Source organism: Saccharophagus degradans 2-40 (assembly GCF_000013665.1).
Classification (GTDB): domain Bacteria; phylum Pseudomonadota; class Gammaproteobacteria; order Pseudomonadales; family Cellvibrionaceae; genus Saccharophagus; species Saccharophagus degradans.
Genome location: NC_007912.1, coordinates 1,470,172 through 1,931,544 on the forward strand (window position 1 = coordinate 1,470,172; position 461,373 = coordinate 1,931,544).

Below are 461,373 nucleotides of genomic sequence, written 5' to 3' on the forward strand. Positions count from 1 at the left end.
GAGCGGTTTGATATTTCTGTTAATCAAGTGCCTGCACGCGACTTCTTTATTGGCTTAGTGGCCGACTCTGGGGTGAATGTTGTCACCCACCCAGAAGTTAACGGCGTGATATCGCTCGATTTAAAAAACGTAACGCTGCGCAATGTGCTCGATGTTACTCGCGATGTGTACGGTTATGAATACAAATACAACGGCGGCATTTATAGCATTTACCCTAGTAAAATGCGCACAGAATTATTTGAAATAAATTATATAGATGTACAAAGAGAAGGCTCGACAGATACTAGTGTGCTAATTGGTGAAATAACGTCTAGCGGTGGCAATGGGAGCAATCAGGGCGGTAACAGTAGCAATCAATCACAGGGTAAGCAGAGTAATCAAGATAGCAGCTCAGGTTCTCGTGTATCGACAAAAAACAAAACAGATTTTTGGCAAGACTTGAAATTAACCTTATCGGCAATTGTGGGTGGCGAAGCCAATGGCCGCAATGTGGTGGTTAATCCGCAAGCCGGTTTGGTGGTGGTGCGAGCTTTGCCTAGCGAAATAAGTGCAGTACGAGAATTTCTAGATCGATCTGAGCTTAGTGTTAGGCGCCAGGTTATTCTCGAAACAAAAATAGTGGAAGTAAAGCTAAACGATGGCTTTCAGGCTGGTGTGAATTGGAATGAAATTCGCGGCCAAATGCTGCTTACTAAAAATGTAGAAACCTTTGATGTACCTGTAGATATTGTTAGCGCCAGCGAAAACGTAGGGGAAATATTCTCATCTATATTTCGCATTGGCGATATCTCACAGTTGCTATCTTTATTAGAAACACAGGGCAACGTGCAGGTGTTATCTAGCCCGCGCGTGTCGACTGTAAACAATCAAAAGGCGGTAATTCGTGTAGGCTCTGACGAGTTCTTTGTTACTGGTATATCTAGCCAAACTACTTCTACTGCGGCCTCAACGACCAGCGCCCCCAATATTGAACTTACATCCTTTTTTAGCGGTATTTCCCTCGATGTTACTCCACAAATTGCAGATAACGGCGATGTGATTTTACATGTGCACCCAATCGTGAGTGAGGTAACAGACCAAAACAAAGATATAACGCTTGGTAACGAGAAGTTCTCTTTACCGTTGGCGCTGCGCGAAGTGCGTGAGTCCGACAGTATTGTTCGCGCTCAAAGCGGTCAAATTATTGTGCTTGGCGGGTTGATGAAAGAGAAACTTAACGATGTATACAGCAAGCGCCCCGGCCTTGGGGATGTACCTGTACTAAACACTCTGTTTAGAAAGCGCAGCAAGGTTTCAGAAAAAACCGAACTGGTTATTTTGCTGCGCCCAATTGTAGTAGAAGACAACACTTTCGCAGATGACATTAATCAAAGTCGTCAGCGTGTTAATTCCATGTCAGATGAATACAGAGGCCGCTAGCGGTCAAGGAGCACCTAGGCATGTACCAGGCGTTCTATCAGCTGGACGAGTTACCTTTTTCGTTAACTCCCGATACGCAGTTTTTCTTAAACCAACACAGCCATCGCGCAGCGTTAAATACGTTGTTGGTTTCGCTTAAGCATAGCGAAGGGTTTATAAAAATAGTGGGCGAAGTGGGTACGGGCAAAACGATGCTTAGCCGCATCTTGTTGGCCAAGTTGGGCCCGTCTTTTGTAACGGCTTATATTCCCAACCCCTATTTAACCCCAGAAGAATTAAAAGGCTTTGTTGCCAGAGAAATTGGCTTAGAAAAAATGGGTCACTTACCCGCACACGAATTAATGTCGGCTATTTATAGGCGTTTACAGCATATTGTGCGCTCGGGTAAACAGGTTGTGTTAGTGGTAGACGAAGCGCAAACAATGCCCAAAGAAACCCTCGAGTGCCTACGCTTGCTTACTAACTTAGAAACCGAAAAAAGAAAATTGCTACAAGTAGTTATTATTGGCCAACCTGAGTTAGATGTATTGCTTGCGAGAAAAGATTTGCGGCAACTTAAACAGCGCATTGTGTTTTCTGAGTATTTAAGACCGTTAAATGCAGCTAGTTGTATTGCATATATACAGCACCGTTTGCAGCAAGCTGGCGGGTGTAACGATAAACTGTTCTCGCCAAGTGCCATGCGTTTAATTGCAAAGGCTGCCGGGGGAATACCCCGTTTGGTAAATATTCTCGCCCATAAAGCGTTAATTTGCGCCTATGGTAAGGGCCATAGAAATATAACGGGTTGGCATGTGGCACAAGCCATTGCCGATACGCCAGAGAGTACACGTATAGGCCATTTGGCTAGCTGGCCTTGGCGCTGCTTAGGTGCCATGCACTTGGTGCCAAATATGGGAGTAGGACGATGAGTTTACTCAATAATATGCTCTCCGATTTAGATGCCCGTACCAATACCTCTGCCGCCCCAAATACTTCTCGCGAGCATGTTGCAGAGGGTGGCAACAAAATAAAATCAATAGTGTTGGTTGCAATTATATTTGCGGCGGTAGTGGCTTCGCAGGTGTTTATACGCTCTAATTCGCAACCCGTTGTAGGGAATACTAATACATTAAAAACAGAGAGCGAAAAAAAAGTGGCAGCTGTTGCTGAAAAGCCAAAGCAGGAGGTACAGCCGAGCGATGAAGTAGTTGTACAAGCAAGCCTAACGGCGGCAGAACCAATATTAAAATCGTCGCAAGCAGGTGATGTAACTAATGCTGAGGAATATTCTAAGGCATCAGCAACAAGTAGCGAACCAGCACGGTATACGAAATTACTAGCGCAGGCTGAGCTTGCCCTACAGAAAAATCAGTTAACACTGCCAGCAGAAGCTAACGCTAGGTTTTATTTTTTACAGGTGTTGGCGAAAGCTAACCCAGATTCTGCTCACTATGCCAAGGCGCAACAAGGGCTGCAGCGCGTAGAAAATGCGTATGTTGAGCTGGTGCAAAACGCAATTGTAGCAGATGATCTCGCGCGAGCTAAGCGCTTTGTATCGCGCCTAACAGAATTACAATTAGCTGTGGATGAACTTGCGCGCTTACAGAATTCAATTTCGCTGCGAGAGCAGCAACTGCAGTTAGTTGAACACCCTATTCCCGTTGAACAACTGGGCCCGCAGCCTGCTTCAACTAAAGCCGTAGCCGTTCCTGTTAATAATATTACTCCAGCAGTACCTGCCGAAAATAGGGCTGCACAATTGAGTGTGAGCCAGAGCCTAATTTCGCAAGATAAAACACTAGCTGCAAAAGCAAAGCAGCTTGGCCGCGAGGGCAGCATGAATGCAGAGCGGGAAATGCTTAAGTTTTTAGATGCTTACCCAAATGCTCTGTACACCCGTTTAGCGCTGTTTGAATATTACCTCGATGCTGGGTTAACCGAAGATGCGCAGTGGCTAGTGGATAAAACCTCGCCGGCAGATGTGAATACCTTGGCTTTTCTAAGAGCTAAATTATTGGTGGCGCAAGGGGTATATGCCGAAGCCTTGTCCGAGCTTTCAATTGCGGTTGGCCGCAATGATTTAGCTCCAGTGCTGAATATTAAAATGCAATCCCTTGCGGCGGCGCTCAGCCAGCAAACGGGCGATCACTTAAGCGCGTTTCAGTTGTACCGCAACCTGTTAACCACAGATAAATCCAACTCTACCTACTGGTTGGGTTTAGCTGTTTCGGCACAGCAATTGAACGATTCGGCTACTGCAAAGCAGGGGTATACAAGCGTATTGGCGCTTAACGATCAGCCGGAAGCGATTTTGGCTTACGCAAAAAGCCAGCTGGCGCAACTGCGCAAAGAAGAACATGTGGAGATATCTCAGTGGTAGAACGCAAGCGCATTCGGTTAGGGGATTTACTCGTCGCCCAACAGCTTATTACCCAAGAGCAACTCGAGTCGGCCCTTGGTGCACAAAAAAATACCGGCCGTAAGCTGGGGCGCCAGCTTATAGAAATGGGGTTTGTAGAGGAAAATACTTTACTTACCTTGCTCTCTAAACAGCTGGAAATTCCCTTTGTTGATTTAAAACATTTTCGCTTCGAGCGCGAAGTAGTGCAAATTTTGCCAGAAGTGCATGCTCGCCGGTACCGCGTTGTTGTATTACAAGATGACCCCGATGGTATTTTACTGGGTATGTCTGACCCTACCGATATATTTGGTTTAGATGAGCTGCAAAAAATTATTACTAAGCCAATTAAGCCCGCGGTGGTACGCGAGTCTGAATTACTGGATGTGCTAGATAGCACCTACAGCCGCGCCAGTGAAATTGCATCGCTTGCCGAACAGTTAGATGACGAGCTTGAAGAAGAGTCCGTCGACCTTTCCGATATTATTACCGATGCCACAGACAGTGATGCACCCATAGTAAAGCTTCTGCAAAAAATATTTGAAGAAGCCATTAATACCCGCGCATCCGATGTGCATATCGAACCAGACGAGCATGTGCTGCGAATTAGGCAGCGAATAGATGGCGTGCTGGTCGAGCAGGTTATGAATGAAAAGCGTATTGCCGGTGCGCTAGTAGTGCGTTTGAAATTGATGTCTAACTTAGATATTTCTGAAAAACGTTTGCCGCAAGATGGCCGTTTTAATTTAAAAGTTAAAAATCACAATATCGACGTGCGATTGTCTACCATGCCGGTGCAGTTTGGTGAATCGGTTGTAATGCGTATTTTAGATCACACCGAAGGCGTGCGTCCGCTAAACAAAGTGGGTATGCCAGAGCATTACGTCAATCAGTTTCGTCACGTCATTACCCGCCCGCACGGGCTGGTATTAGTTACCGGGCCGACGGGTAGCGGTAAAACCACCACGCTTTACGGCGCACTTTCCGAGCTTAATACCTCTGAGAAAAAAATTATTACGGTGGAAGACCCCGTCGAGTACCGTTTGCCACGTATTAGCCAGGTGCAAGTACACGAAAAAATTGGTTTGGATTTTGGTTTAGTGTTGCGAGCCACCTTGCGGCAAGATCCAGACATTCTACTTATTGGTGAGATTCGCGATGCCGAATCTGCCGAGATAGCACTGCGTGCCGCAATGACAGGTCACATGGTGCTTTCTACACTGCACACCAACGATGCGGTAACGTCTGCGTTGCGATTGGTAGATATGGGGGTAGACCCGTTTCTTGTGGCGTCTAGCTTAAAAGCAATCGTTGCGCAGCGCTTGGTAAGAAAGGTGTGTGAAAGCTGTGCAGAGCCTCACGAATTGGATGCGCAGGAACAAAGTTTATTGCGCAGGTTACAAAAAGGGCATTCGCTAGAGAATAAAAACTTTAAAAAAGGGCGGGGGTGTATTCACTGTTTTAACAGCGGTTATCGCGGCCGAATAGGTGTATTTGAGCTGCTAGAAATTAATACCGAAATGGCAAATGCTTTGCGAGATAACAGCGTGCGTAAATTTAACGATGCTGCCCATGCTCATCCACAGTATCGCCCGCTAGGGGCAAGTGCGCTCGACTTAGCCATTGAAGGTGTAACCACATTAGAAGAAGTATTGCGGGTAACGGCTGAAGTAGAAGATGAAAGCATAGCCGATATTGCCGACGCGACAGGAGCGGCGGAGTAATGTCTAAGTTTAAATATTCCGGCCGCTCGAAGCAGGGGCAGGTATTAACCGGCGAAATGGAAGCTGCAACGGTTGATGCGGTGGCGTCGGCACTTATTGGGCGCGGCATTACACCAGTAAAAATCGAACCCTTTTCTGCTGCCTCATCGTATATGCGGCAGCTAAATAGCGCGCTGGGTGGCGATAAGGTGGGCACTAACGACCTGATTATGTTTTGTCGCCAAATGTACACCATTACCAAATCGGGTATTCCACTAACCCGAGGTATTCGCGGCTTGGGCGCAAGTATTCGCCACGAGCACTTTAGAGATGTACTCGGCGATGTAGCTGAACGTTTAGAGGCTGGTGTAGGCTTGTCGCAAGCAATGCGTCATCATCCTAAAGTGTTTAATAGTTTATTTGTAAGCATGGTTGCTGTGGGCGAAACCAGCGGCAACCTCGACGAAATATTTCGCCAAATAGGTTTTTACTTAGAGCGCGACGAAGAAACACGTAAACGTATTAAGCAAGCAACGCGTTACCCAACGTTTGTAAGCATCGCTATTGTGCTGGCAATGGCTGCGGTAAATATTTGGGTTGTGCCAGCATTTGCGGATATGTTTGCCAAATTTGATGCAGACCTGCCAATTGTGACCCGTATTTTAATTTTTACCTCTAATGCATTTGTAAATTATTGGTTACTTATGTTGGTTGTTGTAGGTGGTATGGTAGGTGGTGCTTACTATTATTTGAATACGCCAGAGGGAGCGTTGCAGTGGGGTAAAAAGCGGTTAAAAATGCCGTTGGTTGGCGAGCTAATCGAGCGCGCTACCATGGCCCGTTATGCGCGTAGTTTTGGTTTGATGTTGCGCGCAGGTGTTCCGGTGAACCAGGCCTTGGCTCTGTGCGCAGCAGCAATCGACAACCCCTATATCGCCGCAAAAATACAGCAAATTAGACAAAGCATTGAGCGCGGTGAAAGCTTATTGCGTACTCATCTTCAAGCGGAAATGTTTACACCACTGGTTTTGCAAATGATAGCCGTAGGCGAAGAGAGCGGCCAAGTAGAGGCGCTGCTCACCGAAGTAGCGGAATTCTACGAGCGTGAAGTGGACTACGACTTAAAAACGCTTACCGATCGTATTGAACCTATATTAATTATTGTTATGGCGGCGTTTGTGGCTCTGTTAGCTGTAGGCATTTTTCTCCCAATGTGGAGCATGTACGAAGTACAGGCGTAACAATGAAACATGCTAAGTTTACTGTCGAAGGTACTTGTAAGCAGCGAGGGTTTAGTTTATTTGAACTTTTACTTGTTATTATAATTATTTCACTTCTTATATATTTGGGTTATGACAAATATTCTCCGCAAATGGCTAACGCCGCTGAAAAAATGATTGAATATCAGGCGTCCACTTTTTCCCGGGCCGTTTCAACTATTAACGCGCAAAGTAAAATAGATAACAAAGGATACGTTGAGTACGGTGGCGATAAAAATAGTCGTATCTATGTTAATGAATTCGGTTGGCCAGCCAATACAAACAGAACAATGTCACCAAAGTACTACAACCAAACCCCGGAAGAGTGCAAACAACTATGGGATATGATTTTTAAAAATGCGCCTTCAAGTGCTATTGGTTATATCGATCAAAAAAATAAGCCAGATTTTAAAATTTCTTCAATAAATGCACGTATTTGCCGATATGAATTAGTAAGAAAACAGGAAGGAACCTATTTCTTTGACTATGATTTAAGTACAGGAAATATTGTTGTTTCGCACCCTTAAAGAGGTGTTCTTGCCAATAAAATGGCGGTTTTTTAAGGTCGAAACAAGTAAGCGTTGGGATGACAATTTTACGGCGGTGATAAGGCAGGTTTACCCGATATCACACAGAAACTTTTTGGAGAAACCTAAATGGTTAAGAAACAATCAGGCTTTACACTAATTGAGTTAATTGCAGTTATTGTAATATTAGGGATTTTGGCTGCCACAGCAGTACCAAAATTTGTGGACTTATCAGACGCAGCGGAAACCGCTACGGCTAGGAATATTGCTGGCAGTATCGAAAGCTCCAGCGCGTTAAACCACGCAGTGGATATTGCTGTAGAGGCAAGTCTCACCAGTGAAACGTTTGAAGTGATTGATGACTGCGAAGATGGCGCATTACTACTAACAGGTGGGTTACCTACTGGTTACACCATTACAGCAGCCGCAGTTGCCGATAAGGCGACAGTGAGTTGTAACCTTGTTTATAACTCAACAAGCTACCCATTTAATGTTATTGGAACGCGATAGTCGCATATGAAAGAGGCGCGCTTAGTAAGAGAATGAGGTGTAAGCCAAATAATACCGGCTTTACATTGGTCGAACTTATTGCGGTAATCGTCGTGATTGCCGCACTTTCTGTTACCGTCGTTCAACGGTTAATTCCCGCTAGTTCCTATCAGTTACAAGGTGCCCGTGATCAATTGGTTACGGCTTTTCAATCTGCCCAGCAACTTGCAATGGTACGAACGGCTGCGGTTAGGCTAACTACGTCAGGGTCTCAAATAGATATATTACAAGATACTGATAACGATGGCGTGCCCGACACTAGTGTGACCATTGCAGGGCAAAATTACCCCCTTACGCTTGCTGCGGCGGCAACCCTTTCATCCGCAAGTTTCGATTTTGATCGATTAGGTCACACATCGTCGGCCGTAGTCGTAGTTACGGCTGGTTCTAGCAATGTTAATGTGAATGTAACCGCCACAGGCTATATCTATTAACTATACTGTTAGGCATCTATTCCATTAATAACAATGGCTAGCCATGTTTATTTTTAAGCGATTCCAGTCTGGCGTTACTCTTATCGAAACCGTTGTTTTTTTGGTGGTGGTAAGTATTGCCCTCGTGGCGCTTATTCGTGTGTACACCCAAGCCGTAGTTTCCAGTGTCGACCCCGTTGTGCAAATTCGTGCGCTAGAAAAAGCACAGGCACAAATGGATGAAATACTCGCACGTAAATTTGATGAAAATACGCCCACAGGTGGCGTGCCTGCTTGCGACTCGTCTACCGGCGTTGCGTGCGCAGGGATTAGCCCCGATGCCGATTACGATGACGTGGGCGATTACAACGGCTTTGTAGATGCCAGCGAAACAAACTACACCGTGAGTGTAAGTGTGGTGAATGCCGGTAGTGAGCTAGGCTTGGTAAATACGCGCGCACGGCGTATTACCGTTACCGCGCTTATGCCCGGCGGCAATAGCGTTGTACTGAGTGCCTATAAGGTGAATTTTTAATGCTGGGCTATTTGGGCCATACAAGCCGCCATAGCGGAGGGGGGCGTTCGCGTAGCCTGCGGGGTAAAGCCATGGGCTTTACTTTGGTTGAGTTAATTGCAGTAATCGTTATTTTAGGTATAGTTTCCGCTTTGGGCTCGGGCTTTTTAATTAGTATTTCAGATAGTTACCACAAGGCGCAAATGCGCGCTAAATTAATTGCCAAAGGGCGTGTAGTTACCGAACAAATTTCAAGGCAGTTGCGCATAGCTGTACCCAATAGCCTAAGAGTAAGTGCAAGCGGTAACTGTGTGGAGTTTTTTCCTTCTGTGGCGGGGGCGAATTATATTGGCGAACTGCCCGACAGTGAAAATAATGCTCCTTTGGTATCGAGTATTACTACAGCGCCATTTCTAGTGGAAATGGGAACGGGTATTCATGCATTTGTTGGGGCGTTAACTAACGCAGAAATTTATACTACAGCGGTGCCCGCAGGCAGAGTGAGTATAGCGTCGGTAACCGGTGGGCCGCATACCAGTATTTCGTTATCCGCTAGCCACAGGTTTAATCGCAACTCAATTAATAAGCGCGTGTATATTGCCGATAACCCCGTTCGTTTTTGTTTTAGTGCCAATAGTATTGTGCGCTACAGTGGCTACGGCTTAGATACAAGTGCAATGTCTGATTCCGCCCCCGCGGGTGCCAGCACCGACATCATGGCGTTAAACGTTAATTCACCGGGCACGGTTTTTAGTTTGTCGCCCGGAAGTGAAGATAGAAATACTGCTGTATTGTTCTCGTTAGTGTTTGTGCAAAACGACGAGCAAGTAACGTTGAATCATCAAGTCGTGGTGAGGAACGTACCGTGATGCACATTAACTTGCGCGAAAGAAGCAAAGGCTTTTTGATGCCTCTTGCTGCGGTGTTAGTTGTAGGGGTTGCCATGATGGCACTTGCCATAAGCCATATGGCGTCGAATTCTGGCAATAGCAGCGTGCAAGAGGGGTTAAGCTTGCAGGCTTTTTACGCGGCGGAATCTGGGGCCCAATATGCAATGAATCAGCTAATGTTTGATGTTACCAGCCGCACCAGTGCTGATGCTAACTGCGCAGCTTTATCGGGTACGAGCTTAAATTTTAGTGCGGTTGGTTTGGCTGTGTGCTCGGCATCGCTTACTTGCTCGGTATCTAACGACGCCGCTAATACCACCAGCTTTTATTCTGTTACAAGTAGTGCTAATTGTGGCGCGGGGGATTTATTTGCGCAGCGCACCATATCTGTTTCGGCATTTTTCCAATGAGCGTTCAACGCCTAGCTATTAAATACTGTTTGTTCTTTTCGTGTTGGTTTGCAATACATGTTGCTGCACAGCCCGCTTGCGATGATGTATTTCCAGATGGAGCCTCGTCCATCCAAAATGGAAACACGATTACGTTTCAGTGGAATTCTAAAATATTTTCTAGCCCAGATAATATATTACAAACGAATGGCCTTGTGGATAATGGCAACCCAGGTACAAGTTGTGATTCTAGTGCTTGTAGTGCCTCCGGAAATTATGCGGAGGAGATAGATTACAATAGTTTTGTCAGTGGGCGGCCAGATGTTACTTTGGGGTATCAGCAGGTTGGCACTATATCTGCGGGCGATTACAATAATTTAACTTTAGCCAGTGAATCCTCCCTCTCTATGAACCCTGGCGTTTACACATTCCGCGGTTCTGTCGATCTCCAGTACCTAAGCGAAATAGTGGTTAATTCTGCGGGAACAGTGGTTATTTATGTAAGAGGCACTGTAACGCTAAGTTCTGAAGCGAAAATAAATAACGCTAACGGTGACCGCTATGTGTTTCTTTTTACGCGCAACACGGTAACCATGCAGTCAAACTCCGTTTTAAAAGGGGTAGTGTATTCTCGCGGCAATGTTACATTGCAAAATGGTGCTCACCTAACAGGAGCCTTAACCGCACGTGCAAATATCACCTTAAACAGCGCAAGTTTTATTACTTACAACTCTTCTGCGGTCGCCAATACCAATTTCGATTCTTTATGTACCTCAACACCAAGCTCCACGGCAACGTTAGTATCTTACTGGCAGTTTGATGAATACGCTTGGTTTGGCACGGCTAGTGAAATAATTGATGCCTCTGGCAATGGTAATCACGGTACTGCGCAAAATTCGCTCTCTACAAGTACGGTTACGCCTGCCATAAATGCCGACCCCGGCACGTGTTATTATGGTGAGTTTGATGGCGCTTCTCACTATGCAAACATGCCTAATTTATCTGCTACGTTAAACGGTACAGCGAGCCTTGCGTTTTGGGTAAAAACAACCGAAGTGGGTACCACAAATGCGTGGAGTTCGCCTGCAATAACCGGCGTAGAGGAAAACGGCGGAGTCGATGATATTTTTTGGGGCTGGATTGATAACAATGGCCTTATAGGGTTGGCTGTGGGTAATGCTAATACTGCTAAATCTACTAGTGCTATAAATGATGGGGTTTGGCACCACATTGTACTCGTGCGAGATACATCCGCAGGCCAGTTTAAAATTTATGTGGATGGTGTATTGGAAAATAGTGGTGTAATCGCCACACAAATAATTAGTAATAGTTATTCTAGTATTGGGCGTGTTGAGGTGGTTGGTACGAATACAACCCCAATATATTTTGCAGGCTCAGTTGATGAAGTACAGGTATATTCCGGCGTATTAAGCGATACAGAAGTAACAACCATTATGGCGCAAACCCACGTGTGCCCAACGGTAATGTGCGCAAGTGATGCTCCTGCATCTGGTTTGTATGGCGAGTATTACAACTCGACTAATTTAACCGGCATTCCCAGCACGCGCACCGACACAACCATCGACTTTAACTGGGGGAGTGGATCTCCTGGTGTAACCGGCATAGGCAGCGATAATTTTTCTATCGATTGGAACGGGTATGTACGAGCCGAAGAAACAGGTACATATTTTTTTCAAACAGAGTCGGACGACGGTGTGCGTTTGTGGGTGGATGGCAATTTAGTAATAGATAACTGGACGAATCATTCGCCTACCGTAAATATATCCACAGGGGTTACGTTAACGGCGGGGCAAGCGTATCCAGTTACGCTGCAATATTATGAGAACGGTGGCGGCGCCGTAATAAGGCTGCGTTGGCAAACGCCCTCTAGCGGGGGGTATAGCGCTATTACTGGCGGCAATACGCCAATTTTAAGTAGTGGAATATACAGTTGCCCAACACCTGTGCCGCCAGAAGCAATGTGTACAGCAGGTGGAATACCTACACCAGGTTTAGAAGGCGAGTATTACAATACAGTAGATTTTACTGGCGGAGTGATTGGCACCAGAGTGGATGCCACGGTGGATTACGATTGGGGCACAGGCCCCCCAGGTGTGACGGGTGTGAATGCCAATCAATTTTCGGTAGATTGGAACGGTTATATTCGCGTAGAAGAAACAGGTTACTATTCTTTTCAAACAGATTCTGATGACGGCGTGCGCTTGTGGGTGGGCGGCCAATTATTAATTAATAATTGGAGCGACCATGCAGTGGTTACCGATACCAGTTCTGGCATTTCTCTCGAAGCTGGTGAGACCTATCCTATTCAAATGCAGTTTTACGAAAATGGAGGTTACGCAACAGCGCGGTTACGCTGGCAAACACCATCTGGTGGCAGCTTCGTAATATTACCGGCTGGTACCAGCCCTACGCTTGGCGAGGGTAGTTATTATTGTGCCCCCGATATGCCAGATCACTACGGTATAAGCCACGCTGGCACAGGCATCACCTGCGAAGCCGAAGCGGTAACTATTACTGCGTACGATGCTGCAAATAATCCGTTTATACCTGTTTCGGGTACCAGCGTAACGCTTTCCGATAGCATTGGCGATGGCACTTGGTCGCCAAGCAATACGTATACTTTCACTGGTACAGAAAGTAATTTTACCGCCTACCTTCGCCAAATAACGCCAGCTACCATTAGCGTAAATGTAACAGACGGTACGAGTACTGAATCTGCAAGCCTCGACCCCGATATAACGTTTGTTGAATCTCTATTGCGGTTTTACGGCGATACTTCGAACAGTGTTGTACCCAACCAAATTGCAGGTGTTACCGATAATAACGTGGTTGTGCGAGCGGTAGAGACGGACGATACCGGCGCGTGTGTCGCGCGTATTGCGAATAGCAGTTTTACCGGGCGCCTAGCGTTTGAATGTTTAAACCCAAGCAATTGTGTTGCTGGGCAAACACTAAGTTTAGATGGCGATAATGCACAGGCTAACAATAGTGGTGCTGCGATAGCTTATACAACGGTAACAATGGATTTTAACGGGCAAGGCTATAGCAGCTTGCCACTGCAATACTCCGATGTTGGGCAAGTGCGTTTGCATGGCCAGGTGGATATTCCCGCGCAGGGCAACGAACCTGCAATCACGCTTGAAGGCACAGGTAATAATTTTATTGTTAAGCCCTACACCATGGCATTCCAAACTATAGAAAGCAGCGGGGGTACTACTAACCCGCAAGCTGCAAATGGTGGCACAGGTTTTGTTGCCGCGGGCGAAGCCTTTACTGTGCTTGTCGAGTCGCGCAATGCGCTAAACAATATAACGCCCAATTTTGGCCAAGAGTCGACAGCCGAATCAGTGCGCGTAGAATTTAATAGCTTGGTTTACCCCAGCACGGGTAACGTTGGCAGCTTAACAAGCCCTAATAACTTCTCTCCAGTGGGCGGGGTAAATGGCAGGTTTCAAAATGCGAGCTTAGCTTGGAATGAAGTAGGCGGTATCACTTTAGATGCACGCTTAGCCGACGACGATTATTTAGGTGCTGGCGATCTCGCCGCTATTTCTACAAGCAATACAATTGGTCGCTTTTATCCCGATAGTTTTTCTTTAAATAGCAGTAATGTCACCGAAGCTTGTGGAGCGTTCAGCTATATGAGCCAGCCAGCTATAGGTGTGCAATATCAAGTACAAGCAAATGCTGTTGGTGGTGCTGCAGTTACAAATTACGATTCAGCTCTCGGTTATGAGCCCTTAGCAAGTTTTACGCATTCAGCGGAAAATGCCGATAGCGGCACCAACCTCGCCTCACGTTTAGCAATTAGCAGTTCCAGTTGGGCGAGTGGCGTTTACAATTTAAATACAACCACTGCTGCGTTTAACCGCACAATCGTGTTAGAAGCGCCGCTCACTCTATTACAGCTTGGTGTAGCCATAAACGATACTGATGGCCGGTCTTTTACTGCCTACGACACCCATGCGGGCGCAAGTGGCGATTGTACGGTTGCGGGCAACTGCAGTGCCGTTGCTCTTGGCAGCGAAATGGAAGTGCGTTTTGGCAGGCTGATATTGGCCGATGCGTTTGGGCCAGAAACCGCGCCCTTGGCAATGGATATGCGCACAGAATATTGGAACGGAACAAACTGGGTAAACAATATTGCAGATAGCTGTACGCAAATATCTAATGCCGATATCGCGTTCCCCAACGGCACAATAGATTCAGTGGCTAATAAAACCGTTACGGTTGGCGGGGGCACAAGCTCGGCAAGTTTCCCTTATTCTGGTTTAACCTATGTTGGCTTTACCAACGGCGATGCTGGGGCGTCGTTGTCGGCCCCAGGTGCAGGAAACACCGGTAATTTTAAAGTAGATATAGATTTAACAAACTACCCGTGGCTGTTGTTCGATTGGAATCAAGATGGCGATTACAGTAATGACACCGCATTGCCTGCGGCGCAATTTAGCTTTGGCAGTTATCGCGGTCACGATAGAATTATTTATTGGCGAGAGGTGCTAGGGCAATAGCTAGTAACAACTGTTGTGTAAAGCCTGAAAGCCCCGTAGGGCGTGGCCAAAAGCAATGGGGGTTAATCAGAGTTTCCTATAAATTTACCCAGCTATTTAGAGCAAATATTTTAAACCTATAGCCTTTGTAAACCAGAATGGCTCCGTCCTCTACAATGCGCTCCACTCTTACACCCTCGGGTGAGATGTCGTTATTTCTCAACGGCATTCTATTTAGCATAATAATATCTAATGCGGATTCTGCGTAAATATGATCGGTGTACATAAGTGTAGGTATGCTTAGTTGAATATTCGCAGGTAAGTCGCGAATATTTTTAACACCTGGGTAGTCTGCAAGTGTTAAATATTCCTGTGCGGTTTTTGGGGCCTGAGTGGTTTGTGCAACCGGCTCTTGCGACTCTTTGGCTATTTCTGCCTTGGGTTTAGTTGTTACCTGCTCGGGTTGCGCTTTGGTGGCAACAGTTTTGGTTTCAGTTTTTACTTCATTTTCTGCTTGGCCGTACAGCGAGTCTATTTCAGATTTTTTGAGAGAAGCGGGCTTTTCTTCATAAAGCGCATCTATTGCTGTTGGGTCTACCGCGATTACAGGCTCGGGTTTGGTTGCCTGTTGAATGGGGTTCGCTGGTTCAATAACGGAGGTTGCAGGTTCTGTAATTGTATTTGACGGTTGCTGGTAATTGGTGGTTGGCGTTTGTTTATCGCCACCCATTATTAAAAATAAAATTATTGCCAGCACAAAGCAGCCAGCAACAGCACCAACCCATATATACGGTGGTGTATTTTTTTCTGGTGGAGGAAAGCTAACCGGTAGCTCTGGCTGCACCATTACCGTGTTGGCAGTTTCGGGGCGGTCTTCGTCCGCTTTTTTTAGTGCATCTAAAATTAACGACATAGGGTTTTACAATACTTAATTAGCGTAAACGGGTTGTAACGGGGTATCTATGCCCAGTTTTTCGTTTAATTTTAAAAGGGTTTGTTCGCCTACTATCCCGTCGGGGGTTAGGCCATTGTTGCGCTGAAATATTTTAACTCGCTTTGCCAGCGCCGCACTAAAGTGATCGTTCGTTAGCGGTTTCTCTCTGCCATCCAGCTCGGCAAACTTTTGCGCTAACCATGTAATGGCAGGGCTGCGCTGCCCTTGAATTAAAGCTTCTGTAAACCCTTTGGGGGGGTGCCAAAGGTAAAAGATTTCTCCGCTCCAAGCCGGGCCCAGTTCACTAAGGGCAACAACTTTGGTTGTTTGTTGGTCGTTTTCCCCGCTAAGTACTCGCGCATCGGTGGCGTTAATCCCAATAAGTACGGTATAGGCGCGAAATTTATCCGGCGTGGTGAGGGTAAGTACGGCAGGGCGATTTATTTCTCGCAACTCGTCCCAGCTATCAATTTTTACTTTATTGCATTGTATTTGGCTGTCTTCTTGCCAGCAGGGGTGATTATCGCTACTTATTTCTATATTTAAATATTCAAGCAAGCGTGTTTGAGCGCTTAACGCGTTAGCAATTAAATGGTCTGTTTGTGCTGCGGGCGAAGTAATAACAATATTGTTTGCTTCAGCAATAGTCGGCGTTGATGTTTGTGATTCTGGCTGCGGCACCGATGTGGTTATAGGTGCAATAGTAGGCGCAGTGGCAGTGGCTGGTGCGGCTTGCACTACTTGTGCAACAGGGGCAGGATTGCCAGTGCTTGCGTACAGCCACATAAAAAATGCAGTTAGGGTTACACTCACCGCGCCTACGCCAGCCGCTATAATCCACGTGGTGGGTGGCGTGCTTGGTTTGGGTTCGCCCAGGTTATCGATAACTTCGCTTTCGGCAAGTTTTAAAATTTGGTTATCTATTTTGGGCTTGTTGTGGCCATAGGCACCTATCAATAGCCTTTCACACAACACATTTATTCTGCGCGGGATACCGCCGGTAAAGTGATGAATGCGTTTTATTGCTCGCGGGGTAAAGGGGTTGCGATCACTGGGCATGCCTGCCACATCTAAGCGGTGATGAATATAGGCGTGGGTTTCTTCCAGCGATAGGGGCTTTAGGTGAAAGCGCGCAGTAATTCGCTGGGAAAGCTGCCTTAATCGCGGTTGCGAGAGCAGGGTGTTTAATTCTGGTTGGCCCACCAATACTATTTGTAGCAGTTTTTTGGCATTGGTTTCTAGGTTAGTTAGCAGGCGCAATTGTTCGAGCACTTCTGGGGCTAGAAGTTGTGCTTCATCCACCAGCAAAACAGTATTGCGACCTTGGCTGTGGTTTGTAAGTAAAAAGTGGTGCAAGGTGTCGGTTAGCGTTTTAACACCTTGTTCGTCGCCTATGTAAGAAAGCTGAAACTCCTCACAAATAGTTGTTAATAGCTCAACCACGTTAGACATAGGGTTAAGAATAATGGCTATGTCTGTGTTTTCGGGTAGCTGCTCTAGTAGGCGCTTAATGATTGTGGTTTTACCTGTACCCACCTCGCCAGAAAGTAAAACAAACCCACCGCCCTGAACGCCGTACAACAAGTGTGCAAGCGCCTCCTGATGCTGGCGGCTCATGTAGAGGTAGCGAGGATCGACGGCAATGGTAAAGGCGTGTTCTTTTAGCCCAAAGTAGGTTTGGTACATAGTCTGCTCTAAAACAATCGTGCGTTGGGTTTATTATTCTGCATGTGTCGCGCCTAGGGCGGCGAGCGGCTATAGTTTGTATCCTATGCTTGCGCCTATTTTCAGCGCCGAGGCAGAATCATACTCTGAATTCGGCCAAGTGTAACATTTTCGCGTGGAGACCCGTTAAATTGGATATGTCGATTGCTACACCCAGTTTGTTATTCCCTGCCATTTCGCTGCTAATGTTGGCATATACCAACCGGTTTGTGACACTAACCAATGTTATTCGACAATTTAGTCGGTCTGGCGATGTATCTAAAGACCTTATTCGGCGGCAGGTGAACAACTTTAGAATACGCTTGCAGGTAATTCGTTCCATGCAGGTGTTTGGCGTGTTGTCGTTTGTGATGTGTACCCTGTCGATGTTTGCCCTGTATTTAGATTGGGTGGTGGGGGGAAAACTTTTGTTTGGCTGCAGCTTATTATTTTTACTGGTTTCACTTCTGTGCTCGCTGTACGAAGTTCATATTTCTACTCAAGCTATTAATATGGAAATAGAAAATATGCTTGCGGTAGTGGCTAGTGAAGAGGTTGCAGCACAAGTTGGTGCGGGGCAGCGGCCAAGCGGCGGCACAGAAAACCGCGAGAGAGATGATGAATCTCCCCCGGTGGTTTAGACTATTGCATCTGTTTCTAGGCTAATATCAATACCTAGCTGGTCGGCAATGCGGGCGAGCTTTTCGTGAAGCACATTTAAATCTACACCGGTAGGTACGGTAATTTCACCCTCTGCTTCAAAAATTGGCTCACCACTGTAGGGCATAGACGAAAGTTGGGTGCTTATCTCTTCAATATTGATATTGTATTCCACAAAGGCCTGCGATATTTCGCGTACAATGCCTTGTCTGTCTGGGCCTACAGCGTGAAAGCTGGCGCTTTGTGTTGGGGCTTTTTCTGTTTTAACAGTATCTACAAGCGTTTCAGTCTCAACGCGAATACCTTTGGTGGCTAGCGCATTAAGGGCTGCGGTGAGGTCGGCTTGTTTATCGTCGGCGATTTGCACTTTTACTACACCGGCAAATTTGCCCGCTAAGTGTGCAAAGCGGCTTTCTAGCCAGTTGCCGTCTTTTTCCGATACGCATTTAGCTATCGCTTCAACGACGCCGGGTTTATCTGGGCTAATCACGGTCAGTATTAGGTTGGTTAACATAGCGTCCCTCGAAACTTATTGGTTATTCTGTGCGCATTTGGTGGCGCGATTTGGTTTTATCTTAATACTAAGTCGCTAAACTCTGCTAGCACTGTGTTTACCTATTTAGAGGGCCAGAGATTGTCGCCTTTGCTTGAGGCGGGCGGTGCGACAACGTATATTGCAATCCTTCATTCGCAATTTGGGTCTCCTTTATGATAATTCCTCCTGAACGCTTAACTCAGGAAGTGCTGCGCTCGGTAATAGAGTCGTTTATTAATCGCGAAGGCACAGATTACGGAGAACATGAATACAGTTTAGAAGAGAAAGTGGAGCAGCTGTGGCCAAAAGTGATTGCAGGCTCTATTTTGATCGTTTTTGATACAGAAACGGAATCGGTAAGCTTAATGAGTAAGGAAGATTACTTAAAAATGGAAAAGCCCCGCCAAGTCGATGATTATTAACCCCCTGCCTGAACGTTTTTTGGTGAATGCCGCACAGCCACAGGCGCCAGTATTGCTATTGGCACATGGGGCTGGTGCGCCAATGGATTCACCGTTTATGGAAGTGTTAGCGCGCGAGCTAGTGCAACAGGGTGTTAGCGTTGTGCGGTTTGAGTTTCCCTACATGGCACAGCGCCGCATCGGGGGCAGTAAACGGCCGGCACCGAAAGCCGATACGCTTATCGACTTTTTCCGCGAACAAATACAGCTAGTTACTCGCCATTTAGATTGTCCTCTTTTTATAGGTGGTAAATCTATGGGAGGACGTATTGGCACTATGACCGCAGCGCAGCAGCCTGTGCTTGGCGCATTAGGGTTTGGTTACCCATTTCACGCCCCAGGTAAACCCGCAGGTAACCGAGTGGATCACTTGGCCGATTTAAATGTGCCAGTCCAAATAATACAAGGCACGCGCGACCCGTTTGGCAAACCTGAAGATGTTCAAACCTACGCACTTGCTGCTTCCGTGAATGTGCATTGGCTGCAAACCGCCGATCATGACTTTAAGCCCCTCAAAGCCTCTGGTTTAACGCAGGCGCAGTGTATTACCGACGCCGCCGAGCAAGCCGCACAATTTATAAAGAACGTAAACGAGAATTTATCATGATACTAATCTGCCTTTGCCGCCAAGGTTTCGAAAAAGAAGTGGCCGCAGAAATAACTGATTGTGCAGCTTACGCAGGTATTGCCGGTTATGTAAAAACCAACGCAGATACAGGTTATGTAGAATTTGTATTGCCAGATCTAGATAGTGCAACCGCACTGTTTGAAGCCATTCGTTTCGACGATTTAGTGTTTGTGCGGCACTGGTTTGTAACCCCGGCTATTGCCAGCGATTTGCCGAAAGAAGACAGAGCCTCACCATTAATGGCATCTGCACAGGCGCTGCCTCCGCTCGCTAAGCTCGAACCCATTACGCTGGATACCAACGATGGCAAGGCCCTAGTGGCGCTTACACGCGGAGTGACTAATCATATGCGCACCGTGTTTAAAAAAGCGGGTGCGTTTAATGCTAAAAGCGATTGGGTTGGGCAGGTATTATTTTTCTCGGGCGAGCAGGCCTGTATTGGGTATTTTCCACAAAGCAACGGTTCTTTGTGGGTAGGGGGGATTCCTCGGTTGCGCGCCCCCAAAGACGCGCCTAGCCGTGCAACACTCAAACTAGAAGAGGCGTGGCATCAATTTATACCCCGCGAACAATGGGACCAACGCATAGCGCCATCTATGCGCGCAGTCGATCTCGGCGCAGCCCCTGGCGGGTGGACATGGCAGCTAGTAAACAAAAGTATGTTTGTGGAAGCGGTAGATAACGGCCCCATGGCAGAAAATATTATGGCTAGCGGGCAAGTAACTCATCGAATGGAAGATGCTTTTCGCTTTGCCCCAGAGCGAGCTGTACATTGGTTGGTAAGCGATATTGCCGATAAACCCGCGCGCGTGGCTGAGCTAATAACACGCTGGGCTGAGAACAAGTGGTTTAAAGAGGCTGTGTTTAATTTAAAATTACCGATGAAAAAGCGTTATATAGAACTGCAACTGTGCAGCGAAATTATTACTCTAGCATTGGATAACGCAGGTATAGAATATACCTTGAAGTTCAAGCAGCTCTACCACGATAGAGAAGAGGTAACTGGGCATTTGGTGCTGTTTTAGCAGCGCCAATTATTTAGGGCGCTGCATTAGTTACTTTGTTTTTAACGCGCCTAGTTTTCTATTAACGTTACTTTTTCTGGCTGAGTTAAAACAGGGGAAATAAGGTTAATTAACTCCAGACGCTCTTCGCTTTGTGCCCAGCGGTGCCAGTCTTGCGCCGTGCGCCATTTACTTAAAACAAACTTGTGGTTTGGATCGTGCACATCGGTAAAGGCTTCTGCAGAAATAAAGCCTGGCACCGCGTAGGTTTTTTGCAGTGCGTGACGCGAACTATCTTCGTAAGTAGATAGCATTCCATCGGCTATATGGCGTTCAATTAATACCTGAATCATGATTGTGTCTTTTGATGTGTTGAGTGAAAATATAAACCACAGGCCTGTGTGAATTTACTTTTACGTGGCGTGTGGCATAGCATAGAGTGTAATTCAAAACATACAGCTTAGCCACCGCGTACTAGCCAAGCGGATTATTTAAACGAGAGGTATCTAAAAAGTGCGATGTATGTGCCTTTACGGTGTTTGGCTTTTGTTTGATACGCAAAAAATTATTGCAGCGAGTAGTATTAACGCATGACAGCTAATATAGATATCAACGATGTTAAGCATCATTTGGATACCAAAGGTTTAACTTGCCCAGAGCCTGTTATGCTGCTGCACACCGCAGTGCGCGATGCAGATGTTGGCGATGTGATACGCGTTGAAGCAACAGACCCATCAACCCAGAGAGATATCCCTAAGTTCTGTCAGTTTCTAGGTCACCCTTTGTTGGCTAGCGCCCACGAAGACGAATTATATATTTATTACATTCGCAAAGGGTAAGCCAGTATTGCCGGCAGCAAAACGTTTTGCTTCGTTGAGAAAGGTTGATTTTTTAAGAGGGAACGAAGCCTTATTTTGTAGCCATTAGCGCAACAAAAGGCGAAAAGAGTATGCTGCTACAAGTGGGATGCAGCATTTGAAAAGCAGGTTTATGCTTGTGCCTGCTATATGTTGCTAAACGTAACTATACGTTAGCAGGTGCAACGGGTAGCGTTTGCCGATGCTCTAGGAGCATCGGGTGAAACAGTTGCTAGGTATAAATTAAGATTCCTCTACAAGCATCGATATTGCTGCCAATGCTTCTGGGTCTCTCGATTTAATTTTGTTGGCAATATGATGTTGGAAAAAATACCTAAAATTAGTTTCGATTTGGGCAGGGTATAAACATTCATCGCCAGGCAAAATAGGTGTGCTTTCAATTTTTTTATCATCGACAAGCATGCCTAAAATAGTACCGTCGGCATGTAGCCGCCAGCTCACTACTTCCTGCAAAGACAACGATTTAAAGCCTTTATCGGACAACACAGCATGAGTCCCTATTAAATCGGGTATTTCTTGCACTATGTCTTTTTCGCTTTCGCATTGGTATTCGTAATATTCCGCCGCGGTTTCTACTTCTACTATTTTATGAATGGGTGGCTCGAAAAATAATTCATCAATACCCGGGTCGTAATAACCTTCCCAAGTGCCGTTTAGTGGGTCTGCGATATCTGTGCAAGCGATAATATCGTCAAGCCAAGGTACCAAGCCTACTACTTCCCCGTTTGCTCGCAGTGCCCAGCATAAAACTTTTAGGCTAAATAATTTATCTCCACTGGATTCATTGGAGTAAAGCATTTCTAAGCCGTCTAGTTCAGGGGCAAGGCGAATAAAGCGTGAATCTTTAAGAGAAGAGTACGGACGTCTAGAGAAAAGATCGATCACGTTATCCGTGTTTTGACCTTTGTTCGAGGTTTTCATAGTTCCACCTCCAATTGAAATCCCGAAAGTCGAGAAAATCGTTTAGGACAGAGCGGTGTTTTTAATACCGTCACTACATACAGTATAGATAGTTATTTCATAACACAATAGCTGGTATTAAAAAAACATTTGATCGAATATTAACCCTTTTTAGGGGAGCTAAGAGTGTGTTAAAATTTGCCCCCACAAATATTTAGAGCACCTATGCACGCAATTGTTCCCCCGGCATCTAGCCCTTGCAGTCAATCCTCTGCGGCCAGTGCAAGCTCTGTGTGTGCGTCTATGGCTTTGCCGATAGAATTAGAGCAACTTATTTCTGTTTTTCACGCTGTATTCTTCGAGCCGTTTAATACCCAACTTATTGCCCACGGCCAAGAGCCTTTGTACTCTCCGGCAACGCCATCTCAACCCGCAAAGATTATTTTTAGCCACGACTACTTCGCCAGTGCATTACACGAAGTGGCCCATTGGTGTGTGGCTGGGGCAGAGCGTAGAAAGTTAGAAGATTATGGCTACTGGTATGCGCCAGACGGCCGCAGCGAAGACCAGCAAAAAGAATTTGAACGGGTAGAAGTGCGACCGCAAGCCTTGGAGTGGATTTTCTCCGTGGCAGCAGGGCAGCCGTTTCGAGTGAGCGCAGATAACTTAGCCCAGGGCCTTGGGCCGAGTGGGGCTTTTAAACAAGCCATTTGTGATCAAGCCCAAGTGTTTTGTCGCGAAGGTTTACCGTCGAGGCCCGCTATGTTCGTCGAAGCGCTAGAGCAGGCTTTCGGCCAGTCGCACACACTCAACCCCGCGCATTACGTTATTGACGCGCTCTAGCAAGCGTTTGCGCAGCATTCCCTAGGCCACAACCATGTCTCAGCGCGTTTACCTAATTGATGTCTCTATCTACTTCTTTAAATACTATTTTGCCCTGCCAGATAATTGGTGGTCGGAAGAGGGCAACCCTACCGCAGGGGTGTACGGCTATGCCAACTGGTTAAAGCGCATGCTAGCCGATTTGAACCCCAGTTATATTGCCGCTTGCTTTGACGAGAGCCTAACCACGTGTTTTCGCAACGATATTTACCCCGATTATAAATGTAGTCGTGTGCTACCCGACGACTTGCTAGCGTTTCAACTGGCGGCTAGCAGGCAGGTTACCGAGGCGCTTGGCATTCCTTGCTATGCCTCAGCCACCCATGAGGCCGATGATCTGCTGGGCACGCTTGCGGTGCGAGCGGCCAGCAAGGGGTTAGAAGTATGTGTGTTGAGCCGAGATAAGGATTTGAGTCAGCTAATTGGCTGCGAAACGGCTCAATTATGGGATTACCCCGACGGAATACCCATGAAAAGGGCACAAATACACGAGAAACTCGGGGTTTGGCCTGAACAAGTGGTAGACTTGCTCGCCCTTGTGGGGGATGTAGGAGACGACATTCCCGGGGTGCCCGGTGTGGGGGTGAAAACGGCGGCGCAGCTGCTTACCCATATGCCTAGTTGGGCAGAGGTGCGCAGCAATATTCCCGCCGTGGCAAATTTGCCTATACGGGGGGCAAAGTCCCTCGCGGCAAAGCTTGAGGCTTACCAAGATCAAGTAGATATGGCTTATCAGCTTGCCCGCATCGATTGCAAGGCTCCGCTTGGTCGCAGGTTTAGCCTCGCTCGCGCACAGGTTAAACGCGCGCAATTAAGGCAATTGGCCGCCTCACTGGGTTTTCCACCCAGTTTTGCGGAAGTATAAAACCGGTTTTTGAATATATAGATAGAGCTAGAAGACAGTATAAACATGAAAATAGTGGCCGATGAGAATATCCCCTTCGTCAATGAGCTGTTTGAGCCTATTGGTGAAATTCTATTGCGACCCGGGCGCGAAATAACCCCCGCAGATGTGAAAAATGCCGATATTCTATTGGTGCGCTCAGTCACGCCTGTAAATGCCGCGCTATTAGAGGGCTCGAAGGTGCAGTTCGTTGGTACCTGTACCATCGGCACCGATCATCTCGACAAGGCTTACCTCGACGAGCGCGACATCGCCTACTCCAGTGCGCCAGGCTGCAATGCTGGCGGGGTGGTGCAATACGCACTAAGTGCCATGGCAGTACTGGGGTTACTGCAAGATTCGCCATCGAAAGATTTTAAAGTGGCGGTTGTGGGCTGCGGTAATGTGGGCAGCCGCGTGTATCGCACGCTTAGCGCCTTGGGGTACGACTGTATTGGCGTAGACCCTTTTCTAGATACATCAACAATTCCGCATTTGCAGCCGTTTGAAGCCATATACGACTGCGACTTAATTTGCTGCCACACCCCGCTCACTCGCTCAGGCCCAGCGCCTACAGAGCACATGTTTAACACCGATGTGTTTAATCACCTCAAAAGCGGTGCCACGCTGCTCAACGCGGGGCGCGGTGGGGTAATAGACAACCGCGCTTTGCTGCAGTACTTAAACACCCATAACGACCTAACCGTGGTGCTGGATGTATGGGAAAGTGAGCCAGATATATTGGTAGAGTTGCTCGATGCTGTCGCGTTAGGAAGTACTCACATAGCAGGTTACTCTTACGAGGGGCGAATTAATGGCTCGCTGATGATTCATCGCGCGCTTATCGATTACCTGCTTGCCCACGGCGAACACCCAGAAGATACACGCCGAGCGATTGAGGCGTATGTTGCCAAAGATAAAGAAACCATTAATGTAACGAGCTTTGCCGATGCGGTACTCGCCACCTACGACGTAAGGGACGACGATGCCCTATTGCGTCAGGCGGTACAGGGCCTACCGGCAAGCTTTGATATGTTGCGTAAGCAATACCGCAAACGCCGAGAATTTTCCCATTACCAAATTGAAGCCGCGCCTCCCAAATTAATGCCTTTGCTGCAATCGCTCGGTTACGGTGTGGTGGCAAAGTAGTTATGTCTTCGCTTCCAACGTTTACATTGGGTTTTGTTATTAATCCGCTAGCAGGTGTTGGCGGTGAGGCAGGCTTTAAAGGTAGCGACGCCCCAGAAATACAAGCTTCTGCCGCAAGTGGGCACTTACCTCTACGCGCTTTTGAGCGCGCTCATCAGTTCTTGCAAGGCTTGCAGCCCATTGCCAATAAACTGCGTATTGTTACTGTCCCCGCCAGTATGGGGGCCGATGCCGTCGCGCGTGCAGGCTTACAGGCAGAGGTAATCGACTTTCCCGTGCCCAGCGTGACAAGCGCAAAGGATACTCAAGCGGGAGTGTTGGCCCTGTGCGCGGCAAAGTTGGATCTGCTTGTGTTTGTAGGGGGCGACGGCACCGCGCGCGATGTGTGCAGTGTTGTGGGGTGCGAGAGTCCGCAACCTCAGTTGGCGATAGGCGTTCCCTCTGGTGTAAAAATGCACTCCGGTGTGTACGGTATTCACCCTACCGCTACTGCTCAAGTGGTGTGCGGTATGGTTGCTGGCGAGTTAACAGCAGTGCACGAGCAGGAAGTAAGAGATATAGACGAAGCCGCGTTTAGGCAGGGCATTGTGCGCAGCCGCTATTACGGTAGTATGCGCGTACCCAGCGCCGCTGAGTTTGTGCAGCATGTAAAACAAGGCGGTGTAGAAGTAGAAGAGCTGGTGCTATTAGATATAGCAAACGAAATAAAAGAGCGCTTAGAGGCGCAGTTCGACGACCTAGGTGAAGAGCAGGTGCTAACCATTTTTGCACCTGGCTCCACAACGCAGTTTGTGCAACAGGAACTAGGTTTGCCCTCAACCCTGTTGGGGGTGGATGTAACCTTAGGGCTTGAGCCATTAGCGCAAGATGTAAACGCCAACCAATTGGCACAGCTTATAGATGAGCATCGTCAGCGATGTGGCGCCAGCGCACAGGTTAATTTGGTATTAACCGCCATTGGTGGGCAGGGCCATTTGTTGGGCCGAGGCAACCAACAATTACGGGCGGATATATTGCAAAAAATTGGGCGCGAGCACCTTTGGCCAATAGCCACCAAAGCCAAGCTTAAAGCGTTAGAAGGGCGCCCGTTAATTTTAGATACGGGAAACAGCGCACTTAATCGCCAATGGAGCGGTTTGTTTTCTGTGGTGACCGGCTACCAAGATAATATTCTCTATCGCGCTGAAGGCGCATAGATAGCAATACTAATAAGACTAATTATGAATTTTCCCATCGATTTTACACCCGTACACGTAGCGCTACACCATGCGGCAAACCGCTATGCGAGTGGTGATAGCTTTCGGATTTTTCACGGACGAGGCGGTTGCTATGAGGATTTACACTGGTGCGCAATAGATTACTTCGACGGCTTGTGGGTAGCGACACTGTACGCCCCAACCAACGAAGAAACCGAGCAAGGGCTTTTTGATTTGTTGGTGGCCCATATGTTTGCCACCGGCGCCCACGACTCGACTCTGCTAGTACAGCGCCGCTATCTAGATGGAGCACCGTGGCAGGTAATTATTGGTGCTATGCCCGAAGAGGGCACCGCGAAGCGAGGCAATTTACAGTTTGCTCTTAATTTTAATCAGCAAAACTTAGGTTTCTTTTTAGATATCGAGCCTGCGCGAAAGTGGCTAGAGAAAACTGCCAGCAATAAGCGTGTATTAAATATGTTTAGCTACACCTGCGCATTTTCGGTAGTGGCCATGGCTGCAGGGGCAGATTCGGTGGTGAATATTGATATGAGTCGCCGCTCGCTAGACGTGGGTAGAAAAAACCATCACATCAATAAACTCGATACCCAAGCAGTAAAATTTTTGCCGCACAATATATTTAAGTCCTGGGGCAAACTGCGTAAGTTAGGGCCATACGATGTGGTTATTGTCGACCCGCCCAGTTTTCAAAAGGGCAGTTTTATTGCCACAAAAGATTACGCCAAAGTGGTGCGCAAGCTTACCGATTTAGTTGAGGTGGGCGGCCATGCATTGCTGTGTTTGAACTCGCCAGAAATAAGCTTTACTGCGTTCCATAAAGAAATTGAAACGGTACTAAGCGAAGATGTTTGTGCGCAGGAAGGGAAGTTTGAACTGGAGCAAAAAATGGCAGCCTGTGAAGATTTTGCCGAATCTAGCCCAGATCACGGTGCGCTTAAAATACTTGCATATAGGCGCGTAGCTTAAGCGCGCCTAGCGCAGAGAGTGGCATTGTTTATTTGTTGTAATAGGCTACGGCATCGTTTAACGGCATGGGTTTGGCAAAACCAAAACCTTGACCGTAATCTACTGCCATTTGCGACAGTGTTGATTTAATTTCTTCGTTCTCTACAAATTCAGCGATGGTGGCAATATTCATTTCTTTGCCAATGCTGGCGACAGCCGTCACCATAGCGTGATCTATCTTGTCGTGCACAATATTACGTATAAATGCACCGTCTATCTTTAAATAGTCTACATTCAAACTTTTTAAATAGCCTAGGGATGAAAAGCCCGTACCAAAATCGTCTAGAGCAAACCGGCAGCCAATTAGCTTCATTTCTTCAATAAACGCCGTTGCTTCATCTAAGTTTTTAATTGCGCTGGTTTCTGTAATTTCGAAGCAGACTTTTTCAGGCGGAAAGCCACAGCCAATAATTAGTTGAGCAATAGCGCTGCGCGTTTGGTGGCTAGAAAGAGAGTGAGCAGATAAATTAATAGAGCAGCATTGTAATTTATAGGTGTGCTCAGGGTTCGACGCCAGAAAGTCGAGCGCGGTGGTGAGCACCCATAAATCAATTTGCGTGGATAAACCGTACTTTTCTGCCGCGGGTAAAAAAGCGTTGGGCGATACAAACCGGTTGTTCTCATCGCGATAGCGGATAAGTAGTTCGTAGTGTACGTATTGATCGCTGTGGTGTAAGGCAACAATTGGTTGAAAAAATAACTCGAAGCGATCTTCAATAAAAGCTTGTTGAATGCGACTAACCCAACGCATTTGATGGCGGCTATCTTCTGAAGCCGCGCGTGTATCTTTATGGACATGCACCCGGTTTTTACCGGCTACTTTTGCTTGTTCGCACGCTGCATCGGCAGCGCCAATAATTTCGGTAATAGTACATAAACGTGGGGAGGATAACGCAACGCCAATACTTAAGCTTTGGCGAAAGTTTTTATCATCCCAGCTAAAGCTTATGTCTTCTACTGTGCTGCGAATTATTTCGGCAACTTCTTCAGCTTGCTCGATGGTGGCGTCTTCTTTAATTAATGCGAACTCGTCGCCGCCAACACGGGCTAAATAATCGTAGGTTACATCTGTGTTTTTAAGAATGTGTACAAGTTGTTTTAACAGCTCGTCACCTGCAATATGGCCACAGGTATCGTTTACAACTTTAAGTTGATCCACATTAATGTAGATCATAGCAATGGGCTTAGAAAAAAGAGATTGGCTTTCGAAGGTTTTGTTTAGGTAGGCCTCTAATGCTTTGCGGTTGTTAAGGCCTGTGAGTTCGTCGTGCGTTTTTCTGTATTCTATTTCGGTTGCGTATTGCAATAATTGGTGTTGATTCTCGAACGTAACCAATAGTTCTTGATTGGCGGGTATGGCTTGTAGGCTTAGTTTGCCTTGAATTTGTTTGTTGTTTGCTGTCAGCAGCGCAATTTGAGCTGTGCTACCCGAAGCATCCGAATGGGCCGTAAGCTCCTGCCATATGGCTTGATCGGCGCTGGCAATATGTTTGCTAAACAGTGTGCCTATTACTGCTGCTGGGGTGAGCCCCAAATACTCGCAAAGCACGGTGTTTATTTGAGCTATTTTAAGCGAGGCATCTAGCACTACCGCGCCACACACCGCGTTGCCTAGGTACAGCGCAAAAGGGTCGGTTGTATCTGTAATGGGCTGGTTGTCTTCCGGTGCTTTTTTAGTGAAAAGCATATACGCCATTAAGCTAGCAAATGCTGCAAGTAGGGCAATGACAATGTATAGCGCTTCGTTGCTCAATGTTTAATCCAGTTATAGTCAAAGAGTTAAGTAGTACCTATTATGATGCTTTTGGTGTGCTTAGCAACCTCAGCACACATCGGCCGCTTACTGGTAGTCTCGCGACTGTTGCATATAGCCTAAAACCAATAGTTTAAGCTGAGTGGATGTAGCGTTTAAAAGGGTTTTGCGCAGGTGTTCTACACGCGTTAAGGGTAATACAGGGGAGCCACTGGGTAGCTCTAGCGCAGTGCCGCTAGCAATAGGCGCTGCTTCTTGCCAGCTAGATAAAAAGGTAAAAGCTCGATGGCTTAGCACAACGCTTTCAAGCGCCTCCTGCTTTATGGTTTGGCTGTAGCTAAGGTAGTCATTTTCTGCCAGCCACAGCATGGTGTTAAAGCAGGCGTTAAAGCGCGGGCTGTGCAGGCCGAACTCGTCTGGTGAGTCTGGCCCGCTTATGTCTTCCACATAGAGGGTAGTTTTTTGTGGAAACCGCTTGTAAAGCGCCAAAAGTATTTTGGCGGTATCTTTACAAAAGTCTTCTACGTGTAGGTCGTCAATATCAGTCATCGATTAGCTTCAATTGGGTATTGGCAGGGGTTAAATGCGGTATTGCTGCAAAAACTCGCCAAACTTAATAATCGCCTGACGCAATTGGTCTGCTTGCGGTAGAAACACAATTCTAAAGTGGTCCGGTTGCTTCCAGTTGAAGGCAGTACCTTGCACCAACAGAATTTTCTCTTGAATTAGAAAATCTAATATTAACTGTTGGTCGTCATCAAAGTCGTACATGGTGCGATCAATTTTAGGGAACAGGTATATTGCCCCTTTGGGCACCACACAGCTTACTCCTGGTATTTTTGCTAGCTCTTCAATGGCCGCGTCGCGCTGCTCAAGCAAACGTCCGCCCGGCAGGATTAGCTCATTAATACTTTGGTAGCCGCCAAGCGCTGTTTGCACTGCCAGCATAGCGGGAACGTTGGCACACAGGCGCATAGAGGCCAGCATATCTATGCCGCGAATATAGTCTTTTGCCAAGTGCTTGGCACCACTTAGAATTATCCAACCCGAGCGGAAACCCGCCAGTCGGTAAGATTTAGACAAGCCGTTAAAGGTTACGCACAGCACATCTTTTGCGATGCGCCCCATGGGCACAAATTCGGCGTCATCGTACAGAATCTTGCTGTAAATTTCGTCGGCGAAAATCACCAGTTGATGCTCGCGTGCAAGCGCTACAATTTGCTCTAACAGCTCTTGGCTGTATACCGCGCCGGTAGGGTTGTTTGGGTTTATAACCACTATTGCACGTGTGCGGCTGGTTATTTTACTGCGCATATCATCTATATCGGGGAACCAGTCCGACTGCTCGTCGCACATGTAGTGCACTGCTTTGCCCCCAGCGAGGTTCACAGCGGCGGTCCACAGAGGGTAGTCTGGTGAGGGAACAAGTACTTCATCACCATTGTTAAGCAGGGCCTGGTTGGCCATAACAATAAGTTCTGATACGCCGTTGCCCAAGAAGATATCTTCTATTTCTACGTTGGGTATTTCCTGGCGTTGGCACTCGTGCATGATGGCTTTGCGTGCGGGGAACAAGCCGCGCGATGCGGTATAGCCCTGCGCCTCGCGAATGTTATAAACCACATCGGTGATAATTTCATCTGGCGCTTCAAAACCAAAAGGTGCTGGGTTGCCAATGTTTAACTTCAATATGCGGTGGCCTTCTTCTTCAAGGCGGTTGGCGTGCTCAAGCACTGGGCCGCGAATGTCGTAGCATACGCCTAGTAGCTTTTCAGATTTAATGATGTTTTTGCGCTTGTCCTTTTTCACCGGTTTAACCGTGGACGACTCGGGGTCTTTCGGCAGTGTCATTTTCTCGCCTAACGTTATTTACGTAAAAATTGGTTTGCTTTGTTTACAGCACGGAGTAACACGTGAACGCTCAAAATACTTTAACGCGATCTGCACTTACGTTTTGTTCGTATAACAGGTTAGCATGGGCATTGAGGTAACAGAGCTGTTTAACCCAGAGTTATAACTAAGCCGCTTTCAAATTGCTATAAGATTTTGTTTAAAAGGATAAATTATGTCGGATCTCACAAAAAAAGACGATGAATACTGGCGTGATAAGCTCGATGCAGAGCAATTTCGTATATGCCGTGAAAAAGGTACAGAGCGACCCTTTACCGGTGAGTACTGTGATAGCAAAGAGCCGGGCACATATCTGTGCCGCTGTTGTGCCGAGCCACTGTTTGAATCTGCAACCAAATACGACTCGGGGTCGGGTTGGCCGAGCTTCTTTCAGCCTATAAAAGGCGATGCGGTAGGTGAGATTAAAGACACTAGCCACGGCATGGTTCGCGTCGAAGTGGTTTGCCACAATTGCGGCTGCCATTTGGGGCACGTGTTTCCAGATGGCCCTAAGCCCACAGGGTTAAGGTATTGCATCAACTCTGCCTCTATCCAACTGCAAAAAGAGGGCGCGGAGTGATTGCGTTTGCCGATATTTATAAGTCTGCTGTTATTCACAAGGGCGGTGAAAATGCTGTGGAGGCTATGCTGCCGCCCGTGAGTTCGGCGAGCGAATTACGCGCAATGAGTGATGCCGATTACCTTTCTGCTATTTCTAGACGGGTATTTCGAGCAGGTTTGAAGCATTCGTTAGTGGATGCAAAGTGGCCAGCGTTTGAACAGGCCTTCAACGGCTTTGACCCCTATTATTGCGCAATGCTAAGCGATGACGACCTCGATGTGCTTATGGCCAACAAAGCCATTATTCGTCATCTGGGTAAAATAAAATCCGTGCGCGAGAACGCGCAATTTGTGGTGCGCGAAAGTAAAGAGCACGGCGGCTTTGGCGCTTTTTTGGCCGCTTGGCCCATAGAGCACACAATCCAGTTGTGGCTGTATTTAAAAAAGCACGGCAAACAGCTAGGGGGCAACTCCGCAGCATCGTTTTTACGTATGGTGGGGCGAGATACGTTTATGCTCACCAACGATGTGCTAGCTGTGTTGCGCGCCCACGGCGTGTTAGTGCAGGCTGTACCCAAACCGCCGGCTTCGCAGCGCGATTTATTCGCTATACAAGAAGCGTTTCTTGTTTGGCACAAAGAAAGTGGTCGTCCGCTTAGTCATATCAGCAGAATTATGTCGTTTACGGCATTTTAATTGAGGCAAAGCCTCATCATGGAGAAATAATGCCTAATTTACCGTTATCCCTAACTATCCAAGCTTGGTTGCTCGTGTTTATGTGCTTAGCTGTTGCCGGCCATAAATTCGAAATATTGGGGTTTAAGATCGCATTCCTTGGGTTCGCCATACTTGTGCTGTCGTCGTTGATTGTGGGTCTTGTCGCCTTAGTGTTAGCGTTAATTGGCAAGCACAGTTTGGCGACAGGTTTTGGGTCGCTATGTATAGGTTTGTTGCCTGTTGGTGTGGTGCTTATGTTGGTTGGGGCGGGCTTAAAAGTGCCGGCAATTCACGATATTAGTACCGACTTAGCTGCCCCCCCTGAATTTACCGCAGCCCAGGCGTTGCGTAAGGACGGAGAAAACAGCTTAGATATGCCCTCCGAGGCTGTGAGAAAGCAGCAAGCCGACTTTTATACCTCTCTGGCGCCTATTACCGTGCAGGCCGCCCCTAACATAGCGTTTAAGAAGGCGTTGCGTGTGGCGGAGCAGCTTGGTTGGCAGGTGCATTTTACCGATAGTGCAAAGTTGCGCTTTGAAGCCGTGGACGAGACAGCATTGTTTGGCTTTAAGGATGACATTGTTGTGCGGGTGCGTGCCACCGGGCAGGGCAGTGTGATGGATGTGCGTTCGGTATCGCGGGTAGGCGAGAGTGATTTAGGGGCAAACGCTAAGCGAATTCAAGCGTTTGTGGATGCGTTCAAGCAATAACTGCTTTATCTGAGGTGTTCTAAGGTGTTCAGTACGCTTGCGGGGTTAGTCGTAAGCGTGCTTCTTCTTCCAGAAGTCTTCTTTTTCGCCAAATTTATCCCACTCGCTGTCCATCTCGGTTTGTTCTGCCATCTCTTGTTCAGATAGGTTCGTGGTTCCTTCTTCTTCAGCCATCTTAACCGCAAGAGGGGGGAGAAGGGCTTTAAGCTCGGCGATACGCTCGTCGTGGGCACCCGCCTTACCCTCTCGTACCAACAGCTTTATAGCTAGGTCGTAGTAGTGGTAAGCCAGTTTGTACTTCTCACTTTGTTGTGAAGCGACACCTCTCAAAACATAAGAGTCCACGGTAATTTGCAATACCAGTTGTTTGATTTGGGCACTAAAGGCATCGGCTTGGTTTTTAGGAAGCAGATTCTTTTGCTGCTGGTTGTGTATAAACCTATACAGCTCTTCTAGGCACATTTTTACTTCTTTTACTTGCTGCTGGTTATCCAGCCGCTTTTGCGGTTGCGGCCCAGATTGGCGCTGAGTCTCGGTCATTTGACCAGACACAATTTGTAAGTCTTGCTGATAGGTGGGGTTACTGCTGTCGAGTTTAGTTAGCTGCTCGCAGGTTTCTATTAAACTGCGTTGTACGAGCAAAGTTAGCTCTTTTGGCAAGAAACCCTTGGGGAACCCATTCAGCATAAACTTAAAAGTATTGTTTCTGCGTTTTAGCATGGCCATAAGCCTTTCGCGCTGCTCTTTCTTTATGCGCAGCGTTTGCGAAATGAAGGCATAGCATACCAGCCCTGCAAGAAGGACGATAATTGTGCTAATGACTTGAATGGATGACATAGGCGCTCGAGGGTTCGCTTAGGGTTGTGTTCAACGAATTGGGAATATGCTCATCCAAAAACGTGAGTTCTCACTCTAAGGCTAGTCTCTGAATGGCTTATTCGCAAATTAAACGCAATTTTTTTCAGGTTGTTCGCAACATGTTCAAGTTAGATGCGTTCTATACATTTAGCCTAAAACTAGGTCGGTTTGATCTGTTTTTCGACGATTTTTTGCCCCTTCTAAAAGTAGATTGATGGCGTTTTGATCATCCCAAATAGGGCGCTGAAAAAAAGTTAAAAAACTTACATATTTTTTTAAACAAAGTGTTGACAGGTTCGGCCAGTCTCCATAGAATGCGCACCTCTTCTGACGGCAAGTCAGGAAGTCCTAAGTCCCCTTCGTCTAGAGGCCTAGGACACCGCCCTTTCACGGCGGTAACAGGGGTTCGAATCCCCTAGGGGACGCCATGCGGGAATAGCTCAGTGGTAGAGCACAACCTTGCCAAGGTTGGGGTCGCGAGTTCGAGCCTCGTTTCCCGCTCCATATTTTAGGATTGAGTTTAGTAAGTAAGTTTAACTGCCTTACTAAACTCGATTTTACGACATTGGTCGGCGAAAAACGCATTAAAGTTTTATATAGTTAAATTTAAAAAGCGCAGCTGTTAAAAGCCGCGCTTTTTTTTTGCTTTTTTTTCGTGTTATTTGTTGATGGGGGTGGCAGCGAAGAACGATTCGCGCAGGCGAGCATAGCTTTGCTCGGTGATGGGGGTAGTGGATGCGAGAGCGTAAAAAGCCTCTTCCAATGCTTGAAAGTTTTCTAGTTCTTTATCCTCTACGTAATGTAAGCAATCGCCACCAAAATACCAAAATAAATCCCGCGGTAGGCGTGGGGTAAGTTGGGGGTAGCGCGCAACCATGGTAGAGATAAACTTCTGGCCTGTGGGCACTTCGCCGTCTGCGGTATTAATATCTTCACAAAGCGCGTCGAGTAGCTGGGTAAATGCCGTGTCATCCTCGTCGAGCTCGTCCTTGTAAATGGTAAGCTGGTTTTTAAATTGCACAATAAGTGCTTGATGATATTGCTTAATAGCAACACTCGGGTCTAAAGATTCGCTCATGGTTTTATCTGTTTCGGTGAGTTGAAGGTGCTATTCTCACATACCCCAAACATTTCGTCAGTAACGGGCTGGAAAACGGCCGGTTAAACTTAGGTATAACGTATGACACATTCAAATGCAGTAAATACTGCGGCCCTCGAAATTCGCGGGTTGAAAAAAATCTACGACAATAAGTTCGAAGCATTGAAAGGCGTGGACCTAACTGTAGCCGAAGGCGATTTTTTCGCACTGCTGGGCCCCAATGGCGCGGGTAAATCTACCACTATAGGTATTATTTGCTCACTGGTAAAAAAGTCTGGCGGCAGCGTGAAGGTGTTTGGTGTAGATATAGATAAAGACTTCTCTAAAGCCAAGCAATTTATTGGCGTGGTGCCGCAAGAGTTTAATTTTAATATGTTTGAAAAGGTGCAGGATATTGTTACCAATCAGGCAGGTTATTACGGCTTACCCTACAAAGTTGCGGTAGAGCGGGCGGAAAAATATCTTAAAAAATTAGGCCTGTGGGAAAAGCGTTCCACACCTTCGCGCGGCCTTTCTGGCGGTATGAAGCGGCGCTTAATGATTGCCCGCGCACTGGTACATGAGCCCAAACTGCTAATTTTAGATGAGCCAACAGCGGGGGTAGATATCGAGTTGCGCCGCTCTATGTGGGAATTTTTGCAAGAAATTAATGCGGCCGGTACAACAATTATTCTTACTACCCACTACTTAGAAGAGGCGGAAAGCCTGTGCAGAAATGTGGCAATTATCGATAAGGGTGAATTAGTAGAAAACACCAGTGTAAAAAGTTTACTTAAGCAGCTAAACAAAGAAGTGTTTATTTTTGATGTGAAAGCACCGCTCACTCAAGCGCCCCACATTGATGGCTATACGGTGCGTTTGGTTGATGAATTAACCATAGAAGTGGATATAGATAAAGGGCAATCGTTAAACGCATTGTTCGCGCCACTCTCTCAGCAAGGTGTAGAGGTAGTGAGTATGCGCAATAAGGTGAATAGATTGGAAGAGTTGTTTGTGTCGCTGGTTAATGGGCCAGCTAATAGCGAGGTGGCGAAATGAATGCTCAAGCACAGTTCGTAGCGCTATCTACTATTGTTCGCAAAGAAGTTAGACGTTTTACCCGCATTTGGATGCAAACGCTGTTGCCACCCGTTATTACAATGGGCTTATATTTTATTATTTTTGGCAACCTCATCGGTTCACGCATTGGGCAAATGGGTGGTTTCGATTATATGGCCTTTGTGGTGCCGGGCCTTATTATGATGTCCGTTATTAATAATTCTTACTCAAATGTGGTGTCTTCTTTTTTTAGCGCGAAATTTACCAAAAGCATTGAAGAGCTACAGGTAAGCCCAACGCCTAGCTACATTATTATGTTGGGGTATGTGTCCGGTGGTGCGCTGCGCGGTTTGTTAGTGGGGGCGATAGTAACGGGTGTGTCGCTATTTTTTACCGATATGCAAATTAAGCATGTTGGCATTACGATGCTTGTGGTGTTGCTTACTGCGATGCTATTTGCGGTGGCGGGTATGATCAACGCTATTTTTGCTAAATCCTTTGACGATATTTCAATTATCCCTACCTTTGTACTTACGCCAATGACGTACTTAGGGGGTGTTTTTTATTCTATCTCTCTACTGCCCGAGTTTTGGCAGGGTGTATCTAAGCTCAACCCCATTTTGTATATGGTGAATGCTTTCCGTTATGGGGTGTTGGGTGTATCGGACGTAAGTATTGCGGGTTCTTTAGCTGGCATATTTGTATTTTTATGTATCGCCGTGGTTTATTGTTTGTATTTGTTGGAAAGCGGCAAAAAACTGCGCAATTAGCGATACCTGTGGCTTTAATCTCTTGGCCTAAGCTTTTGGTCTAATCTCTGGCTTTGGTGTATCCGAGCGTTGCCCATTGGTTGAATAGCTACAGTTGAATAGCCATGAGTGAATAACAGTAATCGCGCCACAAGCGCTTCAAGAAAGAGTTACTACATATGTCGAGTATTGAATTAGGTAAACAAGCCGAATACCCCGAGCAATATAGCCCAGACTGTTTAGAGCCTATCGCCCGCAGCTTATCGCGCAGCGGGTTAGGCCTGAATGCATCGGCATTGCCATTCACGGGTTTAGATGTATGGACGGGGTACGAGCTGTCGTGGTTGGATTTATCTGGCAAGCCGCAAGTGGCCATAGGTTATTTTGAGTTCGATGCTAAAACTGATGCGATTGTGGAGTCTAAGTCATTTAAATATTACTTAAACTCGTTTAACCAAACGCGCTTCGAAAGTTGGGCAGCGGTACAAACGCTTATGCAGCAAGATTTAGCTAACGCCAGTGGTGGCGATGTAAATGTGCGTCTAGAGCCGCTCAGCGCGGTTTCACCGCTAGAAACCCCTGCAGGGCAGTGTATAGATGATTGCCCGTTAGAGGCGGCTGTATACACGCCAGATGCCGCATTGCTAAAAGTGGAGCAGGGCGAGGTAAGCGAGCAGTTGTTTAGCCACTTATTGAAAAGTAATTGCCCAGTAACCGGCCAACCAGATTGGGCGACGGTATGGGTGTCTTATCGCGGCAATAAAATTACGCCAGAGTCATTGTTGGCTTATGTTGTGTCTTATAGGCAGCACCAAGACTTTCACGAAAATTGTGTAGAAAAAATATTCACCGATATTATGGCTCAGTGCGCGCCTGTAGAGCTCAGTGTGTACGCAAGGTATACGCGCAGAGGTGGGCTGGATATTAACCCTTTTAGAACTAATTGCGGGGCTGCTTTGCCTGGTTGGCGAATAGTTAGGCAGTAAGATTTGTTAGCCGCGCCTTTTTGGGCTTGTTGGCGCGGCAAGTTTAACCTGTTAAGAAATGATTTTGTCGCGCAATTTGTCTGCTGCGCGCTCTAAATAGGTAATGACTTTGTCTTTGTCGTAATTGCGAATCTTGTCTAGGTCTAGGTGCATAGAAAAGCCTTCAGAGTTGTGCTCAAAATAGCTTTGCTGTTTGCCTAAATCTTTGCGGAAGTCGGCCACTTCATACACTTTTATTGCGTGGCTGAAACCTTTGGCCGATATTTCGCCTTTGTCTCTACACATTACTACATCTTTAATTAGCGCCCAGGTTTCGTGCGAAACTAAAATTTCACCAGGCGAGGCCGCAGACTCTAAACGGCTAGCAAGGTTTACGTGGGTACCAAGTACGGTGTAGTCCATATAGTGGTTGGTGCCAAACGACCCAACGGTGCAGTACCCCGTATTGATGCCCATACGTATTTGTAACGGCTTTTTAATACCTTGGTTGTACCACTTGGTTTGCAGCTCTTTCATTTTGCGGCGCATTTCAATAGACATAGCGACACAGCGCAAGCAGTCTGTTTTTACGCCAGCACTTTCATTATCGCCGAATACAATCATTACCCCATCGCCCATAAACTTATCGATGGTGCCCTTGTGCTTGGTGGCGATTTTGGTCATTTCGGTGAGGTAGGTGTTAAGAATATCGGTAAGCGTTTCTGCTTCCAGCTCTTCAGAAAGTGCGCTAAACCCCATAATGTCGGAGAAAAATACCGTAACGCGCTTGCGCTCGGTACTTAGGTCTTTCTCTCTGCCTTCGTTTACGGCTTTCCAAACCGTTGGCGTTAAATAGCGAGCGAGTTTGTAGGTGCGTAACTTGTAGAGCGTTTGTTCGTTAACAAGCTTTTTGTTGCTTAATTCGAGTTTGTGAATACGGTTGTGCGCATACAGAGCGTAAGCGCAAAAATAAGTAAATATGCCAATTAGGCTAACGGCGCTAATTTCGAGTTTATCGGAGAAAACCAGCTGAGGTTCGCGAATTAAAAAGGTAAACCCCACGCCCACAAAAAATGCCACATTATCGATTGCCCATTTTTTAACCCCGCCATTAATTAGGCTGTTAAATTGGATCATCGTGATAAATAAAATGGTGGGCAGAATGTTAAAGCCCGAAAAGCTAACCACCAAGCCTATAACGGCCGCGTCCATGGTCATTACGCGATCAAATAAAGTGGCGGCGCGCGGGCCATGCGAGATTTGTTTAAGCCATAAGTAGCTGCCAAGTGCATAACTTAGTACAGACATGGCAACTAAAGATTCAATTACAAATAAAGAAGACCAAGATACATTAACCAGCAAGGTGCCTGCTGCTGCGCAGCAAATCAGTGCGCGAATATCGTTCTGGCGCAGGGAGTATTCAATATTGGGGTCTGCTTGTTTGGAGTCGCTCATGCCGCTACCTAGTTATAATTCTCATCAGCAATACATTCATTCGATTCGACTCCCTTCGAATAAAGATACAATATCTTGGCGGCATACGTGTTATTTGTACAGTCCAAATTAAGGGTTAATGACTAGATAATTACTCTTGTAGCTTTAGATCGAGAAATTTTTCTTCTAAATCTGCATACATTGCCTGCAAGTCTGCGAGCTCTTTTTTAAGTGCGGTACTATCTTCACCGCTTTTTTCCGCTGGGCGTTTTGCCATTTCGTCGGCTTTTTGGCGCAGCTTGCGGTTATCTGTTTTTAATTTAAACAATTGGTCGCGCATTTGCTCATTTTGTGCACGGGTTTCAATAAGCTCCATTTTTAGCTCGCCGACTTTACCTAGCTTGCTGGTGAGCTGTTCTATTTCCTTGTTGGCGTTTTGCAGTTCGTCTTCCATTAGTTGAATGCAGGTTTCAGATTCTTGTGCAAAGCGTATTTGGCGGTTTAGCTCAACCTGCAGCTCTTCTACAACTTCGGCTCGCTCCTCGTCGCTAGACATATCGCGCAATTTCTTTTGCAAGCCAGTGATAATTTTATGCTGATCTGCTGCTACCGCACGCAAGTGCCTTATCTCTCCAGAGGAGTCTTCGCCACGTTTAGCCGGAGGAACATCAATCCCGGTCTCTATCATGGATGATATTGCATCGTACGAAGAGTGGTAAGCCGCTAAGGAGCTTTCAAAAGCCTCGGTATCCGATACCTCCGATGCCATCTCCGAGAGCCGGTTAAAGTGAGTCTGCGCGGTGGTTTTACAGTCTTTGAGTGTGGCTTCTAGCTCGTTATATAGCTGTTTAAATTTCTCTAGGTTGTTGATACGTTTTTTAGCTGTAGTGAGCTCGCTGTTAAGCGCATCTATTTCTTCTTGCCCGCCTGTTTCTTCGCTGGGGGTGCTGTAATCATCATAAAAACTAAAAATGGCCTCGTAGCGCTTATTGAGGGTGTCCCAGTTGGGCAGGTTGTTGGGGGTGTTTGCGCTAGACTCTTTTTCTGCAAGCAGTATTGCGTGCCGTAAAGCCGCCGCTCTGCGTGGTAGCGGAATAGTTGGGTCGATATCTAAGCTAATATCTTGGCTGGGTTTTTGGTCTTCGTGATACTCCTTGGTGAAGTTTAGCTGCTTTTCAATATGTGTCGCGTAGGTGATTGTAGGGGCTGTTGGGACTGGCTCTTTTTTAAGTGCTCGCGCGACTTTTAAGTCTTCGACGATTTGCTCTAATCTAGCCTGCAGCTTAGAAACCAATTTGCGCAGCGCACGATTCTTGATTAGCAACACTATGCTAATAACCAAAAATAACAAGGCAATCTCAGCTGCGGCTAGAATCGCAACATTTGATGTGAGCATGCGTTGTAACCCTTACGTGATCGGCGCAGAAGGCCTGTTTAGTTATAACTAATAGTATTAGAAGAGTATGGTGCAAATAATATGCAAATGCGAATATCAGGCCAAAAAAATCAGGTAATTAACCCACCAAAAGGCGATTTTGCCCCCAAATAAACACTTAATCTGCAACTAGCCCTCTTTAAACGTTGCGTTTGAAACGCTGTTTGTGTAGAGTTTGCCGCCTTCGAAACGAGTGGATTTATCCTGTTTTGAAGCGATCTATACGGTGAGGTGTCCGAGTGGCCGAGCCGAAGCTTTGCGGAGACAACGCCCGCAGGGCGATAACGAGCACGCAGGCGTGCGGACTTTGAGTGCAGTACTGACTTGAAGTTAAACGCGATATACAAAATTGGTGAGGTGTCCGAGTGGCCGAGCCGAAGCTTTGCGGAGACAACGCCCGCAGGGCGATAACGAGCACGCAGGCGTGCGGACTTTGAGTGCAGTACTGGCTTGAAGTTAAACGCGATATACAAAACTGGTGAGGTGTCCGAGTGGCCGAAGGAGCACGCCTGGAAAGTGTGTAAGGCGCAAGTCTTCGAGGGTTCAAATCCCTCCCTCACCGCCAATTTCAAGTGTACCTTCCTGTGTACGCCGGCCAGCCTGGCAGTATAGTGCTGCGGGGCTTGGTTATCTCCTTGAACGTCCTCTAGTGTTTTCTCATTTATTTAGCTTTTATTGCTTCTCTATTTAGCTCCATTTATACCTGCTACAGCTATTTATTTTTCTCTAGGTTTAATTCAGGTGCGCCTATTATTTCTTTCTTGATAGGGGCCTGGGTTATTTATTTAGAATACGTTTGCCAACTTTATTTGAAGCACCTTTAAGCAAAAAAGCCCCAGCTATACAGCTAGGGCTTTATAGGTAGCGCTCAATCGAAGGAGCAATTTTGGGTGTTTACGCTTGTATGTATTTAGTTGCTAAGCGTGAACTTATCTAGGTTCCACTGCCAGTTGTTGCTGCCAGCGCCGTGTAAACGAACTTGGTGGGTGCCTGCGCTTAGGTAAACGCTGCCTCCGTTTAAGGGTTGGAAGTTATCCCAACCTTGGTTTGGTACGGCGGTAACGGTTTTACTGGCCCAGCTTCCGTTTTCGTTAACCAAAAACTCTATGCTACCACCTGTTACGCCACTGCCAGCTTGATAGCTAATGGTGTAGTTACCCGCTTGGGCAACAGCAATGGTGTAGTCGGCATAATCGCCTTGGTTTACGTAGTTAATGGCAGTGTTGCCGTTAACGGTGTAAACGCTAACAGGTTGAGCTTGACCATCGCTAAAGGTGCCGCCCACCGCGTTAAAGTTTTCGGCTTCAACCGCTATGCTGGCTGTACTGGGTGGATTGGTGCCTGTATCCGCATCCGTTTGGGTAAAGCGAAGTTCGTCGCCGTTCCACTGCCAAGCGCTACCGCCGGAGCTTTGTACGCGAATAGTATGATTGCCTGCGCTTGCGATATAAATCGAGCTGGGCAAGCTAAAGGTGTTGTATATCTCCCAAGCTCCGGTGCTGCTAACAGGTATGGTGCCTGCGTAACTGCTGTCTACCAAAATATCTGCACCCAGCCCAGATGTAACCGGCGAGGCTGCAATTAGGTTTACGGTGTAATTACCGGCAGCGGGGAAGTTCACCGTGTAGTCTGCCCAATCCCCTAAGGTGTTGTAGTTGATGTTGTTCGCGCCGCTGGGGTTGAAGCCTGTGAAAGTGTCGCCTGCAACTGCAGAGCCTTCTTTACCTGTGGCAGAGAAGTTGGCCATTTCTACCACTACAGTATCGCCACTGCCACCATTACCTGGGGTGCCGCCATTGCCTGGGTCGCCGCCACCATTGTTGCTTGCCACGGGTTTGTAGAATCGCACCCAGTCAATTAAGAATTGATTGCGACTCGAGTCGGCTAGCTCTGCGTCGGTGGGTGGGGCAGTACCTTGTTCGTCGCGCCAAGGCTGATGCTCTGCATCGAAAATAACTTGCATGGGTTTACTTAGGCCTGTGCCGTTGGTGTAACCGTACGGGTCAATCATTTCTGGGCCGCTTACAGTGCGCACTAATTCGCCATTCACGTAATACTCCAGTGTCCATGGGTCTATCCAATAAACACCTATACGGAAAAATTGGTCGCGCCAAGTGCCGCCATCGGGGTTGGGGTACCAGCTGCCTGCATCTTTCGGTTGGTAGTCTTGAAATGGCTGGCGGATAAAAACGTGATGGCTTAAGTGTAGGCGTTCGTCAAACCACGTTTCTGTTGCACGGTCGCTGCCGTAAGACTCCAGCACATCAATCTCTTCGGTGGAATCTGAGCTTAGTAGCCAAAATGCGTTGGCGAGGGTGAGGTTTGTAATTTTGGTGCGCGCTTCCAAATACAATGGGTAGGTAAAACTTTCATTGGAGTGAATTGCTCCAGTGTAAATTTGAGTAGTACCTGGCTTGCGAGTGGCCTTAATAATAAGGTGGCCGCCTTCTACCGAAGCATTGGGGCCGTAAAACTCGGTTTGCCCCGGGCCGAGCCAAGCATTGATAAAGCCTTCGCTCCAGCGGCTATAGAAGGTGGTGCTTTTGCCGTTAGCTGGGGCCGCATAGTTGAAATCGTCAGAAAGGGACTGTAGCTCCCAGGTGTTGCCATTCCCTGGGTCCGCTGGGACAGGAATTCCGTCCCAATCTGCAGCCATAAGAGGGGTACTGAAGAAGAGCGCAGCTAGGGCGCATTTGGTGGTTTTCATGGATAGCTCCTTACTCTCCGCAGGCGCAACCCTTTTATAGGGGTGGCTTTGGGGAGTGCATTATTGTTATTCGTTTGAATAGCATACTGTTAATTGTTGACAATGCAAGGGCTAAATATTAGTGTCGTGTCTGGTTGCACACTAGTTGGCGTTTCAGATTGTTTTATGGCCAGCCAATCGCGGTTGTTCTATCCACGCTGTGGTCATTCGCTTTTAGCTAGTGTCTCGTTTAGCCATCAGACATAAGAATCAGAATAAAATGAAAATTTTTTCAGTTAAGAAAATGCTGGCCTGTGTTTTTATCGCCACTTTAATTAATGCTTGTGCGGATAAAGACGAGCCGCAAGCGATAGCTTCCCAGCCTAGTGCCGAAGAGGGCGCCCTCGACAATGTGCTATTAGCAAACATGTTATGGGATTTTGATTCGGGTGACGTTACGTCTGCAATCCAAACCGAAAATACTACTGTGAAGATTGTGCCCAATTCTTCTGGGCGGGCTTTGGAGGTAGAGCTACAAACTAAAGCGCATTACTCTGCCAACTTAACCTTTGCCGCCGATGCGCCTTGGGACTGGAGCGGGCTAGGGAACTTTGCATTCGCTTTGGATATTGCTAACCCCAAACCAACATCCGTTTATTTGCATGTGGTTGCTACAGACAGCCATGGAAAAGAACGTAAACGTGCCATTGCAATCCCAGGAAATTCCAGTGGTACTTATTATTATGAGCTAAAGGGGCCAGACGACGGTGTAGAAACCGGTATTCGCTCGAACCCGCCAAGTTGGAACAGTGACTATCAGAATATGATTTATCGCTGGGGCGATAAGCAGTTGGATGTTAGCTCACTGAAAAGCATCGCATTTACAGTAACCGGCGTACTTGAAAATAAAACACTTATCCTCGACAACGTACGTTTAATTCAGCCTAAATCGATCGATGAAAACTACTTTAAAGGGCTGGTGGATGAGTTCGGTCAAAACGATAAATTAGAATTTGTTAACAAGGTTCAATCTGTTGAGCAATTGCGTAAGTTATCGGAAGAAGAGCAAGCACAGTTGCGAACAACACCACTTGATGGCCGCTCCATATTTGGTGGATGGGCAGAGGGGCCGAAGCTTGAAGCGACAGGGTTTTTTCGTACGCAAAAAGTTAACGGCAAATGGGCGTTGGTTGATCCGAGTGGTTACTTATTTTTCTCTACCGGTATTGCTAATGTTCGCTTAGCAAACACTTCTACTATAACTGGCTACGATTTCGATCAGTCTAAAATCCCTCAGCGTCAACCTGGTGATTTAACGCCTGAAGATTCTCTAGGGCTTAACCGTGCGCCGGATGCAGCCCTACCTACAAGGCATATAAGTTCGCCGCTGCGAGCTGAAATGTTCACTTGGTTACCTCAATATGACGAGCCGCTAGGGCTTAACTTTGGCTACCGACGCGAAGTGCATACAGGGGCCATTGAGCGGGGGGAGACGTTTAGCTTTTATCGCGCAAACCTACAGCGAAAATACGGCATAAGTGACGAAGCGGCATTGATGGAAAAATGGCGAGAAACCACCGTGAATCGTATGCTCTCTTGGGGGTTCACCTCTTTTGGTAATTGGATTGACCCCGCTTATTATCAAATGGACCGTATTCCGTACTTTGCGAATGGTTGGATTATTGGAAATTTTAAAACAGTAAGCAGTGGCAATGATTATTGGAGCCCGTTGCCAGATCCATTTGACCCGCTATTTAAAGAGCGGGCGTATATTATAGCAGAACAAATTGGCCGTGAGGTTAAAAATAATCCTTGGTGTGTGGGTGTTTTTATCGATAACGAAAAAAGTTGGGGACAAGAAGGGGCAGTGCAAACGCAGTACGGTCTTGTGATTAACACCCTTAGTCGCGCAGCTGAAGATAGCCCAACCAAAGCGCAGTTTGTAATGCTTATGCAGCAAAAATATGGGGCTATTACCGAACTAAATCGCGCTTGGAATGTTGAGCTAAACAGTTGGCAAGAATTTGCTAATGGTGTTGTTCTAACCCAATTTAGCGATGCTGTGGTTGCCGACCTCTCTGTTATGTTGGAGCACTACGCCGGCCAATATTTTAAAATTGTACGCGAAGCAGTTAAGCATTATTTACCAAACCATATGTACCTTGGCGCTCGCTTTGCAGATTGGGGCATGACACCGGAAATACGTCGTTCGGCTGCGAAATATGCCGATGTTGTAAGTTACAACTATTACAAAGAAGGCGTAAGTAATAAATTCTGGCACTTCTTAGAAGAGTTAGATAAGCCCAGTATTATAGGGGAATTCCATAACGGTGCGTTGGATTCTGGTTTGCTAAACCCCGGTGTAGTCCACGCAAGCTCTCAAGCTGATCGCGGTAAAAAATATGCTGAGTATATGAACAGCGTGATAGATAATCCGTATTTTGTTGGAGCCCATTGGTTTCAGTATATCGATTCGCCACTTACCGGTCGCGCTTACGATGGTGAGAACTACAATGTTGGTTTTGTAAGTATTACGGATATACCTTACACCTCGCTTGTGGACGCTGCGCGAGAAGTAAATAAAGCACTATATAGTCGACGTTTTGGCGAGTAATAGCTGCTTATTTACGCAGTGTTAGGCGTTGCATGGGGTGGGGTGATGTTATATGCGGTGAATTTCTATGAAATTTATGCGTATCACAACCGCATACAACTACCGTATGCAATTACCTCAACCCCATCGCTATTTTTTATCAAACGCAGGCCGAGCAATAAGTTTGCTTGGCCTATTGTAAAGGCAAAAACCGTTTAGCTATAAGTCTAAACCTCAACCTGTTGTGTCGCGCATACAGCTGATACATAAAAAATAATTGTTTATAAAGCGGTTGCTTTTTCTGTGCCGGAACGGATTTACCCCATGGACTTAAGAATTACCTCATATTTTTTAATTTTAGCTCTATTTTCTAGTGTGGGCTTTGCTATGCCTGCTGATAAAAACAGTGATGCTAGCTTGCAAACTATCGCCCCCAGCCGTGAGTATAATTTTAATTTCGGTTGGTTATTTAAGTTGGGAGACAACCCCACATACAGTGAAGCCACTTATGACGACAGCGGTTGGCGAAATTTGCGCTTGCCGCACGACTGGAGTATTGAGCATGATTTTGACCCAACGCTGGATGGTGCAACAGCGTATTTACCTGGGGGAATTGGTTGGTACCGAAAGTATTTTGTAACGCCGCAAAACAAAAGCTCTAAACGTTTTTATATATTGTTTGATGGTATCTACAACCACTCTACAGTTTGGTTAAACGGTAAAAAAATAGGAGGGCGCATCAACGGTTATACGCCTTTTTATTTCGACATAACCGAGCAGCTTGCAACGGCGGGTAGCGAAAATGTATTGGCTGTGCGAGTGGACCGCAGTCGCTATATAGATAGCCGTTGGTATCCCGGTGCGGGGATATACCGCAATGTAACCATGGTTGCTGTCGATCCGTTACACATTCCTATTTGGGGCGTGTATGTGCAAACCCCCGTGGCAACTAAAGAGCGCGCCGAGGTGGCGTTGGCTATTGAGATAAATAACAAAAGGGCAGCACCGGCTGAGTTTGTTATAGAAACAAAAATATTAGATGCTAACGCGAAAGAGGTGGGGCGAGCGCAGTCAACTGAGACGATACCAGCGGGTGAAGCAGGTGTATTCCAAAAAAATATTGCGTTTAACTCACCAAGATTGTGGAGCCCCGAACAGCCAGCACTCTACACCGCTAGAATCACTATTCGGCAGGGTGAGCACATAGTTGATAGGCTAGACACGCGATTTGGAGTGAGGGATATTTATTTTGACCCTAAAACGGGTTTTTATTTAAACGGTGTTAATACGGCAATAAAAGGGGTGAACTTGCACCATGATGCTGGCGCCGTTGGGGTTGCCGTACCGAAAGATGTATGGCGTCGTCGTTTGGAGAGCCTAAAACGTGCAGGTACAAATGCAATTCGAACTGCACACAACCCTGCCTCTGAAGAGTTTTTAAACCTATGCGATGAAATGGGCTTTTTAGTGCAGGCCGAAATCTTTGACGAGTGGGACAACCCTAAAGATAAGCGCTTAAATCAATGGGAGCGGCACAGCGACAGAATTAGTCGGGGCTACGCCGACTACTTTCAACAAGAAGCCGAAGAAGACCTCAAATTAGCCGTAAAGCGCGATCGCAATCACCCTTCCATTTTTATGTGGAGCATCGGTAACGAAATAGAGTGGACGTACCCGCGCTATAAAGAGGCAACCGGCTATTTTGATATGAACGCATCCGGTAATTATTTTTACAACCCACCTTTTATTAGCGAGCAAGAAATTAAAGGTCGATTTCATAAAAGTGAGCCGGGGCAGTACGTATTGGCGAAAACGGCAGCTAAGTTAGCTAGCTGGGTAAAAGAATTGGATACTACTCGCCCGGTTACGGCTAATTTAATTCTGCCGTCAGTAAGCCATATTTCTGGCTACACCAATGCGTTGGATGTTGTTGGCTACAGTTATAGACGAGTTATTTATGACTACGGCCACGAGCGATACCCAGATAAGCCGATAATGGGAACCGAAAACGTAGTGCAGTGGCACGAGTGGAAGGCGGTGATAGAGCGAGAATTTATTTCTGGCACTTTTTTATGGACGGGTGTGGACTACCTTGGCGAGGCTCATGGCGCTTGGCCAAGAAAGGCCGTGCGCAGTGGGATGCTAGATTTAGCCGGTTTTGAAACCCCTGCTTACAGCCTGTACCGAACTTTGTGGAGTGACGAACCATATATAGCTATAACAACCCAAACTGAAGATAAATCGTTATATAAGCGTGACGGTAAACAAAAGGTAGTCGAGAAAACACCTGGCGATTGGCAATATCGTGTGTGGGGCTGGCAGGATGTGAATCGCCATTGGAACTACAACAAAAATGAGTTAGTTATCGTTGAGGTGCTTAGCAATTGCCCCTCGGTTGAACTGTTTTTAGGCGGCCGTTCTCTGGGAGTGCAATCGTTAGCAGATAACCCAGATAGAATTTTAAAGTGGGCTGTGCCTTTTTCTGCTGGTGCATTAACTGCCAAGGGAGTAGGGGAGTGTTCTATCTTGGCAAAAATAGAAACGGCAGGGAACCCTGTCGCTGTTTCGCATACCATTGATCACAAAAAGCTACCGCTAGATGGCGAAAGCGTAGCGCACGTAGAAGTGCAATTGGTCGATAAAAAAGGCAGGCCAGTTAGCCATCAAGATGTAGTTATCGAATTCGAGCTTGCAGATGAATTAGAGTTGCTTGGCACAGATAACGGTCGTACATCTAGAATGGAGCGCTATAAAAGCACAAGGCTGCGAACAAGTGAAGGTAAGGCATTACTTATTGTGCGCGCTAAAGCCAGCGCGACTACACCGCCACTAGGCGCTGCGGCAATAAAGACTATTGACCTTGAAAAAGCTGTAAGCACAAAAATAATGGGATCTGTGCAGTAAATGGTTTACACGGCTAGTGCCTGCGAGCTGGGCGTGCCGCACTTGCATTCATACTGGGTTAACGTAAAACCCAATGGATAAGCTCTTGCTCTTGAAGGTATTGCTCTGCGGCTTTACCTTCTAGCATGGCAAGGGTTGCTAGTGCGCCAGCCGAAAGGCAGCTTTGGTGCACAACGGTAACCGATAAAGGCGCATGTGCTATTGGGCGGGCGGTTTTAGGGTTAAGAATATGGCCAAAGCGTTTGCCGCCCGAAGTGAAAAAGCGTTTGGTGGTACCGCTGGTGGCTACGCCGCCTTCCAGTAATGTTACGGTGTTGTTTGTTGCATCGGCTGGCGAGTTGATTGATTCAACTGCAATGGTCCAAGGGGATTCCGCCGAGCCTTTGCAGTAGCAGTCGCCGCCAAAATTTACGAGATACTCGCCGTCAAAAAAACCCTGTATAACTTGTGCAGCCTTGTCTACCGCATACTCTTTACCAATACCGCCAAAGTCGAGCTCCATGCCTTGGGGCAGGGTAAGCTGTGGCGCAGACCAATGTATTTTATTTAAACCAATATTGCTAAGTGCGGCGTCTAGTTGCGCTTGTGTGGGTGGTTGTTGCTCAGTGGTGTTAAACCGCCAAAGGTGGCGCAATGCCCCGCAGCTAATGTCGAACATGCCGTCGCTAATATCGTAAAGCGTAAGCGCATAGTTGAGCAGCTCGCAATATTCGGTGTCGAGCGTAATGGGAGTGTTTGGTGAATTATTAATGGTATGGAGCGCATTGCCGGTAATATAACGGCTGAAATGTTGTTCTATGCGTTTTGCTTCACGATAGGCTTGGGTGATGGTTTTTTGCGCGAAACTGGCTTCAGAGGTGCGAATGTGTATTTCGCACTCTGAAGCCATTAGCTTAAATAAGCCTACCCAAGCTTGTTGGTTGCGTAGAAATGTAATCGGCGTATCCGTCGAGCCCATTGCGATAGTTCCCGCATTGTTAAAACTCGTAGGATAGCGCCACCACCGTTGAATTAATACTGGGTAATACGTTTACGGTGTTTAAGTAGCCGCGTTTGTATTGGCTGTCTTCTTCTGGGTTTATGGTGTAGGTAGCCAATCGCACAGAAACAACATGCTTATTTTTCAAGTGGTAATCGAAGTTTACACCCAGCGTGTAGTTTGTGGTTGCAGCTAAGCGGTAATCTGCGCTTAGGTACATGGGGAGGTCGTCTGGATTGCTGTTTTCTTCGAAAACACTGTGCCTAAAAAAGTCCGCATCCGACTGTTTGTATATTCGAAATTGCGGCTCTATTTTAAAGCGCTTGCTTATTTCTATTTGATAGCCCGCCGCCAGTGTATGCGACGAAATGCCCCAGTCATCCCAGTAGTAGCGGTAGTTTACATCCAGTACTGTTGACTTGCTGGTGCTGTATTTGATTTTGCCGTAAACGCTTTGTTTAACGCGATGGTCGGGCCTAGCTTCGTAGATATTACTGGTGACTAAACCGTCGGTATCAATAATCGACACCATTTTTTGGGCGTCATTTTGATAACCGCTCGATTCGCCATAGCTGTAATTAAACTGTACTAGCGTATCTTTATTTACAACCTGAGTGGCCCCTGCTACCAAGCCCCACACGGTTTTGTTTTCGGTGGTGTTATCTTCGCTGGTAATACCGCCCACCAACCCGGTTGTGCTGGCGCCATTTGCACGCTGTGCTCGCCAGGCGGCCATAAACTCTTCTTCCGAGCTGAACTGGCCGCGATTTAATACCGTAGAGCGTGGTGTAACAACACCGCCATAGGGCGTTACGGCAGCATCTTCATAAGAGGCCGATAAAGAAAACTGCGTATTCTTTTTGTTAGCATTGCGCACAATACCAAAATTGATGCTACGCGAATCGTAGGTAGCCTCCGTAGAATAACGAGCACCAATATTAAAGGTGTATGCCTTGTTTAAAATAGTGCTTTTATCTATAGATATATCTTTACGCGGATGCCGAATAATTTCGTACCACGGTAATTCTTCTGCGTTTACTTGGTAATCTTCAGCGCCCGATGGGCTGGTAAACGTCTGCGCAGTAGGGCTTGGGGCAGCCCCGTTTTCTGATGGCCCAGATACAACATCGTAGCCCATTTTTAAAGTGACGATGCTCTTGTCGCTTTTGCCTTTTAATTTCAACAAGCCCTGATTGACGCTGATGCGGCCATCTTCAGAGTATGAAAGAACAGCAGCTTGAGTTGACCATTTATGGCCTAACACAACGCTTTTTTCAGCGCTGCTACTTTCTGTATTTGCCGTAGCAGCGGTACTTGCGAGTAGGGTGCATGTTGCAGCTGAAAGTAATTTAGTTAAATCTTTTTTCTTGCTGTGTTTTTTGTCGCGTTGCTTAAAATTAGAATCTAGTTGCATCCGCAGCCACCTCCACCCAAACCACTACCACCAGTAGATGATTCGCGCGCGTAGTAAATATGGTCGTCAAATGCGGATTGAAGTCGGGAGTGATCTAATTGCATGGACTCTTTAGCAATGGTGCCTTTTTGCCAAGGTTTAACGCCCATTTTTGAGCAGCCACTAGTAAAAACTGGCAGCATTAAAAACAATATGAGTATTATTCTTGTTCTTGTAATTTTCATAGTACATCTGTAATCGAAAATAGAGTCTGTGTTGGGGTATAGCGCTTAGGAACCCTAAGCGCTATAGGTGTTGCAGCTTCAAAGGTAATTAGCTACCAGCGAATTACTTATCTAACACCTTTTTAATGTCATTTTCGTAATCGCCTTTCTTATCTGCGAAGAAACCAACATGATGTTTAACAATGTTGCCATCTCGGTCTACAAGATAGGAGCTGGGCATGCCATCTACTTGATATTTTTCGGCTAGCACGCCTTCTGGGTCAAACATCACTTTAAAGTCTGCAGTGTTATTCTTTAAGAACGCTTCTGCAGTAGCTTTTTCTTCATCTAGATTGATAGCAATAATTTCAAGGTCAGGATACTGAGCTTTAATTTCATTCATCCAAGGGAAAGATTCTTGGCATGGCTCACACCAAGAAGCCCAAAAATCGATAAGCACTGGCTTACCTTTGTATTGCTCAAGCCCTGGAATAGGAGGAGCAGCTTCGCCCTGCATAGTGCCTTCGCTAAACGCTGTAGCACTTAATAGGGCGCTGGAAAGGCCAACGGAGAGGGCAAGTGTGCATTGTTTAATAAATGTTTTCATTTGCGATTCCTTGATAGTTAAGTGGCAATTAGTTTTTAGCTAGGCTTTCAACCGCTGCGGGCTGTGCTTGCTGAACAATTTGAATTACAGACTCTAAATGTGGAGCAAGTTCTTTCGCGTGAATTTCACTGCGAATATGGAAGTTGCTCATTTCGTTACCACTGTTATCGAAAAACAATAAGCTGGGTGGTCCGAATAGGTTGTAATGCTCTAGTAAAAGAGAATCGTCTGTAACGTCGGCTTTAATTAAATAGAAGTTATCTAATTGCGCGGCAACTGAAGGTGATGGGAATACTTCATGCTCCATTATTTTGCATGATACGCACCAGTCAGCGAAAAAGTCTAACAGCACTGGCTGGCCGTTTTCGCGAGCAATGGCTAGCTCTGCATCTAATTCTTCTAGGGTAGAAACCTTAACAAATTTTTCTTTTACAGAGGGTTGACCAGATTGCGCAACCACTGTTGTAGAGCCTAGGTTTTGTAATGGTTGTAATGGGTTAGTTGCGCCACTAGCTGCACCAATCCACATTAGTGTGCCGTACAGTACCGAGATAAAACCAACGGTTTTTCTGAATTGTCCCCAACCTTGCTGGCTGCTGAAATCCAAGCCGCCCATAAATACACCAGAGCCAAGAAGTAATGCGCCCCAAAGTGCAAGAGTAACTTGTGAAGGTAGGATGCGATCCAAGAACCAAATGGCAACAGCCAGTAGCATTACGCCGAAGAAAGCTTTTACGCCGTCCATCCAGCCGCCTGCACGAGGTATTAAGTGAGCGCCACCAGTACCGATTATAAGAAGCGGTGTACCCATACCCATACCTAGAGAGAAGAGTGCGGTACCGCCCATTAGTGCGCCACCTTGGGTGGTGCTGATGTAAACAAGTGCGCCAGCAAGTGGAGCAGATACACAAGGTGATACGATTAGGGCAGAAAGAATACCCATAATAAGCGTACCGATATAAGTGCCGCCCTGTTGCTTATTGTTTAAATTGTTAAGTTTGTTTTGAATGCCTGAAGGCAGTTGTAGCTCGTACAAACCAAACATAGAAAGCGAAAGCAATACAAACAAAATTGCAAAAGTGGTTATTACGTATGGGTTTTGTAGGTAAGCAATTACGTTGTTACCCGCCACACCTAAAATTACACCTAGTGTTGCGTAGGTAGTCGCCATACCAATTACGTAAGATAACGATAAGGCAAAGCTTTCTGTCTTTTTGAGTTCTTTTTTCTGGCCAACAATAATGCTAGACAAAATTGGAATCATTGGCAGTACGCAAGGGGTGAAGGTAAGTGCAAGACCGCCTAAAAAGAAAACGCCAATAATGGTTAAAATGGTGCCTTCTTTAAGCAGCGTGGTTAATCTGCTTTCTTCGGTTTGCACTACAGATGAGGCGCCTAAACCTGTTTGGCTTATTTCGCCGGCTGTTGCAATTGCGCTACCGCTAGTAGGTAGTGACGTAATGCTGTTGGCTGTGAATTCATAAGTTTTGCGTTTTGGCGCAAAGCATATGCCTTGCTCTGCACAACCCTGATACTTAACGCGAACGCTAAAGTCGCCCAGAGCAGAAGCGCCCACAGGCACTTCTAAAGTAACGTGTTTTTTATACACTTCTTGAGTGCCAAAATACTTGTCGTTTTTGGTTATGCCTTCAGGGAAGCTTACATTGCCTAGTTCGACAAAATCACCTGAGGCAACTTTAAATTCGAACTTGTTTTTGTACATGTAGTGGCCGTCAGCGATTTGCCAGCTGGCAACCAGTAGACCTTCTTCGGTTAATTCGATAGAGGGGATGAATGCCTCATCGGAACTGAGTTGCTGCGCTGCGTTACCATCAGCAGCAAATGCTGGCGATAGCAATGTCAAAAGCAGGCACGCTATTGTTGCTTGGGTTAGGCGTAGAATTGAAGTATACATCGTTGTTGCTCGCTCGTTTATCACGGGTTAATCATCAGAGTGTTAAGTAACAAAAGTCTGAACGCTGGTGGTGTTAGTTGGTTAAAATTTAGGTTACGTATTCCCGCGCGCTTTAACGTTCGCCGTGCCATTTCGCTGAGCAAGTGGTGCATGCTCAGGGTGGTTCGATAAACCAAACTAAATGTACCGTGAGTGCTCAAATCAATAGGCGGTAATTAGCTGCCTAAAAGAGATAAAACACGACCCAACTGTTGCGAATATGCACAGCGAGGCTTTGGCAGCCGAATAAGGCTGTCAGGTACGATTTGGATTAAGTACGTTTTAGCGCCGAGTGTTAATTAATCAGCGTGGATGATAATCTGGGTCATAGGTAATCCTCGAAACATGATTGATTAATACGTTTATTACTCCCGACTTGTATTCGCGGGATATAACATTTGCCGGCGGTTGTTAAGATTAATATTTTATAGTGCCGGCTTTGTCACTTTGGGTAAGTGTGACGTGCATCACGGTCCGTAGTGACTTTTTCGTTTTTGTTGTTTGCAAAAGGTAATGCTTCTGCAATTTTGTTATTACATTGTAAGTTCGTGATTCTAAAACGAAATATGTTATAGATCGGACTTGCATGTAATTTAAACAATATTTTAACTCTATGAAAATTACAACGCCTTTTGATGTCTTTTTGCGACGGACATTCAAAAATTCGTAGTGACATAGTCTACTTGATAATTAACTCGCAAATTTCACTGTCATTTCACCTGCAATGCTATTAACTGGTTGACACTAAGTGATAAAATTCGCCGTAGTTCGGACACGCCTATAGGTACTTTAAGTGGATTCTAAGGTGAGGCGGGCTGGAGTTTGTTCTTGGTTAAATTGGTTAAGTGGCGTCATGTTAATAGCAACCGGTAGGTAATTATTCTCGGGCCCGCTTTTCGAAAATAATAAAATACGCTTTGTGTACTAACAATTAGTAAAATTTTTGTTTTTAACAAAAAAGCAGTCAGCAAAATAGCTGGCAAAAAATATCATGTTTGTAAAAGACGCACCGTATCCACCGCCGAAAGGCAACTGTAAAAACTAACGTAGTCCAATAAGTGTAATTAGGTTTGAATCGCGGGAAAGTTGTACCCAAAAACTGTTCAGCATGCCTGACGTGTGCATAAGAAGTTACTTGCTGTCGTTTGAATGTTGTTATTTAGCACTTGTTGATTGTTAAGTTGTTACTGTTGTGTTCTTAGGTTTCCTTTGCGTCCGCCAAGCGTGTCAACGAAGGTCGGTACTGCTACTTACTTTGTCAATGTGAAAATATTGGCAACTAATCTTTGCACACCGAGCCGCGTTAATTTGTTTAATTATTGGGATGGGAAGCAGTTTTCTCACCTGTTATAAACCTAGCAAAGAGGTAATAACCGTGAAGCGAGCAGCAATAAACTTGGTGCTGATACCCGGGCTAGCCGTAAGTATGGGGACGTTGTCGTCTTCTGCTTTTGCACAAAGCACTTGTAGTGTGGACTATCGAGTAGAGTCCGACTGGGGTGCAGGGGCTACGCACAAAGTATTAGTTACTAACACTGGAGCCCCCATAAACGGGTGGCAAATGTCATGGACTTTTTCTGGCAACGAGCAAATCACTAACCTTTGGAATGGCATGTTCACCCAAAGCTCTCAAAGTGTGATTGTTGATAGTCTGTCGTGGAATGCCCAGCTAAATACCGGTGCCACCGCAGAAGTGGGGTTTAATATTAACTCTCCTTCAGGGCAGTTGCCGGATGTGTATTTGAACGGCGTAAATTGTAGTAACCCTGGTGAGCCAGAGCCAGAGCCAGAGCCAGAGCCAGAGCCAGAGCCAGAGCCAGAGCCAGAGCCAGAACCTGAGCCTGAGCCAGAACCTGAGCCAGAACCTGAGCCAGAACCTGAGCCAGAACCTGAGCCAGAGCCAGAGCCAGAGCCAGAATTGGCCTATTCATTAGATGCGACTGCATCTTTCTTAAACTTTGTTAGCTCAAAGAAAACTCACGTTCTTGAAACACACCGTTTTGACGTGCTTTCTGGCGGTATTAGTACTGCGGGTGAGGCACAACTTGTTATCGATCTTAACAGTGTGAACACAGGTATAGACGTGCGCAACGGACGTATGCGCGATTACCTGTTTGAGACTGCAACCTATTCTGTAGCAACCGTGACTGTGCCTGTAGATCTAGCCGCAGTAGCAGGTTTAGCCGTGGGCGAAGATATGCTGGTGGATGTATCCGCAACTTTGGATCTTCACGGTGTGCCAGGCGTTATCGATACGCAGCTAAATGTACAGCGCTTATCGGCAACTCGCATTATGGTTCAGAACCAATCTCCACTATTAATAAAGGCAGCCGATTATTCGCTTGAGGCGGGTATCGAGACATTGCGTAATCTCGCGAGCCTAAATGTTATTAGCACCACGGTGCCAGTGGATTTTGTTTTGTTCTACGAAGCGCCTTAAACCTAACGAAGCTTAAAGAGAATAAGTCATGAAAAAAATATTCAAGATTTCAGCGCTCTCGCTAGGTTTCTCAATTGCTGGCGCTGCATCTGCAGCTGATTTGTGCAATGTAACCTACGAAGCGGTAAATAGCTGGGGCTCCGGTGCCCAGCAAGCGGTAACCGTTGTAAATAACGGCCCTGCTTTAAATGCCTGGCAGTTAAGCTGGACATTTAACGGCAGCGAAAATATAGACAACCTATGGGATGGCGTGCTTTCGCAAACTGGTGCGAATGTTACCGTTAACAATGCTGGCTATAACGGCAGTGTTGGTACTGGCGGTCAATTTAGCTTCGGTTTTACCGTAAGCGGTTGGAGCGAAAACTTTCCCACAGAGTTTTACCTAAATGGTGAAGCGTGTAGTGGAGCTGTTGACCCTAATCCCAATCCTAACCCAGAGCCAACTGATGGCGCTGTGTGGGAGTTAAACTCAGCCGATTCAGTGTTTAGCTTTGTAACTGTTAAAAAAGAGCACGTTGCCGAAGTTCAAACGTTTACTGCCTACAACGCAACAGTTGATAGCGATGGCGTTGCAACGCTTGCTATAGACTTAAACAGTGCAGAAACGAACATTGATATACGCAACGAGCGCTTCCGCAATGTATTGTTTGAAACAGCTTTCCTTCCTACTCTGTACTACAGTGTTCAGCTAGATATGGCTTCACTGTCTGCATTGGCGGTTGGCGATGCTCAAACGCAAACGCTTGGTGGCACGCTAACACTACACGGTGTACAAGCAGTGGTTGAGGCTGAAGTGTTGGTTGTTAAAACTAGCGCTACCGACTTAACCGTATCAACGTCTAAGCCTATTTTAATTAAGGCTGCCGATTTTGATTTGGTAAGCGGTGTAGAGTCTTTGCGAGCCTTGGCTAGTCTTTCAAGTATTGGTCAGACGGTACCTGTTTACTTCCGTTTAGACTTCGATGCTGCAGACCCGCAAGTAACTAATGCGGTTGCTGTTCCTGCTACTCCTGCGGCGCCAACGTCTCTAACTGCAGACTTCACAGAAAGCAGTGGTATTGCCGCGTTGAACTGGAATGATGCAAGCAATAACGAAACCGAGTTTTTGGTTCGTCGTCGTGAAGCGTCAACCGGTTACTGGTCAAGACTGACCGAAGTTAACGCGAACAGTACTTTGTTAGATGATCTTCTGTTAGAAGAAGACACCTACGACTACAAAGTGATTGCATTGAACAACGGTGTGCCTTCTGCGCCATCGCCAGTTGCAACTGTTGTAGCTACTACCAACCCTAACCCAGAACCATTGACTGGCGAAGAGCACTATCAAGCTAAGTGCGCAAGCTGTCACGGTGATGACGCTAGCGGTGGTGTAGTTGGTGTTGCTTTGAATACTGAGCGCGATTTAACCGTTATGCTGAACACCATTGTTACTCGCATGCCTCCAGGCGAAGCGGATAACTGTGATCAAGAGTGTGCGGAAGCAATTGGTGGTTATATTCAAACTACTTTCTGGAACGGCGGTGAGCCAGAGCCAGAATTAGCTTGTGACACTGTTACTTACGGTGCTCGTCAGTTGAAGCTACTTACCAAAGCTGAGTATCAACGTTCTGTTGAAGACTTAGTTGGTATTGATTACAACGTAGCAAGCGGCTTAGCAGAAGATAACATTATTGGTTACTTCGTTAATAACACCACCAAAGTGGTTGTGCCAACGGTTTACGATCAGTATCTCACAGTAGCTGAAGAAATCGCGCAGTGGTCTGCTGACAGAAACTTTGCGGGTGCATTAACTTGTGGCACTAACTTTAACCAAACCTGTGCGAATCAGTTTGTTAACAACTTCGCTCCAAAAGTATTCCGACGCGCGCTTTCTAGCGATGAAGCTGCGGCTTACTTGGCGATTGCTAACGGCAGCGCTACCAACGGTGATGTTAAAGCGGGTATTCAACTTGCGATGGAAGGCTTGTTCTCTTCTCCGCAATTTGTATATAGACACGAGCTTGGTGAAGCCAATCCAAATAACAATGCTATCGACTCTGACGCGTTTGAATTAACGTCTTATGAAATGGCTACTTGGTTGTCTTACACTTATGCCGGTACCACACCAGATGCAATTGCTATGCAAAAAGCTGCAAACAATCAGTTGCGCACAGACGCGGAAATTCGCGCCGAAGCTCAACGTTTGTTAGAAGGTGCTGGTGCGAAGCAAAAAATGGGTGACTTCGTTGCTAGCTGGTTAGGTACTGACCACATTGCAAACGCACCTAAAGATGCTTCTGTATGGCCTGGTTTTGATGCGTTAATTCCGCATTTACAAACTGAAATACGCGAAATGTTCTCGTACGTAATGTTAGAGCCAACTGAAAGCTTTGCTTCGGTTTACAACGCTAACTATACCTTCGTGAACGGACCATTGGCGCAACACTACGGCATTAACGGTGTAAGCGGTAATGAATTCCAAAAAGTAACAACTACCGATCGCGGTGGCATTTTGGCGAACGGTGCGTTTATGGCGCGCTGGGGTGAAAGTGTAGAGTCTTCACCAATTCGTCGTTCTGTGCGCGTACGCCGTCGTATGCTTTGTCAGGATCAACCAGATCCCCCTGGCAACGTAAACATCGGTCGTGAAAACGCTGCAGACGAATTCCACGAGGCGTTGGCAGATCCTACTACGACTAACCGTGAGCGTTATGAGCTGTTAACATCAGGTGAAACTTGTGCTACTTGTCACCAAGAGTGGATTAACCCTCTCGGCTTTGGTATGGAAGATTTCACTGCGGTTGGTACGCGTCGTGTGACGGATCTAAATGGCAATACTATTGATGCAAGCGGTCAATTGTACGCGCCAGAAAACCTCAACGATAAAGACGTCTTTATTAACTTTAACGGTACTCAAGGTTTAGGTGCGTTACTGACTACCTTGCCAAGTGCGCAGTCTTGTTTGCCACAAAACTTGTTCCGTTATTCCGTGGGCGTTGGTGTAGAAGGGTTGGATGATAATCCAGAAGGCAACGAGCTAGTTCCTGCAGAACGGGATGGCTATGCCTGTGAAGTTAAAAACCTGACGAGCACTATGTTAGAGCAAAGTCCGCGAGCAATGCTGGAAGGCATGGGTTCCATGCAAGCGGTACGTTACCGCAAAGCGTGGGCGCGTTAATAAAACTCAGTGCTTTACCGAACGAGTTCGGTAAAGCACCTGCTTAGGTGATAACAAATCATTTAAGTCAGTGTGAATCGAAATGAAGGTTTAATAACATGAAAAAGCCATACAAAAATCAATTTGATAAAAAGCGTCGCGACCTGCTTAAGTTGTTTGCAGGCGCTGGCGTAACACAGGGCTTACTGCGCGCTTCTCCATTGGTTGCCGGTATGATGCTGGCGCGTCAAGCGGAAGCGCAAACAGGTCCAAGCCGTGTAGTTTGCGTATACACGCCAGATGGTGCGATCCCAGATCGTTGGCATCCAAATGCCAATCTTACGTCGTTTGGTGCTATGTCTCAGCCATACCAAAGTGTGCGTGAGCACTGTAACTTTCTTAGTGGCGTAACCGTTGCTGATGGTGGTCACGGTATGATGCCCCGCATCCTAAATAACAGCTGGGGTGGCGATAGCTTTGATGTGAATATGGGTAAAACCATAGGCGCAAATAACCCGTTCAAATATTTGTCGCTTGGTGTTCATGGTAACGGTCAAGGGGTTATAACCCGCGACGCCGGTGCTGAAGTAACATTCCAAGACAACCCGTTTAACGCTTTCAGTACTATATTTGGTAATGGTGGCGGCAACGGTGGTGGCGGTGGCGGCGGTAATGCTAAAGGCAGCGTTATCGACGCGCATAAAGATGCGCTTTCGGCTCTTACTAATAAGTTGGGCAGCTACGAGCGTCAGCGCTTAGACTCGCATTTAACTTCTATTGAAGAAATTGAGGCGCGTTTAAATGCGGCGAACAATAGCAATCCTGGTTCTTGTGCGGCTCCGTCTACACCAAATCAGTTCCCATTGCAGTACGCAACGTTTGATGAGCAAGTTGAATTGCAAATCGACATTATTGTTGCAGCGTTACAGTGTAACCTCACGTCTTCAGTTACTTTGGCATTGGGTAACCACCAAGGTGAATTTACTTTGCCGGGTCTAAATTGGACTGATATTTATCACGGTTCAATTCATGGTGGTAACTCAGATACTTACACCGAAACGCGTACCAAGTTAAGTACTTATTCTGTGCGACTCATCGAGCGCTTAAGAGATGCGGGCTTAATTGACTCTACAATTGTGCTGAACGTTACCGATATGGGCGACGGTAATGCGCATGGCGTAGCGAACGCGCCGTTTGTTGTTTCTGGCGGCGGTAATGCAATTCGTCGTGGCGTTGCAACCAATACTGGTGGTAACCAATACGATATTATTCATACTATCGCGCAAGTGTTAGGCGCAGATCAGCATCCAGCGTATCAAGGTTATTCCAACAATACGCTTTCTGGTATTGCTACCTAAAGCTCCAATCTGTGTGCGCCTACGTTTTTGTAGGCGCATTACAGTTTTTTACGCTTTTTCTGAGTTGAATAAACTCGTTCGTTTAGATAAAAGACGTGTCTATGTTGAATCCTTCCTTAAAGAAAATTTTATGTGGTTTGGTGTGCGTATCTGTTGGCTTAACTGCGGCTTGTGGTAAAAAAGACGCCGAGTTAAAAACAGATGAACATGCAGTTGCAGGTAAACCTGCTGTAAGCAAGCCAAAATTAAACGATACAGGTATTACATGGGGTGGAAATTACCCTGCTGATATAAACGAAGATTGCTCTGCAACAATCCTGAGCGAAAAATTAGCAGAGGGAGAGGTGCTAGAGGGTGACATCTTAGCTGCGCAAGATTGCGCGCAAGGTGCAGATGCTAAGGCGCAAAAAAATGACGATGGTTTTGCTGCGTTTAGTTATCAAAAGATTTCGCAAAGTGGCGAGCAGTTACCTGCCGACGCGGAGCAGTGGCGCTGTGTAAGCGACACAATTACAGGTTTGATGTGGGAAATAAAAGAGCCTGCAGATGAAATATACGGCAATGCCGGGCTGCATGATGCCGATGATTTATTCATGTGGTATTACGGTGATGTAACCGCAAATGGCGGCGCCGTAGGAAACTGGAACAGCGAGTATAATCAGTGCGCGGGCTATGTTGCTGGGCAGCCTGCTACATATTGTAATGTTTCGGAATTCGTTAGCCGAGTAAATGAAGCGAGTTTGTGTGGCAGTAAAGATTGGCGAGTGCCAACCCGTGCAGAACTTGAAAGCTTAGTGCATTACGGTACTACGCGTCCTGCGGTGGATGTGAATTATTTCCCAGATACCGTAAACGATTATTACTGGAGTATATCGCCTGTGATTGGAAGTAAAGACACTGCATGGGCGATAAGTTTTCAGTTTGGTTTCTCTGCGCCATTGCGCCGAGACAACCCGCGTACAGTGCGCTTGGTGCGAAACGCTAATTAAGCGCGAGGCAGGGCTGGCTTAATTACTTTAAGCAAACTAATTGTTTATTGAGTACTAAAACAAATGACTAATTTAAAAAATATATCGGCTGTATTTGTTTGCAGTATTTTGTGTTCGCTTGCGGCTTTAAGGGTTTCTGCTGAGCAAATCTGCCAAACGGAAAAAATTCAACCGACTGCTCCAGCTAGTCGTTTTGAATCGCTAGGTAATGGTGTAGTGCAAGATACTCAAACCGGGTTGCAATGGGCTGTATGTGTTGAGGGCTTAAGTGGCGATCAATGTGAGCAGGGCGAGGCAGTGAAACTCAATTGGGCCAAGGCTTTATTGCATATTGCAGATGTAAATAAGCGTGGTTTTGCGGGTCATAAAGATTGGCGCCTTGCGAATATCAGAGAGTTAAACACGCTGGTGGAGCTTCAGTGTGCGTCACCATCTATAAACAGTGAAGTGTTCCCCGCAACCCCCGCCGGTCATGTTTGGACATCTTCCCCTTACCACTTCTATACCCACTACTCATGGTTTGTGGACTTTGCTAGTGGCTCATATACATACGACGAGCGTATCCAGCCTAAGCTAATCCGTTTAGTGCGCTCGTCGAACTAACAAGTTGGCTATCAGTTAGCGAGTTGTTATTTGCGGCGGCTTATAGTCGCCAGGCCTATTTTGAAACTGTTACATCCTCTGTAAATTCCAGCTAGAATGTGGTTTGTTCTGGTTGGAGTTACCATATGATTAATCATTTTAATGTTTCTGTAGCCCCCTTTGGCTCGTTGCCAGATGGTGGAAATGTATCTCGATATGAGCTTTCTAACCCTTCGGGTATGCGTGTGGGTATCTTGGATTTTGGCGGTATTATTCAGTCAATTGAGGTGTCCGACCGCGCAGGTAAATACGCTGATGTTGCGCTTGGCTTTAGCCATTTGGAGCCGTATCTAGAAAAAAGCCCCTATATAGGTGCCTTAGTTGGCCGTTACGCAAACCGTATTGCCGGTGGTAAATTTTCTTTGCAGGGAAAGCAGTATGAGCTTGCGATAAATAACGGGCCGAACCATTTACACGGCGGTGAGCAGGGGTTTGATAAGCGCCTCTGGCAGGCGAGAGCGGAATCCATCGATGATGCCGCTGTATTGGTGTTGAGTTTGGTAAGTGCCGATGGCGATCAAGGCTACCCTGGTGAGGTTGCCGTAGAGGTTACCTATAGTTTGCATGCAGATAACTCCTTGGCAATGGCTATAAAAGCCAAAACGGATGCGCCAACGCTGTTGAATATGACCCAGCACAGCTACTTTAATCTAAGTGGCGAGCCTGATGTACTTAACCACGAAGTGCAAATCTTCGCCGACAGATATACCCCTGTGAATAGCGATTTAATACCCACTGGTGAATTAGCGCCGGTAGCTGATACGCCCCTCGATTTTACGTCGCCTGTTAAAATAGGTGCGCGCATCGAAAGCGACCATCCGCAGCTGCAATTTGGCGCGGGTTACGATCACAACTATGTGTTGAATAAAGCGCGCCCAGAAGAGCTAAGCCTGGCAGCTTGTGCATATAGTGAGGAAACCGGCCGAAAGCTAGAGCTATACACCACCGAGCCTGGGTTGCAGTTTTATAGCGGTAATTTTTTAGATGGTGAGCTTGAGGGCAAAAATGGTGTTATTGCGCGTAGGTCGGGCTTTTGTTTGGAGCCTCAACACTTTCCCGATTCGCCCAATCAAGCGCATTTCCCTAGTGTGGAGCTGAACCCAGGGCAAGAGTACACATCGCAGACAATTTTTAAGTTTTCGTTAGTTTAAAGCTCGCCGCTACTCAGTTTGCTTTCGTCTTTTCTATCGAGTTCTCCAATATCAAGAACTGGCGCGGCGTCGATATCTTCGGCGTCCATCATCACTCCTACGCGCTGTAGCGAGGCCAGAATCATATTTTGCTCCCATACTTCTAGTTTCAAAAAGCGGTCGACAAACTGTTCCTGTAAAGCCGTTGGGGCTGTTTTTAGAATTTCAGAAGCATCATCGGTTAGGTAAACATGTACTTTGCGTTTATCTACAGATGATCGTACTCGGGTAACCAAATGCCGGCGCTCTAACCTATCAATAATAGTCGTAACAGTTGCTTGGCTTAAATTTATTTGCGTAGCCAAAGCGCCAACAGTCATATCTGTCCCTTCTTTCAAGGCTTGCAGCAACAGCAGCTGCGGCGCGGTGAGCCCCGAAGTTTTTACTAGCTTCTTGGAGTGAATGTCGGCTGCGCGAATGAGGCGTCGCAGTGCAACTAGCACGGCTTGAATGTTATCCATAGGTGTTTCGATCTGTGTTTTTACTGGTTTGATGAGCTTTTATCGCGGTATTGGATCATAAAGTCCAATAGCTCACCACACATTATTCACGAAAATTGTTTGTAAGCTAATTTTCTTACGGATGTTGTTTTGTGCGCCATTGAACCGTTGAGGCATTATTTGTGAGACAGGTCGCAAATTGATCGGTTGTTGGCGTCAAAAGTAATTTAGTCGTAAATATTATACATGTAAAGGTGTGTTATAGAGCTATTAATGTATCGTGTTCTATCTATAGTTTTTAGTGGTTTTCGCGCTATTGTGGGGCGTAATCGCTGTAAAGATTAAATAATGCGCTAATTTGATCGTTATTTGGTGCTGTGTTAGTATGTCTGCCGTGTTTATTACATAGGGTTCTAAATATTACAGATGGATAGTATTAACGCCGCGCTTGATACGTCAGGTTCGGCGAAAAAATTGACGATTCGAAAGCCCAGTTCGCTGGATGGAATGGCACTTAATCAACTCGTAAGCGAGTGCCCCCCCCTTGATCCCAACTCTGCCTACTGCAACTTGTTGCAATGTCATCACTTTAATGAAACGGCCGCCGCCGCCTTCGAAGGCGAGAAAATGGTGGGTTTTATTTCTGGATATATTCTGCCCGCTGCACCCAATACTCTTTTCGTATGGCAAATAGCTGTTCACTCCTCCGCTAGGGGCTGTGGTTTGGCTGGTCGTATGCTCGAAGCAATTCTTGAGCGCGAAGCGCTGGCAGGCGTCTCCTTTATCCAAACGACTATTAGCCCCGGAAACGAAGCCTCGCAGGCTGTATTCCGCAAGTTGGCAAATAAACGCGATACGCATATTCGCAGTGAAATGCTATTTGGCAAAGATACTCATTTTAATGGCGCGCACGACGACGAGCTTTTGTTTACCGTCGGCCCGTTTTAGTTAGGCAGCTTAAGTGTTCGAGCTGTGTAGTGAAAAATTAATTCAAATTCAATTTAATCCAACCAACTTATCGAATTTATTAGGAGTTTGTGATGGAAAACATATTTAAAGATTTAGAATCAAACGTACAAAGTTATGCGCTGTCTTTCCCAGTGATTTTTAACCGCGCTAAAAACGAAGAGTTATTCGACACAGAGGGTAACGCTTATATCGACTTTTTAGCAGGTGCAGGTTCTTTGAACTACGGCCATAACAACGATGTTATTAAAAAAGCATTAGTCGAATACATTATGGAAGATGGTGTTACCCACGGCTTAGATATGCATACCAAAGCTAAAGCGGAATTTATGGATTCGTTTAACACCCATATTTTGCAGCCGCGTGAGCTAGATTACACCATGCAGTTCACTGGGCCTACAGGCGCGAATGCGGTAGAGGCTGCTTTAAAACTCGCACGCAAAGTAAAAGGGCGCACAAACGTTGTTTCTTTTACTAACGGCTTCCACGGTGTAACAGCAGGCGCTGTTGCTGCTACAGGTAACCAGCATCATCGCGATGGAACCGGGGTGCCTTTAGCTAACGTTTCGCGTATGCCGTTTTGCGGTTACCACGGTCAAAATGTAGACACTATTAAAATGATCGACAAATTAATTGGTGATCCATCTAGTGGTGTTGATGCACCTGCTGCTGCCATTGTAGAAGTTGTACAGGGCGAAGGTGGTTTAAACGTTGCGCAAGATGAATGGTTACGCCAATTAGAAAAGTTGTGTCGCAAGCACGACATGCTGTTAATTGTGGATGATATTCAAGCTGGCTGTGGCCGCACCGGTACTTTCTTCAGTTTTGAAAAAGCGGGTATTAAGCCAGATATCATTACTCTTTCTAAATCTTTCAGTGGCTACGGCTTGCCAATGGCCGTTGTGTTGATGTCGCCAGAGCTCGATATTTGGAAGCCAGGCGAGCACAACGGAACCTTCCGCGGTAACAACCACGCATTCGTAACAGCCAAAGCCGCAATTGAGCATTACTGGAAAGATGATAAATTCCAAAACGAAATTGCCGAAAAATCTGCGAAAGTAACCAAGCGCTTAAAGCATATTGCAGATAAATACGGTGTAACAAAGGCGCGCTTGAAAGGGCGTGGTTTAATGCAAGGTATTGATGTTGTTAGTGGCGAAATTGCCGATGAGATTACTACTAAAGCATTCGAAAAAGGCTTAATTATTGAAACCGCCGGTAACTTGAGTCAGGTAATCAAAGTGTTCTGCCCATTAACTATTACTATGGAAAAACTTAACGCAGGCTTGGATATTGTGGAGTCGGCTTTTGCCGAAGTGCTTGGCGACAAATTGCGTAATGTATCGTAATTGATATTGTCATTCATTTTTTCATATTCATCGAACAAAGTTAGGGTATTAGTATGATAGTTAGAACACTGGCCGAAGCGGAAGCTTCAGATAGACGCGTAACGAGTGAAAACTGGGAAAGCGTTAGGCTGTTATTGAAAGACGACAATATGGGTTTTTCGTTTCATATCACCACCATTTTTGAAGGTGCGGATTTCGAAATGCATTATAAAAATCATTTGGAGTCTGTGTTTTGTATGTCTGGTGAGGGTGAAGTCGAAACGCTTGCCGACGGCAAGGTTTACCCAATAAAACCTGGCACCATTTATATTTTAGATAAGCACGACAAGCACGTTTTGCGGGCAACCAAAGAAATGAAAATGGCGTGTGTATTTAACCCTCCTGTTACTGGTAAGGAAGTGCACGATGAAAGTGGCGCTTATCCATTAGAAGCAGAAGCTATTGTTGACTAGTTCTCTCTTTAGTTGAAAGCATAAATTTTAAATAAATAGGAGAAAATGATGTTAACAGTAGAAAAAATTGGCGGCACGTCGATGAGTGATTATCTCACGGTGAGAGATAACGTAGTGCTAGGCCCAAATGGTGAAAACCCAACTACAGGGCGTATTTTGGTTGTGTCTGCATACGGCGGCATGACTGATCAGTTGCTAGAGCATAAAAAATCCGGCAAAGCGGGCGTTTTCGCCTACTTTAGCTCAGATGAAGATGCTGGTTCATGGCGCGAGGCTTTGAACAATGTGCGTCAGAATATGTTTCAAAAAAACGCAGAGTTATTTAACAGTGCCGATGCAATCTCGAAAGCCAACGTATTTATTGGTGAGCGATTAGATACCGCTGAGCGATGCCTAGAAGATTTGCAGCGCTTGTGTGGCCATGGTCACTTTTCTCTAGAAGCGCACCTTTCTACAGTACGTGAAATGCTTGCCAGTTTGGGCGAAGCGCACAGTGCTAGAAATATGGCCGAGTTGTTAAAAGAAGAGGGCGTTAACGCGCGTTTCGTCGACTTAACGGGTTGGAATGCAGATAAAAGTTTAGGTATGGATGAGCACATCTTAGAGCAATTTAAAGATGTGGATTTAGGTAATGAGCTACCCGTTGTAACGGGCTACGCCCACTGCGAAAGCGGCATTATGTCTACTTTCGATCGCGGCTACAGCGAAATGACCTTTAGCCGAATTGCGGTGTTGGTTCAGGCAGATGAAGCGCTTATTCATAAAGAATATCATTTGAGTAGCGCCGACCCTAAAGTTGTTGGTGTAGATGCCGCAGTACCCATTGGTAGAACTAATTACGATGTTGCCGATCAGCTTGCTAACTTGGGGATGGAAGCTATTCACCCTAAAGCAGCGAAAGGTTTGCGCCAGTCCAATATTCCATTGCGAGTAAAAAACACATTTGAACCCGATCATAACGGTACCCTAATTACTACCGATTATGTAAGCGAAAAGCCCTGTGTGGAAATTATCGCCGGCAAGCAGGCTGTGTATGCAGTGGAATGCTTTAATCAAGATATGGTAGGTGATTTGCTTAATTTTGAGCAAAAAATCATGCAGATTTGTCAGCGTTTTCGTTGTACCCATGTAACCAAAGATGTAAATGCGAATACGGTTACCCACTATTTATCGTCGAACATGAAGAAAATAAAGCGCGTACAGCGCGAGCTTGAAGAAATGTTCCCCGAATCTGAAATCAATGTTAAAAAAGTAAGCATCGTTTCAGCTATTGGTAGCGATATGCAAGTGCCTGGTATTTTAGCTAAAACGGTTGGTGCCTTAGCGGATGCAGGTATTAGTGTGTTGGCGGTGCATCAGTCTATGCGCCAAGTGGATATGCAATTTATTGTTGAAGAAGCAGCCTACGAGGCCGCGGTTAGAGCACTGCATAAGTGTTTAGTAGAAGTGCATGATCACGGAATCGCTATATGTGCAGCATAAAAAAAACGTTGTTTGGTTTATCCCAATGCTTACTATTTGTGGCGTTGGGGTGTTTAGCTTTTTCGCATAATGCACTTGCGCAAGCGGATGCGACAGAGCAGGCCAGCAAAGATGCTCAGGCAAAAGGTGTAGTAGAGGCTCTAGATGAGCCACTCTACAACCCTTTTGTTGAGCGCTATGTGTTAGATGAAATAAAACAATTGCGCGTGGAGATGGCTGCCCAGCGAATTGAATTCACCAAAGAGTTAGTTGGCCGGGAGATGTCTGCAGTAGATAAAGCGCTGGGCTACTCCAATACAACGGTTACTTACTTCTTTTATTTAATCGCAGCCGTGAGCTCCGTATTGGTGTTAATTGGTTGGACGTCTATACGTGACCTAAAAGAAAAAATGCAAGGTCATGCAGATGAAGAGATCTCAAAGTTAATCACGACTTATGAGCGCAGGCTGCGGTCCATTGAAGCGCAACTGACCAAAAAGACACAGCATATTGATGAAAACCGACAAGAGATTGAGCGCACGCAAGAGATTCATGCATTGTGGTTGCGCGCAGGGCAAGAAAGTAACTTGCAAAGCAAAGTAACTCTCTACGATGAAATTTTGCAATTACGTCCAACCGATGCCGAAGCGTTAACTTATAAGGCCGATGCAGTGCTCGATATGGGTGAACCGCAATGGGCGATTAATTTGTGTAGGCAGGCGCTTGGCGAAGAGCCTAAATATGCTCACGCCCTGTATCAACTGGCGTGTGCGAATGTGATGTTAGAAAACTTTGACGAAGCGATTAAATATTTGCGCGAAGCGCTTGAGCAAGCAGATAGTTATCGCGAAGAAATGGCTAGCGACCCAATGCTCGAGCCACTCAAAGACCTGCCTGAATACCGTGCCTTGGTTGAACACCATTAATAACGAATACCCCGCATAATAATTGAGTTCTTTCCATGCTATTAGCTAGCTTCATTGCATTTCTTTTAATGTTTGCCTGTATAGGGCTAGCTTCTGCGCGTGTGAGTAAAGGTTCGGTAGGGGATTATTATTTGGCGAGCCGCTCCGTTAAGGCATGGCTAGTGGGTTTGTCTGCCGTGGCAACCAATAACAGCGGTTATATGTTTATTGGCGTTATCGGCTACACCTATGTCGAGGGGCTGGCTTCGGTATGGTTGATGACTGGCTGGTTAGTGGGTGATTTTGTTGGCTCTACGTTTGCGCATAATCGCTTGCGCGGTGCAGCTAAAGCAAATGGCGATGTGAGTTATATTTCTGTACTAAACAATTGGAATGGTCAGGGCGCACCGTATTTGCAACGGTTAATGGGCCTATTGGCGCTAACATTCTTGTTGGCGTACGCGAGCGCGCAGCTTGTGGCGGGTAGTAAGGCGCTGTTCGTGCTATTGGATTGGCCAACCTATCTGGGTGCTACTGTTGGTGCGGTAATCATTATGGGCTACTGCCTTGCAGGTGGAATACGCGCTTCTATTTGGACCGATGCTGCGCAGTCTTTTGTAATGATTCTGGCTATGTCGATCTTGTTAGTCGTTGCTGTTGCAAGCGTAGGCGGCGTCGGGGATGCAATTGCCAAGATGGATGCGATACCTTACTACCTTTCGGTTATGCCGCAGGATTTGGCTGTGCCAGGGTGGGGCGGCTTGGGTTTATTTGTGCTGGGTTGGTTTGTTGCAGGCCTGTCGGTAATTGGGCAGCCGCATATTATGGTTCGCTTTATGGCGCTAGAGGATACTCGTCGCTATAACGTTGCTCGCTGCTGGTATTATTCTTGGTTCACTATTTTTTATTGCATGGCAACTGCGGTAGGTATGCTTGCTCGTATTTTGTTACCCGATGTCGATGCGTTTGATGCGGAGCTTGCACTGCCAACGCTCGCGTTAAAAATGCTGCCTACGGTTTTGGTCGGCCTGATCTTGGCTGGTATCTTTGCTGCGACAATGTCGACAGCCGACTCTTTGGTGCTAAGTTGTTCCAGTACTTTAAGTCACGATATTTTCCCCGCTTCAGACAAGTTCACGCCAAAACAAAAGCTTATTATCGCGAAGTTGGCAACGGTGACCATTGCTGTTGCTGCACTCGTGTGGGCATTAACGAATAAGCAGTCTGTATTTGGCTTGGTGCTTATGGCATGGTCTACGCTAGGCTCTGCGTTTGCACCCTTATTAATTGTGTTAGCGTTTGGTGCAAAACCGCTTGCATCTACCCGTGCTGCGATGATCGCCAGTGGTGTTGCGGCATGCCTGCTATGGCGTTATTTTGGTTTGCAAGGGGCTATATTTGAAGGTGTGGCGGGTATTTCTGCGGCGCTAATTATATTTTTAGTTCATACCTATATTATTCGGCGCGCAGCCGCTAAAGCTGCTTGATGTGCTTCGCGATTTTTCTATTCCATGCAGTGTTGCAAGCACGCTACTAGGTTATGGCCAATTGGCCACGGCTTTGAGGCGGCAGGCTTAACTGCTTAGCTGCGCCGCGTTTTCCTTTCTATCTACTCCTCTCTTTGTTCGGAACCATTCATAGCTACTGAATTGGCATTGCGCCGTGTAGTTTAGGTATATACATTTCATGCGCTCTTTTTTGGGGATAGTTGCGATGTTAAATTTGGCGGTACAGCTTATTCTCGGTGGGTTGGCACAGCAACGTTCGTGCGCCAAAAAGCGATAGATGAAGGCCACTATTTCGTTCATGAGCTAAGTAGCATTAAGGAACGTGATTTAAGCGCCCCTATTTTAGCTAAAACAAGGGTATCATTAGCTTCATCGTCTCAATAAAGCGTTGAAATATCCTTATTGCTTGCGGAATGTTGCAAGGGCGCGAGATGCAAGGCTAGGCGCAAGGTGGCGCAATAATGCGATTGCATGATATTGGGTTATCTTTAATTTTTGGTGTTGCTATGGCAGCAGCTAGTTTTATGTGTAGTGAAATGTATGTGCACAATAAGTTGGTTATACGATCATAACGGCTACCACATTTTCTTTAATAGAGATGAGCAGCGTACACGAGAGAAAGCGCAGCAGCCAAAGGTGCATAATGTAGCGGGGTGCAAAGCAATTTATCCTGTGGATGCTAAAGCGGGTGGAACTTGGATTGCGGCAAACGAATACGGGTTAACATTTGCGCTGTTGAACTATTATCAGGCACCTATAGATACCGATGCAAAACATTCGCGTGGGTTGATAATTCCTTCGCTGTTACCTGCTAAAAACGTTGCCGAAGCGCACGATATATTAAAGCGTGTTAATTTGAAGGGGTTTGGTCCGTTTAGCTTGTTATGTTTTTCACCGCAGGCTGCGGGCGGTGAAAAGTTTTCCGATGCGAATCGGCGTGTGCCTCTATTGCGTTGGAATGGCATTAAGCTAGAAAAGGTCATGCAGGCTAGCCCGCTTATTTCGTCTGCGGTTGATTACGAGAACGTCAACGCTGTGCGCAGTGAGTTGTATAGAAATATTTTTCGTGAAAAAACGGCATTACAGCCGATGGATTTCTATCGCTACCATGCCACCCACACACCTGCGAGGGGTCACTTATCTGTTTGTATGCATCGAGAAGATGCGCGCACAGTCAGTTTTTCTCATGTGGCGGTAGGGCATCACGTAGTTGCTTTTACTTATCTAGATAGCGCGCCGTGTTGCAGCGTCAGTGATGGTGTAGAACAGGGTAGAAACCTAAATACAGCCACGCTTATACGCAAAGCTGTAACCGAGACCAGCTTTGCGTAGTGCTTTGAGCGCGGTTAGCTAGACGCTATAGCGCCCTTTGCTAGGCCCTCATAGGCTTTTACGGTAAAGCTGTCGGCAGGGTTTTGTTGCTTGAGCGTATTGGCAATATGTTGGGCAATAAACTCTACGGTTGTATCTGTATCTATCATATACACGCATGCGCTAGGCAGCTTTAATGAAAACTCGCCCTGCTGCGCCGTATACACAAATGCCGTGTGTTCACCCTGCGTGCTGACTACATCTTCTTCTGTACCAATATAAATGTCCGCCCATAAATCTGCCCAAGCGCTCATATCTGGTAGTGATAGCTCGCCATTGCGCCAAATTTCTATTTTGGATCGGTGGCCGTGTGCAATGCGTTGGCAGTTGCCGCCGTGCTTTTTCAAGCCGTGGCTGTAGTGATAAAACGGTGTGGTAATAACTTCTGGGGTAAAGGTTAGGCTTAGCTTGTTTACGCTTTGGGGGAACAGGGGTTGAAGTTGCGTAATGGCCCACTGGGCGACAGATTCGGGGGTAATGGATTCTGCCGTAACGCGTGCAATGGCTTGCTCTGGGCAGTCAGTGCTGAGGGTCCCTTTGCTGCTAATTGGCCAGCTTAAACTTGCTCTGTCTGCTGGCGGGTTAATAGTAAGGGTACTCGCTTGAGTGGGTACAAGTAGGCGGTGATCAATTTCGTTATCCAGCCATTTCCTAAGCATTTTTTTTACAATGCCAAAATCGCACACCATACCTTGCTCGTCGAGGGCGCCGTCGAGCACCACACTAGCAAGCCAAGTTTCGCCTACAACGCCTCGAGTGGGGTGCAGGTAGCTAAAATCTAAGTTGGTCAGGTTATCTACGAATAATTGCATTGGTGTATAGGTGTTCGTTGTTGGGTAAATTGGCGATAAGCGCCTGAAACCGCAAAGCGGGATGTGTAGAATATTCGCTTTGAATGGCAGTAGCCTAAAAGCGACATCATTTTAACGGATATCAACGCGCAAAACAGGTGAATTATGTTCAAGCTAGTTTTTTTTGTCCCAGAGAGCCATGTAGAGGCAGTAAAAGCTGCAGTATTTGAGGCGGGAGCTGGCAAGCTGGGCGATTACGATAGCTGTGCGTGGCAAGTGTTGGGGCAAGGCCAGTTTCGCCCGTTAAGCGGCAGCAACCCATTTATTGGTGAGCAAGGGCAAATTGAGCGAGTACCAGAATACCGGGTAGAGATGGTGTGTGAAGAAGCTGCGCTAGAGGGAGCGCTTGGTGCACTATTGCGAGCCCACCCCTACGAGGAGCCCGCTTACGATGTAATCCAGCTTGTGCAGCTTAAACGCTAATAGGAAACGGTACGACCTCTGCCTGTGTTGGATGAGGTTCTGCTTTTTCGCCCAGCAACGCTTGATTAAGCTTATCCATGGATTCATACATCATGCGCGAGATAGCGACGCAGGTACCCATGGGCGAAGAGTGTTTTTGGCGCTCGCAGTCGATTTGAAATTGCAGCCCGCGCAAGCGGCGTTGGAACTCCTCTGGTGCTTTAGATATGAGTGAGTCCACTTGCGACTTGCGCCAGTTTTCTAAGTGCTCAGGGTTGTCTTGAGCGAGTTTGAGTAAGTCGTCAAACTCCAGCCAATTGTCAAACATAGTTAAGTCCCCCGACTTATGTGGGCTATGGCGGGCCCTAAAATGAATAAGTGTTCGCTGGCCAAAGATGTATTTTTGTTTACTGCTTGGGCAAACTTTTATGTGTGGCAGCCAAATCAACGCTTGGTTAAAAAAGATACTATCAAACTTCGATAAGGTATGTGTATAGGCGAACCTAGATCAATTGGTTATAAGTGCGGTTCTCGAGGCGTGGCGCCTAATATTGTTTTTGAATTTGTGAAGTGGGTTACATGATGGGAAGTGAATTGATCAATCAGGCGGCGGTCATGGTGCTGTTGTCAGAGGGGCCCGGGGGTGAGAGGGTATTGCTTACCCGTCGTGCCGAACACCTCAATCAGCATGCGGGCGAAATAGCGTTGCCTGGCGGCAAATGGGAGCCGGCCGACCCAGATTTACTTACCACTGCCTTGCGTGAAACCCATGAAGAGGTGGGGATTCCGCCTTGGAAGGTGGAGGTGCTGGGAACTTTACCCGCGGCTTATACGCGCAGGGGAGTGAAGGTGACGCCGTATATTGGCCGGGTAGCTCACGACGTAGAATTGGTCGCCAACCTCGAAGAGTTGGATGAGATGTTTTGGATTCCCATCGAGTTCTTAAAGCAAGATAAGCGCAAGCGCACCGATCGATATCAGCATTTAGGCCAAGTGTTTTGGGCGCCAGCTTATGTGTACGAACAGCATTTGGTGTGGGGGTTTACGGCAAGGGTTTTGGTGGAGTTGCTGCGAGTGCATTATGGTGTGGTGCTGCAGGCACCGGAAGGTGCCTGTTAACCGCTAAGCTTGAAGGCTAATTTCGAGTACTTTTGCTTTTTCTATTCGTGTTTCTGTAAGCTCGACAATCTCAAAGCGATAATTGCCCACCTCAAAGCTTACTAATGCATCGGGAATACTTTCTAGGTACTCAACAATAATGCCGTTGAGCGTTTTGGGGCCATCGGTGGATAGAGTCCAGCCTAATTGACGATTAATGTCGCGAATAGACGTAGAGCCGTCAATTAAAAACCAGTCATCTTCACATTCGGTAATATCCGGTTCGCTATCTTCTGCAGTATCGGTACTAAAATCGCCTACAATTTCTTCAAGCAAATCCACCAGCGTGGCTATGCCTTGTACCTCGCCATATTCATCTACCACAATAGCGGTGCGTCGCTTTTGTTGTTGAAAGTTCATTAGCTGCGTGGGCAGCGGGGTAGATTCGGGGATAAAATACGGCTCGCTGCAATGCTCGCGAATGGAATCGTGAGTAACGGTTGAGTTGTCGCCTTGAATAAATCGCGCTGCATTGCGCAAGTGCAATACGCCAACCACATTGTTTATGTCGCCCTCAAATACAGGCAAGCGCGTATATTCGGTGGAGCGAATCAACTCCATGATATCTTCAATATCGTCGTCTAGATCAATGCCAATAACTTCATTGCGCGGAATCATAATGTCTTCCACGGTGGCTTTTTCTAGGTCTAATACATTTAACAGCATACCTTGGTGGTGGTCGGGAATAAGTTCACCGGCTTCATCCACAACGGTTCTTAATTCTTCTGGCCGCAAGTGATCAGAAAGTTTGGCTTTTGCTAGGTCTATACCGGCTAGGCGCGCCAAGCCATTGGATATTGCGTTAACCACAAGTACAAACGGGTAAAGTAGCAGCAGCAGCGGCTGAAGCACGTAACTGGCCGGAAATGCAATTCGCTCGGGGAAAATTGCTGCAATTGACTTGGGGGTGACTTCCGCAAAAACCAATAGAATAAGCGTAAGGGCTATGGGGGCTACAACAATAACTGCCCATTCGCTTAGGTAGCGTTCGGCAATTGCGGTGCCAACCATTGCAATAAGAATATTTACAAGGTTGTTGCCAATAAGAATAACGCCTATTAGGCGCTCAGGGCGGGCAAGTAGGTTAGATGCTAGGGTTGCGCCTTTATGCTCTTTTTTTACTAGGTGGCGCAGGCGGTATCGGTTGAGCGATAGCATGCCCGTTTCTGAACTAGAAAAAAAAGCAGAGCAAATGATTAACCCAACTAAAATAACTACAAGTAATTGTGTCGAAACGGCGTCCAATGAGAATCTAACCCTTAGAAATTATGAGGGGCAATCTTGACCTAGATTAATCGTTCAGGCAAGTCTGCTGCGGGAATGACCGCAAATAGCGGCATCTATTAACCTAAAATTATCTCTAGCACGAGTTTGCTGCCAAAATATGCAAGCATTAATGCGGCAAACCCACCTAGCGCCCACCGAATTGCGGCCGCGCCGCGCCAGCCAAAGCGGAAGCGACCCCAAAGTAATATGGCGTAAATAATCCACGATACAATAGAGAACACCGTTTTGTGCGCTAAGTGTTGTGCGAGAATGTTTTCGATAAAAATCACGCCTGACAATATTGCAAGCGTAAGCAGTATTTCACCCGCCCACAAAAGCTCAAACATAAGGCCTTCCATGGTTTGTAATGGTGGCAGCAGCCCCATTACACCGCGCGGATGCTTTTGCTTGAGCATGCGGTTTTGGTATGCCAGCAAAATGGCTTGCAAAGTGGCTATTGTAAGCAGGCTATAGCTAAGAATAGAAAGCAGAATGTGGGCAAAAATGCCGGGTGACAGTGTTATTACTGCGCTGGGGTCTGTGTTTGCTAGGGTCGCGCAGCCCAAAGCGATTAGGGTGAGTGGTAGCAGCAGTAAAAACAGGCTCCACATGGGTTTGCGTAAACTGCTTAGCAGTACAACAATAGAGATTACCCAAAATATTAACGAAGCAACTTTAAAAAAGCCGAGGTCGAACCCAGTTTCTGTACGAATAGTGAAATAGGCCCCCACGCCGTGGAATAAAATGCCCAAGCATATAAGCACAGTAATGTAAGGGGAGCGGAGGTTGGTGCGTCGGGCAGCCAGTAAAGTGAGGCCGCCAAAGGCGCCTATGTAACACAATGCGGCTATAGCGTTAAACATGTTGAGCGTCTACTTTTCCTAAGTGATTGCCTGCTAAATAAGGCGTGCTTCGTGTTTAGCGCCAAGGTTAGAGTGCTGAACTGTGAATGGCAAGCCAATTTATTCGCCTATTCGCCTCGCTGGACGTCGTAAATAGTCGTTTTTCCGGTCGCTTGCCTTTATACTGCTGCCCCTAAATTTATCCTGCGCGTGCGGATAGGCCGTCAATTCTTACCGTCAAAGTAGTTCTCTTGGCAGTAAAAGTTTGCTGGCGACCCAAAGAAAGCGAGTGTTTATCGGGTTTTCTGGGCGTTATTGCCGCCGCTTTCGCACTAAAGTCACCATTAACGGTTTAAAGTTTTTCACTATGTTTGAAAATTTATCTGATCGTTTATCGCGCTCCTTTAAAAAAATTACGGGCAAGGCGCGACTTAATCACGACAATATTAAAGACGCGTTGAGCGATGTGCGCAAAGCGCTGCTTGAGGCCGATGTGGCATTGCCCGTAGTGAAAGAGTTCACCGGCCAAGTGCGCAAGCGCGCTCAGGGTCAGGAGGTGTCGCGTGCACTTAACCCTGGGCAGCAGTTTCTAAAAATTGTAGAAAGTGAGCTTACCCAAATTATGGGTGAGGCGAACGAAAAGCTAAATTTAGCGGCTCAGCCACCGGCAGTAGTGTTGATGGCTGGTTTGCAGGGTGCGGGTAAAACAACCTCCGTTGCTAAGCTTGCGCGCTTTTTGCGTGAGCGAGAAAAGAAAAAAGTAATGGTGGTGAGTGCGGATGTTTACCGCCCAGCAGCTATTAAGCAGCTAGAAACCCTTGCTACAGAAGTTGAAGCCGAGTTTTTCCCTTCCGATGCAGGGCAAAACCCTGTCGATATTGCCAAAAATGCGTTGGCACAAGCTAAAAAGCTGCATGTAGATGTATTGTTAGTGGATACCGCTGGCCGTTTGCACGTAGATGAGGCGTTGATGGAAGAGATTCAGGCCATTCATGCGGCGGTGAATCCAATTGAAACGCTGTTCGTTATTGATGCCATGATCGGTCAGGATGCGGTGAACACCGCTAAGGCGTTTAATGATGCCTTACCACTCACGGGTGTAATCTTAACCAAAACCGATGGTGATGCACGCGGTGGTGCTGCGTTATCGGTGCGCCATGTAACAGGTAAGCCTATTAAGTTTTTGGGTGTGGGTGAAAAAACCGAGGCTTTAGAGCCGTTCCACCCCGACCGTCTAGCTTCCCGCATCCTTGGGATGGGCGACATTATGTCGCTTATCGAAGAGGCGGAGCAAAAAATAGATAAGGTTAAGGCCGAAAAGTTAGTCCAAAAAGTCCAGAAGGGTAAGTCGTTTGACTTGGAAGATCTGCGCGATCAGCTTCAGCAAATGCAGAATATGGGCGGCATGGCCTCTATGTTAGATAAGTTGCCCGGTATGGGCGGCATGGCCAAAATGGCCGAAAGTAATGGAATGACAAGTCAGTTCAAGCAGATGCAGGCAATTATCGATTCGATGACACCTGCTGAGCGAAAAAATCCCGATGTGCTTAACGGTTCGCGCAAGCGCCGTATCACTATGGGGTCTGGCACACAAATTCAAGATCTGAATCGTTTGCTCAAACAGCACAAGCAGATGAGCAAAATGATGAAGAAAATGAAGGGCGGCGGCATGCAAAAAATGATGCGCGGCATGGGTGGTATGCTTCCAGGTGGCGGCTCTGGAGGTGTACCTCCAATGGGCGGCGGCGGTGGTTTGCCTCCTGGTTTTGGTTCTTAATTGAGCCAAATCTAATTAATGATTTAAAAATAACCTATACATACGAATTTCTTTCCATTAAAATACGCCGCCTTTCGCAGGCGTCTCGTTTATTGGCCGCTTAGTGGCGGAGAATTCGCCTGAATACAGTTTAAAAAATAGGATAAGACTTACATGGTAAGCATTCGATTGTCTCGTGGTGGCTCTAAAAAGCGCCCATTTTATCATTTGACCGTAACTGACAGCCGTAAATCACGTGACGGCCGTTTCATTGAGCGTGTTGGTTTCTTCAACCCAGTAGCACGTGGTCAAGAAGAGCGTCTACGTGTTGAGAGCGAGCGTTTGAACTACTGGTTGAGCCAAGGCGCACAGTGTTCAGAGCGTGTAGCTAAGTTAATCAAAGATGCAGCTGCTGCGGCTTAATTGCCGCAGTTAGTGTTTACACCAGTGGAAGCCAAAAAATCTAACTTGATTACTGTTGGTAGAATTACTGGTGTATTTGGTATTAAGGGGTGGGTAAAGCTTAAATCGTTTACCGATCCGCAAGATAATGTACTTGAGTATTCGCCTTTGTTGTTAAAAACAAAGCACGGCGTGAAAGAGTGCGAAATTGCAGAATACCAATTTAGGCCGCAAGGCTTGGTTGTACGCCTTAAAGGCGTTGACGACCGCAATGCTGCTGAAGCATTAGCTCCAGTTGATGTCGCTATAGATAAAAGCCTGTTGCCAGAACTCGATGACGACGACTTTTATTGGCACCAGCTAGAGGGGTTACGTGTTGTAACTATCTATGAAGGGAATACTCAAGATTTGGGTGTTGTCTCCAAGGTAATGGCAACAGGGGCGAACGACGTGCTCGAAGTTAAACCCGATGCTCAGAGTATTGATGACAGGGATAGGCTAGTGCCTTATGTGCTAGACCTGTATGTCAAAAAGGTAGACCTTTCCGCCGAGTGTATTACGGTGGACTGGGACCCAGAATTTTAATTTGTACGCTATGGCGTGCATTTATTGCGTCCCTTGCGTTAACTGCGACAGGGTGGCGAAAAAGCTAGGTGGTGTTAATGAGCTCTTCCTCAGGTAGTGCTGTCAACATTGCTATAGTGACTTTATTTCCAGAAATGTTCGCCGCAATTACTGAAAGTGGCATTTCTAGAAGAGCAGTAGAGCAGGGGTTGGTAAAACTAAGTTTTTTCAACCCGCGCACGTACACTACCGATAAACATCAAACGGTAGATGACCGCCCCTATGGTGGTGGGCCAGGAATGGTTATGCGTGTGGAGCCGTTGGCCAAAGCGTTGTTAGCTGCTAAGCAGTGGCACAGCGAGCAAAGGGCTGAGCAGGCTTTGCCTAATACTGCAAAAGAAACCGTTATTTATATGTCCCCGCAAGGGGCGCAGTTAAATAATCAGGCGGTCGATACAATGGCTGCTAGCGGCGATTTTACTATTATCGCCGGGCGTTACGAAGGTGTTGATCAGCGGTTTATTGATGCTTTCGTGGATCAGGAATGGTCCATAGGTGATTACGTTTTGAGTGGTGGTGAGCTGCCTGCCATGGTGCTTATAGATGCGTTAATTCGCAAGCTACCAGGGGCACTGGGCGATGCGCAATCCGCAGAGCAAGACTCATTCGAAAATGGCCTGCTTGATTGCCCACACTATACTCGGCCGGAAGAACTGGCAGATGCGTGGCAAACGAGTGTTGATGATCGACGCGTACCCGCAGTACTGCTTTCCGGTGATCACAAAAAAATTGAATTGTGGCGACTTAAGCAATCTTTAGGTCGTACATGGGAGCGGCGACCCGATCTACTTAATAAGTTGGATCTGGATCAATCCCAGCGGAATCTGCTGACTGAATACCAGCAGCAAAAATTGAGCTGCAGCAGCAGTGATGACTAAATTTTGATATATCTAGCCGAGAGGCTACACATTGCTAATTAGGAGCAAGCCATGAGTTCTAAGAACAAGATCATACAAGAGCTGGAAGCTGAGCAGCTCAAGCAGGACGTTCCTGAGTTCAGCCCTGGTGATACCGTGGTTGTACAGGTTAAAGTAAAAGAAGGTAACCGCGAGCGTTTACAGGCCTTTGAGGGTGTTGTTATTGCACGTCGTAACCGTGGCTTAGACTCCGCTTTTACCGTTCGTAAAATTTCACACGGCATTGGTGTTGAGCGTACTTTCCAAACTCACAGCAAGCAAGTTGACAGCGTTGCTGTTAAGCGTCGCGGTGATGTTCGTCAAGCTAAGTTGTACTACTTGCGTGAACTTACTGGTCGTGCTGCTCGTATTAAAGAAAAATTGGGTTAAGTTTTTCTTTCTAAAAAAAGCGACCTATTGGTCGCTTTTTTTTCGCCTCTATTTTACCTAGAGTTTTTTACTTCTTCTTAAGTAGTTCTTCGGCTTTGTTTTTGGCTTCGGTCATTTTTGCTTTGCTTGCATCGCTTATTTCTGCTGCCTTATCTTTGGCGTCTTCGGCCATGTCTTCGGCTTTATCCATCGCTTTTTCGGTGGCTTCACCTGCGTTTTCCATAGCTTCTTCAGCTACTTCTTTAGCTTTGTTAAGTTTCTCGCCTGCGGCCTCGCCCATATCTTCTAATTTCTCGCCGGCATTTTCAGCTGCCGTTGCCGCTTTTTCAGATAAGGTCGGTTTGGGGGCTTCTTTTTCGCATGCAGTAATGAAAGTGGCGATAAGCGTTAGGCTTAGGATGGTTAATATGCGCATTTTCTTCCCTTTGAATTTGTTTGTTGTTGATATCGCAACCCTGCAAGAGCTGGGTGTGTGCAATAGATTACCTTAGTGGATGCGATATTTGTGTTAAATGGTTGTAAAAAGTAAATGCAGGTGAAAAGCTGAGCTTTGGATCACGGCACGCAGAGTGGCAGATTTAGGGAACCATGATAGACTTGTGGCGTCAAAAATAAGACATATCGCCCAATAGGGCCAAAATTCATCTTAAACGTTTCTTTGTCGCTTTAAATAATAAAAAAGTAAAGCAGAAAGGCATTGAGGAAACAGAGGCACGATAATGAAAACATTACTGGCAACCGCGCTATTAACATGCGCGACAATCGGTGGCTCGTTGGCAGCGACTAGCGCTTTGGCTGAAAAGCCAAAAGCAGCGGCAGAGAAAAATGAGGTTTCAGCCAAGCAGGATATCGACTTAGCTCGCAAAAATATTACTTCGGCACTTGCTGCGGCACGTCCAGACTTGGTAGTAACAGATGTAGTTAAAACCCCAGTGGAGGGTATTTACAAAACCACAATATCTAACGGCCCAGCTGTGTATTCTACTGCAGATGGTCAGTTTTTTATGGCAGGGGAGCTTTTTCGCGTACAGCCAGGCGGCATTGTTAATTTAACCGAGCAAGAGATGAACGGTGAGCGCGCTAAGTTACTGGCGGGCATGGATGTAAAAGATATGATCGTATTTTCACCGAAAGGTGATGTAAAAGGTGTGGTGTCGGTATTTACCGATGTAGACTGTGGCTATTGCCAAAAGCTACACCAAGAAGTGCCACAGCTTAACGCAATGGGTATTGAGGTGCGCTATATGGCGTTTCCACGTATGGGTATCGGTTCTGGTGCCTATAACAAGATTGTTTCGGCATGGTGTGCTGCAGATAAGCAGGATGCACTAACCAAGCTTAAAGCCCGCCAAAGCATTCCAGAAAACTTGTGTAAAACGAATCCTGTGAATGAGCAGTATGCTACTGGGCAGCAAATGGGTATATCTGGCACCCCTGCAATTGTGCTGGGTAACGGTGAGCTTATACCCGGTTATGTACCCGCAGACAGATTGGCAGCGCGTTTAGGGCTGTAAACCACCATTTAACTAAGTTTTAGGCCCTATTTTTGTATTTATTATAGGGCCTACTCTCTCCTTTCGTTGACAGTATCATTCCCCATCATTAAGGTTGCCTACTTTATTCTGAAAATCCCCAATTAGAGGGTATAATGCGCCGCGCGTTGGGGCTTGCTCTGTCGAGTTACCTATTGGCCTGCTAGATGGCTGATTGTTGGCGCTTTGTTTACCCATTAGAGGAACGTAGCTTGAAACCTGTGAATATTGGCCTGTGTGGTCTTGGCACTGTTGGCGGCGGTACACTTACTGTACTTAAGCGCAATTTGCTCGATATTAATGCCCATGCGGGTAAAAGTGTGGTGCTAACCCATATTGGTGCCCGCCGTGATAACCCTGCATTCGACCTTAGCGGTATTAAAGTAAGTCGCGATGTGTTCGCAGTGGCTGACGATCCAGAAGTTGATATTTTGGTTGAGCTAATTGGTGGAACCTCCGTCGCCAAAGAGTTGGTTTTGCGTGCAGTGCGCAGTGGCAAGCACGTGGTGACTGCAAACAAGGCGCTTATTGCCGAGTTTGGTAACGAGCTATTTGCTGAGGCCGCCAAACACAACGTAGTAATAGCCTATGAAGCGGCGGTTGCGGGCGGTATTCCTATCATTCGCGCCATGCGCGAAGGTTTAGCAGCCAATAAAATTGAATGGTTGGCTGGTATTATTAACGGTACCGGTAACTTTATTCTTACCGAAATGCGCGATAAAGGTCGTGCATTCGAAGATGTATTAAAAGAAGCGCAAGAGCTAGGTTACGCCGAGGCTGACCCTACGTTCGACGTAGAGGGCATTGATGCCGCGCACAAGCTTGTTATTCTTGCGTCTATTGCGTTTGGTATGCCTTTGCAGTTCGACAAGGTATTTACCGAGGGCATTAGTACAATTTCTACCGAAGATGTGGCGTACGCCGGTGAGCTTGGCTACCAAGTGAAGCACTTAGGTATAACACGCAAGCGCCCCAATCAGGGTATTGAATTGCGCGTGCACCCCACGCTAATTCCTAACTCACGTCTAATTGCCAACGTAGATGGTGTTATGAATGCGGTGTTAGTTAAGGGTGATGCTGTAGGCCCTACCTTGTACTACGGGCCTGGTGCTGGCGCCGAGCCAACTGCGTCTGCGGTTGTCTCTGATATTGTTGATGTAAGCCGATTAGTGGGTGCCGAATCTGGCTCAAGTGTACCGCACTTAGGGTTTGCGCTAGATAAACTAGTCGATTACCCAATCCTGCCAATTGAAGAAGTTGAGACCGCTTACTATATTCGTATTTCAGCGTTAGATCGCCCTGGTGTGCTCTCTAAAATCACCCAGATATTGAGCGATGCTGGCATTAGTATTGAAGCGTTAATACAAAAAGAGCCGAAAGAAGGGCAAGATCATGTGCCGGTTATATTGCTAACTAACCGCGCCATAGAAAAACAAATTATTGCAGCCATTAAGAAGATTGAAGCGTTAGATTCTATAAATGGCAAAGTTGTGCGTATTCGTGTTGAGTCGCTTAAATAAGCGACTGCCGAATAGCTAACCGTAACAGATAAACCAGTGAGAATACTGTGAAATATATAAGTACCCGAGGGGATGCCCCAGCTCTAAGTTTTGAAGACGTTGTGTTAACCGGCTTGGCTAACGATGGCGGTTTATACTTGCCTGAAACGCTACCTAAATTTAGTGCCGAAGAAATTGCCAGTTGGCGCGGTTTGGATTATCGCGAGTTGGCTTTCAAAATTATTTCCCCGTTTGTTGATGGCGAAATACCGGATGCCGATTTAAAAAAGCTAATCGAAAGTGCTTACTCTAAGTTTCGTCACGATGCGATTGCACCACTAGTACAAACTGGCCATAACGAATTTATTTTAGAGTTGTTCCAAGGGCCGACGTTAGCGTTTAAAGATTTCGCGTTGCAGTTTTTAGGGCACTTGTTTGATTACGTGCTTAAAAAGCGCAATCAAAAAGTTGTGGTTATGGGGGCAACCTCTGGCGACACCGGTTCGGCTGCTATTGAAGGGTGTCGTGATTGCGAAAATATCGACATCTTTATTTTGCACCCAAACAAGCGCGTGTCCGATGTACAGCGTCGTCAGATGACTACAGTGCTTACCGATAATGTGCACAACATTGCATTAGAAGGTAATTTTGACGATTGCCAAAATATGGTTAAAGCGAGCTTTGCCGATCAATCGTTTTTACCTGATGGCCGCCAGCTTGTAGCGGTAAACTCTATTAACTGGGCGCGTATTATGGCTCAGATTGTTTACTATTTTTACGCCGGTTTGGCGTTGGGCTCGCCAGCTCGCCCTGTGTCCTTCTCTGTGCCAACGGGTAACTTCGGTGATATTTTTGCAGGCTATTTAGCTAAGCAAATGGGCTTACCTATCGATCAGCTGATTATTGCAACTAACAGTAATGATATTTTGCATCGCTGTATTAGCAATAACGACCACAGCAAACAGCCTTTGGTACATTCAATTTCGCCAAGTATGGATATTATGGTATCCAGCAACTTCGAACGTATGCTGTTTGATTTGTACGACCGCGACGGTGCGGCGATTAAACAATTGATGGAAGACTTTAAGTCTGGTGAAATGTCTTTGGCTGAAGGCCCATTAAGTAAGGCGCGAGAATTGTTCAGCAGCTATCGTTTAGACGATAAAGAAACAGTTGATGTCATTCGCGAAGTATTTGAAAACACTGAATACTTGTTAGACCCTCACACTGCAATTGGTGTGCAGGCCGCGCGTAAACAGCGCAAGTCTAAAGATGTGCCCATGGTATGTCTTGCAACTGCTCACCCAGCTAAGTTCCCTGAAGCCGTGCGTCAAGCGGGCCAAGCGGCTGACCCTGCGTTGCCATTGCATATGCGTGATTTATTTGATCGTGAAGAGCGCTACACAGTTTTAGAGAACGATTTAGCAAAAGTGCACGCGCATATGGCGGCAAATATAAACGCTTAAAGTTAAATGCTTTAGATTTAAAACGCTCCTATCGGGGCGTTTTTTTTGCCTATGGGAAAGTAGTATTAGTTAATTGGAGGGAGTTTGATGGTGCGAAGCAGTTTAATCGCAAGCCTGTTGTTGTTTAGTTGCGCTATTGCGGCGAATAATCAACTGCCAACCAGCGCGCGTTCCATTGCGGCCATAAACAAAGTAGAGCCGGCATTAATAAAGGCTTTAAGCGAAAAGGGCCTGCGCTACGGTGCCCCCATTTTTATACGTATTTTTAAGCAATCTGCTACTTTAGAGGTGTGGCTGCAGGCTGAAAGCGGGCGTTTTGAGTTGTTTAAAGCTTACGATATTTGCGCGCAATCTGGCCGTTTGGGGCCCAAGTTGCGCAGCGGAGACCGCCAAGCGCCCGAAGGTTTTTATTTTGTTAATGCGCAGCGTTTTAACCCCTGGAGTAAGTTTCACCTGAGCTTTAATTTGGGTTACCCCAATGCCTACGATCGCGCACACGGTCGCACGGGCAGTGCTTTAATGGTACATGGCGATTGTGTATCTATAGGCTGTTATGCCATGACAGACAGTGGAATAGAAGAAATTTACGCGCTAGCGCAAAAATCACTGGAAGACGGGCAGCCATTTTTTCGAGTACATATATTTCCTTTTCGCTTGAGCGATGAGGCACTGGAAAGAGTAAAAAATAATCGGTGGTATACCTTTTGGCTTAATTTGAAGCAGGGGTTTGATTACTTTGAGCAAACTAAAATGCCACCCAATGTAAATGTTCAAAATAAGCGCTACGTTTTTTCTGCACCTTGAATAGACTATGTTGTTGAGTCTTATTGGTGCGCAAGGTGCTCCTTTTTATAGCAATATCTAAAGTTGTTTTTAGTTCGGTTTAAAGGCGAAGTAGCTAAACTGCTTGCTTGTGGGGCAATTCTATTTACACAAGGTATTATTGTTGTGGGCTTGAGCACGAAAACTCTCAAATGGAATGTTATTTGCTCATATTGCTATGAATATTAGGTAAACGCCGTCTTTTAATAGAGCGGTATAGCTAAAGAAAGGATCGCTATGGGGGCTTCTATAGGCTTTGTTGGTATTGTTGCGCTTGCAGTTATAGCAGGCTCAATTTATGCCCTCTTACACTTACTGCATACTCAGCGTCGCAGGGCAGAAGTGCGCGGCGTTCAGTGGGTGCAAGCACTGCGTATGTTGTTAATGCATGTGCAGCGGCACCGCGGATTGGTGTCTATGTATCACAATGGCGAATTAAGCGTAATGGAAGAAATAGTGTCATTGCGTGAAACCATTGCGCGCGATCTAGGCAAAATTAGTTTTGTGGGCGAGTGGATAAACGAAAATCAAGATTGGCAGGGGCTAACCCAGCACTGGGCGCGACTTAGTGTGGGTTGCCTATCTATGACGAGTGAAAAAAGCTTTGATCAGCACTGCCGTATTATTGTTAGTGTTTTGGCTATATTAGAGGATGTAGCTAACTACCATTACCTAAACCGCTCCAACTTTAATGAAGTTAAAGTGCTGTGGCATGAGTTGCTACTAATTGGTGAGTTGGTAGGCCAATCCCGTGCACTCGGCGTGCGAATATTGGGGTATCGCAGTGGTGATGCTCAGCTAAGCGAGCATAAAAAACGTATTCAAGCTGGTTTATGCGAAATAGAAGGTTTACTTGGCAAAGCGTCTACACGCAAAAAGTTATCTACAAGCGATATGGCAGCATTGGTGGAGTTTATTGCTTTTGTGCGCATTCAATTAATCGACAATATTGGCCCTGTGTCTGCTAATGAGTATTTTACTAAAGCGACAGACACCATAGATTTAATTTACGAACGCTTCGATATAGAAATGCAATTGCTCTGCCGCCAGCTCGGTATAGATAAATAATCGTTACTCCCCTATAGTCGCCCTGTAATTAATTAGCAGGATTTTCTTCTTTGAATACTAAAGTTATCTCGCGTCGTTCACTTCCCGATTCGCAAGTATTAAATAGTTCGTTGGCAACAGTCGAAGATCTTATCAAGCAGCTATATGCCGCACGAGGTTATAGCAGTGATAAGCCAACTCAGTACGCTCTAAGCGAAATGCTGCCGCCTACAAATATGCGCGGTATTGCAGAAGGCGCAAATATTATTGAAGCAGCGCTGCGCACAGGTGAACGCATAGTGATTCTTGGCGATTTCGATGCGGATGGGGCAACCAGTACAGCATTGGCTGTGCGATGTTTGCGGGCGATGGGGGCACAGCATGTGGATTACTTGGTGCCTAATCGCTTTGAATTCGGCTACGGCTTAACGCCAGAAATTGTTGCGGTTGCTGCGAAGCTAAACCCCAATTTAATTATTACGGTCGATAACGGTATTGCCAGCGTAGAAGGCGTTAATGCTGCTAATGCATTAGGTATTAAGGTGCTGGTTACCGATCATCACTTGCCGCCAGAGCAACTGCCAGACGCCGCCGCTATTGTTAACCCCAATCAAAAAGGCTGTGAATTTGGCAGTAAAAATTTGGCGGGCGTGGGCGTGATTTTCTATTTACTGTGCGCCTTGCGTTCGCAGTTACGCGCCAGTGGTTGGTTTGAGCAACGCGGTATAGAGCCGCCTAATATGGCGAGTTACTTAGATTTAGTGGCACTAGGTACAGTAGCCGACGTGGTGCCCCTCGATTTTAATAACCGCATTTTGGTGTCGCAGGGCATTGCGCGTATGCGCCAAGGGGTATGTATTGCCGGTATTCGCGCCTTGTTTCAAGTTGGGGGGCGCAATATAGAGCGAGTGCAGTCCACCGACTTAGGCTTTGTTGTTGGCCCAAGGCTAAACGCTGCAGGTCGATTAGACGATATGTCGCTGGGTATTAAAATGCTGCTTACCGATAACTACACAGAGGCGTTGCATTTGGCGGGTGAGCTGGACTCTTTAAACCGCGAGCGCCGCCAAATAGAGGCTTCTATGCAGCATGAAGCGTTTAAGCTGCTTGATGAATTGGCGCTAGATGGCGAGCAAACACCTATGGGGGTAAGCCTTTATCAAGCTGACTGGCACCAAGGCGTTATTGGCATTTTAGCCTCGCGTATTAAAGATAAGCTGCATCGACCTACAATTGCCTTTGCCGATGCCACGGACACAGAAATAAAAGGGTCTGGCCGCTCGGTAGAGGGGGTGCACTTGCGAGATATTTTGGATCAAGTGGCAACTGAAAACCCAGGCTTATTATCTAAGTTTGGTGGTCATGCAATGGCGGCTGGGCTGTCTTTGCCCAAAGAGTCATTCACCGCATTTGCCGAGGCGTTCGACCGCTGTGTGAGCGCTCATTTGGGGGGCGAGGCGTTAACGGCCAAGGTTATTACTGACGGCGAATTGCCGGCCCATTTGATGGATTTGGCCACCGCCGAAGCAATAGCCCATGCAGGGCCTTGGGGGCAGAATTTTCCCGAGCCATTATTCTATGGCGAGTTTTTGCTGGTTCAGCAGCGTATTGTGGGTGAAAAGCACTTAAAAATGGTGGTAACCCCCAGTGAGTACTCTGGGTTAGCCATAGATGCCATTGCTTTTAATGTTGATGTAGCAAGTTGGCCAAATAATAGTGTGGAGCGTGTGCGTTTAGCTTATGTGCTTGATGTGAATGAGTTTCGCGGCAATAAATCGTTGCAACTGCGCGTTGCTCATTTAGAGGCTCTCATTTAGAGGCTCTCATTTAGAGGCTTTGTTGAGAGTTATTTTAGCTTGTCGACTTTGTGTTAAGCCGATTGCGCCCAAGCCACACCCGCGCGGCGGCGTTCGATATAAATGTATTCTATTTTGCCGGTAGCAGGGTGTATTGCGTGGCGCAGGTGGTGGTGATCCTGCGTGGAGCCCATGTATTCCCACGCGGTGTTATGGCTGCGGCATATGGGGTCGCCGTTGTTTAACGGGTGTAATGCCAAATGTTCCCACATTTCTTGCCATTCAGGATGATCTGCTTCGAGGAATTCCATCGCGACGCTCTGTTGTTGGGGGCATTTTGGCCCTAGTTTTCAGTTATTAGCTACCGGCTAAGCTAGTTTGCTGGCCAGTTGTTATGAAGTTATTGTAGTTTTGTAATGTGGTTTGTCAACAAGCTTCTTTAAGTTGTTGATATTGTTTAAAAAGTTGTGATCGCATTGTATGTGTTTTTGTGACGAAAGGCCAAAAAGCGTGCAGTTTGGCCCTAGCTCAGATTAATTCTTGAGTGCTAAAACGAAAAACGGCGCCACAAAGGCGCCGTTTTTAGAGAGGTGTTTGGCGGTTAGTCTTCCACTACCTCTGGGTTGGCTACAATCGAGTCGGTCACATTACCGTTTAAGGCAAAGAAGGTAACAATTTGCGCAATCATCTCGTTAAATGCGGCTCCACTCGTGAATGGGTCAATATCGGTATTGCCTGCAACAACTGGTGTGGAATGGCTGCCTTCCACTAAGCGCGTGACTAATACCGCTGGGTCTCCGTCATCGGTCGCATCTGCCGTTTTTACTGCACCAAGTTGTTTAACCAGTGGCTCTGTACCTGCAAATGGCGCAGGGAAGTTATCAATCACAAAGCCGTTGCTAAGCGTGGTTTGCAGTGGTCCATTTGCTTCGCCATGAATGGTGTCGGCACCGTTAGGTATAACGCCGTCGTTGGGGTGGCTTGCGGTTCCGTCGCCAACTATTTCGAATAGTAATACGCCGGTATCGGCATTTGCGTCTGCAAGGTTAGCAATTAGGCTTGATGGATCAATCGAGTCCAGAATCCCTTGGTACACATTCAGGTATGTTTCTAGCCCGCTGTTGCCGTAGCTGAGAGCGTCGCTGGCAGCGGCCAAGCCTTGGCTAATAGATGGCGAGAACTGGCGCGAGTTGGTGAGCAAACGAGGTATGCCGCCACCAGAGAACATTGCCGATGCGGCTTGCACCTTAGGTTGGTTGCTGAATGGGCTGTTTTGCACCACAGGGTCGTTGTTAATGACCACAAATGGCAAGCCATCAACGCCACCTAACGAGTGGCCTAAAAAGTACACTTTACTTGTGTCAAAGTCGTCCGCTAAGCCATTGCCGTCTACATCCATCGTGGCCAAAGAGGCGTTTAGGTTTAGTAGGTCGAGTGTCATTTGACGCAAGTTATCACGCACATTCACAAAGTGAGATAAATTCACAAACAGGCTACCCGAGCTGCCAACGCCTGCGTCGTAATCGAAAGGTGTTGGGCGCAAGCTTTCGTCAGCCGTGTAATTGAAATGACGTTCTGCAAGCGACACGGAAGGGGTGTTTGGGCTTAGTGTCGGCAAGTTTGCTTCTATCGATGCAGTTGGGTGCGAGTAGCTAGTCAACCCTGGTACAACGCTGCCAGTGGCGCCAACCCCGTGTAAAGGCTGGTCAATAGCGATAGTGGCAAAACAAGGGGCGCCGCTGGGGCCGGTAAGCGTAGAGTTTACACACGCAAATGACATGGCGTTGGCCATAGGCAGCGAGATACTGCGGTCGGTTGTTATACCGTGTACGTAAATCACAACAGGCCAGCCTGCTGCTGGGCGGGTTATACCGAATGCAGAGAGTGTTAGCTCATCGGGCATAGTAACGAGCATTGGCACTGTTACATCTGTGGTTTTAGCTGGGAATGGGTAGCGGTAGGTCACCATCTCTGATGGAGGAGTGGTTCCGCCGGGGTTGCCTTTGGCTGCATCGATAACGGCACCGATTGTTTGGTTTGCCACCCAGCTGCCGTCGAGCAGTGGTGAACCGTCGCCTTCAGCAGGAATTTGCGAGTAGTAAGGCAGGGTTATTTCACCTTGATACACCTTGGCGGGGGCAATTAAACCTGGGTTAATATCGCTGGCGTTATCTACACGAAAAAAGTTAGTGGCGCGTGGGCTTGGTATTGGGAAAAGTGCTGCGGGGGGCGCTTCTACGCCTGCTGCCATCGCTTGTACGGTACCTGCTGCCTCGGCAGCTATTGATACGTAAGGGGTTTGGTCTCCTGCCTCGGCGGCGCCTGAGTCATGCACGCTTATGGCGGCTTCCGCTGCTGCTCGCTGCATAATATGCGCGGCGGTTGCATCACTACTTAAGCTTGCGTAAGTTGCGCCCGCATTTATTGCTGTTGCAATAGTACTGTTGTACAGCGGGTTAGGAGAGGTATCTGGCAGCTGCGGTGAAGTTAGTAAAAAGTTAATAGTCGAGTTGATTGCGCCATCTGTAGTGGTTGTTACCCCGCTGTTGTCACCGACTAAATTGTATGTGCCACCAACCAACTTCTCGATTGCGTCTTGCTTGTAGCTGGTCCGTAAACTCTTTTCAAAAAAGAACTCTGGCGCAGCAATACTTTTTAGCGGTGTATCGGTTGCAGTGGTTGTAAAAGTAAGTGAGAACAGAATGTCTTCGGCTGTTGGGGTATCTACGCTTAAGCCAGCAGCTTGGTAAACGGCAGATTTAAAACTGAAATAGCCGCTAGCCAATCGCTCCCAGCCTTGAATGGCAGGGCGCAGCGCGGCGAGTGCTGAAAGCACATTCGATTCAGGGTCGCGCAGTGTATCGTATGCAATTGAAGGGTATACCTTATTGCCTTTCATGTCGTAAATGGAGCCAGCCACTGCCACTAGGTATTTTGTTTCGGGTAGCAAGGGTTTTAATGGCGTAACACGCAGTGCGTTATTGGTGCCGCCATCTAGGCTTATTAGGTCTACGCGTACGCTTGGTTCTGCCAGCTCTAACAGCGCTGATACATTGCCGGTTGCGGCGGCGCTTTGATATGCGGCGGCTTCGGTAAATGTGGGAATCTCAATATTGTCGGGAATGTCGTCGCCATTTATATCTATGGCTGCTTGGCTTAGGGCGTCGCCACTTGGGTAGGTGAGTGGCAACAAAAATACATTCTGAAGCGGGTTGGGTATTACCTGCTCGCCTTGCGCAATAAAGCTTCTACCATCAAACACCTGGTTGGGGTCGAGGCTATCGGTAAACATAATATCGATAGGCGCAAGCACCGAGTTACCGTCAAGTGCATCAATGCCCGTAATAACGGGGTTGGATGGGTCTGTGCCGGCATTCATTGTGCCGTCGCCAGCTGTTTCGCTGGAAAACTGTAAATCGCTAGGTACTGGCAGCTCTTTGGTTGCGGGGCTAAAAAGCACGTAGGTCCGCTCAAATGGAAGGGGTTCGTTGGAAGCGCCATTTTTGTTGTCGTCTCCAGAGCAGCCTATTAGCGATGAGGCTAAAATAGCGGCGAGTGGGAGTAGTGCAAACTTCTTCTTCATTTGAGGTCCCTCAGGGTTAATTATTGTGCGGGCATATCTATTTGATACTAGTGTATAGAGCGCTCTATTGCAGTATAGCTAAGATGAAAAAGCGCAATTTTGAGGTATCCATACACATTATTATTTGCACGTAATATAAACACGGTAACGTGGAAAGTCGAGCGTTTTAAAACACTCGTTTGAATTGTGTGTGGAATGCCCAATCTTGCGCTGTTATTCCTACTTCTAAACCCTTCCTGTGTTTAAGTCCCATGCTGGCTGGGGTACAATCCGCGCCGTATTTTTAACTTATCGTTAATGCGCTCGTTCGGCGTATTAGAATGACTATTCTTAAGGCAAATCTTCCCTTTATGGAAACCGCTCCGCTTACTAATAAATTATCCGACCTGCTAGCGCGTACCAATGTGCTTAGGGGGTATCTTTGAATACGCTGAAAAGAAAGAGCGCTTAGCCGAAGTAGAGCTAGAGCTAGCAGAGCCCGATGTATGGGATGATCCTGCCCGCGCGCAAGCGCTAGGCAGTGAACGCAGCTCGCTCGAGCTGGTAGTAGAAACTATCGAAACCCTCGAAAACGGCGTTGCCGATTGCCGCGAGCTGCTCGAAATGGCAATTGAAGAGAGCGACGAAGATAGCTTTCTAGAAATTTGCAGCGAAGCAGACCGCTTAGAAGCCCATTTGGCTACGCTAGAGTTCCGCCGTATGTTCTCTGGCGAAATGGACCCGAATAACGCCTACCTCGATATTCAAGCCGGTTCGGGTGGTACAGAGGCGCAGGACTGGGCCGAGATGCTATTGCGTATGTATTTGCGCTGGGGTGAAGACAAGGGCTTTAAGACGACGCTTGAAGAAGCATCGGCAGGTGATGTGGCGGGTATTAAAAGTGCCACTATTCGCTTTGAAGGGGAATACGCCTTTGGCTGGCTGCGCACTGAAACGGGCGTGCATCGATTAGTGCGTAAATCACCGTTCGACTCTGGCAATCGTCGTCACACTTCTTTTTCTTCTGTATTCGTGTCGCCAGAAATTGACGACAATATCGATATAGAAATAAACAAAGCCGATGTGCGAGAAGATACTTACCGCGCGTCGGGTGCGGGTGGTCAGCACGTTAACAAAACCGATTCGGCTGTGCGCTTAACTCACGCGCCAACGGGAATAGTTGTGCAGTGCCAAAGCGAACGTTCGCAGCACTCTAACCGCGATAAAGCATGGAAAATGCTCCGCGCTAGGGTTTACGAGCAAGAGATGCAAAAGCGCAATGCAGAAAAGCAGGCGTTAGAAGACAGTAAATCTGATATTGGTTGGGGCAGTCAAATTCGATCTTACGTATTGGATGACCAGCGCATTAAAGATTTGCGTACCAATGTTCAAACCAGTAACTGCAATGCCGTGCTTGATGGCAAGCTTGACGATTTTATTGTCGCGAGTTTAAAAGCGGGCTTATAAGTTTATGGCAATTAGGCAAGCGCCTAAGCAACCAGTAATTTTTTAATTTTAAGATTTATCCAACGACTAAAAAAGTTGAGCGAATACATGAGCGATTCACAAACACCAATTAATACCGATGACGAAAATAAATTAGTAGCAGAGCGCCGCGCCAAGTTAGCGGCAATTCGCGAGCAGGGCAATGCGTTCCCGAATGAGTTTCGTCCGCAAAATCAAGCGCAAGATTTACAAGAAAGCCATGGCGATAAAACTAAAGAGGCTTTAGAAGAAGCGGCTGAAGTGGTGAGTGTGGCCGGTCGTATTATTCGCAACCGCGGTGCGTTTATGGAGCTGCAAGATGGCAGCGGCCGCATCCAGCTATACGTAACCAAAGAAGCGCGTCCGTTCGCGAAGTCGTTGGACTTGGGCGACATTGTTGGTGCAAAAGGTGTGCTGCATAAGTCCGGTAAAGGCGACTTGTATGTAAGCTTAGATGAATACCAGTTGCTTACTAAGGCATTGCGCCCGCTACCGGATAAGTTCCATGGATTGGCTGACCAAGAAATGCGTTATCGTCAGCGCTATGTGGATTTAATTGCAAACCCAGAAGTGCGAAAAACCTTTGTTACTCGATCGCGCGTTGTGCAATTTATTCGAAACTATTTAAACGAAAAAGCGTTTTTAGAAGTAGAAACGCCCATGCTGCAAACTATTCCTGGTGGTGCGTCTGCACGCCCATTTATTACGCACCACAATGCGCTAGATATGGATATGTATTTGCGCATCGCACCCGAGCTTTACCTTAAGCGTTTGGTGGTAGGTGGTTTCGAAAGGGTATACGAGATTAACCGCAACTTCCGCAACGAAGGGTTATCTACTCGTCACAATCCAGAATTTACTATGTTGGAGTTTTATCAGGCTTACGCGGATTACAATGACCTGATGGACTTAACCGAAGACATGCTGCGCAACCTAGCTCAAACTGTGTTAGGCGATACGAAAGTTGTGAATACGTTGCCAAGCAAAGGCGACGACGAGCCAGAAACCGTTACCTACGACTTTGCTCAGCCGTTTACACGTCTATCTGTGTTTAACTCTATTTTGCAGTACAACCCAGAATTAAAAGCAGAGAATATCGATACCCTTGAGGCCGCGCGTGAAGTAGCTAAAAACCTCGGTGTTCAGCTAAAAGACAGCTACGGTTTAGGCAAGGTTCAAATCGAGATATTCGAGAAAACCGTTGAGCACAGATTAATTCAGCCAACTTTTATTACAGAGTACCCAACCGAGGTATCTCCACTTGCTCGTCGAAGCGACAGTAACCCTTTTGTTACCGATCGTTTTGAGTTCTTTGTGGGTGGTCGTGAAATTGCTAATGGTTTTTCGGAGCTTAACGATGCTGAAGATCAGGCGCAGCGCTTTAAAGAGCAGGTTGCCGAAAAAGACGCCGGCGATGACGAGGCTATGCATTACGATGCCGACTATGTGCGAGCACTTGAATACGGTTTGCCGCCAACTGCGGGTGAAGGTATAGGTATCGATCGTTTGGTTATGTTACTAACCGATTCTCCATCTATTCGCGACGTATTGTTGTTCCCGCATATGCGTCCTGAGTAAACATCCTGTGGGCACTCCTATAGGGGTGCCCAACACTGGTTTTTCTATGATGCAACCCAACGGTAAACACGTTCAGCTGTGTGAAAGCTGGATGCAGCAAATAGGGCAAGAGTTTGAGCAGCCCTACATGGCAGAGTTAAAAGCATTTTTGCTTCGCGAAAAAAAAGCAGGTAAAACTATTTACCCCGCAGGCGAAAACATTTTTAACGCACTAAATACCACGCCTTTTGAGCACGTAAAAGTAGTAATTCTCGGGCAAGACCCGTACCACGGCCCTGGCCAAGCCCACGGGCTGTGTTTTTCTGTATTGCCAGGCGTGCGCTTTCCGCCGTCGCTTCTGAATATTTTCAAAGAAATTCACAACGATTTGGGGTTTGATATTCCAAGCCACGGTTGTTTGCAGTCCTGGGCTGAGCAGGGGGTGTTACTGTTAAATGCCACCTTGACTGTCGAGCAGGCCAAAGCTGGGTCGCATCAGGGTAAGGGGTGGGAAACTTTTACCGACGCAGTTATAGGGGCTTTGAATAATCATCGCGAAGGTATCGTTTTTTTATTGTGGGGTAGCTATGCACATAAAAAAGGTAACATTATCGATACCACACGGCACCATGTACTTAAATCTGTGCACCCATCACCGCTTTCTGCGCACCGTGGTTTTTTTGGTAATAGCCACTTTTCGCAAGCGAATAAATTTTTAGCACAGCAAGGTCTCACCGAAATAGATTGGCGTGTGCCCCCAAGTGAGTAACAACGTTATGGCTGCCGACAAAAAAATAATCTTTATTACAGGTTGCTCCACAGGTATTGGTTTCTGTGCGGCCAAAACCCTAGTTGAGCGCGGTTATCATGTGATTGCCGGTGTGCGAAAACTGGCTAGCGCTGATGCTCTGCGCGAAGTGAATGTTGAAGATACAGTTGAGATAGATTTGGCTAGCTCACAATCAATCGAGCGCGCGGTGCAGCAAGTGTTGGCGATAAGTAAGGGCAATTTATACGCACTGTTCAACAACGCCGCTTACGGCCAACCGGGGGCGGTAGAAGATTTAACCCGCGATACGTTACGCAAGCAGTTTGAAACCAACTTTTTTGGCACCCACGAGCTCACGATAAAATTACTGCCCACTTTGCTGCAGCAAAAAGATGCGCGTTTAATTCAAAACAGCTCGATATTGGGCTTTGCGGCGATGCCTATGCGCGGCGCCTATAACGCTTCTAAATTTGCGCTAGAAGGCTTAACTGATACCTTGCGCTTGGAGTTGGCTGGGTCGAGTTTAAAAATTAGCCTTATAGAGCCGGGGCCAATTGAGTCACACTTCAGAAAAAATGCGCTAGTAGCGCTGGAAGAAAACGTAGATATACACAACACTCGCCATAGCAAAATGTATAAAACCGCTATTGAGCGCTTGCGCAAAGTGGGGCCTGCGGCGCCATTCACCTTGCCAGCGGACGCAGTGGTCGCAAAATTAATTCATGCATTAGAAAGTCGCAGGCCAAAACAACGATATTTTGTTACGGTGCCAACATACGCCATGGCAATATTAAAAGTGTTGTTGCCGGGCCGTTGGATGGATTATGTATTACGTAAAGCGGGCAGCTAGTCTTTCTCTGTTTTTACCCTGCCTGTGATAGCTTACTGGTTTCAAATAATAATTATTGATAGTTAACAAAGGATAAAGGGTATGAATCACATTCTAATTACTCGAATACTTGCGTGCGTTTTTATGCTGGCGTCGGTGGCCGCTAGTGCTGAGCAATTTAAAGTGTTGCTGTTTACTAAGACCGATGGTTGGCATCACAAGTCTATTAATGCCGGCGTAACAGCAATGGAAACCTTGGCCAAAAAGCACCACTTTTTAGTGGATTGGCACGAGGATGCTGGCCGTATTAATGACGATAACCTTAAGCAATACGACGCCATTGTATTTTTGCTCACCACTGGCAATATTTTAAACGAAGAGCAGCAGGGTGCCATGGAGCGCTTTATTCAATCTGGTAAGGGCTTTGTAGGTATTCACAGCGCATCCGACACCGAATATGAGTGGGATTGGTACACTAAAATGGTTGGTCGCACGTTTCATATCCACCCCGAAATTCAAACCGGTGAGTTACAGGTGCTCGATCGCAAGTTTCCTGGCTTAGAGCGTATGCCAGATCGCTTATTGTGGACCGAAGAATGGTATGAGTTTGGCGCAGAGCGTATAGATGGTTTGAACTATATTTTGGCGGTAGACGAAAAAACCTATGACCCCGAAGCCGACTGGGGCCGTGTAGCTGGCAAGGGTATGGGTAAGTTTCACCCTATAGCGTGGTACCACGAGTATGACGGCGGTCGCGCATTTTATACCGCGCTTGGCCATATGGGCTCTACCTATAGCGACCCTCTATTTATGGAGCATATCTACGGCGGCTTGTACTGGGCCGTGACGGGTAAAGGCATTAAGAAACAAGCTACAAGCAACTAATGGCCTTGTAAGCAGCAGTGCTATATTTTAAAGCTGCTACCAAAATGGATTAATGAACAGCCCCTAGCGGGCTGTCAGTTTATTGATAAACCCCTCTATTATTTTTGCGGAGAGTTTAATCCTTCTAAATCCGCAAATTCTTAGGGTGAAATCTCAAAAAACGTATGAATATGTCCCTATAACTTGCTCAATTCGTCCATGAATTGAGCATTTTTGATCTTTCACCCTAAGAATTTACTCGCTGAGTTACCTGAGTCTGGTTTGTCATCAGCCTGACAGCCCCTAGCGGGCTGTTTTTCATTATTAGTGTTGCACCAAGCAAAGTAGCAAATTGTTGCGTCAGCGGGCGCCTGTGTATATTGTAGTGCACCACAAAATACTCATTTTTCTAGATTTTTGGGCATTGAGCCTTTGAGGGCGTCTGCCGCGCCCACCAATAATTACCATTTATAAAGATGTAAATGCAGGATGCGCCACCCATGATTGATGTAAAAACCAGCCAAAGCTATCAAGAGCCGCAATCTACCGAATCTAGCCTGGTGCAGTCTGATACCGCAGGTAGGCACTTTATTGTGGATTTCTGGGGTGCGCACTATTTAGAAAATGTCGATGTGCTCGAGCAGGCGCTTACCGACGCAGCCAGTGTGGCGGGAGCTGTGTTGTTGCATATTCATCTACACAAGTTTACGCAAGGTGGCGGTGTAACTGGCGTGGCGCTGTTGGCCGAATCACACATAAGTGTGCACACTTGGCCAGAGAGAGATTACGCCGCTTTTGATGTGTTTATGTGCGGCGATGCCAAGCCACAAGATGCTGTAGCATTGTTAGAGCGTGTATTTAAGCCTACAAAAACCAAGATATCTGAAATACTGCGCGGTAAAGAGTAACGCTTAACGGCGCAGGTCTTCTATATATAAGTGGTAGAGCTTGGGCTCCATAATAGAGTTCACTGTTGTTTCAACCTTAGCTATATCTTTATCAAAGTTTCTTGCCGCCTGCATACTTGCTTGCGTTAATGCTCTGGTCTCAATATTAAACTCAATATCTGCAGGAAACGCCACGTTATTTCTCGCCATATTAAACCCCCAAATACCAAATGAAGGCAATGCAGTGTGGTAGCTAAGTGTATTGTCGAACACGTGATCTAATGTTTGTTCTATACACCAAAATACGTGGCGGGTAAAAAAGGGTGATGAGCTTTGGCTGACTAAAATGCCCTCTGGTGTCATACGGCGTTTTATCATGGTGTAAAACTCGCGCGAATACAGCTTGTTAATTGCCTCATTGTGCGGGTCGGGCATATCTATAATTACGCGGTCGTAATCGATGCCGGGTTCATTGATAAAGCTAAACGCATCTTGGCTAAACGCTGTGAGCTTTTCGGCGTCGAGGCTGCCTTTGTTCAACCTGCGCAGCATGGGCAATTCGTTTGCTATGCGCAGCATTTCGGGGTCGATATCCACCAAGTGAATTGTTTCTACATCGTCGTATTTCAATACTTCCCGCGCGGCTAGACCATCGCCACCACCAAGAATAAGTACATTTTTACGCGGCCCGGGAATAGACATAACTGGGTGCACTAAGTATTCGTGGTAGCGGTATTCGTCCCGCGAAGAAAATTGGATGTGGCCATCTATATACAAGCGTTGTTCACGCGTGGTGGTAGAGCGCGTTACCACCAGTTTCTGGTATGGGGTTTGAGTGGAATAAATTACTTGGTCAAAGTACAAATGTTTTTCTGCAAAGCGGGTAAGCACTGTGCCGTAAAAAATACAGCCGGTAAGCAACACTAAAATGCCAATACAGCTTAATAGCATAGCGTGGTAGTGCCGCAGGTAGTGCCGGAATACAATAACGTTTATTGTTGCTACAAGAATATTAATTAAGCCAATAGCAAATGAAGATTGCACTAGCCCCAGTGAGGGCAATAGCAGTAGGGGGAACGAAACTGAGCCAATAAGTGCGCCAACGTAATCTAGCGACATAACATTGGCTATCGATTCTTTTAAGCTTCTTTTTTGCGCAAGTAGAGATGTGAGTATTGGAATCTCCATTCCCACGAGCGCACCGATAATTAAAATTAGGCTATACATCACCAGTTCGTACAGGGCGCGCGCCATTGGGAAGGCTATAAAAAGCAAAATACTGCAAATGCCGCCCACAAGTGCGATAGCAATTTCGACGAAAATAAAGTTACGTACAAACTGATCGTCAAAGTATTTAGAAATCATCGAGCCCACACCCATGGCAAACATAAAAAAGCCAATGGTGAGCGAGAATTGGTGCACGCTGTTACCCAATAGGTAGCTGGATACAGTGCCTATAATTAATTCGTAAACAATGCCGCATAGGGCAACAATAAGAATAGAGAAAAGTAGTACGCCAGCTTGTTTAGCGTTTATATCGGTAAGTGGTGTTTTCATGAGATTACTTAAGGCTTGCCAAATAAAAACGCTCCGGAAAGGTTAGCCAAACCGGAGCGTTAGGGGGTGTAACAATCTATTTAAGGAGTACCGTACTAACGGGTTATTTACCCGAAGAGTGGCTACCAGAACCTGCACGTGCACGTGCACTCGCTGCGGCTTTAGCTGTTACAGGCTGCTTGTTTGCAAGTGCAGATTTATTAACACCTGCAGCGCTTTGGCGGCTTAGCATGCTGCCAATAAGGTAACCGGCCAACAATGAAGTACCGCTAAAGTGGTGGTCGTTTACGGCGCCGCTGCGGCTTGTAGCAATAACGCGCGAGTTTTCACCGTCTACTTCAATCAAAAATAACGCGTCTTCGTTTTGGTCCATTTCGTTGTTGCTGTTTAAGTCTTCGTAGGCAAGTAACGATGCGTCGGTTTTAGGTGCAACACCAATAGGCTTGGTGTGCAATGCTGGTTGTGCGGCATTGTAGTTTTCAGCTAGGTCTTCAGAGAACGCAATAAAGGTTTCATCTGGGCCTAATTGTGGCTCGCCCTCTGCGTTTTCTTCAAACGCGTATATGGTATCAACGGTTACGTCGAGTACCGCGTTCAGGTCGATGCTTTCTTCTGTGTAGCTTGTGCTTGGGCCAGATAAGTTGCTGTATGCAATATAACCAATAACAGCTACTGCAATTAGGCCGTATTTAGCCATGCTTAGTGGGTTCATAGTGAAATCCTTGTTAGTTTGTTAGATATTCCTGAGGTCGTGAGAGAAATGAAACTCGTGCACCCCTTTCTCGTAGTAGTCGGTTAATTGACCAACATACTTAAATCCTGCCGCCTGCAGTGGAGTATGGATTAGAGGCAAATTAGACGGGAAAGTCAAAAATATTTTTCTGCCCCCGTCATTTTTTACGGCTTTTAGGCCTATTTGTAGGTCTTCCACCGTGAAGTTGCGTTTTCCAAACAGTTTTTTCTTGTTTCTTACTTCCCAGCGAAAGGTATAGGCGCCCTCTGTTTCGGCTATTTCATGCATACCGTTGAAGCGAATAATCGGCTTTTCTTCCGCAACTTTTTGCTCGTCATCAGCGAAGGAGGCGTCGTCGCTAAGATTTAGGCCTAAAATCATCTGATCTTCGCCTTCGTCGTAAAAATCTACGCTTCTCACTTCTTCAATAAACTCAAGCGATTGATACATGGCAAGGGCGGCAGCGTAGATTTTACCTTCTTTGGGGTCATCATAATCCGAAACCTTTACAAATATTTTGCGGCCCTGGATGTGTTTGACTTTTTCTATTAGCTCTTGGGTCATAAATTTACCCAAGCCTTTGCCTCTGTGTGTATTTGCGAGGTATGTCCACGAAAGCCAACAGGTTCTATCTGTAGCAGGTACAGTGCGGTAGCCGGTTACGCCAATCACCTTGCCGTCGAGCTCAAGTACGAAGTGATCTTCCATTCCGTTGTTGTGAAAATCCGCTTCGGCAGCCTCTGCGTCGTCGTCATCGTAGTAGTCGATGATTTTTACAACCGTAGGTAAGTCGCTCATATACATAGGCCGCAATTCGGGCAGCCCGTTTACCGCTGGTAGAGTATTTTCCATGTGTTTGTCCAAATACGTTTGTTTTTACGGTGTGTAGTGTCTAATTCTGTTGGCTTTGGCTATCACTATTGCCGGTTGCGCGGGTCATCCCATACCGACGTTGGGTCGGTATAGGTTTGGTTCCAGCCGTGGTATGGATGGTTTAGCAAAAGCTCTTCATCTTTAAAAAGCCATACTAGCGCAGCGCCAGCGGCAAAGCCGCCTACGTGCGCCCAAAATGCCACTCCGCCCCCAGATGCACCCAACGATGTAATTCCGCCGAGCAGTTGTACTGCAACCCAGTAGCCGAGCATAGCGACAGCGGGCACGCGAAAAGTGATGATAAACATAACCAATAGGTGAACTTTTACCTTGGGGAACAGCACAATATAAGCGCCCATTACGCCACCAATTGCCCCAGACGCCCCCACCATAGGAATAGGCGATGCGGTATTCGTAATTATTTGCGCCGCGGCGGCGGCAATGCCGCATAAAAAGTAAAAAATAGTAAACCGCACCGGGCCCATGGAATCTTCGACATTTCCGCCGAAAATCCATAAAAACCACATATTGCCTAGTATATGCATCCAACTGCCGTGCATAAACATAGAGCTAAATAACCCAGCCCATCCCAATCCACCTTCGCCACAAGGGCCTCTTGTATTCGCTGCAAATAAATCGGCAGGAATTAAGCCGTATTGGCAAACCGAGGTGTGAAGCTGGTCGCCGAAGCCGGCACCCTGTAGCGCAAACCAAGCAACGACGTTAAGCCCAATAAGGGTATAAGTGGCAATTGGTTGATTTATTTGAGGGTTGTCGTCGCGAATGGGGAACATGATCTTTCCTTGCTGGGCGGGGCTTGCGCAATTTTTCAGGTGTATTCACCTAGAGGCATCGAGGTGTTAACCGTTTTGATTGCGGCGAATACTACTCGAGTGGTGGGGGGCTTGCCAATTAACAAGCCATTTAATCGAATAAAATGTCTCAGTTTTTAAAGCGATTAGTAAGGCGTCGAGATGCTTTACATTAGGTGTGATGACTATGGTGCCATAAAATGCTAACTGTATGAAAAATGGGCAAAAAAATAACTTGGTATGTAGGTTGCTGTTACATAAGTCCACCCATTTAGAAAAAGGAGATTTTAAAAATGGATATGCAAAAAAATAGTAAAAACAATGGCACAATTACATATACGAGTGTTGTTGCAGCTTTCGCTCTTCTCGTTTGCTCTTTATCTGCTTGGTCTATTCCATACGGCAATTCACAGGGTTCTGCGGAATTTCCTGCAGGTGCGGTATCTTTTGCTGATGCTGTAGTGAGTTACACCCCAGGTAGTGGCGGCTTAACTGCTGCGAATATGGATGCATCTAAAGCGCTGGGTACTCCAGATTATGCTGGAGGTGGTGCTTGCTCTAATGCTGCAGATTGTCGCTTTGTGTCTCTTGGTGCTGGTGGCAGCATTGTTCTGCAATTTATAGATAACTACCTAACGGGCAGCAATTCCAGTGATTACGATTTATGGATATTTGAGGTTGGCCCCGATGTGGAAGATACGCTTGTTGATGTAAGTACAGACGGCGTGGATTGGGAAAGTGTAGGCAGCGTAGGAGGCTCTACTTCTGGAATTGATTTAGATGCTTTTGGTTTTGGCGTGAGCAATTTGTTTTCGTTTGTAAGGCTTACCGATGTGGCGAGTGAGGGCGGAACAAGTGGCGCAAGCGTTGGGGCAGATATTGATGCTGTAGGTGCAATCTCAACCATTGTCGCGCATGTGCCAGAGCCAAATACTTTCTTTTTATTTGCTTTGGGCTTAACGGCGCTTTTTCTTTCTAGAAAACATATTTAAGAATATATGAGCTTAAGCTAATGGCCAGCAGTCGCTGGCCGCAGTTTATTTATAAACCCCTCTGTTATTTTTGCGAAGAGCTTAATCCTTCTAGATCCGTAAATTCTTAGGGTGAAAGCTCAAAAAACGTATGAATATGTCCCTATAACTTGCTCAATTCGTCCCTGAATTGAGCATTTTTGATCTTTCACCCTAAGAACTTACTCGCTGAGTTACCTGCGTCAGGTTTGCCATCAGTCTGTTGCTAGCATTCGCTGGCCTTTTTTATGCTGCTGTATTATGTAATCACGACTGCACTTAGTGGTAACGAAGGGCAGTCGCTTTACCGTGAAAAACTTTGTACGCGAAAAATGTGTAAGCCAAAATTACCGGAATGACGATAAGTGCCCCAACTAAAATAAAGCGCAAGCTTTCTGGTGCGCTCGCTGCTTGCCAAATAGTTAATTTACCCGGGAATATTTCTGGGTAAAAGCTAAACGCCAAGCCGCAAAAACAGCCCATAAAAATCACTGCGGTAATTACAAAGGGCAGCCAGTTTAATCTATCGTTAGTAAGCGGTAGCTTTTTTAATAAAAAGTCGTTGGCAAAAAATGCGGTCATGCAAAGTGCAGGCAGTAGCAGTACAAACATTACTAGTGGGAATGTAAACCAGCGGCTGTACACCTCGGGGTTAACCCACAGGTTCACAATGCAAACCGCAACCACACCAATAAAAGTTACGCGCCCACATAAAATGGCCCAGCGAACAGCGCGATGCTGAAGCTGGTCTTCGGTTTTAATAATTAACCATGCCGCACCTATGTAGCAATATGCGGCTGTTACACCGAGTGCACTTAGCAGGCAAAACATAATGCTGCTTGGGTCTGTATTAAAACCCATTACATACATGCCCAGCATATAGCCCTGCGCGAGCGAAGTAAGTAGCGAGCCGGCTCTAAAACAATAGTCCCAAATAAGTTTGTAACTCACTGCAGCTTTGGCTCTAAAATCAAACGCCACACCTCGTAAAACAAGGCCGATTAACATAACAATGGTTGGAATGTAGAGGTAGTAGAATAGCTGGTTGTAAGCGCTGGGAAAGGCAATAAGTAACAAGCCAACCGCCAATACTAGCCAAGTTTCATTGGCATCCCAAAAGGGGCCTATGCTGGCGATCATAATGTCGCGAGTGGGTTCTTCATCTTTATGTAATGGCATTAAAATGCCCACGCCCAAATCGTAGCCATCGAGCATAGCGTAAACCAAAATAGACAGCGCCATGAGCCCTGCAAAAATAACGGGTAACCAATAGGCATCTATCATTTTTGTTCTCCTTCTGTTGGAAGGTTAGTTAAATTGCCGTCTGCGCTGGGGTTATGGGTTTCAAACTCTTCTACGTTTACAGCTTTGTTGGCCATTACTTTTAAGGTATGGATATAAGCGAGCAATAGCACGGCATAGGTTACGGCGTAGACTGTAAGTGAAAACTGCACATTACCAGCGGGTAAGTTAGTTACTGCATCCTGCGTTTTTAATATACCTGTTACCAGCCAAGGCTGGCGGCCTATTTCTGTAACGTACCAACCTGCCAGTGTTGCGACCCACCCGCTAAACGTAAGGCCCACCATCGCTTTTAAATATAAGCGGGGGAACGGCTTTTTGCGTGCAAGGTAAAAGCAGCCCAACCATGCACTGGCAAGCATAAGCATGCCCGTGGCCACCATTATGCGAAAACTCCAAAAAACCGGTGCAACCGGAGGATGGTTGCCATCAAATGTGTCTAGCCCTTTTATTTCACCTTGTGCATCGTGGGTAAGAATGAGGCTAGCTAGTTTGGGTATACCTACAGCCCAATCATTGCGTTGGGTTTGCTCATTGGGCAAAGCAAATAGCAATAAAGGGGCGCCTTGTTCTGTGTGCCATACGCCTTCAATGGCACTAATTTTAGCGGGTTGATTTTCGAAACTATTTAAGCCGTGTAAATCGCCTACAAATATTTGCAGCGGTGCGAGAATGCCTGCTAATACGATTGCAGTATGCAATGCTAATTTAGGTGCACGTTTGGTATCGCCTTTTAATATGCGATATGCAGATAAACCTGCCACTAAAAACGAAGAGGTTAAGCCTGAGGCTATTAGCACATGGGTTAAACGGTGCATAAAGCTGGGGTTAAAAATGATGTCCCACCAGCTGGTAGCGTGCGCAACGCCGTCGCGCATTTCGAAACCCGCGGGTGTGTGCATCCAAGAGTTTAACGCGAGTATCCAAAATGCCGAGAGAGTTGTACCTATGGCAACAACGGCAGTGGCAAAAGTATGTAAGCGATTGGATACGCGATTAACGCCAAACAGCATAATGCCTAAAAAGGTGGCTTCCAGAAAAAAAGCGGTAAGCACTTCATAACCTAGAAGCGGGCCGGCAATATTGCCTACTGTTGCCATATAGCCCGGCCAGTTGGTGCCAAACTGAAACGACATGGTAACGCCACTTACAACACCCAGCGCAAAACTTAACGCGAATACTTTTACCCAAAAACGATACGCTCGCATCCATATTGGGTTGTTGCTTAAGTTAAAGCGCAATTTAAAATAAAAAAGTATCCAGCACAGAGCAATGGTGATGGTTGGAAATAGAATATGAAAACTAATATTAAGCGCGAATTGAATACGGGATAAAAATAAAGTGTCACTGTGGGCGGTGGTGCTGGTGCCAAGTGTTGCTAATGTGTCTACGCCTGATACTACGAGGCCTTCCAACATACTGCTTACCTCCAGTCTGTTAACTAGCTTGGGTGTATTAAACTAAACGAAATGTATTAATTTTTAGGGAACGCTGATTAACTTAATCGCTTTTTGCGAGAATCAAAACGTTCTGTCGCAAGGCGTTCTTCGCTGCTAATAGCTTTAGTCCTTAGCAAGAAAAACAGCGAAGCGATTATTCAGAGGTTCCTTTTCCTACTATTTTGTCTTTAAACTCGAGCGCTTTACTTATACCCGAGCCCAGTTTCATTAAGCTTTGAATTTGCTCTAGCTTAAGGCTGTTTAAACTATTCGACCATTCGGTGACCAGTTCCAAAATGTCGTGTATTTCTTCCATTTTTTGGTAACTGAGTTTGTCGTTTTCATCTTGCGGTGGTTCAAGTAATTGCGAGCGCAATAGGCTTAGCGTGGGGGCAATTTCTCGTCGGCTGCGCTCTTCAAATACTGTGCGGGCTAAATCCCAAATACTGCCTGCGGCAACAAAGTAATCTTTTCTGTCACCCGCTTGGTTTTGCGTTTTAATTAGGCGCCAAGACTGCAGCTCTTTTATACCCATGCTTACATTGCCACGGCTTACGCCAAGTAAGCCGGATATTTGATCTGCATTTAATGGCGTGGGGTGTATAACCATTAGCGCAAGCATTTGGCCAACAGTTCTATTAAACCCCCAGCGGCTGCCCATTTCGCCGAAGTGGTGCACAAACGATTCTGTTTTAGCGGAAAGAGGAGGGATATCCATAGGTTCTCGTATTGAAATAAATGAATTTTCAGAAATTACTGAAAATTATAAACTCTGTTTGCGCTAAGTCATAGCAAAACTTTTAATAATGTTGCTGCCAATTGATTTGATGACTTTCGTTGCCGAGGGAGGATAATGGTAGTGAGATGCCATTCTGGGCGAGCAGCAAGCGAAGGGTTAAACAAGTATGCAAAAAAATGATTCGATAACGTTGATTGGTATGCCTGGCGCAGGCAAGAGTACGCTTGGTGTGCAGTTGGCTAAAACGCTTGCTAAACAGTTTGTGGATACAGATTTACTTATCCAGCAGGCGGTGGGTATGAGCTTGCAGCAGTATTTAGAAGAAAACGGCTATTTAGCTTTGCGTGAGCAAGAGCAGCAAGTGCTATTAAGTGCGAATTTAACAAACGCTGTTGTGTCTACCGGTGGCAGTGCGGTGTATAGCGAACAAGGAATGGCTCGATTGCAAAAGTTAGGGCCGTGTATTTACCTGCAGGTTAGCTTTCAAACTATGCAGCATCGCGTTACTAATGCCTCTAGCCGCGGTTTGGCGGTGGCAGAGGGCACGACATTAAAGGATTTATATACAGAGCGACTGCCCCTGTATGAGCGCTGGGCAACACATACGGTTAACTGCGATGAGCAATCTCAGGCTGCAATTTTGCAGAAAATAGAGCAATTATTATTGAATTCGGTGGGGTAAGTTAGCTGGGAGGGTAGAAATAGCGGTCTATATTATGGTTTTTAATGATAAAGCCATGCGTTATTACACATTGATCCTTTGCGTATTATTTAAATGGACTATAAATAAAGTAAGTGATTCGTTAGGCCGCAGTGACTTTCAGCAAGCCCGCAGCTTATATCATGGTTTTCTCCGAAGTAGTTTGTTTGTTGTTATTGATGTGTATATAACTAGCCCGCTAAATAGCGGGCTTTTTTTGTGCTTCTGTTGGAGCCGTGCTTTTGTTGGCCAGTACTTTGTAGTTAGCCGAGTTTATCGGTTGCTACGTGGTAGTCTGGGTCTTCCAGTACGTTTACCTCGCACAGGTTGCCCGCTTTTTCTAGCAGCTGAATACACTCTTTACTTAGGTGGCGAATACTTAGATTTTTGCCAAGAGCAGTGTATTTTTCTGCAAGGCCGTCTAGCGCTTCAATACCCGAGTGATCACTAACGCGACTGCGTACAAAATCAATAATTACGTTGTCTGGGTCTGTTTCTGGTGTAAACAATTCTTTGAAGTTAGCAACAGAACCAAAAAAGACAGGGCCGCGTAAAGAATATATTTTTGTGCCGTTTTCGTCGGTGGTAACTTCTGCATGAATATGTTGTGCGTGTTTCCAAGCGAAAACGAGTGCAGAAACAATCACACCTACAATTACGGCAATAGCTAAGTCAGCAATAACAGTAATGCCGGAAACCAAAATAATAATAATGGCATCCGAGAGTGGGATTTTGCGAATAATACGCAGTGATGACCACTCAAACGTACCCAGCACAACCATAAACATTACGCCTACAAGTGCCGCCAGTGGAATAATTTCTATAAGGGCTGCACCGAACAAAATAAAGCCGAGCAATACAATGGCTGCCGTTACGCCTGATAAGCGCCCGCGACCGCCAGAGTTAATGTTAATCATGCTTTGGCCTATCATGGCGCAACCGCCCATACCGCCAAAAAAGCCGTTTACTGTGTTAGCAACGCCTTGGCCTACACACTCACGGTTGCCGTGGCCGCGCGTGCCGGTTATTTCGTCAATAAGTGTAAGGGTAAGTAAAGATTCTATTAAGCCAATTGCAGCAATAATAAGTCCAACAGGGAAAATAATGCGCAGCGTTTCCCAAGTGAAAGGAATGGCTGGAATAGCGAAGCTGGGTAGTTCACCTTTTAATGTCGCTGTTGCCGCTTCTTCTGCTGGTAGCATATCGCGAACAAAGTCGATAACCGTGCGCGCTTCCAAGCCAGTAAAATGTACAAGTAGAGTAACTACAGCAATGGCTACTAACGAAGAGGGTACTGCTGTGGTGAGCTTGGGTAAAAAGTGAATAATCGCCATAGTTAAAGCTATAAGGCCTATCATGGTGTAAAGCATGGTGCCTTCCATCCACACGCTTTCGCCCACTTCATTTTTAACTGTAAATTGGCCGAGCTGAGCAAGAAAAATAACAATCGCCAAGCCGTTTACAAACCCCAGCATTACCGGGTGAGGCACCATGCGAATATATTTACCTAGCTTCAATATACCTGCACCAATTTGAATAACACCTGCAAGCAAAACGGCCGCAAATAAATACTGGGCGCCGTACTCCATAACAAGGGCAACCATTACAACCGCTGTTGCGCCGGTTGCACCAGAAATCATACCTGGGCGGCCACCAATCAAGGATGTAATCAAACCCATCATAAAGGCAGCATACAAACCCACCATAGGTTCTAGCCCCGCCACAAATGCAAAGGCTACAGCTTCGGGTACTAAGGCAAGGGCTACCGTAAGACCAGAAAGTAAATCGTTTTTAACGTTGTTTGGCGTTCTATATATTAAATTAAACATACTACGACTACATGAAGGGTGAAAGAGTAAGGCTGGGGAGTGCATCGCGCTTACGCAATTGGGTTGCGTGAGAGGCCCCGCCTTAAAAGGGGCGCGCATAGTAGCAGAACCCATAGCTTAGCTCAAATTATGGGCAGTGATGGTGAGGATTTAATGACAGCGCGAGCGAGGGGCTAGCCAAACGTGCGTTTTTAGCGTTTGCAGGCGCGGTTTGTGGTTATAATCGCTCGCATAGGCCCGCATAAGGTACTAGCACACTTACCATTAAACTTATTTAAGAAGGCTGTTATGTTTGATCGTTTATCGCTGTTGTCTGCAGACCCCATTCTTGGGTTAATTGGCCAATTTACGGCCGATTCAAATCCCAACAAAATCGATTTGGGGGTGGGGGTATATCGAGATGCCCAAGGTCATACGCCTATATTGGCAACGGTAAAAAAAGCCGAATCTATTTTGTGGGAAGCCGAACAAACTAAATCTTACATTGGCCCTGCCGGCAACCAACAATTTAACCGCTTGGTGCTTGAGCTTATTCTAGGGGATGAGCACACAGCATTGGCAGACAACCGCGCTATAGCTATGCAAACCCCTGGGGGCTGTGGAGCCTTACGTGTCGCTGCCGAGCTAATAGTGGCCGCCAACCCGAAAGCAAAAATTTGGGTAAGTGACCCCACGTGGGGTAACCACGTTCCACTGCTTGGTGATTCTGGTATGGAGATAGCCACATACCCATACTACGACTATGAGAGCCACGGTATTCGCTTTGCCGATATGCTAACCACGCTGCGTGAGTCTGCGGTGGCCGGCGACCTTGTATTAGTGCATGCATGTTGCCATAACCCAAGTGGGGCGGACCTCAGTTTGGCCCAGTGGTTACAGCTTACTAATTTATGTGCAGAAAAAGGGCTTATCCCGTTTGTAGATATGGCCTATCAAGGTTTTGGGGATGGTTTAGATCAAGATGCAGCGGGTTTGCGCATGATGGCCGATCAGTTACCCGAAGTGATATTTGCCTATAGCTGCTCTAAAAACTTTGGTTTGTATCGCGAACGAATTGGTGCAGTAGGCGTTGTTGCCGCAAACACCGAGCGCGCCACTGCCGTTGCCAGTCAAATTATGCGCATAGTGCGAGGTATTTATTCCATGCCCCCATCGCACGGCGCGGCAATTGTAGAAACTATTCTCGCCGACCCTGTGCTTTGCCAAGCTTGGGTGGATGAGCTGGCGTTGATGCGCAATCGCATTCAAACCATGCGCCAAGCATTATTAGATGCGATGACCGCGCAAGGATACGGCGATAGGTTTCATTTTATTACCGGCGAAAAAGGCATGTTCTCGTTTTTAGGCTTAACGCCCGAGCAGGTGCAGCGGCTTATTAAAGAGCACAGTGTTTACATGGTGGACAGCAGCCGCATTAACGTTGCTGGGCTTACGCCAACGAATATAGATCCGCTGGTGAAAGCCCTAACTGCCGTGCTGTAGCGCAGCACGGCAGCTGGTGGTATGGCTGCTTTAAATGAACTGTAGGAAACTTCTCATCTAATGCGTACATACCGTAATTCCCTTCTATAATGTAGTAAGAGCCTACCAATTAAGCTGTTATAGGTTAAGGTTGCATAAAAAATGGATAGCGAGAAACAGGTGAAATGGTAGGAAGTAGCTCAAACCTAACTAAATTACATGTTGGCGAGCTGCGGGTAGGTATGTATGTGGCCAAGCTCGATCGCGACTGGTTAGATACACCTTTTATTATGCAGGGCTTTTTACTCGAAGATACTGAAGACATCGATATCGTGTCGGAGTACTGCGAGTATGTTTGGGTAGATACTGCACCGCATAAAGCTAGCCCCTATAGCTCGGGTGTGGGTACTGCTACTTCGGCACCTCGTTCGCGCTTTCAGCCGCATGTAGATGTGAAAGAAGAGCAGCGTAAAATGGTAAACGCCTTTCGCGCCGCTCGCCGCGAAACCAAGGGTATGCTCGATAATATTCGTCTTGGCGAAGCCATTAACACCGAGCAAGCCAAAGAGACTGTGCGCGAATGTGTGCAATCCATTATTCGACACCCTGATGCACTGCTATGGATGGCACGTATTAGAGACGAGCGGGAATACACTGCAGAGCACAGTTTAAATGTGTGTATTCTAGCTGTCGCATTCGGCAAGCAATTGGGGTTGGATGAGCAGGATTTAGAAAAACTAGGTTTATGTGGTTTGTTACACGATGTAGGTAAAATGCGTGTGCCGGTAGATATTTTAGATAAGCCCGGCGAGCTTACCGAAAAAGAAAAGCGCATGATGAAAGCGCATACTGTACACGGCCGTAACTTGCTTATGTCCACGCCAAGTATATATGCCGGCGCAATTGATACCGCCTACAGCCACCACGAGCGAATGGACGGTACAGGTTATCCAAGAAAAATACCTGGGAGCGGTGTTTCCTTCTTCACGCGCATCATTGCCATCGTCGATGCATACGATGCCATGACCGCAGATCGCTGCTATTCCCGAGCGAAAACCTCAACCGAGGCTTTAAAAATAATTTATGAAGCCAGAGGCACCCATTTTGATGAGCAATTAGCGCTAAAGTTTATTCAGACTATTGGCTTATACCCGCCGGGCAGCCTTGTAGAGCTTTACACCGGAGAGGTGGGTATAGTGTTGGAAAGTAACCAAACCTTTAGGCACTTACCCAGAATAATATTATTGCTGGATGAGCAAAAAAATAAGCGCGCAAAAGAAAAAATCGTAGATTTGATTCAAGTTGAAAGCGGCGATTTGCCACGTCGTTTTTTAATCAAGCAGGTTTGGCGGGATGGAAGTTTTGGCATTGTTTTAAGAGAGTATCAAAAGCGTGGTTTAGTTCTAAAACACTAGCGGCACCTTTATATGATTGATCAAGACGACCCCAATAACCCGAGCAAAAGAATGCTCGGCTTGTCTGACATTAAAACCCCCGTTAACGAATTGCACGTGGGTATGTTTGTTACCGCATTGGATCGCGATTGGTTAGAAACCCCCTTCTTAACTCAAGGCTTTTATATAGAAAGCCCCGACGATATTAAAAAAATTGCAGAATACTGTAAATACGTTTGGGTGTTAGGGCGACCCAAGCCATTACACACTGGTAAAGTGGATTTTGAATCTGGTGTGTTAATTGGCCGTAAGCCTACTAAGTATGAAGTTGTTCATAGTTCCATAGAAGAACACAAATTTGTCGATGGGTTTATTCAAAAAGCTTCAGAATTTACCAAGGGAATGTTAGATAACCTACGTGCTGGCGGAGTGCTAGATACCCAAACGGCACGAGGTGTCGTATCTGATGTAGTGGCATCGGTTGTGCGTAGCCCCGATGCGTTAATGTGGATGACGCGCATGCGCGATGAAGATGCCTACACTGCAGAGCACTCGTTAAATGTATGTATTCTCGCCACTGTATTTGGCCGTAAGTTGGGGTTGCGTAAACCGCAATTGATAAACCTTGGCTTGTGTGGTTTTTTACACGATGTGGGTAAAACAAAAATACCCGAAGCCGTATTAAATAAGCCGAGTAAACTCACCGATAAAGAAATGAAAATGATGCAGGCCCATGCAACTCACGGCCGCAATATTTTGATGGAAAAGCGCGACATGTATGAAGGCGCAATTGAGGTGGCTTATTCCCATCACGAGCGCCCAGACGGCAAAGGTTACCCGCGAGGGCTAAGCAGTGTTGATACATCGCTGTTTACTAAAATTATTTCTATTGTAGATGCATACGATGCCATGACCGCCGATCGCGTGTACCAAAAAGCGCGGCCATCGTCACAGGCACTTAACATTATTTACGAGGTGCGGGGGCAGCAGTTTGACGAAAATCTTGCTCTGGCGTTTATTCAAACAATAGGTTTGTACCCGCCAGGTAGCGTGGTGGAGTTGGTGAATGGCTGTGTAGGGTTAGTGTTGGAAACCAACTTAAACTACCGCCACCTTCCACTTGTTTTATTAATGCGCGACGAAAATAAAAAAGAGTGCAACCACCGTTTAGTTGACCTTGCTTTGACCGTGACGGGTGAGCTTAGTCGTCAATATTTTATACGTTACATGCTGCGCGATGGTAGTTGTGGCATTAGTTTAAAAGCCTGCTTCGAGGCGGGTATACTCAACCATTTGGGCGACGCTTAGTTTTTTCTGCTCGTTTTCTTCTGTAATACCCTACCGCTTTGTGTAGCTCATTCTTACCCAAATATGGCATTATACGCCGCCTAAAATAAACCTTTCTGGATTGTTAAATTGAGAACACCGCTAATTACCCCGCAGGGTTTAAAAGATTTAAAAGCCGAGTTAGATGAGCTTTGGCGAGTGGAGCGCCCAGAGGTTACTAAAAAAGTATCTTGGGCAGCCTCGCTTGGCGATCGCAGTGAGAATGCCGATTATCAATACAATAAAAAGCGTCTGCGCGAAATAGACCGCCGAGTGCGCTATTTGCGCAAGTGCATAGAAAACTTAAAAGTAGTGGAGTATCACCCAGACCAAGAGGGGAAGGTGTTTTTTGGGGCATGGGTAGAAGTCGAAAATGACGAGGGTGAAGTACTTACTTTTCGAATTGTTGGGTACGATGAAATTTTCAATAGAAAAAATTATATTTCTATTGATGCACCTATGGCCCGCGCGCTGTTAAAAAAAGAGGTCGACGACGAAGCCGTGGTGCGAACCGAGGCCGGCAAAACAACTTGGTATATTAATGCCATAAGATACGAGCCGTAACTTCGGCCCGTATCTTAGTTGGTTTTTTTATTTACGTGGTTGTCGCGTTTAATTGCCATTTAGGTTAAAAGTGGTTTGGTAAAAAGCTAGCTCAGTTTCTAGCATTGTACGAATGTTGTTGCCATCCCTAAAACCATGCCCCTCATTTTCAAAGGTTTTATAGGTGACTTTTACGCCGTTGGCGCGTACTTTTTCTACCATGTTTTGCGCTTGGTTGGGAGGCACTACTTTATCTTGCATGCCTTGAAAGACTAAAACGGGGCAGGTGATTTTTTCTGCGTAGTGAATGGGCGAGCGGTCGATATAAAGCTGTTTTTGTTCGGGGTAGGGGCCTATTAACGTATCGAGGTAGCGCGCTTCAAATTTATGAGTGTCGCAGGCAAGGGTTTCTAAGTCGCCAATGCCGTATAAGCTAACCCCCGCATTAAAAATATTCTTAAAGGTTAGCGCCGCTAGCACCGTGTAGCCGCCTGCGCTGCTACCTTTTATTATTGCCTTGCTGGGGGCGGCCCAGCCTTTATCTATGGCGTATTGGGTTGCTGCGCACATATCATCTACATCGTATACCCCCCAATTTTTATGCAAGCTTTCGCGGTATTCTCTGCCGTAACCAGTGCTGCCGCGGTAATTTATATCCATTACGGCAAAGCCGCGCGATGTCCAGTATTGAATTTTAGGGTTAAAGCTAGTGGATGTGGCGCCGGTAGGGCCGCCGTGGCACAACACTATTACAGGCGGGCGCTCGTCGCTTGTGGCGTCAGTTGGGCCGCAATAGGTTTGGTTAGTTGGGGCATAGTAAAAGCCGTGGCCGATTTGTGAGGTTTGCATCTCGCTTGACACCGCAAAACTAAAGGGCTGTGGGTGCGATATATTTTCGCTGTGCACGGGTAATGCGTTTGCGTGAATTGTTGTAAAGGTGGTTTGTGTATTATCCCAACGGTATATGCTGGGTAAGCTGGCGGCATTGGCGCCAATAAATACCGCTTGATTTGCGGCGCATACTACGCCTTCACATTCGCTAAGTTGTTCGTTTATGGGGTCTACGGGCTGCACACTAGGGGATGAGCTTAAGCAGTTTTCAACAGTTGCGGTGTACCACTTGCCGTTAGCGCTGTAGCAGCTAAATAGTGTGTTATCGTCTAATAAGCCGTAGGTTTTCATACCAAATACCCACTGCGGGGTGGCGAACTCGGCTTCTAGGTTGGTGACCGCAAGCCAGTCGTCATCGCTTGTGTTTTGGCCAAGCGCGCTGCTAGGGCAGCGGTATATGTTCCACCAATTGCTTTTGTCGCTTACGCAAAAGAGTTCGCCTGTTGGGTGCCACATTGGCTGAAATAAGCTTTGGTCTTTATTTGCGCCTTTAATAATGTGCGCGTTAGCAAGCGTGCCGTTATCTTCTATATCAGCTAACCAAAGTTGTGTGTTGTTCCACGGCATGGCTGAGTGGTTCCAGCTTATCCAGCACAGTTTTGTGCCGCAGGGCGACGGGCGGGGGTTGCTATAAAAATCTTCCCCTCGGTGGAGTATGCGTGTTGTTTTGGTGGCGGGGTTAATTGCCAGCAAATAATTGTGTGGTTCGGCGTGCGGGCTTGTGGGGGTATGCTCTTCGCAAACGGCAAATAATAATTGGCTGTGTTCGCAGTAGGTTAAATCTGCGTAGCGTTTATTGGCATCGGTGGCCTCTGTTAGTGCGTGAGGTTCGCTGCTGGGTTGAGTCCAGTCAATGCAATAAATGCGTTGGTCGTCCGCCAATACAAAATAAACCGTATTACCCGCAACACAGTAGCTGCCGCCACCGTATTCATGTACCTTGCTGGCAGCACTTAATGGCCGTGGTAACAGGTTAATTGGGCTGTCGCCCTGCATCATCATGATGGTGGTGCGGCCCTTTTCTTCTGGGCACGATTGCAGCCAAAAATAATGGTATTCCCCTGTGGGGCCACGCTGAATTGACGGCTCGGATATTTTAGGGTTTTTACCCGCTACTATTTCTGCGCTAATAGGCGAGTTCCAGCAGCCAAACGGCTTGGTTATTTTATTTGCCATATCGTTTTGTGCATCCTGTTAGAATATGTGCCTTTTTCTGTCGTATTTGTTGATAAATGACTATTTATTAAAAGGCGTTGGGGTTTACTCAAGGCTTTTTGCGGTAAGGTATGCTTACGCTGTTGTCCCAAATATTTACTTAAACACCCTAGTTTATCTATGAACGAAATAGAACGCGAAATTTCTGCCCAAATAACTGCGCTTTCGCCGCAAGCGTGCGTGTGGGTGGCGTTCAGTGGTGGACTCGATTCTACCGTGCTGCTGCATGCCCTATCTGTTTTGGGGGTTAAATGCCATGCGGTACATGTTAATCATGGCTTATCTATTAATGCAGATAATTGGCAGCGCCAGTGCAGTGTGTTTGCATCGCAGCGCGAAATTGCTTTCACGGCGGTTAAAGTGATTGTATCGGCTGAAGGTCGCGGTATAGAAGAGGCGGCGCGTGTAGCGCGCTATAACGCGATAGAGAATTTACTCGCACCCAGCGATGTATTGCTTACGGGGCATCACCGCGACGATCAAATAGAAACGTTTTTTTTGCGTTTAATGCGCGGGGCTGGTTTGCGCGGCTTGGGGGCAATGCGGCGCACACGCTCGCTCAGTCAGGCAATACTTGTACGGCCACTGCTAAATATTAGTCGGCAATCATTGCACGAATATGCCCTGCAACAGGGGTTAACTTGGATAGAAGACGAGAGTAACTTAGATACGCATTACGACAGAAACCTATTGCGTCAAACCTTTGTACCGCAACTTAAGGCGCGTTGGCCGCAAGTTGAAAAAAACGTAGAAACTACTGTGCAACACTTACAGGCAGCAGAAGATTTATTGCAAGAATATGCCGCCGCTGATCTAGCACTCTGCGAAAGCAGGCAAGAGCGACTAGGCTGCAGTATTGCGTTAAACCCGATGCGGGCGTTCTCGACAGAGCGTACCAGCCATATTTTACGCAGCTGGCTTGCAAGCTTAGGTTACAAATTACCAGACACTGCGCGCATGGTTGAGCTGCATAAAATAATCGCTGCAAAAGACGATGCAGCACCGCTATTGAATATTGGTGATTACAGCTTGTGTCGTTTTCAGCAACGGCTGTACTGTTTGCCGCGCACTGCAATCGAAACGGATTGCGCGCCACATACTTGGAACCCTATTGAGCCACTGCATGCCGCAGATGGTAGTGAGCTGCGGTTTACTGCTGCAAGCGACAACATGCCGGTTTTTGAGGTGGCTTACCGTCAAGGGGGGGAGCGCTGCAAGCCCGTGGGGCGAGGGCATTCGCAAACCCTCAAAAAACTATTGCAGGAATACGGTCTGGAACCCTGGCTTAGGGCTAAGGTGCCGCTTATTTACTATCAAGGTAACCTTATTGCCGTGGGGGACTTGTGGTTGTGCGAAACCGAAACAGGTAAGGGGGTAGAAGGGCATTTTGAATGGGGCTATTTTGAATGAGGCTATAAAGCACAAGCTACTAGGCCTACATAAATGAACAAGCTCATACAGTAATTAAGCTAAATCAAAACCTACGGTGCAAATAAACCTATGAAACAAGTTCTTGTTCTAGTAGCTGATGGTACAGAAGAAATAGAAGCCGTAACGGTGGTGGATGTATTGCGCCGTGTAGGGGCGAAAGTAACTGTTGCGTCGGTAATGCCGCAAATGGCGACTATTGCAGCCTCCCGTGGGGTGAAAATAGTGGCCGATACAATTCTAAGGCCGCATCTATTTGATACCCAATGGGATGCCCTTGTGTTGCCCGGTGGTATGCCTGGGGCGGAATACCTTGGCTTATCTGCAGAGGTAGTAACACTTATAAAGAACACAAAAGCGGCGGGAAATATTATTGCGGCTATTTGTGCGGCTCCGGCAGTAGTGTTGGGTCGCAACGGTTTGTTAGAGGGGGCCGAAGCAACGTGTCACCCCAGCTTTCAGGCAGAATTGGCGCATCACACCACGGTATCTAGCGCGCGCGTGGTAGATGCAGGCTGGCTTATTACGAGCCAAGGGCCCGGCACCGCAATTGAGTTCGCCCTAAAGCTGGTAGCGAGGCTTTACTCGCCAATCGAAGCTGCCGCGCTGGCAGAGGCAATGGTTGTAGATATTCCTATTTAGCGAATTACGCCTTTCCCTACTATGCTTACTGCATGGTAAAAAACAATTTAACTCTTTTTTCTACGTCGCTGTACAGAGCGGGGCGCTGCCTTGCGCTTGTGCTGTGCGTATTGGTTGCTGCAGGCGTTCACGGGGCGGTTTTAAAGGTTCATGTAACCTCTAATACTGCGCCATTACAAGATGCAGTGGTTAGCGTGCGTTCTGCAGATAGAGCTGCAGCTAGCTCTGCGGTGCAGCCAACACCTGCACCTGTTGCAGCAGCAATGGATCAGCGCAACCTGCAATTCTCGCCCAATGTCATTGCTGTGCAAACTGGTACCTTGGTGTCCTTTCCAAATAGTGATGATGTTCGCCATCATGTTTATTCGTTTTCTCCTGCAAAGCGGTTTGAGCTAAGGCTATATCACGGCACAACTGCCGACCCCATAAAATTCGATACAGCAGGCAAGGTGGTGCTCGGTTGTAACATCCACGATTCCATGTTGGGGTACATATTTGTTGTAGACACGCCATTTTTTGCTGTTACCGGTGAAGATGGCTTAGCAGCTATAAAAACCGACGATGCGAGTGAATGGGTTGTGCAGGTGGAGCACCCGCGCAGCAAAAATGTGTGGCAGCAAAGCGTGACCGCGGCGCAACTTAAAAATGGGTTAAGCGTCGACTTGGGCGGGTTAACACCCGACCCGCGCAAGGCAAAGCCTATCTCCGAACTCGATGCGTTGTTTAAGTAATATGCTGGCTAAGAGTCAACGCTATGCTTAACCTTAGCTATAGATTCAAATTGTTGTTATTTGTTGTCGGCATCGTGGTGGTGTTAGAAGCCGTTTCTTACACCTCTGCACGAACAGTCATTCGCGATGCTGTTACCGAGCAAGCGCGGGAAGACTTGCGCCGGGGCGGTGATTTATTTAGTCAGTTAATGAATAACCGCGCCCGTCTACTCGCATTGGCTGTTGGCGTAATGGTTGAAGATTTTGGTTTGCGTGAGGCCGTTGCAATTGGCCACCCTGCAACAATTGAATCTGCATTGCAAAACCACATGGCACGTATCCACGCGGACCTTGCCGTTGTGTTGGATGGCGAAGGAAAAGTCATTGCCGGTAGTGCGTTAATTCCAAATGCAGACAGTGAATTATTTTCTACGCTGATCGATAAAAATGGCTATGCGCTCATTTTAGTTGAAGGGCGGCTTTACCAGTTTATGCTGGCGCCAATTTTCGCTCCCGAATATGTGGGTACCGCAGGGGTTGGTTTTGAAATTGATCAGAGCTTAAGCGTATATTTAAAGCACTTAACTAATTTAGAAGTATCTTTTGTTCATGTATTGCCGGAATCACTTTTGTATCTGAATGGTACTTTAAGTGAGCAAGAGCAGGTTAGTTTATTGGCCAGTCGCGACATGGCTATTAACACGGCGGGCACAATTTGGCAGACAGAACATATGTTGGGCAATACTGTCCAGCTTAGCGCCGAACCACACAAGATTGTTGCATCGTTACAAATTCCTATAAGTAGTGCCATGCAGCCATTTTCGGTGCTCGATACACAGCTGTTTGGGCTTACTATCTCGTTTGTGTTTTTTGCTACGTTACTCTCTTTGCTTGTTGCTAGAAGTGCAACCAAACCTATTCAGGTTTTGGCAGATGCCGCGCGCGATATGGCTGATGGGTTATATGGACGCAGAGTTGTTGTTCATTCTAATGACGAATTTGGCGAATTGGCAGACGCCTTCAATACAATGCAGCACGCTATCGCCGAGCGCGAGAAAAAAATTGTGTATCAATTGCAGCACGATAGCTTAACGGGGTTGGAGAACCGCTCTCAGGTTTTGCCGCAGTTGTCGCGTTTACTTTCGGTTGCCCAGGCTAGTAATGCATCGCTGGCCGTGCTGGCGGTAGATGTTAATAAATTTACCCAAATTAACGATACGTTTAGCTCGGCAGCAGGGGATGAAGTGTTGCGTCAGGTTGGTACGCGCTTTCAGCAAATACTACCAACGCAAAGCGTTGTTATTCGCATGGGTAGTGACGAGTTTTTACTGTTAATTTCACTTGGTGCCGAGAGTGAGATGCTGAGTGTGCAAGAACAGTTGCAGCGCAATTTCGATGAGAGCTTTTTAATCGAAGGCGCACCCATGCGTATCGATTTAAATATTGGTTATTGTATCTACCCTCAAGCAGGGGATTCGCCCGAGCTGTTATTAAGAAGAGCAAACCTTGCGCTTAAGCATGCGCAGCAAACGGATGTTTTTATTGCCGAGTACCAGCAGGGCTGGGATGAAGCACATTTGAAAAACTTGCGCATACTTGGCGAGTTTAATAGTGCGCTCGAAGCTGGGCAGTTGGCTGTTTACTATCAACCTAAGGTGGGAGCAAAAGATAAAGCAAAAGTGTGTGCAGAAGCGCTTATTCGCTGGATACATCCAGAGCTTGGCTTTATTAACCCAGAAACCCTTATTCAACTTTTAGAAAATGCTGGCCAAGTTGGCGCATTAACGCGCTGGGTGTTGAGCCGAGCCTTAACCAATATGGTTGAGCTGCGCGAGCAGGGCATTGATATTGAAGTGTCTGTAAATTTATCTGCATTGGATTTATTAGAAGACGAATTGCCAGATTATGTCGCATCGCTTCTACAAGAACATAATATTGCTGCAGCTAAGCTGTGCTTAGAGGTTACCGAAAGCGCTCTAATGCGCGATGCAGAACACAGCCTTGCAAATTTACACCGCTTTAATCGTTTGGGGTGCGCTCTGTCGGTAGATGATTATGGTACTGGTTATTCGTCTTTGTCTCAGCTTAAGCAGCTGCCGGTGTCGGAATTAAAAATAGATAAGTCGTTTGTATTGCAATTAGATCAAAACAAAGACGACCAATTTATTGTGCAATCTACAATTGAGTTGGGCCACAGTTTGGGGTTAAGCGTAACTGCCGAGGGTGTGGAGAACGAGGCTAGTGGTGCCATATTACGGTCTTACGGGTGCGATACTTTGCAGGGGTATTTTTATAGTAAGCCCGCGCCATTACCTGAGTTTTCGCTTTGGGTTAAAAATTATATTGCGAATGTTCACTCATGGAGTGCGAATGAATAATAGTATACAGCGTGCCGTGTTTACTTTCTGTGTGGCAGCTTGTTTGGCTGCCAATACGCAAGCCGATCGCCCTGGTAGCCGGGTTATTGCAACCGGTGCCGTTAGTACGATTGAAGGTGCCGCTGGTGGTGGCATTGTGCCCATGGCGGTGCTTTCTGGCTACGGTAGTAACGAAGAGCATGGAGGTGCCGTGTTTGCTAGTAAAGTTGCCACGTCCGACTACGCGCTTACGGTACTGGGGGCAAGCTGGAGTTATGCTAACAGGGTGGAGTTTTCGTTGGCTCAGCAGACGCTACAACATGAAACCTTGTCTGGCGCGCTGGGGGTGGACGACACCACAATAGCGCAGCGTATAGTGGGTATAAAAGTAAGAGTTGCCGGTGATGTGCTTTATACGTCTATACCTCAAATTAGCGTAGGGTTGCAGCACAAGACCAATTTGGACTTTTTTATTCCATCGGCAGCAGGGGCCAAAGAAGACAGTGGCTTAGATATATACGCCAGTGCCTCTAAAGTGTATTTGGGCGGGCTGGAGGGGTATAACCTATTACTTAACGGTACTTTGCGGGCGACTAAGGCTAATCAGACTGGGCTGGTAGGCTTTGGTGGAGATAAAAACAGCGAGCACCAGCTGCAAGTGGAGCTATCCGCCGGCATATTTTTAAATAAACACCTTTTGATTGGCGCAGAGTACAAGCAAAAGCCAGATAACCTAAGTTTTGCTGCAGAAGATGACTGGCAAACAGCGTTCGTAGCTTGGTTTCCCAATAAGCGGCTCGCGGTGGTAGCCGGTGCGGTAGATCTTGGGGAGGTTGCCACCTTGCCCAAGCAAACCGGCTGGTATTTATCTTTCCAGGGGAGCTTGTAATCATGTTTAGCGCGATTAGAACCGTATCTATTGGAATGATTGCAACCCTATTGTTACTGGGGTGCAGTAGTTTGCAGGGGCAAAACCAGACTCTTTATAAGCAGTTGGGTGGGCAAGATGGAGTTTCTGCGCTTACTAGGCAATTGCTAATTAATATGGCCGCAGATAATCGCATAGCCCCTAGGTTCCGCGGGGTGAATATAGGCAAGTTTAAAACAGGGTTAGATACCTACCTGTGTAGCATTACCGATGGTGGCTGTGTGTATGGTGGTGACAGCATCAAAACTATTCACTCTGGCTACAATTACACTGCAACAGAGTTTAACGCGCTTGTTGAAAACCTCATGCAAGCCATGGAAACGCTGCAGATCCCTACGGCAACCCAAAACAAGCTGCTGGCCAAATTGGCGCCAAGCTACCAAGATGTGGTTTATCAGTAGCTGTCTGCGGCTATAGCTGCTCAGGGCGAGGAGCTATAGAGGTTAAACAAACCTAAAATATACCCAATCCTTAATTGAGAAAGAAAGGCTTTTCTGGTAATCTGGCGCCCCATCTTAAGGGCGGTATTCAAAGGTCGATTTTTCTCCTTTTCGAGTCCCCCACCTTCCGGCCCAGCCGGATTTCGGCAGAGCATTGGCTGGGCACAATTCAACAGATCACTGTTCAAGATCAATTAGTCACAGATCACAAGGGTTTACATGACGCGTTTTATTTTCGTAACGGGTGGTGTTGTTTCGTCATTGGGTAAAGGAATTGCCTCGGCGTCACTCGCTGCAGTACTTGAGGCCCGCGGCCTTAAAGTGACCATCCTCAAGCTTGATCCATATATCAACGTAGACCCGGGCACCATGAGCCCTTTCCAGCACGGGGAAGTTTTTGTTACCGATGACGGCGCAGAAACCGATTTGGATCTTGGTCACTATGAGCGCTTCATTCGCACCCGTATGACCAAGCGCAACAACTTCACCACCGGGCGCGTGTACGAAACCGTATTGCGCAAAGAGCGCCGCGGTGACTACCTTGGTGGAACTGTTCAGGTTATTCCCCATATTACCGATGAGATTAAGCGCCGCATCTTAGCTGGCGGCGACGGTGTAGATATTGCGCTAGTAGAGATTGGCGGCACCGTGGGTGATATTGAATCCCAGCCGTTCTTAGAAGCTGTGCGTCAGCTTAAAGTGGAGCTAGGCAACCAGCGCGCATTGCTTATGCACCTTACGCTTGTGCCCTATATTGCTACAGCAGGCGAAACCAAAACTAAGCCTACCCAGCACTCGGTAAAAGAGTTGCGTTCTATAGGCTTACAGCCAGACATTTTATTGTGCCGCTCAGAGAAAGAAATAGACGTAGATTCACGCCGTAAAATTTCTTTGTTTACCAACGTAGAAGAGCGCGCAGTTGTACCGCTACCAGATGCGAAAAGCATCTACCTCATTCCTCGCTTGTTACAAAGCTATAACCTAGACCAAATCGTATTAGATAAATTTGGCCTAGAAGCCGCAGAAACAGATTTGGCAGAATGGGATGAAGTTGTACGCCGTGAGCAAAACCCAGAGCATGCCGTTACCATTGCAATGGTAGGCAAGTATATGGATCTGCTCGATGCCTATAAGTCGCTTAACGAAGCGCTGTTGCATGCAGGCTTACACACCTTAACCAAAGTTAAGATTAACTACATCAATGCAGAAGATGTAGAAACTCAAGGCGTAAGCATTCTAGAAGATGCCGACGCGATATTAGTGCCTGGCGGTTTTGGTGAGCGCGGTTTAGAAGGCAAATTAATGGCCGTGCGCTATGCGCGTGAAAACAAAGTGCCATACTTGGGCATTTGTTTGGGTATGCAAACCGCGGTTATCGAATTTGCGCGCAACGTATTAAAACTCGATGGCGCCAACAGTACTGAGTTTGATCGCAAGTCTCCTTTCCCTGTTATTGGTCTTATCACCGAGTGGATAAACGAAGAAGGTAAAGTAGAAACGCGCGATGAAAGTTCTGATTTGGGCGGTACCATGCGCTTGGGGGCACAGGAGTGCCACCTAGAAGAAAACAGCCGAATTCGTGAAATTTACGGCAAAGCCAATATTATCGAGCGTCACCGTCACCGCTTTGAAGTAAACAACCGGTTCTTGGACCAGTTGCGTCAAGGTGGTTTGCGTATTGGTGGCTGGTCATCCGACGACACATTGGTAGAAGTTGTGGAAGTGCCAGATCATCCTTGGTTTGTGGCTTGTCAGTTCCACCCAGAGTTCACCTCTACGCCGCGCGATGGTCACCCGCTGTTTACTAGCTATATTCAAGCTGCTGTAGAGCAGAACGAACGCGCTAAATAAATGTATCTACACCTCCACCTGGGTGGGGGTGATACTAAGAAGCTATTAATACAAGACGCTACTAATACAAGACGCTACTATGCAAGATAAAATTATTAAAGTAGGCAACATAGACGTTGCTAACAATAAGCCGTTTACACTCTTTGGCGGTATGAACGTATTAGAGTCGAAAGACTTGGCATTGCGCACCGCAGAGGCTTACGTAAACGTTACCCAAAAGTTGGGTATTCCCTACGTATTTAAAGCGTCTTTCGATAAGGCCAACCGCTCTTCTATTAACAGCTATCGCGGCCCAGGGATGGAAGAGGGCTTGCGAATTTTTCAAGCGGTTAAAGATGAGTTTGGTGTACCTATTATTACCGATGTGCACGAATGTGATCAGGCTGCCCCGGTTGCCGAAGTGGTAGATGTTATACAACTGCCTGCATTCTTAGCGCGTCAAACAGATTTAGTAAAAGCCATGGCGGCAACAAATGCGGTAATTAATGTAAAAAAACCACAGTTTTTAAGCCCTGGTCAAATGAAAAACATAGTAGAAAAATTTGCGGAAAGCGGTAACGAGAAAGTTATTTTATGTGAGCGCGGCGCATGCATGGGCTACGACAACCTTGTTGTAGATATGCTGGGCTTTCGCACAATGAAAGAAGTAAGCGGCGGTTTGCCGGTTATTTTTGACGTGACTCACTCGTTACAGTGCCGCGATCCTTTAGGTGCAGCTTCAGGTGGGCGCCGCCATCAAACCGCAGAGCTAGGTCGTGCAGGTATAGCTGTAGGCATAGCTGGTTTGTTTTTAGAGGCTCACCCCAACCCAGCAGAGGCCAAATGCGATGGCCCAAGTGCGTTGCCGCTAGAGCAACTCGAAGCATTTTTAACACAAATGAAAACAGTGGATGATGTAATTAAAGGCTTACCCCCTTTAGACATTCGCTAGAACCCTTTTTAGTTAAAGTAAAGTAGGAAAGAGATCGTTATGAGCAAGATAGCTAACGTTATTGGTTTTGAAGTAATGGATTCACGTGGTAACCCAACGGTTATGGCGGAAGTAGTATTGGAATCTGGTGTTGTAGGCACTGCCTGTGCTCCATCAGGTGCATCTACAGGTTCGCGTGAAGCGTTGGAATTGCGCGATGGCGATAAAAGCCGTTACTTGGGCAAAGGCGTATTAAAAGCCGTTGCTAACATCAACGAAACCATCAAGCCATTATTGGTTGGCAAAGATGTAGCCGCTCAGCGCGAGTTGGACGACATTATGCTTAAAGCAGATGGTACCGAAAACAAAGCTAACTTGGGTGCGAACGCAATTTTGGCAGTGTCTTTGGCTGCTGCAAAAGCTGCTGCACAAGACAAAGGTATTCCTTTGTACGCACACATTGCCGACATTAACGGCACGCCAGGCAAATACACCATGCCTGTGCCAATGATGAACATCATCAACGGTGGTGAGCACGCCGATAACAACGTTGATATTCAAGAATTCATGATTCAGCCTGTATCTGCGCCAAACTTCACCGAAGCATTGCGCATGGGTGCTGAAGTATTCCACAGCTTGAAAAAAGTATTGGCTGGCCGCGGCTTAAACACTGCAGTGGGTGATGAAGGTGGTTTCGCTCCTAACCTTCCTTCTAACGAAGCCGCTCTTGAAGCCATTGCCGAAGCTGTTGCAGCTGCTGGTTACAAGTTGGGCGAAGAAATTACCTTGGCCTTGGATTGTGCATCATCTGAATTCTACAAAGATGGCGTATACGACATGTCTGGCGAAGGTAAAAAATTCTCTCCAGAAGAGTTCGCCGATTACCTTGCAGAACTTGCTTCTAAGTACCCAATTTTGTCTATCGAAGACGGTATGGACGAGAGCGATTGGGACGGTTGGAAAGTTCTTACCGAGAAAATCGGTAGCACTTGTCAGTTAGTGGGTGATGACTTGTTCGTTACCAACACCAAAATTTTGAAAGAAGGCATTGATAAGAGCATTGCTAACTCGATTCTTATCAAGTTCAACCAAATTGGTTCTTTGTCTGAAACATTAGACGCAATCAAAATGGCGCAAGAAGCTGGCTACACCGCAGTTATTTCTCACCGTTCTGGCGAAACCGAAGATACCACTATTGCTGATTTGGCCGTGGCTACTGCAGCGGGCCAAATTAAAACAGGTTCTTTGTCTCGTTCAGACCGTGTTGCTAAATACAACCGTTTGTTGCGCATTGAAGCTGAATTGGGTGAAAAAGCTCCTTACCGTGGCCGCGCTGAATTCAAATAATTGCGCCCATGCCATTTATGGCTAGGTAATAAAAAGCCGGCAATTTAAGTTAACGCTTGATTGCCGGCTTTTTTGTTTTACCATGCCTTAAAAATGCTATGCTTCTGCTTGTTTTAGGTGTGTTGGCGCAGGCTAACTGGTTGTTTGCATCGCGCTGTTATGTAAGTTTTTGGTAGGTTTGTTCATGAAGTGGCTCGCCATTATTTTAGTTGTTGCGCTTTTAGCTCTCCAGTATAGGCTGTGGATGGGCGAGGGTAGTATTGCCAGCGTGGTGAGTTTAAATAGAGAAATTGCCAAGCAGAAAGAAGAAAACGCGCGCCTGCGTGAACGCAACAGATTACTAGCAGCCGAAGTGGATGCATTGAAGCAAGGCAAAGATGCTATAGAAGAAAGAGCCCGCAACGACATGGGCATGATAAAAGAAGGCGAAACATTTTTTATGATTGTGGACGAAACAGACAAAGACACGAAAAAAAATAAAAAATGATCGTGCTTTAATTCGTCGCAAGCCGTGTGATACCCGCGCTAACCTATTTAATTTAATGCAGCTTACACTAGAGATATTTCTTTGATCGCGCCAAAGCAAAATACAATTTCGCAACATCGTCAGCTTTGGGCTGTTATTCCCGCATCGGGCATTGGTGCTCGTATGGGGGTTGGTATCCCTAAGCAATATTTATTGCTGTGTGGCAAAACCATTTTAGAGCATACCCTTCACAAAATAAGTCAGGTAGAAAACCTAAGCGGCATCGTTTTAGTGCTAGACGCAAACGACCAATACTGGCCCACCCTTAACTGCAATAGCATTCCCAACCTGCATGTGGTGAATGGCGGCGCTAGCCGTGCGCAATCGGTTAAAAATGGGTTGAGCTATATAGCAAAACAAATAGCCAATAACACTGCCAATAACACAGGCCAAGACCAAGAAGTAAAAGTGTTGGTTCACGATGCGGCACGCCCCTGTGTAAATGTAAAAAATATAGAAACACTTGTGGCGAGCTGTGAGCAGGCGAACCAAGGTGGAATATTGGCAGCGCCCGTGGCAGATACCGTAAAACGTGCGGTTGAACAGGGCGAGGCGCCTGCAGTGCAGGCAACAGTAGATCGCTCTTTGTTATGGCTAGCACACACGCCGCAGTATTTTGAATTGCACTGCCTACTCAATGCGCTAAACCACTGCGAGCAAGCGGGGCTAGAGGTAACCGATGAGGCATCTGCAATTGAGCAAACCGGTGGGCAGGTATTATTAGTTGCCGACGGTAAAGACAATATTAAAATAACGCTGCCAGAAGATATGCTGGTAGCAGAAGCAATTTTAGCGAATCAGTTAAAACAGGGTACTTAGATATGCGCATAGGTCAGGGGGTTGACGTTCACGCCTTTGGGGATGGCGATAAAATAGTAATAGGTGGTGTAGTTATACCCTACGAGCGCGGTTTAGTGGCGCACTCCGATGGCGATGTATTGCTACACGCACTTTGCGATGCTTTGCTTGGTGCAGCGGCCTTGGGGGATATTGGCAAGCACTTCCCCGATACCGATAGCGCCTATAAAAATGCATGCAGTCGCACTTTGCTGCGCATGGTTTATAGCAAACTAAAAGCCAAAGGCTATAGTTTGGTAAATGCCGATATGACCATTGTGGCACAAGCGCCTAAAATGGCACCGCATATTAGTGATATGCGCGCAAAAATTGCAGAAGACTTAGATACCCACATAGATAATATTAACGTTAAAGCCACCACCACAGAGCAACTCGGCTTTAATGGACGTAAAGAAGGTATCACCGCACTTGCAACCGTACTAATTAAATAGCTTTGTACAAATATACTTAAAGCACTTTCATCCGCACCGTTCTAGCCAATTGGCTAGTGCTATAGAGAATACAATTTAATGAGTTTTAATTTAGATTTTGCCTACGCCCAAGGGCAGCCCACCCAGACTGCCACCTTCCGCCAATTAGCGGAGGATTTTATTGTAGATGAGCAGCTAGGCTTTGAATTTAGCGGTGAAGGTGAACACCTATATGTTCAAATTAAAAAAACAGGCGAAAACACGCAATACGTTGCTAAACAACTGGCGCGCTACTTGGGGGTTAAGCCGGTTGCGGTTGGCTTTAGCGGCCTGAAGGATCGTCACGCTGTAACTACCCAGTGGTTTAGCGTGCAATTGCCGGGTAAAAATATTGATATCGACTGGGCTGACTTTATCGAAAAAACGCAGCTCAATGTGGAAGTATTACAGCAAGGGCGGCACAGCGCCAAATTGCGCCGCGGTCAGCATTTATGTAACGATTTTGTTATTACTTTGCGCGATATTAGCCAAAGTGATGACCTAGAAGCGCGATTGCAAACTGTAGCGGCCAACGGTGCCCCCAATTATTTCGGTGAGCAGCGTTTTGGTATTGATGGCGGTAACCTTGCGCGTGCGCAGGCGTGGTTTAGTGGTGAAGACCCCATTCGCAACAAAAACATGCAGGGTATTATTTTATCTGCTGCACGCTCCTACCTGTTTAACCTAGTGCTTAGCGAGCGAATAAAGCAAGACAATTGGCTAGCGCCGATGGACGGCGACCCCGCAGAAGTACCAACTGGCCCACTATGGGGCCGCGGCCGACCTAAATCGACCGATGCATTGCTAGAGCTAGAAAACGAAGTACTGGCCCACTTGGACCTATGGCGAGATAAGCTCGAGCACAACGGTTTAAGCCAAGAGCGCAGAGATTTAGTGCTTAAGCCTCGTTCATTCTCGTGGCAGTGGCAAGACAATGCCTTGGTACTTAGCTTGTCGTTGGCCCCTGGGCTATATGCAACATCGCTGTTGCGTGATGTATTGCTATTGAATAACGTTTCAGCAGAACAATACGCCCCTCCTGCAGCCTAAAAACACGCCAACTTGTGGTATAGTTCGGCGGTTTTGTTTAACTGCCGCGCGGCTTGTGCTTATACTAGCCGCGCTTTATCAATGGACGCTAGCGCTTAGCAGAAGTCGCTAGCCCATTTGCTTTGTCGAGAGGGTGAAGTGGATCGATTAAAACTAGAAGGCGTGGGGATGACCTCTAAACGCACTCGTGACCGTTTGGTCGAGCGTTTGCTCGAGCAAGGGGTAACTAGTCAGTTTGTGTTGGAGTTAATAGCCAATACGCCACGGCATTTATTCTTAGATGAAGCGCTTTCCCACCGCGCTTATGAAGATGCGTCCCTCCCTATAGGCTTCGGCCAAACCCTTTCCCAGCCCTACATTGTTGCCCGAATGACCGAAATATTGCTCGGTGCCGCTGGCGACCCCAAGCGCGTGCTCGAAATAGGCACTGGCTCTGGCTACCAAACCTGCATTTTGGCGCAAGCCGTTGAACATGTGTGGAGCGTGGAACGAATTAAGCCATTGCAGGACAAAGCAAAACAGCGCTTAAGGCACCTAGGGCTAAATAATGTCACCTATAAGCACGCGGATGGCGGCTTCGGTTGGCCCGAGCAGGGGCCCTTCGATGCAATTCTTTCTGCCGCGGCACCTCGCGATATTCCTAAAAGTCTGCTACAGCAATTGGCGCACAATGGCGTGCTGGTTATCCCCGTGGGTGCTGATGAGCAGGTGCTTACCCTAGTGATAAGGGATGGCGAAGAAGACAAATTCATAACCCAAAAATTAGAACCTGTTAAGTTTGTACCACTACTATCTGGAGTAACACGTTAAATGAGTGAGCAGCGCACAAAAAAGGATTACGCCTTAATTGCCTTAAAAGGCATGGCTATGGGGGCTGCAGATGTGGTGCCGGGGGTGTCGGGTGGCACTATTGCTTTTATTACAGGGATATATGACGAGCTGTTAGGCTCTCTTAAAAAAATCGGCCCAGAGGCCGTGGTAGTACTATTTAAACAAGGTATACCTGCTGCTTGGAAACACGTTAACGGTAATTTTTTAGCCGCATTGTTTGTGGGTGTTTTACTTAGTATTAAAACCTTTGCGGGTATTGTGGGTTACTGTTTAGAGCATTACCCGCTATTAGTGTGGGGTTTCTTTTCTGGGTTAATTCTCGCGTCCGTTGTACAGCTGTATAGGCACGAAACCCACTGGAAATGGCTGGATTTAGTGCCTTTTTTATGCGGTGTGGCCTTTGTGGTGGCCATTGCAATGGCAAAGCCTGCGCATTTGCCTGGGCACAATTGGGTACTGTTTCTCGGTGGTTTTGTGGCTATATGCGCAATGATTTTGCCGGGTATCTCTGGCAGCTTTATTTTGTTGTTGGTTGGTCTTTACCCTGTGTTTCTTGCTGCGATTAACGAGTTCAATATTGTCGCGCTTGGAGCGTTTGCTGCGGGCTGTGCCTGCGGTTTAATGGTTTTCTCGCGCATACTCTCTTGGCTGCTTGCACGCTTTCGGCGCACAACGTTTGCTACATTGTTGGGCTTTTTGGTTGGTTCGCTTTATGTAACCTGGCCTTGGAAAGTTGTTAATGAATTTGTTATTAATCGCCATGGCGAACAAATCGCCATTTCATCAAGTAACGTGTTACCTAATGTTTATACTGCTTCCACAGGTAACACTAGCCTTTGGGCGATGGTTGTATTTTGTGCCATAATTGGTTTGTTTTTAGTACTTTTTATTGAGCTTTTAGCTAAGAAAATGAAGGCCTCCTAGCCAAAAGTGGCAAAAATGCCATGCTAAAGCATGGGTGTGACAGCAAAAAAAGCCAAAACGAGCGATTTTTTTTAGACTAAAATTATATTAATTTCTAATAAATTAGATCTATTAATTGCTAAAAGTTCTAGAATTGCCTAAATATTGAACTGGTTAAGAAACTCGTCATTTACTAGCAAAAGGGATACGTGGTGGAGCAGGTTAGATGGCTGATCAATATATTGATCGCTCTGTTGCTTCTTCAAGGATGCAGCAGTGCACCTTATCGGGCACCTGTCACCGACGTATCCCAGCCTCCTCCTCGTAAAATACACACTCATATTGTTGCTCCGGGTGAAACTCTCTATTCCATCGCATGGCGCTACGATTTAGATTACAAATCCTTGGCGGCCGCTAACGGCGTAGCTTCGGGCTATACTATTTACCCCGGGCAAATAATTAATCTGAATATATCTAATACTACACCTCCTCCTAAAGTACTAAAAAAGAACCCGCCTGCCGTAGTGAAAAAGAAGGTGCCGGCGGTTGTTTCCACTCCCCGCCGATCAGGAAATACATCATCGACAGTCAAAAAACCGCCAGAAGTAACTACAACCAAGTGGAGTGGTAGTTGGCAATGGCCCTGCAAATGCGACGTAATTGCATCTTTTCACAGCAATGGCGGGCTGCATAAGGGTATTGATCTAAAAGGTGATTTGGGGGACTCTGTACTCGCAGCTGGAGCAGGGCAAGTAGTCTACGCCGGCGATGGGCTGCGGGGTTACGGCAAGTTACTAATCGTAAAACACAGTGACAAATACTTAAGTGCTTATGCCCACAACAGTCGATTATTAGTGAAAGAAGGTGACGTTGTGGCAGCAGGACAAAAGATTGCCGAAATGGGTTCTACAGGAACAGACAGTGTCAAACTTCATTTTGAAGTGCGCTATGACGGTCAACCGGTTAATCCATTGAATTATCTCCCCAAGAAGTAAAAAAATGTGTCAACTAGGAAAAAAGTACTAAAGAAATTGTGAGGCGGCCGAAATAGAGTTTTACGAGGTAGTCGCTTCTAACCGCTAAAACATACCGCAGCGGGTAAGCAAGCATTTAGTACACGAGGGGGTCAAATTGATTTGTATTGACCAACCTAATAAGCAGGGTAGTTCGGATACCCAACTATAAACACGGTCACAGGGGTTACAGTCATGGCAGTTCAAGAAATCGAAATCAGTCGTTTTGAAGAAGAAGAATCCATAATTGCTACGGGCATTACTTTTGATGTAGAAAGTGCCAAGGAACCTGAATCGCCGACACGGAAACGTGCAACCGCTACCCGCGCGAGTGCAGAAAGTGAAGATGCATACCAGAAAAACTTGGATGCGACACAGCTATACCTAAATGAAATAGGCTTCTCGCCACTATTGAGTGCCGAAGAAGAAGTATTTTTTGCTCGTAAAGCCCTGAAAGGCTGCGAAGCATCCCGCAAGCGCATGATAGAAAGTAACCTGCGTTTGGTTGTTAAAATTGCACGCCGCTACGTAAACCGCGGCCTTGCGCTTCTCGATTTAATTGAAGAAGGCAACTTAGGTTTAATTCGTGCAGTAGAAAAATTCGACCCAGAGCGCGGCTTTCGCTTTTCTACCTACGCAACTTGGTGGATCCGTCAGACCATAGAGCGCGCCATTATGAACCAAACGCGCACTATCCGTTTGCCAATTCATGTGGTTAAAGAGCTTAACGTATACCTGCGTGCAGCCCGCGAGCTTTCTCAAAAGCTTGATCACGAGCCATCACCGGAAGAAATTGCAACACTGTTAGAAAAACCGTTAGAAGATGTAGAGCGCATGCTTGCATTGAATGAGCGCGTAACCTCCATGGATGTGCCAATTGGTCCTTCTTCGGAAAAAACAGTAGTAGATACCGTAGCCGATCAAGATGTATCGGACCCTGTAGAGCTGTTGCAGGAAAGCGATCTTAGCCAAAGCTTGGATGGTTGGTTAGATGAGCTAAGCGAAAAACAACGCGAAGTTGTAGCACGTCGATTTGGGCTTCGCGGCCACGAAACCAGCACCTTGGAAGAAGTGGGCAAAGAAATTGGTTTGACGCGCGAACGCGTTCGTCAAATTCAAGTAGAAGCACTACGCCGTTTGCGCGACATATTAGAGAAACAAGGTTTGGATGCGGCATCGTTGTTTGGAGCTATGTAAACTTCAATTAACACTACAATGTTAAATCCATAAAAGAAGCCGCAATTCAGCGGCTTTTTTTATGACTGTCGAATACGTGTAAATTCCCACTCAATACTGTAAAAGTTAACACAACGTTTGTATGATTGCGTGCAAACTGCTTTGGCGTAAATTTTGCGCTTAAATTCAGTATAAAAACCCAACTCTATCAGCATCTCAATAATTAAAGCTGCAAAATAAGCCAATCATGGCAGAAAAAAGCGACTAAGGAATTTACATGGCCATACACGAGCGCGCAGGCAAACCGGTAATAGACAGTGATTTAATTAATATTCCGCGTCTAATCAGTGAGTACTACACTAAAAAGCCCCAAGAGGGAGCATTAGTGAGCTTTGGTACTTCTGGGCACAGGGGCTCATCGTTTAATGGCACTTTCACCGAATCGCATATTCTTGCTATTTGCCAAGCGTTAGCAGAGTACCGCGCAAGCAAAAGCATTACAGGCCCAATGTATGTAGGGATAGATACACATGCATTATCAGAAAGTGCGTTTATTACTGCAGTAGAAGTGCTGGTGGCCAATGGCGTGGCGTTAAAAGTGCAAGCAGGTAGGGGCTATACGCCTACCCCAGTTATTTCGCACGCAATTCTTACCCATAACCAAGGGCTAACAAGTAATTTGGCCGATGGTATTGTAATTACTCCGTCGCATAACCCACCGCAAGATGGCGGCTTTAAATACAACCCCCCCAATGGTGGCCCAGCCGATACAGATATTACCGATTGGATTCAAAAGCGCGCGAACGAGCTTATCGCCGCAGAGCTAGCAGGTGTTAAGCGCACAGAGTACACCGCAGCGTGCGAATCGGAATTGGTGGAAGAGGTCGATTTAATCCAGCCCTATGTCGATGATTTGGGCTCAGTCATTGATATGGAAGCCATCGCCAAAGCCGGTGTGCGCATAGGTGTAGACCCCCTTGGGGGCAGCGGTATTGCTTATTGGGATGTTATTGCGAATACCTACGGCTTAAATATTGAAATGGTAAGCCGCAAAGTAGACCCAACCTTTTCGTTCATGACCTTAGATAAAGATGGCAAGATCCGTATGGATTGCTCATCCCCTTATGCCATGGCGGGCTTAATTGGTTTAAAAGATAAATTCGATGTGGCCATAGGCAACGACCCAGATTACGATCGCCATGGTATTGTTACCCCCTCTGGGCTTATGAACCCCAACCACTACTTGGCGGTAGCAATTCAATATTTGTTCTCGCATCGCCCGCAGTGGTCAGCAGACCTTGTGGTTGGTAAAACCCTTGTATCCTCTAGCATGATCGACCGCGTAGCAGCGTCTATTGGCCGCAAGCTTGCCGAAGTGCCGGTTGGCTTTAAATGGTTTGTTGATGGCTTATACGAAGGCACTTGTGGTTTTGGTGGTGAGGAAAGTGCAGGGGCATCCTTTTTACGCCGCGATGGCAGCGCGTGGAGCACAGATAAAGACGGTATTATTTTAGGCTTACTTGCAGCAGAAATAACTGCAGTAACCGGTATGGACCCAGCCGCACATTACCAAAAGCTAACCGAGCAATTTGGTGCACCTGTGTATACGCGTATTGATGCACCTGCTTCTGGGCCGCAAAAAAGTGTACTAAAGGCCTTAAATGCGCAAAGCGTTATCGCGCAGAGCTTAGCGGGCGAGCCTATTACCCAAAAGCTTACCCATGCGCCTGGCAACGGTGCGGCAATAGGTGGTTTGAAGGTGTGTACCGAAAACGGCTGGTTTGCCGCGCGCCCATCGGGTACTGAAGAAATCTACAAAATTTATGCAGAAAGCTTCAAAGGCGAAGAGCATTTGCAACAAATTCTTACCGAAGCGCAAGCAATTGTAAGTGAAACCTTCAAAGCGGCTGGCGTATAGCTGGTCGCTCTTATATCCAGTCTGGTTTAGCCCCAAATTAGACTAGCCCCAAACTGGATTTGCCCCAATCAATAGCACAAACAGGTGGTATTAGCGTTGGGGCAAGTCATCAACGGCTTGGTATTTTAAAGTAGGTATAAAAAAAGCCGCTAATAGCGGCTTTTTGCGTTCAGGCTAAAAAGTAACTGCTAAAGCGTATTAGCGCTCTAGGTATTGCAGTTTACCTTCTACACCATCCCATTCTTCAGCGTCGGCTGGCGCATCTTTTTTCTCGGTGATGTTTGGCCACACTTCAGCTAATTCGGCATTCAGTTCTAGGAAGGCTTGCTGGTCATCTGGAAGCTCATCCTCAGAGAAGATTGCGTCCACAGGGCATTCGGGTTCGCACAATGCGCAATCGATACACTCATCAGGATGGATAACCAAAAAGTTAGGGCCTTCATAGAAGCAGTCTACCGGGCAAACTTCCACACAATCGGTGTGTTTGCATTTGATACAGTTGTCACCCACTACGAATGTCATTGTTGGAACCTCTTCCTATCTTTATGAGCGGCGCATTCTAACAGGATAGGCGCCACTCAGGAATACTTGCAGCGCCTGTTCTACCTCTAACTTATATCTTTTAAATCGTATAAGGCCTGTAAAGCTTGTCTCGGGGTTAAATTATCGGGGTTAATGCTTCTCAGTTTTATTTCCACAGCCGAAGGGGCCGCGCTCGCAAACAAATCGGGTTGCGGGCTAGCCGGTTTGGTTTTGGCAGCAGCAGCTGGTTTGTTGGGTTCTGGTTCCGCAACCGGCTCTTGCAAGGCAATAGGCTCGGGGGCCGGGAATTGGTGCGGCGTGTCTACCGTCGGCTGGGCCTCTAACCTGCGCAAGTGACCGCCCGCGTCGGCAATCACGTTGGAAGGAATACCAGCTAGTTTTGCCACCTGCAAACCAAAGCTCTTGCTGGCAGGGCCGGGTTGTATTTTGTGAAGAAAAACAATCGAGTCGTTGTGCTCGGTTGCATCCAAATGTACGTTTTGCACGCCAGCTAATGCTTTCGGCAAGCCGGTTAGCTCAAAGTAATGGGTGGCGAACAGGGTAAATGCGTGCAAGTTGTTAGCGAGATGTTCCACGCATGCCCACGCCAGCGACAGGCCGTCGTAGGTACTGGTACCGCGACCAATCTCATCCATAAGCACAAGGCTGTTGCGGGTAGCGTTGTTTAGAATATTGGCGGTTTCGGTCATTTCCACCATAAAAGTAGAGCGGCCGCCTGCCAAATCGTCTGATGAGCCAATACGAGTAAATATGCGATCTACCAAGCCCAGCTTGCAAGCGCTGGCCGGTACGTAGCAGCCAATTTGCGCCAGCAGCACAATAAGCGCTGTTTGTCGCATGTAAGTCGACTTACCGCCCATGTTGGGGCCGGTAATGATTAGCATCCGTTGGTCGGTATCTAGTAGTAAGTCGTTAGGTACGAACGGGTCATCTAACACCTGTTCAACCACAGGGTGGCGACCTTGTTCGATAAAAATGCCTTCGCCTTCGTACAGCTCTGGCTTGCAAAAGTTTAATAGGTTTGAACGCTCGGCTAATGTGGTTAATACATCTAGCTCGGCAACGCCAGAAGCCGCAACTTGTAGTTCGCGCAATTGCTCGTTGAGGGTTTCGATAAGATCATCGTACAAGCCTTTTTCACGCGCGAGCGCACGGCTTTTTGCAGACAAGGCTTTATCTTCAAAAGTTTTTAATTCTGGCGTAATAAAACGCTCGGCATTTTTAAGTGTTTGCCTGCGAATATATTCTGTTGGCGCCGAGCTAGCTTGCGATTTACTAATTTCAATGTAGTAACCGTGTACGCGGTTGTAGCCCACTTTAAGCGTAGAAAGACCGGTTTTAGCACGCTCTTGTTCTTCTAACTTAATTAAATAATCACCGGCATTTGTACTAATTGCGCGCAGCTCGTCTAGCTCTTCATCGAACCCTTCTGCAATAACCCCGCCTTCGCGAATAACTACCGGTGGGTTTTCCATTAAGGCACGGCTAAGCAAATCAACTAGGTCTGGGAATTCTCGAATTTCTTTTGCTAGTTTTTTTAGTAGCGGGCTATCAATACCGTTTAAATGCTGTTGAATTGCGGGAAACTCCGCAATAGATGCACATAAACGCGACAAGTCGCGCGGCCGAGCAGAGCGCAAAGCCAAGCGGCCCAAAATACGTTCTAAGTCACTAATGTGTTTTAAGGTGTGACGTAGCGGTTCAAATTGATAATTATCTAACAGCGCTTCTATAGCGCTTTGGCGCTGGTTAAGTATGTAAATATCGCGCAGTGGTGAATGTAACCAGCGGCGCAATAAGCGCCCACCCATTGCTGTGGTGGTAGTATTTAACACGCTAAATAATGTGTTGTCTTCTGTGCCGGCTAGGTTAGTGTCTAACTCTAAGTTACGGCGTGTTGCTGCATCCAGTGTTACTTTGGTTTCTGGGTTATCCAATACTAATTTGGCAACGTGGCTTAGCGTCGTTTTTTGGGTTTCTTGTGCATATGCAAATAAGCACCCCGCGGCGCTAATACCTGCGGTAAAGTCTTCGCAACCAAAACCGCTTAAATCTTGCGTGCCAAAATGGCGGGTGAGCAAGCGCTGGGCTGTATCGTATTCAAACTCCCAATCTGGGCGGCGTCTATAGCCTGCACGCAAGCTTATAATATTAGGTACGGTAAGCAATTCTGGGGCAAGCAATTCGGCTGGCTGTAAGCGCTCAATTTCGCCTATTAATGCCTCTTCGTCGGCAACTTCAAATACGGTAAAGCGGCCACTGCCCATATCTAAAGAGCTAATGCCATAGCGCTCATCTTTTAAGGTGATAGCCACCAAAAGGTTATCGCGAGTTTCATCTAGCAGCGCTTCATCACTAACCGTGCCTGGGGTAACAATGCGCATAACTTTGCGCTCTACCGGCCCTTTGGTGGTAGCTGGGTCACCTACCTGCTCTACAATGGCAACTGAAACCCCCAAACGCACAAGCTTAGCCAAATAGTTTTCGGCTGCGTGGTAGGGCACGCCCGCCATAGGAATAGGCTCGCCGTTGGATTTACCGCGTGCGGTAAGGGTTACATCTAATAGCTTCGCCGCTTTTTTTGCATCATCGAAAAACAACTCATAAAAATCCCCCATACGGTAAAACACAATCTCATTGGGGTGCTCTGCCTTAATGCGCAGGTATTGCTGCATCATAGGGGTGTGGTTTTCGTTAGCAATGGGCGTAGCGGTAGATGTACTGTTCATGCGGCTTGTAGATTAACTCGCTGGTTGTATGAAAAGTGGCCAGAAACGGCGTGGGCTATAAAAAGCCAAGGCGCGAGATTATGCCATTTATAGAAGGTTAACCAAAGGGGCAGATGCTTAAGTTGCCGTAATGGGCTTGTAGGGGGGGGGGGAGATTAGCTGCTAGCCGAAGTGGAGATGCTAATTAAGCAGACGGGGGCGGAGGTGGCTAACCTAGGTGCCACCGCTATACCTACCTAAACATCGAGCAGCACAACGAAAGCATGTAATAACTTGTACTATATTGCCTATGCATTCGATGAGTTCAGAAAAGTAGCGAATAAATAATGAATCAATTAATAAAAGCGTTTAAATCTATTGTTGTGGTTGGCTTGATCTTACCTAGCTTGTCTTGTGCTTCTGATGTGGATTTTGCGAAAGAAGCCGACAAACTGTGCGCTTTGTATAACCCTAAAAATTGGGGGGCGTTACAAGGCTCTGGCGATTTGCAGCAAGTTTACGGTGTGATATCCGCTAGGCAAGAAAATGAATTGGAAAATACGGCCATAAAACGAGTATTGGCTGCGGCGGATGCTTCTAGCTTTTCAAATTACTATTACAGTGTGCGAGCGGGTATTGAAGCCGAGTTGGGCGGGGTGTGGGAGTGCGATTACTTCGATCAGTTTTTTATGCCAGAACAAACTGTAGTTGTTGTGCAATTAGTCGATGTGGTTAAAAAGCGTATTGACCCGCAGGCAGATAATACAATCGTAATAATGGTGGCGCACACCGGTGAAATTCTTATTAATAATACGCCTATTGTTTCTAATGATGATTCGGTATTGGAACAAGCTATTGAATCTACAACAAGAGGTAAACCTATTACGAACTTTAGTTTTGTGTTGTATATGGATGAAGCTGCAAACGGGAATTTAGTATCTAGAATATTTCGTGTTCTTAAAAAAATGGGCGTGGAAAGGGTGGAGGTGATTGATTACTGATAGTGCCTCTTGGGTGCTCCAGTCCAATTTACGTTTGCCATTTAGCAAGTTTTTTGAGCTGGATTATCAACGAGTTTCGGCGTGGCTAACTCGTGCCTAGCTGTCAGCGTAAACAAGGAGCGCAAATACGCAAAAAGCATAGCTGCGTTAGTTTGAACCAGAATTTCGAATACTTTTTTGCATGCACTAAATAGCCTCCAATAATTTACTACACACTTAGCATTGTCGATTTACCCCAAATTGAAGCGTCTTGTTACAGGCTACCCAGCTGTTGGGTAATGTGCTGGGCGGTAGCAATTACCTTCTCGCGTAGCTCTTCGGCTGGGGTTGCGCTACCCCAGTTAGACTTGAGTGATGAAATTGCTAAAGCCGCTATTACCTCGCCTTCTGGTACGCCTATTAAGGCTGCAAAGTCGGTTGCGCCCTCTATAAAGGGGCTGGCGGCAGAGAGGCAGCCGTCATCTTTGATGTTATCAAGCTCTGCTAGTAAAGCCGTTTGCTTGGGCTTGGCGAGGGCTGTATAGGTATTATCTCTTTGTAGGATCATGTTTCGTACTTTGGTTTTACTGTTGGCGAGCAACACCTTGCCAGCGGTGCTTGCGCTAGTGGGAAAGAGTGCGCCTTCGCTTATGTTTAACGAGATTGGGCTGTGACCGCGCGCGTGCACAATAATCATAGTTTGGCTCTGGTAAAGCATAGCCAAGTAGCAGGATTGGCCAATGCCTACTGCTAAGTCTTCCATGTAGGGCAGGGCGCATTGGCGCATTTTGTCTATAGGGGAAATACTTCGCGAAAGGTTGTACAGCTTAAACGACAGCCGATAGCGCCCAGAGTGTTCATCGCGCAATAGGTAGCCCCGCGCTTCTAACCCTACCAACACTCGGTAAATATCATTTGGCTTCCGGCCTATTCCTATTGCTATCTCTGTTTGGGAGCGGGGCTGCTCTTGGCTGACAAGGTATTCCAGTATGTCCAACCCCCTTTCTAAAGCCGGTGCTGCGTATTTGTTTGTTGTGCTCAACGTGTGCTTCTCCAGTTACTGCAAGTGCTTCTAAGTTTATTTATATATAAATATAAAGTTTATATAGAAATAAAAAGCTTGCAATCATTACTTGGTTGATTGAATATTGTTGACAATAATGAGGCGTAAACGGAGTCCCTACTATGAGTGCACTTAGGTTAACCCCCGAGCAACAAACGGCGTATCACCGAGATGGTTATGTGATTGCTTCTGGCTTTTTCTCACTACAAGAAATTACACGCCTGCAAGATCTGGCGTTTAATGATGAAACACTTTACGAGCGAGCTTGGAATAAAAAAGATGGCTCTGGCAAGGTGAGTAAGGTGTGCTTGTGGCAACAAACAGGCGATGATTTTTACAGTATGTTTTCTCGCAGTAAGCGGTTGGCTGAGAGCGTAGAAAAATTAATAGGTGAGCCTATTTACCACACCAGCACTAAAATAATGATGAAGGAGCCATTTGTAGGTGGCGCGTGGGAATGGCATCAAGATTTTGGTTATTGGCACCGCGATAATTTAATGCTCTACCCAAAAGCTGTGAGCTGTATGGTGGCCATTAACAAAGCCACTATAGAAAATGGATGCCTGCAAGTATTAAAAGGTTCGCACCATATTGGCCGTTTAGATCACAGCAAAACCGGTGATCAAAAGGGGGCAGATATGTTATTTGTGGAAGAGGCTATGAAGCACCACGAACTTGTAAACGTAGAGCTTGAGCCTGGTGATGTTTTATTTTTTCATTGCAATTTATTACATAAGTCTAATCAAAATCAATCTGCTGCACCGCGTTGGTCAATGATCTGTGCGTATAACGCGATATCTAACCAAGCATTTATGGAGAATGAAGCCGTTTATTACCCGTTCTCTACGGTTGAAGACACCGCAATTTTAGATTGGCAAGCGTAGCTATTTTCTTTTTTAGCCTTTGATGTCAGGCTTGGCCTTGCTCTTTGTTTGGGGCAGGGCTTTTTTTATTTGTTTTTTTGTTCTGAAGCTTTTGTTACAACCATTGTGTAATTAAGTTGTGATAATTATGGAAACTACACCGTCTAAACCTACTCCTTCTATCCATGCCCCCTCTAAAATAAAGCCTCCACCCAAGTCGAATATTTACCCTCATGGCTTAATTGTGGGCCAAGGTAAGTTCCAATATAGAGTGAATTGTGAGTGGGGGATGCAAGATAGTGAAAAATACCCTGTTGAAAATTGTCATGACCTCGCGATGGATTCCCAAGGGCGCATATTTTTGGTGACCGATCACCCCCAAAATAATGTGCTAATTTATAGTAGAACAGGCGAGTTGTTAGATGCTTGGGGCACCATGTTTCCCTGTGCGCATTCAATACGTATTGTGAATGAAAATGGCGAAGAGGTAATTTACCTTGTTGATAGTGGTTGGATAACAAATCGAAAATGGGATGGTGTATCAACGGATGCTTGGGATTCGCCAACCAATAAAGTAATTGCCCAAAGTGGTTTTATTGCAAAGCTAACACTAGACGGCCGCCTTATTTTTACTATTGGTCACCCGCAAACAATAGGTGTGTACACACCAGATCAACCATTTAGGCCTACAGATATTGCCGTTGCGCCCAATGGTGACCTGTACGTGACAGATGGTTATGGTTCTGATTACGTATTGCACTATAGCTCAAACGGTCAATTTATTCGGCGCTGGGGCGGGGCCAATAATGCAAATGCTGAGTGTAATTTAGTAAATACTCACGGAATAGAAGTAGATTTGCGCAACCCTAACGACCCACACTTAATAGTTAGCTCTAGGGGCGAGTGCAAATTAAAGCAGTTCAATTTAGACGGCACCTACAGAGGCACTATAGATACCGCCGGCGCACATATAGGCGGCCCTGTATTTAGTGGTGACCATTTTTTTGCGCCTGTATGCTGGTCTAACATTAATGGTAAAACAGTGGATAATTCTGGCTTTATAAGTGTGTTTGATAAAAATAATAAAGTAGTTACCAATATAGGTGGCGCTGCACCTTGCTATAAAAACGGACAGTTGCAGCCAATGTGTAGCTCGTGGGATGTTTTTAATCATTGCCATGGTTTGTGTGTAGATGGTAATGGCTTTGTTTATGTGGGGCAATGGCGCGCGAACCAAACTTACCCAATTCGATTAGAGCCTGTGTAGCGCGTTATTCTACTTTTTTTAGCTTGGTGTTTTTCAAGGTAATTAACTTTTTAAAATTGCCAAGCGATTGTGTGAGCCAAGTAATGGGGGCAAGAAAGTGTTGCTGCTCCAATTGCTTTAAAAACACATGGTTAAGGTTGGCACGAGACTGAGATTGAGACTCTGAGCGAGCCGCGTGTGTTAATTCTTCAAGTTTATCTATGTTGATGGTGTACAGGCCGTTGTAGTTAAACATATCGCCGTTATTAAATGTAACCGCAAGTGTAGCTGCCTCCACTAAGCCACTGTCTACGAGTGTATCTATAAATAATCGCGTTGGGTGCGCTCCCTTTGCTATATCGGCCAAGCTATTTTTAATGCCGCTAAGGTAGCTTGTAGGTGTGCCGTCTTCGTTAAATAGTGCTTCGCCTTCGGTGATGCTTATTCTTTTACTATGAATATTAATACTTATACATTGCGTGCTAGTTGCATGGGGTTGTTGCTCTGGCCCAAGCGCAAACGGCTGACACCTAAATTGCAGCGGAATATAGTCTAAGCGCCATTGGTCGTTATTTAAAAATAGATTCTCTCCTTCGTTAAAGCCCAGTATGGCGTACAGGCCAAATTGCCCTGTCTCTGTGCTTTTCATAAAACATACGGGTGTTTGCGCGCACATATTTTCTAGCTCATTGAGTTGTACCGGTGCAGTATGTACCGCTTCGCCAAACTCGGAACCGTGACGGGTGATTATTTTAATATCCTTGTGCTGGGAGTAGGATAATGGCTGTAGATTTATCATTTTATTGGCCTTTTGGTAGCTATATGAGCCACCTGCTTCGAGAATATGTTGGCTGCTAAATTAGAGGACAAATTAGAAATTAAGTTAGTCGTTAAATTTGCGCTAGTCCGTACGTTTTTATTTTATTTATTAGTTCTCGGTTGCTAGGAAGGGAGCTTAATAGCTTTTGGGTTAATGCTTTGTTTTGGGTGAATAGTTTATTTGCTAATGCAATGTTTTTATCAGACATCCCCAAATGGCTAGACTGCGTGGGGTACTGCATGCCATACAATAAATATTGATAGCTAGCAGATGGAAATACTTCTGCCGCGCGGTCGAAATCGCTGTGCCAAGGGTAATGGTATTTCCACAACTCGAGCAGCTCTTTTAGGCTATCTGGGTTGGTGTTAGGGGCGCGGTTATCTATCCAAAAGTCGCTGTCTGTGCGTTTGCTTAAGGTGTAGTGTAATTTTAAAAAGTCGATAATGCGTTGCCAGCGATACGTATTAGTTTGATTAAATCGTTTAGCAATAATAGCCATGCTTGCGCGTGTGGTGGGTAACTGTTCGGCAAGCATAGTAGCAGACATTTCGATAAGCACTAATGCTGATGCTTCTAGCGGCTCTAAAAAGCCTGCAGACAGGCCAATTGCCACACAATTATTTTGCCAAAATGTTTGCCTGTGGCCTGGCTCGATAGGTATTTTTCGTACAGTTAAGTCTTGGGTGTTGGGCGATAGTTTGGCGATATATTGCCTAAGCGCTTTTTCGGCTTGGGCATCTGTTGTATGGGCGCTGGAGTATACATGGCCTATGCCTCTGCGGTTTTGTAGGCCTATATCCCATATCCAGCCAGACGTTTGCGCGGTGGAGATAGTGTGCGAAGCAATGTTTGATTGATCGTCTGTGTAAGGCAAGTGCACAGCGAGAGCGGTATCAATAAACAGTGTATGTTTGCACGAAATAAACGGTACTTTGAAATGCTTGCCTATTAATAACGCTTCGAAACCTGTGCAATCTATAAATAGGTCGCCATAAATATTACCTGCCTGCAAAGTGTTAACGGATTCTATATCGCCATTTTCTTTTGCCTGCACACTAGTTACATCTGCCAATACGTGCTGTACGTGTAAATTTTGTGTGCAGTGCTTTGTTAAAAATCGGGTAAATGCGCCCGCATCTAAATGGTAAGCATAATTTGCGATGGCCGCATACTCTGCAGTGCTTATTAATTTAGGGGCGAGACCCGTTTCGCACAGTGCTGCTTGTACGCACACCGATTGCGCAAATGGCGTGGCTTTATTGCTAGCTAACCAATGGGGAGCAAGATTTATATCGGCATAGCCTTGGGGCAAAACAAGCGGATGATAGTACCCATCATTTTGTTCGCCGGTTGTCCAGCCACAGAATTTAGCCCCTTGTTTAAACGTTGCATTGCATTCGCGTATAAAATCGGTTTCGCGCACACCCATTTTTTTAAGCGTGTTACGCATAGTGGGCCACGTGCCTTCGCCTACCCCTATTGTGGGTGTAGTTGGCGACTCGACGAGTGTAACGGTAACTGTCGCTTGGCTGTTTGAGTTTAGGTGGGCGGCGAGGGTGCCTGCAGTAATCCAACCTGCTGTACCACCACCGACGATAACAATTGATGTAACTGGCTTAGATGTACTGGACTTAGACATGCTCATCTCTATATTTTTTTGCCTTTACGCACAAAGAAAAAGTGGGTGCGTTTTATAGTTTTTTAGGCTGTACAGGTTTGCAGGTTTAAATGTTCGAATGCTTTGTTTTAGCCATTTAGTGTAATAGACGTAAAGGCTTAATGCTGGTAGCGTGTGGTTAAGGTGTTGAGTTGCTAATAGGTTATTAACTGGGGCCACTGAATACTGTGCCCCCAGTTACTTATTGGTAAATTTATGTGTTAACTAAACCTAAAATTTGGTGCGTATACCTAGGTTGTAACGTTGGCCAAATTGTTGATAGTCCACGAGTTGATTTTCCCAGCGGCCGTAGCGGTGAGTTGCCTCATCGGTTAAGTTAATACCTTCTACAAATACCGATACACTTTCGTTTATGTTGTAGCTAGCATTCAAATCTACTTGCGAATAGGCCGCGGTGAATGTTGGCTCTACACCTGAGGCAAGTAAAAATTTGTCGCGCCAGTTGTAAGTAACACGTATTTGAAAGTCGTCGTTTTCGTAAAAGCCAATAAGGTTAGCGGTATCGCTAAGGCCTTGTAGCGCTAGATCGTTTTCTAGACTGTAAACATCGTAGCGATCGTCGCTGTTTACCATGGTGTAGTTTGCAATTACCCCAAAACCTGTTTCTGCAAACATGTGTTGAATATTAAATTCCCACCCGTCTACTAAAGAGTCGTTAAGGTTTTGCGGCTCAGCTATTTGCCATGTTATTGCAGGGTCGCTGGGTTGTGATGTACAAGCCGGTACCGGGTCTGCAACTGACCCCGCTGGGCAGCCTGCGCGAGGGTTTGCGCTAGGGTCGGTTAGTACGCCTTGAGGGCTGTTAATTGCGCGCTGCGTTTCACCTAAAGCGATAAAGTTATCTACTTTTTTGCGGAAGAAACCGCCAGATAAATAACTGCCTTCGCTGTAGTACCATTCTACAGAAAAGTCGAAATTTTCTGATTCGAACGGCAGTAAGTCTGGGTTACCTTGGTTGGCTTTAAAAGGGCCGCCCGATAAGTGGGTGTGCATATCTGTGCCTGGGTACATTGCATCTATATTGCTGCGCGCAATTGTTTTGCTGTAGGAAACTCGCGCAACAAGATCTTCAATTACATCTACACTAAAATCGAAGTTAGGCAGTAGATGGTTGTATTCACCGGTAAGCGTATCTGCGGCTTCCTCAGAAGCATAAATTTTAGAAAGCTCTAACGGCGAAACCCAATTAAACCCAATTACAGGGTTGCCAATGGTGTATGAGCTTACTTCTGTATCTTCGTAGCGTAAGCCCACATTTGCTCTTATTGGCATGTTGTTAAATTCTGTTTCGAAATCTAACGAAACGTACAGTGCATTTACATCTTCTTTAACCCCATTTTTGTCGAGCGCGGTTGGGTTTTTTAAATCCTGCTGTTCGACTAAATCTATAAATTGGTTTGCGCTAAATACGGGGGCATATTCAAAGCCTATGTCACCAGGGGTGAATGAGAGGTCTAAGCCAGTTAAATCTATGGCGCCGTTACCTAGCGAAAAGTTTGCGCTATAAATGCTTATGGCATCCACTTTATTTTGGGTCCATGCCAAACCAAAGTTGATGGCTGTTAAGGCGCCGTCCTCTTGGTTTTGCCAAACACCGTGAAGCTGTGTTTGTTGAATATTGTTTTTAACTTCGTTGCCGCGTTCTTGATATAGGTCGCCTTCAATATTGTCTAGCGCGTAAGCGCCGCCGGGCAGAGCGGAGTCGTCGTAAGAAACTGTTGGCAACTTGTTAGAAAAGTCAGCAGCAATATGCACTGGGGCTGCATCGCCAAATGGGTTTTTTAGGTTGGCTATACGTTCGGCAGGTTGGCCGCCGGGGTTAGAGTGCGAAGTGGAGCTGTGTGTATCTAAAGTAAGTACTAGCTCGTCGTTTACCGCCCAATCTATATTTAGGCCAAACGAATCGTTCTCTGTTGTAAAGCCGTATTCCCAAGCCCAAAAATTGAGTTCGTCGTTGGAGCGGGCAGGGTTGATGATAGTGCCGTTCTCGTCGGCTCTGCCAGTTTCTACATTATCGAACCAAAAACTCATTCTGTTTAAATCGCCGTTCTCTTCTAACCGCGACATGGTGTAATCCACCGTGGCGGTAAGCTCATCGTTGGGGGCGAACTGCAGCACTAACTGACCATTTTGACGTGTGCGCTCGTAATCGGCGTTGTCGAGGTCAACCGTTGGCACGCGCCATGTGGCTAAGGTTGGGTTTTTGTCGGTGTTAATGGCAGAGGTATCCGGTGAGGCTTGCCCTGGGTAGCCTTGGCTCCAGCCGTTTTGAGTGCCTATGCGATCTACATGAAAATTACGATCTGCGTGAGAAAAAGACGCGAGTACGCCGAATTTATTATCGGCGAAGGTTTTGCTTATCATGCCGGAAAGTTCAGGCGTAATGTTATCGCCGTTTTCTACGCTTGGTTCAAATACGCCTTTTACGCTGGCGTGGGCGGTAAATTCATCTAGCTCAAAGGGTTTAGATGTTTTTAAATTAATGGTTGCACCCAATCCGCCGGTAAACATATGTGCTTTACCTGTTTTATGTACTTCTACTGCAGATACTGATTCTGCAGCAATTTCTCGAAAGTTAAAGCTGCGAGATATTGGGGTAGAGGCCAATGCAGAAGAGTTTGGCATTTGGCGACCATTAAGTGTAACCAAGTTAAAGCTGGGGCCAAACCCGCGCACTGTTACTTGGTTACCTTCGTTATTGCTGCGGTCGATGGCAACACCGGTAATACGTTGTAACGATTCCGCCAAGTTAGTATCGGGAAACTTACCTATGTCTTCTGCGCTAATTGCATCCACCACGCCACTAGCTTCGCGCTTAACATCCATAGCACCTGTTAGCGAGGCGCGAATACCGGTTACAACGACTTCTTCTAGTGAACCCGTGTTTGTTTGTGCTTGTGCGCCAAAGCTGGACGCGGCAATAATTGCGGCTGAAATAATTTTTAATTTAAATCGATCTTGAAAGGTCGCCATTGGTTTCTCTCCTTAGGATAGTAGGTTTTTATTGTCGTTTTGGAGGCCTGAGATGAGACAGGCTATCTAGGCCTTTTCGGACTTATTGTTGTTATATTTTTAGGTGGGGCAGCCGTAACTTAACTGGTGAACCGATGCATATTCACCTTGGCGTGATAAAACCCAGCGCCATAATCTCGCCACGATAGTTAAAAGTCAATAGTCTATTGTTAACAATTGGTGTGGGCGAAGTAATCCTAGCGAGATCAATTTGGAAGATTTAGGCGCCATGTTGGCCTGTGCGCGAGAAGGCATTAACGGGCGGTATTGGTTGCGGAGAGGGGAAAGTAGACTGTAAGCGCAACAGGATACTTTATATAAAGAGTTGTAATACCCAGCGCTTGTAAAGATGAACAAGCGCTGGGTTAGCTTTCACATTACGCTAGAGCTTGGCTTATAGTTTGGGTCATAGTTTGGGTCATAGTTTGGCACGAATACCTAAGGCATAGCGTTGGCCATACTGTTCGTAGTCCTTCAATTGGTTTTCCCAGCGGCCATAGCGGTGGGTGGCTTCGTCTGTAAGGTTTAGGCCCTCAATAAATACGGTGAGGTTTTCATTAATATCGTAACTCGCATTAAAGTCTACTTGCGAGTAAGCCGCTGTAAATGTGGGCTCTGGGCCAGAAGCTAGCAAGAATTTATCACGCCAGTTATAGGCCACCCGGAGTTGTAAGCCGTTTTTTTCGTAGAAGGCAACAAGGTTAGCGGTATCGCTTAGGCCTTGTAGTGCTAGCCCGTTTTCAATGGCGTACACATCGTAGCGGTCGTTGCTATCTACTGTGGTGTAATTCAAAATTGCACCAAAGCCAGATTGGCCAAACATGTGCTGTACGTTCAATTCCCAGCCATCTACCAATGATTCGTCGGTATTTTTTGGTGTGGCAATTCCCCAAATAATTTCGGGGTCGGAAGGTTGTGAAGTACATGCTTCTACTGGCTCGCTCACGCTACCCGCTGGGCAACCAGGGCGTGGATTAGCGCTGGGGTTAGTAAGCGGCCCTTCTGGCCCAATAATGGTTTGCAGCTCTTGCCCTGCAGCCAAGAAGTTGTCGACGTTTTTGCTAAAGTAACCACCAGAAATGTAGCTGCCGTCGGCGTAGTACCACTCAAGAGAAAAGTCGAGGTTCGCGGAGTCGAACGGAAGCAGCGCGGCATTGCCTTGGCTTGCTGTAAATGGCCCGTTAGGTTGGTGGGAATAGTAAGTAACATTGGGGTACATTGCATCGATGTTACTGCGCGCAATTGTTGTACTGTAAGATAAACGCGCGATAACGTCTTCAACAATATCTAAGCTTATATCTAAGTTGGGTAATACGTGGTTGTAATCTGCATCTGCGGTGCGAGTAACCGCTTCATCCGCAACAATTTTTGCTAGCTCGAGTGGCGAAACCCAGTTAAAACCTATTACTGGCTTGCCTTTGCTGTAGGTGTTTACTGTGGTGGTTTCGTAGCGCACGCCAATGTTTGTGCGCAATAGCATATCTCGAATGTCTGTTTCGAGATCTAACGATAGGTACAAAGCAGAAATACTTTCTTCAATGCCGTTTTCATCTAGCGTGGCGGGATTTTTAAGGCCTTGCTCTTCAACCAAGTTTAAAAATTGGTTTGCGCTGTAATTGGGTACAAATTCATAGCCGATATCGCCAGGGCTAAAAGTTAGGTCTAAATCGCTGATGTCGACTGCACCGTTACCCAAAGAGAAATTGGAGCTGTGAATGCTTAGTGTATCTACCGAGTTGGTGATGCTTGCGAAACCGAAATTTATTTGGCGCAGCACGCTCTCGTTGGGGTTAACCCATTCACCAGAAAATTGAATTTGATCGACAGTATTTTCTACTTCGTTGCCGCGTTCTTGGTATAAATCCGCTTCGATATTTTCGCGCGAATAGGCGCCACCAACGAGTGCGGAATCGTCGTAGGCAACCGTAGGTAGCTTGCCAGAGAAGTCTGCAGAAATATGTACGGGTGCGGCATCACCAAACGGATTTTTTAGGTTGGCTATACGCTCTGCCGGTTGTGCGCCGGGGTTTGAGTGAGATTTAGAAGAGTGTGCATCTAATACGAGTTTAATTGTTTCTGTTGCAGCCCAATCTATATTTAAACCAAATGAATCGTTCTCTGTTGTAAACCCGTATTCCCACGCCCAGAAGTTAAGTTCGTCGTTAGAGCGTGCAGGGTTAATAATAGTACCGTTTGCGTCGGCTTTACCTGTTTCTACGTCATCAAACCAAAAGCTCATTCGGTTCATTTGGCCGTTTTCTTCAAAGCGCGACATGGTGTAATCCACACTTGCGCTAAAGTCGTCGTCGGGAAAGTATTGCAAAACTATTTGGCCGTTCTGGCGAGTGCGCTCGTAGTCGGCGTTATCTAAATCAACTGTGGCTACCCGCCATGTGGTGAGGCTTGGGTTAAGGTTTGTGTTAATGGCCGAAGTATCGGGGTTGGATTGTGCAGGGTAGCTTTGGCTCCAGCCGTTCGCCGTGCCAATACGATCTACGTGAAAATCACGCTGCGCATGAGAAAAAGATGCCAGTATGCCAAAAGAGTCGTCACCAAATATTTGGCTCACCATGCCTGATACTTCTGGTGTGACATTGTTGCCGCCACTAGCGTTTGACTCAATGATGCCTTTGGTGCTGCCAAGTAAGGTAAAGCCATCAAAATCAAAGGGTTTTGCGGTTTGTAAATTTATTGTTGCACCCAAACCACCGCTTGGCACATGAGCTTTACCTGTTTTGTATACCTCTACACGCGATACAGATTCAGCGGCAATTTCGCGAAAATTGAAACTGCGGGAAACCGCTGTAGATGACAAAGCCGAAGAGTTGGGCATCTGGCGGCCATTTAGCATAACGAGGTTAAAGCTTGGGCCAAATCCGCGAACGGTTACTTGATTGCCTTCGTTGTTGCTGCGATCAATAGCAACACCGGTAATTCTTTGGAGTGATTCAGCCAAGTTGGTATCGGGAAACTTACCAATATCTTCTGCACTAATTGCATCCACAACGCCCGTTGCGTTGCGTTTAATATCCATGGCCCCAGTAAGGGACGCTCGAATACCGGTAACGATAACGTCTTCGAGAATAATCTCATTTGGCTGGGTGGTTTGTGCTTGCGCCCCCATACTAACGGCAGCGATAACGGAGGCGGACATAATGTTTCGTTTGAACGGAGTCTGAAAGCTCGTCATTTGATTCACCTGTTTGGGTTAGGTATGCGCGAATTACCCTAGTCTATTTTCAGGGGTTCACGTGAGGAGTTGATGGTTTACTTAAATCGCTTTCAGGTCTGACGCCTGAATTGTGAACAGCGGCCAATCGGGCTGGAGTGTGGCCAAGCTTGATTGGCGGCGATATCATCTAGATTAATGTGTTTATTGTCAATAGTATATTGTATTCAATAATCAAAATGGCGAACTGGTCTAGTGGTGAGTGCAGAGGTGGTGGGTCTTTACAATCAGGGAGTAAGCAGCATCAATTCGAAGCAGCGGTACACAGGTGTAGCTCGATAAGTCCCTTGGAGCTTAGTCGTGAATGAGGGATTAAAAGCCAGGAGCGGCCAAGATAGGGTAACCCCCGCCAAAAACTGGCGGAGGTGAGTGTTAACGAAGGGGGTTAAGGTTGGGGCCGAGTATCTGCAGGCGAAAGCCAAAGTTCTTTTCTATCAACTGGGGTGTTAGTTGGAAGTGTGGGGTTAACTAACTCAATGACATGTCGCTTATCCAAGCGAGCTTTCTCTAGAGCGTCAATAACGGTTGGGTTGCGATAAAACACTTTATCGAAACTGCCATCTGCAATGGCGAGGTTTAGGCCTTGTTCTATATCGGCGGCGAGTGCGTGGTTGTTTTTATTTACAAATATATAAAAAGGCATTTTGTAGGCTAATACAAGGTTGCTTTCTATCGCTATATTAAGGTGAGAATACTGTTGTATTTCAGAAAATGGTTCGCTGGCTCCACGGGGGAACGCATCGAAGCGGCTGCCATCAAGCATGTTGAATAAATTATCTTTTTTGGCGGCCTTTACTACATCTATGTTGTTGGCTTCGAGTATGGCTGTGTCAGCCCAGGTTCTGCCTTGCCCAAGTTTTATGGATCGTAAGTCGTCTAGGGTGCGAATGTTGTCGAATTTACTTTGTTCGCCTTGCCGTATAAACATTATGCGATACCCGAGTAACCCTTTGAGTAATGGGGTGCGTACGGGTAAAAAGTCTTCTTCTTTTTTAACGCTTGTTGAAACCCACATAACATCTAAATTGCCATTGGCGACCTCTTCGTTTATTCGCCCTTGCGTTATACGGGTTTCGTCTTTGGTTATGGTTACCTTTTTTTCTAGCTTTTGGTAGGCGAGTTCGATTAATTGAATAACATAGTCTGCCTTAGCACCACTTGCAACATTAACTTTTATTTCTGTTTCGCTATATGCTGCAGTGCATATGAGCACTAGAGTGCTAATGATGAATATAATTTGAAACGCTATTTTTTTAAACATACTCGTCTACCTTTAAATTATTTTACTAATATAAACCAAACGCTTTTGGTAGATACTCGCTTATTTGTGGAAATGCGGTTACCAGAGCAAGGGCTATAAACATGGCTATATATAGAGGTATTAGCGGCTTAATAACCTGCGCAATGGAAGTTTTACCCACACTACAACCTACAAACAATACGCTGCCAACAGGGGGGGTACACAAGCCGATAGATAAGTTGAGAATCATAATAATGCCAAAATGCAGTGGCGATATACCCAGCGTTTCTACAATAGGTAAAAAGATTGGAGTAAAAATAAGCACTGCAGGAGTCATATCCATAAATGTACCCACTACCAGTAACAACACGTTAATAAGTAGCAGCAAGATAATTTTGTTTTCTGTAATGCCTAATAAGCCAGCACTTATCTCTTGAGGGATATTCTCGTAAGAAAGCAACCAAGACATAGCGGCAGAAGCGCCGATTAGTAGCATTACAATAGCCGTAGTGGTAACCGATTTGGTTAGTATGGCTGGTATTTGGTTGGGCTTGATTTCTTTGTAAATCACCATTGATAGTACAAGCGAATACACCACTGCGATGGCACCGGCCTCTGTTGGTGTAAAGTAACCACCAATAATACCGCCTATTACCAACACCACTAAAAACAAGCTAGGAATAGCACCCACTGTTTTCTTAATGGCTGTGGCGAATGATTCACGCTGGCCAACAGGGTAGCCACGACGTTTTGCATAAATACCACACACACACATAAGTGATATAGCAACTAGAATACCGGGTAGGTACCCTGCAATAAATAACGCAGCAATAGAAACGCCACCACTCGCCAGTGAATAAATAATGAGAATATTGCTGGGGGGAATAAGCATACCTGTTGTAGAGGCTGTAACCGTAACCGCGGTATTAAAGTTTTTGTCGTAACCTTCTTTGTTCATGGCTGGAATCATAAACCCGCCAATTGCCGATGTGGCAGCCACTGCCGACCCAGAAATAGAACCAAATAACGCACAGGCTATAACATTTACAAATGCTAACCCGCCCGGTAATTGACCAACCAACACTTTGGCAAAATCAATTAGCCTACGTGCAATGCCGCCTTGCCCCATTAAAAAGCCAGAGAATATAAAAAAGGGAATGGCCAATAGGGCAAAGCTATCCATACCTGCGCTCATGCGCTGTGCAAGCGTTGTAACTGCGGGCAAGGAATCAATCGTAACTAACATTGTAGCCAGCGTAGAAATGGCAATAGCAATGGCGATGGGTACGTTTATGGCGAGTAGAACACCAAAAACAAAAAGTAAAATTAATGCTGTAATATCCATTGTAACGGCCCTAGTTTATTGAATCGTCTTGAGTGCGAAGGGTGCCGCTAGGGCAACGCAATGTGTTTATAAGTAGCTCTACGGTGTAGAGTAAAATTAAGCATCCGGTAATTGGCAGAACTAGATAAACGTAACCCATTTTTATACCGAGCGCCGCGGACTGTTGCTTTAGTTCTAGGGTGATTAATGCGAGGTTAATGCCACCAATAATAAATACAGAAATAGCAAAAACGGCGCATAGAAGTAGCACTAAAAGCCGGATATTTTTTTGTGTTGCCGGCGCGAGCTTCGCGACAAAATAATCAATGCCTAGGTGCATGCTTTGGCGATAAGCGTGGGCGGCGCCCAGTAAACCAATCCAAATGAGTAAGAATCTAGCAATTTCTTCGGTATAAGAACTTGGCTCTGGCAAAACAAAACGTGTAAGCACTTGCCAGCATACGTCTACTACTAAAAACACCAGTAAGAAATTTAGAATGTTTCTTATTCCGTTATCTATTAAGTTTATTATTTTAATAAAGCTATTCATGGTAATTACTCGGTATCTCTAATTTTTTTAATAATTGGGCCTAGCTCAGTTTTGGTTTGTGCTTCTATAAGTGCTTGTACGCTTTGTTGAAAAAGCTCTTTTTGCGCGGGAATAACCGTTACCCCAGCTGCTTTTACTGCGGCTAACGCTTCTGCACTGGCTTGCTCCCAGAGCGTGCGCTGGTAAACGGTGGCTTCTTTCATGGCGAGTGACAGCCACTGTTGTTGTTGCGGGCTTAGGTTATCCCAAGTGTGAGTGCCAATAATTAGCACGTCTGGAATGGCGGTGTGTTCGTCTAAAATAAGGTATTTACATACTTCGTAATGTTTGGAAAGGTAAAAGCTGGGCAGGTTGTTTTCTGCACCATCTACTACGCCCTGTTGCAACGAGGTATATAGCTCGCTCCAGGATATAGGTGTAGCAGAGCCGCCCATCGCTTTTACCATGGCAATAGCGGAAGGGCTGCTAAGCACCCGAATTTTCATGCCGGGTAAATCGTCGGGGGTAATTATTTGTTTATTTGTAGAATAAAAGCTGCGGCTACCCGCATCGAAATAGCCAAGGCCTCTAATTCTAAACGGTACACCGGATTCTAATAATTGCTCGCCAATTTCCCCATTTAATACGTTCCAAAAATGGGTGCTGTCGTTAAAAAGGTACGGTAGGCCAAACACTTTCATTTCTGGCACAAACGCTTCTATGGAGCTAGCAGACACTTTAGTCATGCTTAGGCTGCCAATTTGTAGCAACTCAATAACTTCCCGCTCGGAACCAAGTTGGCCGGATGGGTACAGCGCCAATCGCATTTTGCCGCCGGAATGTAAGCTCAACCTTTCATCCATATACTGCATGGCTTTATGGACTGGGTGGTGCGTGTCCAGCGTGTGAGCAACGCGAAGCGTCGTGGTGTCTTCATCTATCGCGCAGGCGGTAAACGCGAGGGTTGTGATAGCGGTTAGTAGTAGGCGCGTAGTTTTAAAAAACGGCATTGTGTTTACTCTTTTATAAGTTTTTAATTATTTTTAATATCAGATGCTCTAAAGGCATTTATTGGCACGATTGCGCCGCGGTGCTGAATAACCAGTGCTGCGCATGCTTGGCCTTGCGCCACAGCTCTTTCGGCGCTGGCGCCATTTAAACGCGCGGCGAGGTAAGCGCCGTTAAATGAGTCTCCAGCGGCTGTTGTATCTACAGGTGTCACCTTAGCGGGTACAGGTAGCAGTACACTTTGATTGTTTGTGTGCAGTAGGCAGCCGTTTACCCCATCTTTTATAACAACTTCTTTAGCGCCTGCGGTTAGGTAGCGCTCGAGGCATTCTGTTTTAGAGTGTTCACCGTGCAATAATTTTTCGTCGTCAAAGCTCGGTAAGGCCGTGTCTGTGCGCTTAAGCATTTCGTCGAAGGTGGCTAGCGCTTCGGTTTTATCTGGCCAGCTAGCAGGCCGATAGTTAATGTCGAATATAACTTGGCCGTTTTGCGCTCTGTATTCGTCTAAAAAATTAAATAGCGCTGTGCGGCTTTGTGGTGAATATAGCGATAGGGTAATGCCGCTTAAATAAATAGCTGGGAACGCATTCAGATTGGTTAAAACTTCGGGCCAATCCTCTATAAGTGTGCGGGCAGGGGCATTTTTTCGCCAATAGTGAAAGCTGCGCTCGCCTTCGTCATCGGTTTGAATCATGTATAGGCCGGGTAAGGCGCCGGGCGTGCGTTTAACGAGACTTGTACCTACGTTTTCTTTATCCCACGCGCGAATCATGTTTTCGCTTAGGTGGTCGTCACCTAGGGCGGTTACAAAATCAACTTCGCCACCTAATCTAGCGAAGTAAATGGCGGTGTTTAACGTATCTCCTCCAAAACCTAGCGAGTAATCCGTTTGGTTTGCGGGAGAAAGCTCCAGCATGCATTCTCCAATGGCGGCTAATCTCAAAATGTGCGCTCCGTAACGTCGTAAATAGAATTGGTATGGATGTTAATTGGTAATGCCGCCTTACCATACTGCTTGTCGTTAGGAAACGATTCCAACACTCGTTAGCTGCATATATACTGTTAAGTTGTTCTCGCCGTAGGGCGAATTGTTATACAATAAGTAAATTAAGAACGTTCAGTTATATGCCTACCTCTTTAAGTGGTAAGACAGTTGTATAGAGCAGAGCTTGAGAGCATAGGCAGCATCGAGGGTAGTTAGTGTGGAATTGCAGGCGGTTAAAACGGATCGGTTATATATAAAGGTTGCAGAGCAGCTTTCTAAGTTAGTTAAGGATGGCGCTATTAAGCCTGGGGAGCGATTCCCTGCCGAGCGAGACTTGGCGGAACGCTTGGGGGTTAGTAGGCCTACCATTCGCGAGGCGATGATTGCATTAGAGCTTTCTGGTGTAATCGAAATTCGTACCGGTTCTGGTATCTATGTATCTAAAAAGAAAGCCAAAGTCGAAACCCAAATAGACAGTGGCGATAAGGGTGTTGGCCCTTTCGAGATTCTGGAAATTCGTTATATTTTGGAAGCCGAAGCCTGTGCACTGGCTGCAGCACGTATAACAGACGAGCAGATAGCGCAGTTAAAAGAAGCACTTAAAGAGATGGAAGAGGAAGAAAAGCAAGAGGATGCATCGGAAAAAGCCGACTGGAAATTCCACAGCATTATTGCCGAGGCCTCGCAAAACAGCGCCATTCATTCTATTGTGAACTGGTTGTGGAAGCTGCGTAACCAATCTGAGCTAAGCACTGCATTTTTAGAGCGTATTCGCAAAGAAGGTGTGCACCCCTCTATTAACGACCATGTGCGTATTATCGAAGCTTTAGAAAAGCGCAACCCAGAAAAGGCGCGAATGGCTATGAAAATGCACATCGAAAATGCAACAGCGGCTGCTGCAGCGTATTTTGGTAAAGAATCATAGAATTATAATAGATACGTTGTAAATAATAGTTACGTTGTAATCTGTGCGTACACAAAAAAAGCGGCATTGCCGCTTTTTTTGTGGCTATTATATTTAGCTGCATTTAGTTTAATTCAGCGAGTGTGGTCAACACCCCTTTTGCATGAAATTTAGCAAGATAATGTTCAATGCTATTAATAAACTCAGTATTCGCTATTAAGCCTTCTGGGAATATTTGACTTGCTGCAACTAGCTCTTGTACCTGTTTGGTGTCGTTAGCCTTGTGCTTAAGCGCAAGAGGGCAAAGTGTGTTTGCTAGCGGGTCGTTAACCGTATGTTGCTCGCCATGAGTATCTTGGCCCTCTAAAAACTGAAACCATGCGGCGATAATGGCTGGAATTACAGCGGGCTGTTTGCCACCTGATATTAAGTGATCCGCAACTGCAAGAATACGTTGTGGCAGTTTTTGCGAGCCGTCATTTGCTACTTGCGTTGTTTTGTAGGGTACTCGGCTATTGGCGAAGCGTGTGCGAATAATTGCTTTATACGCGTCTAAATCGAACCCCGAAGGTACATTTAGGGTAGGGGTTACGTCTTCATCCATTAGTTTTTTGGTTAACGCCAGTAAGCGAGGGTTGGCGATGGCTTGATGAATGAAGTCGAAGCCAGATAAAAAACCTAAATAAGCCAGCGCTGAATGGCTGCCATTTAGTAAGCGTAATTTCATGTCTTCGTAGGGGGTTACATCGGCAACAAGTAGTGCGCCGGCGTCTTCCCACTGCGGTCTACCCGCCACAAAATTGTCTTCTATTACCCACTGCCTAAATGGTTCGCAAATAACGGCGGCATCGTCTGCTAGACCTATAAGATTTTTTACTTCGTCTAAGTCGGCGCTGGTGGTTGCGGGTACAATTCTATCCACCATAGTGCTGCAGAAGCTAATGTGTGTTGCTATCCAGCTGGCTAATTCGGCGTCTACCTTTTCTGCAAAACGCATTACAACGTTTTGCGTTATTTTGCCGTTGTGGGGCAAGTTATCGCAACTTAATACGGTAAAGCCATTAGCGTTGTTTTGCTTTCTTGCCGCGCAAGCTGCGACAATTAACCCAGGCATACTTTTTGGGGCGCTTAAGTTATTTAGATCGTGAGCGATATCTACATTGGATGTATCTAAGGTTCCATTTTTTTGGCAATAGCCTTTTTCAGTAATGGTTAGCGATACAATTTTAATGTCGGTGCTGGCAATTGTATTGATGACTTGTTGTGGGTCTTCGGGGCAAACCAAAACTTTTTCCACCGCGCCAATAATTCGCGGTGAAATTTCACCGTCTGATTTTTCTACGACGGTATATAAACTGTTTTGTTTTTCAAGTTGATCGCGTGCATCGGGCCTGCGTAAGCTTACTGCAGTAATGCGCCAGTCGCCGCCGTGCATGTTTAATACATCGTCGGTAAACACGGCTTGGTGCGCTTTGTGAAAGGCACCAATGCCAATATGGACTATGCCGCTGCGGTGTTCGCTTGGCGTGTACTGTGGCTTTTTTACAGGGTCAAGCACGTTCGAAAGAGATTCGTAGTTTAGGTGTAGGTTACTCATTATAGTTTGTACGCCTTTTTAACGAGGTTGTAGGTTAGGTCGACGGCTAGCTCATGGGCATCGTTTTCGCTTAAGCGGTGGTCGGCCACAAGTTCTGCTAGAAAGCCGCAATCCATTCTGCGTGCAACATCATGACGTGCCGGTATAGATAAAAATGCACGTGTGTCGTCGTTAAAGCCAACGGTATTGTAAAAACCGGCTGTCTCGGTAATTTGTTGGCGATAGCGGCGCATACCTTCGGGGCTGTCGTGGAACCACCAAGCAGGGCCAAGTTTTAGCGCGGGGTAATGCCCTGCTAGCGGCGCCAGCTCGCGGCTATAACTTGTTTCATCTAGCGTGAATAAAATAATAGTTAAATCTGGATTGTTACCAAACTTGTCGAGCAACGGCTTTAGGTTGTGTACATACTCGGTTGCAAGTGGCAAGTCTGCCCCTTTGTCTCTGCCAAACTGAGCGAATATTTGTTGGTTGTGGTTGCGGTAGCAGCCTGGGTGGATCTGTATAACTAAGCCGTCGTCTAGGCTCATTGCTGCCATTTCGGTAAGCATTTGGCCGCGGAACAGCTCGGCCTCTTGGGCGCTTATCTCGCCACTGCGCGCGAGCAAGTAAAGGTTTTCTTTTTCGCTTTGCGATAAGTCGGCAGTGAGCGCAGATGGATGACCGTGATCAGTAGATGTTGCCCCGTAGCGTTTAAAATATTCACGTCTGTTAGCGAGCGCTTTTAAGTAACCGTTAAAGGTGGATACATCTTCACCCGTTAACTCAGCAAGCTTATCAATATTTTGACTAAAGCCTTCAAATTCGGGGTCGACGACTGGGTCGGGCCTAAAAGCTGTAATTACGCGGCCTGTCCAACCTGAATCTAAAATAGTTTGGTGGTGCGCTAGGTTGTCTAAAGGGGACTCTGTTGTAGCGAGAAGTTCTATATTAAAGCGTTCGAATAGGGCGCGTGGTTTGAATGCATCGGTTGCCAGCTGTTCGTTTATAGAGTCGTATATAGTGTTTGCTGTTTGATTGCATAGTTGGTGGGTTACACCAAATACTTCGTGTAACACGTAGTCCATCCACATTTGTGAAGGGGTACCGCGAAATAAATAGTAGTGATCGGCAAATATCTGCCAAATCTTTCTTGCGTCTGTTTCGCTTGGCGCGCCTTCTTTATTCTTTAAGCCTATAGACTCAAGCCGAATGCCTTGGCTGTAGAGCATTCTAAATACATAGTGGTCTGGCTTAATAAGCAGCTCTGCAGGATTGCTAAAATTTTGATTGGCGGCAAACCACTGTGGGTCTGTATGACCGTGAGGGCTAACAATCGGCAGGTTTTTAATATCGTTGTATAGCCTACGCGCTATGTCGCGAGCTGCTGGCGCGGCGGGGAACAAACGATCTGGGTGTAAATTTAATGGGTTAGTCACTTACTGCTCCCGCTAATTGGGTGGTAAAAATGGGGTTGCAGTGGAGGGTTAAATTGTAAGAGGAGGTGATGGCATGCTTGCCATCACCATTGCGTTACAGTACTGCAACCCATAGAACGAGGTTAAAAAATAATGTTAGAAAAACTAAAGCGCATGCTGGCGTTGCAACACTTCTAGCGCATGGATAACGCCGCGTAACTCAGCCAGTCCTTTCATGCGCCCAGTGTACGAGTAACCGGGTTTTACGTCGGGTAGGTTAAGCTCGTCAGCCATTAGGTGGCCGTGGTCCGGGCGCATAGGGATTGCGCAATTCGTTTCGCCCGCGGCATGGCGTCTGCGTTCTTCGCATAGCAAGGCGTTGACCAGGCCAACCATATCGTTATCGCCATCTAGGTGATCAGCTTCGTAAAACGAACCATCTGGTTCGCGCTTAACGTTACGCAAATGTACAAAGTAAATTCGGTCGCCAAATTCTTTTGCCATACCAACTAAATCGTTATCGCCTCTAGCTCCGTAGGAACCGGCACAAAGTGTTAACCCGTTAGATGGGCTAGGTACAGCATTTAATAGCTTGCGAGCATCGTCTGCTGTTGAAACAACACGAGGCAACCCAAATAGAGAAAAGGGTGGATCATCTGGGTGGATACACATTTTTACACCCACACTTTCTGCCGCAGGAATAATTTCGCGTAAAAACTCGAACATATGATTGCGAAAACCTTCGGTGCCTAAATCAATAAATTGTTGAATGGCCTCTCTGATTGTGTCGCGTGTATAAGAGCCTTCACCACCGGGTAAACCCGCAATAATGTTTTTTTCCAATAGGTCCTTTTCGGTCTCGTCCATTGCGTCAAACCGGGCTTTTGCACGGTTTAATACTTCTTCAGAGTAATCTGCCGCAGCATTCTCGCGTTGTAAAAGGTAAACGTCGTAGGCGGCAAAATCAGTCATTTCAAAACGCAGCGCTTGGCTCGCGTTAGGTAGGCGGTAAGAAAGATTGGTGCGGGTCCAATCCACAACCGGCATAAAGTTATAGCAAATAGTTTTAACGCCTGCTTTACCGGCGTTAATAACGGACTGCTTATAATTTTCGATATATTCCTGAAAATTACCGGTACGAGTTTTTATATCGTTGTGCACAGGAATGCTTTCAATTACTGACCATTCTAAGCCAGCATCTTCAATGATTTTTTTCTGTGCTTCTATTTCTTCAAGTTGCCAAAGCGCGCCAGTAGGAACGTGATGCAACGAGCTAACAATGCCTGTGGCACCGGCTTGGGCTATTTTTTGAAGAGAAATTGAATCGTTTGGGCCAAACCAACGCCAAGTTTCTTGCATGGCAAAATATTCCTGCTTTGAAGTTATAGGTATAGGTGTTTTTGGTCTTCCAGTTATCACTGGGTCCTTAATCACTCTTTGCGCGTGGTATGTAAAGCTCGCTATTTGGTGAATAGACTTATTGGTAAGACCGCTATACCAATTAAACTATAGTTCACCAATAAGTTCAAGTTTCATATTGTTTTTGCGGCAAAAATAGTCAGTTAGACCGTTTGGCGGGAGCTGTAGAGAGGTCATTCTACCTTTATTTGTTGCCTTCCTGACGCGGTTTTTGTCCGTCTTGCCGCATTTGGAGGGTGATATTATGATTATTGGTAGGGTTGCCTTACCAATTTATCTGGTGTATGTTACGCCCTATATTTGTTGGGTTACTGAAGTAGCTCCTTTGGCAAAGCCCAACGACGCGACCTAACAAGGGGGCACAAATGCTCAAGTTACTGCTAACTACATTTCAGCGTATCGATGTTGTGCTTACTTCGTATAAGAGGCGCGCAGCCTTTTTGTTGTTCCTTCCACAGTTAAAGTCTAATTCAGGTAACTCGGCAGCTGTAATAGCTGCCGGCTCTATTACTTAGTAGCTCTGCCAGTGTTCTAGCGTTTGAATTGCTTCTACGCATAAGGGGATATTGGCCAGAAGTATTGGTAAATAAAAGAGTACCTTCTTCTTTGTTTGTTCACGTTAAAAGCGGGGCGAGCGATGTTGAACGCTAAGCGCACTCGGCCACAAGCTGGGTGTGTTTAGTATTCTAAAAAATAGTTGAGAGTAAATAAGAGATAAAAATATGAAACTGGTAATTGGGGTTGTACGAGAAAGTGCTCTGGGAGAATCCCGAGTAGCAATTGCGCCGGATGTTGTGCAAAAACTTAATAAACTAGGTGTTCAGGTTGTTATGCAGCAGGGCGCTGGTGCGTCGGCTTTTTTGCCAGACGAAAAATACAAGCAAGATAATGTAACGCTGGTAGAAAGTGCGGCAGATGTATACGCCAAAGCGAATTTATTCATTCGTGTACAAACTCCTTCACTCGATGAAATAGCGCAAATGCCTGAGGGCAGCTATTTGCTGGGCGCGTTGACGCCTCATAAACACCTAGCAGAAATTAAAGCGTTAGCAGATAAAAAAATAACCTGCTGGGCAACCGAATATATTCCGCGTATTTCAAGAGCGCAAAGTATGGATACGCTCTCTTCTCAGGCGGCGGTGGCTGGTTATGTTGGCGTTGTAAAAGCCGCGGGCTTAAGTGCGAAATTTTTTCCAATGCTAACAACCGCTGCGGGCACTGTGCGGCCAGCCAAAGTATTGGTATTGGGTGCTGGTGTTGCTGGCCTGCAGGCTATAGCAACGGCTAAACGCTTAGGTGCGGTTGTGGAGGCGTACGATATTCGTCCCGAAACCAAAGAGCAGTGCGAATCGTTAGGCGCTAAGTTTATTGATACTGGTGTGAATGCAGCAGGTGAGGGCGGCTATGCTCGTGAGCTGACTGCAGAGGAAGTTGTCAAGCAAACAGAAATTGTTGATCAACATATTGCGAAAGCCGATGCTGTTATCACAACAGCTGCTATTCCTGGTCGACCTTCGCCTAAATTAATTAGCGCGAGTGCAGTAGCGAAAATGCAACCCGGTGCGGTGATTATCGACTTGGCTTCTGAGGGCGGTGGTAACTGTGAGCTGACTAAACCCGGTGAAATTTACCAGCATGAAGGTGTTGTTATTTGTGGTGAATTGAATGTGCCAGCACAGCTAGCGGTACATGCATCGGAAATGTTTAGTAAAAATTTATTTAACTTTATTTCCCCTTGGTTAAAAGACGCACAGCTAGTAGTAGATTGGGAAGATGAAATTATTTCTCAGTCCTGCTTGGTTAAAGAGGGCGAAGTAGTAAATAGCCGTATACAAACTCTGTTAGGAGGTGGGGCATGATTGAAGGTCTGGTAGCGTTATATATTTTTAGCTTGGCTGCTTTTACTGGGTATGAAGTAATTTCTAAAGTACCTGTTATTTTGCATACGCCTTTAATGTCTGGTTCTAACTTTGTACACGGTATTGTACTTGTAGGTGCAATGGTAACGATGGGGCATGCGCAAGGTGCGCTTGAGCTTACCATTGGTTTTGTTGGTGTTTTTCTGGCCGCGGGCAACGCCGTTGGTGGTTACGTGGTTACAGATCGCATGTTAGAAATGTTTAAGTCCTCCAAAAAGGAGAATAGTTAATGAGTCTATTAATAGAAGTTTCCTACTTTTTGGCGGCCCTGCTGTTTATATTTGGCCTAAAGCGAATGTCGTCTCCCAAAAACGCACGGCAGGGTATTGTTTGGGCTGGCGTAGGTATGTTGATAGCAACGTTGGCCACGTTCTTTTACCCCGGGTTGCATAATTACTCCATTATGATGGTGGCGATTGTTTCTGGTTCCATTATTGCGTGGTGGACTGGCCGCCGCGTGGCCATGACCGACATGCCGCAAATGATTGCTTTGTACAACGGCATGGGGGGTGGTGCCGCAGCTGCAATTGCTGCGCTGGAGCTAACGCGCTTAACCAAATTAAATAATGCGCCTACAAGTCTAGAGGAGCTAACACAAGCCGTAAGCGACGCTGCATTAAACGGTGTTGAAGGCATAACTATTGGTGTGCTTGCGCTTGCAGTTTTTGGGGCCATTATTGGTACGGTTGCGTTTTCTGGTTCTTTGGTGGCTTTTTTGAAGTTGCAGGGAATTATGAAAGGCGTTATTCGATTTAAAGGTTTGCAAGCCGTTAACGCTGCCGTTTTTATATCTACTATCGCGATAGGTGTGTACTTGTGTACGCAGGTAGAAGTTGCCGCCGGTGGTGTAATTACCCAGGCAGATTTTAACCTTACTTGGGTTGCTGTTTTTTTTGCAATTGCACTCGTATTTGGTGTGTTAATGACTGTGCCGATTGGCGGCGCCGATATGCCCGTGGTAATTAGTTTATTCAACGCTTTAACCGGCTTGGCTGTTGGTGTTGAAGGTTACGTATTGGGTAACGCAGCAATGATGATTGCGGGTGTTGTAGTGGGTTCTGCTGGTACATTGTTAACACAGTTAATGGCCAAAGCAATGAATCGCCCCATTGCCAACGTACTATTTTCAAACTTCGGTTCTGGTGGTGCGAGTCAAAGCGAAATTACTGGCAGCATGAAAGCCATTGAAGCAAGTGATGTGGGTGTGATGATGGCCTATGCCGAAAAGGTACTAATTGTACCTGGCTACGGCATGGCTGTAGCGCAAGCCCAGCATAAAATTTGGGAGCTTACTCAGCTGTTACAAAAAAATAATGTGACGGTTAAGTTTGCAATTCACCCAGTTGCAGGGCGTATGCCTGGCCATATGAACGTATTGCTGGCCGAGGCCGGTGTACCTTACGACATTATTGAAGACTTGGATGAAATTAATGAAGAGTTTGTAAATACTGATGTTGTATTGGTAATTGGTGCAAACGATGTGGTTAACCCAGAAGCCAAAAACGACAAAAACAGTCCTATATACGGCATGCCTATTTTAAATGCGTACAAGGCAAAGAATTGCGTTGTTATTAAGCGTGGGCAAGGTCGTGGTTTCTCTGGGGTGGAAAACGCTTTGTTCTACGCAGATAACACTCGCATGTTGTACGGTGATGGGCAAAAAGCCGCAACAGAAATTATTCACGCGATTAAAGAGCTGGAATAGTCTCTGGTTTGTTTGTGAGCAAGGTCTAAATTTGGTCGGCGGCGCTGGTGTTAATGCCTAGCTGGCCAAATTTTGCTCTTCTGGTTTGTGTGACTTTAAGTCAGTAGTGATAGTAACTGTATTGTGATGGCTTATTTGTCATATAAAATTAGCGCAAAGAAAGTTTTTCCACATTTTTTAGTGGGTGTACAAATATTCACCGTGCGCTCACCTAGCCTGCTAGTGTAAACTTGGTTATCCCGCTTTATATTTTAATCGCTGGTTTAAAATGTAGGGGTTATACCCTCGTAACATATCGATACTAATATAAAGTTGGAGAGCGAGCGCTATGATCTTTCAGCTTTGTACTACGCCGTTGTACTAGGACGTTGTGGCAAGCCTTTTTGCTGTGTCGCCTAAACGCAGCCATATTTGCTGTTAGCTGTTTAAGATTTTTGAACTCGCAAGCACTACACATACTAAAAAAATATTACAAATATTGGGGAATGCATGAACTCTATCAGAAACACTGTGCCCGCCGGAGTGGTTTTCGGCGAGCAAACACACACATTATTTGCCTACGCAAAAGCGAACGGTTTTGCGTATCCAGCTGTTAACGTAGTGGGAACCAACTCACTAAACGCAACTTTAGAGGCGGCTAAAGCGAATGAATCACCGGTAATAGTGCAACTATCGCACGGTGGCTCGGCGTTCTTTTTGGGTAAGGGGCTGTCGCTAGAGGGGCAGCAAAACTCTATTTTAGGGGCTATTGCAGCCGCAAAATTTACTCATACCGTTGCAGAAGCCTATGGTGTGCCGGTAATTTTACATACCGATCATGCTGCTAAAAAATTGTTACCTTGGATAGACGGCCTGCTTGATGCCGGTGAAGAATTCTACGAGCAAACGGGTAAGCCTTTGTTTAGCTCACATATGTTGGATTTATCCGAAGAGCCTTTGGAAGAAAACATAGAAATTTGCGCTAAATATTTAGCGCGTATGAGCCGCATAGGTATGACCCTAGAAATTGAATTGGGTTGCACTGGTGGTGAAGAAGACGGCGTGGACAATAGCGGCCTCGATGATGAAGACCTTTACACTCGCCCTGAAGATGTGGCCTACGCCTATAAAGTGCTAAGCGCTATAAGCCCTAACTTTACCATTGCAGCTTCGTTTGGCAATGTACACGGCGTGTATAAGCCCGGCAACGTGAAGTTGCGCCCTAAAATTTTGCGCGATGCGCAAAGCTTGGTAAGCGAAACCTTTAACCTGCCAGCCAATAGTTTAGATTTTGTATTCCACGGCGGGTCTGGCTCTGAGTTAAGTGATATTCGCGAATCAATTGGCTATGGTGTAATTAAAATGAACATCGACACCGATACCCAATGGGCTGCGTGGCAAGGCGTAAAAGACTACTACGAAGCGAATCACGCGTATTTACAGGGCAAAATAGGTAATCCTGATGGTGATGATAAGCCAAATAAAAAATATTACGACCCGCGAGTTTGGTTGCGTAAATTAGAGGAGAGTATGGTGAGCCGCTTAGAGCAGTCGTTCATCGATTTAAATTGCGTAAACCGCTATCGATAAATTAAATTTGCCAAACAGGAGTAGCGTAATGCAAAACTTACAAGGCATGTTGCGCGACCAGCGTGTGGCGCAAGATTTACAGGAAGTAATTTTTAGTATTGAACTTGCCTGTAAAGATATAGCTAAAAAAGTGCAGCTAGGTGCGCTAGCTGGTGTGCTGGGTGCGACAGAAAGCGAAAACGTGCAAGGAGAAACTCAAAAGAAGCTAGATGTTATATCGAACGATATTCTAAAAGCTTCGTTGGCCGCCAACTCCAACGTGTTGGCACTTGCATCGGAAGAAGAAGATAATGTAGTGGCAGCCAATGCCGGAGGCCGCTATGTTGTAGCCTTTGACCCATTAGATGGTTCTTCAAATATCGATATTAATGGCCAAATAGGTACTATTTTTACAATATTTGAAGCGCTAGACGGTGTAGCAGCAAACTCGGGCAAGCATTTTTTACAGCAGGGTAACAAGCAGGTATGTGCAGGCTATGTATTGTATGGCGCATCTACGTTAATGGTTATTACTGTGGATGGCCCAACAAGTTGCTTAACCTTAGACCCAGCCACACAAACTTTTTCGCTTACTAATACTGCGCTGCAAGTGCCAGACCAAACGCAAGAGTTTGCTGTGAATTTGGCAAACGAACGATTTTGGTTGCCCAAATTTAAAAGCTATGTGGCTGATTTAAAATTAGGTGAAGAGGGTGTGCGGGGCAAGCGATTTAATATGCGTTGGAATGCATCTATGGTTGGCGATGTGCACCGCGTATTAATGCGCGGTGGCATTTTTATGTACCCAAGTGATACGCGTAACCCTAAGCAGCCAGCTAAATTGCGATTATTGTACGAGGCTAACCCAATGGCTTTATTGATTGAGCGCGCTGGCGGTAAAGCATTTAATGAAACACAGCGTATTCTTGATGTGACACCTTGTGCGCTGCACGAGCGTATAGCGGTCATATTAGGGTCTGAGCAAGAGGTTGCCACTTGTTTGGAGTACCTTAACTAGTTTTTGCCAGTTAAGCTTATACAAAAGTAAACTTTTAGAACCCGCTTTTTAGTGGGTTTTTTTATGTTTGCAAAATGGAATGAAAAGAGGTGCAAATTAAATTGAATAGAAGAATAAAAAAGCAACCGGCATTACACCGGCTGCAAAGAGGATTATAGCCATAACCCAAGTGTGAAACTAACTTACTAAACAAATAACAATAACAAAGAGAAAAATTGAGGTTGAGCTAAATTTAGCTCAACCTCGCATACACTTAGAAAGTGTATTTGGCTTGCATTACGAACACGCGGCCATCGAAATGGTTTGCACGTGGTTGACGTTCGGTATCTTGATACTCTTCGTAAAGCGATTCGGTTAAGTTATAACCTTTAAAGCTTAAGGTTAAATCTTCTGTTACGTTATAGTATGCAGACATATCTATACGGCCAGCCGCTTTAACATTTTTATTGCCTTCACCGTTAAACGTTCCCACACTTTCTAGTTCATATTCGGTGCGGTAGTTGTACGCAAAACGGATGCCGAATGGGCCTTGCTCGTAGTAAGCAATTACGTTGTAGGTATCATCAGAAATACCTGGTATACGCGCTTCAAGCGGTGAATCCTGCGAAGTGCTTGAGTAGTTGATTACACCACCGAGGCCATTCCAAGGGTAGGGTAAAAAGTTTAGGTTTTGCTGTACAGAAAGTTCATAACCCTGCACCGAAATTTGTGCATCGGAGTTGCGAATTTGGCTGATGTTAACTTGGTCGCCAGCAAGAATGTAGTTGGCATCTGCGGAGTCATACGCATCAACTCCATTGGTAGTGCAGCTGTCATCACTGCCTTGTGTAATGTCGCCTACATCTATGCCGTATTCGGCCAATAACTGGTCGCTACAGAAACTTGCTGTTTGGAAAAAGTCGTTAATATCTTTCTTAAATACAGCTAGCGTTACAGCACTACCTTCACGGTTGTACCACTCCAAAGACATATCGTAAGATTTGGCCGAGAAAGGTTTGACGTTTGCACCAGGTAGCACAATGTTAACTTCGCCTTCGCGACCTGCATCTACACGGGTAGATGGCGTTGCTGCGCGAATATTTGGACGGGAAATAGATTCACCATACCCTACGCGCAATTTTAGGTCGTCGGATAAATCCATAGCAAAGTTCAACGATGGCAATGCAAAGCTGTAATCGCTTTCTACTGTTTTGGTTTCGGGGTTGTTTATATCTGTAATGCCAAAAGCATAGAAAGGTGCGGATGCCTCTTGTGTAGACGATACGTAACGGACACCCACATTACCTGTTACTGGGCGGTTGAAAGCGTCGAACGATAAGTTGGCCATCGCGTACAATGCAGAAGTGTCTAGCGTGGTATCGTAAATTAAGCCTGCACTTTGTTGGCCACCACGTGCAATTAAATTAGAATGCGGTACTCGTACGGGTTCTTCACCGGTGGATGCAGGGTTTACGGTACCTATTGTTGCCGCAAGATCGCGGGTAAGCGCGTTCACATCGAATGCGTACCAGCCTTCGCCTGCGCCAGCAAACCCTGGGGCTTCACCACCAAAGAAAGCAGATTCTGATGCGTAAGCAGGGTCTATACGACGATCGTTAGTAAGTACGCCATCTAACACCAAGCCTGTTGGTGAGCTACGCAATCTATCGGAGTTTTGTTCTTCTTGCGATTGGCGGAAGCCGAACTGTACGCTTTCTAGTGGGCCTGAATCTAACACACGCAATGCGTTCGCTTCAAAGGAGGTCACGTTGCGGTCAATTTTTTCCCAAGAGCCTGTGATCAAAGTATTCAGGCGACCTTGATTCACTTGAGTAACTGTACCTGCGCCGCTTACGGTATCGAGCACATTCCAAGGTTGGTCTAAATCTAAATTGTCAAAATTTTCGAAAGTGGTTTCAAAATCGCCAATATTACCTTGACCTGTACGGAAAATATTTACAATGCCATTGTCGCCACTTGCTAAACGGTCGAAGCGTGGGCTTATTAGAATTTCGTTTAACTCGTTAGTAGAGGAAGAGAAAGTTGCTACGCCATCTAAGGTCCATACGTCGTTGGTCCATTCGGCATCTAACAATACAGCTTGAGACTCCTCCAGAATATCGAATACACGCGAGGTGTAAGCATAGCTTGAGTTGGTAGTGCGAATATCGCTTACGGAGTAGAGCGGGTTATCGTTAGAGTCTACTGCGCCAGTAGCAAATGGAGCTGTAAGCGGAGTTACTTTTACACCCGATTGACGAGGGCGAATATCGAGTTCTTGTTGGCCGTTGTCATCCATATCGCGCGATGTATAAACGGTGTTTAAACCAAGTTTTAGTTCGTCTGTGGCTTGAAACTCTATACCACCAGAAAACGAAGTGCGGCTACCAGAGTTTATTTCTGAACCCTGACGTAATTCACCGGGCATTTTAACTACAGCGTTGGCTGGCAAATTATTTGCCGCTGCCCATGTTGCGTAGTCTTCGCCATCTGCACCTACGAAGTTTCCATTGGTGGGTAGGTTATCGTAGCGGTTAATTTTAATGGTATCGCGACGGAAAGTTTGGTCGGACGTAGCCAGAGTAGCGGTAATGGCTAAGGTATCTTCAATTAAATGTTTCGAGCCAGAAATCACAAACTCTTTATCAAGTGCATCGGCGAGTTCTTCGCTGCGAGCGCCTACAGAAATAGCTAAGCCGTCTTTTTTATCCAATGCTTTTGCAAGCTTTTGGTCAACGGTACCGGCTATGCCGCCTTCTTGCATGGCTGCTGTTTGCGTTTTAATTACATCTATACCGTTAAAGACAGCAGGGTCGTAGGCGCCGAATGGGTTAGGTGCACCAAATACTTTATCGCTGCGTGTTGGGTTTGAAAAAGTTTGGCCATTGGCGGTAGTTAATACAAAGCCAGAAGGCAAACCGCGCAAGTTAATACTGGATTCGCGACGCTCTCCTTCGCGGTTTAGCTGTACACCTGCCACCGCTTGTAATGCTTCGCCCATATCTAGCGCTGGTAGCGTGCCTATATCGTCTGCAGAAATACCATCAACAATGGTAGATGCGTTACGTTTTACATCGAGTGCGTTTTCTAAGTTGCGTTGGAACTGAGCTGTTACCACCACTTCTTCAAGATTGGTGTCTTGAGTTGCTTCCTGAGCGCTTGCGCTAATTGCGGTTAAAGCAATAACGGTGCTAAGCACACTGCGGCGAAACAAAGGTTTACTTAGGTTGGATGTGGGTGATTTCATTGGGAACTTCCCCTGATTTTATGTGGTTTTATAGTTTTATTGTGATTGACCTGCCCGAGCTGATTAGCCTTCCCTCGCTAGGGCGACATAATACTCCGTCATAATGGCTGTGCTGTCAAGTGGCCTTACCGGTTGTAGTGAGGGTTTCGTTGAGCGGGGGAGGAAGGTGGAAGTGGCGCACAGATGTGCGCCAAAAAGTGGTTAGCCTATATCTGCGAAGGTTAAATGATCCATGTCGTCGAACTGCTGGTTTTCTCCGCCCATGGCCCATATAAAACTGTAGTTCGAGCTGCCGGCACCGCTGTGTATGGACCAACTAGGGGAAGCAATAGCTTGACCTGCTTTTAGTACCACGCTGCGGGTTTCTTCTGGTTTACCCATAAAATGGAAAACACGATTGTCTTCGCTAATATCGAAGTACATATACACTTCGGTACGGCGTTTGTGGGTATGCGGTGGCTTGGTGTTCCAAATGTTACCTTCCGCTAATTCCGTAATGCCCATTACCAACTGGCAGCTATCTACAACACCAGGGCAAATTGACTGGTAGATGGTGCGCGTGTTGCACTCTGCTTGGGTACCTAATGAAATTGCATTCGCTTTCGTTTTGGGGATGTGCACAGTTTCGGTAACACGATGCGCAGGGTAGCTAACAAAGTAGAATTTTGCTGGTTGTTTCGAATCCTTACTTTCAAATGTTACGTCGCGGCTGCCTCGCGCAACATAAAGGCTATCTTTATTTTCCATTTTGTAACTGGTGCCATCGACGGTAACCAATCCATTGCCGCCAATATTAATAATGCCCACTTCGCGTCGCTCACAAAAATACTCTGCGGCGAGTTCTTTGTGGGTGGGAAGAGTTAATGGGTTGGATGTGGGTACGGCGCTGCCGACAACGGCTCTATCTACATCTGTGTAGGTTAGTGCCAACTCACCAGCTTGGAATAAGTCGTTTATAACAAATGCTTGCTTTAACTCCTCATTGGTCATGCGCTGGTAGCGTGTTTGATCTGCGGTATAAAGCATTTTCATATTAGGTACCTGTTACTTCGTTTTTAGTGTGAATGTGGGGCGAACTATTTTGCGCGAGTCACTTTAATTGGGTTGTTAAGTGCTTGGCGGGTAGTTTCTAAATAGTTCAAAAATTGTTGTTTAGTGGTAATGGGGCTTGCCTCGCCTGCCCAGCGTGCAGCAAAGTAAAAATCTAGGTTTTTACTGGCGTTTAACACCGCTAGTTCATTTAACTCATCTTCGGTAACTTTGTGTAAATCACTCGCTCGAAAAAAAATAGCCATTCCAAGTTGGTCGTCGGCTAGGCTCTGCTCGCCAAACGTTGCTAGGTATAGCCATTCGCTTTGCTCATCTAAATAACTTAGCTTCTCTACGTTGTGTTTAACTATGCCAACCGCTAGTTGTGGGATCTCTTGTTTAGTGAATGCTTGCACATAGGTGAGGTGGGAGTGGGCGTTAATGCTATATCGGCGACGTAAATCAATGGCTTGCTCGCCTAGTTTCCAGCCTGTTTGCTCAACAGTTGCATGGGAGTGCAATGGTCCGCTTTGTAGTTTTACCGATAGCGAGTCTACATTTTGGATTGGTTGGATCGCTTCATTCTGCCACGCGGCTACGCCAGCTAAGCCAAGCGAAGGACCAACCTTTAATACATCCATGCCCCAGTCGTTCATTGCATGGTAGTCGCCGCCGTCTAACCCTACTTCGTGAAGCACTAAGTCGGGCGTGCGCTTGCCAAAAATATCAATTAGGCCGCGCTCATCGAAATAAAAGCGGTAAGCCATTAAGTCTGATTCCCAGCCAAAGCCTTCGTATTTATATAGCTTATCGCCAATGGTGTGACTGGCGGGGTTTGTTAGTTCATTAACCTGTTGGTATTCGCCACCTTGCCAAGTTTCGCCCACTTTTTTACCGCCAACTCTCACACCCATTTCCGCCTGTGTGAGCGGAGTGTACTGAGGGTTAAGTTTGCCGCCTCTCAGCGTACTTACATGAATACGTACTTTCGCGTTCGGTGCATAGTCAGTAATAAGCAGTAGCGAGTCCTGTTGGCCATCTGCATCGGTATCTACTAGTTGGCTAGGCACGAACGAGCCGTTTATTTGGGCTACGTATGTTGAGTTATTGGTGTCGTCGTCTAGATTAAGTAAAGCAAGCGGGATAAGTGTTTGCTCACCCTTGCGTGAAACCGCTAAGGGGTTGTGGGCGTCGAGTGTAAATGTCTGCTCTAGGGTGGCAGGGGTTACTGCGCAGCTATACGCGCTTAGTGATAGCAAGGCTGCTGTAACGAAGTTGGGTATTAGTTTTATACGCATTCTGTTATGCCCCTAGGGATGTTGTTTGTATTTAATGGAATGTCGTGGACTTTGAGTTGCAGTAAATATACTATATTGAAATTGGTAATGCCACATTACCACTTTAAAAGTTTAGGTGCTTCTTGTAAGGTGTCACCATGATAGCGCTGCTTGTATTAGCTGCACTGGTTGAGTAAAGCCTGCTTTTGTCGTATTCGGCGAGAAGCAAATGACCAAAAAAACGAACAAGTGAAAGTAAAGAGGGTGCAAATGAAAGCTGTATCGATAGCAATGACTTTAGTCGCGGGCTTAGCCGGTGCTGGCTGTGTGGCGAGCAACGACCATGCTGTATCTAGTGAAGCCAACAAACCTTATTCCACCGATGTATGGCCGGAAAACGTCGAATACCGTGCCCCTGGCACTACACCTATTAAATACAGTTTAGCGTTTGACCCCCAAAGCGTAGCTGTTGTGGCCAACCAGGTAGCCGATTGGCAGTTGGCGCAGTTCGATATTCGCTCCAATAAAATGCGCCCAGAAGAGCGCGCGAGTGCTATTCCGCAGGGCTGGATTTATGCCACGCAAAACATTGGTTTGCTGCGTTGGGGAGAAACCCGTAACGATCAGCAATATATTCAAGCCGTGCGCAACCTGTCTGCTATTAATGAATGGCGTGTAGGCCCGCGTTTTTACCATGCCGATGACCATGCTATGGGGTCGGTTTATATGGATTTATATGAGCGCTACAACAAGCCATATATGATCGAAAACTTGAAGCAAACCTTCGATTGGGTTCTCGCTAACCCGAGTGACCGCACCCTTGAATTCGAAGGGCACGAAAAAGAAGTAATGCTTACTGCCCACCGCAAATTCGAAGACCCATGGTGCACAGAGCGCTGGTGTTGGGCCGATGCAATATTTATGTCTCCTCCTGTTTGGGCACAGTTATCGCAAATTACCGGTAATAAAAGCTACCTAGAATTTATGGATAAAGAATTTTGGGCCACTACGGATTACCTCTACAGCACCGAAGAAAGCTTATACCTACGCGATAGCCGTTATTTCACCAGAAAAGACAGCAATGGCAAGCTTATCTATTGGGGCCGTGGTAACGGTTGGGTGTTAGCCGGTATTGCGCGTTTAATTCCTTATTTACCTGAAGATTTTGAGAACCGCGCTAAATACGTGCAGTTGTTTAAAGACATGAGCAAGCATATTCAAGCTGCACAAAACCCAGATGGAAGCTGGCCTTCTTCACTGCTAGACACATCTATGGAGCCTGTTCCTGAATCAAGTGGTACTGGCTTGTTGGCGTTTGGCTTGGCGTGGGGCATAAACAACGGTTTGCTAGATCCAAAAGTGTATACGCCTACAGTTAAAAAAGCGTGGGAATCGCTGGTGAACAGCGTGGATGAAAATGGACGCCTAGGCTGGGTTCAGCAAGTGGCATTCGCCCCAGGTAGCGCTACAGCGAAAGATACCGAATTATATGGCACCGGCGCGTTATTGTTGGCAGCAGCAGAAATTACAGTGTTGCTAGAAAACCAAAAATAAATGCTGTTGGCTCGTGATTAAAATACGATTAAAGCAAAACAATTACGTGAGAAGTAACAATGAGTGAAGTGTTTTTTAAAGAAATGTTCGGCCTAAACGGTAAAGTTGCCATTGTGACAGGCGCAACGCGTGGGTTAGGTCAAGCAATGGCGTTAGCGTTGGCGAAAGCCGGCGCTAGCGTGGTGGCAGTAGGTTCGAAGTTAGAAAATTTAGAATCGACCATGGCGCTGCTTGCAGAGTACGACGTACCGACATTGGCGTTAGCTTGTGATCAGACCAAACCTGCAGCCATTACCCAAGTAGTTACTGATACGGTTGAAAAGTTTGGCCGAATTGATGTGCTAATAAATAATGCCGGCACTATACGCAGAGCACCAGCTGTAGATTTTTCTGATGACGACTGGGAAAACGTTATAGAAACCAATCTTAATGGTGTTTTTCGATTTTGTCGCGCCGTTGGCAAGGTCATGCTTGAGCAACGTAGCGGTAAAATAATTAATATCGCCTCGCTATTAAGTTTCTCTGGCGGTTTAACTGTGCCAGCTTATGCCGCAAGCAAAGGTGGTGTGGCGCAGTTAACCAAAGCGTTAGCGAATGAGTGGGCGGCTAGTAACGTTCAAATCAATGCTATTGCGCCAGGGTACTTTAATACCGATAACACCGAAAATATTCGCAAAGACGCAGCGCGTTTTGAAAGCATTAGCGCGCGTATTCCTGCGGGGCGTTGGGGCGAGCCTGATGACTTAACGGGTGCTGCGGTGTTTTTAGCAAGTAATGCATCTAATTATGTGAATGGCCACATAATGTTGGTAGATGGTGGTTGGATGGCGCGTTAACGCGCCGCAAACCTTATACAGATTAAAGGGCTGTTTATGAAAGCGTTAGGTGGTTTAAAAGTCTTCGTAACTGTGTGCGCGGTAATTGTTTTAAATTACATGGTTACCTGTTCTCTTGCTGCAAATGCAGCACAAAGCAATACAGGCAATAGTGTAAATAAACATACCAGTAACCAAAGCGTTGTAGCTGAAGCAACTATACGGCTACCTTACGATAACTTACTCAAAATGCGCGAGAGCTTTCGTGCTGGCGATGCGGGTGTGGTAAATGCGGTAAACCTTTTACAAAAGGAGGCCGATTCATTGTTAGATGTTGAGCCTTTTACCGTAATAACCAAACCCAACTTACCAGCAAGCGGAAATAAAAATGATTATTTCAGCTTCGCTCCCTATTGGTGGCCTAACCCCGATACCGAAGATGGCTACCCTTGGGTGAAGATGGATGGTAAAAAGAATCCGCATGCTTACGCGAAAACGTCGAATAAAACAGCCCTAAACGATCTGATGGATTCCACCCAGTCACTCAGCTTGGCTTACTTTTTTACGGGTAGAAAAGCGTATGCGGATAAAACTGCCGAGCTTTTAAAGGTGTGGTTTTTAAATGAGGAAACAAAAATGAATCCTCATTTAAAGTATGCGCAAGCAATACCTGGCAAAGTGGACGGCCGTGGAATAGGTATTATTGATGCTCGTGGTTTTTACAGAGTGCTAGATAGCATTTTGTTGATAAAACCTTCGCAAGCACTAACTGCAGGTGAATTAGCGGGGCTAGATGCGTGGTTTAGCGAATATTTAGAGTGGCTAGTAGAAAGTCCTTTGGGTATTGATGAACGCAAAACGAAGAATAACCACGGCACATTTTACGATTACCAAGTAGCGGCTATTGCACTTTTCGTGAATAACGAAAAAATTGCTAAAAACGCTATAAAGCGAGCTCAAAAACGATTAAAAGCGCAGATAACCAAAGATGGTAAGCAACCTTTAGAGTTAGAGCGTACGCGTCCATTTCATTACAGTGTATTTAATTTGCAGGCATTTGTTGGCTTGGCGAAATTGGCGTCTGAAGTGGGAGTAGATCTTTGGCAGTATCCATCGGCAAAAGATAATCGCCTTAAGCAAGCTTTCGATTACTTAATTACTCATTCCCGCACTGCTAGCACAATGAATGGCACGCAAGAATCAACTTTGCGAAAGTACGATTTTATTCCAGTGTTACCCGATTATGCTCACAAATATGGCGTAAGTATTGAAAGCTTACGCGCCCATTACGACCCAGAGCATGGCTATTGGGTGGATTGTGGCTTGCTATTTCTTTCCCCTAACTTTTTTAAAGCTGAGCTGGCGACGACTACAAACTACAAACCGTGTAGATACTAATAATTAATTAGCTCTTGGATACAAAATGAAATCTATTTTTATTGTTCGTAAGCCTCTTGCGTGGTGCGCAGGGGCTTGTTTAATTGTGGCTGCATTGGCGGGGTGTGAACCTGCTAATAATGACGCGCCGGTTAAAGGTGCTTCGCCTGTAAAGGCGGCCGAGCCAACAGTAACGCTGTTTAACGACGATTGGCATTACTTGCAAAATAATGCGCAAGATATCGCGGAAATTTCGCAAAGCAAAAAATGGCAGCATGTAAATATACCTCACACGTGGAACGCTACCGATACCGTCGACGCCGAACCAGGCTACCGACGCAATGCTAGTTGGTACAAAAAGGAGTTTGCGGCAGGCCAAGCCTCGCGTTATGTGCTGTATTTTGAAGGCGCAAATATGGAAACGCAGGTGTATATAAATGGCCAATTAGCAGGTGAGCACATTGGAGGCTATTTAGGGTTCGATATAGAGCTAACACCTTGGTTAAAGAAAAATGCGAAAAATACTTTATTAGTAAGGGTGAGCAACGCTTACAACCCGCACTTAATACCCTCACAGAAGGCAGATTTTTTTATACATGGCGGAATAACGCGTGATGTATGGTTAAAAGCGTTGCCCGAAACCTATATAGATCGCCTTCAAATCGACACACCTACAGTTTCAGAATCCACCGCGCAAACCCGCGTACGCGCTTTGTTAAATGTAGGTGCCGCGTCGACGCAAGGGCTTACGCTAAGTGCCGAGTTGAAATCACCTAACGGCAGCGTAGTTTTGTCTGCGAGTAATATCCAGGTGGCGGCTAACAACGAGGTGGAAATTGTATTTAAAGATATTGCCAACCCACAGTTGTGGTCTGTCGATACCCCAAATTTGTACACCATGCAGGTGGCGTTGCGCGATAGTGATAACAAAATTATTCACGAGGTAAATGAAAAATTTGGTTACCGTTGGTTTGAAATGCGAGCAGGGCAGGGCTTCTTTGTAAACGGTAAGCGTATGCTTATTCGTGGTACCCATAGGCATGAAGAGTCTGCCGGTGTGGGCGCAGCCATTACAAATGAAATGCACCGCGCCGATATGCAACAAATTAAAGATATGGGAGCAAATTTTGTGCGTCTTGCCCATTATCCGCAAGACCCTGAAGTTTACCGAGCTGCAGATGAATTAGGTTTGGTGTTGTGGGATGAACTGCCTTGGTGCCGGGGTGGTAAAGGTGGCGAAGAGTGGGAGAAAAACACAGAGTCGTACCTTAAACGTCAAATTGCGCAAAACCGTAATCACGCGAGTATTGCGTTTTGGTCGCTGGGTAACGAGATGTATTGGGAAGAAGACTTCCCAGGCGGTGGCAACGATGACGCAGTACTTGAATATGTAAAAAAACTTAACGCAATTGCTAAGGCTGCGGATTCTTCGCGCTTAACAACCTTGCGTAAGTTTTACCCTGCCGCAAAAGTGGTTGATGCATTTTCGCCTTCTATTTGGGCTGGTTGGTATGGTGGTGCCTACGGACAATATGAAGAAGCCATTCGCGCAGCGATGAAGGATTATCCTGCCTTTTTACATATGGAATACGGAGGCTCTAGTCATGCGGGACGCCACACAGAAACACCAACCGGTAAAGAAGGTATTATTGGTGCGCAGGTTTCTGTAGAAGAGGCGATGAATCAAGCTGTGGTAAAAAGCGTCGCGAAAGATAGCGATTGGAATGAAAATTACATGGTCGATTTATTTGATTGGCATTTGCATGTGTCTGAATCGGTCGAAGGTTTTGCAGGCAATGCTCAATGGGCTATGAAAGACTTTGGTACGCCTTTGCGTCCTGAAAACCCCATACCCTACGTGAATCAAAAGGGGTTATTGGATAGGAATGGTCACCCCAAAGATGCTTACTATGTGTTTGCAAGCTACTGGTCCGATAAACCTTTCTGTTATATCGAGTCTAAAACATGGACTCATCGCCAAGGGCCGAAAGAGGGGAGAGATGTTACGGTTTACTGTAATACTCACACCGCAGAGCTTTTCTTGAATGGCAACAGTTTAGGTGTAAAACAGCGCGATCCTCAGCGTTTTCCCGCGGGCGGTTTAGTGTGGAAGGTGCCATTTAAAGCTGGCGTAAACCATTTGCGCGTTGAAGGTATTATTGACGATGTAAAAGTGCACGATAAGCTAGATGTTACCTATTTAATTGGTGAGCACGGTAAGCTGGATTCGATAAAACTAAGTGCTAAACCGCTGGACTCTGGCAATATTCTTATTGAAGCCGAGGCTTTAGATAGTGCTGGTAATCGTGTACTGAATTATTCTGAGCGCGCGTATTTCTTTAATGTTGGCGAACAGGGGCAATTGATAGAGAATCAAGGTACCCCTAATGGCAGCAGTATTATCGAAATGGCCAGTGGTTACGCTGCAATTGAATTTATTCCTGGTGATAAACCCAGCGTCATTGAATTCAGAAATCAAAATGTAAAAGGGGTGTATTTAAACGTTGATGCGAAGCAGTAACTGCTTTGCAATGGGGTTTAATTTGAGCACCCATATTAGGCGAGTAAAATCAGAGATAAAAAAGCCCCAGCTAAATAGTTAGTTGGGGCTTTTTATTTGTACTGTAGAATCTTTATAGGTTAAATGCCCTCAAGGCTTTTGGTTCGTTCATTCATTTGTTGCTGTACAGCTTTGGCGTCATCGACTAATTTTTTTACTTTTTCTGGGCTATATATGTTGCCGCTAAAGTCCGGCCCTTGTGGAGTATCGGTTTCCCCTGCAATGGTGGGCTCCTCTTTAATGCCTTGTATGAGGTTTACATTCGGGTCTACTTCCATTTTTACGGCAGATTCTGCAGGGTTGGGTGGCGGCTCGGAGGAGTAGTGGACTACCCCGTTTGCGTCAGTCCATTTATATGCGGTGGTTTTCCCCTCGGCAAAAGTCGGTAAGCTGGGGCTAGAAAAGCTAGGTAGGCTTTCTGTAGAGAAAGGCAGCTTCCCTGTCATTATATACATCATGTAGTTCGAGGCCCCAAGGGCCAGCACCACAACCACAACACACTTAAATATCAGCTTTTTCACTGCTGTAAATCTCCATTTCAACTAGTCTTATTACGCCATTATACCCATGCTTTAGGTTTAGTGTTTTAGCTAATGCCTAAAAGTGTTTAAGCGGAAGGGCGCAACCTTAAAGGTTGTAAAAGTGTAGCAAGAAAAAGCCATTGCAAGTTAATCACAGTTGCCCTATGTTCTTGCCCATGACTGAATCTACTTATCTTCTAGCCGAGCGTTTAGGCCAGCTTTTACGTGGGCCAAAACACACCGTAACTACCGCAGAGTCTTGTACTGGCGGGGGTATTGGGCAGGCAATTACTCTGGTGCCGGGCAGTTCGGCTTGGTTTGAGGCGGGTTATATAACCTATAGCAATCGTATAAAATCTAAGCTTTTAGGTGTGCCTTCAGCATTAATCGAGGCCCATGGTGCGGTGAGTGAGCCGGTGGTCTTGGCAATGGCGGCAGGGGCTATACAGCACTCGGCGGCCAATTATGCGGTAGCTGTAAGTGGGGTAGCTGGGCCAGATGGCGGCACCCCGAATAAGCCCGTGGGCACCGTGTGCTTTGCCTGGGGCGCTGCAGATACTCTGCAGGCTGCAACCGTGCACTTTGAGGGCGATAGGCACGATGTGCGCGAGCAAAGTGTAAACTTTGCGTTGCTAAAATTGATTCACCTGTGTGAGCAAAGTTAAATTTTACTGTATAAAAAACTATTACTGTTTGCGTGTACAGTATTTTTGTCGTATTCTTTCCTCAGTCGCAACCAATTGGGTTGCAGCGCAATGCGCAAAACGGGGTTTAAGGGTAGGTGAGACGGGATGTTTTCAGCTGCCAAGATTATATTTTAAAGGGGTTAGTTATGGATGCCAGTAAATCAAAAGCGTTAGAAGCTGCACTTTCTCAAATTGATCGCCAGTTCGGTAAGGGCACGGTTATGCGCCTTGGCGATAAAGGCAGAGAAAAAATGCCTGCTATTTCAACCGGTTCACTCGGTTTAGATGTGGCCTTAGGTATAGGTGGCTTGCCCAAAGGACGTATTGTTGAGATTTACGGCCCTGAATCTTCAGGTAAAACCACGCTAACCCTTCAAGTTATTGCAGAAGCGCAGCGCCAAGGTGGCACTTGTGCTTTCGTTGATGCCGAGCATGCACTAGACCCTGTATACGCCGAAAAGCTTGGTGTAAATGTAGACGACCTAATTATTTCTCAGCCAGATAACGGTGAACAGGCCTTAGAAGTTGCCGATATGTTGGTTCGTTCTGGCGCTGTAGATGTGCTTGTTGTCGACTCCGTGGCGGCGCTTACTCCCAAGGCCGAAATCGAAGGCGATATGGGCGACCACCACGTTGGTTTGCAAGCGCGATTAATGTCGCAAGCACTGCGAAAAATTACGGGCAACATTAAAAACGCTAACTGTTTAGCAATTTTTATTAACCAAATTCGTATGAAGATTGGTGTGATGTTCGGCAACCCAGAAACCACTACCGGTGGTAACGCGCTGAAGTTCTACTCTTCGGTTCGTTTAGATATCCGTCGCATTGGCTCAGTTAAAGAGGGCGATGAGGTTGTTGGCTCGGATACGCGCGTTAAAGTTGTTAAAAATAAAGTTGCGCCACCCTTTAAGCAAGCCGAGTTTCAAATTTTGTATGGTCAGGGCATAAACCGCTTGGGCGAGATTGTAGACTTTGGTGTTAAGCTTGGTTTAATTGATAAAGCTGGTGCTTGGTATAGCTATAACGGCGATAAAATTGGCCAGGGTAAAGCAAATGCTATGCAATACCTTCGCGATAACAAAGAAGTTGCCGAGTTCTTAGAGCAAAAAATAAAGGCGGAATTACTGGGCGATATTAAGCCTGTAGCTAAAGAAGGCGCTGAAGTTGAAGAAGAGAGCGCAGAGCAGGAGTAATTCTGTTCTCGCTATATTAACCTCTTTAGTTTTTCTATTTGTATGGATTACCCCTCTGTTAAAAATGCTGCGCTAGGCCTATTGGCCAGGCGCGAGCACAGCGAGTATGAGTTACGCACTAAACTCAAGCAAAAATTCCCCGTTGATGAAGAGCTTCTAAATACACTTGTAGGCGAATTGGTTGGCTTAAATTACCTAAGTGATGAGCGCTTTGCTGAAATGTATGTGCGTGTTCGCCAGTCAAAAGGCTTTGGTCGCGAGCGAGTAATGCGTGATCTACAAGAAAAGGGCATTTCTAGCGAACTTGCGTCTAACTGTATTGAGCAAATCGACACTTGGTTAGAAACTGCCACACACGTATGGCAAAAGAAATTTGGTGTGCCGGCAGAAGACTACAAAAGCAGAATGAAACAAATGCAGTTTTTGCGCTATAGAGGCTTTACACACCAAGAAGCAGAGCGGGTAGTGGCCGGCTGTACATTTGAATAGCAATTACGGGGTGCTTACTCCTTTCTAAGCCCAACCTAGTACCTTTCTTATACAGTGTTTTCAAAAAACACCTTCAAATAGTATCCTCATCATCCAAAAACGAAACCTCATTACTAGAGAGCTCAGAGCGCAGCCTTTCTCTTTTTAGCAGCTTCTGCTGCACTGGCTCTGGCAGCTCTGTAAATAAAATAACCTGTTTGTTCACTAGTAAATAAATTAAGTCCTCCGTAACCCTTGCTATTTCCCTGTCAGAGTTTTGTAGCTCTTTAAGTACAGCGTCGTCTTCGCCTTTGTTTAAAAAAGCGACTACTTCGTGATTGTCAGCGGGCAAACGCTCCTCATCGCCTGTGCGAGGCGCATCTAAAAGCTCGGTAATGTTGCCTTGGCTATCTCTTTTTATATAGGGCATATCAGATACATCTATACTGGTGGTTGGTTGATATAAGAATAGCAGTATCTAAACTGTATGTAGGGTTGCGTTTGGGTGGAATTTTGACCAGTGTGACTTGTGTGGTCTCTGGCGACATTAAAATTGAATGTTTATACAGTTTTACATTTATACTTGGCGGCCTTTGTTACACTGGTTGAAACAAGCGTTTACGCCAAACGGAATTGCCTAACGCGTTAATATATGGCTGTATTTAAAGCTGTGTGAAGGCAAAATGCACTTTTTACTGTGGGGCTAAAGCTTGGATAAAACAGAAGACACTGTCGGTTCAAAAGACCCTCTTTTACTGTCGTTGATGGCTATTGCTCGCTATGAGCACGTCGCTTGTTCAGACACCATGCTTGTGTCTGGGTTGCCATTGCATGAAGGCCGTCTTACGCCAGAGTTGCTAGTTCGCGCTGCAAGTCGCATAGATATGAAAGCATCGGTGGTTGAACGCACTATCGATCAAATATCCAACTTGGTATTGCCCGCCATACTTATTCTTAAAGACAACCAAGCATTGGTGTTGTTAGATATTGCAGATAACAACTCTGTCGCACAGGTATATTGCCCCGAGCAGGATGCTGAACAAGAAATATCCATTCCCGACTTACTCCAGCAATACACAGGCTTAGCCATATATATAAAGCCCGAAACCCATTACGAAGCCCGCGCTCTTCACGATATAGCACCTAAGAAAGCACACTGGTTTTGGGGGACGCTAAGCCATAGCTGGCGAATTTACCGCGATGTATTGGTGGCTTCATTTCTAATTAACCTCTTTGCGCTTGCGAACCCGCTGTTTGTAATGAATGTGTACGATCGGGTGGTACCCAATAATGCAATCGAGACGTTGTGGGTGCTAGCACTTGGTGTATCAGTTGTTTACATTTTTGATTACATCTTAAAAACGTTACGGGTGCATTTTATAGAGGTGGCGGGTAAAAAGTCGGATGTACTGCTGTCAGCGTATATTTTTGAGCGAGTGCTTGGCGCGAAGTATGATCAGCATCCTCCTTCTGTAGGGGCTTTTACTGGGCAGCTGCGCGATTTTGATTCTGTAAGAAACTTTATTACTGCAACGTCGGTTACCGCGTTTGTCGACTTGCCCTTTACCGTGCTCTTTTTGGTGGTTATCGGCTATTTGGGCGGCCCAATCGTATGGATTCCCATAGTAATTATTCCACTTATTATTATTTTTTCCTTGGTCGTGCAGGCCATGCTCAATAAAGCGGTTGCCAACACCTTTGTCGCATCCGCCCAAAAAAATGCCACTATGGTGGAAGCTATTACTAATTTGTCGTTGGTTAAGGTGTTGAACGCCGAGGGCAAAATACTGCGCAACCTAGAAAAGGCTGTTGGGTTGTTGGCTTATTGGGGTGTTAAAACCCGCGTGCTTTCTAATAGCGCGACTGGCTTTGCTGGTTTTATGCAGCAAATGGCTTCTGTTTTGGTGGTTATTGTTGGTGTGTATTTAATTAGCGCCGGCGAATTAACCATGGGTGGTTTAATTGCATGTGTGTTGCTAACCACGCGTTCTCTTATGCCTTTAGCGCAGGTAGCTGGCTTATTGGTTCAATTCCAGCAGTCGAAAATGGCGTTAACCTCACTTGAAGAGATTGTAAATAGGCAGCAAGAGCGGCCAAACGACAGACACTTTATAAAACGTATTAAATTGCAGGGTAATGTGGAGTTTAAAGGGGTGAACTTTGTTTACCCTGGCGATGATCAGCCAACACTCAAAGATGTAAGCTTTTCGTTAAAAGAGGGGGAGAAGGTAGCGTTAATTGGTCGATTGGGGTCTGGTAAATCGACAATGAATAATTTAATAGCTGGTTTATATCAGCCTACCAGTGGTGCCATTCTTATTGATGGCATAGATATTAAGCAAATAGACCCCGCAGAGCTGCGAGCCAATCTTGGTTATGTCCCTCAAGATAGCTCTTTATTCTATGGCTCAATAAAAGACAACATTGCTTATCGCGATGTATACGTTGACGATCAAGAGATCATCCGCGTGGCAGAAGTGGCTGGTGTATCTGCATTTAGTAATCTTCATCCCCATGGTTTGGCTCGAATGATAGGCGAGCGTGGAGACAATTTATCCGGCGGTCAGAGGCAGGCGATATCTATTGCGCGAGGCTTGGTGAATAGCCCTGCATTGGTGCTTTTAGATGAGCCTACATCTGCAATGGATAATGCGAGTGAAGCCAAGTTAATGGAAAACCTTAAAGAAGAGCTGGCCGATAAAACGGTAATAATGGTTACTCATAAAACGTCATTGCTTCGATTGGTAGACAGGGTAATAGTAATGGATAGTGGCCGCATAGTTGCCGATGGTCCGAAAGATACCGTGTTAGAAGCACTTAAAAAGGGGCAGGTCCGTGTCAGCTAAAAAAAGACTTGGCTCAGTATTTCAATCCATTGCCGATATGGCCGCCAATAGCGTGGACTCTCCTCTGCCGCCAGCCGATTTAGATTACATTACATCTGCTAGAGCTGCGGTTTTAGAGCAGAGTCCAAAGGGCGGGCGTTACGTACTGTGGGCGGTGGTTGTGTTTTTTGTTGTTACTGTGCTCTGGGCCAGTTGGGCGGAGCTAGATGAGTTTGCGCGCGGTGAAGGGAAAGTTATTCCATCTCAGTATGTTCAGGTTGTACAAAACTTGGAAGGCGGAATTCTTGCAGAGCTTTATGTGCGTGAAGGGGAGCGGGTCGCGCGAGGTGAAAAATTATTGCGCATTGACGACACGCAGTTTGCTTCTAGCTTGCGTGAGGCGGGTGTAACGCTGGCGCAATGGGAGCTTAAATCTATGCGCTTGCGGGCGGAATCTAACGGTGAAGCATTTAAACCCGAGATAAAAAAAGGCTGGCCGCAATTTCTTGTGGATCAAGAGCTAGCGTATTACCAATCGCGTCAACAAGAGTTGGCAGGTAATAAAGAAATCTACGATCAGCAACTTACTCAGCGCAAACAGGAGTTAGCCGAGCTAGAGGCAAGAAAAGAACAGTTACAGCGCAGTTACAATTTGCTGAATCAAGAGTTGCAAATGACTCGGCCGCTAGTTAGTCAAGGGGCTATTTCCGAAGTGGAATTATTGCGATTAGAGCGACAAGTGAACGATTTACTTGGCGAGCTAGAGGCGGCACAGCTTGCTATTCCTAGGGTTAAGTCAAGCCTAGATGAAGCGAAAGAAAAGCTGGCGAGTGTGGATATTGTATTTAGACGAGAGGCCCAAGAGGAGCTTAATAAAGTCACTCTCGAATTGTCTCGCTTACAAGAAACGTCGGAAGCGTTAGTCGATAGGGTAAAGCGTACAATGGTGATATCGCCTGTAGCAGGTACGGTCAAGCAATTGCTTGTCAAAACGATAGGCGGAGTGATCCAGCCTGGCATGGATATCGTAGAAATTGTACCCAGCGAAGAAATAATGTTGGTTGAGGCAAGGGTTCGACCAGCAGATATTGGCTATTTGCACCCAGGGCAAAAAGCCAAAGTGAAGTTTTCTGCTTATGATTTTTCCGTAATGGGGGGGCTAGATGGAGAGGTTGTCCATATCAGCCCAGACACCATTCAAGACGAAGATGGCGATAGTTTTTATCTCGTACGTATCGAAACCAGCAGAACATTCATTGGCCCAGACGGTAGAGAGCTACCAATTATCCCTGGAATGACGGTAAGTGTTGATATTTTGACCGGTAAAAAGACAATTTTAGATTACCTGTTAAAGCCCATCTTAAAAACTAAGCAGCTTGCAATGAGTGAACGATAGTGTGGGCTTGGTTTCCTCTATTTTGGTACTTAAGTGCTAACAGGTTCTCTTTTCTGCTATAGTTTGCGCAGATAGATGATAAAGTTGGCGCGTATAGTAACTTTTGTGTGGTAGTTAAGCGTTTTTTGCCTCTTAAAGGTATAAAAACGCTTGGAATGCCTTGTTTTTCTTAGATTTATAGCAAAAGTGTTGCTATAGGCAAGGGTTAGTATAAAATTTACGCATATGTGACGCGCGTCACATTGCTGCATCTATCTTAAATATGGACTGAGTGAAATAAATGAATAAACGCAGTTTGATTGTTGGACTGCTATGGCTTGGCTTGGTATCGGGGGATATCCAAGCGCTTACACTAGAAGAAGCTGTGGCGTACACATTGGAGTCAAACCCAGAGGTTTTGGCTGCATTGAATGAATATAAGTCGCGTGAGCATGAAGTTACTCAAGCGAAAGCGGGGTATTTACCCAGAGTTTCTGTGTCTGCCGCTGTGGGGCAAGAGCAACGCAAAGCGCCTGCTACTGGTAATGAGAGTGTTGAGCTAGATAGAAAAGAACTAGCTATTCAGGCTCGTCAAACAGTGTTTGACGGTTTTGCAACCTCGGCAGAAGTTAAGCGTCAACGGGCACGAGTTGAAGCAGCTGAATTCGAACTGCAAGCGGTATCTGGTAACACTGCTTTGCGCGCTGCAGAAGTGTATTTGAATGTGTTGCGTCATGCAGAACTGTTGGATTTGGCAAGAGACTCCCTTTGGGAGCACCAAAATATTTATGACCAAATGAAGCTGCGCAGTGAGACAGGTGTTGGTAGTAAGGCGGATCTTGATCAAATTGCTGCGCGGTTGGCGTTAGCTAATGCAAATATGATAGTTGCTCAAAACAATTTTGCGGATGCGCAGAGTAATTATCAGCGTGTTATAGGCTTGTTTCCAAATTTGGAAAACATGAGTAAGCCAGCTGCTACTGAAGATTTGTTGCGCACGCGAGAAAAGGCTGTGCAGCAGGCGCTTGAGAATCATCCGACGTTAAAAGCGGCGATTGCGGATGTTACCGCTGCGCAGGCTCAATATAAGGGGGCGAGTAGTGCACTGTGGCCGCGCCTAGAATTGGAAGCCGACAAGCGTTGGGATGAAAACGTAGGTGGTATAGAAGGCGAAGATGAGGATTTTGTTGTATCGCTTCGGCTTAGTTACGATTTATTTGCTGGCGGCGCTAATCGTGCCCGTAAAAAGCAAACTGCTGTTTTGATTTCTGAAGCGAAAGATATTCGCAATAATTCAAGGCGACAGGTAATCGAAAGTATGGAGCTTTCGTGGAATGCGTATGACGCGCTTAAAGCGCAGAAAGTGTTTTTAGAACAGCACGTAGAAGCTGCTAAAGCGACAAAAACGGCCTATGCCAAGCAGTTTAATATTGGCCGTCGCACATTATTAGATTTACTCAACACCGAGAATGAAGTGGTCGATTCGAAACGAGCACTTATTAACGCCGACTATGATCAGTTGCATGCGGTATATCGTATTTACAATGCATCTGGCTCTATGTTGGCAGCTCTTGGTATAGCGTTAGACAGTTAATTATACCGCGTAAAAAACGCGATTTTGAGGTAGTACTATGGCTGAGCAGTCGCCCGAAAATAATTCTTCTTCTGAAAATTCAGGGAAGGTTTTGGGGAAAATTGTTGGCGTTCAGGGGGAGGTGTACGTTGACTCTCCAAACGGTAAAGCGGCTGCAGGGAAGGCACAGTTAGCATTAAATCATGGTGATACCGTTCGCACGCTTGGTAGCAGTGCGGTGGTTATTCAGTTGGAGGGCGGCAAGTCCTTAACTCTTGGCCATGATGAAACGCTAACCCTCGACGATAAATTACTGGCGCTGCTTAACCAAAAGGAAGAAGAGGGCTCGCTTGATGAAGGTGTTGACTTCGATGCTCTTGCTGAAGCGATTGAGTCTGGCCAAAATCTAGAAGAAATTTTACCGGCCGCAGCTGCGGGCGGGGATGACCCTGGCACAAACTCCGCGGGTACCGCTGGTAGTTCCGGTGTGCGAATGGATCGTACGGGTGATTCTGTTACGCCAGACAGCGGGTTTAATACCAGTAATGGGTCTCGCTCAACCTCTAGTAATGAGGTTAGAAGTGGTGATAATGTTGACGACGCCTTTTTGGCGGAGGCTAACAACAATCAGCCTGAAGCAGGTGTAATAGAAAACACCACATTCAATGAAGATGAATTTTCTCAGTTAGATGTTTCAACAGCATTTAATGATTCAGACCCAGAGCAAACGCTCACCTACACAGCTGAAGGCTTGCCCGAAGGCTTAGAACTAGACCCTCTAACCGGTATTATTTCTGGCACACCAACTAATGCTGCAGCTTTATTAAATGGCGGTACATACACGGTTGTTGTAACTGCTACAGATGATTCTGGTGCATCTAATAACTCAGCATCTACTTCGTTTACTTTGCAAATAGCCAACGTTAACGACGCCCCAGAAGTTGAGTCTGCGCCGCAGTTGAGCGATGCCGTTGAAGATGAACCTTATATTATTTCTAACGAAGAGTTGTTGGCAGGTGCTAGCGACATTGATCAAGATGAACTCACTGTAACCAATGTGAGCCTTGTAACGGGTCAAGGCGAAATAATCGCTAATGATGATGGCACGTTTACATTTAACCCTGCCCCAAATTATAACGGCCCAGTTGAATTTTCTTACACCATAAGCGATGGGCAAGGCGGTGAGATTCAAAACACTGCCACCTTGATTGTTACCCCTGTAAACGACGCGCCGACCGCTGTTGGCGATGGGGTTGTTTCTACTGATGCAAATGTTCCTGTAACCGTGAACGTGCTTGCTAATGATTTTGACGTGGACGGCGATGAGATTTCGATAGTAAGTGCAGAAGCTAATCAAGGCACCGTGACAGTTAATGCCGACGGCACGCTTACTTATACTCCGAATGAGGACTTTGTAGGGCGTGATGTGCTCTCTTACACCATCACTGATGGAAATGGTAATACATCCACTTCCTTTGCATTGGTGAATATTGTTGTTGGTAACAACGCGCCTCAGCTAGGCGATGATGCAACTGTAAACGTTAATGAAAACGAAACGGCTGTAGGTAATTTTGCTGCTACAGATGCTGATGGCGACACTATTACTTACTCGCTCGAAGGGGCTGATGCCAATTTATTCACAATTGATGCATTGGGGAATTTGAGTTTTGTTACTGCGCCAGATTTTGAAACAAATGCAGGCCCTTTTAATGTTGTAGTAACGGCTACAGATAATGGCTTAGGCAATTTATCAGATAGTCAGTCTATTACTATTAACGTATTAGACGTTAACGAAAATAATGACCCTAATATTGCACCAGTGGTAGAAGCTGCGCTTACCGTTGATGGTAACGAGGATGATGCACCACTAGTTTTAGATTTGTTGCAAGGCGCAACCGATGCGGAAGGCGATACATTAAGTGTTTCTGGTGTCGTTTTAGAAGGCGGTAATGCGGTAGGCGTAACGCAGGTTGGAAACAACTTTGAGATAAACCCTGATGCTTATAACCATTTAGCTAATGGTGAAACTGAAACAATCGCGTACCGATATACCATATCTGACGGCAATGGGGGAAGCGTAGAGCAAACCGCCACCATTATTATCTCTGGTACAAATGACGCCCCGCAAGTTTCAGCTAGTTTATTGTCTGTTGCAGTCGACACAGACTCTGCCTTTAATTTGAATTTGTTAGTTGGTGCAACAGATGCAGAATCTGATGTGCTAACGGTTTCTAATTTTACACTTGTTTCTGGTGACGACTCCGGAATTGTTTTAAACGGTAACCAGCTTAGTGTTAATCCTCAAGCTTACGCACACTTACAAAACGCCGAGCAAGAAAACGTCGTCTTTAATTATGTTATCGACGATGGTAATGGCGGCACAATAAATCAGGCAGCCACCATTACCATTACCGGAACCAACAATACACCTGAGGTCACTTCTGCTATTGTTGCTAACGCGAACGAAGATGATGCACTACTTAGCCTCGACTTGTTGGCCGGCGCGAGCGATGTGGAAGGTGATGCGCTCAATGTTAATAACTTAACGTTAGTGAGTGGTGATGCCTCGGGCATAACGGTTTCTGGTAATTCATTAAACATCGATCCAAATGCCTACAACGCTTTGGCCGCTGGCGAAAGCGAAGTCATTACCTACAGCTACGATGTTGAAGATGGTAATGGCGGCAGCGTTGCACAAACGGCAACGATCACCATTACCGGTTCCAACGATGCGCCAACAGTAAGCAGCGCAGTAACAAGTTCTGCAAGTGAAGACGATGCGGCTTACTCGTTAGATTTATTAACAAATGCAGGCGATGCCGATAGTAGTGATACGCTCAACGTTAATAACCTAACCCTAGTAAGTGGTGATGCATCTGGCGTAACGGTTTCTGGCAATGCATTAAGCATCGATCCAAATGCTTACAACGCTTTAGCCGTTGGCGAAAGCGAAGTCATTACCTACAGCTACGATGTTGAAGATGGTAATGGCGGCAGTGTTGCACAAACCGCAACGATCACCATTACTGGCTCAAACGATGCGCCAACCGTTTCTTCTGCGGTTACAAGTTCTGCAAGTGAAGACGATGCGGCTTACTCGCTAAACCTATTAAGTAATGCTAGCGATGCAGACAGCAGCGATGCGCTCAATGTTAATAACCTAACCTTAGTAAGTGGCGATGCTTCTGGCGTAACCGTTTCTGGAAACTCGCTCAGTATTGATCCAAATGCTTACAACGCTTTGGCCGCTGGTGAAAGCGAATTCATTACCTATAGCTACGACGTTGAAGATGGTAATGGCGGCAGTGTTGCGCAAACGGCAACGATCACCATTACCGGTTCAAACGATGCGCCAACCGTTTCTTCTGCGGTTACAAGTTCTGCAAGCGAAGATGATGCAGCTTACTCGTTGGATCTATTAACAAACGCAAGTGACGCGGATAGCAGCGACACCCTTAATGTTAATAACTTAACATTGGTAAGTGGCGACGCTTCAGGTGTAACGGTTTCTGGCAATTCGCTCAGTATCGATCCAAATGCTTACAACGCTTTAGCCTCAGGCGAAAGCGAAGTCATTACCTATAGCTACGACGTTGAAGATGGTAATGGCGGCAGTGTTGCGCAAACGGCTACGATCACTATTACAAGTTCCAACGATGCGCCGACAGTAAGTAGTGCAGTAACTAGTTCTGCCAGCGAAGATGATGCGGCTTACTCGTTAGATCTATTGGCTAACGCGAGCGATGTTGATAGCAGCGATGCGCTCAATGTTAATAACCTAACCTTAGTAAGTGGCGATGCCTCGGGCGTAACAGTATCGGGTAATTCATTAAGCATTGACCCAAATGCTTACAACGCTTTGGCCGTTGGCGAAAGCGAAGTGATTACCTACAGCTACGATGTTGAAGATGGTAATGGCGGCAGCGTTGCGCAAACTGCAACGATCACTATTACGGGTTCCAACGATACGCCAACGGTTTCTTCTGCTGTAACCAGCACAGCTTCTGAAGATGATGCGGCTTACTCGTTAGATTTATTGGCTAACGCAAGCGATGCGGATAGCAGCGATACGCTCAACGTTAATAACCTAACCTTAGTAAGTGGTGATGCTTCTGGCGTAACCGTTTCTGGCAACTCGCTCAGTATCGATCCAAATACTTACAACGCTTTGGCCGCTGGCGAAAGCGAAGTCATTACCTACAGCTACGATGTTGAAGATGGTAATGGCGGCAGTGTTGCGCAAACCGCGACGATCACTATTACCGGTTCCAACGATGCGCCGACAGTAAGCAGTGCAGTAACAAGTTCTGCAAGTGAAGATGACGCGGCTTACTCGCTCGATTTATTAACAAACGCTAGCGATGCCGATAGTAGCGATACGCTTAATGTTAATAACTTAACGCTAGTAAGTGGTGATGCTTCTGGCATAACGGTTTCTGGCAGCTCGCTCAGTATTGATCCAAATGCTTACAACGCTTTAGCCTCAGGCGAAAGCGAAGTCATTACCTACAGCTATGATGTTGAAGACGGTAACGGCGGCAGCGTTGCGCAAACCGCAACGATCACTATTACAGGTTCAAATGATGCGCCGACAGTTTCATCTGCTGTAACCAGCACAGCTTCTGAAGATGACGCGGCTTACTCGTTAGATTTATTAGCAAATGCTAGTGATGCCGATAGCAGCGATACGCTCAATGTAAATAACTTAACGTTAGTGGGTGGTGATGCCTCGGGAGTAACAGTTTCAGGCAACTCATTAAGCATCGATCCAAATGCTTACAACGCTTTAGCCTCAGGCGAAAGCGAAGTCATTACCTACAGCTACGACGTTGAAGACGGTAATGGTGGCAGTGTTGCACAAACTGCGACGATCACTATTACCGGTTCAAATGATGCACCGACAGTGAGCAGTGCAGTGACTTCAACTGCAAGCGAAGACGATGCTTCGTACTCATTAGATTTATTAACTAACGCGAGCGATGTTGACAGCAGCGATACGCTCAACGTTAATAACCTAACTTTAGTAAGTGGCGATGCTTCTGGCGTAACCGTTTCTGGAAACTCGCTCAGTATCGATCCAAATGCTTACAACGCTTTGGCCGCAGGTGAAAGCGAAGTCATTACCTACAGCTACGACGTTGAAGATGGTAACGGTGGCAGTGTTGCGCAAACGGCCACGATCACTATTACCGGTTCAAACGATGCACCAACGGTTTCTTCTGCGGTTACATCATTAGCTAATGAAGCTGATGCTGCATACTCATTAGATCTTTTGGTTAATGTGTCCGATCCTGATGTATCTGACGTACTGAATGTTTCCAATGTGACGTTAGTCAGTGGCGATGCTTCAGGGATTACGATAAATGGAAATAGCTTGGATGTTGATCCTAGCGCTTATAGCGCTCTAGCTTCGGGTGAAAGCGAGGTAGTAACTTATAGCTACGATATTTTGGACGGTAACGGCGGGACTGTCTCTCAGACCGCAACAATAACCATCACCGGTGATAACGCAGCACCTACAGTAAGTGCTGCGGTAACGAGCAGTGCATCTGAAGATGATAGCGCTTATTCCGTAGATCTTTTGGAAAATGCATCGGACGATGATGCGAGTAATACTCTAAATGTAAATAACCTCACATTAACTTCGGGAGATGCTTCCGGTATAACGGTTAATGGAAATACTTTAGATGTAACCCCTAATGCTTATAACGCTTTGGCCGTTGGCGAAAGCGAAGTCATTACCTACAGCTACGACGTTGAAGATGGTAATGGCGGCAGCGTTGCACAAACGGCAACGATCACTATTACCGGCTCAAACGATGCGCCAACGGTTTCTTCTGCGGTTACATCATTAGCTAATGAAGCTGATGCTGCATACTCATTAGATCTTTTGGTTAATGCGTCCGATCCTGATGCATCTGACGTACTGAATGTTTCCAATGTGACGTTAGTCAGTGGCGATGCTTCAGGGATTACGATAAATGGAAATAGCTTGGATGTTGATCCTAGCGCTTATAGCGCTCTAGCTTCGGGTGAAAGCGAGGTAGTAACTTATAGCTACGATATTTTGGACGGTAACGGCGGGACTGTCTCTCAGACCGCAACAATAACCATCACCGGTGATAACGCAGCACCTACAGTAAGTGCTGCGGTAACGAGCAGTGCATCTGAAGATGATAGCGCTTATTCCGTAGATCTTTTGGAAAATGCATCGGACGATGATGCGAGTAATACTCTAAATGTAAATAACCTCACATTAACTTCGGGAGATGCTTCCGGTATTACGGTTAATGGAAATACTTTAGATGTAGCCCCTAATGCTTATAACGCTTTGGCCGTTGGCGAAAGCGAAGTCATTACCTATAGCTACGATGTTGAAGATGGTAATGGTGGAAGTGTTGCACAAACGGCTACGATCACTATTGCCGGTTCAAATGATGCACCGACAGTGAGCAGTGCAGTGACTTCAACTGCAAGCGAAGACGATGCTTCGTACTCATTAGATTTATTAACTAACGCGAGCGATGTTGACAGCAGCGATACGCTCAACGTTAATAACCTAACTTTAGTAAGTGGCGATGCTTCTGGCGTAACCGTTTCTGGAAACTCGCTCAGTATCGATCCAAATGCTTACAACGCTTTAGCCTCAGGCGAAAGCGAAGTCATTACCTACAGCTACGACGTTGAAGATGGTAACGGCGGCAGTGTTGCGCAAACGGCTACGATCACTATTACCGGTTCAAACGATGCGCCGACAGTAAGTAGTGCAGTGACTTCAACTGCAAGTGAAGATGATGCGGCTTACTCGCTCAATCTATTAACAAACGCTAGCGATGCCGATAGCAGTGATACGCTCAATGTAAATAATTTAACCCTAGTAAGTGGCGATGCCTCGGGTGTTACTGTATCGGGTAATTCATTAAGCATCGATCCAAATGCCTACAACGCTTTGGCTGTTGGTGAAAGCGAAGTCATTACCTACAGCTACGACGTTGAAGATGGTAACGGCGGCAGCGTTGCACAAACCGCGACGATCACCATTACCGGCTCAAACGATGCGCCAACGGTTTCTTCTGCTGTAACCAGCACAGCTTCTGAAAACGATGCGGCTTACTTGTTAGATTTATTAACGAATGCTAGTGACGCCGATAGTAGCGATACGCTTAATGTTAATAACTTAACGTTAGTAAGTGGCGATGCTTCTGGCGTAACCGTTTCTGGAAACTCGCTCAGTATCGATCCAAATGCTTACAACGCTTTGGCCGCAGGTGAAAGCGAAGTCATTACCTACAGCTACGACGTTGAAGATGGTAACGGTGGCAGTGTTGCGCAAACCGCAACGATCACCATCACGGGCTCAAACGATGCACCGACTGTAAGCAGTACAGTGGCTTCAACTGCAAGTGAAGATGATGCGGCTTACTCGCTCAATCTATTAACAAACGCTAGCGATGCCGATAGCAGTGATACGCTCAATGTAAATAATTTAACCCTAGTAAGTGGCGATGCCTCGGGTGTTACTGTATCGGGTAATTCATTAAGCATCGATCCAAATGCCTACAACGCTTTAGCCTCAGGCGAAAGCGAAGTTATTACTTATAGCTACGACGTTGAAGATGGTAATGGCGGCAGTGTTGCGCAAACCGCGACGATTACAATTACCGGTTCAAACGATGCGCCAACGGTTTCTTCTGCGGTTACAAGTTCTGCCAGCGAAGACGATGCGGCTTACTCGCTAAATCTTTTAAGTAATGCAAGCGATGCTGATAGTAGTGATACCTTGTCAGTTACTAATCTTGTACTTGATAGCGGTGATGCATCGGGTGTAACGGTTTCAGGCAACTCATTAAGCATCGATCCAAATGCTTACAACGCTTTGGCCGTTGGCGAAAGCGAAGTCATTACCTATAGCTACGATGTTGAAGATGGTAATGGTGGAAGTGTTGCACAAACGGCTACGATCACTATTGCCGGTTCAAATGATGCACCGACAGTGAGCAGTGCAGTGACTTCAACTGCAAGTGAAGACGATGCGGCTTACTCGCTCAATTTATCAACAAACGCTAGCGATGCGGATAGCAGCGATACGCTCAACGTTAATAACCTAACCTTAGTAAGTGGTGATGCTTCTGGCGTAACCGTTTCTGGCAACTCGCTCAGTATCGATCCAAATACTTACAACGCTTTGGCCGCTGGCGAAAGCGAAGTCATTACCTACAGCTACGATGTTGAAGATGGTAATGGCGGAAGTGTTGCGCAAACGGCAACGATCACTATTACAGGTTCAAATGATGCGCCAACCGTTTCTTCTGCGGTTACAAGTTCTGCAAGTGAAGACGATGCGGCTTACTCGCTAAACCTATTAAGTAATGCAAGTGATGCTGATAGTAGTGATACGTTGTCAGTTACTAACCTTGTGCTCGATAGCGGTGATGCTTCAGGCATAACCGTTTCTGGTAATTCATTAAGCATTGATCCAAATGCTTACAACGCTTTGGCCACTGGCGAAAGCGAAGTCATTACCTACAGCTACGACGTTGAAGACGGCAATGGCGGTAGTGTTGCGCAAACCGCGACGATCACTATTACAGGTTCAAATGATGCGCCAACCGTTTCTTCTGCGGTTACAAGTTCTGCAAGTGAAGACGATGCGGCTTACTCGTTAGATCTATTAACAAGTGCAAGTGATGCTGATAGCAGTGATACCTTGTCAGTTGCTAATCTTGTACTTGATAGCGGTGATGCATCGGGTGTAACGGTTTCAGGCAACTCATTAAGCATCGATCCAAATGCTTACAACGCTTTGGCCGTTGGCGAAAGCGAAGTCATTACCTATAGCTACGACGTTGAAGATGGTAATGGCGGCAGCGTTGCGCAAACCGCGACGATCACTATTACAGGTTCAAATGATGCGCCGACAGTTTCATCTGCTGTAACCAGCACAGCTTCTGAAGATGACGCGGCTTACTCGCTAAATCTTTTAAGTAATGCAAGCGATGCTGATAGTAGTGATACCTTGTCAGTTACTAATCTTGTACTTGATAGCGGTGATGCGTCGGGTGTAACGGTTTCTGGTAACTCGCTTAGCATCGATCCAAATGCCTACAACGCTTTGGCCTCTGGCGAAAGCGAAGTCATTACCTACAGCTACGACGTTGAAGACGGTAACGGCGGAAGTGTTGCGCAAACCGCAACGATCACTATTACCGGCTCAAACGATGCGCCAACCGTTTCTTCTGCGGTTACAAGTTCTGCAAGCGAAGATGATGCAGCTTACTCGTTGGATCTATTAACAAACGCAAGTGACGCGGATACCAGCGACACCCTTAATGTTAATAACTTAACATTGGTAAGTGGCGATGCCTCGGGCATAACGGTTTCTGGTAATGCATTAAGCATCGATCCAAATGCTTACAATGCTTTGGCCGCTGGCGAAAGCGAAGTTATTACTTATAGCTACGACGTTGAAGATGGTAATGGCGGCAGTGTTGCGCAAACGGCAACGATCACCATTACCGGTTCAAACGATGCGCCAACCGTTTCTTCTGCGGTTACAAGTTCTGCAAGCGAAGATGACGCGGCTTACTCGCTCGACCTATTAACAAACGCAAGCGATGCTGATAGTAGCGACACCCTTAATGTTAATAACTTAACGCTAGTAAGTGGCGATGCATCAGGCGTAACCGTTTCTGGTAATTCATTAAGCATCGATCCAAATGCCTACAACGCTTTGGCTGTTGGTGAAAGCGAAGTCATTACCTACAGCTACGACGTTGAAGATGGTAACGGCGGCAGTGTTGCGCAAACGGCTACGATCACTATTACCGGTTCAAACGATGCGCCGACAGTAAGTAGTGCAGTGACTTCAACTGCAAGTGAAGACGATGCGGCTTACTCGCTAAACCTATTAAGTAATGCTAGCGATGCTGACAGCAGCGATGCGCTCAATGTTAATAACCTAACCTTAGTAAGTGGCGATGCTTCTGGCATAACGGTTTCAGGTAACTCATTAAGCATTGATCCAAATGCTTACAACGCTTTGGCCGCTGGCGAAAGCGAAGTTATTACTTATAGCTACGATGTTGAAGATGGTAACGGCGGCAACGTTGCACAAACCGCAACGATCACTATTACCGGTTCAAATGATGCGCCAACTGTTTCTGCTGCTGTAACCAGCACAGCTTCCGAAGATGACGCGGCTTACTCGCTCGACCTATTAACAAACGCAAGCGATGCCGATAGTAGCGACACCCTTAATGTTAATAACTTAACGCTAGTAAGTGGCGATGCATCAGGCATAACCGTTTCTGGAAACTCGCTCAGTATCGATCCAAATGCTTACAATGCTTTGGCGTCAGGCGAAAGCGAAGTCATTACCTACAGCTACGACGTTGAAGATGGTAACGGTGGAAGTGTTGCACAAACCGCGACGATCACCATCACGGGCTCAAATGATGCGCCGACAGTAAGCAGCGCAGTAACAAGTTCTGCCAGCGAAGATGACGCGGCTTACTCGCTAAATCTTTTAAGTAATGCAAGCGATGCTGATAGTAGTGATACCTTGTCAGTTACTAATCTTGTGCTCGATAGCGGTGATGCATCGGGCATAACGGTTTCTGGTAATTCGCTTAGCATCGATCCAAATGCCTACAACGCTTTAGCCGTTGGCGAAAGCGAAGTCATTACCTACAGCTACGATGTTGAAGATGGTAATGGCGGCAGCGTTGCGCAAACTGCAACGATCACTATTACGGGTTCCAACGATACGCCAACGGTTTCTTCTGCTGTAACCAGCACAGCTTCTGAAGACGATGCAGCTTACTCGCTAAACCTATTAAGTAATGCAAGTGATGCTGACAGCAGCGATGCGCTCAATGTTAGTAACCTAACCTTAGTAAGTGGCGATGCCTCGGGCGTAACAGTATCGGGTAATTCATTAAGCATTGATCCAAATGCTTACAACGCTTTGGCCGCTGGCGAAAGCGAAGTCATTACCTACAGCTACGATGTTGAAGACGGTAACGGCGGCAGCGTTGCACAAACGGCAACGATCACCATTACTGGCTCAAACGATGCGCCAACAGTAAGCAGTGCAGTAACAAGTTCTGCCAGCGAAGATGACGCGGCTTACTCATTAGATTTATTAACTAACGCGAGCGATGTTGATAGTAGCGATTCGCTCAACGTTAATAACTTAACTTTAGTAAGCGGCGATGCATCAGGCATAACCGTTTCTGGTAATTCATTAAGTATCGATCCAAATGCCTACAACGCTTTGGCCGCTGGCGAAAGCGAAGTGATTACCTATAGCTACGACGTTGAAGATGGTAACGGCGGCAGCGTTGCACAAACCGCGACGATCACCATTACCGGCTCAAACGATGCGCCAACGGTTTCTTCTGCTGTAACCAGCACAGCTTCTGAAAACGATGCGGCTTACTTGTTAGATTTATTAACGAATGCTAGTGACGCCGATAGTAGCGATACGCTTAATGTTAATAACTTAACGTTAGTAAGTGGCGATGCTTCTGGCGTAACCGTTTCTGGAAACTCGCTCAGTATCGATCCAAATGCTTACAACGCTTTAGCCTCAGGCGAAAGCGAAGTCATTACCTACAGCTACGACGTTGAAGATGGTAACGGTGGAAGTGTTGCACAAACCGCGACGATCACCATCACGGGCTCAAATGATGCGCCGACAGTAAGCAGCGCAGTAACAAGTTCTGCCAGCGAAGATGACGCGGCTTACTCGCTAAATCTTTTAAGTAATGCAAGCGATGCTGATAGTAGTGATACCTTGTCAGTTACTAATCTTGTGCTCGATAGCGGTGATGCATCGGGCATAACGGTTTCTGGTAATTCGCTTAGCATCGATCCAAATGCCTACAACGCTTTAGCCGTTGGCGAAAGCGAAGTCATTACCTACAGCTACGATGTTGAAGATGGTAATGGCGGCAGCGTTGCGCAAACTGCAACGATCACTATTACGGGTTCCAACGATACGCCAACGGTTTCTTCTGCTGTAACCAGCACAGCTTCTGAAGACGATGCAGCTTACTCGCTAAACCTATTAAGTAATGCAAGTGATGCTGACAGCAGCGATGCGCTCAATGTTAGTAACCTAACCTTAGTAAGTGGCGATGCCTCGGGCGTAACAGTATCGGGTAATTCATTAAGCATTGATCCAAATGCTTACAACGCTTTGGCCGCTGGCGAAAGCGAAGTCATTACCTACAGCTACGATGTTGAAGACGGTAACGGCGGCAGCGTTGCACAAACGGCAACGATCACCATTACTGGCTCAAACGATGCGCCAACAGTAAGCAGTGCAGTAACAAGTTCTGCCAGCGAAGATGACGCGGCTTACTCATTAGATTTATTAACTAACGCGAGCGATGTTGATAGTAGCGATTCGCTCAACGTTAATAACTTAACTTTAGTAAGCGGCGATGCATCAGGCATAACCGTTTCTGGTAATTCATTAAGTATCGATCCAAATGCCTACAACGCTTTGGCCGTTGGCGAAAGCGAAGTCATTACCTATAGCTACGATGTTGAAGATGGTAATGGTGGAAGTGTTGCACAAACGGCTACGATCACTATTGCCGGTTCAAATGATGCACCGACAGTGAGCAGTGCAGTGACTTCAACTGCAAGCGAAGACGATGCTTCGTACTCATTAGATTTATTAACTAACGCGAGCGATGTTGACAGCAGCGATACGCTCAACGTTAATAACCTAACTTTAGTAAGTGGCGATGCTTCTGGCGTAACCGTTTCTGGAAACTCGCTCAGTATCGATCCAAATGCTTACAACGCTTTAGCCTCAGGCGAAAGCGAAGTCATTACCTATAGCTACGACGTTGAAGATGGTAATGGCGGCAGTGTTGCGCAAACCGCAACGATCACCATCACGGGCTCAAACGATGCACCGACTGTAAGCAGTACAGTGGCTTCAACTGCAAGTGAAGATGATGCGGCTTACTCGCTCAATCTATTAACAAACGCTAGCGATGCCGATAGCAGTGATACGCTCAATGTAAATAATTTAACCCTAGTAAGTGGCGATGCCTCGGGTGTTACTGTATCGGGTAATTCATTAAGCATCGATCCAAATGCCTACAACGCTTTGGCTGTTGGTGAAAGCGAAGTCATTACCTACAGCTACGACGTTGAAGATGGTAACGGCGGCAGCGTTGCACAAACCGCGACGATCACCATTACCGGCTCAAACGATGCGCCAACGGTTTCTTCTGCTGTAACCAGCACAGCTTCTGAAAACGATGCGGCTTACTTGTTAGATTTATTAACGAATGCTAGTGACGCCGATAGTAGCGATACGCTTAATGTTAATAACTTAACGTTAGTAAGTGGCGATGCTTCTGGCGTAACCGTTTCTGGAAACTCGCTCAGTATCGATCCAAATGCTTACAACGCTTTGGCCGCAGGTGAAAGCGAAGTCATTACCTACAGCTACGACGTTGAAGATGGTAACGGTGGCAGTGTTGCGCAAACCGCAACGATCACCATCACGGGCTCAAACGATGCACCGACTGTAAGCAGTACAGTGGCTTCAACTGCAAGTGAAGATGATGCGGCTTACTCGCTCAATCTATTAACAAACGCTAGCGATGCCGATAGCAGTGATACGCTCAATGTAAATAATTTAACCCTAGTAAGTGGCGATGCCTCGGGTGTTACTGTATCGGGTAATTCATTAAGCATCGATCCAAATGCCTACAACGCTTTAGCCTCAGGCGAAAGCGAAGTTATTACTTATAGCTACGACGTTGAAGATGGTAATGGCGGCAGTGTTGCGCAAACCGCGACGATTACAATTACCGGTTCAAACGATGCGCCAACGGTTTCTTCTGCGGTTACAAGTTCTGCAAGTGAAGACGATGCGGCTTACTCGTTAGATCTATTAACAAGTGCAAGTGATGCTGATAGCAGTGATACCTTGTCAGTTGCTAATCTTGTACTTGATAGCGGTGATGCATCGGGTGTAACGGTTTCAGGCAACTCATTAAGCATCGATCCAAATGCTTACAACGCTTTGGCCGTTGGCGAAAGCGAAGTCATTACCTATAGCTACGACGTTGAAGATGGTAATGGCGGCAGCGTTGCGCAAACCGCGACGATCACTATTACAGGTTCAAATGATGCGCCGACAGTTTCATCTGCTGTAACCAGCACAGCTTCTGAAGATGACGCGGCTTACTCGCTAAATCTTTTAAGTAATGCAAGCGATGCTGATAGTAGTGATACCTTGTCAGTTACTAATCTTGTACTTGATAGCGGTGATGCGTCGGGTGTAACGGTTTCTGGTAACTCGCTTAGCATCGATCCAAATGCCTACAACGCTTTGGCCTCTGGCGAAAGCGAAGTCATTACCTACAGCTACGACGTTGAAGACGGTAACGGCGGAAGTGTTGCGCAAACGGCTACGATCACTATTACAGGTTCAAATGATGCGCCAACCGTTTCTTCTGCGGTTACAAGTTCTGCAAGTGAAGACGATGCGGCTTACTCGTTAGATCTATTAACAAGTGCAAGTGATGCTGATAGCAGTGATACCTTGTCAGTTGCTAATCTTGTACTTGATAGCGGTGATGCATCGGGTGTAACGGTTTCAGGCAACTCATTAAGCATCGATCCAAATGCTTACAACGCTTTGGCCGTTGGCGAAAGCGAAGTCATTACCTATAGCTACGACGTTGAAGATGGTAATGGCGGCAGCGTTGCGCAAACCGCGACGATCACTATTACAGGTTCAAATGATGCGCCGACAGTTTCATCTGCTGTAACCAGCACAGCTTCTGAAGATGACGCGGCTTACTCGCTAAATCTTTTAAGTAATGCAAGCGATGCTGATAGTAGTGATACCTTGTCAGTTACTAATCTTGTACTTGATAGCGGTGATGCGTCGGGTGTAACGGTTTCTGGTAACTCGCTTAGCATCGATCCAAATGCCTACAACGCTTTGGCCTCTGGCGAAAGCGAAGTCATTACCTACAGCTACGACGTTGAAGACGGTAACGGCGGAAGTGTTGCGCAAACCGCAACGATCACTATTACCGGCTCAAACGATGCGCCAACCGTTTCTTCTGCGGTTACAAGTTCTGCAAGCGAAGATGATGCAGCTTACTCGTTGGATCTATTAACAAACGCAAGTGACGCGGATACCAGCGACACCCTTAATGTTAATAACTTAACATTGGTAAGTGGCGATGCCTCGGGCATAACGGTTTCTGGTAATGCATTAAGCATCGATCCAAATGCTTACAATGCTTTGGCCGCTGGCGAAAGCGAAGTTATTACTTATAGCTACGACGTTGAAGATGGTAATGGCGGCAGTGTTGCGCAAACGGCAACGATCACCATTACCGGTTCAAACGATGCGCCAACCGTTTCTTCTGCGGTTACAAGTTCTGCAAGCGAAGATGACGCGGCTTACTCGCTCGACCTATTAACAAACGCAAGCGATGCTGATAGTAGCGACACCCTTAATGTTAATAACTTAACGCTAGTAAGTGGCGATGCATCAGGCGTAACCGTTTCTGGTAATTCATTAAGCATCGATCCAAATGCCTACAACGCTTTGGCTGTTGGTGAAAGCGAAGTCATTACCTACAGCTACGACGTTGAAGATGGTAACGGCGGCAGTGTTGCGCAAACGGCTACGATCACTATTACCGGTTCAAACGATGCGCCGACAGTAAGTAGTGCAGTGACTTCAACTGCAAGTGAAGACGATGCGGCTTACTCGCTAAACCTATTAAGTAATGCTAGCGATGCTGACAGCAGCGATGCGCTCAATGTTAATAACCTAACCTTAGTAAGTGGCGATGCTTCTGGCATAACGGTTTCAGGTAACTCATTAAGCATTGATCCAAATGCTTACAACGCTTTGGCCGCTGGCGAAAGCGAAGTTATTACTTATAGCTACGATGTTGAAGATGGTAACGGCGGCAACGTTGCACAAACCGCAACGATCACTATTACCGGTTCAAATGATGCGCCAACTGTTTCTGCTGCTGTAACCAGCACAGCTTCCGAAGATGACGCGGCTTACTCGCTCGACCTATTAACAAACGCAAGCGATGCCGATAGTAGCGACACCCTTAATGTTAATAACTTAACGCTAGTAAGTGGCGATGCATCAGGCATAACCGTTTCTGGAAACTCGCTCAGTATCGATCCAAATGCTTACAATGCTTTGGCGTCAGGCGAAAGCGAAGTCATTACCTACAGCTACGACGTTGAAGATGGTAACGGTGGAAGTGTTGCACAAACCGCGACGATCACCATCACGGGCTCAAATGATGCGCCGACAGTAAGCAGCGCAGTAACAAGTTCTGCCAGCGAAGATGACGCGGCTTACTCGCTAAATCTTTTAAGTAATGCAAGCGATGCTGATAGTAGTGATACCTTGTCAGTTACTAATCTTGTGCTCGATAGCGGTGATGCATCGGGCATAACGGTTTCTGGTAATTCGCTTAGCATCGATCCAAATGCCTACAACGCTTTAGCCGTTGGCGAAAGCGAAGTCATTACCTACAGCTACGATGTTGAAGATGGTAATGGCGGCAGCGTTGCGCAAACTGCAACGATCACTATTACGGGTTCCAACGATACGCCAACGGTTTCTTCTGCTGTAACCAGCACAGCTTCTGAAGACGATGCAGCTTACTCGCTAAACCTATTAAGTAATGCAAGTGATGCTGACAGCAGCGATGCGCTCAATGTTAGTAACCTAACCTTAGTAAGTGGCGATGCCTCGGGCGTAACAGTATCGGGTAATTCATTAAGCATTGATCCAAATGCTTACAACGCTTTGGCCGCTGGCGAAAGCGAAGTCATTACCTACAGCTACGATGTTGAAGATGGTAATGGTGGAAGTGTTGCACAAACGGCAACGATCACCATTACTGGCTCAAACGATGCGCCAACAGTAAGCAGTGCAGTAACAAGTTCTGCCAGCGAAGATGACGCGGCTTACTCATTAGATTTATTAACTAACGCGAGCGATGTTGATAGTAGCGATTCGCTCAACGTTAATAACTTAACTTTAGTAAGCGGCGATGCATCAGGCATAACCGTTTCTGGTAATTCATTAAGTATCGATCCAAATGCCTACAACGCTTTGGCCGCTGGCGAAAGCGAAGTGATTACCTACAGCTACGACGTTGAAGATGGTAACGGCGGCAGCGTTGCACAAACCGCGACGATCACCATTACCGGCTCAAACGATGCGCCAACGGTTTCTTCTGCTGTAACCAGCACAGCTTCTGAAAACGATGCGGCTTACTTGTTAGATTTATTAACGAATGCTAGTGACGCCGATAGTAGCGATACGCTTAATGTTAATAACTTAACGTTAGTAAGTGGCGATGCTTCTGGCGTAACCGTTTCTGGAAACTCGCTCAGTATCGATCCAAATGCTTACAACGCTTTAGCCTCAGGCGAAAGCGAAGTCATTACCTATAGCTACGACGTTGAAGATGGTAATGGCGGCAGTGTTGCGCAAACCGCAACGATCACCATCACGGGCTCAAACGATGCACCGACTGTAAGCAGTACAGTGGCTTCAACTGCAAGTGAAGATGATGCGGCTTACTCGCTCAATCTATTAACAAACGCTAGCGATGCCGATAGCAGTGATACGCTCAATGTAAATAATTTAACCCTAGTAAGTGGCGATGCCTCGGGTGTTACTGTATCGGGTAATTCATTAAGCATCGATCCAAATGCCTACAACGCTTTGGCTGTTGGTGAAAGCGAAGTCATTACCTACAGCTACGACGTTGAAGATGGTAACGGCGGAAGTGTTGCGCAAACCGCAACGATCACCATTACCGGTTCAAACGATACGCCAACCGTTTCTTCTGCGGTTACAAGTTCTGCAAGTGAAGACGATGCGGCTTACTCGCTTAACCTATTAAGTAACGCAAGCGATGCCGATATTAGCGATACGCTTAATGTTAATAACTTAACGTTAGTAAGTGGCGATGCTTCTGGCGTAACCGTTTCTGGTAACTCGCTTAGCATCGATCCAAATGCTTACAACGCACTGGCCTCTGGCGAAAGCGAAGTCATTACCTACAGCTACGATGTTGAAGATGGTAATGGCGGCAGTGTTGCGCAAACCGCGACGATCACTATTACCGGTTCCAACGATGAGCCGACAGTAAGTAGTGCAGTAACTAGTTCTGCCAGCGAAGATGATGCGGCTTACTCGCTAAATTTATTAACAAATGCTAGTGATGCTGATAGCAGCGATACCCTCAACGTTAATAACTTAACATTAGTAAGTGGTGATGCCTCGGGTGTAACGGTTTCTGGTAATGCATTAAGCATCGATCCAAATGCTTACAACGCTTTGGCCGTTGGCGAAAGCGAAGTCATTACCTATAGCTACGATGTTGAAGATGGTAATGGTGGAAGTGTTGCACAAACGGCTACGATCACTATTGCCGGTTCAAATGATGCACCGACAGTGAGCAGTGCAGTGACTTCAACTGCAAGCGAAGACGATGCTTCGTACTCATTAGATTTATTAACTAACGCGAGCGATGTTGACAGCAGCGATACGCTCAACGTTAATAACCTAACTTTAGTAAGTGGCGATGCTTCTGGCGTAACCGTTTCTGGAAACTCGCTCAGTATCGATCCAAATGCTTACAACGCTTTAGCCTCAGGCGAAAGCGAAGTCATTACCTATAGCTACGACGTTGAAGATGGTAATGGCGGCAGTGTTGCGCAAACCGCAACGATCACCATCACGGGCTCAAACGATGCACCGACTGTAAGCAGTACAGTGGCTTCAACTGCAAGTGAAGATGATGCGGCTTACTCGCTCAATCTATTAACAAACGCTAGCGATGCCGATAGCAGTGATACGCTCAATGTAAATAATTTAACCCTAGTAAGTGGCGATGCCTCGGGTGTTACTGTATCGGGTAATTCATTAAGCATCGATCCAAATGCCTACAACGCTTTGGCTGTTGGTGAAAGCGAAGTCATTACCTACAGCTACGACGTTGAAGATGGTAACGGCGGCAGCGTTGCACAAACCGCGACGATCACCATTACCGGCTCAAACGATGCGCCAACGGTTTCTTCTGCTGTAACCAGCACAGCTTCTGAAAACGATGCGGCTTACTTGTTAGATTTATTAACGAATGCTAGTGACGCCGATAGTAGCGATACGCTTAATGTTAATAACTTAACGTTAGTAAGTGGCGATGCTTCTGGCGTAACCGTTTCTGGAAACTCGCTCAGTATCGATCCAAATGCTTACAACGCTTTAGCCTCAGGCGAAAGCGAAGTCATTACCTACAGCTACGACGTTGAAGATGGTAACGGCGGCAGTGTTGCGCAAACGGCTACGATCACTATTACCGGTTCAAACGATGCGCCGACAGTAAGTAGTGCAGTGACTTCAACTGCAAGTGAAGATGATGCGGCTTACTCGCTCAATCTATTAACAAACGCTAGCGATGCCGATAGCAGTGATACGCTCAATGTAAATAATTTAACCCTAGTAAGTGGCGATGCCTCGGGTGTTACTGTATCGGGTAATTCATTAAGCATCGATCCAAATGCCTACAACGCTTTGGCTGTTGGTGAAAGCGAAGTCATTACCTACAGCTACGACGTTGAAGATGGTAACGGCGGCAGCGTTGCACAAACCGCGACGATCACCATTACCGGCTCAAACGATGCGCCAACGGTTTCTTCTGCGGTTACAAGTTCTGCCAGCGAAGACGATGCGGCTTACTCGCTAAATCTTTTAAGTAATGCAAGCGATGCTGATAGTAGTGATACCTTGTCAGTTACTAATCTTGTACTTGATAGCGGTGATGCATCGGGTGTAACGGTTTCAGGCAACTCATTAAGCATCGATCCAAATGCTTACAACGCTTTGGCCGTTGGCGAAAGCGAAGTCATTACCTATAGCTACGATGTTGAAGATGGTAATGGTGGAAGTGTTGCACAAACGGCTACGATCACTATTGCCGGTTCAAATGATGCACCGACAGTGAGCAGTGCAGTGACTTCAACTGCAAGTGAAGACGATGCGGCTTACTCGCTCAATTTATCAACAAACGCTAGCGATGCGGATAGCAGCGATACGCTCAACGTTAATAACCTAACCTTAGTAAGTGGTGATGCTTCTGGCGTAACCGTTTCTGGCAACTCGCTCAGTATCGATCCAAATACTTACAACGCTTTGGCCGCTGGCGAAAGCGAAGTCATTACCTACAGCTACGATGTTGAAGATGGTAATGGCGGAAGTGTTGCGCAAACGGCAACGATCACTATTACAGGTTCAAATGATGCGCCAACCGTTTCTTCTGCGGTTACAAGTTCTGCAAGTGAAGACGATGCGGCTTACTCGCTAAACCTATTAAGTAATGCAAGTGATGCTGATAGTAGTGATACGTTGTCAGTTACTAACCTTGTGCTCGATAGCGGTGATGCTTCAGGCATAACCGTTTCTGGTAATTCATTAAGCATTGATCCAAATGCTTACAACGCTTTGGCCACTGGCGAAAGCGAAGTCATTACCTACAGCTACGACGTTGAAGATGGTAACGGCGGCAGTGTTGCGCAAACGGCTACGATCACTATTACCGGTTCAAACGATGCGCCGACAGTAAGTAGTGCAGTGACTTCAACTGCAAGTGAAGACGATGCGGCTTACTCGCTAAACCTATTAAGTAATGCTAGCGATGCTGACAGCAGCGATGCGCTCAATGTTAATAACCTAACCTTAGTAAGTGGCGATGCTTCTGGCATAACGGTTTCAGGTAACTCATTAAGCATTGATCCAAATGCTTACAACGCTTTGGCCGCTGGCGAAAGCGAAGTTATTACTTATAGCTACGATGTTGAAGATGGTAATGGCGGCAGCGTTGCGCAAACCGCGACGATCACTATTACAGGTTCAAATGATGCGCCGACAGTTTCATCTGCTGTAACCAGCACAGCTTCTGAAGATGACGCGGCTTACTCGCTAAATCTTTTAAGTAATGCAAGCGATGCTGATAGTAGTGATACCTTGTCAGTTACTAATCTTGTACTTGATAGCGGTGATGCGTCGGGTGTAACGGTTTCTGGTAACTCGCTTAGCATCGATCCAAATGCCTACAACGCTTTGGCCTCTGGCGAAAGCGAAGTCATTACCTACAGCTACGACGTTGAAGACGGTAACGGCGGAAGTGTTGCGCAAACCGCAACGATCACTATTACCGGCTCAAACGATGCGCCAACCGTTTCTTCTGCGGTTACAAGTTCTGCAAGCGAAGATGATGCAGCTTACTCGTTGGATCTATTAACAAACGCAAGTGACGCGGATACCAGCGACACCCTTAATGTTAATAACTTAACATTGGTAAGTGGCGATGCCTCGGGCATAACGGTTTCTGGTAATGCATTAAGCATCGATCCAAATGCTTACAATGCTTTGGCCGCTGGCGAAAGCGAAGTTATTACTTATAGCTACGACGTTGAAGATGGTAATGGCGGCAGTGTTGCGCAAACGGCAACGATCACCATTACCGGTTCAAACGATGCGCCAACCGTTTCTTCTGCGGTTACAAGTTCTGCAAGCGAAGATGACGCGGCTTACTCGCTCGACCTATTAACAAACGCAAGCGATGCTGATAGTAGCGACACCCTTAATGTTAATAACTTAACGCTAGTAAGTGGCGATGCATCAGGCGTAACCGTTTCTGGTAATTCATTAAGCATCGATCCAAATGCCTACAACGCTTTGGCTGTTGGTGAAAGCGAAGTCATTACCTACAGCTACGACGTTGAAGATGGTAACGGCGGCAGTGTTGCGCAAACGGCTACGATCACTATTACCGGTTCAAACGATGCGCCGACAGTAAGTAGTGCAGTGACTTCAACTGCAAGTGAAGACGATGCGGCTTACTCGCTAAACCTATTAAGTAATGCTAGCGATGCTGACAGCAGCGATGCGCTCAATGTTAATAACCTAACCTTAGTAAGTGGCGATGCTTCTGGCATAACGGTTTCAGGTAACTCATTAAGCATTGATCCAAATGCTTACAACGCTTTGGCCGCTGGCGAAAGCGAAGTTATTACTTATAGCTACGATGTTGAAGATGGTAACGGCGGCAACGTTGCACAAACCGCAACGATCACTATTACCGGTTCAAATGATGCGCCAACTGTTTCTGCTGCTGTAACCAGCACAGCTTCCGAAGATGACGCGGCTTACTCGCTCGACCTATTAACAAACGCAAGCGATGCCGATAGTAGCGACACCCTTAATGTTAATAACTTAACGCTAGTAAGTGGCGATGCATCAGGCATAACCGTTTCTGGAAACTCGCTCAGTATCGATCCAAATGCTTACAATGCTTTGGCGTCAGGCGAAAGCGAAGTCATTACTTATAGCTACGATGTTGAAGATGGTAATGGCGGCAGTGTTGCACAAACGGCAACGATCACTATTACCGGTTCCAACGATGCGCCGACAGTAAGTAGTGCAGTAACTAGTTCTGCCAGCGAAGATGATGCGGCTTACTCGCTCGATTTATTAACAAACGCTAGCGATGCCGATAGTAGCGATACGCTTAATGTTAATAACTTAACGCTAGTAAGTGGCGATGCTTCTGGCGTAACCGTTTCTGGAAACTCGCTCAGTATCGATCCAAATACTTACAACGCTTTGGCCACTGGCGAAAGTGAAGTCATTACCTACAGCTACGACGTTGAAGATGGTAACGGCGGAAGTGTTGCGCAAACCGCAACGATCACCATTACCGGTTCAAACGATACGCCAACCGTTTCTTCTGCGGTTACAAGTTCTGCAAGTGAAGACGATGCGGCTTACTCGCTTAACCTATTAAGTAACGCAAGCGATGCCGATATTAGCGATACGCTTAATGTAAATAATTTAACCTTATTAAGCGGCGATGCATCAGGCATAACCGTTTCTGGTAATGCATTAAGCATCGATCCTAATGCTTACAATACTTTGGCCGCTGGCGAAAGCGAAGTCATTACCTACAGCTACGACGTTGAAGATGGCAACGGTGGCAGCGTTGCACAAACCGCGACGATTACAATTACCGGCTCAAACGATGCGCCAATTGTTGTAAATGATTTTATTCAGACCTCTACCGACAGTGGTTTGTATGCCGAATTTTACGGTTATAACGATAATACCGATGGCGGAAACTTAACTAATGTTGATCAAGTAAAAGCATTTATAGCAACAAATAATGCGGATGCTACATTCATTGCGGGTGATATTAACTATGGGGTAGTTTCGGGGAACTTAGGGACAGGAACCACTCTGCAAAGCTTTTTGGGGGCGGATGCTGCTAGCTTATCCAATGATCCAGATGACTCGTCTGACGGTATTATTCGTATTAGTGGATATATCTTTTTGGAGGCGGGTACTTACAACTTTAGAGTTAGAGCTGATGATGGATACGAGGTTAGACTGAACGATACTCCTGTAGCCGTTACTAATTTTAATCAGGCGCCAACAACAACTGTCCACTCTGGCTTTACTTTAGATGAAGACGGGTATCACTCGATAGAAGTATTTTATTGGGATCAAGGAGGGCAAGCTGCCCTTCAGATGGAGCTGAGCGACGATGGAGGAACTACCTATAATTATTTAAACAGCTCAACCTATCCAATTATTTCTGATGGTAGTAGTTTCTTTGCTAATGGTGGTGCATTAAATATAACTGCAGCTCAGCTTGTTCAAAACGATTCAGATCCCGAAGGTGATATTTTTACTGTTACAGGTATTTCGGCCGCAGCGAATGGTGCGTTAGTTGATAATGCTGACGGAACTTTTAGCTACACTGCAGCGGAAGGATTTAGTGGGATTGATTCATTTACTTACACGGTGACAGATTCTGGTGGCGCTTCGAGTACTGGCACTGTTTATGTGGAGGTAGACCAATATTTGCAGGGTAGCCGTTTAAGTGGGACAGGCGGAGATGACATTATCAATGTTCCTGCCAATGCGGATATCAGTTTCGTTGCTAACTCTGCCAACGTGTATGGTGACGATGATGCATTTAGCTTAACTATTAATAGTTTGGATGCTGGTGTTTATGTTACTAGTGCAACGCTAGCACTGGATAGTGGTAGGTGGGACCCAGGTGCAAATGGCGGTAGGTATGGTGTGGTTTTAACTAATATAAGCGGTTTAAACCAATTGGTTGGCAGTGATTTTAGCTTCGCCAACTCAAGTCAAGATATGTCAATTTCGTTTACAAATAATGATTTTACTGCGGGAGATAGTTTTAGCTTTGGTGTTGACTTTGACAATGTTCCTAGTCCGTCAGGAGCTAATCGAAATGAAGCAGGAGCTTTGGCTGACGACATGATCTTAACTGTTGAGTTTAGCGATGGAACAAGCCTTTCTGCTAACACAACATATGTAGATGTTAATAACGCTGTATCTGAAATTACTGCTTATGGCGTTATAGATGCAGGGGCAGGGAATGATACTGTTGTGGGCAGCAGCGCACATGAGTTAATAAAAGGCGGTGATGGTGTTGACACTTTGTCTGGGCGGCTAGGAAATGATCGCTTGGAAGGCGGTAGTGGGAACGATATTCTATTTGGAGATGAAGGTGATGATAGGTTGTTTGGAGGACTAGGTTCTGACGAAATGACCGGTGGAAGTGGAAAAGATTTTTTTGTGTGGGGCGAGGAGGATGGAGATAGTGGAACCGATACCATTACTGATTTTGAGCTAGGGGCTGCAGGCGATGTGTTATCTCTATCTGATTTGTTGGTTGGGGAGTCTGATACTGCGGCAAGTTTAGATATGTATTTAAATATAACTTCCAATGGCACTGACACTACTATCAGTATAGATGCCGATGGCTCTCAGACTGGTGGTGTGGATTTGACTCTTGTTCTAAAAAATGTCGACCTCACATTACTAGGAGGTAACGATCAGCAAATAATTCAGCAGTTATTAGACGATAATAATCTGTTGGCTGGTTCATAGGGGCGTTGTTAATTGGGTGGTCTTCAATAATCTAAACTTATTGAGAGCCACCTAGTTAAATCGAAGTCACTAGCTCGTCCTAAAAAACTCTAACGCAACATCATCAGTCCAGCTATCTAACTGCATATTCTTTAAAAACGCACAATGCGATCCGCAGTCTGCAGCAAGCACTTCCAGCTTTTCCGGTTTGGCAATTTTCTCAAAATCACTATAAGGGTTTACTGGGTCGTCTTTTGACGTGACGATTAGCGTAGGTGTATTTAACAACGCCAGTGCGCTTCCAGTAAGTGTGTAGGATTTAAAATAGGTCTCGACGTTTTTATAGCCTGTGTATCTGGGAATAAAATACTCGTTCATTTGTTTTAGAGTATTCATATTTTTTAGGTCATCTTTGAATTCATAATCTGGAAAGTGTTCTAGCTTAGCTTCTAGTGATCGTTTCCATTTTTTTACGAAGTACTGCTCGTAGAGCGACCAGTTGGATTCAAGTGAAATCATGGTGTGCGCAGGGTCTAGCACTGGGCACACCGAAAATATCGCGCTTGCTGGTTTTGCTAGGTGTGAATTTCTCAAGCCGTAGCGCAGGGCAAAGTTCGCCCCCAATGAAAAACCAGCAATGACATAATTGTTATAATTATATTCGTCTAGAGCAAACTCAATGGCACCAATCACTTCCTCTAGGAGTGTGGAGTTAAATAAACCTCTGTTTAAATGATGTGTATTGCCATGGTCGCGAAAATTAAGGCGTAGAACATCGTAGCCGTTTGCCGCTAATTTGCCCGCAAGCGAAATAATATAGGCAGAGCGAGATGACCCCTCCCAGCCGTGCAGCAGAACAGCTAGTTTTCGGTTGCTTGCTTTGAGCGGGGCGTTTAAGTCAGCGCTTAGCTTAACGCCATTTCCAGCCTCTAGAATGACAGTTTTTTGCTCTGCTATAAACTGTTGGTGATTGCGCGCTAAAAGGTTGCGGCGCAAGCTGGAAGTAGATAACACGTTCTGTAAATGCACATTGCGAATTATTGCAGGCGGCTTAAAGGCGTTGTAGGGCATGGGGCGATATAGTCTATGGTTATAAATTCAAAGAGTGACATTATCGCGTGGGAAGCCGACTATGCCCTGCAGTATGTCTGCCGTTAAAGTACGGGTATGATACCTTTGTTAGAAGTATTTAGTAATTATCCTTTGTCACATTGTTTGTGTTGAGTGTATTTGAATAAAATTATGAGATTATTAATTGTTCTATTGTTATTACCGTGTTTGGCGGTTGTTGCTGCGGAGCAGTCTTCGCAGAAAGTTGAATCTATAACGTTGCTAGATACGCTTACCCAGGGGGCTATGGTTCGAGGGCAGGTGAACGTTAAAGCTGGGGTCGAAGTATTAGGGCGCAGCCTTCGAATAGATGATGAGGGTTATTTTGTGTTTGGCCTAGGGCGAGATGCCGAGCCAGAGCTAACAATCCTTATTCATCATACCAACGGTAACACCGAGAAAAAGACCTATTCCGTGCTGCAGCGCGAATACGACATTCAATATGTTGAAGGGGTTGCGAGCAAATATGTCTCGCCGCCGCCTGAGGTAAGTCAGCGCATTGCAAATGATGCGGCCATGGTTAAGGCTGCGAGAGCAGAATCTAGGCCTGTAAGTGACTACCGCAAAGGCTTTGACTGGCCCGTAACAGGGCGAATTTCCGGAGTGTATGGTAGTCAGCGAGTTTTCAATGGTGTGCCTAAGCGGCCGCATTATGGGTTAGACATAGCCCGTCCTGTGGGCACGCCCGTGGTGGCTCCCGTAGAAGGGCTCGTTACGCTTGCTGAGCCAGATCTCTACTATTCAGGTGGCACAATTATTATCGACCATGGTGACGGAATTTCCTCTACCTTTATACACCTAAGCAAAATAGATGTAGCTAAAGGACAGGTGGTAGCAAAAGGAGACAAAATAGGGGAGGTGGGTGCGACTGGTCGAGTTACAGGCCCGCATTTGGATTGGCGTATTAACTGGTTTGAGCACCGCTTAGATCCCGCGCTAGTATTGCCCCCTCAACCGGAGTAAATATAGCTGGCAAGCAGCCTAGAGAGACAGGGAAGCTATATTCAGTTAATATTCGCATCTTTGTAAAAAATGGCTAACGACCGTAAGGATGGCTCAATGTTAGATCAAAAATTACTCAGCTTGTTGGTGTGCCCAGTCACTAAAGCACCGCTAATATACGACGAGCCAAAACAAGAGTTGGTATGTGTTGCTAGCGGTCTTGCTTATCCTATTCGTGACGGTATTCCGGTGATGTTGGAAGGCGAGGCGCGCGTACTCTCTCAGGAAGAAAAAGAAAGCTATAAATAGCGGAGGATGTTATGAGTGCAGAAAAGTCGATATTTACCAAAATAATGGATGGCGACATACCCGCGCAGAAGGTATACGAGGATGAAGACTGTATTTGTATAAAAGATATCAGTCCTCAAGCGCCGACACATCTACTCATAATCCCTCGCAAGCCTATTCCGCGTTTAGTCGATGCTACGATTGAAGATAAAGCGCTACTGGGGCACTTGCTACTAAAAGTAGGCGACCTTGCACGTTTATCTGGCGTAGATGAAGCATTTAGAGTGGTAATAAACAACGGTGAAGGGGCAGGGCAAACGGTATTTCATTTACATCTGCACCTACTAGGTAACAAAGCTTTCGACGAAGGCTCGTTGGGCATGCACTAATTGCCCTTAGTTATTAAACAGAATTCAACACAGCGTTATTGGAAAACAAATTTTATGAAAAGCGCAGAAATCCGCGAAGCTTTTTTACAATATTTCGAAAGTAAAGGGCATTCGCGTGTAGCAAGTAGCTCATTGGTACCTGGGAATGACCCCACCTTGTTATTTACAAATGCTGGCATGGTGCAATTTAAAGATGTGTTTCTAGGCCAAGACAATCGCAGTTATAGCCGCGCTACAAGTTCGCAACGATGCGTTCGTGCCGGTGGTAAACACAACGACCTAGAAAACGTAGGCTACACTGCGCGTCACCATACATTCTTTGAAATGCTGGGGAATTTTAGCTTTGGTGATTACTTCAAAAAAGACGCAATTAATTACGCGTGGGAGTTTTTAACGTCTAAAGAATGGTTGGCGATTCCAACAGAAAAACTATGTGTAACGGTGTATGCCGATGATGATGAAGCATACGGCATATGGGCCAATGATGTTGGTGTGCCCGAAGATCGTATTATCCGTATAGGTGATAACAAAGGCGGCCGCTACAATTCAGATAACTTTTGGGCAATGGGAGATACAGGCCCTTGTGGCCCATGTACCGAAATTTTCTACGACCATGGCGAACATATTTGGGGTGGACGCCCTGGTACACCAGAAGAAGATGGTGACCGCTTTATTGAGATTTGGAACGTCGTATTCATGCAGTTTAACCGCAGTGTCGATGGTGAAATGGCGCCGTTACCTAAGCCCTCTGTGGATACGGGCATGGGCTTAGAGCGTATTGCGGCAGTTATGCAGCATGTTCACAGCAATTATGAAATCGACTTGTTTCAAGCGTTATTAGAGGCTGCTGCGCAAGCAACGCAAGCCGAAGATAAGGATGCTAAATCCCTGCGAGTAATTGCGGATCATATTCGCTCCTGTGCGTTTCTTGTTAGCGATGGCGTGTTGCCCTCTAACGAAGGGCGAGGTTATGTGTTACGCCGCATAATCCGCCGCGCTGTGCGTCACGGCAATAAGCTCGGTCAAACTAAGCCGTTTTTCCACACATTGGTAGCCGCGTTAGTTGAACAAATGGGCGAGGCTTACCCAGAGCTTGTGAGAGATCAAGCCAGTATTGAAAAGGTGCTGGCTGCAGAGGAAGATCAATTTGCTAAAACTCTCGAGAAAGGGATGGTGGTACTCGAGAGCGCCTTGTCAGAATTAAAAGGCACTATAATTCCCGGCGAAGTTATTTTCACTTTGTACGATACCTACGGTTTCCCTGTAGATCTTACCAACGACATTGCTCGCGAGCGAGAGCTAACGCTAGATATGGACGGTTATGACGCGCTTATGGAGCAGCAGAAAAAGCGTGCGCGTGAATCAGGCAGTTTTAAAGTGGACTACAGCGCGACAGCCACTATTGAAGGCCATACTAACTTTGTGGGTTACAGTGAGCTAACCGGCGACGCGAGCGTTACAGCAATTTTGGTTGATGGGGAAAATGTAGACACCCTCACTGAAGGACAAAGCGGTGTAATTGTTTTAGATACCACTCCATTTTACGGCGAGTCTGGTGGTCAAGCTGGAGACACCGGTTATATTGTTTTTGATGGCGCTAAATTTGAAGTGCAGGATTGCCAAAAGTCGGGCGCTAACCATTTACATGTTGGGCAATTGCTAGCAGGCGCGGTGAAGGTGGGCGATAAAGCTCAGCCTGTCGTAGATTCTGCTGTAAGGCAAGCCACGGCACTTAACCACTCTGCCACTCATCTATTGCACGCTGCGCTTCGTAAAGTATTGGGCGAACATGTTACGCAAAAAGGCTCGCTAGTGGATTCTGAGCGTTTGCGTTTCGATTTTTCTCATTTTGAGGCTGTAAAGCCTGAAGAGCTTAAGCAAATAGAAAGCATGGTCAACGAGCAAATTCGCTTGAATAGCCCTGTAGAAACTGAATTGTGTGATATGGAAGCCGCTCAGCAAAAAGGCGCTATGGCGCTATTTGGTGAGAAGTATGGCGATGAAGTGCGTGTACTAAGCATGGGCGGAGCGTTCTCTGTCGAGCTGTGTGGTGGTACTCATGTATCGCGCACAGGTGATATTGGGTTAATTCGAATTACCTCTGAGTCTGGTATTGCATCTGGTGTTCGCCGTATAGAGGCGGTGACGGGTGAAAAAGCGTTAAGCGTTATCGATGCTTCTGCAGACACTTTGAATGCAGCGGCTAAACTGTTAAAAGCCTCGCCAGAAAACTTACTAGATAAAGTTGAGCAGTTGATTGCGCAGAATCGTCAGTTGGAGAAATCCTTGGCGGCGGCGAAGAGCAAGCTGGCATCTTCCTCTGCGGATGAATGGCTAAGCGAAGCTACTGATATAGCAGGTGTTAAAGTATTGGCTAAAGCGGTAGAGGGAGTTGATGCTAAGTCCTTACGAGATATGATGGATAAGCTCAAAAACAAGCTAGGTACTTCTGCTGTTATCTTGGCTTCTGTCAACGACGACAAAATTAGTTTGGTTGCCGGAGTGTCTCAAGATGCAACCTCAAAAATCAAAGCGGGCGATATGGTTAAGCATGTGGCTGGTTTAATTGGAGGCAAAGGGGGGGGGCGCCCAGATATGGCTCAAGGTGGTGGCACCGATGTGGAAGCCTTGCCTGCGGCTATTGGTTCGGTGTTAGATTGGGCTAAGGGCGTTATTGGCTAACTTTTAGTCGTATTGACCCCAAATCAGCATTGAAAGCGTTGTCAGTCCAAAAAAAGAACTGATTATGTTAACTTTTTTGATTTTTTGGTGTTTAATTGGCGCCCTATTTTAACTTGTTTAAAAATAGGGCAGTTTACAAACGCTTTGTTAGGCTAAAAAGCAAACAGGGCTGGTACGAATTACATTGAGTGGTTTAGGTTAATGAGCCTATTTGTACAAAAATTTGGTGGTACATCAGTAGGAACGGTTGAGCGCATAAAAGCTGTTGCTAAAAAAGTAGCAGGTTTTCGCGATCAGGGGCACGATATTGTTGTTGCCGTTTCTGCAATGAGCGGCGAAACCAATCGATTGATTGCTTTGGCTAAAGAGATGCAGGCAACTCCTGATCCGCGTGAGATGGACGTGCTGGTGTCTACCGGTGAGCAGGTAACTATCGCTTTAATGTGTATGGCACTTAAAGATCTTGGTTACGATGCTCGCTCGTATACGGGTACGCAGGTGAAAATTCTCACCGATAGCTCTCACATGAAAGCCCGTATTCAAGATATTGACGTAGCACCCATGAAGGCAGACTTAGCTGCAGGCCGTGTGGTAGTTGTAGCCGGTTTCCAAGGCGTAGACGAGAATGGCAATATCACTACACTCGGGCGAGGTGGCTCGGATACCACTGGCGTTGCTTTGGCTGCAGCTTTAAAAGCTGATGAGTGCCAAATCTATACCGATGTAGATGGCGTTTATACAACAGACCCACGAGTGGTAAGCAGTGCTAAGCGATTAGAGCGCATTACCTTCGAAGAAATGCTCGAGATGGCTAGCTTGGGGTCGAAAGTTTTACAAATTCGCTCGGTAGAGTTTGCCGGCAAATACAACGTACCGTTACGTGTGCTATCTACTTTTGACGATGGCCCCGGAACTTTGATCACCCTCGATGAGGAATATTCTACAATGGAACAACCCGTTGTTTCTGGCATAGCGTTTAACCGCGACGAAGCCAAAGTGTCTATTTTAGGTATCCCAGATGCACCAGGTGTAGCATCTAAAATATTGGCTCCAATTGGCGACGCTAATATTGAAATTGACGTTATCGTGCAAAACGTTGCTGCGGATAACACTAACGACCTTACATTTACTGTTAATCGCGCAGATGTTGATAAGGCGCGTGCAGTTGTAGAGCGTGTAGCAACTGAATTAGGTGCTCGTGAGGTTGTTACTGACGACAAAATTGCAAAAATCTCGATAGTAGGGGTGGGTATGCGCTCCCATGCTGGCGTCGCTTCTACTATGTTTAAGTCTCTGGCTGCAGATGCTATTAATATTCAGATGATTACCACATCTGAGATTAAGATCTCTGTAATCATTGATGAGCGTTATTTAGAACTGGCTGTTAGAGGCCTTCACACTGCGTTTGGTTTGGATAAAGACCAGTAGTGCGTGTGGTTATTTGTGGATTGGTGTGACATGCTTAGTAAATAAGCATGGAAACACCAATTGCTATGAATAATTGTTCTTGATGTTGGCTGGTGAAACTTAAGTACCCGTGCCAAACTTTTTAGAAGCTTTGGTAATAATGTAAACGGTTAAGTGATGGGCGGTTAAGATAACCATCAGCGACAGCCAACGCAAAAATGTCGCTGAACTCACAGGATGACACTAAGGAGAAATGCTAGATGTTAATATTAACCCGCCGAATAGGTGAAACCTTAATGGTTGGTGACGAAGTTACCGTAACCGTTTTGGGTGTTAAGGGTAATCAGGTTCGTATTGGTGTTAATGCACCAAAAGAAATCGCGGTTCACCGAGAAGAAATTTATCAACGCATACAGCGTGAGAAGCAGGAGCAAGGCGAGCCTGGCAACAGTTAATTTGAGCAATTTGGGTATAGTTTAATCAAACTTTGTTAAACCTAGGTGTCAGTCTGCATTATTGGTTTAATTTTTTAGTTTTTTTAACTCTAAGTGTTTGAATTTTTTGTACATGTTGCTATTATTCGCCCCCCTAGAGACTTAGGTCGATAGGGAAAACGGAGAGGTGGCCGAGTGGCCGAAGGCGCTCCCCTGCTAAGGGAGTATACCTTTACCGGTATCGAGGGTTCGAATCCCTCCTTCTCCGCCATTATTTAGTACAAAAAAGCCCCGCTATATGCGGGGCTTTTTTGTTTCTGCTGTTTGTACTTCTATTGGGGCTTTCAGAGCTTTTTGGTTCTTTCGGCGATATAAGCCTCGTAATCGGGGATTTGCCTCTCGTAGCTCTGTTTGATGAGTGGTGATGTGATAACAAAGTCTGCTGACGCGGGGTTGCAAGCTACGGGTATGTTCCATACGGCTGCAATGCGCAATAGCGCCTTTACATCGGGGTCGTGAGGCATAGGCTCGAACGGGTCCCAAAAGAAAATAAGCACGTCTATTTCGCCGGTAGATATTTTGGCTCCTATTTGCTGGTCGCCACCCAAGGGCCCGCTAATATACTTTTCAACCTTTAAGCCTGTTTCGGCTGCTAGCTTATAGCCGGTTGTCCCAGTTGCGAAAAGGTCGTGCTGTTCTAGTTCCTTCTTGTGGGTGCACACCCAGTCACTTAGCTCTTGTTTTTTGTTGTCATGCGCGATTAGCGCTATTTGTTTTCGGCTGGGTAGCGCGCCTGTGCGACTTTTCAAATTTATGCTCCTGCTAAGATAGGTTCAATGTTGTTGGTGGTTAGATTGATTGTAATCTGCGTGCACTAGAACGGCAATTTGCTATAAAATCACCATTCTGAGCGCAAAACAGGCAAAAGCAAAAAAGTTAATCTATTTTCGTTTTATTGCTTGACTCTAAAAGGCCCTATGCCTATTATACGCGCCCTCGACGATACGCGCTCGTAGCTCAGCTGGATAGAGTACCTGGCTACGAACCAGGCGGTCGGAGGTTCGAATCCTCCCGAGCGCGCCATCTAAAGACGAAAAAGCCTGTCCATTGGACAGGCTTTTTTTTGCCTAAAATTTTTTGCTTAATTAAATTAATTTTATTTTTCTGTTTAGTGCATAAGCACTTGAATCGCTTCGTTCGTTTTTTTAAAATGCGCGCCACTTTGTTGAAGTCGTTTTAAACGTTCGAAGTTATCCAGCCAAATAACAATAATCTAGTCGGTCTGGGCTAAGCAACAAAAGTAGTAGGTTGTTCAATTTGTTATTGGGGTTGCTAGGCAATATTGTGTTAGCAGCTTAATCGAAGGCATATGCCTTGATGTCGGTTGGAGAATGGTATGGCACAGTTACGTTTAGTTTTATTACAGCACGCAATTATTACCCGTGGAAAACTGTGTGGCAAAATGGGTTTTACTGGTGCTCGCTCTGGTAGTTACTGGTTCTAATTTTTAAATTATTCTGCAATATATTCCTATCTAAATTCAGTTACTTTCTGAATTGTTCTTTTTAAGTTGGTACACTTCGTCGCAATTCTCGGTGAAGGAGTACAGCCTCAGTGTTTCAAGTCACAAATAAAAAGTCGATCACGATATTAGCCCTGCTATTATTTTTATGTGCGGCATGTCAGCCGCAGGGTGATGTTTCTGGGGTGAAAGCACCAGACGCCTCTTCACCTAAAGTGGTTGAGCCTGCCAACTCTTCTTATAGTCCCACTTATGCATCTGTTTCAGCGAATGGCTATGGCGCAATCGCCTCGGTCAACCCTTTGGCTACACAAGCCGGTCTGTTGGCGTATGAGCAGGGTGGTAATGCCATTGATGCGGCTATTGCGACAGCGTTAACCTTAGGTGTAGTTGATAGCCATAATTCTGGCATTGGCGGAGGCTGCTTTATACTTATCCGTTGGGCTGATGGTTCTGTTAGCGCTATTGACGGCCGCGAGATGGCTCCAGCCAAAGCGCACCCGCAATTGTTTATTCGCGATGGTAAGGCGCAGCCTCAGCTTAGCAAGGTGGGCGCTCTGGCTTCCGGTATTCCTGGCTCGCTGAAAGCCTATGAAGCGTTGGTTGCTCGCGGAGGTAAGCTAACCTTGGCGGATGCGTTGCAGGCTGGTATTCGCCACGCAGATCAGGGTTTCCCCGTCGATAGAGTTTTTGCTAGCCGTTTAAAAGTTACTGCCGAGAAATTGCAAAAATTCCCTGCTAGCGCCGGCATATTTTTAAAGCCGGATGGTGCGCCCTATCAAGAAGGTGAGTTGCTGGTGCAGAAAGATTTGGCAAGCACCTACCGCAAAATAGCCGCAGAAGGCAGTGCATATTTTTATGGTGGTGATTTTGCCAAAGCTGTAGAGGGTTGGATGGCCGACAATGGCGGTATTATTTCTGCTGAAGATTTTGCAAATTACCGCTTAACTGAGCGCCAGCCAGTTAAGTCAGAGTACAGAGGTTATACAGTATACGGTTTTCCGCCCCCTAGTTCGGGTGGGGCGCATGTTGCGCAAATATTAAATATTCTGGCTCATTTTGATTTAGCCGCTGTGTCAGAGGTCGAGCGCTACCACTTATTGGCAGAGGCAATGAAGCTCGCGTTTGCCGATAGGGCTTATTGGTTAGGCGACCCAGATTATACTAAGGTACCCAAAGGCTTGGTGAGCGCTGAATACGCCGCAGACTTGGCTGCTACTATATCCAACCAGCGCGCAACGCCTGTTGCGGGGCACGGAACTCCACCTTTAAGCGACAGTGACTTTTTTGAGCAATTAAACAAGCATACAACGCATATTGCCGCAGCAGATAAAGATGGAAATTGGGTGGCTATTACCACCACGCTTAACACTAGCTTTGGCAGCAAGGTGGTAATACCTAGCACCGGTGTGTTACTTAATAATCAAATGGATGACTTTTCTATTAAAGCCGGCGAACCCAATGCGTTCAACTTGATAGGCGCTGAAGCGAATAAAGTAGAGGCGGGCAAGCGGCCGCTATCTAGTATGAGCCCCACTTTAGTTTTGAAAGGGGATGTGCCCGTGTTAACACTTGGGGCGGCTGGCGGCCCCACTATTATCAACCAAGTTGTGCAGGCATTGGTAAATACCTTAGATATGGGGATGCCGCTAGATCAAGCTGTGGCAGCCCCTCGCGTGCATCACCAGTGGATGCCCAATCGTCTTATTGTTGAAGGCTCGCTGAGCGAGCCCACTCAGCAGGCGTTGCAGGGTATGGGGCACGAAGTAAAGGTGTGGGGAAATTTTGGCGCCACGCAGGCTATTGGGGTTGATGGTGACGACTTTAAGGCTGTGGCAGAGCCTAGGGTGCAATAAGCTTTAAAAGCCCAGAGCGCGGCGTAGAGCTTGCTCGTCGCGCTCGCGCTTGATTGCTTCGAATAACTCTGCCGCTTCGCTGTACTGGCGCTGCAAATAAAAAAGCCACTGTTTCACCCGGTTACCCAGGTATTTGGGTGGGTAAGATTGGCAATTGCGTTCAAACAGTGTTCTCACGTGTGCACAAACCTCGTCCCAAGAGAGCGGGTTAAATGCCTCTCCGGCCATGTATTGTTTTATTTCAAGGGCGAGATCTGGTTTGGCTAGCAGCCCCCTGCCAAGCATGAAGTCAGAGCATTTAGATTGCTCTGCACAGCGTTTGAAGTCCTCTAAGCTCCAAATCTCGCCATTGGCAACAACCGGAATGCTCAGGTTGTCGCGAATGTCGCCAATATAATGCCAGTAGGCTGGTGGTTGGTAACCGTCAGTTTTCGAGCGGGCGTGCACGCATAGTTCGTTTGCGCCAGCGGCTTCAATTGCTTTCGCATTGCGTAAATAGCTGTCTCTATTTAAATAACCTAAGCGTATTTTGGCCGTAACTGGTGTGCTTGCCGGCGTGGCTTTGCGCACGGCGTTAACGATGTCGAATACTGTGTCTGTTTCGTCTAGTAGGCAGGCTCCGCCTTTGTGCCTATTTACTGTTTTGGCGGGGCAGCCAAAGTTAAGGTCTATAGCTACCGCTCCCAGCTCGGCGGCTCTGGCTGCATTTGCGGCTAAGGCTGAAGGGTTGCTGCCAAGTAGTTGAACCCTTACAGGGCAGTGCGCGCCTCTATAGAGCGCAGGGGTTTCGCTGTTTTCATCTAGCTCGGGGCAGGCCTTTTTGAATATTTTGTTAGGCAGTACGTGATCTGTCACCCTAATGAATTCGGTTACACAAATATCCACTCCGCCAACAGAGGAGATAATGTTACGCATATGGTGATCAACAACACCTTCCATTGGGGCAAGGAATATTCGCATAAGGGGACTCTTAAAAAGCGCGCGAGTCTATCAGTGCTACGCTTTAAATGGAATGAAATGGTTGTTTCTAGAGCGAAGTGTTGAAAAAACATACCGCAAAGTCATCATTTTCGTCTTTGGGACTTGCCCCCGAGGGGGGTTATTAATTATCTTATGTCGCGCTACGCCGGTAATGACTACCTTCGGCGCAGAAATATCGATACACGATTATTCAAAATCAACAGAATGGCACCCACCGAAAAGACTAGAATTAATCGGTAAGGTTGTTTTCTTGGCTCTACCGCAACCGCGTTAACGCCTTTGCGAAGCAGCACAGCCTATTACGGCGGCTTCTCAGTTTAATGTTAACCAGCTCATTGCACCTATGTGTGCTTCTGTGGCGGGTTTTTTGCGTGTGAATAATAGGTAGGCCAAATGAGTGAGGTTTTGCTATACCCAAGCAGGGCCACTTTAAAAAGTTAACAAAACGTAGGAGTTAGGGTGACATGCAAGACACACTAGTTCAGCAGGGCTTGGATTTAATGTTTACGGGCATGGGTACTGTGTTCGTATTTTTAACATTGCTTGTTATTGGTACTTTGGCCATGTCGACCATTGTGTCTCGTTTTTTCCATGTGGAGGAGGTTGAGCTACCAAAGCCAGTTGCTAAAGAGAAAGCAGCACCCGTTAATAAAAAGACGCTTGCGGTTATTCAGGCCGCTGTTCACGCGCACAGGGCTAAAAAGTAATTTACAGCTAGCCTCTAACTAATTCTGCCTGCTATTTAAGCAGTTTAATAAAATATTGGGACCGTGAAATGAGTGAAGCCAAAAAGCCATTGGGCATAACTGATGTGGTATTGCGAGATGCGCATCAATCGTTGTTTGCTACTCGATTGCGCATTGACGACATGTTACCTATCGCAGAAAAATTAGATCAAGTTGGTTTTTGGTCGTTGGAATCTTGGGGCGGGGCAACGTTTGATGCTTGTATCCGCTATTTGGGCGAAGACCCATGGGACAGAATTCGCGAACTTAAGAAAGCCATGCCTAACACGCCTCAGCAAATGTTGTTTCGCGGACAGAACATTCTAGGCTACCGTCACTATGCAGATGATGTTGTAGAAAAGTTTGTAGAGCGCGCGGCAGTAAATGGTGTGGATGTATTCCGAGTATTCGACGCAATGAATGATACTCGCAACTTGGAAACTGCTTTAAAGGCCGTTAAAAAAGTTGGTAAACATGCACAGGGTACCATTTCTTACACTTTAAGCCCGGTTCATAGCATCGATAAATGGGTTGAAATGGGCAAGCTGCTAGAAGATCTAGGTGCAGACTCCATTGCCATTAAGGATATGGCTGGTTTATTAAAACCCTATGACGGTTTTGAACTAGTGCAAAAATTAAAGGCCGCGTGTGATATTCCAATCCATATGCAGTGCCACGCTACAACTGGCTTGGCCCACGCCACCATTCTTAAGTGCGTAGAAGCAGGTATTGATAACGTCGATACTGCTATTTCGTCTATGTCCATGACCTATGGTCACAGCCCCACAGAAACGTTGGTTGCAACCCTTCAAGGTACAGAGCGCGATACCGGCTTGGACCTAGAGTTGCTGGAAGAGATTGCTATCTACTTCCGCGAAGTGCGTAAAAAGTACGCCAAGTTCGAAGGCTCTTTACGCGGTGTGGATTCACGCATTCTTACTGCTCAAGTTCCTGGTGGCATGCTCACCAATATGGAAAGCCAGCTTAAAGAGCAGGGCGCAGAAGATAAGTTTGATCAGGTACTGCAGGAAATTCCACGCGTTCGCGAAGATTTAGGTTTTATTCCATTGGTAACGCCAACCTCTCAAATTGTTGGCACACAAGCTGTTATGAACGTGCTAAGCGGAGAACGTTACGCGCGTATTTCTAAAGAGACAGAAGGCGTACTTAAAGGGCTTTATGGCGCGACTCCTGCACCAGTAAATAAAGAGTTGCAAGCTAAAGTGTTGGCTGAGGGCGAAGAAGTTATCACTTGTCGCCCAGCAGATTTACTTGAGCCTGAGCTTGAAAAGCTCACCAAGGCGTTGTTAGAAGAAGCGGCGGCTAAAAATATCACCTTAGCTAAAGGTGATAATCAAATCGATGATGTGCTTACTTACGCGTTGTTCAACCAGATTGGCCTTAAGTTCCTTGAAAATAAAGGTAACCCAGACGCATTTGAGCCTGCGCCAACCGGTAAAGAAACTGATGTTGTACTGGCGCCAAATGGCGATGAAGTTTACACCGTGACAGTAGAGGGTGAGGACTACACCGTAACCGTGAGCAATGGCGGTGAGTTAACCGGCATTGTGCCGTTAAGTGGCGCATCTTCATCGGGATCTTCTGCTTCTAAGTCTGAAGTTTCGGGCGGTGAGCCGGTGCTAGCTCCGTTGGCGGGTAATATTTTCCGCGTCATGGTCTCTCCGGGTCAGCAGGTGGAAGAAGGTGACACATTGTTAGTGCTTGAAGCTATGAAGATGGAAACCCAAATTAGCGCACCTCACGCAGGCATTATTGGTGCCGTAAACGTGCGCGAAGGTGATGTTGTAACCGTGGGCGATAACCTACTAACCATTGCTTAAGGCATAAGAGGTAATAATGGAAAACTTAATTAGCCTCTGGGAGGAGTCGGGACTTTACCTGATGATGCCTGGGCAGCTTTTCATGATTTTTGTGGGCATTCTGTTGCTGTTTTTGGCAATTCGTAAAGGGTTTGAGCCTTTATTACTTGTGCCAATTGGCTTTGGCGGCATTCTAGCTAACATCCCTGGCGCAGGGTTGGCCTTGCCGGCAGTCGAGAATGCCATTTTTGTTGCTGATCCTGCCGTGTTGGCTGCCTTAGCCGACACGTTGGGGTTGACCAGCTGGGAATCGCCCAAGGAGTTAGTGCATGCCTATGAGATGGCTAGCCCCGCGGTTCACCATGCAGCCCATCAAGTTGCAGTCGGCTATGGCTATTCTAACGGCATGCTTTATAACTTTTACTCGGTTGCTATTGCTAGCGGCGTTGCGCCCCTGCTGATTTTTATGGGTGTAGGGGCTATGACCGATTTTGGTCCGCTCTTAGCAAACCCTAAAACTCTCTTTTTAGGTGCTGCGGCTCAGTTTGGTATTTTTGCAACCGTACTTGGTGCAGTAGGCTTAGCAGCTACGGGTCAGATGGACTTCACCATTGCTGAGGCTGCGGCCATCGGTATTATTGGTGGCGCTGATGGTCCAACAGCAATTTATGTTGCCAGTAAGCTGGCCCCCGATTTACTGGGTGCAATTGCTGTTGCAGCATACTCGTATATGGCGCTGGTACCTATGATTCAGCCGCCAATCATGAAGCTGCTTACTACAGAGTCCGAGCGCAAAATTGTAATGACGCAATTGCGAGCAGTAAGTAAACGCGAAAAAATCACCTTCCCAATTATGGTGTTGGTGCTTGTAGCGTTAGTGTTGCCAAGCGCTGCGCCGCTACTGGGGATGTTCTGCTTTGGTAACTTGATGCGCGAGTGTGGCGTGGTAGAGCGTTTATCTGATACGGCTCAGAATGCTTTAATCAACATCGTGACCATTTTCTTGGGGCTAAGTGTTGGTTCTAAGTTGGCTGCAGATAAGTTCCTAGACCCTAAAACACTGGGTATTTTAGTGTTGGGTGTAGTGGCATTTGGTATTGGCACTGCCGCAGGCGTACTTATGGCTAAGCTCATTAACTTGGTGAGTAAGCAAAAGATCAACCCGCTTATTGGTTCTGCTGGGGTATCTGCTGTACCAATGGCGGCGCGAGTTTCAAACAAAGTGGGCTTGCAGTCTAACCCTCAAAACTTCCTATTAATGCATGCTATGGGCCCCAATGTGGCCGGTGTTATCGGGTCTGCCGTTGCTGCGGGCGTGATGATTTCCATGGTTAGTGGTATGTAATTTCAAAACTGGCGCGCCCAATGAGGGCGTCGCCACCTTTTTTGCGTTAAGCTGGTGCGTCAGCGGCGTAATTTTGTATTTATCTTCTGCAAAAACGCAATAATTCCATTCTATTCTCTCCAAACGTTTTACCTACGCGGCGCTTATAGTAGAATGCGCCCCAAATTTAGCAAGCCGATCCCACAATGGAGCAATCTATGTTCAGACGTACCAAAATTGTTAGCACACTTGGGCCAGCAACCGACGAGCCCGGTATTTTAGAAAAACTTATTCTTGCAGGTGTTAACGTAGTACGTCTGAATTTCTCCCACGGGAGTCCGGAAGATCACAAGCGTCGTGCAGATGAAGTACGCAGCTTGGCCGCTAAGCACGGTAAGTTTGTTGCAGTATTGGGCGACCTTCAAGGCCCCAAAATTCGTATTGCTCGTTTTGCAGATGGCCCAATCAGCTTGGCTGTTGGTGACAAGTTTCTTTTGGATGCGAGCTTAGAGCGTGATGCAGGTAACCAGCATCAAGTGGGCATCGACTATAAAGAATTGCCAAACGACGTAAACCCAGGCGACAGCTTATTGCTGGATGACGGCCGTGTTGTGTTGAAAGTACTTTCTGTTGAAGGCACTAAAGTTCACACGGAAGTAACGGTTGCTGGCAAGCTTTCAAATAACAAAGGTATTAACCGTCAAGGTGGTGGCTTAACAGCGCCAGCACTTACCGATAAAGACCGTGCAGACATTAAAACTGCTGTTGCTATCGATGTTGATTACTTGGCTGTGTCGTTCCCACGCAGTGCAGAAGACATGAATCTTGCTCGTCAGTTAGTTGTAGAGGCCGGCGGCAATATCCACCTAGTTGCTAAAATTGAACGCGCTGAGTCAGTAGAAAACCAAGAAGTATTGGATGACCTCATTCGCGCTTCAGACGCAGTGATGGTTGCCCGTGGTGACTTAGGTGTTGAGATTGGCGATGCCGCTTTGATTGGCATGCAAAAGCTTATTATCGAACGTGCTCGTGCTTTAAACCGTTGCGTAATTACTGCGACTCAAATGATGGAGTCCATGATTAGCAGCCCATTACCAACTCGCGCAGAAGTATTCGACGTGGCTAACGCCGTGTTGGATGGTACCGATGCTGTGATGTTGTCTGCTGAAACTGCAGCTGGCCAATTCCCTGTGCAAACAGTTGAGGCGATGGTACGTGTGATTCTTGGTGCAGAAAAACACCCACGTGCGGAAACTCGTCCTGTTCGTGCAGACGGCGACTACAGTGCTATTGACGAATCTATTGCATTGGCAGCTATGTACACAGCACACCAATTGAAAGGTGTTAAGTGTATTGCCAGCATGACTGAATCTGGTTCAACTCCAATGTTGATGTCGCGCTTTGGTGCTCGTTTGCCAATTTTCGCATTCTCTCGCGATATTCGTACATTGCGTCGCGCGGCATTGTTCCGCGGTGTTCAAACTATTTTGTTTGATAACAACGCTATCCCACCGGGTGAAATGTATGATCGTGCATTAGAAATCATGCGCGAGCAAAAGATTATCGAAGATGGCGACCTTGTGATTCTTTCTAAAGGTGACACTAGCGAGCACGGTGGAACCAACACCATGAAGATTCTTCAGGTTGGTTCAACTAACTAATTAGAATCATCGACACTGTTCTTCCAAAAAGCGGCTCTTTGTAGCCGCTTTTTTTATGGCTGCTGTTTGTTAACCTTGAGCTTGGGCGGGTGCGGTTTCAATATTTAGTGCCACATTGATTTTATTAACTAGAACCTCAGCATTTATAGGCTTAACAATATAGTCGTTTATGCCTTGCTGTATGGCTTTGCGAATGGATGAGGCCTCTGAATTTGCCGTAACCATTACAAAGTGCGCCCCGCGGAGTGTATTAGAGGCTTTCGCTTTGCTATGAATGTCTATCCCCGACAACTCTGGCATATCCCAGTCGCATAAAATAACGTCGTAAGGTTCTGCTGCGCTTTTTATCTTATCGAAGGCTGCAATGCCATCTTCTGCAGTATCTAGTAGCCTAAAGCCAGCGTCAGTTAATATACCAACCACTAGCTCACAGGCTTCGCTATTATCTTCTGCCACCAATATTCGCGCGTTACTAGCTGTAATTTGGGTGCGTTTAAGCTGCGAACTTACGCTGACACTGGGTGCTTTAGGCGTTAACCTAGCGAGCTTCTGCAGCGCAGAATCCATCACTTTTAACATTTCTATGTGGGGGCGCTTGACGTCCTCGGCTAACTTGGGGTCTTCAATGGTCTTTTGCAGCCATGCTCTGCGCTTGCCTAGGGTGTCTAAAACAAGTTTAAGTTCATTGGATTCAAGCATTAATGGGGTCCACCGGTAATTAGCTCGCAGGGTTGTTAATTACAGTATAGAAGTAGATGCGCTTGATGATAGATCGAAAATGACTAGTCTTGCGAAGCTTAAAAACCAAAGAGAAGAAAGCGGAGGTTGTAGCAGGAGGGTGCCGCTAGCGGCTATGAATTGCGGCTAGCGTCGTTTTCTTTAATAGAGGCCATTACTTTCTGCATGTATGCATAATAGTCGTCAGACAGGGTGCGAGAGCCATCACGGCGGTCTTCGCGTGATTTACGGCGTTTGCGATGGTAAAGGTCGAGCGGCATACTACTACAGGGGTCTGCATCGAGTCTTCTGTCATCGCCTTTTCTGCGGTCAACAAATATAAATTTATTGGATGAGGGTGCGTTACTCATAGTCAGTACATCATTGTTTGCTTGCTGTGAATCTTTGATCAATTTTCGCATCTTTCTACTTTCTTTATGAGATGACAAGACTAGAATAGCCATCTTTCTTGTCTTGTCCAGTGATTATAGGGCAATTTGTGTTCCAAAAAGGTGATACATATGTCAGTACAGCTTACTATCCAGCAAAAGCTTCAATTACAGTTTAGTCCGGTTCTTCTGGAGGTGCTGAATGAAAGTCACGGCCACAATGTGGCCAAAGGGTCCGAAACCCACTTTAAAGTTGTTGCAGTAAGCGACGCATTTGAAGGCTTGGGGTTGGTGAAACGCCATCAAGCTGTTTATGCAGCCTTGGCGGACGAGCTGGCCAGCGGAGTACATGCGCTGGCGCTACATTTGTTTACGCCTAGTGAGTGGGAAGCCAATAAGGCAGACTTGGCCTCGCCTAAGTGTATGGGCGGCAGTAAAAAATAAAAAAGTGTAATAGTTGATGTCCTTTGGTTGAATTTTAACCTCTCATTTCGATAGAATCGCGCACCGTTATTCTATTTACTCTGAAAAGTAGTTTTTATGCCCCAGATTGTTATAGCCGCGTTATATAAGTTTGTTTCCTTGCCCGATTTCGAGGCACTGCGAGAGCCGCTGCAGGCCTTTTGTATAGAGAATGAGATAAAGGGTACATTGCTGCTCGCGCAAGAGGGGATAAACGGCACTGTGGCTGGTAGGCGTGAGGCAATTGATGCTCTGTTAGCTTATTTCGGTAAAGATGCTCGGCTGGCAGATATAGACCACAAAGAATCCTACGAAGAAGAGCAGCCTTTTTATCGCATGAAGGTAAAGCTCAAAAAAGAAATAGTCACAATGGGCGTTGAAGGTATAGACCCCAACAATATCGTGGGCACCTACGTTGAGCCTAAAGACTGGAATAGCCTTATCGATGACCCCGAAGTAATCGTTGTGGATACCAGAAATAATTACGAATACGATATTGGCACTTTCGAAGGTGCGCTCAACCCCAACACTGAAAGTTTTCGCGAGCTGCCCGAGTATGTGGCTAAAAACCTAGACCCAGCTAAACACAAAAAAGTGGCGATGTTTTGTACAGGCGGAATTCGCTGTGAAAAATCTACAGCGTTTATGAAACAGCGAGGGTTTGAAGAGGTTTATCATCTAAAGGGCGGTATTTTAAAATACTTAGAAGAAGTGCCCGAAGAGCAAACTCGCTGGAAAGGGGAGTGCTTTGTATTCGATAATCGTGTAGCTGTAAATCACGCATTAGAAAAAGGTACCTACGACCTTTGTCATGGTTGCCGCTACCCCATTACCGAAGAAGATAAAAAATCCGAAAAATATATAGAAGGGGTCGCTTGTCCGCATTGTCACGATACGCAAACGCCCGATCAGCGAGCGCGGTTTATGGAGCGCCAAAAACAGGTGCAGCTAGCTAAGGCGCGCAAGCAGGCACATATTGGTGCGCCAGCGCCAAGTAGGCAAAAATAGAGTTGAACCATTAACTTAATTTATAAATTAAACAATTAAGCCCCAGCTCGTTATGCGAACTGGGGCTTTTTATTTAAAGGGATAAGGCCATGAAAACTGAGAATAAGAAAATAATATGTGTTGATTACCACAACGATACGCATACGGAAGATTTATTGGCTATGCTAAATGAATATGCTTCATCTTTAGAGGGCGGCGCGGCGCCACTATCGCCAGCTACGCGTAACAACTTAATTCCCGCTCTGCGAGAGCGCAGTGATGCAGTAAGTTTACTGTGTTACGTTGATAACAAACCGGTAGGTATTTTAAATGCCTTCGAAGGGTTTTCTACGTTTAACGCAAAACCATTAATGAATGTGCATGATCTTGCCGTAAGTGAAGCTGTGCGAGGGCAGGGTATAGCAGGCATGTTGTTAGATGCCTTAGCAAAAATAGCTGAGCAAAAAAATTGCTGCAAACTAACGCTCGAAGTTCTAAGTAATAATACGCCGGCCATTAAGTGCTACCAGAACAATGGTTTTAAGCAATATGTATTGGCCGGTGCAATGGGAGTGGCGCAGTTCTGGCAAAAGAATATTTAGGGGATTAAATCAAAGCCTAGTATGGCTAACGCCCAAAGCGAGCATTGCCATATTCGAAGTTACATTAACAACGCATTATTTTTTCGCTACGGCTAGAATACCAGCAATAACCACTTTAGAGAGCGGCTCGAAAGCGGCGTTAATGGATTCTTTGTTATCTAGCATGAATTCCGGCGGCCAGCGGCCACTTAAACAAGCCGCGTGATTTACATGCTTTGCTGCCAAGGTGGTTACGCCGTGTGCGAGGGACCAGCAAGCAAACGCCCCTAAACCTTCGTTGTACTGGGTGGTAGGTAGTTGGTGTTTTTCTAGCAAGGCTATAACAGAGTTGCGCAACTCTTGTTCTGCGCGCATTGACGTTTCAATTAGCTCTGCTGTTACGTATTCCTGCGGTATATCAATTTGAAAAATAAACTGAAAGTACTGTGGGTGTTGCAAAGAGTATTGAAAATAGGCTTTACTAAGTGCGTAAATTCGTTCTTCTGGCTCTGCATTTTTCTCTACATGGCTTTCTAGCCATTGAGCGAAATGGTCTAAGCAGCGCAACTTAACGGCTGCGCACAATTCATCCTTATTGCTAAAGTGGTTGTATACGGCTGTGGCTGCAACGCCAATATGGGTTGCCAGTTTGCGCAGCGAAATGCTCTCTATAGTGGTAGAGGGCAGCATTTCTAAAAAACCATCAACTAGTGCGGTTTTAAGATTACCGTGGTGGTATCTATCTGCTTTTCTATCGTTTGTTTCTGCCAAAAGAATTCTCGCGTTGCTTTATAACGGTATATTTAATAGAAGCTATATTTAATTGAAAATAGTACTTCGTCGTTATTTTTAAAAATGTAGTAGGGCGATGTTTCATTCGTCGCGCTGTAAAGTATTACACCTGCACCTATTTGCCAACTGTCGGATAGCTCATAGGTACTATCCCAGCGCAAAACACTGCCTAGATCACCGGTAATGTTAAGCAGCCAAAGCTGATTTTTTAATCGTTCATTATACGCATTTTGGCTAATTCTAAGCACGTAACCTATGTCTTGGTTGCTATCTGCAAGCGACTCTTCATTCACTGCGCCGTTTAATTCGATGCTCATGCGCCAGTTTGTCCAGCCGCTGTATTCTGCTCCCGCCATAAAACGATATTGGTTTGTTTTGAAGGGCGTAGGGGACTGTATAGGCTGGTTCCAAAAAGCACCTGCCTCGCCTTTAAGTAGCCAATTGCCAAAGGTTTTGTTTGCTAGCATGGCTAGGGCTGCAACTCGACCCTGTTGAAATTCAACCGTGTTATCGTTTGTGTCTATTGTTGTGTAGTCATTGGTGTTGCTATCGGCGGCAATAATAGCAATGTCGCCGCCGTTAAATTGATATGCCAGCTTCGCGGCAAACTCCCATTCGTTAGCTGGCCCAAGGTGCTGAACGGTTAAGCCGTTATTGTCTAGTTGCTGGTAGGGGTAGAATGGTTCATCTGCGCTGGCGAGCCTGTTGCTGCCCGCTTTATAGGTAGTTACCAGCTCTAAATTTAAGTTGGCAACAGGCAGGTTTAATTTTGCTGCGGGAATTTGTTCGCGCACATCGCGCAGCTCTGCTTGGCCGGGTGCGCGTGAATCTTGTGGTGCCAATACGTCCGCAATAGGTAGGCCTTCGGACTCTCCCCACGCTATTATTTGATGGCCAACTCGTAGCCATGCGCCGTTTTCAAAGCGTGTATCGAAATAAGCATCTTTCAGGAATATGCGGCTGTGGTTAGGTGTAATATCTAGTTTATCTTCCTGCCATTGCACCCAATTTGTTTCGGCTTTTGCGCTGAACATCCAGTGGCTGTCGGTATCGCTACCGTCTATTTTAACCTGCGAGAAAACAGACGTTTTGGCGGCAGATAAGCCTGATTCCGTTCGCGCAAAGCCTAGGTTTGCATCGGGCGAGCTAATGCCATAATGCGCATCTTGTTGTACATAGCCTAAAAAGCTAAAGCGAGAAGATGTTTGTGTCTGCGTATCTACCTCTATCTCGCTAAAGAAATCTTCGTTGCCATAGCTGAAAGCTGGCAGATAAACACCAGCGCTTAACGTCAATGTCGCTAAGGTTCGCGCACTAGTGCTCCGCCATAAAGCAGGGCGGAAGACCCGAAATTTAGACTTAGCCCTAAACATGTTCATTACTGTTACAGGCCCCTTTGCATTGCTTGTGTAGTAAATATTTCTTCATCTACGCCTTGGTTGTAACGGGTGTTATTTACAACCAGAACACTAGCGTGCTCCTTTTTATTGTTGCGAGTTGTAATCATCTGCAATTTTTTTGCAGTCCAAACACCATCTATTTGTTCAAGTTCTGAGGCAGAAAAGTATTTAACGCGTTTGCCGCGTTTAACGTTAATTATGCCTTTTACTACAATGAGTATGTCTTTGCGCACCCATGATTTTGTTTGGGTGTAGCCGGTTTTATCTATTACTTCTTCGTTCTTGGGGGTGGAGATGATTACCCAGCAGTCGTGGCCATCAACCATCTCGCTTTCTTTTTCCATGGTGTAGGTGAAGTCTGGGTAGTCTGTGCCGTTAATATCGGTATAACTGAAGTCGCTGCCCATAAATGAGCCCGATTCGTCGGTAGACGCGATACGCTTAATTTTTTGCAATGCGGGTAAATATAACCATGTATCGTCTTCTTTGTTTTCATCTTCCCAGTCGAAAGACATATAAGCTGTGCCTTTAACGTCGGCAGGAGTGGTGAAAAAAATCACCGCTTTTTCAACATCGTCTTTGGTTTGGCCGTACATGGCGAGGTTGCGCACGCGTTGCCTATCTTTGTTGTCTATTAATGTGAGTACTGCGTCCGAGTAGCTTGTATCGCCGGTGTAGCGGTCGTCTACTTGCTTCATTATTTCTGCAGCGGTTAGCTCGGCCGCAAATGGTGTGGGAGCAAGTAATGCCAGCGCGAATAAACTCGCTATGCACTGGATGAATACAGTAGTACTACGTTTCTTCATTGTAGAATCCTCGTAATGGTGGAGTAGGGTTAAATAGTTTGTTTTTTCTTTTCGCTGTTATCGAATAAATAAAGCAGAGCCGGCATAAAAATTAAATCGCCTGCTAATGCCAGCCCCATAATAATGGCTGAAAACAAACCAACATAAATATAAGAAACAAAAGAGCCAAGTAGCATTACGCTAAACCCGCTAATTAAAATAATAGAGGTAAGTATTACCGCGCGCCCAGCGCTTTGCATGGCGCCGTCTATGGCTTCGCGGGTGGATTTACCCTGTTTACGATATTGTAAATAGCGGCTCATAATATGAATTGAATCGTCCACGGCTATGCCTATGGTCATAGCGCCTACAATCATGGTGCCTAGGTCTATGGCAACCCCAGCGAAAGACACTAAGCCGCCTGTTAGCAATACAGGCACAATGCTGGGTATAAGCGCAATAACGCCATATTTTAACGATCGGAAAAGTACTAAAAAGCAAATGCCAATTACTAGAATGGCAATGCCAAACGATTTAAACATGCCGTTGTTAACATAGTGATTCTGAGCGTTGTTCATCACTAGTGTACCGGTTAGTTCAATATTTAAATCGCTATAGTGGGTGGCTATGTGATCTTCTATATGTGTGAGCACATCCATCATTTTGGTTGCATCCATATTGATGATTGGCAGCTGAATGCGGAGTACTTGTCGGTAATAATCCACCATATCGCTTAGGTCTTCATTAGGCCCGGTATTTTCGTAGGACAACAAAAACTGGGCAGCCATTGGGCGCGAAGTGGGTAGAGCAAAGTAATCGGGGTTGTTTTCATTGAGGGATTGATTTATTTGTTTGTAAAAATCTAATACAGAAATCGGTCTTCCTGCTTCCTCAATATTGCCTAGCCAATTTTGTAATGATTCAACGCGCTGTAAAAACTCAGGCGATTTAACCCCACCTTCTTCGCCGGAGTCGATAATGACTTCTAAGTTACTTATGCCTTTAAACGTATCGTTAAAGTAGTGTAAATCTCTGTTGGCCCAGCTGTCTTTTTTGAAGTAATTAACAATGTTTGCATCGACTGTAATTTGGGTGACGCTCCACGCGCTAAATAAACTTACAACTACGCCTGTAATTGCAATGGCTTTGCGGTTGGTTTGGGTCCAAATAGGTAGGGTGCGCAGTAATTTGGCTAAATATCCCGTTTTAGGTTCATTAGTTTTAGAAAAGTTTTCAATATTGCGAGGCAGCCAAGAAATATAGCTTAAAAGAGCCGGTAGCAATGTGTTGGTAAGAATAAAAATAATAAGCGGGGCGATGCCTGCCAATAATGCAAATTGGCGAACTGGGCTTAGCTCGGTAACGGATAGCGCATAAAACCCAACTGCTGTAGTAAGGCATGTAAAGAAGATGGGGTAAAAAAGGTTGACGACGGTGGATTGCGCTGCCTGCTGAGGTGTTTGCCCTGCAGCACGGTATTGAAAAAATTCCACCAATACGTGCACGCTGGTACCCATTGCCAAAATTATTACTGTGGGTATTAGCGCAGAGTTAACCGCAGTAAATGGCCAGTTAAATAAGCCCTGCAGGGAGGTAACCAATACCATTACCGCGAGTATTAAAAATATAGGGGTTACGGTCGCGAAAAATGAGCGGAAGATGATGAACAAAATGGCGATCATTATTACGCCCATTACTGGGTTTATCCACGCCATATCATTCTGGGTGAGGGTTTCAAAACGCTCACCAATTACAGGTATGCCAGAGAGTTTTATCTCAAACCCTGCCGCTTTATAGTTTTGCTGCTTTATAAAGGCAAGTAACTCTTGAGTAAGCTCTACCTTGTGGGCGTTTTCACCTTTTTTATATTCGGTGCGAGCGAGGATTTGAGTGTGGCGAAAATCTGCAGTTATTAGGCGGCCTATTGGCAGCGTTTCTTTCTGCATAATGCGGCGTGCCGCTATTAGGTCGTTTTCGCTAAGGTTTTCTATATCGTCGAATAAATCATCTGTCGCCATCATGCCGTCGTCATCATGGGTGTACTGATAATTACTCAGAGAGCGCACTTGGGTGACGTGGCGGTTATTCTCTAAAAAATCAGATAGCTCATCGATAATCTTTATCGCATCTTTACTGAATATGTCTTTGTCGTCCGCGCGGGCAGGTATACCCACTATAAGGTATTCGGGGTCCCCAAAGGTTTCTAGCAATCGGTCAAAGGCAATAAGGTTGGGGTCGTGCTCAAGAAAGTAAGCTTCGTTGGAATTATCGTGATGCAGGTTTTTGAATGTGAGTGGTGCGAGGCATATCAAAATGGCAATGCCAATGATCAATGCTAGGCGATATGTAACAACCCGCTTGGCCCAATGATGATTAAATCCTTGCATGTACGGCGCTCCCAAGTGGCAAATATGAACGGTGTAAATAAACGCTGTAAATATTAATGTAAGCGCTGTTCATATGGCAAGAGAATTAAGCGACAGAGGCAAGTAAATTTGAGGGGGAGGTAAAACAGATGCACGCCTAGGTGTGGCGGGGCTTGGAGAGCCTCGGTCGGGTAAATAGGCCCCGACCGAGGGCGAAAGGCTTAGCCCAATGTAACTTCTACGTTACATACGGTGCCAGCTTGTTGCGGTGGCACTATGTAGCCATCAATAGCGTTGCCATTTAGGGTGAGCGATTTTACGCCTTTGCTTACATGGGTTGGGTTGGTTACGATGATGTTATAGGTTGCGCCGCGATACTTACGGGTAACTTTAAAGCCATCCCAGCTAGACGGTATGCAAGGGTTAATTGCTAAACCGCTATAGTCTGGTTTTACGCCTAAAATGTACTGAGTAATTGCAGCGAAGTTCCACGAAGCGGTCCCTGTTAGCCATGAGTTTTTACCCTCGCCAGGTAAGTAGGCATCTTTACCTGCAATCATCTGGCAGTAGGCGTAAGGCTCTACTTTGTGAAGATCGCTAATTTCCTCTAGGTATGCAGGTGCAATTTTGCGGTAGTATTCAAAGGCTTTGTCACCGCGGCCAAGCAAAGTTTCGGTGATCATAATCCACGGGTTGTTGTGGCAGAAGATACCTGCGTTCTCTTTGTAGCCAGCAGGGTAGGTGGAGATTTCACCATACTCTATGTAGTACTTGGTAAACGCCGGTTGCTGCAACACAATACCGTAATCGCAATCTAACCATTCTTTAACAGAATCCATCGATTTTTCGACAAGGCCGTCTTCTAGGCCGATTCCTGCCATGCCGCAGAAACCTTGCGATTCGATAAATATTTTGCCTTCTTCGTTTTCTTTACTGCCTACTTTTTTACCGTAGTAGTCGTAAGCACGCAAAAACCACTCGCCATCCCAGCCGTGCTTTTTCACAGCTTCTACCATTTGGTCAATATGGGCTTGGGCTTCTGCCGCTTCTCCGTCTTGGCCTATTTCACGGCACAGTTTTACAAACTCGTTGCCGTATAAAACAAATAAACCTGCAATCATTAACGACTCAGCCGTTCTGCCGGTTTTGTTGCCCGTGGTTTGGAATGATTCGTTAGGGTCTTCACTAAAGCAGTTTAGGTTTAGGCAGTCGTTCCAGTCGGCGCGACCAATAAGTGGCAAGCCATGTGGGCCTAAATTATTAACCGTGTGATAAAACGAGCGCTTTAAATGTTCAAAATGACTTGTGGCTTTGCTCGCATCATTATCGTAAGGCACTTGCTCTTCTAAAATAGAGAAATCGCCAGTCTCTTTTATGTAATCGGTGGTAGAAAGGATTAGCCAAAGAGGGTCATCGTTAAAGTTGCCGCCAATTGCGTTGTTGCCGCGTTTGGTTAAAGGCTGATACTGGTGGTAGGCCGAACCGTCTTCAAACTGAGTAGAAGCAATATCAATTATGCGTTCGCGGGCGCGCTCGGGTACTTGGTGTACAAAGCCTATCAAATCCTGATTGGAATCGCGGAAGCCCATACCACGGCCAATGCCAGATTCGAAGAAAGACGCAGAGCGACTCATATTAAATGTCACCATACACTGGTATTGGTTCCAAATATTTACCATGCGGTCTAGCTTTTCGTCGCCACTTTCTACGCTGTAAGTAGAAAGCAAATTTGCCCAATAATCGGCTAGCTTGGTTAACTCGGCATCTACTTTTTCTACGCTATCGAAACGCGCAATAAGTTCTTTGGCTGGAGACTTGTTGATAACGCCCTTTGATTCCCATTTGTTTTCTGGGGCAACTTCTATATAGCCAAGCACAAAAATTAAGTCTTTGCTTTCGCCTGGTGCGAGCTCCACTTCTAGATAGTGAGATGCAATTGGCGACCAGCCGTGCGCTTCGGAGTTGCGAGGCTCGCCTTCAAAAACGGCATCGGGTTTATCAAAATCGTTGTACAAGCCTTTCCATTTGTCTCTGTCGGTGTCGAAGCCCTGAATTGGTGCGTTTACAGAGTAGAATGCGTAATGATTGCGGCGCTCTTTAAATTCTGTCTTGTGATAAATAACAGAGTCTTCCACCTCTACTTCACCGGTGGAGAAGTTGCGTTGGAAGTTGGTCATGTCATCTTCTGCGTTCCATAGGCACCATTCGGCGAAAGAAAACAGTTTAAATTTTTTGGTAGCGCCAGAGGTATTCTTAAGGCTAACTTTTTGAATTTCGGCCCAAGTGCCGAGAGGGATAAAGCTAAGTACTTCCGCTTGAATGCCGTTTCTTTCGCCGGTAATGCGGGTGTAGCTAAGGCCGTGAGCGCAGCTGTATGCGTCTAGCTCTGCTTTTACCGGCTTCCAACCGGGGCTCCATACATCGCCACTATCATTGATGTAAAAATATTTACCGCCGTTGTCTACGGGTACGTTGTTGTATCTATAGCGTGTTAAACGACGGAACTTTGCATCTTTGTAAAAACTGTAGCCACCCCCAGTGTTAGATACTAGGCTGAAGAAGTCTTCGTTGCCTAAGTAGTTTATCCACGGGTAGGGAGTTTTCGGGTCGGTAATTACATACTCGCGTGCTTTGTCGTCAAAGTGCCCAAATTTCATTAGAACAATACCTTAGGTTAGTTATACATTATATTTTTGGTGATCGTTTCAACCGCTTCGCTTTAATTCGCTGCGGCTTTTGTCGCGCGCCAAAGGTAAGTCTCGAATTTACATTTGGGCATGTACATGCAGGCGACGATAAAGCTTGTTTAGCAATAGGCAGCATAATTACAAGCTTTAGCTTATTATTGTGTGTTGCTTGTTATGGTCTTTTGATTGTTGGATTTACGCCAATGAAGGCTGGTTATATTTTGTTATTTTTATAGGGCAACCAACCTTGCTGGGTAGGAAGCCGCTTAGCGGCTAAGCCTAACCGGCTAAAGGTATAATCTAGGTGATGATACGGGCTGGAAATTTGAGAACTGTGAAATTATAAGCAAAACGGTGTAGTTATTTGTTGCACCGTGTCATTATTATTTGCATTGTTGGCACGTGTTGCATTGGTGCATGAAACCCTTGGGTTTGCACAACATACTGTGCGTGTATTTTAATTCAGATCGTCAAATAGTAATAATGTATTGCACGTCAAAATGATTGCTTGCGCTCATTATTTGGTGCGGCTCTAGGGGAGTAAGGGCGGAGTATGAAAAATTTAACAAATGAGCAATATAAGTTAAGCGTTGATTTAGCTGGCGGGCGGGTGATGGAATTTTCCCTTGCTGGTAAAAACCACTTAGCTGATGCGGCGTTGTTTCCTGGTTCAACCATATGGACAGCCCCGCAATCGGATTGGGATTGGCCACCACCACCGGCCCTAGATTCAGAACCATATAGCGTTGTGCATAGCGATGAGCAGACACTGGAATTAACGAGTGCGGTGTGCTCGCAGCTCAACATTCGTCTTGCTAAAGCATTCTCTGCTATTCCCCATGGTTTTCGTGTAACCACAACCATTAACAATGTCTCTTCTCAAGCGCAAACTTATGCTCCGTGGCAGGTGTCTAGAGTGTTAGGTGGTCACACCTATTTTTACTCGGCAACCGGCCCGTTACCCAATTCAAATTTACCCATGCAGCGCGAGGGGAATGTATTTTTGTATGAGCATAACCCCAAGCTGCTTACCGAGGGGGTGAAATGCTTTGCGAATAATAGTGGTGGTTGGATAGCCAATATTTTTGCTGGGCAAATATTTATCAAAGGCTTCCCTAAGCTCGACGAAGCTGATGTGTCTCCTAGTGAAGGAGAGGTGGAAGTGTACGCCTTCGATAGCGAAAGCAACCCCTATGTTGAGGTAGAAGTGCAGGGGCCTTACACAACCATTGCCTCTGGTGCGCAAACTAGCTGGGCCGTTGATTGGTGGTTGATACCCGTGCCAGACGACTTCCCGCCGTTGGGGGCTATTGCAGAGGTCGGTCAAGCGCTAGCGCAGATAGTGCAAGGGGTGAGCAAGTAAGTGCTACTTGAATACAAACCAATTGGTCTGTATTGTTGGGTATGTGTAGTGCATAGCAAGCCGTTAATTGAAAGCAGCTGAGCAATTTCTTCTATTCGCGTCGATTGAGGTTTTCGTATCCAGTCGAGCTCTGGTGAGCAGTGTTGCTAGAAAACGTTTTAGCTATAGTGCTTTGCGCTTACATCACCACTTTATAGTGCTTAAAAACAGGTATTAAGGTAATGCAATCGGTAAAAGACCCGACAGCGACGCGTTTGCGTATTCTGCAAGTGGCTGCGGGTGAGATAATCAACAACGGCTATAAGGCCGCTAGCCTAGCCAATATTCTTGCCAACAGCGGAGTATCTAAGGGCGCGCTATATCATCATTTCCCCAGTAAGTTAGCGCTTGGCCATGCCGTGTTTGAAGAGCTGTATGTGGATAGGTTCCAGCATTTCTGGGGCTTTCCGCTCGAAAATGAAGCCCCCATTCAAGCCCTGTGCGACTTTTTTCTCGCGCTGCCAAGCCAGATTACGGAAGATGAAATGACGCAAGGTTGCCCTGTATGTAGCCTGGCCATGGAGATGTCTGCCGAAGACGAGTGTTTTCGCTCGCAGGTTCAGGAGCTGTTCGAATGGTTGTGCAAGCGAGTACAAGCTGCTTTTGTGCTGGCGCAACAAAATGGGCAGCTAAAAGACGGGGTTAACCTAGAGGCGTCTGCCCGTTTTATAGTAGCGAGTATTCAGGGGGTGCAAATGCAGGCTAGGTATATGGAAGATAAAGCTAAGGTGAGTGAAACCCTTATAGCGGTAGTGGATTACTTGAAGCTGCTAATGCGCTAAAAATTTTTAATAAAAAAGCAAACCGGTTGGTCGGTATGCTCGTCCTTAACCATTACAAACAGGTTCAATGCGTAAAAAGTCGCGTATTGGAGTAATGGGGTTCGATGGGAACCACAATTTAAGGAGAGAGTTATGTCCCAAAATACTGAAGGGCCGGTTTCTAATGAAGATATTGGACCGTTAACAGCCTACGCCAATTTTGTTATTAGGCAGCGGTGGTGGCTTATTGTGTTTACCGTGGTGGCTGCCTTAGTGGTGATAAGTGGCGCGCGCTTTATAGGGTTTGATAACGACTATCGCGTATTTTTTTCCGACCAAAACCCGCATTTACAAGCATTTGATCAGCAGCAAAAAACCTACACCAAAAACGATAATATTCTTTTCGTAATAACCCCCATGCACGGCGATGTTTTCGCCCCAGATGTACTTTCGGCAGTAGAAGAGGCCACTCGTCAGGCGTGGTTGTTACCCTATGCCTTGCGTGTCGATTCGGTTACCAACTTTCAATATTCGCAAGCCACAGAAGATGACTTGGTTGTTGCCGACTTGGTATCTAACCCCGCAAGCCTTAGTGCCAGCGAATTATCTGAAATAAAACGTGTTGCGTTATCCGAGCCGTTTATTGTTAATCAGCTTCTATCCGAGAATGCCGACGTTACGGCAGTTAACATTACCTTCCAAATGCCGCAGGCCTCGCTCGACGAAGTACCTGCTGCAGTAGAAGCGGTTCGCGCACTAAAAACAGAGATAGAAAGTGCGTACCCGGTTACTGTTCACCTGTCGGGTGTGGTGATGCTCTCGAACGCGTTTTTTGAATCGTCTATGCAGGATATGGCGTCGCTTATTCCGTTAATGTATTTGGTGATTATTATCACCATGATGCTGCTTTTGCGCAGCTTTGGCGCAACCTTCGCTACGGTATTAGTCATACTGTTTTCTATGCTAACGGCAATGGGCGCGGCGGGTTGGGCGGGGCTTAAGCTCACGCCGCCATCATCGGCTGCCACAACTATTATCATGACGTTAGCAGTGGCAGATTCTATCCACTTTCTCGTCACCATGTTTTCGGGCATGCGCAAAGGCATGAGCCGTCACGATGCTATTCGCTACAGTATGCGTTTAAATTTTGGCCCTATCTTTCTTACTTCGCTTACCACTGCGGTGGGTTTTTTATCGATGAACTTTAGCGATACGCCACCCTTTCACGACCTGGGGAATATCACCGCGTTTGGTGTGGTAATGGCTTTTATCTTCTCGATTAGTTTTTTACCTGCGCTAATGGCCGTGTTACCGGTTAAAGCGCAAATGAGTGAAAGTCGAGTAGGTAAATGGATGGATGCTTGCGGCGATTTTGTTATTCGTCGTCGCCGAGTGGTATTTGCTGTGTCGGCGTTAATCGCTATTGGCTTGGTTGCCGCAGTACCGCTTAATCAATTTGACGATGATTTTGTGGGCTACTTTGATGAGAGCGTGCAATTCCGTACCGATACCGATTATGTAAATGAAAATTTAACCGGCATCTATCAAATTCAATATTCCCTGCCTGCGGGTGAAGATTACGGTGTGAGTAACCCTGCCTTTTTGCGCGATACGCAAAATTTTGTGGAGTGGTTTCGCAGCCAGCCAGAGGTGGTACACGTAAACAGCTTTACCGATACGTTTAAACGTATAAATAAAAATATGCACGGTGATAACGATGCTTTTTATAGGCTCCCAGAAGATAAAGAACTCGCTGCCCAGTATTTGTTGTTGTACGAGCTTTCATTACCGGAAGGATTAGATTTAAACAACCAAATGGATATTGGTAAAAGTGCAACACAAGTAATTGTTACCTTAAAAGATATGCCTTCGAGCAAGCTCGCCGCAGTGTCTGCGCGCGGTGAAGCGTGGCTTAAACAAAATACTGCTATGGAATCTTATGGAGTGGGGCCTGCTGTGATGTTTGCTCACATTTCCGAAACCAATATGCGCAGTATGCTTTTGGGCACATTTATCGCCATTCTCGTTATTTCTTTACTTATAACCTTGGCCTTACGCAATGTGCGTTTAGGGGTATTAAGCTTAATTCCTAACCTTTTACCGCTGGGTGCCGCGTTTGGCGCGTGGGGGCTGTTAGTGGGTGAGGTGAATGTGGCGGTAACCATGGTGACGGGCATGGCCTTAGGTATTGTGGTGGACGATAGCGTGCACTTTTTAAGTAAATACCTGCGCGCAAGACGAGAGCAAGGCTTGGATAGAGAAGGTGCTGTGCGCTATGCATTCTCGTCGGTGGGTGTGGCCATTATTGTTACGTCCATTATTTTAGTGGCGGGCTTTTTAATTTTGGCGCAGTCATCGTTTGGTATGAACGCCGATATGGGGCTGCTTACCGCAATAACTATTGTGGTCGCGTTGTTTGCCGACTTTCTGCTACTGCCAATCTTACTTATTAAATTAGATGCCAAAGAATACAAATTACCTGAATCTAAACAAGTAACGCTGCCAAACACTTCTACAGATACCGCCAACGCTAAACAGGAGAATAGCTATGCCTAATTCAATCATTCATAAGTTATGTATCGTAATGGCGTTAACGTTCATGGTGGTGTCGCCTTTTTTGCTGGCCAATACCGCCCAGGAAAAAGGCCGAGCTATTGCCGAAGAAGTGGATAAGCGCGATATAGGGTTTGGAGATTCTAAATCGAATATAAAAATGCTGTTGCGCGACCAATACGGCAATGAACGGCCACGTTTAATGCGCAATCAAACCATGGAGGTAACAGGGGATGGCGATAAGTCTATTATCGTATTTGAAAACCCCAGCGATGTAGAAGGCACCGCGTTTTTATCTTTTACTCACCAAGCTGGGCCAGATGATCAATGGCTTTATTTGCCCGGTTTAAAACGGGTTAAGCGTATCTCATCAAGCAACAAAGCAGGCGCCTTTATGAACAGTGAGTTTGCGTTTGAAGATATAGCATCACAGGAGGTGGATAAATATACCTACACATACTTGCGTGATGATGTGCTTGATGGCATTGACGTGTTTGTTAACCAAAGTGACCCAGTTGACCCCAAATCTGGTTATTCCAAGTTGGAAGTGTGGATAGACCAAGCGCGTTATATTCCACTAAAAATAGATTTTTATGATCGCGGTGGACGCCTTAAAAAAACGCTGCATATGAAAGAGTATAACCAGTACTTAGATAAATACTGGCGTGCGCACCGCTGGGAGATGACCAATCATCAAACGGGTAAAAGTACAGTGTTGTTAATGTCCGACTGGCAATTTAACAACGGCTATACCGACAACGACTTTAACAAAAACAGCTTATCGCGAGTTAAATAGTGATGATAAAGCCCTTTAAAGGCCGGCTTATGCCGGTCTCTTTTTTGTTTGTTTCTTCATTGTTAGTAAGTGCGACGGTATTCAGCGCAAGCGCGAATGCCGATGTTAAAGCGAATATTGGTTTCGAGCAGCGCAACTTTATAAGTGATGCATTGCTTGCTGAGCAGACAGACTCCTCTAGCTCGCTTACAGGATTGATCGAGGCCTATCGCGATTTTGATAACAATGCGCAGCGATTGGTGTTTTCTGCATCTGGACGGGTAGATGAAAATGACAGTGAACGAAATCATATCGACCTTGCTGAGCTTTACTGGTGGCGCCAGTTCGAACAGTTTGAACTCTATACTGGCGTCCGCAAAGTTACTTGGGGTGTGACGGAATCCGTTCACCTTGTTGATGTTATCAATCAAACCAACGCGCTAGAAAATATTGATGGCGAAGACAAGCTTGGCCAGCCCATGATTGAGTTGATAGCAGTGCGTGACTGGGGCACCGTAGAGGCATACGTGTTGCCCTATTTTCGGGAGCGCCAAACCCCTGGGCTTAGTAGTCGATTGAGGCCGCCGTTACCTGTGCTCGAAATGGCCCTATACGAAAGCGAACGCAAGCAAAACCATGTGGATTTTGCCATGCGTTGGAGTCATTACTTAGGGGCGTTCGATGTTGGGTTATCGCATTTTGTTGGCACCGATCGCGAGCCGCGGTTTATACCCGTCGTAGAAGAGCAGGGGGGCGCAGCATTGCAGCCCTTTTACGCACAAATACGCCAAACTGGTTTGGCGGTTCAGGCGACCGTAGAAGCTTGGTTATGGAAGCTAGAAGTCGTGAGTAAAAGCGACAACTTTATAGGCCGGCATACCTCGGCAGCAGGCGGCTTGGAGTACACGTTTTATTCTATTGCTGGCACAAATGGCGACCTAGGTGTAATAGCCGAGTACCAATTTGACGACCGCCGCGCTCAGTATGCGCCCATTTCGCAAAACGATGCGGTGTTTGGCGGGCGCTGGGCATTCAACGATTTAGACAACACACAAATTCTTGCGCTGTTTAGTCAGGATGTAGAATACGGCAATCGCTTTTTTTCGCTGGAGGCTAGTCGTCGCTTAACCGATAGCTGGACATTGGAGGCAGAACTGCGAGCCTTTGCCAATGCCGATGTGCGTTCACCCGATTACAGTTTTAGAAACGAAGATTACATTCAACTGGCACTGCGGCGTTATTTTTAACTGCCTCTAACAGGGCTATTACCAATAATAATGGGTAATGGCTCAATAATTAGCCCCCCGTATTAATTTGTTGCATTGCAATAAAGTAATGGTAAGGTTGTAATTACTTTTGGGTTACAATCTTTTTTCCATTACGTTAATTCAGGCACAGGGGGCACAATGTCCAGTGAGTTTGCTAGTAATGAACCCCGCATAGCACTTGTTACGGGTGCTGGCAGTGGTATTGGCGAGGCCATGGCGCTCTCGCTTGGGCGCAGCGGTTATCATGTAGTGGTATCCGATTTAAATTTGGACGCGGCCCAGCTAGTCTCGGACGCTATTCAAGCTGTCGGCGGTATGGCCACAGCGTTTAAGTTGGATGTAAGCGATCAGTCTGCAATCGACTCTGTTGTTTCACAATTTCCCAATATTGATATCTTAGTTAACAACGCAGGTATTCAATATGTGGCCAAGCTCGAATCTTTCCCTGCCGATATGTGGCGCAAATTAAACGATGTATTGCTTGTTGGCCCAGCCATGCTAACCCGTGCAGTATTGCCAGGCATGAAGTCGCGCGACTTTGGACGCATTATTAATGTAGGCAGCATACACGCCCACGTGGCTTCACCTTACAAGAGTGCCTATGTGGCAGCAAAACACGGCTTAATTGGGTTTAGCAAAGTAGTGGCGCTAGAAACCGCGCAACACAATATCACCATTAATACGCTTTGCCCCTCCTATGTAAAAACGCCCTTAGTAGAAAAACAAATAGCGCTGCAAGCTGCTGAGCACGGTATTTCTGAAGATGACGTAATCAATAAAATTATGCTTGAGCCCATGCCTAAAAAAGCGTTTATTAGCTTTGAAGAGCTAACCGCTAGCATGCATTTTCTAATTTCTGATGCTGCAAAAAACATGACGGGGCAATCACTGGTTATTGATGGTGGCTGGACAATTAAGTAGTGCTCATTAAATAGTAGAAACTAAATAGTAATGTCACTGGCGGCGAGTCACTTGGTTTAATGTATCTAGGAGTGAAATATGAAAATCAAAATGGAAATAGACATCTCTCCACAGGAAGTGCTTGAGCTTTTTGAAGGTAATGTCGAATCGCTGCAAAAGGCCATGCTGGGTACTATTGCCCACTCTTACGATCAAGCTGTCAAAAATAACGACTTTCAGCCACAACAAATATTTGATTTTTGGCAAGGTATGGCAGAAAAAAGCCAAGCGATGTTTACCGAATACAGTCAGGCCGCCGCCAAGAAAAGCGACGATAAATAGTTTTACCTCACCGCGTTAACAATTAATGCTTCTCGTGCCTTATTAAGGATTGGCTATGAATCAACAGGAACGCATGCAAGTTCTTGGTTATATCGAAAAATACAGTGCAGAATTCAGTAAATTAACCGCCGATGTAATGAACCGAGTGTTAACCAATACTATGGCTAGCGACGGCAGTGAGCCGCCTGCGGGCTTGGTAATGCCCGAACAGGGCAGTGTGCGCATTAACCCCGAGCAATTTCTAAACCAGCAAATGCAGTTTATGCAGCAACAACAACAGCTGTGGCAAAGCGCAAGCCAGGCGTTTTTAGGGGGTAATGTAGAGACGTTAATAGAGCCTGCAAAAGGCGACAAGCGCTTTGCCGACCCAGATTGGGATGGCAACCCCGTATTTAATTACATTAAGCAAGCTTACCTACTAAATGCGCAGTATATGAATCAATTAGTCGACTCTATGGAGTTCGACGACCCAAAGCTCGCAGAGCAGGTGCGTTTTTACACGCGGCAATATGTTAGCTCTGTAGCCCCTACCAATTTCTTACTCACCAACCCCGAAGTGTGCAAAGAAATTTTGCAAACAGAAGGGGAAAATCTCGCGCGCGGCATGGATAACTTTATGCGCGATTTAGAACAAAGCCCTACCGAAGCGTTAAAAATTACTCAGGTTAAAAGCGACGCTTTTGTATTGGGTAAAGATCTCGCTAATACCGAGGGTGGGGTAGTGTTTAAAAATGAGCTTATTGAGCTTATACAGTACAAGCCTACTACCGAGCAGGTACATTCTGTGCCGCTACTCATTTTGCCGCCGTTTATTAACAAGTACTACATACTTGATTTAGGTGAAAAGAAATCCCTTGTTAAGTGGTTGGTAAGCCAAGGGTTCACCGTGTTTATGGCCTCTTGGGTTAACCCCAACAAGCAGCATGCCACATTTGGCTTTGATGAATATGTAGAGTTGGGCGCTATAGCCGCACTTGATGCAGTATGCGAAATAACCGGCGCAGAAAAAGTAAACGTGGCGGGTTATTGTGTTGGTGGCACATTACTGGGTATTACCCAAAGCGTGCTTAAGGCCCGTGGTGATAACCGTATCAATACCTGTACTTTTCTCACTACGTTATTTGATTTTTCTGAGCCTGGCGAAGTGGGAAATTACCTGTCGGAAGATAGCTTTGCGGTGATTGAAAAAACCGTAAAAACCAAAGGCTACTTTGACGGCCGAGTGCTGGCATTAAGCTTTAGCTTGTTGCGCGAAAATAACTTGTTTTGGTCGTTTTTTATCGATAACTACCTAAAGGGCAAAGACCCAATGCCCTTCGATATTTTGTATTGGAATAGCGATTCCACCAATGTGCCGGCGGCTGTGTATATTTACTATTTGCGCAATATGTATTTAGATAACCAGCTCAAACACGCAGGTGCGCTTACCATTTGCGATACCCCTGTAGACCTCGCTCAGGTGGGGGTGCCGAGTTACTGTTTGGCCGCACAAGCGGATCACATTGTGCTTTGGCAGGCCGCCTATAAAAGCGCGCAAATACTCGCTAATAATGAAGCCGCGCAAGTGCGCTTTGTGCTTACAGAGTCTGGCCATGTTGCCGGTGTGGTTAACCCCACAGACCGCGGCAAATATCCACATTGGGTAAACGATACCTTAGCTGCGGACGCCGAAAGCTGGATGGCCGAAGCGAAACAGCAAGAGGGCTCGTGGTGGAGTGACTGGCGCGACTGGTTAGCTGCAAGGGCGGGAGAGCAGTGTGCTGCACCGGCAGTAGGCAGCAAAAAACACCCAGTAGTGGGTGATGCGCCGGGAAGCTATGTGAAGGTTAGGCTCGATCATCAAGCCCTATAAGGGCTATACTTCTGTTAAAACAGCGCGCAGGTGTTGTTTTGGCTAATGCCAGCTACATTTTAGGGGCAGCCACGGCGCGCTGTTACAGTCATTTATGCGGAAGCTTCACAGTGATAACAATTAAAAAATACCCCAATCGTAGGCTCTACGACACCTCTCAAAGTCAATATGTAAACATAGATGGCATTCGCGAGCTGGTTATGCAACACAAAGAGTTTCGCGTAATCGATTCCAAAACAGAGGAAGACCTCACCAAATCGATTTTGCTGCAAATTATTAGTGAAGTGGAGAGCAACGAGAATCAAGCGTTGCTCACACAAACCTTGCTTAAGCAGTTAATCCGCTTTTACGGTAACGATATGCAAGGCTTTATGCGCCAATACTTAGAGCAAAGTGTGGCAACCTTTTTAGACCAGCAAGATACAGTGCAGGGAATGATGAAAGGGGTGATGGATGCATCGTCGCCAATGAACGTATTTGGCCAATTTATAGAGCAAAATATGTCCATGTGGAACGCGTTTACTCAGTCTGCAAAGCCCGCGGCGAGTGGCGCCAAAAAGCCCGAAAAGAACGAGAAACCACCGGAAGAAGACTCATAACTAACGGTTATTAAGGGTTAATTTAGCTATCGCTAAATGATCTTGTTTCTCTTGTGCAGTGCAGCAAAATTGTCTTGATTCTGTCATGCTCACACCTTACACTTAAGTTGTGTTTTGCAGTGCAGCATAACCCTCAGGAGAATCACATTATGTTAGACAAGATCTTTGAACAATCTCAAACCGCTTTTAAACCAATGAGCGATTTAGCCGCATTAAATACTAAGATGCTCGAGGAAGTTGCAGAAAAGCAAAAAGCTTTTGTTAGCGATATGGTAAGCGACAGCATGGCCTACGCTAAAGAGCTTAGTGCTCAGAAAGACTTTTCTGGCATCTATCAAACGCAAAAGAACTACTTGGAATCTGTGCAAGAAAAAATGATTGCAGCTTCTACAGATGCATACAGTTTTATGACTGCTACCCAAGAGAAAGTAAGCGACGTAATTAAAAGCAACACGCCAGCGTAAGGTAGATTTGAGCGTGTTACTTGTCTGATGTTGAAGCCCGGTACTGCCGGGCTTTTTAATGTCTGGATGGAAACATTTTAGAAAAAACGCACAATTTTTTTAATTGGCGCCAAAGGGTATTGATGTTGGCCTTTGGCAAGAATAATATTTGATGCTGCGCCGCAAAATTCACGTTTGTGGGCGGGTTTCTCGCCTGACTAGGAGTGTGTTATGGACTACAGATTTTCAAATCAAGTTTCAGAGCAAGTTTCGGAACAAATCGGGCCGGTATTTGCGCCAATGTTGGCTCTCTGGGATGCCAACCTTAAAGCCTTCGAGGCAGTACTTGGGCAGCAAGCCCAACTGCTAGATGAGGTGGTTGTTAGTTGTTCAGAATTGGCTGATGATTTATCAAAGGCTGACTCTTTAGAAACCGTATGGACGTTACATAAAAAATGCTCTAGTAAGTTGCAGGGTATTTATGTCGACTCCATAAAGAAAACGCCACAAGCTTTTAAAGAGAGTGAAGCGTTAATGGTGGAAGCGTTAGAAAACGCAGGTGATTTTAGTGCGCTTACTGCGGAATTTGAAAAAGTGACTCAAGCATCGCCAGCCAAGCCTGCTAAGAAAGCAGCGGCTACAAAACCCGCGGCAAAGAAAACAGCTGCCAAGAAAAAGACGGCTAAAAAAGCAGAACCTCAACCAGAGGCAGCTAGCGAGCCTGTAAAAGCGGAAGAGCAAGAATTAGAAACACACAATTAAGCGTGTGTTGCAGGAAGTAAAAAGCGCAGCTGGCGTGTATTTCGTCTAGCTGCGCTGTAAGCGGCGAAAGTTGCTTAATACATGTGTTGGCCACCGTTAATTGACAGGGTAGAGCCAGTAATAAAGCCCGCGTTATCAGATACTAAAAACTCTACGCCACGGGCAATTTCTTCTGCCTCACCCAATCGCCCAACAGGGATTTTGGCAATAATCTTTTCAAGCACCTTTTCTGGTACTGCGCGTACCATATCTGTAGCAATGTAGCCTGGCGCAATAGCGTTTACGGTAATGCCCTGGTTTGCCCCTTCTTGTGCCAATGCTTTAGTAAAGCCGTGAATACCAGATTTGGCAGCGGCGTAGTTAACTTGACCATATTGGCCTGCCTGGCCGTTTATAGACCCAATATTAACAATACGACCAAACTTGTTTTCACGCATCGCTTCAATCACGTTGCGGCACATGTTAAAGCAAGAGCCAAGGTTGGTATCCAGCACTTGGTGCCACTGCTCGGCACTCATTTTATGAATAGTGCTGTCGCGAGTAATGCCCGCATTGTTAACAAGAATTTCTATTGGCCCCATATCACTAGTGATTTTTTTAACGGCTTCTGTACACGCGTCAAAACTAGATACGTCAAATTTAATCACGGGGATGTCATGTTTTTCTTTGAATTTATTGGCGCTCTCATCGTTGCCTGCATAGCTAGCAACAACGCGATAACCTGCTTCTTTTAAACGAACTGAAATCGCTTCACCAATTCCCCGAGTACCGCCAGTCACTAGTGCTAATCTACTCATACTGTGTAATCTCCTTGCATACTTGAATGGTCGAACAGTTAAAACAAATCAATAGCTCTTAACGCCTTTGCTAAAAAAGCGTCGCGAGAGTGTAGTGGGCAACTACTGCACCAATATTACGCTAGCTACTCACACTATGAACATGGTCTAAATCAAAATGTGGCACGCCGAACACATTTGTTTGCAGCTTATGCTCGAAAACGGCGCGTGAACTTGTTTTTTTATCATTAAGCCCCACTTTAGGTGCAGGTTAATAAACAACAAAGTCATATTGGCGCATGCAAACTAGAGACTGCATAAACTGTGCCTAACTGGAGTGCAATAATGAGTGAGCATATTGTAGAGATAACCCTAGAAAATGCGCAGGCGCAGCTAATTGAAGAGTCTTTTAACCGCCCAGTGTTGATAGATTTTTGGGCCGAGTGGTGCGAACCGTGTAAATCTTTAATGCCAGTGCTAGAAAAACTGGCCAACGAGTATGCCGGCCAGTTTTTATTGGCAAAAGTAAACGCCGATGAGCTAAACATGATTGCCAGCCAATTTGGTGTGCGAAGCCTGCCAACGGTAATGGTAATGAAAGACGGCCAGCCAGTAGACGGTTTTAACGGTGCGCAGCCAGAGCAGACGGTGCGTGAATTGTTAAACAAATATCTACCCAAGCCCTGGGAGCTGGCACTTGGTCGCGCCAAGTTGTTAATGGAAGAAGAAAAGTACGGTGAGGCAATAGCTGAATTAACACCTGCATACGAAGAATCTATGCAGGCTGCTGCGGTACTTTTTGCCTTGGTTGATTGCTATATCAATATTAAGCGTTTTGAGCAGGCCGAAGAACTGCTGGACTCGGTGAAGCTGGTAGATCAGCAAGATGCTGAATACGGCAACCTGCGTTCGCAGCTCGATATTGCCAAACAGGCTGGTAAGTCGCCAGAAATCGAAACCCTCGAGGCGGCACTGGCTGCCGACCCAGATAATATAGATACAAAAATGCAATTAGCCGCCCAGTATACTCATGGCGAATACCATAAAGATGCGCTTGAGTTACTGTTTCCGCTGTTGCGTAAAAGCCTTAATGCAAAAGATGGCGAAGTGAAAAAACAGTATGTCGATATATTAGCTGTGTTAGGCAAAGGCGACCCTTTGGCGGTTGAATATCAGCGCAAGCTTTACACGTTGATGTATTAACAGCTTTTTACCGCTTTTTTGTGCAGAATTAGCCTCCAATTTGACTGAAAAGCGCCCGTTATCCTTACCTAGAGCTAGGTTTTAATGGCATAATGGCGCCCCATTTTTATGGCCGCTTACGGGCGGTGAGCTAAAAATAGTTTCTTATACGTTACCCATAAAGGCCCTCAACGAGTGAGGGCTTTTACGTTTATTGAGGAAGATCATGCAGCCGCAAAGCAAGCCCAACAACCCTAATTTTTCTTCTGGCCCATGCAGCAAGCGCCCAGGTTACGATGTAAGTGCGCTTCAGCTAGATACCTTAGGCCGTTCGCACCGCTCTAGTTTAGGTAAAGAAGTGCTAGCCCGTGCCTGTAGCTTGACTGCCGAGCTTTTGGGTTTACCCGAAGGTTACCGCGTAGGTATTGTGCCAGGCTCCGATACTGGCGCTGTGGAAATGGCTATGTGGTCTATGCTCGGCCAGCGCGGTGTAGATGTACTTGCGTGGGAATCCTTTGGTAGCGGTTGGGTTACCGATATTATAAAACAGTTAAAGTTGGATAATGTACGCGTTATGGAAGCCGATTATGGCTTACTTCCAAACTTGGCGGAGGTTAACTTCGCTAACGATGTGGTGTTCACTTGGAACGGCACAACCTCTGGCGTAAAAGTACCAAATGGCGACTGGATAGCTGACGATCGCGAAGGCCTAACTATTTGCGATGCCACATCAGCCGTTTTCGCTATGGATTTACCATGGGAAAAGCTCGATGTTGTAACCTATAGCTGGCAGAAAGTGTTGGGTGGTGAAGGCGCGCACGGCATGTTAATTCTTAGTCCACGTGCAGTTGAGCGTTTAGAAAGTTATACCCCTTCTTGGCCTATGCCAAAACTATTCCGCATGACTAAAGGCGGCAAGTTAGTAGAAGGTATCTTCCGCGGTGAAACCATTAACACCCCATCCATGTTGGCTGTTGCCGATTACGTTGATGCCCTAGAGTGGGTGCAAAGTATTGGCGGTGTAAGCGAAGCCATCAAGCGTTCTGAAGCTAACTTAGCGGTTATAGAGAAGTTTGTGGCAGAAAACGACTGGATCAACTTCTTGGCAGCCTCTAAAGAAACGCTATCTAATACCAGCGTATGCCTAACCTTAAAGGCCGATGCCGACCAGGTTAAAGCATTCGTTAAATTGCTAGATAAAGAAGGCGTTGCATACGATATTGGCGCATACCGCGATGCTCCGGCAGGTATCCGTATTTGGTGTGGTGCGACAGTTGAGTCTGCAGATTTAGAAGCATTAATGCCTTGGATGACGTGGGCATACCAACAGGTAACTGCGTAGTTGCTAATTTAGTTTGCCTGTTTATAGGTATCTATTCTATGGGTATCTATTCTTAGCTACCTAATGTTGAGTGTCTATTTTTAGACACTTATTTATAGCCAACTATTACTTCGCGCATAAAAAAGCCCTAGCAAAGTTGCTAGGGCCCAAACGAAGAAACAAGGTTTACCCAACTTAAGGTCGTGTAATAACGAATTTAAGAAAGGTACTAGCTATATAGCAAGATCAAGGCCAATAAAAATAACGTTAAATAACAACAGTTTATAATAAACCCGCCAAAAGGTTGTTAATAATTTCGACAGATTGCCGGTTAAGGTTTGACCGCAACGTGGCAGCGCTTTTGGGCAACTCACATTCTGTAGGGTGTAAAAACTTATGTATCAAATTCGCACATACAACAAAATTTCCGATAAGGGCTTAAGCCGCTTTAGCAAAGACCAATACAACGTAGGCGAAGATGTTGGCCAACCAGACGCTGTAATTTTACGCAGCCAAAAGCTTCACAATGAGCCGTTACCAGAGTCTGTTTTAGGCGTGGCTCGAGCAGGGGCTGGCGTAAACAATGTACCGGTAGAGGAATACACCAAAAAGGGTATTGTTGTTTTTAACACCCCTGGTGCAAATGCTAACGCGGTAAAAGAGTTGGTGTTGGCTGGTATGTTGTTGGGTTCGCGCGGCATTCTGCAGGGCAAAGACTACGTAAATACTCTTGGCGATATGACCGATGCGGGTGAAATGTCTAAATTGTTAGAAGCTGAGAAAAAGCGTTTTGCCGGTAGCGAATTAGCAGGTAAAAAATTAGGCATTATAGGTTTGGGCGCCATTGGCTCTATGGTGGCGAACGCCGCTCTTGCACTAGATATGGAAGTGCTAGGTTTCGACCCTGCGTTATCGGTAGAGGCAGCATGGCGTTTATCTAGCAATGTACGCCGCATGGAAAGCGTGCAGGCGTTGTTATCTCAAGTGGACTACGTTTCATTGCATGTGCCAGCTATAGAGGCAACACGCAATTTAATTAACGCAGAAACGCTAAGTGTTATGAAGCCAAACGCGGTTATTTTGAACTTTGCACGCGAAGCCATTGTGGATGCATCTGCTGTTGTAGAAGCCCTAAATGCAGGCAAGCTTGGCCAGTATATTTGCGACTTCCCAGAGCCTTGCTTGATTGGTCACGACAAAGTGGTTGCTTTGCCGCACATTGGCGCCAGTACCGCAGAAGCTGAAGAAAACTGCGCTGTTATGGCTGCCAACCAGTTGATGGACTTTTTAGAGAATGGCAACATTGTTAACTCTGTAAACTTCCCGCACACCGTTATGGCGCGTGGCGAAGGTGGTTGCCGTATTACCTTTACCAACGAAAACGTGTCGGGTGTATTAGGTAATGTGCTTTCTGTGTTTGCTGCCAATAATGTGAACGTTATCGATATGGTAAATAAAAGCCGTAACGACGTGGCGTACAATATTTTGGACTTGGCAGAAAAGCCAAGCGAAGACGTAATTGCAGCCTTAAAGGCCGTTGAGCACGTTATTTCTTTGCGTGTTATTTAATCAAAGTTTTGTGTGTAGGGCGGTTGCTGGTTAATTCTTCTGCAACTGGCCTACAGTTTTGATTAAGCACTTGCAAACACGGGCAAATTAGGGATAATGCCCACCCCTTGAGTAACTCTTTGTTTACTCAATTGGCGATGAAAATCGCTTTGCTATGGTGGCCCAGCTTGGTCCCCCCGCAACAATTCGCTACGAACCCCGCCAGGCCCGGAAGGGAGCAACGGTAGTAGTATAATTGTGTGCCGGGGTGTGGCTGGGTTGGGTCATCTCCAATCTTGTTCTATTTTCCACTCAAAATTTTATCCATTACCCAATTGGCTCGCGCAGCAGATTCGCCAAGGGATGGATGTGTGCTTGTACCCAGTAAATGTTCGTTCATAGCTTGCACATGATAGGTTTGTATGTGTTCTGGGTGCGCTAGGGTTTCCGTTGTTTCCCCTTGTTCATTCATTAGTGTTACGGGTTTGTCTTCAAATATTGCAAAGCGTATTTCGCCTGCGCTGCCAATTATTTCCACCTCGTCTAAACGGGTGCGGGCGCCAAAGTTCCAGTAACCGCTGCCTGTTACGCCGCTTTTAAATTGCCAAGCAGCTGTTACGGCGTCTTCCGCTTGATAAAGCTGTTGTTGGTTGGCGGCAAAGCCATTCACTTTGTGAATTGGGCCGAGCAAAAAGTCGAATAGGTCCAAGCCGTGGCTAGCTAAGTCGACAAAGTAGCCGCCGCCCGCTTGATCGGGCTGGGTGCGCCAATTTGTTTGTTTCGCTTTGTCGGTATCGGAAGGTGGTTTGCGAAAATTCCAGCTAATGTGGCGCACATCGCCAATAGCTTGTTCATCTAGCCACTGCTTAACTTTTAAAAAGCGCGGTAGGGTGCGGCGGTAGTAGGCTACAAACAGTGGTAGTTGCGCTTCATTAAAGGCTTCTACCATGGTTTCGCACTGTTTGTTGTTAAGTGCCATAGGCTTTTCTACGCAGCAGGGTTTGCCCGCAACAGCTACTTCTAGCGCATATTGCAGGTGGCTAGCCGGTGGTGTCGCAATATAAATAGCATCAATGTTGGGGTCGTGAATAAGCGCTTCAGCGCTGGCGTGCACCGTTGCTACACCGTGGCGTTTGGCGTAATCGTGCGCTTTGGCGGTATCTCTACGCATTACCGCGGCAAGTTGAGAGTGCTTGGTTTTATAAAAGGCTGGGCCGCTTTTTACTTCGGTTACGTCGCCGCAGCCAATAATGCCCCAGCGGATAGGTGCGGTTAGGGTTTTCATCGTTTGCTCCTTCTATTTAAGCGGTGTATTCACGGCTTGTTTGGTCAACATTGGCATTCTATTCGTAATAACTGGTGTGTGCCTTTGTGAGTCAGTACACTCTGCGGCTATAATCGCTTCTTTTTCTACTCCTTTAAAATAGAGAACCACGCTGTAATGAGCTATCAGGTACTTGCCCGTAAGTGGCGCCCGCGCACTTTCCGCGAAATGATTGGCCAAGAGCACGTTTTACGCGCGCTTATTAACGCCCTCGATCACGGACGTCTGCATCACGCTTACCTGTTTACCGGCACGCGCGGCGTGGGCAAAACCTCCATAGCACGTATTCTAGCTAAGTGTTTGAATTGCGAAACTGGGGTTAGTTCCGAGCCATGTGGTGAATGCAGTGCCTGTGTGGAAATCAGTGAGGGCCGCTTTGTCGACCTTATCGAGGTGGATGCGGCATCGCGCACCAAAGTAGAAGATACGCGCGAGCTGCTCGACAACGTGCAATATGCACCCACGCGCGGCCGCTACAAAATATACCTCATCGATGAGGTGCACATGCTCTCTAACCACAGTTTTAACGCTTTGCTTAAAACCTTAGAGGAGCCGCCAGAGCATGTGAAGTTTCTACTGGCAACCACAGACCCGCAAAAACTGCCGGTAACTATATTATCTCGATGTTTACAGTTTAATCTCAAAAATATGAGCCCCGAGCGCATAGTGGGCCATTTGTCGCATATTTTAGAAAAAGAAGTTATCCCCTTTGAGGAGTCTGCCCTGTGGCAGTTGGCGCGCTCGGCAGATGGCAGTATGCGCGATGCACTAAGCTTAACCGACCAAAGTATTTCGTTTGGCGGTGGCAAGGTTAGCGAAGACGAAGTCGCTTCCATGCTTGGCACCATTGACCACAAACTAGTGCAAAACCTTGTGGGCGCGTTAATAGCCGGGGATGGCAGCCAAATTTTAACGTCGGTTGCTAAATTTGCCGAACACGCCCCAGACTTCGATGTAGCTCTGGCCGACCTCATAACACTGCTGCACCGCATTGCTATTGCGCAAGCGCTACCCGATGCGCTAGATAACAGCTACGGCGATCGCACCCAAATATTGGAGTTTGCGAGTAAGCTTGCCCCTGAAGATGTGCAGCTGTTTTATCAAACGGCCCTTATTGGCCGGCGTGATTTGTCACTGTCGCCCGACCCGCGCAGCGGCTTTGAAATGACTTTGCTGCGAATGCTGGCATTTAAGCCACAAGGTGTGGCCGATGTGCCTACTCAGCGCCTACAGGCACAGCCCGCCAGTGCGCCGGCTAGTAGTTCTGACGTTGCTTCTGTTGCAGCTCCTGCGGCTCCGACTGCTCAAGCAGCACCGCAGCCCTCGTCTAATGTTGAGCCTGCACCTGCTCAAGCGGCCCCCGAGCAGACTGAGCCCAGCCCGCCAGCGCAGACGTCTCCGCCACAGCAAAACGTTGCGCCAAACACGGTGGAAGACAATTCGCCACCCGCAGATTACTACGACAATATGCCGCCTTACGAGGAGGCCCAAGAGCCTGTAAAAAAGCCCCAAGCTGAGCCTCAACAGGCTCAGGCAGAGGTGCCCGCAAGTGAGCCCGCGCCGTTAGGGCCAATGCATACTGTGGTAACCGCTGCAGAGTCAACCCAAGCCGTTGCCGAGCCGGAAGTAAATACTTCGGCCCCTGCTAAAACGCCGGCGGATGCTCTGCGTGAGCAGGTAAAAGCCATTGTGGGCAAGGAGGGCATAAGTGCCCCGCCAAAACCTGCACAGCAATTGAAAAATACCCCCGCCGCGCCCATAAATGCAGCGCCGGTAGTGACTACGCCAATAAGCTTAGAAGAGCTAACCCCATCGCATTGGGTAAGTGTATACAACCAGCTAAATGTTAAGGGTATTTTGCAAAGTACTGCTGCAAACACTGTGCTAATTGGGCGTGAAGATAATCATTTAGATTTCGCGTTAGACGAGCAAAAAAGTAGCCTCTTCGACCCGAGCCACAGCGATAGGTTATCTGCGCTATTAAGCGATTATTTTGGTGTGCCTATCAAAGCAGCTATCCACCTGCAAAACTTGCCGGGTGATTTAGAAACACCAGCGGCTTACGCCATACGTATAGATCAAGAAAAACGCGTGGCAGCCATACAAAATATGTACGATGACCCTGTAGTGCAAACACTACAGCAACAATTTAATGCAACACTCGTTGAAGAAACTGTTACCTACCAATAGCCAAAAGCTTGGTTGTTGAGTTTAACCGTGGAGAAAAATTATGATTGGTCTTGGCGATATGATGAAACAAGCCCAGGAAATGCAAGAAAAAATGGCCCGTATGCAAGAAGATATGGCCAATATTGAATCCGAAGGGCAGGCGGGCGCTGGTTTGGTGAAAGTTGTAATGACTGGCCGCCACGATGTAAGAAAAGTAACTATCGACCCCAGTGTTTTAGAAGAAGACAAAGAAATGCTGGAAGATTTAATAGCTGCGGCGGTAAACGATGCCGTACGTAAAACCGAAGAAGCTACCAAGCAAAAAATGAGCGAAATTACCGGCGGCTTGCAAATGCCTCCCGGTTTTAAAATGCCATTCTAAAAACTATTGGGTATACACCACGGCATGTTTAGTCCGCTTATAGATCAACTTATCAACTCGCTTCGACACTTGCCTGGCGTGGGGCCAAAATCGGCACAGCGCATGGCGCTCCATTTGCTCGAGCGCGACCGAGAAGGGGCACAAAACCTGTCGGAAGTTTTAGCGAAAGCGGTGGAGCACGTACACCGCTGCCAGCAGTGCCGCACTTTAACAGAGCAAGCGCTGTGTAATATTTGTAGCAACGCACGTCGCAATCGTAAAGAGCTGTGCATAGTAGAAACCCCCGCAGATGTAATCGCCATAGAAACATCGGCGGTGTTCTCTGGTTATTATTTTGTCTTGCTGGGTCGGTTATCACCTATCGACGGCATAGGCCCCAAAGAAATAGGTATGGATGTATTGGCTTCCCGTTTTGCCGAAGGTGAAATAGAAGAAGTGATTATTGCAACCAACCCAACTATTGAAGGCGAAGCAACCGCGCACTACATTTCGGAGCGGGCCAAAGCGCAAGGTATAAAAGTGTCGCGTATCGCACACGGCATACCAATAGGTGGCGAATTAGAATATGTAGATGGCGGCACCTTAGCGCACGCTATTAGTCGCAGACAGGAGATATAACTTGGCGGACGATTTAGTAAAACAGCCCATTCACTGGATAAGTACCGTCGAAGAATTGGAAGAGTGCTGCGAGCGCTGGCAAAGTAAAAAGTTACTTGCTGTAGATACCGAATTTATGCGCAGCCAAACCTATTACCCTATTGCGGGGTTAATTCAGGTTAACGATGGCGAAGCTAATTATCTGTTAGACCCAACCACCATCGATGATTTCTCGCCGTTTGCAGAGATTTTGGTCGACGACGATATTATTAAAGCCATTCACTCATGCTCAGAAGATCTTGAAGTGTTTTATCACTCTTTTGGTTTTTTACCGCAGCGTCTGTTTGATACGCAAATAGCCGGAGCTTTTGTTAATTTAGGCTATTCCATGGGTTTTGCGCGCATGGTGCAAGGTGTCTTGGGGGTGGAGCTACCCAAAACAGAAACGCGTTCTGATTGGCTGCAGCGCCCTTTAAGTGTTGCGCAAAAACACTACGCTGCATTAGATGTAGAATATTTGTATTTATTGGCCGGTAAACTACTCACAGAACTAAAGGCCAAAGAGCGTTTAGATTGGGTATTTGGTGAAGGCAAAACTATAGTTAAAAACTTTAGCGATAACCTCGACCCTAAGTTGAGTTACTTACGCGTTAAAAATGCATGGAAGTTAAACGCCAAGCAGTTAGCTATATTTCAAAACTTGTGTGAATGGCGCGAGCTAACCGCACAAAAGCGCGATAAACCGCGCAATAGAATTGTTAAAGAAAATACGCTTTTTGCCATGGCTCTAAAACGCCCTAAGCATATATCGCAATTGCGTAATTACGAAGGTATGAGCGATCGGGTTATTCGCACCGATGGTGAATATTTACTGCGCCTTATTGAGCGCGCAGACAAAATAGAAGCATCAGATTTACCCGAGTTGCTACCCAAGCCTCTTACTTCTGCAGAAAATAAGCGCGTTAAAGCGTTGCGTGCAGAAGTACAAAAAGTAGCAGATGAAATTGGTATTGCCTCAGAAATACTGGCCCGTAAAAAAGAATACGACTATATAGTGCGGGATTACTTGGCCAGAGGCGAGTGGAGCTACCCTGAAGGCTTTCCCCAATGGCGTCAAGCACTGCTAACCGATTTAATAAACGAAACCATTAAAGTTGAACCCGCAGATGAAGTTGATAGTTGATATTTACCGCAGCGCTAAAAAAGAAGGCATGTATTTGTATGTGCCTAGAAATAAAGCGCTAGATGAGTTGCCCGAGCCGCTAATGAAGCAATTTGGCCGCGCCGATCATTCTATGGTGCTGGTGTTAACGCCAGAGAAAAAGCTTGCGCGTGCAAGTGTAGAAAAAGTTATCGAGTCTATAGAAAACCAAGGGTTCTATTTGCAAATGCCTCCGCCGCCAGAGAGCTATATGAACGAAATCCCCAACGATAAAATGCCGCGCTAACAATGGCATTTTGGCAAGAAAAAACCTTAGCAGAAATGACGCCCGCCGAGTGGGAGTCGCTTTGTGATGGCTGCGGAAAATGCTGCTTGCATAAGCTGGAAGATGAAGATACCGGCGAGGTTTTTTATACCTATGTTGCGTGCAAGTTACTCGACACTCAAACCGCGCGCTGCACCGATTACCCCAACCGTGTTGCCAAGGTGCCAGAATGCTTGTGTTTAAAGCCTAGCGATGTCGCCAGTTTTCATTGGTTGCCAGAAACCTGCGCCTACCGGTTGTTATCGGAAGGGCAACCGTTGGCCGCTTGGCACCCATTGGTAAGTGGAGACCCTGCATCGGTAAAGGCTGCCAATGTATCGGTAGCGGGTAAAGTGGTTGCCGAGCACAAAGTGCACCCCGATGATTATGAAGATTGCATAGTCCACTGGGTTTAATTATTTTTCGGCACTGTGGGTTTGTCGGTGCAAACTAATTTTGATTTTAGTAGTGATTGGTTTCAAACCCTCTAACTGCAATAAAGGTGTACAGCATGAACGACGACATAGTTGAAGATTTACAAACACGGTTGGCATACCAAGAAGATACCTTAAACAAACTAAATGACCTGGTAGTGCTTCAAACCCGCGAATTGGCAGATGTAAAAAAGCAGCTCGCCTTGGTATATAAGAAAATGAGCGATATGAGCTACCAGCTGGAATCGCAACAGGATGGCGGCGTAGATAACGAGGTGCCGCCCCATTATTAATGATTTAACCTTTAAGTGTAGTTGAATTTATTTTAACTGCAGTTATTTTGCACATGGCATTGCCTATTCATAGCTGTGCTATGTGCAGCTTTTATACTTTTATTGGGCGCCGCATTCAAAAGCTACCAACGCTTACGCCAGCCTAACTCGTTGTTATACCTCGCTTTAATCTCATTTATCTATATACACACACCAATCCTCGTTATCTGTTTTCCGCTTTGACACGGCTTTCTTTGTTTCTGTGGCGCTTACTTCCTTGTGCATTGCATCGGCAGTTTCAAGCTATAAAAAAGCACTTTTTAGACTAGATGCTACTATTAAAGGAGTGAATACACTCCCTGGCGTATTAACACGTCAGTAAATTATCTGGGCAAAAGTTAACGGATACGTGGGCATATGTACCTCGAATTTTTTGGTCTGAATCGGACCCCTTTTAAAATCACACCTGATACTCACCTTTTTTACGAAGGTAGTAATCGAGGCGACAATTTATTGGGCTTATGTTACACCGTGGCGCATGCCGAGGGCATTAGCAAGGTGGTAGGCGAAGTAGGTACGGGTAAAACTATGCTTAGCCGCATGTTGCCATTAAAAGTTGAAGAGCACATAGATTGGGTATATTTGCCGCACCCTAACTTGTCGCCTAGTGAAGTGTTAGTCGCTATAGCGCGCGAGTTGGGTTTGGAGGTGGACGATGGTGCAGACAAGTCGCTGCTAACTACTCGGCTACACCAAGCCTTAATCTCCCGTCATGCCAAAGGGCGTCGTGTGGTGGTGCTTATTGATGAGGTACAGGCAATGAGTATCGAAACCTTGGAGGAAATTAGACTTTTAAGCAATCTAGAAACGGATGAGCACAAGCTATTACAGATAGTAATGTTTGGGCAGCCAGAAATAGATAAAAAACTGGCTATGCCAGAAATTCGCCAATTGCGAGAGCGAATAGTGCACCATTTCTACCTTTCCCCCTTTACCGAACGAGACGTTCAGGAGTACTTGAATTTCCGGATGCGAGCATCTGGATATAAGGGACCAGATATTTTTACGCAGGGTGTTGCAAAAGCCATTATGGCTTATAGCCAAGGGCTAGTTCGGCGAGTAAATATTATTGCCGACAAGACACTGCTAGCCGCATACGTTAACAATCGCTACGAGCTTAAAGTGGAAGACGTAAAAGCAGCTGCGGTTGAGGGCCGTTTTAAAGCAGTACCTCTTTGGCAAAGAGTTAAATCGCTTGTAAGTAAGCGAGATTATGCTTTGGTGGTGTTAATTGGAATAGCGTCTGGCTCCACAGGATTAAACGTGGAGGGCTTGCTATGATTATGAGTATGTGGTGTGAGGGGGTAATTACACGTATAAAACACTGTGCGCACCATGTTTTTAAGTTCGCTGCTAAAGGTAAGCTTGTTGCTGTTTTGGCGGCGCTAACTTGGCTGAGTGGTTGTTTTTCTGGAAACGCTAAGCCCAATAGTGGCGGGCATCTCTCGGCAGCGGACTTACATAAAACACAAAGCATACCCGAGGTGGTAAAGGTATTACCGCCTTCGTTACCTGAACCATCAAAAATAAAAAACGAACGCTTACATACAGTTGTAGTTCACGACGTGCCCGTTACGGAACTTCTGTTTTCATTGGCGAGAGATGCAAATATTAATTTAGATATTGATTCGGATATAACTACCCGAATTACTCTTAATGCCGTAAATCAACCTCTTATGGCAATTATCGATCGTGTGGCAGAAAAAGCCCAGCTTCGCTACGAGAGTACAAATCACGGCATTTATATACGCAAAGATAAACCCTTTCTAAAAAGCTACCGAATCGATTATTTGAATATGGAGCGTGAAAGTTCCAGTAAAGTAAGTGTATCAACCCAAATAAGCTCTACGGGGCAAGGAGCCGTGTCAGATGGCGGGGGAGGTGGTGGAGATAACAGCTCAGACACTTCCGTTGTAAATAAATCGTCGCACTTGTTCTGGCAAACGTTAGCGAAAAACGTCGGCTCCATTTTGGGCTCGCAGCAGGCCGAGCAGCAAGGCGCATCTCACCCAGATATTTTGCTAAATAAGGAAGGGGGAGTGATGGCTGTGCGAGCTACTTACCGCCAGCACAAGGAGATTCAACATTTTCTAAGCGAGATTATGTTTGCCTCGCAGCGCCAAGTGCTAATAGAAGCGACTATTGTCGAAGTGACGTTAAGCGAAAGGTATCAAGCAGGTATTGACTGGAGCGTACTGCAACAAAATGTAGCCGATGGTGTAACACGAACAGCCACGCAAGATGTTTTGGATGTAACGTTGCAAGACCCTGTTTTTACTATTACGCATGTGGGTAAAAACCTGTCTGCCACAGTTAAAGCGTTAGATACATTTGGCGATGTAAGTGTAATGTCTAGCCCTAAGGTGATGACACTAAACAACCAAACTGCCCTGCTAAAAGTTGTAGATAATCTTGTTTACTTTACGGTAGATGTAAACATAGAAACAAATGAATCTGGCCCCTCCACCACAACGTTTGAAACAGAGGTTAACACTGTACCCATTGGTTTTGTTATGAGTGTTACCCCTTTTATTAACGAGTTTGGTTATGTCACGTTAAATATTCGCCCGACAATTTCTAGGGTAATTGGTTTGAAACGCGACCCCAACCCTGCATTGGCACAGGTGAATGTGGTAAATGAAATACCCGAAATACAAGTTCGAGAGGTGGAATCGGTACTAAAAATTCCGGATGGTGAGGTGGCTATTATTGGCGGCTTGATGCAAGACGAGCAAGATAATACCGAACATGGTGTGCCAGGCCTGTCAAAAATACCTCTGGTGGGCGGTCTATTTAAATATACCGATGACAAAGTGAAAAAAAGTGAGCTGGTTATTTTTATAAAGCCTATTGTGGTGGACTACTCGAAGAGTTCTCGGGTAGCGTCTGAAAAATTCCCCGCAGACGATTGGTACTAATCCATGAGTATGTTGTTAGATGCACTAAAAAAAGCTGCCCTAGAAAAAAAAGGTAGGGAAAGTGCGCAGACTACAAGTGAGGATAAACCTGCTGATATGGCCCAAGGCATCAATATGCCAGAGGGCGATAAAGGAGCGGAGCTAGCCGAGCCTCCCCCTTCAGATAAGGCTCTAGAAAAACCACTAGCAATACCAGATGAAACACCCCTAGAGAGTAATACGGTTTCAGCTCAGCACGAGCTACCTGAAGAGAAAGACGAAGGCGCTTTTCTCGTGCAATCTAGTGAAGCCCCTCTAGAGCTAGTTGAGCCTGACGCTAGCCCGTTACCTTTGGATGAGAGAGAAGTGGCGGGCGCGGATAACGCAATCGAGCTTCCTGCACCAGATGTGGATTTAGAAAGTTTTGACGAGAGTGGCTATTGTCTAAGCGGTGATGAATTGCATGGCGAAGGCTCAATGCTGGCGGGAAATACCTGCGAAGCAAATAACGACGAGCCAGTCGATATGTCTGCGGAGTTGGATTTCTCCGAAATTGATGAAATAGCAGCCGCAGAATCGGAAGAAGAACGATTAGCCGCAGAGTGGGAAGCGCAAATGTTAAGTGCGAGTTCTGCTTCCGACGATGCAACCGGTGAAAATTCATCTGCCAATGCAGCTAAAGAAGAACCGCTCGTAGATGATACGCCCTCAAGTGAAAGTGCGGTCCCGCAAACGGCTGTGCCAGCAATGTCTGCAGATGATTTAATGGCCGAAATCGTAGCCGACGCGCTTGCTCAAACAGAAGGCGTGGCGGCTGATGTTAACCCCGAGGAAGAAAATGAAAATAAACAAGCGTTAGCCAATCTCATTGAGAATGGAAGACGCCAGCGAGAAAAAATAAAACGCAGGCAAATTTTTGGTGTGGTTTTATTGTTTTTTATTACGGTAGTGTTGGCTGGTGGCTACTATTACTTTATTCAAATGGAAGACTCCTCTTTGGTTAACGTGAATCAATATGCCGCATATCCAAATGAAAATGAAAGTGATGATTTAAATGCTGGATTAGATGATAGTTATAGTGACTCTGATGTAGAGCAAAATACAATAATCGAAAATGCCGAAGTAAGCCGTTCAACATTAAATACTACGTCAGCGGAAACAGTAGCTTCTCAAGTTTCGAAGCAAGATAAAAAAGCCGACGCTGCGAGTGGTGGTGGCTCTTCGCCCCCGTCTACATTAACAGAAAAACCAACGACTAAAGCTATACCGGTGACGGTTGCCAAAAAAGTGCCAGTCAAACCTGAGGTGCCCCCAGTTAAAGAGCGCGATGACGAAAGTAATGTGATGATGCGTATGACATTATCGCAGAAAATTCAGGCAGGCTACCAAGCTTATAAATTACAAAATTTCTCTGGCGCTAAGCAGTTCTACTCGAGTGCATTACGCGATGCGCCCGAGAATAGGGATGCTTTATTAGGTTTGGCTGCTACCGCTACGCGTATGGGGCGGTTAGATATTGCGTTGGGGCACTACCAAGTATTACTAACCATGAACCCTCAGGATGCGTTGGCCAAGTCAGGTGCTTTATCTTTAGCGTCGCTAAGTGGGGATTTACCAAGACTCGAGAGCGAAGTGAAAATACTACTTTCCGATCACCCGAGTGATGCCCACTTGCATTTTTTGTTAGGCAGTTTGTATAGCAGTACTGGCAACTGGAATGGTGCGCGTGAATCCTTCTATCGCGCGGTAGATCTCGATAAATTTAACCCGGACTATGTGTATAACTTGGCGGTGAGTATGGATCATACCGCTTCATATCGCGAGGCGCTTAGCTACTACAAGCAAGCGAAGGCAATAAGCCTTGTGGCTAGCCCAACCTTTTCTCTTGAAAGTCTCAATGCACGGATTAATGCGTTAGAAATTAAATTGCAGCAATCGACAAAGAGGTAGCACAAAACACGTGGCTAAAGAAAAAAAGCGTTTGGGTGATATGTTGGTTGATCAGGGAGTTGTTAGCCCAGATCAAGTCGTTATCGCAATTACAGAACAGAGAAAAACTAAAAAGCCATTGGGTCAAGTGTTTATCGATCTCGGTTTTGTAACCGAACACGTTATTCGCGACACCTTAGCTGAAACGTTTGGTCAGGAAAGTATAGACCTTTCTTCGGCTGTGCCAGATTCTGAAGCGCTTGCGATGGTGCCTAAAAATGTGGCTACACGAAATAATGTAGTACCTATAAGCTTTAACCAGCGTTCATCCGAATTGCGATTAGCGATGGCTGATGTTTACGATGTAATGGTGTTAGACCGTATTCGTTCTATATTGCCGTTAGATGTAGACATTGTTCCGTTACTTGCCACCGAAACCGAAATACGCTCAGCGCTTGATTTATTTTACGGCTATGAATTATCAGTTGATGGTATTTTAAAAGAAATAGAAACCGGTGAGGTGGATTGGCATAGCTTGGAAGCTGTTGGCCAAGAGTATAGTCAGCCGTTAGTGCGCTTAGTAGATGCCGTACTTTCTGACGCGGTAAAGCGCGATGTGTCGGATATTCACTTCGAACCAGAAAGAGGTTTTTTGAGGTTACGCTATCGCATTGACGGTGTGTTAAGGCAGGTTCGTAGCCTGCATAAAGATTATTGGTCTGCTATTGCTGTGCGCTTAAAGGTAATGGCAAATTTGAATATAGCAGAAACGCGCACTCCGCAAGATGGACGTATAAGTTTAAATGTGGGCGGAAAAGACGTGGATTTTCGCGTGTCAGTACAACCGGTAACACACGGTGAAAATATCGTGTTACGTGTGTTGGACCGAACTAAAGGTATTGTTCCTCTAGAAAAACTCGATCTTAACCCAGAAAATTTTGATCTTATAAAATTAATGATGAGTAGGCCCGAGGGAATTATTTTGGTAACTGGGCCAACAGGTAGTGGTAAAACCACTACGCTCTATTCAATGCTTAACCATCGAAATTCGGTGGAAGTAAACATTATGACGTTGGAAGACCCGGTGGAATACCCCATGGATATGATTCGCCAAACGTCAATAAGCGATGCAGCCAAAATGGATTTTGCAAGCGGTATACGTTCTTTAATGCGGCAAGACCCTGATATTATTTTAGTTGGCGAAGTACGTGATGAAGCTACCGCAGAAATGGCATTTCGCGCTGCGATGACAGGCCATCAAGTGTATACCACTTTGCACACAAATTCTGCGCTGGGTTCTATTCCACGGTTAATGGATATAGGCGTAAAAACAGATTTATTGGCCGGCAATATAATTGGCATTATTGGCCAGCGATTAATTCGAAGGCTTTGCGTCAATTGCAAAAAGCCTCGCCCAGCAGAGGAGTTTGAAAGAATTATTATAGGTGTTGACGAGCCCATTATTTTACAAGATGCAGTAGGGTGTGAAGCTTGTAATAACACCGGCTATAAAGGGCGAATATCTGTAATGGAAGTATTAAAAATAGATAAAGTGTTAGATGAAATGATCGCCAAACATCTTCCCTTAAGCGAAATAGAAAACGCCGCGTTAGAACTCGGCTTTAAAACTATGGCGGATGACGGTTTACGCAGAGTAGTGCTTGGGGAAACCACTATCGAGGCACTCAGTCGTTCTGTTGATTTAACAGAACGGCTAAGATAGGTGGCCCATGTCGCAGTATAAATTTAAAGCAATGGATGTGAATGGCAAGATCAGGCAGGGCGTTTTGCATGCCAGTAACGTATTCGATGTAGAGCATCAACTCAATACGCAAAATTACGATTTAATATCCTGCCAAGAGGTAAAAGTAAAAAAATACCGCCCGTTCGATACAAAGCTCCAGCGCAGGGACCTTATTAATATGGTGTTCCAGCTAGAGCAGCTTACAAAATCGGGGGTGTCGCTACTAGAAGGGTTAAAAGACCTGCGCGACAGTGTGCCCGAGTCCTACTTTAAAGATGTTTTAGCGGGATTGGTAGAGTCGATCGAAGGGGGAAAAACTTTCTCCGAAAGTTTAAAAAACTTTCCTAACGATTTTGATACAGTGTTTGTGTCGTTAGTGGAGGTTGGCGAAGAATCTGGCGAGCTGGCAAAAATACTAAAAGATATGGGTGAAACTCTGCGTTGGACAGATGAAATAGTTGCTGCCACCGTTAAGATTATTATGTATCCCGCTATTGTGGCGCTAGTAGTATTTTGTGTAACCGCATTTTTAATGATTTACCTTGTGCCAAAAATTATTCCTTTTGTGGAGGAGATGGGCGGGGATATACCTTTTCACACCGTTGCGCTTATTGCATTTTCCGATTTCTTTATACACTACTGGTGGTTGATTATATCTACCCCCATTGTGATTACAGTAGTTATTAAAAAACTAGCAAAAACACGCCCTAGTCTGAGGTATCAGCTTGATAGATTAAAGCTTAATTTACCTATCATAGGTGAAATTAACTTTAAGCTTAAAGTTGCGCGTATGACAAATTATATGGCGCTTATGTATTCAGCCGGCATTACCGTTTTAAGAGCACTAGAAATTAGTAAACCTTTGGTTAGTAGCGATGTGCTTTCCGGCGCAATTGATGATGTGTACGATCAAATTGCTGAGGGTAATAGTATTAGTGATAGTTTTGCTAGAACCGAAATATTTCCTCCTCTGGTTGTTAGAATGGTGCGGGTTGGCGAAACCACGGGCAATTTAGATGAAGCGTTGTTGAATGTAAGTTACTTTTATAATCGAGAAGTAAAAGAGGCAATTGATAAAATTGAACCCGCTATTAGCCCTATTTTAACTGTTGTAATGGGTACGCTACTCGGTTGGATTATGCTCTCAGTTCTCGGCCCCGTATGGGACGCCGTATCCAAGGTGGGCTAACCAAGTGTCTCGCGTATTTTTTTATACAGGGTTTAGAATGGAGGTGTTCGAATTCAAATCGAACACTTTATCCGCTCGCTTGGATTTTAAATATGATGAAGAGGGTATAAAACAGTTTAAAGTATTGCTCAGCGATGGTATCCCAGTTACGAGCCGCTTGTTAGTAGATCTTAGAGATGAAGACTTTATAAGAGAGCAGGTGCCACATGTTAGCGGCAAAGATCGTCAGATAATGCTCGAAAGGCTAAAAGCGCGAACATTTCGCGATGCTAAATATCGGTATACACGTATTCTAGGGCGTCGCGATGATGGTCGTAGAGATGACATGGTACTGCTTTCTTCGCTGTTGGAAACAGAGCAGTTTACAGGGTGGATGCAACTATTCAGTGAACATAATACGCCGCTGGTTGGTATTTGGTCTACGGCCTATTTAAGTGAGCAGATTATTAAAAAGCTAAAAATTAAAGATGATAATGTGCTTTTTTTCTCTAGGCAGTCGAAAAGTGCCGTAAGGGAGACGCTGTTTAAAAAAGGAAAAATCTTTGTGTCTCGCCAAGCGAAGCTCGAGCGACGGGTGAGAAAAGATAGATCCGCTGAAACCGCTGCAACTATTGTGGCTACCAATGTTGAGGTTATGCAGCGGTTTTTGGTGAACCAGCGTATTTTAGGGCCTGGTGAAGAGCTTAACGTTTACAGTATTCTTCAAGACCTCTACATAGAAAAGGCAGAGATGTATTGTGAAGGCTCGGATCAACTTAAATTCCATTTTGTAGGTATTCGAGCTTTAGCCGAGAAATTTGGTTTAAGTGTGCAGGGTGATTTTGAAGCGGATACACTCTTTTCGTTTCTCTGCTCGAAACAACCACCGCATACACAAATCTACCTGTGTAAAGATCAAAAGTTACCATATTATCGCTTTCTGATTCAGCAGATAATAAAGGTGGCAACGTTTGCCGGCAGTATCGCCTCCGTAATTACGGCTACATTTTTACTATTAAATTCGGCCGAATTTAATAACATAAAAAGAACCGAGCAGGCGAAGTTGCAACGTTTTTCAGAACTGTATAATCAACAATATAGCCAATTAGAGCACCGTATCGCGGATGCGCAACGAATAAAGGGTAGTGTGGATCTAATCTATAATATAGAACGTGAAACTGATCTTAACCCTCAAGCACTCTTTCCAGCCATTGGCGGCATTTTCTCAGACCCAAATTTCTCATTATTTAGTATTCAAAACTTGCAGTGGGAAAAGCACACTCCAAATGAGATTAATGCGATTGTGAGTGGCTATTCGGATCTAAAAACTGCAACCATTCCCGACGGTGAGTATTTTGAAGAGTACGAAGAGGTTGACTACCAGTTTCAGCCCACACTTAGAATTTCTGGCACTATGGTAAAAAAGGGCGAAAAGTACAGCGATATTGTGCGTGCTACAGAAGCATTGATTTCACGCTTGTCGTCAATTCACAATGTTTCGGCCGTTCATGTTTTGGCGCATCCGGTCGATGTTCGGCTAGGATCGAAATTTAGTGACGAAGGCGGTGCGAAAGAAGAGGGCGCTCGCGAAAGTGATTTGTCTGCCAGCTTTGATTTTAGATTGTTGCTAAAACCGGCCGAACCAATTAACCCAGAAGGAGAGTTGTATGGGGAATATTGATTTTCGCGCTCACTTTTTTAGCTTGGCAGTATTGGCTGTTTCACTGATTTATCTCTCTATAACCTTATATATTCGTATAGCTAACGAAACGGAATTGGTCGAGTTGCGTGGTGCGGTTGTACAACAGCGTCTAACAAACAATACTTCATTTACTGAGCTGAGTGTTTTAAATGCTAACGCACCAGATTATGAACTATATCGTGAGCAAGGCGTAATCGGCGAAGCAAACAAGTTAAATTGGATAGAGCACTTAGATAGTGTTAGCAAAGAGATTGGCATACCCAGTATTCAATTTACTATCGAAAATACCAGAAAAGTACAGGAGGGTGAAACACCTTTTTATCACTATGAAATTCCAATTTATGTAACAGAAATGTACCTAGATTTACTGCTGTTGCATGAAGGGGATTTGTACCTGCTACTTAACGAGATGGCTTCGCGGGCCAATGGTTTGTTTAGCGTTGAGGCCTGTGAACTACAGCGTATTGGCGCTAAAACGAGTAAAGCGCTTTTCGAGGGGTTAAAGGGTAAGTGTCATTTGCGCTGGTTCAATTTAGAAGATATTACCCTTGCTTGGCAAGATGTGGAGGCGAGTTATGTTCCTTAATCGTATAATTGTTGTCGCTGTTGTGTGTAGTTCATTACCATTGCATGCCGACCCTTATCCTTTTGGTCGCGTTTTTACCACACAGGAAGAACGAAAAATATTAGACGATTGGCGCCGTAACGGAAATGTGCCGGAAGAAAACGTTGAGGCAGCTACAACAGAAAAAACCGTGCAGAAACCATCTTTAACAAAAATCGAACTCTCTGGTTACATGTTAAGAGAGGATGGCTCGGCCATAGTTTGGATTAACGGTAAAAGCGAATTAAGTGCAACGCGAGACTCTGTAAAAACATCCAAACCAAATTCAGGAACCCTTAGTGTTTATCACGAGGGTAGAAGGGTACGGTTGAAGCCCGGTCAAGCTTGGATGATCGACGAAAATCAAGTGAAAGAAAGTTACGAAGTAACGGCTCCTAAACCTTTACCTATGACCAACCCTGTACCCGATGACGGTGAAAAATCTAACTCGGAGACTCCCGGTGACTAGCCTGAGGGGGCGTAATGCTCGAGCGCTTGGTATTAGTCAAAGCGGGGCCGCATTATTAATTATTCTCGCTATTGTATTGGTGGGGTTTACGCTAGCATTAACCTCAGTACTTTCTATCAATGCTATTCGATTAAAGGGTACGCAAAAAAATATTGAAGTAATGGCGCAAGCGAAAGAAGCGCTACTTGGCTACGCGTTGAGGCAGCAGCCCGTTGGCGGCTTACCGTGTCCAGACACCAATGAAGATGGTTTTTCTAATACGACAGGAGCCAATTGCACAGCTTATTTGGGGCGGTTGCCATTTAAAACGCTATCTTTGCCAGAGTTGCGTGACAGTGAAGGAAATCGCTTATGGTACGCGGTAGATAGAAATTTAGTTACCGTAAGTACTGCCACTAAAAACCCGTCTTTACTCACCACGTTAACGTTAAACGCACAATCGACAGCAGCCATCATTATCGCAGCGAATGGTGTTGTCGAAGATCAGGTACGCGGTAATACCATAACCACTGCAGCGTATCTAGAAGGCGAAAACGCTAGCGCCAATACCGCCTTTTTCGAGCAAGCAGTTAGCGAAATCAACAACGATCAACTTCTTGGTATTGGTTTAACCGAATTTTGGAATTTGATGCAACGCAGTTATTTGGCGCAAGTGGCCAATGTATTGACAGCTTATAAAGGGGCTTGTGGCGAATACCCCTGGGCTGCGAGTTTTGGTGGCCCGCCCTATAACTCGGTAGACCTACAACAACGTGGCGCATTGCCATTACATTCTGCGTTACCAGTGAATTGGAATACAGGATGTGCAAGTGGTATTACCCCCTCTGCATGGTGGTACAGTAATTGGGGGACAGAAGTTTATTACAGCATGTGCACAGCGGCGCAAGGAAACTGCTTAACTATTACGGGGGCTAGTCCATCTACTCTGTCGGCTGTCACTATTGCTCCCGGTGTTGGTCTTGCAGGGCAGGCTCGCCCCTCGACTGATCTTACAAACTATTTTGAGCAGAGTAACGCGAATGGAACTTCGCCCTTTGAATTTATGAGTACGTTACAATTTAGCGAGAGTTTTAATGATGTTGTCTATCCAATCACCCCCTAGGGCGAATCAACACGGCTTTACGTTGTTAGAAATGGCTGTGGTGATGGTTATATTAGGTTTATTACTTGGTGGTTTATTGGGGCCGCTCGCATCGCAACGTGAGAGCAAAAATTTAAACACAGTGAATCAGCAATTATTAGAAATACACGATGCACTTCTTGGTTATGCTGCCGTAAATGGCTTTTTACCTTGCCCCTCGCGTGCAAACTCCTCTGGATTGGAAGCGCGTAACGGCGCAGGACGGTGTCAACAGGAACATGGGTTTGTACCTATTCGTACGCTTGGCCTGCAAGGTCCTGTCGATTCCAACACTAGGTTGTTAGACCCTTGGCTGGTGCCTATTCGCTATAGCTTAACTTCTGTGGGTACATGGGAGTATGCGCGCGGCGTGCAATTAAATGGTAGTGCTAGTAATTATCGGGTGTGCGGACAGTCAGTGTGTAGTGAGGTATTGGCAGATAACGTAGTGGCGGTGATTTTTTCTTTGGGTGAAAACGGTAATTTAACAACCACCTCCGTAGATGAACTCGAAAATACAGATGGCGACGACACTTTTGTAAGTCGTGTAAAAAGCGAGGCGAGCGGTTCTGAATTTAATGATACCTTGCGTTGGCTTTCTCCAAACATATTAATGCATCAACTTGTCAAAGCAGGGCGCCTCTAGTTGGTGCGAGTTGTGCCGCTGTAACACAGCAATTAAATATTGGCGTTATAACGTTACGGCATATTAAAGCGTGATTTGTTGACGTAAGTTACGGTAAACCGGTACTTCGCTTTTTTTATTCACGAATGTTTTGGAAATAACCCACTATAAATAGTGATTAGCCAAATATTTGCTATGCTTTTTATTAACGGATTTATAAACAGTTTTATTCCTAGTTGTTCTCATGTGAAGTGAATTTAAAAGGTACTTTTACTATGTTAAACAATCAAATGAACAGGCAGTCGGGCTTTACGCTTGTAGAAATCGCCATAGTGCTTGTGATTATTGGCTTGCTGCTTGGTGGTGTGCTTAAGGGTACTGAGCTAATTGAAAACTCAAAAGTTAAGAAAGCGGCCAATGAATTAAACGGTATATCTGCTGCGTATAATTCGTATATAGATCGCTACTCCCGAGTCCCGGGTGACGACGGTAACTTAGCTGCTTTGCAAGCGCGTGGTGGCCCTTGGGCTAGTGTGACTAGCGCGGGTAATAATAATGGCGCACTACAGGTTAGTTTAGGCCAAACCTTTAACGGTGGTGGCGAAAATATGGAGTTTTGGCAACATTTAAAGGCGTCAGGCTACATTAAAGGTAACCCTGCTGACGCGGGTCAATCAGCACTGCCAAGAAATGCATTTGGCGGGTTAATCGGTATTACAACTCAGTCGATGGGGGGCGGTTTAAATGGAGTTAAGGTTTGCCTAGGGCAGGTGCCTGGTAAATCTGCTGCCGCACTGGATAATCAGTTGGATGATGGCTTGGGGCAGTCTGGTAGCATTCGCGCAACGCTAGGTAATGCAGGTACTAACACAAACCCAGCTGCTGCAGCCTTAGCCGCAGAGTATAACGAGGGTAACGAATACACTGTTTGCGCTAAAATTTAATGTGACTAAAGGCGCTGGCCCCTTCGGGTTGGCGCCTGTTTTCGGCCTTTGCTCTTAATAATGTGTATTTTCCCCTCCCAATTCTCTCTTTTACATCTAGTTTTATTTCTTCAATTCCTTCTCTAGCTTTACAGTGCAGCGCTGTGTGGGTATAAAAAGAATACAGTGTTAGTTTTATTCGAGGGAGATATGAGATGGATAAAAAATATGTTTTAACGGGGTTGGGGTATGCCATTATCGGGCTAGTGCTAGGTATATATATGGCTGCCACCCATAATCACGGCCAGTTAGTTACCCATGCGCATATTATGTTGCTTGGGTTTGTAGTGAGTTTTATTTATGGGGTTTGTCATAGACTATGGCTTGTAAGCCCATCTCGTGCTTTGGTTCGCGCCCAGTTTTATCTCCATCAGGTGGGCACCTTGGCGCTATTGGTGGGGTTGTTCGTTATGTACAGTGGTGTCATCGCAGCGTGGATACAACCGCTACTGGCTGTGTCTTCCCTGTGCGTGTTAGCGGCTATGGTGTTGATGAAAGTACTGTTTATACAGGCTTCTAAGAATACCAATTAACTTAACTATTACAGTTCAGTAAATAGTCATATCTATTTATGCGTGGGCTTATAGTTAGGTTGAAGCAAGTGACCTATGCCATCGACTCGGCAGGCATTCAACAGTAGAATACCGGCTCTTTAACTTATTGGGCGCCGTAAAACCCTATGTTTTCAGATCAAGAATATTACTACGCGTGGATCTACTATCTTCTAGGTGCTGCTGTCTGCATAGCATGTTGGTGGTTGTTAACCGCTAAGCTCAAGCAGACTGAGGTGCGTAGCTTATTGCGAACGGTTGTGGTGGTTGTGTTACTTACGCCTTGGTACACCACCGGTACAAGCGGCTATCTATCTCCTGCAGTGGTTATCACCTTTATCGAAGGCTTGTTTGACGACAACCATACCTTTGCTCGCGCAGGCATCCCGCTTTTGGTGGCTGTAACAGCTTCTGTAGTGCTTTCGCTTGGCTATCATTGCGTGCGCTGGTTTATGCGACGTAATGCGAGCGAACAACCAGCGGATGCCTCTTAGTTTACTTTTTATCGCTAATTACTAAACCGCTCATTAAGCCCTAAGCTTTGTCGCGAGGGGCCAAAATTTGGCATTAATGTGCTTGCAAGCTGCTCCTACTGCCTCCTGTCGCTTAACATTAAAAAGCTACTCTCCTGCCAATACTCGGCAACTTCCCACAATTGCTGCTATAACTGATTAGTATAAAAACGTTTTTTGGGGCGTCTTTGGACGCTTTATGGTTGTATCGCCAGCGTGTCTTTCAAGTGACTGGGGCTGGTGACCAAGTGGGAATTTTGTATGCTCAAATGCTGGCAGGCTTTTATTGGCTTGGTGTTGATGCTGGGGTTAGCCGCAAGTGCAGGAGCCCAACCTGAACTTAATCTTGCTCAAGCGTCACAAGAGATAGAAAGCAAACTTGCTGATCGCAGCGGAAAACCTGCTGATGTGCGCTTGGTTATCGATGTTTCTGGCAGTATGAAACGCAATGATCCCGCTAATTTACGTCAGCCAGCGGTGGACCTTCTTATGCAACTGTTGCCAGAAGGCAGCAAAGCAGGTGTGTGGACCTTCGGCAAGTGGGTAAACATGCTAGTACCTCATCAGGTTGTGGATGAGCAATGGCGAAGCTTAGGTCGAGCAAAGGCATCGGAAATTAATTCAGTAGGGCTATACACCAATATAGGTGAGGCTCTTGAAAAAGCAGCGTACGACCTAGATGCTGCCAGTGACGAGTATGCAAAGCACATTATTTTACTTACCGACGGCATGGTGGATATTGATAAGCAGCCCGATAAAAACACACAAGAATGGCGCCGCATAGTCGATGAGGTTTTACCAAAACTAAAAGCTGCGGGATATACCATTCACACGGTTGCGCTATCCGACAATGCAGATAACAACCTGCTAAAAAAATTGTCCTTACAAACCGATGGTATTGCCAGTGTGGCGCACACTGCAGACGACCTAATGAAAATATTCTTAGGCACATTCGACGCTGCTGCACCCGCCGAACAAGTGCCCCTTGCAGGGAACCAATTTGTTATCGATTCCAGTGTGGAAGAGTTTACCGCGTTAATTTTTAGAAAAAATCCTGCCGATTTAACCGAGCTTATTGGGCCAGATCAAACGGTATACAGCGCAGCGTCACAGGCTGCGGATGCGAGCTGGCACCGCGCAGATAATTACGACCTCATTACTATCAAGCAACCCCTCGAAGGTGAGTGGGGGTTAAGTGTTGATATGGATGATGACAGCAGGGTTACGGTTGTAAGTAACTTAAATTTACGTGTTAAGGCTATGGCCAACAACGTATATATAGGTCACGATCAATTGCTTTCGCTAGTGCTACAGGAGGATGGTAAAACCATCACTCGTCCAGAATTCTTAGAGTTAATGACCATCACGGCCAAAATTATGGCCGGCAACAATGAAGAGGTGTTAGCTGAGTTCTGGCAAAATGAACTAACGGATGGTGAACCGCCGCTCGATGGGCGCTATTTAGAAGATTTACCCACATTCGAAAAAGAAGGCGTGTACGAGCTAACCGTGGTTGTGGACGGTAAAAGCTTTGTACGTGAATTCAAGCATAGTTTTAGTGTGCGTCAGCCCTTTAATGCCGAAGTAGAAAAACAGTTTAGTGATGGTGAACTTAATTTTATATTAAAAGTTGAATCACTTAGCTCGGATGTACGTGTTGATAAAACACAAATTGTTGCGTCAATTACATCGCCGTCAAAACGAAAAATGGTTAAGCCCTTAGATTTAACCAAAATGGATACATGGCAAACGGAATTAATGCCAGATGATGAAGGTATGTATTTTATTGATATTCGTATTAAAGGCAGCACGCTCGATGGCTCACCTTTTGAATCGTATATTACCGATGTTAAATTTAAGTTTTCGCATGAGGGGGGCTTTAGCGAAGAGCAGGAGCCTATTGTAGACCCAGCTAAAAAAGAAGAAAAAGAGACTAAAAAAGCCGAGCCAGAAGAACCAGCTAAACCTACAGATGAAGAAGGTGAGGCAGAAGCACAAGAAGCCGAAAGTGAGCCGCAGCAGCCGGTACCTGCATGGTTATTATATAGCGCTATAGGTATTGGTAATTTGCTTCTATTTGTTGGCGGGTATTTTATAGTGCGAAAATTACTTGGCAGCGGTAGTTCTGATGAAGATCTATTAGAGCAATTTTCTGAAGAAAGTGTTGAAGAGGCAACATCGCCAAAAGAAGAACCGAAACCTGTTGATGATGAAGAAGAGCCGCCCATGGAGGATTTGGACCCCGCAACAGCAGACGATGTTGTTGAGGAGCCAGAGCCTGCTAAAGAGCAAGAAAAAGTTCAGGAGCCGGAGCCTGTTGAAGAGCCGCAGGAGGAGCAATTAGAGGAGCCAGCGATGGATATGCTGGGTGAGCCTGATGACGCTGAAGATATTGCTGAACCGGAAGGTTACGACGCTGTGGATGACGGCATAGACGATTTAGATGAAATGGCATTAGATGAGCCAGAGCCGGATGCTGAAGAGCCAGAGCCTCAAGATGAGGATGATGATATGGTGGCCGCGATGTTAAAGGCTCAAGGATTGGATTTAGCTGATGACGAATTAGATGACGCTATTTCGAATTTGATCGATGACCTAGACGACGATGAAGAAGAGAATAAATAAGGTTTAATTTTTATGCGTGCTCACTGACACCTAACATTTAATATTATTTATGGCTTTAGGTTTAGGTGAGCTGCGCCAAATAATCGGCAAGCATTTGTTTGCCGCTCTCCGGAAACCAAGGGCCCCAGTCACCTCTACGCCACAAAATATCCTCTGCTGTAATTGCCCATTCGTAACGAATTAAGTAGTCCACCTCACATTGATATAAATCTTCGCCAAAGTGAACGCCAAAATCTTCAACAGTGCTGTTACACGTTAAATTAGCATCTTTTAATAAACGATTTACACCCTGTGCATAGGTTGTTTGCCAGCGACTTATTATGGGGTTATTAAAAGCAGTGGGAGGCGTAGTGTTTTTATGGGGTAAAGGCACAACGTGGGATGAGCACTCCCTACTAAACGGAGCGAGAATATTAAACCCTTGCCGAGCTAAATTAGCGTGTTTTGCTATGTCTATGCCAAATACGTTAAGCAGTGGTGCCCCACCTCTCGGGTTATTTAAATCGAGAATACTGTCTTGTAGAAAATCCCCTCGGTGCGCGCCACCGCTGGGGTCGGAAACTTGCGCATAGTTAATCCATTTTATTTCGTCTATATGTAAGGTTTTAACCCATTGGGAAAACTGCTCACCAAGTTGATCTGAGAGTAATGTTTGCAAAGCTGCTAGAGCATTTTGTTTGCTGTCTCCCAGTTCTTCATCGGAGAAGGGGCCAATCACATAATGCTGAGGTGTTACGGCCAGCATGCTAATAAACTGTTTATTATTGGCTTGTAGGGTAAGGGGTAAAGCAGGGGCATCAAGTGGGCCGCTTACATAAATTAAACCTGCTTTACGCGCATGTGCTTTTGCGCGAGACACAACACCTAGCACATCGGTTAAAAACGTGTTGGCAAGCCAGCCACAGCAATTAATTAACATCTTTGCGTTTACATTTACGCTATTCGTATTGCTACCAAGCGAGGAGTTAACCGTTAACTGCCAGCAATTTTTTTGCCGAATTGCTGTATTCACTCTCGTATAGGGGAATATGTCTGCGCCCAATGCTCGAGCTTCTGTGGCAATATCTAAAATGCGTCTAGCGGGGCGAAGCGTGTAGGCCAAATAGGGTGTAGAGAAAGCTTCGCGAGAATGGTTGCGACATAAATCTGCACTGCCGCCTGCTAACCGATGGTATATGGCCAAACCTGTTTTTACTAATTTAGCGGAGCGTAAAGAGTGGTTCGCAATTAAATTAGCGCACACAGGGGCTGCGCTATTAGCATGATTTTCGTGCCATTTTTTGAGTGCTGAGAAGTTAGCTTTAACTGCGGTTAAATTGAGCTGTGACAAGGATTGAAAGCCCCCGCCAAAAAGCCCGCGTTGAATGCCTGAGGCCCCAGATGCAAGGTCATTGCCTTGAATAAGAATGACGGACAACCCCCGTTTACACGCCTCAAGTGCCATGCTTAAACCATGAATACCGCCACCCACTACGGCAACATCGTAGCTATTGTTGGGGGTAAAACGTCCTTTGTGTAGTGCAGGCATAGCAGCAACTCTATTGGGGTTTTATAACTTAATCATAGCTCGGTATAGCTAAAAGCACTATAGGCCCCTATGACTTAGTTCTATGCCTGTTTGACTAAAGGTTCTGGTTTAAAGTTGATCGTTCGATCTATGTATGTGTTTACGCAAACGCCTTAAAAAAATGCCCTTAACTTGCGCTTTGGTATAGCCATCTAAACACCGAAACTCTTCAATATCTAATTGCTTTGTGTCGAGTAACCTCGCTAGGGCATCGGGGGATAAGGCAAGAAATACTAGATTAGGTTGGCGCATATATGGGCTCTCCTATTGTTTGGGCTTGCGAAACGAGTAAGGTTAAATTATTATAAATGATAATCATTATCAACAACTTGTTTTAATTAATTACTCGTTCCAGCCGAGGAGGGAAAATGAGACAGAAGCATTGGGGGGGCAGTTCAAACCTATGCGAACACCATGTGGAGCTAGTGAAAGCCGAGCCGCAAAAAGCATATTCGATGTGGCAAGGTGCCAGAGCCAAGGGTGTGGCGGCACTGAACAATGGCGATTTAAATACCGCTCGGCAGTTACTGGCTGTGGTGTTTGATATTGCTAAATTACAATTCGCGAGCGATATAACGCAAGGTAGTGTGCAAATAAGCAGTGAGCGTTTTGCTGAAAGCGCTCGTTATTATTTGTGGGTACTTGGGCGAGTTGGAGATCACAAAGAAGCCGCTGCTTGCCTCCAGGGTGCCCACGACGGTTTGCTACACAGGGCTGCAGACCAAAATGTTTGTTACCTAGAGCGTATAAATGCGTTTGAGATGCTGCGAGAATTTAGAATTAAACGAGTTTCATTGCTTAACGTGTTGGGCGAAGGTGGTGCCGATTGCGCTTGGGCGCGCGCCGCAGAAGCACTAGCTAACAAAACTAAGAATACCTTACTGCATTAAATACAAGTTATTACAGCCGCTAAAAGCGGCTAGGCGAAATTACAAAAAATAGACATAGCAAATAAAGGTAATAAGCACACTTCCGAATATATTTAGTGCAAACCCTGTTCGCATCATAGTTTGAATGGGGACACGCCCCGTAGAGAAAATAACGGCATTAGGCGCGGTGGCAACGGGTAGCATAAACGCGCAGCTAGCACTCATTGCGGCTGGCACCATCAGCACCAGCGGGTCTATACCGGTACTTGCGCTTGCCACGGCCAGTATGGGCATCAACAAACTGGTGGTAGCGGTATTGCTGGTAACTTCAGTTAAGAACGTAACGCCTAAGCAGATAAGTAAGAGCATAATTAAGGGCGCCAATACGCTTAGCCCGCCAAGTCCTTCTGCAATGATATCCGCCAAGCCCGATGCGTTAAATGCGCGAGCGATGCAAATGCCCCCAGAAAAAAGCAACAATATTCCCCAAGGTATTTTGTTTGCGCTCTCCCATGTGAGCAGCGCACTTCTTTTGGAGCCAGACTCGCCATTAGGAATAATAAACAGCGTAACGACAGCAAGCAACGCAACAGCCGCATCGTTTGCATATTGCAGATCAAATAACTCTGACCAGCCACCATAGGGGGCTTTGCGCGTTACCCATAATAGCGCTGTACAAGCAAAAACTATTAATACACGCTTTTGTGCTGTGCTCCATGTGTTTGGCTCTGGCAAGCTAATAGCCGTTGTGGCTTTTATATTGCGCGTAAGCCACAAAGCAATAATGGGCACAAAAAGTACCACAAGCGGTACGCCCCATTTCATCCAGGTAACAAAGGTAATTTCCGTACCTGTAGTGTCGTTAAAAACTTTCATCATTATTAGGTTTGGTGGCGTACCTATTGGTGTGCCTATTCCCCCTACGCTAGCTGCGTAGCAAATACCTAATAGCAAAGGAATACACAGGGTTCTACTGCGGCTAGAGTCGATAAGCGCGACAGCAATAGGTAATAACATTAACGTGGTGGCAGTGTTCGATATCCACATACTTAACACTGCTGCAGCGGCCATAAAGCCGAATACAACATGTTTCTCGCTGCTGCCTCCAAATGCATTTACCATGGTTAACGCAATATTTTTATGGGCGTTGGAATGCTCCATGGCGGTAGATAATAAAAAACCACCCAAAAGTAATAAAATAAGTGGGCTGCCGTAGGCGCTGGCCACCTCGTTTGGGCTGAGCACATCCAGCATGGGAAAAAGCGCAAGCGGTAGCAAAGATGTAACGGGTATGGGGATAGCCTCTGTCGTCCACCAAATGGCACACAACAGGGTAATGCTTGCGGTAATAGCTGCAGCAGGTGCAACGCCTCCACTGGCAAGCAGTAGCCCTAGCATCAGGCTTAGTAGCGGGGCAGTGAGAATAATTGCCGTTTTAAACGTGTTTTCCTGTGTAACAGGCATATCGCTAAATCTTTATTTTTATTGGGCGCGCAAATTTAGCAGTTTAGGGCGGGGATGAAAAGCCAAAGCGAATTGGCGCAATGCATGCGTTAGTGGTGGTTAGGTAAGTGTTTTAAAGACGGGCTTTTCGAAAGTAATGAGTTGTTGGAAAAGTGAAGGCGAGTTCGCTGTTGCACCTTTTTCACCTTCTTTAGTCACATAAGTGCTTAGTTGAATGTTTAATCGGTCTATTTGATAAATAACCTCGCGCATCATCATTAAAGAATCTTCAACTTCGCGGTAAGCGCTTTTAATTTTCTCTTCTCGCACCTGCTCTACCCAGCGAATGTACGCAAGATTAATCAACCCAGATTGAGTGACAGATTGATGGATATGTAAATAGCCTTTTTGCATAGCGACCAAGCGCGGGCCTTTGGATGATTTAGCAAATTCACTAATCAATTTGAATGCGCATGCTAGATAATCGGAAATATATTTGTGGCATGCAATTACCTCGGCCACAGCATCTGCAATATTGTTTTCGTTAATTACGGTGTGGTCTGTGCGCGAGCAGCAGCGAATGCTGGCAACAAAAATATCAGAAAAATTGCCAAAGTGGGCGCGGCTGTTCATTTGTATTATAGGTACAACATCCGCCAGAGTGCGGCCCAAGGGTTTAAAAAACTTGGCATAGTTTGCGTAGGTGCCATCGAGAAGCGCAAGGATTTGCCCCAAAGGGGCTAACTGGGCGGCTAGTTTTGAACTAGGAAACCCTGTGCCATCTAGGTTTTCGTGGTGTTCTAATACACCGCGGGCGCAATCGGCGCTGAGACCTTCGAGGGCCTCCACAATCTTTTGGCTAATAATGGGGTGGGATTGCAGTTGCCGCCATTGCTCGGGCGTGAGTTTTTCGTTACTAGTAAGAATTTTGGGGTCGATATGTAGCAACCCTAAATCGCGACATACTGCAGCGGTAAAGCTTTGATAAATATCTGGGTCCTGTTTACCTGACTTCTTTTCTATTAACGCCGTAAACCAACTCACAAATAGCGTTTGATCGAATTGGTTGGGGTATTGGTAGCGCAATACTGTAAGTTTCTGGCGAATGATGTCATAGCTAAATGCAAACTCGCAGCAGTCTCGCAGCAACGTACCCAAGTTGGACTCTAAATACACCTCGAACAACGAGTTGTCATCGCACATATAATCTGTGATGTGCTGATAAAGATCATCGACGCTAAGCTCAGACTCGATGGCAATAGAGGATTCAATAGGCTTTAGCAGTTTGAACTTTAATATTCTTTCAGATGACGTTGAGTCTATTTGTGCGCCACTCGCCACAATCGTTTGGCCATGCTGGTTGCAAATATTCTCTGTCGCTACAACACCGTGGTCTTCGCTAACGCTGGCGATGTGTTCTTTGTAGAAATCCATAGACGAAAGAAAGTTCTTAGTTGTGGCTATTGTTTTACACGGCGTGCATGTGTAATCGTAATAACTTGATATAAATAAACTAAGTTATTCATATAACAATATAGTCCTTATTTCGTAATTGGCGATTTTATGACGCGCAATTTGTCCAAAAATTGATAAAGACCAACAGCTTATTCTCATTTGTTGTGGTTGGTTTGATTTGTTTGCTCTAAAAGTTATATGCTGGCAATAATATTAAACTAATCTCGCATTGAGCCTTCGGTTTTAAGGGCATTCCTTGTGGCTTGATCTATAGTTAATAATGCACGGGTGAATGGGCTGAGTTGTGCGTTATGCACCAAAAAACGCCAAAGCAAGGAGCAGAGTTGTGCACTTAAATTGATAAAGTTTGGGTAACGGTTGGTCCCACGCCGAGGATACAGGAGCAACACATTGTCAGCATTACTTGGGGTAACCCCAGAGCTTAAAGAAAGAATAAGAGGGCATTCTACTCTCCGGCGATTTTTGGTCATTGTGGTTACATTGTCTATCGCTTTTCCCGCGGTAATGTCGGGCGCGTTTCTAATCTATCAAAATTACCAGCGAACCCTAGAACTAGACAGTAAAGAAGCGGCGATGAATTACGCTGATTTGCTGCAAGCGGGTATGACTATGCCGCTGTGGGAAGTTGCGCCTTCTTTAGGGCAGCCCGTAATAGATTCACTGCGTTTAGACCCATCCATCGTTGCAATTGATGTAGTTGATCAGCAAGGCAACACCTTTCTTTCGTATCACAACCCTAAAATAGATGAAGGTTTTGGGGTAATTCAATTTCAGCGGGCTATTGAATATCAAAACAGTATTATCGGTGAGTTAAATTTCACTTATAGCTTGGCGGATGCGCAGCGGCAGGCAACAAAAGACTCTGAGCTACTGCTAATCGTTATCGCAATTCAGTTACTCTTCTCGCTAGCTTGTTTAAGTTATTTTCTAAACCAGCGTGTTATTTCCCCCCTCAATAAGTTGGAAAAAGCAGCGGCAGGTATTGCGGGCGGTGATTTACGTACTTCTGTGCCGCAATTGTCGGGTGATGAGTTTGGTTCTTTATCGCGCCAATTAGAAACTATGCGCTGGTCGTTAGAGCGGTCATTTACCCATATGGAAGACCGAGTGGCAGAGCGAACTGCCGAGTTGGTAGAGCTAAACAAAGAGCTTAACTCAACCGTAGAACAATTAAATGCCACACAGGGCAACCTAGTTCAATCCGAAAAGCTTGCTGCTCTTGGCTCGTTGGTTGCCGGGGTGGCGCATGAGCTAAACACTCCTATTGGCAACGGTTTGACAGTAGCCTCTACGCTAAATGACAGCACTAAACGCGTTAAAAAAATGATGGAAGAAGGTATAACTAAAAATGCCCTACAAGACTTTCTTGAAGAAGCCGAGGAAGGGTCTGGTTTAGTGTGTAAAAGCCTTGAGCGCGCATCGGAGTTGGTGAATAGTTTTAAACAGGTTGCTGTAGATCGAACAAGTGCCCAGCGCCGCTGTTTTGATATGCTGGAAATGCTTAACGAAACACGTATGACTCTTTCGCCAACACTCAAAAAGACGCCATACCAAGTCGAAGTAGATTGCCCCAGAGATATCATGTTAGATAGCTACCCAGGCCCTTTAGGTCAGGTGATAACCAATCTTATTAACAACTCTATTGTGCATGGCTTTGATGGACGAGAATTTGGTTGTATTCGTATAGTATGCAGAAAAGACGAAAACGATATGCTGCGTTTAATTGTGGAAGATGATGGTAAGGGGATTGCCGAAGAGCACATTAATAGAATTTTCGACCCGTTTTTTACCACCAAGCTGGGCGAGGGGGGTAACGGGCTAGGGATGCATATTTTACATAATATAGTAACGGGTATGATGGGCGGCCAAGTCGTTGTAGAATCAAAAGTAAACGTAGGCACCAAATTTACAATAACAATGCCTGCAGTCTCTCCAAATTACGATCACGCTAACGACGGCACTGGCGGAGGATTTAAAGTTAATGTCCGATAAAAATGGGAACGAATTGTTTTCTTTTGCCGAGGAGCCGGTAGAAGAAAAGAAACAGCGGGAAGATTATTGTTGGTGGGTGCTAATCATTGATGATGAAAAGGGCGTTCACTCTGCCACAGAGTTTGCCCTAAAAAATACCCAAATAATGGATAGACCACTCAAGTTTTTACATGCTATGAGTGCTGCAGAAGGCATAAAAATACTTGAAGAAAATAAAAATATTGCCGTAATAATGCTAGATGTGGTTATGGAAACCCCAAATGCTGGATTGGATATGGTTGCGATTATTCGCGACAAAATGGATATTCGCGACACCCGTATTATTCTGCGCACTGGGCAGCCAAACCAAGCCCCAGAAATAGAAGTTATTCGCGATTACGACATTAATGACTACAAATTAAAATCTGAACTCACCCAGTCAAAATTATTCGCGGCGCTAACTACCGCGATTCGCTCGTACAAACAAATTCGCATGATAGAAGCCGGCCGCAAGGGCTTGGATATGATTGTGCGGTCCAGCTCTGAACTGCTCACTAAAAATGGTATTCACGCCTTTGCTCAAGGGGTTATTGTGCACTTGGCTGGCCTGTTAGATATTCCCGCCGAAGGCTTAATTTGCGTGCGGCGTCAGCAAAGTGACACAGGCTCCGAATCTAAAATTATAGCTGCAGCAGGGCACTATTGTCTGTTAGTTGATCACCCTCTTGAAGATCTTTCAGAAAGTGGGGCAAGAACATTACTGGATACATGTTTAGATAAGAAAAGTAATCAGTTTGGCGTGGACGGGGTAGCGCTATATATCGGCAGTGATACCCGCGGCGATATGAGCGCGTTTATATCCAGCGATGTAGACATCGATTCAGTTGATCAAAGTTTATTAGAAATATTCTGTAATAATATTGCCGCGTGCGCAGATAACTTAATGCTATTGGAACGGCTAAGTAGTCATGCTTATTTTGACATTTTGGTTGGCCTGCCTAATAGAACCGCGCTTATTCAAAAAATAGATGAGCTTGTTGAAGACGATAGCTTACCAGAGCTTTATTTGGCGCTTGTAGATATTGATAACTTTGCTGAGCTCAATGCTGCCCTCGGCAAAGATTATTGCGACGAGCTATTGCGAGAAATTGGTTTGCGCTTGCTAAACAATTTCCCTGTTACCTGCACTGTGGCGCGAATAGCGGCAGATGTTTTTGCTGTGCTAGGCCCTAAAGACCATGTAAAGCCTATGGCAATAAGTGAGGTGTTTAACAAGCCATTTAAAGTGCGAGATAACGATCAGGTGTTGTCTGTCACTTCTGGAATAGTCCCGTTAACAGAAATGTCTGAGGGCGGTGGGCAAGCTATTAAAGAAGGTAGTATTGTACTTAAGTCTGCCAAAGCTATTCGCCGCGGCGAAGTGGTTATGTTTAACCGAAAAATGGTTGAAAAGGCTACTCAACATGTGGAAATGTTGCGGGAACTGCGCGAAGCGTTCGATAGCGGCAAACTGTATCTCGCTTATCAACCTAAATTTGATATTAAAACATTGGATGTTGTGGGATTGGAAGCGCTGCTGCGCTGGGAGAACAAACATGGTGTGATGGTGCCGCCCCAGCGTTTTATCCCGCTTGCCGAGAAATCCGGTCTGATTGTAAGAATGGGGGAGTGGGTTATGGAAAATGCAATTGCAGAATTACATAAAGTACGCTCTTCCGGCTGGAATGATCTGAAAATGGGGGTAAATTTTTCCGTAGCGCAGTTACGCCACCCAGAAATACTTGACGCTCTACGCGAATTGATAGACAGGGTACAAGTTGACCCAAATTTGGTTGACTTAGAAATTACCGAAACCATTGCCATGGATGATGTGAAAGGCAATATGGAAGTGTTGACCCGTATTAAAGATATTGGCTTTGAGTTATCTGTTGATGATTTCGGTACCGGTTTTTCTTCGTTAAGCTATTTGCAAAAAATGCCATTTGATAACTTAAAAGTAGATCAATCGTTTGTTCAGACTTCCGACACGCCAAGTGGACGAAAAATTGTAGAAATGATTGTAAACCTAGGGCAAACACTTGGTATGAATGTCATTGCAGAGGGTGTTGAAACACGTGAACAGCTGGACTTACTTCGCGAGCTAGGTTGTCAGCAGGTGCAAGGTTATTTGTTGGCTAAACCCATGTCGTGTGACGAACTTACAACTTGGCTGGCTAGTTTTAAAACGCAGGGTATTACATTAGACGGTTAGTCTTGGCGTGTGTGGTGCCATCCCAAACCAATTAGAATTTTAATTGGTTTGGGTCGTCTTCTTCAGGCTCTTCTATTTCCTCTAAACTTAGTTCGCCAAAACTTGTTGGCGCAGCTTTTTCTACCACTTCTTTTACTTCCTTCTCTGTTGGCGCAGCGTCGCCTTGTGAGAGTTTTATTCTTAAGCGTAAATTGTTGGGCGAATCTGCATTGCTCATGGCTTCTTCATGCGTAATTTTGCCCGCTGCGTGCAGTTTAAATAACGCCGCATCAAAGGTTTGCATGCCAAGGTTTTCAGATTTCTCCATTATCTCTTTAATTTCTTCAAACCTATTTTTTAGTATTAATTCTTGAATTGTTTTTGTTCCCAACAAAACCTCAATTGCTGCACAGCGCTTGCCATCAACCGTAGGGATTAGCCGTTGCGAGACAATGGCGCGAATGTTTTGCGAAAGCCCCAAAATAAGCTGTGGCCTACGCTCCTCTGGGAACAGGTTGATAATACGCTCTAGCGCTTGGTTGGCGTTATTTGCGTGTAAAGTGGATATGGCCAAGTGGCCGGTTTCGGCAAACTCCAGTGCGTGCTCCATAGTTTCGCGGTCGCGAATTTCGCCAATTAGGATAACGTCGGGTGCTTGCCTAAGCGTATTTTTTAAAGCGTTGCGAAAGCTGCGCGTATCAACACCCACCTCGCGCTGGTTAATCACACTTTTTTTGTGTTTATGTACATACTCTACTGGGTCTTCAATTGTAATAATATGGCCGCCGTGGTTGGCATTGCGGTGGTCGATAAGCGCCGCGAGTGAAGTCGATTTACCCGAACCTGTGCCACCCACAAACAGCACTAGCCCGCGCTTATTCATAATGACGTCTTTTAATATTTCTGGCAGCCCAAGGTTGTCGAATTGGGGAATGTCGGTATTAATATTGCGCGCAACAATTGACACTTCATTGCGCTGTTTAAAAATATTAATACGAAAGCGCCCAACGCCAGGTATTGATACCGCAAGGTTCATTTCAAGCTCATGGCTAAACTGCTCGCGTTGTTCGGCATCCATAATTGCATTGGCTATGGCTTCGATTTCGCCGCCTTTAAACGGTTGTTGGGTTAGCGGCTTAAGCGTGCCTTGAAACTTGGCGCAGGGCGGGGCGCCGGTACTTAAGTAAAGGTCCGATCCGTCTTTTTGAGCCAGTATTTTTAAGTAGCTGTCTATTGGTGTGCCCATTGTGCCCTCGAATGCATGTCTATTTGGCCTAATAACGTTAGGCATGTAACAAACAGTATAGATGGGCAAATTGGGCTGGGGGTAAATTAAGGATAACTGCGTCACAGAGTGACAAGAGTTGATTTAGGCCAAAACAGCCGTGTTTTAGTAAAGCGTGTGCTTGTATTTAGCCGTGTGCAAAGTACAATGCGCGGCTCACTATTTGTACAGAATTCAGTCACTTATTAAACCAGAAGAAACCCTATGGCTACAGAGTTGTTATCCCCCGCAGGAACCCTTAAAAGCATGCGCTACGCCTTCGCCTATGGTGCAGATGCCGTGTATGCCGGCCAACCGCGCTACAGCCTGCGTGTGCGCAATAACGAGTTTAATAAGATAGAAAACCTTGCCTTGGCGGTAGATGAGGCGCATCAGCAGGGCAAGAAGTTTTACCTAGCCAGTAACCTTTCGCCCCACAACGATAAAGTGCGTACCTATATACGCGATTTAGAGCCTGTTATCGCCATGAAGCCAGATGCGCTAATCATGGCAGACCCAGGCCTGATTATGCTGGTGCGTGAGCAGTGGCCAGATCAGCCTATCCACCTAAGTGTGCAAGCGAATGCGGTTAACTACGCCACGGTTAAGTTTTGGGCTAAGCAAGGCATAGAGCGGGTAATTTTATCTCGCGAGCTGTCTATCGACGAAATAATCGATATTAGCCAAGAATGCCCAGATACCGAAATTGAAGTATTTGTGCACGGCGCGCTGTGTATTGCTTATTCTGGCCGTTGTTTGCTTTCTGGCTACATGACCCATCGCGACTCCAACCAAGGTGCTTGCACTAACTCCTGTCGCTGGGAATATAACTCCCACGAAGCTAAAGAGAACGAGCTAGGTGATTTGATTGCCGTGGACACCAGCTCACAGCCACAGGCGTGGACGCCCGATGAAGTGCAACCGGTGCTGCTACAGGAAAAAAGTCGCCCCGGTGAATATATGCCTGCCTATGAAGATGAGCATGGCACTTACATTATGAACTCCAAAGATTTACGCGCAGTGCAACACGTAGAGCGTTTAGTGAAAATGGGCGTTCACTCATTAAAAATTGAAGGTCGTACTAAATCTCACTACTACGTTGCGCGCACCGCACAGGTGTATCGCAAAGCAATCGATGCCGCCGAAGCCGGTATTCCATTTGATATGAACCTTATGCGCGAGCTAGAGCATTTGGCAAACCGAGGCTACACCGAAGGCTTTTACCGCCGCCACGCGCCCAGCGAATATCAAAACTACGAAAAAGGCGTTTCGAATAACCCAGCGCAGCAATTCGTGGGCGAAGCCACGGGCTACGATAAAACCAACGGCTGGCTAACCATAGAAGCGAAAAACAAATTCTCGCAAGGTGACCAAGTTGAGCTGATCACACCTAAGGGTAATATCCCGTTTGTAGTGGGCGACATAGCGAACAAAAAAGGCCAAAGTGTTGATTCTGCGCCTGGCTCTGGTCACATTGTGCGCTTGCCGCTAGAAGGCTTAGATTTAGGCGAAGATGGCGGCTACGCTATGTTAATGCGCCACTTATAAGGTTTATATTTTCAATGATTACACAGCCTTGCGAGTGCAAGGCTGGCTCAATATGCTCCACTTTTTACAAGTGCCAAATGAGCAGTAAGTGCACCACTAATGTGTATATACTACTGCTCTGCTTCTCGTCGTTTTTCCTGCCTGTGTAATACAAACCCCGATACACAAACTGCAACACTTACAAACACGACTATTAACGTGGCAAGTGCGTTAATTTCGGGGCTAACGCCAAGACGCACGCTGGAATACACCACCATAGGTAGCGTGGTGGCACCCGGGCCTGAAACAAAATTTGCCACTACCAAATCGTCGAGCGAGAGCGTAAAAGCTAATAGCCAACCGGCCAATAGTGCCGGTGCAATAAGTGGCAGCGTAATGGCGAAAAACACGGTTGCTGGTCGTGCGCCTAAATCCTCTGCTACTTCTTCTAGCGATGGGTCCATATGGGCCAAGCGACTTTGTACAATTAACGTAACGTAAGCCATGGCAAATGTGGTGTGCGCCAAAATAATCGTGAGCTGGCCGCGTCCTTTAGGCCAGCCTATTAAATCTTCCATAGCGATAAATAGTAGCAGCAGCGACAACCCAATAATCACTTCGGGCATAACCATTGGCGCGGTTACAAGCATGGCTAAGTTGCGGGTGCCGCGCGATTTTTTGTAGCGCACTAATACAATAGCGGCAAGGGTACCTAGCAACACCGATAAGCTTGCTACCACTGCTGCAATTTTTACGCTTAGACCTGCAGCTTCCAACAACGCATCATTTTGCAAAAGCGCTGCATACCATTTAGTGCTAAAGCCACTCCACACGGTAACTAGTTTACTGGCGTTAAACGAGTACACAATTAAGCTTAAAATTGGACCGTACAAAAAAACGTAGCCCAAAATTAAAATAATAAGTAAGACGGGCATGCGACGCATTATGCTAGCTCCTCTGCCGCTTTGGCTTCGAAGTGACGCATCAGCATAAACGGCACCACTAATACAATAAGTAATATCACCGCCAGTGCGGAGGCCAGCGGCCAATCTTTATTGTTAAAAAACTCCATCCACATAAGCTTGCCCAGCATGAGTGTATCTGGCCCACCGAGCAAATCAGGAATGACAAATTCGCCCATCACCGGAATAAACACCAGCATGCAGCCCGCCAGTACCCCAGGCATAGATTGCGGTAATGTGATGCTGGTAAATTGTCGCCAAGGTCTACAGCCCAAGTCTGCTGCAGCCTCTAGCAGTGTACGATCTAACCGCACTAGGGTGGCGTACAGGGGCAGAATTAAAAATGGTAAGTAGTTGTAAACAATCCCAATGTAAACCGCGGTGTTGGTATATAAAATAGTTAAGGGTTGGTCGATTATTCCAATTTTAAGCAGTAGCGTATTAATTAAACCATTTGCCTTTAGTAGGCCTATCCATGCGTAGATTCGAATTAAAAACGATGTCCAAAACGGTAAAATAATCAGCATCAATAACGGTAAGCGCCAAGCTTTGGGTGCGCTAGCAATACCGTACGCCATGGGGTAACCGATCAATAAACACAGCAATGTAGAAATGGTTGCTACTTTAAGCGAACCCAGTAGTGCTTCTAAGTAGAGACTGTCTTCAAATAATAATAGGTAAGTGCCTAAATTAATTTTTAAAGTTATTAGGCCTTCGTCTATATCGCGAATAATTGTGTCGTAGGGGGGCTGCGCAAGTAGGGCCTCAGAAAAACTTATTTTTAATACAAAAACAAAAGGCAAAACAAAAAACACAGAAAGCCAGAGCCAAGGCGCTGCGATAATGGCGTGTTTAGGTTTAACCCATTTAGATGTAAAAGCGTGTATCACTGGGTGAGTACTCCGCAGCTGTGGTTGTGCCAGCCCAAACTTACCGTTTGCCCCCATGTTAACGGTTGCTCGGCTAGTGCTAAAATATTCGATTGGGTAAAACGCGCGATATACCCAGAGGCAAGCTCTACATGGTAAATAGATACATCGCCTAGGTATGCAATTTCGCGAATAACACCTTCAATGCGGTTGGGAATATTTTCGTGTTGCGCGTGCAGTACCAGTTTTTCTGGGCGCAAAGCAATGCACACATCCATGCCCGGTAGTAGTGGTTGGCTATGGTGCACCACTATATCGCCGCCGGTGGTTTCTGAGCTAATAGTTACTTCGTCGCCTGTTTGGGTAACGACCTTGCCCTCAAATAAATTAATTAGCCCAATAAAGTCAGCTGCATAACGCGTAGTGGGGAACTCGTACATGCGGCGGGGGGCGTCAACTTGTTCAATGCGACCTTCGCGCATAAGCGCTATACGCGAAGACATAGTCATCGCTTCTTCTTGATCGTGGGTTACCACGATAAATGTTGTGCCCAACCGGTTTTGAATGTTCATTAATTCAAATTGCGTTTTTTCGCGCAATTTTTTGTCTAGTGCGCCCAATGGTTCATCTAACAATAAAATTTTAGGGTGTTTTGCCAGTGCGCGCGCAAGTGCAACCCGCTGGCGTTGCCCGCCACTAAGTTGGTGTGGTTTACGCTTTGCAAATTTTTCTATTTGCACAAGGCTCATCATTTCGGCGATGCGTTCATTGCGCAAATTTTGCGGCATGCCTTCTTGCTTTAGCCCAAAGCCAATGTTGTCCGCTACGTTCATATGTGGAAACAGTGCGTAGTTTTGAAACATCATATTAATAGGGCGTTTATAAGCCGGAACTTTAGATATTTCTTGGCCGTCGATAAAAATTTGTCCACTTGTGGGTTGTTCAAAACCCGCGAGCATGCGCAGTAGGGTCGATTTACCGCAACCGGATGCGCCAAGCAACGAGAAAAATTCGCCCTTGTAAATGGTGAGGCTAATATCATCTACTGCGTAATTAGCGCCAAATGTTTTGGTGAGGTTTTGTAGCTGTACGATAGGCTCATCGCCAGCGTCTTCTATTGCTGTCGGGTTCTTAGTCATCTCTTCCACGTAAAAGTTGCCAGCCTCACAGGGAGGCCTGGCAAGGAGTGTTAGCTGTTGCCGGTTATATTTTTACTTACCGGTTTTTATGCGGGTCCACAAGCGTGTAATTGCTCGGGTTTCGTTGTTGCTAGGAGCAATTAACACCACTAAGCGTTGGCGCGTAGCTTCTGCTGGGTATACGCCAGGGTCGTTGCGTATGGCTTCGTCCACAAATGGTGTGGCTTTAGCGTTCGCGTTTGCATATGCCACTGCGTTAGAAGCCGAGGCAATCACTTCTGGCTGCATTAAATAGTTAATAAATGCGTGAGCGGCTTTAGGGTTGGGCGCATCTTTAGGTATAACCATTACATCCGACCAAACAACAGCACCTTCTTGAGGTACGGTATAGGCAACGTTAACGCCTTTCTCTGCTTCTTCCGCGCGGGCGCGTGCTTGCAGTACGTCACCAGAGTAACCGTGGGCTACACAAAGATCGCCATTGGCTAAGTCGTTAATGTATTGCGAGCTGTGGAAGTAGCGTATATTTTTGCGCGTTTTGGCAACTAGCGCGGCAACGGCTTCTTGTGTGGCTTTGCTGAAGTCGCTCGCATCTATGCCTAGGTAAATTTTGGCTGCTGCGAACACTTCGGTTGCGTCATCCATAAGCGAAATACCGCACGACGCCAACTTGCCAGCTATTTCTGGGTTGAAGATTAGTGCCCAAGTATTTACTGGTACGTCTTTACCTAATAGGCTTTTAATCTTATCTACGTTGTAGCCAATGCCTGTAGTGCCCCACATGTAAGGCACCATGTGGTTGTTTTGTGGGTCTAAATCGGCAAGGGATGCCAAAATAACGGGGTCGATATTGCCGTAGTTAGATAGTAAATCTTTTTGCAATGGCTGCAATATCCCCGCCTTTAATTGACGATCGGCAAACGGGCGTGCAGTTGGGAAAACCACATCGTAGCCACTGCGGCCGGCAAGTAGCTTGGCTTCCAAAATTTCATTGCTGTCGTACACGTCGTAAACCACTTTTATGCCGGTTTCTTTTTCGAAATCGGCAACAGTGGCTTCGCCTATATAGTCGGACCAGTTGTACACATGTAATTCTGAATCAGCCGTGGCAATGCTGCCATAGCTTAAGGCTCCCAACAGTACTGCAAACGAATATAAACGCTTAACCATAAATAACTCCAATGAGTAAAGTAATACAGCCACCGCTCATTGCGCAGTGGGTCTACCTTCTTGCTGTATATACGTTGGAAGGCGCGTAAATATGACGTAAAAAATAAAAAAATAACAGAACAACGTGAAAAAATATTCTTTATTTTCTAGGCGATTTTTATCTGTTGTATGCGTGCCTTAATATTGCTTTGAACTTGAGGAAAACATGATTAGATGTGTATGTTTTTTGGGGAGGGTGGTTGGAAACGAGTCTTGCTCTAATTACTTGTTGGCGAACGCTTTCTCAATGGGGAGTGCGTAGATTTCTGCCAAAAATATGTATAGTACGATGCGTTAATGGTTCAGGCGATGTTGCAAAGCGGAATGAGTTAAAGGCAAATTTGTTATGCGGGAGCGACAGTTTGGTGAAATGCTTACCCTTTTAATGGTGAGGCGGGGTTGGTACCTCCACAGGTGAATCATGAAGGTACCGATGTTTCGTGGTTAGTGTAAGCTTACTAATACAGCTAAAACCTACATGCCTGGGCTACCACCAGGAGCTGCGCGAGAATCTGTCACATCCCCGCCGTGCCTTGTGAGGCGCTCTAGCTGTTTTCGTTCTCGTTCTTCAGAATGTTTTTTCAAAGCTTTGACGTAGGCGTGGTAATACTCACTGTCTTGCGCGCAGCTTAAGTGGTATTTACCTCCTTTAATACCTCGATCGTATCCGTTACTTTCTGTACAGTACTCGGTTGTTGCTCGCTTGTAGCCTGTTACATATTCGGCTGCATTCGGCGGGTTTGCGCTGCAGATATTTTTATACTCTTCAAAAGTCTCGTTGGTTTTACCTTGCATTGCGTCCTCGTAGCCTTTCTGGTTCCAATCTGTTGTGGCACAGTCTTTGGCTTGCATAGAGGCTCCGCATCCAGTTGTAATTAACACGAAACTTATTAAAAGTGGCTTCTTAATCATCTTACATGCTCCTTCATGTCCTGTTTGGGAGGTTGGTATTATTTTTACAGTGATTAAAGCCTAGTATCATCGCTAATGGGACGTTAAGGTAGGGTGAAAACACTAGTTTATTATTGCTGGGTATGCGGTGCAGGTAAAGAAGGGCGCGTCAGTGGCGCGGGTGTAAGCCCGCACCACCAGTGTCTTTAAAACGAAGCGATCTTTTGCTTTTGCTCTTCGAGCTTGGCAATAGAGGTTTTGGCTGCTTCTAGACGATCTTTTTCTTTGGCAACAACGTCTGCTGGTGCTTTATCTACAAACTTGGGGTTGCTGAGCTTGCCGTTTAGCAGAGTAATGTCTTTTTCAATTTTTTGAATTTCTTTATCCAAGCGTGCTAGCTCTGCATCTTTATCGATATTGCCTGCCATGGGTACGTGCACCTCTAGGCTGCCAACCAACGAGGTGGCTGTTGGCGGTAGGGTGCTTGCGTCTGCCACGTACACGGCGGATTCGAGTGACGCGAGCTTGGTTAAGAACTGGTTGTTTTCGGTTAAGCATCGCTGATCGTTTGCATCCGCGTTGGTAATAAATACTTCCAGCTGTTTGGCTGGGGAGATATTCATTTCGCCGCGAATAGTTCGCACGCCTAAAATCACGCCTTTTAGCCACTCAATATCGGCTACGGCTTGATTATCAATTTTGGCATCATCTGGGGTTGGGTACTGCGCCAGCATAATTGTTTCGCCTTCCACACCCGCAAGCGGTTTAACGCGCTGCCAAATTTCTTCGGTAATAAATGGCATGAGTGGGTGCGCTAGGCGCAGAGTGGTTTCCAGTACGCGAATAAGTGTGCGGCGTGTGCCTTTTTTAAGTTGGGTGCTGGCATTGTCATCCCATAATACAGGCTTGGTAAGCTCTAAGTACCAGTCGCAGTAATCTTTCCAAATAAAATCGTATAGGGCTTGGCTGGCCAAGTCTAAACGGTAGGTTTCCATGCCTTCGCGCACAGCCTTTTCGGCTTCTTGTAAGCGCGATACAATCCAGCGGTCTGCTAGTGAAAGGGTGTAATCGTCGCTGCCATCTTGGCCGCAATCTTGCCCTTCGGTATTCATTAGTACGTAGTTGCTGGCATTCCACAGTTTGTTGCAGAAGTTGCGGAAGCCTTCAATACGGCCCACGTCAAAATTAATATCGCGCCCAGTGGATGCAAGCGAGTAGTAGGTGTAACGCAATGCGTCGGTACCGTAGCCTGCAATACCGTCAGGGAATTCTTTACGGGTTTGTTTTTCGATTTTTTCTCGGAGCTTAGGCACCATCATGCCAGCGGTGCGCTTGGCCACTAATGTTTCTAGCTCAATGCCGTCGATAAGGTCGATGGGGTCGAGTACGTTACCTTTAGATTTACTCATCTTTTGCCCTTGGCTATCGCGCACTAGCCCGTGCACGTACACCGTTTTAAAGGGCACTTCTTTTTTGAAGTAAAGGGTGAGCATAATCATGCGGGCAACCCAGAAGAAGATAATATCGAAACCTGTAACCAACACAGAGGATGGGTGGAAGGTTTTGAGAAAATCGGTGTCTTCTGGCCAGCCTAAGGTGCCGAATGTCCACAGGCCTGATGAGAACCATGTATCGAGCACGTCTTCATCTTGTTTTAATTCTACGTCGGCTGCGATGTTGTGTTTTTTACGTACGTCATCTTCACTGCGGCCCACATACACTTTGCCATCGGCGTCGTACCAAGCTGGTATGCGGTGGCCCCACCAAAGTTGGCGTGAAATGCACCAGTCCTGAATGTCGCGCATCCAAGAGAAGTACATGTTCTCGTATTGTTTAGGTACAAAGTTGATATCGCCTTCTTCAACGGCCTTAATGGCTTCGTCTGCTAAAGGCTGGGTTTTTACGTACCACTGGTTAGTCAAGTAGGGCTCGATTACTACGCCGCTGCGGTCTCCACGAGGTACTTTTAGGGTGTGATCTACAATTTTTTCTAGCAAGCCCAACGCATCTAGGTCGGCGACGATTTGTTTGCGTGCGTCGAAGCGATCCATGCCGCGATATTTTTCCGGGGCATTGTTGTTTAGTTGCGCGTCGTCATCAAACAAGTTGATCATGGGTAGGTTGTGGCGCAGGCCCATTTCGTAATCGTTAAAGTCGTGAGCTGGAGTGATTTTTACACAGCCGGTGCCAAATTCTTGGTCGACATAATCATCCGCAATAATAGGAATTTCGCGATCAGTAAGCGGCAGCTTAATGGTTTTGCCAATTAGGTGCTTGTAGCGCTCGTCTTCTGGGTTTACGGCAACTGCGGTATCGCCCAACATGGTTTCTGGGCGAGTGGTGGCCACAACTAACTCGCCTGAGCCATCGCTTAGCGGGTAGCGGAAGTGCCACATAAAGCCTTTTTCTTCTTCGCTAATCACTTCTAGGTCAGAAATAGCTGTGTGGAGTTTTGGGTCCCAGTTTACGAGGCGTTTACCGCGGTAGATTAGCTCGTCTTCATAGAGGCGAACAAAAACCTCTTGCACCGCGTTATAAAAGCCATCGTCCATAGTGAAGCGCTCGCGGCTCCAGTCTGGAGATGCACCTAGGCGACGTAGTTGGCGTGTAATATTGCCGCCGCTTTCTTCCTTCCACTCCCATACTTTCTCGATGAATTTTTCTCGGCCTAAATCGTGGCGAGATTTACCTTCTGCATCGAGTAGACGCTCAACAACCATTTGGGTGGCGATACCTGCGTGGTCGGTACCAACCTGCCAAAGGGTGTTGTTGCCCTTCATGCGGTGGTAGCGAATTAGCGCATCCATAATGCTTTCTTGGAAGCCGTGGCCCATATGCAGGCTACCCGTCACATTGGGTGGCGGAATCATAATGCTGTATGGGTCACCTTTTCCGCTGGGGGCAAAGTAGCCTTTTTCTTCCCAGTTTTGGTAAAGGGCGGTTTCTATGGCAGAGGGTTGATAGGTTTTATCCATGGTTGCAGTTACGTCGCTTAGCAATAGGTTTTTAAAAAGAAAGTCGCCGATTATACCTTGCGCGCCACTCGATTGCAGCGCATGGGGACGGTGAATAAGTGGTGATTTCTCAAATATCGATTAAAAAATCACCGCGCAACACGTGTAATACAGATTTGATTGAAACCGCTGGGGGTTAAGCTGCGCGTTGTTTAGTTTTCTTCGCGCTTGATTAAGCGTTTTTCTAGGTGTACTCGCAGCTCGGCTTCTATCTCGGGCAGGAATTTCGCGACGAGTTGATCAATGATTTCTTGTTGAATCGCTTCGCTATCTTCCGCTTCTTTTTTTGGGGGCTCGGCAGGTGTGACCCGGGTAAAAGCACTTGGTTGGGCGGGCTTGCCGTGTGAGGAAGGTGGTTTTTTGAGAGTGCTATCCACTTGGGCCAAGTCTTCCATTAGCTGATTGCGGCTGCTAGTTAATCGCTCGCGAATATGGGCGGGCAAAAAGGGGTTTTCGCCGCTGGCCTTTGGGCGAATGTACACATCGCTTTCATCGAATACTTTTTGGCTTTTTTCTGCTTGTTTGGGGTCATGTTCTACCGGCTTGGTTGTGTCTTCTTGTTTACTCTTCGCTGTGTTGTCGCCGCTAGCAGCTACGTCGCTGTCAGGGTGAGCGGCTTCGTCAAATAGAGATTGTTGGCCCGGCAGGGGCTTAGTTGGGGTGTCGTCTAACAAATGTGCCTCCACGAGCGATTCGATATCTAGCTCGTCTTCCAATTCTGATTCTTGTGCGGGTGTTTCGAGCGCGCGTTGCTGTACCTCAATGCGCGTTTGCGAAGTGTTAGCTTTTACTTCTAATTGAGTTTCTGGTGCAGCTTCAGCCTCAGGAGTTGTAGGCTCGTGCTGCTCTGCTTGTGCGGTAGCTTCGTTTTCTTGGTTAATTTGCTCTTCAATAATGCCTTCTAGTTTAAGCTCAAACTCGTAATCTTCTGAGTTTAAATCAGAGGGGGCGGTTGCGTCGCTCGCTGGTATGCGGGGTGTTTTATTTGGCGTTTGGTTTTTTAGGTAATCCTGCGCATCATCGAGTGTGGCTTTGTACGCAGCGCGCAGCATCGCTTCGTCAGTGTCGTCTTCAAATTCCGGTTGGTTGTGCGCAATGGTATCGACAAGCACCGGTATGTCTTCCAAATCTATTGGTTCACCAGATTCGCTTAGAGAGGCTCTAATCGATTCCAGTTCATTAAGTAGCTCTTGCTTAGTAGGCTTCGGTTTGTCAGACATAACGTAAGTGCTATAGCTTATGGGTTTGTACTGGGTAGCCACGTTGCTTGTAAAACGCGTAGCTTTGCCGTGTGTTTTCTAATACTTCTGGTTGTTGAATTACAATTTCCGCGAGCCTGTCGAAACGACTAAATTGCTCTGGGCGCGTAGTGCGAATATTCACTAAAACATCGTGATGGTCAATATCGTCTAAATCGTGGGTGATCACAACAGGAGGCTTAGCGGTTGGCGCGTATGAGGATTGCCCATCTGTGTTCTGCCCAACAATATGATGCGGCACAAACGATTCTGGGCGCTGGGTCCAGAGAAGTTCGTCCACTGCGCGGCTCGCTGCTTCATCTTGCGTTGCAATTAACACCTTGTTGCCACGCGATACGGCTTTTTCGGCTAAGCGACACGCAAATTGCCAGCGACTTTTATCGTCGCTGGCCGATAGTACGTAAAAATCTATGCGGGTCATGTTAGTTATTTAGCAAATAGTTAACAAGCAAGCTTACTGGGCGGCCAGTAGCGCCCTTTTTAGCGCCGCTGTGCCAGGCTACGCCGGCAATATCCAAGTGTGCCCAAGGGTATTTTTTGGTGTAGCGCGATAAGAAACACGCAGCCGTAATACTGCCACCTGGCATGCCACCAATATTGCCCATGTCTGCGAAGTTGCTGTCGAGTTGGCGTTGATAATCGTCCCACAACGGCATTTGCCATGCACGATCGTGAGTTTCTTCGCCCGCTTTAAGCAGTGCGTCAGCTACCGATTGAGTGTTGGAATACAAGCCTGCTGCGTGATTACCTAAGGCTACAACGCATGCACCTGTTAGGGTTGCGATATCTACGACGGATTTAGGTTTGTAGCGTTCTGCGTAAGTAAGTGCGTCGCACAGCACCAAGCGGCCTTCGGCATCGGTGTTAAGTATTTCGATTGTTTGGCCAGACATGGATGTCACTACATCACCAGGTTTAGAGGCGCCGCCGCTAGGCATGTTCTCGGCTGCCGCGATGATGCCTACTACGTTAACTTTGGCATCGAGCTCAACTAGCGCTTTAAATGTACCTAGTACGCTGGCTGCGCCGCACATATCAAATTTCATTTCATCCATGTTGGCGCCGGGCTTAAGGCTAATGCCACCCGTATCAAACGTTACCCCTTTACCCACCAGCACATGAGGGGCTTTATTGGCGGCAGCACCTTTGTACTCAAGTAAAATCAGTTTGCCTTCTTGGTCGCTGCCTTTGGAAACAGATAGGAAAGCGCCCATGCCAAGGCGCTCCATTTGTTTTTCACCTAGGGCTTTGCTTGTAAGTTTTTTACAGCCTGCAGCAAGTTGCTTTGCTTGTTCTGCTAAGTAGTTGGGTGTGCATATATTGCCCGGTAAGTTGCCAAGTTCACGCGCAGCGTTAATGCCTTTGCCCATTGCCGAGCCTGTGTTGGCGCCGTTGCGCAGAGTTTTGGTTTCTGCGCTATTGGTGGCAACGAAAACCACTTTTTTAAGTGTGGCTGGTGTGTTTTTAGTACCGGCTTTAAGCGAGAAACGGTAGCTTGCGCGTTCAATTTCGAGCGCGAGGGTATGCGCCAGTTTTTCTAAGGTGCAATCGCCAGATGCAGGTAGGGCCGAGTCAAAAAAAACGGCCGCGTCTTTTAGTTTGGCGCTGTTTAGTGTGCTGGCAAGCTTTTGGCTGATTTTGCGAATGTCTTCAATGGTGATATCTGCGCTTTTTTTCTTGCTTTCGCCAAGTTGAACAAGCAGTGCTTTGCTGTGCTTGGCGCTTTTAGTTGGGGCTAAAGTTAACCACAAGTGAGAGCCAGCCGTTGGCGAAATGGCTTTAATGCTTAATTGATGGGTTAATAAGCCATGTTGTTCTGTGTCTAAGTGGCTAGCGCTGGCCATCAATTTACCGTCTTTGCAAAACACCACCACGCATTGGGTACTTAGGGTGGCAATATCGGCTTTTTTAGCAATGAACTCCATAAACAATTCGCTCTCTACTCTAGTGGGTGGTTGATTGATGGCAATACAGCTTAGCTATTTATTCGTTATTTGCTTATTCACATATTCGTTGCGGTACGTTATTGCTGTCACGTTCGCTTTTCGTCGTAGTGCTAGCTATGTGAGCAAGTTAGCGAGCTAAGCGTTGTTGTTTGTGTATCGCGCGATTTTTTATATTCGTTAATATTGGTTAGAACAGGCGAAACAATACCAGCGTGTTTATTTATTTTCGGCCGTTCGATTTAACTAGTTTACCTTAGAAACACAAGTGTGCTCACGTATTGAATGGGCTGCTTGAGTAAATAGTTGCCATTATTAATTTAATTGCAGCCTTTTTGGCGGTTTTATAGTGCGGGCATTAGCCGGAGCCGTGTTGTGAGTGCTAAAATAACGCCCTTTCGAAGTGCAATTTAAGTTAATGGCTACGCATTAACAATAATAGTAAAACCTTGAGCTGGTGGAGAACCTTCGCTTGATTATATTTAGGTACCTCGCAAGGGAAGTGTTAATGAGCATGCTCGCCGTTAGCCTTATTTTGCTACTGATAATTATAAGTGCACGTTTTGTAACCTATTTGGCCGAAGCCGCTGCTGGGGAATTAGACGGCGGTGTGTTGCTCACGCTAATGACTTATCGGTTGCCTGCCTATTTAGAGCTTATTTTACCCTTGGGTTTGTTCTTGGGCATTCTTATGGCCTATGGCCGCCTTTACTTAGAAAGTGAAATGACCGTATTGCACGCGTGTGGTTTAAGTCAGGGTAAGTTGATTGGCTTTACTATGGTCTCCACTTTCGTCGTCGCGTGTGTGGTGGGGGTGTTTAGCCTGTATTTGGGGCCAGAGGGTGTAAGAGCATCTGAAAAACTGTTGGCCGAGCAGCGCAACCGCACCGATTTCGAAACTTTAAAACCCGCTCGTTTCCACGAATTAGATGGTGGCAGCGGTATTAGCTATGCAGAATCTATTTCTGACGATAAGCAAAAGCTGCAAAAAGTGTTTATGGCTAAGCTAGCGCCCGACAGCGTAGATGACGACCTAACCGTGCTAACCGCAGAGTCTGGTGAAACGGTGGTGGATGCTGAAACCGGTGTGAAATATCTGCTGCTAAAAAATGGGCGACGTTATGTTGGCCGCCCGGGTGAAGTGAATTACAAGGTTGTGGAATTCAAAACGTTCTCTCAGATTCTCCCCGAGCCAGATTACGAAGCCGTAAAGCCGAAAAAAGAAACAGACGGTTTGTCCACTGCTCAATTATTCGAGCGAGATACACTTGCAGCGCGCGCGGCATTGCAGTGGCGCTTATCTTTACCTGTATTGGTGATGGTGGTGGGGTTATTAGCTGTGCCGCTAAGTCGTACCCAGCCAAGACAAGGGCGCTACGCGAAAATGCTCCCGGCTATTTTGTTGTATATCTTTTATTTGGTTTGCGTGAACGGAGCTCGTGGTGCTATTGAAGATGGCAGCGCACCGTTTATAGGGTTGCTGTGGGTTGTGCATGGTGCGTTCTTTTGTTTGGCGCTGTTGTTAATTGGTGGAAAATCGATGTTTGCCGGCCTATTTCGGTCTGTATTTAGTAAAGGAGAGGCTGCGTGACTAAATTAAAACGCTATATAGGCCATACAATTGCCGCCGCCGTGGCGACGGTGTTATTGGTTATTCTCTCGTTAGATGCCATTTCAGACTTGGTTGATCAGTTAAGTAATTTAAGTGGCGATTACACGTTTAGCGAAGCCATTATTTTTGTGCTGCTTTATATACCTTCAAGTGCCTATGATTATTTACCGCTTTCTGCGCTGGTAGGGTGTTTGATTGGTTTGGGGGTGTTGGCAAGTTCTAGCGAGCTTGTGGTAATGCGTGCAGCGGGGGTGTCTGTTCTGCAGTTGGTTTGGGCTGTTATGCGGCCTGTGTGCGTGTTTATTGGTGTAGGCGTTTTGGTTGGGGAGTACGTAGCACCTTATTCCGATCAATATGCTGATAGCCGTCGAGCCTTGGCAAAAGGGCATGATCGTGCACTGCAGGCAGAGCGCGGTGTGTGGAACCGCGAAGGCAACGAGTATATGCACTTTAACGCGGTATTGCCCAACGGTAAGTTGTACGGCATTACCCGTTATATATTTGACGAGAAGGGGCAGCTACTTGAGGCGAGCTTCGTCGATTCTGCTATTTACCAAGGTGAGTTCTGGTTTGAGCAAGATGGAGAAGTCACTAGTTTCGAAGATGGGCGCATAGAAAAGTTTGGCTTTGCTACGCGCGAGTGGCGCACCGAGGTTTCGCCAGATTTGCTTAATGTGTTGGTGTTAGACGCCGACGAACTGCCAATGAAGCGATTATACGATTACTCAACCTACTTAGATAAACAGGGGTTGGATTCTAGTGAGTACAAGCTGGCATTTTGGCATAAAGCATTCCAGCCTTTGGCGGTTGCCAGCTTGGTGATGATAGCAATCTCGTTTATTTTAGGGCCGCTGCGTCAAACAACCATGGGGTTTAGGGTGTTTATTGGCGTCATCGTGGGTTTAGTGTTTCAAACTAGCCAAAAGATGCTTGGCCCTGCATCCATTATTATGGGGTTTTCCCCCATGTTTGCGGTACTTATTCCTATAGTGGTGTGCTTAGTGCTTGGTGTGTTTCTTATTCGAAGGGCTTAGCTATTGTTAATCGCTAATCACTAGTAGTTAGTAGCTAGTGATTAGTTATTGTTATCTATAGCTCTTTGGGTACAACCACAACTTTGGTGCCGCTCAACTTGTCGTGTAGGCAATGTCCGTCTTTGTCGAACCATTTCCATATATAGCCAAGGCCTGCAATAAAAAACGCGAATGGCCCAACCAAGCTGCGAATAATACATGCCTTAAAGGTGAGTGGGGCGTTTTCTTGTTGCGCTACTACACGAATCTTCCACGCTTTCATTCCCGCCGTCTGGCCGCCTTTGTGCCAGAAATAGCTATAAAAAAGCGCCAAGCTGCAAAACCAACCTAATTGAAAAAGTGGGCCGCCCACGGTGGGTTGGTAGTCGTCATTAGATGTAATGCCTGTAGCCACAACATATACGCCTAAGGTGATTGCGCCGTATATCATGCTAATGGCTAAAAGTATAAAAGCATCGTATATAAGGGCAACAAAGCGTCGCCATAGTGGGGCTGTAGGGTAGGATTGTAGGGTTGGCTCGGTGCTCATGACATAGGCGCTCGCGATTTAAGTCGCGCCCATTCTATAGCAAAGCTGCGTTTTAATTAATGGTTTTAATAAAAGCTGTTCTTAGTTAAAACGAAGCTTAAGGCTTAGCTTAACGCCGCCACCCGACATGCGTAGGTGGTAGTTATCGAACGTTGTAAGCGAGAGAGGCTCTTCATTATCAAGATTTGATGGGGTGATACCGCTTCTAGTTTTGAGGTGCCAGAGTTTTAATAGGGTCATCTTTAAAACTTTATTTAGTGCTTCATCACCCGAATAGGTGTTTTGTTCGCTTTCAATCAACCAGCGGTTGTTTATTAAGCGTTGGGCAGTGCACATTTTACCGCTGCGCACTTGTTCTGCGGCATAAAACAGGGTTTCGTCATCCATCATGCTGGTAGGTAGAATATCCATGCGAATATCCTTTTGGTATTCCCCCGCGTTCCAGCTAAAGGTGTCGCCAAGCGGGTTGGCATTTGATAAGCACGGAAACAATATTGATAAGCAGCTAAAAGCGCACACAAGCTTCAGCCAGATGCTTGATAAGCAATTTATATATTGTCGAATATTTGTAGCGGTATTACACATATTAACCACCTCCCGTACATCAAGTATGGTCAATACTACCTAGGCCGTCGTTATATGGAAGCGTTTGGTTTAGAACGTTTAGTCATGGAGTTGGGCAATTTAAGATGCAGTATTTCTCACTTTTTACTTACCTTTCTTTGACCTAGGCCGGTAGTGGCTCATACTGAAAGTGACTACTAACTAAGCGCTTGTTAGAACCTGCTGTTATATCCGTTTGAATGGCAGAGCGGGGAAGCTAGATCAAAATAATATAGTTCTTTAGTATGGTTTTTGGCGCGTAAAGTTATATTTTGAAGTGAATCTGCTGGTTTGGAGGGCTTTTTACCTGCCCTAAACTAATTATCCCTTCATTGGTTAGCGGTGTAGCTTCGCGGCGGATGTATAGCTGTGTGCTATCTGATGTGTGAATGTAGCTGCCGTTTGTGCTGTGATCTTCCACAACGAATTTGCCCCTGTGATAGTAGAAAGAGCAGTGGCGCCGAGAGGTCTTTTCGTTTGCGATACAAATACTGGCGTAGTTGGGGTCGCGTCCGCACACTAAAGGTGGGTCGTTTTTGTGCAGTGTATGTGTTTGGCCGTTAATTGTGAGTGAGAGCTGGGCGCCTAAGCCGCCATGACTGGTGTCCAAATGGGAGCCTACAAGCGTAGCATCTAGCACTTGGCCTTCGTACTTATCCCACGTTACGCGGTGTATGGTGGTTTGCTCTGTCGAGCCTTTTAAAAATATTTTGTCAAAAGGTTCGCACAGTTGTGCCAGCCATGGGGAGAGTGAGATTAATGCTTCATTCGTAACAACTATTTGGCGAGCCTGCGCGAGCTTTGCTAGGTGCGCGGCATTATTGACTGTGTCGCCGAAAGCATCGTTATTATCAATAATCACATTGCCGTAGCTAATGCCGGTGCGCACAAAAATATTAATTTTTCTAAGCTCTAGGCCAATTGTTATCGCTGCTTCGCAAGCATTATCCGGCAGATTAAAGGCAACCATTATTTCGTCGCCAATTGTTTTTATTACTTTGCCGTCGTTACGCTCCACGATGTCAGACATGGTTTTTAGTGTGTCTGCGATAAAGGCTTTAGCCGCCTTGTTACCAAGCTCAACATACAGCGCAGAGCTGCCGACAATATCGGCAAACATAATGGCTTTGTTACGATCCTGGTCTTTCATAATCAAGCGCTGCGCGGGTGGCTAAGCGCCGATTATAGCATTTAGCTTATTTGTGTGGGTTATTCATTAAAAGGGCTTTCAATAGTTGTGTGCCCAGTATTGTTTTGCGGTCTTTTGTAGAAGTTGTCGAATAGCTTCTCGCTAGATTGATAGGAGGTTAGATCTATGCGATAGGAGGAGCCGTCTTCCTCTACGTGAACGATTTTACCTATTTGATAATTTAGTTCTGGAATTAACCATACAAAGGTTTCTTTGTCGTCTTCAGTATTAATGCGCGCGACTTTAATGGCTTTGTATGCTTTATTACCCACGTTAATTGTATCTTCTCCTTCCACTTTGAAGGCGAGAGATTTTATTTTGTGTGGCTTTACAAACGCATAATATAAGCTTGTTTTTCCAGCTATTAGGTCGCGTTGTAGTTGTAGTTGATAAAGCGGCACATCGAGCATACCAATGACGAGCTTGTGCTCACGACTCTTCTCTGGCTTGCCTTTGCGCTCGTAGTGCGCAACAAAATTTACCCAGTCGAAATTAATCCACTCTTTGGTGCTTGCGCCTAAAATGCGTCGTTCGTATTGATACGACTGCGGAATCATTATGCGCTGTGGTTCATCGCCAAGGGTGAATATGCTTGTTTCTTCAATTGAGGCAAAAGTGCTTTTAACTTTTGAAAAAAATTCGTAACTGCCGTCATCTTTTTGCGTGAGTTCTCGTGTGCTAGTGATAGAGAGCCCAGAGTGCTTACCCTTGTATTTGGCTGTAAATAGGATAGTTTCGGCATTGCACATACACGCAAGCAAAGCGAGGCAGGCTATAAGGAGTTGCGCAGTTTTTAGCATTGGTGAATCCTTAGGTGTTACGTTCAAATCCAATTTAGTCGTTAGCAGTTTAACAGGAGCTGAATGCAACAAAAAAGGGGGCCGAAGCCCCCTTTTTTGTGTTGTGCGTTTAATGCATGAGCATTATCACAACTATGTAATGCAACTTAGGCGTTTGCTTTAACAATGGCCATAGTGGTGTCTAGCATACGGTTGGAGAAGCCCCACTCGTTGTCGTACCAAGCCAATACTTTAACTTGGTTGCCCATTACACGGGTGTGTGAAAGGTCAACAATACAAGAGTGTGCGTCGTGGTTAAAGTCGCTAGAAACCAGCGGTATGGTGTTAACGTCCATAACGCCTTTTAGTGGGCCAGCAGCTGCATCGCGCAATACTTGGTTAACTTCTTCTACAGTTGTATCGCGAGCGGCTTCGAAGGTGAAGTCGAGGCAAGAAACGTTAACGGTAGGAACGCGGATAGAGAGGCCGTCTAGTTTGCCAGCAAGATCTGGAATAACTAAGCCGATTGCAGCAGCTGCACCGGTTTTAGTTGGGATCATGTTCAAGGCTGCAGCGCGTGCGCGCAAGGTGTCTGAGTGGTACGCATCCGTTACACGTTGGTCGTTAGTGTAAGAGTGGATGGTGTTCATCAAACCTGTTTTAACACCAATTGCAGAGTGCAGGGCAGAAGTCATAGGTGCCAAGCAGTTTGTGGTGCAAGAAGCATTAGACAAAACTTTGTGATCTGCAGTGATTGATTCGTGGTTTACGCCGTAAACAACAGTCAAATCTACATCTTTACCTGGTGCAGAAATCAATACATTTTTAGCGCCTGCATCTAAGTGCAAAGCTGCTTTATCACGCGCAACAAACAGGCCGGTACACTCAAAAACGATATCTACGTTAAGTGCAGCCCAAGGTAGGTCGGCTGGGTTGCGCTCGGCGGTGATTTTAATTTCGTCGCCGTTTACACGGATGGCGCCTTCAGAAGCTTCTACATCAAAACCAAAACGACCGTGAACGGTGTCGTACTTGAGTAGGTGAGCGTTGATGTCTGGCGAGCCCAAGTCGTTAATTGCAACAACTTGCATTTCATTTTGAAGATTACGCTCGTAGATGGCTCGGAGAACGTTACGGCCAATGCGGCCAAAGCCGTTGATAGCAATACGTGGCATATCAATTTTCCTGATGAGGTCCAATATTTAAAGAGCGGGGATTATCCGTAATTGGGGTCGAAAATGCAACCGCGTGCGCTTCTTTTTGCCAGTGTTTACGCGGCTTTTGGTGCAAGTTGCGCACCCTTATGGAGCATTCGTGAAGTGTAGGTCAAAACCACCTTAAAACTAATTGCATAATGGGAATTGATGGATGAAAAGTGCGTTTGGTCGTGCTTTTTTGGTAAGTCCAAACTACGCTTAGAGTGATGTTTGGTAAGGTCTCATTGGTTGTGTTTTTTTAAACCGAAATGTCTACATTGTTTTGGGGGATTTCTGCTGTTTTTTTGCATTGTTTTGGAGCAAATTTCCAGCGTAATTTATGCGGTTTTATCGGTTATAGGTCACAGCTGGCGCAGGATTGACATTTTTAGGCGTTTTTTTATTTCTAGCTTCCGATATTGCCCCTTTAAGCGACAAATACTGGTAGAATATGCGCCTTCGTTCTGAAGGTTTAGCCAATCGCAACCGGTGGTACTTCATTATTCCCGCGGCAATATGATGCTGCAAAGTGGAGTGGCGCTGGCCAAATTTCCCCAACAGGGAAGGTCGTGGGCGCATTCGCCGTCCTACTGGTAACGTAGGCAAAAACAACAAACTCCATCATCAAAAGTGTTGGTTTTTACGCTTCTCCCTCAAAGTGCTCAACAGCCTTGGCATGGGATAAACGGCTCTATATATAGCGAGCGAAGCTAAACTAATTTTTATGACATCGAGCAAATAAGGTACAGACGTATTATGAATACAGACATGCTGATTGTTGGGGGTGATGGTGACTTAGCACTGCGCAAGCTCTACCCGTCTCTTTACTATTTAGAACTCAATAACTGTATGCCAGAAAATACTCGCATTATCGGTATGGCTCGCACAGGGCAAACACGCGAAGAGTTTCTAGTAAAAGTAAAAGAATGGTTAAAAGCTAACGTAGCAGCAGAGTTATTTTCTGAAGAGAAGTGGGAAAGCTACTCTCAAAAAATCTTTTTTGCTCAAGGTGATGCCACTAACGCAGAATCGTTAGGCAAAGTTCGCGAAGAGTTTCTTGGTGAAGGCAACCAGTTGGTTGTGTATTTAGCTATTCCACCACTCATTTTTGGTAAAGTTTGCAACGCGCTAGAGGGATGTGGTTTAGCAAAAGAAACCACGCGTTTAGTTGTAGAAAAACCACTTGGTGATAGCCGTGAATCTTTCATTGCTATTAACAATGAGTTGGCTCGCACCTTCCCAGAAAAACAACTATTCCGCATTGATCACTATCTTGGTAAAGAGACAGTGCAAAACTTAATTGCGCTGCGTTTTGCTAACGATATTTTCGAACCGCTTTGGAACTCACGGTATGTTGATTCCATTCAAATTACCGTTTCTGAAGAAGTAGGTGTTGGCAACCGCTGGAGTTTTTACGATCAGACCGGTGCAACCCGCGACATGGTTCAAAACCACTTGTTACAAGTGTTGTGCTTAACCTGTATGGAGCCGCCAGCAGTGTTAGACGCAGACTCCGTGCGCGCAGAAAAATTAAAAGTACTTAACTCTCTAAAAATGATTGAGGGAGAAGAAGTGCTAAAAGATACCGTTCGCGGTCAATATGAGCGCGGCGTGGTAGGTGGCAAAGAAGTGCCGGGCTACTTAGAAGAAGAGTCTGATAAATACGAAATTGACCCCAATAGTCAAACAGAAACGTTTGTAGCTATTAAAGCAGAGATTCAAAACTGGCGTTGGTCCGGCGTGCCTATTTATCTTCGTACGGGTAAGCGCTTGCGTGGCCGTCACTCTGAAATTGTTGTTCACTTTAAGCAAAGTAAACATAAAATTTTCCAAGAAAACCACGAAAATCACGCATCAAACCGTTTGATTATTCGTTTGCAGCCAGATGAAGGTATTCGTTTGCGCGTAATGAATAAGGTTGCAGGTTTAGAGCCTGGTATTCCGTTGGAGTCTGGTTGTTTGAACCTTTGGTTCTCTGATAAAAAAGAAATTAAAACACACGATGCATACTCGCGCTTATTGTTTGATGTGTTGCGTAACGATCAAACGTTGTTTGTAAGTGCTGCGGAAGTAGAAGCTGCGTGGAAATGGGTAGACACTATTTTCGCTGGCTGGAAATCCACGGGTATGAAAGCTCAGGGCTATCCTGCTGGCAGTATTGGGCCGGTTGCGGCAAATGAGCTGCTAAGCAGAGACGGTCGTGAGTGGCACGAAATAGAACCTCGCGATTAATTGTCGCGAACGATTAAAGGGGCATAAGTGCCCCTTTTTACTTTTCTTAAAGCATCGAATTTTAGGTCCAATGTATGAATAGCGTAATCGAAGCTGTAACTCAGCGAATTATTGAGCGCAGTCGACATTCTCGTCAGGCGTATTTGAATTTAATGCGCAACACCATGGAGCAGCATCCTCCTAAAAAGCGTCTATCTTGCGGCAATTTGGCTCATGCCTATGCAGCATGTGGTCAATCCGATAAGCAAACAATTCGTTTAATGCAAAGTGCAAACATAAGTATTACTACGGCATTTAACGATATGCTTTCGGCGCATCAGCCTTTAGAAACATACCCTCAAATAATCAAAGAAACTGCGCGTGCAATGGGTTCAACTGCTCAAGTTGCAGGCGGCGTGCCGGCAATGTGTGATGGTGTAACTCAAGGCCAGCCCGGTATGGAGCTGAGTTTGTTTAGCCGCGAAGTTGTAGCAATGGCTACAGCAGTAGGCCTTTCGCACAATATGTTTGATGGCAATATGTTTTTGGGTGTATGCGATAAAATTGTTCCTGGCATGCTAATTGGCGCGTTGCAGTTTGGTCATATTCCTGGGGTGTTTGTGCCTGCCGGACCAATGCCTTCTGGTATTCCCAACAAAGAAAAAGCAAAAGTTCGTCAGCAATATGCGGCGGGCATTGTGGGGGAAGATAAGCTTTTAGAAACCGAGTCGGCTTCCTATCACAGTGCAGGCACGTGTACTTTTTACGGTACAGCGAATACAAACCAAATGATGGTTGAAATGTTGGGTGTTCAGTTGCCTGGCTCGTCGTTTGTTTACCCCGGTACTGAGTTGCGTGATGCCTTAACGAGAGCTGCTGTTGAAAAGTTGGTAAAAATCACAGATTCAGCCGGTAACTACCGTCCGCTCTACGAAGTCATTACGGAAAAATCCATCGTCAATTCAATAATTGGTTTGTTGGCTACCGGCGGTTCTACTAACCACACGCTACACATTGTTGCTGTGGCTCGCGCTGCGGGTATAGAGGTTACGTGGGCAGATATGGACGAGCTTTCGCGTGCTGTGCCATTACTTGCACGTGTTTACCCTAACGGCGAAGCTGATGTTAACCAATTCCAGCAGGCTGGCGGCATGGCTTATTTAGTAAGAGAGCTGCGCAGCGGCGGTTTGCTAAATGAAGATGTGGTTACTATTATGGGTGAGGGCCTCGAGGCCTACGAAAAAGAGCCCATGCTTAACGATAAGGGGCAGGCTGAATGGGTAAATGATGTACCTGTTAGCCGCGACGATACCGTTGTGCGTCCAGTTACCTCGCCTTTCGATAAAGAGGGTGGGTTGCGTCTACTCAAGGGTAACTTAGGGCAGGGCGTAATCAAAATTTCTGCGGTAGCGCCAGAAAATCGCGTTGTTGAGGCCCCATGTATTGTATTCGAGGCCCAAGAAGAGCTAATAGCTGCGTTTAAGCGTGGTGAGCTCGAAAAAGACTTTGTTGCGGTAGTGCGCTTCCAAGGGCCTTCTGCCAATGGCATGCCAGAACTTCATAAAATGACCCCGCCTTTAGGTGTGCTTCAAGATAAGGGTTTCAAGGTAGCGTTAGTTACCGATGGCAGAATGTCTGGTGCATCTGGTAAAGTGCCGGCCGGTATACACTTGTCGCCAGAAGCGAGTAAGGGTGGCCTGTTGAATAAGCTGCGCACGGGTGATGTGATTCGCTTCGATGCCGAAGCGGGCGTTATTCAAGCGCTTGTTAGTGATGAAGAGTTAGCTGCGCGTGAGCCAGCTGTGCAACCGGTCGTGGAGCAGAACCTCGGACGCTCTCTGTTTGGTGGTTTGCGCGATTTGGCTGGTGTATCGCTACAAGGCGGAACAGTTTTCGATTTTGAAAGAGAGTTTGGCGAAAAATAGTCGCCATTCTTTAAATAAGTTTGAGTTGAATTAAGGAATTATATTGTGGCTATTACAAAAGAATTTTTAGCTCCAGTTGGCGTAATGCCTGTTGTGGTTGTGGATCGTGTAGAAGATGCGGTGCCTATTACAAACGCATTAAAAGCCGGCGGTATTAAAGCAGTTGAGATTACTTTACGTACTCCTGCGGCACTGGATGCTATTCGCGCTATTAAAGCTGAGTGTGAAGACATCCTGGTGGGGGTAGGTACGGTTATTAACCATCAAAACCTTAAAGATATTGCTGCAATTGGTGTTGATTTCGCCGTATCTCCTGGTTACACCCCAACATTGCTGAAGCAAGCGCAAGATTTGGGCGTAGAAATGTTGCCTGGTGTAACTTCGCCTTCTGAAGTTATGCTTGGTATGGAGCTAGGTTTGTCTTGCTTCAAGCTATTCCCTGCGGTTGCAGTAGGTGGTTTGCCATTACTTAAGTCTATTGGTGGCCCATTACCACAGGTTTCCTTCTGTCCAACAGGCGGTTTGACTATCGATACTTTCACCGACTTCTTGGCATTGCCTAACGTTGCTTGTGTGGGTGGTACTTGGTTGGTGCCTGCAGATGCTGTTGCAGCTAAAAACTGGCAAGCTATTACTGATATTGCGGCGGCAACTACCGCTAAAATTTCTAGCTAACAGCTAACAGCTAACAGCTAACAGCTAACAGCTAACAGCTAACAGCTAACAGCTAACAGCTAGCAGCTAAAAAAGCGCCTAGGGTTACCCTTAGGTGCTTTTTTTATGTGCGTCTTTTGGCTTTATTTGGCGGATAAATAAAACTGTAAAAATGCTGTAACCAAAATCACATAAACTCCTTTGCTTATTGTTGTATGTCTAAATTGCGCCGGCTGTTGCTCGCGCAAGATCTACTCGGGGGAGTGTCGTGTTAAAAATCACAGTGTGGTTGGCTGGAGTACTGGTTTGCCTGTTATCTGTTTCTGGTTGCGAGAAGGCGGCCAGTTTATTTGGTGCGAAGCCTGCGGTAGTGAACACTCCGGCCCCTATAGTCTTTTCCTCAGAGCTACAAGCGCCACTTGGCCGATACATATATTCCGATGTGGCCATTGTTAGAAATGCCCAAGCACCGGTAATGGTTTCTATCGCAAAGGGTGAGTTATCGGTGGATGGCGGCGCTTTTACCAGTGAGCCTCAACAGGTTGAATCAGGTCAAACATTACGCATTAGAGTACAAAGTGCAGAAGATTTTAATGTAACGACAACAGCTGTTCTGCAAGTAGGGAGCGTGCTGGCTGAGTTTAAAGTACGTACGCAAACCGAAGAGTTTGTTATCGAAACTGAAAGAAACCTCTTTGATCAATTACCAAACGATAAATGGGCGGTATTTCGCTCAAGCTTGGCCGTTTGTGTTTAGTTGGGGCTTATAGCAAAAGCATACGGCGCTGTCTTGTTTGCGCCGTAGCTACTTGTGCTCCTGCTGTTTTGTTGGCGTTATACGCCTATTCTGCCTAAAACATCCATAATTTCACGCAATATGCGCTCTGCTGTTGGGTGTTCTGCTGCAAACTCCGCTTCCAATTGATTTATTTGATCTTGCAAGGATGTGCTATTTACCTGAGCTTCGTTTTCTAGCTGTTGCTTAAGGGAGCGCTCAAACTCACTTACCTTTGCTTGCAAGTCGGTGTTAGTGCTTTCTGTGTCACCTAATGCATCGTGTAATTTGGTAAGTAGTCCGGGGAGTGATGATTTGGGCATACTGCTGCTCCTGCGTGCTTGGTGGTGTTATCTATAGAATAGTCTTTCGTTTGTCATTAAACTGCCATCTGTTTGTAACGGCAGATAATGGATAGCGTTAACATCTGCTATTGCTAATATAACGCTAATTGCTTAATAGCACTAATTCAAAGAGGTTTTTTGTGGATACTCAAGCTCAAGTACAGCCCAATCCCGCGGCTGCTGGTCATCAGGCACAAGTAGTTGTGCCTCCTCAAACATCGGTATTGGCGGTGATCGCTTTGGTGGCGGGCATTTTAGGGTTATTCTTTTTTGGCTCTTTAGTTGCTGTAATATGTGGGCACATTGCTCGGTCGCAAATTCGCGACAGTCAAGGGCAGCAAACCGGCGATGGTATGGCATTAGCTGGGCTTATTCTTGGCTATTTAGGTTTGGCCATTACGCTATTAATTTTTCTGGCGCTTGTCGTTTTTGGTGTGGGCGCAGCTTTAGCCGCGTAATGATTTAAGCGCGGCACTTGCCTAAGCAAGGCTGCGTTCTTGTATTTTTGGTTTAGCTTCCTATTGCTCTGCACCCCTCTCTTGGCTGTTCATTAATTAGTACAAACTTATCTTTATATACTTAAAGGCCCTGCAGTTTCATGCGGCCGGTTAGCCATCCTTGCTTCAAATTGGTCTTAGACTTTCAGTGCCTACCTTCATTATAAAGCTTCAGAATTAGCGTTAATGCTACCCCGTTTTACTGAAAAACACGATTTTCCTCCCGTTTTTACAAAAATATATTCAATACACATGTATCGATTTAAGTCTGGTTTGCGTCAAGTCGGGGAGGGTTGGTGTGTTTGCTTTTGTGTGGCGGCCAATTTTAACGGCGGGGCGGTTGTAGCTATATGACAAAATCAAAGTTGTTTGCGTATTGATAGTGCTGACTAACTAATGAATGCGTTGGTGTGTTTAAGTTATTGAATTATATGGGTTAATTCTTTTAATTTTGAACTGGTTGGAGTGAGTGCTTTTTCTTTTTCTCTCCACGCTGTAGTACTTATTCCGCAAAGTATGGATTGGTGATTTTCTTAAAATGCTAGTGCGAGATTTGGTTTAGTTTATTTGGGGAATTGTTTGTTTACTGTTTGATTACGGTAGTTGGTTAATGTGTTTATACAGCCGTATGTTGTTACCAATTTGACGATCAAAAAGTGATTGTTAATTTAAAAAATGTCGTAGAGAATCCCCTCGAAGTGATCTGACTGGCTATTTTTTAGCTGTTTTTCGCTATCCCTAGGGGGCCAAACGCTGCTTCTTAGGTTGGTCTAACAATAAATCTCTACGACGGGGATGCAGTACAGAATGAACAAACTTAACTCATTTATCTTTCAGAGTGTAAAGCCCATGCTTAACAAAAATATTAGCTCTCTGATGTTGGCCGGAGTCATCGCGCCACTATTCTCAATATCCGCTTTTGCGCAGGATAAAGACAACGTAATGCTGGAAGAGGTTGTGGTAACTGCTACGCGTCAAGCATTGCAAGATGCGTTAACGCTAAAGCGCGAAACGACTAGCATTTCCGATGTGCTGGCAAGTGGTGATATTGGTGAAATTCCGAGTCTTTCAGTGGCCGAAGCGTTAGAAGCAATCCCTGGTGCTACAACTCACCGCTTGAAAGGTAGCGGCTCGCAGGTGTCTTTGCGCGGCCTAGGCCCAACGTTAGGTTTGGAGACATTTAATGGTCGTACTGTAACCACCGGTTCAGAAAACCGCAGCGTTAACTTCCAGCAGTTCCCGTCGGAGCTAATGGATAAAATTCAAATTTATAAATCCCAGTCTGCCGATATGATCGAAGGCGGCACTTCTGGAGTGGTTGAGCTTAAAACGGTTCGCCCGTTAGATTACGGAAAAAACGTAACGGTTGTGGATGTGCGTGGCAAGTTTAACTCTTACGCCGCCCGCCAAGATGAAAACGATGGTTTTGGCTATCGTGGCTCGGCGTCTCATATTAACCAATTCGAAACAGATTTTGGTCCAGTGGGTGTGTCTGTTGGTGTTGCGCTTTATGATCACGGCAACCCAGAAGAATCTTACAACCCAAGTTCTTCTACAACCGCGTGTGTAAACCAAGGCTGGACCTCTCAAGAGGCGATGTTGGCTGCTCGCTCAACAAGCTTTAAAGAAGATTGCGCCCCAACTACCCCTGCAGGCGCTCGTGGTACAGCATACACAGATGCCACCGGCGTACTGGCAAGCGGTGCCGACCTAAATGACGTGTACATAGTGAATAACTCTGGTGCATACCGCAATTTAAATGACAATGAAAATCGTCGTGCGTTTATGGGAGCGGTGCAATGGCATCCAAGCGACGATTGGGAATTTAATGTCGATTTGCAGTTGTCGAGTAAATCCTATGAAGAAGCGCGTTCAGAAATTCAAGCAGATAACATGCGTCGCGGTCACTACGATGTAGTGTTAGACCCAAATAGCTATAACGCGTTATCGTGGAAAGGTACGTCTCAAGTTCGTTTAGATAACAACATGTATCGTCGCGTAGAAGATTACGTGGGCGGTGGCTTTGCAGTTACTTTTACCCCAACTGATCGCTTAACGCTAGATGCAGATCTATCGTACTCGGATACTCATCGTTCACGTAATCAGCGTTATGTTCGTTTCCGCACTTCCGATTACATCGATTACAGCTTCGTAAATGCTTCCGATACGCCAGAGCTTACCTTTGGTGGTAACGTTGAAGGCGGTGTGGAATTTGATCCAACGGATTTGTCTTCATTTGATTTAGGCGCAACTATTCGCAGCCGTAAGTTTGATCAAAAACACACTATGGAAGCAATTCGTTTAGATGCTGATTACGCAATGGAAGAAGGTGGCTTTATTACGTCTTACGAGACCGGCATTCGCTACTCTACCAACAAGCGTGTGGTAGAAGCGGACGATAGCCAAGAAACGGGTATCGAAGTGATTTATGCACTTTACACCGATGGCGATATGGCAAACCCAGCAGTTTCCAACACCGAGTTGCGCGGCCGTATAGCGCAGGAATGTGGTATCGATTTTCCAAATGATAATTTTGGTGCGGGTACCAACGCGGCTAAATCTGCGCCTTGGGCAAGCTTCGATACAGAATGTGCAATTAGTTTAGTTACCAACGGTAAAGCGACCGAAGGTATTACCCATGAACAAGCATTGGCTGCAGCAGGCATGAGCGATGTATTGGGTGACGATATTAATGTAAGCGAAACCGTAACCGCTGCGTACATAAAAGCAAATTACAGTACCGAGTTGGGCAGTATTCCTGTGTATGGTAATTTCGGTGTGCGAGTGCTTGAAACTACGGTTGAATCCATAGGCTATAAAGTAGGTTATACCGCAGTTTCTTGTAACCCAGACGACGCAGGTGTTTCTTACAGTGCCGATTTGTGTGGCTTTACTGAAGATGCCAGCGGCGACGATTGGTACCTAAAGCGCGATGGCCGAGTAGAAACCTTAACCGATACCAATAGCATTACCTCATTCTTGCCAAGCGTTACGGCTATATTTGATATTAGCGATGAGTTTTTAATTCGCTCGGCAATTTACCGCGCTTTAAGCCGCGAAAATATTGATTGGTATGCGAATGGGTATTCTTACGGCGAAGACGAATTCGACGATAGAAATGGCGTAAGCGGCGTATTAACAGATGATATTCGCAGTGCATCTACCGGTAACCCCTACCTTAAGCCATATATGTCGTGGAACGCAGATGTATCGTTCGAGTGGTACTTTAGCCCTGAATCTTCGATAAGTACTGCGTTTTACTACAAAGATTTCGAAGCTACTTACGCGAATGAACGCGTAGAAACCACCCAAACCGTGGGTGTGTTTGGCGGTGATGAAAGTTTAGGTGCTGGTACTGCTGCGCCTGGTGAGATTGTTTACTACGAGCAAGATGTAGCGGTAACTAAATTCGTAAACGTGGATCAAAACAACTCGTTGTATGGTTTAGAGTTAAACGCGCAAACCGTATTTACTATGTTGCCTTCACCATTTGACGGGCTAGGTACTCGCTTAACTTACAACTACGCACAAACAGATTACGTTACCCAAGATGCTGTATGGGGCGATGCTGTAGATGAAGATGGCAATGTAATAGTAGGTTTACCTAACCTGGATGAAGCTAGCTTCTTTGGTCAATCTGATCACAGTGGATCGCTAACCGTATTCTGGGATATAGGTGACTTGAACCTACAGTGGATTACCAAGTACCGCAGCGAATACTTGCAGCCTAACTTAGGTATTGCAGCAGGTAACCGTTGGATTGCACCGTTTACGTTAATGGATTTCGCTGCTAGTTATAAAATTAACAAAACATTCAAAGTACGTGCAACAGTTCAAAACGCCTTTGACGAGCCTCAAGTGGGTAACCGTGTTTCTAAAACAGGTAACTCAACCTTGTGGTCTGCTACTGGTCCTAAATTTGAACTGGGCGTAACGGCTAAGTTTTAATAGTTTCACGGTGGGTAGTGCTACCTATAAGTGGAGCTACTTATCTTTGAAAATGATGGGGGCTTTATTGTTGTGAGCCCAGCACTAACAAGTAGGTATTACCGCTAGGCTAGAGCTGAGCGATGCGCAGTAAATAATCCAGGGTTCTCTTTAAAACCCCATCTTAAAGAGAATTGCGGTAACAATAGTTAATGGCTGTTGTTACCGCTTTTTTTGCATTTTCTCTCGCCTAAAGTAGGCGCTTTTGCTGCTATCCACTAGTTAAAATTTTTATTCCTTTACATTTTCGCTCAATGCTTTGCCGGTGAATAGTGTGCGCTTGGTTGCATTTCGTGCAATGGTTAGGGTGGCGCACTAAAAACTACAGGTGGTATAGTGTTTAAGCTATTCGCCTAATGCGACAAGCAAGCGTATTGAGTGATTTAGCTACTATATAATTAAAACAGTGAGTAAGCGCCGTGTTTTCTATTTTTACTAAACCTCGAGTCGTCGAAGATCAAACGGCGAACAACATTTTTGCTGTATTTCAATGGGCGCTTGAGAACTTTGACGCAACGGCGTTTGTGCGTTCTACGGACTTAGTTAAGCCAACGCGCGAAAGCTTTCCCGATAGAGCAGACAATGAACTCGATATGGTTAAAAACGCTTATGCGCGGGTGTTGCAATACTCAGGCTTGGCTAGCTGGCCGTTCGTTTTGGTCCCGCAGCAGCAAGTGGCTACAGCGGCTCCACCTAGGCTCACTTTACAAACCACGCAGCGTGCGAATAATTCCTCGGCTGTGATTGCTTCTAACGATGTATTAATGGTGTCTTATTCCGCGCCGATGCTTAAAAAGCCCATGGACTTGGTTGCAAGTATGAGCAAGGCCGTCGCGCAACATTACTTGTATCAAACAGGATTGGTGCCGCCAGCTGGTTTAGAAAGCTTCAACGAAACATCAGAAATATTAAGTGTATTTATGGGGTTTGGGGTATTAGTGGCTAACTCGGCTTATACCTTCCGAGGCAGCTGTGCTCGCTGTTACGACCCCAGTGCAAATCGTGTTGCTGCGCTCTCAGAAAGTGAAGCTATATTTTGCTTGGCTGTTTTCGGGGTGCTAAAAGAAATTCCTAGCAAGCAAATAACCGTTTTACTTAAACCGTATTTGCGCACAACCTACAAAAAAGCTGTAAAGCAAGTGTTAAGAGATGAAGAAAACTTGGCAATATGTAGAAAGTTGATAACACTAGAGCAGCTTAATTCAACGTCGCACCAGCAAATATCACGCTAGAGCTAAATAGACTAAGTGTTATTTACATTTAACCCTACCAACATAATTCCAGCTGTTCAATCCATCTTGAATAAATTGCGAAGCCTTTGTTGGGGTTATTTCTTTTTGGGTTAATTTTACAATGGCTTGCCTAAACAGCTCGTTGTAGTTTGGTTCGCCGCGATTTAAGGCATAGCTGTTAAAAGGGCTTACTGAGTAAGAATTTTCGGCTACCAAAGCGGCCATTGCATTTAGGTCGCCCGGAGGCATATCAATTTTACTTCCATACGCTGGAAGTTGTTGAGCAAATTTTGCGCAGCGTCTAAGTTTGGAGAGTTCTTGGCTACCTGAAAGATGCCGTCACCATATTGCAGAATATTTGTCTGATTCGGATGATTTGTATAGCTCTACCATTTGTCCACTACTTTTGGTTGATAACTCGGCTGTGGTCTCTGCTAAATCGGCAATGCGGCACAATGTTCTGGTTCATTTCTTCGGTTGCGCGTGTTTGCTCTTCGGCAGCCGTGGCTATTTGCATATTTAAATCTTTAATAGTTGCAATACTGCTTACTGCGTCTTTAATTCTTGTGTTTACGTATTCCGCGCTGGAGGCTGTTTCAAGCGTGCGCTCCTGCGCCGAGTGGATGGCGTCTACTGCCTGCACACTCGCTTTAAGCAGTGCAGATATATTGTTCTTTATTTCTTCAGTGGATGACCGTGTGCGTGCAGCGAGAGTGCGTACTTCGTCGGCCACTACTGCAAAACCTCGGCCTTGCTCGCCAGCGCGAGCGGCCTCAATGGCGGCGTTTAATGCAAGTAAATTGGTTTGATCGGTTAGAGATTCAATTACACCTATAATGGCTTCAATAGCATGAATATCTCCATCAAGTTGGGTGATAACTTTGCATGCATGATCCATATCGGTTTGCAGGTCTAGCGTTTTTTCTTTACTGGCATTTACTTCTGATTGGCTGTGTTCCGCTTGCTCGTGAGCGCTAAGCATTTTACTGAAAGTATTCTCCGCCTCAGCTGCAATCTCCTGCGTGGTGAGCGTCATCTCGTTCATGGCGGTGGCGACCATGGAGGTTTGTAGTGGCGGGGTTACGTTTTTTACGTTAAGAGTAGTTAAAGCGTAACCCGAAGCGATATTAATTAATGCAAGCCATAATTATGGCTAATGCTATGAGAACAGGGTAAGGGTAGGCGATAGTGGGTCTAACTGCATTGCCGAAATAGGCGAGTATTAGCTTTGCAAAACTAGGCCTATTTCTTAGCCACTCGCTGTAAAACGCTGGGTTAGCGTTTTCATCGGTGGCAGCCATTTTCTCTATGATGAGTAGTCGTTGTTCTGTGCGGCTTTGGAAGGTCTTCCATATCGCATCCTGCAACCAAAGCGTACTAACGAGTAGGCACGTCAAATAGGTATGCGCACCGAGTAAAGAAAGGCCCGCCGTTAATAAAACAGCAGTTAATTTTATAAGTAGTGAAAAACGTTCGGCTTGTTCGTAGCTGTTGTGTAGTGCTAGCCATTCCACATGGCGTGATGGTTGATGAAGGGGTGGCATGGGTTTGTCCTTTACGCTTGCGAAGGCGCAATTTTCGCACGATTTGTATTTCACAAGAAGAGCATTAATTGATTAATACTTATTTAAATTAGAAATAACATATGCTCAAGCTTTTTATTTGTAATTTACTTCATGAATTCCAGTAATTGGTCACTTAATACCGCCTTAAATAGCGGTAGAATTGAACGCAATAAAGAATAAATGGGCCGAAAATGGGCGATCGAATTTTTAATGTATACGATGTTTTCTTGATTATTGCAGTGTTTGAAGCATTGTTATTAGCTGTTTTTCGGATGGTGCTGCCGGCCAGCAATCGCAGTGGTAAATGGGGTAGTTATTTTCTCGCTGCTTTTTTAATCGTTGTTTCCGTCGATTTCATCACCGGCTTGCTAATGTGGAATGACGCCATTCCCTTATCGCAATCCTTTTACTCTAATGGTTTGGTGCTGCTATTTACATTCAGTCATTTTGCCCGTGGTCCGTTATTTTATTTTTATGTGCGAGCGTTGCTGTTTTCTGGTTTGCAATTGCGAGCAAGGCATTGCATTCACGCTTTACCGGCGTTGCTGGCTGTTGTGGGTGTGTGTGTATTTGGTATTACTACAGAAGACTTGCAGTCGCGATCTGGCGATGTGGATACTACCCAAATGGCGAGTGTTATCTGGTATGCGTCTAATGGTTTGTCCATTTTTTACGCGGCGTATGCGTTGGTGTGGCTGCAAAAATATTTACAGCGTTTAAAAGAGCAGTTCTCTAGTATTTCGAGCATAGAAATTAGTTGGTTAATGGTGCTTAGTGGCTGTTTTTTAATTAGTTGGAGCTGGTCTATTTTAATAAACTTAAGTGCAGATCTAATTGGTGGTGGTTTTGCTGATGCGATGGGCACCAGTCACAATTTAATACGTTTTATGCTAATGAACGGGCTGGTATTTTATAGCTTGGTATGCACCAGTAAAATTGTGAATGTACGTTATAGCGAGCCGAAGCAAATAGCAGTAAAAGACTCTAAAGATGTGGTTGAACAAATTGAGAGGGGTATCCATGAGTTGCAGTTACATTTGTACCCAAGTATCAATATTGATCAATACGCCGAGAAAATAGGTGTAAATGCTAAAGCAGTGTCTAACGCTTTAAATAGAGACCTTAAAACACGCTTTTTCGAGTTTATTAACGCGCATCGGGTAGAGGAGGCTAAGCGCCTGTTGGAGGATAGTAGTAAAAAAAATTTGTCCATTGCACAAATTTATACTGCTGCAGGGTTCAATAATAAATCGTCATTTCATCGGTTTTTTAGTCGTTTAGTGGGTATGTCGCCTTCAGAGTATCGGCAACAAGCACAGCGCGGTAAATAAAATAAAGCGTGCAGCGCCTAGGTAAACGTAGCGTTTTTAGGCATGGCGATGGTTACGCACATCCCTCTTTGTGGGGCTGTTTTTACTGTAATTTCTCCTCGGTAGCTTTTTACAAAGTCACTAATCAGCATGGAGCCTATGCCAAAGCCGGTTTCTTCGAAGGTGCCTTTGCGAGAGGTGCTGAGACTTCCATCGAAGAGTTTTTCCGCATCTTCTTGCTCCATGCCATCCCCATGGTCTGTGACGCTACACTCCACCATGCTCGCTTTTTCTTGAATAGCCACTTCTACTTTATTGCCCTTGTGGGAGAATTTAATGCTGTTGCTTATTAGGTTCTGCAAAGTAGATACCAGTAAAAACTGATTGCTTATTATGTGCGAATTGCTACCGCCAGTTAGCGTTAGGGTTATTTCTTTTGCTTTGGCTAATGGTTCGCACATAGATATAGCATTTTCGCAGGCGCTTTGTAAATCCACCGGAGCGGCAACGGTATTTTCACTCTCCTGCTGATCTCTAGACCAAGTAACCATTCCCACAAGCAGCTCATGTGCTTGAACCGCTGACTTTTCTATTACTTCGGCCAGCTCGTCCACCTGTATTGGGGACAGCACATTCTTCTTTTTACGTAATCTTTTGGCATAGCCAGCCGCTACTTGGAAGCTGTTTCTTAAATCGTGGGTGAGTATAGTTATTAGTCGAGCCCTTATGCTATTTGCTAATTCTAAGCGGGTAGATTGCTTTCGAAGCTCTAATTGCGCTACAACCTGCCGGGCTAGGGCAGAGAGTATTGTTAACTGGGTGTCGTCGAGAGACCTAGGGCGAGTATCAATGACGCACAATGTGCCCAGCGCATAGCCATCGGGGCAAATTAGGGGTACGCCCGCATAGAACCGGATATCTGGTGGCCCTGTAACCAAGGGGTTATCGGCAAAACGGTCGTCTTCTAAGGTGTTATTTACTACAAAAGGGGCGGTATCGTGAATAGCGTGGGCGCAAAACGCTAAGTCTCTATGCGTCTCGCAGGCAGTTAACCCTTGTTTCGATTTAAACCATTGTCTTCGTTCATCTACAAGGCTTACTAGTGCTATTGGCGTGTCACACACTTGCGATGCGATAAAAGTAATATCATCGAAACCCTGCTCGCTAGCGGTATCTAAAATATTGTAGCTCCTTAGAGCCTGTAACCGCTGAGTTTCATCCAGAGTGGGAGGGGCTGGTTTCATAGTGCAACGCCTTTAACCTGTGTAGGTAAAGTGTAGCCCAAATACATATTTCTGCGTTGCATAAAGCTTGGCTATTACCGGCGTAACGTTCGTATTTGGTTAGTCCTATATCTTCTATATAAGAGCGATTTTTAGAATTGATTTGCACCTAATCGTTCTGCTTCTGCGCGGCTGATTTGAGCTAGAAAGCAAGCGAATAAGCGTATTTTTAGGTGTTACACGTCGCGATTTCGCTGTTTACCTAAAGTGGGACTAATTATTTTTACTGAGACACTTGTTTTTAGGGGGCATTACAGTGGGTTTAATTTGGCGTTGTCTAACGTCTGCTTGTCTCGTGCTAGCGTATGTTCGAATACAGTGTTGAACGCCCAAGCCGTTAGGCGAACCCCTGTACCTAGCGTGAGCAAGGGCGCGCGGACACAGTGTGATTATTTTATTGGTATGGGGTTGAGCACTCATGCATGGACTTTGTAGTGAACAGGAATTGTTCCAGTTTTATGCCTGTAAAAAGTGGGATGCGAGGTGCTTTTTTCGCTTTGTGGCACGCCCCGTAAAACGTGATTTGGCGCCTTGACGGTGTTGGTCGATTTACATACGCTTTTTATAAGCATCAAGATATTTCTAAGCAGTATTTGTCTATTTGCGCAGGTATTCAAAGGCCAAATATTCGATGATGGGCACTCAGCTGAATGCTCATGCAGCCATCGCCACTGACTTTTGTTTACACATTGCCTCAAGCTCTAATTTGCAGCACGGAACTACAATTTGGATTGTTGTTTAGCCCATAGTGGCAAGGAATAAGCAAACTTGTAGGCAGCCTTACAAACCCTCGAACAATAAAAATAAGAGGATTGTGAATTATGGCTAGTTTTCCCTATAGATCATCGTTACCCCATTTAATAATGTAACTCTATTGCTAGTCAGACGAGAGGTTGTGAGCTTTTGTAGGTGAGTTGTACACCCTGTATTAGATCAAAAGCTTCATCACTTAACTTCGATAATAAACTTATAAAAAGTGAGTTCATCATGAGTAACCAAAAGCGATTGTCCGCTGGGTTAATTGCAAAGTTAGCGTTGGCTTCAGGCCTTACGCTAGTCGCCACTGCGGCCACCCACGCCGACGTTACCAATCCTGTTATTGGTAATTTAATCTTTGAAGAGAATTTCAATACCCTCAACAGCGATCGTTGGAATGTGATTGAGGGTGATGGCTGCCAATACGGCCCAAACCTTTGCGGTTGGGGCAACCAAGAATTGCAGTATTACCAAGATAGCAATGTAACCATCGAAGATGTGCCCGGAGAACCGGGCAACAAAGCGGTTGTTTTTGAAGCGCGCAACGAAACTGTAAATGGCAGTGCGTTTACATCCGGCAAAATTGATTCGGAAGACGGAATAGCCATTAAGTACGGCATGATTGAGTTCCGTTTGCGAGTACCAAATATGGGCGTTGGCTATTGGCCTGCGGTTTGGATGCTTGGCACAAGCACAGAAAGCTGGCCGAGCAAAGGCGAAATAGACATGATGGAAATGGGCCATCGTGCCCAAGGCATGGCCGATGCGGGCCACCCAGGCACAAACCTAAACAACTACACCGCGGCCAATGCAATTTTTTATGCAGAAGCAGCCTGTGTACCCGAAAACCCCACCTGTGCAGCCATGACCGCATGGCAAACAGATAACGCCTATGTTTCTCAAACGTCTATGGGCGAGCGATTTGTTATTTACCGCACTTATTGGACCGACACCCAGTTGCGTTTTACCGTAATTGATAATGGCGTTGAGTACGATATGTACGATGATCCAATTACTATCGGCGAAGAGGCTACTGAGCTGCAACAGCCGTTTTATTTGTTGGCAAACTTAGCAGTTGGCGGCAATTTTACCGATGCGTCTACACCTGCCGAAGTTACCGCACAGCTGCCCGGTAAAATGTATTTAGACTATATTCGTGTGTACCAATTAGACGGTATGGGCGAAATATTCGAAGGCTCAATTGCCCAAAAAGAATACGGCACATTTGGTGTGTTTACCGATGACACGCCCACCAGCAATAAGCTGGTAGCCGGTGATACGTCACAAATTTATATTTGGAATCAAAACTCCCTAAGTGAAGGAACGCTTGCGCCCGCCGAAGGCGACAATGTAATAGCCTGGAACTACACCGCGCCAGAGTGGTTCGGTGCTGGCATTCAAGCTGTGCACGCGCGCGATATGAGTAATTTTGAGAATGGCGAGTTTAAATTCAAAATAAAAATACCCGCTAACGTCTCATTTAAAGTTGGTTTTGCAGATACTTACACCAACGAAAACTGGCTAACTTTCCCTGCTAATCAAACAACCTACGGTTTGGTGCGCAATGGCGAATGGGCTGAGGCGACAATTCCAGTAGCGGACTTGCGCGGCAGTTTAATTGCATTGCAGTCTATGGCTGGTATGTTTTATATCGCCAGTGTTGACGGCCAAATTCCAACGTCTAATTTTGAATTTGCCATCGACGATGTGCGCTGGGAAGGCGGTGGTGCAGGGCCTGTAGACAGCGACGGCGACGGCGTAGCTGATGAACTTGATCAGTGCCCCAACACACCAGCCGGTACTGCAGTAGATAGCGTTGGCTGCCAAATAGGTTTGCCACAGCCTGTGGCTGTAACGGTAGAAGCGGAAGACTACGAAGCTTACTACGATACAACCAGTGGCAACTCTGGCAATGCGTATCGCAGCGATGATGTAGATATAGAAGCTGCAAGCGAAGGTGGTTTTAACGTCGGTTGGACTGATGCTGGCGAGTGGATGGATTACACTTTAAACCTCGCTGCGGGCACCTACGACGTTACAGCTCGTGTTGCTTCAAATACCGATACTGGTGTGTACAGTGTTAGTTTAGATGGCACCACAATCGGCTCTAACGGAGTTGCAACTGGCGGTTGGCAAAACTGGGTTACTCAAGTTGTCGGCCAAATTACGGTAAATGGCGGTCAACAAACTCTGCGCATTAGTACTGATGTGGCTGGATATAACATTAACTGGGTGCATTTTGAGCCCGTGCCAGACGCAGATAACGATGGCGTACCTGACAGCCAAGATAACTGCCCCAATACACCAGCGGGTACAGAGGTGGATGCTAATGGCTGTGCGATTGTCGTAGACCCAGTACCCGTGCACATAGAAGCCGAAGATTACGCGGCCTATCACGACCTATCTGCAGGTAACAATGGCGGTCAATACCGCTCTGATGATGTGGATATTGAAGCCGCTAGCGAAGGTGGATTCAACGTAGGTTGGACAGATACTGGCGAGTGGTTGGAATACTCGGTTGAATTAATTGAAGGTGTTTATGACCTAACTGCACGCGTGGCATCGTTAAGCGGCAATGGCGCTTACAGCGTTTCTATTTCTGGTCAAGCTGTGGGTGGGTCTAATGCTGTAGCGACTGGTGGTTGGCAAAATTGGGAAACCCAGCACGTAGCGCGTTTTGTTGCAGGCACGGGTACCTACACTATTCGTGTAAATGCAGATGCCGGCGGCTTTAACCTTAATTGGTTGCACTTAGAGCCAGTAAACGACCCCGATAGCGATAACGACGGTGTGCCAGACAGCCAAGACAACTGCGCCAATACCCCTGCCGGCACCGAAGTGGACGCCAGCGGTTGCCCGGTAGTTGTACAGCCATTTGGTGTGACTCAGTCAGATTCCAACAGCGCGCAATTTTATGTAAATGGCGCCGACTGGGCAGTGTTGCATTACAGTGTTAATGGCGGTGGGCAAGTGAATGTGTCCATGAGTTTGGAAAACGGTAAGCATGTATATACCGTGCCAGACTTGGCCCCAGGTGACTCCATTAGTTACTTTGTTACCTATTGGGACCCAGAACTAGGCGGTGCACGCGACAGTGAAACGGTAAGCTACAGCGTAGTTGCTGCGGGTAGCGATAGTGATGGCGACGGCGTAGGTGATAGTGCTGACCAATGCCCAAATACACCCGCCGGCACAGCTGTCGATTCTGTTGGTTGCCCAGTAACACAGCCACCATCCGATAGTGACAACGATGGCGTTACGGATGCTAATGATCAGTGCCCAAATACACCTGCAGGTACATCGGTTGATTCCGTTGGCTGCCCAGTGGTTCAGCCACCATCAGATAGCGATAACGACGGTGTGGACGATTCAAGTGATCAATGTCCAAATACCCCTGCGGGTACCAGTGTAAATGCAGTGGGTTGCCCTGTAACGCAAACTAATATTGTGCCTTTATATAATGCCAGCACAAACTTAGAAGGCGCTATTTCTTTTGATCGCGGTGATGCGCTTGTTACGCGAATTTCAGATCGCGGTCGCGACCGTCACGCAAAAGAAAACCACTTCCAAGCTTACGATCACTACCTTACTTTCTATTGGGAAGATCGCACTATTGCTATTGAAATAGTGGATTACGTTGCGAAAGGTGGCAGCAGCATTCGCATGAATATCGTAAGTCAAATGCGTTTGGATGACACCGAAGCAGAAAACCGCTGGTTTTATATTGGTAACAACACGCTCGCTGAATACTGTGGCAATGGCGTGATGAACGAAGTGGATCACACGCACTACTGGAAGGAATCTAGCTTTAACTGTCGTGAGGGTCGTCCCATTCAAATTGGCGATAAAATGGAGTTTGAAATCAGCCAATTTTTAGACCCCGCGCTATTACCTCGCGGTCGCTCTAATTATTACGGCACCACTTACCTTTACATTGTGGGTGAGGGCTTAGTGCCTTGGGATGTTACCGATAAAGTTGCTTTCCAAGGCGGCAACCGTTTGCAGCGAGATTCCATTCCTGTGCCCGAGCACGCGCGTTTAGGTGGCGATACAACTTTGCATGTGCAAATGACTGCCGAGCCAGATGGCCACTTCCAGCAAATGGCAACCAACCTGGGTTTTGATAATGGCCAGCCGTTTGTACTCGGTCGCCGTGTGCACCACACATCTTACGTAGATGGTACGCACGATGAGAGCGCAGAAAACGGCGTATTTGATGGTATGCCAGGTAAAGCAGGCCCGCACTATGTGAATGACCGCTGCTCGGATTGTCACGAGCGCAATGGTCGTGCACCGGTTGTGGGTATTGGTGAACCGTTAGACCGTTGGGTGTTTAAAGTGGGCGACGCAAATGGTAACCCGCATCCAGATATGGGGCGCGTATTGCAGCCAGAAGCGAACAACGGTGCCGCTAGCGAGGGCACGCCAACCATCGCATTCTTTAGCGAAGAAAACGGTTTGCGCAAACCAAACTATGCATTTAGCGGCATAACGCCAGACACTTTCTCTGCGCGTATTGCCCCACAGCTAAATGGCATTGGTTTGCTCGAAGCGATTCCAGAAAGTGCAATTTTAGCGCAAGAAGATGTGAACGATGCGAACGGTGATGGTATCTCCGGTAAAGCGCAGCGCTCTATCGACCCTGTAACCGGTGAAACCCGCTTAGGTCGCTTTGGCTACAAAGCAGCAACCAGCAGTGTAAAGCATCAAGTGGCTGCGGCGTTTAATACGGATATAGGTGTACGTACCTCTGTAATGCCCAACCCAGATTGCGGCTCGAATCAAAACGATTGTGGCCCAAGTGGTGCGGAACTAGCAGATGAGCATTTAGATAACCTTGTTAAGTATGTTTCTTTACTGGGTGTTCGCCCACAGCGAGACTACAACGATGCGCAAGTACTACAGGGTAAGCAAGTGTTTAACGATGCTGGCTGTGTGAGTTGTCATACCGACACTTACCAAACATCGCAATATCACCCGCTTGCAGAGTTACGCAGCCAAACTATTCACCCCTACACAGATCTCTTGCTGCACGATATGGGCCCAGGTTTGGCCGATAACTTAGGTGAAGGCGATGCAACGGGTGCCGAATGGCGTACCGCGCCGCTTTGGGGCTTAGGTTTGTCTGCTTGTGTTACGGGTGGTGTAGAAGGTGGTCGCGGCTGGGATGATTTTGGCTTAGATGGCTACGAAACCTGTACTCCACATCACAGCTACTTACACGATGGTCGCGCACGCACCATTGAAGAAGCTATTTTGTGGCACGGTGGCGAAGGTGAAAACTCGAAGCAAGCGTACCAAAACTTAAGCAATAGCGAGCGCGATGCTCTACTCGCATTCTTAAATTCCCTCTAACAACAGGTTATTAACTCGTTAAATGGTGTGTTGTTACCCCTTGCGGCGCTAATATAGCGCCGCTTTTTTTTGAGCAGAGATTAATTCCAATGTTAAACAAACTTGAACTTGAACTTGAACTTAGAACTTAGAACTTAGAACTTAGAACTTAGAACTGAGAGATTAGAGATTAGAGTTTCGGTATTAGAGATTAGAATTTAGAGATTAGAATTTAGAGATTAGAATTTAGAGATTAGAATTTAGAGATTAGAATTTAGAGATTAGAATTTAGAGATTAGAATTTAGAGATTGAAAAAAGCCCGCTAATGCGGGCGAGGGCAGAGGGGGAACTCCGCATGCAGGAGTAATTAGCTCCTACTCGAGACAAACTCAGCAAATGCGTGGCCGCTGGCTTTTAGCGTTCGCTTTTGTGTTTGGTAATCTACATAGGTAATACCGAATCGTTTGCTGTAACCCAGTGCCCACTCAAAATTATCCATTAGGCTCCAAGCAAAATAACCGCGTACATCAACACCTTGTTCAATGGCGTTGTGTACCGCTTGTAAATGGGTTTGAAAATAATTTATTCGGGCAATATCGTTAACTTCGCCGTTAACAAGTTCGTCCACCATTGCTGCGCCGTTTTCGGTAATAAGTAACGGGGGTAGGGTATAGCGTTGGTTTAGGTCTATTAGTAAATCGGTTAAGCCTTGCGGGTAAACTTCCCAGCCCATATCGGTTAGCTCTACACCCTCAGGTACTTGTTCGGTAAAACCGCCATTACCGTCGGCAAAAAATACTGCGCGGGTATAGTAGTTAAGGCCTAAATAATCTAAAGGTTGGCTTATTAACGCCATGTCGCCTTCACAAATAGGTGGTTTGGCATTGTCTGGCAGGCTGTTTATTGCATCAGGGTAGCAGCCAGTAAGTAGCGGTTGTGCATACCACTGAAATAATAAATCGTCCGCGCGTTTTGCTGCATCTATATCTGCTTGTGCGTTGCTGCCGGCGTAACAAGGGCTCATGTTTAACACTATGCCGCTTAAACTATTGGGGCAGTTTTTTCGCAGCACTTGCATAGCTAAGCCATGGGCAAGTAATAAATGGTGTGCGGCTTTGCGCCCACTGGCTAAGTCTTTTATACCCGGTGCGTGTACACCAATTTCATAGCCAAGGTAGGCACTGCAAAAGGGCTCGTTTAACGTTGTGTAGCAAAATACATCGTCATCAAGCGCTTGGGTTATAAGGTTTACATAGTCGCGAAACTTGTAGGCGGTATCGCGGTTAAGCCAGCCGCCAGCATCTTCTAAATGTTGTGGCAAGTCCCAGTGGTATAGCGTTATATAAGCTTTTAAATTCTTTTCGCGAAGCTTAGTTAAAATATTTTTGTAAAATGTAACGCCTTCATTATTGAGGCTGCCGTCTAAATTAATAACACGGCCCCACGCAATAGAAAAGCGGTAGGCATCTACCCCTAGGTTGGCAATAAGTTCTATATCGTCTTGCCATCTATTTATGTGGTCGCAAGCAATGGCGCCGTTGGTGTTATCAATAATGGTATTGGGCTGCTCACAGAACGTATCCCAATTACAGGGCAGGCGAGAATCTATGCCGCCTTCAATTTGGTAAGACGACGTTGCAACACCAAAGGTAAACTCTTTGCTGCGCAAACGAGAAGAAGGCGGTAGTGTAAGTCTATTCATGCTTGCTCTTATACTTGTGTTTAATTCGTTACTTTCGGGGTATACAAAAATGCTGTATATAACCAAATACCAACTAAAGCGGTAAATGTATGCTTTATTGTTAAACCTTAGCGCTTGTGTTTATTTATGTAAGCGCTTACATTTAGACTAGAGCTTTAGCCTTTAAAGGTCAACCTTTTTACATTGGAGGGTGGCAACAGGTGCAAAGTGTTTAACTTTAAAGAATAGCCGCGGCATCTACAGTATTGCGGCTAGAATTAAGTAAACGCGGGCAAGTAAGTACAAATAAGCGTTAAATTAGTATCAAAATAAAAGAGTTAATACATATGTTGTCAGTAAAAGAAAAAGTAGCATACGGCTTGGGCGATACAGCCAGTAACATAGTGTTTCAAACCGTTATGCTGTTTCTTGCCTTCTTCTATACCGATATTTTTGGCATTTCGCCGGCGGTGGTAGGCACCATGTTTATAGTGGTGCGGGTATTAGATGCAATAACCGACCCGTTAATGGGGGGCTTGGCAGACAGAACAAATACTAAATGGGGTAAGTTTAGGCCCTATTTACTTTGGTTGGCCGTACCGTTCGGTTTGATAAGTGTTTTGGCATTTACTACTCCCGAATTAGGTGAAGATGGCAAGGTGTATTATGCCTATGCTACCTACGCACTATTAATGATGGCGTATACGGCTATAAACATTCCTTATTCCGCATTGGGTGGGGTGCTAACTGCAGACCCAAAACAACGTGTTTCGGTTCAATCTTACCGCTTTGTATTTGGCATGCTGGGCGGCCTAATTGTTACTGCAGCAACGCTGCCTCTTGTGCAGTTTTTTGGTAAGGGCGATAAGGCGCTTGGCTATCAGCTCACCATTGCGGCTATGAGTGCACTGGGGGTAATACTATTTTTATTGTGTTTTGCTGGTACCAAAGAGCGTATTGCGCCGCCGCCCCAGCAGAAAACGAGCTTGTTTAAAGACTTATCCCTAATGTGGGTAAATGACCAATGGCGAGTGCTATGCGTAGCAGCGTTCTTTTTGCTTATTGGTATGGTAATGCGTTCCACTTTGGCGATTTACTACGTTAAGTACTATTTATTACGCGAAGACCTGGTAACAGCGTTTGTTACATTGGGCATGATAGGCAACATAGTGGGTTGCGCGTTAGCCCAGCCGCTAAGTAAGCGTGTATGCAAGGTTAAGGCTTATATAGCGCTGCAAATTATCGCGGCAGTTTTGTGCGCTGCGGCATATTTCGTGGGGCAAGCGCAGGTAGTTGCTGCTTTTGTGCTGTATGTTTTATGGTGCTTTTTTCTACAGATGGCCACCCCTTTACTGTGGGCAAAAATGGCCGATACCGTCGATTATGGTCACTGGAAGACCGGTATTCGCATAACGGGTATGGTATATTCCTCCGTCGTTTTTTTCATCAAGCTTGGCCTAGCGTTAGGCGGGGCAGTAGCTAGCTGGCTATTGGCCTATTACGGCTACCAAGCAGATACCGCCCAAACGCCAGATACATTGCACGGTATTTTGCTGTCATTTACCGTATTCCCAGCGGTGTTTTCTCTGCTTGTGGCTTGGGCTATGCGTTGGTATATCCTAAACAACGATGAGGTGGCGCGTATTCAGCAAGCGCTAAATTTAAAAACTGTAAACTAATTACTGACTGCAAATTATGGTCTGCAGGAAGCAACAATCATTGAGTGTTATATGGCAACAATTTACGACGTATCGGAACTAGCTGGTGTGTCTTTGGCAACCGTTTCGCGTGTAATGAACAACAATGCACGCGTAAGCGATAAAACCAAGCAAAAGGTAACTGCAGCCATGGAGGCGTTGGACTATCGTCCAAGCGCCATTGCTAAGGGGTTGGCCTCTAACAAATCTGGTAGCGTGGGCGTATTAATTTCAGAGCTACACGGCCCTTTTTACGGCATGATGATGAGTGCCATAGAGTCAGAGCTGCGCAATGCCGATGTGCATGCCATTATTGCTGCGGGCCACAGTGATGCTGCCGAAGAAAAAGAAGCTATCGAATTCCTATTAAGCAGAAAGTGCGATGCGCTAGTGTTATGGGTGGAGTCGGTATCTGATAAATACTTGCTTGAGCTTTCTAAGCGCAGCACGCCCGTATTTATACTCGGTAGAAAAATTAACGGCCTCGCCAAAAACTGCATAACCCTTGATAACCACATGGGAGGCTATTTGGCAGCGTCCCACCTTGCGAAAATGGGACATAAGAAAGTGGCATACATATCTGGGCCGCTGTGGAAAAAAGAAGCGCAAGATAGGTTGGGTGGGTTCGAGGCAGCACTAAATGAACACAAAATAAAACTTAATGAAAACCTTATTTACGAGGGTGATTATCAAGAGGCAGGCGGGCAAGCAGGCTTGCAGTACCTGTTCAAGCAGCGCGCTAAGTTTAGTGCCGTTTTTTGCGCAAACGACGAGATGGCGGCGGGTGCCATGTCTGCCGCGCGTGATCTGGGACTATCGCTTCCGCAAGATTTATCGATAATGGGGTTCGATAATGTAAAGTATGCCGAATATGTTTACCCCAAGCTTTCTACCATCAATTACCCGGTGGGGCAGATGGCTTCTATGGCTGCAAAATGGGTTTTAAAAACGGTTTACAATAATAAAAACATAGAGGTTTTAAATCACTTCGAGCCCACGCTGGTTGAACGAGAATCAGTCGCAAAAGTTTAGTCTTGTTCGATTTGTCTTATAGTTAAAAATCAATAACCCCTTGGTGTTTTTGTCGCGCGCCAAGGGCGCTTCATCGCATTTTATTCCCCCTCATATTGTTAAATGGTTTGGCACCTAATCCTTTTTGTTTGGTGCTTGACATCACATTTTTATTGGCATAACTTGTAAGCGCTTACATAAAACTTCCCGCGCCTTTGAGCGCTTTTTTTAGAGCTAGTTTTGTAAGCGCTTACACTAAGTGAGAAAACTGACAATAAACAAATAACTCGGATCAGAGATATGGATTACAATATTTTTAAAAAAACCCAGCTCGCCGCTGCCGTTTCTATGGTAGTAGGTGCAGCAACAATCTCTCCTGTATACGCTCAAGATAATGCTGCCGATAACACTTTAGAGGAAGTTATTGTTACTGGTATTCGTGGAAGTTTGCAGCGTGCAATGGATATTAAGCGCGATGCTCAAGGTGTTGTAGATTCAATATCAGCAGAAGATATTGGTAAAATGCCTGACACCAACTTGGCAGAATCTTTGCAGCGAATTACTGGTGTTTCAATCGATCGCTCTAACGGCGAAGGTCAAAAGATTACCGCCCGCGGTTTAGGTCCAGATTTTAACCTTGTTACTCTTAACGGGCGTCAGATGCCTACTTCTGGGTTGCAAGGTACAAGCATTAACTCATCGCGCTCGTTTGACTTTAGTAACCTAGCATCAGAGTCGGTTGCTGGAGTGGATGTGTATAAAACTTCAAGAGCCGATATACCTACAGGTGGTATCGGTGCAACCGTAAATATTAAAACTGCTCGCCCTTTAGATAATGCGGGCTTCAAGCTAACGGCAGGCGTAAAAGGTGTATACGATACTTCGCGCGAAGATGCCTCTTTAGCGCCAGAAATATCGGCATTAATTAGCAATACGTTTTTAGATGATACTGTTGGTGTGTCTTTGGCTATCAGTCATCAAGAGCGTGAAGGTGCAAGTGATGCAGCTACCGTTGGTAGCTACCACACGCAAAGTGTTGTGCCTGGTGACGGTTGGAATGGTGGCTTTGTTGGCGAAGGTGCGGATGCATACCCTTCGACAGCGCAGTTATCTCGCCCGCAAAACTTCGAGTACAACTTCACCGACTTTGAGCGCACGCGAGATAATGCCCAATTAGTGCTGCAGTTCAGCCCATCTGAAGATATTACTGCTACATTGGATTACACCTACTCTGAGCAAGAAGTGTTGTCTAGCTCGAATATGGTTGGTGCTTGGTTTTGGGAAGGTAACGGTTTAAATGCAACCAATAACGAATTCGTTGAAGGTAGCGCTGGTCAGTATTACCCAGAGCTTTACTCTTCAACAGCATGTTGCGATTTAACTTTCTCGGCAGCGCGTTTTGGTCAAGTCAATGAGAATAATTCTGTTGGCTTAAATATCGAATGGGATGCAACAGATAACTTGTCATTAGAGTTGGATTATCATAACTCTAAAGCGCATTCGGAAGCGGCTAGCCCCTATGGCAATAGCTCTGTATTGACAATGGCTAACCAAAACCGTGTTGCTACTGTAGTGGATTTCCGTCAAGACTTTCCTGTTTGGGATGTAGCTTTGGCTGAAGGCACTACTGATGCTCCGTCTACCTTCACTGTAACTGGTAGTTCTTTACGCAACAGTCAGTTCACCAACGATATTTCTCAGGTTCAATTGAAAGGCTCTTACACCTTCGATGAAGGTGTTGTTAAGAGTGTAGATTTTGGTGTTTCTTCTACCGAAAATGATGTTAAAGCTGTAATGATGACTGCACAGCGTGATACTTGGGGTGGCGAGGGTACAGTTGATGACATCCCAGATTCATTGTTTACTGCGGAGTCTATTACTGGTCGTATGGATTCGTTATCTGGTACTGGTACACTAGCTGACGGTAGTGAGTTTAATATTTATGATCGTTACTACTCATTCAGTTTTGAAGAAGCCGCTGCGGCTGTAGCTGCGTTTGCTGCGCCAACGGACGAATCGGGTACCAGCCCAAATATTTGGCCTTGTGTTGGTGAATTCTGTGTGACAGAAGATTGGACTACAGATGAGCGTGTAAGCGAATCTATGTTGGCGGGTTACGTGCAAGCTAACATGGAATTTGAAGTAGCTGGAATGGAAACGAAGGTAACCGCCGGTGTTCGCTACGAAGAGACCGACGTGTCCGCAAGTGCAATGGTACCAGCATACTCTGGGGTAGATTGGGTTTCTGCTAACGAATTTGCTTTGGTGAGCAGTGGTGATAGTGCTTACACCGACTTTAAAGGTAGTTATTCTAACTTCTTACCAAATATAGATGTTAGTTTGGCTCCGGTAGAAGATGTGATTGTTCGAGCGTCTTTCTCTAAAACAATTGCGCGTCCAACTTATAATCATATTAAAGGTGGCGTTTCAATCAACGAAGTTCGCGCTACTTATGCAACTGCTAGCAGTGGTGATCCATCATTGCTACCGCATGAGTCTAAGAACTTCGACTTGTCTGCTGAGTGGTACTTTGGTGAAGCAAGTTATGTGTCAGCTGGTGCATTCTATAAAGATGTGGAAAACTTTATTGGTACGCACACCGAAACAGAAAACTTCTTTGGTTTGCGTAATCCAGCAGATGGCGCACGTTTTGCTGAAGCATTAGCATCGGAAGGGGCAGATAACGTTGCGATTCGTCAATACATCTTCGACAATTTCCCCGAATCCACAACTGAGTCAAGTGGCCTAATTCACTCAATCGATTCAGATAATTTAATCGAATTTGATGTATCCAAGCCGTTTAACGAAAAGAAAGCTAATATTACGGGTATGGAGTTCGCTGTTCAGCATACTCTAGACAATGGCTTTGGTGCCTTGTTGAACTTTACTGTGGTAGATAGTGATGCTGAATACGATGCTACTGTATTTGATGAGCAGTTTGCTTTGCCTGGTTTGAGTAATACCCGTAACTTGGTTGCTTTCTATGATAAAGATGGCTTACAGGTGCGTGTAGCTTGGAACTGGCGCGGTGCATTCTTGGTAGCCACAGACGTCGGTCATGGAAACCCGCTACAAAACGAAGAGTATCAACAGGTTGATATCAATGCGAGCTATGATATTAATGATAACTTCACTGTGTTTGCGGAGGGCATAAACGTTACAAATGAAACGCAGCGTTTATATGGCCGCTACAAAACGACTATGATGCAAGCTGTTGAAGGTGGTCCTCGTTATAACATTGGTGCTCGTTACACTTTCTAATTCTAAAAAGTTGTAACTACCTTTAAATGCCACTGGAAACAGTGGCATTTTTTTTTAACTAAAAAACATGAATTTGCTTTCCTTGTTGCCTATTCTTTGGGAAGCTAAGCGAAGTCCCTATTGCGATGGAGATGCATTAGAATTAAATGAGTGTTTGTTGGGTACAAGGTGTTAAATGAGAGAGCTTACTAAGCGCGTAGTTATTGTTGGTGGTGGTGCTGCTGGTTGGTTAACTGCAGGTATACTTGCTGCAAAGCATGGCAAAATAGGTAGTGGGGCAGATGTTTCCATTACATTAATCGAATCACCAGATGTTGCCACAATTGGTGTTGGTGAAGGTACTTGGCCAACGATGCGTGAAACGTTATCTACTATGGGAGTATCGGAGTCTAAGTTCATCACTGCGTGTGATGTATCTTTTAAGCAAGGCTCTCAATTTATCAATTGGAGAAATAACTGCGAAGGTGATAATTATTTCCATCCTTTTTCAATTCCGAATCGCTATTACGACATGGATTTAGCTGATTTATGGAATAGTACAGGTAGGCAAACAGACTTCGCTTATTTTGCTGGATCGCAGGCATTGCTGTGCGATGAGGGCTTAGCGCCTAAGCAAAAAATAACGCCCGAATTCGCAGCTGTTGTCAATTACGGCTATCACTTAGATGCTGGAAAATTTGGTGAATTTCTGAAGCAGCATTGTACCCAAGTGCTGGGTGTGGAATATATTCAAGATCATGTTATATCTGTTGATGGTGAGAGAGATACTAATATTATAGCTATTAACACTCGTGTTAATGGCGCAATAATCGGTGATTTTTTTATTGATTGCACAGGTTCCAATTCACTTTTAATTGGTGGGCATTATAGCGTTCCGCTAATTGCTAAAGATAAAGTCCTCTTTAACGATCGAGCGCTGGCTGTTCAAGTTCCTAGGCAGATTGAAAATCAAGCTATAGCGTCGTGCACACGCTCAACCGCGCAAAAGTACGGGTGGATATGGGATATAGGCTTGCCCACGCGACAAGGCATTGGATATGTGTACTCTAGTCGTTACGGGACTAAAGAAGAAATATACACAGGTCTTGTTGATTATATTAGTAAATCTTGCGGGGTTGAAAGCGTCGACGATTTAAATATACGAGAGCTTGAATTCACTCCAGGCGTGCGTTCGGAGTTCTGGGTTAAAAACTGCGTAGCTGTTGGAATGTCATCCGGTTTTATAGAGCCGTTAGAGGCCTCAGCGCTAGCGATGGTAGAGCTGGCAGCAAAAAAAATAAGGGATGATTTTCCGTATACAGCTTCGCAAATGGAGCCTATTTGTCGCCGTTATAATGAAAGTTTTCACTATAAGTGGGATAGGGTTATCGATTTTCTAAAATTACATTATGTCCTGTCGGATCGCAGGGATAGCGAATACTGGTTAGCTAATACCGAAAGTGTTAAAGAATGCCCAAGATTGGAAGAGCTATTAGATAAGTGGAAGTATCGATCACCCAACAAGCATGATTTCCCCGAGGTGGATGAGGTGTTCCCTGCCGCTAGTTATTTATACATATTGAGTGGTACTTATTTTGAGCGTTACAGTGATTCTCACAAAAATGAAAAGCTGCGTTCTGCCGCAATGGCTTTAGTTGAAGAAAATAAAGCGCAAGCGAAGAAGCTATTAAATGGCCTGCCAACTAATAAAGAGTTGCTCGAGAGTATTGCAGCTGTAGGTTTGCCAAAAAAACAATAAATAGAAGAGAAATAATTATGCCTAAATATGAATTGCTTAATAAGAAAGATCATAAAGATTTGTTGGTGGCGAGAGATTGGGGGGTGGCTTATGGGGACAATGTTATGGCGACTCCCATATTTCCATTCGAGTTTCAAGCTGCGCAGTCTGCTTTTCCCATTGTTTTTAAAAAAAATGAGCAAGAAAATGTCTGGTATGCGTTGGCGCTATTCGGTCTAGAAAATGGCGAAAATCTTTTTTTAAAAGGTAATCGTTGGGATGCTGGGTATGTCCCACTAACCATAGAGGCTAGACCGTTCTTGGTTGGGTTTCAAAATCAATTGGCCGAAGGGTATGAGAATAAAAATACGGTTATTCATTTGGACGCAGATAGCCCTCGTGTAGGCGTCAAAACGGGCGAAAGAGTATTTGATGATGACGGCGAGCCAACAGAGTATTTGAAAAGAATAAGTGTAGTGTTAGGAGACATTCATGCGGGAATGGAAGCCAGTCGTGATTTCTTTTCTGTGCTAGAAAATAATAGCTTGCTGGAGGCGTTCTCAGGTGAGTTTTTGAACTCTGATGGAACTAAACATACTTTATCTGGCTTCTACACGGTAAAAGAAGACGCGTTGCAAAATGTGAGTAATGCCGTTTTAGCTCAATTGCTAGATAGTGGGTATTTAAAATCTATCTATATGGTTATTGCTTCACTCTCTAATTTTTCAGACCTAACTAAACGAAGATTTAGCTAGCTTTGGTTGGCGGGGTGAACACTTGAATACGTATACCTATGAACACCTAATAGGAGCATCAACTCCTGTGTCAGAGCTAAATGGGTTCGATGCAGGTATGAAATTCACACATCGTAACTCGCCTATGGTGATGAGGGGCTTGGTTAAAAGCTGGCCTGTAGTGCAAGAAGCCAGAGCTTCAGTGCATAGCGCGGTTAACTATCTGTCTAGTTTTTATAGCGGTCACAAAGTTGTGGCTTGGGAAGGACCCCAAAGTACAAAAGGGCGAGTTTTTTACAGCGATGATTTCCGCGCTTTAAACTGCAATCCGGTAAGCAGGCGCTTGGATAGCGTATTGGCGCAACTCGTTACCTTGGCTAAGCTTAAAGATGCCCCCTTGTTGTATGTCGCAACAGCATCTATAGAAAAGTGCTTACCTGATTTTAGTGTAGAAAACCGACTCACCTTTGGGGTGGATAACCCTGCAGCTAGCATATGGCTTGGAAATCGTACTCGAATATCTGCGCACTATGATGTGCCAGAAAATATTGCTTGTAATGTTGTTGGACGAAGACGATTTATTTTGTTCCCGCCCGAGCAGTTGGAAAACTTGTATATTGGGCCTGTGGATTTTACACCTGCAGGGCAAGCAATTAGTTTGGTCGATTTTCATAACCCAGACCCCATCAAATTTCCCAATTTTATAAAAGCCGCGAAAAGTGCCTTGGTTGTTGATCTTGAGCCTGGTGATGCTTTGTATATACCTAGCATGTGGTGGCATCACGTCGAGGGGTTAGACGCTTGCAACGTTCTAGTGAACTATTGGTGGAATGATATTGATGTACACGTTCCACCATCTGATGCGTTACTACATGGGTTGATGGCCATCAGGCAGCTTCCAGAAGAAAAAAGAATCATTTGGAAGCGATTGTTTGATTACTACTTATTTTCAAGTGATCAAACATTTAGTCATATTCCAGAATCAACACGTGGTGTGTTGGGTGCGAACGATGGTGAACAAATAAAGAAATTGTGTCAGTTTTTAAGTAAGCGGTTGGATGTAAAAAATTGAGTGTGTGGTAATGATTGTCGCGAATTATTAGGGTGACCTGTATGAATAACAAAATAAAAAACGTAGTAATTGCAGGTGGTGGTACCGCTGGCTGGATGGCTGCTGCAGCAATCGCGAAACTGTTGGGTAAGAATTTATCTATTACCTTAGTAGAGTCAGAAGAAATATCGACAGTTGGGGTCGGGGAGGCCACCATTCCACCGCTTCAAACATTTCACCGTTTACTTGGTATCGATGAAGCTGAGTTCATGAGGGCGGTAAGAGGGACATTTAAGTTAGGTATTAATTTTGAGAGTTGGCGAGATGTTGGTGAGGATTATTTTCACTCCTTTGGCACCACGGGGCGAGATTGTTGGGCTTCTACATTTCAACATTTTTGGCAACGCGGACTAGCTGAAGGGTATAAGGCCGACTATGGCAGTTACTGCCCAGAAGTGTTGGCGGCAAAACAAAATAAGTTTGCTCATGGAGGTGGGCAGCCCTTGAAATATGCTTACCATATGGACGCCTCGCAATACGCTGTTTATTTGCGGGGCTTGGCTGAGCGTCATGGTGTTAAACGGGTCGAGGGTAAGATTGATCGGGTGAATGTGGACCCCGAGAGCGGTAATATTTTTAGTCTAGCGCTTGCGGGTGGAGAGACACTGGCAGGGGATTTATTTATAGACTGTACCGGCTTTCGTGCGCTACTAGTGGAAGGGGCGTTACATGCCGGCTTTGATGACTGGTCCCATTGGTTGCCATGCGATAGTGCAGTAGCAGTCCAAACTAAAGGTGGGAGTGATTTGCCACCTTATACCCGATCAATTGCTAGAGAAGCAGGTTGGCAGTGGCAAATCCCATTACAGCATAGGGTGGGCAATGGGTTGGTGTATTGCAGCAAATATCTGTCTGATGAGAATGCAAAACATACTTTGCTGAATAATCTAGACGGCGAACCGTTAACTGAACCTAAAATAATAAAATTTAAAACTGGTCAGCGCCGTAAAAGTTGGGTGAAAAACTGTGTTGCCATAGGTTTATCTAGTGGGTTTTTAGAGCCTTTAGAATCCACCAGTATTCATTTAATTCAGCGAGGCATAATACGCTTATTGCAGTTGTTTCCTGTTAATGGAATTGCCCCAACTTTGAGAGATGAGTATAACAAGCAGTCGAAGTCTGAAATAGAATTTATTAGAGATTTCATTATTTTGCATTACAAGGTGACAAATAGGGCTGACCAACCTTTTTGGAGATATTGTAAAGCTATGGATGTGCCCAGTTCATTGGCTCACCGAATTGAGCTGTTTAAGCAAACCGGTAGAGTTTTTAGAACAGAGGGTGAGTTATTTAGTGAGAACTCCTGGATTCAAGTAATGATGGGGCAGGGGGTTATGCCGCAAGAGTACCACCCGATAGCAAATCAAATGACAGAGGACGAGCAGGCTCATTTCTTAAATGGCCTGCGAAACTCGACTGAAATAAGTGTGAAAGCGTTGCCTGCTCATAAAGATTACATTGCGCAGTATTGTGCTGCGTTCGCTCAAGAGTGAGGGGGGCAGGCACTGAGGGGGCAGAGGCTGATATGCTGGAACTGAGCGAAAATATTTGTGTGCGAAAAGAGTTCGTTGGTACCGAAAAAACACCAATAATAATCGTAGATAACATGTTTAAATATATAGATAAAATCTGCGAAAGTGTTCGAGTTAATGCCAAGTTTAATGTGCAAAATGGGAATATTTACCCTGGCCTACAAGCAGGAATGTTTCGCGATTTTGGAGAGACATTTTTAAGTTATGCAAAGATAGCTATTGCAGGGGAATACGATGGTGTAAGCAAATTGCAGTGTAAACCCTATGCTGCTTTTTTCTCGATGGTATCCAGCCCTAGTGTTGCTTTAAGTTTTAAGCAGCGTATACCTCACTACGATCATAATTCACCGTCGTCTTTCGCAGTAATGCTGTATTTGGCCGAAGGTGATTTCGGAGGTACAGCATTTTTTAAGCATAATAAAACGCAATTCGAAACGGTGGATGAACGGAGGAAGGCTTGTTACGCCACCGAATTAGAAAGCTTGGAAGTAAATAGTGCTTCTGAATTTAAGGGCTATCATTCACTAGAAAGCCCTCATTTTACAGCCATCGGTAGTGTCCCTTATCGACAGAATAGGCTGTTAATCTATCCCGGTAATTTATTGCACTCTGGCTTAATTAAAGAAGAAAGAGATGTATTTGTTTCGCCGCAACAAGGACGGCTCACGGCCAACTTGTTCCTCCGCTACGAATAATTTGTCTAAAGGCATTAAAATTAATTGGAGGGAGTCTTGCCGCCAGGTGTCTCTACCTACACCCACTAAATCTGGGCATCAATAACAAAGTAGGTATAGGTATGAACAAACTAAAAATAATTTTAATTCTGACCGCTGTTTCGCTTTTAGGTGCATGCGCCTCGCTGCCGCAGCAGCACATCCCCGAGCTTGGCGCTAGTAAGGCTGCAAGTCTCACTCGTGTTGCGGCGCTTGATCAAACCAATCACATGGTCCAACACTTAGATTCCAGTGGTAACATTGTTTACATTCAATCGTTTGGTGGCGGTGGAGTCGGTTTGGGGCTTATGGGCCCGCTGGGTGTTGCCGCCAACGTTAAAATGATCGAAAGCAAAACCAATGGTGAGGTGGCGCAGCTTAAGGGCAAAATTAACCTAGTACCTGTCGCCGAGTTTAGTGCTGCCGCGCAGCGAGCGGGAATAGCCTTGCGCAACTCTAACGCGCTGGTGCAATTAAGCCCCTACCTTCATGTGGTAAAAACCAAGGAAGATACAATCGGTATAGGGTGTGGTGTGTATATCGAGCGCGCAGGCAAAGTAGATCGTATTCCGGTGCGTTACATCGCTCAGCTACCGCTATCGTATAGCCCAGATGAGTTGGCGAGCTTAAGCGCAAGCCAGCAATTAGCGTTGCAAGAATCTGTGGCAAAAGGGTTTGATTCTATTTTGGCTGTGCTGGCCCACGAGCCAACGGCACAGTTAGAGCAAGAGCCAAAAATAACCGTGTTGTCGAGTTTTGCTTCTCCAAGGTTTGAGTACAAAATGGCGGGGCAACTAATACGCGAAGACAGTGACATTATTTGGATAAGAACCGTCACGGGAGTGATGGGTCTGCTTAAAGACGAAACAGAAATAGACTATTAGTTTAGTCGTTAAACCCTACAAGCTGGCTGCGCCAGCGCTAAATGCGCTGGGGCAGCTCACTTTGCTAAATTATTTATCTTGCCAGCTCCCTTAAGGGTTATTGCTATATCTCTACCTAGTCGCATAATTGGGTAGCTCAATTTCACCAACGCGCTATTTCTAAATAACCGCCTGTTTAAGCCGTTAAACACATCGCCCTTAGCGCCAATTTCTGCCATTAGGCTAAGCGCCTGCTCGCCTTGGTGCAGTCTCCCTTTGTACTTAATTACCATGCCTTCGTCTAGGTTGAGCTTAGCGGCGTTAATTTCTTGTAATACAGGGTGATTTAACTCAGTGCGCGCATCCACAGTATTCAACATGCCAACGGCATCCCTTACTTTAAATAGCGTGGCGCCCATCTGGCATATGGGGCATTCGCCGTCGTATACAAACCAAATTTCTTCTAGGGTTGGTTTCATATGTGGCTACCTGAGTTGACCGGCTGATAGAGTTTACAGTTATAGGACGATGTAAAGGTCGGGGTGGTTTGAAGGGGGGGGTGTTGATGGATGCCTATTACTTGTACGCATCAATTAAGTAGTATTGGGTCTTTGCATAAACAAAAAAGCCCCGCTATTAGCGAGGCTTTGTTGTTTGGTACCAGAGGCCGGACTCGAACCGGCACGCTTTTAAGGGCGGGGGATTTTGAATCCCCTGTGTCTACCAATTTCACCACTCTGGCATTAATTCTTTAGTGAGTAGGGCGCGCAACTGTCGAAGTTGTCAGTGCTTCGCACTGAACCCTGTGGTCGCTCTCAGGCTCCTGCCTTTCGCGACACTCGTACATCCTGCACGTCGTCTACCAATTTCACCACTCTGGCATTAATTCTTTAGTGAGTAGGGCGCGCAACTGTCGAAGTTGTCAGTGCTTCGCACTCAACCCTGTGGTCGCTCTCAGGCTCCTGCCTTTCGCGACACTTGTGCATCCTGCACGTCGTCTACCAATTTCACTGTTTTGGTAAAGCAATTCTTTCTCGCTGTTAGCGTTATCCGCCACTGCGTCAAGGCGCGAAATTATAACAGCGGTTTTGGTTGGGTCAACAGATTATTACTGTTTTATGGTAAGTATTTGGCTGTTAGGTTGAATATTAGCTCGGCTGGTTGTTTATTGCTCGTTTTGGCGGGTGCAAGTGGGGGCGATGGGGTAAAACCTGGGGCCTTGGGTGTGCTAAGTGGGCTTCTTTATGGCATTAATAGTGGTTTTCCATTACCCTTGCGGCCTTAATTTTTTACCTTTCCACCTATTTTGTTGTGTTGGTTTTAGTCCATGCGTCGTCAAGATTTTTCCTACGAATTACCCGATGAGCTTATCGCTCGCCGCCCAACTGAAACACGTACGGGCAGCCGCTTGCTGATGCTCGACGGGCCGAGTGGTGAATTGGCGCACAAGCAGTTCCCTGACTTGTTAAATTTGGTGGAAGAGGGCGATTTGATGGTGTTTAACAATACGCGCGTTATACCCGCGCGCGTATTTGGCCAAAAGGCATCTGGTGGCAAGTTAGAGATTTTGGCAGAGCGCATATTGGATGCGCACAGTATTTTGGCGCATGTGCGTTCAAGTAAAGCCCCCAAGCCTGGCTCAATTATTATTTTGCAAGATGGCACCGAGGTAGAGATGGTCGCGCGCCACGAGGCGTTGTTTGAGCTGCGCTTTCCCGCCGACACCACCGCGCTAGATGTGCTTGAGAATATTGGCCATATGCCGTTGCCACCCTACATAGATAGGGAAGATGAAGCGGACGATAAAGAGCGTTACCAAACTGTTTATGGCACACAAAAAGGAGCGGTTGCTGCCCCCACCGCAGGTCTGCATTTTGATGATGTCCTGCTAGCAAAACTTAAAGATAAAGGCGTACAGCAAGCGTTTGTTACCTTGCATGTAGGCGCGGGTACTTTTCAGCCTGTGCGTGTGGATAATATATTCGAGCATCATATGCATTCAGAAGTGATGCATGTAAGCCAAGAGGTGTGCGACCTTATAAAAGCCACTAAAGCGGCTGGCAAGCGCGTTATTGCTGTGGGCACCACCAGCGTGCGCTGCTTAGAAACCGCCGCGCAAAACGGTGTGGTAGAGCCTTATCAGGGTGATACAGATATTTTTATTTACCCGGGTTACCAATATAAGGTGGTGGACGCATTGGTAACCAACTTCCATTTACCTGAATCTACCTTGCTTATGCTCGTTTCTGCTTTTGCAGGGTATAAGCACACAATGAACGCCTATCAGCAGGCGGTGGCGCAGTGCTATCGCTTTTTTAGTTATGGCGATGCCATGTTTATTACGCACAACGCCGAAGCCTGTAAAGAAGAAATAAAATGAAATTTGAATTAACCACAACCGATGGCGATGCACGTCGCGGTCAGCTCACTTTTTCTCGCGGAACTGTTCAAACACCTGCTTTTATGCCGGTGGGCACTTACGGTACGGTTAAAGGCATGTTGCCCCGAGATATTGTTGATAGTGGAGCTGAAATAATTTTAGGTAATACTTTTCACCTTATGCTGCGGCCGGGCACAGAGGTTGTAAAGGCGCACGGTGATTTGCACGATTTTATTCAGTGGCAGGGGCCAATTCTTACGGACTCTGGCGGCTTTCAGGTGTTTAGCCTCGGGGATATGCGCAAAATTAGCGAAGAGGGCGTGAAGTTTCGCTCGCCAATTGACGGCAGTGAAGTATTCCTAGACCCAGAAAAGGCTATGCAAGTGCAGCGCGATTTGGGCTCAGATATTGTAATGATATTCGATGAGTGCACGCCGTACCCAGCAACCGTGCACGAGGCGCGAGTGTCTATGGAGCTCTCTTTACGCTGGGCTAAGCGCAGTAAAGATGCCCACGGCGATAACCCATCGGCTTTATTTGGTATTGTGCAGGGCGGTATGCATGAGAGCTTGCGTTCCGAATCCCTCAAAGGGTTAACCGAAATTGGCTTTGATGGCTATGCCATTGGTGGGCTTTCAGTGGGCGAGCCCAAAGAAGATATGTTGCGCATTTTGAATCACTTAAAAACCGAGATGCCAGCCGATAAGCCGCGCTACCTAATGGGTGTGGGTAAGCCAGAAGATTTAGTTGAAGGTGTTTGCCGCGGTATAGATATGTTCGATTGTGTGATGCCTACACGCAATGCGCGCAATGGTCACTTGTTTACTCAGGCTGGTGTGGTAAAAATACGCAACGCGAAGCACAGGCACGATACCGGCCCGCTGGACCCAACCTGCGATTGCTACACCTGCCAAAACTTTAGCCGCGCGTACTTACATCATTTAGATAAATGTGGCGAAATTTTAGGTGCCCAGCTGAATACAATCCACAATTTACGCCATTATCAAACCGTAATGAGTGAGTTGCGTGCAGCTATAGGGAAGGGCGAGTTGGCGCAATATGTAAGCCATTTTTATGCTCGTCAAGGTAAAGAGCGGCCTGCAATTGCGACGCAAAGCTAAGGCTAAGCCTTGAATTGGGCGGCAGGCACCCTTATTAAGCTGTATAATCCCGCCGCTTTATACTTTTAGCCGGCTCGGAAGAAGCCGCTAACATTCACGTTATTTTTATAAGAACTGAAGGCCATTTGGCCGCATTAGGACCAGTCATGAATCGCTACCCGCTTTGGAAATATTTGCTCATCCTAGCTGTCGTGGTTATTGGGTTTCTCTATTCGTTGCCTAATATTTACGTTCCCGACCCCGCTATACAAATTTCCGGTATCCGCTCTGGTGTAGAGGTAGATGCTAACGCACTCAATACTGCTACCAAAGCGCTTGAAGAAAACGGCATTCAGTATTTTGGCGCCGAAGCCGGCGAAAAATCTGCACTTATTCGCTTTGCTACGCAAGATGATCAGCTTCGCGCGCGTACCATTGTGCAGCGTGCTTTAAGCCAAGAAAACTACGTAGTGGCCTTTAACCTAGCGCCAACCACACCGCAATGGCTGGTTGACTTGGGCGCAGGCCCAATGAGTTTGGGCTTGGATTTGGCGGGCGGTGTGCATTTCTTGTTAGAGGTGGATACAGAATCTGTATTAGCTAAAGAAATGGAAGGCTTCGAAGATGACATTAGCGGCTTAATACGCAAAGAAAAATTGTACGGTGTAAGTACTCGTTTAACCGATGGTGAGATTGTAATTACTGCCGATTCAGATGATTTACGTACAGATGTACTCTTGCTGCTGAAAAAAGAATTAAGTGAATTAGAAACGAAAAGAACAGAAAGGGGCGGCAAGTATATTGTTACTGCTGTTCCGAGTGACGCTTACATTCGCGAAAAAGAAAAGCACGCAGTGCAGCAAAACTTAACCACGTTGCGTAACCGTGTGAACGAAATTGGTGTTTCTGAGCCGCTGGTGCAAACGCAAGGTCGCAACCGTATTGTGGTGCAGTTGCCAGGTATTCAAGATACCGCACGCGCTAAAAAGATCTTAGGCAAAACCGCTAACCTAGAATTTCGCTTAGAGGCACCTAAAGATGGTTTAGCTTCGCAAAAAGAGCATTTTGAGTTTCGCGATGAGATAAAACAAGCGCGATATGGTGGTGCTTGGTTAGAAAAGCGCCCGTTTGTAACTGGGCAAAACGTAACTGGCGCAACCCCAGGGTTTGATGATCAATCAAACTCGCCCATGGTGAGCATATCGCTAGACAGCAAGGGTGCAGGATTAATGCACCGTAAAACCCGTAAGCACGTAAATGAGAGTATGGCGATTGTATTAATTGAATACGATACCAAAGTACGAGAAGAAGTTAACGAAGCGGGTGAAACTGTAATTGTTACAGAGCAAGTACCCAACCCTAAAATGGTTAGCTTGGCGAATATTAACGAAGCGCTGAGCAAGCGATTCCAAATTACCGGTTTAGATTCACCAGAAGAAGCATCGGAATTGGCGTTGTATATTCGCGCTGGTGCGTTGGCTGCCCCTATGTCATTCGTAGAAGAGCGCACCATTGGCGCTTCGTTGGGGCAAGAGAATATCGACCTGGGTGTTAAATCGGTACAGCTAGGTTTGGTGCTAGTGCTTATCTTTATGATGGTGTTCTACAAAGTGTTTGGCTTTTTTGCCAACTTGGCGCTTGCGGTTAACTTAATGGTGCTTGTGGCCGTTATGTCTATGTTTGGCGCTACGCTTACCTTGCCTGGTATTGCCGGTATTGTGCTTACTGTAGGTATGGCGGTGGATGCAAACGTGCTTATTTTCTCGCGAATAAAAGAGGAGCTTAAAGCAGGTTCTTCGTCGCAAACGGCCATTAACAGCGGTTACGATTCTGCATTTTCAACCATTTTGGATGCGAACTTAACAACATTCATTGTTGCCATTATTTTGTACGCCATTGGTTCTGGGCCGGTTAAAGGTTTCGCGGTTACTTTAGCTATAGGTATTATCACTTCCATGTTTACTGCCATTGTGGGCACGCGCGCGCTAGTTAATTTAGCGTTTGGCGGTCGCAATGTTAAAAAACTCTGGATATAAAATTCTTACTTCGTATAAAACGAGTAATACAAGGCGTTGAAATAATGACTCCAGAAAAAATTCTTAACTTTATGGGGCAGCGTAAATTAGCTGCGGTGTTCTCTATATTATTGTTGGTTGGCTCCATTGTTTCTTTAACAGTGCAGGGGCTTAACTTTGGCTTGGATTTCACTGGTGGTACACAGCTGGAATATAAGTACGAAACAGCCGCCGACTTGAACGCAATTCGAGCAACTTTAGAAGAGGCCGGTTATACCGGTGCTGTAGTGGTGAACTACGGGTCTGACACGAATGTGTTAATGAGCCTGCAGCAATCTGTACCTCCCAGTGCAGATCCGTCTAAGCCACAAGAAATTGTTTCTATTGGCGAAGTGGTGCTGGAATTACTTGAAAGTAAATCTAGCGAAGAAATAGAGCTGCTGCGCACAGATGTTGTGGGTGCACAGGTAGGCGAAGAGTTGGCAAATAGCGGCGGCATGGGTATGTTGTTGGCGCTAGCGGTAGTAATGGCGTACGTTGCGGTGCGCTTCCAATTTAAATTTTCTGTTGGTGCTGTGGCAGCGTTAATCCACGATGTGATAATTGTGCTGGGTGTGTTTTCGTTTTTTCAGCTTACTTTCGATCTTACCGTGCTGGCGGCGGTGCTTGCGGTAATAGGTTACTCGCTTAACGATACCATTGTTGTGGCAGACCGAATTCGCGAAAACTTCCGTTTAATTCGTAAGGGCGATTCAGAGGAGGTGATTAACATCTCTTTAACGCAAACCCTTGGCCGCACAATGATTACCTCGTTAACCACTTTGCTAGTGTTATTGGCGCTGTTCTTTGTGGGTGGCGAGATGATCCACAATTTCGCCTTAGCATTAATTGTGGGTGTTGTGATTGGTACTTATTCGTCTATTTATGTTTCTGCCAATATTCTAATGGCGATGCATATAGACCGCGAAGATTTAATCCCTGTTGTGAAAGAGGGTGAAGAGCTCGACGAGCTGCCCTAACAGGGGTGTTTTAAATTACGCTTGTGTTGGCGGCTTTGTTTGCCGTCGGCATGGGTTTTAATATAGGCGCCATCTAACTGGTGGTTGCCACTAAATTTGTGGCAGCGTTCGGTTAAATACATATCGCCAATAAGGGTGAATGTATCTCTAATGGATTGGGTTGTGGATGCTATAAAGTTCATGCCGATCTCCTACCTCTTGCGGCTTTGCTGCTTCTATTGAGTTTGCGGATACGCCATGTAGCCGCCGCTAGCATTGTCACAGCTCTTCCCTTCAGTATAGACTTGGTTCTCCTTTTCCCTAGGTAATATCCTTTAATAGTCTAAATAGTTATTTTTTATAGCTTTTAAGCGAATTGATGCATACGGTAATTTATGGGTTGGCTCAGCGAAGTAATAACAAGCCGCAAGCGGCAGCAGCGATCGTCACTTGGGGCGCGTTTACGGGCTATGCAAGAGGTTCGGCAAAGGTACGAACGGATATTTCGCGGTAGTCACGGCTATGGTTTTGTGGACTGGGACTTTAAAAACCGCAAAATGGATTGGAACGGTGGATTTTGGGCCTATCTGGGGTATGGCGAAACCGATATGGAGCACATCTCTAGCCCGGGTCAGTTTATGGAGTATGTGCACACAGATGATCGCGCGAAGGTTAACAATTTTGTTCTGGGAGAGTTAAAGGGCGTCGGGTCGGGCGAATTGGTGTTCCGTATCCGCAAAAAGAAAGGTGGATATATTTGGGCTGAGGTGCGCGTAGATAATGTGCGCGATTCTCAGGGCCGAGTATCGTTTATGTCTGGCGTGGTATTTGATGTCACCAAGCAAAAGCAGACTGAGCAGGCGTTGCTTATTAGTGAAGCGCGCCATGCGCGAATTATTCAGTCATCGAATGACGGCATTTGGGAGTGGTCGGCAGACCACGGGGGCTTCCAGTTCTCCAACCGCTGCTGGGAGCTGCTAGGGTACGATCAGCACGATGACGAGCTCAACCAAGGAGTGGATAAAGTGCAGGCGTGGCGCGACCGCATGCACCCTGAAGATGGTGAGTTATTCGATAGAACCTTAGAAAAGCATATCAAGGGCGAAGGCCCGTTTGATGTTGAGTATCGCATAAAAGGCAAAAACGGCAATTGGCGTTGGATACGTGGTCGCGGTCAGTTGGCCTTTGATGCGGCTGGCCAGCCTTTACGTATGTCTGGCACCAATATGGATATTACTCAGCTTAAGCAGGCTGAAGAGAAAGTGGTAAAGGCTAAGGAACTAGCTGAGAAAGCCAATAAAGCTAAGTCTGAATTTCTTTCCAGCATGAGTCACGAATTGCGCACTCCTCTCAACGCAATTTTAGGGTTTGCACAGCTGTTTGAGTTGGACAAAAACCTTAACCCAGCGCAGCGAGAAAATATTGGCGAAATAGAAAAGGCCGGCAAGCATTTGTTGGAGTTAATTGGCGACGTGTTGGATCTCGCCAAAATTGAAGCCGGTAAAATGGATTTCGAGCTCGAGCAGTTAAACCCCATGCGATTAGTGGATGAATGTATTCCTCTTATGCGGCCACTGGCGGTTAAAAATCGCGTAGAAATAAACGTCCATAATTTCGAGCTAGGCAATGCCAGCGTGCGTGCCGACTCGGTACGTTTAAAGCAAGTATTTATTAACTTAATTTCGAATGCTATTAAATACAACCGCAAGGATGGCCGAGTAGATATCGTTTTTTCGGAGACCGAAGAAGGGCATTTGCGGGTCAGCGTACAAGACACAGGCTTTGGTATTCCGCTAAAGCAACAAAAATATATGTTCCAGCCCTTCAATAGATTGGGGGCCGAGCGGGGCGAAATTGAAGGTAGCGGTGTGGGCTTGGTAATTACACGCCAGCTTGTGGAGCAAATGGGCGGCGAGCTCGGGTTTTCTAGCGATGAAGGCAAGGGCAGCAAGTTTTGGGTGCAGCTGCCGCTATACTCTGAGTCTGCAATTGGCGAATACCTAGGCGAAGCGGCCGACGTGGCAACGGCAGTACAAGCCGAGCAGGGTGAGCTACCTACACTACGCGTTGCTGAGCGCAAAAATATTCTTTATATCGAAGATAACCCGCCCAACCAGCGCTTGATGCGTCAGGTTCTATCACGTTTTCCTGTTCTGCATTTAGAGGTAGTCGAGGAGGCCTTGCGCGGTATTTTTATGGCGCGTACCCAGCATCCCGATTTAATTATTCTGGATATAAACATGCCGGGTATAAATGGGTACGAGGCACTAAATGTATTGCGCAAAGATCCTGCCACCCAAAAAATTCCTGTTATTGCGCTATCTGCCAATGCTATGAGTCACGATATAGAAAAGGGTATGGCTTCTGGGTTTGATGTGTATTTAACTAAGCCGCTAAACTTGGCGTTGCTAATAGATGCTATAAACGAGCTGATAGCGGACGAAGCTTTCTAGGTAGGGTTTTAATAGCGTTTTAGGTGGCTGGTGGCTTTTAGTTACAATGTTAATGGCCAATAAAAAGGCTTGTCGTACTAGCGACAAGCCTTTTTAGTTTTTACTGCTGGCGCTTAAGTACTACTTCACATTACCCATATGCTTGCCAACTACTTGTAGCAAGCCTTTAAATACTTTGGGTGTACCGCACACTACATGGCCGCTTTCTAAAAAGGTGTTGCCGCCTTTAAAGTCAGAAATTAATCCGCCGGTTTCTTTTACTAAAAGTACACCTGCAGCAATATCCCACTGGTTTAAATTCATTTCCCAGAAGCCGTCAAAGCGGCCGGCGGCCACATAGGCCAAATCTAATGCTGCGGAACCTTGGCGACGAATGCCAGCTGTTTGGCCTGCAATCTCTTTTACGCAAGCAAGGTAAGAGTCGATATTTTCAAGCGAATAGCCGTTGAACGGAATGCCGGTGCCAATAAGTGCGCCATCCATGTTGCGACGGTTGGTTACACGCAAGCGGCGGCCATTTAGCATGGCGCCTTTACCGCGGCTGGCAGTAAATTCTTCGCGACGCATTGGGTCTACAATTACTGCGTGTTCTATTTGGCCGCGGTATTTGCAGGCAATAGATACAGAGAAGTGCGGTACACCGTGTAAAAAGTTAGTGGTGCCATCTAGTGGGTCGATAATCCACTCGTATTCGCTTTCTTTGGCACCAGATTGGCCGGATTCTTCACCGAGAAACTTGTGGTCGGGGTAGGATTTGCTAAGAAGATAGATGATTTCCCGCTCGGCTTGACGATCTACATCGCTGACGAAATCGTTGCGACCTTTTTCTTCTATATTCACTAGGTCAACGCGCTCGAAAGAGCGTTCAATTAGTTCGGCGGCTTTACGCGCTGCTTTAAGCGCAATTGTTAACATGGGTTCCATGGTATGTCTCACTGGCCAAGGGCTAAGGTCGCATCAATATTGGCGGCCACGGTGGGCAGCAAAGGATGCGGTAGCGGGATTCAAATTGGTATAGAACAAGCGATGAGCACTGCCATCGCAAAACAGGGCGCGCATTATAGCAACATCTGCCTAGCTTTAATAGCAATTGGCGTAGGCGTTTGCAGTCAGTGTCTGTTAAACTGCGCGCCTTTTGAGCAGCGCGGCCAACAGTTTTGGCCAGCAAGGACCCGCAGGCGTTGTAGGCCGTAAACACAGAATTGAGTAACACGCATGGCAGAGCACGACAATTTCAATCGCATTCGAATCGTAATGGTAAACACTACACACCCCGGTAATATTGGCGGCGCCGCGCGAGCTATGAAAAACATGGGGCTGGGTAAACTGTATTTGGTAGACCCTAAGCAATACCCCGCGGAAAAGGCAGTATGGCGCGCTGCGAGTGCAACGGATGTGCTAGATGATGCAGTGGTGGTGGGTAGCCTAGATGAAGCGATAGCTGATTGCACCTTGGTTGTTGGCACCAGCGCGCGTGAGCGCAGAATTCCTTGGCCATTGCTTACCCCGCGGGAGTGTGGCGATAAAGCTTGGGCAGAGGCCGGTAAGGGCGAAGTGGCAATTGTGTTTGGTCGCGAAGACCGCGGGTTAACAAACGAAGAGCTGCAAAAGTGCCATTATCACGTGCATATTCCGTCAAACCCAGATTACAGCTCGCTAAACATTGCGGCTGCTATTCAGGTGTTGTGCTACGAGATTCGCATGACGCATTTGGCCGAAAAAGAGGGTAAGCCCATTCATTTTGACGATTGGGATGTGCCGCCTGCCAAGCAGCAAGATATGGAGTACTACTACGCGCACTTGGAGGAAACGTTGGCAAAGCTGGATTTCTTAGATCTATCCAACCCACGCCAAACCGTTACCCGCATTCGACGTATGTTTAACCGTATACGTATGGATGAAATGGAAATTAGCATTCTGCGCGGTATGCTCACATCTATTCAGAACCAGATTTACCATTCAGGTAACAAAATAGAGGCCCTAAATGAAGAGATTGCCAAATTAAAGGGTGAGAAGTAATACCAGAAGGGGCCATAAGGCTAAAACCTACTAAAACAGTAGGTTATATACTTGATTGAAATGCTAGGTTATTCGATAATGCACACAAAGTTTAACCTTCGGTAGCTTATGCGACTAACAACGAAAGGCCGATACGCCGTAACGGCGATGCTAGATTTAGCGCTGCATGCCCAGTCTGGCCCTGTCAGCTTGGCAGATATATCTCGTCGCCAGCAAATATCGCTGTCTTATTTAGAGCAGCTGTTCGCCAAATTGCGACAAAGTACACTGGTAACCTCTGTGCGAGGGCCTGGTGGCGGCTATAAGCTTAATCGCTCGGCTGCAGACGTGCACGTAGCGCAAATTATCGATGCCGTGAATGAAAGCGTCGATGCCACTAACTGTGGTGGGCAGGGCAATTGTCAGCAAGGGGAAGTGTGTTTAACCCATTACCTTTGGAGCGACCTGAGCGATCAAATTCACACTTTTTTAAGTGGTATTAGCTTGGCCGACCTATTGGCGCGGCAAGATGTTAAATCGGTGGCGAATCGCCAAAACATGCGTGAAAAAGCCGGCTTAGATGCCAAGCCCGATGACGTTATTACCACTGCGAATATAGATTAAACCACCTGCAAGACGAAGACTAAGTAAAACAGCCCATGATGCAAAAACCCATGTATTTCGATTACGCCGCCACCACACCTGTGGATGAGCGAGTCGCCGAAGCAATGATTGGCTGCCTAACCCGCGATGGTAATTTTGGTAACCCCGCATCGCGCTCGCACTTAATTGGTTGGCAGGCAGAAGAGGCCGTAGAAATTGCGCGTGGCGATGTTGCCAAACTTATTGGTTGCGACACGCGCGAAATTGTTTGGACAAGTGGCGCCACAGAATCAAACAACTTGGCTATAAAAGGCGCGTTAGAAGCGTTACTGCAAAATGAAGAGCAAGCATCTTCGACTGTGACGCATCATGTAGTGCCACATCATACTGTGCCGCATATAGTTACTAGCGCCATCGAGCACAAAGCAGTATTGGATACCTGCGCAGAACTGCAGCGTAGAGGCTGTGAAGTGACTTATTTAACACCACCCGCAGATGGTGTAATTCGCGCAGCACAAGTGGCAGAAGCCATGCGCCCGCAAACGCGCCTTGTTTCCATTATGCATGTAAACAACGAAATTGGCGTAATAAACGAAATTGCCGGTATTGGTAAAAACTGTCGCGACAGCGGTGTTTTATTTCATGTGGATGCAGCACAAAGTGCAGGCAAAGTAGAAATAGATGTGGCCAGTATGTGTATCGATTTACTGTCGATTTCTGCCCACAAAATGTATGGCCCTAAAGGTATCGGCGCGCTTTACGTTAGGCGTTCACCAGATGTAAATATAGCGGCACAAATTCACGGTGGTGGCCACGAGCGTGGTATGCGATCTGGTACGCTACCTACGCACCAAATTGTTGGCTTAGGCAAAGCTGCCGCCATTGCCAAGCAAGAAATGGTTGCAGAGAGCAAGCAGCTTTTAGCATTGCGCGATTTATTTTTAAGCCAACTGCAGCAGCTTACATGTTGGCAATTAAATGGCTCTAAAGAGCAGCGCGTACCTGGCAATTTAAATATTAGTTTTGCCGATGTAGAAGGCGAGACGCTACTTATGTCTCTGCGCGATATAGCGCTTTCTACCGGTTCGGCGTGCACCTCCGCCAGCTTGGAGCCATCCTATGTGCTTAGCGCTATAGGTGTACCAAGCGAGTTAGCCCACAGCTCTTTACGCATTAGCTTGGGTAGGTACACCACCGAAACAGAAGTGAAAATGGCTGCAGATAAAATTACTGCAGCAGTTACCAGCCTACGTAAATCACCACCGGTGAGATACGCCTAAATAGCTTTACAAAAGCCGTTTAGAAATTACACGTAATTACGGGTTTCTTATATGTCTCAGGAACAACTCGACCATTTAATCAGAAAAGATTATGCCGCAGGGTTTATCACCGATGTTGAATCGGATACCTTGCCACCAGGGTTAAATGAAGAAGTCATTGCATTTATCTCCAACAAAAAGAACGAGCCAGAGTGGCTGTTGGAGTGGCGATTAAAAGCCTACCGTGCTTGGCGTGAAATGGACGAGCCAGATTGGGCGCACGTAAGCTACCCGAAAATTGATTTCGACGAAATCTCTTACTATTCCGCGCCTAAAAGCATGGCCGACAAGCCAAAAAGCTTAGACGAAGTAGACCCAGAGCTTTTGCGCACTTACGAGAAATTAGGCATTCCACTGCACGAGCAAGAAATGCTTGCGGGTGTAGCGGTAGACGCCGTATTCGACTCTGTATCTGTGGGCACAACCTTCCGCAAAAAACTGTTTGAGGCCGGTGTTATTTTTTGCCCAATTTCTGAGGCTGTACACGAATACCCAGAGCTGGTTAAAAAGTACCTTGGCAGTGTTGTACCGCAAAAAGATAACTACTACGCAGCATTAAACTGTGCAGTGTTTAGTGATGGTTCGTTTGTGTACATTCCAAAAGGCGTACGCTGCCCAATGGAGCTGTCTACTTACTTCCGTATTAACGAATCTAAAACCGGTCAGTTCGAGCGCACACTTATTATTGCCGATGAAGGCAGCCACGTAAGCTATTTGGAAGGCTGTACTGCGCCAATGCGCGACGAAAACCAATTGCACGCAGCGGTTGTTGAGTTGGTTGCGTTAGATAACGCCAAAATCAAATATTCCACGGTACAAAACTGGTACCCAGGTGATGCCGAAGGCAAAGGCGGCATATACAACTTTGTAACCAAGCGCGGCATTGCTCACACCAACGCTCATATTTCTTGGACACAAGTAGAAACCGGTTCTGCCGTAACGTGGAAGTACCCAAGCTGTGTATTAAAAGGCGATAACAGCGTAGGTGAGTTTTACTCTGTAGCACTTACCAACAATCATCAGCAGGCCGATACCGGCACAAAGATGATCCACTTGGGTAAAAATACGCGCTCAACCATTATCTCTAAGGGTATTTCTGCAGGTAAAAGCTCTAATGCTTATCGCGGTTTGGTGCGCATGAACCCAGGCGCTACCGGTGCCAGAAACTACACCCAGTGCGACTCATTGCTTATTGGCGATAAATGCGCAGCGCACACCTTTCCTTATATCGAAAGTAAAAACCCAAGCGCTGTGGTAGAGCATGAAGCCACCACCTCTAAGGTGAGTGAAGATCAACTTTATCTTTGCCAGCAGCGCGGCATCGATGCAGAAAAAGCTGTGTCTATGATTGTTAACGGTTTCTGTAAAGAAGTTTTTAAAGAGTTACCCATGGAGTTTGCGGTAGAAGCCGGCAAGCTATTAGAAGTGAGTTTAGAAGGTTCGGTAGGTTAATTTACCCGCGCGATATTCATTTTTACACTTCCCCTTAAATCTCGTCGCCCTTGCCATTGGCGCAAGGGCCATATTAGTACCGGAGAGTCACACATGCTGTCTATCAAAAACTTACATGCTCGCGTAGAGGAAAAAGACATCCTTAAAGGGTTGAACCTAGAAATTAAACCTGGCGAAGTTCACGCGATTATGGGCCCTAACGGTGCAGGTAAAAGTACATTAGGCAATGTACTGTCTGGCCGTGAAGGTTACGAAGTAACTGACGGCGAAGTATTGTTCGACGGTAAAAACCTACTCGATTGGGAAACCGAAGAGCGCGCTCGCGAAGGTTTATTTTTAGCCTTTCAATACCCAGTGGAAATTCCTGGTGTAAGTAATATGGAATTCCTTAAGGCATCTGTAGATGCTGTTCGCGCGCACCAAGGTTTGCCTGCCTACGATTCGGTTTCTTTCTTAAAAGAAGCGCGTGCGCGCTGTCAAGAAGTTGACTTAAAGCAAGAGTTTTTAAAGCGCGGCGTTAACGAGGGCTTTTCTGGTGGTGAGAAAAAGCGCAACGAATTAATGCAAATGATGTTGTTGCAGCCCAAGCTATGCATTCTTGATGAAACAGACTCAGGCTTAGATATCGACGCCCTACAAGTTGTAGCTAAAGGTGTAAACGCACTGCGCAGCCCCGACCGCTCTTTTATTGTTGTAACCCACTACCAACGTTTGCTCGACTACATTGAGCCAGATTTCGTACACGTATTGGCCGACGGCAAAATTGTTAAGTCTGGCGATAAATCACTGGCCCTAGAGTTAGAAGAGAAGGGTTACGGCTGGTTAGAAAACGAGGTTGCTTAATGTCAGATTTTATAGCAAACGCTGCGGCCATAGCTGCTTCACCGCTTACATGGTTGCAAGATAAAACACAGCAAGGTAAACAAGCTTGGCTTGGTCACCGTTTTCCTACCCGTAAAACGGAAAACTGGAAGTACACCAATTTGCGTGCGCTAGAGCAGGGCGATTACTTGCGCGCAGCCAATATTGGGGCGGCGCCAGAAGCGTTGCCGCAGCATTTAACCATTGCCGGTTTAGAGGCTGTTAAACTTGTTTTCGTGAATGGCCAATTTGTTGCCAGTTTATCCGACGATTTAGCGCGCGCCAATGTTGCGGGTTTAGAGTTAACGCTATTTTCCAATGCTAGCGATGCGCAGAAAAAAGCCATTAACGAACAGCTTGGGCAGCTAGTTAATAGTACTAAATATGAATTTTCTGGTTTGAACACGGCGCAACTTAACGACGGCGTGTATATCAATGTGGCTAAAAACCAACAAGTGGCTAAGCCTATCCACATTGTTTGGATGACCACTGCGCAAGACTCTGCCTTTACTGTGCCGCACCGCTTATTGGTAAACCTAGAAACAGGTGCAAGCGCCTGCGTTATCGAGCAGTTTGTAAGTGGCGACGAAGCCCAAAATAGCTTTACCCATAGTGTTTCTGAATTTAACGTAGGCGAAAATGCGCGCTTACAGCACTACCGTTTGCAGCAAGAGCAAGAAGATGCCATTCATATTGGTGGCGTGTTTGTGCGCTTAGATCGCTCTGCAGACTTAGACAGTTTTCATATGGCGTTTGGCAGCAAAATTAAACGCGTAGATATTGAAGTGCAGCATCAAGGTGAAGGCTCTACCTCTAAAATTAATGGGGTGTATTTGCCAAAAAACAATCAGCATATTGATTATCACACCTGCATAGAACACGCCGTGCCTCACTGTACTTCACAAGAAACTTTTCGCGGAATTATTGCCGATAGCGCGCACGCGGTATTTAACGGGCGCATTCATATTCATCCAGATGCGCAAAAAACGCTGGCTGAATTAAGCAATAAAAACTTGTTAACCAGTGATAAAGCACAAATAGATACCAAGCCCGAGCTTGAGATTTATGCCGACGATGTGCGCTGTGCACACGGTGCCACCATTGCGCAGCTGGATGAGAAATCTCTTAATTATTTGCGCACGCGTGGCATTTCGCTCGACGAAGCACAAGTAATGCTTAGCTATGGTTTTATTAACGAATTAATTAACGATGTTGCGTTAGAGCCAATTGGTACTTATTTGCGTCCCATTTTGGCCAATCGTTTCGCCAAAGAACCGTCGTTAGTGAGGCACATTGCATGATGCAGGCTGGCAACGCTGTGAAAGGGTTTGATGTAGAAAAAATTCGCGAAGACTTTCCTATTTTGCATCAAGAGGTGAATGGTCACCCGTTGGTGTATTTGGATAACGCCGCCACTACACAAAAGCCTAATGCGGTTATAGATGCTATTAGCGATTATTATCGCGGCTACAACTCCAATGTACACCGCGGTGCCCACGCATTAAGTGATAAAGCCACAGCTGGCTTTGAAGGTGCACGCGATACTTTGGCGGCGTTTATTAACAGCCCAAGTCGCGAGCAGGTATTGTGGACTCGCGGTACTACAGAGGCTATTAACTTGGTGGCCTTTACTTGGGGTAAACAAAACCTTGAAGCCGGCGACCGAGTGTTGGTGTCTAATTTAGAGCATCACTCCAACATTGTGCCGTGGCAAATGGTAGCGCAAGAAAAAGGCGCAAGTGTTGTAGCTATTCCAGTTTCAGATAGCGGCGCAATCGATTTAGATGCTTTTAAAGCCTTGTTAGTAAGTAATGAAGGCCCTGTTAAGTTTGTATCGGTAGGGCATGTGTCTAATGCGCTCGGTACGGTAAACCCAGTGGAAGAGATTGTGGCACTAAGCCACGAAGTTGGTGCCAAAGTACTTATAGATGGCGCTCAGTCGGTTGGTCATTGGGCTGTAGATGTACAGGCGCTAGACTGCGACTTTTTCGCTTTTTCTGGCCACAAAATGTTTGGCCCAACAGGTATTGGCGTATTGTGGGGTAAGCGCGACTTGCTCGAAGCAATGCCGCCGTATCAGGGCGGTGGTGAAATGATCGAGACAGTAAGTTTCGAAGGCACCACCTACAATGCATTGCCTTACAAATACGAAGCGGGCACGCCAGATATTGCCGGTGCTATTGGGTTGGCAGCCGCGGTAGATTATTTAAATAGTTTTGATCGCGAAGCGGCAGTCGCTCACGAAAATGATTTGTTACAGTATGCATGGCAAAAAGCTGAAGGCTTTGCGGGGTTAACTCGTGTAGGCACAGCGCCAAAAGTTGCCGGCGTGTTTAGCTTTTTGTTAAATGGTGCGCACCCTTCAGATGTAGGCATGCTAATCGATCAGCAGGGGGTGGCTGTGCGCACAGGTCACCATTGTGCTCAGCCTTTAATGGCACGCTTAGGTATACCGGGCACTGTGCGAGCATCGTTTTCTTTTTACAACAATCGCAATGATGTAGATCGATTGTTTGAAGCGCTAGAAAAAGCAAAAACATTTCTTGTGTAATGTATAGCGTTTAGCAAGCCAAGTAGTTCCACCAATTTGTAATATAGGTAGCCAAAATGAGTGTTGAAACGTTTAGTGTATCGGACGCTATTCAAGTTACGCCCGCTGCTGCCGAGCATTTTGCTAAGCAGCTAAAGCAGAGCGGTAAGGCCGCTGTGCGTTTAAGTTTAAAAGAAAGTGGCTGTACTGGGTTTATGTACGTAATTGACGAAATTGACTCGCCAGTAGACGGCGATATAACCATTACATTGCCCAATGACGTAACCGTATTTGTTGACCCAGCCAAATTGGATGCGATTAAAGGTACGGTGGTGGATTACCGCCTAGAAGGCATTAATCGCAACTTAATAATGGACAACCCAAACGTCAAAGCAGCTTGTGGCTGTGGCGAAAGTTTTAACGTATAAGGTTTAAGGTACAAAAGGTATGGCTGAACAGCGCATGGCGACAACTCGTCGGGATTGCCCCGCGAGACTTGTACCGGTTGGCGACCCAATAACAATTCCAGCGAATAATTTTGTTACTATTACCCAATCGCTTGGTGGTAATTACACCGTGGTGTACCAAGGTAATATGCTGCGTGTAGATGGCACAGATGCAGATGCGTTGGGTTTGCCTAAATATGAATTAAATTTTGCAGATGCCGGCGATGGAAAAATTAATGAAGAGCAAGTGTGGGAAGCGTTGGAATCTGTTTACGACCCCGAGATTCCTGTAAACCTACGCGCGCTGGGTTTGATTTACCAAATGAAAGCCGACCAGCAAAGAGGCACGGTGCACATTGAAATGACCTTAACAGCACCAGGCTGCGGTATGGGGCCAGTGTTAGTGGGCGATGTAAAACATCGCGTGGCGCTTGTGCCAAATGTTAAAAAAGTTGAGGTGGAACTTGTGTTCGACCCACCATGGCACCGCGATATGATGTCGGAAGAAGCCCAGCTAGAAACGGGTATGTTTTACTAAGAGTTGTAAATATAGTTATGAGTGAAACGATTCAAACCAATCCTTTTGGTACAACAATTACCCCAGAAGAAATAATTGATACGCTGAGTTTTTTCGACGGCTGGGAAGAACGCTACAAATACATTATCGATTTGGGTAAAGAGTTACCCCCAATGGATGATGAGCTAAAAGACGACGATCATATTGTACGTGGCTGTCAAAGCCAGGTATGGATAGATGGTGTAGCTATTGATGGCAAACTTTGGTTTCAAGTAGATAGCGATGCCTTTATTGTAAAAGGGTTGCTGGGTGTAGTACTTGCAGCATACAACGGCAAGAGCCCCGCAGACATTTTAGCTTTTGATATAGAAGCTTATTTGGATGAAATAGGTTTGATTAAGCACTTAAGCCCAACACGCGGCAATGGCTTGCGATCTATGGTGCAGAAGATTAAAGCACTTGCTAATAGCTAACAGCAGAAATAAAAATGGCCCTTTGAAAGGGCCATTTTTTTAGCGGTTAAGTACAAACAGTTGAGGTTTAGATGCCTACGCGCGAAGGTAGGCGTGTTTCGCAATCCTTATTCGACGTAGGTACAATCTCTGTTGTGGTTAATCCGTCTACGCTGTACCAATTTTTAATTTCACCATCAAAATCAAAACGAATTCGTTCATATTCGGTGTTGGCGATTGTTGCGGTTCCATTGGGTTTAAGAATGGCTTGATATGTAGCGCCTAAGAACTCGATGGTAAGCAGTACGGAAAATGAAGAACGGTTGTCAGAACTGGCTCCGAGCATACTCCAGTAACCGTTCACTAACTCACCGCGGCTATTGCCTTCGCCTAGTGTGCCATCGGTACTCGCACCGTCTATGAATTTTACGCAGGATGTAAACTGACCAGAAATGGCATCTGTGTCACCCGTAAAGTAAAATTCAACTTCCGCATCTTTTAGGTCGTTGGGAGCGCTGCCTAAATCTAAATCTGATACTTTTAAGGTGCTACCAGCTAATAGCGATAGGGGTTGAGCGCTATCATCTAATCGCGATGCTTGATTTATCTCCTCTTCGCTATCGAAATCACTTCCGCTAAAATCGTTGTTTAAAAGCGCTGAAAGATCCCCTCGTTCACCCGATAAAGCAGATGTTAACGCATCAACTAATGTGGTATTAGCTTCATTCGTGAAAAAATTAACCGCGTTGTCGATAGACGAGTCGTCGTTGCGCCCTTCGTTTACGCTTTTAATCACAAACGTTTCTAATGCTCTTGCGCGGCCCTGAGCGCCGCCAGTATCGATCGTGCTAATAGGGTCTATTAGTCTGTTTACAATATTGGGTATGTTGCTTGTAATGTTCACCACTCGAGTAAACTGATCGGGCGATTCGGAGGACCCGAGATCTGCAGGTAAATCCAATTCCTTTTGTTCGTACAAGTCCCGTAGTACGCTCTCAGAGTTATCCATAATGCGTGTTAAAGCTTGTGTATCTCGCAGAATATTGTCTAACCCTGTGTCGGAATTGGCAGTAAGCTCTTGTGCTAAGCTGCGGTAAACCTCAGAGCTTGGGTCGTTCATTGTGCCTACTTCATTATTCAACTCTTCGTAATTGTCATTCAATCGGTCAGATAAAACTGTAACTGTTTTATGCACCTTAAGCGCCGTGTTTAGCAAGCTAGAATTTACACTGCCCGTACCATCGGAGTCTAAATAATTAACATCTAAATCATTTTCGCTAATCCTCAGTGCATTTAATACGTTACTTCTATCATCGTTACTCTCAACATTTGTCATCAACGTTGTAAGCGGGGAGACAACACTATCCACAGAGCTTGTTGATTCTTCTAGCTCTATTCTGCGGCTCATCTGCCCCAAAAAGGGCTCGCCGGTAAGTAGGTCGTAGCCACCGTCGACGCGGACAACCACGTTGGAGAATGATCGAGACGATTTGAGGCAGTATATTTTTTCGCTAGCAGGCGCAGAGCTAGCACAGTAATCTGTATTTGTTTTAGGGTTGTAAGAGTAGTAGCCATCATTATCGGTAAAAGCATAGTCCTCCCACGGGTCGCGCGTGGCATTGTTGTTGGAGTCTAAATATACCGTCGCTCGGGCAAGCGCGCCGTCGATAGCAACCCCAGAAAACTGCGTAGACGAAGTAGAAGGCGTTTGGTCGTCTTGCCCAGTTCCTCCACAGCCTATTAAAGCAAGTGTTGTAGCAGAAGCCATTAATACGCTTAAGGCGCGTTTGGGGAATTTTGTGTCTAAGTTTTTCATGCGTAATATCTCTCTAATGGCTTAAAAATGTTCGGTTAAGCTTAGGGCAAATCCTAGCCGTCTTGGGCCTGTGGAGCCGTCCACTTCCACGCTTTCTAAACCGTACTCAATATCAAAGTTCAGCATTTTGAAAAATGTTGCGCCCACATTTAGGCTGCTTGTTTCGCTACCGGTTAAATTTACTTGATAGCCAGAGCGTAAAGAGGGCAGCCAGAAGCCGCCGGTTTCGTAGCTGGCGGCTAGGTGAAACCATTGGTTTTCAAAGCCTACGGGGTCGTCGTATGCGGCCAAGTCTAGTGCAGAGGTGAGCCACCATTTATTGCCTATATGCAGTGCGCCATCAACAGTCGCGCGCGCATGCTTAGTATGAGTTTCGTAGGCTTTTAGGTCCCCTTTTACTTCAATAAAATATTCGGTTGCGTAACATGCCGATTGCTCTGTGGAGCCTGGTTCGCGTTCGTCACAATTCACACCTACTGCGCCGTAATCGAAACTAGGTGAATTGATGTCTGCCAAGGTTAGGCCAAGGCGATAAAAGTCGGCATCCCACACAACACCAATATCGACAGACATGGCAGTGGTAGACACTAAGTTCTTATCGTATTCGTCCGTCATTACGTCGCTTATATCTCTGCCGTCTAGCATTTGAAGCGGCATAACTTGTTTACTTAGCTCCATGTTGGAAATATCTAAGCGAGCACCACCGTATAGTTTTCCCATGTCGTTGTAGGACCATAACTCGCGGCCGTAACCAAATGACAGACGCTTTTCGATACCACTTTTTAAATAAATAGCGGTGTTGGTGAGGTAGTCTTTATCTTGGTCGTATTTCAATTCGTCATCGAGTACGCGCGCACCTATTGTGGCGTCCAAACTGAAATCGACTGAGAAGGTGCCGCCAAACCGGTCTGATTTGTAAAATAGTGGCAGCACAGGGGCTCTAACATTAATGGTATTTTTTATATAACCGTGTTCCCCCATATTTTCTAAAACACTGTTAAAGCGTTCTAACACATCTGAGGGAGATTCGTCGGTGCTGTCTGGGTCGTCAATAATATCGATAAGGTCATCAAGATCATCTGCGAAGTTACCTACGTCGCCAAGCTCTATGCCATAGCTAAATGCTGGGCCGAAGTTAAACCGATAGGTTTCTTCTTCGTGCACCATAAAGTTATTCATTGCAGGGTTGTGGTCTGCAGAGAAAAGGGCTGTGTGGTTGCCGCTAGGGCCGGAAGTGAAGTTAGTGCCGCTGGCTGAGCTGCCAGTGCCTGCATAAAGTGGGGTGGCGGCGAGTCCTAAAACTACAAATAGTGGGTATTTCACAGTTACTCCTTAGGGGAAAACAAACTATTCCACTAAGGTTAGTTGATAGCTGGCGGGGAACTAGGCTAATTAATTCTAGATTGCGGGTAAAAAATAGCTTTTTTATATAACGAGATTAAATACAACCGCTTTGTTTTGAGTGATTTTTGATCGTTTCGTTATAAGGAGCTGGCTCTACAGGCGCTTTGAAGCATAGAGGCGCAATGCGCCCCAGTTTATTGATAAACCCCTCTATTATTTCTGCGAAGAGCTTGATCATTCTAAATCCGCAAATTCTTAGAGTGAAAGTTCAAAAAACGTATGAATATGTCCCTATAACTTGCTCAATTCGTCCATGAATTGAGCATTTTTGATCTTTCACCCTAAGAATTTACTCGCTGTGTTACCTAAGTCAGGTTTGTCATCAGTCTGAAGCGCAATGCGCCCCTAGTCTTAAATTATACAAGTACCTCTTGGCCTCTATAGAAGCGCTTCTTTTCGCGCGGCACAGGGGGCGGGGTTGTGGGCGGTTTTTCTAGTAGTTGAGTTTGGCCGCGGTAGGTGTGGGTAATATATTTGCCCTTGGCTGCGGTGTTTGTGGCCAGTCTGGTTTCCCATTCTTTGCCTGCCATTATCATTAGTTCACGTGTGAGGGCTTTCATCACATTGTCTGTAGATTTTTGATACAAAATAACCAACTCGCTTAATAGGTCGGGGTTGGCTAGTTTTATACTGGGTTTGTCTTCACTGGGTACTCTACGTCGAATTTCCTGCACAAGATCTATCATGGGTTTGTTGTAGTTCACGGATTAACCACCTTTGTATTTGCACCAGGTATTGTATACGCGCAGTGGTATGTTTTAGGTCCTTTAATGAGGCAGAAAGACGTCCGTGCACCAAAAATACACACTGTGTTAACTAAATTGCGCGCGATTATGTTTTTTGTAAGCTAGATGCAATATATGTGCTTGTTTTAATTTTGTAGAAAATATTTTATAAAGTTTCTCGCCAACCAATTTTTAGCGGCTCTAATGCGTGTAAATACTCGTTTAGTGTGATTAACCCCATGCAGGCTTTGGCTCCACGATCTGTGGTTGCGCCACTTAGTAGTTTTTGGGTGAGTAAAATAGAAGGTATGCAAGGAATATAAAGGCCATCACCGTGTTTTGCCGAAATTTCAAACAAAACAGTTTTTGGTTGCGCATTGCATGTGCCGGATAACGCCATATAAAAGCCGCTGTTATCGTGGCCTAAAAAATCAAATAGTCGCGAAATACCAAGAAGCGTTTTTGCCCACGACTGGATGTTCGGCAACAATTTCAATTTCACCGCGCCAGAAAAAATAGCAAGGCAGCGGTGGAGTAACTTCACCTCTAGGCTTGCCTGAAAGCGAATATTTTTTATAGATGGGTAGCGCTGCGGGAAGAGGGCTAAATCGGGGATATCGCAATTACCAAGTAACCTAGCCCCTAGCTGCCAAAACTCGCGCCGACGAGTGTCTAACCAGCCAAACACAGTATGCGGTTTACCTGCTTTTAATTGCGAAAAGGGTTTGCCTGCATAGCTTAGAACGGCAGCGGTGGTCGCTAGCCCTTGGTTGGTAAGTTGCGCTGTAGCTATGGCGTAATCCACGCTTTCAAGCTGGTCAAACATCGGTAAATAGTTATCTATAATTGCGCTGGTTAATGCCGGTACTGAGCTTGCACCCGCACATACTAGTACGTTCTTTGCTTTTGCGGCTTTATCTAAATCTGCTATGTCTGCAACAAATTGCCTGGCATCTGCTAGGTCAATGTAGTGAGCGCCTACTTGAATGCATGCTTCGGCTACATGGTAGGTTTGGTTTTGGAATGGCCCTGAGGTATGTATAACCACAGTTGGTTTTAGCGTGGCTAAGCGCTCCGCCAAATTGTGGTAAATATTTAGTTCGCAAGCCTCTATCTGCGCGCAGGTTTTTGGCGAGGTTTTTAATTGTTGAATAAGCGCCTGTGCTTTGCTTACATTTCTACCTGCAATAACGAGTTTTATACCACTGGTTTTGGCCAGTTCAGTAGAAATAAACCTACCAAAGTTTCCGTAGCCGCCAATTATTAGTACAGTGTTATTCATCGTTAATCCTTTTACTTTGGTTGCTTTAACGCTTTTAAAAGTAGGGCTTGGAGACCATCAAATAAAAAATACCTATAAACGATAAAAATGCGGGCCAACCAAGCCAAAACCACCAGCGTATTAGCGTGGTATACCGTAAAGGTGGCGGTAGGTTTTGTTGCTGGCAATGTAGTAGTTGGTTGCGTATCGAAATTTGGATTAACACAACGGGTAGCCAGCATGCGCCAGCAACAATGTAAAGCACATAGGATAAGCTTAGCCAAGGCGAGAAAACCGGTAACCCCGAAAGGTAGAGCAGGTAGGCTCCAGTAAGAGGCTGGGCGATTGCAGCAGGGAAGGTAAAGTACGTATCGGCCGTAACGGTTAACTTTGCTGCAAATGCTCTTACGTTTATATCTTTGTGGCGCTGGGCCATAAACATAAAGAAAGCAATGCCTAGGCCAGTGCCAAATAGTACTGTGGCGCTAAGAATATGCAGTGTTTTGATTACGCTATACATAAGGTGCCCAATTCAACTCTGTTCCGCTTAGTGTACCTAAGAATTAGCTAAACACGCAGTTTTTTGATTCGGGTCAAAACCGTATTGGCGCCAGCGAGATATGCTATGACATATAGAGTGCTGTTAAATCAGCCCGCAAGGTAATTTCAGGAGGCCGGTATGGTAATTGATTGGGTAATTGTGGCGAGTGTTATAACTGTATTGTTGTTGCTGTGGCTTATGGCCTATGCTGGCGTATACGCCTTTAAGCATGTTGCGTTAGATAGTGGTAAGCAACAAACTAAAGGCGATACGAACCCTAAAGTAAATTAGGCGTATTGCTGCACAATTTTGCGCAGGTGTTATTTGTTTTTCTCTGCATCCAGCACCGCTGCATACAGCTTTGTTATGCCGTCCATGTTGTAGAGCATGGTGTCGGTTGTGCCAATAGTTACGTCTACAAGTCGTTTGCCTTGAATACGCATTTCACCGTCAAAACCCTTCGATGCGTATTCAAAATGCCCCATCGTTTTTTCTAGCTTTTGGCTAATTTCACCGGTGTTGTATGGGCTTGCCATTAGGTATTCAAGCTTGTTCTGAAATTCTTCTAGGTCTGCGAATAAATTCGACAGACTGCCTTCTTTGTTTATTTCCCAATAGTAGGCTAGGTAATTTTTAGCAATGCGCTGGGAAAGCATTCTTTGCCTGCCGGAAATATTCACCAGCTCGGCGCTAGAGTGATTGGCAAGTGTTTGTAGCTGTTGTACATAGGTATGAGCTTCGGTGAGCACTTGATTACTTAACATGAGTAGCTTTTCGGCCGATTCTTTACTGACAGGTGCTTGCGCTAATACTTTGTAATCTTGCCACAGGTTAGCCACTAATCTTAATTGTGGCTGTAAGCTTTGTGCTTCTTCAAATGCTTGGAGCGTAGTTAAATTGCGCTGGAATTCGTTTACTGCTCTATCTAAGCGTTTTTGGTGGTGGGCGACGTCTGGTTGTATCGCTTTTAGCAGGTAGGTTTGAGCAATACGCTGCGAAAGCATGCGTTGTCTGCCCGAAATGTTTATCGCATCTCCCATGGTGAAAGCCAAGCAATCCGTTGCGACCAAAGAAAGAATAAGTAATAAAGCCAGTCGCATGTGCGCTCCTAAAGTAAATTGGGCCTCGGAAAATTCTGAGGCCAAAGTATCGTTAGGCAGTACAATACAAAAATCGTACCGAGCTTAAAGAGTTTTTTGTAAAAGGTGCGCGTTACCGCTAATAAATAGCTTTACGCGCATAATGAATACTTTGTGATCGCTATTAGAGCGCTTTTTGCACTTTTTTCTCTAGGTCTGATGCAAGAGGGGTCACATCACTATTAAACTTTTCGATGTTTTGCCCGTTTTTAGTGATTAGATATTTGTTGAAGTTCCATGATGGTGCGGAGGTGTTAGCGTTCAGGTGGCTGAACACGGCATTCGCTTTTTCACCGGTTACGGTAGTTGGGGCCAGCATGGTAAAAGTAACACCGTAGTTTTTATAGCAAATAGTGGCTGCTTCCATTTCAGATTTAGCCGCTTGCTTAAAATCATCCGATGCAAAGCCGATAACTTGCAGGCCTTGGTCTTTGTAGGATTGGTAAAGTTTTTCTAGGCCACCAAATTGTTTGGTGTAACCGCAATGGCTGGCGGTATTTACTATTAACAGTGGCTTGCCAGTGTATAACTCGCACAAGTTAACGGTTTGCGTGCTGTGTAGCTTTTTAAAGCTGTGATCTAGGTAGCTAGGGCATTGCGCCGACTCTTCTGCTGCATGAGTACTTGCTGTGAAGGTACATGCGAGCAAAAAGCTAGGAGCGAGAAGCTGCTTTATTGTGTTTGTTTTCCGTTTCATTTTCCGTTACCTAATAGTTGCTTGAGTTTATCTTCGAGTTCTTTAGCTTTTTTATCTTTTTTAAGGTCTTCGAGAGCATCTTTAATTTTATCGTCGGCCTGTTCTTTAAGTTTGGCTTTCTCTTTTTCTAGCTTTTCATCCAGCTCGGCTTTTGCCTTTTCTTTCGCTTCATTTACTTTGGCGTTTACCTTTGCCTCAATAATTTTGTTTATTCGTTTGGTATCTGGCAGGCATGTTTTGGCATTTATACTGTCGAGTTTGCCTTTGCAAATAAGTGGCAGGGATAGCTCACGCCATTTTTTATCAATATTGCTGCAGCTATCTGGCGCGCTAGAAAAGTTGGCCAGCGAGAGGTCGATAGGAAACGAAAACGCGCCCGTCGCAAAGTTGAGCGTGCCTTTAGCTGCCGCTTGAATTTTTTCGATGTCTGCACTTAATGTGCTTACATTTACTTCTGTGCCACGTAAGTTGGCTGCCAGTTTTACGGGCTCTAGCTGCGTGTAGGCCTGCCATTGCTTAGCTGCGATGTTTTGGTCAGCGTTGGTTTTACCTTGTTTTTCTTCTATCCAAGCTAGCGCTTCGCAATATTGTTTTTCTAGGTTGAAAGGCGAAAAAATAAGCTTTGGAATGGTCGCTTCTGTATCGGCGCTTAGGTTGTCTGTGAGCTGTTTGTCGGTAGTACCGCTGGTGCTAAATTGTACGGTACTATTGGCATTGCCTTCTATGTTTTTAAAGTCGGCAAAGTGGATAAGCGTTTTTTGTAAATCTAGTTGTTTAACCTTCGTTTCACCGCTAATAGCTAGGGAATCGTTATTGGTGCGGGCGACGGCGTTAGTGTTTATCTCGCCATCAAATAATTTAGCGTTAAGCTTTTTAATATTTATGTTACCCGCATGGGCTTCTATTTCGGTTGCGATTTTGCTGATTGCAATTTTTTTAACCGTGGCAGATTCAATGCTAACACTTGCTTGGGTTGTGAGTTGATTTATTAGCTCAATAGGCAGCGGCGTGGGGGCACTGTCAGTTGGCGCGGTTTCTACATCTACAGGTGTGGGCAAATAGTCGTCCACATTAATTTCGCCAATGGCGAGGTTAACGGCAGTAGGTGGTAGACCGGTGTTTTGGGCAAGGTTTACTTTGATGTTGCCTGTCGCGCGTGTTTTGTCTAACGAGAGCTTAATGTTATCTAACGCTAATTGCTGTTGCTTTAGGGTTATATCGCTGTTGATTTCAAGCCCGTTTAATACCTGCGGGTTGTGGGTATCTATTTCTATATTTAGTGCTTTTAGCAGGTCGCGTACATTCGGCGAGCTAATAGCTAGCGTGGTTGTAAGGTCTAAATCTTGTGCCCAATTAAGCGTAGTGTTTGCAGTTGTTACCGTTAGCTGAGCATTTTTGCTTTGTGCGGCCTGTGCTGCGCCAAACTCTATAGTTGCCTCTAGCTCGGACGAGGTGAGGGAGCTGGTGCTTGGCGAAATCGCGATGCGACCGGCGGCAAATGTGCGTATTACGGGCTGTTGTGGAAGCGCAATGATTGTTTTTAATTCAAGCGGAAAGCTTTGGCCCTCCAAGTTAATATCGTAGGCTGTAAATTGCTCAATGGTGAAGTCGCTTGTGGTGTTATCTTCGCCCGTTACATGGGCTGTTACGTTGTTTGCAGCCACTTTTAATATGGCTAAATTTATTTGTTGCGAGGCTGACTCGCTCTCGTTGCTCGGGTTGTCACTATTATTCGTTGCGAGTGCAGTTGTGGTGTTTCCGCTAAGTAATTCAAGCGTATTGGGTGCGTACCATATTTCGCTGTTGGTAAGCGAAAGCTCATTTACTTCAATGTTGCGTTGTAATAGCGGCATCAATTTAACAGAAAAAACCGCCCCGCCTATTTGAGCTAAATTTTGGTTGTTTTGTGCGTGTTTAAGCGCAATGTCATTCGCTTTAATGGCAAGAGAGGGGTAGAGAGTCCAGCTTAGGTCGCCAGTAAATGTGGCGCTAATGTCTTGTTTCTCTAGCTGAGTTTGAATAATGGGCTTTAGCCGGTTTATATCTAAGGTGAGTATGAGAGCAGCTAGGCCAATTATTGCAAATACAGCGAGTAACAGCAGGGTAAACAGCAAGCGAATAGCCCATTTCATAATGCTTAGATCCTTTTAACCAGAAGGTTGTAACTTAGCGTTTAAGGGTGGCAATGCGGGAGCAGTTTACGGCTACCAGAGCCCGACTTCGAGTCCCGCCGCTATAATTTGACCGTATTCATGCGCTTTATGTTCAAAATCTGGGTGGTATTCCCCTTTTAATACAAGTGGTGGTTGTATTTGGCGCCAATTGAGCCCCTTGGTGATCGATTCTACAGATCTCACGGTGCCTGTGCCGTCTTTGCCTGCACGAACACATAAGGCATAGGGCAGGCCTTGGGTTTTCTCCAATATGTTATAGAAGCTTCTGTCAAATAGGTCTTTAAGCGCACCGCTCATATAGCCAAAATTCTCGGGTGTGAACAGAACAATAGCGTCTGCCGTTAGCAGTTGCTCGGGCTTGGTTTCTAGTGGGCTAGAGGTGACTATTTCCACCGTTTTAAGGGCTTTATCGCTCGCTCCAGCCACAATGGCATCGCGCAGTTTTACTGTATTTTCAGAGGGGGTGTGGGCGATTATATTTAGTCTCTTCATTGGTTTATGGAACCCTTTGATTTTGTTGACTTTGCATACTAATTTACACGCAATACACGTATAATCTGCCACTTTTGTTCGATGGCTAGAAATGTAACCACTTTTTGGCCGAAATTGGACCTAATTTAAGACAAATATGCCCGGAGGCAATATTTAATGGCTATTGAGCGCACGCTATCGATTGTAAAACCTGATGCTGTAGAAAAAAATATTATCGGCAAAGTGATCAGCCGCTTTGAAAAAGCAGGTTTAAAAATTGTAGCCGCTAAAATGATGCACCTAACAGAAGAAAAGGCTCGTGGGTTTTACGCCGAGCATGAAGGTCGCCCGTTCTTTGCCGGTTTAGTTGAATTTATGACATCTGGCCCAGTAGTGGTACAGGTGCTTGAAGGCGAAAATGCAATTGCCTTAAACCGTGAACTTATGGGCGCCACTAACCCTGCCGAAGCTGCCGAAGGCACTTTGCGCAAGGATTTCGCCGATTCAGTGGGTCGCAACGCCGTTTACGGCTCAGATTCGCCTGCTTCTGCCGAGCGCGAAATTAACTACTTTTTCGACGCTAGTGAAATCTGTCCACGCTAATTACGCCCAATAGGGCAACCTGAGGTACCGCACACCGTGACTGTAGAATCTACTGCTGCTCCAGCCAAAGTAAATTTAATGGGGCTAAGCCAAGCCAAGCTAGAGGCGTTTTTTGACTCTTTGGGTGAAAAACGCTTCCGTGCAACCCAAGTGCTGAAGTGGATTCACCAAATGGGTGTTACCGATTTTGAGCAAATGACCAATATCAGCAAGCCTTTGCGAGACAAGCTTTCGCAGGTGGCCGAGGCGGTTGCGCCAGAAGTGGTTAATCAGTGGGACTCCAGTGACGGCACGCGCAAGTTCTTAATTCGCGTAGGTGGCGGCAACGCGGTCGAGACCGTATACATTCCAGATGGCGATCGCGGCACGTTGTGCGTGTCGTCTCAAGTAGGGTGCTCGTTAGATTGCAGCTTCTGCGCAACGGGTAAGCAGGGTTTCAACCGCGACCTGACTGCAGCAGAGATTATCGGTCAGGTTTGGCAGGCGGCGAAGTCGTTCAATCAATTTGGGGTTGGGGCGCAGCGCAAAATTACCAATGTAGTAATGATGGGTATGGGCGAGCCGCTATTAAACTTCGACAATGTTGTCGATTCTATGAACCTTATGATGCACGATAACTGCTATGGCTTGTCTAAGCGTCGTGTAACGCTGAGTACCTCGGGTGTGGTACCCGCTTTAGATAAGCTGGGCGAGTATACCGATGCGTGTTTAGCCATATCGTTGCATGCGCCGAATAATGCCTTGCGCAATGAGCTGGTACCTATTAACAAAAAATACCCAATCGAAATGCTATTGGCATCGGCAAAGCGTTATATTGATGGCTTGCCAGATGTGCGTCGTAAAATGACCATCGAATACACGTTAATCGATCAGGTAAACGACCGGCCAGAGCACGCTCACGAGTTGGCAGAATTGCTTAAAGATATACCGGTTAAAATTAATTTAATTCCGTTTAACCCGTTTAATTTATCCAATTACAAGCGTGTAAGTAACAATGCATTGCGTCGCTTTCAGCAGATACTTATTGACGCGGGTTACACCACCACTGTTCGCACCACGCGCGGCGACGATATAGACGCGGCGTGCGGCCAATTGGCAGGGCAGGTAAACGACCGCACTAAGCGAAGTCAGCGCTATAAAATTGATAAAAATGCATTGGATGCTTCTAATGCCGATATTATTCCCGTGAAGCTTGTCGACGAGGCAGACGTTTCAATTACGTTTAACGGTTAGGCAATAACAAAAAATAATAATCAGTTAACGATGGAGCTAAGCATGATTAAACATATTAAGGTTGCTGTAATTGCAGGTTTGTTACTAGTGCTAGGCGCGTGTGTAACAACCACCAACGAGCCCAAAAGCAAAATTAATGTTCAAGATGCATTAGAAGCCAATGTTAAATTGGGCATGACCTACCTACAAAAAGGCGATAGAGAAAACGCCTTGCGCGCATTTAGTAAAGCGCTGGAAACAGACAAAAAATCTGCCGAGGCTAACCAAGGTTTGGCTTTGGTACACCAGCTTAATGGTGAAGTGGAAGCTGCAGAGAAAAGCTTTCAAAAAGCGCTAAAAGGCCGGGCGGATTTTTCTATGGCAGGGGTAGAGCTTAGCTATGGCCGTTTTCTGTTTGAGCAGGAGCGCTACAAAGAAGCTAAAGAACACTTCGAAATGGCCAGCCAAGATTTAACCTTTCAAAGCCGTGCTAATGCTTTGTATTTTGTGGGGTTAACGTCACAAAAAATAGGTGATGAAGTGCGTGCTTTGGCCGCTTTTCAGCACGCGTTAAACCTCAATCCACGCTTGGCACCAGCGGCTATTGAGTTGGCTGAGTACTCGTTTGCCGAACGAGATTACGCGAGCGCTAAAAAATATTTAGATCAATTTGTGCGTTCTAATAATCGCCAAACTCCGCGTAGCTTATGGTTGGGCATTCGTATTGAACGAATTTTTGGAAACAAAGATAAAGAAGCCAGTTACGCGCTTGCTTTAAAAAATATGCACCCGTATTCCAAAGAGTATTTAGAGTACAAAAATTTGATAGAGGAGAATCAATAATATTGAACTGCGCGCTTGATTGATCAAGCCGGTTAGTCTCGGAACTGCCTAAAGGGGTGTTATCGTTTTAAGCGAATAACCCATGAATGCCACAGATAAAGTTAAGCTTATGTCAGAATCACAAGAATTAACTGCATCGCCAAACGATGGCGTTGGTGCAAAGCTAAAAGCTATACGCTTAGAGAAAAAATTAAATATAGAAGACTTTACCAAGCTTAGTGCTATTACTGTAAGCAAGGTGCAGGCGCTAGAAGAAGAGCAGTACCGCAAAGTAGGTACAGAAACATTTGTGATTGGTTATATTCGCAAATACGCCACTTGGTTGGGTGTGGATGCAGATGCATTAGTAAATGAATATAAATCGCAAATAGGCGAATCGGCGTTGCCAAACGTATTGGTTACAACCGAGCAGCCTTTGCCTGATACAGCTCCAAAACCAAAAAGTGAAAAAGTACTAAAGCCAGTGCCCGCCCATGTTGATGTGCCACAGGGCCAGTTAATTAATAAATTAAAGGCTATTCCAGCGTGGTGGATACTCGCGCTATTAGTGGGCCTGTGGCTGATAGGCACTTTGGTATTTGTGCCAAGTGTAGACCGGGAACAAGAAGAGCAGGAGCTACCAGCGCAAGTAGAAGCTAAACGCGAAACGCCAGCGCCAGAAGTTATCGAGGAGCCGGCACAGGTAGAAACAGAGCAACAAGTCGATATTGTTGAGCAAAGCATTGAAGATACCAGCATTATAGAAGCTGCTGAAGTGCAAACACAACAGGTGCAAGCCCCTGAGGCTGTTGAGAGGGTTAATAGTGCGCCGGCAAACGCTGTGGGGCAGCCTGCAGCGCTCGATGAGCTTGTGCTTACTTTTACCGACGATTGCTGGGTGGAAATTAAAAACGCGAGCGGAAAAATTATTTTCGCCGCAGTGCAAACGCCAGCAGATACGTTAACGCTAGCAGACCAAGCCCCGTTTGAAATTATGCTGGGTAATGCAAGGGCGGTAGCTGTAAAAATGAACGATCGCGAAATAGAAGTACAACCGCGACCTGGGCGCAAAACCTTGCGTTTTACAGTCGCTAATTAGTCACTCTGTAGCCAATAATTTTACGTGTTAAATTAGGTGTTGTAGTTATGCAATTTGAATCGCCAATTAAACGAAGAAAGTCTCGCCAAATAATGGTGGGAGATGTTGCTGTGGGTGGCGACGCCCCCATAACTATTCAGAGTATGACCAACACCGAGACCACCGATGTGGAGGCCACAGTTGCGCAAATCGAGCGTATACAAATGGCCGGTGCCGACATAGTGCGTGTTTCTGTACCTAGTATGGATGCGGCCGAAGCCTTTGGTGCAATTCGTAAGCGTGTAAGCATTCCGTTGGTAGCAGATATTCATTTCGATTACCGCATTGCCTTGCGCGTAGCCGATTTAGGTGTGGATTGCTTGCGTATTAACCCAGGTAATATTGGCCGAGAAAAACGTATTCTCGCCGTTGTTGATAAGGCGCGCGATTTAAATATACCTATTCGTATAGGTGTAAATGCCGGTTCCCTAGAAAAAGATTTGCAAACCAAGTATGGCGAACCCACGCCAGATGCGTTGGTTGAATCAGCATTGCGCCATGTAGAAATTTTAGATAAGTACGATTTTCAAAACTTCAAAGTTAGTGTTAAAGCCTCAGATGTTTTTATGGCGGTGGCGGCTTATCGCAAACTGGCAACGCAAATAGAGCAACCACTGCACTTAGGTATTACCGAGGCAGGTGGCCTGCGTGGCGGTACGGTTAAGTCTTCAGTGGGTTTAGGTATGCTGTTAATGGACGGCATTGGTGACACTATTCGCGTATCGCTTGCAGCCGATCCTGTAGAAGAAGTAAAAGTAGGGTGGGACATATTAAAAAGTTTAAAGCTGCGCTCTAAGGGCATTAATTTTATTGCCTGCCCAAGTTGTTCGCGTCAAAACTTTGATGTGATAAAAACCATGAACGAACTAGAAATGCGCCTTGAAGATATCACTACGCCGTTAGATGTGGCAGTAATAGGTTGCGTGGTAAATGGCCCAGGCGAAGCTAAAGAGGTGGATGTGGGCTTGGCCGGTGGTACGCCTAAAAACTTAGTTTATGTTAATGGTGTGCCCAGTCAGAAGTTTGAACAAGAGAACTTAGTTGATAGCCTAGAGCAACTTATTCGTAAGCAGGCAGCTGAAAAAGAAGCCAAAGAAAAAGATATTATCGCCAAGGTGTAGCGTATAAAACGCTACCGGCCAATAGAAATTAAGGTTTAAAAAGTTTGAAAAAGATACAAGCATTGCGCGGTATGAACGACCTTCTACCGCAGGATAGCCCCGTTTGGCAGTATTTAGAATCTACAGTAACCACACTGTTTAAACGGTATGGCTACCAAGAAATTCGCTTTCCAATATTAGAGCAAACCGAGCTGTTTAAGCGCTCAATTGGCGAAGTAACCGACATTGTTGAGAAGGAAATGTACACCTTCAAAGATCGCAATGACGAAAGCTTAACGCTGCGCCCAGAAGGTACCGCCAGTTGTGTGCGCGCCTGCGAGCAAAACCAATTGCTGTTTAATCGCGGTACGCTTACGCAAAAGCTTTGGTATCAAGGGCCAATGTTTCGCTACGAGAAGCCTCAAAAGGGCCGTTTGCGTCAATTCCACCAGTTTGGTGTAGAGGCTTTTGGCTTAAATGGCCCAGATATAGACGCAGAGCTGCTTATTATGTCGGCGCGTTTATGGAAAGAGTTGGGCATAAGCTCGGCAGTAGAGTTGCAGTTAAATAGCTTGGGGTCGAGTGACGCACGTGCCAAATTCAAAGCCGATCTTGTCGCTTTTTTAGAGCAGCATAAAGAAAGGCTAGACGAAGATAGCCAGCGTCGTTTAGGCTCTAACCCGCTGCGAATTTTGGATAGTAAAGAGGCTAAAACACAGGCTTTATTAGATGAAGCTCCAAGCCTGCTAGATTACCTTGATGATGAATCGTTGGCGCACTTTGAGCAGCTAAAGGCTTTGCTGGATGCAGCCGGTGTGGCTTATACCATTAACCCGCGGCTTGTGCGCGGTTTAGATTACTATGGCAAAACCGTATTTGAGTGGGTTACTACCCAGCTTGGCTCACAGGGCACCGTTTGCGCTGGCGGCCGCTACGACGGTTTGGTGAACCAACTTGGCGGTCAACCCACGCCTGCTGTGGGCTTTGGTATGGGAATAGAGCGCCTCGTGTTACTGCTTCAGGAAATGAATGTACTGCCTGAGGAAATATTTCAAACACTTGATGTCTACATCATGGCAGTTGGCGATGTTGCCCCAGCAGCTTTCAGCTTAGCTGAACAAATTAGAGATCGCTTCCCTGCAATGCGGGTGCAAACCCACTGCGGGGGCGGCAGCTTTAAAAACCAGATGAAGAAAGCAGATCGCAGTGGTGCGGATGTGGCGCTTATTCTGGGTGAAAACGAAGTGGCAGCACAGGAGGTGACGCTGAAGTATCTGCGTAAGGACCAACCGCAAACCACAATAAAACAAACAGATTTACTAGATCTATTGGCTTAGGAGAACACCGTGTCAGACCACATTACAGAAGAAGAACAAATCGAAGCAATCAAGCGCTGGTGGAGTGAAAACTGGGCCTCTATTGTATTGCCCGTAGTGATCTTAATTGTTGGCTATGCAGGTTGGTCATATTGGGGCGATTATAAAGAAGCTCGAGCTCAAGAAGGCTCTGCAGCTTTTCAGGTTTTACTAGAAAAGGTAGAGGCCCAACCAGGCCAAAAGTTATCTGCCGATGCTATTACTGATGCACAGTTAGAAGCGCAATCTATTGCTAGTGAGTTTAGCGGTAGTTTGTATGCTGATATGTCTAACTTATTGCTTGCTCGCCTTGCTGTAGAGAGCGGTAAGTTAGATGAAGCGGAAGCTGCTTTGAATGCGGTAATTGCAAGCCCTGCAAACGAATCTGTTGTGGGCTTAGCAAAAGCGCGTTTGGCCAAGGTTTATGCAGCGCAAGGTAAATACGCTGAAGCATCTACCCTTGTGGGCAGTACCGAGCAAGAAGCCTATAAAGCACTTTACGCCGAAATTCGCGGAGATATTGCTTTGGCGCAAGGTGATTTACCTACCGCGCACACTGCCTATAACGAAGCGCTTAACGGCTTAACTAGCGCACAATACAGTCGTCGCGGTTTATTAGATTTAAAAATACAAGCAAGTAAAACGGAAGATGTTGCAGCCGCAGAAGCGGAAGCTGCCGAAGCAGTTGTTAGCCCGGAGGGGGTTTAATGAAGTTTAAATTATGGGCATTAGCTACCGCCTGCGTACTTGCGTTGGGTGGTTGCTCGTCCAATAAAGAAAGCGAAAACTTAAAGCCGTTAGAGTTAGTTAAATTTAAATCTACGGTGAAAGTGGAGCGCGTTTGGTCTGCCAAAGTGGGCAAAGGCCAAGATCGCCGCTACACAGTATTCGTACCTGCAGTATTAGATGATGCTGTTTTTGCATCTGATACCGAAGGGAATATATTCGCTTTCAACGTGGAAACTGGCAAGCGCCTGTGGAAACACGAGTTAGACGAGCCGGTTTCTGGTGCTGTGGGCGCCGGTGGCGGCTTAGTACTGGTAGGTACTTATGAAGGTGAAGTTGTTGCGTTAGATGCAAAAACTGGCGATTTGAAATGGCGCTCTAAAGCTAGCAGCGAAGTATTAGCGCCACCGCAATCAGACGGTAGCATTGCTGTAGCAAGTACTATTGATGCCCGCCTTTTTGCTTATGATGCGATAACCGGTAAACCGCTTTGGTCGCACGATCATATAGCCCCAGTACTTACGCTGCGCACAACGGCTGCGCCAGTAATAAGTGGTACGCAGGTATTGAGTGCTTTTGATAATGGCCAGATGCTAGCGTTTTCTGCCAGCGATGGTTCTGTAAGCTGGGAAGTGCGTGTAGCTCAGCCGAAGGGACGCCACGATTTAGAAAAAATGGTGGATATAGACGGCACCCCTGTGGTCGATTCCGCTTTTGTTTACACCACCTCGTACCAAGGTGCTGTAATGGCGATTGCTCGCGGTACCGGACGAGTGTTGTGGAAACGCGATGCCTCCAGTTATGTGCGCCCAGCTGTTGCGCATAATGCCGTATACGTGGCAACAGAAGACGACCGTCTAGTAGCATACAACGCGAGCAATGGCGGTACTGTGTGGGAAAACGCAGAAATGCTTCGCCGCGATTTAAGTGCACCAGGTGTAATGGGTGATTACATTACAGCGATAGACAAAAAAGGCTACATGCATGTGGTTGATAGGGAAAACGGCCAATTTGTAGCGCGTATTAAGCCTTCTGGCGACGGTTTCCGTTCGGTACCTGTTAGCTATAAAGATGGTTTAATCTTACTTTCTGATGATGGTGTGCTAAGTTTTTATAAAGCTAAGCCTGCTAAATAGTCATCTAGCAAAGGGCCGCTTTCTGCGGCCTTATTGCGTTTATACCTTTTTGAGAAGTAACTAATGATCCCAACCTTGGCCTTAGTTGGCCGCCCCAATGTGGGCAAATCAACCCTTTTTAACCGTCTAACACGTTCGCGCGATGCGATTGTGGCTAACTTTTCCGGTCTTACACGCGATCGCCAATACGGTGAAGCAACCCATGGCGACAAACGTTTTATCGTTGTCGATACCGGCGGTATTAGTGGTGAAGAGGAGGGGATAGATTCCTATATGGCTGGCCAGTCGCTGCAAGCCATCGAAGAAGCCGACATGGTGGCATTTATAGTGGATGCCCGCGTAGGCTTAACCGCGGCCGATATGCAAATCGCTCAACACCTGCGTACCTGCAATAAGCCTATTTTCTTGCTAGCCAACAAAGTTGATGGTGTTAACGAATCCATTGTGTGCGCGCCATTTTTTGAGCTGGGTTTAGGCGATGTAATTGGTATTGCTGCGGCCCATGGGCGCAACATAAACACCATGCTCGACACGGTATTAGAAAACGTCGAGCCAGAAGCCGAGGCTTCAGAAGAGGATAAAGCCAAGGGTATTAAGCTTGCAATTGTTGGTCGCCCCAATGTGGGTAAATCCACCTTGGTGAATCGCATGCTCGGCGAAGATCGTGTAGTGGTTTACGATATGCCCGGCACTACGCGAGATAGTATTTACATCGAATATGAGCGCGATGGAAAAGCTTATACCATCATCGACACGGCGGGTGTTCGACGCAGAAAAAACATTAAGTTAAGTGTAGAGAAATTCTCCATTGTAAAAACGCTACAAGCGATTGACGACGCCAACGTTGTTATTTTAGTGATGGATGCGCAAGAGGGGATTGTAGATCAAGACCTTCACCTAATGGGGCACGTTATCGATTCTGGCCGCGCGCTAGTGGTTGCGCTTAATAAATGGGATAACCTCGATAACGACCACAAAAGTTATGTGAAAACTGAGCTTAGTCGTCGTTTGCAGTTTGTAGACTTCGCGGATTTACATTTTATTTCTGCGTTGCACGGTACTGGAGTAGGTGACCTGTACAAGTCTGTTCACAAGGCTTATTCATCAGCTACCGAAAAACTAAATACAAATTTCTTAACTAAAATTTTGGAATTTGCTGTTAGCCAACATCAACCGCCGTTGGTTAATGGGCGTCGTATTAAGTTGCGTTATGCCCATGCCGGTGGTCAAAACCCGCCCATTATTGTTATTCACGGTAATCAAACGGCAGCTGTGCCTAAAAACTATGTGCGTTACTTAGAAAAGATATTCCGTAAAGAGTTAGAGCTACACGGCACGCCAATTCGATTTGAATTTAAATCTAGCGAAAACCCATTTGCCGGGCGCAAGAATGCAATGTCTAAAAAGCCAGAGCACCCTAGCCGCCGAGCAAATAGCGGTGGCAAGAGTATTAATCGCAGGCCCAGACCTAAAAGCTAGTAACGTGTATTAAGTTGTTACTTAAAAGCCAGTGAACTTAGTGTCCACTGGCTTTTTTATTGACGCAACGAATAACTGTGTTGTTAAAGAGGTAGCAGTGGGGATTAGTTCGCAGCGGCGTTTAATGTCGTTACGTCTAACCAAAGCCTTGGGTCATCAACCGGTGCGGTGTCCAGTAGCAGTGGGTTATCTAAATAAAATATGGTGCGTTTTTTTGCATTGAGCTTTTGTAGGGCTTCTTTAAAGAAGGGGTCGTTAATTAATACTTTATCAAAACTGCCATCCTCTAGCGCCTGCCATAGCCCGTTTTCTATTATTGCTGCTACGTCGGGTTTTTTGGGGGTGACAAACAAGTATGCAGGCATGCGGTATATAAACATTAAGTTTTGTTCAACCGCGAGGGGTAACTGTGGGTGTTGATTTACTTCATCCCAAGGCTCCATTACACCTCTTAAAAATAAATCAAAGCGGTTTGCTAGTAGCATGCGGTAAAGGTTTTCCACATCTGCGCTTTCGGTAACGTCAAACCCGTTGGCCTTTAAAATTCGTGCATCTGTCCAGTCCAGCCCTTGGCCAATAGTAAGCTTCTTTACTTGCTCCATTGTGGTTACATTCGCGTATTTACCTTGGTGTTCCCTTGGGATAATGGCTATTCGGTGGCCCAACAGGCCTCGAAAAATGGGGATTCGAATTGCAATTAAAGTAGCTTCAAATTCTTTGGTTGTTGCAGCCCAGAAAATGTCCGACCTACCTTCTTCTAGTAGCTTTTTCTCGCGGGCGTGGCTGCACCTATTGCCGAGGGTTTCGATGCTTACCGTTGCAGGGTGGTAAGAGAATGCGAGTTCAATAAGCTTATCTATATATTGGTTTCCCATATTGTCGGATTCGCCGCAATAGTGGGTAAGGTTGTAGTGTGCAGGTGGGTTGGTTTTCTGTGCGGGATTAGGCGATTGGGTATCGGCTGCAATTGCGATATTACACGTTAGCGCGAACACTATTATTGCAGGCCAAGTTGTTAAGCAAGGGTGGGGGCATCTGCGCAAAATAGTATTAAGTATTGTGTTAGCCGCTTGCAGGTTTGTCATCAATGCAAAGCCTCTATTTAAGGTTTACCCATAACGCTTTATTACTTAACGGTGTTTCTTTTGTTAGTGTAGAGTTTTCTAAATAGAAAATCTTTCGCTGCTTAATATTCGCAAGCCTAAGCGCCTGTTGAACGTTTGGGTCTGCCATTACAAGTTTGTCGAAGCTGCCATCTTGGATTGCTAACTCTAGGCCTGTAAGTATTAACTTGGCGAGTTCGGGGCGCTTAGGGGACACAAAAATATATGCCGGTAACGGGTAAACAATAAGTATGTGTTCTTCTACAGCAAAGTTCATTGTGGGCAGTTGTTTTACTTCTTCCCAGGGCTCCATTAAACCCCGAGGAAACAAGTCGAAACGGCCCGCACGCAGCATGTTAAACAAGTTATGCACATCAGAGCTTTCGGTCACCTTTAGCCCTGCTTCCTTTAAAATGGCTGTGTCTGCCCAGCCTTCACCTTGCCCAAACCGCAGCGTTTGCAGTTGTTCTAGGGTGGTTATATGCGCGAATTTACCTTTATCTTCAGCTCTAATAAGCGCAATTCTGTAGCCCAACAAACCCTTATATATTGGTATGCGAATAGGAATAAGCTGTTGTTCGTAGTCTGCTGTAGTGGTTGCCCACAGAATATCGCTTTTACCTTCCTGTAAAAATTTTACTTCCCTTGAGTGGCTACAGTATTGGTTAACATTATTGAATGTAGGCTGGATGTTGAGTTTTGAAAAAGCTAAATATATAAGTTTTTCAATGTGCGCATTACCTGGGGTAATAGACTGCCCACAGTATCGGGTAATGACTATTTTGGTAGCTGGGCTTATTTGCTCGGTGGCCGATGCCTTTGCGGGCAGTGCCCAAGCCACATATGCCATTAATATTAACCTTATTGCTCTTATCCTAAGTAGGCCTATCATGCTGTTCCTGTTTGTGTGTGGTTAGGTGGCGCAAGCTAACTGCCTATAGGGCGGTGTATTAACATACCTTTTTATTATAGTTGCCCTGCGGTTTATTGGTGGGGTATTTGGTTTGTTTATTTGTGTTACAAATAGAGTTTGCCAACAACTAATACACGTCAAATTGTGCATATTTAATCTAGCCGTTGCCTTATAACTATTAAGCGCGGCTCATTTTCTAGTAGTATGCCTGTTCTGTTCGAATAATCACTTTGCTCTTACAAAAACAATGAAAATAATTCGCTTCTTTCTTATCGTCTGCATGGTTCATACCTGCCTGCCACCGGCTGCGCTAGCAAGTACAAATATAATGGGGGCGAATTCGCAGCGTTACTTCGACTTGCCCGGCCAACCTTTGCAAACGGGTTTAATTGAGTTTGCGTTGCAAGCAAATGTAACTGTAATTGCAGAGCAGGGCCTAATAGCGCAGTACCGTTCTGGCCCTGTGGTAGGGCCTAGCACTATAGATAACGCGTTGCGGCTATTACTAGCAGAAGCGCCACTCCAATTTGAATATATAGAAAGTGCAGCTGCTTACGTTATTCGGCCTGTTGCGGTGCAGCAAAGTGTTAGCGCAGAACCGACAGAAATAGTCATTCCAAGTATTGATGAAATACTGGTTGTAGGCTCCCAATATCCGTTTAGGTATAACACCATTACCAATACCCAATTGCATGGTGCCGTGCCGTATTTCGATTCTTCTCGTTTTTTGAATGTAATACCGCAATCGCTTATTCGCGATCAGCAACCGCAATCCCTAGAAGACGTATTGAAATTTGCTAGTGCCATTACCCCCGGTGACGGTATTAGCGATAGTAATGACGATGTTTATTTACGGGGTTTTCAGCGCCACGCAATGTATTTAGATGGCTTTAGGCTCGGCGACAGCAGTGGCGTTCGACTACTACCGGCAGGCATAGAGCGGGTAGAGATTTTAAAAGGCCCGTCCACCATTCATTACGGCCAAGCAGAGCCGGGTGGCATTGTGAATGTTATTCGCAAAAAGCCCAAAGCAGAAACGTTCAGTCAGGCGCAATTGATCGCTGGGGATATGGGGCGGCTAGGGGTAAGTGTTGATGTAAATAGGCCCTTGCTCAATACCAATAAGGCGAATTACCGGGTCATTTTTGTAGATGATCAGCAGCAGGAGTCGGGTGATATTCTTAATATTCACCGCCAGTTGCTGTCTAGCTCAATCGCTTGGCAGCCAAGTGCAAATACCACTGTTGATGTGGGTTTCGAATATCAAAAGGCCAGCCAAGAGTGGGATAGAAGCTTTGAAGTATTTACTGAGTTCGGCAATATTTTCCCCCATCGATCGATGGCAGATGTAGCCAAACAAGCGCGCCCAGGTTTTACGGCTCACTTCAATTTATTCAGCGCTGAGGTAAATCACTACTTTAACCCCAACTGGCAGTTACAGCTAAAAGCAAATTTGTTACAGGAATATCGCTACGGTGTTCGCACAACAACAGATAGCTATTTAGATGATCGTGTGCTTTTAAACACCGAAGGTCTAGGGCCAGATTTTGCATTGTTTATTCTGGGTAGCCAAACGGTTTTGCCGCTTATTGTGGAGCAACACGATGGGCTTTGGCACTATGGTTTAGGGCCCATTCGAAGTATTTACGATCAAGATGACGTAGAATTGGATAGCGGTTTTAGTGCGAAATTAGAGGGTAGTTTTGATACCGCTAACTTAGAGCATAACCTTTCGCTAGGAGTAGATTGGCACACGCAAAATATTACAAAGCGCTATATTGTAGAGCGCAGAGATATTGCACTTGGACAGCGTTGGGATGCATTTGAATTTGAAGCCGCCTTTGCAGAACTTGCGCAAACATTATTTATTGAAGACCGGCCACTGGGCGAGCTTGAAGAATATGCGAAAGAGTTAGATTACTCAGACTTTGGCGCATTTGTACAAGATAGCGTTGCACTTACCGATGAGTGGTTAGTGTCTGCAGGTGCGCGTTACATTGTTACCCAAGCAGATGTAAACGATATAACCCTGAATACAGCGACGCAGCTAAAAACCTTTAAGCACTTATCCACCCAAGCTGGCGTAGTGTACAAACCCAACCACGATCACTCTGTTTTTGCCAATTACAGTGAAGCGCTGCGTGCGAATTATATTTTGGATGATATAGGGTCCCAAATCACCGAGCCGGAATTATCGAACCAATATGAAGTAGGGCTAAAGTCTTATTGGTTGGGTGGTGATGTGCAAACGAGTGTCGCTGCGTATCATATTAATAAATGGAATGTTGTTGATGTGCAAGTTGTAGAGGGGTACCGCACAGCGTTAAGCGGCGCTACTTACGAGGTGCAAGGCATAGATTTCGATTTAAGTGCGCAGGTTAGCCCAAAGCTAAATGTACTTTTGGCGGCATCTGTAATCGACCCAAGTATAACGGATGGGAGCAACACCGGAAATTTACCCAAAATGGCTGCAGAGCAAACTTCCAGTGTGTTTACGCACTACCAGCTTAATAGTAAGCTAGATTTTGTTGCCGGCTATAAATTCGTAAGTGAACGTTATGCCGATGATGCCAATACCTTTAGACTAGAAGCCTACGGCACATTCGATGCCGGTGTTAGTTATACCTTTCAGTTAAATGGCTTGCATGCCAAGTGTAACTTGTCTGTTAAAAATTTATCTGATGTGCCGTACATCACTGCCGTCGATAGAGGGGCTCGCGTGAACGAGTCGGCAGGTAGAACTATTTCCGCCAGTTTTCAGGTAACGATGTAAATGTCTGCTACCGATAAATTAATTTCGCTTTACGAAAAATACCGGTCTGACCTAGGTGGTTTAATCGCAACGAAGTTTAAAAAGAATCAGCACGATGCGGAAGACATTGTTCAAGATGCTTTCTACAATGTATTGCGCGCAAAAAATATAGATACGATCGATAACCCAAAGGCGTACTTGTATCAAGCCGCTTCAAATTTAGCGTTAAACCGCATTCGTAAAAATAATTATCATCGCGATTACATTGCTAGTATGGATGACACTGCAGTAGATATGCTTACCCCAGAGCGCAATGTACTGGCGCAGCACGACCTTAAAATGTTGGAGACGGCAATGGATAAGCTACCGAAAAAATATCAAACCACGTTTTTAATGAGTCGTATGCATTCCAAAAGCTATAAAGAAATTGCCGCAGATCTAAACATTGCCGAAAGCACAGTGGAAAAACACATTATAAAAACCCTAAAGCACCTGCGCAGCCATTTGGATGAGGAGGTTGGGGTATGAGTAATATTCAGCGCAATAGTCATATAGAAAATGTGGCGATCGAATGGCTGGTTAAATTAAATAGAGATACCGTGCCCTCTGAGTTGGAAGCGGAATTTATGGCGTGGCTGCAAAGCTCGCCCGCCCATCAAGCCGCTTACATTCGTGCTGAGCAATTGTGGCAGCGCGGCGAAGCATTGCAAAAGCTTGCGCAAACCACTGCACAGCAGCCAGTAAAGGCAAACTTCTACTTCGGCTGGCAAGGCTTAAGTGCTTGTGCAGCTATTTTAATTGTTTGTTTATGTGTTTGGCTGTTGCCAAGCGCGCAACAGGAAATACTGCATTTTCAAACTGCAAAAGGGCAGCAGTTGCACATAGATTTGAACGATGGCAGTAAGGTGTTGCTCAATACTAGTAGTGCGCTAGATGTAGCGTATACCTCTTCACAGCGCACTGTTAGCCTGTTGCAGGGCGAGGCGTTTTTCGATGTAGCCAAAGATACCAAGCGACCGTTTGATGTAGAAACGCATCAAGGTACTGTTCGCGTTGTGGGTACGCGTTTTGCCGTACAGCATACCGAGCTAGACACTGTTATTACAGTGTTAGAAGGTAAAGTAGCACTGGGCGATAAAAGCGACTCATCAATATTCGAGCAAGCCGTATTACTTACGCCTAACCAGCAAACCACTTTTGCCGAAACCAAGCTCGGGCTAAAGCCCAAGGTAATAGATGCGGAAAAAAACTTAAGCTGGCGTAAACAGCACCTTGTTTTTCGTGGCCAACCCCTACGCGATGTGGTTGAAGAGTTAAACCGCTATTCCAGCACCGTAATTGTGCTGGGCGACGCAAGCCTCGCAAATAAGAATGTTACGGCTGTTATTCAGCTTGGCGAAAAGGGCGTAACCGCGGAAACACTGGGTTCTGCCCTGCAATTAAATGTAACTAAAGATAACAGCGGCAGGGTAGTCTTGTCGCGCTAGTCGATAGGCTCTTGTTAGTAATTTATATTCTATAAAAGAGGCCGGTTAGGCCTCTTTATCACCGTTCTACCTGCTAATCTCACCGTTTACCCGCTCCACCGCATAGTGCTTGGCGATAGTTTTTTGTTGTGTGAAAGTAGGCTTGTTACTGATTAGGCTTGCTAAAAATATAACGAAGACAAACTTGCCCTCCGTCAGTTTCTTATTACACGCATTGCCCACGGCAAAACATCACCATAACGATAAACGCAAAGGAATAATAACCTTCTGTTGTTACATTCGTTACAAACTCTCAATAGCTTGGCGTTTACTATCTGCGAGTTATTTCTATGCAACCGTCTGCGTACGGTTTGTATTGTGCTGCGTGTTATTCACAAAAATCAAAGTGTGAGTTTATCATGATTAAAAATAACCTAATTAAATATGCCGTTAGATGTGCAGCCTTAGGCGCACTCTCTACAAGTGCAGTACATGTTAGTGCTACAGATTACAACGACCCATATTGGACAAACCCCGAAGTGAATTCTGACTTTGTGGATAATTTCAACCAAACCCAAATTGACCGAAGTAAGTGGTTGGTTGAAACAAATATTTTTGTAAATGGCGAAGATATCGATTATCAAGATGTGGAGTACCCACAAGCCGATTGGACAATTGGCGTAGGGCAGGACGACCCCGCCGCAATAGACGGCAAGGCGCTTATATTAAAAGCGCGCTACATGGATGGAGAAGTGCAAGATTACTACGGCGGTGACCCGGCAAACCCAGGCAAGCCATTGTTTATTCGTTCGGGGCGTATTGAGTCGCAAATAACCGACGATACAACTTTTACCTATGGGAAATTCGAAGCCCGATTAAAAATGCCGCCTGCACGCAACGGCGAATTCCCCGCGTGGTGGCTATTAGGTAACTTTCCTGATGTGGGTTGGACCGCTTGCCAAGAGTTAGACATTATGGAATTTACCGGCAACAACGGTATGAATATTCCACAAACCTATTGGACCGCCCCCTATGCTGTACACGGTGGTACAACAGTCGGTTTAGCAGGCCTTGGTATTACTAATCCGCAAGAGCAGTATGTTACTTACGGTATTATTAAAACGCCGTCAAAAGTAGAGTGGTATATCAACGGTGTGCTCACCAATACTTTTTCTCGCGACAACCAAGGTGACGATCAACCTTGGCCGTACGTCACCCCCATGCGCATGATTTTAAACCACGCAATTACTCATGTGGAATGGCCGGATGTAGGTAACTACAACGCTTATTCCCCAGATGCCAACAGGCCCAGCGCCACAGGTTGGAGCTATGTGGATAACAATGGCGTAACCCAATACGAATATATTGATGTAGATGCAATGAACGCAAATATCGGTCGGGCGGGTACCGATTTTGTTGTGGATTATGTTGCCCATTGGCCGCTACCTACTAGCGATGCCGAACACAAATATGTAGACGATAGTAAATCCAGCTTTTTCCGCGAATCGGGTAACACTAAAGGCTTTTACAATTTAAAAGGCTGGTTAGCGCCAGTGTCAGTGACTGCTGATGGATTTGATCAACCAGGTTGGGATACCGATGTGCGCGACAATGGCGCCGATAATGCAGCTGATGGCTATGTAGGCTCTAAGTGGGCAACACCCAACGACGACGGTATTCATTGGGTTGAAGTGGATTACGGCCAAGACAAGCAAATTAATTACTTGTGGTTAGAGTGGGCGTGGAACCTACCTGCCGATTACGATATATACGGTAAAAGCAGTACTGGTGCTTGGGAATTTATCACCTCGTCACAACAAGAAGTGGCCACGTGGGCTACGCACGTTTTTGATGTAAATCGCACTTACCGTTACCTAAAGCTCGTAACAAAAGGCCGCATAGATAAATCTAGCCCTATTTGGTTGTTAGAGCTTATGGCATTTGAAGATGTGCCAAATATGTACCCTAAACCTGCGGGTACCACAATGCCTAACCGATCCGTTAACGTGCTAAATAATGGCAATTTTTCGCAAGGGTTAGATAGCTGGGGAACCGAGGCCTTTGATGGCGCAAACCCAACTTACAACGTGCAAAATGGTGCGGCAGTCATTGCGCTTACAAACGATGGTGGCTTATCGGGCTCTGTGCAATTGCACACTTCAGGTTTTGGTTTAAAGCGTGATTATCGCTATCACATAAGTTTCGATGCTCGCGCCGATGTTGCACGAAATTTAATGGTGCGCTTAGCAGAAAACAACCTTAACCCAAGCGCAGCTGGCACCTACCATGTAGAAACCGTTGCTGTGGGGACAAGCTTTAACACCTATAGTTTTACTTACGATTACACGGGGCAAGGTGAACCTGCTCGACTCGCATTTTTACTGGGCGGAATGGGTACTGCGACCACCTATATCGATAATGTGGTTATTCGTGAAGGTGACTTTATTGGCAGTGGTGAACCGCTTGTAGCGGCTATTAGCTCTACCAACTTTGTTAGCGCCAGTAATGGCTGGGAAACCGAATGGTGGGGTGCGCCTGCTCGTGCGGTAGATGGAAACTTAGGTAATAAAGCGAGCGGTAACGATGGTGAAGCCGAAGGCATGGATCTTGATATTACCGTGCGTATTGACGAGCATTACGACGTTAGAGCGGTATTGGTTGCGGGCGACAATTCACCTGAGCGAAGTTTGGATCAGTTCCGCGTTGAGTTTGGCAATGGCACACCTTTAATGGGCTGGACCGACAGCACAACAGAGGGTGTATACGAAGAGTTCGCAAACTTTAATAACACGCCTGCTGCTGGCGAGCGCGATTTTAAATTCTTCTTCCGCCCACCTGCAGGGCAACTGGTAGAAGTGGCCGATGTGCAATTGCTAGCGGTAGATTTAATGCCCCATAGAATTTCAGCCATAGCGTTAGACGAGGGCGGCACTATTTCGCCAGCAGGCACTACGCGCTACAGCAGAAACAACACCGATGATGCAACCTACACGTTTACCGCCCCACAAGGGCAATCGGTAAGTAATGTGATTGTGGATGGCGTGTCGATGGGACCGTTAAATAGTTATACTTTTACCGATATCAATGCTGATCACACCTTAGCGGTAAGCTTTGGTGGTGAAGTTGAGCAACCAGAAACTGGCGATGCTATCAACTATGCGCCCGAGGCTTACGCAACTGCGAGTTCCGAGTTACAAACGGCGGCGTTAGCCAACGACGGCGATGCAGGTTCGCGCTGGGAGAGTGAGCACGGTGCAGGCCCTTCGTGGTTAGCGCTAGAGTTAAATGACACAGTGCGCGTATCCAAAGTGGTTATTGATTGGGAAGCGGCAAACGCTGGCACCTATGAAATTCAAGGCTCGCTAAACGGTATAGATTGGAACACCTTAGAAGTCGTTAGTGGTGGAGCCTTTGGTAATCGTACGGATACGGTTTTACTAGATGGCTCTGCTAGTAATTCTGTCAACCATATTCGTATATACGGTGTAGAACGCAGTGCTGGCAACAACTGGGGGTATTCAATCTTTAACGTTGAAGTATGGGGCGAAGCAGGTGATACCTCGATGGAGGAGGAAGTAGAAATTGAGCCTGTATCCGCAGCAGCTAGCAGTGATTTTCAAGCGGCAGCGAATGCAATAGATGCCGATGCTGGTAGTCGCTGGGAAAGCGCGCACGCAGATGCTACCGCACACTTAACATTGGATTTAGCATCAACCTATAAACTCGTGTCAGTCGCTATAGATTGGGAAGCTGCCAATGCTGGAGCTTACACCCTAGAAGGTTCTAGCGATGGTGTAAATTGGACAACCATTGCAAGCTTCACCGGCGGTGCTTTCGGCAATAGAACCGATACTTTAACGGTGAGTGGCAGCCATAGATTTGTACGCATTAACTGTACAGAAAAAAGTGCAGGCAACAATTGGGGCTATTCCATTTATGACGTACGTCTAACTGCATTATTACCTACGCCTTAAGCGGGGCAATCGGTAATTATAAGCTGCTGATTTAAAAGCGAGCCTAATATCATATCGCTAGCCCTCGGGCTAGCGTTTTTTTGCTTATCTATTAATGGTTATCTATTAAAAGCTAGTCGCTATCGATTAGCTACAGCGTCCTATTTGTCGCGCTATTAGTCCTAGCAACCTTTTTTAACTATCTATTCCTTGTCAAAGCAGCGAGATTAAAGCTTGTCGCTTTACATGTTGCGCGTGCTCTATGCATAGGATTACCCCTCTCATACAACAATTAGAACGCAACAGTAGAAAATACAGCGATACACATTTTAGGTAGGTAATTTATCAAACCTATTTGTAGACATAATAATGAGATAAGCAGAGACCATTATGCAGTTAATTCAGCTACTAAAGACGATGGGTATTAGTCGGCTATGTATTTTTTTATTTGGTGCCGTACTCGCTAGCACAATGCTAGCTGGTTGCGGTGGTTCTTCAAGTTCAGAAAAGTCCTCAGGCCAAGTGGTGACTGAGCCCGAATCTGAACCAGAGTCAGAACCAGAGTCAGAACCAGAGTCGGAGCCAGAATCTGAACCAGAGTCGGAGCCAGAATCCGAGCCGGACCCAGCGCCCGACACAGCGCAAGATATGCGCAGCGAAAAACGCGGCTTAGCCTATGGCTACCACAGTGAAAACGACCTCAAAGCTATGCAGGGTAAAGTGAAGTGGTGGTACAACTGGGATACCCAAGCGGACGCGAACGTAAAAGAGAATTACGCCAGTTATGGCTACGATTTTGTTCCTATGGCGTGGGACGAAAACTTTAACGAAGAAGCGCTGCGCAGCTTTTTAGATAATCACCCCGATGTGAAATACCTGCTGGGCTGGAATGAACCAAACTTCATGGAACAGGCCAACCTCACACCAGCGGAAGCCGCAGCCCATTGGCCCGTGCTAGAGGCCATCGCGCAGGATTACAACCTAAAATTAGTCGCCCCTGCGGTGAACTACAGCCCCGGTAATGTTGATATTCCAGGTACCGATGATGATTACGACCCTTGGCTATACCTCGATGCCTTCTTTGAAGCGTGTGAAGGTTGCCAAGTAGATTACATTGCCGTGCATTGCTATATGAAATACGAAAGCGCTTTCAGTTGGTATGTGGGTGAATTTGAGCGCTACAACAAACCTATTTGGGTAACCGAGTGGGCAGGGTGGGACGATGGCGGCCCAGCGAATATGGGTGAGCAAATGAACTTCTTGTCCGATACTGTGCGCTGGATGGAGAGCAACGATAATATATATCGCTATTCTTGGTTTTTGGGGCGCAGTAGTGAAGGCTACGATCAGTTCCCATACCTAGATGTTTTACTGGCCGATGGCGAACTAACACCGTTGGGTAGTGTGTATACCTCTATTCCGTCCAACGATTTTCGCTACAAAATACCCGCGCGTATTGAGGCCGAAGGCGCCCATAGCTTAACGGGCTTCAAACACTTAGCCACAACCGATACTACAGGTTTAGCTAAGTTAATAGCCGCGTCTAACGAAGTAGCAGAGTACAAATTAAACGTGGAAGAGGGGGGCGATTACACCTTAGCTTTACGTTTGGCTTCATCTGCAAACAGTGATATTGCCATCCGTGTGGATGGCTTATTGGTGTACACCTTCGAAGATATTAATACCGGCGGTGTTGAGGCGTGGATGACCTTTAGCTCAACCCCTATTAGTTTAACCGCGGGTGATCACATATTACGTGTAGAGTCTAAATCGTCGCGTTTTGGCTTTAATTGGTTAGAGCTTACTAATTAGTACTTACCAATTAGTGATTATCCTATAGCACATTTACTCCCTACTGTTGTACGTTATTGCTCACTATGTAAGTGAGCAACTCTCCTCTCTAGGGCTGCCGTACTGGCGGCCTTTTTTATGCCCTTTTTTGTGTCTCTTGTTATTAATCACAAAAAAAACACCTTACCTTGATATAGTTGGTTTTTGCGTTTCTTATTCGGCGGCCACCCCGCTAGAATGATGCGCTGCGCACAATGCGCCTCGAATAAAAAATAACAATATCTACAAGGTGAAAATAGTGAAACTAAGCACAGTACGGAAAAGCTGGGATCAATCCAAAATAGTGGCCAATTGGTGTGTGGGAGCGTTATTTATGACTGCACTAGCAGGTTGTGGTGAAAAAAGTGAAGCCCCCAAGCCAGTAGCAGAAGAGCAAGGTACAGCAAAGCCTGCAGTGGTGGAAAGTCGATTTGCCATTGGTGGCTATACCGATGGGCCTGGGCAAGGTGTAAATGGTTTAAGCCTAAACCACGCCACCGGAGAGCTAACCAGCTTGGGCTTATTGGCAGAAACTGTGAACCCTTCTTACGTGGTGTTTAACGAAGACGCTACCGTAATGTACACCGTAAACGAGAAAGAGCACGGTGGCATAAGTGCGTTTACCTTAAATACCACCAACAAAACATTTACTCTTACTGCAGCGACACAAGGCGTGGCTTATGCGCCGTGTCATATTAGCTTAAGCCCCAACGGCAAGTTTATTGCTGTGGCGAATTATATGTCGGGCGATGTGCAATTATTTTCCCGTGCGGCCGATGCAAATTTAGCCTTAGTAAGCGCCCAGCAGCACACGGGTAAAGGCCCCAACGAAAGCAGGCAAGAAGCGCCGCACCCCCACTGGATCAACTGGAGCCCAGATGGCAAGTTTGTATACAGTGTCGATTTGGGTATAGATCAAATCATTAAATACACGGTTACCGAGCAGGGCTTTAGCGCTGGCGAGCCGGCTATTACCTTGCAAGGTGGCGATGGCCCACGCCATATGGTGTTCCATGCCAATAAAGATATTGCCTATGTAGTGAACGAGCTTTCCAACACTGTAGCAGTATTAAGCTATAACCCAGAAACAGGTGCGCTTACAGAAATGCAGCGCATAGGCACCTTAGACCCGGCCTTTAGTGAGCACAGCCAAACGGCGGCAATTAAAGTATCATCCGATCAGCGCTTTGTTTACGCATCAAACCGTGGCGCCAATACCATAGCGGTGTTTGCCGTAGCTGCCGACGGTCGCCTAACCTACGTGCACGAGCACGCTACCGAAGGCAAGTGGCCGCGCGATTTTACCCTCACCAGTGATGGCAAGTACGTGTTAGTGGCTAACGAGCATTCCAGTACTATTACACTGCTAGCCCGCGATAGCGAAACCGGCAAACTCAGCTCTACCGGTAAATCCATTGCTACGCATCGCCCAACGGCAGTGGTTGAATTTTAATCGCCTTGCTGATTGCCCACCGGCGCTCAGTGCGCCGGTTGTTATCCCCCCTTATGCATCCTTCCTAGGGTATAATCGCCCGCACTTTTTGTATTCACCCCATTTAGCTCAAAGAAGGTTTTTCCATGGCGCTTACCCGCATCATTGCTCATCGTATAGAACGCACCGTACCTACCGAGCAAGCACGCATTCAAACTAGGCAAACCTGTTGGTCACAAGATGGGCGTATTGAAGAGTGTTTTCGCGAAATGAAGCAAGCCGCGCTTAAGCGTTCGGGTAAAGATTATGGTCGTTTTTCCGACGACCGGGCCAACCATCCATTGGCGAGTTGGTTAGAAGAGTACCACGCAGAAAAAATGAGCTTTGAAAGCTTTACGGCTAAAGCCATGGCACACATTAAGCTAGAGCTAGATAAAACAGAGGTGGTAACCGGCGCGTTTTTTGTTTTTGCCCACGAAAAATTAGAAGAGGCAGATTTCTTACATATTTACTTTGTGCAGCACAACAGTGGCCAATATATTGATGCTGAATTGGAAATGGCCGAATCGTTTTATTTAGATACCGACGGTGTGCGTTTAGCAGCAAAAATAAACTTAGATGACTGGCTAGGCGAAGATGTGCATCGCAAAAACAATGCAGTTACCTTATTGCGCTGGCGCGGAGAAAAAGAGCTTTCTGAAGTGTTTGAAGCAAGTATTGGCTTCGCAGAAAAAATAGATTTAACCGCAGAGACCGAAGCGTTTTTAGAAGTGGTGAACGAATACACCAAAGAGTTACCCGATGTAGTTAAAGAGTACACCAAGGCCCAAGTTGTGGATTACTGCATGGAGCAAGATAAAGTGGGCAAGCCAGTTGTGATAAAAGAACTTTCTACTCAGTTAATAGAAGCCCCGAAATTACCTACAGAAGAATCCTACACGCCGCCACCGCCGTTTTCAGAGTTTATAAAACAAAATAAACCTTTGGCCAAGCCGGAGCTTATTCCAGATAAAGCCAAGTTACGCCAATATGTGCGCATAAGTGGCCGCAACGACTTTTTAAGCATGAGTTTTGCGTCTAGCTGTTTAGGTGATACCGTTGTTTACGACGCAGAGTCCGATAGCCTCACCATTAAAAATATTCCACCAAGTTTAAAATCGCGTTTATTAAAGCATGTACGCGAAAGTGATTAATTGTTAGTGGTGAGCATTAGCCGCGAGGGTTAGCGGCTAGGGCTATTGCTAGGGCTTGGAGCCAGTGTCGTAGGCATTTAGCCACAGCGCGGGGTTGTTAAGTGGTGTGGCGGCAGGCAGGTCTGGGTTGGTAAGGTAGATTTTTTTGCGCTCACTAAGTTTGGTATTGGCTATGCCGGTTTTAACCCGTACATCACTATGGAATAGCTTATCAAAACTGCCGTCGGCGATTGCTTTTTCTAGCCCGCTTTCAATTGCTGCGGCTAAATCTTTTTTTAGCGGCGATACAAATATATAAGCGGGCATTGGGTAAATAATTACCAGCTCTTGCTCTATGGCTAAGTCTATATCCGACCACGCTACTAGCTCCTGCCAAGGCTCCATCATTCCCCGTGGGTAAGCATCAAAACGTTTTGAATTTAGCATGTAAGCCAAGTTTTTGGGGTCGCTACTGGTAATAACCTTAAAACCTGCGTGCTTTAATATAGGGGTATCAGACCAAGTTTCGCCCTGACCAAGGCTAAATGCCCGCAGATCCTCCAGCGAGTTTACAGCGCTAAAGCGCGCCTGATCACCCGCGCGAATCAATAGCAGCCTATAGCCCAGCATGCCTTTGTATATTGGCACGCGAATAGGTATTAATCGCTTTTCTAAATCGTTCGTAGTGCCAGCCCAAAAGAAATCGGTTTTACCTTGCTCTAGTAGCGTAACTTCTCTGGGGTGGCTGCATCCCGCGCCATGTTTTTCGATTGTATAGTTTGCATGGGCGTAGGAAAGGGCGAGCGCTACGATATTGTCGACATACACATTTGCTTCGGCATCTACCGACCCGCAATGCCGCACAATATTGATTGTAGGTTTGGGTGGCTCGGCAGCAAAGCTAATTGGCGAATAAAGCGCGCACAAAAGAAGCCACCACCAGCATTTAAATGGCAGTGTATGCGTGTTGTTAATATGGCTTTGGGGGTGTATTTCCATCCGCATCCACCTTTGCCCTATATCGGGGGCGCTTTAGTTACTAGTATAGCGGAGAATTTGGCGTAATAATCGTTGTGCGATTAGAACTTGGAAGTTAGGTAGCGCTGTGTTTAGGTCTATCGAGTTATATCGTAGGTTTTAACTGGGTGCCTACGAGTGTAAGCACCTAGCGAGAGACTAATGTGCGAGCTAGGTTAGCTACGGTTTAGGGATTCGTGCAGCTCCAACCCCACGAGGTAAGCTTCTGAGAAAAAGCCTCTGCTCGTTCTTCGCAGTAGCCTTCTACATTGCTAGCATGCCACAAGGTATTCACTTCACCTGGTTGCTCGGTGTCTTTGTAATAATTTACCGAACACGGTACGCTAGCGCCCGCATTGGCGTATTCAATTTCTATGCGGCGAGTCATTTCGTGAAGAGTGCATTGGTAAGTAACTGCTGCTGTTTCGGCAACAGCGGTGGTGGTTGAAGGCGGCTCTTGGATGCCTTCTTCTTGCGCCATTGCACCGTAAGAAAAACTTAACGATACCGCTGCGGCAATTACCCAAGTGTTGGTAATTTGTTTAATCATGATTACTCCCAAGTATAATTATTTAGATGCGTAACACGTTCTTAAGTTGTTGCGTGTTTAATGTGCCGCGTAAGTGTCGGCAGTAGTAAATTGCCGTTTGAGTATAACGGCTAATGATGAGTTTCGCATGCCTCCTGAAATACTATTTCAAATTCTTGTGTTGCTGTTCGCAGGCTTGGTTGCTGGTTTTTTAGCCGGTTTGTTTGGCGTTGGGGGGGGGATAGTGATTGTGCCCGCCCTGTACGCACTATTTCGTTGGATGGAGGTAAGCGCTAACAGTGCTATAAGCATTGCGGTTGGTACATCGTTAGTCACACTTTTACCTACGGCATGTTCTTCTTTACGAGCCCATTACAAATTGGGAAACGTAAATAAAAATATTCTACTTTGGATTGCGCCCTTCATTTTAATGGGGGCCATTATTGCTAGCTCGTTGGTTGTGGCGCAATTTGGACGATTATTGTTGTTTGTGTTTTCTGGCGTGCTGTTGCTGGTTGCATGTATAACCATAGTGCGAACTTACCGTATTACACCCGCTGTTGAGCACTACACAATAAACGCGGAGCCCACGCTTAAAGGTGTGCTTATTAGAGTTATGGCTTCTATTGCGGGTTTTCTAATAGGGCTTTCTTCTTCGCTCGCGGGTGTGGGTGGTGGGGCCACTGGCGTGCCAGTGTTGTTAGGGTTGGGGTTACGCACCCACGCCGCTATTGGCACGGCTTCTAGCTTTGGGGTGTTAGTTGCACTGCCGTCAATTATTGCTTTGTTACTTTTTTCTTACTCGCCAGCAGATGCCCCCTGGGGGTGTTGGAAGCAAGTCTATATACCCGGTTTAGTGGTACTAAGTTTTTGCACTGTGCTTGTTGCGCCCTATGGTGCTAGGCTTGGCAAAAAAATATCGGAAAAACGTTTAAAAGTGTTTTTTGCGAGTTTGCTGTTTGTTGTTGGTGCAAGGCTGCTGGTGAGTAGTTTTATGTTTCCCGTTTAATCGACTGGCTAATAATTACAATGGAGCAGAATTAGGAACTGCAGAATAATAGCCGGCGCGCTCAGAAGCATGGATGGGTACGTCGTAAAGCTCGGATAAAGCTGCATCGGTTAGCAGGTCTTCTTTGGCACCTTGCCGGGTTATCTCCCCATTTTTTAAAAAAATTACCTTGCCTATTTCGGGCACAATTTCTTGTATGTGGTGGGTCACCAAAATTAGGGTTGTGCCTTTGCTGCAGAGGCTGCGTATATCTGCCAGTAATTGAAAGGCAGATTTTAAGTCTAAACCGCTGGTGGGTTCGTCAAGAACAAGTACTTTGGGGTTGTGTACCATTGCTCTAGCAAGCAGCAGCCTGCGTTGCTGACCGGTAGAAAGCAATAGGTATTGGCGATCTGCTAAGTGAGCGATACCAAGCTCTTGCATTATTTTTATTGCTGCGGCTTTGTGTTGAGGTAAAACTTGGTGGTGACTGTGAATACCAACCGAGCCAAAAAATGCCGAAACAACCACTTCTAAACCATTGGCTAGGGTATCGTGTTTTATTTGTGACTCGAATGAAACTGTGCCCATTTTTTTGCGCAGGATGTCCACCTTAATGCGCTCTTCACCAAAAAGTTTTAGATGGCTGTCTGGTTGTACTACGGGGTATATTTCGCGGTTAATTAATTTTAGCAGGGTGGTTTTGCCCGCGCCGTTAGGGCCAATAATCGCAACAGATTCGCCTTGCTCTAGGGTGAGGTTTAAGTTGTTAAAAACTTGGGTGTTGCGGCGATAAACTTGCGCGTTGCGCACTTCCAAAATAGGTGGTGTTACGCTCATTTTCGTTTATCCATTTCTATGTCTGCACGGCTGCGTAAGGTTTCTTTTTTTCTAATATCGGCGAATGGGTCTGGGCTGTTTTCTGTTTGGTTTTCTGCTTTATTGTTTTTGGCTGAGTTCGCCTGTTGCTTGCTGCTTTTGGTTAAGGGCTCTTTTGCGTTTTTGATGCGGTTGTGAATATTAATGTAATAGTAGAGCGCGGTTATTGCGCCAAGCGCTAACCATTTAAGTATATAGCTAAACAGTAATTGTTGACCGCTGCCAGATAGTTTTTGGTATTCCAAAAAGTCGTGGTGGATGGCGTTAATTAAGAAGTAGCCTAGAAATAGGGCAGCAGTGGAAATAATAATTTTTTTATAACGCTTCCATACGTAAGTGGCAGCAACCGATTTGGCAAAGAAATTAATCACGGTTTAACTCCAAAAAGACAAGCCAAGTGCGGCCAGTAGCATAATGATGCTTTTGTCTTTCAGCTCGCTTTTTAGTTTGTCTTCCTCTTCCTTTACTATAACTTCGAGCAAGTCTGCATCGTATTCTTCTGGCCTTTTGCCATGCAGATAAATACGTGTGGTTGCGCGCGCTATCGCTTTTTCGCGAATGCGCGTGTCTATTTTGCGTTTAAGCCCGCCTAGCTTGCGTTTAATTAGGCTTTGTTTGGGTTTGCTCTCGTTAGGCGAGAGCGGAGTATTGTCGGTCATGGGCGCCATCAGTATAGGTGTGTGTGCCCCACTGTTTAACCGCGATTACAAGGTTGGTGCCAAAAGGGCTGGCCTACGGTTGGCGTGCTGGCGCTGGCTGTTTGGCGTTTAACCATAAGGCCTGCCTTATATGCTTGGCGGCCTGCTTCAATTGCCAGAGCAAATGCTTTTGCCATTCCCGCGGGGTTACTTGCTTTCGCGACAGCGGTATTCAGTAAAACGCCATCATAGCCCATTTCCATGGCTTGCGCCGCCTGTGATGGTGCCCCTAGGCCTGCATCTATTATGAGCGGAATACGCGGCAAGCGTTCGCGCAGTGTTTTAAGCTGGTAGGGGTTAAGTAGGCCTTGGCCGGTGCCTATAGGGGCGCCCCAAGGCATAAGCACTTTGCAGCCTACATCTACCAATTTGTGGCAAACCATAAGGTCATCGGTGCAGTAGGGTAAAACATTAAAACCCTGGGATATAAGCTCGTTTGCCGCTTCTACTAGCGCGAAAGGGTCGGGCTGGAGAGTGTAGTCATCGCCAATGACTTCGAGTTTTATCCAGGGGGTGTCGAATATCTCGCGCGACATATTCGCTAAGGTAATGGCTTCTTTAGCCGATTTACAGCCAGCCGTATTAGGCAGTAGGTGGCAGCCGGTTTGCTGAATCGCCTCCCAAATGGCTTGGCCGTCACGGTTGCTGGGGTTTTGTCTGCGCAGCCCCAGTGTAACGATATTACAGCCCGAGCTAGCAATGGCATCTAGCATGGATTGCGGCGATGGGTACAGGGCCGTGCCCAACAGAAAACGGCTGCTAAAAGCGGTGTCGTATAAGTTCAAAGGGTCTTGAATATCATGCATGACTAGCCGCCTCCCACGGGGCTAACTATATCGATGGTGTCACCAGCGGTTAGCTGAGTAGCTGTATACTGGCTGCGGGGTACAAATTCATCATTCACGGCTACCGCTACAGGTAGGCCATCTGGGTTATGTATTTGTACCAGTGACGCCAGTGTCGCTTGAGAGGCAAGCTGGGTAATAGTACCGTTTACGCTCACTTGAATATTGTCGTTGTGGGTCGAATCAGTCATACAGTGCGAGTGCCTTCGGTGTTTGAATAGCTGTAGGGCTTGTTGTATATGCGTCTAAAGTGCGGCGATTAAAGTGGCTGGCAAATGGTGATTTAGCTCTGCCTAGGCCCGCTAGTTGTAAAGCGTATTCCACCGCACTTGGCGCTAATAAATAACCGTGCCTGTACAAGCCATTGGCTTGAATGACTGGCGTACGATTACTTGAGTTAGCTTGTGCCAAGGTAATACAGGGCATATTATCGATTAGCGCGGGGCGTAAATTTGTGTCCATTTCTACTATGCGCGCCTCGGCGAATGCGGGGTTGAGCGTGTACAGGGCGCTGCATAACTCCAGCGCAGATTGCACAGACATGGGCGAGTTATCATTACTTTCTATTTCGGTGGCGCCAACAATAAATTGATTGTTAGGCTTAGGCACAATATAGAGTTTGTAGCGGGGGTGCATAAGCCGAATAGGGCGGTGCAGTTTTACTTCGTCGGTTTCTACCCAAATAACTTCACCCCGCACCCCGCGCACTTGCCTTTCTTTACCTGCGCCAACGCCACGGCAGTCAAACCATAAATCAAATTGGCTTGCATCTATGTTGTCTATTTGTGCTTCGGGCGCAAAGCGCACAGGGGTGTTAGCGTGTATTTGTACATTATGGTCAATAAGCCATTCGAGTAACTTATCGAGAAACACGCGGTTATTTAACGCCGCTTCGTTGGGGAGGTATAAACCGTGGCTAAAATGTAAGTCAGGCTCGAGTTGGGCTAATTCGTGCGGGGCAAGCCACTGGCTTTGATTGTTCGCGCCCAAGTGGTGCTGCAAATCTTGGTGAAACTGAAGTAATTCCGACTCATCTTGTGGGTGGGCCACAACAACGCTACCGCGCTTGCTATACAGGTGCTTAAATAGTGCTGGTAGCTCTGCCAGCCAGCTTTCCCACAGTGTCATGGAGTGCAGCCCCATGTCATAAATTGCCCGCTCAGATACAACCACTTCGCTCATGGGCGATAGCATGGCTGCTGCAGTGTATGCTGCATTGTGAGGGGTAGAAAGCGAGCCCGCGTCGAATAAAGATACGCGATGGCCCAAAGCAGTAAGGCGCCACGCAAGTAATCGGCCCATTAGGCCGCCACCGGCAATGGCTGCGTGCACGGGCGATTCGGCCCGTTTATGTAAGGAGGTATTCATATGCTGTTGCCTACGCAGGTTCTAGCCTGATCAGGTCGTACGGGTTTAATCTCAGCCCCAAGAGAAGTATGGGGCACCCCGACAAAGTGAGCGAAGTCTACTGCTTGCTATGGTTTGTCGCAAGCGGGGTTTTGATTGCCAATGGCTTTGGCCTCGTGCAGCAAGCGTGAGTAAGCTTCTGAACGTTCAATTTCTACACAGGCTGTAGCCTCTTCGCGACTCATACCCGATGCTTGAAGTGTGTGTGCACATAGCTGCAAGCTGGCTTCTAGTGTTTCTGGCACAACTTGATTGGCGCCTGCGTGTAGTAGTGCTGTTGAATGTTGTTCGTCTTTGGAGCGCACCACAATTTTTAATTCTGGATGATGCTGGCGTGCGCCATGGGTTGTGCGAATGGATGCGTGGGAGTCATCCATGGTAACAAGCAGCACGCTGGCGTTATCTACACTGGCCATATGCAGCACTTCCTGCTTGCTGGCGTCGCCTAAAAATATATGTGCGCCTTGTTTTTGTAAGCGCCGTACTTCATCTGCGTTAGTGTCGAGCGCAATGTAGGGGATGGATTGTTGCGTAAGAATATGTGCTACTGCCTGCCCAACGCGGCCGAACCCCGCGATTATTATGTGGTCGTGCAGTGCATCGGGCGCAGCGTTAGGGGTTTGTGACAGGTTGTATTTATCGGCCAGCCACTTGCCAAACATGGCAAGAAATGGGGTGAAAATCATCGATAAGCCGGCAACTACCACCATAAATTGGCCAATATTAGGTTCAATAAGTTGGTAGCTTAAGGTTGCCTGCCCAATTACCACAAATGCAAATTCACCGGCTTCAGAAACAATTAAGCCTGTGCGCAGCGCATCTTGCCAGCTTAACCCAAATAAGCGTGCAAATAGTGTGGCAATGGTTGCTTTTAAGGCTAGTAAACCCACAACCGATAATACAACCCATACGCCGTACTCGAAGGCCATAACCAGGTCTAAATTCATGCCCACGCCCATAAAAAACAGGCCTAAAAATAAGCCTTTAAACGGGGCGATTTCGCTTTCTATTTGATGGCGAAACTCGGTTTCTGCGAGCAATAAGCCGGCGAGGAATGCACCCAGTGCCATAGATAAGCCCGCAAGGCCGGTAATCACAGAGGTGGCGAGAATAACCAGCAGCATAAGGGCGGTAAACACATCAATATTGCGCAAGCGGGCGACGTGGCGGAATAAAAAACTCAACAAAAAGCGGCCCACAAAAATAATAAAGCCAATAGTGATGGCTGCCTTTAAAAGGGCGCTGCCCACCGTTAGCCATAGGCTGCTATCGCCACTGGATGTATCGCCGAGTATGGTGAGCAAAATTAAAATAGGGACAACGGCTAAATCTTGAAAGAGCAGAATGGCAAAGCTTGCTCGACCATAGGTGGTGGCACTTTCGCTGCGCTCGTGCAAAATCTGCATCACCATGGCAGTGGAAGAAAGCGCCAAACACAAGCCGATAATAACGGCCGCTTCGATGGTATTGCCCCACCAAAATGCTAAGCCGCTAATTATGCTTGCGCTTACTAATACTTGCGCCGCTCCCAAGCCAAAAATAAGCTTGGAGAAACTTTTTAAGCGCGCAAATGAAAGCTCTAAACCGATGGTAAACAGTAAAATTATCACGCCGAGTTCGGCGAAGTGTTGTACGGCGTTAGCATCGTGAATAACAGCTGCGCCGTAAGGGCCAATAATAGCTCCTACGGCTAAATAGCCCAGAATAGGGCTCATTTTTATACGTTTAAATAGGGGTACAACTATAACAACGGTAAGTAAAAAGGCGATGGTCTCGTACAGGTAGGGAATGGTCATCGATGTGTGTTCTGCTTCCATCATATACGCCTATGTTGTGTTCCTGTATCAACGTGTTAGTTGTTTGTGGTTAGCTTAGTATTTAACTAGTTAATTTTTGCGGATAGTTCACCCTCGGCAAGCTTAATATGAATGGTTTCGCCTTTTGGGGTGTCGGCCGGCGTGCGTATAACCGTGCCGTCAGCCTTAGTCGTTATGGAGTAGCCGCGCTTAAGGGTTGCCAGGGGGCTAGCAATATCAAGCAGTGCAACGGCTCTTTGCAGTCTGTCTGTTTTTTTATCTAGCAAACGGCTAATGGCTTGGTTTAATTGTAAGCGAAGTTTTGCGAGATCTTTTTGATGCTGCGCAAGCAACTTTTGAGGGTGCTGCTGGGTTAAGCGCTGCTCGCGGTTTCTAAGTGTGGTGCCGTCTTTTTGTAAGCGCAACTGTATGGCGCGGGTAAGACGAATTTCTAATTGATCCAATTGTTGCGCTCGCGCATTTAGGCGCTCGCCAGGGTGCTTTAGCCTTGTGCGCAGGTGATTTACTGCCTGAGCGTATTGGCTTAAACGCTGGTGTAGGCGCTGTTTAAGCTGCTTGGCAAAATGTTGTAGCAATTGGTCGATATCTGTTTTGTTTGGGCACAGCAGTTCAGCCGCAGCCGAAGGGGTGGGGGCGCGTAAATCTGCAACAAAGTCGGCAATGGTAAAATCTACCTCGTGACCCACTGCGCTCACAATGGGTATATCGCATTCGTAAATGCGGCGCGCCAGCGCTTCATTGTTAAAGGCCCATAAGTCTTCTATCGAGCCGCCGCCGCGGCACAGCAAAAGCACATCAAAAAGGCCTGAATTCTCGGCAATGTCTATTGCCTGTATGAGTTTTGCGGGCGCGTCATCCCCTTGCACAGGGGCAGGGATCACCGTTACCGGAATACTGGGGAAGCGGCGCTGTAATACCGATAGTACATCCCGCACGGCAGCCCCTGTGGGCGATGTGATAATGCCTATATGGTTTGGCAGTGTGGGAATCGGTTGTTTATCTGCCTCGTTAAACAGGCCTTCATTTAGTAACTGTGCTTTTAGGGCTTCGTAACGCTGTTGTAATAGGCCAAACCCAGACTCTTCCATGTGCTCGGCAATAAGCTGAAAATCGCCGCGACCCTCATACAGGCTTACGCGGGCGCGCAGCAGCACTTTATCGCCCGCTTTTGGGCGAAATTTTACCTGCTGGTTGCGGCCCTTAAACATGGCACAGCGCACCTGTGCGCGCTCGTCTTTTAGGGTGAAGTACCAGTGGCCAGAGGCAGGGGCGCTAAAGTTAGAAATTTCACCTTCTACCCAAATAAGGGGCAGGTGTACTTCAAGCAGGTCTTTTACTCTGCGGTTAAGCTCTTCCACAGAAAAAGTTTTGCGCTCGCCGCCACGCTTGGCTGTAATTTGGTTGGTTTGGCTAAAAATATCGTTTTGCATGCGGGCATTCTAGGCGGTTTTGGATTGCTTTGGCATGCCTAGAATGAAATTTCCGGCACATTTACTGGTTGCGCTTGCACTTTCGCGCGTGTTTGTTCATTTAGGGCGACTTTTCGTGTTTACCAAAGATGGTGCAAACGCGTATAATTGCTCGTTTATCTCGCAGGCACTGGCTTACCTTAAAACGCCATTGCAGGCTCTACTCATGACTCTTGAGGTAGTTACTCCTATGTTAAGGATTGCTCAGGAAGCGCTCACGTTTGACGACGTACTGCTGGTTCCCGGTTATTCTAATGTCACAGCAAAAGATGTGGATTTGAAAACCCGGCTAACCCGAGAAATCACGCTTAATATCCCCTTGTTATCCGCTGCTATGGATACCGTTACCGAGGCCCGTTTAGCTATTGCATTAGCGCAAGAGGGCGGTATTGGTATTATTCATAAAAGCATGACCATCGAAAAACAAGCGGAACAAGTGCGTGCCGTTAAGAAATTTGAAGCTGGTGTGGTTAAAAACCCCATCACTATCGATTCTAGCTGCTCGATTAAAGACCTTATTGCCCTTACCCGTCAGCACAATATTTCTGGTGTGCCGGTTTTAGATAACGGCGATTTGGTGGGTATTGTTACCGGTCGAGATGTGCGTTTCGAAACCAACTTAGATGCAACTGTAGCCAGCATAATGACACCGAAAGAAAAATTGGTGACTGTGCTAGAAGGCACCGCAGCAGATGAAGTGCGCGCGCTGTTACATAAGCACCGCATAGAAAAAGTGCTGGTTGTTAACGATAAGTTTAAATTGTGCGGCCTAATTACCGTTAAAGACATAAATAAAGCCGAAACCTACCCAAATGCCTGTAAAGATGCTGATGGCAGTTTGCGAGTAGGTGCGTCTGTGGGCACAAGCCCAGACACAGATGATCGCGTAGCAGCATTGGTTGCGGCGGGTGTAGATGTGCTAGTGGTAGATACCGCTCACGGTCACTCACAAAACGTATTAAATCGCGTAACCAAAATTAAGAAAGATCACCCGCAAGTTCAGGTGATTGGTGGCAATATTGCTACAGCTGACGCGGCAAAAGCGCTTGTGGAAGCCGGTGCCGATGGCGTTAAAGTAGGTATTGGTCCTGGCTCTATATGTACCACCCGTATTGTAACGGGTGTAGGGGTGCCGCAAATTTCTGCAATTGCAAATGTTGTAGACGCATTAAAAGACACTGGCGTACCGGTGATTGCCGACGGCGGTGTGCGCTTCTCTGGTGATGTGGCCAAAGCCATTGTCGCCGGTGCAGACTGCGTAATGATGGGGTCTATGTTTGCGGGTACCGAAGAAGCGCCAGGCGAAGTGGAGTTGTATCAAGGCCGTACTTACAAAAGCTACCGCGGAATGGGGTCTTTGGGCGCCATGGCTAAAACCCAAGGTTCGTCGGATCGCTACTTCCAAGATTCCAGCCAAGGCATGGAAAAATTAGTGCCAGAGGGTATCGAAGGTCGCGTACCTTACAAAGGCCCGTTGAACGCTATTGTGCACCAATTAATGGGTGGCTTGCGTGCAGCAATGGGTTACACCGGTTCTGTCACCATGGAAGAAATGCGCACCAAACCTCAGTTTGTGCGTGTCACTTCAGCGGGTATGGGTGAGAGCCACGTACACGATGTAAGTATTACTAAAGAAGCGCCAAACTATCCTGTTTCTGGCCGTTAAATAAAAAGCCGGGCTATATGCCCGGTTTTTGCTTTCCCCCTATTTTTTTGCAATCAGAGAACACAATGCCCAATACCGATATTCATTCTCAGCGTATCCTTATTCTTGATTTTGGCTCCCAGTACACTCAGCTTATTGCGCGTCGCGTGCGCGAGGTGGGGGTGTATTCTGAAATCCGAGCCTGGGACGTTTCGGACGAAGAAATAAAAGAGTTCGCCCCTAAGGGCATTATCTTGGCTGGTGGCCCAGAGTCGGTAACTGCAGGCTTTTCACCCCGAGCACCGCAGTTAGTGTTTGAGTTGGGTATCCCTGTTTTGGGTATTTGTTACGGCATGCAAACTATGGCCGAGCAGTTGGGCGGTAAAGTTGAGTCGTCTAACGTGCAAGAATTTGGTTACGCGCAAGTTAAAATTGAAAACGAATGCGCGCTTATAAAAGATATTAAAGATCATGTAGATGATGGCGGCGCTGCGCTTTTAGACGTGTGGATGAGCCACGGCGATAAAGTGGTTGCTATGCCCGAGCAGTTCACGCTTATGGCATCTACGCCTTCTTGCCCAATTGCCGGTATGGCGTGGGAAGAGAAAAAGTTTTATGGCGTTCAGTTTCACCCTGAAGTTACCCATACATTGCAGGGTAAGCGCATTTTTGAACATTTTGCATTAGAGCTATGTGGTTGCGAAGCCTTGTGGACAGCGGCAAATATCGTTGAAGATGCAATCGGGCGTGTGCGCGCTCAGGTTGGTGACGACAAAGTATTGCTGGGTTTGTCTGGCGGGGTGGATTCTTCTGTAGTGGCCGCGCTATTGCACAAGGCTATTGGCGATAAGTTAACCTGTGTATTTGTTGATAACGGCCTATTGCGTAAAAACGAAGGCGATCAAGTGATGGACATGTTTGCAAAAAACATGGGCGTTAAAGTGATTCGCGCCGATGCTGCAGACCTGTTCCTTGGCAACCTTGCTGGCGAAAGTGACCCAGAGAAAAAACGCAAAATTATCGGTAATACGTTTATCGATATTTTCGACCAAGAAGCGAGTAAGCTAAAAGATGTTAAATGGTTGGCGCAAGGTACTATCTACCCAGATGTAATCGAGTCTGCCGCTTCTAAAACAGGCAAGGCGCACGTTATTAAGTCCCACCACAACGTAGGTGGCTTACCAGAGGATATGCAGTTTGAGCTTGTAGAGCCGTTGCGTGAATTATTTAAAGACGAAGTGCGCAAAATAGGCTTAGAATTAGGGTTGCCGTACGATATGGTTTACCGTCATCCTTTCCCGGGTCCGGGTTTGGGTGTACGTATTTTAGGCGAAGTGAAAAAAGAGTATGCTGAAATACTGCGTGAAGCGGATGCTATCTTTTTAGAAGAGCTGCACGCGGCGGGTTGGTACCATAAAACCAGCCAGGCTTTTGCTGTGTTTGTGCCGGTTAAGTCTGTAGGTGTGGTTGGTGATGCGCGTCGTTATGCGTGGGTTATTGCGTTGCGTGCCGTTGAGACTATCGACTTTATGACAGCCCGCTGGGCCCACTTACCTTATGAGCTGTTAGAAAAGGTATCAAACAGAATTATTAACGAGATTTCAGGCGTGTCTCGGGTTACTTACGATGTATCAAGTAAACCACCTGCTACGATTGAGTGGGAGTAAGCGGGCCTGATTTACCGATAAAACTTGGTTAGCACCCTAAAACACGGATGTTGAGTGTTCCGCACAATGGAGTTTGAAGATGGATTTCGATGCTTGGAAAGTAGACCTTAAATCAAAGTCGGCGTTTCATGAGACGGGTTGTAGAATTACCGTAGAGGGCAACCCGCGACAGCCGATGGGGTTAATTCCCACAAATTTTCCAACCGGTTTAACGGCAGTGGAGGAGGCGCGGTTGTTGCGCTGTGGCATGAAGGCTATTGTGAGCAAGGCTAGGGAAGAGCATATGAAAAACGTGGGCAGCCTGTAGTTGATGCTGGTGCTTTTGCCGTTTCGTTACCCATAAAAAAACCGCCATCTAGGGCGGTTTTTTATGGGTGTTAATAAAGCAGCAGCGCCAAATTATGAGCTCGTGCTTAGCTTTACTTGCCAAAACACTACCTTACAACATACTTGCCTTTTAAGTGCATTAAGGTTTTGTGATTATCTACTGTTTTAAACAGAGTTTGGTATTTTTCTAATAAAATGGTGCCTGAATCTTGGCCGCTTTCTGCTGAGTAAGTAATACCTGCGAGTAGATCATCAAATTCTTTGGTTAGCTTATCTATAGCTGCATAGATTTGCTTGGTGGTTTTTTCGGTTTCGAAAATGTGGCCTTTACCTGTCATTTGTAGGTATTGGTCGCACTCTTGTAGCCATTCTTTGCGCTCGGCTAAAAAGTTGCGGGTGTTTCTTAGCCCGCCTTTGTAGCGCATATCAAAGTTGTTTTCTACATAGTTGCCCACGCTACCTAGGGTAGTGGTCATAAATTCCATGCGAATATCATCGCAATAGCTCCATGTTACGTAGCCTGGGAATTTAACGTTGTTCGCTTGTTCTGCCTTTTCCTTCTGGCACTTCTCATCGCATCCGTACGCGTTCGAGATAATAAATGATGCAACTAAAGTTAATAGTGCAGCCAGATTTTTCATAGAAGGGGTCCGCCAGTAACTATTTGTTATAAGAATGAATGTACAGCCGTTAAATCCATTAAAAGCGTCACCAACTAAAATGTCAAGTAAAACGTGACATAGTTCCTTGTGTCTAGACGAGTTTTAAAGGTCTTTTACTTTTTAAATAGTGAAAAGTTATATAAGAATGTATAACGGGGCTGCATTCTTGCCGAGAGGAATTAAAACGGCTTACTGGTGGCCAATATAATAATTGCGCAAGCAGTTAAGAGGGCACTAATTCCAAAAATTGCGCGCAGGTGTTTATGGGGGATTTTGAAGGCAGTGATACCTAAGCCAATATAGGTAATAACCAAAAGTAATTTGATTGAAAACCAAGAATAGTCAAATGGCGAGTAGCGAAGCATTACCGCAAGGGTTACACCGGTAACAAGTAAAAGGGTATCAATAACATGTGGTGCAATTTTTACTGCACGCAATTGAAGTTTGGAAGAGTTTCCCATTAGCCAAAGAAATCTAACGGCAAACCCGCCAATACTTAATAGCACGAGCCATACGTGAATGTGTTTAATTACTGCAAACATGGAATATTATTCGCTAAGCGCTTTCTTGATAAGTGTGGCCAAATGATCTGGGAGAGTTGCTGCAAGGGCGGCTTGATGACCTGCATCAGACATTTTTGCCCATGTTTTTTGAATAATATCGATCAGTTTTGCTTCATCGTGCTTACGAGCAAAATCATCTAAATAATAAAGTACGAATACGAGGCATATAACGTCTTCCAGAGTTTGAGTTTCTGGGTCTCTGCGCAGGCCTCGCTTCTGCACAAGATATTTAACGCGACTGATATCTTCTTCATTGTAGCCGGCTTCCAGCATAAGCTCGCCAGTGCGCTTTGCATGAAAAAGCCCAAGCTCTGCGCGCCATTGTTTGTAACCTGTGCGACCTTCGGGGTAATCGCTACGCGGTGATTTCCAGCGCTCTATATGTTGTGCGCGAGCGGCAATTTGTAGGTGCTCGGACGCTTGCGGGGCAAAGCTATTAAGTACTTCTGTCATTCTTTGAGAGTACAAAAGTTCTTTGGCAATAGGCTCGCCATTTGCAGTTTCTTGATTGGGGTCTTGTGCATTTGCCGCGTCAATTTTATTGATAACGGCTAAATATTTATCATTCATTCGCAATAGAACTCAAAAATTGGGTGAAGTTTTGCGCGAAAAATTAATCTGCCGTTGAGGCGATAGCGCGCAGCTTATCCATTTGATTGATAACCACGTGTTTTTTATCAAGAGCTATTACTTCTTGTTTGTGAAGTCTGCTCATTACACGGCTTACGGTTTCTATGGTTAAGCCTAAGTAGTTGCCCATATCTGAGCGTGACATGGGTAAATAAAACTCGGTGCTTGATAAGCCCCGATGGTGGTTTCTTGTAGATATACTAACTAATAAGGACGCAATGCGCTCGTCGGCATTTTTTTTACTTAGCAGGGTAATGAGCTGCTGCTCGTGGCTAATTTCTTTACTCATAAGTTGAAAGAAGCGACGCTGCAAATTGGGAAGCTTCATGCTCAGGTCTTCGAGTTGCGAAAAGGGTATTTCACAAATCGCTGAGGTTTCTAATGCCATTGCGGTATTGGAATGTACATTCGTTGCTAGGCCATCTAACCCCAAAATTTCGCCCGGCAAGTAGAAGCCAGTAATTTGCTCCTCGCCATCCCTACTGATAGTAGAGGTTTTTACTGCGCCAGATCTTAATGCGTAAACAGCTTTAAAGTCTTCGCCTGCTTCGTAAAGTGGTTGGCCTTTTTGCAAAGGGCGGCCGCGCTGAACTATGTCGTCTAATTTAGCAATGTCATCCAACGCGAGGCTTATGGGTAAGCATATAGCCGATAAACGGCAGTCACCACAGTTCACCTGAGGGGCGTGGTGACATGATGTAGGTTCGGATTGGGACATAATTCGGTCCAGAGTACGGCAGGTATTTGATTGCTAGATTGCGAGCAAGGATATGGATACTAATGGCTAATGTCAAAGGCTTCTTTGCCTAGTTAATTGGCCTCGGCGGTAGAGTGATTGGTGTACTAATTGGTAGCTTATGGTTAAGCAAGGCTTGAGTATAAAGTGAGATATTGTGGAGCTTGTATCTGTGCTCGGAATAGACGAATGCGTCTACTCCCGGGCCCACGTTAATGGAAATGTGCGAGTCTTCGTCGGGTTCTAACTCGAAGTTGGTGTCGAGCGCATTGTGTGATGTGTGACCCAAAAAAATGTGCAGCTGATTAAAGGTTTTAAGTAGTGGGGTAATCGCGGTTTTTAGATCTGGCAATGCCGGTGCAGGGTATACAACTAACCCCAGTTGAGCAAAACCGAATTCTTTAATTTTTGCCAGCTTTTGCATCACAATTGGAGTGTTTTCTAAGTCTGAAAGCGCTATCTCAACTAAGCAGCGGTTGAAGCCTAAACCTTTGAACAGCCCCAGCCAGTTGCAATTAAGGTCCGTTAAATCGCAGTTAACAGTGTGTAGCCGCTTTTCGATAGGCTGTATATTGTATAGCTTTGCTAATGTGCGTATGAGTGCGGTAACTTCGTGTGCCCGCAAAAAGCGCGTAGGGTTGTGTAGCGTGAACTCGGTGAGTGTTGGGTGGTTGAGCGCTGTGGCCCAAACTTCAAGCTCGCGTTGCAAAAGAAACGCGGTGTCGCAAGATTGCTCGTAAAGGGGCCGAATATGATTGGAGTCTATAACAATAGTTACCGCACAGCGTTCAGCTGCGCGCGCGCGGCTAATTTCCACGGTGGAAGAGCCATTGTTAGGTGGGGGCGAGTTTTTTTCCATGTGGCTACTTTATCGTAAGCCCATGCAAGCGGTATTGATTCGAATCAAACGTAAGCGTTGAAGGTTAAGCCTACTTGAGAAGCTTTTAGGTGGCTTCTACACTTTAGTTAGAGCAGAGGGGGAATATGAGTTATCAGTGCGGTGAGTGCGGTCATAAATTCAAAAAGGCGTCTACGCATGGGGCTTGCCCTGCGTGTGCTTCTCGACAAGTTCGCAACCTAAAAGCGGCAGAACCTGTAGCTAAAGAAAAGCCAACCAAAACCAAAATAGAACTATTTACCATGACCGTATTATGGGCGTTACTTATTTACGGCGTATACGATAAGTATATTGCCAGCTAGCGCTATGCGCGGCCTGAAAAAGTACTACGAGCAGGCAAAAAACAGCGGCACCAATTCACTTGCCGGCCCCTGTAGGCTTGTGTCAAACGCTCGGCTATTTGCACTGGCATCCAAATTTAATTCTACCGTGGTTGCGCCGTAGCTGGCAGCTAGCTCTACAAACCCTGCTGCTGGGTAAACATTGCCAGACGTACCAATAGATACAAATAGGTCACATTCACACAGGGCCTGTTCGATAGTATCCATGGCTAACGGCATTTCACCAAACCATACTATATGCGGTCGCAATAAATTTGGCGGTGTGCAGCACTCGCACAGGGATTGATCGGTTAGGTCTTTGGTGCAATCGCTTACCTTTTCGCTCACAGGGCAGCGCGCTTTTAGCAGCTCACCGTGCATATGAATTAAATTTTTACTGCCACCTAGCTCATGCAGGTTATCTACGTTTTGGGTAACCAGTAAAAATTCGCCACTGAAGTGTTGTTCGAATTCCCCCAATGCTGTGTGTGCTTTGTTGGGTTGTGCGGCTGTAAGTAATTGAGAGCGTCTAGCATTGTAAAACTTTTGCACAAGCTCTGGGTTGCGGGCATAGGCCTCGGGGGTGGCTACATCTTCCACTCTGTGGTTTTCCCACAGGCCGTTATTGTCGCGAAATGTTTTAAGCCCGGATTCGGCCGATACCCCAGCGCCGGTAAGTACAACAATGCGTTTGTAATCCTTAGCTTGCTTCATTGCTTGCTTCCTGTGTTGTTTGGCTGCGGTAAGCGAGTAAAACGGGTTTGGCGCGAATTAGCATCCACCCTAAGCCAGCAGCTAGCCCTTGTAAGTGTGCGGGTGTATAGCTTGGCCAGGTTAAATCTGCACTTAGTAGCGATGTGTCCTGAGTAAATTCCCACGCGAGCCTACCAAAATAAAGAAGGGCGATAGCAATAGGAATAATACTTTTTGATCTTGCCCATACTAGCCAGATGGCAGGGGGTACCAAAGCGTTAATGGCCCCGCTTAATCCTGCATAGCGATCTAGCTGGCTAAACGGCAGGCAGGCGCCAACCACAACGAGCCCTATGGTGAGCATTACTATTGCATCTATACGATGTTCTTCTTCAACAATAAGCCCCAAAACAAGCATGGCACCGCAGTTATAAAGTAGGTGCTGGTTATCGAGGTGAACTAATTGAGAGGTGAGAAGTCGCCAAACTTCGCCATCATTTACTAGGTTTCTCTCGAAATAGAAAAGGTCGAATATAGGAGGGTAAAAATAGCAAACAACTAAAAGCATGCAGCACGCGATGGTGAACCAAGGCGTGGATTGGCCCAACATAGTTGTTAATACTGCTGGGCGCTTATTATCCATACTGTGAGTATTGCCTGCTTTGCGGTTGATTAGTCTAATGCTGTAACGGCTATTGTTTGGCCAAATTCCATGCTGCTATTGGCGGCAACCTCTATATCAGAGGTGCTTGCTGCTTCTAGGCACAAATAGCTTTTTTCGCCGTCTGTATGAATGTCGTCAATGTCTGCCGCCAAGGTGCCAGGGTTCCACAAAACCCAGTTAGCACTGCCGTGTTTAGTAACAGATATGCGGCGTTGCATAATGCTATCGGTAATGCTGGCTGGGCCATCGCACTGATAAACGCGATCAATGGGGCCGTTGTAATCCGGCTCTGTAGTATCGCACTGATTTTCTAGATCGTTTATTTTGCAGTAGTAAGGTTGGCCGGTAAGTTCAGGCACGGATAGGTGATTTAAGCTGCCTATTTGAAAGTAGTTATGCAGGGCGTAGGCGAAATTTACCGGTGCATTAAATGGATTAACCACTTTGCAGGTTTGAGTTAAGCGGCTGCCGAAAATAAGTGTTTGCTCTATTATTTGCGGGTGGCTCCAAGCTAGGGCTTTGTCTTTACCTATGTCACAGCTTAGTTTGAGTACGGTGAGGTCCGATTCTTCCTTCGCGTCTTCTAGCGTCCAATTCATTGTGCGTACAAGGCCGTGGCGGCCCTTGTTCTCTACAGGCCCAAACCAAGGCCAGCACACGGGTATGCCACCGCGAATCGCGGCGCTGCCATCCAGTGCCGATGTTTCGCTCATCCAAAGTACAGGTGCGTGGCCCTCTGGCTGCCATTCGGTAATATGCCCGCCAAATAGGCAAACCTCGGCTTTGCAGTTGTCATTCTGGATGGAAATAAACTGAATGCCGTTTTTCTCTGTGACAGTAAAATCTTGGTGCATAAATACTCAAATATTGTTTGCTTTCGATTCGTGTCATTCTAGCGGAATGCGCTTGTCGCTTCTATCCGCATAGAGATAATGATGTATAACTTTAGGTATTTATTGTGTGACGGGTGTGGAAATTTTTATTAAGTAGCGTTTGGGCCAATATTTGCCTGTTACCCAGTAGGCATTGTGTTCGGGGTCGTAGGCAATACCGTTTAATACGGCTTGCTTAGGGTTGCCACCGTTTTGCTTTTGTAACGAAGTGAGGTCTAAAATTCCGGTCACTTCACCTGTGTGATAGTTAACACGCAATATTTGATTAGTTTGCCACACATTAAGCCATAAATGCCCTTGTGCATACTCTAGTTCGTTTAAAAATCGGTAGATTTTATTTTGGTCGTGTACTTTTACTTTTTTAAGTACGCGAAAGTCCTTCTGGCTGCGCAGGTATAAATGCTCACTGCCGTCGGTCATTAAAAATAAGTTGTCTGTATGGGTGAGGCCCCAGCCTTCGCCTTCGTAACTAAGTGGGGTTAAAGCTTCACGGGTCGTTGCATTGAAGCGCAGTAGTTTATTTTCTTTCCATGTTAACAAGTACAGCGTGTCGTTTATACGTGTTAAGCCTTCTGCAAATACCCGTTTGGGTAGGGGGATTTTGTAGGTTTGTTCGCCCGTTTCTTTGTTGTAGCTGGCAATAAATGATTTGCCGTAAAGGCCGCTACTTTCGATTAGTTGGTCGCCAGCTACCAGTAAGCCCTGTGTAAAAGTGGTGGAGTTATGAGGCAGGGTTTTGAGCACCTCAAATGCAAGCTGTTTAGCGGCGTTAGCATAGGGGGTAATACATAAACTTAGGGCCAAGCTAACGGCTGCAATTATGCTTGTGGTGGTGTGTTTAGTATTAGGTTTTTGGGTTGGCATGGGCGTTTTTTGTATGGGTAATGTGTAGCCTAAGTTAGGCCTTTTACTCATTAAAAAGCAATTGCTTGTAGCATGCCAGTTTTATTGCTATTGCGCCATCGTCTGGTGGTGTGCAGGCGTATTGGCAAAGGCCTATTGGCTAAGACCTGTAGGCAAAGCCAATAGGCCTTGTGCGAAATTTCTATTCACCTTCTTCTTGTTCGCGTAGTTTTTCCCGTTCCTCTACGTAGCTCACCGCGTCGTTTACAGCGTGGGCTACTTTTATAAGCATTTCTTCCATTTCTGTTGGCGATAAAAAGAACGTCATATCCACGTCGTGGCGCACATAGCGCGGGGGCAGCCTGTTTAGTGCCACGCAGGCTGCGTCGGCCATAAATTCGGGGTCGGCGGCCGCGCGATCAGAGGAGCGCACAAGCTGCTCGAACACCATGGCTTCATAGTAGTTGTGGATGGATTCGCGGGTAGAGTTCAGGTGCCCGCTTTGCGGGGTATTAAGTAGCATAGGTGCCTCGCTTTTATGAATGTCGCTAACGTCACTAATATTGTCGCTTGCTGTGCGTATAAACCGTTGGTTACGGGGTTTGCTATCAACAAGTGTAGACATTAAATGCGGTTGCGTGTCAGATCCCTAAAAAGAAAGCGGGCGGGGTGCAGGTGCAGCAGGGTTTCGGTAGCAATGGGCTGTAGCTCGCCAAATATGCTGTGGCAAAGGGATTCTGTAGCTAAGGGCGTGTAGGCTAAACCGCGAGAGCCGTATCCCACACTCACGTAAAGGCCGCGATAATAAGGGCCTGTTTGAGGAATAGGTGTCGCGGCACGCTTGCGATAACCCGCAAAGCGTTCGCAAAACTCATCACGTATTGGTACTGGCCCAACAATAGGGAAGTAGTCTGGCGTGGTGGCTCGAAACCCTACTTTACCATCGAGGGTGGTAAGTGGCGGGTTGAACGTGAGCGATTTACTCATCGAGGCTAGGTTATCAATATTAAATTGATGATCTTCTTCGCGTAAGTCGAGGGTGTTTTCGTGCAAATTAAAAGAGGCGCCAGCGCAGTGGATGCCACTTTGCGCTGGGGCAATATAACCTGCACCACAAACAGATGCGTGCAAACGTTGCGACAACCCATGACTACTAAGGTGGGACACTTGGCCGCGTATGTTGCGCATAGGTAAGTATGCTGTTTGCGCAAGGTGTTTCGCGTCGCGAGCAGTACAAATTACGGTAATGTCTGCGCTGGCAAGCTTGTGGCCGTCGTTTGTTAGGGCGAACCATTGGCCGTGAGCATCTTGTTGCAGTTGGGCAGCATCGCTATTAAAGAGCTTGGTTATACGCGGGTGGTTGGTTAGTGCATGGCACAGCTGCACGGGGTTTAGCCAGCCAGAGTTACGTATAAATAACCCGCCAGTAGATGTGCTTACGCCTACCGCTTGTTCTGTGTCTTGTTGTTCTACCCAGTTAAATATGGGGTTGGGATCGGTGCTTGCGTGTTGCTCGCCAATGTTTCTTAATTGTTTTTCTATGGCGTTACTTGTTGCTAGGTGAAGCACGCCGGAGGCTTCACCACAGGTGGTGTAGAAGTTATGGCTGTGATAAAAGCGGTCTGCATACAGTTGGGCTGCCATGTTGAAGCGGCTTAACGGGTTTCCGCTAAGCGACAGGCGAGTGTATACCAACCCTTGCAGGTTGCTGGAAGCGCCATTGGCAAGATTAGGTGCGCGCTCCAGTAAGGTTACATTAACGCCCCTAAGCGCAAGAGCGTGCGCCGCGTGCGCCCCAGCTAGTCCGCCGCCAATAACGATTGCTGTTTTGGGGGGCTGGTGCTCACTGTTTGCAGTTTGAAGATGCCAGCTATGTTGTACGCCATTGCGTTTGCGGTAACTTCTGTGTGCTGTAGTGGGCGCTTTGTTGGGGTCGACTTGAGCAAAAGGGTGTTGCTCAAATGTGCCAAAAAGCATCTCGCGTTTTAAGCCAAAGCCCGGCACTTTTTGCCACTTAAAACCCGCGTTTTCTATTGCGTCTCTTACCGAGCGAGCGCTGGTAAAAGTGGCGAAGGTAGTTGTGCTTTTGCTTAGTTCTGCCGCAAGGGTAAAGATACATGGCTGCCAAATGGACGGGTTTTTGGCTGGAGTAAAACCATCGAAATACCACGCATCGACCAACTGTTGTTTATCGCCAATGCAGCTGCTGCGGTTTTCTATTTTGTTTATTGCGCCGTGGGCCAAAACCAATTGCTCTAACCCAGTTTTTGCGTCGCCAAAATACAAGGTTAGCTGCACTTGCCCTTCATCAAGTGTTATATGGTGAAACCCTGGCGCGCTAGAGGGTGGGTATAGCGCGCACAGCTGTTCACTTAGCGCTGCAAATTGGGGCCAGCGGTTTAGTGCTTTTGCTATTTGAGCGCTGTTAAGGGGGTGTTTTTCAAACGAGATAAAATGCATTCGCCCAGAGGGGCGTGTGCTGCGCCACAACTGCCAAGTGGCTAAAAAGTTTAACCCTGCGCCAAAGCCTGTCTCGCAAACCGTAAAGGTTTGTTGGTGAGTTAAGTGTGGCCAGCGAGCGGCTAAATTGTTTTTATCTAAAAATACAAAGCGAGTTTCGGCCAGCGCATCTGTTGTGGAGTAATACACATCGTCGTATTCGGTAGAGTAGGGCTGGCCTTGTTCATCCCACGTAAGCGCTGGGCGCTCTGTGTGTGCAATATATTCGTGCTCGAGTTTTTTAGTCATTGAGCGTTAAATGCCAAATTCTTGGGTGATTTGTTCGCACCAAGCGGCAATTCGGGCTTCTGTTTTATCAAACTCATTTTCTTCGTCTAGGGCTAGACCAACAAATTGGCTCTCGTCGGGGGTAAGTGCTTTAGAGCCCTCAAATTCAAACCCTTCGGTGCTTACATAGCCCACCATCGTGGCCCCGCGAGAGGCTAGTTTGTCGTGCAGGTAGCCCATGGCATCGAGAAACCACTCTGGGTAGCCTATTTGATCGCCCAAGCCAAAAAGCGCTACTTTTTTGCCTGTAAGGTCTAGGTCGTCGAGCTCAGGCCAAATTTCTTCCCAGTCTTCTTGTAGCTCGCCGTAATCCCACGTGGGGATGCCCATAATAATAAAATCATAGAATTGGGCGTTTACAATGGGGGTGTCGGCAATGTTAAAGCGGTCTATTAGTGACTCGCCTAACTGGGTGGCAATTTTTTCGCTGGCCATTTCTGTGTAACAGGTGGAGCTGCCATAAAAAAGGCCAATAAGTGCGCGGTTTGAATCAGACATAATTAAATAACTTTAAAGGAGTTGTGCCCACTTTTTAGCCCAATCACAGGCTTCTTCTTCGGGTTCGTCTACGTAAATTGCATCGAGTACACAGGGTGTGCCAACTCGCGTGGCGCCAATGTCGGCCATGGCTTCATCTAGCGTGGTGCCGGCTTGGGCAAAATTAGGGTAAGAGCTGTCGCCTAGGTTAATAAGCCCGTAGTGCCGCCCTGCAATATTTGGGGGTGTTTGAGTAAGCAGTGCGTACAGCGGCAATATGTTTTCGGGTAAATCGCCCATACCGGTATTGGATGTGCAAATAAGCAATACTTCATCTTCTGTTTGGTACAGGTTGTTGCCATCAAAGGCAGGGCTTATACGCACGTTATGTCCCAGTGTTTCGAGTACTTTGGCAACTTCTGTGGCTACATTTAACGCAGTACCCATTACGCTACCTACCACTATATGAACTGGTCGAGACATTGCTTTTTATTCCCTCTGTTTTAGATTGGTTGCCATTATACCCTAGCTGCCGCCAATATCGGGTATAGTGTGCGTTTTTATCACAGTGTTAAATTGAAAGCGGCTAGCAAAAATGAACGACAAAATCACCTTAGGTAAATACCGGCATTATAAAGGCAACGAATACTACGTAGAGGATGTGGCGCGGCACAGCGAAGACTTGTCTTATTTGGTTGTATACCGCTGTTTGTACGGTGAGTTTGGCTTGTGGGTGCGTCCGCTAGAAATGTTTTTAGAAGACGTAACCATTGATGGTGTGGTACAGCCAAGATTCGCCTATCAAGGCCCACTTACCTCAGCGGATATCGATGCAATGCCAGAAGCGGTAAGAGCCAAGGTGTTAGCGAATCAATGAGTTTTATTTGCCCGAATTGCAGCTTGCCGTTAACCCAAGAGCCTAATAGCAAAAACCTGCGGTGCGAGAATAATCACAGTTTCGATTGTGCGCGGCAGGGGTATTACAATTTACTTTTAGCAAATCAAAAAGCGAGTAAAGAGCCGGGCGATACTAGCGAAATGCTGCAAGCAAGAAACCGGTTTTTAGAAACAGGTAAATACAGCTTTTTAGTGCGCGCTATTGGCGATGTAATAAGCAAATATTTGGCGCGTGCCGAGCTAGAAAATACAGCGTTTACTTTATTCGATTGCGGTTGTGGCGAAGGTTATTACACGCGCGAATTGCAAAAGCGTTATTGTTCACTGCCTAGCGAATACTACTGCATAGATATCGCAAAAAACGGTGTAAAGATGGCAGCTTCGCAGACAAAGCTCGCTAAACAAAATATAGAAATACATACCGATGCTAATACCGCGTTGTTGAGTGCAAACTTTGCAGTGGCAAGTAGTGCGAACTTGCCGGTGGCTGGTAATATTTTTGATGTGTTTTTATCTATATTCGCGCCATTTAACGAAACGGAAGTAGCGCGTATTTTAAAACCCGGTGGTATTTTTATTCGGGTTGCGCCTGGGCCCAATCACTTGTTTGAACTTAAGCAGCAGCTATATACAACGCCGCAAAAACATACTGCACCAGATGTGCCCGTCGGTTTTAAAATGTTGAACGAACAATGCATAACCAATCAAGTTAAGTTCGACAATGAAGCGCAATTTAGCGATTTGCTTTATATGACACCGTTCGCATATAAAGGTATGCGCGAAGCGAAGCAGACGTTGTACTTACCTAACAATAATCAAATTACCGCTGAATTTTTTGTGCAGGTGCTAGCTTGTGAATGACGTTATACACGGCGATGAGCATTGGATGCGCGAAGCGCTAAAACTTGCCGAGCTGGCAGCGGCAGAACACGAAGTACCCGTTGGCGCGGTAGTGGTGCGCGATAATAAAATATTGGGCAGTGGCTTTAATACGCCTATTTCTGGGTGCGACCCAACCGCACATGCCGAAATAACTGCGCTTAGGCAAGCGGCTAAAAACGAACACAATTACAGGCTGCCAGATGCAACGCTTTATGTAACTATCGAGCCGTGCACTATGTGCTTAGGTGCAATTATGCATGCGCGAGTAGCGCGTGTGGTATACGGGGCAACCGAGCCGAAAGCGGGTGTTATTTACAGTAACCCGGTGTGGCAGCAGGGTGGTTTTTTTAATCATCAAGTTGAGTGGTGTGGCGGTGTACTTGCCAATGAAGCAACGGCGTTAATTCAACAATTTTTTAAGCAGCGTAGAGAAGCTAAAAAGCAGCTAAAGCGCTTGGCAAACGGTGATGAGAAAAACGTTAGTGAATTGCATAAAGAATAGTGCTTAATTTAGTCAATAAAAAAGCGCTTAATTTAAGCGCTTTTTTATTGTTTGGTAGGTGTACATTTATAGCGAAGATGTACCGCTTATGCTTTTTACCGCTTCGGTAACAGTGGGGCTAAATTGGGCGTAATCGCTTACGTGATTTTCGTTTTGAGCCAGTTGCTGTAAACGCTGATTTTCAATTTCGTTCCACGCAATAATAGTGTGGAAGTTGCGAATATTTTGTACGTAATCGACTGCTTCCCAGCCGCGGGCATAGCCGTGTTTAGTAAACTTGTAATATTTTCTTTTTGCTAATAATGGCAATTGCTGTTTTACATCGGCCCATTTATCGGGGTTGCCGCCAAAGTGCTCTGTGAGAATACGCGCATCTTCTAAATGACCAAGGCCAATATTGTAGGCCGCTAGCGCAAGCCAAGTGCGATCTGGTTCTTTAATTCTTTCTGGAAGACGGCCGTGTAAAGATTTGAAATAACGCGCACCGCCATAAATACTTTGCTCGGCGTTTAATCTATTTTTTACACCCACTTCTTTAGCGGTATTCAATGTGAGCATCATAAAACCGCGCACACCAGTAGGGGATTTAGCTTTAGGGTTCCAGTGCGACTCTTGATAGCTAAGTGCGGCGAGCAATTGCCAGTCTAAATCATTTTTTTCGGCAGCGGCTTTTAAGTGCGTTTCCCATTTGGGTAAGCGCGATTGTAAACGGTGAGCAAATAATATTGCGCCACTGTAATCAATTTCGCCAAGGTGACCGTAAAAGGTTTCCATTGCATCATCAATGGCACCGGTTTGCTTAATATCTTTAAAGAATTTCTGCGCTTCGTTATATAGGCTTGCATCTTTTTGTTGCGGGAAGGCCCATGCTAAGTCTTGCGGTTCAGAAATATCAAAAGCCACGGTGGCTTTGGGGTAAACAGGGCGATTAATTTGGTAAGCATTCGAATCGACAATGGTGTAATCAATTTTGCCGTTGTGTACCATTTCTAACAGGTCGAGCATATCTACATCGTGCTGCTCTTCCCATGCTAGGTCGCGGTATTCGCGCTGTAATTCTTTTAATCGTTCCGAATGCGAGCTGTTTGAAATTACCATCACTCGCTTGCCGTATAAATCTTCGATAGTTTCGGGCTTGCTTTCACCTGAGCGATAAATAAGTTGCTGAGTAACTTGCAAGTAAGGCTCGGCAAAAAGCACTTTGCGGGCGCGTTTTTCTGTTACGGTTAAGCCCGAAGCGGCTAAGTGTCCTGCTTTAGTGCCCACTTTATCGAGCATTTCACCTAAATCTTCAATTTCTCGCACTTCTAGGTCTACGCCCAAGTGCTTGGCAAACGCTTTTGCCATTACATATTCAAAGCCGGTGTGGCCTGCTGGGCCTTCGTAATAGGTGGTGGGGCCGTTGCGTGAAATAACGATGAGCTTACCGCTGCTTTTAACTTCTTCTAATGTGGTGGGAATGCGACTACTAACTAGCGTTGCGGCTGCTACGGCAAACACAAGCCCCAATAGGCTCAACTTCCACAGGCGGGTTAGCACCGTTGAAGCCGTATTTAGCAAAATTTTAGTCATAGTTTACATCTCCGATCAGTCCGTTGAGCAAAGCTTCCGTTTAAATGTATTGCTTCAAGCAGTGTGTTCTTAAAGGCGTACAGCAGTTTCAGGTATAAAGAAATGTGTTTTGAGTAAGAATTGGTCAATTTTACCTTCTTAACCTGTGAGTGACTAGCTTGTTTTCTGATCGCTTTTGCTGTAGTGAAAGTCGCCTCTTACCTCTAAGCCTAGTGTTTCTTGTGATTTGCGCAACTTTAGGCGCCAAAAAACTTTCTAAAATATTTCTATTAGAAGGGTGAATCTAAACTGATTTAGCTATATTTAGTGCTTGTTATGCTTAACAGGGCCTTAATATGGGGTGTTGGCGATAAAAAAGGCAGACAGATTTGGACTTAACAGGCCTATCCCAAGTACAATGCAGCCCTTTTCCTAAGAGCACACCTAGAGGCCAATACCCACCATGCTGATCCTGCCTGGCGCTCCCGCCCTGTCTGATTTTCGACTTCAAAAACTTTTACAGCGTTGCACCGATTTAGGTATAGCCGTTACCGGCTTAAGCGCAGACTACGTGCACCTTATCGATGTGGAGAGCGAACTTAGCCAAGATGAGCACGAAACATTGGTTAAATTGCTTACTTACGGGCCTAAAATTGAGGCCGCAAGCGTAGAAGGGGTAGAGCTAGTTGCTGTACCGCGCCCAGGCACAATATCTCCGTGGTCCTCTAAGGCAACAGATATCGCTAAAAATGCAGGTCTTACCAAGGTACGTCGCATTGAGCGCGGTATTCATTACCGTATTGCCGCAGGTGCCAGCCAAGCCGCACTAGAGCAAATTAAGCCACTGCTATTTGACCGCATGGTGGAATCGTTATTAAACAGCCCCGAAGAGGGCGCTGCTTTATTCCGCGCAGAGTCTCCTAAGCCTTTAAGCTACGTAGATATTCTTGGTGCTGGCCGCCAAGCGTTGGTAGAAGCTAACGGTACTTTAGGTTTGGCGCTTGCCGAAGATGAAATAGATTACCTTGTTGAATCGTTCGAAGGCTTGGGCCGCAACCCTACCGATGTAGAGCTGATGATGTTTGCTCAAGCGAACTCCGAGCATTGCCGCCACAAAATATTCAATGCGAGCTGGACTATCGATGGCAAAGAAATGCCGCGCTCACTGTTTAAAATGATCAAAAACACCTACGAACTCGGTGGCGAAAACGTATTGTCTGCCTATGCAGATAACGCCTCTGTAGTAACCGGTAGTGTAGCGGGGCGATTTTTCCCCAACCCAGAAACTAAAACGTTTGCTTATACCGAAGAGCCAATTCATCTGTTGATGAAAGTGGAAACGCATAACCACCCAACTGCCATTGCGCCTTTCCCTGGTGCGGGTACTGGTTCGGGGGGCGAGATTCGCGACGAGGGTGCAGTTGGTAAAGGCTCTAAGCCAAAGGCGGGCTTGAGCGGCTATACCGTATCGAACTTACAAATTCCAGATTACACCTTGCCTTGGGAAACCCCCTACGGCAAACCCGATCGCATTGTGAACGCGCTAGATATTATGATTGAAGGCCCAATAGGCGGCGCTGCGTTTAACAATGAGTTTGGTCGCCCGAATATCTGTGGTTACTTCCGTACCTTTGAAGAAGACTTCGACGGCGAGCGTCGTGGTTACCACAAGCCCATCATGTTGGCCGGTGGTTACGGCAATATTCGCGAAGAACATATTGCGCAAACCGAATACGATGCGGGCAGTAAGCTGGTTGTATTGGGCGGCCCAGCTATGTTGATTGGCTTAGGCGGTGGTGCTGCATCTTCTATGGCATCTGGTAGCTCTAGCGAAGATCTCGATTTTGCGTCGGTACAGCGCCAAAACCCAGAAATTGAACGTCGTTGCCAAGAAGTGATCGACCAATGCTGGCAGCTAGGTGAAAATAACCCAATCGCCTTTATTCACGATGTGGGTGCAGGTGGTTTATCTAACGCCTTCCCAGAGCTTGCTAAAGATGGTGGCTGCGGTGCAATTTTTGATATCCGTAAAGTGCCTAACGACGAGCCAGGTATGTCGCCATTAGAAATATGGTGTAACGAATCGCAAGAGCGTTACGTAATGGCTATACCGCCAGAGCGTTTAGCCCAATTCGAGGCGATTTGTGAGCGTGAGCGTTGCCCTTACGCCGTTGTGGGCGAAGCAATAAGCGAGCAAACACTGCAGGTAAAAGACACCCTATTGAATGCAAACCCAGTCGACCTGCCTATGAGTGTGTTGTTTGGCAAAGCGCCTAAAATGCACCGCACAGCAGAAACACGCACCTATAACACGCCAGAATTTGATATTACTGGTTTAAGTGTACAAGACGCTGCCGAGCGCGTTATTCAGCACCCAGCAGTGGCAAGTAAGCAGTTCCTTATTACAATTGGTGACCGCTCCGTAACCGGTCAGGTTGTGCGCGATCAAATGGTAGGCCCGTGGCAAGTGCCCGTGGCAGACTGCGCGGTAACTACAGTAAGTTACGATAGCTTCGCTGGTGAAGCTATGAGCATGGGCGAGCGTACGCCGCTGGCGCTTATTGATGCTCCCGCTTCTGGTCGCATGGCGGTGGGCGAAGCCATTACAAACATTGCCGCCACCCGTATTGGCGACATAAAAGATATTAAACTTTCAGCCAACTGGATGTGTGCTGCAGGCCACCCAGGTGAAGATGCCAAGCTATACGAGACCGTAGAAGCTGTAGGTATGGATATTTGCCCAGCGTTGGGCTTAACCATTCCTGTGGGTAAAGACTCCATGTCTATGCGTACCGCATGGCAGGAAAACGGCGAAGATAAATCGGTAACCTCACCGCTATCTGTAGTCATTTCTGCTTTTGCGCCCGTTGTCGATGTGCGCAAAACACTTACTCCCGAATTAAAAACCGTAGCCAACAAAATACTACTTGTAGACCTCGCTGCAGGTGAGCAGCGTTTAGGCGGTTCTATACTGGCGCAGGTGTACAATCAAATAGGCACCGGCGCGCCCGATGTCGATAACGCCGCTAGCTTAAAAGCGTTTTTTAACGCAATGCAGGCGTGTTTAGAGCAAGACTTGCTACTTGCCTATCACGATCGCAGCGATGGTGGCTTATATGCAGCCTTAGCTGAAATGTGTTTTGCTGGCCGCTGCGGCGCCACAGTAGATATTGCCGCTCAAGTAGCGAACGGCTCTGAATTAGGTGCCTTGTTTAACGAAGAGTTGGGCGCGTTGCTGCAAGTTGCTAGCGATAAACTGGCTACAGTAGAAGCTATATTCGAGCAGCACGGCTTGGGTACATCGCTTAGCGTATTAGGTGAAGCTACCGCCAATGAAAATATTATTTTCAATAATGGTGATGCAACGGTACTTAATCAAACGCGTGCAGCACTGCAAAAACTGTGGAGCCTGACGAGTTACAACGTGCAAAAGCTGCGCGATAACCCAGAGTGTGCCGAGCAAGAATTTGCCGCAATAGAAGCTAAGAATACAGGCTTAATAAACAAACTAAGCTTCGACCCGCAACAAGATATTGCTGCACCTTATATTGCCAAAGGCGTTAAGCCTAGCGTTGCAATTTTACGTGAGCAGGGTGTAAACAGCCAAAACGAAATGGCTGCAGCATTTGACCGCGCAGGCTTTAGCGCCGTAGACGTTCATATGAGCGATATCCTAAGTGGTCGTGTTAGCTTAGAGCAATTTAAAGGCCTAGCCGCTTGCGGTGGTTTCTCTTACGGTGACGTACTGGGTGCCGGCGAAGGTTGGGCAAAAACCATTTTGTTTAATGCCCAAGCGCGCGATCAATTCCAAGCGTTTTTTAACCGCGAAGATACCTTCAGTTTAGGTGTGTGTAACGGTTGCCAAATGCTCTCTAACTTGAAGAGCTTAATTCCTGGTACCGAGCTGTGGCCACATTTCGTGCGCAACGTATCGGAGCAGTTCGAAGCGCGCTTTAGCTTAGTTAAAGTAGAGCAGTCTGCTTCTGTATTGCTAGGTGATATGGCAGGCTCTTATTTGCCTGTTGCTGTATCTCACGGTGAGGGTCGTGCCGAGTTTGCCAATAGCGCTGCTGTAAGCGCCTTAGAAAGCTCTGGCACCGTTGGTATGCGCTTTGTTACTTCCGACCTTGCAACCGCAACCACTTACCCGGCCAACCCCAATGGTTCGCCTAACGGCATTACAGGGTTGTGTTCGGCAGAAGGTCGCACCACTATTATGATGCCGCACCCAGAGCGTGTTTTCCGCAAAGTTACAAACTCGTGGAATGATGGCGAAGCAGGCGAGTACAGCGGTTGGATGCGATTATTCCGCAACGCGAGAGTATTTGTAGATTAAAAGTAAAACCCCATAAAAGGTTTTGCGTATAACGGCTGGCACTTAGGTGTCGGCCGTTTTCATTTTTAATACCTTGCTCTTACCTATTGTTAAGTAGACTACAAGCCAAAAAATTGGAGGCCCCATATGAACAAACGCAAACTCGGTAAAACACATTTAATGGTAAGTGAAGTAGGGTTGGGGTGCTGGCAGCTAGGTGGTGATTTTGGCCCAGTAGCCGATAGTCAAGCCGATGAAATTCTTAACGCTGCAATAGAAAATAAAATTAATTTTTTCGATACCGCCGATGTGTATGGAGCAGGGCAGAGCGAGCGCTATATTGGCGCTGCTGTACCGGCTGCGAACAGCGAGTTAATAGTAGCGACAAAATACGGTAGGGAGGCTGTTACTTACCCCGATAAATACTCGCTTACCAATATGCGCGACGCATTAAAGCGAGCGCAGGATAGACTGCAGCGGGACACCATTGATTTAATCCAGTTGCACTGTATTCCTACGCAGGTAATGGCTTACGGTGAGATATTTGATTGGTTGCGCACCGTTCAGCAAGATGGCTTAGTAAAATATTTCGGCGCCAGTGTAGAAACAGTCGCCGAGGCGCAATTGTGCGCACAACAAGACGATTTAGCCACGCTGCAAATTATCTTTAATTTACTTCGTCAGCGACCTGTTAAAGAGCTTTTTGATATAACCAAAGAGCGCGAGATTGGCGTGATTGTCCGCTTGCCATTAGCTAGTGGCTTATTAAGTGGTAAATACTCGGCCAGCACCCAGTTTGCCGCAACAGATCATCGCAACTACAACAAAGACGGTGCCGCCTTTAGTGTAGGTGAGACCTTTTCGGGTATACCTTTTGAAAAAGGGCTAGAGCTAACAGAGCAACTGGCTAAGTTTAAGCCTAGCGATATAACAATGGCGCAGTTTGCAATGCGTTGGATTCTCGATCACGATGCGGTTTCTACTGTTATTGCTGGGGCGAGCTCGCCCAAGCAGGTGGCACAAAACGTTTCTGTGGCTAACGTGGCCCCGCTCAGCGAAGATATTCACGCAGACTTATACGACTTTTATTTAAACGCTGTAGAACAGCATATTCGTGGCGTTTTCTAGCTGCCGTTTGGCGTTAGTATTCCAAGCGAATAGGGCGTGGTGGCGCTATTCGCTTATAAGTAATTATTTACAATCTATACCCGCGAATCGGGGTAATTCCTGTTTTGGCTTGTTTGGGTGTGCAGTTGTAAAAATAGCTCGTAAACCTCTTGCTAAATCGTTCGCTAGTTAACTATGCTCTAAGCTTCTAATGCAAATTTGGCTTACACTTGAATTATGAGTGAAAACTGCATTCTCTCGATTGATATTGGCACCCATTCAACTCGCGTAGCAATAATTAACACGCGCGGCCAAATACTTTGGTTAAAAAAATTTTCTTACACTTTACATTATATAAACGAAGCTTTTATAGAACAGGATGCATGGCCCATAGTCGAACACCTTAAAGGTTTGATCGACGAAGCCACGCAAACAGAGTTTTCTATCTGCGCTGCAGGTATTGCTTGTCAGCGTTCAACTGTATTGGCATGGGATAGTGAGACCGGCAAGCCCCTGCATGCAGCGTTAAGCTGGATGGATACCCGCGCGAAGGGTGAAGTAACAGCTTTAGCAAGGCAGCAGAAGGCAATTAAGCAAAAAACTGGGCTGGTATTGTCGCCACATTACGGTGCTACAAAACTCGCTTGGTTACAGCGCCATTTAACCGAAAATGGCGAGCGTGTTTTCCAAATGGGGCCGCTCATAAGTTTTGTTTTGTTCCATCTTGTGGCTGGCCGCCCTTTTATTTGCGATGAAAGTAATGCTGCCAGAACGCAACTTTACGATATCTATACCCGCAACTGGAGCTTGTCGCTAAAGCAGTTGTTTGGGGTAGGCACTGGGCTTTTGCCGCAAGTATTACCCTGTTGTGCAAATTACGGCAATATAATGAACGCACGTGGTAAATCTATCCCTCTTGTTGCCGTAAGTGGAGACCAGAATGCCGCTTACTTTGCACTGCACAGCTTAGAGGTTTTTCGCAAGGGTGGCGCGGTTGTGGCTAACTTAGGTACAGGTGCATTTTTACTTGTAGAAACCCATCTAGAGCACTCGCCATCGAACTTGCTTCATACGTTGCTCTATAGTTCTGAGGGCAGTGTACAGTACGCATTGGAGGCCACAATCAATGGCGCCGGTAGTGCAGTAGAATGGCTGTGCGAGCAATGGATAAGAGCGGGTGTTAGAGAAGGGGCGAGCACCGAGCGCGACCGTGATCAATTCTTTAAAGAGCTGGCTTTATGGTTTGAGCGGTATCAAACAGCAGACGTTAAAATACCCGTATTTATTAATACTCTAGGGGGCGTGGCCGCACCCTATTGGCGGCAGGATATACCTCATAATTTTATAGGTGTTAGCGACTCGTCTAGTTGGTACGCTAAAGCTATGGCGGTGTTCGAAAGTATTGCGTTTTGGGTGCGGCGTAACGTAGAAGAAATAGAGGCGTCACGTCCAGTTAAATTGCTTGTAGTCAGCGGCGGGCTATTGGTGAATAATGGTTTCAGGCAAATGCTTGCTAGCGCAGTGGGTAAAAAAGTGGTGGTAAATACCCAGCTAGAATCCACATTAGTGGGCGTAGCTGGTTTAGCTTTCGCGCAGTTGGGGCAGTCTATTACCGTTGATGACTCACAAACCTCGACTGTTTACTCGCCAATATTTTGCGATGAGCTGGAAGAGCGCTATCAAACCTTCAAACACTATTTAGATAATTACTAGTTATGCAAACAGAACCGTCTTTTGTTGTAGTTGGCCATAGAGGCAACCCTGAGTACTTCCCAGAGAACTCTTTAGTGGGGTTAACGCAAACTGTAGCTGCAGGTGTAACTGCCGTTGAATTCGACGTGCAATGCACGCAAGATGGCGAGCTTATACTGTTACACGATGAAGACTTTATGCGTGTGGCGGGCGTTAGCGCGCATGCTCACAGCGTCTCGTTTGCTCAGGCATGCAGTATTGATGTGGCCGAAGAGCAGCGTTTTGGTAGTAAATTTAGAGGCGAAAAAACACCGTCATTAACACAGGTGTGCCATGCGCTACAAAACGGCCCCGAGTATGTATTTGTAGAAATAAAAAGCGAAGCTGTTGGCTACTTGGGTTTCGATGGCGCCATGCAAAAACTTTTAGAAGCTACAGCAGCAATTGCTGAGCAGCGTATTTTTATTAGCTACCACTACGAATTTTTAAGTTTTTTAAAGCAAGAAACCGGGCAAAAAATTGGCTGGGTTATGACCTGTTACGACGACGCGTCGTTAGCGCAAGCCGATAAACTTCAGCCCGAGTATCTTATTTGCAATAAAAATAAATTACCCAAAACGGGTAAGTTGCCCACCAATACTTGGGCTTGGTTTGTGTATGATGTAGTGGAGTTACAAGAAGCCATTGCTCTGCAAAAACGCGGTGTAAAGTTCATAGAGAGTTGGAACCCTCAAGCGTTACTACAGCCTGTTCCCGCTGAATAGTTACATATAAATTCACTTCTATACTTAAGCAAGATACTGCTATGCCCGCACAACAAGAAACACCAACTCAAACATCCAATTCAAATAACCTTCCTTATTACGATGTGATTGTAATCGGCGCTGGTATCCAAGGTGCAGGTGTGGCGCAAGCGGCTGCATTGCAAGGTTGGAGTGTGCTAGTAATCGAGCAGTTTGATGGCCCAGCGCAAGGTACATCCAGTAAAAGCTCTAAGCTTATTCACGGTGGGCTAAGGTATTTGGAAACGGCGCAATTTAGTTTGGTAAAGGAATGCTTACAAGAGAAAGCAATACTACAAAAAATTGCCCCTAAGCTTGTTAAGCCGGCTACTTTTGTTATTCCAGTATACAAAAAAAATAAACGCTCGCCATTTTGGGTAGGCTTAGGTTTATGGTTGTACAGCTTGCTAGGGGGCAGCGCACCTAGAAAAATTGCCAGCGTGTTGTGGAAAAACTTCCCGCATTTAAACACTCAAAACCTGCGCGCCATGTACAGCTACGAAGATGCGCAAACAGATGATGCAGCCTTAACCCGTGCGGTGTTGGCCGCTGCACAAGAAGATGATGCGGAAATTTTATACTCCACCGAAGTTAGCGCAATAAACAAAACGGGTGAGGGTTATAAGGTAAATTCTAATCGAGGTAGTTTTACTTGCTCTACCGTGGTGAATGCAGCAGGTCCTTGGGTTAATACTATTGCTGGCCGCTGCACTTTTGGTGCGCCAATGATCGATGTAGATTTAGTGCAAGGTGCACACATAGTGTTAGATACACCCGCATTTGAGCAGTGCTTTTATTTCGAATCGCCCGATGATGGCAGAGCAGTGTTTACCTTGCCGTGGAAAGGTAAAACTATGGTGGGTACCACAGAAACGCACTTTACCGGCGACCCTAAAACCTGTACGCCAACAGCAGACGAAGAGGCTTACTTAAAACGCGCCTTCGATTTTTATTTTCCTGCATTAGCCAATGTAAAAATACTAGAAAGCTTTGCCGGGCTGCGTGTGCTACCTATGGCCGAGGGCAGCGCCACCAAAAGAGCGCGCGATACGCGTATTGTGTTTGATAATAACGTCGACACGATGAAGGGCTATTACGCAATATATGGCGGCAAATTAACCGGCTATAGGGCAACCGCAGAAAAAGTGGTGCAGTGTATGGCGCCGGTGCTGGGGCATAGTGCAACACTTGTTAGCACTAAAAATGTCCACCTAAATTAGTAAATGTATACTGATTAAAATTGTTAAAGCTCTAGCGATAGCGTGTCTAAAGTATCAAACATATTTTCAGGTAGGTCTAGCCCTGCTAGCACGCTAGCGGCGAGCTTTTTATTATTAGCGTAAGACGTGGTGTAAACCTCGGTTACCATATTGGCTTTGTATAATATATGTGCGTAAGGTGATACCTTGCTGCCCGCCGAAATGTTTACTTGCTCTGCAAGGGCTTTACATAATTCTGTAGGCAGCTCCCAATCTTTAGCAACCCAATAGCTTACTGCAGGTGAAAGTACTTTCATGAGCGGTACAAAAGCGTTGTAACCAGGCGATATTTCTTCGCCGTTCTTTTTAAATTGCTTACACAGTTCGCTAAAAATTGTGATTTTGCCAATGTCGTGCACCAGCCCTAGTAAATACACTTTGAAGGGCTCTGGTGTTTTAGTGTTTTTTGCAATTATTTCGCACGCAACGGCTGTGTTTAGTGAATGCTGCCACATGCGTTGCCCACACTGCGAAAAGTATGCACTTTCGCGCTGAATAATTGGTTGCATAACCGCAGCAGAAAGCACCGCCCTCAAGCCTTCAATTCCCAGTTTTACTACTGCGCGCTCAATGTTATCTATACGTTTACCTATTGGGTTAAAGTAAACGCTATTGCCCAGTTTAAGCACGGCTGCACTCATAACTGGGTCTTTATTAATAATTTCTACGTAGTCTTTTACCGAGCTGTCGGGGTCGCGCAGGCTGCGCATTAAACGCGGAATTACATGGGGTAAATGCGGTACGGCTTTTTGTCTGGTAGGCTTTTTTTGCAAAGCTTCTTGCACAACATTTATAACGAGTTTTTGCGGCAGGCTTAAGGGCTGTTCGGTATTTTGCGGGAATAAATAGCGGTAATACGCTTCTTGAGCGTTTTTGATGCTGTAAATTTTGGGTTCTGTTACCTCAACCAGTTTAGGCTTGGTTACAGAAGAAAATACCTTAGATAGCCCTAATGCCATATTGCCAACGCCCGCCAGAATAAATAGTGTCCAGCTTTTAGTGTAGACAGGTTTCTGGCGTTGCTCTAATTTTTAGCGTGCTATTGGCCTTGCTGGGGGCTAGTTGTCGGGACGGGCTTCAATTTTGGCGCGTATAAAGTCTGCGTGGGACACGTGAATCAAATCTGACACCTTGCGAATAACGTACTCTTCGTACTTGTCTAAATCGCCATCGGCATAGGCAATAGTCCACATCCCTTTTATTAGGCTGAATTTGTCTTCTGCGGTGCAGTGGTTATTCACTAATTGTGTGAATTGGTAGGTAGAGGTTGCGGCTTCGCACTCTTGCTGGGCAAGGGTGGTGAGGGTTTTGCACTGGTCCTCAGTAACGCCAAAGTCAGACTCTAAAATAGCCTGTAGGGCGTTAAACTCCTCTTGATCGAACTCGTTATCCACAATTGCCACTTCAATTAGTAGCGCTGCGCAGGCGAGCTGGCGCTTATCTTCACTAAGGGTTATTTGGTCAGACTCATCTTGACCGTCGAGAATATTAAAAAACTCGGTTTGAAAGAAAGATTTGATGTGTGAAATCACAGGGGAGCAGCCTCATTATTGTTGCTCTGACGGGTACCCGTAAGATACCCGTCAGAAGCGCTGAGGTCTAGGCTTTGCTTTTTAGAAGATTAATAAGGTTGATCTGATCTTTAGCAAAGTTGCGAATACCTTCGGCCAACTTGTGGGTAGCCATAGCATCTTCGTTATTCGAGAAGCGGTATTGCGACTCGTTTTCGATAAGCTTAGCAATAGGCTCGCCGCTGTTTTCTGGCGACAATTTACGCTCTAGTTTACCTGTATCTTGCGCAAGTGCTTCTAGTAGGTCTGGGCTAATTGTTAAGCGGTCACAGCCTGCTAGCTCTTCAAGCTCACCGGTGTTGCGGAAGCTTGCGCCCATAACAACGGTTTTGTAGTCGTGCTGCTTGTAGTAGTTGTAAATGCGGCTTACCGAAATTACGCCTGGGTCTTCGTGTGGTAAGTATTCTTTTTTATCGGTATTGGCTTTGTACCAATCCAAAATACGGCCCACAAATGGCGAAATTAAGAAAACACCGGCGTCGGCACAAGCGGCGGCTTGGCTGAAGCTAAATAACAACGTTAGGTTACAGTCGATGCCTTCTTTTTGAAGTTGCTCGGCCGCACGAATGCCTTCCCAGGTTGAAGCCAGCTTAATAAGTACGCGCTCTTTGCCTATGCCGTTTGCTTCGTACATATCAATTAAGCGGTGGGCTTTATCAATAGACGCGTTTTTATCGAAAGACAAACGCGCATCTACTTCGGTTGAAACGCGGCCAGGAACGATTTTTAGAATTTCGCAGCCAATCGCTACAGCTAGACGGTCACAGGCGTCATCAATAGAGCTAGATTCTGCCAATGCCTTTTCTAGAAGAGGGGCGTACTGTGGCAATTGCGCGGCTTTAAATAGCAACGATGGGTTGGTGGTTGCATCTAAAGGCTGGTAGCGCTTAATGGCTTCGATATCGCCCGTGTCGGCTACTACGCTGGAAAACTGCTTAAGTTGTTCTAACTTGTTGGTCATACGACTCCCCATGAGTTTTGGTGTCAAAGATCTTATCAAATTATTGTCAATATTGTTGCGACATTATCCCGCTAGGGGTATTGCAACACAATAGCTAAAGCCTTATTGTAACATCTACCATAAGGCGCAACTATGACTGTTTTTGTGTTGCATATGCCAATTTGTATTTTATGTGTACAACTTGGCTTGGTTTAGCTTAGATCACCTAAAATCAGCTTAGTGCCGTTATTTAGCCTATATCTACCAATTGTTTGGCTTCTCGCAGCACCACAGCGCTCGCTTCGCGGTTAGCTGCGTGAATAGTGATATGACGGCGAAACGCCCTAGCGCCTTTTTGGCCTAAATATAAGCCCAAAATGTGACGCGACATATGGTGTAAGCGCGTACCGGCGGCGTTTTGCTGTTCGGCGTAGTGAATAAATTTATCTAACACTTCGTGGCGATTGGCGCTGGGGTTAGGGGTACCAAATAGCTTTTGGTCTACATCCGCCAAAAAGAAGGGGTTGTGGTACGCCTCGCGGCCAATCATTACGCCATCGAGGTCGTTTAAAAGGGTTTTGGCTTGCTCTAAACAGTTAATGCCGCCGTTTATAACAATGTTTAAGTGTGGGAAAGCCTTTTTAAGTTGCACTACTAAATCGTAGCGCAGCGGGGGAATCTCGCGGTTCTCTTTGGGGCTTAACCCTTTTAGCCACGCTTTGCGGGCATGCACTATAAAGGTGTTACAGCCCGTTTGGGCAACGGTTGTTACAAAGTTGCTAAGCGCTTCGTAATCTTCCATATCGTCAATACCAATGCGGTGTTTGACGGTTACTGGAATATCACAGGCCTTTTGCATGGCGTCTATGCACTCGGCAACGAGTTCGGGTTTAGACATCAAAATGGCGCCAATCATGCCATTTTGTACGCGGTCGCTAGGGCAGCCGCAATTAAGGTTAATTTCGTCGTAGCCCCAATCCTGCGCTATACGCGCGCATTGGGCCAATGCGGCGGGGTCGCTGCCACCCACTTGCAGTGCAATGGGGTGCTCGGCGTTATTGAATTGTAAAAAACGTTCGCGGTCGCCGTGAATAATGGCGCCAGTAACAACCATCTCGGTATAAAGGCGCGATTTTTTAGTTAATTGGCGCCAAAAGTAGCGGCAGTGTTTGTCTGACCAGTCCATCATCGGAGCAAGGCAAAAGCGGTGGCTGTCGAACGTTGTAGGTGTTTTGTCAGAATTCATTACTAGGTAAACAACTATTTAGTAAATGTATAAACGAGCTGTAAAAAAGGTGACCTATTAATAGCCAGCAGGAAGCTAGCCCTTAAAGAGTCTACCGCGCAGCCGGTAAATGGAAGTAAAGCAGTCTAAGCTCACTATAAAGTGGGCGAATGATAACCATAAAAAACAGGTGACACTATGAATAAACACTTTTTAGTAGGTGTAATTACGTTAGGGGTAATTCTGCAGGGGCTAACTGCATGTAGCAAAAGCGCTGCACCTAATGCCAATCAACCGCAAGATACCGCAGCTAGTACGGCTACCTACCCGTTTAGGGATGCAAGCTTAAGTGTAGATGCCCGCGTAGACGACTTGGTATCGCGTTTAACCACAACCGAAAAAATTGCCCAAATGTTTAACGATACGCCCGCAATCGAGCGATTGGGTATTCCCGCCTACAATTGGTGGAACGAATCGTTGCACGGTGTGGCCCGTGCGGGTAAAGCAACGGTATACCCGCAGGCAATAGGCTTAGCGTCTACATTTGATGAAGACTTAATGTTGCGCGTGGCTACTTCTATTTCTGATGAGGGGCGCGCTAAGTATCACGACTTCCTATCGAAAGACGTGCGCACCATATACGGCGGGCTTACCTTTTGGTCGCCAAATATTAATATCTTCCGCGACCCGCGTTGGGGCAGGGGGCAAGAAACCTACGGTGAAGACCCGTTCTTAACGGGGCGTATGGCCATTAATTTTGTTAAGGGTATTCAAGGCGAAAACGACAACAGCGATTACCTAAAAGCCGTAGCGACAATTAAGCACTATGCCGTACACAGCGGCCCCGAAAAAACGCGTCATTCGGATGACTACCATCCAACCCGTAAAGATTTATTCGAAACCTATTTGCCTGCATTTCGCATGGCAATAGCAGAGACTAACGTGCAATCGTTAATGTGTGCCTACAACCGTGTAGATGGGGCACCTGCCTGTGGCAATAATGAATTAATGCAAGAAATTTTGCGTGGCGATATGGGCTTTAACGGTTATGTCGTGTCTGACTGTGGCGCCATTGCCGATTTTTACGAGAGTAGATCGCACCACGTGGTTGACTCACCTGCAGAGGCTGCAGCGTGGGCCGTTAAATCGGGTACCGATTTAAACTGTGGCGATTCACATGGCAATACCTACACCAACCTGCATTACGCGTTACAGCAAGGTTTAATTACAGAAGATTATATTGATATAGCGGTAAAGCGTTTGTTTAAAGCGCGTATTAAGCTTGGCATGTTTGACGAGCAAGACCGCGTGCCTTACAGCGAAATTGGTATGGATGTTGTAGGTTCACCTAAGCACCTAGCGCTAACCCAAGAAGCGGCAGAAAAATCTATTGTGCTGCTAAAAAACAATGGTGTATTGCCATTAAAAGCAGGGGTAAAGGTAGCCGTAATAGGGCCAAATGCAGTTGATGAAGATGTATTGGTAGGCAACTACCACGGCGTACCAGTGAAACCTGTGTTGCCGCTAGAGGGGATTGTTAATCGTGTTGGCGAGGCCAACGTATTTTATGCCCCAGGCAGTGCACAAATAGCCGATATATACAGCCACTACGAACCGATAAGTGCAGAAAATTTTTATCATAAAGATGCAAATGGTAATTTAGCTGCAGGCTTAAAAGCAGAGTATTACGCCGATTATTACAACGCAGCTGAAATTAACGACGATACCTTTAGCGCAACCCCAGCGTTAAATAGAATTGATGCAGATATTAATTTCTCTTGGCCTGTATCGCCTATTGATAATTCGTTAGATGATGAATTTAGTGCAGTATGGACAGGCATACTTAAACCGAAAAAGTCGGGTAGCTACCGTTTCTCGGGCACGGTTGCATTAGCCATTAACGGCAAACCTGTTAATGGGGCTGTTAACCTAAAGGCAGGTGAAAGCTATAACATAAAAGCTATTTTTGGCGTGCAAAAATGGTGGCCCGTTAATGCAATACACCCGTACGGAAAACTTACTTGGCTAGATGAGTCGCGCGATTTAGAAGAAGAGGCATTAGCTGCTGCCCGAAAAGCCGATGTGATTATTTTTATGGGCGGTATAGATGCGCACCTTGAAGGCGAAGAAATGCCGCTAGAGCTAGATGGCTTTACTCACGGTGATCGTACGCACATTAATTTACCTAAAGTACAAACCAATTTGCTTAAACAATTAAAAGCAACGGGTAAACCTGTTGTAATGGTTAACTTTAGTGGTAGTGCCATGGCTTTAAATTGGGAAAGCGAAAAGCTAGACGCAATACTGCAAGCGTTTTACCCAGGTGAAGCAACCGGTACAGCGTTAGCTAATATTTTGTGGGGCGATGTAAGCCCGAGTGGCCGCTTACCTGTAACCTTTTACAAAGGCGTAGACGATCTACCAGCATTTAATGATTACCACATGGAAAACCGCACCTATAAATTTTACCGCGGTGAGCCTTTGTATGCATTTGGCCACGGTTTAGGTTACGTTGATTTTGCTTATAACAATTTAGTCGTAGCAAATACTGCAGAAGCGGGCAAAGCGCTACCTATAGCTGTAAGCGTAACCAATACCGGTAAAATGCAAGCAGAAGACGTTGCCCAAGTTTATATAAGTTTGCTAGATGCCCCCGCAAACACGCCCATCCGCGATTTAAAAGCGTTTAAACGTACCAAGCTTGCGGCAGGCGAAAGCACCGAGCTTGAATTTAACTTGCCGGCGAGAGTGCTTACCTATATAGACGATAATGGTAAAACCCAAACCTATACTGGCAGGGTAGAAGTTACTGTTGGCTCTGGGCAAAAGGGATACGTAAAAGAAAATGCGATAGCTGTAGCGACTATTAACGTTCAGTAGCTAGATTTTTGATATCTTGCTTAGGCCCGCTTTTATGGCGGGCTTTTTTTTGCTCATTATAAAAGCAGCATTGAATATAGTGCCTTTTATTCGTATTATCGAGCTTATACATTCAATTGGCGTTTTAGTCGGTAGATTATATTTCGTACAAATAAAGCAATGTTTGGCGGTTTACAACTTATTACTTAAACGAAACTCTTGTACGCAGCTGTTATACGGATCGCTTATTCGACGGTTTGGCTCGAAGGTCTGGTAATAGGCCGCGCCTAGTTTGTTAGGCAGTTGCGAAGGAATGAATGGACATAACAAAATTAAAAATGGATACAAGGAAATACAATGCCAAGCGAAGCCTTATTTGATGTTGTGTGTACTGGGTTGTACAAAAACGAGCGCGCACCAGAAGAGGTTATTGCTGCGTTTGCCCAGTTGGCTAAAATAGATGTTAAAAAAGCAAAGGCTATTATTGAAGGCAAGCGCGCGGTTAAAAAATCTATCGCGCATGCCAAAGCCTATCAACTAAAAACTAAGTTAGAGCAAATAGGCTTGGATGTTGCTCTGCAGCGCGTAAAAAAAGATCCCGCTGCAATGGGCTTATCGCTAGAGCCCATAGAAGAACCGCAAGTATCGAGTGCTACCCCGCAAAGTGATAGCTCTGCACCTTCTTTAGCTACTTTATCATTGGCACCTTTAGAATCCGATCCCGCCGATGTAGAACCCGTCGAAACGCCATTACCATCTACAGAAATGCGCTGCCCAAAATGCAACTTGCAGCAGCCTAAGGCGCAGGCGTGTAGTGGCTGCGGTGTAATTGTTGCCAAAGTGGCAGCATTTGCAGAACCAAACGAGAGCGCTCAACCGCAAGGGCGTGTGCTGGGTGTGAACACGCAAAAGGAAGAAGACGAAACAGAAGTACCGGTATCCACCACCAAAGTTTTATTGGCTGCGAGTGTGGCTGCGTTGGTTGGCGCGCTTGCTTGGCAGTTTGTGGCGGTTACATTTAACTACGAACTCGGCTTTTTGGCTTGGGGCATAGGTGGGCTAATTGGTGCGGCAGCCGTTTATTATGGGGCCGAAGGAGATAACGCAGGTTACCTTTGTGGTGCACTGGCCTTGGTGGCTATTCTGGGTGGCAAATATTTAGTTGCTTCGTCGTTTACTGCACAATATTTTGAAGAGTTGCAGCAAATAAGTAGCGAAGTGGATTTGACTGAAATGGCAGACCAAATGCGGGCTGAAGCACAAAAATTGCAAAGCGCCTTAGCGTCTGACCATGCTTTGCGTGAATACCTAGTTGAATATGAGTATGTCTATGAAGACGATCCCTCAGCAATAAGTCAGGCGGTGGTGGATGAACATCGCGAAGACCTTGAACTAGCGTATGAAGACTTTGAACCCATGACAGATATTTATTCTGGTGAGGATATAGAGCGGGCACTAGGAGGATTTGCAACGTCAGAAGTGTTTAAGGCAAGCTTCGGTTGGATAGACATTATATTTTTGCTGCTTGGCGTATCCACTGCCTACCGAATGGCGAGTGAGGGCAGTATACCGCTACTGCGCAGGCAATAAGCCTGCGCCTAATTTAAAAACTAGTCTTGCGCGTATTCATATTCGCGTAACACTTCTAAAAACTCGCCGCCGTACTGTTCAAGTTTTCTGTCGCCAATACCAGAAATACACAAGAGCTCTGAATCGTTCATGGGGCGCTTTTCTATCATTTCTTTTAGCGTGGCATCGTGAAAAATTACGTAGGGGGGCACGCCGTGTTCATCGGCTAATTCTTTGCGTACCCGTCGCAAGGCATTCCATAATCCCATGTCGGCTTCATCAATATCTAATAAACGTTTACGCACAGAGGGGGCTTTTAAGGTGGCTTTATCTTTGCGTAATTCTATTGGTTCTTCGCCGCGTAATATTGGTCGGCAACTTTCTGTAAGAATCAAACTACCGTACCCATTAGGGTCGACGGTTAGGTAACCGCGTGCAACCAGCTGCCTAAAAATAGATCGCCATTCGGTAATGGCTAGCCCTTTACCTATGCCGTAAGTTGATAATTTATCGTGGCCGAATTTACGTATTTTCTCGTTGTCGGAGCCACGCAAAATATCTATAACGTGCGATGCACCAAAGCGCTGCTCGCTGCGGTAAACACAGCTTAAAGCCATGCGTACGGGTTCACTGGCGTCCCAGGTGTCGGCGGGTTGCAAGCAGTTGTCGCAATTACCGCAAGGGTGGGGCAGCTCGTCGCCAAAATAGCGCAGTAGGGTTGCGCGGCGGCAGGTGGTTATCTCGCACAAGCCCAGCATGACACTTAGGCGCTGTTGTTCGTGGCGTTTGAACTCTTCGCTGCCCTCCGATGTGGCCATCATTTGCTGCAGTTTAACCACGTCTTCTAAGCCGTATAAAAGCAAAGCGGTTGCGGCGTCGCCATCGCGCCCTGCGCGGCCTGTTTCTTGATAGTAGGCCTCTACACTTTTGGGCATATCTAAGTGCACAACAAAACGCACGTCGGGTTTATCTATACCCATACCAAAGGCAATGGTTGCAACAATTATTACATTGTCGTCGCGCAAAAAACGCATTTGATTTTGTTGCCGAGTAGCCGCGGGTAACCCCGCATGGTAGGGCAGCGCATCGTAGCCTTGGGTAACTAACCACGCAGCGGTTTCTTCTACTTTTTTACGTGACAGGCAGTAAACAATACCGGCATTGCCCGCTTGCTCTAACTGTAAAAAATTAAGTAATTGGTTGCGAGGCTTATCTTTTTGTTGAATGCGGTATTGAATATTGGGTCGGTCGAACCCGCTTATAAATTGTTGTGCATTGTTTAAGCTTAAGCGCTCGACAATTTCTGCTTGCGTGCGTTGGTCGGCGGTGGCGGTAAGTGCAATGCGCGGCACATTGGGGAACCGCTCATGCAATATATTTAAACTTAAGTAGTCGGCGCGAAAATCGTGCCCCCATTGCGCCACGCAGTGCGCTTCATCTATAGCAAATAAGGCGAGTGGCGCCTGTGCCAAAAGGGCGAGGGTGCGCGGTTGCACTAGCCGTTCTGGGGCAATGTAAAGTAAATCTAGTTCGCCACTTATTAGGTCTTGTTCTACCTGTTGCGCAGTTCGTAAATCGAGTGCGGAGTTTAAGTAGCCGGCGTTTACGCCTAATTCCTTAAGGGCATTTACTTGGTCTTCCATTAATGCGATAAGGGGCGACACCACAATACCTACGCCGCTTCGTGCTAGCGAGGGAATTTGGTAACAAAGGGATTTACCGCCCCCTGTGGGCATTATGACAAGGGCATCGCCGCCTTGGCATACGCAATCTATAATATCTTGCTGTGGTTGGCGGAAAGCCTCGTAGCCAAAGGTGTGTTGCAGTATGTTTAGCGGAGTATTGGCGGTCATAGGGTGTGTAGTGTTTACCTGTAAATAGGCGGCAAGGGTACCATTGCTAGGGCCAACAGCCAAACTGCAGGCTTAAATGTTTTGTATGTAGGGGGTAAGTGATGAATCAGCTAGTAGAAGAGCGTATTTATTGCCCATTTTGTGGCGAACCAATAAGTGTGCTTATAGATTGCTCCGTGCCAGAGCAAGAATATATAGAAGATTGCCAAGTGTGCTGCAAGCCGATTGATTTTATGGTTACCGTTGATGAAAGTGGTAACCCGAATGTAGTGGTTAGCGGCGAAAATGATAGCTACTAACCCATTGGTGATATTTACACATTAAAAAACTAAAAGGTAACAGTACAAATGAGTGAAGATAGAGTTGAGTATGTAACGCAAGCGAGTGCCGAATTACCGCAAAACCCCAAGAGCTACAATAAGCTCTCTATTGGCTTGCATTGGTTAATGGTGCTTTTATTTATTGCGGTGTATGCAACCATAGAGTGCCGAACATTTTTTGAGCGCGGCACAGACATGCGCAATTTATTAAAAGAGTGGCATTTTATTTTAGGGTTAACCATTTTTACATTGGTATGGTTAAGGTTGGCTGTACGCGTGCTAAAACCTGCACCGCCCATTCTACCCACGCCACCAAAATGGCAAACCCTGCTCGCGCGGTTAGTTCATGCGGTGCTGTATGCACTTATGATTGGTATGCCCATTGCCGGCTGGTTAATTTTAAGCGGCGAGGGCAAACCTATTCCATTTTGGGGTTTAGAGCTGCCCGCACTTATGGGGCCAAATAAAGACCTCGCCCACGAAATAGAAGAGTTGCACGAATTGTTTGGTAAAGTGGGGTATTTTCTAATTGCGTTCCATGCCATTGCGGCGTTAGTGCATCACTACTTTTTTAAAGATAATACTTTGGTAAGAATGTTGAAGTAACAGTACTGCTAGCTTTCAATTTGTTTGTTGTAACTTTTGTAAAGGGTATCAACTGTAGAATATATGTACTTAAAACAACGTCTTGACGTTGTTCTCATTGTGCTGGAAATAAATCTGTATTGCTATATTTATACCATTGAAAGTGCTTGTGCAGCATATGGTTGTTCAAGTCTCTTTCAATAAATTAGTAACGCAAAAGGATTTAATGATGAAAATTAGTTCAATTTTTAAAGCTGGCGCAGTGTGCTTATTTATATTTTGTGGTTTTTCTCAAGCAAATGCTTCACCGGTTAATATTACTATTTCAACCTATGGGAACAGTAATTCGAATGGCACTCTAGAGGCTTGGTGCCCAAATTCTGGTACCGCTTGTAAAGTTATTGGCAATAGAGACTCCCACCCGGGGCCACGTTCTTGCACTATGGTTTGTGAAACAGGAGATACTGTTGTTACTACCTGTAAAGGTAATAGCAGTTCTCGCTGGATAGATGATTTTAATGTGCCTACAAATGCTGTTTCTATATATTTTGATTACGGAGATGAAAGCACCTATGGTTGGAGAGCAACAGGCTCAACCAATGTCTCGTGCGGGTTTACCGACTAGTCTATCTCTTTAAAAATCGTTCCCTCCCACTGTTCGTAAGTGAGCGGTGGGACTTTCCTCTCAATTAATTCAATTTGTAGTAACTCTGCCTTCCTATTCTGCTAGGATCAATAACCCTATAGTTTGTTTGTACCAAAAGTACAGCAAAATAGTATTCTGGTAAGTTAACTAAAATTAAGTGCGTATGCTTCGCTTAACGTAAAGAGGGGTAGTCGACACATGACTGTAGAGTTTTAAGTTCTAGTTTGAATTACTGGGAGGGTTAATATTTGTTAAGCTATTTCGGAATGGATATTTATAGAGAGAAAATATTATAGAAATACCCCGCTAGTACTAGCGGGGTATTTTTTTAGCTTAATAACTATATTTCAAACTCAAACTAAACGTTTGGCCGCGTTCCTCGCGAATAATATCCACATCGGAAGCATTGCCGTCAGTATCTGTTGTAGTTCTTTGAATAACGAAATCTTCGTTCAACAAGTTTTTCGCTCGGAATTTAACTGTTAAGCTTTCTGTAGGGTAGAAAGAATAAGTAAAGTTAAGCGAATTGAAAGGCTGCTCGAAGCTGTCTGGTGAACCGTTACGACCAGCAAAGTACAAGCGCTCGCCAAATACGTTGTAAGCGAGTGTGGCACTGTGCTTAGAGTCGTAAGAATCGAAGCCAATTAAAACGTTAGCTGCGTATTCCGAGGCGCCATTTAAGCCACGAATGTCATTAGTTGGGGAGTCTGCATTGTTGCCCGTAACCAATTCGTGATCCATTACAGTGAAGTTACCTTGCGTGTAGAAGGGGTCTAATACACGGGTTAAGTCACCTAGGCCTTTTAAGTATTCAACTTCAATACCAGAAACTGTAGCGCTATCGGCATTGTGAATTTTGGCTGCAATATTGTCGTCAGCTGCTGCGGCTTCAAACAACTCGATTGGGTTTTTAATATCCTTATAAAACGCCGATACAGTGAAGTTGTCACCATTAGAGAAAAACCACTCAGCACGTAAGTCGTAGTTTTTCAGCGTGGAGGGCACAACATCTGGGTTACCGTTTACCGATACATCTGTAATAGGGTCTAGGTAGCTGCTGCTGGCAATTTCACGCAAGTCTGGGCGTACGGTTGAATCCGCATAGCTGGCACGTAGCTGGAAATCCTGTGCCCAAAAATCTTGTACCATCCAGGTTAGTGCGGCGGAGTAGAATAATTCTGAGTCTGAGTAGGTCGCATCTTCAAAAAATTGCGAAACAGGGTTGCCGTTGCTGTAATCGGCTTGCGCTTCTAATTGATTGAAAGCTTGTGTTAAACCTACAATCGGGCTGCCGTCAAACTCATTAGGGTTCCAGCCAAGGTTAACCTGTTGGTAATCTTCGCCTCGCACACCAGCAACAAAGCGTATTGTGTGGTCCCAAGTTAGGTCTAGTTTACCGTAGCCAGCACTAACACGGTTAGCAGCAAAATAACTGCTTGTTGCATCTTGCACGCTAATGGCGTAGCCGAAGTCGGGGTCTAGTACATTTTCATCGGAATATAGTACGCCTAACGGGCCGCTAAATTCTGCGCGCTCTTCAGTTTTAGCACCTAGGTTAAAACGCAATTGTTCGAAGTAGCGCACTTTTTCCCAATTCTCTGCACCACCAATTAGCTTTATTTCGAATTTATCTAGTTCGAAAGGGAATGTGGCTTCCCAGCCGTAACTTTCTACATCGTCACGTAAATCCGAAAAGCGATATTGAGCAGCGTTGCGGTCTTGCGAGCCTACAGTTGTAGTGATGGTGTCACCTGTCACTGGGTCGGCCGTGGTAAACGCATTTATACGGAGGTCGAGAGGAATGTCGGTAGTGGCTTCACTGTCAGAGTAATACCAGTTAACAGTCAAACCTTCTAAGAACTTGATCATATCCAGCTCAAGTGCTTCGATAGTTTCGAAACCAAGTTCATGCTCACCGTGAATTTGGTTGATAGTTACTTCACGCTGCTGGTATTCAAATTCGGTATAGCGTTGACCCTTACCAGATGATAACTCGTCGTTGGCATTAAAAAAGTTATTAATAGATACGGTATCATCAGTGTTGCGAATAAAAATACTGGTCGTATTAATTTGGTTTTCTTCGTTAAATCGAAGACCAAACCCTAAAGTACCTGTTAAATCTACAGTGAAAGTGCTATCACTTATAAATTTAACTTGCTCTTCTGGGGCGCTAAAGCTGCGCTGAACGGTATCAGCATTGCGCCATTGGCGATCATACGAGCCGCCGGCAACTACGCCAAGCTCAATACCTTTCCACAGGTCAAAAACACTACCCGCATTTAATTCTACGCCAAGGTCTTTTTGCCCGCTTTCATTGTTAATTGTAATATCGCGGAAAAGCTCTGTGGCTAAATCTCGGTTTACCGCTTCGGCCTCTGTCGTAGTAATGCCTGGCTGAGCTTCCTGAATACTGAATGGGCTAAAGTTGCCACGATAGGTACTTAAAGCGTTACGTAAAACAGGAGAGAGTGCACGTGTGCCGTCATCTTCACCCTTGTTGTCGTCACCACCACCATTGTACGACATAAAGTCGCCACCGGAGCCGGAATGCATACCTGTGCTTAATTCAATGTTAAACATGGTTGCAGCAGGAATGCCAGTAGTGCGAATGTCTACATGGCCACCACCAAAGGCTGCGGGCATATCGGCAGATGCAACTTTTTGCACTGAAAGCGATTCCACAATCGATGTAGGGAATATATCTAGCGGAATTACATTGCGCGTTAAATCTGGTGATGGCACTACTGCACCGTTTAGTGTGGTGCTTAGGTAACGTTCACCCAAACCGCGCACGTACACATATTTGTCGTCGACTAAGGTTACGCCCGGTAAACGGCGCAGTGCAGCCGCAACGGTGGAATCGCCAGTGCGGCTAAATGTTTCTGAAGTAATAATATCAATAGCAACAGATTGATCCATACGCTCACCAATTACATCGGTGGCGGAATCTTGCAGGCGGCCAAGAATTAATACTTCTTCAATTGGGCTTTTAATGCCCAAATCTACTTTGGGTTTGCTTTCTGCGGTTTCTTCTTGAGCGTAAGCGCTGCCAATTGCAACACTTAGTACGCTAAGCGGAAACGCCGCTAAAGCACCAGTTAAATTGCGTTTAAATTTGTTCATTTGAGCGGACCTATATAATAGAAGCAGCTAAGGTTTGGTAGCCAGTAATAGAAAGGGCGCCGTAGGGCGCCCTTTATTTACGGCTGTGCATTAATTGCTAGAAATACTTGTTAGCTTTCTAGAATTACTCAGCAACAAACCAAAGCGCTTGGCCGCGGTTACCTTCGTGCAAGCCGTAAGCCCAGTTTGCAGTCCAGTCGTCATCCATAGACACAGCACCTAGTAGGTCGTTATCTGGAGTAGCTGTTACAGCGCCGCCGTTAATTACCATGTCGGCAACAGGTAGTGAGTAGAAGCCGTTGGTGAACAAAGCAATGTTTACATCGGTTGCATCGTCAGCAGGGTTTTCTCCGCCAGTAAGCGTTGCCATGGTATCGTTTTCTAGGTTTAACCAATCCAAAGTAGAAGAGCCGTTAAGGTCGCCTTTGGTTAATACAGTACATGCGAATACAGAATCTTCAATTGTTAAAATATCATCCAGTGCAGCCTGACCGCTTTCATGTTCGATACGTAGACAGAAGTGATCTTCAGTGCCTGGGTTCGTTTCCGCACCGTATGCGGTGGTCATAATGGTGTTTTTGATTTCTGGCATATGTGCTTCACGAATGCGGATGCCAGCACCTTCACCGCGAGTACCTTGGTTAGATGGAGAAATAATACAAGTTAGGTTATTGATTTTTGCTTGGCTATGTAAACCACGAGTAATAAAGTCTGTAATAGTTGCTTGATCTTTTTTATCGTGACTGCCAATACCGTCAGACTCTACACACTGGTTGCCGTAGTTTTCGGATTGAATAACCAGCGCGTGGCTGATTGTGCCGCGGTAGCCTTCATCGATATCGATTGAGTCATCGCGAACATACATGCCTATGTAGTGAGAGATATTTACTGCACCACCAAACATTTCGATACCATCATCAAGAGTCGAGTAGGCTTGCAAGTAATCTACTAAAGTGCCAGAACCAACAGCATCAAATGAAATACCGTTTAATTCGTTCCCCGCTGCTACCTGTGCACCAGTGTGCTTAACGATAAAGTAGTTTAAAACACCGGAGTTATCATCGTTGTTGTCGCCGCCGTAATGAGTTTGACCCGCGCCAGCTTTACCTTCTGCTTCTACGTTACACTCTTCGCCTGGCGCAATGGCAATAGTGCCATCGTCAACAGAACCGGTGTATTCACACTTGTTAGTTACGCCAAAACCATTAATGATCATGCCGCCCCATTCGCCGTCTGCTTCTGGGTCTACAGTGCCGTCTACCGCATCGCTTACAGAAGTAACCGTGATAGGTGCGCCAGCTTCACCTTCGGCAAAAACTTGTGAACCGCGGTTAATTACAAAGTAATCGTCAGCAGAGCGGAATGCCAATGTAGCGCCGGCTTCAATACGTAAAACAGAACCGTCACCACCTTGCATAATGCCTGCAGCAATACGGTCAGCATCGTTATCGTAGTTTTGACCAATTACTAAACTGCCGTTAAAAATATGTACGCCGTCATTTGGAAGGTCGGCCAAGAAAAGCTCACCTTCGCCAACGTAAGGCTTGTTTAAAGAAACAAAGTTAGTGCGGTAAGTACAGTCGCCCGTTGCAGCGCTATAGTCACCTTGAATAACGCCACTTGCGTCTGTGTAAGATGCACAAGGGTTAGTGGTAGGAGTAGTTGGTGTTTCTCCACCGTTATCAACGTTGTTGCTGTTGTCGCCAACAGAGTTATCTACCGGTGAGTTGTTCTGTGCATCGATAACAACATCGCCACCGCCACATGCAGCTAGTGCAGCACTTAATGCGGTAATGCTTAACAAAGTTTGAATCTTCATGAGTAAAAACTCTCCTAATGGGTTCGAAACGAAAATGTAATAATTAGATTCATGCCGGCTTAAAAGGCCAACACAAATAAATTCAAAATTAATTTTTTGCCGTAAAAGTAAGTTGCGAATGCCTCTAAAAGGCCCCCAATCGCAAAGCTCCACAGCGCTTATGTGGCGCATATATTTGATGAACTAGATGACACTAAAGAGGCAGAAATATGAATGTTGTGTTACAGCTGGGCGTCGTAATTATTAAGTTGGCAGCGTATCTAAACTGAGGGGTTAGCGCAAACTAACATAAGTTTTAAAAATAGATCTTTCGAATACAAAAAATTACAAACATGTATTTTTTGTGTCAGAAATATTGCAGCGTTTTGTGCGGTTTTTGATCGTTTACAAAGGCAAATGAAGAAGTGGAAAGAGGAAATGAAAAGGAGAGATGGAAAGAAGAAATAAAAAAGGGAAATAAAAAATGAATTGAAATTAGAGGAAAGCAGGAAGGGTAAGTGAAGGTGAAATATTTATTTCGAGAAAACCTTACATAAAAGAAGCGTGAACAAACACGCTTCTGTCACCTGTTACTCAAAATAACTCACCCTGTCTTCCAGCGCAGGTCGTTCTCGCTCACTAGGCGCTTGTGCGGCAGAGCCAACATAAATATACCCAGCAACACGCTCGTTTGCTTGCAGGCCGAGTAGGGCATCCACATCGGCATCATACGCGTACCACTCGGTTAGCCACTGGGCAACAAACCCTTGTGCATGGGCAGCGTGTAGCATATTCATGCACGCCGCACCGGCAGAAAGTACCTGCTCCCACTCGGGTACTTTATGTTCAATAGGGGCTGCTATAACAGCTACTACGCAAGGGGCACGGTTAAAGCGATCGGCTTCAAAAGCGAGTAACTTTTCACTGGCGTCTGTGTTTTTGCTAGCAAAAATTTTTGCTAGCGCGTCGCCAAAACGCGCGCGCGCATCGCCTTCAAACACCACAAAACGCCAAGGGCCTATTTTGCCGTGGTCTGGCACGCGGTGACCGGCTTTCAAAATTACATCTAATTGGTCGCGATTTGGCCCAGGGGCAATCATGTCTTTAGCGGTAACCGAGCGACGGGTTAATAAAGCATCAATAACAGGGTGCATAAAATTTGGTCTCTTTTGTCGGTTAATGAAAGAATTGCAGCGCAGTTTACCCAGCTAAGCGCAAAGGCTCCAGTTAATGTGGAATTAGCGTATAATCGCGCCCTAGATTTCACATATGCAAGAGGCAATACAATGACTGTACGCACCCGAGTCGCGCCATCGCCCACCGGCGACCCCCACGTAGGCACAGCCTACATCGCGCTGTTTAACCTGTGCTTTGCCCGTAAACACGGCGGCCAATTTATATTGCGTATAGAAGACACCGATCAAAGCCGGTCTACGCCTGAATCTGAACAGGCCATTTTAGATTCTTTACGTTGGTTAGGTTTAGAGTGGGACGAAGGCCCAGACGTTGGCGGAGCTGCAGGCCCATATCGTCAAAGTGAGCGCAAAGAAATATACGCCCAATACGTGCAGCAGCTGCTGGATGCAGGCCATGCCTTTAAATGCTACCGCACCACCGAAGAGCTAGATATGTTGCGTGCCGCACGTAAAGAAGCGGGCATACACTCAGCGCTTAAGCAAAGCGATCTAATGCTAACCGAGCAAGAGCAAGCCGAGCGCGAAGCCGCCGGTATTCCCTATGTGGTACGCATGAAAGTGCCAGAAGAAGAGGGCGCCTGCCAAGTAACCGATTTGTTGCGCGGTAATATCGATTTAGATTGGAGCATGGTTGATGCTCAAATTCTAATGAAATCCGACGGCATGCCAACCTACCACTTGGCCAACGTGGTAGACGATCACTTAATGAAAATTACCCACGTTATTCGCGGTGAAGAGTGGATTAACTCGGCCCCCAAACACATATTGCTATACCAATACTTTGGCTGGGATGTGCCCGTATTTTGCCACTTGCCGCTACTGCGCAACCCAGATAAAACCAAGCTAAGTAAGCGTAAAAACCCAACCAGTATTCTGTATTACAAGCAAGCAGGTTACTTGCCAGAGGCCTTAACCAACTATTTGGGGCGTATGGGCTGGTCTATGCCGGATGAGAGCGAGAAGTTCTCTATTCAAGAAATGCTCAACCACTTCGATATCGCCCGTGTATCGCTAGGTGGCCCAGTATTCGATATAGAAAAGCTTAACTGGCTAAACGGCTTATGGATTCGTGAAGACCTAGACGACGCAGCATTGGCGCAGCGCCTAGTAGATTGGAAATTCAACCAAGATAACTTGCTAGCGGTTATTCCCCACGTTAAACAACGTATGGAGACCCTAGGCGACTTTTTACCCATGGTAAGCTTCTTAGCGGCAAATACCCTAGGCATTACCGAAGAGAGCTTTAAGGGTAATAAGCTAGACCTAGAAGACCAGAAAAAGGTGCTGCAGTTTGCCCTGTGGCAGCTAGATACCATGCGCACATGGGAGCGAGACGACATATTCGCAACCCTAAAAGGCTTAGCCGATGGTATGGGTATAAAGCTAAAAGACTTCTTGGCACCGTTATTTGTGGCTATTTCTGGCTCTACCGCGAGCTTTTCGGTAATGGATGCCATGGTGCTACTGGGCAGCGACCTAAGCCGAGCACGTTTACGCGTAGCCGTAGAAGTATTAGGCGGAGCCGGTAAAAAGGTGCTTAAGCGCTACGAGAAAGAATTTGCGGCATTATCGCAATTAAACGAAGAAAGCGACGCGGAATAGTTGACAGCCCAAGAGGCACTGCATACAATGCGCGCCTCTTGTGTGGCAATGCCCGCAAGCCCAAATTTGGGGCCTTAGCTCAGCTGGGAGAGCGCAACACTGGCAGTGTTGAGGTCAGCGGTTCGATCCCGCTAGGCTCCACCAAATAAAAAACCTCGCTCGCAAGAGCGGGGTTTTTTTAATGTGGGGTACTGTAAGCGACAGTCCGAGGAGGGATTGAGCCTAGCTCATCAATCTGCGTGGTGTTTACCCCGCAACCCACTTTCTAGCATTTCCTTTATATTTGAGCTTAATCTTCAACCATGTCTAAAAGGTGCCGATTCGGCTATTTATACTGCCAAGCCTCTCTACTAGCAATGTCATTGCGTCGATAAGCCGACAGATCTTATATTCACTTCTGTGTATGCTGGATGGCAAATATCCACTTTCGTTTGATTAGATAAGTGGGGGGGAGTTGTATTGCCTTTAGTGTGGGTGGAGGCAGGAGATTAAACTAAAGTTCGCAAAATTGTTAAAGTGATATTTTCTGAATCTTTATGGTGGGCATTGCCCACCAGTATATAGAGTGCCTGAGATTGTTTTAAATTCACGCTTTTAGTTGGCGCGAAAACTATCTATGGTAATGCGTAAACACGAAAAGCGGTGGTTTTAGTTCAGCATATGTGATTATTTACCAAGGCATATCTTCTAATGGTCGATCTATTGCCGACGGATAGTGTCGAATATTAGTTCAGAATAAAAAGCTGAAATGGCTTTTCCATTATAGGTTGCTGGAATAAATTTTTGGTTTTTAAAAGATTCTTCTAGGTATTTGGTACACTTATCTCCAGCGTTGTCGCCTTCTACTGCGACACTGCTTACAGTTCCTAATTCCGAGATGACAGCATTCACAGTTATATGCTTGTTATAGCTGCATCCGGCACCAAATATTCCTCCTGGAACACTATATCTTTGAGGGGAGGTATAATCTACTCCGTATTTATCTACTTCTAAACCGGAGTTTCCGATGACTTCGATCGAGGTGGCCGAGCCTTTTTTAATGAAAAGAACATAATACTGAAAGTATACTGGTCTAGCGGTTCCATTAACTCTAGCTGGATTGAAAACGGATTTACTGGCTGCTCGATTAATCATGCTTACGAATGGGAAGTGTACGCCGCCTTCTTCGTAGCAGAAATTATGGTCCACTTTCCCGTTTCGCTTAATAACTGCGTCACATCTAATTACAACCGCTATATCTTCCTTTGATTTTTCATGTTTTCTAGGGAATTTAATTAATTTTTCAATCGACATTCTCGAATCTTTTATGCTGGCGGGAACAAATTCCTCTAATGTATTATCATCGTTGGGGAATGTTGGTAAGGAAAAAACTAGAAAAGCTAATGGGATTATGTGCTTTAGCATGATTGTACCAGCTTGAATGGTTGGAAAGTTACTTGTGGTTGTGAAGAAAAGTTTGGCGTTTAAATTGTTGTTGGTGAAAATATATCACAGAATTCTAAAATAGAATTGTCATGAACGCTAGTTTTGTGATGATTATGAGATATGTACTTCCTATGCTGTCGGAAAAATAGGTGTTATAAAAGTTTATGTTAAATAATGGAGCTAAGCGGTTGTTTAGCGCCTTGCACCCTCAAGTACTAAAGAATTATTTCGAGCTGTGACTATCGCTTCGCTCGCAAGACGTTGAAAAGAAGGTTGCAGAACTTTTGAGGTAGCCAGATACTGAAGGGTATTGATTCAAAAATATTTTTTGAGCTGAATTGTAAGTAGGAAACCTTATTTTCACTTTGTGCTGATAGGTCTTGGTATGTGCAAATTACTACTTCTCGAGCACTGTACTATTTCTAGCTATTACCATTTAGGCTCACGCCGCTACTTGTCTAACTCACGCCAAATTTTTTGATTGTTCAAAGTCAAAATTGCCGCGTAGCTACCCCTTCTAATGCACAATTCTTGCACATTTCTAACATTGTTCTTACTTTATTGTTACTCACAATGGCTTAACATTATGGCTGCTTAAGCTTGCAATAGTGTTTTGGGTAACCTTACCTGAATATGGAATTTTCCAAGTGGTGCTTTGCCTGCACTAGTTAATAAGGAATAAAAAGAGAAATATCATGAATATACGGTCCATTGCCACCATCACCCTTTCTGTTGCTTTCTTCGTATTAGTTGTGAGCGGTATTTTGTTGTACGCAACACCTTACAATTTTTGGACTGGCTCTCTGCATGTGTGGGGCGCTATTTTATTTTTGGTGTGTATTGTTTGGCATATTAAGCACAATGCAAAAACGTACAAAAACCATATGAGTAAAAAGCCGGGTAGGTGGGCAATGGGGGCGGCGGTTTTTGGTGTTGTGCCTATTGCAATTGCTTTGGGTTTGAATTTGCCGCCGGTTTATAGCGTTGTACAGTTTGGTTACGATTTAAAAACATCCGCAGAGCCACCTAAGCGGGAATATACCATTGTGGATTTAACCAAAGACAATAGCGCCCCTAAACTTAGCGTATTTTTTAAAGCGGGCTCTTCGTACGAGTCTGAACCGCAGCCGATATTTTTGAATATTTCCTATACCAGCGTGCCTCAAATTGTAGTGTGGATGGAAACCTTAGATGGTGAGTATGTGGATACATTGTATGTTACGGGTAAAACGTCTAACTCTAGCTATCGCACGAGC

General features: G+C 46.1%; 371 protein-coding genes, 7 tRNA genes, 1 other RNA gene and 1 riboswitch (2 of these 380 cut by a window edge). Of the genes, 239 read left to right on the forward strand and 140 right to left on the reverse strand.

Going from position 1 to position 461,373, the window contains the following annotated elements:
- From mshL (SDE_RS05960) to SDE_RS06015, 12 genes are all read left to right on the forward strand, one after another.
- Positions 1–1,419 carry the 3' portion of a pilus (MSHA type) biogenesis protein MshL gene (gene mshL, locus SDE_RS05960; protein ID WP_011467617.1) on the forward strand. 213 nt of this gene lie to the left of the window's left edge, so only the last 1,419 of its 1,632 coding nucleotides appear in the window; its start codon lies beyond the left edge, outside the window; the stop codon is at positions 1,417–1,419.
- Between the two features lie 20 nt (positions 1,420–1,439).
- Positions 1,440–2,330, forward strand: a complete 891-nt coding sequence (locus SDE_RS05965) for an ExeA family protein (RefSeq protein ID WP_011467618.1) — start codon at positions 1,440–1,442, stop codon at positions 2,328–2,330.
- Positions 2,327–3,781 carry a tetratricopeptide repeat protein gene (locus SDE_RS05970; protein ID WP_011467619.1) on the forward strand — a complete coding sequence of 485 codons (1,455 nt, stop codon included), beginning with the start codon at positions 2,327–2,329 and terminating at the stop codon, positions 3,779–3,781. The genes SDE_RS05965 and SDE_RS05970 overlap by 4 nt, the downstream gene beginning before the upstream one ends.
- Positions 3,775–5,523: a GspE/PulE family protein gene (locus SDE_RS05975; RefSeq protein ID WP_011467620.1), complete on the forward strand. Its 1,749-nt coding sequence runs from the start codon at positions 3,775–3,777 to the stop codon at positions 5,521–5,523. Before SDE_RS05970 ends, SDE_RS05975 begins: the two co-directional genes overlap by 7 nt.
- Positions 5,523–6,743: a type II secretion system F family protein gene (locus tag SDE_RS05980; protein ID WP_011467621.1), complete on the forward strand. Its 1,221-nt coding sequence runs from the start codon at positions 5,523–5,525 to the stop codon at positions 6,741–6,743. Before SDE_RS05975 ends, SDE_RS05980 begins: the two co-directional genes overlap by 1 nt.
- Before the next feature lie 2 nt (positions 6,744–6,745).
- Positions 6,746–7,288 (forward strand): prepilin-type N-terminal cleavage/methylation domain-containing protein, encoded by a 543-nt coding sequence (locus tag SDE_RS05985; RefSeq protein WP_011467622.1) that lies wholly within the window; start codon positions 6,746–6,748, stop codon positions 7,286–7,288.
- A gap of 129 nt (positions 7,289–7,417) precedes the next feature.
- Complete coding sequence (locus tag SDE_RS05990) at positions 7,418–7,798, forward strand: type II secretion system protein (RefSeq protein ID WP_011467623.1); 381 nt, start codon at positions 7,418–7,420, stop codon at positions 7,796–7,798.
- Between the two features lie 32 nt (positions 7,799–7,830).
- On the forward strand, positions 7,831–8,271 hold the full coding sequence (locus tag SDE_RS21195) for a pilus assembly FimT family protein (RefSeq protein WP_011467624.1): 441 nt from the start codon (positions 7,831–7,833) through the stop codon (positions 8,269–8,271).
- A gap of 43 nt (positions 8,272–8,314) precedes the next feature.
- Entirely contained in the window at positions 8,315–8,785 is a 471-nt protein-coding gene (locus SDE_RS06000; protein WP_011467625.1) for a hypothetical protein, read from the forward strand.
- Positions 8,785–9,633, forward strand: a complete 849-nt coding sequence (locus SDE_RS06005; RefSeq protein WP_011467626.1) for a PulJ/GspJ family protein — start codon at positions 8,785–8,787, stop codon at positions 9,631–9,633. The genes SDE_RS06000 and SDE_RS06005 overlap by 1 nt, the downstream gene beginning before the upstream one ends.
- Positions 9,630–10,064: a hypothetical protein gene (locus SDE_RS06010; protein ID WP_011467627.1), complete on the forward strand. Its 435-nt coding sequence runs from the start codon at positions 9,630–9,632 to the stop codon at positions 10,062–10,064. The genes SDE_RS06005 and SDE_RS06010 overlap by 4 nt, the downstream gene beginning before the upstream one ends.
- Entirely contained in the window at positions 10,061–14,575 is a 4,515-nt protein-coding gene (locus SDE_RS06015; protein WP_011467628.1) for a DUF6701 domain-containing protein, read from the forward strand. The genes SDE_RS06010 and SDE_RS06015 overlap by 4 nt, the downstream gene beginning before the upstream one ends.
- 76 nt (positions 14,576–14,651) lie before the next feature.
- Here SDE_RS06015 and SDE_RS06020 read toward each other — a convergent pair whose 3' ends face one another.
- Both SDE_RS06020 and SDE_RS06025 read right to left on the reverse strand, forming a co-directional pair.
- Positions 14,652–15,467 (reverse strand): general secretion pathway protein GspB, encoded by an 816-nt coding sequence (locus tag SDE_RS06020; protein WP_011467629.1) that lies wholly within the window; start codon positions 15,465–15,467, stop codon positions 14,652–14,654.
- A 15-nt stretch (positions 15,468–15,482) separates the two neighbouring features.
- A complete protein-coding gene (locus tag SDE_RS06025; protein WP_011467630.1) occupies positions 15,483–17,174 on the reverse strand; it encodes an ExeA family protein in 1,692 nt (563 codons plus the stop codon).
- A gap of 176 nt (positions 17,175–17,350) precedes the next feature.
- On the opposite strand from SDE_RS06025, the gene SDE_RS06030 reads away from it, so the two are divergent.
- Positions 17,351–17,833: a DUF2721 domain-containing protein gene (locus SDE_RS06030; RefSeq protein WP_011467631.1), complete on the forward strand. Its 483-nt coding sequence runs from the start codon at positions 17,351–17,353 to the stop codon at positions 17,831–17,833.
- Here SDE_RS06030 and SDE_RS06035 read toward each other — a convergent pair.
- Positions 17,830–18,366 carry a glycine cleavage system protein R gene (locus SDE_RS06035; protein WP_011467632.1) on the reverse strand — a complete coding sequence of 179 codons (537 nt, stop codon included), beginning with the start codon at positions 18,364–18,366 and terminating at the stop codon, positions 17,830–17,832. The genes SDE_RS06030 and SDE_RS06035 overlap by 4 nt on opposite strands.
- A gap of 194 nt (positions 18,367–18,560) precedes the next feature.
- Here SDE_RS06035 and SDE_RS06040 point away from each other — a divergent pair, with 194 nt between their 5' ends.
- From SDE_RS06040 to rlmM, 3 genes are read left to right on the forward strand one after another with little or no spacing between them, the layout of a single operon-like run.
- A complete protein-coding gene (locus SDE_RS06040) occupies positions 18,561–18,809 on the forward strand; it encodes a YheU family protein (protein ID WP_011467633.1) in 249 nt (82 codons plus the stop codon).
- Positions 18,799–19,455: an alpha/beta family hydrolase gene (locus SDE_RS06045; protein WP_011467634.1), complete on the forward strand. Its 657-nt coding sequence runs from the start codon at positions 18,799–18,801 to the stop codon at positions 19,453–19,455. The genes SDE_RS06040 and SDE_RS06045 overlap by 11 nt, the downstream gene beginning before the upstream one ends.
- Positions 19,452–20,501 (forward strand): 23S rRNA (cytidine(2498)-2'-O)-methyltransferase RlmM, encoded by a 1,050-nt coding sequence (gene rlmM, locus SDE_RS06050; RefSeq protein WP_011467635.1) that lies wholly within the window; start codon positions 19,452–19,454, stop codon positions 20,499–20,501. The genes SDE_RS06045 and rlmM overlap by 4 nt, the downstream gene beginning before the upstream one ends.
- 50 nt (positions 20,502–20,551) lie before the next feature.
- On the opposite strand, the gene SDE_RS06055 is transcribed toward rlmM, so the two are convergent.
- A complete protein-coding gene (locus SDE_RS06055; protein WP_011467636.1) occupies positions 20,552–20,833 on the reverse strand; it encodes an antibiotic biosynthesis monooxygenase family protein in 282 nt (93 codons plus the stop codon).
- A gap of 237 nt (positions 20,834–21,070) precedes the next feature.
- On the opposite strand from SDE_RS06055, the gene tusA reads away from it, so the two are divergent.
- Positions 21,071–21,319 carry a sulfurtransferase TusA gene (gene tusA / locus SDE_RS06060; protein WP_011467637.1) on the forward strand — a complete coding sequence of 83 codons (249 nt, stop codon included), beginning with the start codon at positions 21,071–21,073 and terminating at the stop codon, positions 21,317–21,319.
- A 261-nt stretch (positions 21,320–21,580) separates the two neighbouring features.
- On the opposite strand, the gene SDE_RS06065 is transcribed toward tusA, so the two are convergent.
- Complete coding sequence (locus tag SDE_RS06065; RefSeq protein ID WP_011467638.1) at positions 21,581–22,279, reverse strand: hypothetical protein; 699 nt, start codon at positions 22,277–22,279, stop codon at positions 21,581–21,583.
- Between the two features lie 204 nt (positions 22,280–22,483).
- On the opposite strand from SDE_RS06065, the gene SDE_RS06070 reads away from it, so the two are divergent.
- The 5 genes from SDE_RS06070 to SDE_RS23045 are packed head-to-tail and all read left to right on the forward strand — an operon-like array spanning position 22,484 to position 27,355.
- Positions 22,484–23,101, forward strand: a complete 618-nt coding sequence (locus SDE_RS06070; protein ID WP_011467639.1) for an elongation factor P hydroxylase — start codon at positions 22,484–22,486, stop codon at positions 23,099–23,101.
- Between the two features lie 34 nt (positions 23,102–23,135).
- The gene (locus tag SDE_RS06075; protein WP_011467640.1) at positions 23,136–24,005 is read left to right on the forward strand and encodes a 5'-3' exonuclease; all 870 of its coding nucleotides are present in this window, start codon (positions 23,136–23,138) and stop codon (positions 24,003–24,005) included.
- A 45-nt stretch (positions 24,006–24,050) separates the two neighbouring features.
- Entirely contained in the window at positions 24,051–25,172 is a 1,122-nt protein-coding gene (locus SDE_RS06080; RefSeq protein WP_011467641.1) for a 4-phosphoerythronate dehydrogenase, read from the forward strand.
- Between the two features lie 2 nt (positions 25,173–25,174).
- On the forward strand, positions 25,175–26,368 hold the full coding sequence (locus tag SDE_RS23040; protein WP_011467642.1) for an ATP-NAD kinase family protein: 1,194 nt from the start codon (positions 25,175–25,177) through the stop codon (positions 26,366–26,368).
- Between the two features lie 24 nt (positions 26,369–26,392).
- Positions 26,393–27,355: a class I SAM-dependent methyltransferase gene (locus SDE_RS23045; protein ID WP_011467643.1), complete on the forward strand. Its 963-nt coding sequence runs from the start codon at positions 26,393–26,395 to the stop codon at positions 27,353–27,355.
- A gap of 28 nt (positions 27,356–27,383) precedes the next feature.
- Here the strand turns inward: SDE_RS23045 and SDE_RS06095 are convergent, their stop codons facing one another.
- The 3 genes from SDE_RS06095 to SDE_RS06105 all read right to left on the reverse strand — a co-directional run bounded on the left by SDE_RS06095 (position 27,384) and on the right by SDE_RS06105 (position 30,998).
- Positions 27,384–29,147 carry an EAL domain-containing protein gene (locus SDE_RS06095; protein ID WP_011467644.1) on the reverse strand — a complete coding sequence of 588 codons (1,764 nt, stop codon included), beginning with the start codon at positions 29,145–29,147 and terminating at the stop codon, positions 27,384–27,386.
- Positions 29,148–29,234: 87 nt separating this feature from the next.
- The gene (locus tag SDE_RS06100; RefSeq protein WP_011467645.1) at positions 29,235–29,696 is read right to left on the reverse strand and encodes a hypothetical protein; all 462 of its coding nucleotides are present in this window, start codon (positions 29,694–29,696) and stop codon (positions 29,235–29,237) included.
- 30 nt (positions 29,697–29,726) lie between these two features.
- Entirely contained in the window at positions 29,727–30,998 is a 1,272-nt protein-coding gene (locus SDE_RS06105) for a pyridoxal phosphate-dependent aminotransferase (RefSeq protein WP_011467646.1), read from the reverse strand.
- Between the two features lie 214 nt (positions 30,999–31,212).
- Here SDE_RS06105 and msrB point away from each other — a divergent pair, with 214 nt between their 5' ends.
- The 3 genes from msrB to SDE_RS06120 are packed head-to-tail and all read left to right on the forward strand — an operon-like array spanning position 31,213 to position 33,025.
- A complete protein-coding gene (gene msrB, locus SDE_RS06110) occupies positions 31,213–31,617 on the forward strand; it encodes a peptide-methionine (R)-S-oxide reductase MsrB (RefSeq protein ID WP_011467647.1) in 405 nt (134 codons plus the stop codon).
- Positions 31,614–32,294, forward strand: coding sequence for a DNA-3-methyladenine glycosylase I (locus SDE_RS06115; protein ID WP_011467648.1), 681 nt, complete (start codon positions 31,614–31,616; stop codon positions 32,292–32,294). The genes msrB and SDE_RS06115 overlap by 4 nt, the downstream gene beginning before the upstream one ends.
- Positions 32,295–32,323: 29 nt before the next feature.
- Positions 32,324–33,025 carry a DUF1499 domain-containing protein gene (locus SDE_RS06120; RefSeq protein WP_011467649.1) on the forward strand — a complete coding sequence of 234 codons (702 nt, stop codon included), beginning with the start codon at positions 32,324–32,326 and terminating at the stop codon, positions 33,023–33,025.
- A 45-nt stretch (positions 33,026–33,070) separates the two neighbouring features.
- Here the strand turns inward: SDE_RS06120 and SDE_RS06125 are convergent, their stop codons facing one another.
- Entirely contained in the window at positions 33,071–33,862 is a 792-nt protein-coding gene (locus SDE_RS06125) for a hypothetical protein (RefSeq protein WP_011467650.1), read from the reverse strand.
- A 373-nt stretch (positions 33,863–34,235) separates the two neighbouring features.
- On the opposite strand from SDE_RS06125, the gene SDE_RS06130 reads away from it, so the two are divergent.
- Together SDE_RS06130 and SDE_RS06135 are read left to right on the forward strand one after the other, a co-directional pair.
- Positions 34,236–34,311: transfer RNA gene (locus tag SDE_RS06130), tRNA-Glu, on the forward strand.
- Between the two features lies 1 nt (position 34,312).
- Positions 34,313–34,387, forward strand: a tRNA-Gly gene (locus SDE_RS06135).
- Positions 34,388–34,541: 154 nt separating this feature from the next.
- Here the strand turns inward: SDE_RS06135 and SDE_RS21200 are convergent.
- Complete coding sequence (locus SDE_RS21200) at positions 34,542–34,961, reverse strand: PA2817 family protein (RefSeq protein WP_011467651.1); 420 nt, start codon at positions 34,959–34,961, stop codon at positions 34,542–34,544.
- Between the two features lie 102 nt (positions 34,962–35,063).
- On the opposite strand from SDE_RS21200, the gene SDE_RS06145 reads away from it, so the two are divergent.
- The 3 genes from SDE_RS06145 (at position 35,064) to queF (ending at position 37,755) form a co-directional block, all read left to right on the forward strand.
- Entirely contained in the window at positions 35,064–36,020 is a 957-nt protein-coding gene (locus SDE_RS06145) for an ABC transporter ATP-binding protein (RefSeq protein WP_011467652.1), read from the forward strand.
- Positions 36,017–36,790 carry an ABC transporter permease gene (locus SDE_RS06150; protein WP_011467653.1) on the forward strand — a complete coding sequence of 258 codons (774 nt, stop codon included), beginning with the start codon at positions 36,017–36,019 and terminating at the stop codon, positions 36,788–36,790. The genes SDE_RS06145 and SDE_RS06150 overlap by 4 nt, the downstream gene beginning before the upstream one ends.
- A 158-nt stretch (positions 36,791–36,948) precedes the next feature.
- Positions 36,949–37,755 (forward strand): NADPH-dependent 7-cyano-7-deazaguanine reductase QueF, encoded by an 807-nt coding sequence (gene queF, locus SDE_RS06155; protein ID WP_011467654.1) that lies wholly within the window; start codon positions 36,949–36,951, stop codon positions 37,753–37,755.
- A 51-nt stretch (positions 37,756–37,806) separates the two neighbouring features.
- Here the strand turns inward: queF and SDE_RS06160 are convergent, their stop codons facing one another.
- Positions 37,807–39,189 carry an adenylate/guanylate cyclase domain-containing protein gene (locus SDE_RS06160; RefSeq protein WP_011467655.1) on the reverse strand — a complete coding sequence of 461 codons (1,383 nt, stop codon included), beginning with the start codon at positions 39,187–39,189 and terminating at the stop codon, positions 37,807–37,809.
- A gap of 130 nt (positions 39,190–39,319) precedes the next feature.
- Entirely contained in the window at positions 39,320–40,564 is a 1,245-nt protein-coding gene (locus SDE_RS06165; RefSeq protein WP_011467656.1) for a hypothetical protein, read from the reverse strand.
- A 516-nt stretch (positions 40,565–41,080) separates the two neighbouring features.
- On the opposite strand from SDE_RS06165, the gene SDE_RS06170 reads away from it, so the two are divergent.
- Positions 41,081–41,168, forward strand: a tRNA-Ser gene (locus SDE_RS06170).
- Positions 41,169–41,513: 345 nt separating this feature from the next.
- Here the strand turns inward: SDE_RS06170 and SDE_RS06175 are convergent.
- Positions 41,514–43,310, reverse strand: a complete 1,797-nt coding sequence (locus tag SDE_RS06175; RefSeq protein ID WP_011467657.1) for a carbohydrate-binding protein — start codon at positions 43,308–43,310, stop codon at positions 41,514–41,516.
- Between the two features lie 259 nt (positions 43,311–43,569).
- On the opposite strand from SDE_RS06175, the gene SDE_RS06180 reads away from it, so the two are divergent.
- Both SDE_RS06180 and SDE_RS06185 read left to right on the forward strand, forming a co-directional pair.
- A complete protein-coding gene (locus tag SDE_RS06180) occupies positions 43,570–45,903 on the forward strand; it encodes a hypothetical protein (RefSeq protein WP_011467658.1) in 2,334 nt (777 codons plus the stop codon).
- A 303-nt stretch (positions 45,904–46,206) separates the two neighbouring features.
- Positions 46,207–48,786: a glycoside hydrolase family 2 TIM barrel-domain containing protein gene (locus tag SDE_RS06185; RefSeq protein ID WP_011467659.1), complete on the forward strand. Its 2,580-nt coding sequence runs from the start codon at positions 46,207–46,209 to the stop codon at positions 48,784–48,786.
- 58 nt (positions 48,787–48,844) lie between these two features.
- Here SDE_RS06185 and SDE_RS06190 read toward each other — a convergent pair whose 3' ends face one another.
- From SDE_RS06190 to dsbD, 5 genes are all read right to left on the reverse strand, one after another.
- The gene (locus SDE_RS06190; RefSeq protein ID WP_011467660.1) at positions 48,845–49,744 is read right to left on the reverse strand and encodes an FAD:protein FMN transferase; all 900 of its coding nucleotides are present in this window, start codon (positions 49,742–49,744) and stop codon (positions 48,845–48,847) included.
- Between the two features lie 19 nt (positions 49,745–49,763).
- Positions 49,764–51,179 (reverse strand): DUF3570 domain-containing protein, encoded by a 1,416-nt coding sequence (locus tag SDE_RS06195; RefSeq protein WP_011467661.1) that lies wholly within the window; start codon positions 51,177–51,179, stop codon positions 49,764–49,766.
- Positions 51,170–51,403: a DUF4266 domain-containing protein gene (locus SDE_RS06200; protein ID WP_083762952.1), complete on the reverse strand. Its 234-nt coding sequence runs from the start codon at positions 51,401–51,403 to the stop codon at positions 51,170–51,172. The genes SDE_RS06195 and SDE_RS06200 overlap by 10 nt, the downstream gene beginning before the upstream one ends.
- Before the next feature lie 103 nt (positions 51,404–51,506).
- The gene (locus SDE_RS06205; RefSeq protein ID WP_011467662.1) at positions 51,507–51,989 is read right to left on the reverse strand and encodes a TlpA family protein disulfide reductase; all 483 of its coding nucleotides are present in this window, start codon (positions 51,987–51,989) and stop codon (positions 51,507–51,509) included.
- A 28-nt stretch (positions 51,990–52,017) separates the two neighbouring features.
- Positions 52,018–53,853, reverse strand: coding sequence for a protein-disulfide reductase DsbD (gene dsbD / locus SDE_RS06210; protein WP_158303859.1), 1,836 nt, complete (start codon positions 53,851–53,853; stop codon positions 52,018–52,020).
- Between the two features lie 1,465 nt (positions 53,854–55,318).
- Here dsbD and SDE_RS21205 point away from each other — a divergent pair.
- The 6 genes from SDE_RS21205 to SDE_RS06245 all read left to right on the forward strand — a co-directional run bounded on the left by SDE_RS21205 (position 55,319) and on the right by SDE_RS06245 (position 63,659).
- Positions 55,319–56,383, forward strand: coding sequence for a cellulose binding domain-containing protein (locus SDE_RS21205; RefSeq protein WP_049762589.1), 1,065 nt, complete (start codon positions 55,319–55,321; stop codon positions 56,381–56,383).
- A 28-nt stretch (positions 56,384–56,411) separates the two neighbouring features.
- Positions 56,412–59,540 carry a DUF1592 domain-containing protein gene (locus SDE_RS21210; RefSeq protein ID WP_011467665.1) on the forward strand — a complete coding sequence of 1,043 codons (3,129 nt, stop codon included), beginning with the start codon at positions 56,412–56,414 and terminating at the stop codon, positions 59,538–59,540.
- Positions 59,541–59,638: 98 nt separating this feature from the next.
- Positions 59,639–60,877: a DUF1552 domain-containing protein gene (locus SDE_RS06230; protein WP_011467666.1), complete on the forward strand. Its 1,239-nt coding sequence runs from the start codon at positions 59,639–59,641 to the stop codon at positions 60,875–60,877.
- Between the two features lie 101 nt (positions 60,878–60,978).
- Positions 60,979–61,866 carry a DUF1566 domain-containing protein gene (locus tag SDE_RS06235; protein WP_011467667.1) on the forward strand — a complete coding sequence of 296 codons (888 nt, stop codon included), beginning with the start codon at positions 60,979–60,981 and terminating at the stop codon, positions 61,864–61,866.
- Positions 61,867–61,929: 63 nt separating this feature from the next.
- The gene (locus tag SDE_RS06240; protein ID WP_011467668.1) at positions 61,930–62,469 is read left to right on the forward strand and encodes a DUF1566 domain-containing protein; all 540 of its coding nucleotides are present in this window, start codon (positions 61,930–61,932) and stop codon (positions 62,467–62,469) included.
- Positions 62,470–62,594: 125 nt separating this feature from the next.
- On the forward strand, positions 62,595–63,659 hold the full coding sequence (locus SDE_RS06245; protein WP_011467669.1) for an aldose epimerase family protein: 1,065 nt from the start codon (positions 62,595–62,597) through the stop codon (positions 63,657–63,659).
- Here SDE_RS06245 and SDE_RS06250 read toward each other — a convergent pair.
- On the reverse strand, positions 63,656–64,159 hold the full coding sequence (locus tag SDE_RS06250) for a MarR family winged helix-turn-helix transcriptional regulator (RefSeq protein WP_011467670.1): 504 nt from the start codon (positions 64,157–64,159) through the stop codon (positions 63,656–63,658). The genes SDE_RS06245 and SDE_RS06250 overlap by 4 nt on opposite strands.
- Before the next feature lie 453 nt (positions 64,160–64,612).
- On the opposite strand from SDE_RS06250, the gene ectA reads away from it, so the two are divergent.
- The 7 genes from ectA (at position 64,613) to SDE_RS06285 (ending at position 72,111) form a co-directional block, all read left to right on the forward strand.
- A complete protein-coding gene (gene ectA / locus SDE_RS06255; protein ID WP_226986473.1) occupies positions 64,613–65,086 on the forward strand; it encodes a diaminobutyrate acetyltransferase in 474 nt (157 codons plus the stop codon).
- Between the two features lie 92 nt (positions 65,087–65,178).
- Complete coding sequence (gene ectB, locus SDE_RS06260; protein ID WP_011467672.1) at positions 65,179–66,453, forward strand: diaminobutyrate--2-oxoglutarate transaminase; 1,275 nt, start codon at positions 65,179–65,181, stop codon at positions 66,451–66,453.
- A gap of 53 nt (positions 66,454–66,506) precedes the next feature.
- Positions 66,507–66,905 carry an ectoine synthase gene (locus SDE_RS06265; RefSeq protein ID WP_011467673.1) on the forward strand — a complete coding sequence of 133 codons (399 nt, stop codon included), beginning with the start codon at positions 66,507–66,509 and terminating at the stop codon, positions 66,903–66,905.
- Positions 66,906–66,953: 48 nt separating this feature from the next.
- On the forward strand, positions 66,954–68,387 hold the full coding sequence (locus SDE_RS06270) for an aspartate kinase (RefSeq protein WP_011467674.1): 1,434 nt from the start codon (positions 66,954–66,956) through the stop codon (positions 68,385–68,387).
- Complete coding sequence (locus SDE_RS06275; RefSeq protein ID WP_011467675.1) at positions 68,375–69,292, forward strand: TPR end-of-group domain-containing protein; 918 nt, start codon at positions 68,375–68,377, stop codon at positions 69,290–69,292. The genes SDE_RS06270 and SDE_RS06275 overlap by 13 nt, the downstream gene beginning before the upstream one ends.
- 35 nt (positions 69,293–69,327) lie before the next feature.
- Positions 69,328–70,758: a sodium/proline symporter gene (locus tag SDE_RS06280; protein WP_011467676.1), complete on the forward strand. Its 1,431-nt coding sequence runs from the start codon at positions 69,328–69,330 to the stop codon at positions 70,756–70,758.
- A 561-nt stretch (positions 70,759–71,319) separates the two neighbouring features.
- Positions 71,320–72,111, forward strand: coding sequence for an NRDE family protein (locus SDE_RS06285; protein ID WP_011467677.1), 792 nt, complete (start codon positions 71,320–71,322; stop codon positions 72,109–72,111).
- Between the two features lie 14 nt (positions 72,112–72,125).
- Here the strand turns inward: SDE_RS06285 and SDE_RS06290 are convergent, their stop codons facing one another.
- Entirely contained in the window at positions 72,126–72,962 is an 837-nt protein-coding gene (locus SDE_RS06290) for a 6-pyruvoyl trahydropterin synthase family protein (RefSeq protein WP_011467678.1), read from the reverse strand.
- A 144-nt stretch (positions 72,963–73,106) separates the two neighbouring features.
- Between SDE_RS06290 and SDE_RS06295 the strand changes: the two genes are divergently transcribed.
- Positions 73,107–73,424, forward strand: coding sequence for a Nif3-like dinuclear metal center hexameric protein (locus SDE_RS06295; RefSeq protein WP_011467679.1), 318 nt, complete (start codon positions 73,107–73,109; stop codon positions 73,422–73,424).
- Here the strand turns inward: SDE_RS06295 and SDE_RS06300 are convergent.
- Positions 73,414–73,731, reverse strand: a complete 318-nt coding sequence (locus SDE_RS06300; protein ID WP_011467680.1) for a DUF3135 domain-containing protein — start codon at positions 73,729–73,731, stop codon at positions 73,414–73,416. The two genes, SDE_RS06295 and SDE_RS06300, sit on opposite strands and share 11 nt — an antisense overlap.
- A gap of 251 nt (positions 73,732–73,982) precedes the next feature.
- On the opposite strand from SDE_RS06300, the gene SDE_RS06305 reads away from it, so the two are divergent.
- The gene (locus tag SDE_RS06305) at positions 73,983–74,522 is read left to right on the forward strand and encodes an NUDIX hydrolase (protein ID WP_226986475.1); all 540 of its coding nucleotides are present in this window, start codon (positions 73,983–73,985) and stop codon (positions 74,520–74,522) included.
- 3 nt (positions 74,523–74,525) lie between these two features.
- Here SDE_RS06305 and SDE_RS06310 read toward each other — a convergent pair whose 3' ends face one another.
- Positions 74,526–75,806, reverse strand: a complete 1,281-nt coding sequence (locus SDE_RS06310; RefSeq protein ID WP_011467682.1) for an HlyC/CorC family transporter — start codon at positions 75,804–75,806, stop codon at positions 74,526–74,528.
- Between the two features lie 98 nt (positions 75,807–75,904).
- Positions 75,905–76,690: a cytochrome C assembly family protein gene (locus tag SDE_RS06315; RefSeq protein ID WP_011467683.1), complete on the reverse strand. Its 786-nt coding sequence runs from the start codon at positions 76,688–76,690 to the stop codon at positions 75,905–75,907.
- Positions 76,691–77,036: 346 nt separating this feature from the next.
- Here SDE_RS06315 and ffh point away from each other — a divergent pair, with 346 nt between their 5' ends.
- From ffh to rplS, 5 genes are all read left to right on the forward strand, one after another.
- Complete coding sequence (ffh, locus tag SDE_RS06320) at positions 77,037–78,446, forward strand: signal recognition particle protein (RefSeq protein WP_041325391.1); 1,410 nt, start codon at positions 77,037–77,039, stop codon at positions 78,444–78,446.
- Positions 78,447–78,599: 153 nt separating this feature from the next.
- Entirely contained in the window at positions 78,600–78,848 is a 249-nt protein-coding gene (gene rpsP / locus SDE_RS06325; RefSeq protein ID WP_011467685.1) for a 30S ribosomal protein S16, read from the forward strand.
- Between the two features lie 24 nt (positions 78,849–78,872).
- On the forward strand, positions 78,873–79,412 hold the full coding sequence (rimM, locus tag SDE_RS06330) for a ribosome maturation factor RimM (RefSeq protein WP_041325393.1): 540 nt from the start codon (positions 78,873–78,875) through the stop codon (positions 79,410–79,412).
- A gap of 77 nt (positions 79,413–79,489) precedes the next feature.
- A complete protein-coding gene (trmD, locus tag SDE_RS06335) occupies positions 79,490–80,329 on the forward strand; it encodes a tRNA (guanosine(37)-N1)-methyltransferase TrmD (RefSeq protein ID WP_011467687.1) in 840 nt (279 codons plus the stop codon).
- A gap of 51 nt (positions 80,330–80,380) precedes the next feature.
- Positions 80,381–80,737 carry a 50S ribosomal protein L19 gene (gene rplS, locus SDE_RS06340; RefSeq protein ID WP_011467688.1) on the forward strand — a complete coding sequence of 119 codons (357 nt, stop codon included), beginning with the start codon at positions 80,381–80,383 and terminating at the stop codon, positions 80,735–80,737.
- Between the two features lie 67 nt (positions 80,738–80,804).
- On the opposite strand, the gene SDE_RS06345 is transcribed toward rplS, so the two are convergent.
- On the reverse strand, positions 80,805–81,152 hold the full coding sequence (locus tag SDE_RS06345) for a hypothetical protein (RefSeq protein WP_011467689.1): 348 nt from the start codon (positions 81,150–81,152) through the stop codon (positions 80,805–80,807).
- 304 nt (positions 81,153–81,456) lie between these two features.
- On the opposite strand from SDE_RS06345, the gene SDE_RS06350 reads away from it, so the two are divergent.
- The 6 genes from SDE_RS06350 (at position 81,457) to recJ (ending at position 88,920) form a co-directional block, all read left to right on the forward strand.
- On the forward strand, positions 81,457–82,251 hold the full coding sequence (locus tag SDE_RS06350) for a DsbC family protein (RefSeq protein ID WP_011467690.1): 795 nt from the start codon (positions 81,457–81,459) through the stop codon (positions 82,249–82,251).
- A gap of 230 nt (positions 82,252–82,481) precedes the next feature.
- Positions 82,482–83,789: a homoserine dehydrogenase gene (locus SDE_RS06355; RefSeq protein WP_041325397.1), complete on the forward strand. Its 1,308-nt coding sequence runs from the start codon at positions 82,482–82,484 to the stop codon at positions 83,787–83,789.
- A gap of 47 nt (positions 83,790–83,836) precedes the next feature.
- Positions 83,837–85,234 carry a threonine synthase gene (gene thrC, locus SDE_RS06360; protein ID WP_011467692.1) on the forward strand — a complete coding sequence of 466 codons (1,398 nt, stop codon included), beginning with the start codon at positions 83,837–83,839 and terminating at the stop codon, positions 85,232–85,234.
- Positions 85,235–85,321: 87 nt separating this feature from the next.
- The gene (locus tag SDE_RS06365; protein WP_011467693.1) at positions 85,322–86,038 is read left to right on the forward strand and encodes a L,D-transpeptidase family protein; all 717 of its coding nucleotides are present in this window, start codon (positions 85,322–85,324) and stop codon (positions 86,036–86,038) included.
- A 255-nt stretch (positions 86,039–86,293) separates the two neighbouring features.
- Complete coding sequence (locus SDE_RS06370) at positions 86,294–87,124, forward strand: hypothetical protein (protein ID WP_011467694.1); 831 nt, start codon at positions 86,294–86,296, stop codon at positions 87,122–87,124.
- Positions 87,125–87,174: 50 nt separating this feature from the next.
- Positions 87,175–88,920, forward strand: a complete 1,746-nt coding sequence (gene recJ, locus SDE_RS06375; protein ID WP_011467695.1) for a single-stranded-DNA-specific exonuclease RecJ — start codon at positions 87,175–87,177, stop codon at positions 88,918–88,920.
- A 53-nt stretch (positions 88,921–88,973) separates the two neighbouring features.
- On the opposite strand, the gene SDE_RS06380 is transcribed toward recJ, so the two are convergent.
- On the reverse strand, positions 88,974–89,210 hold the full coding sequence (locus tag SDE_RS06380) for a hypothetical protein (RefSeq protein ID WP_011467696.1): 237 nt from the start codon (positions 89,208–89,210) through the stop codon (positions 88,974–88,976).
- Between the two features lie 290 nt (positions 89,211–89,500).
- A complete protein-coding gene (locus SDE_RS06385) occupies positions 89,501–92,482 on the reverse strand; it encodes an MECDP-synthase (RefSeq protein WP_011467697.1) in 2,982 nt (993 codons plus the stop codon).
- A 350-nt stretch (positions 92,483–92,832) separates the two neighbouring features.
- Between SDE_RS06385 and prfB the strand changes: the two genes are divergently transcribed.
- The 6 genes from prfB to speD all read left to right on the forward strand — a co-directional run bounded on the left by prfB (position 92,833) and on the right by speD (position 98,873).
- Positions 92,833–93,928, forward strand: a protein-coding gene (gene prfB / locus SDE_RS06390) for a peptide chain release factor 2 (protein ID WP_143710966.1) whose coding sequence is annotated in 2 segments (ribosomal slippage) — positions 92,833–92,904 and positions 92,906–93,928 — 1,095 coding nt in all. Because the reading frame shifts where the segments join, the coding sequence is not laid out codon by codon here.
- An 87-nt stretch (positions 93,929–94,015) separates the two neighbouring features.
- Positions 94,016–95,524 carry a lysine--tRNA ligase gene (lysS, locus tag SDE_RS06395; protein WP_011467699.1) on the forward strand — a complete coding sequence of 503 codons (1,509 nt, stop codon included), beginning with the start codon at positions 94,016–94,018 and terminating at the stop codon, positions 95,522–95,524.
- Positions 95,525–95,570: 46 nt separating this feature from the next.
- Complete coding sequence (gene ung, locus SDE_RS06400) at positions 95,571–96,272, forward strand: uracil-DNA glycosylase (RefSeq protein ID WP_226986476.1); 702 nt, start codon at positions 95,571–95,573, stop codon at positions 96,270–96,272.
- Entirely contained in the window at positions 96,265–97,122 is an 858-nt protein-coding gene (locus SDE_RS06405) for an SDR family NAD(P)-dependent oxidoreductase (RefSeq protein WP_226986477.1), read from the forward strand. Before ung ends, SDE_RS06405 begins: the two co-directional genes overlap by 8 nt.
- Positions 97,123–97,203: 81 nt before the next feature.
- Complete coding sequence (locus SDE_RS06410; protein WP_011467702.1) at positions 97,204–97,986, forward strand: ThuA domain-containing protein; 783 nt, start codon at positions 97,204–97,206, stop codon at positions 97,984–97,986.
- Between the two features lie 479 nt (positions 97,987–98,465).
- On the forward strand, positions 98,466–98,873 hold the full coding sequence (speD, locus tag SDE_RS06415) for an adenosylmethionine decarboxylase (RefSeq protein ID WP_011467703.1): 408 nt from the start codon (positions 98,466–98,468) through the stop codon (positions 98,871–98,873).
- Between the two features lie 3 nt (positions 98,874–98,876).
- Here speD and SDE_RS06420 read toward each other — a convergent pair whose 3' ends face one another.
- From SDE_RS06420 to SDE_RS06435, 4 genes are all read right to left on the reverse strand, one after another.
- Positions 98,877–100,409, reverse strand: a complete 1,533-nt coding sequence (locus SDE_RS06420; RefSeq protein ID WP_011467704.1) for a polyamine aminopropyltransferase — start codon at positions 100,407–100,409, stop codon at positions 98,877–98,879.
- 103 nt (positions 100,410–100,512) lie between these two features.
- Positions 100,513–101,121 (reverse strand): hypothetical protein, encoded by a 609-nt coding sequence (locus SDE_RS06425; RefSeq protein WP_011467705.1) that lies wholly within the window; start codon positions 101,119–101,121, stop codon positions 100,513–100,515.
- A gap of 21 nt (positions 101,122–101,142) precedes the next feature.
- Positions 101,143–101,994: a GNAT family N-acetyltransferase gene (locus SDE_RS06430; RefSeq protein WP_011467706.1), complete on the reverse strand. Its 852-nt coding sequence runs from the start codon at positions 101,992–101,994 to the stop codon at positions 101,143–101,145.
- 65 nt (positions 101,995–102,059) lie between these two features.
- A complete protein-coding gene (locus tag SDE_RS06435) occupies positions 102,060–102,809 on the reverse strand; it encodes a rhomboid family intramembrane serine protease (protein WP_011467707.1) in 750 nt (249 codons plus the stop codon).
- A 311-nt stretch (positions 102,810–103,120) separates the two neighbouring features.
- Here SDE_RS06435 and SDE_RS06440 point away from each other — a divergent pair, with 311 nt between their 5' ends.
- Positions 103,121–103,819 (forward strand): PEP-CTERM sorting domain-containing protein, encoded by a 699-nt coding sequence (locus SDE_RS06440; protein ID WP_011467708.1) that lies wholly within the window; start codon positions 103,121–103,123, stop codon positions 103,817–103,819.
- Positions 103,820–104,116: 297 nt separating this feature from the next.
- Here the strand turns inward: SDE_RS06440 and cydB are convergent, their stop codons facing one another.
- The 3 genes from cydB to SDE_RS06455 all read right to left on the reverse strand — a co-directional run bounded on the left by cydB (position 104,117) and on the right by SDE_RS06455 (position 107,296).
- The gene (gene cydB, locus SDE_RS06445) at positions 104,117–105,121 is read right to left on the reverse strand and encodes a cytochrome d ubiquinol oxidase subunit II (protein WP_011467709.1); all 1,005 of its coding nucleotides are present in this window, start codon (positions 105,119–105,121) and stop codon (positions 104,117–104,119) included.
- The gene (locus tag SDE_RS06450) at positions 105,118–106,557 is read right to left on the reverse strand and encodes a cytochrome ubiquinol oxidase subunit I (RefSeq protein ID WP_011467710.1); all 1,440 of its coding nucleotides are present in this window, start codon (positions 106,555–106,557) and stop codon (positions 105,118–105,120) included. Before SDE_RS06450 ends, cydB begins: the two co-directional genes overlap by 4 nt.
- Before the next feature lie 175 nt (positions 106,558–106,732).
- Positions 106,733–107,296 carry a GbsR/MarR family transcriptional regulator gene (locus SDE_RS06455; RefSeq protein WP_011467711.1) on the reverse strand — a complete coding sequence of 188 codons (564 nt, stop codon included), beginning with the start codon at positions 107,294–107,296 and terminating at the stop codon, positions 106,733–106,735.
- Positions 107,297–107,483: 187 nt separating this feature from the next.
- Between SDE_RS06455 and SDE_RS06460 the strand changes: the two genes are divergently transcribed.
- A complete protein-coding gene (locus SDE_RS06460) occupies positions 107,484–107,999 on the forward strand; it encodes a shikimate kinase (protein WP_011467712.1) in 516 nt (171 codons plus the stop codon).
- Between the two features lie 281 nt (positions 108,000–108,280).
- Here the strand turns inward: SDE_RS06460 and SDE_RS06465 are convergent, their stop codons facing one another.
- Positions 108,281–109,846, reverse strand: coding sequence for a SulP family inorganic anion transporter (locus tag SDE_RS06465; protein WP_011467713.1), 1,566 nt, complete (start codon positions 109,844–109,846; stop codon positions 108,281–108,283).
- Positions 109,847–110,134: 288 nt separating this feature from the next.
- Here SDE_RS06465 and SDE_RS06470 point away from each other — a divergent pair, with 288 nt between their 5' ends.
- The 4 genes from SDE_RS06470 to greB all read left to right on the forward strand — a co-directional run bounded on the left by SDE_RS06470 (position 110,135) and on the right by greB (position 114,591).
- A complete protein-coding gene (locus SDE_RS06470; protein WP_011467714.1) occupies positions 110,135–111,328 on the forward strand; it encodes an amino acid aminotransferase in 1,194 nt (397 codons plus the stop codon).
- Positions 111,329–111,492: 164 nt separating this feature from the next.
- The gene (locus SDE_RS06475) at positions 111,493–112,722 is read left to right on the forward strand and encodes an HD-GYP domain-containing protein (protein WP_041324334.1); all 1,230 of its coding nucleotides are present in this window, start codon (positions 111,493–111,495) and stop codon (positions 112,720–112,722) included.
- Between the two features lie 12 nt (positions 112,723–112,734).
- Positions 112,735–114,009: an HD-GYP domain-containing protein gene (locus tag SDE_RS06480; protein ID WP_011467716.1), complete on the forward strand. Its 1,275-nt coding sequence runs from the start codon at positions 112,735–112,737 to the stop codon at positions 114,007–114,009.
- Positions 114,010–114,117: 108 nt separating this feature from the next.
- On the forward strand, positions 114,118–114,591 hold the full coding sequence (gene greB, locus SDE_RS06485) for a transcription elongation factor GreB (RefSeq protein ID WP_011467717.1): 474 nt from the start codon (positions 114,118–114,120) through the stop codon (positions 114,589–114,591).
- A 48-nt stretch (positions 114,592–114,639) separates the two neighbouring features.
- Here greB and SDE_RS06490 read toward each other — a convergent pair whose 3' ends face one another.
- Complete coding sequence (locus SDE_RS06490) at positions 114,640–116,637, reverse strand: alpha/beta hydrolase family protein (protein ID WP_011467718.1); 1,998 nt, start codon at positions 116,635–116,637, stop codon at positions 114,640–114,642.
- Positions 116,638–116,796: 159 nt separating this feature from the next.
- Here SDE_RS06490 and tilS point away from each other — a divergent pair, with 159 nt between their 5' ends.
- From tilS to pgm, 18 genes are all read left to right on the forward strand, one after another.
- Positions 116,797–118,086 (forward strand): tRNA lysidine(34) synthetase TilS, encoded by a 1,290-nt coding sequence (gene tilS / locus SDE_RS06495; RefSeq protein WP_011467719.1) that lies wholly within the window; start codon positions 116,797–116,799, stop codon positions 118,084–118,086.
- Positions 118,087–118,176: 90 nt separating this feature from the next.
- Positions 118,177–118,746 (forward strand): DJ-1 family glyoxalase III, encoded by a 570-nt coding sequence (locus SDE_RS06500; protein ID WP_011467720.1) that lies wholly within the window; start codon positions 118,177–118,179, stop codon positions 118,744–118,746.
- A gap of 32 nt (positions 118,747–118,778) precedes the next feature.
- Positions 118,779–119,477: a methylamine utilization protein gene (locus SDE_RS23050; protein ID WP_011467721.1), complete on the forward strand. Its 699-nt coding sequence runs from the start codon at positions 118,779–118,781 to the stop codon at positions 119,475–119,477.
- A gap of 23 nt (positions 119,478–119,500) precedes the next feature.
- Complete coding sequence (locus SDE_RS06510) at positions 119,501–121,834, forward strand: putative bifunctional diguanylate cyclase/phosphodiesterase (RefSeq protein WP_011467722.1); 2,334 nt, start codon at positions 119,501–119,503, stop codon at positions 121,832–121,834.
- Complete coding sequence (locus SDE_RS06515; RefSeq protein ID WP_011467723.1) at positions 121,827–122,702, forward strand: DUF3034 family protein; 876 nt, start codon at positions 121,827–121,829, stop codon at positions 122,700–122,702. The genes SDE_RS06510 and SDE_RS06515 overlap by 8 nt, the downstream gene beginning before the upstream one ends.
- A 2-nt stretch (positions 122,703–122,704) precedes the next feature.
- Entirely contained in the window at positions 122,705–123,142 is a 438-nt protein-coding gene (locus tag SDE_RS06520) for a group I truncated hemoglobin (protein WP_011467724.1), read from the forward strand.
- A 258-nt stretch (positions 123,143–123,400) separates the two neighbouring features.
- Positions 123,401–125,032 (forward strand): CTP synthase, encoded by a 1,632-nt coding sequence (locus SDE_RS06525; RefSeq protein WP_011467725.1) that lies wholly within the window; start codon positions 123,401–123,403, stop codon positions 125,030–125,032.
- 79 nt (positions 125,033–125,111) lie between these two features.
- On the forward strand, positions 125,112–125,963 hold the full coding sequence (gene kdsA, locus SDE_RS06530) for a 3-deoxy-8-phosphooctulonate synthase (protein ID WP_011467726.1): 852 nt from the start codon (positions 125,112–125,114) through the stop codon (positions 125,961–125,963).
- A 39-nt stretch (positions 125,964–126,002) separates the two neighbouring features.
- Positions 126,003–127,289 (forward strand): phosphopyruvate hydratase, encoded by a 1,287-nt coding sequence (gene eno, locus SDE_RS06535; RefSeq protein WP_011467727.1) that lies wholly within the window; start codon positions 126,003–126,005, stop codon positions 127,287–127,289.
- Positions 127,290–127,473: 184 nt separating this feature from the next.
- A complete protein-coding gene (gene ftsB, locus SDE_RS06540) occupies positions 127,474–127,776 on the forward strand; it encodes a cell division protein FtsB (RefSeq protein ID WP_011467728.1) in 303 nt (100 codons plus the stop codon).
- A gap of 81 nt (positions 127,777–127,857) precedes the next feature.
- Entirely contained in the window at positions 127,858–128,634 is a 777-nt protein-coding gene (gene ispD / locus SDE_RS06545; RefSeq protein ID WP_049762590.1) for a 2-C-methyl-D-erythritol 4-phosphate cytidylyltransferase, read from the forward strand.
- 2 nt (positions 128,635–128,636) lie between these two features.
- Positions 128,637–129,104: a 2-C-methyl-D-erythritol 2,4-cyclodiphosphate synthase gene (gene ispF / locus SDE_RS06550; protein WP_011467730.1), complete on the forward strand. Its 468-nt coding sequence runs from the start codon at positions 128,637–128,639 to the stop codon at positions 129,102–129,104.
- A 78-nt stretch (positions 129,105–129,182) separates the two neighbouring features.
- Positions 129,183–130,172, forward strand: coding sequence for a tRNA pseudouridine(13) synthase TruD (gene truD / locus SDE_RS06555; RefSeq protein WP_011467731.1), 990 nt, complete (start codon positions 129,183–129,185; stop codon positions 130,170–130,172).
- Positions 130,173–130,340: 168 nt separating this feature from the next.
- Entirely contained in the window at positions 130,341–130,982 is a 642-nt protein-coding gene (locus SDE_RS06560) for a protein-L-isoaspartate(D-aspartate) O-methyltransferase (protein WP_041324339.1), read from the forward strand.
- The gene (locus SDE_RS06565; RefSeq protein ID WP_011467733.1) at positions 130,983–131,927 is read left to right on the forward strand and encodes a DUF368 domain-containing protein; all 945 of its coding nucleotides are present in this window, start codon (positions 130,983–130,985) and stop codon (positions 131,925–131,927) included.
- A gap of 191 nt (positions 131,928–132,118) precedes the next feature.
- Complete coding sequence (locus SDE_RS06570) at positions 132,119–132,901, forward strand: peptidoglycan DD-metalloendopeptidase family protein (RefSeq protein ID WP_011467734.1); 783 nt, start codon at positions 132,119–132,121, stop codon at positions 132,899–132,901.
- A 213-nt stretch (positions 132,902–133,114) separates the two neighbouring features.
- Complete coding sequence (rpoS, locus tag SDE_RS06575) at positions 133,115–134,116, forward strand: RNA polymerase sigma factor RpoS (RefSeq protein ID WP_011467735.1); 1,002 nt, start codon at positions 133,115–133,117, stop codon at positions 134,114–134,116.
- A gap of 256 nt (positions 134,117–134,372) precedes the next feature.
- Positions 134,373–136,013: a phosphoglucomutase (alpha-D-glucose-1,6-bisphosphate-dependent) gene (gene pgm / locus SDE_RS06580; protein ID WP_011467736.1), complete on the forward strand. Its 1,641-nt coding sequence runs from the start codon at positions 134,373–134,375 to the stop codon at positions 136,011–136,013.
- 198 nt (positions 136,014–136,211) lie between these two features.
- Here the strand turns inward: pgm and fdxA are convergent, their stop codons facing one another.
- Positions 136,212–136,535: a ferredoxin FdxA gene (fdxA, locus tag SDE_RS06585; protein ID WP_011467737.1), complete on the reverse strand. Its 324-nt coding sequence runs from the start codon at positions 136,533–136,535 to the stop codon at positions 136,212–136,214.
- An 86-nt stretch (positions 136,536–136,621) separates the two neighbouring features.
- Positions 136,622–139,285, reverse strand: coding sequence for a DNA mismatch repair protein MutS (gene mutS, locus SDE_RS06590; RefSeq protein WP_011467738.1), 2,664 nt, complete (start codon positions 139,283–139,285; stop codon positions 136,622–136,624).
- Between the two features lie 326 nt (positions 139,286–139,611).
- Between mutS and SDE_RS06595 the strand changes: the two genes are divergently transcribed.
- A complete protein-coding gene (locus SDE_RS06595; protein WP_011467739.1) occupies positions 139,612–140,265 on the forward strand; it encodes a hypothetical protein in 654 nt (217 codons plus the stop codon).
- A 253-nt stretch (positions 140,266–140,518) separates the two neighbouring features.
- On the opposite strand, the gene SDE_RS06600 is transcribed toward SDE_RS06595, so the two are convergent.
- Complete coding sequence (locus SDE_RS06600) at positions 140,519–141,286, reverse strand: IclR family transcriptional regulator (RefSeq protein WP_011467740.1); 768 nt, start codon at positions 141,284–141,286, stop codon at positions 140,519–140,521.
- A gap of 143 nt (positions 141,287–141,429) precedes the next feature.
- Between SDE_RS06600 and SDE_RS06605 the strand changes: the two genes are divergently transcribed.
- Both SDE_RS06605 and SDE_RS06610 read left to right on the forward strand, forming a co-directional pair.
- The gene (locus SDE_RS06605) at positions 141,430–142,191 is read left to right on the forward strand and encodes a phytanoyl-CoA dioxygenase family protein (RefSeq protein ID WP_011467741.1); all 762 of its coding nucleotides are present in this window, start codon (positions 141,430–141,432) and stop codon (positions 142,189–142,191) included.
- A 127-nt stretch (positions 142,192–142,318) separates the two neighbouring features.
- On the forward strand, positions 142,319–143,437 hold the full coding sequence (locus SDE_RS06610) for a type I secretion protein TolC (protein WP_011467742.1): 1,119 nt from the start codon (positions 142,319–142,321) through the stop codon (positions 143,435–143,437).
- Positions 143,438–143,441: 4 nt separating this feature from the next.
- Here SDE_RS06610 and SDE_RS06615 read toward each other — a convergent pair whose 3' ends face one another.
- The 9 genes from SDE_RS06615 to SDE_RS06655 all read right to left on the reverse strand — a co-directional run bounded on the left by SDE_RS06615 (position 143,442) and on the right by SDE_RS06655 (position 157,199).
- Positions 143,442–144,215: a SapC family protein gene (locus tag SDE_RS06615; RefSeq protein WP_011467743.1), complete on the reverse strand. Its 774-nt coding sequence runs from the start codon at positions 144,213–144,215 to the stop codon at positions 143,442–143,444.
- Between the two features lie 91 nt (positions 144,216–144,306).
- Positions 144,307–145,881 carry a tryptophan halogenase family protein gene (locus tag SDE_RS06620; protein WP_011467744.1) on the reverse strand — a complete coding sequence of 525 codons (1,575 nt, stop codon included), beginning with the start codon at positions 145,879–145,881 and terminating at the stop codon, positions 144,307–144,309.
- 243 nt (positions 145,882–146,124) lie between these two features.
- On the reverse strand, positions 146,125–148,887 hold the full coding sequence (locus tag SDE_RS06625) for a TonB-dependent receptor (RefSeq protein WP_011467745.1): 2,763 nt from the start codon (positions 148,885–148,887) through the stop codon (positions 146,125–146,127).
- A gap of 457 nt (positions 148,888–149,344) precedes the next feature.
- Entirely contained in the window at positions 149,345–152,116 is a 2,772-nt protein-coding gene (locus tag SDE_RS06630; protein ID WP_011467746.1) for a TonB-dependent receptor, read from the reverse strand.
- 424 nt (positions 152,117–152,540) lie between these two features.
- Positions 152,541–153,416 carry a transporter substrate-binding domain-containing protein gene (locus tag SDE_RS06635; protein ID WP_011467747.1) on the reverse strand — a complete coding sequence of 292 codons (876 nt, stop codon included), beginning with the start codon at positions 153,414–153,416 and terminating at the stop codon, positions 152,541–152,543.
- Positions 153,417–153,441: 25 nt separating this feature from the next.
- A complete protein-coding gene (locus SDE_RS06640) occupies positions 153,442–154,740 on the reverse strand; it encodes a TRAP transporter large permease (protein ID WP_011467748.1) in 1,299 nt (432 codons plus the stop codon).
- A gap of 10 nt (positions 154,741–154,750) precedes the next feature.
- Positions 154,751–155,269: a TRAP transporter small permease gene (locus SDE_RS06645; protein ID WP_011467749.1), complete on the reverse strand. Its 519-nt coding sequence runs from the start codon at positions 155,267–155,269 to the stop codon at positions 154,751–154,753.
- Between the two features lie 5 nt (positions 155,270–155,274).
- A complete protein-coding gene (locus tag SDE_RS06650) occupies positions 155,275–156,258 on the reverse strand; it encodes a TRAP transporter substrate-binding protein (protein WP_011467750.1) in 984 nt (327 codons plus the stop codon).
- A 23-nt stretch (positions 156,259–156,281) separates the two neighbouring features.
- A complete protein-coding gene (locus SDE_RS06655; protein ID WP_083762954.1) occupies positions 156,282–157,199 on the reverse strand; it encodes a sugar kinase in 918 nt (305 codons plus the stop codon).
- A gap of 259 nt (positions 157,200–157,458) precedes the next feature.
- Here SDE_RS06655 and SDE_RS06660 point away from each other — a divergent pair, with 259 nt between their 5' ends.
- A complete protein-coding gene (locus SDE_RS06660; protein ID WP_011467752.1) occupies positions 157,459–158,166 on the forward strand; it encodes a FadR/GntR family transcriptional regulator in 708 nt (235 codons plus the stop codon).
- A 103-nt stretch (positions 158,167–158,269) separates the two neighbouring features.
- Here the strand turns inward: SDE_RS06660 and SDE_RS06665 are convergent, their stop codons facing one another.
- The 3 genes from SDE_RS06665 to uxuA all read right to left on the reverse strand — a co-directional run bounded on the left by SDE_RS06665 (position 158,270) and on the right by uxuA (position 162,495).
- Positions 158,270–159,742, reverse strand: coding sequence for a mannitol dehydrogenase family protein (locus SDE_RS06665; RefSeq protein WP_011467753.1), 1,473 nt, complete (start codon positions 159,740–159,742; stop codon positions 158,270–158,272).
- Positions 159,742–161,157 carry a glucuronate isomerase gene (gene uxaC / locus SDE_RS06670; protein ID WP_011467754.1) on the reverse strand — a complete coding sequence of 472 codons (1,416 nt, stop codon included), beginning with the start codon at positions 161,155–161,157 and terminating at the stop codon, positions 159,742–159,744. The genes SDE_RS06665 and uxaC overlap by 1 nt, the downstream gene beginning before the upstream one ends.
- A 144-nt stretch (positions 161,158–161,301) precedes the next feature.
- Positions 161,302–162,495 (reverse strand): mannonate dehydratase, encoded by a 1,194-nt coding sequence (uxuA, locus tag SDE_RS06675; protein ID WP_011467755.1) that lies wholly within the window; start codon positions 162,493–162,495, stop codon positions 161,302–161,304.
- A 425-nt stretch (positions 162,496–162,920) separates the two neighbouring features.
- Between uxuA and SDE_RS22840 the strand changes: the two genes are divergently transcribed.
- The 6 genes from SDE_RS22840 to SDE_RS06700 all read left to right on the forward strand — a co-directional run bounded on the left by SDE_RS22840 (position 162,921) and on the right by SDE_RS06700 (position 168,745).
- The gene (locus SDE_RS22840; RefSeq protein WP_158303860.1) at positions 162,921–163,070 is read left to right on the forward strand and encodes a hypothetical protein; all 150 of its coding nucleotides are present in this window, start codon (positions 162,921–162,923) and stop codon (positions 163,068–163,070) included.
- 207 nt (positions 163,071–163,277) lie between these two features.
- Positions 163,278–164,414 carry an NAD(P) transhydrogenase subunit alpha gene (locus tag SDE_RS06680; protein ID WP_011467756.1) on the forward strand — a complete coding sequence of 379 codons (1,137 nt, stop codon included), beginning with the start codon at positions 163,278–163,280 and terminating at the stop codon, positions 164,412–164,414.
- Entirely contained in the window at positions 164,411–164,704 is a 294-nt protein-coding gene (locus SDE_RS06685) for an NAD(P) transhydrogenase subunit alpha (RefSeq protein WP_011467757.1), read from the forward strand. Before SDE_RS06680 ends, SDE_RS06685 begins: the two co-directional genes overlap by 4 nt.
- Complete coding sequence (locus tag SDE_RS06690) at positions 164,704–166,179, forward strand: NAD(P)(+) transhydrogenase (Re/Si-specific) subunit beta (RefSeq protein ID WP_011467758.1); 1,476 nt, start codon at positions 164,704–164,706, stop codon at positions 166,177–166,179. Before SDE_RS06685 ends, SDE_RS06690 begins: the two co-directional genes overlap by 1 nt.
- Before the next feature lie 489 nt (positions 166,180–166,668).
- Complete coding sequence (gene fbaA, locus SDE_RS06695) at positions 166,669–167,748, forward strand: class II fructose-bisphosphate aldolase (RefSeq protein ID WP_011467759.1); 1,080 nt, start codon at positions 166,669–166,671, stop codon at positions 167,746–167,748.
- 28 nt (positions 167,749–167,776) lie between these two features.
- Positions 167,777–168,745, forward strand: a complete 969-nt coding sequence (locus SDE_RS06700; RefSeq protein WP_011467760.1) for a class 1 fructose-bisphosphatase — start codon at positions 167,777–167,779, stop codon at positions 168,743–168,745.
- 253 nt (positions 168,746–168,998) lie between these two features.
- Here SDE_RS06700 and SDE_RS06705 read toward each other — a convergent pair whose 3' ends face one another.
- From SDE_RS06705 to SDE_RS06715, 3 genes are all read right to left on the reverse strand, one after another.
- A complete protein-coding gene (locus SDE_RS06705; RefSeq protein ID WP_011467761.1) occupies positions 168,999–171,971 on the reverse strand; it encodes a TonB-dependent receptor in 2,973 nt (990 codons plus the stop codon).
- A gap of 201 nt (positions 171,972–172,172) precedes the next feature.
- Entirely contained in the window at positions 172,173–173,003 is an 831-nt protein-coding gene (gene kduI, locus SDE_RS06710) for a 5-dehydro-4-deoxy-D-glucuronate isomerase (protein ID WP_011467762.1), read from the reverse strand.
- 44 nt (positions 173,004–173,047) lie between these two features.
- Positions 173,048–174,298, reverse strand: a complete 1,251-nt coding sequence (locus SDE_RS06715; protein WP_011467763.1) for a DUF4861 domain-containing protein — start codon at positions 174,296–174,298, stop codon at positions 173,048–173,050.
- Positions 174,299–174,547: 249 nt separating this feature from the next.
- Between SDE_RS06715 and SDE_RS06720 the strand changes: the two genes are divergently transcribed.
- The 4 genes from SDE_RS06720 to SDE_RS06735 are packed head-to-tail and all read left to right on the forward strand — an operon-like array spanning position 174,548 to position 180,544.
- Positions 174,548–175,831, forward strand: a complete 1,284-nt coding sequence (locus SDE_RS06720) for a glycoside hydrolase family 88/105 protein (protein ID WP_011467764.1) — start codon at positions 174,548–174,550, stop codon at positions 175,829–175,831.
- Between the two features lie 59 nt (positions 175,832–175,890).
- Positions 175,891–176,667, forward strand: a complete 777-nt coding sequence (locus SDE_RS06725) for a glucose 1-dehydrogenase (RefSeq protein ID WP_011467765.1) — start codon at positions 175,891–175,893, stop codon at positions 176,665–176,667.
- 36 nt (positions 176,668–176,703) lie between these two features.
- A complete protein-coding gene (locus SDE_RS21220; RefSeq protein ID WP_011467766.1) occupies positions 176,704–178,044 on the forward strand; it encodes an alginate lyase family protein in 1,341 nt (446 codons plus the stop codon).
- Between the two features lie 25 nt (positions 178,045–178,069).
- Complete coding sequence (locus SDE_RS06735) at positions 178,070–180,544, forward strand: glycoside hydrolase family 2 protein (protein WP_011467767.1); 2,475 nt, start codon at positions 178,070–178,072, stop codon at positions 180,542–180,544.
- 119 nt (positions 180,545–180,663) lie between these two features.
- Here the strand turns inward: SDE_RS06735 and SDE_RS06740 are convergent, their stop codons facing one another.
- Positions 180,664–181,104 carry a DUF4124 domain-containing protein gene (locus SDE_RS06740; RefSeq protein WP_011467768.1) on the reverse strand — a complete coding sequence of 147 codons (441 nt, stop codon included), beginning with the start codon at positions 181,102–181,104 and terminating at the stop codon, positions 180,664–180,666.
- 176 nt (positions 181,105–181,280) lie between these two features.
- On the opposite strand from SDE_RS06740, the gene SDE_RS06745 reads away from it, so the two are divergent.
- The 3 genes from SDE_RS06745 (at position 181,281) to SDE_RS06755 (ending at position 183,472) form a co-directional block, all read left to right on the forward strand.
- On the forward strand, positions 181,281–181,769 hold the full coding sequence (locus SDE_RS06745; RefSeq protein ID WP_083762957.1) for a CinA family protein: 489 nt from the start codon (positions 181,281–181,283) through the stop codon (positions 181,767–181,769).
- A gap of 167 nt (positions 181,770–181,936) precedes the next feature.
- Positions 181,937–182,983 (forward strand): recombinase RecA, encoded by a 1,047-nt coding sequence (gene recA / locus SDE_RS06750; protein WP_011467770.1) that lies wholly within the window; start codon positions 181,937–181,939, stop codon positions 182,981–182,983.
- A 42-nt stretch (positions 182,984–183,025) separates the two neighbouring features.
- Positions 183,026–183,472, forward strand: coding sequence for a regulatory protein RecX (locus SDE_RS06755; RefSeq protein ID WP_011467771.1), 447 nt, complete (start codon positions 183,026–183,028; stop codon positions 183,470–183,472).
- A gap of 73 nt (positions 183,473–183,545) precedes the next feature.
- Here SDE_RS06755 and SDE_RS06760 read toward each other — a convergent pair whose 3' ends face one another.
- Positions 183,546–183,881: a hypothetical protein gene (locus SDE_RS06760; protein ID WP_011467772.1), complete on the reverse strand. Its 336-nt coding sequence runs from the start codon at positions 183,879–183,881 to the stop codon at positions 183,546–183,548.
- Between the two features lie 280 nt (positions 183,882–184,161).
- Between SDE_RS06760 and SDE_RS06765 the strand changes: the two genes are divergently transcribed.
- From SDE_RS06765 to SDE_RS22845, 4 genes are all read left to right on the forward strand, one after another.
- Positions 184,162–186,297, forward strand: coding sequence for a type I secretion system permease/ATPase (locus SDE_RS06765; RefSeq protein WP_011467773.1), 2,136 nt, complete (start codon positions 184,162–184,164; stop codon positions 186,295–186,297).
- Positions 186,287–187,672, forward strand: coding sequence for an HlyD family type I secretion periplasmic adaptor subunit (locus SDE_RS06770; RefSeq protein ID WP_011467774.1), 1,386 nt, complete (start codon positions 186,287–186,289; stop codon positions 187,670–187,672). Before SDE_RS06765 ends, SDE_RS06770 begins: the two co-directional genes overlap by 11 nt.
- A gap of 280 nt (positions 187,673–187,952) precedes the next feature.
- Positions 187,953–189,245, forward strand: coding sequence for a TolC family outer membrane protein (locus SDE_RS06775; protein ID WP_011467775.1), 1,293 nt, complete (start codon positions 187,953–187,955; stop codon positions 189,243–189,245).
- A gap of 37 nt (positions 189,246–189,282) precedes the next feature.
- Positions 189,283–214,248 carry a cadherin-like domain-containing protein gene (locus SDE_RS22845; protein ID WP_011467776.1) on the forward strand — a complete coding sequence of 8,322 codons (24,966 nt, stop codon included), beginning with the start codon at positions 189,283–189,285 and terminating at the stop codon, positions 214,246–214,248.
- 69 nt (positions 214,249–214,317) lie between these two features.
- Here the strand turns inward: SDE_RS22845 and SDE_RS06785 are convergent, their stop codons facing one another.
- Positions 214,318–215,298, reverse strand: coding sequence for a YheT family hydrolase (locus SDE_RS06785; protein ID WP_011467777.1), 981 nt, complete (start codon positions 215,296–215,298; stop codon positions 214,318–214,320).
- A gap of 171 nt (positions 215,299–215,469) precedes the next feature.
- On the opposite strand from SDE_RS06785, the gene SDE_RS06790 reads away from it, so the two are divergent.
- The 7 genes from SDE_RS06790 (at position 215,470) to SDE_RS06820 (ending at position 221,750) form a co-directional block, all read left to right on the forward strand.
- Positions 215,470–216,300, forward strand: a complete 831-nt coding sequence (locus tag SDE_RS06790) for a M23 family metallopeptidase (protein WP_011467778.1) — start codon at positions 215,470–215,472, stop codon at positions 216,298–216,300.
- A gap of 96 nt (positions 216,301–216,396) precedes the next feature.
- Positions 216,397–216,588, forward strand: a complete 192-nt coding sequence (locus SDE_RS06795) for a Trm112 family protein (protein WP_011467779.1) — start codon at positions 216,397–216,399, stop codon at positions 216,586–216,588.
- Between the two features lie 11 nt (positions 216,589–216,599).
- Complete coding sequence (locus SDE_RS06800) at positions 216,600–216,956, forward strand: histidine triad nucleotide-binding protein (protein WP_011467780.1); 357 nt, start codon at positions 216,600–216,602, stop codon at positions 216,954–216,956.
- 54 nt (positions 216,957–217,010) lie between these two features.
- On the forward strand, positions 217,011–219,638 hold the full coding sequence (alaS, locus tag SDE_RS06805; RefSeq protein ID WP_011467781.1) for an alanine--tRNA ligase: 2,628 nt from the start codon (positions 217,011–217,013) through the stop codon (positions 219,636–219,638).
- A gap of 201 nt (positions 219,639–219,839) precedes the next feature.
- Positions 219,840–221,066 carry an aspartate kinase gene (locus tag SDE_RS06810; protein ID WP_011467782.1) on the forward strand — a complete coding sequence of 409 codons (1,227 nt, stop codon included), beginning with the start codon at positions 219,840–219,842 and terminating at the stop codon, positions 221,064–221,066.
- Positions 221,067–221,305: 239 nt separating this feature from the next.
- Positions 221,306–221,500 (forward strand): carbon storage regulator CsrA, encoded by a 195-nt coding sequence (gene csrA, locus SDE_RS06815; protein ID WP_011467783.1) that lies wholly within the window; start codon positions 221,306–221,308, stop codon positions 221,498–221,500.
- Positions 221,501–221,660: 160 nt separating this feature from the next.
- A tRNA-Ser gene (locus tag SDE_RS06820) sits at positions 221,661–221,750 on the forward strand.
- A gap of 73 nt (positions 221,751–221,823) precedes the next feature.
- Here SDE_RS06820 and SDE_RS06825 read toward each other — a convergent pair.
- Positions 221,824–222,288 (reverse strand): methylglyoxal synthase, encoded by a 465-nt coding sequence (locus SDE_RS06825; protein WP_011467784.1) that lies wholly within the window; start codon positions 222,286–222,288, stop codon positions 221,824–221,826.
- Positions 222,289–222,485: 197 nt separating this feature from the next.
- Here SDE_RS06825 and SDE_RS06830 point away from each other — a divergent pair.
- Together SDE_RS06830 and ggt are read left to right on the forward strand one after the other, a co-directional pair.
- Positions 222,486–222,562: transfer RNA gene (locus tag SDE_RS06830), tRNA-Arg, on the forward strand.
- Positions 222,563–223,093: 531 nt separating this feature from the next.
- Complete coding sequence (gene ggt / locus SDE_RS06835) at positions 223,094–224,857, forward strand: gamma-glutamyltransferase (RefSeq protein WP_011467785.1); 1,764 nt, start codon at positions 223,094–223,096, stop codon at positions 224,855–224,857.
- 3 nt (positions 224,858–224,860) lie between these two features.
- Here the strand turns inward: ggt and SDE_RS06840 are convergent, their stop codons facing one another.
- Positions 224,861–225,817, reverse strand: a complete 957-nt coding sequence (locus tag SDE_RS06840) for a tRNA dihydrouridine synthase (protein ID WP_011467786.1) — start codon at positions 225,815–225,817, stop codon at positions 224,861–224,863.
- 485 nt (positions 225,818–226,302) lie between these two features.
- Here SDE_RS06840 and SDE_RS06845 point away from each other — a divergent pair, with 485 nt between their 5' ends.
- From SDE_RS06845 to pyk, 4 genes are all read left to right on the forward strand, one after another.
- Positions 226,303–226,545, forward strand: a complete 243-nt coding sequence (locus SDE_RS06845; protein ID WP_011467787.1) for an OadG family protein — start codon at positions 226,303–226,305, stop codon at positions 226,543–226,545.
- Between the two features lie 68 nt (positions 226,546–226,613).
- Positions 226,614–228,404, forward strand: coding sequence for a sodium-extruding oxaloacetate decarboxylase subunit alpha (oadA, locus tag SDE_RS06850; protein WP_011467788.1), 1,791 nt, complete (start codon positions 226,614–226,616; stop codon positions 228,402–228,404).
- 16 nt (positions 228,405–228,420) lie between these two features.
- The gene (locus SDE_RS06855; RefSeq protein ID WP_041324350.1) at positions 228,421–229,728 is read left to right on the forward strand and encodes a sodium ion-translocating decarboxylase subunit beta; all 1,308 of its coding nucleotides are present in this window, start codon (positions 228,421–228,423) and stop codon (positions 229,726–229,728) included.
- A gap of 197 nt (positions 229,729–229,925) precedes the next feature.
- Positions 229,926–231,368, forward strand: a complete 1,443-nt coding sequence (gene pyk, locus SDE_RS06860) for a pyruvate kinase (RefSeq protein ID WP_011467790.1) — start codon at positions 229,926–229,928, stop codon at positions 231,366–231,368.
- 69 nt (positions 231,369–231,437) lie between these two features.
- Here pyk and SDE_RS06865 read toward each other — a convergent pair whose 3' ends face one another.
- On the reverse strand, positions 231,438–232,067 hold the full coding sequence (locus SDE_RS06865) for a response regulator (protein WP_011467791.1): 630 nt from the start codon (positions 232,065–232,067) through the stop codon (positions 231,438–231,440).
- Between the two features lie 152 nt (positions 232,068–232,219).
- The gene (locus SDE_RS06870; protein WP_041324352.1) at positions 232,220–232,507 is read right to left on the reverse strand and encodes a hypothetical protein; all 288 of its coding nucleotides are present in this window, start codon (positions 232,505–232,507) and stop codon (positions 232,220–232,222) included.
- Between the two features lie 99 nt (positions 232,508–232,606).
- Here SDE_RS06870 and SDE_RS06875 point away from each other — a divergent pair, with 99 nt between their 5' ends.
- The 3 genes from SDE_RS06875 (at position 232,607) to SDE_RS06885 (ending at position 234,525) form a co-directional block, all read left to right on the forward strand.
- Positions 232,607–232,918, forward strand: a complete 312-nt coding sequence (locus SDE_RS06875) for a BolA family protein (RefSeq protein ID WP_011467793.1) — start codon at positions 232,607–232,609, stop codon at positions 232,916–232,918.
- Between the two features lie 96 nt (positions 232,919–233,014).
- Complete coding sequence (locus SDE_RS06880; protein ID WP_011467794.1) at positions 233,015–233,944, forward strand: rhodanese-related sulfurtransferase; 930 nt, start codon at positions 233,015–233,017, stop codon at positions 233,942–233,944.
- Positions 233,945–234,033: 89 nt separating this feature from the next.
- Positions 234,034–234,525: a GNAT family N-acetyltransferase gene (locus SDE_RS06885; RefSeq protein WP_011467795.1), complete on the forward strand. Its 492-nt coding sequence runs from the start codon at positions 234,034–234,036 to the stop codon at positions 234,523–234,525.
- 75 nt (positions 234,526–234,600) lie between these two features.
- Here the strand turns inward: SDE_RS06885 and SDE_RS21225 are convergent, their stop codons facing one another.
- From SDE_RS21225 to SDE_RS06910, 5 genes are all read right to left on the reverse strand, one after another.
- Entirely contained in the window at positions 234,601–235,275 is a 675-nt protein-coding gene (locus tag SDE_RS21225) for a TetR/AcrR family transcriptional regulator (RefSeq protein ID WP_011467796.1), read from the reverse strand.
- Positions 235,276–235,307: 32 nt separating this feature from the next.
- Positions 235,308–236,675 (reverse strand): DUF1302 family protein, encoded by a 1,368-nt coding sequence (locus SDE_RS06895; RefSeq protein WP_011467797.1) that lies wholly within the window; start codon positions 236,673–236,675, stop codon positions 235,308–235,310.
- A 5-nt stretch (positions 236,676–236,680) separates the two neighbouring features.
- Positions 236,681–237,502 carry an outer membrane lipoprotein-sorting protein gene (locus SDE_RS06900; RefSeq protein ID WP_011467798.1) on the reverse strand — a complete coding sequence of 274 codons (822 nt, stop codon included), beginning with the start codon at positions 237,500–237,502 and terminating at the stop codon, positions 236,681–236,683.
- A 29-nt stretch (positions 237,503–237,531) separates the two neighbouring features.
- Positions 237,532–239,868, reverse strand: a complete 2,337-nt coding sequence (locus tag SDE_RS06905; protein ID WP_011467799.1) for an efflux RND transporter permease subunit — start codon at positions 239,866–239,868, stop codon at positions 237,532–237,534.
- Between the two features lie 200 nt (positions 239,869–240,068).
- The gene (locus SDE_RS06910) at positions 240,069–242,504 is read right to left on the reverse strand and encodes a GH36-type glycosyl hydrolase domain-containing protein (protein WP_011467800.1); all 2,436 of its coding nucleotides are present in this window, start codon (positions 242,502–242,504) and stop codon (positions 240,069–240,071) included.
- A gap of 583 nt (positions 242,505–243,087) precedes the next feature.
- Here SDE_RS06910 and SDE_RS06920 point away from each other — a divergent pair.
- The 11 genes from SDE_RS06920 to SDE_RS06970 all read left to right on the forward strand — a co-directional run bounded on the left by SDE_RS06920 (position 243,088) and on the right by SDE_RS06970 (position 254,191).
- Positions 243,088–243,897: a DUF4380 domain-containing protein gene (locus SDE_RS06920; RefSeq protein ID WP_011467801.1), complete on the forward strand. Its 810-nt coding sequence runs from the start codon at positions 243,088–243,090 to the stop codon at positions 243,895–243,897.
- Positions 243,898–244,118: 221 nt separating this feature from the next.
- Entirely contained in the window at positions 244,119–244,718 is a 600-nt protein-coding gene (locus SDE_RS22850; protein ID WP_011467802.1) for a TetR/AcrR family transcriptional regulator, read from the forward strand.
- A gap of 132 nt (positions 244,719–244,850) precedes the next feature.
- Positions 244,851–247,253, forward strand: coding sequence for an efflux RND transporter permease subunit (locus SDE_RS06930; RefSeq protein ID WP_011467803.1), 2,403 nt, complete (start codon positions 244,851–244,853; stop codon positions 247,251–247,253).
- Complete coding sequence (locus SDE_RS06935; protein ID WP_011467804.1) at positions 247,246–248,046, forward strand: outer membrane lipoprotein-sorting protein; 801 nt, start codon at positions 247,246–247,248, stop codon at positions 248,044–248,046. The genes SDE_RS06930 and SDE_RS06935 overlap by 8 nt, the downstream gene beginning before the upstream one ends.
- A gap of 29 nt (positions 248,047–248,075) precedes the next feature.
- Entirely contained in the window at positions 248,076–249,272 is a 1,197-nt protein-coding gene (locus tag SDE_RS06940; protein ID WP_041325446.1) for a hypothetical protein, read from the forward strand.
- A 159-nt stretch (positions 249,273–249,431) separates the two neighbouring features.
- On the forward strand, positions 249,432–250,214 hold the full coding sequence (locus SDE_RS06945; protein WP_011467806.1) for a 3-hydroxybutyrate dehydrogenase: 783 nt from the start codon (positions 249,432–249,434) through the stop codon (positions 250,212–250,214).
- A 78-nt stretch (positions 250,215–250,292) separates the two neighbouring features.
- The gene (locus SDE_RS06950; protein ID WP_011467807.1) at positions 250,293–250,535 is read left to right on the forward strand and encodes a hypothetical protein; all 243 of its coding nucleotides are present in this window, start codon (positions 250,293–250,295) and stop codon (positions 250,533–250,535) included.
- Between the two features lie 55 nt (positions 250,536–250,590).
- Entirely contained in the window at positions 250,591–252,387 is a 1,797-nt protein-coding gene (locus tag SDE_RS06955) for a PHA/PHB synthase family protein (RefSeq protein WP_011467808.1), read from the forward strand.
- Between the two features lie 110 nt (positions 252,388–252,497).
- Positions 252,498–252,986, forward strand: coding sequence for a polyhydroxyalkanoate synthesis repressor PhaR (gene phaR, locus SDE_RS06960; RefSeq protein ID WP_041324361.1), 489 nt, complete (start codon positions 252,498–252,500; stop codon positions 252,984–252,986).
- Positions 252,987–253,135: 149 nt separating this feature from the next.
- A complete protein-coding gene (locus SDE_RS06965; protein ID WP_011467810.1) occupies positions 253,136–253,450 on the forward strand; it encodes a phasin family protein in 315 nt (104 codons plus the stop codon).
- 210 nt (positions 253,451–253,660) lie between these two features.
- A complete protein-coding gene (locus SDE_RS06970) occupies positions 253,661–254,191 on the forward strand; it encodes a hypothetical protein (RefSeq protein ID WP_011467811.1) in 531 nt (176 codons plus the stop codon).
- A gap of 74 nt (positions 254,192–254,265) precedes the next feature.
- Here the strand turns inward: SDE_RS06970 and phbB are convergent, their stop codons facing one another.
- Positions 254,266–254,988 carry an acetoacetyl-CoA reductase gene (gene phbB, locus SDE_RS06975; protein WP_011467812.1) on the reverse strand — a complete coding sequence of 241 codons (723 nt, stop codon included), beginning with the start codon at positions 254,986–254,988 and terminating at the stop codon, positions 254,266–254,268.
- 324 nt (positions 254,989–255,312) lie between these two features.
- Between phbB and trxA the strand changes: the two genes are divergently transcribed.
- The 4 genes from trxA (at position 255,313) to ffs (ending at position 259,301) form a co-directional block, all read left to right on the forward strand.
- A complete protein-coding gene (trxA, locus tag SDE_RS06980; RefSeq protein WP_011467813.1) occupies positions 255,313–256,170 on the forward strand; it encodes a thioredoxin in 858 nt (285 codons plus the stop codon).
- 205 nt (positions 256,171–256,375) lie between these two features.
- Complete coding sequence (locus SDE_RS06985) at positions 256,376–257,491, forward strand: phosphoserine transaminase (RefSeq protein WP_011467814.1); 1,116 nt, start codon at positions 256,376–256,378, stop codon at positions 257,489–257,491.
- Positions 257,492–257,866: 375 nt separating this feature from the next.
- Positions 257,867–259,039, forward strand: a complete 1,173-nt coding sequence (locus SDE_RS06990; RefSeq protein ID WP_011467815.1) for a phosphoglycerate dehydrogenase — start codon at positions 257,867–257,869, stop codon at positions 259,037–259,039.
- 165 nt (positions 259,040–259,204) lie between these two features.
- Positions 259,205–259,301, forward strand: an RNA gene (gene ffs, locus SDE_RS21715) — signal recognition particle sRNA small type.
- A gap of 18 nt (positions 259,302–259,319) precedes the next feature.
- Here the strand turns inward: ffs and SDE_RS06995 are convergent.
- On the reverse strand, positions 259,320–260,303 hold the full coding sequence (locus tag SDE_RS06995) for a Gfo/Idh/MocA family protein (RefSeq protein WP_011467816.1): 984 nt from the start codon (positions 260,301–260,303) through the stop codon (positions 259,320–259,322).
- Between the two features lie 156 nt (positions 260,304–260,459).
- Here SDE_RS06995 and dnaX point away from each other — a divergent pair, with 156 nt between their 5' ends.
- From dnaX to SDE_RS07100, 21 genes are all read left to right on the forward strand, one after another.
- Positions 260,460–262,532 (forward strand): DNA polymerase III subunit gamma/tau, encoded by a 2,073-nt coding sequence (gene dnaX, locus SDE_RS07000; RefSeq protein ID WP_011467817.1) that lies wholly within the window; start codon positions 260,460–260,462, stop codon positions 262,530–262,532.
- 40 nt (positions 262,533–262,572) lie between these two features.
- On the forward strand, positions 262,573–262,893 hold the full coding sequence (locus SDE_RS07005; RefSeq protein ID WP_011467818.1) for a YbaB/EbfC family nucleoid-associated protein: 321 nt from the start codon (positions 262,573–262,575) through the stop codon (positions 262,891–262,893).
- Positions 262,894–262,917: 24 nt separating this feature from the next.
- Positions 262,918–263,511 carry a recombination mediator RecR gene (gene recR, locus SDE_RS07010; protein ID WP_011467819.1) on the forward strand — a complete coding sequence of 198 codons (594 nt, stop codon included), beginning with the start codon at positions 262,918–262,920 and terminating at the stop codon, positions 263,509–263,511.
- Between the two features lies 1 nt (position 263,512).
- Positions 263,513–264,673, forward strand: coding sequence for a ribonuclease D (gene rnd, locus SDE_RS07015; protein ID WP_011467820.1), 1,161 nt, complete (start codon positions 263,513–263,515; stop codon positions 264,671–264,673).
- A complete protein-coding gene (locus tag SDE_RS07020; protein WP_041324367.1) occupies positions 264,657–264,938 on the forward strand; it encodes a YcgL domain-containing protein in 282 nt (93 codons plus the stop codon). The genes rnd and SDE_RS07020 overlap by 17 nt, the downstream gene beginning before the upstream one ends.
- Before the next feature lie 2 nt (positions 264,939–264,940).
- A complete protein-coding gene (locus SDE_RS07025) occupies positions 264,941–265,372 on the forward strand; it encodes a YcgN family cysteine cluster protein (protein ID WP_011467822.1) in 432 nt (143 codons plus the stop codon).
- Between the two features lie 95 nt (positions 265,373–265,467).
- Complete coding sequence (locus SDE_RS07030) at positions 265,468–265,683, forward strand: SlyX family protein (protein ID WP_011467823.1); 216 nt, start codon at positions 265,468–265,470, stop codon at positions 265,681–265,683.
- A 492-nt stretch (positions 265,684–266,175) separates the two neighbouring features.
- Entirely contained in the window at positions 266,176–267,003 is an 828-nt protein-coding gene (locus SDE_RS07035) for an ExeA family protein (RefSeq protein WP_158303861.1), read from the forward strand.
- Positions 267,000–268,640 (forward strand): pilus (MSHA type) biogenesis protein MshL, encoded by a 1,641-nt coding sequence (gene mshL / locus SDE_RS07040; RefSeq protein WP_011467825.1) that lies wholly within the window; start codon positions 267,000–267,002, stop codon positions 268,638–268,640. The genes SDE_RS07035 and mshL (SDE_RS07040) overlap by 4 nt, the downstream gene beginning before the upstream one ends.
- 3 nt (positions 268,641–268,643) lie before the next feature.
- Positions 268,644–270,569 carry a tetratricopeptide repeat protein gene (locus SDE_RS21230; protein WP_011467826.1) on the forward strand — a complete coding sequence of 642 codons (1,926 nt, stop codon included), beginning with the start codon at positions 268,644–268,646 and terminating at the stop codon, positions 270,567–270,569.
- Positions 270,570–270,579: 10 nt separating this feature from the next.
- A complete protein-coding gene (locus SDE_RS07050) occupies positions 270,580–272,271 on the forward strand; it encodes a GspE/PulE family protein (RefSeq protein WP_011467827.1) in 1,692 nt (563 codons plus the stop codon).
- A 7-nt stretch (positions 272,272–272,278) separates the two neighbouring features.
- Positions 272,279–273,481 carry a type II secretion system F family protein gene (locus SDE_RS07055; RefSeq protein WP_011467828.1) on the forward strand — a complete coding sequence of 401 codons (1,203 nt, stop codon included), beginning with the start codon at positions 272,279–272,281 and terminating at the stop codon, positions 273,479–273,481.
- Positions 273,482–273,485: 4 nt separating this feature from the next.
- Positions 273,486–275,141 (forward strand): hypothetical protein, encoded by a 1,656-nt coding sequence (locus SDE_RS07060; RefSeq protein ID WP_143710856.1) that lies wholly within the window; start codon positions 273,486–273,488, stop codon positions 275,139–275,141.
- On the forward strand, positions 275,128–275,748 hold the full coding sequence (locus SDE_RS07065) for a hypothetical protein (protein ID WP_041324369.1): 621 nt from the start codon (positions 275,128–275,130) through the stop codon (positions 275,746–275,748). The genes SDE_RS07060 and SDE_RS07065 overlap by 14 nt, the downstream gene beginning before the upstream one ends.
- A complete protein-coding gene (locus tag SDE_RS07070; RefSeq protein ID WP_011467831.1) occupies positions 275,738–276,235 on the forward strand; it encodes a hypothetical protein in 498 nt (165 codons plus the stop codon). The genes SDE_RS07065 and SDE_RS07070 overlap by 11 nt, the downstream gene beginning before the upstream one ends.
- Complete coding sequence (locus SDE_RS07075; RefSeq protein WP_011467832.1) at positions 276,228–277,337, forward strand: hypothetical protein; 1,110 nt, start codon at positions 276,228–276,230, stop codon at positions 277,335–277,337. The genes SDE_RS07070 and SDE_RS07075 overlap by 8 nt, the downstream gene beginning before the upstream one ends.
- The gene (locus SDE_RS07080; RefSeq protein ID WP_049762591.1) at positions 277,309–278,001 is read left to right on the forward strand and encodes a type II secretion system protein; all 693 of its coding nucleotides are present in this window, start codon (positions 277,309–277,311) and stop codon (positions 277,999–278,001) included. Before SDE_RS07075 ends, SDE_RS07080 begins: the two co-directional genes overlap by 29 nt.
- 254 nt (positions 278,002–278,255) lie before the next feature.
- Entirely contained in the window at positions 278,256–278,924 is a 669-nt protein-coding gene (locus SDE_RS07085) for a prepilin-type N-terminal cleavage/methylation domain-containing protein (RefSeq protein WP_011467834.1), read from the forward strand.
- Between the two features lie 194 nt (positions 278,925–279,118).
- Positions 279,119–279,496 carry a hypothetical protein gene (locus tag SDE_RS07090; RefSeq protein ID WP_011467835.1) on the forward strand — a complete coding sequence of 126 codons (378 nt, stop codon included), beginning with the start codon at positions 279,119–279,121 and terminating at the stop codon, positions 279,494–279,496.
- A 146-nt stretch (positions 279,497–279,642) separates the two neighbouring features.
- Positions 279,643–280,008 (forward strand): hypothetical protein, encoded by a 366-nt coding sequence (locus tag SDE_RS07095; RefSeq protein ID WP_011467836.1) that lies wholly within the window; start codon positions 279,643–279,645, stop codon positions 280,006–280,008.
- Positions 280,009–280,287: 279 nt separating this feature from the next.
- On the forward strand, positions 280,288–282,651 hold the full coding sequence (locus tag SDE_RS07100) for a VWA domain-containing protein (protein WP_011467837.1): 2,364 nt from the start codon (positions 280,288–280,290) through the stop codon (positions 282,649–282,651).
- Between the two features lie 61 nt (positions 282,652–282,712).
- Here SDE_RS07100 and SDE_RS07105 read toward each other — a convergent pair whose 3' ends face one another.
- Together SDE_RS07105 and SDE_RS07110 are read right to left on the reverse strand one after the other, a co-directional pair.
- Positions 282,713–284,179, reverse strand: a complete 1,467-nt coding sequence (locus tag SDE_RS07105) for an FAD-dependent oxidoreductase (protein ID WP_011467838.1) — start codon at positions 284,177–284,179, stop codon at positions 282,713–282,715.
- A 108-nt stretch (positions 284,180–284,287) separates the two neighbouring features.
- Complete coding sequence (locus tag SDE_RS07110) at positions 284,288–284,470, reverse strand: hypothetical protein (RefSeq protein WP_041324372.1); 183 nt, start codon at positions 284,468–284,470, stop codon at positions 284,288–284,290.
- 116 nt (positions 284,471–284,586) lie between these two features.
- Between SDE_RS07110 and SDE_RS07115 the strand changes: the two genes are divergently transcribed.
- Positions 284,587–285,108: a hypothetical protein gene (locus SDE_RS07115; RefSeq protein WP_011467839.1), complete on the forward strand. Its 522-nt coding sequence runs from the start codon at positions 284,587–284,589 to the stop codon at positions 285,106–285,108.
- A 39-nt stretch (positions 285,109–285,147) separates the two neighbouring features.
- On the opposite strand, the gene SDE_RS07120 is transcribed toward SDE_RS07115, so the two are convergent.
- Both SDE_RS07120 and SDE_RS07125 read right to left on the reverse strand, forming a co-directional pair.
- Positions 285,148–286,551, reverse strand: coding sequence for an SLC13 family permease (locus SDE_RS07120; protein WP_011467840.1), 1,404 nt, complete (start codon positions 286,549–286,551; stop codon positions 285,148–285,150).
- Positions 286,552–286,650: 99 nt separating this feature from the next.
- A complete protein-coding gene (locus tag SDE_RS07125; RefSeq protein WP_011467841.1) occupies positions 286,651–287,964 on the reverse strand; it encodes an HD-GYP domain-containing protein in 1,314 nt (437 codons plus the stop codon).
- Positions 287,965–288,396: 432 nt separating this feature from the next.
- Between SDE_RS07125 and SDE_RS07130 the strand changes: the two genes are divergently transcribed.
- A complete protein-coding gene (locus SDE_RS07130) occupies positions 288,397–289,998 on the forward strand; it encodes a sensor histidine kinase (protein ID WP_143710857.1) in 1,602 nt (533 codons plus the stop codon).
- On the forward strand, positions 289,988–292,228 hold the full coding sequence (locus SDE_RS07135) for a GGDEF/EAL domain-containing response regulator (protein WP_011467843.1): 2,241 nt from the start codon (positions 289,988–289,990) through the stop codon (positions 292,226–292,228). The genes SDE_RS07130 and SDE_RS07135 overlap by 11 nt, the downstream gene beginning before the upstream one ends.
- Before the next feature lie 31 nt (positions 292,229–292,259).
- Here SDE_RS07135 and SDE_RS07140 read toward each other — a convergent pair whose 3' ends face one another.
- Positions 292,260–293,453 (reverse strand): PilT/PilU family type 4a pilus ATPase, encoded by a 1,194-nt coding sequence (locus SDE_RS07140; RefSeq protein ID WP_011467844.1) that lies wholly within the window; start codon positions 293,451–293,453, stop codon positions 292,260–292,262.
- A gap of 243 nt (positions 293,454–293,696) precedes the next feature.
- On the opposite strand from SDE_RS07140, the gene yegQ reads away from it, so the two are divergent.
- Positions 293,697–295,019 (forward strand): tRNA 5-hydroxyuridine modification protein YegQ, encoded by a 1,323-nt coding sequence (gene yegQ / locus SDE_RS07145; RefSeq protein ID WP_011467845.1) that lies wholly within the window; start codon positions 293,697–293,699, stop codon positions 295,017–295,019.
- A gap of 110 nt (positions 295,020–295,129) precedes the next feature.
- On the opposite strand, the gene SDE_RS07150 is transcribed toward yegQ, so the two are convergent.
- The 9 genes from SDE_RS07150 to SDE_RS07190 form a co-directional block, all read right to left on the reverse strand.
- On the reverse strand, positions 295,130–295,942 hold the full coding sequence (locus SDE_RS07150; RefSeq protein WP_011467846.1) for an ABC transporter permease subunit: 813 nt from the start codon (positions 295,940–295,942) through the stop codon (positions 295,130–295,132).
- Entirely contained in the window at positions 295,942–296,850 is a 909-nt protein-coding gene (locus SDE_RS07155) for an ABC transporter permease subunit (RefSeq protein ID WP_011467847.1), read from the reverse strand. The genes SDE_RS07150 and SDE_RS07155 overlap by 1 nt, the downstream gene beginning before the upstream one ends.
- Complete coding sequence (locus SDE_RS07160; RefSeq protein WP_011467848.1) at positions 296,847–297,968, reverse strand: ABC transporter ATP-binding protein; 1,122 nt, start codon at positions 297,966–297,968, stop codon at positions 296,847–296,849. The genes SDE_RS07155 and SDE_RS07160 overlap by 4 nt, the downstream gene beginning before the upstream one ends.
- A gap of 72 nt (positions 297,969–298,040) precedes the next feature.
- Positions 298,041–299,138, reverse strand: coding sequence for a polyamine ABC transporter substrate-binding protein (locus SDE_RS07165; RefSeq protein ID WP_011467849.1), 1,098 nt, complete (start codon positions 299,136–299,138; stop codon positions 298,041–298,043).
- Between the two features lie 513 nt (positions 299,139–299,651).
- Entirely contained in the window at positions 299,652–300,029 is a 378-nt protein-coding gene (locus SDE_RS07170; protein ID WP_158303862.1) for a DUF2799 domain-containing protein, read from the reverse strand.
- A 245-nt stretch (positions 300,030–300,274) separates the two neighbouring features.
- A complete protein-coding gene (locus SDE_RS07175) occupies positions 300,275–303,043 on the reverse strand; it encodes a valine--tRNA ligase (RefSeq protein ID WP_011467851.1) in 2,769 nt (922 codons plus the stop codon).
- Positions 303,044–303,234: 191 nt separating this feature from the next.
- Positions 303,235–304,302, reverse strand: a complete 1,068-nt coding sequence (locus SDE_RS07180) for a hypothetical protein (protein ID WP_011467852.1) — start codon at positions 304,300–304,302, stop codon at positions 303,235–303,237.
- 10 nt (positions 304,303–304,312) lie between these two features.
- The gene (locus SDE_RS07185; RefSeq protein ID WP_011467853.1) at positions 304,313–304,762 is read right to left on the reverse strand and encodes a DNA polymerase III subunit chi; all 450 of its coding nucleotides are present in this window, start codon (positions 304,760–304,762) and stop codon (positions 304,313–304,315) included.
- Position 304,763: 1 nt separating this feature from the next.
- On the reverse strand, positions 304,764–306,266 hold the full coding sequence (locus SDE_RS07190; protein ID WP_011467854.1) for a leucyl aminopeptidase: 1,503 nt from the start codon (positions 306,264–306,266) through the stop codon (positions 304,764–304,766).
- 475 nt (positions 306,267–306,741) lie between these two features.
- On the opposite strand from SDE_RS07190, the gene lptF reads away from it, so the two are divergent.
- Both lptF and lptG read left to right on the forward strand, forming a co-directional pair.
- Positions 306,742–307,875, forward strand: coding sequence for an LPS export ABC transporter permease LptF (gene lptF, locus SDE_RS07195; RefSeq protein ID WP_226986478.1), 1,134 nt, complete (start codon positions 306,742–306,744; stop codon positions 307,873–307,875).
- Positions 307,872–308,930, forward strand: coding sequence for an LPS export ABC transporter permease LptG (gene lptG / locus SDE_RS07200; protein WP_011467856.1), 1,059 nt, complete (start codon positions 307,872–307,874; stop codon positions 308,928–308,930). The genes lptF and lptG overlap by 4 nt, the downstream gene beginning before the upstream one ends.
- 55 nt (positions 308,931–308,985) lie before the next feature.
- Here the strand turns inward: lptG and SDE_RS07205 are convergent, their stop codons facing one another.
- From SDE_RS07205 to gap, 5 genes are all read right to left on the reverse strand, one after another.
- On the reverse strand, positions 308,986–309,459 hold the full coding sequence (locus SDE_RS07205) for an RDD family protein (protein ID WP_011467857.1): 474 nt from the start codon (positions 309,457–309,459) through the stop codon (positions 308,986–308,988).
- Between the two features lie 81 nt (positions 309,460–309,540).
- On the reverse strand, positions 309,541–309,870 hold the full coding sequence (locus SDE_RS07210; protein WP_143710858.1) for a hypothetical protein: 330 nt from the start codon (positions 309,868–309,870) through the stop codon (positions 309,541–309,543).
- 457 nt (positions 309,871–310,327) lie between these two features.
- Positions 310,328–311,212, reverse strand: a complete 885-nt coding sequence (locus SDE_RS07215; protein WP_011467859.1) for an adenylate/guanylate cyclase domain-containing protein — start codon at positions 311,210–311,212, stop codon at positions 310,328–310,330.
- A gap of 59 nt (positions 311,213–311,271) precedes the next feature.
- The gene (locus tag SDE_RS07220; protein WP_011467860.1) at positions 311,272–312,051 is read right to left on the reverse strand and encodes a DUF3108 domain-containing protein; all 780 of its coding nucleotides are present in this window, start codon (positions 312,049–312,051) and stop codon (positions 311,272–311,274) included.
- A gap of 146 nt (positions 312,052–312,197) precedes the next feature.
- Positions 312,198–313,205, reverse strand: a complete 1,008-nt coding sequence (gap, locus tag SDE_RS07225; RefSeq protein WP_011467861.1) for a type I glyceraldehyde-3-phosphate dehydrogenase — start codon at positions 313,203–313,205, stop codon at positions 312,198–312,200.
- Between the two features lie 777 nt (positions 313,206–313,982).
- Here gap and zwf point away from each other — a divergent pair.
- From zwf to SDE_RS07245, 4 genes are all read left to right on the forward strand, one after another.
- Positions 313,983–315,458 (forward strand): glucose-6-phosphate dehydrogenase, encoded by a 1,476-nt coding sequence (gene zwf, locus SDE_RS07230; RefSeq protein WP_011467862.1) that lies wholly within the window; start codon positions 313,983–313,985, stop codon positions 315,456–315,458.
- 74 nt (positions 315,459–315,532) lie between these two features.
- Complete coding sequence (gene edd, locus SDE_RS07235) at positions 315,533–317,362, forward strand: phosphogluconate dehydratase (RefSeq protein WP_011467863.1); 1,830 nt, start codon at positions 315,533–315,535, stop codon at positions 317,360–317,362.
- A 45-nt stretch (positions 317,363–317,407) separates the two neighbouring features.
- A complete protein-coding gene (gene eda / locus SDE_RS07240) occupies positions 317,408–318,037 on the forward strand; it encodes a bifunctional 4-hydroxy-2-oxoglutarate aldolase/2-dehydro-3-deoxy-phosphogluconate aldolase (protein WP_011467864.1) in 630 nt (209 codons plus the stop codon).
- Between the two features lie 247 nt (positions 318,038–318,284).
- Positions 318,285–318,773, forward strand: a complete 489-nt coding sequence (locus SDE_RS07245; protein ID WP_011467865.1) for a hypothetical protein — start codon at positions 318,285–318,287, stop codon at positions 318,771–318,773.
- A 77-nt stretch (positions 318,774–318,850) separates the two neighbouring features.
- Here the strand turns inward: SDE_RS07245 and SDE_RS07250 are convergent, their stop codons facing one another.
- Positions 318,851–319,114, reverse strand: a complete 264-nt coding sequence (locus SDE_RS07250; RefSeq protein ID WP_011467866.1) for a DUF4404 family protein — start codon at positions 319,112–319,114, stop codon at positions 318,851–318,853.
- A 161-nt stretch (positions 319,115–319,275) separates the two neighbouring features.
- Here SDE_RS07250 and SDE_RS07255 point away from each other — a divergent pair, with 161 nt between their 5' ends.
- The 3 genes from SDE_RS07255 to SDE_RS07265 all read left to right on the forward strand — a co-directional run bounded on the left by SDE_RS07255 (position 319,276) and on the right by SDE_RS07265 (position 324,851).
- Positions 319,276–319,593: a DUF4190 domain-containing protein gene (locus SDE_RS07255; RefSeq protein ID WP_011467867.1), complete on the forward strand. Its 318-nt coding sequence runs from the start codon at positions 319,276–319,278 to the stop codon at positions 319,591–319,593.
- Between the two features lie 846 nt (positions 319,594–320,439).
- Positions 320,440–323,580, forward strand: a complete 3,141-nt coding sequence (locus SDE_RS07260; RefSeq protein ID WP_011467868.1) for a TonB-dependent receptor — start codon at positions 320,440–320,442, stop codon at positions 323,578–323,580.
- 458 nt (positions 323,581–324,038) lie between these two features.
- Complete coding sequence (locus SDE_RS07265) at positions 324,039–324,851, forward strand: hypothetical protein (protein ID WP_011467869.1); 813 nt, start codon at positions 324,039–324,041, stop codon at positions 324,849–324,851.
- A gap of 18 nt (positions 324,852–324,869) precedes the next feature.
- Here the strand turns inward: SDE_RS07265 and SDE_RS07270 are convergent, their stop codons facing one another.
- The 3 genes from SDE_RS07270 to SDE_RS07280 form a co-directional block, all read right to left on the reverse strand.
- Positions 324,870–325,100, reverse strand: a complete 231-nt coding sequence (locus tag SDE_RS07270; protein ID WP_011467870.1) for a hypothetical protein — start codon at positions 325,098–325,100, stop codon at positions 324,870–324,872.
- 151 nt (positions 325,101–325,251) lie between these two features.
- A complete protein-coding gene (locus tag SDE_RS07275; protein ID WP_226986479.1) occupies positions 325,252–325,896 on the reverse strand; it encodes a methyl-accepting chemotaxis protein in 645 nt (214 codons plus the stop codon).
- 82 nt (positions 325,897–325,978) lie between these two features.
- A complete protein-coding gene (locus tag SDE_RS07280; RefSeq protein ID WP_041324383.1) occupies positions 325,979–326,395 on the reverse strand; it encodes a hypothetical protein in 417 nt (138 codons plus the stop codon).
- A 212-nt stretch (positions 326,396–326,607) separates the two neighbouring features.
- Here SDE_RS07280 and SDE_RS07285 point away from each other — a divergent pair, with 212 nt between their 5' ends.
- The gene (locus tag SDE_RS07285) at positions 326,608–327,747 is read left to right on the forward strand and encodes a helix-turn-helix domain-containing protein (RefSeq protein ID WP_011467873.1); all 1,140 of its coding nucleotides are present in this window, start codon (positions 326,608–326,610) and stop codon (positions 327,745–327,747) included.
- Between the two features lie 17 nt (positions 327,748–327,764).
- Here the strand turns inward: SDE_RS07285 and SDE_RS07290 are convergent, their stop codons facing one another.
- Positions 327,765–328,970: a GAF domain-containing sensor histidine kinase gene (locus SDE_RS07290; RefSeq protein ID WP_011467874.1), complete on the reverse strand. Its 1,206-nt coding sequence runs from the start codon at positions 328,968–328,970 to the stop codon at positions 327,765–327,767.
- 1,026 nt (positions 328,971–329,996) lie between these two features.
- On the opposite strand from SDE_RS07290, the gene SDE_RS21235 reads away from it, so the two are divergent.
- Positions 329,997–335,120: a di-heme oxidoredictase family protein gene (locus tag SDE_RS21235; protein WP_011467875.1), complete on the forward strand. Its 5,124-nt coding sequence runs from the start codon at positions 329,997–329,999 to the stop codon at positions 335,118–335,120.
- Positions 335,121–335,467: 347 nt separating this feature from the next.
- On the opposite strand, the gene SDE_RS07300 is transcribed toward SDE_RS21235, so the two are convergent.
- Positions 335,468–336,802 (reverse strand): GH1 family beta-glucosidase, encoded by a 1,335-nt coding sequence (locus tag SDE_RS07300; protein ID WP_011467876.1) that lies wholly within the window; start codon positions 336,800–336,802, stop codon positions 335,468–335,470.
- 326 nt (positions 336,803–337,128) lie between these two features.
- Between SDE_RS07300 and SDE_RS07305 the strand changes: the two genes are divergently transcribed.
- From SDE_RS07305 to SDE_RS07345, 9 genes are all read left to right on the forward strand, one after another.
- Positions 337,129–338,460 (forward strand): glycoside-pentoside-hexuronide (GPH):cation symporter, encoded by a 1,332-nt coding sequence (locus SDE_RS07305; RefSeq protein ID WP_011467877.1) that lies wholly within the window; start codon positions 337,129–337,131, stop codon positions 338,458–338,460.
- Between the two features lie 51 nt (positions 338,461–338,511).
- A complete protein-coding gene (locus SDE_RS07310; RefSeq protein ID WP_011467878.1) occupies positions 338,512–339,510 on the forward strand; it encodes a LacI family DNA-binding transcriptional regulator in 999 nt (332 codons plus the stop codon).
- A 279-nt stretch (positions 339,511–339,789) separates the two neighbouring features.
- Complete coding sequence (locus tag SDE_RS07315; RefSeq protein ID WP_011467879.1) at positions 339,790–342,750, forward strand: TonB-dependent receptor; 2,961 nt, start codon at positions 339,790–339,792, stop codon at positions 342,748–342,750.
- 175 nt (positions 342,751–342,925) lie between these two features.
- Positions 342,926–344,488, forward strand: coding sequence for a tryptophan halogenase family protein (locus SDE_RS07320; RefSeq protein WP_011467880.1), 1,563 nt, complete (start codon positions 342,926–342,928; stop codon positions 344,486–344,488).
- Positions 344,489–344,505: 17 nt separating this feature from the next.
- The gene (locus SDE_RS07325) at positions 344,506–345,222 is read left to right on the forward strand and encodes a SapC family protein (protein ID WP_011467881.1); all 717 of its coding nucleotides are present in this window, start codon (positions 344,506–344,508) and stop codon (positions 345,220–345,222) included.
- Positions 345,223–345,289: 67 nt separating this feature from the next.
- Positions 345,290–346,273 (forward strand): cupin-like domain-containing protein, encoded by a 984-nt coding sequence (locus tag SDE_RS07330; RefSeq protein ID WP_049762592.1) that lies wholly within the window; start codon positions 345,290–345,292, stop codon positions 346,271–346,273.
- A gap of 41 nt (positions 346,274–346,314) precedes the next feature.
- On the forward strand, positions 346,315–347,805 hold the full coding sequence (locus SDE_RS07335; protein ID WP_011467883.1) for a tryptophan halogenase family protein: 1,491 nt from the start codon (positions 346,315–346,317) through the stop codon (positions 347,803–347,805).
- Positions 347,806–347,837: 32 nt separating this feature from the next.
- Positions 347,838–348,539, forward strand: a complete 702-nt coding sequence (locus SDE_RS07340) for a DUF6445 family protein (RefSeq protein WP_011467884.1) — start codon at positions 347,838–347,840, stop codon at positions 348,537–348,539.
- A 101-nt stretch (positions 348,540–348,640) separates the two neighbouring features.
- Positions 348,641–349,441, forward strand: coding sequence for a hypothetical protein (locus SDE_RS07345; protein WP_011467885.1), 801 nt, complete (start codon positions 348,641–348,643; stop codon positions 349,439–349,441).
- 56 nt (positions 349,442–349,497) lie between these two features.
- Here SDE_RS07345 and SDE_RS07350 read toward each other — a convergent pair whose 3' ends face one another.
- A complete protein-coding gene (locus SDE_RS07350) occupies positions 349,498–349,899 on the reverse strand; it encodes a DCC1-like thiol-disulfide oxidoreductase family protein (protein ID WP_011467886.1) in 402 nt (133 codons plus the stop codon).
- Between the two features lie 176 nt (positions 349,900–350,075).
- Positions 350,076–350,162 (reverse strand) — tRNA-Leu (locus tag SDE_RS07355).
- A gap of 585 nt (positions 350,163–350,747) precedes the next feature.
- On the opposite strand from SDE_RS07355, the gene queA reads away from it, so the two are divergent.
- The 4 genes from queA to secF all read left to right on the forward strand — a co-directional run bounded on the left by queA (position 350,748) and on the right by secF (position 355,934).
- On the forward strand, positions 350,748–351,800 hold the full coding sequence (gene queA / locus SDE_RS07360) for a tRNA preQ1(34) S-adenosylmethionine ribosyltransferase-isomerase QueA (RefSeq protein WP_011467887.1): 1,053 nt from the start codon (positions 350,748–350,750) through the stop codon (positions 351,798–351,800).
- On the forward strand, positions 351,797–352,921 hold the full coding sequence (gene tgt / locus SDE_RS07365) for a tRNA guanosine(34) transglycosylase Tgt (protein WP_011467888.1): 1,125 nt from the start codon (positions 351,797–351,799) through the stop codon (positions 352,919–352,921). Before queA ends, tgt begins: the two co-directional genes overlap by 4 nt.
- Before the next feature lie 146 nt (positions 352,922–353,067).
- Complete coding sequence (secD, locus tag SDE_RS07370) at positions 353,068–354,936, forward strand: protein translocase subunit SecD (protein WP_011467889.1); 1,869 nt, start codon at positions 353,068–353,070, stop codon at positions 354,934–354,936.
- A gap of 44 nt (positions 354,937–354,980) precedes the next feature.
- Positions 354,981–355,934, forward strand: a complete 954-nt coding sequence (gene secF / locus SDE_RS07375) for a protein translocase subunit SecF (protein WP_011467890.1) — start codon at positions 354,981–354,983, stop codon at positions 355,932–355,934.
- On the opposite strand, the gene SDE_RS07380 is transcribed toward secF, so the two are convergent.
- The gene (locus SDE_RS07380) at positions 355,931–356,116 is read right to left on the reverse strand and encodes a hypothetical protein (protein ID WP_041324387.1); all 186 of its coding nucleotides are present in this window, start codon (positions 356,114–356,116) and stop codon (positions 355,931–355,933) included. The two genes, secF and SDE_RS07380, sit on opposite strands and share 4 nt — an antisense overlap.
- A 192-nt stretch (positions 356,117–356,308) precedes the next feature.
- Between SDE_RS07380 and SDE_RS07385 the strand changes: the two genes are divergently transcribed.
- Positions 356,309–358,366, forward strand: coding sequence for a PAS domain-containing protein (locus SDE_RS07385; RefSeq protein WP_011467891.1), 2,058 nt, complete (start codon positions 356,309–356,311; stop codon positions 358,364–358,366).
- A gap of 120 nt (positions 358,367–358,486) precedes the next feature.
- Here SDE_RS07385 and SDE_RS07390 read toward each other — a convergent pair whose 3' ends face one another.
- The gene (locus SDE_RS07390; RefSeq protein WP_011467892.1) at positions 358,487–359,290 is read right to left on the reverse strand and encodes an inositol monophosphatase family protein; all 804 of its coding nucleotides are present in this window, start codon (positions 359,288–359,290) and stop codon (positions 358,487–358,489) included.
- A 291-nt stretch (positions 359,291–359,581) separates the two neighbouring features.
- On the opposite strand from SDE_RS07390, the gene trmJ reads away from it, so the two are divergent.
- The 10 genes from trmJ to SDE_RS07440 all read left to right on the forward strand — a co-directional run bounded on the left by trmJ (position 359,582) and on the right by SDE_RS07440 (position 368,565).
- Positions 359,582–360,385 (forward strand): tRNA (cytosine(32)/uridine(32)-2'-O)-methyltransferase TrmJ, encoded by an 804-nt coding sequence (gene trmJ, locus SDE_RS07395; RefSeq protein WP_011467893.1) that lies wholly within the window; start codon positions 359,582–359,584, stop codon positions 360,383–360,385.
- Positions 360,386–360,493: 108 nt separating this feature from the next.
- Complete coding sequence (gene iscR / locus SDE_RS07400; RefSeq protein WP_011467894.1) at positions 360,494–360,988, forward strand: Fe-S cluster assembly transcriptional regulator IscR; 495 nt, start codon at positions 360,494–360,496, stop codon at positions 360,986–360,988.
- Between the two features lie 38 nt (positions 360,989–361,026).
- A complete protein-coding gene (locus SDE_RS07405) occupies positions 361,027–362,247 on the forward strand; it encodes an IscS subfamily cysteine desulfurase (protein WP_041324390.1) in 1,221 nt (406 codons plus the stop codon).
- Positions 362,248–362,298: 51 nt separating this feature from the next.
- Positions 362,299–363,738, forward strand: coding sequence for a Fe-S cluster assembly protein SufB (gene sufB, locus SDE_RS07410; RefSeq protein ID WP_011467896.1), 1,440 nt, complete (start codon positions 362,299–362,301; stop codon positions 363,736–363,738).
- Between the two features lie 93 nt (positions 363,739–363,831).
- On the forward strand, positions 363,832–364,581 hold the full coding sequence (gene sufC / locus SDE_RS07415) for a Fe-S cluster assembly ATPase SufC (protein ID WP_011467897.1): 750 nt from the start codon (positions 363,832–363,834) through the stop codon (positions 364,579–364,581).
- Positions 364,581–365,900 carry a Fe-S cluster assembly protein SufD gene (gene sufD / locus SDE_RS07420; RefSeq protein ID WP_011467898.1) on the forward strand — a complete coding sequence of 440 codons (1,320 nt, stop codon included), beginning with the start codon at positions 364,581–364,583 and terminating at the stop codon, positions 365,898–365,900. Before sufC ends, sufD begins: the two co-directional genes overlap by 1 nt.
- Positions 365,897–367,150, forward strand: a complete 1,254-nt coding sequence (locus SDE_RS07425) for an aminotransferase class V-fold PLP-dependent enzyme (protein ID WP_011467899.1) — start codon at positions 365,897–365,899, stop codon at positions 367,148–367,150. Before sufD ends, SDE_RS07425 begins: the two co-directional genes overlap by 4 nt.
- A 56-nt stretch (positions 367,151–367,206) precedes the next feature.
- Positions 367,207–367,557, forward strand: coding sequence for a HesB/IscA family protein (locus SDE_RS07430; protein WP_011467900.1), 351 nt, complete (start codon positions 367,207–367,209; stop codon positions 367,555–367,557).
- Between the two features lie 19 nt (positions 367,558–367,576).
- The gene (sufT, locus tag SDE_RS07435) at positions 367,577–368,113 is read left to right on the forward strand and encodes a putative Fe-S cluster assembly protein SufT (protein WP_011467901.1); all 537 of its coding nucleotides are present in this window, start codon (positions 367,577–367,579) and stop codon (positions 368,111–368,113) included.
- A 17-nt stretch (positions 368,114–368,130) separates the two neighbouring features.
- Entirely contained in the window at positions 368,131–368,565 is a 435-nt protein-coding gene (locus SDE_RS07440; protein WP_011467902.1) for a SufE family protein, read from the forward strand.
- Between the two features lie 67 nt (positions 368,566–368,632).
- On the opposite strand, the gene SDE_RS07445 is transcribed toward SDE_RS07440, so the two are convergent.
- From SDE_RS07445 to SDE_RS07465, 5 genes are all read right to left on the reverse strand, one after another.
- Positions 368,633–370,360, reverse strand: coding sequence for a hypothetical protein (locus SDE_RS07445; protein WP_011467903.1), 1,728 nt, complete (start codon positions 370,358–370,360; stop codon positions 368,633–368,635).
- Positions 370,361–370,381: 21 nt separating this feature from the next.
- Positions 370,382–371,683: a conjugal transfer protein TraF gene (locus SDE_RS07450; RefSeq protein WP_011467904.1), complete on the reverse strand. Its 1,302-nt coding sequence runs from the start codon at positions 371,681–371,683 to the stop codon at positions 370,382–370,384.
- A 437-nt stretch (positions 371,684–372,120) separates the two neighbouring features.
- Positions 372,121–372,468, reverse strand: a complete 348-nt coding sequence (locus SDE_RS07455) for a hypothetical protein (RefSeq protein ID WP_011467905.1) — start codon at positions 372,466–372,468, stop codon at positions 372,121–372,123.
- A gap of 187 nt (positions 372,469–372,655) precedes the next feature.
- On the reverse strand, positions 372,656–373,771 hold the full coding sequence (locus SDE_RS07460) for a saccharopine dehydrogenase NADP-binding domain-containing protein (protein WP_011467906.1): 1,116 nt from the start codon (positions 373,769–373,771) through the stop codon (positions 372,656–372,658).
- A 34-nt stretch (positions 373,772–373,805) separates the two neighbouring features.
- The gene (locus SDE_RS07465; RefSeq protein WP_011467907.1) at positions 373,806–374,270 is read right to left on the reverse strand and encodes a DUF2269 family protein; all 465 of its coding nucleotides are present in this window, start codon (positions 374,268–374,270) and stop codon (positions 373,806–373,808) included.
- A 159-nt stretch (positions 374,271–374,429) separates the two neighbouring features.
- On the opposite strand from SDE_RS07465, the gene SDE_RS22855 reads away from it, so the two are divergent.
- Positions 374,430–374,582 (forward strand): hypothetical protein, encoded by a 153-nt coding sequence (locus tag SDE_RS22855; protein ID WP_158303863.1) that lies wholly within the window; start codon positions 374,430–374,432, stop codon positions 374,580–374,582.
- A gap of 29 nt (positions 374,583–374,611) precedes the next feature.
- Here SDE_RS22855 and SDE_RS07470 read toward each other — a convergent pair whose 3' ends face one another.
- From SDE_RS07470 to SDE_RS07485, 4 genes are all read right to left on the reverse strand, one after another.
- Positions 374,612–375,391: a type IV pili methyl-accepting chemotaxis transducer N-terminal domain-containing protein gene (locus tag SDE_RS07470; protein WP_011467908.1), complete on the reverse strand. Its 780-nt coding sequence runs from the start codon at positions 375,389–375,391 to the stop codon at positions 374,612–374,614.
- A 163-nt stretch (positions 375,392–375,554) separates the two neighbouring features.
- A complete protein-coding gene (locus SDE_RS07475; RefSeq protein WP_011467909.1) occupies positions 375,555–376,127 on the reverse strand; it encodes a glutathione peroxidase in 573 nt (190 codons plus the stop codon).
- Entirely contained in the window at positions 376,124–378,259 is a 2,136-nt protein-coding gene (locus SDE_RS07480; protein WP_011467910.1) for an AsmA family protein, read from the reverse strand. The genes SDE_RS07475 and SDE_RS07480 overlap by 4 nt, the downstream gene beginning before the upstream one ends.
- Before the next feature lie 72 nt (positions 378,260–378,331).
- Positions 378,332–378,793, reverse strand: coding sequence for a flavodoxin family protein (locus tag SDE_RS07485; protein WP_011467911.1), 462 nt, complete (start codon positions 378,791–378,793; stop codon positions 378,332–378,334).
- 156 nt (positions 378,794–378,949) lie between these two features.
- Here SDE_RS07485 and ndk point away from each other — a divergent pair, with 156 nt between their 5' ends.
- From ndk to der, 9 genes are all read left to right on the forward strand, one after another.
- A complete protein-coding gene (ndk, locus tag SDE_RS07490) occupies positions 378,950–379,375 on the forward strand; it encodes a nucleoside-diphosphate kinase (protein ID WP_011467912.1) in 426 nt (141 codons plus the stop codon).
- A 36-nt stretch (positions 379,376–379,411) separates the two neighbouring features.
- Positions 379,412–380,608 carry a 23S rRNA (adenine(2503)-C(2))-methyltransferase RlmN gene (rlmN, locus tag SDE_RS07495; RefSeq protein ID WP_011467913.1) on the forward strand — a complete coding sequence of 399 codons (1,197 nt, stop codon included), beginning with the start codon at positions 379,412–379,414 and terminating at the stop codon, positions 380,606–380,608.
- A 42-nt stretch (positions 380,609–380,650) separates the two neighbouring features.
- Positions 380,651–381,430 carry a type IV pilus biogenesis/stability protein PilW gene (gene pilW / locus SDE_RS07500; RefSeq protein ID WP_011467914.1) on the forward strand — a complete coding sequence of 260 codons (780 nt, stop codon included), beginning with the start codon at positions 380,651–380,653 and terminating at the stop codon, positions 381,428–381,430.
- Between the two features lie 82 nt (positions 381,431–381,512).
- Complete coding sequence (locus tag SDE_RS07505; protein WP_011467915.1) at positions 381,513–382,508, forward strand: helix-turn-helix domain-containing protein; 996 nt, start codon at positions 381,513–381,515, stop codon at positions 382,506–382,508.
- 47 nt (positions 382,509–382,555) lie between these two features.
- A complete protein-coding gene (gene ispG, locus SDE_RS07510) occupies positions 382,556–383,668 on the forward strand; it encodes a flavodoxin-dependent (E)-4-hydroxy-3-methylbut-2-enyl-diphosphate synthase (protein WP_011467916.1) in 1,113 nt (370 codons plus the stop codon).
- A gap of 44 nt (positions 383,669–383,712) precedes the next feature.
- Positions 383,713–384,984 carry a histidine--tRNA ligase gene (gene hisS, locus SDE_RS07515; RefSeq protein WP_011467917.1) on the forward strand — a complete coding sequence of 424 codons (1,272 nt, stop codon included), beginning with the start codon at positions 383,713–383,715 and terminating at the stop codon, positions 384,982–384,984.
- A gap of 9 nt (positions 384,985–384,993) precedes the next feature.
- Entirely contained in the window at positions 384,994–385,710 is a 717-nt protein-coding gene (locus SDE_RS07520) for a YfgM family protein (RefSeq protein ID WP_011467918.1), read from the forward strand.
- Entirely contained in the window at positions 385,710–386,864 is a 1,155-nt protein-coding gene (gene bamB, locus SDE_RS07525) for an outer membrane protein assembly factor BamB (RefSeq protein ID WP_011467919.1), read from the forward strand. The genes SDE_RS07520 and bamB overlap by 1 nt, the downstream gene beginning before the upstream one ends.
- A gap of 63 nt (positions 386,865–386,927) precedes the next feature.
- The gene (gene der, locus SDE_RS07530; RefSeq protein ID WP_011467920.1) at positions 386,928–388,343 is read left to right on the forward strand and encodes a ribosome biogenesis GTPase Der; all 1,416 of its coding nucleotides are present in this window, start codon (positions 386,928–386,930) and stop codon (positions 388,341–388,343) included.
- A 104-nt stretch (positions 388,344–388,447) separates the two neighbouring features.
- Here der and SDE_RS07535 read toward each other — a convergent pair whose 3' ends face one another.
- Together SDE_RS07535 and SDE_RS07540 are read right to left on the reverse strand one after the other, a co-directional pair.
- On the reverse strand, positions 388,448–389,428 hold the full coding sequence (locus SDE_RS07535; RefSeq protein WP_011467921.1) for a hypothetical protein: 981 nt from the start codon (positions 389,426–389,428) through the stop codon (positions 388,448–388,450).
- A 13-nt stretch (positions 389,429–389,441) separates the two neighbouring features.
- Positions 389,442–390,296 (reverse strand): substrate-binding periplasmic protein, encoded by an 855-nt coding sequence (locus SDE_RS07540; RefSeq protein ID WP_158303864.1) that lies wholly within the window; start codon positions 390,294–390,296, stop codon positions 389,442–389,444.
- Positions 390,297–390,606: 310 nt separating this feature from the next.
- On the opposite strand from SDE_RS07540, the gene SDE_RS07545 reads away from it, so the two are divergent.
- The 7 genes from SDE_RS07545 to SDE_RS07575 all read left to right on the forward strand — a co-directional run bounded on the left by SDE_RS07545 (position 390,607) and on the right by SDE_RS07575 (position 402,985).
- Positions 390,607–393,132, forward strand: a complete 2,526-nt coding sequence (locus tag SDE_RS07545) for a TonB-dependent receptor (RefSeq protein ID WP_011467923.1) — start codon at positions 390,607–390,609, stop codon at positions 393,130–393,132.
- Positions 393,133–393,639, forward strand: coding sequence for an RNA polymerase sigma factor (locus SDE_RS07550; protein ID WP_011467924.1), 507 nt, complete (start codon positions 393,133–393,135; stop codon positions 393,637–393,639). It begins immediately after the preceding gene.
- Positions 393,636–394,598, forward strand: a complete 963-nt coding sequence (locus tag SDE_RS07555) for a FecR family protein (RefSeq protein WP_011467925.1) — start codon at positions 393,636–393,638, stop codon at positions 394,596–394,598. Before SDE_RS07550 ends, SDE_RS07555 begins: the two co-directional genes overlap by 4 nt.
- A 398-nt stretch (positions 394,599–394,996) precedes the next feature.
- On the forward strand, positions 394,997–398,551 hold the full coding sequence (locus SDE_RS07560; RefSeq protein WP_011467926.1) for a discoidin domain-containing protein: 3,555 nt from the start codon (positions 394,997–394,999) through the stop codon (positions 398,549–398,551).
- A gap of 369 nt (positions 398,552–398,920) precedes the next feature.
- Positions 398,921–400,342: a glycosyl hydrolase gene (locus SDE_RS21240; RefSeq protein WP_011467927.1), complete on the forward strand. Its 1,422-nt coding sequence runs from the start codon at positions 398,921–398,923 to the stop codon at positions 400,340–400,342.
- A gap of 352 nt (positions 400,343–400,694) precedes the next feature.
- A complete protein-coding gene (locus tag SDE_RS07570; protein ID WP_011467928.1) occupies positions 400,695–401,813 on the forward strand; it encodes a lactonase family protein in 1,119 nt (372 codons plus the stop codon).
- 125 nt (positions 401,814–401,938) lie between these two features.
- Entirely contained in the window at positions 401,939–402,985 is a 1,047-nt protein-coding gene (locus tag SDE_RS07575) for a nucleoid-associated protein (protein ID WP_011467929.1), read from the forward strand.
- A gap of 48 nt (positions 402,986–403,033) precedes the next feature.
- Here the strand turns inward: SDE_RS07575 and SDE_RS07580 are convergent, their stop codons facing one another.
- Together SDE_RS07580 and SDE_RS21245 are read right to left on the reverse strand one after the other, a co-directional pair.
- Positions 403,034–403,963, reverse strand: coding sequence for a hypothetical protein (locus tag SDE_RS07580; RefSeq protein WP_011467930.1), 930 nt, complete (start codon positions 403,961–403,963; stop codon positions 403,034–403,036).
- A gap of 205 nt (positions 403,964–404,168) precedes the next feature.
- Positions 404,169–404,531: a hypothetical protein gene (locus tag SDE_RS21245; protein WP_011467931.1), complete on the reverse strand. Its 363-nt coding sequence runs from the start codon at positions 404,529–404,531 to the stop codon at positions 404,169–404,171.
- A 127-nt stretch (positions 404,532–404,658) separates the two neighbouring features.
- On the opposite strand from SDE_RS21245, the gene SDE_RS07590 reads away from it, so the two are divergent.
- Positions 404,659–405,519 carry a sulfite exporter TauE/SafE family protein gene (locus SDE_RS07590; RefSeq protein ID WP_011467932.1) on the forward strand — a complete coding sequence of 287 codons (861 nt, stop codon included), beginning with the start codon at positions 404,659–404,661 and terminating at the stop codon, positions 405,517–405,519.
- Positions 405,520–405,534: 15 nt separating this feature from the next.
- Here the strand turns inward: SDE_RS07590 and SDE_RS07595 are convergent, their stop codons facing one another.
- The 8 genes from SDE_RS07595 to xseA form a co-directional block, all read right to left on the reverse strand.
- Positions 405,535–406,338, reverse strand: a complete 804-nt coding sequence (locus tag SDE_RS07595; RefSeq protein WP_011467933.1) for an ABC transporter ATP-binding protein — start codon at positions 406,336–406,338, stop codon at positions 405,535–405,537.
- Positions 406,335–406,748 carry a hypothetical protein gene (locus SDE_RS07600; RefSeq protein ID WP_011467934.1) on the reverse strand — a complete coding sequence of 138 codons (414 nt, stop codon included), beginning with the start codon at positions 406,746–406,748 and terminating at the stop codon, positions 406,335–406,337. Before SDE_RS07600 ends, SDE_RS07595 begins: the two co-directional genes overlap by 4 nt.
- Before the next feature lie 3 nt (positions 406,749–406,751).
- Positions 406,752–407,036, reverse strand: a complete 285-nt coding sequence (locus tag SDE_RS07605; RefSeq protein ID WP_041325496.1) for a hypothetical protein — start codon at positions 407,034–407,036, stop codon at positions 406,752–406,754.
- 35 nt (positions 407,037–407,071) lie between these two features.
- Complete coding sequence (locus tag SDE_RS07610) at positions 407,072–407,881, reverse strand: thiazole synthase (RefSeq protein WP_011467936.1); 810 nt, start codon at positions 407,879–407,881, stop codon at positions 407,072–407,074.
- A gap of 2 nt (positions 407,882–407,883) precedes the next feature.
- Positions 407,884–408,111 carry a sulfur carrier protein ThiS gene (thiS, locus tag SDE_RS07615; protein WP_011467937.1) on the reverse strand — a complete coding sequence of 76 codons (228 nt, stop codon included), beginning with the start codon at positions 408,109–408,111 and terminating at the stop codon, positions 407,884–407,886.
- Positions 408,104–409,288, reverse strand: coding sequence for an FAD-dependent oxidoreductase (locus tag SDE_RS07620; protein ID WP_011467938.1), 1,185 nt, complete (start codon positions 409,286–409,288; stop codon positions 408,104–408,106). The genes thiS and SDE_RS07620 overlap by 8 nt, the downstream gene beginning before the upstream one ends.
- Positions 409,279–409,379: riboswitch (TPP riboswitch) on the reverse strand. It overlaps the preceding gene by 10 nt.
- 16 nt (positions 409,380–409,395) lie before the next feature.
- A complete protein-coding gene (locus SDE_RS07625; protein WP_049762595.1) occupies positions 409,396–411,144 on the reverse strand; it encodes a monovalent cation:proton antiporter-2 (CPA2) family protein in 1,749 nt (582 codons plus the stop codon).
- 65 nt (positions 411,145–411,209) lie between these two features.
- Positions 411,210–412,574 (reverse strand): exodeoxyribonuclease VII large subunit, encoded by a 1,365-nt coding sequence (xseA, locus tag SDE_RS07630; protein ID WP_011467940.1) that lies wholly within the window; start codon positions 412,572–412,574, stop codon positions 411,210–411,212.
- A gap of 229 nt (positions 412,575–412,803) precedes the next feature.
- On the opposite strand from xseA, the gene guaB reads away from it, so the two are divergent.
- From guaB to SDE_RS07645, 3 genes are all read left to right on the forward strand, one after another.
- On the forward strand, positions 412,804–414,279 hold the full coding sequence (guaB, locus tag SDE_RS07635) for an IMP dehydrogenase (protein ID WP_041325503.1): 1,476 nt from the start codon (positions 412,804–412,806) through the stop codon (positions 414,277–414,279).
- A gap of 65 nt (positions 414,280–414,344) precedes the next feature.
- Complete coding sequence (gene guaA / locus SDE_RS07640; protein WP_041325506.1) at positions 414,345–415,925, forward strand: glutamine-hydrolyzing GMP synthase; 1,581 nt, start codon at positions 414,345–414,347, stop codon at positions 415,923–415,925.
- Positions 415,926–416,004: 79 nt separating this feature from the next.
- Positions 416,005–416,232 (forward strand): hypothetical protein, encoded by a 228-nt coding sequence (locus SDE_RS07645; protein WP_049762596.1) that lies wholly within the window; start codon positions 416,005–416,007, stop codon positions 416,230–416,232.
- A gap of 127 nt (positions 416,233–416,359) precedes the next feature.
- Here SDE_RS07645 and SDE_RS07650 read toward each other — a convergent pair whose 3' ends face one another.
- The 5 genes from SDE_RS07650 to SDE_RS07670 all read right to left on the reverse strand — a co-directional run bounded on the left by SDE_RS07650 (position 416,360) and on the right by SDE_RS07670 (position 419,702).
- Positions 416,360–416,893, reverse strand: a complete 534-nt coding sequence (locus SDE_RS07650) for a hypothetical protein (RefSeq protein ID WP_011467943.1) — start codon at positions 416,891–416,893, stop codon at positions 416,360–416,362.
- 200 nt (positions 416,894–417,093) lie between these two features.
- Positions 417,094–417,456 carry a SirB2 family protein gene (locus SDE_RS07655; RefSeq protein ID WP_011467944.1) on the reverse strand — a complete coding sequence of 121 codons (363 nt, stop codon included), beginning with the start codon at positions 417,454–417,456 and terminating at the stop codon, positions 417,094–417,096.
- Positions 417,457–417,462: 6 nt separating this feature from the next.
- The gene (locus SDE_RS07660) at positions 417,463–418,053 is read right to left on the reverse strand and encodes a DUF4202 domain-containing protein (protein ID WP_041324400.1); all 591 of its coding nucleotides are present in this window, start codon (positions 418,051–418,053) and stop codon (positions 417,463–417,465) included.
- A 37-nt stretch (positions 418,054–418,090) separates the two neighbouring features.
- The gene (gene fnr / locus SDE_RS07665) at positions 418,091–418,825 is read right to left on the reverse strand and encodes a fumarate/nitrate reduction transcriptional regulator Fnr (RefSeq protein WP_011467946.1); all 735 of its coding nucleotides are present in this window, start codon (positions 418,823–418,825) and stop codon (positions 418,091–418,093) included.
- A gap of 88 nt (positions 418,826–418,913) precedes the next feature.
- On the reverse strand, positions 418,914–419,702 hold the full coding sequence (locus SDE_RS07670) for a hypothetical protein (RefSeq protein ID WP_011467947.1): 789 nt from the start codon (positions 419,700–419,702) through the stop codon (positions 418,914–418,916).
- A gap of 125 nt (positions 419,703–419,827) precedes the next feature.
- On the opposite strand from SDE_RS07670, the gene SDE_RS07675 reads away from it, so the two are divergent.
- The gene (locus SDE_RS07675) at positions 419,828–420,043 is read left to right on the forward strand and encodes a hypothetical protein (RefSeq protein WP_041324402.1); all 216 of its coding nucleotides are present in this window, start codon (positions 419,828–419,830) and stop codon (positions 420,041–420,043) included.
- Between the two features lie 24 nt (positions 420,044–420,067).
- Here the strand turns inward: SDE_RS07675 and cobB are convergent, their stop codons facing one another.
- The 8 genes from cobB to SDE_RS07715 all read right to left on the reverse strand — a co-directional run bounded on the left by cobB (position 420,068) and on the right by SDE_RS07715 (position 426,901).
- Complete coding sequence (gene cobB, locus SDE_RS07680; protein WP_011467948.1) at positions 420,068–420,775, reverse strand: Sir2 family NAD+-dependent deacetylase; 708 nt, start codon at positions 420,773–420,775, stop codon at positions 420,068–420,070.
- Entirely contained in the window at positions 420,762–421,397 is a 636-nt protein-coding gene (rrtA, locus tag SDE_RS07685; RefSeq protein ID WP_011467949.1) for a rhombosortase, read from the reverse strand. The genes cobB and rrtA overlap by 14 nt, the downstream gene beginning before the upstream one ends.
- Positions 421,398–421,426: 29 nt before the next feature.
- Positions 421,427–422,272 (reverse strand): D-hexose-6-phosphate mutarotase, encoded by an 846-nt coding sequence (locus tag SDE_RS07690; RefSeq protein WP_011467950.1) that lies wholly within the window; start codon positions 422,270–422,272, stop codon positions 421,427–421,429.
- A 99-nt stretch (positions 422,273–422,371) separates the two neighbouring features.
- The gene (locus SDE_RS07695; protein ID WP_041325510.1) at positions 422,372–423,175 is read right to left on the reverse strand and encodes a glutaminyl-peptide cyclotransferase; all 804 of its coding nucleotides are present in this window, start codon (positions 423,173–423,175) and stop codon (positions 422,372–422,374) included.
- 181 nt (positions 423,176–423,356) lie between these two features.
- Positions 423,357–423,779 carry a late competence development ComFB family protein gene (locus SDE_RS07700; RefSeq protein WP_011467952.1) on the reverse strand — a complete coding sequence of 141 codons (423 nt, stop codon included), beginning with the start codon at positions 423,777–423,779 and terminating at the stop codon, positions 423,357–423,359.
- Complete coding sequence (mnmC, locus tag SDE_RS07705) at positions 423,779–425,902, reverse strand: bifunctional tRNA (5-methylaminomethyl-2-thiouridine)(34)-methyltransferase MnmD/FAD-dependent 5-carboxymethylaminomethyl-2-thiouridine(34) oxidoreductase MnmC (protein ID WP_011467953.1); 2,124 nt, start codon at positions 425,900–425,902, stop codon at positions 423,779–423,781. Before mnmC ends, SDE_RS07700 begins: the two co-directional genes overlap by 1 nt.
- A gap of 6 nt (positions 425,903–425,908) precedes the next feature.
- Positions 425,909–426,439, reverse strand: a complete 531-nt coding sequence (fldB, locus tag SDE_RS07710; protein ID WP_011467954.1) for a flavodoxin FldB — start codon at positions 426,437–426,439, stop codon at positions 425,909–425,911.
- Positions 426,440–426,451: 12 nt separating this feature from the next.
- Entirely contained in the window at positions 426,452–426,901 is a 450-nt protein-coding gene (locus SDE_RS07715) for a flavodoxin domain-containing protein (RefSeq protein ID WP_011467955.1), read from the reverse strand.
- Positions 426,902–427,013: 112 nt separating this feature from the next.
- Between SDE_RS07715 and SDE_RS07720 the strand changes: the two genes are divergently transcribed.
- From SDE_RS07720 to tadA, 3 genes are read left to right on the forward strand one after another with little or no spacing between them, the layout of a single operon-like run.
- Positions 427,014–427,295 carry a DUF1653 domain-containing protein gene (locus SDE_RS07720; RefSeq protein WP_011467956.1) on the forward strand — a complete coding sequence of 94 codons (282 nt, stop codon included), beginning with the start codon at positions 427,014–427,016 and terminating at the stop codon, positions 427,293–427,295.
- The gene (locus tag SDE_RS07725) at positions 427,292–428,176 is read left to right on the forward strand and encodes a putative RNA methyltransferase (protein WP_011467957.1); all 885 of its coding nucleotides are present in this window, start codon (positions 427,292–427,294) and stop codon (positions 428,174–428,176) included. The genes SDE_RS07720 and SDE_RS07725 overlap by 4 nt, the downstream gene beginning before the upstream one ends.
- Positions 428,169–428,699 carry a tRNA adenosine(34) deaminase TadA gene (gene tadA / locus SDE_RS07730; RefSeq protein ID WP_011467958.1) on the forward strand — a complete coding sequence of 177 codons (531 nt, stop codon included), beginning with the start codon at positions 428,169–428,171 and terminating at the stop codon, positions 428,697–428,699. Before SDE_RS07725 ends, tadA begins: the two co-directional genes overlap by 8 nt.
- A 66-nt stretch (positions 428,700–428,765) precedes the next feature.
- On the opposite strand, the gene mltF is transcribed toward tadA, so the two are convergent.
- Positions 428,766–430,271, reverse strand: coding sequence for a membrane-bound lytic murein transglycosylase MltF (gene mltF, locus SDE_RS07735; RefSeq protein ID WP_011467959.1), 1,506 nt, complete (start codon positions 430,269–430,271; stop codon positions 428,766–428,768).
- 442 nt (positions 430,272–430,713) lie between these two features.
- On the opposite strand from mltF, the gene purL reads away from it, so the two are divergent.
- The 5 genes from purL (at position 430,714) to SDE_RS07760 (ending at position 439,366) form a co-directional block, all read left to right on the forward strand.
- A complete protein-coding gene (gene purL, locus SDE_RS07740) occupies positions 430,714–434,586 on the forward strand; it encodes a phosphoribosylformylglycinamidine synthase (protein WP_011467960.1) in 3,873 nt (1,290 codons plus the stop codon).
- Between the two features lie 126 nt (positions 434,587–434,712).
- Positions 434,713–435,693 (forward strand): aldo/keto reductase, encoded by a 981-nt coding sequence (locus SDE_RS07745; RefSeq protein WP_011467961.1) that lies wholly within the window; start codon positions 434,713–434,715, stop codon positions 435,691–435,693.
- Positions 435,694–435,909: 216 nt separating this feature from the next.
- Positions 435,910–437,385: an FGGY family carbohydrate kinase gene (locus tag SDE_RS07750; RefSeq protein WP_011467962.1), complete on the forward strand. Its 1,476-nt coding sequence runs from the start codon at positions 435,910–435,912 to the stop codon at positions 437,383–437,385.
- A 2-nt stretch (positions 437,386–437,387) separates the two neighbouring features.
- Positions 437,388–438,128: a glycerophosphodiester phosphodiesterase family protein gene (locus SDE_RS07755; RefSeq protein ID WP_011467963.1), complete on the forward strand. Its 741-nt coding sequence runs from the start codon at positions 437,388–437,390 to the stop codon at positions 438,126–438,128.
- 41 nt (positions 438,129–438,169) lie between these two features.
- Positions 438,170–439,366, forward strand: coding sequence for a glycerol-3-phosphate dehydrogenase/oxidase (locus SDE_RS07760; RefSeq protein WP_011467964.1), 1,197 nt, complete (start codon positions 438,170–438,172; stop codon positions 439,364–439,366).
- 23 nt (positions 439,367–439,389) lie between these two features.
- Here SDE_RS07760 and SDE_RS07765 read toward each other — a convergent pair whose 3' ends face one another.
- From SDE_RS07765 to dusA, 4 genes are all read right to left on the reverse strand, one after another.
- Positions 439,390–440,364 (reverse strand): HDOD domain-containing protein, encoded by a 975-nt coding sequence (locus SDE_RS07765; RefSeq protein ID WP_011467965.1) that lies wholly within the window; start codon positions 440,362–440,364, stop codon positions 439,390–439,392.
- 99 nt (positions 440,365–440,463) lie between these two features.
- Positions 440,464–440,937, reverse strand: coding sequence for a TerB family tellurite resistance protein (locus tag SDE_RS07770; protein ID WP_011467966.1), 474 nt, complete (start codon positions 440,935–440,937; stop codon positions 440,464–440,466).
- Positions 440,938–441,004: 67 nt separating this feature from the next.
- Entirely contained in the window at positions 441,005–441,937 is a 933-nt protein-coding gene (gene tal, locus SDE_RS07775; protein WP_011467967.1) for a transaldolase, read from the reverse strand.
- 229 nt (positions 441,938–442,166) lie between these two features.
- Complete coding sequence (dusA, locus tag SDE_RS07780) at positions 442,167–443,162, reverse strand: tRNA dihydrouridine(20/20a) synthase DusA (protein WP_011467968.1); 996 nt, start codon at positions 443,160–443,162, stop codon at positions 442,167–442,169.
- 177 nt (positions 443,163–443,339) lie between these two features.
- Here dusA and SDE_RS07785 point away from each other — a divergent pair, with 177 nt between their 5' ends.
- Both SDE_RS07785 and SDE_RS21250 read left to right on the forward strand, forming a co-directional pair.
- On the forward strand, positions 443,340–446,021 hold the full coding sequence (locus SDE_RS07785; RefSeq protein ID WP_011467969.1) for a glycoside hydrolase family 3 C-terminal domain-containing protein: 2,682 nt from the start codon (positions 443,340–443,342) through the stop codon (positions 446,019–446,021).
- 336 nt (positions 446,022–446,357) lie between these two features.
- On the forward strand, positions 446,358–447,590 hold the full coding sequence (locus tag SDE_RS21250; protein ID WP_011467970.1) for a hypothetical protein: 1,233 nt from the start codon (positions 446,358–446,360) through the stop codon (positions 447,588–447,590).
- A 20-nt stretch (positions 447,591–447,610) separates the two neighbouring features.
- Here SDE_RS21250 and recQ read toward each other — a convergent pair whose 3' ends face one another.
- Positions 447,611–449,422 carry a DNA helicase RecQ gene (gene recQ, locus SDE_RS07795; RefSeq protein WP_011467971.1) on the reverse strand — a complete coding sequence of 604 codons (1,812 nt, stop codon included), beginning with the start codon at positions 449,420–449,422 and terminating at the stop codon, positions 447,611–447,613.
- Positions 449,423–449,523: 101 nt separating this feature from the next.
- Between recQ and SDE_RS07800 the strand changes: the two genes are divergently transcribed.
- The 3 genes from SDE_RS07800 to SDE_RS07810 all read left to right on the forward strand — a co-directional run bounded on the left by SDE_RS07800 (position 449,524) and on the right by SDE_RS07810 (position 450,952).
- Positions 449,524–449,721, forward strand: a complete 198-nt coding sequence (locus SDE_RS07800) for a CPXCG motif-containing cysteine-rich protein (RefSeq protein WP_011467972.1) — start codon at positions 449,524–449,526, stop codon at positions 449,719–449,721.
- A 48-nt stretch (positions 449,722–449,769) separates the two neighbouring features.
- Entirely contained in the window at positions 449,770–450,348 is a 579-nt protein-coding gene (locus tag SDE_RS07805) for a cytochrome b (protein ID WP_011467973.1), read from the forward strand.
- Positions 450,349–450,496: 148 nt separating this feature from the next.
- Entirely contained in the window at positions 450,497–450,952 is a 456-nt protein-coding gene (locus SDE_RS07810) for a hypothetical protein (protein WP_158303865.1), read from the forward strand.
- 354 nt (positions 450,953–451,306) lie between these two features.
- Here SDE_RS07810 and SDE_RS07815 read toward each other — a convergent pair whose 3' ends face one another.
- The 3 genes from SDE_RS07815 to SDE_RS07825 form a co-directional block, all read right to left on the reverse strand.
- Positions 451,307–454,096: a TonB-dependent receptor domain-containing protein gene (locus tag SDE_RS07815; RefSeq protein WP_011467975.1), complete on the reverse strand. Its 2,790-nt coding sequence runs from the start codon at positions 454,094–454,096 to the stop codon at positions 451,307–451,309.
- A 124-nt stretch (positions 454,097–454,220) separates the two neighbouring features.
- A complete protein-coding gene (locus SDE_RS07820; protein ID WP_011467976.1) occupies positions 454,221–455,915 on the reverse strand; it encodes a hypothetical protein in 1,695 nt (564 codons plus the stop codon).
- A 569-nt stretch (positions 455,916–456,484) separates the two neighbouring features.
- Entirely contained in the window at positions 456,485–457,048 is a 564-nt protein-coding gene (locus tag SDE_RS07825) for a nitroreductase family protein (RefSeq protein WP_011467977.1), read from the reverse strand.
- Between the two features lie 132 nt (positions 457,049–457,180).
- Here SDE_RS07825 and gltX point away from each other — a divergent pair, with 132 nt between their 5' ends.
- Positions 457,181–458,692, forward strand: coding sequence for a glutamate--tRNA ligase (gene gltX, locus SDE_RS07830; protein WP_011467978.1), 1,512 nt, complete (start codon positions 457,181–457,183; stop codon positions 458,690–458,692).
- A gap of 68 nt (positions 458,693–458,760) precedes the next feature.
- A tRNA-Ala gene (locus SDE_RS07835) sits at positions 458,761–458,836 on the forward strand.
- A 555-nt stretch (positions 458,837–459,391) separates the two neighbouring features.
- Here the strand turns inward: SDE_RS07835 and SDE_RS07840 are convergent.
- Positions 459,392–460,096, reverse strand: coding sequence for a hypothetical protein (locus SDE_RS07840; protein ID WP_011467979.1), 705 nt, complete (start codon positions 460,094–460,096; stop codon positions 459,392–459,394).
- A 716-nt stretch (positions 460,097–460,812) separates the two neighbouring features.
- Here SDE_RS07840 and SDE_RS07845 point away from each other — a divergent pair.
- On the forward strand, positions 460,813–461,373 hold the 5' portion of the coding sequence (locus SDE_RS07845; protein ID WP_011467980.1) for a DUF4405 domain-containing protein. It continues 462 nt past the right edge of the window; the window shows 561 of its 1,023 coding nt (coding positions 1–561); the start codon lies at positions 460,813–460,815; its stop codon lies off the right edge, out of view.

What these genes read in the sequence shown, in the direction of transcription:
- SDE_RS06205 (WP_011467662.1), bottom strand. Translation starts at nt 51,989, where the DNA reads ATGAAAACATTTATTAAACAATGCACACTTGCCCTCTCCGTTGGCCTT.
- SDE_RS07840 (WP_011467979.1), bottom strand. Translation starts at nt 460,096, where the DNA reads ATGCTAAAGCACATAATCCCATTAGCTTTTCTAGTTTTTTCCTTACCA.
- SDE_RS07385 (WP_011467891.1), top strand. Translation starts at nt 356,309, where the DNA reads ATGGGTTGGCTCAGCGAAGTAATAACAAGCCGCAAGCGGCAGCAGCGA.
- SDE_RS05970 (WP_011467619.1), top strand. Translation starts at nt 2,327, where the DNA reads ATGAGTTTACTCAATAATATGCTCTCCGATTTAGATGCCCGTACCAAT.
- sufC (WP_011467897.1), top strand. Translation starts at nt 363,832, where the DNA reads ATGCTGTCTATCAAAAACTTACATGCTCGCGTAGAGGAAAAAGACATC.
- SDE_RS06895 (WP_011467797.1), bottom strand. Translation starts at nt 236,675, where the DNA reads ATGAACATGTTTAGGGCTAAGTCTAAATTTCGGGTCTTCCGCCCTGCT.
- SDE_RS06775 (WP_011467775.1), top strand. Translation starts at nt 187,953, where the DNA reads ATGAATAAACGCAGTTTGATTGTTGGACTGCTATGGCTTGGCTTGGTA.
- SDE_RS06760 (WP_011467772.1), bottom strand. Translation starts at nt 183,881, where the DNA reads ATGCCCTATATAAAAAGAGATAGCCAAGGCAACATTACCGAGCTTTTA.
- SDE_RS07215 (WP_011467859.1), bottom strand. Translation starts at nt 311,212, where the DNA reads ATGAAAGACCAGGATCGTAACAAAGCCATTATGTTTGCCGATATTGTC.
- SDE_RS07340 (WP_011467884.1), top strand. Translation starts at nt 347,838, where the DNA reads ATGCTGGAACTGAGCGAAAATATTTGTGTGCGAAAAGAGTTCGTTGGT.
- truD (WP_011467731.1), top strand. Translation starts at nt 129,183, where the DNA reads ATGAGTTTTAATTTAGATTTTGCCTACGCCCAAGGGCAGCCCACCCAG.
- SDE_RS07445 (WP_011467903.1), bottom strand. Translation starts at nt 370,360, where the DNA reads ATGAAAAACTTAGACACAAAATTCCCCAAACGCGCCTTAAGCGTATTA.
- SDE_RS06945 (WP_011467806.1), top strand. Translation starts at nt 249,432, where the DNA reads ATGTCCAGTGAGTTTGCTAGTAATGAACCCCGCATAGCACTTGTTACG.
- SDE_RS21235 (WP_011467875.1), top strand. Translation starts at nt 329,997, where the DNA reads ATGAGTAACCAAAAGCGATTGTCCGCTGGGTTAATTGCAAAGTTAGCG.
- SDE_RS06100 (WP_011467645.1), bottom strand. Translation starts at nt 29,696, where the DNA reads ATGACTGATATTGACGACCTACACGTAGAAGACTTTTGTAAAGATACC.
- SDE_RS21195 (WP_011467624.1), top strand. Translation starts at nt 7,831, where the DNA reads ATGAGGTGTAAGCCAAATAATACCGGCTTTACATTGGTCGAACTTATT.
- SDE_RS07575 (WP_011467929.1), top strand. Translation starts at nt 401,939, where the DNA reads ATGGCGCTTACCCGCATCATTGCTCATCGTATAGAACGCACCGTACCT.
- ectB (WP_011467672.1), top strand. Translation starts at nt 65,179, where the DNA reads ATGGAAAACATATTTAAAGATTTAGAATCAAACGTACAAAGTTATGCG.
- SDE_RS07380 (WP_041324387.1), bottom strand. Translation starts at nt 356,116, where the DNA reads ATGAACTTTATAGCATCCACAACCCAATCCATTAGAGATACATTCACC.
- SDE_RS06920 (WP_011467801.1), top strand. Translation starts at nt 243,088, where the DNA reads ATGAAAAATTTAACAAATGAGCAATATAAGTTAAGCGTTGATTTAGCT.
- mltF (WP_011467959.1), bottom strand. Translation starts at nt 430,271, where the DNA reads ATGACTAAAATTTTGCTAAATACGGCTTCAACGGTGCTAACCCGCCTG.
- thiS (WP_011467937.1), bottom strand. Translation starts at nt 408,111, where the DNA reads ATGACTGATTCGACCCACAACGACAATATTCAAGTGAGCGTAAACGGT.
- dnaX (WP_011467817.1), top strand. Translation starts at nt 260,460, where the DNA reads ATGAGCTATCAGGTACTTGCCCGTAAGTGGCGCCCGCGCACTTTCCGC.
- SDE_RS06990 (WP_011467815.1), top strand. Translation starts at nt 257,867, where the DNA reads ATGTATCAAATTCGCACATACAACAAAATTTCCGATAAGGGCTTAAGC.
- SDE_RS05985 (WP_011467622.1), top strand. Translation starts at nt 6,746, where the DNA reads ATGAAACATGCTAAGTTTACTGTCGAAGGTACTTGTAAGCAGCGAGGG.
- SDE_RS07135 (WP_011467843.1), top strand. Translation starts at nt 289,988, where the DNA reads ATGTCCGATAAAAATGGGAACGAATTGTTTTCTTTTGCCGAGGAGCCG.
- trmJ (WP_011467893.1), top strand. Translation starts at nt 359,582, where the DNA reads ATGGCAGAGCACGACAATTTCAATCGCATTCGAATCGTAATGGTAAAC.
- SDE_RS07190 (WP_011467854.1), bottom strand. Translation starts at nt 306,266, where the DNA reads ATGGAGTTCATTGCTAAAAAAGCCGATATTGCCACCCTAAGTACCCAA.
- SDE_RS06955 (WP_011467808.1), top strand. Translation starts at nt 250,591, where the DNA reads ATGAATCAACAGGAACGCATGCAAGTTCTTGGTTATATCGAAAAATAC.
- SDE_RS06105 (WP_011467646.1), bottom strand. Translation starts at nt 30,998, where the DNA reads ATGACACTGCCGAAAGACCCCGAGTCGTCCACGGTTAAACCGGTGAAA.
- SDE_RS06005 (WP_011467626.1), top strand. Translation starts at nt 8,785, where the DNA reads ATGCTGGGCTATTTGGGCCATACAAGCCGCCATAGCGGAGGGGGGCGT.
- SDE_RS07140 (WP_011467844.1), bottom strand. Translation starts at nt 293,453, where the DNA reads ATGGGCACACCAATAGACAGCTACTTAAAAATACTGGCTCAAAAAGAC.
- SDE_RS07210 (WP_143710858.1), bottom strand. Translation starts at nt 309,870, where the DNA reads ATGGATATTCTACCTACCAGCATGATGGATGACGAAACCCTGTTTTAT.
- SDE_RS07270 (WP_011467870.1), bottom strand. Translation starts at nt 325,100, where the DNA reads ATGCCTCCGGGCGACCTAAATGCAATGGCCGCTTTGGTAGCCGAAAAT.
- fnr (WP_011467946.1), bottom strand. Translation starts at nt 418,825, where the DNA reads ATGTCCCAATCCGAACCTACATCATGTCACCACGCCCCTCAGGTGAAC.
- SDE_RS07120 (WP_011467840.1), bottom strand. Translation starts at nt 286,551, where the DNA reads ATGCCTGTTACACAGGAAAACACGTTTAAAACGGCAATTATTCTCACT.
- SDE_RS06720 (WP_011467764.1), top strand. Translation starts at nt 174,548, where the DNA reads ATGAAAGCTGTATCGATAGCAATGACTTTAGTCGCGGGCTTAGCCGGT.
- SDE_RS07750 (WP_011467962.1), top strand. Translation starts at nt 435,910, where the DNA reads ATGAGTGAAAACTGCATTCTCTCGATTGATATTGGCACCCATTCAACT.
- SDE_RS06470 (WP_011467714.1), top strand. Translation starts at nt 110,135, where the DNA reads ATGTTTGATCGTTTATCGCTGTTGTCTGCAGACCCCATTCTTGGGTTA.
- SDE_RS06435 (WP_011467707.1), bottom strand. Translation starts at nt 102,809, where the DNA reads ATGTTCCCCATTCGCGACGACAACCCTCAAATAAATCAACCAATTGCC.
- phbB (WP_011467812.1), bottom strand. Translation starts at nt 254,988, where the DNA reads ATGAGTAGATTAGCACTAGTGACTGGCGGTACTCGGGGAATTGGTGAA.
- SDE_RS06000 (WP_011467625.1), top strand. Translation starts at nt 8,315, where the DNA reads ATGTTTATTTTTAAGCGATTCCAGTCTGGCGTTACTCTTATCGAAACC.
- SDE_RS07695 (WP_041325510.1), bottom strand. Translation starts at nt 423,175, where the DNA reads ATGCCAACCCAAAAACCTAATACTAAACACACCACCACAAGCATAATT.
- SDE_RS06055 (WP_011467636.1), bottom strand. Translation starts at nt 20,833, where the DNA reads ATGATTCAGGTATTAATTGAACGCCATATAGCCGATGGAATGCTATCT.
- SDE_RS07550 (WP_011467924.1), top strand. Translation starts at nt 393,133, where the DNA reads ATGTCTGCTACCGATAAATTAATTTCGCTTTACGAAAAATACCGGTCT.
- SDE_RS07650 (WP_011467943.1), bottom strand. Translation starts at nt 416,893, where the DNA reads ATGAAAAATCTGGCTGCACTATTAACTTTAGTTGCATCATTTATTATC.
- SDE_RS06715 (WP_011467763.1), bottom strand. Translation starts at nt 174,298, where the DNA reads ATGCGTATAAAACTAATACCCAACTTCGTTACAGCAGCCTTGCTATCA.
- SDE_RS06985 (WP_011467814.1), top strand. Translation starts at nt 256,376, where the DNA reads ATGCAGCCGCAAAGCAAGCCCAACAACCCTAATTTTTCTTCTGGCCCA.
- SDE_RS06880 (WP_011467794.1), top strand. Translation starts at nt 233,015, where the DNA reads ATGCCCCAGATTGTTATAGCCGCGTTATATAAGTTTGTTTCCTTGCCC.
- SDE_RS06870 (WP_041324352.1), bottom strand. Translation starts at nt 232,507, where the DNA reads ATGCGAAAATTGATCAAAGATTCACAGCAAGCAAACAATGATGTACTG.
- SDE_RS07160 (WP_011467848.1), bottom strand. Translation starts at nt 297,968, where the DNA reads ATGACTAAGAACCCGACAGCAATAGAAGACGCTGGCGATGAGCCTATC.
- SDE_RS06735 (WP_011467767.1), top strand. Translation starts at nt 178,070, where the DNA reads ATGAAATCTATTTTTATTGTTCGTAAGCCTCTTGCGTGGTGCGCAGGG.
- SDE_RS06065 (WP_011467638.1), bottom strand. Translation starts at nt 22,279, where the DNA reads ATGAAAACCTCGAACAAAGGTCAAAACACGGATAACGTGATCGATCTT.
- uxuA (WP_011467755.1), bottom strand. Translation starts at nt 162,495, where the DNA reads ATGCAAGAAACTTGGCGTTGGTTTGGCCCAAACGATTCAATTTCTCTT.
- zwf (WP_011467862.1), top strand. Translation starts at nt 313,983, where the DNA reads ATGAATACAGACATGCTGATTGTTGGGGGTGATGGTGACTTAGCACTG.
- SDE_RS06475 (WP_041324334.1), top strand. Translation starts at nt 111,493, where the DNA reads ATGGTAGGAAGTAGCTCAAACCTAACTAAATTACATGTTGGCGAGCTG.
- lysS (WP_011467699.1), top strand. Translation starts at nt 94,016, where the DNA reads ATGAGCGATTCACAAACACCAATTAATACCGATGACGAAAATAAATTA.
- SDE_RS07595 (WP_011467933.1), bottom strand. Translation starts at nt 406,338, where the DNA reads ATGAGCGTAACACCACCTATTTTGGAAGTGCGCAACGCGCAAGTTTAT.
- SDE_RS06995 (WP_011467816.1), bottom strand. Translation starts at nt 260,303, where the DNA reads ATGAAAACCCTAACCGCACCTATCCGCTGGGGCATTATTGGCTGCGGC.
- SDE_RS06900 (WP_011467798.1), bottom strand. Translation starts at nt 237,502, where the DNA reads ATGAAGAAACGTAGTACTACTGTATTCATCCAGTGCATAGCGAGTTTA.
- rrtA (WP_011467949.1), bottom strand. Translation starts at nt 421,397, where the DNA reads ATGGATAATAAGCGCCCAGCAGTATTAACAACTATGTTGGGCCAATCC.
- SDE_RS07690 (WP_011467950.1), bottom strand. Translation starts at nt 422,272, where the DNA reads ATGCACCAAGATTTTACTGTCACAGAGAAAAACGGCATTCAGTTTATT.
- SDE_RS06525 (WP_011467725.1), top strand. Translation starts at nt 123,401, where the DNA reads ATGACGCGTTTTATTTTCGTAACGGGTGGTGTTGTTTCGTCATTGGGT.
- SDE_RS06460 (WP_011467712.1), top strand. Translation starts at nt 107,484, where the DNA reads ATGCAAAAAAATGATTCGATAACGTTGATTGGTATGCCTGGCGCAGGC.
- SDE_RS06195 (WP_011467661.1), bottom strand. Translation starts at nt 51,179, where the DNA reads ATGCAACTAGATTCTAATTTTAAGCAACGCGACAAAAAACACAGCAAG.
- ndk (WP_011467912.1), top strand. Translation starts at nt 378,950, where the DNA reads ATGGCTATTGAGCGCACGCTATCGATTGTAAAACCTGATGCTGTAGAA.
- SDE_RS06180 (WP_011467658.1), top strand. Translation starts at nt 43,570, where the DNA reads ATGAAAATTTTTTCAGTTAAGAAAATGCTGGCCTGTGTTTTTATCGCC.
- mnmC (WP_011467953.1), bottom strand. Translation starts at nt 425,902, where the DNA reads ATGACTAAAAAACTCGAGCACGAATATATTGCACACACAGAGCGCCCA.
- SDE_RS22855 (WP_158303863.1), top strand. Translation starts at nt 374,430, where the DNA reads ATGGTAATTGATTGGGTAATTGTGGCGAGTGTTATAACTGTATTGTTG.
- SDE_RS06845 (WP_011467787.1), top strand. Translation starts at nt 226,303, where the DNA reads ATGCAAGACACACTAGTTCAGCAGGGCTTGGATTTAATGTTTACGGGC.
- SDE_RS05980 (WP_011467621.1), top strand. Translation starts at nt 5,523, where the DNA reads ATGTCTAAGTTTAAATATTCCGGCCGCTCGAAGCAGGGGCAGGTATTA.
- SDE_RS06565 (WP_011467733.1), top strand. Translation starts at nt 130,983, where the DNA reads ATGAGTGAGCAGCGCACAAAAAAGGATTACGCCTTAATTGCCTTAAAA.
- SDE_RS07205 (WP_011467857.1), bottom strand. Translation starts at nt 309,459, where the DNA reads ATGAGCACCGAGCCAACCCTACAATCCTACCCTACAGCCCCACTATGG.
- SDE_RS06615 (WP_011467743.1), bottom strand. Translation starts at nt 144,215, where the DNA reads ATGATAAATCTACAGCCATTATCCTACTCCCAGCACAAGGATATTAAA.
- SDE_RS07540 (WP_158303864.1), bottom strand. Translation starts at nt 390,296, where the DNA reads ATGGCATATGTGGCTTGGGCACTGCCCGCAAAGGCATCGGCCACCGAG.
- SDE_RS06690 (WP_011467758.1), top strand. Translation starts at nt 164,704, where the DNA reads ATGAGTCTATTAATAGAAGTTTCCTACTTTTTGGCGGCCCTGCTGTTT.
- SDE_RS21200 (WP_011467651.1), bottom strand. Translation starts at nt 34,961, where the DNA reads ATGAGCGAATCTTTAGACCCGAGTGTTGCTATTAAGCAATATCATCAA.
- SDE_RS21250 (WP_011467970.1), top strand. Translation starts at nt 446,358, where the DNA reads ATGCCAAGCGAAGCCTTATTTGATGTTGTGTGTACTGGGTTGTACAAA.
- tusA (WP_011467637.1), top strand. Translation starts at nt 21,071, where the DNA reads ATGACAGCTAATATAGATATCAACGATGTTAAGCATCATTTGGATACC.
- SDE_RS06510 (WP_011467722.1), top strand. Translation starts at nt 119,501, where the DNA reads ATGCTTAACCTTAGCTATAGATTCAAATTGTTGTTATTTGTTGTCGGC.
- SDE_RS07100 (WP_011467837.1), top strand. Translation starts at nt 280,288, where the DNA reads ATGCTCAAATGCTGGCAGGCTTTTATTGGCTTGGTGTTGATGCTGGGG.
- SDE_RS07055 (WP_011467828.1), top strand. Translation starts at nt 272,279, where the DNA reads ATGTCGCAGTATAAATTTAAAGCAATGGATGTGAATGGCAAGATCAGG.
- SDE_RS23045 (WP_011467643.1), top strand. Translation starts at nt 26,393, where the DNA reads ATGAATTTTCCCATCGATTTTACACCCGTACACGTAGCGCTACACCAT.
- SDE_RS06030 (WP_011467631.1), top strand. Translation starts at nt 17,351, where the DNA reads ATGTCGATTGCTACACCCAGTTTGTTATTCCCTGCCATTTCGCTGCTA.
- SDE_RS06650 (WP_011467750.1), bottom strand. Translation starts at nt 156,258, where the DNA reads ATGCCGTTTTTTAAAACTACGCGCCTACTACTAACCGCTATCACAACC.
- SDE_RS06280 (WP_011467676.1), top strand. Translation starts at nt 69,328, where the DNA reads ATGCTATTAGCTAGCTTCATTGCATTTCTTTTAATGTTTGCCTGTATA.
- rlmM (WP_011467635.1), top strand. Translation starts at nt 19,452, where the DNA reads ATGATACTAATCTGCCTTTGCCGCCAAGGTTTCGAAAAAGAAGTGGCC.
- SDE_RS07605 (WP_041325496.1), bottom strand. Translation starts at nt 407,036, where the DNA reads ATGACCGACAATACTCCGCTCTCGCCTAACGAGAGCAAACCCAAACAA.
- SDE_RS06305 (WP_226986475.1), top strand. Translation starts at nt 73,983, where the DNA reads ATGATGGGAAGTGAATTGATCAATCAGGCGGCGGTCATGGTGCTGTTG.
- SDE_RS07670 (WP_011467947.1), bottom strand. Translation starts at nt 419,702, where the DNA reads ATGGAAAAAAACTCGCCCCCACCTAACAATGGCTCTTCCACCGTGGAA.
- der (WP_011467920.1), top strand. Translation starts at nt 386,928, where the DNA reads ATGATCCCAACCTTGGCCTTAGTTGGCCGCCCCAATGTGGGCAAATCA.
- SDE_RS07745 (WP_011467961.1), top strand. Translation starts at nt 434,713, where the DNA reads ATGAACAAACGCAAACTCGGTAAAACACATTTAATGGTAAGTGAAGTA.
- SDE_RS07180 (WP_011467852.1), bottom strand. Translation starts at nt 304,302, where the DNA reads ATGTCTGACAAACCGAAGCCTACTAAGCAAGAGCTACTTAATGAACTG.
- SDE_RS07080 (WP_049762591.1), top strand. Translation starts at nt 277,309, where the DNA reads ATGATGTTGTCTATCCAATCACCCCCTAGGGCGAATCAACACGGCTTT.
- SDE_RS06450 (WP_011467710.1), bottom strand. Translation starts at nt 106,557, where the DNA reads ATGTTGGAAGGCCTCGTAGTATCAGGCGTAGACACATTAGCAACACTT.
- fdxA (WP_011467737.1), bottom strand. Translation starts at nt 136,535, where the DNA reads ATGACATTCGTAGTGGGTGACAACTGTATCAAATGCAAACACACCGAT.
- SDE_RS07030 (WP_011467823.1), top strand. Translation starts at nt 265,468, where the DNA reads ATGAACGACGACATAGTTGAAGATTTACAAACACGGTTGGCATACCAA.
- SDE_RS06250 (WP_011467670.1), bottom strand. Translation starts at nt 64,159, where the DNA reads ATGGATAACATTCAAGCCGTGCTAGTTGCACTGCGACGCCTCATTCGC.
- SDE_RS07655 (WP_011467944.1), bottom strand. Translation starts at nt 417,456, where the DNA reads ATGTTTGCAGTAATTAAACACATTCACGTATGGCTCGTGCTATTAAGT.
- SDE_RS06430 (WP_011467706.1), bottom strand. Translation starts at nt 101,994, where the DNA reads ATGGAAAATACTCTACCAGCGGTAAACGGGCTGCCCGAATTGCGGCCT.
- SDE_RS06935 (WP_011467804.1), top strand. Translation starts at nt 247,246, where the DNA reads ATGCCTAATTCAATCATTCATAAGTTATGTATCGTAATGGCGTTAACG.
- SDE_RS07250 (WP_011467866.1), bottom strand. Translation starts at nt 319,114, where the DNA reads ATGCCCAAATCATCACTCCCCGGACTACTTACCAAATTACACGATGCA.
- eno (WP_011467727.1), top strand. Translation starts at nt 126,003, where the DNA reads ATGAGCAAGATAGCTAACGTTATTGGTTTTGAAGTAATGGATTCACGT.
- pyk (WP_011467790.1), top strand. Translation starts at nt 229,926, where the DNA reads ATGTTCAGACGTACCAAAATTGTTAGCACACTTGGGCCAGCAACCGAC.
- SDE_RS07070 (WP_011467831.1), top strand. Translation starts at nt 275,738, where the DNA reads ATGTTCCTTAATCGTATAATTGTTGTCGCTGTTGTGTGTAGTTCATTA.
- SDE_RS06190 (WP_011467660.1), bottom strand. Translation starts at nt 49,744, where the DNA reads ATGGGCTCGACGGATACGCCGATTACATTTCTACGCAACCAACAAGCT.
- SDE_RS07285 (WP_011467873.1), top strand. Translation starts at nt 326,608, where the DNA reads ATGGGCGATCGAATTTTTAATGTATACGATGTTTTCTTGATTATTGCA.
- alaS (WP_011467781.1), top strand. Translation starts at nt 217,011, where the DNA reads ATGAAAAGCGCAGAAATCCGCGAAGCTTTTTTACAATATTTCGAAAGT.
- SDE_RS07675 (WP_041324402.1), top strand. Translation starts at nt 419,828, where the DNA reads ATGAGTTATCAGTGCGGTGAGTGCGGTCATAAATTCAAAAAGGCGTCT.
- SDE_RS06020 (WP_011467629.1), bottom strand. Translation starts at nt 15,467, where the DNA reads ATGTCGTTAATTTTAGATGCACTAAAAAAAGCGGACGAAGACCGCCCC.
- SDE_RS07560 (WP_011467926.1), top strand. Translation starts at nt 394,997, where the DNA reads ATGATTAAAAATAACCTAATTAAATATGCCGTTAGATGTGCAGCCTTA.
- tilS (WP_011467719.1), top strand. Translation starts at nt 116,797, where the DNA reads ATGAACGAAATAGAACGCGAAATTTCTGCCCAAATAACTGCGCTTTCG.
- SDE_RS07645 (WP_049762596.1), top strand. Translation starts at nt 416,005, where the DNA reads ATGGATTTCGATGCTTGGAAAGTAGACCTTAAATCAAAGTCGGCGTTT.
- SDE_RS07405 (WP_041324390.1), top strand. Translation starts at nt 361,027, where the DNA reads ATGCAAAAACCCATGTATTTCGATTACGCCGCCACCACACCTGTGGAT.
- SDE_RS06350 (WP_011467690.1), top strand. Translation starts at nt 81,457, where the DNA reads ATGAAAACATTACTGGCAACCGCGCTATTAACATGCGCGACAATCGGT.
- SDE_RS07290 (WP_011467874.1), bottom strand. Translation starts at nt 328,970, where the DNA reads ATGAAACCAGCCCCTCCCACTCTGGATGAAACTCAGCGGTTACAGGCT.
- SDE_RS07105 (WP_011467838.1), bottom strand. Translation starts at nt 284,179, where the DNA reads ATGCCTGCACTACACAAAGGACGTTTTACCCCCAACAATAGCTACGAT.
- mshL (WP_011467825.1), top strand. Translation starts at nt 267,000, where the DNA reads ATGATTATGAGTATGTGGTGTGAGGGGGTAATTACACGTATAAAACAC.
- SDE_RS06370 (WP_011467694.1), top strand. Translation starts at nt 86,294, where the DNA reads ATGGGGGCTTCTATAGGCTTTGTTGGTATTGTTGCGCTTGCAGTTATA.
- SDE_RS07350 (WP_011467886.1), bottom strand. Translation starts at nt 349,899, where the DNA reads ATGAAACCAACCCTAGAAGAAATTTGGTTTGTATACGACGGCGAATGC.
- SDE_RS06520 (WP_011467724.1), top strand. Translation starts at nt 122,705, where the DNA reads ATGTTTAGCGCGATTAGAACCGTATCTATTGGAATGATTGCAACCCTA.
- SDE_RS07440 (WP_011467902.1), top strand. Translation starts at nt 368,131, where the DNA reads ATGAGTGAAACGATTCAAACCAATCCTTTTGGTACAACAATTACCCCA.
- SDE_RS07460 (WP_011467906.1), bottom strand. Translation starts at nt 373,771, where the DNA reads ATGAATAACACTGTACTAATAATTGGCGGCTACGGAAACTTTGGTAGG.
- cobB (WP_011467948.1), bottom strand. Translation starts at nt 420,775, where the DNA reads ATGAAGCAAGCTAAGGATTACAAACGCATTGTTGTACTTACCGGCGCT.
- SDE_RS22845 (WP_011467776.1), top strand. Translation starts at nt 189,283, where the DNA reads ATGGCTGAGCAGTCGCCCGAAAATAATTCTTCTTCTGAAAATTCAGGG.
- SDE_RS06150 (WP_011467653.1), top strand. Translation starts at nt 36,017, where the DNA reads ATGAATGCTCAAGCACAGTTCGTAGCGCTATCTACTATTGTTCGCAAA.
- SDE_RS06070 (WP_011467639.1), top strand. Translation starts at nt 22,484, where the DNA reads ATGCACGCAATTGTTCCCCCGGCATCTAGCCCTTGCAGTCAATCCTCT.
- SDE_RS07305 (WP_011467877.1), top strand. Translation starts at nt 337,129, where the DNA reads ATGTTGTCAGTAAAAGAAAAAGTAGCATACGGCTTGGGCGATACAGCC.
- SDE_RS07755 (WP_011467963.1), top strand. Translation starts at nt 437,388, where the DNA reads ATGCAAACAGAACCGTCTTTTGTTGTAGTTGGCCATAGAGGCAACCCT.
- SDE_RS07005 (WP_011467818.1), top strand. Translation starts at nt 262,573, where the DNA reads ATGATTGGTCTTGGCGATATGATGAAACAAGCCCAGGAAATGCAAGAA.
- queA (WP_011467887.1), top strand. Translation starts at nt 350,748, where the DNA reads ATGCGTCGTCAAGATTTTTCCTACGAATTACCCGATGAGCTTATCGCT.
- speD (WP_011467703.1), top strand. Translation starts at nt 98,466, where the DNA reads ATGATTGATGTAAAAACCAGCCAAAGCTATCAAGAGCCGCAATCTACC.
- SDE_RS06285 (WP_011467677.1), top strand. Translation starts at nt 71,320, where the DNA reads ATGTGCACAATAAGTTGGTTATACGATCATAACGGCTACCACATTTTC.
- rpsP (WP_011467685.1), top strand. Translation starts at nt 78,600, where the DNA reads ATGGTAAGCATTCGATTGTCTCGTGGTGGCTCTAAAAAGCGCCCATTT.
- SDE_RS06380 (WP_011467696.1), bottom strand. Translation starts at nt 89,210, where the DNA reads ATGGAATTCCTCGAAGCAGATCATCCTGAATGGCAAGAAATGTGGGAA.
- SDE_RS06885 (WP_011467795.1), top strand. Translation starts at nt 234,034, where the DNA reads ATGAAAACTGAGAATAAGAAAATAATATGTGTTGATTACCACAACGAT.
- trxA (WP_011467813.1), top strand. Translation starts at nt 255,313, where the DNA reads ATGAGTGAGCATATTGTAGAGATAACCCTAGAAAATGCGCAGGCGCAG.
- SDE_RS06025 (WP_011467630.1), bottom strand. Translation starts at nt 17,174, where the DNA reads ATGTACCAAACCTACTTTGGGCTAAAAGAACACGCCTTTACCATTGCC.
- mutS (WP_011467738.1), bottom strand. Translation starts at nt 139,285, where the DNA reads ATGAACAGTACATCTACCGCTACGCCCATTGCTAACGAAAACCACACC.
- SDE_RS06795 (WP_011467779.1), top strand. Translation starts at nt 216,397, where the DNA reads ATGTTAGATCAAAAATTACTCAGCTTGTTGGTGTGCCCAGTCACTAAA.
- SDE_RS06865 (WP_011467791.1), bottom strand. Translation starts at nt 232,067, where the DNA reads ATGCTTGAATCCAATGAACTTAAACTTGTTTTAGACACCCTAGGCAAG.
- SDE_RS07725 (WP_011467957.1), top strand. Translation starts at nt 427,292, where the DNA reads ATGAGTTTTATTTGCCCGAATTGCAGCTTGCCGTTAACCCAAGAGCCT.
- SDE_RS06595 (WP_011467739.1), top strand. Translation starts at nt 139,612, where the DNA reads ATGAATCAATTAATAAAAGCGTTTAAATCTATTGTTGTGGTTGGCTTG.
- SDE_RS07430 (WP_011467900.1), top strand. Translation starts at nt 367,207, where the DNA reads ATGAGTGTTGAAACGTTTAGTGTATCGGACGCTATTCAAGTTACGCCC.
- SDE_RS06840 (WP_011467786.1), bottom strand. Translation starts at nt 225,817, where the DNA reads ATGCGAATATTCCTTGCCCCAATGGAAGGTGTTGTTGATCACCATATG.
- SDE_RS06930 (WP_011467803.1), top strand. Translation starts at nt 244,851, where the DNA reads ATGTCCCAAAATACTGAAGGGCCGGTTTCTAATGAAGATATTGGACCG.
- SDE_RS06680 (WP_011467756.1), top strand. Translation starts at nt 163,278, where the DNA reads ATGAAACTGGTAATTGGGGTTGTACGAGAAAGTGCTCTGGGAGAATCC.
- SDE_RS07020 (WP_041324367.1), top strand. Translation starts at nt 264,657, where the DNA reads ATGAAGTTGATAGTTGATATTTACCGCAGCGCTAAAAAAGAAGGCATG.
- xseA (WP_011467940.1), bottom strand. Translation starts at nt 412,574, where the DNA reads ATGCAAAACGATATTTTTAGCCAAACCAACCAAATTACAGCCAAGCGT.
- SDE_RS07785 (WP_011467969.1), top strand. Translation starts at nt 443,340, where the DNA reads ATGAATAAACACTTTTTAGTAGGTGTAATTACGTTAGGGGTAATTCTG.
- kdsA (WP_011467726.1), top strand. Translation starts at nt 125,112, where the DNA reads ATGCAAGATAAAATTATTAAAGTAGGCAACATAGACGTTGCTAACAAT.
- edd (WP_011467863.1), top strand. Translation starts at nt 315,533, where the DNA reads ATGAATAGCGTAATCGAAGCTGTAACTCAGCGAATTATTGAGCGCAGT.
- SDE_RS06855 (WP_041324350.1), top strand. Translation starts at nt 228,421, where the DNA reads ATGGAAAACTTAATTAGCCTCTGGGAGGAGTCGGGACTTTACCTGATG.
- SDE_RS06800 (WP_011467780.1), top strand. Translation starts at nt 216,600, where the DNA reads ATGAGTGCAGAAAAGTCGATATTTACCAAAATAATGGATGGCGACATA.
- trmD (WP_011467687.1), top strand. Translation starts at nt 79,490, where the DNA reads ATGAGCTCTTCCTCAGGTAGTGCTGTCAACATTGCTATAGTGACTTTA.
- secF (WP_011467890.1), top strand. Translation starts at nt 354,981, where the DNA reads ATGACTCCAGAAAAAATTCTTAACTTTATGGGGCAGCGTAAATTAGCT.
- SDE_RS21245 (WP_011467931.1), bottom strand. Translation starts at nt 404,531, where the DNA reads ATGATTAAACAAATTACCAACACTTGGGTAATTGCCGCAGCGGTATCG.
- SDE_RS06685 (WP_011467757.1), top strand. Translation starts at nt 164,411, where the DNA reads ATGATTGAAGGTCTGGTAGCGTTATATATTTTTAGCTTGGCTGCTTTT.
- SDE_RS06640 (WP_011467748.1), bottom strand. Translation starts at nt 154,740, where the DNA reads ATGGATATTACAGCATTAATTTTACTTTTTGTTTTTGGTGTTCTACTC.
- SDE_RS07110 (WP_041324372.1), bottom strand. Translation starts at nt 284,470, where the DNA reads ATGCGCCAACCTAATCTAGTATTTCTTGCCTTATCCCCCGATGCCCTA.
- SDE_RS06290 (WP_011467678.1), bottom strand. Translation starts at nt 72,962, where the DNA reads ATGCAATTATTCGTAGATAACCTGACCAACTTAGATTTTAGCTACCTG.
- SDE_RS06645 (WP_011467749.1), bottom strand. Translation starts at nt 155,269, where the DNA reads ATGAATAGCTTTATTAAAATAATAAACTTAATAGATAACGGAATAAGA.
- SDE_RS06200 (WP_083762952.1), bottom strand. Translation starts at nt 51,403, where the DNA reads ATGAAAATTACAAGAACAAGAATAATACTCATATTGTTTTTAATGCTG.
- SDE_RS06940 (WP_041325446.1), top strand. Translation starts at nt 248,076, where the DNA reads ATGCCGGTCTCTTTTTTGTTTGTTTCTTCATTGTTAGTAAGTGCGACG.
- SDE_RS06910 (WP_011467800.1), bottom strand. Translation starts at nt 242,504, where the DNA reads ATGAAATTTGGGCACTTTGACGACAAAGCACGCGAGTATGTAATTACC.
- SDE_RS06610 (WP_011467742.1), top strand. Translation starts at nt 142,319, where the DNA reads ATGGAAACTACACCGTCTAAACCTACTCCTTCTATCCATGCCCCCTCT.
- SDE_RS06160 (WP_011467655.1), bottom strand. Translation starts at nt 39,189, where the DNA reads ATGAGCGACTCCAAACAAGCAGACCCCAATATTGAATACTCCCTGCGC.
- SDE_RS06410 (WP_011467702.1), top strand. Translation starts at nt 97,204, where the DNA reads ATGAATCACATTCTAATTACTCGAATACTTGCGTGCGTTTTTATGCTG.
- SDE_RS06705 (WP_011467761.1), bottom strand. Translation starts at nt 171,971, where the DNA reads ATGAAATCACCCACATCCAACCTAAGTAAACCTTTGTTTCGCCGCAGT.
- sufD (WP_011467898.1), top strand. Translation starts at nt 364,581, where the DNA reads ATGTCAGATTTTATAGCAAACGCTGCGGCCATAGCTGCTTCACCGCTT.
- SDE_RS06785 (WP_011467777.1), bottom strand. Translation starts at nt 215,298, where the DNA reads ATGCCCTACAACGCCTTTAAGCCGCCTGCAATAATTCGCAATGTGCAT.
- SDE_RS06965 (WP_011467810.1), top strand. Translation starts at nt 253,136, where the DNA reads ATGTTAGACAAGATCTTTGAACAATCTCAAACCGCTTTTAAACCAATG.
- SDE_RS07085 (WP_011467834.1), top strand. Translation starts at nt 278,256, where the DNA reads ATGTTAAACAATCAAATGAACAGGCAGTCGGGCTTTACGCTTGTAGAA.
- SDE_RS06385 (WP_011467697.1), bottom strand. Translation starts at nt 92,482, where the DNA reads ATGAAGAAGAAGTTTGCACTACTCCCACTCGCCGCTATTTTAGCCTCA.
- SDE_RS07150 (WP_011467846.1), bottom strand. Translation starts at nt 295,942, where the DNA reads ATGCGTCGCATGCCCGTCTTACTTATTATTTTAATTTTGGGCTACGTT.
- ftsB (WP_011467728.1), top strand. Translation starts at nt 127,474, where the DNA reads ATGAAGTGGCTCGCCATTATTTTAGTTGTTGCGCTTTTAGCTCTCCAG.
- SDE_RS07825 (WP_011467977.1), bottom strand. Translation starts at nt 457,048, where the DNA reads ATGCACCCTGTTATTGATGCTTTATTAACCCGTCGCTCGGTTACCGCT.
- SDE_RS06700 (WP_011467760.1), top strand. Translation starts at nt 167,777, where the DNA reads ATGCAAAACTTACAAGGCATGTTGCGCGACCAGCGTGTGGCGCAAGAT.
- SDE_RS07720 (WP_011467956.1), top strand. Translation starts at nt 427,014, where the DNA reads ATGAACGACAAAATCACCTTAGGTAAATACCGGCATTATAAAGGCAAC.
- iscR (WP_011467894.1), top strand. Translation starts at nt 360,494, where the DNA reads ATGCGACTAACAACGAAAGGCCGATACGCCGTAACGGCGATGCTAGAT.
- SDE_RS07220 (WP_011467860.1), bottom strand. Translation starts at nt 312,051, where the DNA reads ATGCTAAAAACTGCGCAACTCCTTATAGCCTGCCTCGCTTTGCTTGCG.
- SDE_RS06145 (WP_011467652.1), top strand. Translation starts at nt 35,064, where the DNA reads ATGACACATTCAAATGCAGTAAATACTGCGGCCCTCGAAATTCGCGGG.
- SDE_RS06455 (WP_011467711.1), bottom strand. Translation starts at nt 107,296, where the DNA reads ATGGATATCCCTCCTCTTTCCGCTAAAACAGAATCGTTTGTGCACCAC.
- csrA (WP_011467783.1), top strand. Translation starts at nt 221,306, where the DNA reads ATGTTAATATTAACCCGCCGAATAGGTGAAACCTTAATGGTTGGTGAC.
- SDE_RS23050 (WP_011467721.1), top strand. Translation starts at nt 118,779, where the DNA reads ATGGTAAAAAACAATTTAACTCTTTTTTCTACGTCGCTGTACAGAGCG.
- SDE_RS07800 (WP_011467972.1), top strand. Translation starts at nt 449,524, where the DNA reads ATGAATCAGCTAGTAGAAGAGCGTATTTATTGCCCATTTTGTGGCGAA.
- SDE_RS06500 (WP_011467720.1), top strand. Translation starts at nt 118,177, where the DNA reads ATGAAACAAGTTCTTGTTCTAGTAGCTGATGGTACAGAAGAAATAGAA.
- SDE_RS07625 (WP_049762595.1), bottom strand. Translation starts at nt 411,144, where the DNA reads ATGGAAGCAGAACACACATCGATGACCATTCCCTACCTGTACGAGACC.
- SDE_RS07125 (WP_011467841.1), bottom strand. Translation starts at nt 287,964, where the DNA reads ATGGATTTCTACAAAGAACACATCGCCAGCGTTAGCGAAGACCACGGT.
- SDE_RS07820 (WP_011467976.1), bottom strand. Translation starts at nt 455,915, where the DNA reads ATGAAGATTCAAACTTTGTTAAGCATTACCGCATTAAGTGCTGCACTA.
- SDE_RS07165 (WP_011467849.1), bottom strand. Translation starts at nt 299,138, where the DNA reads ATGGTTAAGCGTTTATATTCGTTTGCAGTACTGTTGGGAGCCTTAAGC.
- SDE_RS07760 (WP_011467964.1), top strand. Translation starts at nt 438,170, where the DNA reads ATGCCCGCACAACAAGAAACACCAACTCAAACATCCAATTCAAATAAC.
- gltX (WP_011467978.1), top strand. Translation starts at nt 457,181, where the DNA reads ATGACTGTACGCACCCGAGTCGCGCCATCGCCCACCGGCGACCCCCAC.
- SDE_RS06790 (WP_011467778.1), top strand. Translation starts at nt 215,470, where the DNA reads ATGAGATTATTAATTGTTCTATTGTTATTACCGTGTTTGGCGGTTGTT.
- SDE_RS07610 (WP_011467936.1), bottom strand. Translation starts at nt 407,881, where the DNA reads ATGCATGATATTCAAGACCCTTTGAACTTATACGACACCGCTTTTAGC.
- SDE_RS07090 (WP_011467835.1), top strand. Translation starts at nt 279,119, where the DNA reads ATGGATAAAAAATATGTTTTAACGGGGTTGGGGTATGCCATTATCGGG.
- recA (WP_011467770.1), top strand. Translation starts at nt 181,937, where the DNA reads ATGGATGCCAGTAAATCAAAAGCGTTAGAAGCTGCACTTTCTCAAATT.
- SDE_RS07280 (WP_041324383.1), bottom strand. Translation starts at nt 326,395, where the DNA reads ATGCCACCCCTTCATCAACCATCACGCCATGTGGAATGGCTAGCACTA.
- SDE_RS06125 (WP_011467650.1), bottom strand. Translation starts at nt 33,862, where the DNA reads ATGTCATCCATTCAAGTCATTAGCACAATTATCGTCCTTCTTGCAGGG.
- SDE_RS07260 (WP_011467868.1), top strand. Translation starts at nt 320,440, where the DNA reads ATGAACAAACTTAACTCATTTATCTTTCAGAGTGTAAAGCCCATGCTT.
- SDE_RS07345 (WP_011467885.1), top strand. Translation starts at nt 348,641, where the DNA reads ATGAACAAACTAAAAATAATTTTAATTCTGACCGCTGTTTCGCTTTTA.
- bamB (WP_011467919.1), top strand. Translation starts at nt 385,710, where the DNA reads ATGAAGTTTAAATTATGGGCATTAGCTACCGCCTGCGTACTTGCGTTG.
- SDE_RS06270 (WP_011467674.1), top strand. Translation starts at nt 66,954, where the DNA reads ATGTTAACAGTAGAAAAAATTGGCGGCACGTCGATGAGTGATTATCTC.
- SDE_RS06560 (WP_041324339.1), top strand. Translation starts at nt 130,341, where the DNA reads ATGACCTCTAAACGCACTCGTGACCGTTTGGTCGAGCGTTTGCTCGAG.
- SDE_RS06515 (WP_011467723.1), top strand. Translation starts at nt 121,827, where the DNA reads ATGAATAATAGTATACAGCGTGCCGTGTTTACTTTCTGTGTGGCAGCT.
- SDE_RS06905 (WP_011467799.1), bottom strand. Translation starts at nt 239,868, where the DNA reads ATGCAAGGATTTAATCATCATTGGGCCAAGCGGGTTGTTACATATCGC.
- dusA (WP_011467968.1), bottom strand. Translation starts at nt 443,162, where the DNA reads ATGAATTCTGACAAAACACCTACAACGTTCGACAGCCACCGCTTTTGC.
- SDE_RS22840 (WP_158303860.1), top strand. Translation starts at nt 162,921, where the DNA reads ATGCTCAAGTTACTGCTAACTACATTTCAGCGTATCGATGTTGTGCTT.
- SDE_RS06420 (WP_011467704.1), bottom strand. Translation starts at nt 100,409, where the DNA reads ATGAAAACACCACTTACCGATATAAACGCTAAACAAGCTGGCGTACTA.
- sufB (WP_011467896.1), top strand. Translation starts at nt 362,299, where the DNA reads ATGTCTCAGGAACAACTCGACCATTTAATCAGAAAAGATTATGCCGCA.
- SDE_RS06345 (WP_011467689.1), bottom strand. Translation starts at nt 81,152, where the DNA reads ATGCGCATATTAACCATCCTAAGCCTAACGCTTATCGCCACTTTCATT.
- queF (WP_011467654.1), top strand. Translation starts at nt 36,949, where the DNA reads ATGTCGAGTATTGAATTAGGTAAACAAGCCGAATACCCCGAGCAATAT.
- SDE_RS06165 (WP_011467656.1), bottom strand. Translation starts at nt 40,564, where the DNA reads ATGCTCACATCAAATGTTGCGATTCTAGCCGCAGCTGAGATTGCCTTG.
- SDE_RS06810 (WP_011467782.1), top strand. Translation starts at nt 219,840, where the DNA reads ATGAGCCTATTTGTACAAAAATTTGGTGGTACATCAGTAGGAACGGTT.
- SDE_RS07505 (WP_011467915.1), top strand. Translation starts at nt 381,513, where the DNA reads ATGAATGCCACAGATAAAGTTAAGCTTATGTCAGAATCACAAGAATTA.
- SDE_RS07025 (WP_011467822.1), top strand. Translation starts at nt 264,941, where the DNA reads ATGGCATTTTGGCAAGAAAAAACCTTAGCAGAAATGACGCCCGCCGAG.
- SDE_RS07095 (WP_011467836.1), top strand. Translation starts at nt 279,643, where the DNA reads ATGTTTTCAGATCAAGAATATTACTACGCGTGGATCTACTATCTTCTA.
- SDE_RS21220 (WP_011467766.1), top strand. Translation starts at nt 176,704, where the DNA reads ATGAAAGCGTTAGGTGGTTTAAAAGTCTTCGTAACTGTGTGCGCGGTA.
- SDE_RS07175 (WP_011467851.1), bottom strand. Translation starts at nt 303,043, where the DNA reads ATGGATAAAACCTATCAACCCTCTGCCATAGAAACCGCCCTTTACCAA.
- SDE_RS07570 (WP_011467928.1), top strand. Translation starts at nt 400,695, where the DNA reads ATGACTGCACTAGCAGGTTGTGGTGAAAAAAGTGAAGCCCCCAAGCCA.
- SDE_RS06480 (WP_011467716.1), top strand. Translation starts at nt 112,735, where the DNA reads ATGATTGATCAAGACGACCCCAATAACCCGAGCAAAAGAATGCTCGGC.
- SDE_RS06240 (WP_011467668.1), top strand. Translation starts at nt 61,930, where the DNA reads ATGACTAATTTAAAAAATATATCGGCTGTATTTGTTTGCAGTATTTTG.
- SDE_RS07700 (WP_011467952.1), bottom strand. Translation starts at nt 423,779, where the DNA reads ATGTCTACACTTGTTGATAGCAAACCCCGTAACCAACGGTTTATACGC.
- rplS (WP_011467688.1), top strand. Translation starts at nt 80,381, where the DNA reads ATGAGTTCTAAGAACAAGATCATACAAGAGCTGGAAGCTGAGCAGCTC.
- recR (WP_011467819.1), top strand. Translation starts at nt 262,918, where the DNA reads ATGTTTAGTCCGCTTATAGATCAACTTATCAACTCGCTTCGACACTTG.
- SDE_RS06745 (WP_083762957.1), top strand. Translation starts at nt 181,281, where the DNA reads ATGACTGAATCTACTTATCTTCTAGCCGAGCGTTTAGGCCAGCTTTTA.
- SDE_RS06295 (WP_011467679.1), top strand. Translation starts at nt 73,107, where the DNA reads ATGTTCAAGCTAGTTTTTTTTGTCCCAGAGAGCCATGTAGAGGCAGTA.
- SDE_RS05965 (WP_011467618.1), top strand. Translation starts at nt 1,440, where the DNA reads ATGTACCAGGCGTTCTATCAGCTGGACGAGTTACCTTTTTCGTTAACT.
- SDE_RS07535 (WP_011467921.1), bottom strand. Translation starts at nt 389,428, where the DNA reads ATGACAAACCTGCAAGCGGCTAACACAATACTTAATACTATTTTGCGC.
- SDE_RS06875 (WP_011467793.1), top strand. Translation starts at nt 232,607, where the DNA reads ATGTCAGTACAGCTTACTATCCAGCAAAAGCTTCAATTACAGTTTAGT.
- SDE_RS05990 (WP_011467623.1), top strand. Translation starts at nt 7,418, where the DNA reads ATGGTTAAGAAACAATCAGGCTTTACACTAATTGAGTTAATTGCAGTT.
- pilW (WP_011467914.1), top strand. Translation starts at nt 380,651, where the DNA reads ATGATTAAACATATTAAGGTTGCTGTAATTGCAGGTTTGTTACTAGTG.
- SDE_RS07115 (WP_011467839.1), top strand. Translation starts at nt 284,587, where the DNA reads ATGAGACAGAAGCATTGGGGGGGCAGTTCAAACCTATGCGAACACCAT.
- SDE_RS07320 (WP_011467880.1), top strand. Translation starts at nt 342,926, where the DNA reads ATGAGAGAGCTTACTAAGCGCGTAGTTATTGTTGGTGGTGGTGCTGCT.
- SDE_RS06175 (WP_011467657.1), bottom strand. Translation starts at nt 43,310, where the DNA reads ATGAAAACCACCAAATGCGCCCTAGCTGCGCTCTTCTTCAGTACCCCT.
- SDE_RS06120 (WP_011467649.1), top strand. Translation starts at nt 32,324, where the DNA reads ATGCCTAATTTACCGTTATCCCTAACTATCCAAGCTTGGTTGCTCGTG.
- SDE_RS06235 (WP_011467667.1), top strand. Translation starts at nt 60,979, where the DNA reads ATGTTGAATCCTTCCTTAAAGAAAATTTTATGTGGTTTGGTGTGCGTA.
- ung (WP_226986476.1), top strand. Translation starts at nt 95,571, where the DNA reads ATGATGCAACCCAACGGTAAACACGTTCAGCTGTGTGAAAGCTGGATG.
- SDE_RS07465 (WP_011467907.1), bottom strand. Translation starts at nt 374,270, where the DNA reads ATGTATAGCGTAATCAAAACACTGCATATTCTTAGCGCCACAGTACTA.
- SDE_RS06300 (WP_011467680.1), bottom strand. Translation starts at nt 73,731, where the DNA reads ATGTTTGACAATTGGCTGGAGTTTGACGACTTACTCAAACTCGCTCAA.
- SDE_RS07310 (WP_011467878.1), top strand. Translation starts at nt 338,512, where the DNA reads ATGGCAACAATTTACGACGTATCGGAACTAGCTGGTGTGTCTTTGGCA.
- gap (WP_011467861.1), bottom strand. Translation starts at nt 313,205, where the DNA reads ATGCCACGTATTGCTATCAACGGCTTTGGCCGCATTGGCCGTAACGTT.
- SDE_RS06015 (WP_011467628.1), top strand. Translation starts at nt 10,061, where the DNA reads ATGAGCGTTCAACGCCTAGCTATTAAATACTGTTTGTTCTTTTCGTGT.
- SDE_RS06625 (WP_011467745.1), bottom strand. Translation starts at nt 148,887, where the DNA reads ATGGCGACCTTTCAAGATCGATTTAAATTAAAAATTATTTCAGCCGCA.
- SDE_RS07275 (WP_226986479.1), bottom strand. Translation starts at nt 325,896, where the DNA reads ATGAACGAGATGACGCTCACCACGCAGGAGATTGCAGCTGAGGCGGAG.
- SDE_RS21230 (WP_011467826.1), top strand. Translation starts at nt 268,644, where the DNA reads ATGAGTATGTTGTTAGATGCACTAAAAAAAGCTGCCCTAGAAAAAAAA.
- SDE_RS07480 (WP_011467910.1), bottom strand. Translation starts at nt 378,259, where the DNA reads ATGAAATGGGCTATTCGCTTGCTGTTTACCCTGCTGTTACTCGCTGTA.
- SDE_RS06440 (WP_011467708.1), top strand. Translation starts at nt 103,121, where the DNA reads ATGGATATGCAAAAAAATAGTAAAAACAATGGCACAATTACATATACG.
- msrB (WP_011467647.1), top strand. Translation starts at nt 31,213, where the DNA reads ATGTCGGATCTCACAAAAAAAGACGATGAATACTGGCGTGATAAGCTC.
- SDE_RS06040 (WP_011467633.1), top strand. Translation starts at nt 18,561, where the DNA reads ATGATAATTCCTCCTGAACGCTTAACTCAGGAAGTGCTGCGCTCGGTA.
- recQ (WP_011467971.1), bottom strand. Translation starts at nt 449,422, where the DNA reads ATGACCGCCAATACTCCGCTAAACATACTGCAACACACCTTTGGCTAC.
- oadA (WP_011467788.1), top strand. Translation starts at nt 226,614, where the DNA reads ATGAGTGAAGCCAAAAAGCCATTGGGCATAACTGATGTGGTATTGCGA.
- SDE_RS07715 (WP_011467955.1), bottom strand. Translation starts at nt 426,901, where the DNA reads ATGTCTCGACCAGTTCATATAGTGGTAGGTAGCGTAATGGGTACTGCG.
- SDE_RS06635 (WP_011467747.1), bottom strand. Translation starts at nt 153,416, where the DNA reads ATGTTTAAAAAAATAGCGTTTCAAATTATATTCATCATTAGCACTCTA.
- SDE_RS07555 (WP_011467925.1), top strand. Translation starts at nt 393,636, where the DNA reads ATGAGTAATATTCAGCGCAATAGTCATATAGAAAATGTGGCGATCGAA.
- SDE_RS07620 (WP_011467938.1), bottom strand. Translation starts at nt 409,288, where the DNA reads ATGAATACCTCCTTACATAAACGGGCCGAATCGCCCGTGCACGCAGCC.
- SDE_RS07325 (WP_011467881.1), top strand. Translation starts at nt 344,506, where the DNA reads ATGCCTAAATATGAATTGCTTAATAAGAAAGATCATAAAGATTTGTTG.
- SDE_RS06605 (WP_011467741.1), top strand. Translation starts at nt 141,430, where the DNA reads ATGAGTGCACTTAGGTTAACCCCCGAGCAACAAACGGCGTATCACCGA.
- SDE_RS07390 (WP_011467892.1), bottom strand. Translation starts at nt 359,290, where the DNA reads ATGGAACCCATGTTAACAATTGCGCTTAAAGCAGCGCGTAAAGCCGCC.
- SDE_RS07315 (WP_011467879.1), top strand. Translation starts at nt 339,790, where the DNA reads ATGGATTACAATATTTTTAAAAAAACCCAGCTCGCCGCTGCCGTTTCT.
- SDE_RS07580 (WP_011467930.1), bottom strand. Translation starts at nt 403,963, where the DNA reads ATGGAAATACACCCCCAAAGCCATATTAACAACACGCATACACTGCCA.
- ispG (WP_011467916.1), top strand. Translation starts at nt 382,556, where the DNA reads ATGCAATTTGAATCGCCAATTAAACGAAGAAAGTCTCGCCAAATAATG.
- SDE_RS06275 (WP_011467675.1), top strand. Translation starts at nt 68,375, where the DNA reads ATGTGCAGCATAAAAAAAACGTTGTTTGGTTTATCCCAATGCTTACTA.
- SDE_RS06665 (WP_011467753.1), bottom strand. Translation starts at nt 159,742, where the DNA reads ATGAGTAACCTACACCTAAACTACGAATCTCTTTCGAACGTGCTTGAC.
- SDE_RS07185 (WP_011467853.1), bottom strand. Translation starts at nt 304,762, where the DNA reads ATGACCCGCATAGATTTTTACGTACTATCGGCCAGCGACGATAAAAGT.
- SDE_RS07805 (WP_011467973.1), top strand. Translation starts at nt 449,770, where the DNA reads ATGAGTGAAGATAGAGTTGAGTATGTAACGCAAGCGAGTGCCGAATTA.
- SDE_RS06185 (WP_011467659.1), top strand. Translation starts at nt 46,207, where the DNA reads ATGGACTTAAGAATTACCTCATATTTTTTAATTTTAGCTCTATTTTCT.
- SDE_RS06075 (WP_011467640.1), top strand. Translation starts at nt 23,136, where the DNA reads ATGTCTCAGCGCGTTTACCTAATTGATGTCTCTATCTACTTCTTTAAA.
- SDE_RS07590 (WP_011467932.1), top strand. Translation starts at nt 404,659, where the DNA reads ATGCCTCCTGAAATACTATTTCAAATTCTTGTGTTGCTGTTCGCAGGC.
- kduI (WP_011467762.1), bottom strand. Translation starts at nt 173,003, where the DNA reads ATGAAAATGCTTTATACCGCAGATCAAACACGCTACCAGCGCATGACC.
- SDE_RS22850 (WP_011467802.1), top strand. Translation starts at nt 244,119, where the DNA reads ATGCAATCGGTAAAAGACCCGACAGCGACGCGTTTGCGTATTCTGCAA.
- SDE_RS07065 (WP_041324369.1), top strand. Translation starts at nt 275,128, where the DNA reads ATGGGGAATATTGATTTTCGCGCTCACTTTTTTAGCTTGGCAGTATTG.
- SDE_RS06425 (WP_011467705.1), bottom strand. Translation starts at nt 101,121, where the DNA reads ATGAACCCACTAAGCATGGCTAAATACGGCCTAATTGCAGTAGCTGTT.
- tal (WP_011467967.1), bottom strand. Translation starts at nt 441,937, where the DNA reads ATGACCAACAAGTTAGAACAACTTAAGCAGTTTTCCAGCGTAGTAGCC.
- fldB (WP_011467954.1), bottom strand. Translation starts at nt 426,439, where the DNA reads ATGTCTGATTCAAACCGCGCACTTATTGGCCTTTTTTATGGCAGCTCC.
- SDE_RS06620 (WP_011467744.1), bottom strand. Translation starts at nt 145,881, where the DNA reads ATGAGCATGTCTAAGTCCAGTACATCTAAGCCAGTTACATCAATTGTT.
- SDE_RS07475 (WP_011467909.1), bottom strand. Translation starts at nt 376,127, where the DNA reads ATGAAACGGAAAACAAACACAATAAAGCAGCTTCTCGCTCCTAGCTTT.
- SDE_RS06950 (WP_011467807.1), top strand. Translation starts at nt 250,293, where the DNA reads ATGAAAATCAAAATGGAAATAGACATCTCTCCACAGGAAGTGCTTGAG.
- SDE_RS07300 (WP_011467876.1), bottom strand. Translation starts at nt 336,802, where the DNA reads ATGAATAGACTTACACTACCGCCTTCTTCTCGTTTGCGCAGCAAAGAG.
- SDE_RS06035 (WP_011467632.1), bottom strand. Translation starts at nt 18,366, where the DNA reads ATGTTAACCAACCTAATACTGACCGTGATTAGCCCAGATAAACCCGGC.
- SDE_RS07170 (WP_158303862.1), bottom strand. Translation starts at nt 300,029, where the DNA reads ATGCAAGCCAAAGACTGTGCCACAACAGATTGGAACCAGAAAGGCTAC.
- SDE_RS07335 (WP_011467883.1), top strand. Translation starts at nt 346,315, where the DNA reads ATGAATAACAAAATAAAAAACGTAGTAATTGCAGGTGGTGGTACCGCT.
- SDE_RS06080 (WP_011467641.1), top strand. Translation starts at nt 24,051, where the DNA reads ATGAAAATAGTGGCCGATGAGAATATCCCCTTCGTCAATGAGCTGTTT.
- secD (WP_011467889.1), top strand. Translation starts at nt 353,068, where the DNA reads ATGAATCGCTACCCGCTTTGGAAATATTTGCTCATCCTAGCTGTCGTG.
- sufT (WP_011467901.1), top strand. Translation starts at nt 367,577, where the DNA reads ATGGCTGAACAGCGCATGGCGACAACTCGTCGGGATTGCCCCGCGAGA.
- SDE_RS06755 (WP_011467771.1), top strand. Translation starts at nt 183,026, where the DNA reads ATGGATTACCCCTCTGTTAAAAATGCTGCGCTAGGCCTATTGGCCAGG.
- SDE_RS07815 (WP_011467975.1), bottom strand. Translation starts at nt 454,096, where the DNA reads ATGAACAAATTTAAACGCAATTTAACTGGTGCTTTAGCGGCGTTTCCG.
- SDE_RS06315 (WP_011467683.1), bottom strand. Translation starts at nt 76,690, where the DNA reads ATGTTTAACGCTATAGCCGCATTGTGTTACATAGGCGCCTTTGGCGGC.
- SDE_RS07470 (WP_011467908.1), bottom strand. Translation starts at nt 375,391, where the DNA reads ATGCGACTGGCTTTATTACTTATTCTTTCTTTGGTCGCAACGGATTGC.
- SDE_RS07545 (WP_011467923.1), top strand. Translation starts at nt 390,607, where the DNA reads ATGAAAATAATTCGCTTCTTTCTTATCGTCTGCATGGTTCATACCTGC.
- SDE_RS23040 (WP_011467642.1), top strand. Translation starts at nt 25,175, where the DNA reads ATGTCTTCGCTTCCAACGTTTACATTGGGTTTTGTTATTAATCCGCTA.
- rpoS (WP_011467735.1), top strand. Translation starts at nt 133,115, where the DNA reads ATGGCAGTTCAAGAAATCGAAATCAGTCGTTTTGAAGAAGAAGAATCC.
- yegQ (WP_011467845.1), top strand. Translation starts at nt 293,697, where the DNA reads ATGGCTACAGAGTTGTTATCCCCCGCAGGAACCCTTAAAAGCATGCGC.
- cydB (WP_011467709.1), bottom strand. Translation starts at nt 105,121, where the DNA reads ATGATAGATGCCTATTGGTTACCCGTTATTTTTGCAGGGCTCATGGCG.
- SDE_RS06245 (WP_011467669.1), top strand. Translation starts at nt 62,595, where the DNA reads ATGATTAATCATTTTAATGTTTCTGTAGCCCCCTTTGGCTCGTTGCCA.
- pgm (WP_011467736.1), top strand. Translation starts at nt 134,373, where the DNA reads ATGGCCATACACGAGCGCGCAGGCAAACCGGTAATAGACAGTGATTTA.
- SDE_RS06970 (WP_011467811.1), top strand. Translation starts at nt 253,661, where the DNA reads ATGGACTACAGATTTTCAAATCAAGTTTCAGAGCAAGTTTCGGAACAA.
- guaA (WP_041325506.1), top strand. Translation starts at nt 414,345, where the DNA reads ATGCCCAATACCGATATTCATTCTCAGCGTATCCTTATTCTTGATTTT.
- SDE_RS07485 (WP_011467911.1), bottom strand. Translation starts at nt 378,793, where the DNA reads ATGAAGAGACTAAATATAATCGCCCACACCCCCTCTGAAAATACAGTA.
- tgt (WP_011467888.1), top strand. Translation starts at nt 351,797, where the DNA reads ATGAAATTTGAATTAACCACAACCGATGGCGATGCACGTCGCGGTCAG.
- SDE_RS06725 (WP_011467765.1), top strand. Translation starts at nt 175,891, where the DNA reads ATGAGTGAAGTGTTTTTTAAAGAAATGTTCGGCCTAAACGGTAAAGTT.
- fbaA (WP_011467759.1), top strand. Translation starts at nt 166,669, where the DNA reads ATGAACTCTATCAGAAACACTGTGCCCGCCGGAGTGGTTTTCGGCGAG.
- SDE_RS06490 (WP_011467718.1), bottom strand. Translation starts at nt 116,637, where the DNA reads ATGGCAAATAAAATAACCAAGCCGTTTGGCTGCTGGAACTCGCCTATT.
- SDE_RS07425 (WP_011467899.1), top strand. Translation starts at nt 365,897, where the DNA reads ATGATGCAGGCTGGCAACGCTGTGAAAGGGTTTGATGTAGAAAAAATT.
- guaB (WP_041325503.1), top strand. Translation starts at nt 412,804, where the DNA reads ATGTTAAGGATTGCTCAGGAAGCGCTCACGTTTGACGACGTACTGCTG.
- SDE_RS21240 (WP_011467927.1), top strand. Translation starts at nt 398,921, where the DNA reads ATGCAGTTAATTCAGCTACTAAAGACGATGGGTATTAGTCGGCTATGT.
- SDE_RS07765 (WP_011467965.1), bottom strand. Translation starts at nt 440,364, where the DNA reads ATGGCATTAGGGCTATCTAAGGTATTTTCTTCTGTAACCAAGCCTAAA.
- SDE_RS06630 (WP_011467746.1), bottom strand. Translation starts at nt 152,116, where the DNA reads ATGACGAGCTTTCAGACTCCGTTCAAACGAAACATTATGTCCGCCTCC.
- SDE_RS06465 (WP_011467713.1), bottom strand. Translation starts at nt 109,846, where the DNA reads ATGTTTAATTTAATATATAGAACGCCAAACAACGTTAAAAACGATTTA.
- ffh (WP_041325391.1), top strand. Translation starts at nt 77,037, where the DNA reads ATGTTTGAAAATTTATCTGATCGTTTATCGCGCTCCTTTAAAAAAATT.
- SDE_RS21210 (WP_011467665.1), top strand. Translation starts at nt 56,412, where the DNA reads ATGAAAAAAATATTCAAGATTTCAGCGCTCTCGCTAGGTTTCTCAATT.
- purL (WP_011467960.1), top strand. Translation starts at nt 430,714, where the DNA reads ATGCTGATCCTGCCTGGCGCTCCCGCCCTGTCTGATTTTCGACTTCAA.
- SDE_RS06045 (WP_011467634.1), top strand. Translation starts at nt 18,799, where the DNA reads ATGATTATTAACCCCCTGCCTGAACGTTTTTTGGTGAATGCCGCACAG.
- SDE_RS06230 (WP_011467666.1), top strand. Translation starts at nt 59,639, where the DNA reads ATGAAAAAGCCATACAAAAATCAATTTGATAAAAAGCGTCGCGACCTG.
- SDE_RS06265 (WP_011467673.1), top strand. Translation starts at nt 66,507, where the DNA reads ATGATAGTTAGAACACTGGCCGAAGCGGAAGCTTCAGATAGACGCGTA.
- SDE_RS06365 (WP_011467693.1), top strand. Translation starts at nt 85,322, where the DNA reads ATGGTGCGAAGCAGTTTAATCGCAAGCCTGTTGTTGTTTAGTTGCGCT.
- ispF (WP_011467730.1), top strand. Translation starts at nt 128,637, where the DNA reads ATGCGCATAGGTCAGGGGGTTGACGTTCACGCCTTTGGGGATGGCGAT.